The organism is Pseudonocardia sp. P-1 (genome assembly GCF_058111925.1).
Window position 1 is genome coordinate 1,817,345 of record NZ_CM176614.1, and the last position, 454,615, is coordinate 2,271,959.

A 454,615-nucleotide genomic window follows, 5' to 3' on the forward strand; every position below is an offset into this window, starting at 1 on the left:
CCTCCAGTCCGTCGGCGATCTCGGCGGCCGCGGCGACGAGCTCGACGACGACCTCCGGGCGAGCGCGGCCGTCCGCGGCGAACAGCTCCTCGACCGGGGCGCCGATCCCCAGCGCCGCAACGGTCAGCCCGCCCCCGCTGCGGACCGGCACCGCGAGCCCGCCGGCGCCCGGCTCCCAGCCGCCGGCGTCGGCCGCCCAGCCGCGCCGCCGCGTCGCCGTGATCTCCCGGGTCAGCGCCGCCGGGTCGGTCACGGTCGCCCGCGTGTAGGTCTCCAGCGGCTCGACCGCCCGCACCGACGCCGGCGCGAAGGCCAGCAGGCACCGCCCCCACGCCGTCGCGTGCAACGGCTGGGTGGTGTTGGTCCGCAGCCGCTGCGGTGTGTCGTCCGGCCGGAACACGTGGTGCACCAGGTCGACCCCGGCCCCGTCGGCGGACGGCACTCCCAGGTACACCGCGCAGCCGGTGCCCGCCGCCAGCGCGTCGGCCCAGTTCATCGCCCGGGCGCGCAGGTCGTGCCGGTCCCACGGGGTGCCCAGCCGCCCCAGCCCCTCGCCCAGCAGGTAGCGGCCCGACGACGACTCCTGCGCCACCAGCCCCTCCTCGCGCAGGGTGCGCAGCAGCCCGTGCGCGGTCGGGCGCGGCAGGTCCAGGGCCGCCGCCAGCTCGGCCAGCGCCAGCGGGCGCCCCGCACCGCCGAGCAGCCGCAGCAGCGCCGCCGCCCGCTCCACCGACTGGATCGCCCGTGCCACGCAGCGATCGTAGGCCGTCCGGACGCTCCGCGGACTGGATCATGGACCGATCGACCCGCAACGTTCGGCATCGTCGAACGATCCTCGTTGCCCACGACCGCGAGCACTCCTAGCGTCCCACGTCACACAGCGGGGCCGCCCGGTCCCGTGAGGGGGACTCACCAGGAGGGGGTTCGATGACGAGCTCCGAGAACACCGCGGCCGATCCCGCACCCGCGGAACGGACCACACGGGCGACCCCGTCGGCCGCCCCGAAGGCGCCGTCGCTGATCGGCGAGCTGAGCGCCGAGTTCGCCGGGACGATGATCCTGATCCTGTTCGGCGTCGGCGTCGTCGCGCAGGTCGTCACCACGCCCGACGGCTCCAACGGCCAGTACGACTCGATCGCCTGGGCCTGGGGCTTCGGCGTGATGCTGGGCGTCTACGTGGCGGGCCGGATCTCCGGCGCGCACCTGAACCCGGCCGTCACGCTGGCCTTCGCCGTCTACGAGGGCTTCCCGTGGCGGAAGGTCGCGCCGTTCGTGCTGGCCCAGACCCTCGGCGCGTTCGTCGCCGCGCTGATCGTCCGGTTCGTCTACGCCGACTTCATCCGCTCGGTCGACCCGAACCTGACCGACACCCAGGGCATCTTCTCGACCTCCCCGGGCGACCCGACGACGATCACGACGGCGTTCTTCGACCAGGTCGTCGGCACCGCGATCCTGGTGTTCGTGATCTTCGCTCTGGTCCACCCGCGCAACAAGGGCCCGCTGTCCAACATGGCCCCGTTCATGATCGGCATCCTGGTCGTGGGCATCGGCATGGCCTGGGGCGCGAACGCCGGCTACGCCATCAACCCTGCCCGCGACTTCGGCCCCCGCCTGGCATCGTGGATCACCGGGTACGAGACCGCGTGGGTCACCGGTGACGGCACGCCGTACTGGTGGCTGCCGATCGTCGCGCCGCTGGTCGGCGCCCTCGTCGGCGGCGGCCTGTTCAAGCTGCTGATCGACCGCTACATCCCCGCCGAGGACGCACCGCAGGAGGTCGGGCGGGCCTGACCCGGCCGAACGCCGTCCCCACCACACCCACGCCCCGATCACCGCAAGAAGGAGAGCTCAATGGCCGAGTTCGTCGGCGCCGTCGACCAGGGCACCACCTCCAGCCGCTTCATGATCTTCGACCACAGCGGCAACGAGGTGGGTCGCCACCAGCTGGAGCACGAGCAGATCCTGCCGCAGGCCGGCTGGGTCGAGCACGACCCGATCGAGATCGTCGAGCGCACCAACACCTGCCTGCAGCAGGCGCTCACCAAGACCGGACTGTCCGCGTCGGACCTGGTCGCGCTGGGCATCACCAACCAGCGGGAGACCACCGTCGTGTGGAACCGGCGCACCGGGCGCCCGTACTACAACGCGATCGTCTGGCAGGACACCCGCACCGACCGGATCGCGACCGCGCTCGACCGCGACGGCCGCGGCGACGTCATCCGTCGCAAGGCCGGCCTCCCGCCCGCCACGTACTTCTCCGGCGGCAAGATCCAGTGGATCCTGGAGAACGTCGACGGCGTCCGCGAGGCCGCGGAGAACGGCGACGCGGTCTTCGGCAACACCGACACCTGGGTCATCTGGAACCTCACCGGCGGCACCAACGGCGGGCTGCACGTCACCGACGTGACCAACGCCAGCCGCACCATGCTGATGGACCTCGAGACCCTCGACTGGGACGACGAGCTGCTCGGCTTCTTCGGCATCCCGCGGCAGATGCTGCCGGAGATCAAGCCGTCGTCGTCGGCGACCGCGTTCGGGACGACCCTCGGAGGGGGCCCGCTCGGTGGCGAGGTCCCCATCACTGGTGACCTGGGCGACCAGCAGGCCGCGACCGTCGGCCAGGTCTGCTTCGCCCCCGGCGAGGCCAAGAACACCTACGGCACCGGCAACTTCATGCTGCTGAACACCGGCACCGAGCTGGTCCGCTCGGAGTCCGGGCTGCTCACCACGATGTGCTACCAGTTCGAGGGCGAGCGTCCGGTCTACGCGCTGGAGGGCTCCATCGCGGTCACCGGCTCGGCCGTGCAGTGGCTGCGCGACCAGCTCGGCATCATCTCCGGCGCCTCGCAGTCGGAGTCGCTGGCCCGCCAGGTCGAGGACAACGGCGGCGTGTACTTCGTCCCGGCGTTCTCCGGCCTGTTCGCGCCGTACTGGCGTTCCGACGCCCGCGGCGCGATCGTCGGCCTGTCCCGGTTCAACACCAACGCGCACCTGGCGCGGGCCACGCTGGAGGCGATCTGCTACCAGTCCCGCGACGTCAGCGACGCCATGACCAAGGACTCCGGGGTGACCCTGGAGACGCTGAAGGTCGACGGCGGCGTCACCCAGAACGAGCTGTGCATGCAGATCCAGGCCGACGTGCTGGGTGTTCCGGTCTCGCGGCCCGTCGTCGCCGAGACCACCGCGCTCGGTGCGGCCTACGCGGCCGGGCTGGCCGTCGGGTTCTGGAAGAACACCGACGAGCTGCGGGAGAACTGGAACGAGGCCCGGCGCTGGGAGCCGACCTGGTCGCAGGAGCAGCGCGACGAGGGCTACGGCCGGTGGAAGAAGGCCGTCGAGCGGACCCTGGACTGGGTCGACGTCGAGTAGGACCACCCGCCCGGTGTCGCCCTCACTACACGTGGGGGCGACACCGGGCACACCCGCGATCGGACGGGTGTTCAGCGGGTAGTCCCCCGGCGGGACAGCACGAGCACGAACCACTCAGGAAGGTCTGATCATGAAATCGGTGGCGCTCTCCCCGGAGGCCCGTACCACGGCGCTGCAGGCGATGGGCGACCGCGAACTGGACGTGCTGGTCGTCGGCGGTGGCGTCGTCGGCGCCGGTGCCGCCCTCGACGCGGCCACCCGTGGTCTGACGACCGGCCTGGTCGAGGCCCGCGACTTCGCGTCCGGCACGTCGAGCCGTTCCTCCAAGCTCATCCACGGCGGCCTGCGCTACCTGGAGATGCTCGACTTCCGCCTGGTGGCCGAGGCACTCCAGGAGCGGGGGCTGCTGATCCAGACCCTCGCGCCGCACCTGGTCCGCCCGGTGCCGTTCGTCTACCCGCTCAAGCACCACGTGTGGGAGCGCTTCTACGCCGGTGCCGGCGTCGCGCTCTACGACTCGCTCGGGCTGCTGTCCGGCCGCGCCCGCGGCCTGCCACACCACCGGCACCTCACCCGTCGCGGCGCCCGCAAGGTCGTGCCGTCGCTGCGCAAGGACGCCCTGGTCGGGGCCCTGGAGTACTACGACGCCCAGGTCGACGACGCCCGCCACACCATGGAGATCGCCCGCACCGCGGCCGCCTACGGCGCGCACGTGGCGACCCGCGCCCGCGTCGTCGGACTGCTGAAGGACTCCGGCCGCGTGATCGGCGCGACCGTGCAGGACCTGGAGTCCGGGGACCGGTTCGACGTCCGCGCCAAGGAGGTCATCAACGCCACCGGGGTGTGGACCGACGACACCCAGGGCCTCGCCGGCGAACGCGGCCAGTTCAAGGTGCGCGCGTCCAAGGGCATCCACCTGGTCGTCCCGCGCGACCGGATCCGCGGCGACGCCGGGCTGATCCTGCGCACGGAGAAGTCGGTGCTGTTCGTCATCCCGTGGGGCCGGCACTGGATCATCGGCACCACCGACACCGACTGGGACCTGGACAAGGCGCACCCGGCGGCGAGCGCGGCCGACATCGAGTACCTGCTCGCGCACGTCAACGAGGTGCTGGAGCAGCCGCTGACCCACGAGGACGTCGAGGGCGTCTACGCCGGTCTGCGCCCGCTGCTGCACGGCGAGTCCGAGGCGACCTCGAAGCTGTCCCGCGAGCACGCCGTCGCCACCCCGGTGCCCGGGCTGGTCGTCGTGGCCGGGGGCAAGTACACGACCTACCGCGTGATGGCCAAGGACGCCGTCGACGCGGCAGTGCACTCGCTCGACGCGAAGGTGCCCGCCTCCTGCACCGAGAAGGTCCCGCTGCTCGGCGCCGAGGGCTTCACGGCGCTGCGCAACTCGACCCACCAGCTCGCCGCGCGCAGCGGGCTGCACCCGGTGCGGATCGAGCACCTGCTCGGCCGGTACGGCTCGCTGATCGACGAGGTCCTCGACCTCCTCATCGCCGACCCGACCCTGGCCGAGCCGCTCACCGGCGCCGAGGACTACCTGCGGGCCGAGGTCGTCTACGGCGCCTCGCACGAGGGGGCGCGGCACCTGGAGGACATCCTCGCCCGCCGCACCCGGATCTCGATCGAGACCTTCGACCGGGGCGTGGGTGCCGCCGAGGAGACCGCGACGCTGGTCGCCCCGGTGCTGGGCTGGAACGACGAGCAGATCGCCCGCGAGGTCGACCACTACGTCAAGCGGGTCGAGGCCGAGCGGGAGAGCCAGAAGATGCCCGACGACGCCACCGCCGACGCCGCCCGCCTCGGCGCGCCGGACGTGGTGCCGGTCAGCGGCTGAGCGCCGCCGCCATCCCGTGAGCGAACCCGAGCGGACCCCGGACGGGCGGTACATCGTCGTCCGGGGCCGCCGGTGGCGCGCCACCGACCCGACGATCCCCGACGACGTGCGGTCCGCGCTGCAGCAGCACCTCGGGAAGGCCCGCGCCGAGGTCGGGGCCGGCAGGCGGACCGGCGACGACGAGCGCGTCGCCGCCGCCCGGACACGGGTGTCCGCGGCCAAGCACGGCCTGGGCGAGCGCGGCACCCCCTGGTGGGAGCTGGACGACGACGCCCGCCGGGAGCGCTGGGAGACCGCGCTGCACGACCTCGGCGACCGCCCCGCCGGCAGTTCCTGATCGAGGACCGGATCCGTCCGCGGTCGGTCCTATCGTCGTTCCCGTCGGACCGGGACGGCCCCGGTCCGCGGACCCCGAGAGGCGGCCCCGGAGATGAACGCCACCGACGAGAAGCAGGCCCTGACCGGCGAGCGTGCCGAGCTGATCGCCACCCTGGAGCGGCACCGTGGCTTCCTGCTGCAGACCGCCGACGGGCTGACCGAGGAGCAGGCGCGCACCCGCAGCACGGTGAGTGCGCTGACGATCGCCTCGCTGCTCAAGCACGTCGCGGACACCGAGGAGCAGTGGTTCCGCTTCGCCGTCGAGGGTGCCGCCGCGTTCGGTGACGTCGAGGTCTACAACGACTCCGTCGACTGGGACGCCGTCGACGCCGAGGCCGGTGCGAACGGCGGTGACTGGCCCGCCTCCGGCGAGGAGTGGGTGGACACCCGGTTCGTCCTGGCCGACCACGAGACCCTGGAGTACCTGCGGGCCCGGGTCGAGCAGGTCGCCGCGCGCACCGAGGAGGTGCTGCGGACCGCGGACCTGGACTCCTCGCACGCCCTGCCGGTCGCGCCGTGGTTCGAGCCGAACACGTCCTGGTCGGTCCGCCGGGTCGCGATCCACATGCTCGCCGAGACCAGCCAGCACGCCGGGCACGCCGACGTCATCCGCGAGGCGATCGACGGCGCGCGCACGATGGGCTGAGCCGGGCGAACGGCGCCGCACGGATCCCGGGCGGGTTCGACGCGGTCGTGCCGACCCGCCCACCGCCGGTTCCGCGGCGACCGCCACGGGCCATACGGCCGCCGCCCGGGGCGGCCCCGGACGGCCGCGGGGCCGGGGTTACGTTGCGGCGGTGGCGGACCAGGTGAGCATCGCAGACATCGTGACGGCGGCGGAGCGGATCGCCGGGGGCGTGGTGCGCACCCCGACCGTCCCCTCCCCCGGACTGTCCGCGGCCCTCGGCGCGCCCGTGCTGCTCAAGCTGGAGCACCTGCAGCGGGCCGGGTCGTTCAAGCCGCGCGGGGTGCTGGCCAAGCTCGCGTCGCTGACCGACGCCGAGCGCGCCGCGGGCGTCGTCGCGGTGTCGGGTGGCAACCACGGGCTCGCCGTCGCCGAGGTCGCGGGCGCCGCGGGGGTGGACGCGGTCGTCGTCATGCCGCGCACCGCGCCGGCCCGGTCGGTCGCCGCGGCCCGCGCCGCCGGTGCCGACGTACGGCTCACCTCCGACGTCGCGGCCGCGTTCGCGCAGGCCGGGGAGCTGCAGCGGGCCGGGCGGACGCTGGTGCACCCGTTCGACGACCCGGTGATCGTCGCCGCGCAGGGCACCGTGGGGCTGGAGCTGGCCCGCGACGCCGTCGCTCTCGGCGAGCCGCCGACCGACGTGCTGGTCTCCGTCGGCGGCGGGGCGCTGATCTCCGGGGTCGCCACCGCGGTCCACGCGCTGCTGCCCGGCACCCGGGTGTGGGGTGTGGAGACCGTCGGCGCCGAGGCGATGTCCGCCGCACTGGCCGCGGGCGGCCCGACGCCCGTCACGATCTCGTCGGCGATCACCACGTTGTCCGCGCCGTCGGCGTCGCAGCTGACCTACGACCACGTCCGCGCGCTGGTGCACGAGGTCCTCGTCGTCGACGACGCCGAGGCCTGCCGCGGCACCCTCACCCTCGCCGAGCACGCCGGGATCTGGGCCGAGCCGGCCGCGGGCTGCCTGGTCCCGGCCGCCCGCCGGATCGTGCAGCGGCACCCGGACGCCCGGCTCGCCCTGGTGGTCTGCGGCGCCAACGCCGACGTCGCCGACGTGGTCCGCGCCGCGGCGCAGCCGTGATCACCGGTCGTGGGCGCGCAGCGTCCGCGAGGCGGACGTGATGCTCCCCCAGCGGTGATCACCGCGGGATGACCGTGTGCGGCCGGGGCGTTGACCCGGGTGTGGAGCGGACCGGGGTCGTGGTGATCGGCGCGGGCCAGGCGGGCCTGTCGGCGGCGGCCGGGCTGCGGCGCGGCGGGCTGGAGCCGGGCCCCGGGTTCGTCGTGCTCGACGGCGAGGACGGCCCCGGCGGCGCGTGGCGGCACCGCTGGCCGACGCTGCGGATGCGCACGGTGAACGGCATCCACGACGTCGCCGGGGTCCGCTCCGGGTTCGACGACCCCGGCGCCGACCCGGACCTCCCCGCACGCGACGCCGTCCCGGCCTACTTCGGGCGCATCGAACGCGAGCTGGACCTGCGGGTCGTGCGCCCGGTGCACGTCCACCGGGTGTCCGACACCGGCGGGTCGCCGGACGCCGACGCCGGCGGGCCGCCGGCCGTCGACACCGGCGGGCCGCTGACCGTCGACACCGACCGCGGCACCTGGGTCGCCGACCACCTGATCAACGCCACCGGCACCTGGACCCGCCCGTTCGTCCCCGCCTACCCGGGCCTCGCGACGTTCCGCGGCACGAGCCTGCACGCCCGTGGGTACCCGGGTCCCGCGGCCATGGCCGGCCGGCGGGTCGTCGTGGTCGGCGGCGGGATCACCGCGGTGCAGCTGCTGCTGGAGATCGCCCCGTACGCCGCCGCGACGACCTGGGTCACCCGCCGGGAGCCCGAGTGGCACAGCACGCCGTTCGGGCCCGAGCAGGGGCGCGCCGCCGTCGCCCGGGTCGAGGAGCGGGTCCGGGCCGGGCTGCCGCCGCGCAGCGTCGTCGGCGTGACCGGGCTGGGGCTCACGCCCGGGGTGCGGGCCGGGATCGCGAGCGGGGTGCTGGCGCGCAGGCCGATGTTCGCCCGGGTCGTGCCGGACGGGGTGGAGTGGTCCGACGGCACCCGCGAGCCCGCGGACGTGCTGCTGTGGGCGACCGGCTGGCGGCCCGCGCTGGGCCACCTCGCCCCGCTGCGGCTGCGCGGACCGGGCGGCGGGATCGTGATGGGCGGGCCGCGCGACACCGGCGTCGTCGCCGACCCGCGGGTGCACCTGGTCGGCTACGGCCCCTCGGCAAGCACGATCGGCGCCGACCGGGCCGGTCGCGCCGCGGCGCGCGCGGTCCTGGAGCGGCTACCGGTCGCTGCCGGCGCCTGAGTCGGCGGCCTCCCGGCCGAGCAGCCGGTACTCGCGGATCACCATCACGATGATCGCGAGGTCGAGCGCGGCGAGGAACGGCAGCACGACGGAGTGCGTGTGCCAGGCGTGGACCAGCTCGTACACGACGAACACCGCCAGGATCACCGCCGCGGGCGGGTAGGCGGGTCGCCAGCGGGTCAGCAGCGCCGCGACCAGGCCGAGCTTGAGCACGCCGTGCAGCCCGAGGTAGACGATGACGAAGGTGCGGTCCCCGCCGGCGAAGCGGTCGACGCCCTCGGTCAGGTGCCGGGCCAGGGTGCCGTCCGGCGGACCGATCAGGTCGCGGGCGAGGATCTGCGCGACGACCCGGTGCAGCCAGTCCCCCGACACCAGCACCAGCGCGACGGCGCCCAGCAGCTCCGCCGCCCCGTCGATGCCCTTCACGACCAGGGCGACGCGGAACAGCTGCTCGGTCCGGCGGGCCGAGGTCGTCGTCGCCGTCGGTCCGGCGGTCACCGGGTGATCCCGGTGTGGCCGAGGGGGTAGCGGCCGGGCTGCGGCCACATGCACAGCCCGTGCGGGCCGTCACCGACCGGGATCCGCCGGATCGGGTGGCCGTCGTCGGTGGAGAGCACGTACACCTCCCGGTCGTCGCGCCCGGACGGCCACAGGGTCCGGCCGTCGGCCGAGACGTTACCCATGTCGGGACCCGCCTTCCCGGGGATCCGCCGGAGCGCCTCCGTCACCGCGAGCAGGGCTGCGGCGGCCGCCGCGCGCAGCACCTCGCGCCGGGTCCTCCCGGCGGACGGCTCCACCCCTCGCCACCTCACGCCGCGGACTGTAGACCCCGTCCGACCTGGGAATTCCTTTACCCGAGGGAGGATCGGGACGGACCGGACGAGCCGGGCGAGACCGTGGCGCGAACACGCACCGGAGAGCTACAGTTATTAGCGATGCTCAACAAATCGGGACCGGCCGACCGGTACAAGTGGGTCGCACTGTCGAACACCACGATGGGCGTGCTGATCGTGACGATCAACATGTCGATCCTGCTGATCGCGCTGCCGGACATCTTCCGCGGCATCGGGATCGACCCGCTGGCGCCGGACAACATCGACTACCTGCTGTGGCTGATCATGGGGTACCTGGTCGTCACGGCGGTGCTGGTGGTCAGCTTCGGCCGGCTCGGCGACATGTACGGCCGCACCCGGATGTACAACCTGGGCTTCGCCGTCTTCACGGTGTTCTCGGTGCTGCTGGCCGCCACCTGGATGCAGGGCGACGCCGGCGCGGTCTGGCTGATCACGATTCGGGTGCTGCAGGGTGTCGGCGGGGCGCTGCTGCTCGCCAACTCCACCGCGATCCTGACCGACGCCTTCCCGGTGCACCAGCGTGGCCTCGCGCTCGGGATCAACTCCGTCGCGGCGATCGCCGGCTCGTTCCTCGGACTGGTCGTCGGCGGGGTGCTCGCCCCGGTGAACTGGCACCTGGTGTTCCTGGTGTCGGTCCCGGTCGGGGTGTTCGGCACGATCTGGGCCTACGCCCGGCTCCGCGACACCGGCGCCCGCCGCGCGGCGCGGATCGACTGGTGGGGCAACCTGACGTTCGCGGTCGGGCTCGTCGCCGTCCTGATGGGCATCACCTACGGCATCCAGCCCTACGGCGACGACGTCATGGGCTGGACCAGCCCCCTCGTCCTCGGCCTGATCCTCGGCGGGATCGCGGTGCTGGCGTTGTTCACCTGGATCGAGCGCCGGGTGCCCGAGCCGATGTTCCACGTCTCGCTGTTCTCGATCCGCGCGTTCACCGCGGGCAACATCGCGAGCCTGCTGGCCGCGCTCGGCCGCGGCGGGCTGCAGTTCATCCTGATCATCTGGCTGCAGGGCATCTGGCTGCCCGAGCACGGCTTCCCGTTCGAGACGACGCCGCTGTGGGCCGGCATCTACATGGTCCCGCTGACGATCGGGTTCCTCGTCGCCGGGCCGGTGTCGGGCATCCTGTCCGACCGCTACGGCGCCCGCGCCTTCGCCACCGTCGGGATGCTCGGTGCGGCCGCGACGTTCCTCGCGCTGCTGGCGCTGCCGGTGGACTTCGACTACCGGGCGTTCGCGCTGCTGCTGGCGCTCAACGGCCTGGCGATGGGCCTGTTCAGCTCCCCGAACCGGGCGGCGATCATGAACTCGCTGCCCGCGCACCAGCGTGGCGCCGGGGCCGGCATGACCTCGACGTTCCAGAACGCGGCGACGGTGCTGTCGATCGGGGTGTTCTTCTCGCTGCTCATCGCGGGCCTGTCGACGACGCTGCCCACGTCGCTGCACGACGGGCTCATGGCCCAGGGCGTGCCGGAGCTCGCGGCGGACCGGGTCGCGGCGCTGCCGCCGGTCGGGATCCTGTTCGCGGCGCTGCTGGGCTACAACCCGATCGCGACGTTGCTCGGCCCGCAGGTCCTCGGCGCGCTGGCGCCCGCACAGTCGGCGTACCTGACCGGACGGGAGTTCTTCCCGCAGCTGATCTCCGGCCCGTTCGCCGACGGGCTGACCTTCGCGCTCGGGTTCGCCGCCGTCGCCTGCCTGGTCGCCGCGGTGGCGAGCGCACTGCGCGGCGGGAAGTACCACCACGTCGACGGGCCCGTGGCGACCGACGGCGACGCGTCCGGCGCGGCGCGGCCGGCGGCGACCCGCGGCTGAGGGCCCACCCGGCACACCGCGACCCCGGCCCCATGGTGCCGGGGCCGGGGTGTCACGGCGCGGGGGGTCAGTCCGCGGCGACCTCGCTGCCGTCCTGGCTCCAGCGGGTGTGGAACTTGCCGTCGGCGTCGGTGCGCGCGTAGGTGTGCGCGCCGAAGTAGTCGCGCAGCCCCTGGATGAGGTTGGCCGGGCCGCGCTCGCGACGGTAGCCGTCGTAGTAGGACAGGCTGGAGGAGAACGCGGGGATCGCCACGCCCTGCTCGGTCGCGGTCACCACGACCCGGCGCCACGCGTCCTGTGCGTTCGCGACGGCCTCGGTGAAGTACGGGACCATCAGCAGGTTGTCCAGGTCCGGGTGGGACTCATAGGCCTCGGTGATCCGGTTGAGGAACTGGGCGCGGATGATGCAGCCACCGCGCCAGATCCGGGCCATCGCGCCGAGGTCGAGGTCCCAGTCGTTGGCCTGCGAGGCGGCGCGCATCTGCGCGAAGCCCTGGGCGTAGGCGACGACCTTGGACGCGTAGAGGGCCTGGCGGATGTCCTCGACGAGCTCGTCGCGGTTCTTCCCCGAGCCCGGGGTGGGGCCGCCCAGCGTGGTCGAGGCCTCCCGGCGCTCGTCGCGCAGGTTGGACAGCGTGCGGGCGAACACGGCCTCGGTGATGCCGGTCAGCGGGACGCCGAGGTCGAGCGCGTCGATGGCCGTCCAGCGGCCGGTGCCCTTCTGCTCGGCCTGGTCGACGATGACGTCGACGAGCGGCTTCCCGGTCTTCTCATCGGTCTTGGCCAGCACGATGCCGGTGATCTCGATGAGGAAGGACTCGAGGTCGCCCGAGTTCCACTCCTCGAAGATCGTCCCGATCTCCGGCGCGGACAGCCCGGCGACGTGCGTGAGCAGGTCGTAGGCCTCGGCGATGAGCTGGATGTCGGCGTACTCGATGCCGTTGTGCACCATCTTCACGTAGTGCCCGGCGCCGCCGGGGCCGACGTGGGTGCAGCACGGGATGCCGTCGACGTTCGCGGCGATCGCGGTGAGGATCTCCTCGACCTCGCCGTAGGCCTCCTGCGGTCCGCCGGGCATGATGCTCGGCCCGTTGAGTGCGCCCTCCTCGCCGCCGGACACGCCGATCCCCATGAACCGCAGGCCCCGCTCCTCGCAGTACGCGGCGCGACGGTCGGTGTCGGGGAAGTGCGAGTTGCCGGCGTCGATGATGATGTCGCCGGAGTCGAGCAGCGGGGCCAGCTCGTCGATGACGGCGTCGACCGGCTTGCCCGCCTTCACCATGACGACGATCTTGCGCGGGGTCTCCAGCGCGTCGACGAACTCCTGCAGCGACTCGGTGCCGGTGAAGGCACCCTCGTCGCCGTAGTCCTTCATGAACTCGGTCGTCTTCGAGGTGGTGCGGTTGTGCACCGCCACCGGGAAGCCACGGCGGGCCATGTTGCGGGCGAGGTTCGCCCCCATCACCGCCAGCCCGGTGACCCCGATCCGGCTCTTCTCCGCCATCAGTGCTTCCTCCGTGTCGTTCCGACGCCGCTGTACCCGCCCCATCCTGGCCCGCGGCCCCCGGCGGCGCAGCGAGGAGCGCGTGTCCCCTCGGTCACCCCGCGAGGAAGTCGGCGAGCAGGGCGCTCGCGGTCTCCGGCGCCTCCTCCGGGATCCAGTGCCCGCAGCCCTCGACGCGCTCGAAGCGGAAGTCGTCGACGTACGCCGAGGAGCCCCGCATCTGCCCCTCGGTGAGCGCGAGGTCGCCGTCGCTCCACACCCCCATCGTCGGCACCGTGATCCGCGGGGGCTGGGGGATCGTGGTGGGCACGAACGTCGCCGGGTCGATGTTGGCGCGGTACCAGTTCAACGACGCCGTCAGGGCGCCCGGCCGGGACAGGTCGGCGAGCTGGCGGGCGGCCATCGGGTGTCCCTCGGGCAGCGTCGCGTGCAGCCAGCCGCGCAGGAACTGCCAGTCGTCGGCCGGCATCACCTGCTCGGCGACGCCGGGGAACTGGAACCAGAGCATGTACCAGGACATCGCCTTCTGCCGGAACCCCGCGGTGGCGAACGCGGCGGGATGCCCGACGGAGAACGCGGCGTAGCGGGTCACCCGCGGCGAGGCGAGGGTGAGGGCCCAGCCGAGGGAGGCGCCCCAGTCGTGCCCGGCGAGGGCGAACCGGTCGATGCCGAGCGCGTCCGCGACGCCGAGGACGTCGGCGGCCAGGGCCCGCATCCGGTAGTGCTCGACCTCGGCGGGCCGGTCGGAGTCCCCGAAGCCGCGCAGGTCCGGGACGACGACCCGGTACCCGGCCCCGGCGAGCGCGGTGGCCTGGTGGGTCCACAGGCTCGCGCGGTCCGGCCAGCCGTGCAGCAGCAGGACGGGGTCGCCGTCGCCGCCGGTGTCGTGCACGGACAGGGCGATCTCGGGCAGGGTCGTGCCGGGGACGGTGATCCGCTGCGGGGCCGGGAGGGTCATGGGCCGACCGTATCCCCGGTTCCCGACCGCTGGGACGCCGCGCACGGCGGGACCGCCGTCGGGGTGACACTGGCCCGATGGTCCGCCTCTCCCCCGACACGGACCGGGACGGCCGGGCCGTGCCGGTGGGCGTGATCGGCCTGATCGGCGGCGTGGTCGGCGGGCTGATCGGCGGCGGCAGCGGAGTGCTGTTCGTGCCCGCGCTCGACCGGTTCACCGCGATGTCGCGGGCCCGGATCCACGGCTCGTCGACGATCGCGAACATCGGGGTCTGCGTCGCCGGTGCGGTCGCCTACGCGCTCGGCGGCGGTTCGCTGGACCTGCGGACCGGCGCCGGGCTGATCGTCGGTGGCACGGTCGGCGGGTGGATCGGGCCGAAGCTGCTGGCGCGCGCGTCGGAGACGCTGCTGCGGGTGCTGCTGGTGGCCGTACTGGTGCTGACGGCGGCGAAGCTGCTCGTCGACGCGCTGGGCGTGCCGCTGCTCGGCGGGGCGGTGGTGCCGGCGTCGCTGGTCGCCGATCCCTGGTTCCTGTACCCGACGGCGACGGTGGTCGGCCTGGTCATCGGCGCCTGGGCGGGTGCGATGGGACTCGGTGGCGGGCTGCTCGCGGTGCCGGCGATGGTGCTGCTGTTCGGCACGGACCTGCACGTCGCGGCCGGGACGTCGCTGCTGATGTTCATCCCGAACTCGATCGTCGGGACGGTCGTGCACCTGCGGCAGGGCACCGCGTCCGGGAGGTGGGGCACGGTGCTGGCGCTGACCGCCGCACCGGGCACGGTGGCGGGCGCGTTCCTCGGCCTGGCGCTCGACGCGGTCGTACTGGGGCTGGTGTTCGGCACGTTCGCGACGGCGATGGCGCTGCGCGAGACGGTCGGACTCGTCCGCCGACGAGGGAGATGAGTGCGCAGGGGGCCGGGATCGCGCTACCCTGTGGGGTGCGCGCAGAACACGAGGACGTAACCCTACAGTCTCAGCATAACACGGATGGCAAGGCCCCGGCGACCACCCACTCCTCCTACGAGGCGGAGCTGACCCGCGAGACCCGGCACCTCCGCGGGCTGCACGCCCTGCTCGACGACGAGCTCGCCGCGGCGGGCGCGCAGGCCCGGGGCGCCGCAGCCGAGCGCGCCGGGGAGCAGCTCAGCGCGCGCTGGGAACGCGACGTGTCGGTGCACCGCGCCTCGGAGCGGGTGCGCACCCTCACCGCGGCCCGCGCGGGACTGTGCTTCGGGCGTCTCGACCACGTCGACGGGGCCGCCACGACCCGGGTCGGCCGGATCGGGCTGACGGACCCGGCCGACGGCGAGAGCGCGCTGGTCGACTGGCGGGCCCCGGCCGCGCAGCCGTTCTACTGCGCCACCCCGGTCACCCCGCTCGGGGTGACCCGGCGCCGGCACTACACCGTCGCCGGCACCGCCCCGCACGAGCGGGTCGCCGGCTTCCACGACGACCTCCTCGACGGCGACGGGCCCGGCACCGGGACCGTGTCGGCGTCGGACCCCGCGCTCCTCGCCGCCCTCACCGCGCCGCGCGGGACCCGCATGCGCGACATCGTCACGACGATCCAGTCCGAGCAGGACGAGATCATCCGGCTGCCGCTGTCGGGCACCGTCGTGATCGAGGGCGGCCCCGGGACCGGCAAGACCGCCGTCGCGCTGCACCGGATCGCGTACCTGCTCTACACCCACCGTGACCGGCTCGCCCGCAGCGGCGTGCTCGTCGTCGGGCCGAGTGCGGGTTTCGTGCACTACGTCGGCGGTGTGCTGCCCGCGCTCGGCGAGTCCGCGGTCGTGTTCACCACCCCGGGACGCCTCGCGCACGGCGTCGTCGCCGACGCGACCGACCCGCCGGGGACGGCGCGGCTCAAGGGCGACCTCGCGATGGTCGACGTGCTGCGCCGCGCCGTCGACGACCGCCAGGAGCTGCCCGGGGCACCGGTCGCGATCGGGATGGACGACGTCACCGTCGAGATCGACACGACGCTGGCCGCCGAGGCGCGCCGGCGGGCCCGCGCCACCGGGCAGCCGCACAACACCGCCCGCGCCACGTTCCGCGACACCCTCGGGCGGCTGCTCGTCGACCAGGGGCTGGAGCGGCTCGAGGTCGGTCTGGAGGACCCGCCGGAGCTCGCGGAGCTGCTGGCGGGGCTGGACATCCCGGAGATCGAGCCCGCCGGGGCGGCCGAGGTGTCGGCCGAGATGCGGGCCGAGCTGCGCGACGCGCTGCGCACCGACCCCCGGTTCCACGCGGCCGTCGAGGAGCTGTGGCCGGTGCTGACCCCGCAGCGGGCCCTGGCCGAGCTGTACGCCGACCCGGACCGGCTGGCCGCCGCGGGCGCTCCGGAGTCGCTGCGGCGGGATCCGGGCACGCCGTGGACCGTGGCCGACGCGCCGCTGCTCGACGAGCTCGCCGAGCTCCTCGGCCCGGTCCCGGACGGGACACCCGCCGCGGCACCGGAGCCGGACAGCGCCTACGCCGCCGAGGTGCTGACCGTGCTGGAGTCCGCGGACCGGTCGCTCGCCGGGGAGGATCCGGACGAGCTGCGGCCCACCGACTTCGTGACCGCGGACATGCTCGCGCAGCGGCACGTCGCCGGGGTGCCGCTGACCGTGGCCGAGCGCGCGGCGTCGGACCGGGACTGGCGCTACGGGCACCTCGTCGTCGACGAGGCGCAGGAGCTGTCCGCGATGGACTGGCACGTGCTGCTGCGGCGCTGCCCTGCGCGGTCGATCACCGCGGTCGGCGACCTCGCCCAGCGCAGCGCCCCGGCCGGCGCCCGGGCCTGGGCCGACGTGCTCGCCCCGCACCTGGCCGGACGCTGGACGCACCGCACGCTGACGGTGAACTACCGGACGCCGTCGGAGATCATGGACGCCGCCGCGCGGGTGCTGGCGACCTACGCCCCGGACCGTCGCCCGCCGGAGTCGGTGCGCAGCACCGGTGAGCAGCCGTGGACCCGCACGGTCCCGGCCGGGGAGCTCCGCGCCGCGGTCCGCGCCGCCGTCGACGACGAGCGGGCCCGCACCGCCGACGGGACGGTCACCGTCATCGCCCCGCCCGGCACCGACCTGGGGTCACCCGGCGTGCCGGTGCACACCCCGGTGTCGTCGAAGGGCCTGGAGTTCGACGCCGTCGTGATCGTCGACCCGGAGCGGATCCGGGCGGCCGACCCGGCGGACCTCTACGTCGCGATGACCCGCGCGACGCAGCGGCTCGGGCTCCTGGATGTGACCGGCTAGAACGCCGGCCAGGGGATGGCCGGGCCGTAGCCGTCCGGGCCGGGGAAGCGCGGCTCGGCGAGCAGGTGGTCGATCCGGGAGCGCAGCGCCGCGACCTCGCGGCGGGTGACGTGCTCGCCGAGGACGTCGGCGAACTCGCCCGCCAGCCGGGCGCGCAGCTCCTTGAGGACGGCCGTGTGCTCCTCGCCGAGCTCGTCCCCGACCCAGCCCCACAGGACGGTGCGCAGCTTCGGCTCGGTGTGCAGGGTCAGGCCGTGGTCCACGCCGTAGACGTCGCCGTCCCCGGCGAGGATCACGTGCCCGCCCTTGCGGTCGGCGTTGTTGACGACGACGTCGAACAGCGCCATGTCCCGCAGCTGCGGGTGGTCGGCGTGGACCAGCACCACCGGGTCCCCCGCGCCGTCCCGGGCACGGAGCACCGGCAGCCAGCCGCCGGGGATCTCGTGCGGCTCGCACAGCTCGACCAGCGACTCGGTGGCGAGCTGGACGGTCTCCTCGGTGATGTCGCCGTCCAGCTCGTCGCCCGCGCCGTCGGCGGGCGGCTCGGACAGGGCGCTCTCGTCACCCGAGGAGACCCAGGCCTGCACCATGCCGGTCCCGAACGGGGCCTGGTCGCGCAGCACCGTGGGCGGGACGACGTCGAGCCCGGAGATCTGGGAGACGAGGAAGGCACCGACCTCGCGCCCGGCGAGGGTGCCGTCCGGGAAGTCCCACAGCGGGCGCTCCCCGCGCACCGGCTTGTACACGCAGCGCAGCTCGACACCGTCGAGGGAGACGGTGCCGAACAGGGTGGCGTTGGAGGCGTCGACCATCCGGCCGGTGATGTCCATGCGGCCGGTGCGCAGGACCTCGAACACCGCGGGGTCGCGCAGGTCGAGCGTCACTCCGTCCCGGCCACGGGGTTGCGGTCGTGGTAGCCGTTGAGGCGCACGCAGACGTGGCCCGCCGGGTCGAGCGGCTCGGCACACAACGGGCACGGGGCACGGCCGGCGTCGACGACCTTCTCGGCGCGCTCGGCGAAGGCCTTCGCCGCCGTCGGGGACAGGAACACGCGCAGCGCGTCCGGGCCCTCCTCGGTGTCGTCGAGGACGACCGACTCGTCGATCTCCTCCTCGGTGACCGCGAGCAGCTCGACGACGATCGAGCTCGAGTCGGCGTCCCAGCCCAGGCCCATCGTCCCGACCCGGAACTCCTCCTCCAGCGGGACCGCGAGCGGGTCGTTGTCCGAGGACCCCGTGGTCACGGTCGCGCCGAGCAGGTTGTCCTCGCCGAAGCGCTTGGACACCTCGCCCAGCAGCGCCGTGATGCGTTCGGCCAGCACCGAGACCTGCTGTTTCTCCAGCAGCACACTGATCGTGCGGCTGCTCTCGATCGCCTGCAGGTAGAAGGCGCGATCGCCGGGCTCGCCGACGGTCCCGGCCACGAAGCGGTCGGGTCGGCGGAAGACGTGGATGACGCGTGCCATGACCCTTCCCAGGGTAGGCGTATCCGGCTGCGGGGGCATCCCCGCGGTCACCTGTGGGTGCGTCCACCAGGGACGATGCGAGGTGGATCACCCCGTCTCACGCGTTCGTGGAACCCCCGACCACGGCGTCGGAGGCGTTCACCGGCTGCTCCTCGCCCTCGGCGGGCTTCGGCTTGGGGACCAGGCTCGCGACGTCGCCGGACTGCTCGTTCATCCGCGCGACGAACGGCCGCAGCTCGGTGTAGGTGACGACGCTCACCGAGCAGGTGTCGACGACGATCCGCTGGAAGTTGTCGAGGTGGCTGGCCAGCGCGTCGGCGAGGATCGCCTTGATCACGTCACCGTGGCTGCAGGCCAGGACGATCGCGTCCTCGCCGTGCTCGGCCCGGACCCGGGCGACGTGGCGACGCACCGCCGCGACCGAGCGGGCCTGCATCCCGGCCAGGGACTCGCCGTCCGGGAAGGTCGCCGCCGACGGGTGCGCCTGGACGACCTTCCACAGGTCCTCCTTGAGCAGGTCGGAGATCTTCTGCCCGGTCCACGCGCCGTAGTCGACCTCGGCCAGGTCGTCCTCGACGACCGGCTCCAGGCCGCGGGCCGCCGCGAGCGGCGCGACGGTCTGGCGGCACCGCTCCAGCGGGGAGGTCACGACCGAGGCGATCGGCAGGGCCGCGAGCCGGTCGACGACGGCCGCCGCCTGCTCCCGGCCGCGGTCGTCGAGCTCCACGCCCGGGGTGCGCCCGGCCAGCACGCCCGCGGTGTTCGCGGTGGACCGGCCGTGCCGCAGCAGGATCAAGGTCGTCACGCCGACCGAGGCTACGGGAGTGACGGCGGTCAGTACGCGCTGACCGCGCCGAGCGACAGGGCGGCGAGCAGGGCGACACCCAGCGCGATCCGATAGGCGACGAACACGTAGACGGTGTTGTTCTCCACGAAGCGGAGCAACCAGGCGATCACCGCGTAGCCGACGACGAACGCGACCAGCACGGCCACGAGCATCTGCGGCCCGGACGGGCCGTCGCCGGCGAACACGTCGGGCAGCGTGAACAGGCCGGCACCGAAGACCGACGGGATCGCCAGCAGGAACGAGTACCGCACGATCGCGGGCCGGGTCAGCCCCAGGAACAGGCCGGCGGTGATCGTGCCACCGGACCGCGAGACGCCCGGGATCAGCGCCATGGCCTGGGCGAAGCCGAGCAGGATGCCGTCCTTGACGGTGATCCGTTCGACCGGCTTGACCTGCTTGCCGAAGCGCTCGGCCAGGCCGAGCAGGACACCGAACACGATCAGCGTGGTCGCGACCAGCCAGAGGTTCCGGGCGACGCCCTCGATCTGGTCCTTGAACAGCACCCCGAGCACGGCGATCGGGACCGACCCGATGATGACCAGCCAGGCCAGCCGGTAGTCGTCGGTGGCGCGGACCTCCGCGTCGCGGAACCCGCGCACCCAGGTGAGGAACAGGTGCCAGATGTCCTTGGCGAAGTAGACGATCACCGCGGCCTCGGTGCCGAGCTGGGAGACGGCGGTGAACGCCGCCCCCGGGTCCCCGCCGAAACCGACCGCCGAGACGATCCGCAGGTGCGCCGAGGAGGACACCGGCAGGAACTCGGTGAGCCCCTGGACGATCCCGAGGACGACGACCTCGAGCCAGCTCACGAACGGCTCCCGTCGCGGCCGCGGTCCGGCGTGCTCCGGTCCGGGGTCGTCCGGTCCTGGCGGCTCGGCTCCTGGTTGATCACGGGCCGTCACCGTACTCGCCGAGACGGGGGTCACTCTGCGCGCCCTCACCGGTCCCGCGGGCCCGCGCGCCTAGGCTCGACGACCGTGCAACGCAGACCGGTGGGCGGCAGCGGCCTCGAGGTGTCGCGGGTCGGCCTGGGCACCATGACCTGGGGCGAGGACACCTCCCCGGCCGACGCCGCGGACCAGCTGCGCGCGTTCGTCGACGTCGGCGGGACCCTCGTCGAGACCGCCGAGGACTACGGCGGCGGCGCCGCCCAGCAGGTGCTCGGCGGGCTGCTGCGGGGCACCGTCCGTCGCGACGACGTCGTCCTCGCCGGGCGCGGCACGGCAGCCCCCGACGCGGGTGAACGGGCCTCGCGGACCGCGCTGCTGCGCTCACTGGACCGCACGCTGCGCCGGCTGGGCACCGAGCACCTGGACCTGTGGCAGTTCCCCGGCTGGGACCCCCGGGTGCCGCTGGACGAGACGCTGTCCGCGGTGCAGGTCGCCGTCTACTCCGGACGGGTGCGCTACGCCGGGCTGGTCGCCCCGGCCGGCTGGCAGCTGGCGACCGTCGCGGGTGGCGCCACCGCCGGGCCCGACCCGGCCGTCTGCCGTCCGGTGTCGGCGCAGGTGGAGTACTCGCTGCTCGCCCGGGAACCGGAGGCCGAGCTCCTGCCCGCCGCCCGGCACCACGGCCTCGGGCTGCTGGCCTGGGCCCCGCTGGGCCGGGGAGTGCTGACGGGCAAGTACACCGACGGCACCCCGGCGGACTCGCGGGGCGCGAGCGCGCTGCTGGCCTCGTACGTGGAGGCGCGCCGCACCGAGCACTCGGCGCGGATCGTCCAGTCGGTCCTCACCGCCGCCGACGGGCTCGGCACCTCGCCGCTGTCGGTGGCGCTGACCTGGGTGCGGGACCGCCCGGGGGTCGCCTCGGCCGTCGTCGGGGCGCGGGACGCGGCCCAGCTGCGGGCCTCGCTCGCAGCCGAGGACCTCGTGCTGCCCGCCGAGATCCGCACCGCGCTCGACGACGTGAGCGACCCCGTCTGAGCTCCCCCGCCGGCCCGGGTGCCCCTTACAGTGGGAATGCCCGACGCGACACCCGCCGTTCATCCGGTGGGCACCGACGAGCACGGCACGACCAGGAGGCACGCATGACCGAGGGCGCTGGGAACGGGTCGGAGGACTCCGCCGCCGGGAATCGGGTGGCCGGGACTCGGGACGGCGACGGCTGGACCGACGACCGGTACGAGTACCGCCCGGTGCGCATCGAGGGGGACGTCTCCCGGCTGACGGCGTCGGTGCGGCTGGCGATCCAGGCCGAGTTCTCCGGCTGGGAGCTGTCCCGGCTGCGCCTCTACCCCGGCGGCGTGCGCAAGATCGTGCTGCGACGACGGCTCGGCGCCCAGCAGGGCCTGCTGCCCGAGCCCACCTTCTGACGGTCCCCGCCCGTCAGCCGCCGTAGGGCACCGTGATGAGCTCCATGCGGTGCCCGGACGGGTCGTCGAAGTACACGCCCCGGCCGCCGTCGTGGGTGTTGATCTCGCCGGGACGGCTCCCGCCGGGGTCGGCCCAGTACTCCTGGCCGCGGGCGGTGATCCGGGCGAACGCGGCGTCGAACTCGTCGTCGGAGACCAGGAACGCGTAGTGCTGCGGGACGATCGTCGCCGGGTCGGCGTCCATGAAGTCCAGGTCGACGCCGTTCGCGACGCGCACGACCCGGAACGGCCCGAACGACGTCGGCTCGGGCAGCCCCAGGATCTCGGTCAGGTACGCCGCCCCGGCGCGCTTGTCACGGGAGTGCACGATGGTGTGGTTCAGCTCGGCCATGCCCCCAGGATGTGACCTGCACCGCCGTCGAGGTCAAGACCCGGCTCAGGCGTCCTGCCAGCCGACCTCCGGCGGCGTGCCCGCCCCGCGCGGGCTGGGCACCCCCCGGAAGCCGTACGGCGCGGGCTCGCGGCCGGGCTGCACGTACCAGCACTCCCCCGGCTCGCCCCGCTCCAGGATCTGCTCGACGGCCGCGGCGACGTCGTCGGCCCCCAGCAGCGGGAAGTCGCCGAACTGGGCGCGGACGTTGCCGATCAGCGGGGTGTCGGCGAACCCGGGGCACACGGCGGTGACCCGGATGCCCTCCCCCGCCAGCGCCGGGCCCGCGGCCCGGACGTAGCCGACGACGGCGTGCTTGGTCGCGGTGTAGAGCGCGTCGCCGGGCAGGCCGATCAGCCCGGCCAGCGACGCGGTCGCCACCACGTGACCGCCCCCGGCGCGGCGCAGCGCCGGCACGGCGGCGTTGAGCCCGAACACCACGTGGTCGAGGTTCACGCCGAGGATGCGCCGGTAGCCGTCCAGGTCGAGGTCGGTGACGCCGGACTGGCCCGCCGTGACGCCGGCGTTGAGCAGCACGATGTCGAGCCGCCCGAAACGCTCCTCGGCCGCGGCCACCGCGGCGGCCATCGCCGCGGGGTCGGTGACGTCGGCCGCGTGGGCCAGCCCACCGGCCCTCTCCGCGACGGCCGCGGCGCCGTCGGCGTCCCGGTCGACGACCACGACCTGCGCACCCGCCGCCACCAGCCGGTCGACCGCGGCCGCGCCGATGCCCGACGCGCCTCCGGTGACCAGGGCGACCTTGCCCGAGAGATCCATGCCGCCACCCTGCCACCCGGCGGCCGGTGCCGTCACGGAGCGGGGTGCCGGGCCGGCCGGGCCCGGCGTCCCCGTCACACCGTGCGCAGGAAGCGGTCGAGCACCCGGGTGCCGAACCTCAGCGCGTCCACCGGCACCCGCTCGTCGATGCCGTGGAACAGCGACGCGAAGTCCAGCTCCGGGGGCAGCCGCAGCGGCGCGAAGCCGTAGCACTTCATGCCCAGCGTCGAGAACGCCTTCGCGTCGGTCCCCCCGGACAACATGTACGGGACAATCTCGGCGGTCGGGTCCTCGGTGCGCAGCGCGGCCTGCATCGCGTCGGTCAGCGCGCCCTCGAACGGCGTCTCGACGGCCGGCAGATCGGTGACCCACTCGCGCTCGACGTCCGGGCCGAGCAGCTCATCGACCTCGCGCAGGAACGCCTCCTCGCGGCCCGGCAGCACCCGGCAGTCGACGACCGCCTCGGCCGTCGACGGGATGACGTTGGCCTTGTAGCCGGCGTCGAGCATCGTCGGGTTCGCGGTGTCCCGGACGGTCGCGCCGATGATCCGCGAGATCGGTCCGAGCTTGGCCAGGGCGCCCTCGAGGTCGTCCTCCGGGTACTCGACGCCGGTCAGCTCGGTCATCCGGTCCAGGAACGCCTGCACCGTGTCGGTGATCGTGAGCGGGAACGTGTGGTTCCCGAGCCGGGCGACGGCCTCGGCCAGGATGGTGACGGCGTTGTCGTCGTGCAGGAACGAGCCGTGGCCGGGCTTGCCCTTGGCCCGCAGCCGCATCCAGGCGATGCCCTTCTCCGCGGCCTCGATCAGGTACGCCCGCTGGTCCTCACCGAGGGTCAGCGAGAACCCGCCGACCTCGCCGACGGCCTCGGTGCACCCCTCGAAGAGATCGGGCCGGTGCTCGACCAGCCACTGCGCGCCCCACTTCCCGCCGGCCTCCTCGTCGGCGACGAAGGCCCACACGATGTCCCGCGGCGGGACGACGCCCTCACGCTTGAAGCGGCGGGCGACCGCCAGCATCATCGCGTCCATGTCCTTCATGTCGACGGCGCCGCGGCCCCAGACGTAGCCGTCCTGCACGGCCCCGGAGAACGGGTGCACCGACCACTCGCCCGCGTCCGCGGGGACGACGTCGAGGTGGCCGTGCATCAGCAGTGCACCGCGGGTGCGGTCGGCGCCCTCGAGCCGGGCGATCACGTTCATCCGCCCGGGCATGCCGGACTCGACGAGCTCGACGTCGTAGCCGACCTCGCGCAGCTTGTCCGCCACGTAGTCGGCCGCCTCGGCCTCACCGACGAGGGTCTCCGGGTCGGCGGTGTTCGTCGTGTCGATCCGGATCAGCTCCGAACACAGCTGCACGACCTCGTCCTCGGCACTGCTCGGGTCGTCGTTCGCTGAAGCGGTCATGGGCGTCGTTCTACCACCGGCGACGCGTGCCGACCCCGCCGCAACCCGGCCGTGGGCCTCGGCTATGCTTCTCCACGACGCGATCGAGAGATCGCGACGTCCGAGTGGCGGAATGGCAGACGCGCTAGCTTGAGGTGCTAGTCCCCGTATAGGGGGGTGGGGGTTCAAGTCCCCCCTCGGACACACATCCTCCGAAACCGGTCACGGTCCTCCGTGGCCGGTTTCGTGCGTTCCGGGCCCGTCGCCCACCCGTGAGGGTGGATCGGCGCGCCGTGGTCGTCGCGGGGCGGGCGGGACAGGCGACGGCGCGCCACCACCGGCGGCAGGTCCCGGGGGACGGGCACGGCCCCACAGCCGGGTCAGCGCGGATCACGGACCCGGGTGCCGACGGCCAGCACCGCCCCCACCGCCGCGGCCCCGGCGAGCACCGCGAACAACTGCGGGTAGCCCCCGAGCGGCCCGGCCAGCGCCGCGCCGGCCCACGGCGAGACCGCCACCGCCACCGTCGCGGGCGCCGACAGCAGCCCGCCGAGCCGCCCGTAGAACCGCGACGGCCACCGGTCCGACACCGCTGTGGCCTGCAGCAGCGTCGTGATCCCGCGGGCCGCGCCGGTCAGCACCGCCGCGCCGACCAGCAGCCACGCCGGGCCGGGCAGCAGTCCCAGCAGCGCGGTCGACGCGGCCAGCGCCGCCAGGACGAGCACCGCCCGTGCCGGTGGGGCCAGCCGTCCCACGGCACGGGTGTAGAGGGCCCGCCCGGCGACCTGCCCGACCCCGCCGAGCCCGAGCGCCCAGGCCGCCGTCTGTACGTCGAGTCCCCGCTCGATGAGCAGCGGCACCTGGTTCACCGCGACCGCGAACCCGCAGAACGTGCCGAGGAACACCGCGGCCACGGTCAGCAGGAACGGGCGGCTGCGCGCGATCGCGCCCGGGTCGGCGTGCTCGGGCGGGGCGGGTGCCTCCGGCCACGGGCCGCGCAGCCCGAGCAGGTGCGCGGGAACCGTCACGACCAGCAGGACGACGGCGAGCACCAGGTAGGTGCCGCGCCAGCCGAACCCGCCGAGCAGCGCCGCCGACAGCGGCGCGAACACCGTGCTGGCCAGGCCGCCGGCCAGGGTGAGCCCGGTCAGCGCGCGCACCCGGTCGCTCCCCCACCAGCGGGTCAGCGCCGCGAACGCGGGCGGGTACAGCGTCGCGGACTGCGCGAGCCCCGCGACCAGCCACGCGACGAGGAACCACGGCCAGGACGGCGCGACCGCGATCCCGACGACGGCGGGCACCCCCAGCAGCGATCCGGCCGTCATCACCCAGCGCGGGCCCCACCGGTCCAGCAGCCGTCCGACGACGATCCCGGCCAGCGCGGACACCCCGAGGCCCGCGGAGAACGCGCCGGTCACCGCGCTCACCGACCAGCCGGTGTCCGCCGAGATCGACGGCGCGAGCACCGGGAACGCGTAGTAGAGGACGCCCCAGCTGGTGATCTCGGTGAGGCACAGGACGAGCAGGACCCGGCGGCGGAACCCCGCGCCGGGCGCCGTGCGGACCTCGACCACCGTGCCACCTCGCAACGCCTCGTGCGGCGACCGTATCCCGAGGGTCGCTGGACCGCCCCGGGCCGCGTCGGCGACGATCGGACCGCAGGACCGACGCAGGACGACCCGGAAGGCGGCATCCCACGGTGCGACTCGACCCCACGACGGCGGCCGGCAGCGACTCCCCCATCGGTGCGGCCCTCGCGCTGGCCGGCGAGCGGGACCCGGCGCGGAACGCGACGCACCCGTTGCTGGACCTGTCGCAGGCCGCGCCGCCGTACCCGCCGGCACCCGAGGTCGTCGAGCGCGTCGTCGAGGTCGCACGGGACCCCGGCCTGTCCGGCTACGCGCCGGTGCCGGGCATCCCGCCGCTGCGGCGGGCGATCGCCGACGAGCTGGCCCGCGAGCACGGCGGGGACCTCACCCCCGACGACGTCGTGGTCACCGCGGGCTGCAACCAGGCGTTCGCCGTGGTCGCCGACGCGCTCGCCGGTCCGGGCGACGAGGTGATCTCGCCGCTGCCCTACTACTTCAACCACGACATGTGGCTGCGGATGCGCGGCGTCACGCCGGTGTACCTGGAGCCCGACGCCGACCTGGTCCCGCGCGCCGCCGACGCCGAGGCGCTCCTCACCCCGCGGACCCGGGCGATCGTGCTGGTCACCCCGGGGAACCCGAGCGGGGTGACGGTCCCGCCCGAGGAGATCACCGCGTTCGCCGAGCTGGCCCGGCGCCACGACATCGCGCTCGTCCTCGACGAGACCTACCGCTCGTTCCGCCCGGACACGACCGAGCCGTCGCACACGCTGTTCGCCGACCCGGCGTGGCGTTCGACCGTGGTCGGCCTGCACTCCTACTCCAAGGACCTGGCCATCCCGGCGTACCGGGTCGGATCGGTGATCGCGGGCCCCGAGCTGCGACGCCAGGTGCTCAAGCTGCTCGACTGCATCGCCATCTGCGCACCGCGGACCGGGCAGGAGGCCGCGGTGGCCGGGCTCACCCGCGCCGGGGCGTGGCGGGCCGACCGGGTCGCGGAGATCGCCCGGCGGCGGGAGTGGGTCGGTGCCGCACTCGCCGACCGGCCGGGTGGGTTCGAGGTCGCCGCCCTCGGCGGGTTCTTCGCCTGGGTGCGCCATCCGTTCCCGGACCGCCCGACCCTCGACGTCGTCCGGACGCTGCTGCTCGACCACGACACCCTGACCATCCCCGGCACCGCGTTCCTGCCCGACGACCGGCAGATGCTGCGGCTGTCGGTGGGGCGGGTGGACGAGGCGGCCGCGGCGCTGCTGGCCGAGCGGCTCACCGAGGCCGGGCGGCGGGCGGGGGTGGTCACCGGCTGACCCCGGCCGGGACGCGGCCGCACGGTTCACAGGTCGGCGTAGGCGGCCCCCTGCAGGGTGAAGAGCTCCCGGTAGGGGCCGTCGTTCGCCATGAGCTCGGCGTGCGTGCCCTGCTCGATGATGCGGCCGCGGTCGAGTACGACGATGCGGTCCACGCCGCGGATGTTCGCCAGGCGGTGCGTGACGAGGACGGTGATCCGGTCACGGCCACCGGCCAGCTCGCGCAACGCGCCGAACACGGCGTGCTCGGCGCGGGCGTCCAGGGCGGCCGTCGGTTCGTCGGCGACGACGACGGCCGCGTCGCGGTAGAGACCACGCGCGACCGCGATGCGCTGCCACTGCCCACCGGACAGATCCCGACCGCCCTGGAACGCCCGGGACAGCACCGTCGCGCCACCGTCCGGCAGGTCGTCGAGCACCGCGCGGGCCCCGGACCGCTCGACGGCGTCGGCCAGCGCGGTCCCACCGGCGTCGGGACGGTCGAGGCGGCCGAGGCGGATGTTGTCCTCCGCCGACACCGGCCAGTGCACCGGTTCCTGCAGCACGAGGGCCACCCGGTCGTGGAGTGCGCGCTGGTCGAGGCCGCCGGTGTCGAGGCCGTCCCACCGGACGCTGCCGGTCTGCGGCCGATAGAGCCCGACCGCGAGCTTGGCGAGCGTCGACTTCCCCGAGCCGTTCTCCCCCACCAACGCGACGACCTCGCCACGGCGGAGGGTGAGGTCGATCCCCGCCAGTGCCGGATCGGGCTGGCCGGGGTAGGTGAAGGTGACGCCGGAGAAGCGGATCTCGTCCGGATCGCCGGCGGGCGCAGCGGTCCCGCGGGACCGGCGGTCGCGCGCTTCGACGAGACACCGGTCGTAGAGCTCGGCGAACAGTCCGGCGTCGAACAGGTTGTTCACCCCCAGCACCACCCCCACCGCTGACGACGTCGCGGTCCGGAGCGCGATGACCCCCGTACCCGCCAGCGCCAGCGGGAGCCATCCGCCGTGGAGCAACAGGCCGAGAACCGCATACCCCGCTCCGGCCCCGACGCCCCCGAGGACGCGGCCGACCGCGGTGACGAGCGTGGCGCGGTGGCCGACCCGGACGGATTCCTCCGCGACCACCGCGGCGATGCGCGCGTGCTCGGCCAGGAGTGTGTCCTGCACGGTGAAGGCGCGGACCTCGGCCGCGTCGCCGCGGCTGGTCAGCAGGCCACCGCTGATGGCGAGACGTCGGTGGTTGGCCATCATCCGCAGGTGGGACAGGAAGGTGTTGCGGATCGTGCGCAGGGTCGCCCACGCCTGCGGCAGGGCGGCGAGGAGCACCACCGGGACCAGCAGGGGATGGACCACGCCCACCGTGGCAGCCGCGGCGAGCAGGCCGATGCAGTTCCCGAGCAGGTCGCCGACCATCCGGACGCCCTCCCTGATCCGGGCCGTCGCCTGATCGGCCCGCTGCACGAGCAGCGTGAAGTCGGCGTCGTCGAAGGCGATCAGCTCGATCTCGGCGACGTGCTCCAGCAGCTCGCGCTCGACCAGTCGCTCGACCCGGGGCGCGAGCGTCGTCGTGACGGCACGGACGGCGAGCTCGAGGGCTGCGCGCGCCGACAGTGCCGCCACGACGAGGGCGACGGCCGGCAGGGACGCCACCACCCGTTCCGGGGTCGGACCGTCCGCGAGCAGCCGGGTGAACACGTCGGCCGTGGCGAGCAGTCCGAACGCGGTCGCGACACCCGCCAGCAGATGCACGGTCCCGGCCAGCAGCGTCCATCCCGGCGCGGCCCGCCACGCCCACCGGGTCAGCGACATCGCGGTCCTCGGCACCGACCGGGCGACGGCGAGGACCCCGGCCTCGGCGGCCACCTGCATCGTCCGCGCCCACTCCGGGACCGCCAGGTCCTCGATCCCGATCAGCGGCCGCGCCGCCCGTTCCGCCATGGCCGGCAGTGTGCAGGCACCCCCTGACAGGAACGGCACGTCGCGGCGGCGGAAGAGACCGGGACATCCCGGTGTTCGCCGACCATGGACACCGGACTGCGCACCGGCACCGCGGCCGGCCGTTGGGTCATCACGGCCTGCGTGCTCGGCTCGGGCATGGCGATGCTCGACAACACCGTCGTCACGATCGCCCTGCCCCGCATCGCCGAGGACCTCGGCGCCGGATTCGCCGGTCTCCAGTGGACGGTCAACGGCTACACGCTGACCCTGGCCGGGCTGATCCTGCTCGGCGGCTCGCTGGGCGACCGGTTCGGCAGGCGGCGGATCTTCGTGACCGGGGCGGTCTGGTTCGCGCTGGCCTCGCTGCTGTGCGGGCTGGCGCCGAGCGTCGAGGTGCTCGCCGCGGCCCGGGCCCTGCAGGGGGTGGGCGGGGCGCTGCTGACCCCGGGCAGCCTGGCGCTGATCTCGGCGTCGTTCCACGGGGCGGACCGGGCGGCGGCGATCGGGGCCTGGTCCGGGCTCGGCGGGGTCGCGGGGGCGCTGGGCCCGTTCGTCGGCGGGACGCTCGTGGAGTGGTCGTGGCGGGCGGTGTTCCTGATCAACCTGCCGCTCGCGGCGGTCGTCGTCGCGGTGGCGGTGCGGCACGTGCCCGAGTCGCGTGACCCCGACGCCGCGCACCGGCTCGACGTCCCGGGCAGCGTGCTCGCGGTCGCCGGGCTGGCGTTGCTGACCTGGGCCGGGACGGCGGCCGGCGCCGGTGCATCGCCCGGGCTGCAGGTGTGGGGCGCGGGCCTCGCCGGAGTGGCGGCACTCGTGGCGTTCGCGCTGGTCGAACGGCGCAGCCGGTCCCCGCTGGTGCCACCGGAGCTGTTCACCGGCACCGGCGACGCCGGGGACGGGCGCCGGTTCACCGGCGCGAACGTCGTGACCGTCGCCGTCTATGCGGCGCTGGGGCTGCTGTTCGTGCTGCTCGCCGTGCAGCTGCAGATCGTGGCCGGGTTCTCCCCGTTGCTGGCGGGGACCGCGACCCTGCCGGTCACCGTGCTCATGCTGCTGCTGTCGGCCCGCGCCGGACGGCTCGCGACGCGCACGGGCCCGGCACCGCTGGTCACCGGCGGGCTGCTGCTGGCCGCGGCCGGGATGCTGCTGGCGTCGCGGATCGGGCCCGGCGCGACCTGGCTCACCGACGTGCTCCCGGCGACGGCGCTGGTCGGGCTGGGGCTGTCCGCGGCCGTCGCGCCGCTGACCACGGCGGTGCTCGACGCGGCAGCGGACCGGCACGCGGGCGTCGCGTCGGGGGTCAACAACGCGATCGCGCGGGCCGCGGGCCTGCTCGCGGTCGCGGCCGTACCCGCGATCGCGGGGATCCGCGGGGACGCCCCCGCCGACCCGGCGTCGTTCGGGCCGGGGTTCACGAGCGCCATGTGGATCGGATCATCACTCCTCGTGATCGGTGCGGTACTTGCCGCCGCACTGTTACGGGGAGGGGCCGAGACTCGCATCGCACAGGCAACCGCTTAACCGTTCACACACGTATAACTCTGTGACAAGCGTTACTGCAAATGAGTGAGGCGTGAGTGATCAGTGCCGGGGACTCCACACTCATGCCCGGCGTCGCGCACCGCCCCTCACGGACCGTCACGAAGCCGCTGCTCGACGCGCTCGCCCTGGCGATCGAGGAGTTCGCCCTCGCCCCGTCCCGGGACCGGCCGATGGCGGTCGTCGGGCTCGTCCAGCGGTCGGAGTACCTCCGGCCGGCACTCGGCGTCTGGGACCGGCTCGCCGCCGTCTGCGGGGACGGCGCCGTCGTCGCCACCGTCGGCGACGCCCCCGACGGGCTCCCCGACGGCCTCGGGCACGTCCGGCTCACCGACGGCGAGGACGCGGCCCGCGAGCGGAGCGTCACCGTCCTGACGCCGCGGTCCGGGGCGACCGTCGTCGCCCACGACCTGGAGGCCGTCGACGGGGCGGCGCGCTCACTGGAGCGGGGCAGGCTGTTCTCCGCCCGCTGGTCCTTCCGGCACGCCGACGCCCACTCCGAGCTGCTGCGGCTGCGTCACCAGCTCGGCGCGCGGCTCGGCTCGCGGCACACCGGCGGCCTCGACGAGGTGCTCTCCCGGGTCGTCCCCATCCCCGGCACGGCCACCGACCACCGTTACGACGCCGCCGCGGACACCCTCGCCCGTGAGCTGTCGCTGGAACGCCGCCGCGCCGACGCCGCGCAGACCCGGCTCGACGAGCTCGAACCCGGCGCCGAGCGCGACCCGCGCAGCGGGCTGCCGACCCGGGCGTTCCTGGACCGCTGGCTCGACGGGTCCGCGCCGGGCACCCTGCCGCTGGGCCTGGTGCTGCTGCGGGTGCAGGGGCTGGGGTCGATGACCCGGCGGCACGGGTTCCGTGCCGAGACCGCGGTGCTCCGCGGGATAGCCCGGCTGCTCACCGGGCAGGTCGGTTCCGCCGGGCGGCCGGTGCGCGTCGGGCGCGAGGAGTTCCTCCTCCTGCTGCCCGGCGCCGACGTCCGGTCCCTGGCCGCGGCCGCCCAGCGGCTCTGCGAGACCGTCGCCGGGCTGGCGGCGGTGTTCCCGTTCGTCCCGACGCCGTCGCACGCGGTGATCACCCGGACCCGGCACCGCCCACTTCCCCTCGAGGAGATGTGGGCGGCGCTCGACGACGCCGGGACCGGGGTCACGCTGCTGCGCGGCTGACCGCGCGGGCTCAGCCCCGGACGTCGGCCGCGATCAGCTCCGCGGTCCGGCAGGCCAGCGCGACCAGCGCCAGCGTCGGCCCGACCGCCCCGGCCGACGGGAACACCGCACTGGAGGCGATGTGCACGTTCGGCGTGCCGTGCACCCGGCACTCCGGGTCCACGACGCCGGTGCGCGGCGAGTCCGACATGCGCAGCAGCCCCATCTGGTGGGTGCCGTCGGTCATGTCCATGTCGTGCACGCGCTCCACGTCGGACAGGTCGACGTGGGCGAGCCCGGTCCGCTCCAGCTCCTTGCCGATCAGGGACAGCGACGTCACGATCGCCTCCCGGTCACCGGCGGAGACCCGGTAGTCGACCCGCAGCCGGTGCTGGCCCAGCGCGTCGCGCTCGCGGTCGAGCGTGACCCGGTTCGCCGGGTCGGGGGTCTGCTCGGCGTCGAACCGCAGCCGGCAGTGCGCGGAGTCCAGCGGCATGAACGACGGCACCCGCCGCTCCCCGGTGATCCGCGGACGGGCCCACCCGCGGGCGAAGCGTGCCACCCGCAGCGGGTCGGCGGCGACGTTGCGCACGTGGTGGCCGATGTCGGTGGTGTGGCTGTACTGGGCGTGCGTCCCGGCGGCCTTGAACCCGGTGCGGAGCTTGCCCAGGCCCCAGTAGGTCAGCGCGAACGTCGACAGCAGCGCGTCGCCGTGCTCGGCGTCCTTCGGGTCGGCGAACCACAGCGCTGCCTTCAGGTTGCCCAGCCGGTGGTCGGCCTGGACCTGCGGGGACAGCGAGAGCATCCGGCGGGCGTAGACGCCGTCGTCGGTGGGCAGGTAGCCCAGGCCCAGCGTGCGCCCGGCCGTGGTCAGCCGCAGCCGCCCGACCTCGCCCACCGGGTGGGTCATGTAGTGCCGCCCGACCTGGCCGTACTCGTCGCCGATCCCGGCTCCGGTCCCGGTGCCGCCGTAGCCGTCGGAGGCGAGCAGGATCCGGACCGACTCCAGGCCCCCCGCCGCGACGACGAAGTGCCGCGCCCGGATCCGGATGTCGCATCCCGGCCGCGGGACGACGACGGCCTCGGTCGCGGTGCCCGACACCGGGTCGCGCTCCAGACGGGCGACGGTGGCGTGCAGGAACAGCCGGATCCGCCCCGCCTTCGCCATGTTCTCCACGGTCGGTGCGAACGACGTCGGCGGGCTCCAGCGCCACAGGTCGTCCCAGCGCAGGGTGTCGCTGTGGATCCCGGCTGGGGCAGCCGGGAAGCCCGACTCCGGGGCCGAGTACTCGCAGGCGCCGGCGTCGAGGTGCCGCTGGGCGGCTGGGTACCAGGCGCGCAGCTCCTCGTGCCGGATCGGCCACGCGGCACCGGGCATCCACTCGCGGTCGGAGAAGTCGACGTCGTCGAGCGGGGCGCAGCGCCCGCCCCACACCAGGGAGGTGCCGCCGAGGCGTTTCTGCCGGACGGCGTCGACCGGGTCGTGCTTGCCCCGCCCGGTGATGCCCCGGTAGGTGTCGCGGGCGGTGCGGCTCAGACCCGGGCCGCCACCCTCCAGGACGACGACGCGCAGGCCGCGGTCGGCCAGCTCGGTCGCGGCCGCGGCCCCGGCCGGACCGCTGCCGATCACGCAGACCTCGGCCTCGAAGATGGAGCCGGGGAGCGCGCGCCGGGTGTCGATGAGCATGGAGGGCGGTTCCTTCCGAACGTGGTGCGGTACTGCCACCGATGGTGCCCCGGCTCGGCTGTGAGGACGCTGTGGCTGCTCCCAGCCTCCCGTCGCCGGGGGCGTGCCGACCCGCCCGGTACCGTCGTGTCCGGTTCACACGGTTCGCATCCGGAGGAGCACGGTATGGGACTCGCCGCCATGGCGACGACCGCACGGGGGATGGCCGCGACGGTCCGGGTCCTCGGGCGCGGGGAGCTGGGCCGCTTCACCGGCGGCGACCGCTCGGAGGTCGCACGGTTCGAGTCCGAGCTCGCCGGATTCCTCGGGACCCCGCACGCACTGGCCGTCAACAGCGGCACCAGCGCCCTGGTCGCGGCACTCGTCGGTGCCGGGGTCGGCCCCGGTGACGAGGTGCTCGTCCCCGCCTACACCTGGGTGTCGACGGCCGCCGCGGCACTCGCCGTCGGCGCCGTGCCGGTCCTGGTCGAGGTCGACGACTCGCTCACGATGGACCCGGCCGACCTCAAGGACCGGATCACCCCGCGCAGCCGGGCGGTGCTGCCGGTGCACATGCTCAACCACGTCGCCGACATGGACGCGATCATGGACGTCGCGGCCGCCCACGACCTCGTCGTGATCGAGGACGCCTGCCAGGCCATCGGCGTCACGTACCGGGGGCGCCCGGCCGGGTCGATCGGCCACGCCGGCGCCTTCAGCTTCAACCAGCACAAGAACATCCGCTCCGGCGAGGGCGGCGCCCTGGTCACCCGGGACCCGAAGCTGTTCGAGCGGGCGTCGATGTACCACGACGTGGGCAGCTACGAACGCGCCGGATTCGCCGGGGCCGACGCGGACCTGATCGTCGGGGTCAACCTGCGGATGCCCGAGCTGTCCGCGGCGGTGCTGCGTCCGCAGCTGGCCGGCCTGCGTGCGCAGATCGCGCGGCGCGGGCGGCACCGCGACATCATGCTGTCGGCGCTGTCGGACCGGATCGGGCGCGACCTGGAGCCGGTGCCGCACCACGACCCGGCGCACGCCGCCGGGCTGGCGCTGGCCTTCCCGTCCCCCGAGGCGGCGGCGGAGTTCGGCACCCGCCGCGGGGTGCACCGGCTCATCGACACCGGCCGGCACGTGTACACGAACTGGCGCTCGCTGCGGGCCCGCAACCCGCTGCACCCCGGGTTCGACCCGTACGCGGCGAACGGCACCGAGATCGACCACGGCCCCGGCGCCTGCCCGCGCACCCTGGAGATCCTGGCCCGGACCTGCGTGGTCGACCTCGCCCCCGAGCTGCCGACGCCGGCGTTCCGGCTGCTCGCCTCCCGCACCGCGGGCTGAGCCGCCCGGCGGCCCCGGCCCGGTCTCAGCGGGCCGGGGCCAGCACGGCCTGCACGTGGCCGTCGCGGGCGACGGTGCCGGTGACCGCGACCGGCACGTCGTGGGCGAACCCCGGCCCGCCGGTGACGAAGGTGTGGAACTCGCCGTTCTCCCCGCACGGGTCCACCCCCGGTGGCAGCGCGGCCAGGAACTCCGCGTCGAACGCGGCCCCGGCGAGCCGCGCGGGGACCCGGCCCGGGTCGACGGCGACGACGACCGCCCGCAGCCCGGCGTCGAGCATCCCGGCGGCCAGCGCACCGGTCGCCCCGCCCCACAGCGGGAACACCCCGGTGACCTCGGTGCCGTCGAGGACCTCCTCGCGGAAGGCACGGACGTCGGCCAGCGCCAGGTCGCCGTGCACCAGGCCCGTGACACCGGACGCGGCGGCCGGCGCGAGCGCGGCCCGCAGCCGGGCCCGGTACTCGCCGTCGGGGCACGACGGCGGCAGCTCCACCCGGTGCAGCGGCAGGCCCAGCGCGTCGGCCTGGGCGGCGACGAGCGCGGCCCCCACGCCGTGCACCGCGATCTCCGCGCCACCGGGCCCTGCCGTGACGGTGCTGAGCAGCCCGGTCACCCGCGCTCCGGCCCGCCGCGCGGCGGCCAGCGCCGTCGCCGCGTCCTTGCCTCCGGACCAGCTGACCCACATGTCGGACACCCTGCGACGGTAGCGTCCGGACAGCATCGATCCGGTCACACACCGTGCTCCCACGGAGCGGACGGTGACCGGGCCGGGCTTCTGCCCCGCACGGCCGACGGCTACCGTGACCGGCGTGCCCGAACGCCACGACGACGCCACCGTGACGGCGTGGGCGTTGGCCGCGGGTGCCGGTGACACCGCCGCGCTCGCGGAGTTCGTGCGGGCGACCCAGGTCGACGTCCACCGCTTCCTCGTCCACCTCGCCGGCCGCGACGACGCCGAGGACCTCGCCCAGGAGACGTTCCTGCGGGCCCTGCGGTCGCTGCCCTCGTTCGCGGGCCGCTCCACCGCCCGCACCTGGCTGCTGTCGGTCGCCCGCCGGGTCGCCGTCGACGCGGTGCGCACCGCGGTCCGCCGTCCCCGCGTGCGGGACCTGGGCGAGGACACCCAGGAGGTGCTGGAGCGCGCGGTGCCGCGCACCGGCGCGCAGGAGGCCGTCCTGCTGCGGACACTGGTCGACGCACTGCCCGACGACCGCCGTGAGGCGTTCGTCCTGACCCAGGTCCTGGACCTGGGCTACGCCGAGGCCGCACAGGTCTGCGGCTGCCCGGTCGGCACCATCCGGTCCCGGGTCGCCCGGGCCCGCGAGGACCTGCTGCGCGCGCTCGGCGAGGACGGGACCGGGACCGCCGGGGCGCCCGCGTCCGGCGTCCGTCGCGCCGCCCGCCCCTGAGACCGCGCCGCACCCGGCGCGCCCCGGGCCGCCGCCCCGACCACAGCGGCATCCGACCACGGACGCCCCGGTCGCTGCACCCGCCCGCCGCGGCACCCGGCCGCCGCGGCACCCGGCCGCCGCGGCATCCGTGCCTCTGCGCCACCCGGCCACCGCGGTCCGACGGTCACGACGGGAGTGACCGGCGTCGCACCCACCGGACCGGTACGGGCGGGAACCGGACGGGCCCCGCCGGCGACCACTTCCGGCGTGCGCCCCCGCACCTCCCCCGCCCCCGAGGAGTACCTGTGATCTCGTCGTTGCCGCTGGCCTGGGCCCTGACGGCGGTGTTCGCCGCCACCGGGTTCTACGCGCTGGCCCGCTGGGCCACCGCGGTCTCGGAGCGCCGCTCCGCCGCGCACCGCACCGCGGAGCTCGCGCACCTGCTGATGAGCGCGGCGATGGTCGTCATGACCTGGACCTGGTACGGCAGCGCGGGGCTGTGGACCCAGATCGTCCTGTTCGGAGTGCTGGGTGTGTTCTTCCTGGTCACCGCGTCACGCGGGGTGCCCTGCGGACCCTCGGGGCGGGTCGCGGGTGCGGCGCACGCACTGATGGCCGCGGCGATGGTCTGGATGCTGGCCGCGATGCCGCTGATCATGGCCTCACCGCCGGAGGCCGCGGGCGGCGGCGGTGCCCACGCCCACCACGGCGGCGACACCATGGACATGTCCGGGGCGGCCCATGCCGCAGGCCCGGCCGGATGGGCGGTCGCGGTGACCGTGGCGCTGTGCGCGGTGCTGCTGGCCGCCGCCGGGTACTGGGGTGCCCGCGCGCTGAGCCACGACCGCGACGCCGGGGACCCGCTGACCCCCGACGACGCGGCAACGGCCGCCGAGGCGACCGACCGGGCCGCCTGCGACTGCGCCGACCCCACGGCGGCCGCGCAGCCGGCGCCGGACGGGGCGGCCGGGGCGACCACCGCGCTCGCCGAGCGGGTCGGGACGCCCGCGCGACCCGCGGGGCGGCTGGGCGCGCGCTCGGACGCCGCCTGCCACGCCGCGATGAGCGTCGGCATGGTCGTCATGCTCGCGGCGATGGTGGCGGGCTGGTGAGCACCGGCCTCGACACCCGGCCCGGGGCGCCCGTCCCGCCGCCGGAGCGGCCCCCGCTGTTCCGGGGCCTGAAGGGGCTCGTCACCCGGATCCACTTCTACGCGGGCCTGTTCGTCGGCCCGTTCCTGCTGGTCGCGGCGCTCACGGGACTGCTCTACACGCTGTCGCCACCGATCGAGCGCTGGATGTACGCCGATGCGCTGACCGCCCCGGTCAGTGGCCCGGAGCTCCCGCTGTCCCGTCAGGTCGAGGCGGCCGTCGCGACCCAGCCCGGCCTGCCCGTCACCGAGATCCGGCCGTCGCGCGAGCCCGGCGCGACGACCCGGGTGTCCTTCGACGCCGACCTGCCCGAGAGCTACAGCCGCACCGTGTTCGTCGACCCGTACACCGCGCAGGTGCGGGCCACCCTCGACACCTACGCCGAGTGGCTCCCCGCCCGCGGTGTGATCGACAACCTGCACCGCTCACTGCTGCTGGGAGCCCCCGGGCAGGTCTACACCGAGCTCGCGGCGTCCTGGCTGGCCGTGCTCACCCTGTCCGGCCTCGTGGTGCAGGTGACCCGCCGGGTACGACGACGCCGGGAGCGGCTGCTGCCGCGGACCGGCGGGTCGTCGCGGTCGCGGCTGCGGTCCTGGCACGGCGCGGTGGGCGTCTGGGCCTCGGTCGGCTTCCTGTTCCTCGCCGCGACCGGCCTGACCTGGTCGCAGTTCGCCGGGGCCAACGTGGGCGCACTGCGCACCGCCCTGGACTGGACGACGCCGTCGGTCAGCAGCACGCTGCCCGCCGCCGGTGGCGACGCGGCCGCGCCCGTGACGGGCACCGCGACCGCACCGGTGGCCCCGCGGGCGGTCCCGGCCGTCGCCCAGCGGGTCCTGGACGCCGCGCGCGCCGACGGCCTCTCCGGACCGGTCGAGCTCACCCCGGGCGAGCCCGGGGAGGCCTGGACGGTCCAGCAGACCGTGCGCAGCTGGCCGTCGCAGCAGGACTCCGTCGCCGTGGACCCGGCGACCGGGACGATCACCGACCGGCTCGCCTTCGCGGACTGGCCGGTCGCGGCGAAGCTCGCCCGCTGGGGCATCGACGCGCACATGGGCCTGCTGTTCGGCACCGTCAACCTGGTCGCGCTCGCCGCACTCGCGTCAGCCGTGGTCGTGCTGGTCGTGTGGGGCTACCGGATGTGGTGGCTGCGCAGGCCGACCCGGCCGGACGGGTCGCGCGGACCCGCCGGGCCGCCGGGGTCCCGGGAGCGGCCCTCCCCCGCCGCGGTGGCGCTGGTCGGGCTGGCCGCGGTGGCGGCCGGGCTGGTGCTGCCGGTGCTGGGGGTCTCGCTGATCCTGTTCCTGCTCGTCGACGCCCTGGTCGCGGCCCGGCGGGACCGGACGGCGGCCGAGCCCGCGGGCTGACCCGTCCGGGGCGCCGGCGGGTGGGCACCGGCCCGAGCGGGTAGACCTGGACACCCGTTCCCCGTGAAGGAGTCACCCCGTGTTCCGGACCTCACCCGCCCCCTGGACGACGGCGGACATCCCGCCCCAGCAGGGCAGGACCGTGATCGTCACCGGCGCCACCAGCGGCCTCGGGCTGGAGACCACCCGGGCCCTGGTGCACGCCGGTGCGCGTGTCGTGCTGGCCGTACGGGACACCGTCCGCGGCGAGGAGATCGCCTCCGAGCTCGGTGGCGCGGTGTCGGTGCGCCGCCTCGACCTGGCCGACCTCACCTCGGTCCGCGAGTTCGCCGCCGGGTTCGAGGGCACCGCCGACGTCCTGGTCAACAACGCCGGGCTGATGGCGGTGCCGTTCTCCCGCACCGCGGACGGATTCGAGACCCAGCTCGGGGTCAACTTCCTCGGCCACTTCGCGCTGACCGGGCTGCTGGCCGACCGGATCACCGAACGCGTCGTGACACTGTCCAGCCTCGCCCACCGGATGGGCCGGATCGGCATCGATGACCTGAACTTCGAGCGCCGCCGCTACGAGCGCTGGACCGCCTACGGCCAGTCCAAGCTCGCCTGCCTGATGTTCGCCTACGAGCTGGAGCACCGGTTCGTGGCCGCCGGGTCGCGGCTGCGGTCGATGGCCGCCCACCCGGGCCTGTCCTCCACCAACCTCCAGGGGCGCACCGAGTCCTTCCAGGACACGATCATGTCGGTGTTCACCCCGCTGGTCGCCCAGCCGGCGCCGATGGGCGCGCTGCCGACACTGTTCGCGGCGACCGTGCCGGATCTGCCGGGCGGTGCCTACATCGGACCCGACGGGATCGGCGAGGCCCGCGGCAACCCGCGGCCGGTCGGGTCCACGGCGGCCTCGCACGACCGCCGGATGCAGCGGGCGCTCTGGGAGCGCGCCGAGGAGCTGACCCGGGTCACGTACCCGCTGTGAGCAGGCGGTGGGGCGGGGGCCCGGTCGCGCCGGGCCCCCGCACCACCGGGTGTCTCAGAGCTTCGAGACGCGGGTGAAGTTCTCCGGGACGATCAGGTCGTCGCGGGAGAGCTCGTGGATCGACTTCTTGCCCAGGCCCAGCAGCGCCTCGTCGATCCCCTTGTAGAGGATCGACAGGACGTTGGTGACCCCGCGCTCGCCCTGCGCGGCCATCCCCCACAGGTAGGCGCGGCCGATCAGGACCGCGCGGGCACCGAGCGCGAGCGCCTTGACGACGTCGGCGCCGCGTCGGATGCCGCCGTCCATCACGACCTCGACCTGGTCACCGACGGCGTCGACGATCGCGGGCAGCGCCCGGATCGCGGCCGGGGTGCCGTCGAGGTTGTTGCCGCCGTGGTTGGACACCGAGACCGCGGTGGCGCCCGCGTCGACGGCGCGACGGGCGTCGTCGGGGTGCATGATGCCCTTGATCATGAACGGGCCGCCCCACTTCTCGCGGAGCCAGGCGATGTCGTCCCAGGTCGGCAGCGGGGTGGTCCACCAGACGCCGTAGGCGCCGAAGAAGGTGGGGGCGTCGCCGCCGCCGGGGGGCGCCATGTTCGGGGCCTTGAGGTCCGGGATCCTCCCGGACTTCGCCCAGTCCAGCACGTAGCGCGGCTTGGTGATCATCTCGGGCGCGAACTGCAGCGCGGCCTTGACGTCGACCTTCTCGGGGATGGGCGGGCTGCCCCAGTCGCGGCGGGTGGCGAAGGTCCAGTCCAGGGTCACGATGAGGCCCTTGGCGCCCGCCCGCTTCGCACGCAGGGCGCGCTCGAGGATGTCCTCCTTCGACCCGGCCCAGTAGACCTGGAAGAAGACCTTGTCGTGGACCGCGCAGACGTCCTCGACCGAGCGGGACGCGAACGACGACAGGCCCATCGCCGTCGACACGGTCTGCTCGGGGTTCAGCGGGTTCTGGATGTTGGAGCTGTGCGCGGCGCGCGCGACCGCGACCTCGCCCTCGGGGTCGACGGCCTGCACACCGGTCGGGGAGATCATGACCGGGAAGTCGATGTCGACGCCCATCACCGAGGTCTTCTGCTCCCGCTGCGGCGGCAGCCCCGCGATGTGCGGGCGGAAACCGAGCTCGTCGAAGGCGGCGACGTTGTCCGCCAGCGTGATCCCCTGCTCCGCGCCGGCGACCAGCGCGTAGTAGACCGACTTCGGCAGGCGCTTGCGCGCCCGTCGCTGCGCCTCCGCGACCGTCTCGAACCAGTCCTTCGTGCTCGCCATGCCTGCCCCTTCGCAGTCGGAGGTGTGCGCCCGGCCACCGTCGGTCGCGGCCGGTCCGACACGCCGACCGCGTACGAGACGGTCCCACGTGGCGGGTCTCACGGCACGGTAGCGTTTCGGCACCGAGTGCCACAATGACACCCGCCCGCAGCCCGTCCGATCGGCGGGGGAACGACCCTCCGCCCGACCAGCCACGACGCCGTCCCAGGCCCCGAGGACGGACCGCGTCCACGACCGGCTGCCACGACTCGTGACGCTCCGCTGTCACGCCCACTCCGAAGGCCCACCCCGGATCGTGTGGGACGGGAGGCCGGACCGGCCGTCGGTGACGCTCCGCTGTCTCGATACGGTGTGCCCGCAGTCACCGGTCAGCGGGCGGTGTGCCCGCGGCAAGGAGGAGCCGTGTACAGCCACGCGCGGGGTGGGCACGCTTCGGGCGCGACGCCCGCCGGCCCGGTCGGCCACGTGCTGCAGCCCGGGTACGGCGCCGCGAGCAACCACCGGCCCATCGGGGTCCCGGGACAGCTCCGCGCCCCGGAGCCGCCGCAACCACCGCCTGCCGCCCCGGCGGGGACACGGCTCACCGTGCTCGCCGTCGACGACGAGGAACCGGCCCTGCTCGAGCTGGCGCACCTGCTCGGCGAGGACCAGCGGGTCGCGACCGTGCTGACCGCGCCGGACGCCACCGAGGCGCTGCGCATCCTGCACGGCTCGCAGGCCGACGCGAGCACCCCGACCGTCGACGTCGTGTTCCTCGACATCCGGATGCCCGGCCTCGACGGCCTGGAGCTCGCCCGGGTACTGAACGCGATGGCCGACCCGCCGCCGGTGGTGTTCGTGACCGCCCACGACGACCGCGCCGTCGACGCCTACGAGGTCGGCGCCGTCGACTACCTGCTCAAGCCGCTGCGCACCGAGCGCCTGTCCGGCTCGCTGGACCGCACCATGGCGCTGCGCGCCGCCCGCCGGGCCGCCCCCGGCCCACCCCCGGCGCCGCCGCGCCACGGCGTCGAGCAGGGCGGCAGGCCCGATCCCGCGGCCGCCCGCCGGGGTGCCCCCGCCGCGACCACCGACGACGAGGTGGTGCCGGTCGAGCTGGCCGGCACCACGAAACTCGTCCCCCGCTCCTCGATCCGGTTCGTCGAGGCCCAGGGCGACTACGCCCGGCTGCACACCAGCGAGGGCAGCCACCTGGTCCGGATACCGGTCTCGGTGCTGGAGGACCGCTGGGGCGAGGCCGGGTTCGTGCGGATCCACCGCGCCTACCTGGTGTCGCTGCCGCTCATCACCGAGCTGCGCATGTCCGGGTCGGGGTACGTGGTCCGCCTCGGCAACGGGCCGGGGGCGGTCGAGCTGCCCGTCAGCAGGCGGCACACCGCGGGCCTCAAGCGGATCCTGCGGGGACGTCCACCGCGTCCGCAGCGCGGGCCCGAGGACGGCCCGGACGGGCCCGTCGTCCCGCGCTGACCCGGGTCGGCCGACCGCGGCGGGCCACGGCCCGTCGCGTGGCCGACACGCCCGGTCACCTTCGGTTCTGCCGTGCGCGATCCTGTCGCCTAGCCTGGTGACCGGTGTCCATCTCGGGTGAGTCCTCGCACGTCCTGTCCGTCACCAACCGTCGTCGCCGCGCGCGTCCGCCTGCGCTGCTCGTGGCGCTGCTGACCGCGTGCGCACTGGTCGCGGGCTGCTCCGCGAGCGCCGCCGCCCCGGCTCTGGCCGCCCCACCGTCCCCCGCGCAACCGGCGCCCACCTCCGCCGCGCCCGCGGTGCCGGAGCTTCCCGGGGGTGGCACCGAGGTCTTCCCGGGCCGCCGGATGGCAGCGCTCTACGGCCACCCGGGCACCCCGTCGATGGGTGTCCTCGGCGAGCAGGACCTGCCGCGCTCGATCGCCCGCGCGAAGGACCTCGCCGCCGACTTCCAGCCGCTCGTGCGCGAGCCCGTCGTGCCGGCGTTCGAGATCATCACGACGGTCGCCGACCGCGCCCCCGGCCCGGACGGCGGCTACTCGGCGGAGATGAGCGTCGACGAGCTGCGACCGTGGGTCGAGCAGGCCGGGAAGGCCGGCGTCTACGTGGTGCTGGACCTGCAGCCCGGGACCACCGATTTCCTGACCCAGGCCAAGCGCTACGCCGAGCTGCTCGCGCAGCCGCACGTCGGGCTCGCGCTCGACCCCGAGTGGCGGCTGGAGCCGGGCCGGCGCCACGGCGTGCAGGTCGGCTCGGTGACCGCGGCCGAGATCAACCGGACCTCGGAGTGGCTGGCCGGGCTGGTGCGCGCGAAGAAGCTGCCGCAGAAGGTGTTCCTCATCCACCAGTTCCGGGTCTCGATGATCTCCGACCGGCAGACCGTGGTCACCTCCCACCGCGAGCTCGCAACCGTGCTGCACGCCGACGGCTACGGCACCCGCCAGGAGAAGACCGAGACCTGGAACGCACTGCACGCCGCACCCCGTCCGCCGGGTCTGTGGTGGGGCTGGAAGAACTTCATCGACGAGGACGAGCCGACCTTCACCCCGCGCGAGACCTACGCCGTCCGGCCCGAGTCGCCCGTCTTCGTGTCCTACCAGTGACGGGTATGTCCGCCCTGCCCGGCGCCACCCACCGGGGTGGGTGGCCGCTCACCGAGATCGTGATCACGGCAAGTACCCTCACCGGGACCCGAGCGCCGTCGTCGCCGCCGGGTGCGCAGGCACGTGCCGCGGCTCCTCCGCGCGGCACGGCCACCCCGCCCGTGCCGACCAGTGAAGGGGGTGCTCCGGGTGGACGAACGACCGCAGGAGGGCTCCCGCCCGACCGGTCCGGACCGGCCACGACGACCCGGCCCTCCCGAGCGCGCCCGCCGCGACGACCGCCCGCACCTGCGGGACGAGGCCCGTCGCGGTACCCCGCCCCGGGACCTCGGTGAGACCCCGCCGCCGAACGACCGTCGCGACACCCCGCCGCCCACCCGTGGCGGTGCCACACCACCGCCCGGCCCCGCCGGGCCCCCGGCCCCGCAGTCCGGCAGGCCCGGTGACCGCAGGCCCCCGCAGTCCGGCAGGCCTCCCCAGGAGCAGCCGTCGGGCCCCCGGCGACGACCCGGTCCGCCCGCCCCCGGTACGCCACGGCCGCCCGCCGGTGACCCGCGCCCCGGAACCGGCCCCGCGGCGCGTCCCGGTGGCAGGCCCCCGGCCCGCCGGACGGTGCCGGGCGGCCCGCCGAGGACGAGTCCTGGCTCCCCCGACGCGAGCGCGAGGCCCGGGCCGCGGCCCGGCGGGCTGCTGCCTGGTCGTCCCGCCCGACCCGGGAGGAGACCCCGGGCCGTGGTGGGCACAGCGACAGCAGGCCCACCGACATCCGTTCCATCCGCGCGACCCGTCGTGGCATCGGTGACACCGTGAAGGTCCCCGGCCGACCGGACACCGCCGCGGAGCACCGGCGGCACCGCGCCTCCGAGCCCGACGCCCCGCCGGAGGAGCGTGACCGCGCGGCCCGGCTCAGCGGCGAGCTGCCGATCGTCCCGCGCCGGCCCGGTGGCCCGGTCTCCGGTGACGCAGTGCCCGGCGCCGCCGGTGCGTCCGCGCACACGGGTTCGCGTCCGGACGCACCGTCGCGCCCCGGGGGCCCCGCGGTCCCGAGCGGTCCGGGTCGGTCGCGTCCGGGCCAGGCGGGCCCGGGGCCGCTGCCGCCGGGTGGCGCCCGGCGCCCCGGTGAGGCCCGTCCCGGTGCTCCCGACCCGCGGTCCGGCGGCCGGCCCGACAGTGGCCCGCAGGCCGTACCGGGCCGTTCCACCGCGACCGGGCAGCCCGGCGGCGCCACCGCGCCCCCCTCCGGTGCGCGGTCGTCCGGCACCGCCCGCCCGGACGGCGCCCCCGGTCGGTCCGACACCGGCAGACCGGACGGCCCGCAGGGACGCCCCGCCGACACACGCCCGGCAGGTCCGGGCGGATCCGCGCCGGAGGCCCCGCGCGACACCGCGCGTTCCGCTCCCCCGCGACCGCCGCACACCGGTCTCGCCGCCGGTGCCGCGGCAGGCACCGCCGCAGCAGGCTCGGCGGCGGGAGGCTCCGCAGCGACGGTCCGGGACGGCCGCGGCGACGCGCGCGAGGGGAACACCGCGCTGTCCCCGACCGCCGGCGGGTCGGCCGCACCCGACCCCGCGCGGCGCACCCTCGCCGCCGCGCTCGGACTCACCGTGGCGTCCACCGTGGTGCCCGGCAGCGGACACCTCGCGCTGCGCCGCCGTCGTACCGGTGGGCTGATCCTCGGCACAGTGGTCGCGATCGTCGTCGGGCTGGCGGCGGTGGTACTCCTGGCCCGGCGCTCGACGCTGCTCCAGAACCTGCTGTCGACGACCACGCTGACCGTCATCGCGGTGGCGCTGGTGGTCGCCGGGATCGCCTGGATCGCCCAGGTCGCGCGGACCTACGCACTGGCCCGGCCGCGCGGGATGCCGCTCGGCCGGAAGATCCTCGGCACCGGGACCGCGGCCCTGCTGTGCCTCACCGTCGCCGTGCCCTTCGGCTACGGCGTCGAGCTGATGAACTCCCAGCGCGGGCTGCTGAACTCGCTGTTCCAGGGCGGCGGGACCTCGGCGGCCGAGGCGCTGGGCAAGCCCCGGCTGAACGTGCTGCTGCTGGGCAGCGACGCCGGCGACGACCGGACCGGTACCCGTACCGACACCATGATGGTCGCCAGCATCGACACCCGTTCCGGCCGGACGACGCTGTTCAGCCTGCCCCGCAACATCCAGCGGGCCGAGTTCCCGCCGGGCAGCCCGGCCGCGGAGGAGTTCCCGGACGGCTTCCACGACCCGTCGCAGCCGTTGTCGGGCGACTACCTGCTCAACGCCGTCTACGCCTATGCCGAGCAGCACCCGGAGATCGCGCCGTCGGGACCGACGTCGTCGCCGGGCATCAACCTGCTCCAGTCCTCGATCGCGTACATGACCGGCCTGCCGCTGGACTACTACCTCGAGGTCAACATGGCCGGGTTCTCCTCGATGATCGACGCCGTCGGCGGGGTCACCGTGAACGTCGGGCCCGAGCCGATCCCGGTCGGTGGCGTCACCGCGTTCGGCAGGCACGTCACCCCGGACCGCTACATCAGCCCCGGGGTGCAGACCCTGGGCGGCGAGGACGCGCTGTGGTTCGCGCGCTCCCGCCGGGACGGCACCGACTACCAGCGGATGGGCCGCCAGCGCTGCCTGATCCAGGCGGTCATCTCGCAGACGACCGCGACCGAGCTGATCTCCCGGTTCCAGAGCATCGCCGCGGTGACCCGGGACAACGTCGCCACCGACATGCCCCAGCAGGTGCTGCCCGCGCTGGCCGTCCTGGCCGACGAGGGGTTCCGGCTGGAGAGCGTCGCGTTCGACCCGTCGCTGCCGGACCCGAACTCCTCGACGGGCTACTTCGTCACCGCCGACCCCGACGTCTCCTACATGCGCGAGGTCGTCCGCAACGCCATCGCCGACCCGGCCCCGGAGCCGGCGCCCGGGAGCGCCCCGGCGCCCGCAGCCCCGACGACGCAGCCGTCCCCGAGCACGGAGTCGTCGCGGTCGTCCTCGGCGAGCGCGTCGCCGACCCCCGACCCGGCCGCGGCGCTGCCGCAGTCGGTCGAGGAGTCCTGCGCGGCGACGGGCGCGGCCGACGTCCCCGCCGGGGGCGAGCCCGGCACGTCGCAGGACCCGTCCGCGACCGGTTCGACCGGGGTCTCCGGCTCCGATCAGGTCGACGGCCTCCGTCCCGACCAGAACTGAGCGCTCCGCACCCGGGCCCGCCGTACCGGGGGCCGTGCGGCGCCAGTTGTGGCGCAGACGGCTGCGGTCCGCTCTTCCGTTCGCCGCACCCGGGATGGTGAAGTAAGGGTCACCTGTTCAGTGGAAAGGCGGCCCTTACCGTGCGTCGAACGCTCCCCCTGTTCGCCGGTCTGCTCACCGTGGTGATGGTGCTGGCCGGATGCGGCTCACCGGCGCCCGCGCCGGCGACGGCTCGGTCCGGGGACGGCGCGTTCCCGGTGACGATCCCGACCGCGTTCGGCGACGTCACCGTCCCCGAGCAGCCCCGCCGGGTCGTCGCCCTCGGGTGGAGCGACGCCGAGACCGCACTGGCCCTGGGCGTCGAGCCGGTCGGGGCCGCGGACTGGCTGGCCGTCGGCGGCGACGGCCTCGGACCGTGGGTGCAGGCCCGCTACACCACCCCGCCGCAGATCCTCGGCACGCTCGAGGTCGACCTGGAGGCCGTCGCCGCGCTGGACCCGGACCTCGTCCTGGACACCCGGGCATCCGGCGCACGCGACCGCCACGACCGGCTGACCCAGCTCGGCGTCCCGGTGGTCGGCATCCCCGCCGGCGCGGAGAACTACAAGACGACCTGGCGCGACCAGCTCCGCACGGTTGGCGCCGCCCTGGGGAAGCCGCAGGAGGCGGCGCGCGCGCAGGCCGACCTGGAGCAGCGCTTCGCCGACGCCCGGGCACAGCACCCGCAGCTGCAGGGCGCCACCGTCGTGTCCGGGGCCCGCAACACCCTCGGCGAGTACGCCGCCTACACCGGTGACTCCGGGCGCCTGGCGTTCCTCCAGGAGCTGGGCATGGTCAACGCCCCGCAGATCGCGTCGCAGCGCACCGACGGCTTCTCCGTCCCGATCTCGCGGGAGCGGATGAATCTCCTCGACGCCGACGTCACCGTCATGCAGGCGATCTCGAAGGACACCTCGGCCATCGCGGGCGACCCGCTGTGGAAGGCCGTGCCGTCGGTCGCCGCCGGTCGCGGTGTGCTGCTGTCGGACCGCGACGTCTCCCAGGCGTTCTCCAGCGCCTCGGTCGACGGCTGGCGCTACGCCCTCGACCGCACCGTGGCCCCGCTCGCGGACGCGGCGGCGAAGGCGCGGTGACCGCCCCGGCGACCACCGCCCCCGTCCCGCCCCCGTCCCGCCCCGCCGGGCGCACCGGCGACGGTGCGGCGCCGGCGGTGGCCCGCCGCGGCCGGGCTGGCCGCCGCGCTGCTGGCCGTGGCCGCGCTCGGCCTGCTGGTCGGCGCCCGGCCGCTCGCGCCGGGGTTCGTGCTGGACGTGCTCACCGGCGCCGTCGACCGGTCCTCGCCGGACGCGCTCGTCGTCACCGAGGTGCGGCTGCCGCGCACGGTGCTGGCGGTCCTCGCCGGGGCCGCGCTCGGCGTGGCCGGGGTGCTCGCGCAGGGCATGACGCGCAACCCGATCGCCGAGCCCGGCATCCTCGGGCTCAACACCGGCGCCGCGCTCGCCGTCGTGCTCGGGATCGCGCTGCTCGGCGTCGACACCCTCACCGGCTACGTCTGGTTCGGCTTCGCCGGGGCGGCGGTGGCGGCCGTCGTCGTCGCGGGGGTGGCCGGGATCGGCCGGCGCGGCAGCGTCTCCCCCGCCACGCTGGCCCTGGCGGGCGCCGCGCTCGCCGCAGGCCTGCAGTCGATCACCACCCTGTTCCTGCTCACCGACCCCCAGGCCTTCGACGACTACCGGTTCTGGCAGGTCGGCTCGGTCGCCGGACGGGACCTGGGGATCGCGGCGCAGGCCGCGCCGTTCGTCGTCGCGGGGCTCGCGCTGGCCCTGACCTGCGGTCCGCGGCTCAACGCGCTGGCGCTGGGCGACGACGTCGCCCGGTCGTTCGGCCGCGCGGTCGGGACCGACCGCGCCGTGTGCGGGGTGGCCCTGGTCGTGCTGGCCGGGGCGGCGACCGCCGCCGCGGGACCGATCGCCTTCCTCGGGCTGGCCGTGCCGCACCTGGTGCGACGCCTCGCCGGGACCGACCACCGGGTGGTGCTGCCGCTGGCGGCGCTCGCCGGGCCCGTCCTGCTGCTGGCCGCGGACGTCCTCGGGCGGGTCGTCACCCCGCCCGGCGAGGTCCAGGCCGGGGTGGTGACGGCCGTGGTCGGCGCCCCGCTGTTCGTCGCGCTGGTCCGGCGGCGGAGATTCCTGCGATGAGCACCGGGACCGTCCCCGTCGGGGATCCCACCGCGGTGCTGCGCCGGATCCGGGCCCGATCCCGGCGCCGTCGTACGACGGCCGGGCTCGCCGTCACCGTCGCCGCGCTCGCCGCGTTCGTCGCCTCCCTCTCGGTGGGTGCGCAGGGCCTCGGTCCCGGCGACGTGCTGGCCGCGCTGACCGGGCTCGGCACGCCGCGCACCGAGCTGGTGGTGCTGCGGCTGCGGATGCCGCGGGCGCTGACCGCGTTGCTGGTCGGCGCGGCGCTCGGCCTGGCCGGGGCGCTGGTCCAGCGGGTGCTGCGCAACACCCTGGCCAGCCCGGACGTGATCGGTGTGGGTGCCGGTGCGGCCGTCGGTGCGGTCACCGCCTCGGTCGTGCTCGGCCTGTCCGCCACCGGGACCTCGGCCGGCGCGGTCCTCGGCGCCGTCGCGGCGGCGCTGCTCATCACCGTCCTGGCCCGCCGCGACGGCCTCGGCGGCACCCGCTTCGTGCTGGTCGGGGTCGGGATCGGGTCGGCGGCGATGGCCGTCGTGTCCTACCTGATGATCACCGCGTCGCTGACCACGGCACAGCAGACGCTGGTCTGGCTGACCGGCAGCGTCACCGAGACCGGCTGGTCCACCGCGGTCTCGCTGGCGCTCGCCTGCGCCGTGCTCGTCCCGGCCGGGCTGCTGCTGGCCCGCGCGTTGCCCCGCCTGGAGCTCGGCGACGACACCGCGACCGCGCTCGGGCTGCCCGTCGGCCGGGCCCGGGCCGCGCTGCTGGCGGTGGCCGTCCTGCTGGTCGCCGCCGCGGTCGCCGCGGCCGGGCCGGTCTCGTTCGTCGCGCTCGTCAGCGGGCCGCTCGCCGCGCGGCTCGCCGGCCCCGGGCGGGCGTCGCTGCCGCACGCCGCCGGGATCGGGGCCGCACTGGTACTGCTCGCCGACGTCGTCGCCCGCACCCTGATCGCCGAGGTCGCGATGCCCGCGGGCGTCGTCACCGGCGCGATCGGCGCCCCCTACCTGCTGTGGCTGCTCGCCCGCTCCCGGACCGGAGGAACCCCGTGACCACGCCCGCCACCGCCCCCGCCGGGCCCGCGTTGGACGCCGAGGACCTGGTCCTGCGCTACGACGAGCGCGTCGTCGTCGACGGCCTGACCGTGCACGTCCCGCCCGGCCGGATCACCGTGATCGTCGGTCCGAACGCCTGCGGCAAGTCCACGCTGCTGCGTGGGCTGGGCCGGATCGTCGCCCCGGCCGCCGGGACCGTGCGTCTCGACGGCACCGACGTCCGGACGCTGCCCGGCCGCGAGCTGGCCCGGCGGCTCGAGCTGCTCCCCCAGTCCCCGACCGCCCCGGACGGCATCACCGTCGCCGACCTGGTGGAACGCGGCCGGTCGCCGCACCAGGGCTGGTTCGGCGGCCGCGGCGACGCCGATGACGCCGCCGTCGCCGACGCGATGCGCGCGACCGGGGTGCTGGAGCTGGCCGACCGGCCGGTCGACGAGCTGTCCGGCGGTCAGCGGCAGCGCGTGTGGATCGCGATGGTGCTGGCCCAGGACACCGGGGCGCTGCTGCTCGACGAGCCGACCACGTTCCTGGACCTGCCGCACGCGGTCGAGGTGCTGGACCTGCTCGTCGACCGGAACCGGGTGCGGGGCAGCACGGTCGTCGTCGTCCTGCACGACCTGAACCTGGCCTGCCGCTACGCCGACCACCTGATCGCGATGGCCGACGGCGCGATCGTCGCGCAGGGCCCGCCCGCGACGACGATGACCGCAGACCTGGTGCGCCGGGTGTTCGGGATGGAGTCGCGGGTGGTGCCCGACCCGGTCGCGGGCACCCCGATGGTCGTCCCGGCCGGCCGGCACCACCCGCTCGCCGCACCGGGCACCGGCGCGGCCGACGGTTCCGGGATCCGGACCGAGGAGGAGCTGCGCGCCGTCGTCGCGGAGCCGCACCCGCTGGTCGCGCACAAGTCCACCGACCGGGTCGACGAGGTCGCCGCCCGGTTCGTCGCCGCGTCGCCGCTGGTCTTCCTGGGCACCACCGCCCCCGACGGCACCGTGACGGTGACCCCGCGCGGCGACGCGCCCGGCTCCGTGCGGGTCCTCGACGGCGGTCGCCGCCTCGCCGTCCCGGAACGACCGGGCAACCGCCGCGTCGACAGCATGCGCAACCTGCTCGCCCGCGACGGCGTCGGCCTGACGTTCTGCGTGCCGCGCTCGGCCCACGTGCTGCGCGTGCACGGCCGGGCCCGGGTCACCCGGGACCCCGGGGTGCTGGCGTTGTGGGGCCCGTCCGACGCCGACGCCCGGGGCCCGGCGGCCCACCGGCCACCGCCGCTGGCGCTGCTGGTCGACGTGCACGACGCCTACGTGCACTGCGGCCGGGCGCTGACCGCGGCCGGCCTGTGGGACCCCGACAGCTGGGGCGACGGCGACGACACCCCCGGCCTGAAGGAGCTCGCCGACGCGTCCCGCGCCGACCGGGCGGCCCGGGCCCGGGGCTGACCCGGGGCCGACCTGCGGCTCAGGCCGTCGCGAACGCCCCGAGCACGTGGTCCGGCCGGATCCCGTCGAAGTGGGAGCGCCAGATCCCGTGGTAGAGGACCTCCTCCTCGCTGCGCAGCGGCCAGGAGTCGGACGGGTGCTCGGGCACCCCGTCGGTCACCCCGGTGTCGGCCGCGGCGGCGGCCTTGCGGGCGGCCAGCTCGGCGAGCACGGTGCCGGCGCCGGAGCCGTCGCCGAACTGCTCCTTGCCGCGCCACAGCAGGTCCTCGGGCAGCCAGCCCTCGAACGCCTCGCGCAGGATCGCCTTCTCGGGGCGGCCGTCCGGGCACTGCTTCCACTCCGGCGGCAGCGCCAGCGCGGCCCGGACCAGGCCGGAGTCCAGGAACGGCTCGCGGGCCTCCAGGCCGAAGTACATGGTGGTGCGGTCGCAGCGCTGCAGGTTGAGGTGGTGCAGCTGCTCCAGCGAGCGGACCAGCTCGGCCTGCAGGGTGTCCGGGTCGGCGTACTCGGGGCCGTGGATGTAAGAGTACCCGGCGAACAGCTCGTCGGCGCCCTCCCCGGTGAGCACGACCTTGACCTTCTTCGCCGCCTCGCGGGCGAGGATCAGGTTGGGCACCGCGCTGCGGACCAGGGCCGGGTCGTAGTGCTCGATGACCTCGACGGCGTGGTCGAGGGCCTCGGCGATGTCCTCGGGGGTCACCAGGATCTCGTGGTGGTCCGACCCGATGTGCGCGGCGACCTTGCGGGCCGCGATCAGGTCACCGGACTCGGCGGTCCCGACGGCGAAGGTGGGCAGCTGCTCGCCACGGGCCCGGGCCTCCTGCGCGGCGACGGCCGCGACCAGCGCCGAGTCCAGGCCACCGGACAGGAACACGCCGACCCCGACGTCGGACATCATCCGGCGACGGACCGCGGACACCACGGCCTCGCGCACCCGGGACAGGTCCGCGTCGTCCCAGCCGGGGCGGATCGCGCGGCGTGCCGGGCGGACCTCGACCGGCACGGCGTCGGCGAACCGCACCAGCCCCGACGACGGGCTCCACAGGCAGCCGGGCGGGAACGAGCGCACGTGCGGGCGGTCCTCGGGGTCGAACGCGCGGAGCTCGCTGGCGAACAGCACCGTCTCCGACGGGTCCGGCGCGGTGTACGGGACGGCCCCGGCCGCACCGCCGCCGTCACGGAGCTCTGCCGGCGGCACCCAGTACAACGGCTTCACGCCGAACGGATCCCGGGCGACGAGCCCGGCGCCGTCGGTGCGCCCCATGGCGACGGCGAACATGCCGTTCAGGGAGGCGACCGCGGCCTGGCCGTCCCACATCACCGCGTGCAGCGCGGCCTCGGTGTCGGACTTGGTGCGCACCGTGCCGTCCGGGAACGCCTTGGCGATGCGCTCGTGGTTGTAGATCTCGCCGTTGCCGACGATCCACGCGGTGCGGGCGACGTCGGACATCGGCTGGTGCCCACCGCTGACGTCCATGATCGACAGGCGCTGATGGCCGAGCCAGGTGTTCCCCACGACCTGCACGCCGGTGTCGTCGGGGCCGCGGTGCGCCACCCGGGCGAGCATCCGCTCGTACTTCCCGGGGTCGGCGGGCTCACCGCCCGGCCACGCCGTGGGTCCACCGAACGCAGCCACGATCCCGCACATGGGCTCCATCGTCGCACGGTCGTGCGCACCCGCATCCCGGCTTCCGCTCCCCCACCGTGTGAGTTCGGACTCTGAAAGGCGTTTCCGGAGCGATCCGAATTGCCCCGGCGGCCGTGGGTTCGTACGGTCGGAGACCGGCCAGGACGGCCGCCGTCCACCGCCGACACCAGGACTCAGGGTCCGGAGGCGGGGACCGACACCGGCCATCGAGCAGGTGCGCGGTGATGCCGCGCCAGGACCGACCGACAAGGGGCGGACTCAGGTGAGCACGGCAGAGCACGACGAGCGGCAGGGCCGGCACAAGGTCGTGATCGTCGGCGGAGGGTTCGGCGGTGTGCAGGCCGCCAAGGCGCTCAAGGGCGCCGATGTCGACGTGACGATCGTCGACCGCACGAACCACCACCTCTTCCAGCCGCTGCTCTACCAGGTCGCGACGGGCATCCTGTCCCCCGGCCTGATCGCCCCGGCCCTGCGCCGGGTGCTGAAGAAGCAGAGCAACGTCCGCACCCTGCTCGCCGAGGTCGGCGACATCGACCTCGAGGCCAAGGTCGTCCACGCGGCCGCGCCGGACGGGCAGCGGATCGTGCTGCCCTACGACACCCTCGTCGTCGCCGCGGGCGCCACGCACGCCTACTTCGGGCACCCGGAGTGGGCCGAGCACGCGCCCGGCATGAAGTCGATCGAGGACGCCCGGCTGCTGCGCTCGCGCATCCTGGGTGCCTACGAGCTCGCCGAGGTCGCGACGACCGAGGAGGAGAAGCAGGCGTGGATGACCTTCGTGGTCGTCGGCGCCGGCCCCACCGGCGTCGAGCTCGCCGGTCAGCTCGCCGAGCTGGCGCAGTACGTGCTGCCGCGTGAGTACCGGTCGATCGACACCCGCTCCGCGCGGATCATCCTGCTCGACGCGGCGCCGGCGGTGCTCCCGCCGTTCGCGAAGAAGCTGCAGAACTACACGCGCAAGACGCTGGAGAAGAAGGGTATCGAGGTCCGCCTGAACACCATGGCGACCGGGATGGACGCCGACTCCATCACGGTGAAGGGCCCGAACGGCGAGGAGCGCATCACCGCCCGCACCAAGGTGTGGGCCGCGGGCGTCCAGGCGTCGCCGCTGGGCGAGCTGCTGGCGAAGGCCTCCGGCGGCGAGGTGGACCGCGCGGGCCGTCTCACCGTGGACCCGGACTGCAGCCTGCCGGACCGCCGCGACGTGTTCGCGATCGGCGACATGGTCTCCACCATCGACCGGCTGCCCGGCGTCGCGCAGGTCGCGATGCAGCAGGGCACCTACGTCGGCAAGCTGATCAAGGCACGGGCGAAGGGCGACGACACCACCCCGGCCCCGTTCAAGTACTTCGACAAGGGCTCGATGGCCACCATCGGCGCCCGCGAGGCCGTCGCCGACGTCCGCGGCATCAAGCTCACCGGCTGGCTCGGGTACTTCATCTGGTGCTACGTGCACGTGATGTTCCTGATCGGCTGGGGCAACCGCTTCGGCACGCTCTACAACTGGCTGCGGTCGCTGCGCTACGCCCGCTTCCGCGGGCACCGGCTGATCAGCGTCACCGCCTCCTACGACAAGGCGGTCGACCCGGAGAAGCCGCTGGGCGAGAAGACCGACGAGCGCGCCGAGCTGGACCCGCGGGTCTCGCCCGGCACGCCGCCCGCGCCCGAGGAGCGCCCGGCCGCCACGGCCTGAGCCGGCCACGCACCACGACCGACGCCCGGGGGCACGTGCCCCCGGGCGTCGTCGCGTGCGCGGGTGGGCCGGGGCGTGGCACCGTGATCCGGTGACCCCGGCGATGCAGGTCCTGATGCGCGACATCGCACGGCTCTGGGACACCGCGGCCGACGCGCTCTACGCGGCGGGCGACCCCGGCCCGGCGACGGCCGCGCTGGCCACCGACGTGAGCTGGACCGAGCTGCCGACCGGCGCCGGGGGCCACGGCCGGGACGCGGTCGCCGCGCACCTGGCCGCCCTCGCGGCGGCCCGGCCGTCCGGGCTGACCCGGACCCGGGTGTCGCGCACCGTCGACGTCCGCCGGGTGGTCGACGAGGTCCGCGTCGGCTTCACCCACGACCGGGAGCTGCCGTGGCTGGTGCCCGGGCTCGCCCCCACCGGACGCGCGGCGGAGGTGCTGGCGGTGCAGCTGGTGCGGGTGCGGCAGGGCCGGATCGACGAGGTCCGGACCCTCTGGGACGTCACGGGACTGCGCTCCGTGCTCGAACGGTGAGCCCATCGTCACCGCTTCCGCGCTTTCATGCCGCTGACCTGCGGCAACAGCCCCGACCCCGCGCCGTGCGACGGGCGGTCGCCCGGGTGCGGTGAGCCGCGCCACGGACGGCCCCGAACAGGGCCGACACGCCCTGAGGAGGGGGTTCCCGCAGGTCGTGGCGATGTCTCTGCCAGTCTGTACCGCGATCGGAGATGGCAGTCCACCCCGGTGAGCGGGGTGCGTGAACCGAGAGGAGTTGTCAGCGATGGCTCTGCCCACCCTGACCCCGGAGCAGCGCGCCGAGGCGCTCAAGAAGGCGGCTGCGGCCCGTACCGCCCGCAAGGAGCTCCGCGACAAGATCGCCAGCGGCGAGGAGACCATCCCCGCGGTGCTGGGTCGCGCGAAGACCGACCAGATCGTCGGGAAGACCAAGGTCGCGGACCTGCTCAAGAGCGTCCCGGGCTGGGGCCCGGCGAAGGTCTCCAAGGTGATGGAGGAGGCCGGCATCGACGTGTCGCGCCGTGCCGCCGGCCTCGGCGACCGTCAGCGCGCCGCGCTGATCGAGAAGGTCGGCTGACCTTCCCCCAGCTCCTCGCGACGGCCCGGTACGCACACTGTGCGGACCGGGCCGTCGCGCGTTCCGGGTAGGGCCCGGTCGGCGGAGGCGGGTCGTCACCGGTCTGGCAGCCTGCGCATGTGGAGATCGCCGGCACCGTACGCGAGGTCGAGACCGAGCCGGGCGTGACCCTCTGGGTGCAGGACCTGCCCGCACACCGGCCGACGCCGGCGGCGCCGGTGCTGCTGGTGAACGGGGCGGGCTCGGCCGGGTACGGCTGGCCGGACGCGCTGGTCGAGGTGCTGCGCGAGCGGCACCGGGTGGTCCGCTACGACCATCGCGACACCGGCCGTTCAACCCACGCGTTCGAGGACCGGCCCTACGCCGTCGCCGACCTGGCGACCGACGCACTCGCGGTGCTCGACGGCTGCGGGATCGACCGGGCGCACCTGGTCGGGATGTCGATGGGCGGGACGCTGGTCCAGCTGCTCGCGCTCGACGCGCCGCACCGCATGGTCAGCGCGACGCTGCTGTGCACCGCGGCGCTCGACACCGGCGACGCCGACCTGCCCGGCCCGACCCGGGACGTGCAGCGGATGTGGCAGGAGCTGGGCGACCCGCGTGACGAGGCCGGGGAGCTGGCCTGGCGGGTCGAGTACTGGCGACGCGTCTCCGGCGGGGTGCTGCCGTTCGACACCGCGGAGTTCGCCGCGCGGGAGCGGCGGATCATGGGCCACACCGGGCGGGTCGAGCCGTGCACCGCGCACGCCCAGGCCGATCCCGACGGTCTGGACCGCGGCGCCGAGCTGGGCTCGGTCACGGTGCCGACGCTCGTCGTCGAGGCGCCGGAGGACCCGGTGCACCCGCCGCCGCACGCCGACCACCTGGCGGCGCGGATCGGGGCGGCCGCGCAGCTGGTCACGGTGGACGGGATGGGGCACGCGCTGCCGGACCTGCTGTGCGAGCCGATCGCGGCGGTGCTGCTGGAGCACGCCGCCGAGGCCGAGGAGGCGGAGGCCGACCCGGCGGCACCGCAGGCGGAGACCGAGCCGGCGGCGCCGCACGCGGAGGCGCTGCGGGGGGCCGGTCAGCCGACCCAGCGGTAGCGGCGCTCCGGACGGCCGGTGCCGCCGTAGCGCAGCCGTACGGTGACCTGCCCGGTCGACACGAAGTGCTCCAGGTAGCGGCGTGCGCTGACCCGGGACAGCCGGGTGGCCTCGGCGCACTCGGTCGCCGACAGGTCCGCCTCCGCATCGGTCCCCGAGTGCTCGCGCAGGGTGCCCGCGACGAGCTCCGCGGTCGGGGTGGTCAGCCCCTTCGGCATCCGTTCCGGGCCGCCGGGGGTGCGGGCCGGGGCGGCGCCGGTGCCGCCGAAGAGCCGGTCGATGTCGGACTGGTCGCGGACCCGGTCCAGGTCGCGCCGGATCCGCGTCGCGCGGTGCACCTGGGCGGCGAGCGCGGCGGAGTCGAACGGCTTGACGAGGTAGTGCAGCGCGCCGCCGTGCAGGGCGGCGGCGACCGTGCCGGAGTCGTCGGCGGCGGTCACGACCAGCACGAACGGGTCGTCGGCGGCCCCGGTGCGCAGCCGCGTCAGCACCTCCAGGCCGGACATGTCGGGGAGGTAGACGTCGAGCAGCACCAGCTCCGGGCGGAGCCGGGCGGCGGCGTCGAGGGCGTCGGCGCCGTTGTGCGCGACGCCGACCACGGTGCAGCCCTCGATCCGCTCCACGTAGCCGGAGTGGACCTTCGCGACCATGAAGTCGTCGTCGACGACCAGGACCCTCACACCCGCACCCCCGTCGGCGCCACCGGCAGCACCGCCTCGAACACCGCACCGACCCGGCCCGCCGGCGCCGGCCGCACCGCGATGGTGCCACCCCGGCGCAGACACGCCTGCCGGGCCAGGGCCAGGCCGAGCCCGCGGCCGCCGATCTCGGCGGCCTTGGTCGAGTAGCCGGCCCGGAACACCTCCTCGGCCAGCTCGGAGGCGATCCCGGGGCCGGAGTCGCGGACCTCGACCCAGACCTCGTCGCCGTCGGTGTCGCCGCCGCCGGCGAGCCCGATCTCGATCCGTCGCGGGCCGTCCCGCCCGGCGGTCGCGTCGATCGCGTTGTCGATCAGGTTGCCGAGCACGGTCACGAGGTCGGCGGACAGGTCCGGGTCGTGGTCGGGGTCGGTCGGGTCGAGCCGGGACTCCGGGTCCAGGGCCAGCTCGACGCCGCGCTCGGCGGCCTGGCTGTTCTTCGCGACGAGCAGCGCGGCCGTCGCCGGGTCGCCGACGCTGGCGGTGACCTCGCGGCGCCACCCCTCCGAGGCGGCGACGATGCCGGCGACGAACCGGCGCACCTCGTCGTGCTCGCCGAGCTCGGTGAGCCCGGCGATGGTGTGCAGCCGGTTGGAGAACTCGTGGGCCTGGGCGCGCAGGGTGTCGGTGACGGTGTGCGAGGCGTCGAGCCGGTGCTGCAGGGTGGTGAGCTCGGTGCGGTCCCGCAGGGTGACCACGGCGCCCACGTCGCGGCCGTCGACGCGGACCGGGCGGCGGTTGAGCACCAGGGCCCGGGTGTCGCGCAGCACGAGCTGGTCCTCGCCGTCGGCGGCACCGGTGAGGACCTCGCGGAGCCGGTCGTCGAGGCCGAGGTCGGCGACGGCGTCGCCCTCGCGGGCACCGGGCAGCTCCAGCAGCTCGCGGGCGACCGGGTTGAGCAGGGTGATCCGGTCGGCGGTGTCCAGCCCGACCACGCCCTCCTTGATGCCGAGCAGCATCGCCTCGCGGCGCTGCACCAGCTCGACGATCTCGTCGGGCTCCAGGCCGAGGGTCTGGCGGCGGACCCGCCGGGCGAGCAGCAGCGACCCGAGGACGCCGACGCCCAGGGCCAGCCCCAGCAGCGCGCCGGTCTCCGCGCGGGCCCCGGCGAGGGACTCCCACAGCGACGGGGCGCGGATCCCGGCCGACACCAGCCCGGCGACGGCGCCGCGGTCGTCGATCACCGGCACCTGGGCGACGACGGCGCGCCCGTCGGGGTTGCCGACCCAGGCCCGGCCCTGCGGCGCGGTGCTGGCACCGGGGTCGAACCGCTGCCGGACCCGGGACGGGTCCGGTGAGGTGCGCACGACCAGACCGGCGTCGACGATCTCGATCTCGTCGGCCCCGGACAGGTTCTCCGCGCTGCGGGCGAACGACGGAAGCAGGTCGTAGCGGCGGGTCTGCAACGCCTCGCGCACGGTCGGTACGGACGCGACGTCCTCGGCGACCGACAGCATCCGGCGTCCCTGGGTCTCGCGGAACGACTCCGAGGACTGCACGGCGGCCAGCGCCGCGACCGCGCCGAGCAGCACGACCACGACCACCAGCTGCCAGACGAGGAACTGGCGGGCCAGCGGTCCACCCGTCCCCCCGGCGCGCCGTCGCATGCGCCCAGCGTAGGACGTGCGGCGACGGCGGCGGGCACGCGAGGCGGCGGGGCCACGACGCGTCGCGCGGCTCACCCTCGGTGGACCGGCCCGGCCGCGGACGCGCAGACTCACCGGCGGCGGCACGGCGACGGGCGGGTGGGCATGGCGGGGACGGTGACGCGGCCCGGCGGGGCGCCGATCGCCCGCGGCGCCCGCCGGGGTCCGGTCGTCTCGCTGGTCGTGGTGCTCGTGCTGGCCCTCGCCGCGGTCGTCGTCCCGATCGTGCTGACCGACGGGCCGCGGCCGCTGTCCGACCTGCGCATCCTGGTCCCCAACCCACCCGGCGGCGGCTACGACGTCACCGCCCGCAGCGCGGCCAAGGTGCTGTCCGACACCGGGATCGCCGGCCCGGTCGAGGTGTTCAACCTGTCCGGTGCCGGCGGGATCGCCGGGCTCGGCCGGGTCGAGGGCGAGGCGGGCAACGGCCGGCTCCTGATGAGCATGGGGCTCGGGATCGTCGGGGCGACCGCGTCCCGCGACACCCCGCTCTCGCTCGCCGGCACCACGCCGATCGCGCGGCTGACCGAGGAGTCGGAGATCGTCGTCGTGCCCGCGGACTCGCCCTACCGCGACGTCCGCGCGCTGCTCGACGCCTGGCGCGCCGCCCCCGGCGGGCTCACCGTCGGCGGCGGCTCGAGCGTCGGCGGGCCGGACCACCTCGCCACGATGCTGCTCGCCGAGGGCACCGGCATCGCGCCCGCCCGGGTCCGCTACGTGTCCTACGAGGGCGGGGGTCCGTTGCTCGCGGCGGTGCTGCGCGGCGAGGTGGGCTTCGCGGTGTCCGGGGTGGGCGAGTTCGCCGACCAGATCGGGTCCGGTGACCTGCGGGTGCTCGCGGTGACCGCGGGCGAGCGGGTACCCGGCCTCGACGTGCCGACGCTGCGCGAGTCGGGGGTGGACGTGGAGTTCAGCAACTGGCGCGGGCTGGTCGCGCCGCCCGGGCTGGCCGACGCCGACCGCGCCGCGCTGGCCGACGCCGTGTCCGCGATGCGCGACACCCCCGAGTGGCGGCAGGTGCTGGCTGCGAACGGGTGGCGCGACGCCTGGCTCCCGGGCGCGGACTTCGCCCGGTTCACCGCCGCCGAGAACGAGCGGGTGGAGCACGTCCTGGGCGAGCTGGGGCTGCGGTCACGCTGACCCGCGCGCCCGGGCCGCGGTGACCGTAACGACCACAACGACCGTTGTGGCCGTTACGGAGACATCGGAGGGGTGACTCCGCACACTGCAACGCGTTCGCTTCGCAACGGTGAGATCGGACGCAGATGCCTCAGACGGCTCCTCCACGAACGCAGGACCGGCCCCCGCCGGACGACCCCACGTCGCCCGGGCCGCGGCCCCGGGTCGGACCTCTCCTCGGCACGGTGGTGGCCGTGCTGGCCGCCCTGCTCCTCGTCCCGCCCGCGGTGGGCGCGATCGGCGGCGGCGGCGACGGCACCCAGCTCCGCGGGCTGCGGATGCTGGTCCCGAACGCCCCCGGCGGCGGCTACGACGTCACCGCCCGCAGCGCGGCCAAGGCCATGGAGGACGCCGGGCTGACCGGGTCGGTCGAGGTCTTCAACCTGCCCGGTGCGGGCGGCACGGTCGGGCTCGGCCGGACCGTCAACGAGGCCGGCGACGACCGGCTCGTGATGAGCATGGGCCTGGGCGTGGTCGGGAGCGTGTACTCCAACGACTCGCCGGCCACGCTCGAGCAGACCACACCGATCGCGCGGCTCACCGAGGAGACCGAGATCGTCGTCGTCCCCGGTGACTCGCCCTACCGGAACGTGGGCGACCTGCTGGCCGCCTGGCGGGCGGCCCCCGGGAAGACCCCGGTCGGCGGCGGCTCCTCCCCCGGCGGCCCGGACCACCTGGCCCCGATGCTGATGGCCGAGGGCGCCGGCGTGGACCCGCGCGCGGTCAACTACGTCTCCTACGACGGCGGCGGCGAGCTGCTCGCCGCCGTCCTCGGCGGCAAGGTCGCGTTCGGGGTGTCCGGGCTCGGCGAGTTCGCCGACCAGATCGCCTCGGGCGACCTGCGGGTGCTCGCGGTGACCGCGGGCGAGCGGATCCCCGGCCTCGACGCGCCGACGCTGCGCGAGTCCGGCGTCGACGTCGAGTTCACCAACTGGCGCGGTGTCGTCGCGCCGCCGGGGCTGGACCCCGAGGGCGTCGCCGAGCTGGAGCGCGCCTACGCCGAGCTGCACACGACGCCGGAGTGGCGCGAGGTGCTGGCCCGCAACGGCTGGCAGGACGCGTACCTGCCGGGGCCGGAGTTCGGCCGGTTCCTGGCCGACGAGGACGCCCGCGTCGAGCGGGTACTGACCGGGCTGGGGCTGACGTGACGACCATCGGGGACACCGGGACCGCTCGCTCCTGGTGGAAGGAGCACTCGGAGCTGGGTGTGTCGGTGCTGCTGGCCCTCACCGGCCTGCTGGTGCTGGGCGACACCCTCGCCGAGGGCGGCGGCGGCAGCGCGTCCGACCCGCTCGGACCGCGCACCGTCGCGTTCGTGCTCGGCGCGGCGCTGCTGGTGCTGGCGGCGCTGCTGACCGTCGACGTCCTGCGCGGCGGCCGCGGCGAGGCCGAGGGCGGCGAGGACGTCGACCTCGACACCGCCGTGGACCTGCGCACGGTCGGGATGCTGGCCGGGGTGATCGTCGCGACGGCGGCGCTCATCCCGCTCGCCGGCTGGCCGATCGCCGGGACCGTCCTGTTCGCCGGCGCCACCTACGCGCTCGGCTCGCGCGCGGTGCTCCGCGACCTCGGCATCGCCGCCGCGGTCTCGCTGCTGACCTGGGTGCTGTTCGACGCCGTGCTCGGCGTCGACCTCCCGGGCGGCCCGCTGATGGGGGTGTTCGGCTGATGGGCACGTTCGACCTGCTCATGAACGGGTTCGCGCACGCGCTGACCCCGCAGAACCTGCTGTTCGCCGCGTTCGGGGTGCTGCTCGGCACCGCGATCGGCGTGCTGCCGGGCATCGGCCCGGCGATGGCGGTGGCACTGCTGCTGCCGGTGACCTACGCGTTCGACCCGACCGGTGCGTTCATCATGTTCGCCGGCATCTACTTCGGGGCGATGTTCGGCGGGTCGACGACGTCGATCCTGCTGAACACCCCCGGCGAGTCCGCCTCGGTGATGGCGGCCATCGAGGGCAACCCGATGGCGAAGTCCGGGCGCGGCGCCCAGGCGCTCGCCACCGCCGCGATCGGGCACTTCATCGGCGGCATCGTCGGCGTGACCGGGCTGGTCCTGGTCGCCCCGCTGATCGCCTCGGTGGCCGTCGACATCGGCGCCCCGGACTACTTCGCGATCATGGTCCTGGCCTTCGTCGCGGTCAGCGGCGTGCTGGGCGCCTCGCGGGTCCGCGGGTTCGCCGCGCTCGCCCTGGGCCTCACGATCGGCCTGGTCGGGCTCGACCCGATCTCCGGGCAGCCGCGGCTCACCTTCGGGGTGCCGCAGCTGGCCGACGGCATCGACGTCATCATCGTCGCGGTCGGGCTGTTCGCGATCGGCGAGGCGCTGTGGGTGGCCGCCCACCTGCGACGACGCACGCAGGAGGTCATCCCGGTCGGGCGCCCGTGGCTGGGCCGCGAGGACCTGCGGCGGACCTGGAAGCCGTGGCTGCGCGGCCCGTTCATCGGCTTCGGCTTCGGTTCGATCCCGGCCGGCGGCGCCGAGATGTCGACCTTCATGGCGTACGTGACCGAGCGGAAGCTCTCGAAGCACCCGGAGCAGTTCGGGAAGGGCGCCATCGAGGGCGTCGCCGGGCCGGAGTCCGCGGCCAGCGCGTCGTCGGCGGGGACGCTGGCGACGATGCTGACCCTCGGCCTGCCGACGACGGCGATCGCCGCCGTCATGCTCGCCGCGTTCCAGCAGTTCGGCATCCAGCCCGGCCCGCTGCTGTTCCAGAAGGAGCCGGACCTGGTCTGGACGCTCATCGCGAGCCTGTTCATCGGGCTGGTCATGCTGCTGGTGCTGAACCTTCCGCTGGCCCCGGCCTGGGCGACGCTGCTGCGGATCCCGCGGCCGTACCTCTACGCGGGCATCGTGTTCTTCGCCTGTGTCGGCGCCTACGCGGTGTCCGGCCAGCCGGTCGACCTGCTGGTGCTGCTCGCGATCGGCGGCATCGGGTTCCTGATGCGCCGGTTCGGGCTGCCGGTGCTGCCGGCGATCATCGGCGTCATCCTCGGCCCGGACGCGGAGCTGCAGCTGCGCCGCGCCCTGCAGATCGCCGACGGCGACGTCACGACGCTGGTCTCCACCCCGCTCGCGATCGTCGTGTACTCGCTGATCGCGATCCTGCTGGTCGCCCCGGTCGTGCTCCGCGCGGTCCGCGCCCAGCGGGGTGACCGGGAGTCCGAGACGGTCTGACCCGGTCGGTGCCCCGACACGCCCCGCGGCCGCACCGGCCGCGGGGCGTCGTCGTCCGCGCGGTGATCCGTGCGCCGCGCGCGTCCGGACGCACGCGCGGCACGGATCACCGCGCGCGCAGCGGATCACCCCACGGCGGGTGGGGCAGGATCGGGTCATGGGGTTCGACGCCGCCCGCGCGCTCGCCGAGACGCTGCTGGCCCACCAGCGCCCGGAGCTGTGGGAGCGCGCCCAGCGGGCGGCGATCGCGGCCCGCGCCGCCGCCGAGGACAACGGGCACGACCGGGACCTGCTGATGACGGCCGCGGTGCTGCACCCCATCGGGCACTCGCCGGTCACCCGCCGGACCGGGGACCCGCAGCGCGACGCCGCCCGGTTCCTCGAGGTCCGCGGCTACGACGCGCGGGTCGTCGAGCTCGTCGCCGGGCGCGGCCCGCTCGCCGGTGCGCTGCTCGCCTGCACCGACGCGGCCACCGTCACCCCACCGGATCCGGACGATCCGCCCGCAGGAGCGGCGCCGACGGTGTCGTAGCGCAATCCTGGGCCGGTGGCGATCACCGAGGCCCCGCGGCGGGTCCGCAACCGGGTGGGCTCCTGGCTCCTGCAGGACGCGCACCGTCCCCACCGGCAGGGCCCGCACGCCCGGCCCGAACCGGAGCACCCGCGCCACGCCTGGTGGAAGGTCATGTGCCTGACCGGCGTCGGACCGACGGCAACCCGGTGCGCCACTTCGGCCGGTACCTGTTCACCGGCGTCGGCGAGGTCGCCCCGATCATCCGGGAGATCCTGCGGGAGGCCGGGCCCGACGTGGCCCGGCACCCCGTGGTGCACGTCGGCTAGAGCGGCTCGTAGTGGCCGGCGTGGGTCTCGCGGACGACATTCTTGCGGATCTTCCCGGTCGAGGTGCGCGGCAGCTCGTCGGCGACGATCACCGCCTTCGGGACCTTGTAGGGGTCGAGGTGCCCGCGCAGCGCGGCCAGCAGCGCCTCCGGGTCGACCGTCGCGCCGGGCCGGGGCACGACCACCGCGGTGATCGCCTCGCTCCACCGCTCGTGCGGCAGCCCGACCACGACCACCTCCGCGACGTCCGGTGCGGCCGCGTAGACGGCGCGCTCGACCTCCAGCGAGGCCACGTTCTCGCCTCCCGTCTTGATCACGTCCTTGACCCGGTCGGCGAACCACAGCACGCCGTCCTCGCCGAGCCGGCCGACGTCGCCGGAGTGGAACCAGCCGTGCCGGAACGCCTCGTCGGTCGCGGCGCGGTCGTCGAGGTAGCCGTTCATGGTGGACGGGCCGCGGTAGACGATCTCGCCCTCCTCCCCCGGGCCGAGCAGGGTCCCGCCGGAGTCCATGACCGCGACCCGGACCCCGGTGATCGGGGTGCCGACCGCACCGATGTGGGTCAGCTGGTGCTCGGGACGGAACAGGGTGGTGCACGGGCTCATCTCGGTCTGCCCGAACAGCAGCGCGAAGTCGCAGCCGAAGCCGTCCAGGCAGGCCCGGATCAGCGGCTCGGGCATCGGCGCCATCGCGTACACCGCGCGCCGCAGCGACGACAGGTCCCGCCCGGCGAACGACGGGTGCTCCAGCGCCGCCCGGTACATCATCGGCAGTCCGAACACCTGGGTGATCCGCTCGCGCTCGACGGTGTCGAGGAACGCGGCGGGCTCGAACCCCCGGGAGAGGTGGATCGTCGCCCCGACCAGCACCGCCGGGGTGCAGAACGCGTTGAGCTGCGCGGTGTGGAACATCGGCATCATCGCCAGAAAGCTGTCCGCCGCCGACCAGCCCGAGTCCAGCGCCGCGGAGAACGACTCCAGGGTGACCGCCAGGTGCGAGGTGACGACGCCCTTCGGGAACGACGTCGTCCCCGAGGTGTACAGGTAGGACAGCGGGTCCCGGTCCTCGACCAGCACCTCGACCGGCCCGGCGCCGTCACCTCCCCCGGCCTCGACGTCGGCCAGCGGGACCCCGGCCCCGGCCGGCCCGCCGGTGCCGGGCGCGACGAACACCTCGGTCAGCGCGGGCACCTGCTCCCAGGCCGGCGCGAGCGCCGCGACCAGCTGCGCCTCGACGACGATCCCGCGGGCCCGGGAGTGGCCCAGGACGTAGGCGACCTCGTCCGGGCGCCAGCCCAGGTTCACCGGCACGCAGACCAGGCCGAGGCGGGCGCAGGCGTAGTAGACGGCGAGGAACTCGGCGCTGTTGCCCGAGGCCAGCGCGAGCGCGTCGCCGCGGGTCCAGCCGCGCGCGGCGAGCCCGCGGGCCAGCCGGTCCACCCAGGCGTCCAGCTCGGCGTAGGTCCAGGACCGCTCCCCGTCGACGACGGCGGTCCGCCCCGGCCGGGCGGCGGCGCTGCGGCCGAGCGCGTCGGCGACGTTGACCCGCCCGATCAGGTTCCGGCCGAGCTCGCCGGCACCCATCAGTACGACCTCGGCAGCCCGAGCCCGTGCTGGGCGACGTGGTTGAGGATCATCTCGCGGTTGACCGGCGCGACCTGCATGAGCCGGGCCATCCCCCAGTACGGGATCAGCCCGTATTCGCCGGCCAGACCGTTGCCGCCGTGGGTCTGCATGGCCGCCTCGACGGCGTGCGTCGCCGCCTCCGCCGCCGCGTACTTGGCCATGTTGGACTCCTCGCCCGCGGGCATCCCGCGGTCGTGCAGCCACGCGGCCTTGCGGGTCATCAGCGCCGCGAGCTCGGTCTCGATCCGGGCCCGCGCCAGCGGGTGCGAGACGCCCTGGTGGGCACCGATCGGGGTGTCCCAGACCTGCCGGGTGCGGGCGTAGTCGGCCGCCTTGGCCAGCGCGAACCGGGCGATGCCGACGCCGAGCGCGGCGCCGGTGATCCGCTCGGGGTTGAGCCCGCGGAAGACCTGGCGGAACCCGTCGCCCTCGGCGCCGACCAGGTTGCCCGCCGGGACGCGGACGTCGTCGAAGTGCAGGACGTGCTGCTTGTCCGGGGCGATGAGGTCCACCGGCAGCGGGGTGCGGGTCAGCCCGGGCGAGTCGACCGGCACGACGAACAGGCTCAGGCGCGCCTTCCCGTCCGGCGCCCTCCCGGTCCGCGCGACGACCAGCACGGCCTCGGCGTCGTCGGTGCCGGAGATGTAGTGCTTGGTGCCGGTGAGCACCCAGTCGTCGCCGTCACGGTCGGCGCGGGTCGCCATCCGGTGGGTGTTGGACCCCGCCTCCGGCTCGGTGATCGCGAACACGACCTTGGTCGAGCCGTCGGCGAGCCCGGGCAGCCAGCGACGGCGCAGCTCCTCGGAGCCGAACTCCCCGATCACCTCGGCCGAGATCGCGGCGGACACCAGCACCAGCAGCAGCGGGGCGCCCTGCGCCGCGGCCTCCTCGCAGACGATGGACAGCTCCACGAGCCCGCCGCCACCGCCCCCGTGCTCCTCGGCGACGTTGACGCCCAGGAACCCGGCCTGCCCCATCGCCTTCCACAGCTCGTGGGTGTGCCGGCCCTCCCGGGCACACCGCAGGTAGTACTCGCTGCCGTAGGAGGCCGCGATGGCGCCGACGGCCGCCCGCAGATCGCGTTCCTCGTCGGTCTCGGTGAAGTCCACGCCGACTCCCTAGTGATCCGTTGTTCACTTGTGGCGGACCGTACCGCGCGGATGCGATGCTGGAAAGATGCCGACGCGAACCAGCTCCGGAACCGCGGGACCCCCGCGGCGGCGCGACCCGGAACGCGGGGAGCGGATCCTCGAGGCGGCGGCCCGGCTCGCGGCAGGGCGAGGCTTCCACACCGTCGGGATGGCCGAGATCGGCGCCGAGGCCGGCATCGTCGGGTCCGGGATCTACCGGCACTTCGCCTCCAAGGAGGCCGTCCTGCTCGCCCTGCTCGACCGCGGCATGGCCCGGCTGGAGGCCTCCGCGGCGGCGGCGCTGGCCGCGGGCACGCCCGAGCGCGAGACGCTGACCGTCCTGGTGGCCGACCACATCCGGCTGGTGACCGAGAACCGCACCGAGTTCGCCGTCTACTACGGCGAGGTCCACACCCTGCCCGCCGAGGCCCGCCGCGACCTGCGGCGCCGTCAGCGCCACCACGTCGAGGACTGGGTGCACGTGCTCGCCCCGCTGCGTCCGGACCTGTCCGACGGCGAGCTGCGCGTGCTGGTGCACGCCTGCGTCGGCGCAATCCAGTCGACGCTGTTCTTCCGCAGCGGCCTGGACCAGCACCGGCTCGTGGGGTTGCTCGGCGGGCTGGCGCACGGTCTGCTCGGCGTCGACCCGGTCCACCGGTGAGGACCCGTGGTGATCTCCCCGGCATCCGGTTGACAACGATTCGCACCGCGGGTTCGGTGGAAGCGTGACCGGCTTCCTGCTGACCCGACGCCGTCACGTCGACAACCTCGTCGTCGTGAGCCAGGCCTGTCGCTGATCGCGTCACCGCAGATCCGTTTCCTCCCTCTTTTCTCTTTCCGGCGCCGTCGTGTGCCTGTCTGCCGTGCCCGGCACACCCCCGAGGAGTCTCCCGTGTCCGATGCTCTCGCCACCACGCCCAACACCCGGATCCAGGAGCCGCTGAAGTTCGCGTACTGGGTCCCGAACGTCTCCGGCGGGCTGGTCACCAGCACCATCGAACAGCGCACCGACTGGGGCTTCGAGTACAACAGGAAGCTGGCGCAGACCGCCGAGAACAACGGCTTCGAGTACGCGCTGTCCCAGATCCGCTACATGGCCAGCTACGGCGCCGACCACCAGCACGAGGCCACCGCGTTCTCCCTCGCGCTGGGCCTGGCCACCGAGCGGCTCAAGGTGATCGCCGCCGTCCACCCCGGCCTGTGGGAGCCCTCGGTGCTGGCCAAGTGGGTCGCCACCGCCGACCACCTGACGAACGGCCGGCTCGCGGTCAACATCGTCTCCGGCTGGCTGAAGGCCGAGTTCACCGCGATGGGCCAGCCGTGGCTCGAGCACGACGAGCGCTACCGCCGCAGCAACGAGTTCATCCGGGTGCTGCGCGAGATCTGGACCTCCGACGGCGGCGCCGAGTTCGCCGGCGACTTCTACCGGATCCGCGACTTCGACCTCAAGCCCCGCCCGGTCGAGGTCCCCGGCCGTCCGCACCCGGAGATCTTCCAGGGCGGCAACTCCACCGCGGCCCGCTACAACGGCGGCACCGTGTCGGACTGGTACTTCTCCAACGGCAAGGACTACGACGGCTTCTCCGAGCAGGTCGAGGAGGTCCTCGGCCACGCGAAGACCGCCGAGCGGCTGCAGCCCGTCCGGTTCGGCCTCAACGGCTTCATGATCGCCCGGGACGACGAGAAGGAGGCCCGGGACACCCTGCGCGAGATCATCGAGAAGGCCAACCGGCCCGCCGTCGAGGGCTTCCGCGACGCCGTCCAGCAGGCCGGCAACTCCACCGGCGACAAGCGCGGCATGTGGGCGGACTCGTCGTTCGAGGACCTCGTCCAGTACAACGACGGCTTCAAGACCCAGCTGATCGGCACCCCGGAGCAGATCGCCGACCGCGCGATCGAGTACAAGCGGCGCGGCGCGAACCTGCTGCTGCTCGGCTTCCTGCACTTCCAGGAGGAGGTCGAGTACTTCGGCGCGAAGGTGCTGCCGATCATCCGCGAGAAGGAGGCCGAGCTGGCCGCCCGCGAGCCGCAGCTCACCACCGTCTGAGCGACACCGTCCGCACGGGCCCGGCGCCCGTCGTCGCCGGGCCCGTCCGCGTTCCCGGGGCCCGTCCTGACCGGACATCCCGCGCCGCGTCCCATTCCCGGGAACGTCTCGTTGACTTCCACCGTGATCTCCCCGAACACTGGGGCCGTGCTGTTCACCGAGCTCACCCGTCGACGCCACGTCGACCTCTCGCGTGTGACCTCGTCGCTCTGTCGCTGACCGGCATCCCCGCGGAGCAGGCTCCCTGACCTGCGCCGCGGCCGGCGACCCCGGTCGCCGGTGACCGCCCCGACAGTTCCCTCCCGTCCGGGCCCACCGTTCCTCCGCCGATCCGGTGCGCATTCCCGCGCGTATCCGCCGCATCGTGCGCCGCCGCGCCCGGACACCTTTCTCCGACGACGAGGAGACACACCGTGACCACGACCGAGAACCGTTCCGAGCCCACCACCGTCGAGTCGCTCGACTGGTCCACCACGCCCACCGACGCCCCGGGCTGGCTGGCCCGGGCCCGCGACGTCCGCCGTGTCCTGGAGCGTGACGCCGCGGCCCGCGACCGGGCGGGCGCCACCCCGCACGACGAGGTCGCCCTGCTCAAGGACTCCGGCCTGGTCACCATCCTGGGGCCGGTCGAGCACGGGGGCGGCGGACAGGAGTGGCCGCTGGCCTACCGGGTGATCCGCGAGGTCGCGGCGGGCGACGGCTCCATCGGCCAGCTGCTCGGCTACCACCTGCTCTGGTTCTGGGCCGCCCGGCTGGTCGGGACGCCCGAGCAGATCGCGGCGGTCGAGGCCGACGCCACCCGCAACCGCTGGTTCTTCGGGGGCGCGGTCAACCCGCGCGACGCCGAGCTGACCATCCGCGACGAGGGCGACGAGCTCGTCTACTCCGGCCGCAAGTCCTTCTCCACCGGCAGCAGGGTCTCCGACGTCACCGTGCTGGAGGGGGTGATCGAGGGGACCGACACCCACGTCTTCGCCATCGTGCCGAGCCACCAGGAGGGCATCGTCTTCGGCGACGACTGGGACAACATCGGCCAGCGCCTCACCGAGTCCGGCAGCGTCACGATCACCGACGTCCGGGTGCCGTGGGCGGCGGCCGCCGGGTTCACCGACAGGGTGTTCACGCCGCGGGTCTACAACACGCTCAACGTGCCGATCATCCAGCTCGTCTTCGTGGAGTTCTACCTCGGGATCGCCCGCGGGGCGCTCGAGACCGCGGCGCGCTTCACCCGCGAGCGGACCCGGCCGTGGCTCCACGGCGGCCACGAGCGTGCCGTCGACGAGCCCTACCAGCTCGACCTCTACGGCGACCTGCACGCGAAGCTGTGGGCGGTGGAGGCGCTGGCCGACGCCGTCGCGCAGGAGCAGCAGGCGATCCACCGTGACGCCGACGGCGTCACCGCCGAGCAGCGCGGCCGGCACGAGGTGCGGGTCGCCGCGGTGAAGGCGCGTGCCACCGACGTCGCGCTGGAGATCACCTCGGGGATCTTCGAGGGCCTCGGGGCCCGCGCGACGACCACGGAGCTGGGCTTCGACCGGTTCTGGCGCAACGTCCGCACGCACACCCTCCACGACCCGGTCGCCTACAAGCGGCGCGAGGTCGGGGCGTGGGTGCTGCGCGACGAGCTGCCCGAGCCGACCTGGTACTCCTGACCCGCCTGCGGACCCCGGTCCCCCCGGACGACACCGCCCGCCCCGGTCGCGCCGGGGCGGGCGGTGTCGTCGCCGCAGTGGCGTCGCGGCGGGCCGCTCAGCCGACGGTCGTGCGGTCGCCCTCACCCGCGGGGGTGCGGTCGGCGCGGACCCGCGGGAGGAACCGGCCGGTCCGGGCGCGGTACTCGTCGTACTCGGCGCCCAGTGCGCTGCCCAGGCCGGGCTCGTAGACCGCACGGGCCTGGATCTGCACCGCGACCAGGATCAGCACCCCGGCGAGCACGCCGAGCAGGGTCGGGGCCATGAACAGCATCCCGGCGCACCCGACGATCAGGCCCGTCAGGGCGGGGTTGCGGACGCGGCGGTAGATCCCGCCGGTGGCGAGCACCGGGCGTCGTGCGGCGTCCGGGTCACCGGCCGCGGCCGCTCCGGCCTCGGTGGCCGAGCGGCGCCACACCGTGCCGAGCTGCAGCATCGCGACCGCGACGACGGCGAAACCGAGCAGCAGCAGCCCCGCCCCGACGACGGCGACCGCCGGCCGGGCCAGCACCGAGATCGGCTGCAGCACGTCGAGGGCGACCAGCAGCGGCGCACCGAACCCGAGCACCGCGGCCAGCACGAACAGCGTGCGGGCCCACCAGGCCGGGCTGCCCGGGGTCCGGGCGACGTCGAGCCTGCGCTCCCCGCGGGCGCGGTGCGCACGACCGCGGAACCACAGCCCGGCGCCGACGGCGAGGGCCCCCAGCACCAGCGCGGCCCAGCCGAGCCCGTGGTGCCCGCCGACGTCGACCACGCGGCCCCAGGCGTCCTCGCCCCACACCTGCGGGACGGCCTCGTAGAGCAGCCAGGCGCCGAAGACGAAGAACATCACCGCGGCGCCGACCGAGATGGCCCGCTCCGGGAGCCGCTTGCCGAGCTGACGCCCGACGACGATGGCCAGCCCGTCCGCGGCGACCATGCCGACCGTGGACCCGGCCCAGATGCCGATCGACCCGGCGAGGGTGCCGTGCTGGGCGGCCAGGGTGATCGTCGCGAGCATCGTCTTGTCACCGAGCTCGGCGAGGAAGAACGCGACCGACGCGGCGACGACGGCGGACCCGCCGGCCCGCTTGGCCTTCGCCTCCTCGTCCTCGGAGAGGCTGTCGCCGCGCAGTGTCCAGGCACCGAACGCCAGGAACGCGACCGCGGCGACCAGCGCGATCCAGCCGGTCGGGATCGACGCGCCCAGGCCGTAGCCGACGGCGACCGACACGAGGTGGGTCACCGAGGTGGCGATCGTGATCCCGATCAGGACCGGGACCGCGTTGAAGCGCGTCGCGAACGTGAGGGCCATGAGCTGCGACTTGTCGCCCAGCTCGGCCACGAAGATCACGCCGAAGCTGATCGCGAACGCGATCAGGAATCCGTCCATGTCCATCCCTCGATCTCGACCGGACCGAGGTTGGGGTGCCCTCGACCCGGTGTATCCGGATCGAAGGTCTCGCTCGCCTGGTGGTGGTCAGGCCGCTGCACCCGGGTCGGCCGTCGGAGTACGAGGCGGACCAGTATGTCGAGCGCAGCGTTGGGAGCTACTCCCCTTCGCGTACGCCGGAGACGGTACCTCATCGATCCAGAGCGCCTCGACACCTGATGCGCATCCGGCGCTGTGATCGCCCTCTCAGCGTCGACCCCCTCCGATGGCTTAGCGTCGCGAACGAGTCGTGTCACCGGTGACCGAGGAGGACCCCCATGCCCGAGGCCGTCGTCTGTGCCGCCGTCCGCACACCGATCGGGAAGCGGAAGGGGTCCCTGGCCGAGGTCCACCCGGTCGACCTGTCCGCCGCCGTGCTGAGCGCCCTGGCCGAGCGGACCGGGATCGACCCCGCCGTCGTCGACGACGTCGTGTGGGGCTGTGTGAACCAGGTCGGCGACCAGGCCGCGCAGATCGGCCGCTACGCGCTGCTCGCCGCGGGATGGCCGGAGACGGTGCCCGGGGTGACGGTGAACCGCGCGTGCGGGTCGAGCCAGTCCTCGTTCGACTTCGCGGCCGGGATGGTGCTGGCCGGGCAGTACGACGTCGTCGTCGCCGGTGGGGTGGAGTCGATGACCCGGGTGCCGCTGGGCGCGGGCCGCGACCTGGGACGTCCCTACGGGCCGCTGGTGCGCGAGCGCTACCGCGCCGACCTGGAGTCCGGGGAGTTCCCGAACGGGGACTTCAACCAGGGCGTCGGCGCCGAGCGGATCGCCCGGGACTGGGGACTGTCGCGGACCCGGCTCGACGAGTACGCGGCACGCAGCCACGAGCTCGCCGCCGCCGCGATCGACGCCGGCGTGTTCGACGACCAGCTCGTCGACGTGCCCGGAGCGCCCGGGTTCACCGCCGACGAGGGCCTGCGCCGTGGCACCACCGCCGACACCCTGGCCGCGCTGAAGCCGTCGTTCTCCGCGGACGGGGTGATCCACGCCGGGAACAGCTCGCAGATCTCCGACGGCGCGTCGGCGGTGCTCGTGACCACGCCGGAGCGGGCCCGCGAGCTCAGCCTGACCCCGATCGTGCGCTACCACTCCGGGGCCGTGTCCGGCGCGGACCCGCTGCGGATGCTGACCGGGCCCGTCCCGGCGACGCAGAAGGTGCTGAAGCGCTCCGGGCTCTCGATCGGCGACATCGGCGCGTTCGAGGTGAACGAGGCGTTCGCGCCGGTCCCGCTGGCCTGGCAGGCCGAGCTGGGCGCCGACGACGCCGTGCTGAACCCGCTCGGCGGGGCGATCGCCGTCGGGCACCCGCTGGGGGCCTCGGGCACCGTGCTGCTCACCCGCCTGGTGCACCACATGCGCGACCGCGGGATCCGCTACGGGCTGCAGACCATGTGCGAGGGCGGCGGCACCGCCAACGCCACGATCGTGGAGCTGGTCGCCTGACCTGCTAGGTTCCGCCCGTGCTGTGGGCGGGGATCATCGCGCTGCTGGCCGGGGCCGCCTGCATCTGGGTCGCGGTCCGCACCCAGCGCCGGGTGCACGCGATGATGGCGGCCGAGACACTGTCGGTGCCCGAGCTGCTCGACCTCGCGGGCGTCGCGGCGGAGCTCGCCGGGCGGCCGGGCACGTTCCGGAAGGTCTGCGAGGTCGTCGGGCAGACCGCGCCCGCCCCGGTCGGGGTGCTGCGCTCGGACCTCGCGGGCGTCGACTGCGTGTGGCACATGCAGCGGGTCGAGCGCCGGTTCGAGCGCCGTGAGCGCGACGACGAGGGCCGCACCCGGACGCAGACCCACACCGAGACCGTGTCCGAACGGACGTCCCCGCACGGCTGGGCGCTGCTGCGCGACGGGCACACCATCGGCGTCGACCCGGGCGGGCGGCACCCGGACCCGGTGGAACGGGTGCTGGACCGGTTCGACCCGGCCGACGACCGGGGCCGGGGCGGGGACCGGACCGTCGGCTACCGCAACCAGGAGTGGGTGCTGCGCCCCGGCGTCGCGATGTACGTCCTCGGCGAGGTCGACGACCGCGACGGGCCACTGGTGATCCGGCCGCCGCAGGACGCCGGCGGGACCTTCGTGCTGTCCACCCGCACCGAGGCCGAGCTGACCGCCTCCGACCGGCGCGCGCAGCGGCTGTGGGCCCGCGGCGGGGCCGCCCTCGCGGTGCTGGGACTGGTGCTCACGGTGGTCGGCGCGATCTCCTGACCTGCCCGGACCGCCGGTGAGGACCCGCGTGCCGGGCACTCTCACCCGATGCCCGAGCGATTCCCAGCGCGGTCACAGGGTCGTCTCAGGGTCACGGCGCACAGTTGCCCCATGACCGAGAACGGGCCGGGAACGGGCGAGTCATCCGACGGACGGACCTCCACCGGAGGCGGCGCCACCGACCCCGTCCGGCCCGCACGGCGTCACGAGGGGGCGGTCCCCGCCCACCCGGCCGGCGACGACGGCACCCACGCACAGGAGGCGACCACCGTGACCGACACCGACCACCGGCAGCAGGGCTGCAGCCAGGGGGGCGACCCGGGCGGCGGCCACGGGACCCAGACGCCCCCGCCGTGGGCGACGACGAGCAACCCCACGATCCCGGCCTACGGCGCGGGGAGCCCGCCCACCTCGGTGTACCCGCCGTTCCCGCAGCAGGGTCCGGCACCGAGGCCGCCGCGCCGGTTCGGGGCGGGCCTGGCCGCCGTCGCGCTGACGGCCGCCCTCGTCGGCGGTGCGGCCGGTGTCGGCGGCGCCTACCTGGTGCTCGACGGTTCCTCCACCCCGGCCACGCTGACCAGCGCCGCCGCCCCCGGCACCCCGGCCACCCCCGCCGACGGCTCGATCGCCGGTGCCGCGGCCGCGATCACCCCGAGCACGGTGGACATCCAGGTCCGCACCGCGCAGAGCGTCGCCGAGGGCTCCGGGGTCATCCTGACCTCCGACGGCCAGATCCTCACCAACAACCACGTGGTCGCCAACGCCACCGACGGCGGCCGGATCACCGTGTCCACCGCCGACGGGAGGCAGTACACCGCGACCGTCGTCGGCACCTCCCCCAGCTACGACCTCGCCGTCATCAAGCTGCAGGGCGCCACGGACCTCAAGCCCGCCACCCTCGGGGAGTCCTCGAGCGTGCAGGTCGGCGAGCAGGTCGTCGCGAACGGCTCGCCGCAGGGCCTGTCCGGCACCGTCACCGCGGGCATCGTCTCGGCGCTGAACCGGACCGTCACCGCGGGCGGCGACGGCCAGGCCCCGGTCGTCTACAACGGCCTGCAGACCGACCCCCCCATCAACCAGGGCAACTCCGGCGGCCCGCTGGTCAACCTGGCCGGGCAGGTCGTCGGCATCAACTCCGCGATCGCCACCGCCGGGCAGAGCTCCGGCTCGATCGGGCTGGGCTTCGCGATCCCGGTCGACACCGCCAAGCGGGTCGCCCAGGAGCTGATGGACTCCGGCGTCGCGACCAAGCCGCAGCTCGGCGTGCAGGGCTCGGTGTCGGCCTCCGGCAGCGCCCCGAGCGGGACCGCGGGCGCCCAGATCACGACGGTGGAGCCGAACTCGCCGGCGGCCGCCGCGGGCATCACGGCGGGCGACGTCGTCACCAAGGTCAACGAGTACCCGGTGTCGAGCTTCGCGGACCTGATCGCCCGGGTCGGCAACTTCACCCCCGGCCAGCAGGTCACGCTGACCGTCGGCAGCGGGTCCGGTGCCCGCGAGGTGCCGGTGACGCTCGGCAGCGTGCGCGACACCGCCGCCGCGACCGCCCAGAACGGGGCGCGCACCGTGCCCGAGGGCGGCTCCACCGGCGAGCTGCCGTTCGGCATCAACCCCTTCGGGGGCGGCAACTGACCTGATCCCCCGGGGCGACGCCACGCCCCGGGCACCCGCTCCGGCCGGGCGCGACACCCCCCTCCCGTCGCGCCCGGCCGGTTCCGTGTGCACGGTGGACGGGCGTGCCGGGACGGCGGGGCTGCCGGTACTCAGCCGGTGGGGTGCCGGGCCCGTAGCCGCACCCGCCCGGCCAGCGCGGTGACCGCCGCGACGACGGCCACCAGCCCGACCGCGAGCAGCGCGGCCACCAGCGGGGAGTCGGTGAGGTTGCCGGTCAGCACGCCGAGCACGCCGTAGAGCAGCGTCCACAGCACCGCCCCCGCCGCGACCGCCGGCACCAGCTTCGCCCAGGTCATCCCGGAGACCGCAGCCGCGATCAGGGTCGGCACCCGGCCCGCCGGGGCGACCCGTCCGACCAGCACGACCAGCCAGCCGCGCTCGGCGAACGCGCCGCGCATCCGTTCGATCCGGACCGCGGTGCGCTCGCCGCCGAGCCGCCCGCCCGCGACCGCGGCACGGACCGGGTCCCCGGCCAGCCGGGCGACGGCGAAGGTGACCACGTCACCGAGCAGGGCCGCGGCGAAGGACAGCAGCAGCACGACCGGCAGCGACAGCGCGGAGCTGGTCATCGCCGTCGCGGCGGCGGCGCCGACGATCGCGCCGGTCGGCACGACCGGCAGCACCGACCCGAGCAGCACTCCCCCGGCGACGACGAGGTAGGCGATCCGCCCGGCGTCCGGGCTGAGCTCGGCGTCCAACCACTCCTGCGCGGACGCGGCCAGCAGGTGCGGCGCGCTCACGCCGTCGTTCCGACGGCGGCGCCGGGCGGGAGCACGAGGGTGCGGGTGGGCAGCCCGGCCGCGGCGACGGCGTCGGCGAAGTCGTGCGGCGGGCGTACGAGCAGCTCCCGCATCCGGGACCCGGTCCGCCCCGGGACCGAGCACAGCCCGGCGACGGCGAGGGTCCCCCAGTGCACCGGCAGCGCGACGGCCGGTGCGAGCCGACGGACGGCCTCGGCGGCACCGGCCGGGTCGAGGTGGCCGGGGCCGAGGTTCGGGCCCCACCCCCACACCGGCAGCGCGGCGAGGTCGATCGGGCCCTGGGCGGCGACGTCGTCGAGCCCGGGGAACAGGCCGGTGTCACCGGCGACGTAGACCCGCAGCCCGTCGCCCTCCAGCAGGTGTCCCATCGCGTCGGCCTGCGGGCCGTGGGTGAACCGGGGCCCCCACCGGTGCCCGGAGTGGTCGGCCGGTGTGCCGGTGACGCGCAGCCCGTCGAAGACACGGGTCTGCCCCACGGCGAGCTCGGACACCCGGGCGACGCCGCGGCGGCGGAGCCAGTCGCCGGCGCCCGCGGGCACCACGACCTCCACCGCGCGCGGCAGCCGGCGCAGCGAGGCGAGGTGCAGGTGGTCGGCGTGCAGGTGGGAGATCAGGACCAGGTCGGCTCCGGCGGGCCCCTCCGGGTCGACGGCCGGCGCGGTGCGGCGCAGCGGCCCGACCGAGGGCCCCAGCACCGGGTCGGTCAGGACGGTGCGCCCGCCGATCCGCAGCCGCAGGGTGCTGTGGCCGAGGAAGGTCGTCTCCGGCAGGTCCACACCGTCGAGTATCCCCTCAGGCGTTGCCGAGGACCCGATCGACCGCGATCTGCAGCACCACCCGCGCGGGGTTCTCCCGGGGCTGCTTGTACTCGGCGGCGTAGCGGCGCTCGGCGTCGGCGACGACGTCGGGCTCGTCCCGCACGACGGCGCGGCCCTCCAGCGTGGACCAGGTGCGCCCGTCGACGACGGTGACGCTGACCCGGGCCCCGTCCGGCCCGGCCGCGGCGACGTTGCGCGCCTTCTGCGACCCGCCGCCGCAGATCACCCGGGCGGTGCGCCCGGCCACGTCGACGGTCACCCCCACCGGTACCGCGTGCGGGGTCCCGTCGCGGCGCGGGGTCACCAGGATGCACGGGCGGCGCTGGGACCAGAGCTCGACGAACGCGTCGGAGACACCGTCGTCGAGGGACCGGCGGCGGCGCCGGGGCGGTTCGGGGGTGGTCGTCACGGTCGCCATCCTGGACGTCGTGCCGGGTCCCGCGCGCCCCGGCACGCCGAGGCGCCGGTCACTCCGGGCGACGCCACCCGCCCCGGTGATCCCCGTACGGGCGACTTCCCTGGCCCTGTCGACGGGGTGTCGCTTCACTCTCCGCCATCGGACAGGGCGTCCCGTTCGCCCCACCGGTCACCAGGATCACGTTCGTCACAGGGAGTGGATCATGACCGCACGTTCGCTCGTCCGTCGCACCGGCGCCGTCGCCGCGTCCCTCACCCTCGCCGCTCTCGCCGGGGTCCCGCTGGCCGGAGCGGCGTCGGCCGCGGAACCGGCCGTCACCACGGTGGCGGGCGCCGTCACGGCACCGGCCGCCGTCGCCACCGCGGGCCCGGTCGTGACGGCCCCGGCCCAGGAGGACACCGAGGAGCCGCCCGCCGAGGAGCCCGCGGACGACGCGACGCCGGCCGACGAGGACCCCGAGGCCACCGCCCCGGACGCGACCGGTCCCGAGGAGTCGGCGCCCGCGGAGACCGCCGCGGCCCCGGAGGCGACCACCCCCGCGGCCGGGGCCCCCGCCGCCGGGCGCGGCAGCGACCTGGACTGCGTCGATCTCTCCCGGGCACAGGCCCAGGCCGTGCTCGCCGCCGACCCGTCGGACCCGAACAACCTGGACCGCGACGACGACGGCCGGGCCTGCGAGGGCTCGGACCTCGTCGCGGCCGCCGGTACCGGGCAGGTCCGCGCGGTCCCGGGTGGTGGTGTCGAGGCCGGTGACGGCTCCGGCGGCGCCGGGGTCGACCCCACGGTGTTCCTGCTGTTCGGGACGGGCGCGGTCCTCGCCACCGGGGCGGGCGTCGTCGTGTGGAGCGGGCGTCGCACCGGCCGCGCCGCGCTCCCCCTGACCACCCGCCACTCGTGACCCCCGCCCCCGCTCCGGCGGCCCCGAGGGAACACAGCACGCGCGCCGCTCCGGAGAACGCGCTCCCGATCGGGAACGCGTCCTCCGACCCCGCGCGCGTCCGAGGTCCGCGGGGGCCGCTCGGGCCCCGTGCCGTGCGACGGGTGTGGTGGGGGGTGCTCGTCGTGCTGGCGCTGGCCGTCCCGCTCGGGGCGCCGCCGGTGGCGGTCGGCGGGGCGGTGCCGCCGCTGCCCACCACCACGCTCCGTCCGGCGGCGGCCCCGCTGCCGCCGTCGGAGCCGGTGCGGGTGCGGGCGCCCTCGATCGGGCTCGACAGCGGGCTCGTCCCGCTCGGCCTGACCGGCCGCGGAACCCTCGAGGTGCCGCCCGACGGCGCCGACACCGGCTGGTACACCGGCGCCCCCGCCCCGGGCGCCCGGGGACCGGCGGTGCTCGCGGCGCACGTCGACTGGGACCACGAGCCGGGCCCGTTCCACCGGCTGCACGCACTGGCCCCCGGTGACCTGGTGTCGGTCGACCGCGCCGACGGCACCACCGCGACCTTCGAGGTCCAGGCGGTGCGCCGCTACGCCAAGGACCGCTTCCCCACCGCGGCCGTCTACGGCGACCTGCCCGGCGCGGGCCTGCGGATGATCACCTGCGGTGGGACGTTCGACCGGGGTGTGCGCAGCTACACCGACAACGTCGTGGTGCTCGCCTCGCTGGTCGACCCGGGCCGCGGCCCGGTGTAGACGCCGGTCGGCCGGAACCGCAGACCGGGTTCGGCGTACTCCTCCAGGGCGTGCGCCACCCAGCCGACCGTCCGGGCGCAGGCGAACAGCAGCTCGCCGGCGTCGGGGCGCAGGTCGTGGGCGTGCATCAGCGCGGCGAGCGCGAGGTCGACGTTCGCGGCGGGGCCGTCGCCGCCGCGGTCCATCCCCGCGACGACGGCGTCGACGCAGGCCACGACGTCGTCCGCGGCCGGGTCGGCGCGCAGCCGGTCGAGCAGCACCGTGGCCCGCGGGTCGGTGCCCCGGTAGACCGAGTGGCCGAAGCCCGGGACCCGCTCGCCGGCCCGCAGCCGCTGGGCGAGCGCGCCGGGCGGGTCGTCCAGGGCGTCGGCGAGGAAGCGGTGCGCGAGCCCGCTGACCAGTCCGTGCCGGGGCCCGTCGAGGGCGCCGAGCCCGGCCGAGACGACGGCGTGCACGTCGGCCAGGGTGCTCGCGGCGACCCGGGCCGCGACCGTCGACGACGCCAGGCCGTGGTCGGCGAGCAGGACCAGCGCGGCGCGGACGTGTCCGGCCGTTGCCGGCGCGGGTGCCCGGTCCGGGTCACGGACCAGAGCCGGAAGCAGCCGCTCCGCCAGGCCGGCCCCCGAGACACCCGGCCCGCCCGCGGCTCCCGGGTCCCCGGCGAGCGCGGTCACGACCGTCCCCAGCAGCGACGACGCCGTCGCCACCACCGCTCCCGGCCGCGCGTCGGCGCGCAGCGGGTCGGCCGCGGCCACCGCGGCGACGGCGAGCCGGAACCGGTCGGTCGCCCGGGCCCCGGCGGGTGCGGCGGCGAGCACGGCACGCGCCGGGGCGAGCAGGTCCGGGTCGGCGTCGAACGGCACCCGGCCGGGGACCTCCCACAGCAGCGCCGCGACGTGCTCGAGGTCCTCCGACCCCGCGAGCGCGGGCACCGCCCGCCCGCGGAACCACGGCCCGCCGTCGGCGACGAGTGTGATCCGCGTCCTGATGCGCTCGACCGTCCCGGACGGCTCGCCCGACTCGCGGCCGCGCGCGGCGAGGGCCTCCACCTCGTCCTGGGCGAACCGGCTGCCCCGCCGCTGCGCGCCACGCACGCTGGTCAGCAGCCCGCGGCTGGCGTAGGCGTACACGGTCTCCCGCTTCACCCCGAGGCGTTCCGCGGTCTCGGCGACGGTCAGGTACTCCACGACGTGGACCGTATCAACATTGACTGGATCAATATTGACAATGGTTCCCGACGAGCGGACGGTCCGGTCATGACCAGCACCGACAGCATCGGCGCCGCCGCCGGGCAGGTCCCACCGGGCCTGCGCGGCGTCGCCGTCACCAGCACGCGCATCGGGGACGTCCGCGGCGACGAGGGCTTCTACCACTACAGCCGGTACTCCGCGGTCGACCTCGCGCGCACCCGCACCTTCGACGACGTGTGGTTCCTGTTCGTCCACGGCCGTCTCCCGGACGCGGGCGAGGCCGCGGAGTTCGCCGCCGCCACCGCGGAGCGCCGGGCGCTGCCCGACGCCGTCGCCGCGCAGCTGCCCGCGATCGCCGACGCCTGCGGGCCCGACCTGCTCGCCGGGCTGCGCACCGCGCTGTCGCTGCTCGGCCCGCAGCACGGGATGCGCCCGCTCTGGGACGACCCGGCGGCGGGCACCCGCGACGCCGCCACCGTCTGCGCCGCGACACCGACCGTCCTCGCCGCGCTGCACCGGCTGCGGCACGGCCTCGACCCGGTCGGGCCGCGCACCGACCTGTCCTCCGCCGCGAACTGGCTGTGGATGCTGGACGGGGCCGAGCCCGCGCCGGCGCACGTCCGCGCGCTCGACGCCTACCTCGTCGCGACGGTGGACCACGGCTTCAACGCCTCCACCTTCACCGCCCGGGTGGTCGCCTCCACCGGCGCCGACGTCGCGTCCTGCGTGGTCGCCGCGCTCGGGGCGTTCGCCGGGCCGCTGCACGGCGGCGCCCCCGACCGGGCGCTGGAGAGCCTCGACGCGATCGACCGCGACGCCGGCGGCTCGCCGGAGCGCTGGGTGGCCGACCGGCTCGCCGCGGGGATGCGGATCATGGGGTTCGGCCACGCCGTCTACCGCGGGCCGGACCCGCGCTCGGCGCTGCTGCGCGAGGTCGCCGCGGAGCTGGGCGGGCCGCTGCCCGCGCGGGCCGCCGACGTCGAACGGCGGGTGGCCGCCACCCTCGCGGAGCTGCGCCCGGACCACCCACTGTTCGCGAACGTCGAGTTCCACGCGGGCGTGGTGATGGAGGGCTGCGGGATCCCCCGCAGCATGTTCACACCGACGTTCGCGGTCAGCCGGGTCGTCGGCTGGTGCGCGCACGTGCTGGAGCAGGCCGCGCAGCGACGCCTGATCCGGCCCTCCGCGGTCTACGACGGCCCGCCGGCGCCCGAGCCGGTCCCCGCACGCGGGAGGTGACCCGGCTTGCCGGACGGGTGACCGGCGTGCTCATCTGATGGGTGACTCCCGCTTCAGCGGGGTCGTCCGCCGGCACGATCTGTCACCCACCACGGAGGTCGAGTGTTCCGGGCACGCCGTCCGCACCAGCAGCCCGAGAGCACCCACCCCGAGGGATCCGCACCGGTGCCGCCACGCCCCGGCGTCGCGATCGCCGTCCTGGCCTCCTGCGGGCTGCTCGTCTCGCTGGTCCAGACCATGGTCGTCCCGCTGCTCCCGCGGTTCCCGGAGCTGCTCGACGTCAGCGGGTCGACCGCGTCGTGGCTGATCACCGCCAACCTGGTCGCCGGCGCGGTGTCGGCGCCGGTGCTGGGGCGGCTCGGCGACATGTTCGGCAAGCGGCGGATGCTGCTCGTCGCGCTCGGCCTGGTCGGGGTGGGGTCGCTGCTCGGCGCGCTGGCGCCCGGGATCGGGCTGCTGCTCGTCGCCCGGGTGCTGCAGGGCGCCGCGTTCGGGGTGATCGCGCTCGGGATGAGCCTGATGCGCGACGTCCTGCCCGCCGACCGGGTCGGGTCCGGGGTCGGGCTGATGTCGTCCTCGCTCGGCTTCGGCGGGGCCATCGGGCTGCCGATCACCGGCGTCGTCGCCCAGTTCGCGAGCTGGCGCTGGCTGTTCGCCGGGGCCGCGGTGCTCGGTGTCGTGCAGATCCTGCTGGTCCGGTGGCTGGTGACCGAGTCGCGGCTGCGCACCGGCGGCCGGTTCGACGTGCCCGGGGCGCTCGGCGTCGGCGGGGCCCTGGTGTGCCTGCTGCTGGCGATCTCCAAGGGCAACGACTGGGGCTGGGCCTCCCCGACCGTGCTCGGCCTGTTCGCCGGCACCGTGGTGCTGGTGGCCGTGACCGTCCGGTACGAGCTGCGCGTCGCCGCACCGCTGGTGGACCTGCGGGTCTCGGCACGGCCCGCGGTGCTGCTCACCAACCTGGCCTCGGTCCTGGTGGGCTTCGCGATGTTCGCCGGGTTCGTGCTCGCCACCCAGATCCTCCAGGCGCCGGTCACGACCGGCTACGGGTTCGGGCTCTCGCTCGTCGTCGCCGGGCTGGTGCTGCTGCCGATGGGCGGGTCGATGGTGGTGTTCTCCTCGGCCTCGGCGCGGCTGTCGCGGCTGCGCGGCCCGCGCACCACGCTGGTGATCGGCACGCTCCTGCTGGGGGCGGGCAACCTCGCCTTCGCCGCGATGCCCTCGACGGTGCCGCTGCTGATGGCCGCCTCCACCGTGGCCGCGGTCGGCGCCGCGCTCGCCTACTCGGCGATCCCGCTGACGATCATGCGTGCGGTGCCGGAGTCGGAGACCGCCGCGGCGAACAGCCTCAACACCCTGGCCCGCCAGCTCGGCACGAGCTCGTGCACCGCGGTCGTCGCGGCCGTGACGGCGACGTACGTGCTCGGCGACGGCGGACCCCCCTCGGCGACGGCGTACACGATCTCCTTCGTCGCGGCGGGCGCCGCCGGGCTGCTCGCCACGGTGCTGGTGCTGCTCACGCCCGCACCGGCGGCGGAGACCGTCGCGGCCCCGGCCCCGGCCACCGCCCACGGCTGAACACCGGACCACCCGGGAACGGTGACCCGGAAACGGCGACCGCATTCCGCCGACGCATTCCCTCCCGGATGCCGCCCGCCGGTCCGGCCCGCCCGTCGCGACCCCGTGCGGGATCGTCCACATCGGAGGCTCGACACCGTCCTCCCCCGTTCGGACGATGGTGGACCCCACCAGGTGCGGGTGACGATCGCCGCCCGGACTGTGACGCCGACGACCACGCTCCCGCCTGCATGTGCACGCGTCGGGACCGACCGGCCACGCCCGGTGATCATTCCATTGTGGACGACCTCCGCCCGCCAACCTGCGGATCTGCGGAATTCTTTCGGGGAACCGACGAGTAGAACCGACCGGTAACATTCTCGCCGGTAACAGTCCGAGTTGACCGACCATCCGTGAGAGCGCACACTCGGCGGCCGGATCACATTCCGATCGTGACTGTTCATCGATAGCGTTGCAGGCACCGCAACCGATCCGATCGACCAGGCCGCACCGCGTCCCGCCTGGCGATTCCGCCGGTCGACGCCGCTGCTGGAGGTCGTCACATGAAACCGTTCGTGGTCAACAACCACGACCGACTGGTCTTTCCCGCCAATTTTCTCGGAGAACTCGACTTCTCCGTCATCGACGATATGGAGCAGTTCACCGCCATCGTCGGTCGCGATTTCGAGGCAAAGGCGCCCACCGGCACCGACATCCTCGAGCGGGTCACCAGCGGCGCCTACGAGAGCCGCTTCGCACTGCTGCGCGACATGAGCCAGAACCTGTTCTGGGTCAACCGGTACACGCTCACCATGTTCGAGAAGCGTCCGACCCGCTGGCGTGACCTCCCCCGCCACCGGAGCGACGTCTTCCTCCCGCTGCTCACCCCGTGGCGCGACGGTGACAAGAAGGTCCGGGCCGTCGCCGACGCCTTCGCCGCGCTCCCCAGCACCTGGGACGAGGCGACCGAGCGCCGCATCTTCGACCTCCTCTTCGACGTCTACGGCAACCGTCGCCACCACGCGACCGAGCTGCCGGCCGTCAAGCCGACCGTCGAGCAGTTCCTCACCACACCGGGGGCGCAGACCTTCGTCGTGCCGCAGCACGACCCGGACTACCCGGTCTTCTCCTTCACCGAGATCCTCGACGCCCACGCCGAGCGTCCCGAGCTCGAGGCCCTGACCCGCTGGGCCATGGTGCTGCACAACCAGTACCCCTGGGACCGTGCCGCCACCGAGCTGCGGACCGCCGACGAGATCGGCGACGACGAGTACGTCATCGCCTTCCACCCCCGCAACCGCGACGTCGAGCAGTTCCTGGACCGCGCCACCGGCACCCGTCCGGCGCGCCGGGGCCGGATCTCGACCCAGTCCGACCCGGTCGAGCCCGCCACCCCACTGCCGCCGATCCGGGTCCGTGAGGCGTTCGCGGTGCAGCCGAAGGTCGAGGCGCTCGCCGTCGTCCGGGGCGAACACGTCTGCTCCAACGACGACGTCGTCCGCAACTCCGCGTTCTCCTGGTCGCCGATGAGCGCCGACGAGATCTCCGCCAAGACCGGGATCGACCAGCGCCGCTACACCGAGCTGGACATCGAGGACCTGGCCTGGGCCGCCGCGGTACGCGCGCTGGAGCACTCCGGCCGTGACCGCTCCGAGATCGGCGCCGTACTCGTCGCCACCTGCACCAGCGAGCGGCTCATCCCGTCGCTGTCGACGTGGCTGTCCGGGCGGCTCGGGCTGCTCCAGACGCACTGCTCGGCCGACATCATCGCCGCCTGCGCCGGGCTGCCCTACGGCCTGTCCGAGGCCGTGCGCCAGCTGCAGGAGGTGAACCGGCCGGTCCTGCTGGTCTGCGTCGAGAAGTTCTCCGACAAGATCGGCAACGTCCGCACCTCGCGGATGATCTTCGGCGACGGCGCGGCCGCGATGGTGATCGCCCCGGCCGCCGAGGGCGAGCCCGGCGACATCGACCTGCTGCAGACCTACGCGTCGGGCCCGGACACCCAGGTGAACTCGATCATCTGGCCGAACCCCGAGTTCGACAACGACATCACCGTCTACGGCCCCGAGGTCAAGGCGCTCGTCGCCCGCTACCTGTCGCAGATGATCGGCGAGCTCACCGAGCAGGCCGGCCCCGACGGCGAGGGCTCGATGCTCGACGCCGTCGACCTGATCGTCCCGCACCAGGCCAACAAGACGATGATCCTGCAGCTGGCGGGCAAGGCGGGGCTCTCGGCCGACCAGCTGTACTTCAACATCGAGTCGATGGGGAACGTCTCCGCGGCGTCCATCCCGATCGCGCTGTTCGACTCCGTGGCCGACGGCGTCGTGTCCGGCCGGACCCGGGTCTTCGCGCCCGGCTTCGGGGCCGGAGCGGTGGGCGGCTACGCGGTGCTGGAGGTCGACCCGGCCGTGATGGCACCGGAGGTCCACCTGGACCCGACCGCCGCCGCACTGGCCGAGCCGGCCGTCGCACCGACCTCGGACGACGTCCGCATCGCCTTCGGCGAGTAGCCACGACCGGGTGACACGGGCCACAGTGGGCGGGAAGATCCCTGTCCGAGAGGTGAGCCCGCCCGCATTCCGGCACCGACCGGGCCACCGTCCGCACCGATCCGCCGACCGCACGACGACGATGTCGATGCGGCACACCGCCGCCGTCCCGTCGCAGCACCCGTAGGAGCAGTGAAGCCCAGCCATGTTCTCGCGCATCGCCATCGTCAACCGCGGCGAACCCGCCATGCGGCTGATCAACGCCGTCCGTGAGTGGAACGCCCAGAACGGGCCCGACCGCCGCCTGCGCACGATCGCGCTGCACACTGCCGTCGACCGGCGGGCGATGTACGTCCGTGAGGCCGACGAGGCCGTCCTGATCGGGCCGGACGACCCGGACCACATGGGCACCAGCCCCTACCTCGACCACGCCGAGCTGGAGCGCGCGCTGCGCGCCACCCGCGCCGACGCGGTCTGGCCGGGCTGGGGCTTCGTGTCGGAGAAGGCCGACTTCGCCGAGCTGTGCGAGCGGCTGGGGATCACCTTCGTCGGCCCGTCGGCCGAGGTGATGCGCCGGCTCGGGGACAAGATCGCCTCCAAGCAGCTGGCCGAGTCGGTCGGCGTCCCGATGGCGCCGTGGTCCGGCGGTCCGGTGGCCGACGTCGAGACGGCGCGCAAGGCCGCCGAGACCGTCGGCTACCCGCTGATGGTGAAGGCGACCGCGGGCGGCGGGGGACGCGGCATCCGCTACGTGCCGGGCCCCGAGCAGCTCGACGAGGCCTTCGAGCGGGCCGCGTCGGAGGCGTCGAGGACCGCCGGGGACGCGACCGTGTTCCTGGAGCGCGCGGTGTCGGGCGGACGGCACGTCGAGGTGCAGGTCGTCGCCGACGCCACCGGCGACGTCTGGACCCTCGGGGTACGCGACTGCTCGGTGCAGCGGCGCAACCAGAAGGTCATCGAGGAGTCGGCGTCCACCGCACTCGACGCGGAGCAGGAGGCGCTGCTGCGCAGCTCGGCCGCCGAGCTGGCCCGCGCCGCGGGCTACGTCAACGCCGGCACCGTCGAGTTCCTCTACCAGCCCGAGGAGAAGCTCCTCTCCTTCCTCGAGGTCAACACCCGGCTGCAGGTCGAGCACCCGGTCACCGAGGCGTGCACCGGCGTCGACATCGTGAAGCTGCAGCTGCACGTCGCCGCGGGCGGCACCCTCGCCGAGGTCGCACGCGGGGTCCCGGCGGCCCAGGGCTGGGCGATCGAGGCCCGGCTGACCGCCGAGGACCCGGAGCGCGAGTTCGCGCCCGCCCCGGGGCGCATCGAGCACCTGGCGCTGCCGTCCGGTCCGGGCATCCGGGTCGACACCGGCGTCGCCGCGGGTGACGTCATCCCGCCGCAGTTCGACTCCATGATCGCCAAGGTGATCGCGTGGGGCCGCGACCGCGACGAGGCCCGCGCGCGGCTGTCCCGTGCGCTGCGCCAGACCTCCGCGGTGATCGACGGCGGCTCCACGAACAAGGCGTTCCTGCTGGACCTGCTCGACCGCGACGAGTTCCGCTCGGGCGAGCTGCAGACCACCTGGCTCGACACGATGATGGCCGACGGCTACGCGCCGCCGCGCCGCCTCGACGTCGCGCTGCTCGCCACCGCCGTGCAGAGCCACGACGGCCACGTCGCCCGCCAGCAGGAGCGGCTGTTCCGCTCCGCCGAGGCCGGCCGGCCCGAGGTGGGCTACGAGACCTGGCACCAGACCGACGTCACCGTCGCCGGGCAGTCCTACAAGCTGACGGTCGCCCGCACCCGCGCCGGCCGCTACACCGTCGAGCTGGACGGCGTGTCGGTCGACGTCGACGTCGAGCGCAACGGCGCCTACGAGCGCCGGCTCACCGTCGGCGACCTGTCCTGGACCGTGCTGTCGGTCGCGCAGGAGGCGGACTACCTCGTCGAGGTCGACGGCGCCGTGCACCGCATCTCCGGCGGCGAGGCCGGCATCGTCCGCGCCCCCGCCCCGGCGATGGTCGTCGCGCTGCCGGTCACCGCGGGCCAGACCGTGTCCGAGGGCGACACCCTCGCCATCGTCGAGTCGATGAAGCTGGAGACCTCGCTGCGGGCGCCGTTCGACGGCACCGTCGCCGAGATCCTCGTCCCGGCCAACACCCAGGTCGACGGCGGCACCAAGCTCGTGCGGCTGGAGCCGTCGGCCGACGCGGACGCAGCAGGCCCCAGCGGGGAGCGCGCCGACCTGTCCGCGTTCGCCGCGGCCGGCGCCGACACCGACGCCGCCGCGACCGCGGCCGACGCGCTGTCCGCGCTGCGCTTCCAGGTGCTGGGCTTCGACGTCGACGAGCGCCAGGCCCGCCCGCAGCTGCGCCGCCTCACCGCCGCCCGCGACCAGCTGGCCGCCGACGACCCGGCCGTGCTGGCCGGGGAGACCGCCGTCCTGCAGATCTTCGCCGACCTGTGCCAGCTCTCGCGCAACCGGTCCGAGACCGACGACGAGACCGGCGAGACCGAGCGCAACCCGCAGGAGTACCTCTACGCCTACCTGCGCTCCCGCGACGCCGACGACGAGGGCCTGCCCGAGTCGTTCCAGGCCAAGCTGCGCCGGGCGCTGGCCCACTACGGCGTCACCGAGATCGACGGCGGGACCGGCCGTGCCGACGACCTGGGCCCGGCGCTGTACCGCATGTTCCTGGCCCACCGCCGCGCGCCGCAGCAGGTGCCGGTCGTGCTGGACCTGCTGAACTGGCGGCTGCGCCACCCGGAGTCGGTCGCGAACCTCTCCCCCGCGGCGCGCGAGGACTACCTGCGCACCCTCGACGAGGTCGTCGTCGCCACCCAGCTGCGGCACCCCGTCGTCGGGGACACCGCGCGGCTGGCCCGCTACCGGGCGTTCGACGCCCCGGTCGTCGCCGCCGAGCGGGACCGGGCGCTGGCCGAGGTCCGGGAGAGCCTGGACGTGCTCGCCTCGGACCCGGAGACCGCGGACCGGGCCCGCCGGATCGACACCCTCGTCGGGTCCTCGGAGCCGATCCTGGGCGTGTTCGGGGAGCGGCACGACGCCGTGCTGCTCGAGGTCATGACCCGGCGCTACTACCGGGTGCGGGTGCTGCGCGACCTGGAGCTCGTCGAGCACGCGGGCAAGCCGCTGCTGACCGCCCGCTACCAGCACCTGGGCCGGGACCGCACGGTCTTCGCCTCGGTGATCGACAACAACGACCCGGCCGCCGCGCAGGCCGTGTCCGACGAGCTGCGCCGCCGCGTCGGCGAGCTCGACGGGGACCGCACCGCGCTCGTCGACCTCTACGTCACCTCGACCAAGGCCGACGACGGCGGTGACCCCGACGCCCGCGCCGAGCGCGTCCGCGCCGCACTGGGGAAGGTGCCCGCGCACCTGCACCGGGTCGCCGTCGCCGTCCGCCCGAACCCGCGCGCCGCGGGGACGGCGAGCGAGGAGGCCGAGCCGCCGACCTGGTTCACCTTCCGGCCCGACGAGACCGGCGAGCTGGTCGAGGACCGCACGCTGCGGGGCATGCACCCGCTGGTCGCGGACCGGCTGCGGCTGTGGCGTTTCCGCAACTTCGAGCTGCACCGACTGCCCGCCGCCACCGACGTGCACCTGTTCCGGGCCACCGGCCGCGAGGTCACCGCCGACGACCGGCTGGTCGCGATGGCCGATGTCCGCGAGCTGACCGTGCTGCGCGACGAGGAGACCGGGAAGGTCCGCTCGCTGCCGCAGTTCGAGCGCGCGCTCGACGCCTGCATCAACTCGCTGCGTGCCGCACGCGCCGGGGACCGCACCCTCGCCCGGATGTCGTGGAACCGGATCGCGCTCTACGTGTGGCCGGAGGTCGACGTCCCGCTCGCCGAGCTGGACTCGGTGGTCCGCCGGCTCGCGCCGCGCACGGCCAACCTCGGTCTGGAGCAGGTCCTCGTCGAGTTCCGCACCGCCGACCCGCAGGTCACCGGCGGCCAGGGCGGTCCGCGCTCGATGCTGCTGCGCATGTCGCGCCCGCCCGGCGCGGGGCTCACGGTCAAGCTCGACCAGCCCCCGACCGAGCCGATGCGCGAGCTCGACGCCTACGACCAGAAGGTGCTCAAGGCCCGTCGCCGCGGCGCCGTCTACCCCTACGAGATCGTCCCGCTGCTCACCGCCCCGGTCGACGCCGGCCCGGGCACCTGGCAGGAGTACGACCTCGTCGACCCGGCCGACCCGGCGCTGCCGGTGCCGGTCGACCGCGCCCCCGGCGGCAACAGCGCCAACCTGGTGCTCGGCGTCGTCTCGGTGCCGACCCGGCGCTACCCGGACGGGATGAAGCGGGTCGTGCTGCTCGGCGACCCGACCCGGGCCCTCGGCGCGATCGCCGAGCCGGAGTGCCGCCGCGTGATGGCCGCGATCCACCTGGCCCGTGAGCTGGACGTGCCGATCGAGTGGTTCGCCGTCTCGGCCGGCGCGAAGATCGCGATGGACTCCGGCACCGAGAACATGGACTGGATCTCCCGGGTGCTGCGCGGGATCATCGAGTTCACCCAGGACGGCGGGGAGCTCAACGTCGTCGTCACCGGCATCAACGTCGGCGCCCAGCCCTACTGGAACGCCGAGGCGACGATGCTCATGCACACCAAGGGCATCCTGGTGATGACGCCGGACTCGGCCATGGTGCTGACCGGCAAGCACTCGCTGGACTTCTCCGGCGGTGTCTCGGCCGAGGACAACTTCGGCATCGGCGGCTACGACCGGATCATGGGCCCGAACGGGCAGGCGCAGTACTGGGCGCCGGACCTGGGCGGCGCCGTGGGCGTGCTGCTGGCGCACTACGCCCACACCTGGACCCAGCCGGGCGAGCGGTTCCCGCGACCCGCGCCGACCACCGACCCGGTCTCCCGCGACGTCACCACGGCGCCGCACTCCGGGCCGAACTGCGACTTCACCACGCTCGGCGAGATCTGGGCGCCGGAGACCAACCGGGAGCGGAAGAAGCCGTTCGACATCCGCTCGGTGCTGCGCGGCGTCGCCGACGCCGACCACCCGACGTCGGAGCGGTGGGCCGACATGCACGACGCCGACTCGGTCGTCGCGCTCGACGCCCACCTCGGCGGCCAGCCGATCGCGATGATCGGCATCGAGTCGCGGCCGCTGCCGCGGCGCGGGCCGCGCCCGGTCGACGGGCCGTCGCAGTTCACCGCCGGGACGCTGTTCCCGCGCTCGTCGCGCAAGTGCGCGCGGGCCATCAACGCCGCGTCCGGCAACCGGCCGCTGGTCGTGCTGGCGAACCTGTCCGGGTTCGACGGCTCGCCGGAGTCGCTGCGCGGCCTGCAGCTGGAGAACGGCGCCGAGATCGGCCGGGCCATCGTCAACTTCGACGGCCCGATCGTGTTCTGCGTGGTCTCCCGCTACCACGGCGGCGCGTTCGTGGTGTTCTCCGGAACGCTGAACGACAACATGGAGGTCGCCGCGATCACCGGCTCCTACGCCTCCGTGCTCGGCGGGGCGCCCGCCGCGGCCGTCGTGTTCGCCGGCGAGGTCAACGACCGCACCGCCAAGGACGAGCGGGTCACCGACCTGGAGACCCGGATCAAGCAGGCCGTCACCGACGGGGACGAGGCGACGGCGGCACGGCTGCGCGGCGACCTCGCCACCCTCCGCCCGGACGTCCGCTCCGAGAAGCTCGGCCAGGTCGCGGACGAGTTCGACACCAAGCACTCCATCGAGCGGGCGCAGTCCGTCGGCTCGGTGCACCGGATCGTCTCCCCCGACCAGCTCCGGCCGTACCTGGCCGACGCGGTCCAGCGGGGCATGAAGCGCACTCTCGACACCTTTGGAGGAAACGCATGACCGCGATCACCGATACCCACCCGGAGCAGCGCGTCGCCATCGTGACCGGGGGTGCGCGCGGGATCGGCGCCGCGATCACCACCGCGCTGGCCCGCACCGGGGTGCACGTCGCCGCGGGGTACTCGTCGAACTCCAAGGCCGCCGACGAGCTGAAGGGCAAGCTGGAGGCCGAGGGCGCGTCGATCTCGGTGCACCAGGGCAACGTCGGCTCGCCCGAGGACTGCCAGCGGGTCGTCACCGAGGTCCTGGAGCAGCGGGGCCGCGTCGACTACCTGATCAACAACGCCGGCATCACCGTCGACAAGACCGTCCGCAAGCTGACCGTCGACGACTGGCACGCCGTGCTGCGGATCAACCTGTCCGGCGCGTTCTACATGACCAAGGCCGTGCTGGAGCACATGACCGGCAACGAGTTCGGCCGGATCGTGAACATCTCCTCGGTGATCGGCCAGACCGGCGCGATGGGCCAGGCCAACTACGCCTCGTCGAAGGCCGGCCTGATCGGCTTCTCGAAGTCGCTGGCCCAGGAGGTCGCCCGCAAGGGCGTCACCGTCAACTGCGTCGCGCCGGGCTTCATCGAGACCGAGATGGTCGCCGCCGTGCCGGAGAAGGCGCTCGAGAAGATCGTCTCGAAGATCCCGGTCGGCCGCCTCGGCCAGGCCGACGAGATCGCCCGCGCCGTGCAGTTCCTCGTCGACGACCGCGCCGGCTACGTGACCGGCTCGGTCATCAGCGTGAACGGCGGGCTGGACATGGCGTCCTGACCGTCGTTCTCCCCTGCCGAGGGCCTCGCACAGTGTCGTGCGGGGCCCTCGTGCGTACTCAGGGGACCGTGGTCGCCCGGGTGTAGCGGTCGGCCAGTGCGCGCAGCCGCGCCACCAGTTCCGGTGGCTCGGTGACGTGGAAGTCCAGGTCGAGCAGCCCGATGTACACCGCGACGGTCTCGATGCTGTCCGCCCCGGTCACGAGGACGCAGTGCGTGTCGTCGACCCCCTCGACCGCGCCGACGGCCGGGTTGATCCGGGCGAGCACCGTCGCCGCCGGTGCGTCGACGGTGATGCGGACGTGCACCTGCCACCCGGTCGACGCGGCCTCCCGCAGGACCAGGGCCGGGTAGTCCCCGCCGGGCAGCGGGTCCGGGACGAACCGGCGGCCGGTCGCCGTACGCGGGCGGACCAGGTCGACCCGCCACGTCCGCCACCCGCCGTCGAGCCGTCCGACCAGGTACCAGCGGCCCTGCCAGGAGACCATCCGGTACGGCTCGACCGTGACCGGCCACTCCTGCCCGGGCAGGTCGAGCCGCACGCAGGTGTGGTCGCGGATCGCGGTGGCGAGCTCGGTGAGCACCGCCGGGTCGACCTCCGGATCCGGGTCGACGGTGTCGGTGTTGCGCGGCCCCGCGACGGTGCCGTCGTGGATGGCGGCGACGCGGCGGCGCAGCCGGTCCGGGAGCACCTGGTCGAGCTTGGCCAGGACGCGGTCGCCGCTGTCCCCCAGCCGCCCGCCGTGCGCGCTCACGGTGCGCAGCCCGATCGCCACGGCGACGGCCTCGGCGTCGTCGAGCTGCAGCGGGGGCAGCCGCGCGCCGGGCCCGAGCCGGTAGTGCCCGGCGCCGCCCCGGACGGCGTGCACCGGGTAGTCGAGTCCGCGGAGCCGGGCGACGTCGTTGCGGATGGTGCGGGTGCTGACGCCCAGCCGCTCCGCCAGTTCGGGTGCGGTCCACTCCGGACGGCTCTGCAGCAGCCCGAGCAGCGCGAGCATGCGGGCGGCGGTGTCGGCCACGAGAATCTCCGGATCCGGTCGCGAACAGGAAGGGAACGTGCCTGATCGACCGGCACCGTAGTACCCATGACGCCGTTCACCGTGCAGATCCCGCAGTCCGACCTCGACGACCTCGCCGACCGTCTGTCCCGCACCCGGCTGCCCCGTCCCGCGCCGGGCGACGACTGGACCTACGGCACCCCGAACGCGTGGCTGGCCGCGACCGTCGCGTACTGGCGCCACGGGTTCGACTGGCGGGCCCAGGAGGCCCGGATGAACGCCCACCCGCAGTACCTCACCGAGATCGACGGCCAGGTCCTGCACTACCTGCACGTCCCCTCGGCCGAGCCCGGCGCGACGCCGGTGCTGCTGCTGCACAGCTGGCCCGGCTCGTTCGCGGAGTTCCTCGACGTGATCGGCCCGCTGACCGACCCGGTCGCGCACGGCGGCCGCGCCGAGGACGCCTGCTCGGTGGTGGTGCCGTCGTTGCCCGGGTTCGGCTTCAGCACCCCGCTCGCCGAGGGAGGCTGGACCACCGCCCGGATCGCCGCGACGCTGGACACCCTGATGCGCCGGCTCGGCTACACCTCCTACGGGGCGCACGGCAGCGACGCCGGGGCACTCGTCGCACGGGAGCTGGGCCTGCTCGACCCGCCCGGGTTCCTCGGGCTGCACGTGCTGCAGCTGTTCTCGTTCCCGTCGGGCGACCCGGCCGAGTTCGAGCGGCTGGGACCGGACGACCACGCCGCACTGGAGTTCATGCAGTGGTTCTCCTCGGTCGGCGGCTACAACGGGATGAACGCCTCCCGCCCGCAGACGATCGGCGCGGCGCTGGCCGACTCACCGGTCGGGCAGCTGGCCTACTCCGAGCTGTTCGCGTCGTTCGGCAACGGCACCGCCCTGGTGACCCGTGACCAGCTGCTGACCCAGGTGTCGCTGTACTGGCTGACCAACACCGCGGCGACATCGGCCAGGATCTACTTCGAGGACGCACGCGCCGGCGCGGAGCCGCGGGTGAACCACGCCCGGACCGGGGTGGCCGTGTTCGCCTCGGACTTCCGGACCGTCCGGGTGTTCGCCGAGCGCGACAACACCCGGATCGAGCACTGGAGCACCTTCGACGAGGGCGGGCACTTCGCCGCCCTGGAACGGCCGGCCGACGTGGCGGCCGACATCCGGGCGTTCTTCGCCGGCTGACGGGCGAGCTCAGCCGCGGCTGCAGAGCCCCTTGGCCGCCAGCACCCGCGCGACGGCGGTGTCGTTGTCCTGCGCCGTGATCCGCCCCTCGGCCAGCGCCTTCTCCGCGGCGTCGAGCAGCGGGGCGACCGGGGTGACGTTGGAGAACAGCGCCATGTCCGCACCGGCGCTCAGGGCCCGGGTGGTGGCCTCGGCGAGCCCGAAGCGGTCGGTGATCGCCTTCATCGCACCGAGGTCGTCGGTCATGGCGAGGCCGTCGAACCGGTAGTCCTCGCGCAGCAGCCGGTAGGCGGCCGGGGCGATGCTGGTGGGCACGTCGGTGGTCAGGCCCGGGACGTCGAGGTGGCCGAGCATGACCCCGACCCGCCCGTCGAGCGGCTTCCCCGGTCCGACGAGGTCGGCGTAGGGCCGGAGGTCACCGGCACGCAGCTGGTCCAGCGGCGGCGTGCTCACCGAGCCCTTGTGCGAGTCACCGGAGCTGTGCCCGTGGCCGGGGAAGTGCTTGAGGACCCCGAACACCCCGCCGGCCTGCTGCCCCTCGGCCCAGGCGGCGGCGTAGCGGGTGACGGTGGCCGGGTCGTCGGAGAACGAGCGGTCCCCGATGACGGCGGTGCGCGGCTGGTCGGAGACGTCGACCGACGGCGCGAGGTTCCAGGTGACGCCACGGGCGCTCAGCTGCCCGGCGCGCTCGCGGGCGATCCCGGCGACCTCCTCGGGGCTGTCGGACGCGGCCATCTGCCGGGCGCTGGGGACGTCGCCGTCGAGCTCGTCGATGCGCTGGACCCGGCCGCCCTCCTCGTCGACGGCGACGGCGAGCGGCGTGCGGGACGCCTTCTGCAGTGCCGCGAGCCGGTCGTCCTGCAGCAGCGCGGTCGCGTTGCCGCCCAGGAACACCCCGCCGACCTGCGACTCCCGCACGATCGCGGTGGCGCCGGCCGGGTCGGCGGCGTCCACCCCGACCATCAGGCGCTGGGCGAGCCGGTCGCGCGGGGACAGCGCCGCCACCATCGGGACGCAGGTGTCCGGGTCCGGCTGTGCCGCCGGCGCCGCCTGCGGCTGTGCACCCGGCGGGGCGGCGTCGGTGCTGTTCGCAGTGAGCTGCGGCCCGGCGACGGCGACGAGCCCCGCCGTCAGCGCGCCCACGACGGCGGCGGTGAGCAGTCCGGTGCTGCGACGGCGTCGCTGCCGGATCACGGGGTGGGGTCGTCCAGGCACTCGCATCGCGACCATCGTGACAGGCCCGTCCCGGCCCGGCGCCCCCGCCGCGCCGCGGTCACCGGCTCCCCGGCCCGGCCCGCTGCGCCGGGTGCGGGGCTCAGCCGACCGCGGGGACCCGCTCGGACTCCGGCGGCGGGCCGGGCGGGGTGCCGTCGCCGAACGGGCGCCCGCCCAGCTCCTCACGGCCGTGCGCGGTCGTCCAGCCTGCGGTTTCGGGCCCCTTCGGGACGATCCCGGTCGGGTTCACCGACGCGTGCACGCCGTAGTAGTGCTGCTTGACCTGCTCGAAGTCGATGGTGTCGCCGAAGCCGGGGGTCTGGAACAGGTCCCGGGCGTAGGCCCACAGCACGGGGAGCTCGGTGAGCTTGTGCCGGTTGGCCTTGAAGTGGCCGTGGTAGGCGGCGTCGAAGCGGACCAGGGTCACCCACAGCCGGATGTCGGCCTGGGTGATCGAGTCACCGACCAGGTAGCGGCGCGTCGACAGGTGCTCGGACAGCTCGTCCATCCGCGACCACAGGGCGTCGTAGGCGCGGTCGTAGGCGCGCTGGGACGAGGCGAACCCGCACTTGTAGACGCCGTTGTTGACGTCGTGGAAGATCCCCTCCCCGATCTCGTCGATCGCCTCCGGGTCGGTCCACAGGTCCGGGGCGCCGTCGCGGTGGAGCCCCCGCCACTGGGTGGACAGGTCGCGCTCCAGCAGCGCGTACTCGTTGGTGACGACCTTGCCCGAGGCGACCTCGACCATGGCGGGGACGGTGACGCCCTCGTCGTAGCCGGGGACGGCCTTCTCGTAGGCCTCGCGCAGGTACTCGATGCCGAGCACGGGGTCGACGTTCCCCGGGTCGAGGTGGAAGCGCCAGCTGCGCTCGTCGTGCAGCGGGCCCGCGATGCCCATCGAGATCGCGTCCTCCAGCCCGAGCAGCCGCCGGGTGATGATCACCCGGTTCGCCCAGGGGCAGGCGCGCGCGCCGACGAGGCGGTAGCGGCCCGCCTCGACCGGCCACGGCGACGACCCGTCGGCCGTGATCCGCTCGGCCACCCCGAGCGCCTCCCGTACGAACTCACCGCTGTCCTGGTCGGTCCCCATGCCCGCCAACGCTAGCCCTGTGGTCGGATGGGCGCATGGGCGTCGACGGTGACCTCGCACGCGGTCTGTCCGAGCTGGTCGCGCCGGGTTCCCGGGTGGCGCTGGCCGACGGCTGCGGGCTCCCCTACGCGCTCGCCCGCCCGCTCTCGGCGGTCGCGGCCCGGGCCGGGGGTGTGCGGCTGGTGCTGGGCTGGGTGCCCGGCCCGGCCCCGGACCTCGAGCCGGACGCGTTCGCCGACATCCGCACCGTCGTCGGGGGGCCGGGAGCGCGGGCGCTGATCGAGTCCGGGCGCGCGCACCGGGTCCCGGCCCGGCTCTCGGCGACGCCCGCGCTGCTGGCCGGCCCGCTGCGCCCGGACCTGCTGCTGGCGACCGTCGTCCGCGACGACCGCGGTGACCTGCGGTTCGGTGCGGAGGCCTCCTGGATGCGCGGCCTGTACGACGCCGGGGTCCCGGTCGCGGCGGTCGTGTCCCGCTCCGCGCCGCACGCCGACGCCGGTCCCCCGCTTGCCGGGGTGGCGGTGCTCGGTGAGGTCGACGGACCGGACGGGGCCCCGCACACCGTCGCCACCCCCGCGCCGGGCGACGCCGACCGGGCGGTGGCCGCCGCGGTCGCGGGCCTCGTCCCGGCGGGGGCGCGGATCCAGTTCGGCCCCGGGCGGCTGGCCGCGGCACTCGTCGAGGCCCTGGACGTGCCGGTCGCGGTGGACTCCGGGCTGCTCGCCGACGCGGTCGTCGACCTGGACGAGCGCGGGCTGCTGCGCGGGACACCGTCGTCGACGGCGCTCTACGGCAGCCCCCGGCTCTACGACTGGGCCGACCGGCTGGGCCGGGCCGGCCGCGGCACGGTCCGGCCGGTCGAGCACACCCACGACGTGTCCCGGCTCAGCACTGACCCGGGGCCGCTGGTCGCGCTGAACACCGCGCTGGAGATCGACCGGGACGGCCAGGTCAACGTCGAGGGCGTCGCCGGCTCGGCGGCCGGGATGATCGGCGGGCACCCGGACTTCGCGGCGGCCGCGGTCCGCGGGCCGGGACTGTCGGTGATCGCGCTGCCCGCGGCGCACCGCGGGCGCCCGACGCTGGTGGAGCGGCTCGGCGGACCGGTGACGACGCCGTCGCACGACGTCGACGTGGTCGTCACCGAACGGGGTACGGCGGACCTGCGGGGGCTCGGCCGCGGGGAGCGGCGACGCGCGCTGAGCGCCCTGTGGGACGGCGCCGTTACGCCGGACGGATGAACTCCGATCCATGGTGTGACCGGAACCACAGATCACCCGGGGTGAACGGATCGCCGACGTCCCGGCCGCGGGCCGCCGCCGGCCGGACGGCCGTGCCACGCCGTCCACTCCGGACCCACGACGTGTGACGACCACATGACGTCACTGGTGGGCGCGCACGCCGTCGTTCGCCGTCCGGGACTGATCGTCGCCGCCCGGAAAGTCCCCGGATGACCGGCTGAGTTGCGCATAACACAACTCCGGCGGCTGTTCCAGGCTCACCCTGGGTGAGCGGACAGGGGCCGCGGGAGCACCTACGGTCAGGGCCGTCCCGCACCCGAGCGCCGAGGAGGCGCGCCCATGACGGCAGACCACCGCAGCGGGCTCCGGGGGCCCGCCAGCACCGTGCAGGAGTTCGGCGACGCGCCCACCGAGGTCCGCGAGTCCACCCACTACAAGCACGAGTACGTGCAGACGTTCGTCGACAAGTGGGACGAGCTGATCGACTGGCGGGCCCGCTACGCCAGCGAGGGGCGGTTCTTCGTGGACCAGCTCCGCACGCGCGGGGTCACCAGCGTGCTCGACGTGGCGACCGGTACCGGCTTCCACTCCGTCCGGCTGCTGGAGGAGGGCTTCGAGACCGTCGTGTCCGCCGACGGCAGCGCCGAGATGCTGGCGAAGGCCTTCGACAACGGGATGAAGTTCGGCGGGCACGTGCTGCGCGTCGTGCAGGCCGACTGGCGGTGGCTCAACCGGGACGTGCACGGCGAGTACGACGCGATCATCTGTCTCGGGAACTCGTTCACCCACCTGTTCTCCGAGCGGGACCGCCGCAAGGCGCTCGCCGAGTTCTACGCGATGCTCTCCCACGACGGCGTGCTGATCCTGGACCAGCGCAACTACGACGCGATCCTGGACAACGGCTTCACCTCGAAGCACCGGTACTACTACTGCGGCGACGACGTCGTCGCCGAGCCGGAGTACGTCGACGACGGCCTCGCCCGGTTCCGCTACCGGTTCCCCGACGGGTCCCAGTACCACCTGAACATGTTCCCGCTGCGCAAGGACTACACCCGCCGCCTCATGCACGAGGTCGGGTTCCAGCGGGTCGAGACCTACGGCGACTTCCAGTCGACCTACGCCGACGACGAGCCCGACTTCTTCGTGCACATCGCCGAGAAGGCCTACCTCGACCAGGAGGACGCCGAGTGACACGGACGACCCAGGACACCGCCGAGCACACCGCCCGGTCCTACTACGACTCCGACGACGCCGACACCTTCTACTCCCGGGTCTGGGGCGGCGAGGACATCCACGTCGGCATCTACAGCGCACCGGACGAGCTGATCTCGGTCGCCAGCGCCCGCACGGTGACCCGGATGGCCGAGGTCGCCGGGGTCGGCCCCGGCACCCGGGTACTCGACCTCGGGGCGGGGTACGGCGGCGCGGCCCGCCGGCTGGCGGCCGCACACGGGGCCACGGTGCACTGCCTCAACCTCTCCCCGGTGGAGAACGCCCGCAACGAGCGGATGACCCGGGAGCAGGGCCTGGACGGTCGGGTCGAGGTGACCACCGGCAGCTACGAGGACGTGCCGGTCGAGGAATCCTCGATCGACCTGGTGTGGTCACAGGACGCGTTCCTGCACTCCGGTTCCCGCGAGACCGTGCTGGACGAGATCGCCCGGGTCCTGCGCCCCGGCGGGCAGGTGGTGTTCACCGACCCGATGGCCGTCGACGGGCTCGACCAGTCCTCGATCCAGCCCATCCTCGACCGCATCGCACTGTCCACGATGGCCACGCCCGGCTTCTACACCGACGGGCTGGCGCAGCGTGGCTTCAGCGGCGTCCAATTCCTCGACCACGCCGAGCACCTGCCGACCCACTACCGCCGGGTACGCGAGGAGCTCGTGGCGCACGAGGAGGAGCTCTCGTCGTCGATCTCGGGTCCCTACCTGAGCGCCATGAAGGCGGGCCTGCAGCACTGGGTGGACGGCGGGCGGACCGGGAAGCTCACCTGGGGGATCGTGCACGCGGTCCGGACCTGAGGACGGTGTCCGGCCCGGGCCTCGCGCGGGGCCCGGGCCGGACGCGCTCAGCCGTCGTCGTCGGCGCCGTTGCCGCCGTCGTCGCCGTCCTGCCGGCCGTCCTGGTCGTCGTCGCCGTCGCGGTCGTCGTCGTCCGTGCCCTGCTGCTGTTGCTGCTGCTGGGGGGCCGGCTCGGGGGTCGCGGACCCGCCGCCGCAGGACGCGGCGGTGGTGAGGACGAGCGCGAGCGCCGCGAGGGTGCCGAGCAGCGCCCGGAGAGGGGTGGTTCGTCGCATACGCACGAGTCTTCCCGATCGCCCGGTCAGCCGCAGAGGAAGGCACGCACCGCCGCGGTGGTGGCGGCGGGCTGCTCGTCGACGAGGAAGTGCCCGGCCCCGGTGACCGCCTCCCCGGTGACCAGACCGGGATCGGCGGCCGCGCGGCGCCAGACCTCCAGTGGGCTCTCGCTGTTGGCGCCGACGACGCCGCGCTCGCCCCACAGCACCAGGGTGGGCGCGGCGATCCGCTCGCCCGCCACGTCGGAGGCGGCGTCGTGCTCCAGGTCGATCGAGGCGCCGGCTCGGTAGTCCTCCAGCATCGCGTGCCGGGCCGCCGGGTCGGCGAACGCGCGCTCGTAGGTGGCCAGTGCCTCGGGCGGGTGCGCGTCCAGTCCGGAGCCCCAGCCGCCGAGCAGCGAGTGCAGGTAGCCGATCGGGTCCCCGGCGATGAGTCGCTCGGGCAGGTCGGCGGGCTGGATGAACAGGAACCAGTGGTAGTACGCCGTCGCCAGCGCCCGGTCGGTGTGGGCGTAGACGTAGGCGGTGGGGAGGATGTCGAGCAGCGCGGCCCGCGCGACGCGCTCGGGGTGGTCCAGCAGCATCCGGTGGGTGACACGGGCGCCGCGGTCGTGGCCGACCACGGCGAAGCTGTCGAACCCGAGCCGCGCCATGACGTCGACCTGGTCGGCGGCCATCGCCCGGAACGAGTAGCCGGCGTGGTTCTCGCCGTCGGTGGGGCGGCCGGACTCGCCGTAGCCGCGCAGGTCGGTGGCGACGACGGTGTGGTCACGTGCCAGGTCCGCCGCGAGCGGCCCCCACATGGCGTGGGTCTGTGGGAAGCCGTGCAGCAGCAGGACGGGCGGACCCTCGCCGCCGCGCACCCCGTGGACGACGACCCGCTCCTCGGGCGGGCCGACGGTCAGGTCGAAGGCGTCGAAGTCGACTGTTCCGGGCACGGGTGCCGTCCTCCCTGGTCGGGTCGCGCGCCGGCGGCGGCCGGCCGCGCCACATCGAACACCCAGAACCGCAGCACCGCGAACCGCAGCAGCCCGCCGGCGAGGCTGGCGACCGCGACGACCGCGGCCTCCTCCCCCGGCGTGGTGGCCCCGGCCAGCTGGTGCAGTGCGAGCAGCACCGCGGAGGTGTAGGTCGCGTAGAACGCGACGGTGCCCGCGTCCTGCACCCACTCGCGCAGCCGGTGCGCGGGGGCGCCGTCGAAGGCGAAACGGCGGCTGGCCTCGGTGCTGATCGCGGTGGTGAGGACCAGCGCGACCAGGTTCGCCGGGACGGCCGGGAGCACCGGGCGGCACAGCAGGAACAGCGCGGCGTTCAGCGCCGTCGCCCCACCGCCGACGGCGGCGTAGCGGGCGAGCTGCACGGCCAGCGGGTACCGCCGCGACAACGCGACGACGGCACCGTTCACGCGCCCGGGGACCCGGGCCGCGGAGGTCGCCGGGTCCCCGAACGGCACGTGTGCCGCCGACTGTGCTGCGTCCACCGGTCCTCCCGCCCCCCGCTGGGTAGATCTTCGCAGGAGTACCCCCGACGGATCACCGGGAATCAACCGGACGCGTCACACCTTCACGGGGTGATGCCCCGGGCGGGTGCGCGCGCGGCCGGGCACCGTCACAGTGCGAGGAACACCGTCTCGCCCTCGCCGCGCAGGCGGATGTCGAACCGGTACCGGCCCGGGCCCTCCGCGACGGCGACGAGCGTGTGCCGGCGCGCCTCCGGGACCGCGGCGAGCAGCGGGTCGGTGGCGTGGGCGTCGGCGTGCTCGGGGAAGTAGATGCGGGTGACGACGCGGTCGAGGAGGCCGCGGGCGAACACCGAGACGTCGATGTGGGGTGCCTCGTCGGGCAGCGCACCCGGCAGCACGGTGCGGATCCGCCACCGGCCCTCGTCGTCGGTGGGGCAGCGGCCGAAGCCGCGGAAGCCCTCCACCGTGGACTTCGCCGCGCCGCGCGGGTCGTCGGGATGGTCGAAGCGGCCGTCCGGATCCGCCTGCCAGGTCTCGACCAGCGCGTCGGGCACGAGCGCGCCGGTGCCGTCGACCACGGTCCCGCCGACGAGGACGGCACCCGGGGTGCCGTCGGGCACGACGTCCGGGCCGTCCGGCCAGGGCAGCCCCAGCGACAGGTACGGGCCGACGGTCTGGGTGGGGGTCAGCGGCAGGCTCATGCGTGGGGCTCCTCGAACGGGGTGGCGCCGCGGCCGCGCAGCACGATGTCGAAGCGGAAGGCCAGCGCCCACTCGGGCCGGGTCGCGTCGAGGTCGAAGGTGGACACCAGCCTCCCCCGGGCCTCCTCCGGCGTCGCGTTGTAGATCGGGTCCTGGCCGAACAGCGGGTCGTCCGGGAAGTACATCTGGGTGACCAGCCGCTGGGTGAAGGCACGCCCGAACAGCGAGAAGTGGATGTGGGCGGGGCGCCAGGCGTTGTGGTGGTTGCCCCACGGGTAGGCGCCGGGCTTGATCGTGGTGAACGAGTAGTTGCCCTGCGCGTCGGTGAGGACCCGGCCGCCGCCGGTGAAGTTCGGGTCGAGCGGGGCGGGCCAGTTGTCCCAGCGGTGGGCGTAGCGCCCCGCGGCGTTGGCCTGCCAGACCTCGACGAGGGTGTCCGGCACGGGGCGGCCGTCGGAGTCGAGCACCCGCCCGGCGACGACGATCCGCTGGCCGAGCGCCTCGCCGCCGGCGCCGACGGTGAGGTCGTCGTCGCCCGGGCGGACCGGGCCGGTGAGCAGCGGGCCGGTGATCTCGGTGAGCCGCTGGGGCAGGATCACCGGCTGCTCGGACGGCGCCCGCAGCGCGGTGCTGCGGTAGTCCGGTGAGAGCAGCGGTGCGTGGGTCCCGGCCGGGACGGGGGCGTAGCCCTGCATCGGCGGTCCTTCCTCGTGGTGGGTGGGATCTAGACGGCGCCGTGCGGGAGGCCGACGTAGTTCTCGGCAAGGCTCGTCGCGGCGGCGCGGGAGGTCACGGTGTAGCGCAGCTGGGAGCGCTGCAGGCCGACGCCGAACGCGTCGCCGCCCTCGGTGGCGGGGTCGAAACGGTGGAGCATCGAGGTCATGAACCAGGAGAAGTGCTCGGCCCGCCAGACCCGGCGCAGGCAGGTGTCGGAGTAGGAGTCGAGGCCGCCGGTGTCGCCGTCGCGCAGCGCGCGGACGACCGCCTCGGCGAGCACCCGGACGTCGGCGATCGCGAGGTTCATGCCCTTCGCCCCGGTGGGCGGGACGATGTGCGCGGCGTCGCCGGCGAGGAACAGCCGTCCGCGGCGCATCGGGGAGGCGACCATGCTGCGCATCGGGGTGACCGAGGGCTTCTCGAGGAACTCGCCCTCGTTCATCGTGAAGCCCTCGCAGGCCAGGCGGGTGTGCAGGGCGTCCCAGATGCGGGCGTCGGACCAGTCGGCCGGCCTGGTGTCGTTCGGGACCTGGACGTAGAGCCGGGTCACCTCGGGGCTGCGCATCGAGTAGAGCGCGAAGCCGTTGTCGTGGTGGGCGTAGACGAGCTCGTCGGTGGTGGGAGCGGCCTTCGCGAGCACCCCGAGCCAGGAGAACGGGTAGACCCGCTCGGCGATGTCCGGTGCCACCAGCGGGCGGGAGACGCCGTGGAAGCCGTCGCAGCCGGCGATCACGTCGCAGCGCACGACGTGCTCGGCGCCGTCGGCGTCGGCGTAGGTGACCGACGGGGCGTCGGTGTCGACGTCGTGCAGGGCGACGCCGGAGACGCCGAACTCGACCGGCAGGCCCGCGTCGTCGACGCGGTCGGCGAGCAGGTCCTTCACGACCTCCTGCTGGCCGTAGACGGTGATCCCGGTGCCGACGAGGTCGGCGAAGTCGATCCGGTGGTCGGCGGCGGGGGCGCCGGGGGCCTCGGCGAAGCGCAGCGAGATGCCGGTGTGCGGCATGCCCTCGCGGTCCAGCCGTCCGGCGACGCCCATCCCGCGCAGCAGCTCGACCGTGGGTGCCTCCAGCACCCCGGCGCGGACCCGGGCCTCGACGTAGGCGCGGTCGCGGGCCTCCAGCACGACCGAGTCGACACCGGCCAGCGCCAGCAGCTTCGCCAGCACGAGCCCGGCGGGGCCCGCCCCGACGATGCCGACCTGGGTCCGGGACTCGCGTCGCTGCGTCATGGGAGTCACCTTCCCGTTCCCGGCACGGCCGTTCGACCGGGCTTCCGCTCTACGGAAGAATGCCCGGCCATGACGACGCGTCCGGTCCGCTCGGGGGTCACCGCGCGGGTGCTGGACGTGCTGGGCGCGTTCAGCGCGCAGGACCCGGTGCTCGGGCTGAGCGACATCTCCCGGCGCACCGGGCTCCCGCTGACGACGGTGCACAGGATCGCCGGTGAGCTCGCCGCGGGCGGGGCGCTGGACCGCGGCGACGACGGCCGCTACCGGATCGGGCTGCGGCTCTGGGAGATCGCGCACCTGGCCCCGGCCAGCCACGGGCTGCGGGAGGCGGCGATGCCGTTCCTGGAGGACCTGCACGAGGTCACCCGGCACAACGTGCAGCTCGCCGTGCTCGACCCGGACGACGCCGGCGAGGTCGTCTACGTCGAGCGACTGTCCAGCCGCGACGCCGTCTCGATCGTCACCCGGACCGGGTCGCGGCTGCCGTCGACGGCGACCGGGGTCGGGCTCGTGCTGCTCGCCCACGCCGACCCGGCCGCGGTCGAGGCCGTGCTGGCCCGCCCGATCCGCCGGTTCACCCCGTTCACGGTGTGCCGCGCCGACGGTGTCCGGGCGCTGCTCGCCCAGGCCCGCACCGGCGGGTTCGTCGTGTCCGACCGGCAGATCGAGGAGGTGTCGATGTCGGTGGCCGCCCCGGTGCGCGGCGGGGACGGTCCGGTGGTCGCCGGGCTGTCGATCGTCGTGCCGGCCGCGACGAACCCGCACACCCTGGTGCCCGCGGTGCGCGCGGCGGCCCGCGGGATCAGCCGGGCGCTCGCCGCATCGTGATCGTTCCGTGCCGTGGCCGGTACGCCCGTCGTGGCGTTCCGTGCCACCGTGACGACGTGCGTGACTTCCGGATCGAGATCCCCGACGCCGAGCTGGACGACCTGCGTGAGCGGCTCGCCCGCACCCGCTGGCCGGATCCGGCGACCGTCGAGGGCTGGTCCCAGGGCGTCCCGCTGGACTACGCCCGCGAGCTGTGCGAGTACTGGCGCACGCGCTACGACTGGCGCCGCGTCGAGGCCGAGATCAACGCGTGGCCGCAGTTCCGCACCGGTCTCGACGGCGGCGGCGACGACTCGGTCGAGATCCACGTGCTGCACGCCCGCTCGAAGCACCCGGACGCGATGCCGCTGCTGCTCACCCACGGCTGGCCGGGCTCGCTGGTCGAGTTCCTCGGCGTGCTGCCCGCGCTGACCGATCCCGAGGACCCCGCCGACGCCTTCCACGTCGTCGTGCCGACGCTGCCCGGGTTCGGGTTCTCCGGCAAGCCCACGACGACCGGGTGGGGGGTCGAGCGGATCGCCGTCGCGTGGGCGCAGCTGATGGACCGGCTCGGCTACGAGCGCTTCGCCGCGCAGGGTGGCGACTGGGGCTCGATGATCACCTCGGCGCTGGGGACCGCGGCCCCGGAGATGCTGTACGGCATCCACCTGACGATGGCGCTGGCGCCCAAGCCCGACGCCGCCGCCGGGCTCACCACGCAGGAGAAGGCCGACATCCGCTTCTCCAAGGAGTTCTCCCGCTACGGCTCCGGCTACTCCGCCGAGCAGTCCACCCGTCCGCAGACCATCGGCTACGGGCTCGCCGACTCCCCCGCCGCGCAGTGCACGTGGATCGTGGAGAAGTTCTGGGACTGGACCGACTGCGCGGGTCACCCGGAGAACGTGATCAGCCGGGACCGGCTGCTGGACAACGTCATGCAGTACTGGCTGGGCTCGGCCGGAGCGTCGTCGGCGCGGATCTACTGGGAGAGCTTCGCCCGCCGCCGCCTCGACGACGTCGAGGTCCCGACCGGTGTCGCCCAGTTCCCGCACGAGATGGTGAAGCTCCCCCGGTCCTGGCTGGAGCGCCGCTACACCGACCTGCGCTGGTTCTCGCGTCCCGACGTCGGCGGGCACTTCCCGTCGCTGGAGCAGCCCGAGTCCTTCGTCGACGAGGTGCGGGGGTTCTTCCGCACCCTGCGCTGAGGTCTCAGACCACCAGCACGGACGCGGTGAACGCGTGCAGGTGGTTGCCCGGCCCGACCGGTCCGATCTCCCCGGCGGCGAAGAAGCCGGCCACCCGGGGGCCGGGCGCGTCGCCGGACCCGCCCGCGTGCGGGTCGAGGCCGACGCGCACGGCGTGCACGTCGTGGTCGGCGTCGCCGAACATGCCGGCGCCGCGACCGTTGCAGGAGAACAGCAGCGCGCCCGCGGCCGGCGCGGCGCGGCGCACCGGGGCGAGCAGCTCGTGCAGGTCCTGGGCGGCGCCCGCGGCGTCGCGGACCTGGAAGCGCACGGTGGTACCGATCTCGACGACGTCGCCCGCGATGACGGCACCGTCGCCGACGTCGACGGCCAGCACCGCGCGGACCAGGAAGTCCCCACGGTCGTGGGACTCGGCGTACTCGTCGACCGCGACGCCCAGGTGCAGCCCGGTCAGCGCCTGCTGCTGCTCCTCGGGCGGCAGCGCGGTGACGATCTCGCGCAGCCGCTGGGCCGCGGGCCGCCCGGCGAGCTCGGCGATCCGGTTCTGCTCGGCGCGGGTGACGACCATCGGCGGCCCGATCGGGCGGCATCCCTGACTGACGACGACCCGCGCGTCGGACGTGCCGCCGAGCAGCACCCCGACCGCGCCGCCGTGGTGCACGGTGCCGCCGGCGAACAGCCGGTTGGCCCCGGGTCCGCCGGGGCCGCTCGCCAGGCCGCCGATCACCGGGAAGCCCGGGCTCGTCGACGCGAGCCGGTCCAGCACCCCGCTGACCGGGAACGCGAACGGGTCGGCGAGCAGGACGGCGACGCGGTCGTCCTCGGCGGGCGGGACCAGGCCGCGCACGCCGATCGCGTCGCGGCCGTCCGGTCCGGCGCCGGGGCGGCGCTCGGCGACCGGGAAGATCGTCCGGACCCGGGTGCCGGGCAGCGACGCCGCCCAGACGGCGACGGCGGGCTCGCCCTCGACGCCGCGGCCGTCGGCCATCACGCCGTGCGCGGTGGTCCCGATCGTCGCGCCGGGCGCGGCGAGCTCCATCACCCGCAGCCCCGCGGCCTCGACCTCCTCGACCGGCGCGGCCGCCCCCGCACCGGGGCAGACGAAGAACACCACGAGGTCGGGGACGACGCCGAGCGCGGCCAGCGCCTGCCCCGTCGCGACCTCCGCGGCGCCGACGAGATCCGGCCCGACGGCCAGCCCGTCCCCGACCTGCACACCCTCACCGGCACCCACGGCCCCGACGCTACGTCAGCCCACGGCTCCCGCACCGGTTCGGGCGTCCCGCGCGGGGCCGGGACCGGTGCGGGGCGCCGGGTCCCGTGCGGGGCTCAGTGGCGGGGTCCGGGCACCCGGCCGGGGCGGGGCCAGAGGCGGTGGCGGGCGACGGCGTGGACGGAGGCAGGGCCCAGGGTGGCCGAGTCCGTCGAGCCGAACGGGTTGTCGCCGCGGACGTGCCAGCCGTCGCCGTCGGGGTGAACGGCCCGCTTCACCGACAGCTGTCCGGGGCGGGACGCCCAGGTCACGAGGACGACGTCGCCGGACCGGACGGGCGCGCCGAACCGGACCAGCACGACGTCGCCGTCGGACAGGGCCGGGGACATCGACGGCCCCCGCACCGTCACCCTCCGCAGGCGCATCACGGACTCCCTCCAGAGTGGATCTCTCGCGGCGGTGGTCGTCCTGCCCGACCACCGCCGCGAGGGTAGGGTCGCCGGTGCCAGAACGATCACCCCACCAGGGAGGACACTCATGCGGCTGTCCCGCATTCTCCGTCCGCGACTGGAGGCCACCGCGCACTGCGACCTCCCCTGCGGCGTGTACGACCCGGCCCAGGCCCGGATCGAGGCCGAGTCGGTCAAGGCGATCCAGGAGAAGTACCAGGGCAACGAGGACGTGGACTTCCGGGCCCGCGCCATCGAGATCAAGGAGCAGCGCTCCGACCTGGTCAAGCACCACCTGTGGGTGCTCTGGACCGACTACTTCAAGCCGCCGCACTTCGAGAAGTACCCGGAGCTGCACGAGCTGTTCAACAAGGCCACCAAGGCCGCCGGCGCGTCGGGCACCAAGGGCTCGAACGACCCGGCCACCGGCCAGGAGCTGCTCGACTACATCGCCCAGATCGACAAGATCTTCTGGGAGACCAAGCAGGCTGCCTGATCCCAGGCTCCGGGACGGCGCTGACCAACGGGAACCTCTCCCCGTGGTCAGCGCCGTCGTCGTTTCCGGTTCATGGCATGTATATGCCTTGACCGGCATATACCTGTCATGGCATGTTCAGCGCGTGCGTGATTCCTTCGACGTCCTGGCGGACCCGACGAGACGAGCCATCCTGGACCGGCTGCGGACGCCGCAGGGCTGCGTCGTCGGAGAGCTCGTGACCGCGCTCGAGCTGAACCAGACCGCGGTGTCGAAGCACCTGCGCGTGCTGCGTCACATGGGCATGGTCGACGTCGTCGTCGAGTCCCAGCGCCGACGCTACGTCCTCCGGGCGGACGCACTGGCCGAGATCGAGACCTGGCTCGCGCCGCATCGCGCCTTCTGGCAGGAACGACTCGACGCCCTGGGCGCACATCTCGACTCCCTCGACAGCCCCCACGGAGAGGAACCATCGTGAGCATCCAGGTCACCGTCGATCCCGACGGCCCGGTCCTGCGCTTCGCGCGCCGCTACCCGCATCCGATCGAGAAGGTCTGGGCCGCGCTGACCGAACCCGCCCAGATGAGCCGCTGGTTCCCCTGCGAGGTGCAGGCGGAGATGCGCGTCGGGGGAACGATCACGCTGACCTTCGAGGGCGGCGAGCAGGACCACGCCGAGATCACCGAGCTCGAGCCACCGACGGCGTTCGGGTTCACCTGGGCCGACGAGAGGCTGCGCTGGACCCTCGAACCCGACGGCGACGGCTGCGTGCTGCGTCTCAGCAACACCGTGCTCGACCCCCGCTGGTCGGCGAACACCGCCGCCGGGTGGGACCGCTGCTTCGAGGCACTCGCCGCACACCTCGGCGGGAGCGACCTCGACACCACGCCGGGGCCCGACGAGGCCCTCATCGCGCACTACCGTTCGGTGCTCGGGTCAGGAGCCCCGGCACCTCGGTGAGTCCGGGCCCCGGCGCTACGTTGCCTCCGTGATCGTCTGGCTGAACGGCGGGTTCGGGGCGGGCAAGACGACCCTGGCCGCCGAGCTGCACCGCCGCCTCCCGGACGCGGTCGTGTACGACCCCGAGGACGTCGGCCTGATGCTCTGGAGGTGGCTCCCGCCGAACGAGGACTTCCAGGACCTGCCGAGCTGGCGGGAGCTGGTCGTCGCGACGGCCCTGTCCCTGCGCAGGCACCACGCGCGGACACTGATCGTGCCGATGTCGCTCCTGCGCGACGGCTACCGGGCGGAGATCCTCGACGGCCTGGCCGCTGCGGACGAAGAGGTCCTGCACGTCTTTTTGGACACCGCCCCGGAAGTGCTGCGGGATCGGCTCCGCGCCCGTACTCCGCCACCTGACGACCACCGACCGGACGGGTCGGCCCTCGACTGGGCCCTGAGCCGACTGGACCCGGCCGCCGCGGGCCGGCAGCCGGCGGGGACCCTCGTCCTGCGCTCGGACCGGCTCACCCCGACGGAGCTGGCCGACACCGTGCTGGCCGCCGCCGACCGTCCGTCGTGAGGGCCGGGAGGTCCGCGCACGGTCCGCCTCGGCCTTCACCCTTCCGACCGCCGCGTAGCCGCGGCACCATTCCCGGCGTGCGCACCCACGTCGCGCTGCTGCGCGGGATCAACGTCGGCGGCCACGGGAAGGTCCCGATGGCCGACCTGCGCCGGGCGCTCGGCGGGCGCGGCTGCGCCGACGTCGTCACCCACATCCAGTCCGGCAACGTCGCCCTGACCAGCCCCCTGGGTGACGACGAGGTCGCCGCCACGGTCGCCGCGACGCTGGTCGAGGAGTTCGGCGTCGAGCGCCCGGTGGTCGTGTTCGGCCGCGACGACTACCTCGCCGCGGTGGCCGCGAACCCGTACCCGGAGGTCACCGCCCCGAAGCAGCTGCACGCCCTGTTCCGGGCCGGCCCGGTGTCCGACGACGACCGCGAGCGGATCGTGGCCGCGCTGGCGGCCGAGCGGGCGAAGGGCGGACGGGGCGACGCCGTCGCCCGCGGGCGGGTGGTCTGGCTGCACCTGCCCGACGGACTGGGACGCAGCGAGCTCGCCACCCGGCTGGCCGCCCGGACGAGGGCCGGCGACCAGGGCGGGACGATGCGGAACCGGGCGACCGTGGTGAAGCTGGCCGAGCTCCTGGGCTGAGCCGGACACGCGACGGCACCGCGGCCGCGTCCGGTCGGACGTGACGCACGGCGCCGTCGACGGCGGACTCGAGCTGCCAGAACGATCCCCACCGCGTCGCCCGCATTTCTGCAAGTGACTTGCAGAAGAGTACATGTGGCGAATCGCTGCGTCCATGCGTGCGCGTCGCCCGTCGCGGGTAGGCAGCAGTTGCTACATAGTGGCAAATGACCGCGCGTGGCATCCCGCCGCGCATCCCCGACGAGGAGAGGCCCCATGGCCGAGTACACACTTCCGGACCTGCCCTACGACTACTCCGCTCTGGCCCCGCACATCGCGCCCGAGATCATGGAGCTGCACCACTCCAAGCACCACAACACCTACGTCCAGGGCCTCAACACCACCCTCGACAAGCTCGCCGAGGCCCGCGACAAGAACGACTTCGGCGCCATCGTCGGACTCGAGAAGACCCTCGCGTTCAACCTCGGCGGCCACGTCAACCACTCCGCCTTCTGGAACAACCTCTCCCCCGACGGCGGCGACAAGCCCACCGGCGACCTCGCCGCCGCCATCGACGCCGACTTCGGCTCCTTCGACGGCTTCCAGGCCCACTTCACCGCCGCCGCCACCACCATCCAGGGCTCCGGCTGGGCCGTCCTCGGCCACGACCGGCTCGGCGACCGCCTGCTCATCCACCAGCTCTACGACCAGCAGTCCCAGCTCCCCGCCGGCCAGACCCCCATCGTCCTGCTCGACATGTGGGAGCACGCCTTCTACCTGCAGTACAAGAACGTCAAGCCCGACTACGTCAAGGCCTGGTGGAACGTCGTCAACTGGGCCGACGCCGCCGAGCGGTTCGCCGCCGCGAAGGGCTGAGCATTCCCCCACCGCGACCACGCCCCGCCCGGGAACCCCGGGCGGGGCGTCGCGCCCTCAGCGGTGCGCGCCCGGCCCGGTGACGCCGGTGGCGCGCAGCAGCAGGTGCATCGCCAGGTCGACCGAACGCTCGCGGACGTCGGCGCGCCCGCCGGGCAGCTGCGGGTCGCGCGCGATGACCTGACCGTCGGCGGTGGTCACGCAGAAGCAGACGTAGCCGACGGGCTTGGCCTCGGTACCGCCGCCGGGTCCCGCGACGCCGGTGACACCGACGCCGACGTCCGCCCCGAACCTCGCCCGCGCACCGTCCGCCAGTGCCCGCGCGACCTCCGGCGACACGGCCCCGTGCGCCTCGATGAGCGCGGCGGGGACGTCGAGCAGCGCGGTCTTGGCCTCGTTCGAGTACGCGACCACGCCCCCGGCGACGTAGGCCGACGACCCGGCCCGGTCGACGAGCCGCCCGGCCAGCAGCCCGCCGGTGCAGGACTCGCCGGTCGCGACCGTCCAGCCCTTCGCGCCCAGCGCCGCGGCGAGCAGCTCGTCGGTGGTGCTGCCGTCGTCGCTGATGAGTGCGCGGCGGTGGCGGTCGACGATGCGCGCCGCCAGCTCGCGGGCCACGGGCTCGGCGCCGGGCAGCGGGTGCAGGTCGACCTCCAGCTCCGAGCGTCGCAGGCAGGTGGTCACCTCCACCCCGGACACGTCGAGCTCGGCCTCCAGGACGCGCAGCGTCTCGGCGATCTCGGACTCCGGCAGCCCGGCGAAGCGCAGGAGCGTGGCCTCCGCACGGGGCACCCGGGTCAGCAGCTCCGCCACGGGCGCCGACTCCAGCGCGGCGGGCCACATGCCCTGCAGCTCGCGCGGCGGCCCCGGCAGCACGACGACCAGCGGCCCACCCGGTCGCGTCACGGCCAGCCCCGGCGCGGTCCCGACCGGCTCGAGGACGCTCGCGCCGCGCGGCACCCTGGCCTGTTTGGCCGTCGCCGCGTCGAGCGCGGGCCCGGCCCAGCCGGCGCGGCTCGCCCAGCCGGCGACCCGGTCGTGGATCCGGCCCTGCAGCGCGGTGTCGACCTCCATCTCCGCGCCCGCGAACCCGGCGACGACCTCGGCGGTCAGGTCGTCGGCGGTCGGCCCGAGTCCGCCCGAGGTGACGACGAGGTCGTCGGAGGCGACGAACTCCAGCGCCGATCGCAGGTCCTCCGGGCGGTCCCCCACCAGCAGGACCCGCGAGACGGCGAAGCCGAGCTCGCCGAGGGAGCGGGCGACGAAGGGACCGTTGGCGTCGGCGACGCGGCCGGTCAGCAGCTCGCTCCCGGTGACCAGGACCGACGCGGTGGGACGGGACTCGCTCATGATCCGAACCTACCCGCGCCGGGAGGTCCGCACCCCGCCGCGCACGGGGTCACCATCGGTGCAGGTCCGGGGCGTCGGGACGCCGTCCGGTGTGGACCTGCCACCCGTTCGGGTGACGATGGTGCACGACACGCCCGGAACCGGACCACTCCGGCGTGTCGTCGCATCGCGAATGCCGCTCGTCGTGCCCCCGGACGGCCGCGGGCAACCGCCCCGCGCGGCCGCCGTCGTCACCCGTACGGCGCACGATCGGACGGCACGGCTCCGACCTGCGCCGACGCCGTCCGTCGCACCACATCCGGTGAACTCCGCGACCGCGCACACGCACGGTGTCCGTTTTCCGGCAACCGCGCACTCTCAGTGTGACCACAGCGGGCATACCCGACACTGTGTCCCATGTCAGGGATGTCTGCGCCGAACGACGCCGCGACCTGGGTCGGTGAACTGGACCGGCTCGGCCCGCTGCGTGATCTGCGGGTCGACCCGGCCTTCCGCGCCGCCCGTCTGCTCGTCACCGTCGGTGGCACTCCACAGGGCCAGGTGACCGTGCCCTTGCGTGGCGGTCGCGCCACGATCGCGGAGCTGCGGTCCGCACTGATCACCCTGGGGTCGCCCGAGCGGGTGGCCCCGGCTCCGGTCGCGAGCGACCCCGTGACGGTGGTGATCGCGACCCGCGACCGGCCCGAGTCGCTGGCCCGCTGCCTGCGCGCGGTCCTCGCCTCCGACCACCCGGCGCTGTCGGTCGTCGTCGTCGACAACGACCCGCCGGACGAGCTCACCCGCGACGCCGTCGCCGCCGCCGGGTCCCCGCGGGTCCGCTACGTGCGCGAGCCCCGCCGGGGCGCGTCGGTCGGGCGCAACCGGGGTCTGGCCGAGGCCCGCACCGAGATCGTCGCCTTCACCGACGACGACACCGAGGTCGACCCCGCCTGGGCCTCGCGCATCGCCGGCGCCTTCGCCGCGGACCCCGAACTCGCCTGCGTCTCCGGCCCGGTACTGGCCGCCCGCCTGGGCAGCCCCGAGGAGCGCGCAGCCGACGTCGCCCTGGCCTGGAACAAGGGCTTCACCCCGCGCCGGTTCACCCTCGCCGAGCCCCCCGCGGACTCCCCGATCTTCCCGTTCGCACCCGGCCTGTTCGGCATCGGCGCCAACCTCGCCGTGCGGGCTGGGGCCGCCCGCGCCGTCGGCGGCTTCGACGAGGCCATGGGCCCGGGCACCCCCACCCACGGCGGCGAGGACTGCGAGTTCCTGGTCCGCATGATCCTGGCCGGCAACGTCCTCGGCTACGCCCCGGGCGCCTACCTCTGGCACCACCACCGACCCGACCAGGCCGCGCTGCGCAAGCAGATGGAGGGCTACGCGATCGGGCTGGGCAGCTTCCTGGCGAAGGTGGCGCTGTCGCCGCAGGGCCGGTCGGTCGCACTGCGCCGGCTCCCGGCGGCGGTCGCCCGGCTGCGCCACATCTCCGACCGCGAGGCAGGCGCCGGCGTGGCGATGCCCGCCGACGCCGACCAGACGCGCAACCGGGGTCTGCTGAACGGCCCGCGGGCCTACCTCCGGTCGCGCCGCGCGGTGCGGCGGGCCGGCGGAGCGGTGCCGCCGCTGGTCGGGCCGGCGCGGGCCGGGACGACCGCCCCGCACAAGATCCTCGCGACCGGCGGCCACCCGGCCGTCACGCCCGCCCTGCCGCACGTCACCGGCGGGTACCCGGCCGCCGTACCGGCCCGGCCCCAGGGCGCCGGGCGCCACCCGACCGTCGCGCCGCCCCGGCCTCAGGGCACCGGGGCCACCCGGCCGCCGCCCCGGGCCGCAGGACACCGGCGGGTACCGGGCCGTCCCCGCCCGCACCGGTGGCCCGTACGGCGCCGGCCCCGCCCGGCGCGGCTGAGCCGCCCGCGGGTCCGCGGCGACGACCCGCCGCCACGACCGCGCTACGACGTGCTGACGTCCGGACCCGGCCCCAGCAGGGCCGGGTCCGACGACGCGGCGACGAGCCTGCCGTGCGGGTCGGCGACCAGCCGTCGCGTCGTGGTGTCGAGGACCCCGAGGGTGCACTCCACCTCGGCCGCGAGATCGTCCGTGCGGGCCCCGTCGGCCGCGGCCACCCGGACGATCCGGTGACTCATCGTGAACGGTTTGCGCGCCGAGAACGCGATCACCGAGTCGATCCGCAGCTCGTCCCCGGCGCGCAGCTCGGCCCGGAAGTGCACCGTCGTCGACAGCAGCACGATCGTCAGGCCGTGTGCGCCGAGCGCGTGCTGGGACAGCCCGGCGGCACGGAAGTGCTCCATCCGGGCGTGCTCGCCGTACTGATGGTAGACGGCATGGTTGACGTGCCCGTTCACGTCCATCTCGTAGCTGCGGACAGCGATCCGGACCCCGAACGGCGGAGACTGCTCGACGCTCATGCTCCACACCCTGCCAGCCGGGCCGGACCACCCCGGGCAGCGCGCCCGACCGTGTCCAGGGACGTTTGTGCCACCTGCGACCGCGGTCGTAGGGTGGGTGGCAGCGCTGACTAGGCTGGTGCGGAGGCAGCACGAGCGGTACGTCAAGCAACGGCGGCCGGTTGTCACTCACGGTGACGTCGATGGCGCGTCCGGGAACGGACCACGAGCACGTCGACGGCGCCGACGGCGACGACTCGCGAGGGAGCACGACACATGAGCAGTGAGACGCCCACCGGGGTGGGGGGAGACCAGGGCCCCGACGTCGGCGAGGTCGTCCGCTTCGAGGTGACCGAGCACGGTGACGGCGCCGTCGTCGTCGGAGTGCACGGCGAGATCGACACGATGACCGCGCCCGTGCTGAGCGAACGACTCGCCGAGCGGATCGGCTCCGCGAGCCTGCTGGTGGTGGACCTGACCCGGGTCACGTTCCTCGGGTCGGCCGGGCTGGCGGCGCTCGTCGAGGGCAAGGAGAAGGCGGAGAACGCCGGCAGCCGGCTGCGGCTGGTCTGTGGCTCGCACGCCGTCACCCGCGCGCTCGAGGCGACCAACCTGATGTCCCTGTTCGACGTGGCCGACGGCGTGCCGGAGGCGCTCCGCACGGCCTGACGACCCGGAGGCGTATGGGTGCCTGGTGGCCCCCGCGGTCTTCAACACCGACGTGGCCGAGCATCTCGGCCAGGCGGGTTCGATTCCCGTCCGCCTCCGCCGACCACCGCCCCCGACGACCGGGAGGACGAGCCCCACCGCGATGAGCATCCTGCACCTGGACGAGCTGTCCCCCACCTCGGGTGACGGCCCGTCCGGCGTGCCGGAGCTCGCGGCCGCGGTACGCGAGGGGCGGCTGAGCGCGGCCACCGTCGCCGAGCGGCTCCTCGCCACCTCCGACGAGGCGGTCCCCGTGGGCGCCGGGCTCGTGGTGGACCCCGCGCCGCTGCGCGCGGCCGCCGCGGCGCTCGACCGGCGCACCGACCGGTTCGCCCTGCCGCTGGCCGGGGTCCCGGTGGTCTTCGAGGACGGCATCTCCGTGGCCGGGCGCGGGGACGAGATCGTGCGCAGGCTGCGGGCCGCGGGAGCACTCGTCGCAGGGCGGGCACGGACCGCCGAGCACGAGGTGGGCCTCGACGCCACCCCGGGTGGCCGGGCCACCGCGACCGTGGTCGCCTCCGGCGTCGTCCCGCTCGGGATCGGTGTCGACGGCGACGGCACGCTGCGCTGCGCCGCCGCCGCCCACGGGATCGCCGCGCTCAAGCCGGGCCGCCGGGTGCTCCCGCTGCCCGACGCCGCCGAGCGACGCTGGTGCGGGCTGGCCGAGCCCGCCCTGCTCGCCGGGCGCGCGGAGGACCTCACCGCGGTGCTCGACGCGCTGTCGCGCGGCACCGGCGGGCCGCCCGCGCCGTCGTCGGTGCTGCGGCTCACCACCCCCGCCGGCGCCGGCCCCGGTCCGGCCGCGGCGCCCGTCTCCTCGCTGGCCGCGTCGCTGCGCACCGGCCGTACCCGGCTCGCCGGGCCGGACTCCGCGTCCGCGGTGCACGCGGCGATCCGGCTGCTGCAGGACGCCGGGCTGGGCCTCGTCGCGGCCGACCCGCCGTACCGGGCCGTGCTGGTCGTGCACTCGGCCCGCCGCCGTCAGGCCGGGCTCGCCCGCCGGGTCGAGGACCTCGGCCTCGACCCCGCCGAGCTGCCGCGCAGCGCCCGCAGCCTGGTCCGGCGCGGCCGCCGCGTCCGACGCCTGGGCGGGCTGCGTCCCGCGACGCCCGCGTCGTGGCGGCAGCGGATGGTCGCCTGGCTCGACGACGCCGGCGCCGAGGCCGGTCTGCTGCCCGCCCCGCCCGGGGCGTCCGGGCCGGGTCCACCGGGGTGGCCGCGTGGAACCTGGCCGGGCTGCCGTCGCTGGTCGCGCCGGTGTACCGGCCCGGGGAGCACGGCTGCGTGCAGCTCGTGGGCCGGCCCGGGTCGGAGCGGCGGCTGCTCGCGACCGCCGCCCTGCTCGCCGGGGAATGATCCCCGGCCCGGCTCAGTCCGCGGGCGGCGACCAGACCCCGGTCGCGACGAACCGGTCGAGGGTCCGGGTGTAGGGCGCCAGGTCCATCCCCTGAGCGGCGACCCAGGCGTCGTCGTAGTAGCTGTGGCGGTAGCGCTCCCCGCCGTCGCACAGCAGGGTCACGACACTGCCCGCGCGTCCGGCGCGCAGCATCTCGGCGACGACCTGGTAGACGCCCCAGAGGTTGGTGCCGGTCGACCCGCCCGCCCACCGGCCGGTGCGGTCGCGCAGGTGCCGGGCGGCGGCGACGCTGGCCGCGTCGGGCACCGGGACCATCCGGTCGATCACCGACGGGACGAAGCTCGGCTCCATCCGGGGCCGCCCGATCCCCTCGATGCGCGACGCCGCCCCGGTCGCGTACGACGGGTCCCCCGCCGTCCACCCGGGCAGGAACGCCGACCCCTCCGGGTCGACGACGGCCAGCCGGGTCGCGAGCCGCCGGTAGCGCAGGTAGCGGCCGATCGTGGCCGAGGTGCCCCCGGTCCCGGCCCCGACGACGATCCACTCCGGCACCGGGTGCGGCTCCTCGGCCAGCTGGGCCAGGATCGACTCGGCGATGTTGTTGTTGCCGCGCCAGTCGGTCGCGCGCTCGGCGTAGGTGAACTGGTCGAGGTAGTGCCCGCCGGTGTCCGCGGCGAGCCGCTCGGCCTCGGCGTAGACCTCGCCGCCGTGGTCGACGAAGTGGCAGCGTCCGCCCTCCCGCTCGATCAGCGCGATCTTCTCCGGGCTGGTCGAGCGCGGCATGACGGCCACGAACGGCACCCCGAGCAGCCGGGCGAAGTACGCCTCGGAGACCGCCGTCGACCCGGAGCTGGCCTCGACGACCGTGGTGCCCTCGGTGATCCAGCCCGACGCGAGCGCGTAGAGGAACAGCGACCGGGCGAGCCGGTGCTTGAGGCTGCCGGTGGGGTGCACCGACTCGTCCTTGAGGTAGACCTGCACGCCCCACTCGGCGGGCAGGTCCAGCACGTGCAGGTGCGTGTCGCCGGAACGGTTCGCGTCGGCCTGGACGCGGCGCATCGCCTCGTCGACCCAGGCGCGGGTACGGGCACAGGAACGGTCGACGGGCTGCACGCCCCGACCCTAGATCGGCCTCAGAGCCGGACCAGCCCGGTCCCCTCGGTCACGGTGCCGATCCGGGCCGCGTCGTGCCCGCGCCCGCGCAGCCACGCGACGGCGGCGTCGCCGAGGCCGGGGGCGGCGCCGAACAGCAGCCCGCCGGAGGTCTGGGCGTCGGACAGGACCAGCAGGTCCTCCTCGCCCGCGGAGCCCGCGACGACCCGGTCGTCGATCCAGACGCGGTTGCGCAGCGTGCCGCCGGGGACGACGCCGTCGGCGACCAGCTCCCGCACCCCGCCGAGCAGCGGCACCGCAGCGACGTCGACGTGGGCGTCCACCCCCGAGGCGACGGTCATCTTCGTGAGGTGCCCGAGCAGGCCGTAGCCGGTGACGTCGGTGCAGCCGGTGGCGCCCGCCTCGCGGGCGGCCGCCGCGGCGTCGGCGTTCGGGGTGGTCATGACGGCGACGGCGGCGTCGACGTCCGCGGGCACCCCGCGTTTCACCGCGGTGGTGGTCACGCCGATCCCGAGCGGCTTGGTCAGCACCAGCTCGTCGCCCGGTCGCAGCCCGGCGTTGGTCAGGACCCGGTCCGGGTGGACCTCCCCCACCACGGCGAGGCCGTACTTCGGCTCCGGGTCGTCGATCGTGTGCCCGCCGACGACGGCGAACCCGCACCGCCGCCCCACCCCGGCGCCGCCCTCCAGGACGGCGGCCAGCACGTCCGGCCCGAGCTGCTCGGACGGCCAGCAGACCAGGTTCAGCGCGAACAGCGGGGTGCCGCCCATGGCGTAGACGTCGGAGACGGCGTTGGTGGCGGCGATCGCGCCCCAGGTCCCCGGGTCGTCGACGATCGGGGTGAAGAAGTCGGTGGTCGCGACCAGCGCACGGTCCGCGGACAGCCGCCAGACCGCGGCGTCGTCGCCGGTGTCGGTGCCGACCAGCAGGTCCGGATGGGACGGGGGCGTGACCGCCGCCAGGACCTCCCCCAGCTGGGCCGGTCCGAGCTTGCAGCCGCAGCCCGCGCCGTGGCTGAACTCGGTGAGACGACGGACGACACCGGTGTCGGACATGCCCCCATCCTGTCAGCGTCGCTCCGTGATCGCCCGCGTCACACACCGTCGACCGCCGGACTGCCGCCGTCCGCCGAACGGGGGCTGTCGGGCTGCGCCGGGGAGACGGAGACTGACGCACCGTGAGCAACTGCACGGGGGGTACGACGAGGTGACCGACGGTGTCACGGATACCGGCGCCGAGGTGACGGCCGAGGACGTACGCGACGACGAGACGACCCGCTCCGGGGACGCGGTCCCCCCGGCCGGGCCCGTTCCCGACGCCGTGCTCCCTCCGACGACGGCCGCCGGACTGCCGCAGCGCGCCCCGCGCGGCGGCGACGGCGCCCGCAGCGTCGAGCACACCGTCGAGGACCTGGTGGGCCGCCTCGCCGCGGCCGAGCACGCCCGCGACGCCGCCGAGCGCCGGGCCGAGGCACTCGCCGCCGCCCTCGAGGACGCCCGGTCGCGGCCCGCGGAGACCTTCGGCATGCGCGCGGACAAGGTGCTACGGATGGCCGAGCACGAGGCCGCGATGCGGCGGCGCACCGCCGAGACCGAGGCCGCGCAGCTGGTGGACGCCGCCCGCGACGAGGCCGCCCGGATCGTCGGCGACGCCCGCGCGGAGGTCGACCGGCTGCGTGCGGCCGGGGTGGCCGCGCGGCGGGACAGCGAGCTCGTCGCGGACACCGCGGCGTCGATGCACGCCCACGTGTCCGCGCTGCGGTCGTCGGTGCGCGAGGAGATCGCCCGGCTGCACGGGATGCTGGGGTCCGAGCTCGGCAGGCTCGATGCGCCCACCCGGGCCGCGCACGGCGCCGACCAGGGCGAGCGTGTCCGGCGCCCGGTGGGCGGCCCGGCGCACGCCCTGCGGACCGGGGAGGCCCCCGGGCCCGGCGAGCTCACGGCCGACGACGCCGCCGCGGTCGTGGACCACGAGGAGGCCGTCGACCTGCCGGCTGTGGTGCTGCCCGAGCAGCGGGAGCCGGAGCCGCCGGCCGAGGCGGCCCCGGCGACCGGCACCGCCGCCACCGCCACCGCCGAGGGCAGCGGGCAGCGGACGTCCTGACCCCGGGCCCCGGAGCGCGACGGCCCGGAGCACGGGACAGCACGGTGTGACGAGGGTTACGGTGCGCCGGTGACTCCCGCCGAGCCCGACCCGCGCCGGCGCGTCCCCCGGACCGACGTCGTCCTGGCCGACCCGGCGCTGGCCGGGGCCGCCGCACGGCTGGGCCGGCCGCGGGTCAAGCGCGCCGTCGTCGCGGCGCAGCAGGACGCGCGGGCGGGCCGGATCGCCCCCGAGGAGGTCGCCGCCGTCGCCGGGGCGTCGCTGCCCGCCGCCGCGACCGGGATCCGGGCGGTCCTCAACGCGAGCGGCGTCCTGCTGCACACCAACCTGGGCCGGGCGCCGCTGTCGGCCGCCGCCGTCGACGCGCTGGGGTGGCCGCGGGCACCTGCGACGTCGAGCTGGACCTGGCCACCGGGCGCCGCGGGCCGCGCGGCACGGACGCGCTGGCCGCGCTGCGCGACGCCGTCCCGGGTGCGGGGGCGGCCTGGGTGGCGAACAACGGCGCCGCCGCCCTCGCGCTGGTCTGCGCCGCCCTCGCCGGGACCGGCCGCGAGGTCGTGGTCTCCCGGGGCCAGCTCGTCGAGATCGGCGACGGCTTCCGCATCCCCGAGCTGATCGAGTCCACCGGGGCCCGGCTCCGCCCGGTCGGCACCACCAACCGCACCCACCTGCGCGACTACGCCGGCGCGATCGGCCCGGACACCGCGTTCGTGCTGGTGGTGCACCCGTCGAACTTCGTGGTGACGGGGTTCGTCTCGGCCGTCGGGGTCCGGGAGCTGGCCGGGCTGGGGCCACCGGTCGTCGTCGACATCGGGTCCGGGCTGCTGACCCCGCACCCGCTGCTGCCCGACGAGCCCGACGCCGCGGGCACCCTCGCCGACGGCGCCGACCTCGTCACCGCCTCCGGGGACAAACTCCTCGGCGGACCGCAGGCCGGTCTGCTCCTCGGCGGCGGGGACCGCGGCGCCGCCCTGGTCGAGCAGGTGCGGCGCTTCCCGCTGGCCCGGGCGATGCGCGTCGACAAGCTGACCCTCGCGGCGCTGGAGGCGTCGGTGGCCGGTCCGCCGACGCCCGTCCGGGAGTTCCTCGACGCCGACCCGGCCACGCTGCGGGCGCGGGCCGAGACGCTCGCCGCGGCCCTGGCCGCCGACGGGATCGACGCGACCGCGACGGACACCGTCGCCGGGGTCGGCGGTGGCGGCGCACCCGGGGTGGAGCTGCCCAGCGCCGCGGTCGCGCTGCCCGAGCGGTACGCGGCCGCTCTGCGTGCCGGTGACCCGCCGGTGCTGGGCCGGGTCGCCGACGGGCGCTGCCTGCTCGACCTGCGGGCGCTGCCGCCGTCCGCGGACGCGGCGCTGGCCGGGGCCGTGCGCGCGGTGCCCGTGCCTCCGGAGGACTGAGTCGTGCACGTCCTCTGCACCGCGGGCCACGTCGACCACGGCAAGTCCACGCTGGTCCGGGCGCTGACCGGGATGGAGCCCGACCGGTACGCCGAGGAACGCCGCCGTGGGATGACCATCGACCTGGGCTTCGCGTGGACCGAGGTGCCGGGGGCGGGCACGGTCGCCTTCGTCGACGTCCCCGGGCACGAACGCTTCGTCGCCACGATGCTCGCCGGGGCCGGTCCGGTCCCGGCGGCGCTGTTCGTCGTCGCCGCGGACGAGGGCTGGATGCCGCAGTCCGGGGAGCACGCCGACGCGCTCGCGGCCGCGGGCGTCACCGACGGACTGCTCGTGGTCACCCGCTCCGACCTGCTCGATCCCGAGCTGGCCCTCGACGACGCCCGCGCCGCGCTCGCCGCCCGCGGGCTCGGCGGCTGGCCCTCGGTCGCCGTCTCCGCCCGCACCGGCACCGGTCTCGACGCGCTGCGCGGCGCGCTGGCCGCGCTCACCGCACGGCTGCCCGCACCCGACCCGGACGGGCCGGTGCGGCTGTGGGTGGACCGGGCGTTCACCGTGCGCGGGGCCGGGACCGTCGTCACCGGCACGCTGCGCAGCGGCACCGTGCGCCCCGGCGACACCCTGGAGCTCGACGGCGACACCGGGCGGACACCGGTGACCGTGCGCGGGGTGCAGGAGCTCGGCGAGCCGGTCGACGCCGCCGCCGCGGTCGCGCGGGTCGCGCTGAACCTGCGGGGCGTCCCCCGCGACCGGGTCGACCGCGGCGACGCGCTGCTCGGCCCGGGGCGTGGCCGGTGACCGGGGAGGCCGACGCCCGGCTGCACGGGGTCGGCGGGCCGGTGCCGCTGCCGTCGTCGCCGGTCGGGCTGACCCTGCACGTCGGCTCGGCGGCCGTGCCGGTGCGGGTCCGCCCGCTCGGTCCCGGCCCGGCGGGCGGCGACCCGGTCGTGCGGCTGACCCCGGCACGGCCGCTGCCGCTGCGGATCGGGGACCGGGCGGTGCTGCGTGACCCGGGTGCCGGGCGGATCGTGGCCGGGGTGACGGTGCTGGACCCGGCACCGCCGCCGCTGCGCAGACGCGGTGCGGCGCGCCGCCGGGCCGACGAGCTCGCGGGGGCCGGTGCCGTCCCCGACGCCGACGCCGAGCTCGCCCGGCGCGGCACCGTCCGGGCCGACGACCTGGTGCGCTGGGGCGTGCCCGCCGGCGAGGTGGCCGCGCTCGCGGCCCGGGTTCCCGGCGCGGCGGGCCGGTTGCTGCACCCGGCCACCGCCGCGTCGTCGGCCGCCGCACTGGCCGCCGCCGTCGCCGCGCACGACGCCGAGGACCCCCTCGACCCCGGGCTGCCGCTCGCCGCGGCCCGGCGCGCCGCGGGACTGCCGGACGTCGCGCTGGTGGAGGCCGTGCTGTCCGCCGTCGGCGGGGCCGGTCTCGTCCTGCGCGACGGGCGGGTGCGGGCCGCCGCGGACACCGGCCCGCCCGCGGCCCTGCGCGACGCCGCGGCCCGCGTGCGCGCCGACCTCGACGGGGCCCCGTTCGCCGCGCCGGGGGCGGCCCGGCTCGCGGAGCTGGGGCTCGGGCCGCGGGAGCTGGCGGTGCTCGACCGCGCCGGGGAGCTGCTGCGGGTGGCCCCGGAGGTCGTGCTCGGCCCCGACGCGCCGGAGCGGGCGGTCGCCGCCCTCGACGGGCTCGACGGCGCGTTCACCGTCTCCGCCGCGCGGGAGGTACTCGGGAGCAGCCGCCGCGTCGTCGTGCCGCTGCTGGAGCTGCTGGCCCGCAGGGGCCTCACGGTGCGGATGCCCGACGGGACACATCGCCTGCGCTGAGCGGGCTCCGAGTGGCGACGCCGTGCCGCGGTGCCTACCGTCGACCCAATGACCGACCCCCGTCCGCCCGCCGCCGGCACCACTGACGGCTCGGGCGGGACGTCACCCGATGTCACCGACACCTGCGACGGGCTGCGGCTGGAGACCTCCCGGCCCGCGGACGGGACGGTCGTCGTCGCCGTGACCGGTGAGCTGGACATGCTGACCGCGCCGGAGCTGCGGCACGCGGTGGCCGAGCAGATCTCCGCGGCCTCGCTGGTCGTGCTGGACCTCGACGGGGTCCGTTTCCTCGGCACCTCCGGGCTGGCGGCGCTGATCGAGCTGCGGGAGCAGGCCCACCGGGCCGGGGTCGAGCTGCGTCTGGCGTGCACCGAGCGGCGTGTCCTGCGCCCGATCGGCATCGCCGGGCTGCACCACCTGTTCGACATCCACGACGACGTGCAGGCCGCACTCGACTCCTGAGAAAGTGACCTGAGTCACACCTCCGTGTGCCCGGATCCGCCCCCTCGCGCGGCGGGGTGCGCGGCGCGGGAGTGCGTGGCGGTGTCGTGAACAGGGGCGATGCCCGGTCCGTCCGACCGCGCGGCCGGCCCGGGACGCCTCGCACGGCCCGTCGCTAGCACCGATCCCGGCATCGCGCAGGTTTGATCTCGGACCCCCTCGGGAACCGGGGTGAGGAGCCAACCCGGTCCTCCCGGGCCCCGAGCGACGAGGTGAGCACGTGAGCGACGTTTCCCGGCTTCCCGGCCCGATGGACGACGTGTGGCAGTGGCAGCGACTGGGTGCGTGCCGCGGCATGGACAGCGCCGTGTTCTTCCATCCCGACGGGGAGCGCAACCCCTCCCGGTCGCGTCGCACCGAGCGCGCGAAGCAGGTCTGCCGGGGATGTCCCGTGCTGCAGGAGTGCCGTCGCTTCGCGCTGGCCAGCCGTGAGCCGTTCGGCGTGTGGGGCGGGCTGGGCGAGTCCGAGCGCCGCGCCATCATCGAGCGTCGCGACGCCGAGCGCATCGTCGCCGAGCAGGGTCCCGGCCTCGCCGCCGTCGTCTGACGGACCACGGACGACGGATCACCGATCCGGCACGGCCCGCCCGGGTTCCGGGCGGGCCGTTCTGCTGCCCGGCCGTTCCGGCCGCCCGGCCGGCGTCACACCGCCGAGGGCAGGGCCTCCGGCTCCGTGACGTCCTCCGCGACGGGTCCGGCGGGCCGGTAGCGCAGCACCGGCAGGCCGTAGACCCGGGCGACGCGGCGCACCGCGCGGCGGACCACCTCGATCTCCGGGTCGTGCACCGGCCCGGCGGCGGCCGGGGCCACGCACCAGGTGTCGTCGTCGGGGTCGAACCCGACCAGCTCCGAGAGGGCCGCGACCAGGTCCGCCTCGTCGCCGTCCTGCACCGCCCAGCGCAGTCCGAGCCGGTGCACCCGCACCCGCTCGACCGGCAGCGCCTCGACCGGCACGTCCTCGGTGTCGTCCTCGGCCGCCAGCAGCTCCCGCGCCTCGGCCGGTGTCAGCGGGCGCCGGGTGGGGGCCGGGTCGTCCCGCACGACCAGCAGGTCGGTCTCCCCCGCCTCACCGGAGAGCGCCGCGAGCGGGCCCCCCGCACGGGCGGACTCGGCCGCGGTCAGTGCCACCGCGACCAGCCTCCGTGGTCGCGTCGTCCCCTGCCTCACGCTCGCCCCCGTCGATCCCACACGTCGTCGTCCGTCGAGTACAACGCCCGGATCCCCGATTCGGGCGTCGATTACCCACCCGGACGGACGAGTGGGGTCACCCGGTCCACGAGCGGGCGACGACCCCCTGTCCGGAACCCACGGACGGCGCCGACCGCAACACCGCCGTGACCTCGGCCCGCCCACCGGTAGCGCGGATGGGCCGGACGGTCGAACGGCGCCGCCCCGCCGCCGGGCGGGGCACCGCCGGTGGGCGGACGCCCCGGACGGTCGAACCCGGACGCCCGACGCGGCCGGAGCGGTCGACTCGTCCGGCCGGGAACGCCGACACGGCAGGCCGGCCGCCGATCGGGTCGGCCGGTGCGGCCGATCGGGTCGCTCCGCGCGGCCGGGTCCGGACGGGTGACGGTCCAGCCGACCGCACCGTCAGGCCGGGTGGTCCAGACGGATCGCGAGCAGGGCGATGTCGTCGTCGAGCCGGTCCGGCAGGCAGACCTCGAGCACCCGCTCCACCACCCGCTCCGGGTCGGCGTCGGACGGCAGCTCCTCCAGCGTGCGCTCGATGAGCTCGGTGCGGGCGTCGGCGTCCTCACCGATGATGTCGGTCAGGCCGTCGGTGTAGAACACGAGCAGCGACCCGGCGGCACACGGGACCGTGGCGCCGCCGCGGTGCGCCCCGGCGGCCCGCCCGAAGTCCGGCACCGCGCCGAGCATCGGCGAGTGGTGCGCGTCGAGCCGGTGCAGCCGGCCCTGCGGGTCGCGCAGCAGCGGCGCCGGGTGCCCGGCATTGGCGTAGGTCAGCTCGCGTCCGCCGTCGGGGGCCACCGGCCCGAACCGGGCGTACACCGCGGTCGCCATCGCGGCGATGTCCAGGCCCTGCACCAGCTGGTCGCAGCGGTCGAGCACCGGCCCGGGCGCGTCCCCGCCCCAGGCGTAGGAGCGCAGCACTCCGCGCAGCTGCCCCATCGCGGCCGCCGCCGACAGGTCGTGGCCGACGACGTCGCCCACCGCTGCGCCGACCGAGCCGTCCGGCATCGGCAGCACGTCGTACCAGTCCCCGCCCACCTGGTTGCCGTCCGCGCCCACCAGGTAGCGGGCCGCGACCCGCATCCCCGGGACCTGCGGCAGCGCCGGCAGCAGGCTGTGCTGCAGGGTCGCCGCCGCGGCCCGCTCCACCTCGTAGAGCCGGGCGTTGTCGACGGCCAGCCCGGCGCGACCCGCGAGGTCCGAGGCCAGGTGCAGGTCGCGCTGGGTCCATCGACGGCCGTAGGGGAACTGCGTCGACAGCGTCACCAGGCCGAGCACCCGGCCGCGGCCGAGCAGCGGGACGACCATCGCCGACCGCAGTCGCAGCCGCTCGTAGGCGTCGGCCGCCTCCGGGTCGTCGGGGTAGACCTCGCGTCCGTCGTCGGGCAGCTCCTGCACCAGGTACGGCTTGCCGGTCCGCACCGCGGTCTCGGCCTGCTGCTCGATCCGCACGGCCCCCAGTGGACCGGACCGCGACAGCAGCGCCTCGTCGTCGGCGTCACGGGCGGCGACGGCCATCCGTTCACGGGACGCCCCGTCGGGGGTGTCGAGCAGGTCCACCGTGCACAGGTCGGCCAGCTCCGGCACCACGATCCGGGAGAAGCGCCGGCAGGCGTCGGCCACGTCGAGCGCCGTCGTCATCTGGGTGGTCGCCTCGGCCAGCAGCCGCAGCTGGGCCCGCGCGGCCTCGGCGTCGGCGAGCGCCGCCCGCCGCTCCTGCTCGACGACGACCCGCTCGGTGACGTCGCTCTGCACGCCGACGAAGTTGACCAGCTCGCCGTCGCCGTCGTGCACCGGCGAGATGGACACCTGGTTCCAGAACGCGGTGCCGTCGCGCCGGTAGTTGAGCAGCACCTCGGTGATCGCCCGCCGTTCCCGCAGCGCCTCGCGCACCCGGCGGACAGCGGACCGGTCGGTGTTGGGGCCCTGCAGGAACCGGCAGTTGCGCCCGACCACCTCGTCGAGGGGGTACCCGGTCAGCCGTTCGAACGACGGGTTCACCCAGGCCAGCGGGTCGTCCTCACGCTGCGGGTCGGAGATGGTGAACGACATCTCGGTGGCGAGCACCGCACGGTCGCGCAGGAACCCCATCCGGTCGCGGTCCTCGCCCTGGCCGGCCTCGGAGTCCGACAGCGGCAGCAGCACGGCCAGCGCGCGGCCGGGCCCGGTGGCCGAGGACTGCGCGTAGGTGCCCTGCCCCTGGGCTCCGGGGTCGGCCAGCGCGAACCCGGTCACCCAGACCAGGGTGCTGCTGGCCGTGGCCCCCTCCCCCGGGACCGGGACGCCGTCGCGGTCGGGCATGAGCCCCGGCCCGTGCAGCGCGACCGGCTCGCCGGACACCGCCTCGCCGGAGGCGATCCGGGCCAGCGGGGACCCCTCGCCGGTGTACGGACGGCCGTCCAGGTCGGTCAGCCGCGCGGCCTCGCTCCACTCGCGCACCCCGACGGGCAGCCGCACCGGGCGGTCGCCGGCCAGCTCCAGCGCGGTCGTGTTGGCGTAGACGATCCGGCGCTCGGAGATGTCGATCATCAGGACGGCCACCTGCGCCCCGCCGCGCACGTGCGGCATGGCCGGGGTGCTCGGCTGCTCCCCGAAGGATTCCACCGAGGTCGCGACCGCCTGGTCGACGGCCCGGTCCACCGCGTCGCCGGGGGGACCGGCCGGGGCGTCGGGGCCGAGATCGGAGTACCGCGTCACCCGGGCGAGCCTAAGGGCAGGCGCCGTGCCGGGCCCGCCGAGCCCGGCCGGTATCGTCGGGCCCGGTCTCCTGTCGTGGGTGGACCGGACCCGGCGCGGGCCAGGACGGCCCCGCCGCGACCCCGGTGCGTCGTGCGGCGCGAGAAGACACCTGCCCGTCGAGAGCACGGCGGCGCTCCACCACGCTTCCGCGCCGCCCGGCGCCCGACACGGAGGTGATCACCCTGCCCGGATCCGCGCCGGCGCAACCGTCCCGGGGGGACGGGGACGCCGAGCTGGACGGCACCGACTCCGCCCACCTCGGCGTCGGCTTCTCCTCACCGCGCAGCGGCCTGACCGTGCTCACCGTGCGCGGCGAGGTCGACACCCTGACCGCACCGCGTCTCGAGACCGCCCTCGACGAGCTGCTGGACCTCGCCCCCGACGGCGACGGCCGCGACCTCGCCGTGGACCTGGAGGGCGTCACGTTCCTCGCCTCCAGCGGCCTCGGCGTGCTCATCCACACCGCCCGGCGGGCCGCCCGGGACGGACGGCGGCTGTTCGTCGTCGCCACCAACCGGGCCGTGCTCCGGCCGCTCGAGGTCACCGGCTCCGCCCAGCTGTTCACCGTCCTGCCCGACCAGGCGGGCATTCCCGGCGCCTGAGCGGGCACCCGGTCCTGCACACCCCCGCCGGAGGCGACATGATCCGGCCCGACACCCCCGTCGCACGAAAGGACTCGTCAGCGTGGCCCAGGAGGACGTGGCAGGCACGGCGCACGGCGCCGGCACCGACAACACCGTCGAGATCAGGGTCGCGGCGCGGCCCGCGCTGATCCCCACGGTCCGTGCGGTGGCCTCCGACCTCGCCGCACGCGCGGACTTCGACCTGGACGCGGTCTCCGACCTGCGGATGGCCGTCGACGAGGCGTGCGCGACGCTGGTCGCGATGGCCGCCCCCGGATCGCCGCTGCGGTGCACCTTCGCCGTCTCCGACGAGCGGATCGAGGTCACCGCCCGGGTCGAGACCGGCACCGGTGCGCAGCTGCCCACCGACTCCTTCGGCTGGCGGGTCCTGCAGACCCTGGCCGACCACGTCGCGGTCGAGTCCGGTGAGGAGGACGGCGGGCGCCCGGCCCTCACCATCCGCCTGCACAAGCTCGCGGGTCACGGGCTGTGACGTGACGTCGGACCCTCAGTACGCCCACCTCACCCCGCTGCTCGAGCAGTACGCGGGTCTCGACGACGGCGACCCCCGCCGGGAACGGCTGCGCGAGCAGCTCGTCACCGGCTACCTGCCCGTCGCCCAGCACATCGCCCGCCGGTTCAACCACCGCGGCGAGCCCCTCGACGACCTCGTGCAGGTCGCGACGGTCGGGCTGATCAACGCCATCGACCGGTTCGACCCGGAGAAGGGCGGTGAGTTCTTCTCCTTCGCCGTGCCCACGATCTCCGGTGAGGTACGCCGGCACTTCCGGGACCAGAGCTGGTCGATGCGGGTGCCTCGACGGCTCAAGGACATGCACGTGTCGATCAACGGCGCGGTGTCCGAGCTGTCCCAGACCCTCGGTCGCGCGCCCCGGCCCTCGGAGCTCGCCGAGTACCTCGACCTGCCCGTCGCCGAGGTCCTGGAGGGCCTGGAGGCCGCCGAGGCCTACCGCAGCTCCTCGCTCGACGAGATGCTGTCGTCGGAGGACGGCAGCGCCACCGTCGGCGAGCTGGTCGGCGACGCCGACGCCGAGCTCGACCGGGTCGACTACCGCGAGTCGCTGCGCCCGCTGCTCGCCGAGCTGGCGCCCCGCGAGCGGACCATCGTGATGCTGCGGTTCTTCGGCAACCGCACCCAGACCCAGATCGCCCAGGAGGTCGGCATCTCCCAGATGCACGTCTCCCGGCTGCTCGCGCAGACGCTGTCCCGGCTGCGCAACCGGCTCGACCCGGAGGACCGCACCTTCTGACGCCCGGGCCGCACGGCGGCGCCGTGCCCCGTCCGCGAGGATCGGGGCGGGACCGGCGCACCGTCCGGGCCCGGAGCGGGGAGGTAGGAGATGAGCGTGCCGGAACACGTGCTGGTGGTCGGCGCAGGACTGGCCGGACTGCGCACGGTGGAGAACCTGCGCCGGGACGGTTACGAGGGCCGGATCAGCCTGGTGGGGGCCGAGGAGCACCTCCCGTACGACCGACCGCCGTTGTCCAAGCAGTTCCTGGCCGGTGAGTGGGAGCGCACCAAGGTCGACCTGTGCACCGCCGAGGACCTCGACGAGCTCGGCGTACGCACCCACCTCGGCCGCTCCGCGGTCGCCCTGCGGCCCGCAGAGGACCCGGCCGACGGCTCCGAGGTCGAGCTCGACGACGGCACCGTGCTGCACGCCGACGCCGTCGTCCTCGCCGTGGGGGTCACCTCCCGGATGCTCGACGACCAGCCCGACTCCGCGCACCTGCTGCGCGCCGTCGACGAGTCCGAGCAGCTGCGCGACGCGCTGGCCTCGGCGTCGTCGCTGCTCGTGGTGGGTGCCGGGTTCATCGGGGCCGAGGTCGCGAGCACCGCCCGGGATCGGGGTGTCACGGTCACCGTGGTCGAGACCGGCACCGTGCCGATGGCACGGCTGCTGGGCGACCGGGCCGGTGCGGTCGTGGCCCGGCTGATGAGCGACGCCGGGGTCGACCTGCGCACCGGGGTGTCGGTGTCGGAGCTGACGGACTCGGGCGCCACGCTCTCCGACGGGTCGACGGTGACGGCCGACGAGATCGTCGTCGGCGTCGGCGGGATGCTCGACCTGGGCTGGCTGGAGGCCACCGGCGTCGACGTCGCCGACGGCATCCCCTGCGACCACCGCGGCCGGGTCGACGGGCTGCCCGGGGTGTGGGCGGCGGGCGACGCGGCCGCCTGGACCGACCCGGACACCGGCGAGCGCACCCGGCTGGAGCACTGGACCTCGGCGAGCGACCAGGCCGCCGCGGTCGCCGCGGACATCACCGGCACGACCCCGCCGCCCGCCGCGGTGCCGTTCTTCTGGTCCGACCAGTTCGGCATGAAGATCCAGCTCGTCGGGCGGCCGGACCGCGCGGACTCGCTGCTGCCGCTGCACGGCGAGGGTCTCGACGACGGCCCGGTGAAGGGCACCGTGCTCGGCTACCTGCGCGGCGACGACCTCGTCGCCGTCGCCGGGTTCGGCGCGGCCCGGCTCGTCGCCCGCTACCGCCGCCCGCTGGCCGAGGGTGCCGACCGCGCCGCGACGCTGGAGCTGCGCGACTCGCTGTCCTGACACACGAACGCCCGGCCGGTGCGGGCACCGGCCGGGCGTGGTGTGCAGGCGGTCTAGCGGAAGATCGAGCGGACGATCGCCAGCCCGACCAGCGCGCCGACCGCGATCAGCGAGTACTTGACCTTCGGGTCGGCGAGCCGCTCCGCGAGCTGCTCCTTGCCGCCCTCGATGAGGTTCTTCGGGTTCGCCCGGTCCGCCAGGGCGTCCAGACTCTCGGCCAGCGCGTCCCGGGTCTTCTCGATCTCGCGCTGGATGTTCTCGGGGTCGCGGGCCACCACGTCCACCTCCGGTTCGGCCGGTACGCGTCCGCGCCCGGGACTCCTGCTGCTCGCGCCCGACGCTGCCCCGACACCGACGTCGGGGCACCGCGAGCGGCGTGGCACACACCGTAGCCACCGCACGGGCCGGTCCGCGCGCCCGCCCACGGCGCGCCGCCGATTCGGGTGCCGTGGACGGTCGCCGGGCGGTACCCGCACGATCCTGCGAGGCTGGGCCGGTGAGTGTGGAACAGTTGTTCGACATCCGCCGGATCTGGGCCGAACCGGACGCGCTGGCGTCGCCGCGCGGACAGCAGGTCGCACTGTCGTTCCCCGACGCCGAGATCGTCGAGGTCGCCTCGCACTGGAACATCGAGGCGCTGCACGGCAACGCCGGCAACGTGGACCGCTGGGTCCGGGTCAAGACCGAGAATCTGGTCCTGGGCGAGAAGAAGTCGCTCTCGGCCCGCCCCAACGGCCGCTCCGCGGACTTCATCGCCCCCTCCACCGCGAACGGCTGCGCGCTGGCCTGCGCCTACTGCTACGTCCCCCGGCAGAAGGGCTACGCGAACCCGGTCACCGTGTTCACCAACATCGACCGGATCGTCCGCTACCTGCGCGGGCACGTGCGGCGTCAGGGGCCCAAGACCGAACCGAACCAGGTCCACCACACCGACTGGGTCTACGACATCGGGGAGAACTCCGACGTCGCGGTCGACGCGCTGCTCTCGGACAACGTGGCCGACCTGGTCGGCTGCTTCCGGGATCTGCCCGGCGCGCGGGCCAGCTTCGCGACGAAGTACGTCAACCGCGAGCTGCTGGGCCTCGACCCGCAGGGCGGCACCCGCATCCGGTTCTCGCTGATGCCCGAACGCGACAGCAGGCTGCTCGACGTGCGCACCACCCCGGTCGCCCGGCGGATCGCCGCGATCGACGACTTCGTGGCCGCGGGCTACGAGGTGCACCTCAACCTGTCCCCGGTGGTGCTGCGCGAGGGCTGGCAGGCCGACTGGGCCGAGCTCCTGACCCGGATCGGCGACGTCACCGGCCCCGCGTTCCGTGCGCAGGCCGCCGCCGAGGTGATCCTGCTGACCCACAACGAGGGATTGCACGAGGTGAACCTCGGCTGGCACCCGCGGGCGGAGGAGGTGCTGTGGCGACCCGCGATCCAGCAGGGCAAGCGCAGCGGCAACGGCATGTGGAACGTGCGCTACCGGGACACCGTGAAGGCCCGCGGGGTGCGTGAACTGCGCGGCCTCGTCGAGCGGCACGCACCGTGGCTGCGCATCCGCTACGCGTTCTGACCGTTCCGTGACCCCCTCCCCCGCCCAGCCCGGGCGCGCGCAGCGCCTGGCGCTGGCCGCGCTCCGCGACGGCGGGCACTGTGTATGGTGCCGCCGCGACTGCACCGGACCGGTCCGCGCCACGACCGACCACCTCGTCCCGAAGGTGAAGGGCGGACCGTCGTGGCTGGAGAACGAGGTCGTCGCCTGCGGTCGCTGCAACCGGGCTCGCGGTCACACGAGCCCCGCGGACTGGTTCGCCGAGTGCCGCAGGCGCGGCTGGGACCCGGACCTGCCCGCGGTGCTCGGCACGCTGCGCTCGCTCGCCGCGGCGATCGCCGAACGCGGCGGCCTGCGCCGTGCACGGCCCTACCTCGACGGCCAGCTGCGACGGCTGGAACGGCTCGCCGGGGAGCCCTGAGCCCACTCCGTCCACAACCGGGCGGTCCGTCCACGGACCGCGTGCTCGGCGCCGAGGGCGGGGACACGGGTGGCACGCTGATCGTCATGAGCACACGGCTGCAGGCGGGCGACACCGCCCCCGACTTCACCCTCGACGACGCCGACGGCACGGCCGTCTCCCTGGCGGACTACCGCGGCCGCAAGGTCGTCGTCTACTTCTACCCGGCGGCGAGCACCCCGGGCTGCACGAAGGAGGCCTGCGACTTCCGCGACAACCTCGCCGAGCTGAACGGCGCGGGCATCGACGTGCTGGGCATCTCCCCGGACAAGCCCGCCAAGCTCGCGACGTTCCGCGACAACGAGGAGCTGACCTTCCCGCTGCTGTCCGACCCGGACCGCGAGGTCCTCACCGCCTGGGGCGCCTTCGGCGAGAAGAAGCTCTACGGCAAGACGGTCACCGGGGTCATCCGCTCCACCTTCCTGGTCGGCGAGGACGGCACGATCGTCGACGCGCAGTACAACGTGAAGGCGACCGGGCACGTGGCAAAGCTGCGCCGGGACTGGAAGGTCTGATGCCCGTCCGGCCGGCGGGCGCGGGGTGAGCGGACGTGCCCCGCGCCCGCCGGTGGACCGACGAGGAGCTGCTCGCGGCGGTGGCGGCGTCGCGACGGTTGAGCGAGGTGTGTCACCGGCTGGGCATCCGGCCCGGGCGGTACGACCAGCTGCGAGCCCACATCGTCCGGACCGGCGCGGACGCGAGCCACATCCCGGGCGCGTTCGACCCCGGGCACCGCAACCACCGACGGCGCTACACCGACGGCGAGCTGCGGGCGGCCGTCGCGGCCGAGGTCAGCGTGCACGCCGTGCTCCGGCGGCTCGGGTACGAGCCCAGCGGCGGCATGTTCCGGGCGGTGGTCGCGCACATCCGGACGCTCGAGCTCGACACGACACACTTCACGGGGCGTTCCTGGGCCCGGGGCCGGACCTTCCCGGGGCGGCGGGCACGGCCGCTGGCGGACATCCTGGTCCGCGGGTCGAGCTACCGCAGCAGCGCGACCCTGCGCCGGCGGCTCGTCGCGGAGGGGCTGAAGGCCGCGCGGTGCGAGGGGTGTGGCCTGACCGAGTGGCAGGGACGACCCGTCCCGCTCCAACTCGACCACGTGAACGGCGACCACACCGACAACCGGCTCGAGAACCTTCGTATCCTGTGCGCGAACTGCCACGCCCTCACCGATACCTGGTGCGGCCGAAAGAACTAGCCGGCGTACTCCAACTGGCAGAGAGACACGGTTTAGGTCCGTGCAAGTGCGGGTTCGAATCCCGCCGCCGGCACGCATCGCGTCGCCCGCCTCACCCGGCGGGCGGCGCGGTCCCGGCCGGCTCCGTCCCCCCGGGCGCGACTCCGCCGGCCTCGTCCGGCAGTGGCCGCCGCGCGGCGAGCAGCACCCCGCCGAGACCGAGCACCGCGCAGATCCCGGAGACCAGCAGCAGGGTCGGTGGTACGTGCCCGGTCACGGCGTCGCCGAGCGCGACGACGGCGATGGTGCTCGGCGCCGACCCGATCACGGTGCCGACCAGGTAGGGCCAGAACCGCACCTGGGACAGCCCGGACAGATAGTTGAGCACCGCGAACGGCACCATCGGGATCAGCCGCAGCGACGTCACCGCGAGCACGCCGTGGTGGTCGAGCCTGCGGCGCACCCACACCGCGCGCGGGTGGCCGGCGTAGCGGGCGACGAGCCGCCCGCCGGTGGCCCGGACGAGCGCGAACGCCACGACCGCGGACAGCGCGGTCGCGAACAGGGTCAGCGCCGCACCGCCGAGGGCGCCGAACAGCACCCCGGCGGACACGGTGAACACCGTCCGGGGGAAGGGCGGGACGTTCAGCGCGACCTGGAGCAGCACGAACACGACCGGGCCCCAGATCCCGGCGGCCTCCACGGCCCGGCGCAGCTCACCGAACCGAGGGACGGCGGACAGCCCCAGGGACCGGGCCACGAGTACGACGAGTGCGGCCGCGAGCACCAGCCCGAGGCAGCCCAGCAGAAACCGCCACCACCGCACGGAGATCACGGTACCGAGACCCGTGCCGGTGCCGTCGGCCGCGGTCGTCGCACGTGACCGGACTCCCCCGCGTGCGCCACCGGCCGCGGCCGTCCGCGTGGCCGGGCACCTCCGGGCGCGCCGCTGGCCGCGGTCGGCGCGCGTGCCGCCGCGGTCGGTCGTGAGAGGCTGCCGACCATGAGCGACTCGGGTATCGACCCCGCCGAACTGGACGCCGACGGGCTGGCCGTGCGCCGCGAGGTCCTCGGCTCGGACTACGTCGACGCGGCGCTGGGCCGCGTCGACGAGACGACCGCGGACTTCCAGAAGCTGATCACCCGCTACGCGTGGAACGAGATCTGGACCCGCCCCGGGCTGGAGCGCCGGATGCGCTCGGCGGTGACGCTGACCGCGCTCGTCGCGCACGGACACTGGGAGGAGTTCGAGCTGCACGTGCGGGCGGCCCGGCGCAACGGCCTGACCCGCGACGAGATCGTCGAGATCATCCTGCAGACCGCGATCTACTGCGGGGTCCCGGCGGCGAACTCGGCGTTCCGGATCGCGCAGCGCGTCCTGGCCGAGCCCGCTCCCGAGTAGTCCCTCAGCCGTCGGCGAGCAGCGCCTGCAGGTGCGGGACGAGCGCGCGCAGCGCGGTCCCCCGGTGCGAGGCGGCGTCCTTCTCCTCGGCGCTGAGCTCGGCCGAGGAGCGGTCGTCGCCCTCCGGGGCGAAGATCGGGTCATAGCCGAAGCCGTTCTCACCCCGCGGGGCGCGCAGCAGGGTGCCGCGCCACGTCCCGTGCACCACGGTGCGCCCGGGCACGGAGGCCTCCGCGTCCGGGCCGTCGGTGTCGCCGGGGGCGGGGTCGGAGTCGGGGCCTGCGGTGGCCGCGTCGGGCGTCACCAGCGCGGCGGCGCACACGAACGCGGCGCCACGGCGCTCGTCGGGGACGTCGGTGGTCTGCCCGAGGAGCAGCTGCAGGTTGGCCTCGTCGTCGCCGTGCCGGCCGGACCAGCGGGCGGAGAAGATGCCCGGCATGCCGTTCAGGGCGTCGACGGTGATGCCGGAGTCGTCGGCGATCGCGGGCAGCCCGGTCGCGGCGGCGGCGTCGCGGGCCTTGGCGAGCGCGTTCGCGGCGAAGGTCGCGCCGGTCTCGGGGGCCTCCGGGAACTCGGGGACGTCGGCGAGCCCGACGATCTCCACCCCGGAGAGCCCGGCGGCCTCGGTGATCCGGCGCAGCTCGACGAGCTTCTTGGCGTTGCGGGTGGCGAGCAGGATCTTCACGCCTCGCCCTCCCCCGCGGTGTCCGGGACGTCGGCGGCGGCCTGCGCGGCGATCTTCGGGTGCGGCGCGGCGAGCACCTCGACCTGCAGGCGCGCCAGCTCGGCGATCCCGGCGAGCGCGGAGTCCAGCATGGCGTCGAGGGTCGAGCGGGAGAACGTGGCGCCCTCGCCGGTGCCCTGGACCTCGATGAGGGTGCCGGTCTCGGTGGCGACGACGTTCGTGTCGACCTCGGCCCGCGAGTCCTCGGAGTAGGGCAGGTCGAGCCGGACGCGGCCGTCGACGACGCCGACCGACACCGCGGCGACCTGGCAGGAGATCGGCTTGGGATCGGACAGCTTGCCCTGCTCGCCGAGCCAGGTGACGGCGTCGCACAGGGCCACGTAGGCACCGGTGATGGCCGCGGTGCGGGTGCCGCCGTCGGCCTGCAGGACGTCGCAGTCGATCGCGATCGTGTTCTCGCCGAGCGCGCGCAGGTCGATGCAGGCGCGCAGGGACCGGCCGATCAGCCGGGAGATCTCGTGGGTGCGGCCGCCGATCCTGCCCTTCACCGACTCCCGCGACGAGCGGGTGTCGGTCGCCGAGGGCAGCATCGCGTACTCGGCGGTGACCCAGCCGAGGCCGGATCCCTTCCGCCACCGCGGCACCCCGTCGGTGACGCTGGCGGCGCACAGCACCTTCGTGTCCCCGAACTCCACCAGCACCGATCCCGCGGGGTGCTTCTGGAAGCCCCGGGTGATGGTCACCGGCCGCATCTCGTCGTCGGTCCGGCCGTCGGCCCTGCCCTCTGTTCGTGTCACCCGGCCATCGTAGGAAGCCGGTTCAGACCTCGAACACCGCGTCGGGCCGGGCGAGCTCGACGGTCCCGCCGAAGGCCGCCTTGGCCTCGGCGCCGAGGGACTCGCGGTCGAACCAGGCCGGGACGTGGGTGACGACCAGGCGCCGGGCCCCGGCGGCCGCGGCGTGCTCGCCCGCCTCCTGCCCGGACAGGTGCACCCCGGGCGGCCCGGCCTCGGCGTGCGGCCAGCTGGCCTCGCAGAGCAGCAGGTCGGCGTCGCGGGCGGCCTCGACGAGCCCGGGGCAGGCTGCGGTGTCCCCGGAGTAGGTCAGGACCCGGCCGCGGTGCTCGAGGCGCAGCGCGTAGGCGGGGCAGACGTGCACGACCTCGTACGCGGTGACGGTGACGGCGTCGTCCCCGGTGCCGACGGTGAACGGCTCGCCGACCACGAGGTCGTGGAAGGAGAAGACGTCGGTGAGATCGGTGCGGGCGTAGTCGGCCTCGGTGACGGCGTCGGCGCGGGCGAAGCGGGTGTGCGCACCGGCCGGGGCGTGCACGGCCAGCTTGCGCGCGGTCGCATCGAACGGGGGCCGGGGGTGGTAGCGACGGTGCACCACCAGCGACGGGAAGTCCGAGCAGTGGTCGGGGTGCAGATGGCTGAACACCGCGGCGTCGAGGGAGAACGGGTCGGCGTGCCGTTGCAGGGCGCCGAGGGTGCCGTTGCCGAGGTCGAGCGTGAGGCGGGTCGTCCCGGCCTCGACGAGGTAGCCCGATGCCGGGGACTCGGGTCCGGGGCCGCTGCCGGAGCACCCGAGAACGATCAGCCGCATGCGCGACCCTAACCCGTTCGTGAGGTACGCCGCAGCCACCAGAGCCCGACGAACGGCAGCACCAGCGGGACGAAGCCGTAGCCGGCGCCGAAGTGCGACCAGACCGTCTCGCGGGGGAAGTCGGCGGGGACGAACGTGGTGAACGCGCCGACGGCGAGCACGCCGACGAGCTCGAACACCACGGCGGACCAGGCGAGGCGGCGGAAGCCGGGGCCGGTGCCCGCCAGACCGACGGTGGCCAGGATGTAGACGAAGCCGGCGAGCGCGGACAGCGAGTACGCGAGCGGCGCCTCACCGAAGCGTTCGGCGATCTGCACGCCGGCCCGCGCCGAGGCCGAGAGCGCGAAGATGCCGTAGACGGCGATGAGGATGCGCCCGGGGCCGGTGGCGGTGGCGCGGGGCTCAGGCACCGGGCACCCCCGGGATCCACAGGCCCTGCAGGCGCAGCACGGCGACGAGCGTCCCGATCGCGCCGACGGCGATCACGGCGCCGCCCCAGCGGCTCGGCTCGGCGGTGGCGAACTGCAGCGCGATCACCGGGACGCAGACCGCGACGGCGAGGTAGATGAGGAAGGTCGACTGCTCGGGCAGGGTGACCCCGCCGAGCAGGACCCGGTACGCCGCGATCGCCGCCTGCACGACGATGAGCGCCACACAGATCCCGACGGCGACGGTGTGCACCCGGCTCGGGGGCCGGTTCAGCGCCGTCGTGACCAGCCCGAACAGCGCGGTGGCCGAGAGCGCCACGGTGATCACCAGGACGAGCGTTCCGATCACGGCGGGAACGCTACCCCCCGTTCCCGGTGCGGCGCGGAGGACCCGCCCGTCGCGGCCGGTGGTCAGGCGGACGGGAGCGCGGCGCCCGCGCGGCCCACGACCGAGCCGATCTCGGGGCCCAGGAAGCGGCGGCCGAGCCGGGCGAAGGGTTCCGGGTCGCCGGTGGCGAGGAAGCGGTGCGGCGCGGGCGGGGTCGTGTCGTCGCGCAGCAGGTCGTGCGCGTGCAGGGTCCGGACCAGGGTGCGGGCGGTCTCGTCGGCCGAGGACACCAGCGTCACGTCCGGGCCGAGGACGATCTCCAGCACCCCGGACAGCAGCGGGTAGTGGGTGCAGCCGAGGACGACGGTGTCGACCCCGGCGCGCTGCAGCGGCTCCAGGTACCCCTGGGCGACGCCGAGGACCTGGCGTCCGCTGGTGGTGCCGCGCTCCACGAAGTCGACGAACCGGGGGCAGGCCACCGAGGTGATCTCGGTGTCGCGGGCGGCGTCGAAGGCGTCGGCGTAGGCGCCCGAGGCGATGGTCGCGGCGGTGCCGATGACACCGATCCGGCCGTTGCGGGTGGTGGCGACGGCGCGGCGCACGGCCGGGCGGACGACCTCGACCACCGGGACCGGGTAGCGCTCGCGGAAGTCGGCGAGACAGGCCGCCGAGGCGGAGTTGCAGGCGATGACCAGCGCCTTGACCCCCGAGTCGACGAGCTCGTCGCCGATCGCGAGCGCGAGGCGCCGGATGTCGGCCAGCGGGCGCGGCCCGTAGGGACTGTGCGCGGTGTCGCCGACGTAGACGATCTGCTCGGCGGGCAGCAGGTCGATGACCGAGCGGGCGACGGTGAGCCCCCCGACTCCGGAGTCGAAGATGCCGATCGGGGCGTCGATACCGGGCGCGTCGCTCACACCCTAGGAGGGTAGGCGGTCGGCCTTCGCGACCCAGCGGGCGGCGACGACGCCGCCGACCGCGCCGAACAGGTGCCCCTGCCAGGAGACCATCGGGTCCGACGGCAGCACACCCCAGAGGATCGAGCCGTAGAAGAGGAACAGCACGACGGCGAGCAGGATCTGCCGTCCGTTGCGGGCCAGGAAGCCGCGGGTGAGCAGGAACAGGAACCAGCCGAACACGATGCCGGAGGCGCCGAGCACCGGCAGCGGCGAGGTCAGCCACACCCCCAGCCCGCTGATCACCCAGATCGTCGCGGTGACCGCGACCCACTGCACCGGCCCGCCGGACATGGCGAGGAACCCGAAGATCAGGAACGGCAGACTGTTGGCGGCGAGGTGCGCCCAGTCGCCGTGCAGCAGCGGCGCGGTGAGGATCCCCGCGAGGCCGTCGGTGCTGCGCGGGTAGATCGCCGCGGCGGCGTCGACCATCCCGCCGGACGCCTGGTCGACCGCCTCGATCGCGTAGAGCGCGGCGGTGAACGCCAGCATGATCACCGCGGCGCGCACCGGCGCGGGCGGCAGCACGCGGGCGGGGCGGCCGTCCGGGAGTGCGGTCATGTCACCCACGGTACCGGCTCGGCCGCCCGCTATGCCCGTTGTGCCCGGCTCAGGCCCAGAGGTGCCCGTCGATGCCCTGCGCGGCGGTCCCCAGGTCACCGGAGTACGCGCCGGTGGACAGGTACTTCCAGCCGCCGTCACACACGATCATGACGACGTCGGCGCGCTGCCCGGCGTCGAGCGCCTTGTTCGCGACGCCGAGTGCGGCGTGCAGGATCGCGCCGGAGGAGATCCCGGCGAAGATGCCCTCCTGCTCGACGAGCTGGCGGGTGCGGCGCAGCGCGTCGTAGGAGCCGACCGAGAACCGTCCGGTCAGCACGGTCTCGTCGTAGAGCTCCGGGACGAAGCCCTCCGAGAGGTTCCGCAGGCCGTAGACGAGCTCGCCGTACCGCGGCTCCGCCGCGACGACCTGCACGTCGGGCTTGTGCTCGCGCAGGTAGCGCCCGGCGCCGACGAGGGTGCCGGTGGTGCCGAGCCCGGCGACGAAGTGGGTGATCGACGGCAGGTCCCGCAGGATCTCCGGGCCGGTACCGCGGTAGTGCGCGTCGGTGTTGGCCGGGTTGCCGTACTGGTAGAGCATCACCCAGTCCGGGTGCTCGGCCGCCAGCTGCTTGGCGACGGCGACGGCCTGGTTCGAGCCGCCCGCCGCCGGCGAGGAGATGATCTGTGCCCCGTACATCGCCAGCAGCTGGCGACGCTCCTCGGAGGTGTTCTCCGGCATCACGCAGATGATCTCGTAGCCCTTGAGCCTCGCGGCCATCGCGAGCGAGATCCCGGTGTTGCCCGAGGTGGGCTCCAGGATCGTGCAGCCGGGCGTGAGCAACCCCTGCTTCTCGGCGTCGGTGATCATCGCCAGCGCGGGCCGGTCCTTGATCGAGCCGGTGGGGTTGCGGTCCTCCAGCTTCGCCCACAGCCGCACGTCCTCCGACGGCGACAGGGACGGCAGCCCGACCAGCGGGGTGTCGCCGACGGCGTCCAGCAACGAGTCGTAACGCACGGGTTCTCCTCACACGACGGCACCGGGCGGGGACGCCGCCCGGTGCCGGGGTCCGGTGGGCTCAGCGACCGCCGGCCACGGCCGGGAGGATCGTGAACGTGGAGGACTCGGAGACCGGGGCCTCCAGGCCGCCGGCGAAACGGATGTCCTCGTCGTCGACGTAGATGTTGACGAAGCGGTGCAGCTTGCCGTCGGTGATCAGACGGTCCTTGATGCCGCTGTGCCGCGACTCCAGGTCGTCGATGACCGCCGAGACGGTGTCGCCCTTCGCCTCGACGGTCTTCTCACCGTCGGTGTGCGTGCGAAGGATGGTGGGGATGGAGACGGAGACGGCCATCTCTGTGATCACTCCTGGTGGGTCGCTCTGGCGTGGATTTCTCACGCGCGACAACGCGGCCGGAGTACGGCGACATTCCCGCGCGACCTCCGGCGCGGGTGCGCGAGAGGGTCGATCAGGCCCGGTCGGGCACGTCGTCGGAACCGGTGTGGGAGAACATGTAGGACTCCACGACCGCCAACTCGTCCTCCACGACCTCGCCGTCGGCGAGGTGGTAGGAGCGCACCTCGGGCTCGGCGTCGGCGGTGGCGAGGCCCACGATCAGCCAGTGCTGGTCGGGGGTCCACTCCATCTGGGCGACGTCCTTGGGCGACGGGTAGGCCTCGGGCAGGCCGGTGTGCGCCACCGGGCGCCGCGGCAGCCGCGTGTGGGAGTGGACGACGAGCATGCGGCGCTCACCGGCCGCGTCCAGCTCGCGCTCCAGGCGGATGTCCTCGGCCGGGGCGAAGGCGAAGTCGCTCGCCAACTCGTCGGCGTTGGTCATCGGCACGTAGCGCTCGGGGTGCTCGCCGGTCTCGGGACCGACGAGCTGCCCGCACGACTCGACCGGGAAGTCCCGGCGGGCATGCGCGACGATCGCATCGACGAGGTCGGACCGGAGGACGAGCACGACCCGAGGATACGCGGCCCCGGCCGCGGGACCGAACACCCGCCGGGCCGGAACCGGCCGTTCACGCACCCGACACCACGTTCTGTGATCCCGGCCACGACCTCCCGGGCGGGGGTGCGTCCATACTGCGCTGCGTGCCCCCCTCCGGTCGCCGTGTCGGATTCGTCCTCGCCGCCGTGCTCGTCGTCGTCCTCGCGGTCGCGGTCACCGTCGAGGCGGTGACGCTCTCGGGCCGCCCCGCCGCGGGCGCGCCCGGCTCCGGCACGGTGCGGCTCATCGCGCTCAACGACCTGCACGGCAACCTGGAGCCGCCCTCGGGGTCCTCGGGCCGGGTGACCGACGACGCCGGCGCGCAGGTCGAGGCCGGCGGCGCCGCGTTCGTCGCCGCGCACGTCGCGGCGCTGCGGGCGCAGGCCCCGGCGAGCGTGGTGCTGTCCACCGGCGACAACGTCGGCGCGTCTCCGCTGGCGTCGGCGCTGTTCCGCGACGAGCCGACCGTCGAGGTGCTGGAGCGGATCGGCGTCGCGGCGTCCGCCGCGGGGAACCACGAGTTCGACGAGGGCATCACCGAGCTGCGCCGGCTGCAGCGCGGCGGCTGCCACCCGGCCGACGGCTGCCGCTTCACCCCGTCCTACGACGGCGCGTCGTTCCCGGTCCTGTCGGCGAACGTGACCGAGGGCGGGAAGCCCGCGCTCGCCGCGTCGACGGTGGTGGAGGCGGGCGGCGCCCGGATCGGCGTCATCGGCGCCACTCTGTCCGAGCTGCCCGACCTGGTCTCCCCCGACGGCATCCGCGGCCTGGAGGTCGGCGACGAGGTCGCCGCGGTCGACGCGGCGTCGCGCGAGCTGACCGCGCAGGGGGTGCGGGCACAGGTGCTGCTGCTGCACCAGGGCGACGAGGCGACCGGCGACGGCGGCCCGGACGCCTGTGCGATCGAGCCCGGCGGGCCGGGGTCGCGGATCGCGGCCGCGGTGTCCGCCGACGTCGACGCGGTGTTCTCCGCGCACACCCACCAGCAGTACGCGTGCTCGGCGACCGACCCGGCCGGGAACCCGCGACCGTTCGTGCAGGGCCTGTCGTCCGGCAGGCTGCTGTCGGTGGTCGACCTCGCCCTGACCGGCGACGGCGACGTGGACCGCGCCGCGACCGGCACCGCCCGCAACGTGGTGGTCACCCGCGACGTCGCCCCCGACCCGGCGGCCGCCGACGTCGTCGACCGTGCGGTCGCGCAGTCGCGGCCGCTGGCCGAGCGCCCGGTCGGCACCCTCGCCGGCCCGCTGCTGCGCGCGGCCGCGCCGTCGGGACTGTCCCCGCTCGGCACGGTGATCGCCGACGCCCAGCTCGCCGCCTCGCGCGGCGACGGCGCACAGCTCGCGCTGACCAACCCGGGCGGGGTGCGCGCGGACCTGGTGCCCGGCGCGGGCGGGCGGGTCACCTACGGGCAGGCCTACACGGTGCAGCCCTTCGGCAACATCCTGCAGACCATGACGCTCACCGGCGCTCAGCTGCGCGCGGTGCTCGACCAGCAGTTCACCGTCGACGACGGTCCGACGGTGCTGCAGAGCTCGTCGAACCTGCGTTACACGGTGGTGGCCGGGAACCGGGTCGGTGACATCTCCATCGGCGGCGTCGGAGTCACCGACGACGGCCGCTACCGGGTCGCGACGAACAACTTCCTGTCCGCGGGCGGCGACGGCTTCGACACCTTCACCGCCGGGACCGAGCTGGTCGGCGGTCCGGTGGACCTCGACGCGTTCGTCGCGTACCTGGGCGCGAACCCGGGCCTGGCCGCGCCGTCGACCGACCGGATCGTGCGCCGCTGAGGGGCGGCCGGGCGGGTCAGAGCCCGCGGACGCGGACCCGGACCAGGGAGTCCTGCACGTAGGTCAGCCAGTGGTAGACGCCCAGGTGCTGGGCCCGCGGGTCGTCGTCGGGCAGCTGCTCGGGCATGTCCTCGTTCACGTCGAGGGCGGTGCCGAGCGCGAGCCGCACGTCGTTGAGGGCGGCCAGCCAGGCGTCGACCTGGGCCTCGGTGAGCTCGAGCCGTCCGCCGGCCTCGGGCAGCGTGTCCAGCACGGTCGCCGCGGCGGTGTCCTTGGCCTCGATCAGCGACGGCTCGTGCAGCGAGCGCATCCCGCCGGCGAGATCGGAGTCCTCGGTGGTGAAGTCCGGCAGCAACCGGGCCAGCACCCGGTCGGTCGGCCGCGACGTCGGGCCGGTGCGGATGCCGGTCAGCTCGGCCAGCTCGTCGGTGGGCGCGAGCTCGGCACGACCGGCGAGCATCTGGCGGATCTCGACGAACAGGCCCCGCAGGACGACGGCCTCCTCGCCGGAGAACCCGGACGTGTAGCGGACGCGGTCGCCCCGCCCGCTGCGCTTCCAGCCGTTCACGCTCAGGCCCGCTGCATGGTGGCCCACAGGCCGGCCGCGTGGAGCTGGGCGACGTGGCCCTCCACGGTGTCCTTGTCCCCCGCCGACACCGCGGCGCGTCCCTTGTGGTGCACGTCGAGCATCAGCGCGGTGGCCTTCGCCTCGGGGTAGTGGAACACCTTCTGCAGCACGTAGGTCACGTACGACATGAGGTTGACCGGGTCGTTCCAGACGATGGCCTGCCACGGCGTGTCGGGGCCGGCGGACTCGTCCAGGTCGGGCGTGACCTGCTCGGTGGGCGCCGGGGACGGCGCTGGGGACGGCGCGGACATGCGCCCCATGGTGGCACAGGAGCCGTAGGCTCCCGGCCATGACCGGCACGGCCCTGCTGACCGACCGCTACGAGCTGACGATGGTGGCGGCGGCCCTCGCCGACGGCACCGCGGAACGCCACTGCGTCTTCGAGCTGTTCGCGCGCCGCCTGCCCGACGGGCGCCGCTACGGCGTCGTCGCCGGGACGGGGCGGCTGCTGGAGGCGCTGGAGCGCTTCCGGTTCTCCGCCGCCGACCTGGAGTTCCTCGCCCCGGTCGTCGACGCGGCGACCCTGGAGCGCCTGGGCGACTACCGCTTCTCCGGCGACGTCGACGGCTACCCGGAGGGCGAGCTGTACTTCCCCGGCTCCCCCGTCCTCACCGTGACCGGCACCTTCGCCGACGCGGTGATCCTGGAGACCGTCGCCCTGTCGATCTACAACCACGACTGCGCGATCGCCTCGGCGGCGGCCCGGATGGTGACCGCGGCGGCCGGCAGGCCGCTCATCGAGATGGGCTCGCGGCGCACCCACGAGGAGGCCGCCGTGGCCTCGGCCCGGGCCGCGTACCTGGCGGGCTTCGCGACGACGTCGAACCTCGCCGCGGGTGCCCGGCACGGCATCCCGACCGCGGGCACCGCCGCGCACGCCTGGGTCCTGCTGCACGACGACGAGCCGGCGGCCTTCGCCAGCCAGGTCGCCGCGCTGGGCACCGGCACCACGCTGCTCGTCGACACCTACGACATCCGCCGCGGCATCGAGTACGCCGTCGCGGCCGCCGGGCCCGGGCTGGGGGCGGTCCGCATCGACTCGGGCGACCTCGGCGAGCTGGCCCGCCAGGCCCGCGAGCAGCTCGACGCGCTCGGCGCCACCGGCACCCGGATCGTACTCTCCGGCGACCTCGACGAGTACGCGATCGCCTCGCTGCGCGCCGAGCCGGTCGACTCCTACGGCGTGGGGACCTCGGTGGTCACCGGGTCGGGCTCGCCGACGGCCGGGATGGTCTACAAGCTCGTCGAGGTCGACGGGCGCCCGGTGGCCAAGCGGTCGAGCGCGAAGGAGTCCCGCGGCGGGCGCAAGGCGGCGCTGCGCCGGTTCAAGCCGACCGGGACCGCGGTCGAGGAGGTCGTGTACCCCTACGGCACCGACCCGGTCCTCGGCCCGCACGACCGGGTGCTGCCGGTGCCGCTGGTGCGGGACGGGAAGGTCGTCGCCGACGACGTCGTCACCGGGCTGGAGGCCGCCCGGGAGCGGCTGCGGACGGCGCTGGTCGCCGTACCGTGGGAGGGGCTGAAGCTGTCCCGCGGCGAGCCTGCGATCCCGACCACCTTCCTCACCGGGAGCTGAGCCATGGCACGAGCGTTGATCGTCGTCGACGTCCAGAACGACTTCTGCGAGGGCGGCGCCCTCGCGGTGGCCAGCGGGGCCGCCGTGGCCGCCGGGATCGGGCCGCTCGCGACCGGTGGCCGCGACGGGCGGGTCTACGACCACGTCGTCGCCACCCGGGACGTGCACGTGGACCCGGGGCCGCACTTCTCCGACACCCCGGACTTCGTCGACTCCTGGCCGCCGCACTGCCGCGCGGGGACGCCGGGCGCGTCGTTCCACCCGGCACTGGACGTGGCGCCGATCGAGTGCGTCTTCGACAAGGGCGCCTACACCAGCGCCTACTCCGGGTTCGAGGGCGCGAGCGCGAACGAGTCGGGCACCCCGCTGGGCGACTGGCTCACCGAGCACGGGGTGACCGAGGTCGACGTCGTCGGCCTGGCGACCGACCACTGCGTCCGGGCGACCGCGCTCGACGCGTCCCGGCTCGGGCTGGCGACGACGGTGCTGCTGCACCACTGCGCCGGGGTGGCACCGGAGACGACGGAGCGGGCGCTCGCCGCGCTGACCGAGGCCGGCGTGGAGCTCCGCACCGCCTGACCCCCGGCGGCCCCGGCGCCGGACCGGCCGGGCACGCGCTCGTGGCGCGCACCCGGCCGGGTGCCGGACTCAGTGCCGGTCGGCGGTGCCGACCGGGGCGGGCCGGTCGTCGTCGGGCCGGTCGACCGGGGCGAGGGGGTCGACGACGGCGACCGGGACGGGCTCGGCCCGGTCCCCCGCCCCGTCGGCGGTCGCGGCGGCGGTCGCGGCGGGGTGGGTGCCGTCCGGGGAGGCGGGCTCACCGGAGTCGTCCTTCGCGAAGGACCCGACCTTCACGTAGAAGTCGTCGCCGTGGTTGTCGGTCGCCCACTCGACGGCCTGCTCCATCACCTCGGCGCTCTTCTCGGCGCGCAGGATAACCTTGTCCCGGCGCACGTCGCGGTGCAGCGCCAGGCACAGCAGCACCATGATCACCACGAACGGCGCGGCGACCAGGATCGTCAGGTTCTGGATGCCCGACAGGGCGTCCTCACCCCCGGTGACCAGCATCAGCACCGCGACCGCGCCCATCGCGGCACCCCAGAAGACCACGACCCACCTGCTCGGCTCGATGGTGCCGCGCTGGGACAGCGTGCCCATCACGATCGACGCGGCGTCGGCGCCGGACACGAAGAAGATCGCCACCAGGACCATCACGAGCAGGCCGGTGGCCGTGGCCCACGGGTAGGCGCCGAGCATCTGGAAGAGCTGGACGTTGGAGTCGTCGGAGAACTGCGCACCCTGCTGGGCCTGCTCGACGGCGGCGCCGCCGAAGATGCAGAACCAGACCAGCGAGACCAGGCTCGGCGCGAGGATGACGCCGCCGACGAACTCACGGATGGTGCGCCCGCGCGAGATCCGCGCCAGGAACATGCCGACGAACGGCGTCCACGAGATCCACCACGCCCAGTAGAAGACGGTCCAGCTCGACAGCCACTCGAGCATCGGCTCGCCGCCGACGGCCTCGGTGCGCCCGACCATCTCGAAGAACTGCGCGAAGTAGGCGCCCAGCGCGGTCGGCACCAGGTCCAGGATGATCACCGTCGGGCCGACGACGAACACGAACAGCGCCAGCGCCCCGGCCAGCACCATGTTGGTGTTGGACAGCCACTGGATGCCCTTGGCGACGCCCGACACCGCGGACAGGATGAACGCCGCGGTCAGCACGACGATGATCGCGGCGAGCACGCCGGCCCCCGGCACACCGTCGACCCAGCCGACGGTCTGCATGCCGCCGCCGATCTGGAACGCGCCCAGACCCAGCGAGGCCGCGGAGCCGAACAGCGTCGCGAAGATCGCGAGGATGTCGATCGCCCTGCCGATCGCCCCGTCGGCGGCCTTCTGCCCGATCAGCGGGACGAACGCCTGGCTGATCAGCTGCCGCCGGCCCCGGCGGAAGGTGGAGTAGGCGATGGCGAGGCCGACGACGGCGTAGATCGCCCACGGGTGCAGCGTCCAGTGGAACAGCGACGTCGCCATCGCGACCTGCATCGCCTCGGTCGTCGCGGGCGCGGCGGACCCGGGCGGCGGGGAACGGAAGAAGGTCAGCGGCTCGGTGACCCCGAAGAACATCAGCCCGATGCCCATCCCGGCGGAGAACATCATCGCGATCCAGGAGACCGTGCGGAACTCGGGCTCCTCGTCGTCGGCGCCGAGCTTGATGCGCCCGAAGCGGCTGAAGGCCAGGAACAGCGCGAACGCGACGAAGGCGGTCGCGGCGAGGATGAAGCCCCAGCCGCCCCCGCGCATCAGGGCCTCGATCATCCCGGACGCGGTCGTACGCAGGTTCTCCGGCGCCGCGACCCCCCAGACGACGAACAGCAGCGCCAGCGCGGCGCCGATCCCGAAGACCGTCCAGTCCGTGCGGGGGCGCTCCGGGGGCGCTCCGGGGTCCTCGGTACACGACCGGGGATCGACTTGCGTCATGACGTCTCCACCTCTGTCCGGGTGCGGGGGAAGTGCGGTCCGTGCGCCGCTCCGTGGGTCGGGCGGTCCCGCGGCCGGGATCGCCGGCGCGAGGGGTGCGGGGGCGGGTCCCTCCCGGCCGCGCAGGCGGCGCCAGAGGGGCGGCGGCCGGCCGGGGCCGAGCCCGGCCTCACCTGCTCCCATCAGATACTCGATTAATATATCTGTGCACGTTATGGTGGCCCCGAAGCGGCGGTCAAGACCCCACCGGCCGCTCGGAGCCCGCCGACACCGGAGTCGCCACCGTGCCCCCAGCAGTTCCGTCGCCCCGCCCGGGACGACCGGCCCACACCCCGGGCCTGCACGAACACCACTGCCGCGACCCCTTGACACCGACCCGGGAGACGCGCTCCCATCGTGGTGCGCATTGAGCGACTCGTTGCTTGTTACGCAACAGTTTCCCGTGTTTCTCGTGAGTTTCCGCGGCCCCGATCGCCGCCGTCATCGCGTCGGAATCCCACTGCAGGAGGTGATCCGCTGTGCCGCAACGCTTCCACCGTGACCGCACGCCGGTCGCCTCCGGCGCCCGGCCGTCGCGTGGACCCCCGGTCCCGCGGCGCCGGCCTCCGTAGCACCCCGACGCCGTCGCACCGATCCCGAGCTCGGCCCGCCGGAGGCCCACCCGTCGACGGCTACCGGCCTCGCACCCCGCCCCGCAGCCGCACGCCCGACCGTCGCCCACGAGGAGTACCGCCATGACGACCGGTGAGTTGTCGACCCCCGCCACCGAGGGGCAGAGCCTCCCGGACAGCCTGCGAGAGACCCTCGCCGGCCACTACTACACCGACCCCGCGATCTTCCGGGCCGAGCAGGACAACATCTTCCACAAGACGTGGTTCTGCGCGGTGCTGGCCGCGGACCTGGACAAGCCCGGCGCGTTCGAGACCGTCCAGATCGGACGGGAGAGCGTGATCGTCACGCGGGCCAGGGACAACTCCGTGCGGGCCTACCTCAACGTCTGCCGGCACCGCGGCGCGCGGCTGTGCACGGAGGAGAAGGGCGAGGTCAAGCGCTCCTTCCAGTGTCCGTACCACGCCTGGACCTACGGCCTGGACGGCAAGCTCATCGCGGCGCCGAACCTCAGCTCGATGCCCGACGTCGACAAGGTCGAGTACGGCCTGCACACCGTGCACGTCCGCGAGTGGCTGGGCTACGTCTGGCTGAGCCTGGCCGAGGAGCCGCCCTCCTTCACCGAGACGGTGATCGGTGACGTCACCACCCGGCTCGGCTCGCCGGACGCGATCGTCGGCTACGACGTCGAGAACCTGAAGCTCGGCCGGCGCATCTCCTACGACGTCACGGCGAACTGGAAGCAGATCGTCGAGAACTTCATGGAGTGCTACCACTGCGCGACGATCCACCCCGAGCTCACCGAGGTGCTGCCCGAGTTCGCCGACGGCCTCGCCGCCCAGTACTTCGTCGGGCACGGCGCGGAGTTCGGCGAGGAGATCAAGGGGTTCACCGTCGACGGCTCGGAGGGGCTCACCCGCATCCCGGGCGTCGCGCAGGAGCAGGACCGCCGCTACTACGCCATCACCGTGCGACCGTCGGTGTTCATCAACCTGGTCCCCGACCACGTGGTGTTCCACCGCATGTTCCCGCTGACCGCCGAGCGGACCCTGGTCGTCTGCGACTGGCTCTACCTGCCCGAGGTCGTCGACTCCGGCGCCGACATCGACCGCTCGGTGGAGCTGTTCCACCGGGTCAACGTCCAGGACTTCGACGCCTGCGAGCGCTGTCAGCTCGCGATGGACTCGCGCTCCTACGAGAAGGGCGGCGTGCTCGTGCCCAGCGAGCACCACATCGGCGAGTTCCACGACTGGGTGCGCGACCGGGTGGGCTGATCCCCGCTCCGTCCCGCACCACCACGACCGCCCCGCCCGGCCCGCCGGCGCGGGGCGGTCGTGCGCCCCACTCCCCCTTCCCGCCCCCCGGCATCGGGCAGAAGTGCACGAACACCGTGGCACCCCACCACGACGCGTGGCACCCCACGCGTCGGGTGCCACGAGACGCGAGGTGTCGCCGGGCCGGGCAGCGGCAGGCGGGACACGACCGACAGAACGCGGAACGGCCCCGCCCCCGCGGTGCGGGGACGGGGCCGTGGAGGCCGGAGCGGCGTCACCGGAAGACAACCGTGCTGCCGCCGGTCAGCAGCACCCGTCGCTCGCAGTGCCAGCGGACCGCACGGGACAGGGCGAGCGCCTCGGCGTCGCGGCCGACCATCTGCAGGGCCTTCGGGTCGTAGGAGTGGTCGATCCGGATCACCTCCTGCTCGATGATCGGGCCCTCGTCCAGGTCCGGGGTGACGTAGTGGGCGGTGGCGCCGACCTGCTTGACGCCGCGCTCGTAGGCCTGGTGGTAGGGGCGGGCGCCCTTGAAACCGGGCAGGAACGAGTGGTGGATGTTGATCGCCCGGCCCTCGAGGGCCTTGCAGGTCTCGTCGGAGAGCACCTGCATGTAGCGGGCGAGCACCACCAGCTCGGCGTCGAACTCGTCGACGAGCGACAGCAGCCGCACCTCGGCCTCGGGCTTGGTCTCCGCGGTCACCGGGACGTGCACGAACGGCAGCCCCGCCGCCTCGGCCATCGGGCGCAGGTCGGAGTGGTTGGACACGACGGCGACGATGTCGGCGCCGAGGCTGCCGGCCCGCCAGCGGAAGATGAGGTCGTTGAGGCAGTGGCCGAGCTTGGAGACCATCACCAGGATCCGGGCGGGGACACCGTCGGTGAAGGTGAAGCTCATGCCGAACTCCGCCGCGACGGCCTCGAAGTCGCGACTGACGGCGTCGAGGTCCACGTCCTGCTCCGCGCCGACCTGGGTGCGCAGGTAGAGGCGGCCGCGCAGCGGGTCGTCGAACTGCTGGTACTCACCGATGTCGCAGCCGTGCTCGAACAGGAACGCGCTGACCGCCCGCACGATGCCGGTGCGGTTCGGGCAGTCCAGGGTCAGGATGAAGGAACGGGACACGGCGGCCTCTCCTCGGTCGGACGCGGTCCGCGGAGACCGCGGCACGCTGTAGATGGTGCATTGATATATCAGTCTCAGTCAAGAGGTGTGGGGCTGTCCGAGGACTGTTAATCACACATGTCGCGTTAACATGCGACGGTGACCGCACTTCCCGACGACGCCGATCCGGAGTACACGTCCCTCGCCGACAAGGCGTATACGGTGATCCGGGATCGGCTGATCATGCTCGACATCCCGCCGATGACGGCCATCGACGACGTCGCCCTCGCGAAGTCCCTCGAGGTCGGTCGCACCCCCGTCCGGGAGGCGCTCAAGCGGCTCGAGATCGACCGGCTGGTCGTCTCCTACCCGCGCCGCGGGACGTTCGCGACCGGCGTCGACATCACCGACCTCGCCTACATCTCCGAGATCCGTGTGCAGCTCGAGCCGCTCGCCGCGCGCCGTGCCGCCGAGTACTCCGGCCCCGCGACCCGGGCCGACCTCGCCGAGCTCGCCGACACGATCGACCGGATCGACGTGCGCACACTGGACCGCGACGAGCTGATGCGCTGGGACCTGCACGTGCACCGGACGATCTACTCCGCGGCGGCCAACCCGCACCTCGAGGACACCCTGATCCGCTACGACAACCTGGCGACCCGGATCTTCTGCCTGTTCCTGGACCGGATGACCGACTTCGACCAGCACGTCGGCGAGCACTCGGGGCTGCTGCGGGCCATCGCGGGCCAGCAGGCCGACGAGGCGGCCGAACGGGCCCGCGCGCACGTCATCGGGTTCGAGAAGGCGGTCCGCCAGGTCGTCTGAGCGGGGCTCGGACGTGGGTGCGCGCCGAGCGGACGGTGTGCGCCAGCAGCAGCGCCGTGGTCACCGGACCGACACCACCGGGCACCGGCGTGAGCGCCCCCGGCCTCCGCGCGACGTCGACCGCGTCGACGTCGCCGACCAGGCTGCCGTCGGGCGCGGTGTTGGTACCGACGTCGACCACGACCGCGCCGTCGGCGACGTGCTCGGCGCGGATCAGCCCGATCCGCCCGACCGCGACGACCAGCACGTCCGCGGTGCGGGTGTGCTCGGCGAGGTCCTTGGTGTGGCGGTGGCAGATCCCGACCGTCGCGTCGCGCTGCAGCAGCAGCTGGGCGGTCGGCTTGCCGACGACCAGCGAGCGCCCGACGACGACCGCGCTGCGCCCGGCCAGCTCGACGCCGTGGTGGTCGAGCAGCTCGAGCACCGCGGCCGCGGTGGCCGGCGGGTAGGCGGGCAGGCCCGCGGCGAGCCGGCCCGCGGACAGCGGGTTGGCGCCGTCGACGTCCTTCTCCGGGACGATCGACGCGGCCAGCTCCTCGACCCGCGCTCCGTCGGGCAGCGGGGTCTGCAGGATGATGCCGTGCACGGTGTCGTCGCTGCTCAGGCGGGCCAGGGTGGCGCCGATGAGCTCGGGCGCGGCGTCCGGGCCGAGGTCGACGACCTCGCACTCGACGCCGACCCGGCGGGCGGCGCCGGACAGCGAGCGGACGTACCAGCCGGCGCCCTCGTCGGCGGTGGCGACGACGACGGCCAGCCGCGGTGCGACGCCGAGCAGGGTGAGCGCGGCGGCCTCGGCGTGCACGCCCCGGCGCAGCTCGCGGGCGCGCGCGGTGCCGTCGAGCACGACGTGGTCGGGGCGGGGGGGCGGCGGGGTGGGGGCCTGCGGGGTCATCGGCGGATCTGCTCCCGTACGTCGTCGGTCACCGTGTCGGCCCGGCGCAGCAGGTCGTCGACGCCGGTCAGTGCCGCGGACAGCTCGCTGCGCGCCGGCGGGTCGGTGAGGCCCGCCAGGTTGATCTCGACGTTGAGCCGGGCGGTGCTGGCCGCGGCCCGTGCGGCGTCGGCCGCCGCTCCCACGTCGCTGATCACGTTGGGGTTGCCGATCGGCCGCAGCCGCTCGGCGAGGTCGACCACCTGCTCCGCCGCGCGGATGACCTGCGCCGGGATCCGTCCCGCCTCGACCAGTGCGGCGGCGATCGCCGCGGTGCGGACCCGCTTCGCCTCCTCGGTGTCGCGCGGGAGTGCGTAGGCCGCGCCGACCGCACCGAACGCGCGGGCGTCGTCCTCGGCGAGTCCGAGGCCGGTGATGCGCAGCGCGTCGGCCCGGTTGCGGATGTCGAGGACGGCGTCGGCGTGCTCGGCGTGGCGCTCGCCGTCGGTGTAGCGGGCGACCATGCCGAGCAGGGCGGCGGCCTGGGCGAGGTGCAGGCCGGCCGTCGCGCCGCCCCCGGGGGCGGGGACGCGGGCGGCCAGGTCCCAGAGGAACCGGTCGAGGGTGTCGGAACGCATGGGGGTCCTTCCGTGCGGCGGTGCGACGGGCGGGGTGGCACGTCGGGGCCCGGGGCCCGGCGGGTGGGCCGGGCCCCGGATCGTGCGGGTCAGCGCCGGATGCGGCTCATCTCCGGGTCGAACAGCGGCTCGGCCGCGACCGAGGCGCGGATCCGGCGGTCGAAGTACTGGATCTCGACCGCTCCCCCGACCGGCAGCCCGGCGGGCAGCCAGGCGTACGCGATCGGGGTGCCCAGGGTGTAGGCGTACGCCGCGGAGGTGACGTAGCCGGCGGGCTGTCCGTCGACGAGGACGGCCTCGTGACCGAGGACGACGCTGCGGCCGTCGTCGATCGTGAGGCAGGTCAGCCTGCGGGTGACGGCGTCCGGGTCGATCTTCTCGACGGCCTCGCGGCCCACGAAGTCGCCCTTGGTGTGCGGGCGGACGGCGAAGCCGAGCCCGGCCTCGTAGGGGTTGTGCTCGGTCGAGACGTCGGCACCCCAGGAGCGGTAGCCCTTCTCCAGCCGCAGGCTGTTGAACGCCGCACGCCCGGCCGCGACGACGCCGAGCGGGCGCCCGGCCTCGTACAGCACGTCCCACAGCTTCCGGCCGTACTCGGCGCTGGTGTAGATCTCCCAGCCGAGCTCGCCGACGTAGGACAGCCGCATCGCGGTCACCGGGATACCGGCGATGTGCGCGGACATCGCGCGGAAGTACTTCAGCCCCTCGTGGGAGAAGTCGTCGCCCGACAGCGGCTGCACCAGGTCGCGGGCCAGCGGGCCCCAGACGCCGATGCAGCAGGTCCCCCCGGTGATGTCGCGGACGACCACCGAGTGGTCGTCGGGCAGCGCGCGGCGCAGGTGGTCCAGGTCGAGGTGGGAGTTCGCACCGACCTGGAACAGCTGCTCGCCCAGCCGGGCGACGGTGAGGTCGCTGCGGACGCCGCCGGCCTCGTCGAGCATCAGCGTGTAGGTGACCGCGCCGACCGACTTGTCCATCTTGCCGGTGGTCAGGCCCTCCAGGAACGCGCAGGCACCCGGCCCGGACACCTCCAGGCGCTTCAGCGGGGTCATGTCGTACATCGCGACGGCGGTGCGCGTCTTCCACGCCTCGACCGCGACGACCGGCGAGTGGAACATCGCCGACCACGCGTCGCGGGACGGGGCACGCCACTGGGCCGGCATGTCCTTCGCCAGCGCGGCGTTGGCCTCGTACCAGTGCGGGCGCTCCCAGGCGTGCGACTCCAGGAAGAACGCCCCGAGCTCACGCTGGCGGTCCACGAACGGGCTGGTCCGCAGGTCGCGCGGGGACAGCTTGGGCTGCAGCGGGTGCAGCACGTCGTAGATCTCGACGAAGTTCTGCTGCGAGGTCTCGTCGACGTAGGCGTCGGTGGTCTCGATCTCGTCGAAGCGGTGCACGTCGCAGCCGTGCAGGTCGAGCTCGCTGCGGCCCTCGACGAGCAGTTGCGCGACCGAGCGGGCCACGCCCGAGGAGTGGGTGACCCACACGGCCTCGGCGATCCAGAAGCCGGCGACGTCGGCGGACTCGCCGATCAGCGGGCCGCCGTCGGGGGTGAAGGAGAAGACCCCGTTGAAGCCGTGCTCGATCTTCGAGCGCTGCAGGCCGGGCAGCAGCTGCGTGCTCTGCTCCCACTGCAGCGCGAAGTCCTCGGAGGTGAAGGGCAGCATCGAGGGCTGGGTGCGCTCGCCGACCTCTCCGTCGCCGACCTCGGGCAGCTCGGAGATCGACACCGGCATCGGGCGGTGGGCGTAGGAGCCGATGCCGATGCAGTCGTTGTGCTCGCGGTAGTAGAGGTCGGCGTCCTGGTGGCGCAGGATCGGCAGCCGCGCCTCGATCAGCTCGTCGTTGCGGCCGACGAGCTGCTCGACCTGAGTGGTGCGGGCGTACTGGTGGGCCAATGGCAGCAGCGGCACCCGCATCCCGACGAGCTTTCCGAGCTCGCGGCCCCAGAACCCGGCGCAGGACACGACGATGTCGGCGGGGACGGTCTCGCCGTCGGCGGTCTCGACGCCGGTGACCCGGCCGCCGGACTGCGCGATGCCGGTGACGCGCACCGAGCCGCGGAACACCGCGCCGCGGGACTCGGCGCGCCGGGCCAGCGCGACGACCGCGCGGGCCGCCTTCGCGAGACCGTCGGTCGGGGTGTGCAGACCGCCGAGGACCTGGTCCGCGTCGAGCAGCGGGTGCAGCCGCGCGCACTCGGCGGCGTCCACGACCGACGCCGGGACCCCGCGGGAGACCGCCCAGCCCTGCTTGCGGTGCAGGTCGGCGAGCCGCTCAGGGGTGGTCGCGACCTCCAGGCCGCCGACCTGGTTGAAGCACCAGCCGCCGTCGACGTCCAGGCTCTTCAGCTTCTCGACGGTGTAGGTCGCGAACGCGGTCATGGTCTTCGACCCGGTGGTCTGGAAGACCAGGCCGGGGGCGTGCGAGGTGGAACCGCCGGTCAGCGGCAGCGGCCCCTGGTCCAGGACGGTGACGTCGGTCCAGCCGCGGGTGGTGAGCTCGTCGGCCAGGTTCGCCCCGACGATCCCGGCTCCGATGATGACGACACGGGGGGTCATGGTGGTCTCCTTCTCGGTGGTCGTCGGGCGGGTCAGCCGGCGAGGGCCGGTGAGGCGGCGGCGGGGTCGTCGCGGAACTCCTGGGCCGCGTCGAGCAGCCAGTCGGCGAGGTGGCCGGCGAACGAGCTGCGGACGTGCACGTCGAGGACCGCTCCCCCGTCGGCGTCGGCGGCGGCGTCGCGGGCCAGCAGGATCACCCCGGCCCCGCCGAGCAGCGTCTGGGCGCTGCGTCCGGCCGGGAACGAACGCGGGTGCAGGTCCAGCGAGCAGCCGAAGGACAGCAGCTCGCGGGCCAGGCGCCCACCGATCCGCAGCACGACCCGCTGGGCGGAGGTGTCGACGGCGGCGCCGCCCACCTCCCCGGCGACGAGCGCGCGCAGCGCCGCCTCGCCCACCGCGGCGTCGCCGGAGTGGCTGGTGACCAGCCACTCGTCGGGGCCGAGCCAGATCGCCTCGCCGTCACCGGCGGCCACCCAGGTGTTCGCACCGGTCGGCAGCGCGGTCCCGAGCGCGGCGTCGACGCCGGCGCGGGCCGGGCCCGCCGGGTCGAGGCGCAGGGTCACCGACTGCGCGACGTCGAGCACCTGCACCGACAGCGCGCCCGCGGTGTCCCGGGACAGCGCGGCGAGCGCCGGGGCGTGCACGTCGAGCGGGTGGGTGGTGGACAGCGCGGGGATCGGCTCAGCCGTCACGGCGGGCTCCTTCCGGGTCGACGAGGACGGGTCCGGTGATCTCGACCGGGACCAGCGCCCCCTGGTGCGGAACGTGCACGACGTCGCCGATGCGGTCGCGGCCGCCCTTGAGCAGGGCCAGGGCGAACGGCCGCTCCAGCTCCGCGGACAGGTAGCTGGAGGTGACGTGGCCGAGCATCGGGACCGGCGGCGGGGGCAGGGTGCCGTCGGGCGAGAACTCGACGATCTGCGCCCCCTCGGGCAGCCGGGTGCCGCGGTCGGTGGGGAGCAGCCCGACCAGGTGCTTGCGCATCGGGTCGGTGTTGGAGGCGCGGGCGAAGGAGCGCTTGCCGACGAAGTCGGCCTTCTTCTTCGAGACCGCCCAGCTCATCCCCAGGTCGTGCGGGGAGACGGTGCCGTCGGTGTCCTGACCGACGATCGGGTAGCCCTTCTCGGCGCGGAGCACGTGCATCGTCTCGGTGCCGTAGGGGGTGATGCCGTACGGCTCACCGGCGGCGACCAGCCGCTCCCAGACGGCCAGGCCGTACCGGGCGTCGACGTTGACCTCGAAGGCCAGCTCCCCGGAGAAGGAGATCCGGGCCAGCCGGACCGGGACGCCGTCGAGCTCGGTGTCGCGCCAGGTCATGAACTCGAACGCCTCGGCGGAGGCGTCGACGTCGCGGAAGACCGCCGAGATCACCTCACGCGAGCGGGGCCCGACGACCGGGAACACGGCCCAGTGCTCGGTGACCGAGGTCAGGTTCACCTTCAGGTGCCCCACCTCGGTCTGGCGCCAGTCCTCGAGGTGGTCGAGCACCGAGGCCGCGCCGCCGGTGGTCGTGGTGAGCAGGAACCGGTCCTCGGCGATGCGCAGCACGGTGCCGTCGTCGGTGACCATGCCGTCGTTGCCGCACATGACGCCGTAGCGGACACGGCCGACCTTCAGGCTGCTCATCAGGTTCGTGTAGACGAGGTCGAGGAACGTGTCCGCGTCCGGGCCCTGGACGTCGATCTTGCCGAGCGTGGAGCCGTCCATGATCGCGACGTCGCGGCGGGCCGCGGCGCACTCGCGCAGCACCGCGGCATCCATGTCCTCACCGGCCCGCGGGAAGTGGCGGGGCCGCTTCCACTGGCCGACGTCCTCGAACACCGCGCCGTGCGCGACGTGCCACGGGTGCACCGCGGTGGTGCGGACCGGGTCGAACAGCTGCCCGCGTTCGCGGCCGGCGAGCGCGGCGAACGAGACCGGGGTGTAGGGCGGGCGGAACGTGGTGGTCCCGAGGTCGCCCGCCGGGCGGCCCAGCAGCTCGGCGGTGATCCCCGAGGCGATGGTGCCGGAGGTCTTGCCCTGGTCGTGGGCGGTGCCGATGGTGGTGTAGCGCTTCACGTGCTCCACCGAGCGGAGCCCGGCGCCGACGGCCCGCTCGATGTCGGCGACGGTCGCGTCCCGCTGGATGTCGACGAACTGGCGCGCGGAGTCCCCCGCGGTGCGCCACAGCACCAGGCCGGGCGTGCGCGCCGGCTCCGGGGCGGAGCTCGGGGCGTCGCCGCCCGCGCCTTCGGACAGGCAGCCCGCCAGGTCGAGTGTGCCGTTCGCGGCGCCGATGACCTCGGTACCCGCGATCGCGGCACCGGGGCGGAACGCGCCGAGGCCGGCGTCGTACACGAGCTGTTCGCGCACGTGGCTGAACAGGTGCGCGGTGGGCGTCCAGCCACCGGAGACCAGCAGTAGGTCGCACGCCAGCACCTCGGTGCCGTCGCCGGTCGCGACGTGCGCGGCGGACACCCGGCCCGCGGCGTCGCCGTCGGAGCCGACGACGGTGGCGTCCGCCTTCACGGTCACCCCGGCCTCGGTGCACGCACGGGCCCGCTCGGCGGGCAGCTCGGCGCGGGCGTCGACGAGGGTGACGCGTGCCCCGGCCCCGGCCAGGTCGGCGGCGGCGAGGTAGGCGGCGTCGTCGGTGGTGAACACGACGACCTCGCGACCGGCGAGCACGCCGTAGCGGTGCAGGTACTCCCGCGCCGCGGAGGCGAGCATGACGCCCGGCCGGTCGTTGTCGGCGAACACCACGGGGCGCTCGATCGCGCCGGCCGCGACGACGACCTTCCCGGCGCGGATGCGGTGCACCCGCTGGCGGGACCGGTGCTGCGGGGCGGCGGCGCCGAGGTGGTCGGTGCGCCGCTGCAGCGCGAGGACGAACCCGTCGTCGTAGTGGCCGAAGGCGGTGGTGCGCTGCAGGTGCAGCACCTCGGGGTTCTCCGCGAGCTCGGCGACGACGTCGGCGACCCAGCGGTGCGCGGCGCGCCCGTCGATCCGGTCGGTCGGGACGAGCGCGCCACCGGCCTCGGGACGGTCGTCGACGAGCACCACGCGGTCGCCGCGGCGGGCCGCGGTGCGTGCGGCGAGCAGCCCGGCCGGGCCGGCGCCGATCACCAGGGTGTCGCAGTGGGCGTGGCGACGGTCGTACCGCGCGGTGTCGGGGACCGTCGCGAGCCGGCCCTGCCCGTTCAGGCCGCGGGCGACCAGGCCGTCGTGGAGCTCGACGGTGGCGGCCTGCAGCATCGGCTCGGGGAACGGCTCCTCGATCTGCACCAGGCCGACCGGGTCCTCGGTCCAGGCCCCGCCGATCCCGCGCGGGCGGCCGAGCTTGACCGACCCGCCGAGCACGCGCACGCCGTGTGCGAGCAGCGCCGAGGCCAGGGTGTCGCCCGGGTGCCCGGAGTAGTGCTCGCCGTCGAAGACGAAGTTCAGGGTGCGGGTCCGGTCGATGCGACCGTAACCGTCGACGCGGGTCATGCTCGGGCCCCCGGGATCTGCGGCCGGGCCTCGCCCATCGGATAGACGGCGAGGAACCGGTAGGTGTGGGTGTCACGGACGGCGTTGAACCAGCGGCGGCAGCCGACGGAGTGGCTCCAGCGCTCGGCGAACGGACCCTTCGGGTTGTCCCGGAAGAACACGTAGCGCGCCCACTGCTCGTCGTCGAGCTCGGCCGGCGCGGCCGGGTACTCGACGTGGGCCTGGCCGCCGTAGTGGAACTCGACCTCCTCGCGGGGGCCGCACCAGGGGCAGTCGATGAGTTGCACGGTGGTGGCTCCTGAGGTCAGTGGGCGACGCCGGCGGCGCCGTGCTCGTCCACGAGCGCGCCGGTGACGAACCGGTCGAGGGAGAACGGGGCGATGTGCGGGTGCAGCTCGTCGGTGGCGATGGTGTGGGCCAGGCACCAGCCCAGCCCGGGCGTCACCTTGAAGCCGCCGGTCCCCCAGCCGGAGTTGACCAGCACGTTGGAGTACGGCGTGCGCCCGACGATCGGCGACGCGTCCGGGGTGACGTCGACGATGCCCGCCCAGCTGCGCAGCAGGTGCGCCCGCGCGAACACCGGGAACAGCTCGACCGCGGCGGCCATCTGCCGCTCGATGATGTGGAAGGCGCCGCGCTGGCCGTAGCCGTTGTAGGAGTCGACGCCGGCGCCCAGCACGAGCTCGCCCTTGTGCGCCTGGGAGACGTAGACGTGCACCGCGTTCGACATGACGATCGTCGGGTGCACCGGCTCCAGCAGCTCGGAGACGAGCGCCTGCAGCGGGTGCGACTGCAGCGGGGTGTCCACCCCGAGCCGGTCGAGCAGGGTCGAGGTGTGCCCGGCCGCGCAGAGCGCGACCTGCCCGCAGGCGATGTCGCCCCGGCTGGTGCGGATCCCGGTGACCCGCGCGGTGCCGTCGTCCACCGAGCCCTCGGTGAGGAAGTCCAGCACCTCGCAGTCCTGGATCAGGTCGACCCCGGCGGAGTCGGCGCGGCGGGCGAAGCCCCAGGCCACGTAGTCGTGCTTGGCGATGCCGGCACGGGGCTGGTAGGTCGCCCCCAGCACCGGGTAGCGGATGTCGTGCGAGACGTTGACGATCGGGCAGATCTTCGCGACGTCGTCGGGGCCGAGGTACTCGGCGTCGATCCCGTTGAGCCGGTTCGCCTCGACCCGGCGGACCGAGTCGCGCACGTCCTGCTCGGTGTGGGCGAGGTTCAGCACGCCGCGCTGGGAGAACAGGATCGGGTAGCCGAGGTCCTCCTCCAGCCCCTCCCAGAGCGTGAGCGCGTGCTCGTAGATGAAGGCCGACTCGTCCCACAGGTAGTTGGAGCGGATCAGCGTGGTGTTGCGGGCCATGTTGCCGCCGGCGAGCCACCCCTTCTCCAGCACCGCCACGTTGGTGATCCCGTGGTTCTTCACCAGGTAGTGCGCGGTGGCCAGACCGTGCCCGCCGCCGCCGACGATGACCACGTCGTAGGAGCGCTTCGGCTCGGGGTTGCGCCACAGGGCGTCGGGGTGCTCGGGCAGGTGCGCGCCGGGAGGCGTGTTCTGGGTGCTCATGCCGTCAGCTCCGGGTAGAGGGGGTGGCGGTCGGCGAGGACGGTGACGCGGGCGGCCAGCTCGTCGAGCTCGGCGTCGCCCGCGGCGGGGCGCAGGGCGCGGGCGATGATGTCGGCGACCTCGGTGAAGTCCTCGGCACCGAAGCCGCGGGCTGCCAGGGCGGGGGTCCCGATCCGGACCCCGGAGCTCACCATCGGCGGGCGCGGGTCGAACGGGACGGCGTTGCGGTTGACGGTGATGCCGACCCGGTGCAGCCGGTCCTCGGCCTGCTTGCCGTCGAGCTCGGAGTCGCGCAGGTCGACCAGGACCAGGTGGACGTCGGTGCCGCCGGAGACCACGCCGACGCCGGGCTCGGTCACCAGCCGCTCGGCGACGATCCGGGCGCCCTCCAGCGTGCGCTGCTGCCGCTCGGCGAACGCGGGCTCGCCGGCGAGCTTGAACGCGACGGCCTTGGCCGCGATCACGTGCTCGAGCGGGCCGCCCTGCTGGCCGGGGAAGACCTGCGAGTTGAGCTTCTTGGCGTGCTCGGCGCGGGCCAGGATGATGCCGCCGCGCGGGCCGCCGAGCGTCTTGTGGGTGGTGCTGGTGACGATGTCGGCGTACGGCACCGGCGACGGGTGCAGCCCGGTCGCGACGAGCCCCGCGAAGTGCGCCATGTCGACCATCAGGTAGGCGCCGACCGCGTCGGCGATCCGCCGGAACTCCGCGAAGTCGAGCTGCCGCGGGTAGGCCGACCAGCCGGCGATGATCAGCTTGGGCCGGCGCTCCCGGGCCAGGCGCTCCACCTCGGCCATGTCGACGCGGTGGTCCTCGGCGGAGACGTGGTAGGCGGCGACGTCGTAGAGGCGGCCCGAGAAGTTGAGCCGCATGCCGTGGGTGAGGTGCCCGCCGTGGGCCAGGTCGAGGCCCAGGATCGTGTCGCCCGGGTCGAGCAGCGCGGCCATGGCGGCCGCGTTGGCCTGGGCGCCGGAGTGCGGCTGGACGTTCGCGTAGTCGGCGCCGAACAGCGCTGTCACGCGGTCGATGGCGAGCTGCTCGATGACGTCGACGTGCTCGCAGCCGCCGTAGTAGCGGCGGCCGGGGTAGCCCTCGGCGTACTTGTTGGTGAGCACCGAGCCCTGTGCCTGCATGACGGCCAGCGGGGCGAAGTTCTCGCTGGCGATCATCTCCAGGGTGCCGCGCTGGCGACCCAGCTCGGCGGCGACGGCCGCGTGCACCTCCGCGTCGGTCTCGGCGAGCGTCCCGTCGAGGACCCCCGTCGCACCGTTCGACGGACCCCGATCCACGGCGAACGTCGTCATGGGCACCTCCAGATATCTTCTCCAGCAGACTGATATATCAACTGTCTGCGGTTAGCCTCGCACGGCACTCTCGGCAGGTCAAGAGGCTGATCGTGGTGCGCGCGAACGGGTCCGGACACGCCTGCGGCGCAGGTCCTCGTGAGGACCTGCGCCACAGGTGACGTGCCGGGTCAGGCGAGCCGTGTCGCCAGCTCCCGGCGCATCCGCCCGAAGGGCCGGGGACGGTCGACGCCGAGCACGCCGACGGCCTCCCCCGCGGCGTCGAGGAACACGGCGAGGAACCCGCCGTCGGCCTCGGGGTCCCCGTCGTCGATCCGGACCGAGCCGTCCGCGGCCCGGTGCCCGGCGAACTGGATGGTGTGCCCGTACTGGTCGGACCAGAAGTAGGGCACCGCGTGGTGGGCCGGCAGCGAGTGCTCGGTCCCGAGCAGCGCCGCGGCCGCGACCGCCGGTTGCTGCAGCGCGTTGGTCCAGTGCTCCAGGCGCAGCCGGGAGCCGGTGTAGTCGCGGTGGGTGCTGGCACAGTCCCCCACCGCCACGATCCCGGGCAGGCCGGTGCGGCCCGCGGCGTCGGTGACGACACCGTCGTCGAGCTCCAGGCCGGAGCCGTCGAGCCACTCGACGTTCGGGATCGCGCCGATCCCCACCACGACCACGTCGGCGGGCAGCTCGCGGCCGTCGGTGAGCTCGACCCCGGTGACCCGGGGCGAGCCGACGAGCCGGGCCACGCCGGTGCCGAGGTGCAGCGGCACCCCGGCGGCGGCGTGCAGGCGGCCGCAGGCGGTGCCCATCTCGGGCCCGAGGGCCCGCTGCAGCGGCACCGGGGCCGCCTCGACGATCGTGACGTCCAGACCGAGGCCGTGGGCGGTCGAGGCGACCTCGGCCCCGACGAACCCGGCGCCGATCACCACCAGCCGCCGGCCCGGGACGAGGTCGGCACGCAGGGCGCGGGCGTCGTCGAGGGTGCGCAGGGTGTGCACCCCGCCGGGCAGCTCGCCCGGCAGGCTCCGGGCGCGGGCGCCCGTGGCGAGGACGACGGCGTCGGCCGAGAGGGTCGAGCCGTCGTCGAGGGTGACGGTCCGGGTCGGACCGTCGAGGGCGAGTGCGGTGCGACCGAGGCGCCACTCGACGTCGAGGGCGGCGTCGTCGTCCTCGGTCAGGGCGATGGCGTCCTCGTCGGAGGTCCCGGCGAGGAACTCCTTGGACAGCGGAGGGCGGTCGTAGGGGGCGTGCTTCTCGTCGCCGACGACCGTGATCGTCCCGGTGAAGCCCTGCGCGCGCAGGGCGCGCGCCGTGGCGAGGCCGGCGAGCGAGGCGCCGACGACCGTGACGTCGCGCATCAGGTGCCGGCCTGTACGCCCGGGCGGACGCCGGTCGCGGCACCGGAGGCGGGGACCGACTCGACGACGTGGACCACACCGTCGGCGATCACCACCTGGTGCGTGCGGACGGGGGTCTTCGCCGGCGGGCCGCTCGGCATCCCGGTCCGCAGGTCGAAGCAGGCCGCGTGCAGCGGGCACTCCACCGCACAGTCCTCGAGCCATCCGTCGGACAGCGAGGCGTCCTGGTGGGTACACGTGTCGTCGATGGCGTACAGATCGCCGTCGACGTTGAAGACGGCGATGGGCACCGCCCCCTGGACACGAACGGACTCCCCGACGGGGATGTCGGACAGCTCGCCCACGAAGATCATGCTTCCTCCACTGTTGCCTATCGCGAAACCCGCCATGCCATGCGCAACCGTATGGTGAGGCCGCAGGTCGCAGCCGTCAACGAGCGATTTTTCGACCGGCCCGGAGCGGGCAACGACGTCACGACGTGGAAAAGTGAGCGGCTGTCCCCGGTGACCGAAAGGCCCGGGAAACCGGCACCGGCACACTCCGGGCCGCCCGTCGACGAAAGATATATCACTCGTGGACACGTGACACCATGGCCGCGAGAATGGTGGTGTGGCGATACTGCGACGCCACGTCGGCACGGCTGCCGCAGCGCGGCCGATCGATCCGAGGGGACCTTTCATGACCGACGGACCGCGCAGGCCCCGACGCCGCGGCCCGGTCGCGGTCGAGGAGGAGCGCACGGTCCGGCGGGCGGCCGCGGCGGCCTCGGTCGGCAACGTCGCCGAGTGGTACGACTTCGGCCTCTTCTCCTTCCTCTCCGCGGTGGTGCTGAACCGGGTCTTCTTCCCGGAGGCCGGCGAGTGGTCGCTGGTGCTGACCCTCGCCACGTTCGCGGCCGCCTTCGTCGTCCGGCCGCTCGGCGGGTTCGTGTTCGGGCCGCTCGGGGACCGCATCGGCCGCACCCGGGTGCTCGCCTTCACCGTCCTGCTGATGACCGTCGCGACGCTCGCGCTGGGCTTCGTGCCCTCCTACGAGACGGCCGGGATCGCCGCACCGCTGCTGGTCCTGCTGATCCGGATGCTGCAGGGCTTCTCCGCGGGCGGGGAGTACACCGGCGCACTGACCCTGGTCGCGGAGTACGCGCCCGACCGCCGTCGCGGGTTCTTCGGCAGCTGGCTGGAGTTCGGCACGATCACCGGCTACACCCTCGGTGCCGGTGTCTGCGGCGCGCTCGTCGCGGTGCTACCCGAGGAGGACCTGCTCGCCTGGGGCTGGCGGATCCCGTTCCTGCTCGCCCTCCCCCTGGGGATAGCCGGCATCTACCTGCGGATGCGCCTCGAGGACACCCCGGCGTTCCGGCAGCTGATGGAGCGCTCCCCCGCACTCGCGACGATGCCCTACCGGCGGGCGATGCAGATCCTCCTCCGCCGCTACCGGGCACCGGCCCTGGTGACCGCGGCGCTGGTGGTCGCCTGGAACCTCACCAACTACGTCCTGACCAACTACATGCCCACCTACCTGACCGGGACGCTCCCCCGGCACGGCCAGCACGGCGCCTCGGGGGCCGCCACCGGCGCCATGCTCGTCGCGGTCATGCTGGGCATGCTCTGCGTGATCACCGCGGTGGGCAGGCTCAGCGACCGGGTCGGCCGCAAGCCGGTCCTGATGGTCACGAGCCTGACCCTGGTGGGGGTCGGGCTGCCCGCGGTCTGGCTGATGCGCGACGGCATGATCGGCCAGTTCGTGGGCCTGCTGCTGATGGCCACGGTGCTGGTCGGCTTCGCCGCGGTGCTGCCGTCGACACTCCCCGCGCAGTTCCCGACGATGGTCCGCTACGGCGGCCTGGGCGTGGTGTTCAACCTGTCGGTGTCGCTGTTCGCGGGCACCGCGCCGACGCTGATCGAGACCGCCGTGACCGCCACCGGCAACCTCGACTGGCCGGGGTACGTCCTCGTCGCCGCCGGCCTCGTCGGCGTGGTCGGCGTGGTGTTCCTGCCCGAGACCGCGGGCCGCCCGCTGGCCGGGGCCGCCCCGCTGACCTCCAGCGCGGACCTGCCCGCGCCGCCGATGTCGCCCGAGGGCGTGCCGCTCGAGCAGCCCTACGACCACACGCACTGACCCGCCGCGGATCGACCGCCGTACCCCTCTTGGCATGGTTGATATATCAGTCTAACATCGTCGACATGACCAGAGCCCGGCGTGGATCGGAGCGGCCGTGAGCATCTCCGTGTTCGACATGTTCACGGTCGGGATCGGACCCTCGAGCTCGCACACCGTGGGCCCGATGCGGGCCGCGGCCCGGTTCGTCGCGCGGCTCGCCGCGTCGGGCGAGCTGCCCCGCACCGCGTCCGTGCGGGTCGAGCTGTTCGGCTCCCTCGGCGCGACGGGGCACGGCCACGGCAGCGTGAAGGCCGTCGTGCTCGGGCTCGCCGGGCACGAGCCGCACCTCGTCGACCCGGTCGCGGCCGACCCGATGGTCGCCGACGTCCGCGCGGAGGGGCGGATCCGCCTCGGCGGGATCCACGAGATCACCTTCGCCCCCGACGACGACGTGGTCCTGCACCGCAACCGCCGGCTCGACTTCCACTCCAACGGCATGCTGCTGCAGGCCTTCGACGCCGACGGCGCCGTCCTGGACAAGCGCGAGTACTACTCGGTGGGCGGCGGCTTCGTGCTCGACTCCGACGAGGCGGGCCGCCCCGTCCTGGTGGAGGACGCGACCCCGGTCGCCCACCCCTTCACCACCGGCGACGAGCTGCTCGGGCTCACCCGCGCCCACGGGCTGTCGATCTCCGACATCATGCTGGCCAACGAGCTGTCCCGGCGCACCGAGGACGTGGTGCGCAGCGAGCTGCTGCACATCTGGTCGGTGATGCGGGAGTGCGTCGAGCGCGGTGCCCGCACCGGCGGCACGCTGCCCGGCGGACTGAAGGTCCGGCGCCGGGCGATGGCGCTGCGTGAGCGGCTGGAGGCCGCGACCGGCGAGCCGGACGCGCTGCACGCGATGGAGTGGGTGACGCTCTACGCCCTCGCCGTCAACGAGGAGAACGCGGCGGGTGGACGCGTCGTCACCGCCCCCACCAACGGCGCCGCCGGGATCGTCCCGGCCGTGCTGCACTACGCCGAGCGCTTCCTGCCCGGCTTCGACGACGACTCCGTCGTCCGGTTCCTGCTCACCGCGGGCGCGGTCGGGCTGCTGTTCAAGGAGAACGCCTCGATCTCCGGCGCCGAGGTCGGCTGCCAGGGCGAGGTCGGGTCGGCCTGCGCGATGGCGGCCGCCGGGCTCGCCGAGATCATGGGCGCCACCCCGGAGCAGGTCGAGAACGCCGCCGAGATCGGCATCGAGCACAATCTCGGGCTGACCTGCGACCCGGTCGGCGGGCTCGTGCAGATCCCGTGCATCGAGCGCAACGCGGTCGCCTCGATCAAGGCCATCACCGCGGCGCGGATGTCGGCGCACGGCGACGGGGTGCACCACGTCTCGCTGGACAAGGCCATCACGACGATGCGGGAGACGGGCGCGGACATGAAGGACAAGTACAAGGAGACCGCCCGCGGTGGTCTCGCGCTGAACATCGTCGAGTGCTGAGCCGTGTTCTCCGGACAGGACGAGCTGGAGCGGTTCCTGCTGTCGCGCCCGGCCACCGGGCGCCGCAACGGCGCCGCGCCCGACGCGCCCCGTGAGCGCACCCGCGAGGTGCTGGCCGGGCTGGGTGACCCGCAGGAGGCCGTGCGGACCGTGCACGTCGCGGGGACGGCGGGCAAGGGGTCGGTGTGCGCGTTCGTCGCGTCGCTGCTGACCCGGCACGGGTTCCGGGTCGGCGTGCAGGCCTCGCCGCACGTCTACGGCATCCGCGAGCGGTTCCGCATCGGTGACCTCCCGGTCCGCGCGGACGTGCTCGACGACCGGCTCGCCGCCGTCGCGCGTTCGGTGGCCGCGGTCGAGGCGCGCCGGGGCGAGCGCTGCTCGTTCTTCGAGGTCGTGACCGCACTCGGGTTCGCCGCCGTCGCCGGACGGGCCGACTACGCCGTCGTCGAGACCGGTATCGGGGGCAGGCTGGACCCGACGAACGTCGTCGCCCGACCGGACAAGCTGGCCGTGCTGACCGCGATCGGCCTGGACCACGTCGACATGCTCGGCAGCACGCTCGGCGAGATCGCGACGCAGAAGGCCGGGATCCTGCCGGTCGGCGGCCGCGCGGTGCTGGCCCGTGGCGGCCCCGAGAGCGACGCCGCGGTGGCCCGGGAGGCGGTGCGCCGCGACACCCTGGTCGACGTCGTGGACGTCGCCGCCGCGGCCGCGCTGGCCCGGACCGGTCCGGCGGGCACCACGGTGGACCTGGCCGGGTGGTCGGACGTGCCGCTGGGACTGCACGGCAGGCACCAGGCCGGGAACGCGGTGCTGGCGCTGCATGCGGTGTCGGTGCTCGCCCGGCGCGACGGCTGGCGGCTCGACCCGCTCGCCGTCCGTCAGGGGCTGGCCCTGACCTCGCTGCCGGGGCGGTTCGAGCGGCGGACCGTCGCGGGCACCCCGGTGGTCCTCGACGGCGCGCACGACGCACTGAAGCTGTCCGCGCTGGCCACCACGGTGGCCGAGACCCACCCGGGACGCCCGGTGACCTGGGTGCTGGCGCTGGCCCGGGACAAGGACCTGGGCGAGGCCGTCCGGGCGGTCGCCGGGGCCGGGGCGCGGGTCGTCGCGACCGGGCTGCCGGGCGGGGAGCACGCGTCGCGGCACTGGAGCCCGTCCGAGATCGCCGCGGTCGCGGGGCGGCCGGGGTGCCGGCCGTCGCCGTCGCGGACCCGGTCGACGCCGTCGACCACGCCCTGACGACCGGCGGGGGCGACCCCGTCGTGGTGACCGGGTCGTTCCGGCTGCCCGGCGCGGTCGCGTCGCGGCTGGACCGCCCGGCCGTTCCCGAGGGACAGCCCGCATGACGATCACCGAGGACGTGTTCGTGGACTTCGACAGCCCGCGGTCGCTGGCCGACCGGGCCTACGTGGCCATCCGGGACCAGCTGATCATGCTGGAGATCCCGCCGCTGGCCCCGATCGACGACGAGGCGCTGTCGACCCGGCTCGGCCTGGGCCGCACCCCGGTGCGCGAGGCGCTCAAGCGGCTGGAGACCGAGCGCCTGGTCGTGTCCTACCCGCGGCGGGGGACGTTCGCGACCGCCGTCGACATCTCCGACCTGCGCGACGTGTGCGAGGTCCGGACCGTGCTGGAACCGACCGCCGCACGGCGGGCCGCCGTCGTCGCCCCGCGGTGGCGGCGTGACGAGCTGCGTGAGCTGGCCGTGCGGGTGGGGTCGCTGGAGGCGCCGCGGATGGGCCGGATCGAGCTCATGCGGTGGGACGTGACGGTGCACCGGTCGGTGTACCGGACCGCCGGGAACCCGTACCTGGAGGACACGCTCACCCGCTACTACCACCTGGCCACACGGATCCACTGCCTGTTCCTGGACCGCATGGACCAGGTCGGCCACCACGTGCACGAGCACGCGGCGCTGCTGACCGCGATCGCCGACGGCGACGCCGACCGCGCCGAGGCCGTCAGCCGCGACCACGTCGTCGGCTTCGAGACCGCCGTCCGCGCGGTCCTCTGAATCGGGCCCTCCGCCGCCGAGATGCAGCTCAGCGGGGTGTGGAGATCCACAACTCCCGCTGAGCCGCATCTCGGTGCACGTGCGGGGTCAGTCCCGGAAGCGGAACGGGGCGAGCTTCTCCGCGAGGAGGACCGGGTCGCCGTCCTCACCCGGGGCGTGGTGGAAGCCCTCGGCCTCGGCCAGGCCGATGAGCTCGCGGTCGTGGAACAGGCCGCAGACGTAGCGGACGGTGTCCTCGCCGATCTCGGTGACCGCGACGCGCATCTGGTAGATGCCCGGGTAGTGCACCTCGGAGAGGTACTGGACAGACAGCGTCGACGGGGAGAGCCCGTCGAGCGGGCCGCCCGCGGGGTAGCCCAGCACGTCGGAGTGCAGCTCGGCGAGGCCGTCGAGGTACCAGGAGGCCAGCGCGACGTTGTTCACGTGCCGGTTGGTGTCCAGGTCGGTGAAGCGGGTGCGGACGTCCCAGCGGAACGGGTAGTTCTCGCGGACGGCGCGGGCGTCGCCGCGCTCGGGACGGACCGGGGCGGGGGCCTCGATGCGCAGGGTGGTCAGCGCGCCGCGGACCTCGTCGGTCAGCGGGGTCGGGGCGTCGCCGTCGGTGTGCACCGAGGTCGACTCGCCGGTGGCGACGCACTCGTCGCCGGCGAAGACCGCGTACCGGTAGGAGAACGACGTGGTGCCGATGTGGCTGACGCCGACGCCGATCCGGTAGGAGCCGGCGACCCGCAGCGGGGCCAGCACGTCGACCCGGATGGCGGCGAGCAGCAGCCGCACGCGGGACTGCAGGCGGGCGACCAGGTCGGCGCCGAAGGTGTCGCGCTCGACGGCGACGCGGGCGTCCTCGAACCAGCGCACGAGGGCGTCGCGGCCGATCCGGCGGCTCGGGTCGAGGTCGGCGTAGCGGGCCTCGTGCTCGATCAGCACCGGGAACATCCCCGGCTCGGGCACGGTCCGCGTCGTGATGGTTGCTGTCACCCCCCCATCGTGACGCTGTGTCGCCGCTCACCGGCAACCGGCCGTCCGATATCACACCCGGTGAGCGGCCCGGGTACGCCGGGTGCGCGGTCCCGGGTGCCGGGCGGCACGGTCACGGCCGGACCTGTCGGGGGCGCTCGGTAACCTGCCGGACGTGCCTCCCCCCTCGACGGCCCCCGTGCGGACCCAGGACCTGCCCGGTGTGCACGAGCTGCTCGAGGTGGCCGTCACCTCGGTCGGCGGCTCACGCCGCGAGGGCCAGGACCGGATGGCCGACGCGGTGCGCCGCTCGCTGTCGTCCGGCGAGCACCTGGCCGTGCAGGCGGGCACCGGCACCGGGAAGTCGCTGGCCTACCTCGTGCCCGCGATCCGGCACGCGATCGCACGCGACACCACGGTCGTCGTCTCGACGGCGACGATCGCGCTCCAGCGCCAGCTCGTGGACCGGGACCTGCCGCGCGTCGCGAAGAGCCTGAGGAAGGTGCTGGGCCGCGAGCCCACCTTCGCCATCCTCAAGGGGCGGCGGAACTACCTGTGCATGAACAAGCTCCACGGCGACATGGACGACGATCCGGGCGACGAGCAACTGTTCGACGCGTTCGCCATCTCGGCGCTCGGGCGGCAGGTGAAGCGGCTGCACGAGTGGTCGTCGGACACCGAGACCGGGGACCGCGACGAGCTGGTCCCCGGCGTCCCGGACTCCGCGTGGCGGCAGGTGTCGGTGACGGCGCGGGAGTGCCTCGGCGCGAGCCGGTGCCCGGTCGGCGAGGACTGCTTCGCCGAGAAGGCGAAGGCCGAGGCGGGGCGGGCCGACATCGTCGTCACCAACCACGCCCTGCTCGCGATCGACGCGATGGGTGAGGCGCAGGTGCTCCCCGAGCACGACGTGGTGATCGTCGACGAGGCGCACGAGCTCGTCGACCGGGTCACCGGCGCGGCCACCGCCGAGCTGACCGCGGGCACCGTCGCGACCGCGGCCCGGCGCTGCGGCAAGCTCGTCGACCAGGACACCGCGGACCGGCTCGCGGAGGCCGGTGAGGGTCTCGCCGCGGTGCTGGAGGACATGCCCCCCGGGCGCTGGGAGTCGCTGACCACCGCCGCCGCGGGCGCACTGAACGCGATCCTCTCGGCCGGGGCGGGCTGCCGGCAGTCGATGGGCGCGAACAAGCGCAGCGACGACGCCGACCCCGAGGGCGCCGCCGCGCGCAAGCTCGCCCAGGCCGTGCTCGACGAGGTCGTCGACACCGCCGCGCGGCTGCTGGAGACGTTCTCCGAGACCGACGCGGCCACGCGCCGCGACGTCGTCTGGCTGGGTGAGCAGGGGCCCGACGGCTCCCGCCACAAGGTGCTGCGGGTCGCGCCGCTGTCGGTGGGCGGGCTGCTGCGCGAGCGGCTGTTCAACACCCGCACCACCGTGCTGACCTCGGCGACCCTGGCCCTGGGCGGATCGTTCGACGCGCTGGCCCGGCAATGGGGCCTGCCCGCGTCGCAGCCCAGGGAGGCCGGGGCCACCCCGCCGTCGCGCGTCGAGGAGGGGCACGGCCCGGTCCAGGACCCGGAGGCGCCGCGCTGGCAGGGCCTCGACGTCGGGTCCCCGTTCGCGCACGCCAAGTCCGGGATCCTCTACCTCGCCCGGCGGCTACCCAGCCCCGGCCGCGACGGCCTCGCGCCGGAGACCCTCGACGAGATCGAGGGACTCGTCCGCGCCGCCGGGGGCCGCACGCTGGGTCTGTTCTCCTCGACCCGCGCGGCGAAGCAGGCCACCGAGGCACTGCGCGGCAAGCTCGACACGCCCCTGCTGTGCCAGGGCGACGACTCCACGATGCTGCTGGTCAAGCGGTTCGCCGAGGACCCGGAGACCTCGCTGTTCGGCACGCTGTCGCTGTGGCAGGGCGTCGACGTGCCCGGCCCGTCGCTGTCCTGCGTGATCATCGACCGGATCCCGTTCCCGCGCCCGGACGACCCGCTGATCGCGGCCCGGCAGAAGGCCACCGACGCGCGCGGCGGGAACGGCTTCCTGTCGGTGTCGGCGACGCACGCGGCGCTCCTGCTCGCCCAGGGCGCCGGACGGCTGCTGCGCGCCACCGACGACCGCGGCGTCGTCGCGATCCTGGACCCGCGCATCGCGACCGCGCGCTACGGCGGCTTCCTGCGGGCGAGCCTGCCCCCGTTCTGGGAGACCACCGACCGGGAGAAGGTGCACGGCGCACTGCGCCGGCTGCGCGAGTCCTCGTGACCGGCTCCACACGGCGGACGGGCCCCGACCCGATATAGGTTGTGTGCAACCAATCGAGTCCGGAGGCGCACCCGTGGCGAACTACACGACCGAGGCCACCTCGACCGGCGGCGGCCGCGACGGCCACGTCCGCAGCGACGACGGCTTCATCGACCAGGACCTGACGATGCCGCCGGAGCTGGGCGGCCCCGGGGGCGCCACCAACCCCGAGCAGCTGTTCGCCGCGGCCTACGCGGCCTGCTTCCACGGCGCGCTGAGGCTGGCCGCCCGCACGGCGAAGATCACCGTCCCCGACGACACGCAGGTCACCGCCACCATCCAGCTGGCGCCCGACGATGTGAGCTTCCACGTGGCCGCCGACATCACCGCGCACCTGCCGGGCCTGGACCAGGCGGCCGCGGACGAGCTCGTCGAGGCCGCCCACCAGGTGTGCCCGTACTCCAAGGCCACCCGCGGCAACGTCGAGGTCACCCTCACCGCGACCGTCTGACCGCGGGGCCCGGGTGCTCACGGTGCCGGGGGGATCTCCGGCGCCGGGATCTCGAAGGCGTTCAGCAGCGCCGACACCGACAGGTACATGCCGGTGAGGTGCACGGTGTCGAGCACCCCGTCGCGGCCGAGCGCGGCCTCGGCCGCGGCGTAGGTGTCGTCGGAGACCCGGTGGGTGCGGACCAGCTCGTCGACGAACCGGTGCACGACGAGCTCGTCGCCGGTCAGCACGTCGGCGGCGGTTCCGTCGTGCAGCGCCCGCACCGCGTCCTCGGCCAGCCCCACCGACCGGGCGACGGCGGTGTGCGCGTACAGCTCGTACGCCGCGCCCCAGGCCGCGCCGACGGTGAGGATCACGACCTCGCGCACGGTCGCCGACAGCGACGAGTCCCGCTGGTCGGTGCCGACCCAGCGGTTGAACGCCTTCCCGGGGCCGGGCCGCAGCACGAAGGCGTTGAACGGGCCGATGAGGCCGCCGTCGTCGTCGGTGGCGGCGAAGCCGGACTCCTCGGCCCACCGGACCGAGCCGGAGTGGAGCCGCTCGGCGGCGGCGCGCTGCTCGTCGTCGAGGACGAGGGTCTCGTTGCGGGGCAGCCGGCCGCCCCAGTCGCGGGCACCGGCGGAGGGGTGTGTGGTCACACCTGGTGGATCACCGCCCGGCGGTCCCGGCAAACGCGGCCCGGGCCACCGCGAGGCAGGTCATGGTCCCCGGATCGACCTCGGTGAAGCCCGCGTCGCGCACCCCGACCACGCCGTCGGTGCCGTCGTCGGCGGCCGGGCACAGCCGGGCCCAGGCGGCCCGGTCCGCGGTGCGCACCGCGCACACCGGTGCCGTACCGACCGGCCAGCCGAGGGCCGCACCGAGCAGCATCGTGGCGTGCCCGACCTGCGCGGCGGCCTTGCCGACCGTCATCTCCGCATACGGGGACAGCAGTACCAGCGGGGCTCCGGGATCGGGCGGGCCCGGCTCGTCGACGGGCAGCTCGGTGCCCCCGATCTGCAGCCGCGACACCGCCTTCGGGGCCTCGTCGACCGGTCCGGGCACCAGCGCGCGGGCCTCGGCGTCGCCGACCCGCACCGTCACGCCGGGCAGCTCCTGGACCGCACGCCAGTGCGCGCCGCGCGCCCGGCGGGCGATCTTGCGGATGCGCCCGTCCACCCAGGGGGCGACGGCGTCGGACCACTCGCCGCCGGGCTGGGCCCGCGGGTCGGTGCAGACGGCGACCGCGGCCGTCGCGGCGGCCTCCAGCAGCGCGGTGCGACCGGGGAGCGGTTCGCGCTCGATCCGCAGCACGACCGGCATCGCCCGGACGACGCCGTCGGCCTCCGGCGCGATGTCGCGCTCCCGCGCCCCGGACCCGTAGCGGCCCGCGAGCAGGTGCAGGATCGGCGCGGGACCGGTCACGCCAGCGGGACCCGGCGGAGCACACCCTCGGCGGCGTCGGCGGCCTCGACCTCGGTGCGGGTGATGCCCAGGACGAACAGCACGACGTCAAGGTAGGGCACCGACACCGAGGTGTCGGCGATCTCGCGCAGCGCCTGCTTGGCGTTGAACGCCACCCCGAGCCCGGCGGTGGAGAGCATGTCGATGTCGTTCGCGCCGTCGCCGACCGCGACGGTCTGGTCGAGCGGGATGTCGTGGGACTCTGCGAACCGGCGCAGCGCGACAGCCTTCCCGGCCCGGTCGACGACCTCGCCGACGACCCGCCCGGTCAGCGTCCCCCCGGAGATCTCCAGCTCGTTCGCGGCCACGAAGTCCAGCTTGAGCTCGCGGGCGAGACCGGCGATGACCTGGGTGAACCCACCCGAGACGACGCCGCAGCGGTAGCCGAGCCTGCGCAGCGTGCGGATCGTGGTGCGGGCGCCGGGGGTCAGCTCGATCCCGGCGGCCACCTCGTCGACGACGGAGGCGGGCAGCCCCTCCAGCGCGGCGACGCGGCGGGTCAGCGACTCGGTGAAGTCGAGCCGGCCCGCCATGGCCTCCTCGGTGACCCGCCGGACCTCGGCCTCGACGTCGGCCCCGGCGCGGGCGGCCAGCATCTCGATGACCTCGCCCTGGATCAGGGTGGAGTCGACGTCGAACACGATGAGCCGCTTGCTGCGCCGCGCCAGCCCGGCCCGTGTCACCGCGACGTCGACGCCCGCCTGCCGGGCCACCCGGACCAGCCGCCTGCGCAGCGTGCCGGGCGGGTAGTCGTCGGCGTCGCCCTCGGGGACCGGGGAGACGAGCAGCTCCAGCCCCGTCACCGGGTAGTCGGCGACCCGGCGGATGGAGTCGATGTTGGCGCCGACCGCGGCGAGTTCCGCGGCGATCGCGCCGAACGCGCGGGCCGTGATCGGCCTGCCCAGGACCGTGACGACGTGCGTCGACGGCGTCCGGGCGGCCTGACGGCCGTCACGCTGGATCTCGATGTGCACGGTCATGGCGATGGAGTCCATCGCCGCGCCCACCGTCTCCTGCAGGTCCTCCGGATCCCCTGCCGGCACGACGAGCGCGCCCAGGGTGAGCCGGCCGTTCACCACGACCTGTTCCAGGTCGAGCAGCTCGACGCCGGCCGTGGTGAGCGCGGTGAACAGCACGGAGCTGACACCGGGCCGGTCCGGCCCGGTCACCGTGACGAGCACGGTGGGCCGGGCCGGACCAGGAGGGACGGGGTGAGCCGCCGACACCTCAGGTCGACTTGGGGTCGTCGTCCGGCATGGATTCCTTGCCGACCTGCTGCGCGAGGACCTCGGTCGGGTGCGCCCGGTTGCCGACGTGCGCCTCGGCGCGCGCCTTCTCGACCAGGTGCGGGTAGTGCAGGTCGAACGCCGGGCGCTCGGAGCGGATCCGGGGCAGCTCGGTGAAGTTGTGCCGCGGCGGCGGGGACGAGGTGGCCCACTCCAGCGAGTTGCCGAAGCCCCACGGGTCGTCGACGGTGCAGACCCGGCCGAACCGGTAGCTCTTGAACACGTTGTAGAAGAACGGCAGCGTCGAGGCACCGAGGATGAACGCGCCGATCGAGGAGATCGTGTTCAGCGTGGTGAAGCCGTCCGAGGGCAGGTAGTCCGCGTAGCGACGCGGGTAGCCCTCGTTGCCCAGCCAGTGCTGCACCAGGAAGGTCAGGTGGAACCCGAGGAAGGTCAGCCAGAAGTGGATCTTGCCGAGCTTCTCGTCGAGGAAGCGGCCGGTCATCTTCGGGAACCAGAAGTAGATCCCGCCGAAGGTCGCGAACACGATCGTGCCGTAGAGCACGTAGTGGAAGTGCGCGACGACGAAGTAGGTGTCCGACACGTGGAAGTCCACCGGCGGCATCGCGAGCAGGATGCCGGTCAGGCCGCCGAAGAGGAACGTGACGAGGAAGCCGACCGAGAACAGCATCGGCGTCTCGTAGGTGATCTTGCCCTTCCACAGGGTGCCGATCCAGTTGACGAACTTGACGCCCGTCGGGATGGCGATGAGGAACGTGGTGAAGGCGAAGAACGAGAGCATGATCGCGCCGGTGGCGTACATGTGGTGCGCCCACACCGCGACCGACAGCGCCGCGATGGCGATGGTCGCGAAGACCAGGCCCTTGTAGCCGAAGATCGGCTTGCGGGCGAACACCGGGAAGATCTCGGACACGATGCCGAAGAACGGCAGCGCCACGATGTAGACCTCGGGGTGGCCGAAGAACCAGAACAGGTGCTGCCAGAGCACCACGCCACCGTTGGCGGGGTTGAAGATCTGGGCGCCGAGGTGGCGGTCCGCGGCCAGCGCGAGCAGCGCGGCGGTCAGGATCGGGAACGCGATCAGGATCAGCAGCGCGGTGATGAAGATGTTCCAGGTGAAGATCGGCATCCGGAACATCGTCATGCCGGGCGCGCGCATGCAGACGATGGTCGTCACGAAGTTGACGCCACCCAGGATCGTGCCCAGGCCGGAGACGACCAGCCCCATGATCCAGAGGTCACCGCCCGGCCCCGGCGAACGCACCGCGTCCGACAGCGGGGTGTAGGCGAACCAGCCGAAGTCGGCGGCACCACCGGGGGTCAGGAAGCCGGAGACGACGATGAGGCCGCCGAACAGGTACAGCCAGTACGAGAACGAGTTGAGCCGCGGGAACGCGACGTCGGGGGCACCGATCTGCAGCGGCACGATGTAGTTCGCGAAACCGAAGACGATCGGCGTCGCGAACAGCAGCAGCATGATCGTGCCGTGCATGGTGAACAGCTGATTGTACTGCTCGGTCGACAGGAACTGGAGCTCCGGCCGCGCGAGCTCGGCGCGGATCAGCAGCGCCATGACCCCGCCGACGGCGAAGAAGCCGAACGACGTCGTCAGATAGAGGATCGCGATGTCCTTCGGGTCCGTCGTCCTCAACATCTTGAGGAACGTGGATCCCTTGCCCTCACGCCGCGCCGGATACGGGCGCGTCGAGATCGGCTTGGGCTCGACGGCTGTCACCTGGGCCTCCATGCACTTGCCTGACCTGAGCACGTCCTCGCGGACGGGCAGACTCTACTTCCCGACCGGCGAGCGGCGCCCGTCCGGTTCGGGAGATCCACTCCGTGGGTCCCGGCCCGTCGCACGGCGCGCGCCGATTGTGCTCTACGGAGAGTAGAACCGACAGCCCCCGACCGCGCACTCAGGGCGCCCTTCACCCGGATCAACAGGTCGCCGGCGGTGTGCGACGGTGGAGATGTGGTGGTTCCGACACCCCCGCCGGGGACCCGTCGCCGGGAGCCCGGCTGGGACGTACTGCGCAGCACCTTCGTGCTGCTGGTCGTGCTCTACCACGCCACGCACCTCGGCCCGGTGCTCCACCCGGAGCTGGCGCCGCGCAGCGTCTCCTTCGACCACCAGGTCGGGGCGAGCCTGCTGCTGGTCGTCTCGGCCTACTTCGCCTGCGCGACGCTCGGCCGCCACTCCCCCGGGCGCTACTGGTGGGGGCGGGTCGCGCGGCTGCTGCCGGCGTTCGTCGTCGCGGTGCCGCTGGCCTGGGTGGCCCTGCGCTTCGTGTCCCCGCTGGACTGGGCGTCGCCGCCGGCACGGGAGATGGTCGTCAACTGGCTGATGCTGGGGAACTGGGACACCGAGCGCTACCCGTGGCTCGACCCGGCGTTCTGGACGTTGCCGCTGCAGCTGATGGCGTTCACCGCCGCCGCGGTGCTGAGCGTGACGCGCTGGGGGTACGGGCCGCGGCTGCGGGTGCTGCTGTGGGCGATGGTGGTCGTCCCGCTGCTGCTGTGGCCGCTGCGGGCGCGGCCGGGCGACGTCGCCGACCCGCCGTGGTGGTACCGGACCGTCGTCGACGGGCTGGGGTTCCACCGGTTGCACCTGTTCGTGGCCGGGATCGCGGTGTGGCTGTGGTCGACCCGGCGGATGCGCACCCCGCACGCGATCGCCCTGCTCGCGGTGTGCGGCCTGGCCCAGTTCGTGCACGGCCTCGAGCCGGGGCCCGACGGCGTCGTGCGGATCGACCTCGACCACCTCGACGCGGTCGCCGCCGCGCTGGTCTGCGCCGGGATCGCGCTCGTCGCCGTGGTGGCCCGGCTGCCCCGGCCGGGCTCGCGGATGCCCGCCCCGCTGGCGACGGCGGCGCGCAGGCTCGCCGGCATCTCCTACGGCGTCTACCTGGTGCACCAGACCGTCGGCTACGTGCTGATGCGCCGGCTGCAGGACCTCGGCGCCGGGCCGCTGCTGCAGTCCGCGGCGATGCTGGCGACGGCGGTGCTGCTCGGCTGGGTGCTGACCCGGCTGGTGGAACGCCCGGCCCACGCCGCGCTGATGCGGGCGTGGGACCGGCGCGCGGGCGTCACCTGAGCGGCTCGAAGACCTCGGTCCAGATCTCGGGCGCGGTGGCCGGGTTGGGCTGCGCGTCGACGATGTAGAACTCGGTGCCCAGCCCCATCGCGAACACCGGGTCCGGCATCGTCAGCATGAAGTGGTCGGGGCCCATCTGGCTGGCGTGCGCGCGCATCGAGGCCCGCTTGGTCTCGGCGTACTCGACGGCCTCGACCCGGTGGGTGATCTCGGACTCGGGCTTGCCGAACGACCCGTCGTCGGGGATCTCGGGCATCTGCCAGTCGTCGCCGCGCTCCTTCCGGAGACCGCGCATGCCGCGGAGCAGCCAGTCGCGGTTGGTGGTGTTCTGCGCGACGACCGGCACCCCGGCGAGCTCCCCGGCGCGGGCACCGACCCGGTGCACCTGGATGTGGTCGGGGTGGCCGTAGCCGCCGTTGTCGTCGTAGGTGGTGAGGACGTCGGCCTCCTCCTCCTCGAGGATCAGCGCGAGCCGCTTGGCCGCGTGCTCCACCGGGGCCTGCCAGAAGCAGTAGGGGGCGTCGTTGCTGGGCTCGCCCATCATCCCGGAGTCGACGTAGCCGAGGAACTCCACGCGGGCGACGCCGAGGGCGCGGGCCGAGGCGTGGCACTCCGCGGAGCGGCGGACCGGCAGCTGCTCCCCCTCGGCCAGGACGCCGGGTACCGGCTCCCCCAGCTCGCCACGGGTGGCGAAGACGAGGACGACGCGGTGGCCGAGCGCGGCGGCCTTGGCGAGTGTGCCCGCGGTGCCGATCGACTCGTCGTCGGGATGGGCATGGAAGCTGACGAGGGTCCCCACGGACGGTGAGCCTAGGAGCCGGTCCCGGCCGCCCCGCACCGGGCCGTCGTCGATCTACACACCGTTGACGCGCCGTCCGATGTGTGTAGCATCACAGGTCCCCGAACCGGCACAGGAGCCGTCCACCATGGCCGATGTCGTCAGCGTCGACAACGTCGATCCCGCCCACACCGCCGTGCCCGTCCCCCGCAGCGCGCAGCAGGCGCCGGAGGCGTTCAACGCCGCCGCGCACCTCACCGCCGCCCGGGTCGGGGCCGGGGACGGCGGCCGTACCGCCGTCCGGTTCCCCGGCGGCTCGCTCACCTACGCCGCCCTGACCGACCGGGTCCGGCTCGTGGCCGGCGCCCTGCGCCGGGCCGGCGTGCGGCCCGAGCAGCGCGTGCTGCTCGTGATGCCCGACGACGTCGAGCTGTTCACCGCGATCCTCGCGACCCTGTGGGCGGGCGCGGTCGCCGTGCCGTGCTCGACGATGCTGACCGGACGCGAGCTCGCCGTGCTCGTCCGGGACTCGCGGGCGACCACCGTGATCGGCGGCGAGGCGTTCGCCGCGCACCTCACCGAGGCCGTCGCGGGGGCGCCCGACCTGGAGCGCGTCGTGCTCACCGGGGCCGACCCGCTGGTCGCCGGGGTCACCTCCCTGACCTGGGACGCCCTGCTCGACGGCGCCGAGCCGCTGCCCGAGCCGCACCCGACCTGGGCGGAGTCCCAGGCGCTCTGGCTCTACACCTCGGGCACGACCGGCAAGCCCAAGGGCGCCATGCACCGCCACGACGACATCCGGTTCGTCGCCGACACCTACGGCCGCCAGGTCCTCGGAATCCACCGCGACGACGTCTGCCTGTCGGTCGCGAAGCTGTTCTTCGCCTACGGCATCGGCAACTCGATGTTCTTCCCGCTCTCGGTCGGCGCCTGCACCGTCCTGGAACCGTCCCGGCCGGACCCCGAGCACTACTCCCGCCTCGCCGAGCAGCACGGCGCGACGCTGTTCTTCGCCGTCCCCAGCTTCTGGGGCCCGATGATCGCCGCCGAGCTGCCGCGCGAGCGGTTCGCCACCGTGCGCCGCGGCGCGTCGGCGGGCGAGGCGCTGCCCGCGCGGATGTTCCACGGCGTCCTCGACCGCTACGGCTTCGAGGTCCTGGACGGGATCGGCTCCACCGAGGCACTGCACATCTTCATCTCCAACCGGCCGGGCGAGGTCGTGCCGGGGAGCTCCGGCTTCCCGGTCCCCGGCTACGAGGTGGAGCTGCGACGGCCGGACGGCAGCGTCATCGACGGCCCCGGCGAGCAGGGCATGCTCTACGTCGCGGGCGACTCCGTGTGCACCGGCTACTGGTGCCGCACCGAGGTCAACCGCGCGGTGTTCCAGGGCCGCTGGATGCGCACCGGCGACCAGTACGTCCGCGGCGAGGACGGGTCGTGGACCTGTCTGGGCCGGGCCGACGACGTCCTCAAGGTCGGGGGCATCTGGGTCTCCCCCGGCGAGGTCGAGGCCCGCCTGCTGGAGCACCCGGGTCTCGCGGAGGCGGTCGTCGTCGGGATCCCGGACGACGACGGGCTGGACAAGCCGGTCGCGTTCGTCGTGCCCCGCGACCCGGCGGCGGCGCCGTCGGAGGCCGAGCTGGTCGCGTTCTGCCGTGAGGGGCTGGCCTCGTTCAAGCGGCCGCGCGCCGTGGTCACCGTCGACGAGCTGCCCAAGACCCCCACCGGGAAGATCCAGCGCTACCGGCTGCGCGCGCACGCCGCCGCGCTGCCGGGGACCACGGGGCACCCCGGCGACCCGGAGACGGTGGTCTGAGACCCGTCCGGAGTGTCTCGATGTAGGACGTTCGCTCGACCCGGGCCGCTCCGCCGGGGTTCACTCGGCGGACACACCGACGGCGAGGAGGCCGGCGTGGACACGTGGGACTGGATCCCGGAGACCCCCGCGACCTGGGACGACCGGAAGGGCCGGGTGCTCGACGGTCTCGACCCCGCGCTGTTCGGCCTCGGCCGTCCCGGCGACGGCGACCCGCTCGGCGACGAGTGGTGGCGCGTCGAGGACACCGACGGCACGACCGTCGCCTACGGCCGGCTCGACGGCAGCTGGGGTGACGCCGAGATCCTGGTCCTCGTCGCCCCCGCGGCCCGGCACTCCGGCGTCGGCTCGTTCGTGCTGGAGCGGCTGGAGGCCGAGGCGGGCCGGCGGCGGCTGAACTACCTGTACAACGTCGTGCCGCACGGCCACCCCGACCCCGAGCCGGTCACCGCCTGGCTCACCGCGCGCGGCTTCGCCCGCAACGACGTCGGCGAGCTGCGCAAGCAGGTCCCGGCCGCGCTGGTGCAGAACCAGGGCTGAGCCGGCCCGGGCCACACCCCGATACTCCACACTCTTCCGTCGCCACGTCATCTGGTTGTAGTCTTTGATGGCCGCAACGACGCGTGGAGGAGCGGAGTCCATGAGCAGTGCAGACCCGTCCGTCGACCCGGACGACGGAGACGTCCCTCGGGTGGACTTCGACCGCGACCCGTCGGGCTACCGGCACTGGCAGCTCGCGCTCGACCCGGACGACCCCACGGTCGCGTTCGTGAAGCTCGACGTCGACGAGGCGGGCGGCCTCGTCCCCGGCTACGAGCTGAAGATGAACTCCTACGACCTCGGCGTCGACATCGAGCTCTACGACATCACCCAGCGGCTGCGGTTCACCCATCCCCGGGTCAGGGCCGTCGTGCTGACCAGCGCCAAGGACCGCAACTTCTGCGCGGGCGCGAACATCCGGATGCTCGCCGGGTCCTCGCACCCGTGGAAGGTGAACTTCTGCAAGTTCACCAACGAGACCCGCAACGGCATCGAGGACGCGACCGCGTACTCCGGCCAGACCTGGATCGCCGCCGTCAACGGCACGGCCGCCGGCGGCGGCTACGAGATGGCGCTGGCCTGCGAGCGGATCCTGCTGATCGACGACAACTCCTCCACCGTCGCGCTGCCCGAGGTCCCGCTGCTCGGTGTGCTGCCCGGCACCGGCGGCCTCACCCGCGTCACCGACAAGCGCCGCGTCCGCAAGGACCGCGCCGACGTGTTCGCCACGAGGTCCGAGGGCTTCGGCGGGAAGCAGGCCGTCGAGTGGAAGCTCGTCGACGAGGTGATCCCCAAGCGCCGCTGGGACGAGACCGTGGCCGAGCGGGCCGTCGAGGCCGCGGCGGCGTCGACGCGGCTGCCCGCGGACGACGGGATCGAGCTGCCCCCGCTGGAGCGCACCGAGACCGCCGACGGCATCACCTACCCGCACGTGCGCGCGGAGTTCGACCGTGACCGGGGCCTGGTGGAGATCACCGTCGACGGGCCAGGGGGCGGTGTCCCGGAGAGCATCGAGCGCGTGCACGCCCTCGGCGCGGACTTCTGGCCGCTGGCCATGACCCGCCAGCTCGACGACCTGATCCTGCGGCTGCGCAGCAACGAACCCGAGCTGGGCACCTGGGTGATCCGCACCCGGGGCGACGTCGAGGACGCGCTGGCCTTCGAGCGCGTCATCGAGCAGCACTCGGGCGACGACTGGCTGGTCAACGAGATCCGGCACTACTTCAAGCGCACGCTCAAGCGCCTGGACGTCACCAGCCGCAGCCTGATCGCGCTGGTCGAGCCGGGCTCCTGCTTCGCCGGTGCGCTGCTGGAGCTGGCCCTGGCCTGCGACCGCCAGTACATGCTCGACGGCACGATCGAGGGCGACGAGCAGGGCGACGAGGCCCAGATCATGCTCACGGCGTCGAACTTCGGCACCTTCCCGATGCCCAACGGGCCGTCCCGGCTCGCGAGCCGCTTCCACGGCGACGACGACCACGTCGCCACGCTCCGCAAGGAGGTGGGGCGCCGCCTCACCGCGGGCGAGGCGCTGGAGCTGGGTCTGGTCACCGACGCCCCGGACGACATCGACTGGGACGACGAGGTCCGCATCATGCTCGAGGAGCGGGCCTCGCTCTCGCCGGACGCGCTGACCGGGATGGAGGCCAACCACCGGTTCGTCGGGCCGGAGACGATGGAGAGCCGCATCTTCGGCCGGCTCACCGCCTGGCAGAACTGGATCTTCGTGCGCCCGAACGCCTCCGGGCCGGAGGGCGCACTGCGCAAGTACGGGACGGGCCGCAGGGCCGACTTCGACCGCAAGCGGGTGTGAGCCATGAGCATCGACTACTCGGAGAAGATCCCCAACAACGTCGACCTCGCCGGGGACCGCAAGCTGCAGCGTGCCCTGGAGTCCTGGCAGCCCAACTTCCTCACCTGGTGGAAGACGATGGGCCCGGCCGTCCCGACCCAGGACGTCTACCTGCGCACCGCCGTCGACGTCGGCAAGGAGGGCTGGGCGCAGTTCGGGCACGTCGCGATGGAGGAGTACCGCTGGGGGGGGTTCCTGGCCGAGCGCTCCGACCACCGCCGGATCGCCTTCGGCGAGAACCGCGGCGAGCCGGTCTGGCAGCAGGTCCCCGGCGAGTACCGCGCCGACCTGCAGCGCCTGATCGTCATCCAGGGCGACACCGAGCCCGCCTCGGTGGAGCAGCAGCGCCGCCTCGGCGAGACCGCCCCCAGCCTCTACGACCTGCGCAACCTCTTCCAGGTCAACGTCGAGGAGGGCCGCCACCTCTGGGCGATGGTGTACCTGCTGCACGCCTACTTCGGCCGCAACGGCCGCGAGGAGGCCGAGGCGCTGCTGCAGCGCAACTCCGGCGACCTGGACAGCCCCCGCATCCTCGGCGCGTTCAACGAGGAGACCCCGGACTGGCTGTCGTTCTTCATGTTCACCTACTTCACCGACCGGGACGGCAAGTACCAGCTCGGCACGCTGAAGGAGTCCGCCTTCGACCCGCTCTCGCGCACCTGCGAGTTCATGTTGAAGGAGGAGGCCCACCACATGTTCGTGGGCACCACCGGCATCGACCGGGTGATCCAGCGGACCTGCGAGCTGATGCGCTCCCACGACACCGCCGACATCGCCCCGCACGGCGGCATCCCGCTGGACGTGATCCAGAAGTACATCAACTTCCACTACTCGGTCAGCCTCGACCTGTTCGGCTCCGAGCAGTCGACGAACGCGGCGAACTACTTCACCGCCGGACTCAAGGGCCGCTGGCAGGAGGAGCGGCGTCGCGACGACCACGTGCTGACCGAGGACGGCTACGGCATGGAGCAGGTCCGCGACGGCGGCGTCGTCACCGACGAGGTCCCGGCCCTGCTGGCGCTGAACCTGGACCTGCGCAACGAGTACGTGAAGGACTGCCAGTCCGGGCTGAAGCGCTGGAACCGCATCCTGGAGAAGAACGGGTTCGACGACCGCGTGTACCTTCCGCACGTCGGGTTCAACCGGCAGGTCGGGCTGTTCTCCTCCCACGAGCTCACCCCGAAGGGCGACCTGATCTCCGCCGACGTGTGGGCGTCCCGCCAGGACGACTGGCTGCCGTCGGAGGCGGACCGGACGTTCGTGCAGAACCTGATGCGCCCGGTCTACGAGCCCGGGAAGATCGCGGGCTGGATCGCGCCGCCGTCGAACGGGATCAACGGCAAGCCCTTCGAGTACGAGTACGTCCACCTCGCCTGATCGTCCACACCGGACCGTTCACCGAGAGTGGTCACCGTTCGCCGACCGGGTGACCGTTCGCCGCCCGTCGCGCTCGCGTGACCCCGGGATCGGGCCCGTTGACTGACCCCGTGGTCACAGGACGGGGTGCGGCGGGCACACAACGCGACGACGACGCCGGCGACACCGCCGACCGGGTCGGCGGGGCGGGTGTAGCCGCCCGGTTCGGCCGCGTCGCCGCCGACGACGCGTCGCCCCCGGTGTTCGGCACAGCCCCGTGGGGCTACCGGCGGGCCGAGGTCGACGCCTGGGCGAGCTGGGTCGCCCGGCTCGTGGAGCAGGGTCGCCGGGAGACGGTCCGGGCGGACAGCGCGGAGGCCACCCTGCAGGCGACCCTGCAGCGCCTCGACGAGCTGGAACGACGGCGCGACCCGGCTGCCGCGCTGCCCCGTCGTCGTCCCGGTGCGGCGGGCACGCCCGTGCCACCCGGCAGCGAGGAGGTGCAGCGCCTGCGGGTGGTCGAGACGACCCTCGGTGAGGTCATGGCGCTGCTGCAGCGTCTGGCGCCCTGACCGGCCCGCCCCGCCCGGGCTCCCGGACGCGTCGTCAGCCGAAGTTCTCGACGTGCACGCGCCGCTCCGGCACCCCGGCGTCGAGCACGGTGCGCCGGACCATCGCGGTCCACCGGCCGGGCCCGCACACGTACACCTCGCGCACCGCGATGTCCGGGATCCGGGCCCGCAGCGCGGCGAGGTCGTCGGCCCGGCCCGCGTCGGCGCCCCACCACGACCCCGTCCCCCGGCGACGCCCCGGCGAGGCCACCACGTGCAGGTTCCGCTCCCGGGCGAGGCGGGTGAACTCCCGCGCGAACAGCGGCTCGCGGGTGAAGCGGTGCACCACCACGACGTCGGCGGACTCGTTGAGGAACTTCTCCGCCAGCGCCCGCAACGGGGTCATCCCGACGCCCGCGCCGATCAGCGCGACCCGCGGGCTGGTCCGGGTGCGCGGGGTGAGCCTGCCGTAGGGGCCCTCGATGTAGACCCGGGTGCCCTGCCGCAGGTTCGGGACGGCGGCGCTGCCGTCGCCGAGCTGCTTGACGGTGATCCGCAGCGAGCGGGCCGTCGGCGGTGCCGACAGCGAGTACGGGTTGCCCGCGGGCCAGCCACGCCCGGACCGGAACCGCCAGACGAAGAACTGCCCGGCCGAGGCGCCGAGCTCGCGCAGCCGGTCGCCGGTCATGTGCACCGACACGCTGCCGTCGCCCTCGGGCAGCACCGCGGCGACGGTGATCCGGTGGCGGCGCGACCGGAGCACCGGGACCGCGACCCGCCAGACCACGACGGCGAGCACCGCGGCGGACCACAGCCCCCACCAGAACACCGTCCGCGACGGCGAGGTGGTGAACTCCCGCCCCGCCCACAGCTGGTGCGGCAGCGCGAGGAACACCCCGGCGTAGCCCCACAGGTGCAGCAGGTGCCACCACTCGTAGCGCAGCCGGGTGCGGATCCACCGCGCGCTGGTCACGACGACGAGCACCACCAGGACGGTGCCGAGCGAGGCCGCGACCATCCCGGGCCGGGTCCACGTCAGCTGCCAGAACCCGGCGGGGACGCGGCCCGCACCGGCGGGGCCGTGCGCCCAGCTCGCGCAGCCGACGTGCGCCAGCATCCCGGCGAACGAGGCGATCCCGGTACCGCGGTGCAGTGCGATGAGATGCCGCTGGCCGAACGCGTGCTCCAGCAGTGGGATCCGGGCGGCGAGCAGCACCTGCCCGAGCAGCAGCAGCGACGCCAGCAGCCCGCAGAGCCGTCCGGTCTCGGCGACGGCCCCGGTGCCGCCCCCCAGCAGCCCGGTCGCGCCCCCGCCGTCGACCCACCAGGCGAGCACGAGCAGGACCGCGAGCGCGGCGAGGACGCCCGTGGCACGGCGGACCCGGCGGTCGGCGCGGGCGACGTCGCGCGCGGGGACCGGTGGGTCCGGCTTGAAGCGGCCACCGGGCACGCGCACGGTGGGGGCGAAGAGGGACGACACAGTGCCGTCATCCTCCCCGACGCCGGGCGTCGCCGTCGCCGGACCCGGTCCGGCGCACCGGGCCGACCGCCGGCCGCCACGGCCGGGTGGCCGCCCGGGCCGTCCGGGGCCGGTCCGTGGGGCGGGGAGAAGGATCGTCGTCGATGTCCGACTCGTTCCTCACCCTGCTCGTGACCGTCCTCGCGGTCGTGCTGCCCGTCGTGCTCGCGGTCGTCGTCACCGTGTTCACCGTGCGGCGGATCCGGCGCGACCCCCGACGGCTGGGCAACGCCTACTGGCTGCTCGCCGCGGCGGTGAGCCTCGGGTGGGTGCTCGCGCTCGCCGGGTCGGGCGGCAACCCCGTGTTCGGTGCGCTCGTGCTCGCCGTGGTGCTGTCGCCGCTGATCACGGTGGTGTTCGCGGTGTTCTGCGTCCTCAACGGCGCGGTGATGCTGCGCCGGGAGCGTTTCTCACTCGGCAACTCGCTGTCGCTGCTCACCGGCCTGGCGATCATCGGGCTGCTCGTCGCGGTCTGGCCGGTGCTGGCGCTGCACTCGCTCGTGCTGCGCGCGCTGTGGCTGGCCTGCCTGCTCGCGGCGGCGTTCCTGGCGTTCCAGTTCGCCGCGTTCCTCGGCTACGCGCGGCTCTACCGGTGGCTGGTGCGCGACCGGCCCGCGGACTGGGTGGTCGTGCTCGGCTCCGGGCTGCGCGGCAGCGAGGTGCCGCCGCTGCTGGCGTCGCGGATCGCGACCGGGATGGACGAGCTGACCCGGCGTGGGGCCGGACGGCTGGTGCTGTCCGGCGGGAAGGGCGACGACGAGCGGCTCGCCGAGGGCGAGGCGATGGCGCGCTGGGCCGCGGCGCACGGCGCCGACCCGGCGGTGCTGACCGCGGAGACCGACTCGCGGACCACCGAGGAGAACCTGCGGTTCAGCTCGGCGCTGGTCGGCGACGGCCCCGGGGTCATCGTGACCAGCAACTACCACGCGTTCCGGGCCGCGCTGCTGGCCCGGCGGCTCGGCGTCGACGCCCAGGCCGTGGGGGCGCCGACCGCCGGCTACTACTGGCCCAGCGCGGTGCTGCGCGAGTTCGTCGCGGTGCTGCGCGAGTACCGGACGGCGAACGCGGTGCTGCTGGCCCTGGTCGCCGTCCCGGTGCCGCTGGTGATCCTGCTCGTCGCGGGCTGAGCCCGCCTCACCCGCCCGCGGCCGCCGGGGACGGCGGCGGCAGCGGCGGGCACTGCCGGTCCGACCGGTCCCCGCCGGTGCGCTTCGGCAGCGCGCCGGTGAGCAGGTAGTCGGCGACCGTGTCGTCGGTGCAGGCGATCCCCGACAGCGACGACGAGTGGGTGTGCCCGCCGACGCCCTCGACCAGCGACGAGCCGGGGAAGGTCCGCCGGGCCTGGAGTGCGCCCTCGTAGGGGGTGGCGCCGTCGTAGGTCTCGGAGATCAGCAGCGGGCCGGTCCGCAGCGTCCCGGCGACCTTCGGTGCGGGCCCGGGCTTCACCGGCCAGTCCCGGCACGGCGCGTTGTACCAGGCGTTGCCCCAGGTCTCGAACGGCGCCTTCCGGTCGGTGGCGGTGTTGTCGCGCTTCCAGGTGGCCCAGTCGTGCGGGAACGGGGCGTCGGTGCACTGGGTGGCGAGGTAGACGGCGTAGTTGTTGTCGTCGGTGGGCGAGCCCGCCTGGTCGTAGGCGGCCTTGAGCTTCGCCGCGTCCTTCTTCGTGCCGGCGACGAACGCGTCGGCGACGGAGGTGTACTCCCCCACGTTGTAGCCGGCGCGCAGGAAGATGTCGGTCCACTCCGAGGACCCGATCCTCCCGCCGAGCGGGGCCTTCCGGAACTCCGCGGCGAGGTCGTAGAAGCGCTTCTCGACGGCGTCGCCGGTGGTACCGAGGTGGTAGGTGGCCTCGTTCTTGGCGACCCAGTCGAAGAAGGTCTCGATGTTGCGCTGGAACGCGACGTCCTGGTTCAGGTTGGCCCGGTACCACCAGTCACGGGGGTCGGCGACGCCGTCGAGGACCATCCGGCGGACCTTGTCCGGGAACATCGTGGCGTAGACCTGGCCGAGCATCGTGCCGTAGGAGAAGCCGTAGTAGTTGATCTGCTTCGCGCCGAGCGCCTGGCGGATCAGGTCCATGTCACGGACGGTGTCCTCGGTGCGCAGGTGCGCGAGCAGCTCGCCGCCGGCCTTCCCGCAGGCCCGGGCGTAGGCCTCGGCCTTCGGCAGCCACGCCTTCTCGGCGCCGTTCTCCGGCCGGTAGTCCGGGCGCGCGTAGCCGCCGTAGTCGGGGTCGCAGCTGAGCGCGGGCCGGCTGGTGCCGACGCCGCGCGGGTCGAAGCCGATCCAGTCGTAGGCGGCACCGGCGTTCTTCGGGACGGCGGAGCCGAGCCGGGACAGGCCCAGCCCGGGGCCGCCCGGACCGCCGGGGTTCACGAGCACGACGCCCTGGTACTGCGCCTGCGGGACGGTGTGCCGGACGCGCGAGACCGCGATCTCGATCTTCTTTCCGGCGGGCTTCGCGTGGTCCAGCGGGACCTTCAGGAAGCCGCACTCGGCCCTGGCCTGCTGCAGCGACGGGCTGCTGCACGCACCCCAGACGATGCCCGACCCCGGCGGCGGCGCGGGCGGTGCGGGTGCCGCGGGCGCGGCCACGGCGGGTCCGGCGGTCCCGAGCGTCACCCCCACGGCGACGAGCAGCGTGATGATCGTCCTGCGCACCGGCTCCACCTCTCCGGGCGCACGCGCCCGCCCCCCGACCGAGAGGCCGACCGTGCCACCGGCGACGCTGCGTCCACAATCGCCGCGCCCGACGGTGGCCCGAACGGATCAACGTGAAACGGACGTCTCAGCCGCGACCGCCACAACCCCGACGAGCGCGCAGGTCGCGCACCGTGCGGACGGGGCGAGCCCCTCGACGACGTCGGCGGCGGCCGCGGCCCCGCCGGCCGCGCGGGCGGTCGCCTTCTCCTCGGCGCAGCGGCGCGCGACCTCCTCCGACGAGGACACCCGCAGCACCGCCTCGCGCAGCGTCTCCGGGGTGACAGCGTCGGCGGGCAGGTGCTCGCCGACCCCGAGCGCGGCGATCCGGTCGGCGTTGCCGAACTGGTCCACCGCCTGCGGGACCGCGACCATCGGGACGCCGTGCCACAGCCCCTCGGTGCAGCCGCCCATCCCGGCGTGGGTGACGAACGCCGACGCGTGCGCCAGCACCGCGAGCTGCGGCACCCATTCCCGGACGGTGACGTCGTCGGGGACCTCGCCGAGGTCGGCCGGGGCGACGTGCGGGCCGGTGGCGAGCACGGTCTGCCAGCCGGTGCCGGTCATGGCGTCGATGCAGGCCCGCCAGAACCGCGGCCGGTCGGTGTAGGCCGAGCCGAGCGACACCAGCAGCAGCGGGGCCGTCGGCTTGGGCCACAGCCCCTGGTGCGAGCGGTCGCCGATGACCGGGCCGACGAAGGTGTAGCGGTCGCGGTCGACCCGGTCGAGCTCGGGCTGCATCGCCTCGGGGATCAGCGCCACCGAACGGTCGGGGCGGCCGAGGAACTCCCGGCTCCCGACACCGGCGCCGACCTCGTCGAGCCAGGCGTCCAGCTCGGCGCGCCAGGCGAGCCCCTCGGGGGTCTCCAGGAACGCGAAGGCCTCGGCCATGTCGGTCTCGAAGCCGTCCCAGGCCACCATGTGCGGGGACAGCTCCACCCGCGGGATGCCCCGGACCCGGGAGAACGCGTGCCCGGCCCAGCCGCTGCCGTCGTAGCAGACGACGTCGGGGTGCTCGTACTGCAGCGCGTCGGCGATCTGGTCGTAGGCGGAGCGGGCCTCGGCGGAGAACAGCCGCATGGCCTCGATCCCGCCGTCGGGCCACTGCTCGCCCTTCGCCGGGTCGGGCAGGTCGGTGCGGATCCGCAGCGGCGTCGCCCCGGTCGCGGCGACGGCCTCGGCGAACCGCTCCGGGACCGGGTAGGTGACGCGGTGGCCGCGGGCGACCAGCTCGGCCATCACCGGCAGGTTCGGGTGGACGTGGCCGTGCGCGGCGGTGGTCGACATGAGGACGTGCACGACCCGAGTGTGCCTTGACCGGCCGGTCGCGCGCCGACGAGGATCACCGGAATGGCCCGGCTGCGCTGCGACGTCGTCGCCGACTCCCTCGGACTGGCCACCTCGGTCACGGTGCTGCTGCCCCAGCCGTCGCGGACCCGCATCGGCGCCGGGGTGCGCGACCTCGACGCCCCGCCACCGGTGCTCTACCTGCTGCACGGCCTGTCCGACGACGACACCGCCTGGACCCGCTACACCGCCGTCGAGCGGTACGCCGACGAGCTGGGGCTCGCCGTCGTCATGCCGCAGGTGCACCGCAGCTTCTACACCGACCAGGCCTACGGCGGCCGCTACCGCACGTGGGTGACCGAGGAGCTCCCGGCGCTGGTGGCGCGGTTCTTCCGGGTGTCGGCCGACCCGGCGGAGACGTTCGTGGCGGGACTGTCGATGGGCGGCTACGGCGCGCTGTCCTGGGCGCTGGCCGAGCCCGGCCGGTTCGCCGCCGCGGCGTCGCTGTCCGGGGCGCTCGACCTCGCCGCGCTGGCCGCGGGCCCGCCCCGCGAGGAGGACCCCCGGATCTGGGAGCGGATCCTCGACGGCGCCCCGGTGGCCGGCACCGAGGCGGACCTGTCCACCCTGCTCGCCCGGCTCGACCCGGCCGCGGCGCCCGCGCTGTACGTGTGCGCCGGCACCGAGGACCCGCTGCACCCGCAGTCGGTGCGCTTCGCCGAGCTGGCCCGGGCCGCCGGGGTGTCCGTGAGCACCGCGTTCGGCCCCGGCGAGCACGAGTGGGGCTACTGGGACGCCCGGATCCGCGACGTCCTGGACTGGCTGCCGCTGCCCCGCTGACCCGTCCCGGACCGGGCGCTGCGCTCCCGTGGTCGGCGGCACGGTTCCGCGACGCTCGACGACCGGCACCCGCGTCGAGGAGCACGTTCGCGCCCTCCGCGGGGCGGGAACGTGCTCCTCGGTGTCAGCTGGGTGCGCGCACCAGGCGCACGGGCTCGCCCGTCGCGGGGTGCAGGAGCAGGGCGTCGCCCTCGGTCTCGACGTGGACGGCGTCGGAGACCCAGCGCGCGACGGGCACGTTCTCGCAGCCGATCATCGTGCTCAGGCCCGCCGTCGCCCGCAGCGCACCGCCGTCGCCGAGGGTCCACTCGCCGCTCTGGCCGTTGCAGCCGTCCGATCCGGTCCAGGTGCCGTCCGGGGCGAACTCGGCGAACGCCCGGCCCTGCGCGGTGCCGTCGGCGGGCAGCCAGCGGACACCGGTGAGGTCGGCGGCCATGGCCGCGTGCGGGCCGCTGGTGCCCGCACCGGCGGCCGTGGTGCCGCCGGTGCCGCATCCGGCCAGCAGGAGCGCGGTGAGGGCGGTGAGGGCAACCGTCCGGATCGTCACGCCCCAGGTGTACCGGATCGGAACTCCCGGCCGCTCCCGTGGCGCGGCACCACGCGCCGTCGTCGACCGCCGGGCCCCGGGCGGCGGCACGGGACCGGATCAGCTCCCGGGCTCGTCGTCGCGGTGCGCGGCACCGATCTCGAAGGCGGGCAGGCAGACGGCCACGTACTCCGCGCCGTCGGGGCCGGGTGAGCTGTAGCGCACCCACTCCCCCGGCGCGGTGTGCACGGCCTGCCCGGCGGCGACGTCGAGCTCCCCGCCGTCGAACTCGACCCGCAGTGCGCCGCGCAGGACCAGGGTGTACTCGTCGAACTCCGGGGTCTGGCCGGGCTCGGCCCAGCCCGACGGGCTGCGCATGTGGGCGACCGAGACCCGGCCGTCGCCGGAGTTCACCCGCCCGACGTACTCGTCGATGGTCTTCGGCGGGGTCCCGGCGGCGGTGACCCGGCTGGCGTTCTCGATCAGCTTCGGCACGGCACCATCCTGCCGCGTCAGCGCTCGGCGGGCGGCCGGGGTGCGGGCAGCGCCGGTGCGGGGCGTCCGTCCACCGGTTCGGCGGGGAACGGTCCGCCGTGCGCGGACAGGTCGATGCACACCGTCCGGGCGTGCGGCAGGACGAGCACCGTCTGGTCGGCACCGGGCCGCATCGGGTGCCGGTAGTGCGCGGCGACCCAGCTTCGGTTGCGCCAGTGCCCCTCGACCCGGACCACGCCGACCACCTCCCGTGGTGTCCCCGCGGGACGACCACGACGGTACCCCGCGCGGCCCGTCCACCGGGAATACCCTGGGGGGGTATATGCGCTGCAGCGGGCGTCCACGACGCCGGGAGGTAGACGATGCACGACGAGCCACGGGCGGCCTCCGCCCCGCAGGAGCACGGGACGCACCCCGGCGGCGGCCCCGGGGCCCACGGCGGCCACGCCGGACACGGCGGCCACACCGGACACGGGCACGCGGGGCACGCGGCGGTGTTCCGGGACCGGTTCGTCGTCGCGCTGGTGCTCGCCGTCCCCGTCGTCGGGTTCAGCGCGATGACCGGGATGCTGCTCGGGTACTCGCCCCCGGCGTGGTCGGCGTGGATCCCCCCGGTGCTCGGCACCGTGATCCTCTTCTGGCCGGGCCGGCCGTTCCTGTCCGGCGCCGTCGCCGAGATCCGGGCGCGCCGGCCCGGGATGATGCTGCTCATCGGCATGGCCGTGGGCGTCGCGTGGGTGGCGAGCATGCTGAGCTCGCTCGGCGTCGGCGGGCTGGACTTCTGGTGGGAGCTGGCGCTGCTGGTCGTGATCATGCTGCTCGGGCACTGGCTCGAGATGCGTGCGCTCGGGCAGGCGTCCGGGGCCCTCGACGCGCTGGCCGCGCTGCTGCCCGACACCGCCGAGCGGGTCGGCGCCGACGGCACGGTCGGCACGGTCGCACCGGCCGACCTGACCGTCGGCGACGTCGTGCTGGTCCGGTCGGGCGCCCGGGTGCCCGCCGACGGCACGGTCGTCGACGGTGCCGCCGAGGTGGACGAGTCGATGATCACCGGCGAGTCCCGGCCGGTCCCGCGCGGCACCGGCGACCGGGTGGTGGCGGGCACCGTCGCCACCGACTCGGCGCTGCGGGTCCGGGTCGACGCCGTCGGCGAGGACACGGCGCTGTCGGGCATCCGCCGCCTGGTGGAGAACGCGCAGGGCTCACGCTCCCGGGCCCAGGCACTCGCCGACCGCGCGGCGGCGCTGCTGTTCTGGTTCGCCGCGGGTGCCGGGGTGGCGACCTTCGCCGCATGGACGCTGCTCGGCGACACCGCGCAGGCGGTCACCCGCACCGTCACCGTGCTCGTGATCGCCTGCCCGCACGCGCTCGGGCTGGCGATCCCGCTGGTCATCGCGATCTCCACGGCCCGCGCGGCACGCTCCGGGGTGCTGGTCACGGACCGGCTCGCGCTGGAGCGCACCCGCACCGTCGACACCGTGCTGTTCGACAAGACCGGCACGCTCACCACCGGCAGCCCGCGGGTCGTCGGGACCGCGGGCGCTGCGGACACCCTGACCCTGGCCGCCGCCGTCGAGGCCGACAGCGAGCACCCGCTGGCCCGCGCCGTCGTCGCCGCGGCGGACGGGCGGGCCGTCCCGGCCGCACACGGGTTCCGCTCGCACACCGGACGCGGGGTGTCCGCCACCGTCGACGGGCGGCCGGTCGCCGTCGGGGGTCCGGCGCTGCTGCGCGGGCGTGGTCTCGACGTGCCCGCCGAGCTGACCGGCGACGTGCACCGGTGGAGCGACGACGGCGCCACCGTGCTGTACGTGGTGGCCGGTGCGGACCCCGGCGAGGTGGTGGGCGCGCTCGCCCTCGCCGACGCGGTCCGCCCGGAGTCCCGGGCCGCGGTGGACGCCCTGCACGCCCGCGGCGTACGGGTCGTGATGCTCACCGGTGACGCGCGCCCAGTGGCCGAGGCGGTCGCCCGCGACCTGGGCGTCGACGAGGTCGTCGCCGAGGTGCTGCCCGAGGGCAAGGACGAGGCGGTGGCCCGGCTCCAGGACCGCGGCGCGGTCGTCGCGATGGTCGGCGACGGCGTGAACGACGCCCCGGCGCTGGCCCGGGCCGACGTCGGGATCGCGATCGGGGCCGGCACCGACGTCGCGGTCGCCTCGGCCGGGGTGGTCCTGGCCTCGTCCGACCCGCGCGGGGTCCTGTCGGTGATCGCGCTGTCCCGCGCCGGGTACCGGAAGATGCTGCAGAACCTGTGGTGGGCGGCCGGCTACAACCTGGTCTCGGTGCCGCTCGCGGCCGGGGTGCTCGCCCCGGTCGGGTTCGTGCTCCCGCCCGCGGTCGGCGCCCTGCTGATGAGCCTGTCCACGGTCGTCGTCGCGCTCAACGCGCAGCTGCTGCGCCGGGTGGAGCTGCGCCCGGACCGGCTGGTCAGCTGACCCGGGGTGGCGCCGTCGTCGCCCGGACCACCAGCCGGGTCGGGACCTCGACGTCGCCGGGGTGCTCGCCGTCCAGCGCGGCGAGCAGTGCCCGGGCGGCGAGCTCGCCCTGGCGGCGGACCGGCTGGGCGACCGTGGTGAGCTCGGCGACGGCAGCCGAGTCGTGGTCGTCGAACCCGACCACCGACACCTGGCCCGGCACCGCCACGCCGGCACGGCGCAGGGTGCGCAGCACGCCGACGGCGAGCTCGTCGGACATCGCGAACACCGCGGTCGGCATCACCGGGAGGGAGAGCAGCTCGGCGGCCGCGGCGTCGCCGTCGGCCACCCCGGCCCCGGTGGCGACGACCGGGCCGCGGGGCCGCCCGGCCTCGGCGTGCGCGTCGGCCCAGCCGTCGCGCCGGTCGGTGGTCGTGGCGCGGCCGTTGGCCTCGTCGGGGTCGAACGACACCAGCGCGACGCCGCGGTGCCCGAGTCCGAGCAGGTGCCGGACGGCGGTGCGGGCTCCGGCGCGGTCGTCGATGCCGATCCGCGGTCGTCCCGGCATGTCCCCGCCGAGCACGACGACCGGGATCTCCAGCGCGTCCAGCGCCGCGGCCTCGGTGGTGTCGATCGCCGAGGCGACGACGATCAGCCCGTCGGCGCGCCCGCGCACCGGCAGCGTCGCGAAGAAGTGCGCCCGCGCGTCCGGGTCACCGAGGTTGTGGAGCTGGGTGACGTGCCCGGCCGCGGACAGCACGCCCTCCACCCCGGCGACTGCCTCGGCGAAGAACCAGCGGGTCGGGAAGCGGGCGAGCACGGCGACCGTCAGCGGCCGGACGGGGACGGAGTAGCCGAGGGAGGCCGCCGCCCGGCGGACGCGTTCGCGGGTGTCGTGCGAGACGGGGGTGCCCTCGCGCAGGGCGCGCGACACCGTCGCCGGGGAGACCCCGGCGAGCTCGGCGACCCGCCGGACACCCGCCCGGCGTACGACCTCGTGCACCGGCCCGTCCGTCACGGGGGTCATCGTGCCCGCGCCTCGACAGCGGTTGCAACCGGATGAAACACTCTGCAACACCGCCCCGCCCGACGATCCGTACCCGGGAGCATCATGTCCGTGCACGAGCAGGACTGGTGGCGCAACGCCGTCGTCTACCAGGTCTACATCCGCAGCTTCGCCGACGGGAACGGCGACGGGACCGGTGACCTCGCCGGTCTGCGCAGCAGGCTCGACCATCTCGCCCGCCTGGGCGTCGACGCGATCTGGATCAACCCCTGGTACCCGTCGCCGCTGGCCGACGGCGGCTACGACGTGGCCGACTACCGCGCGATCAACCCGATGTTCGGCGACACCGCGCAGGCCGAGGCCCTGATCGCCGAGGCCCACGCGCGCGGCATCCGGGTGCTGCTCGACATCGTCCCGAACCACCACTCCGACGAGCACGTGTGGTTCCGGGCCGCGCTGGCCGCGGGCCCCGGCTCGCCCGAGCGCGAGCGCTACCTCTTCCGCGACGGCCACGGCGAGAACGGTGAGCTCCCGCCGAACAACTGGGAGTCGATGTTCGGCGGGCCCGCGTGGGAGCGGGTCGTGTCCCCCGACGGGACGCCGGAGCAGTGGTACCTGCACCTGTTCGACATCCGGCAGCCGGACGTGAACTGGGAGCACCCGGAGGTCCGCGCCGACTTCGAGGAGACCCTGCGCTTCTGGTTCGACCGGGGCGTGGACGGGTTCCGGGTCGACGTCGCGAACTCGATGGTGAAGGAGCCCGGGCTGCCCGACGTCGTGGAGGGCGTCAACGACGCCCAGGACGGCGGCCACCCCTACCTCGACCGCGACGGCGTCCACGACATCTTCCGGTCGTGGCGCCGGATCGGCGACACCTACGACCCGCCGCGGGTGTTCGTCGCCGAGGCCTGGGTGCCGGACCCGCAGCGCCTGGCCCGCTACCTGCGCCCGGACGAGCTGCAGACCGCGTTCAGCTTCAACTTCCTCACCGCCGCCTGGCTGGCCGAGGACCTGCGCGCCAACATCGACGACGCGATCGCCGAGAACACCCGGGTCGGCGCACCGGCGACCTGGGTGCTGTCCAATCACGACGTCTGCCGGCACCCGAGCCGACTGGCCCGCAAGCCCGAGGCCGGGCGCGGCTGGAACCTCGACGACGTGATCGCCCTGCCCGCCGACCCCGAGCTCGGCCTGCGCCGGGCCCGCGCGGCGACGCTGCTGATGCTCGCGCTGCCCGGTACCGCGTACCTGTACCAGGGCGAGGAGCTCGGGCTGCCCGAGGTCGAGGACATCCCGACCGACCGGCTCGACGACCCGACCTGGGAGCTGTCCGGGCACACGCTGCGCGGCCGCGACGGCTGCCGCGTCCCGCTGCCCTGGGCCGCGGGCGAGCCCGGCTTCGGGTTCGGCCCGTCCGGGACGCCGTGGCTGCCGCAGCCGGAGGTGTTCGCCCGGCACGCGGCCGACGTGCAGGAGGCCGACCCGGACTCGGTGCTGCACCTCTACCGGGACGCCCTGGCGATCCGCCGCGCGCACCCCGCACTCGGCGGCGGCGCGCTGACCTGGCAGGAGTCGCCGGAGGGCACGCTGGCACTGGCCCGCACCTCGGACTCCGGCGACGGCGGCTTCACCTGCCTGGTGAACGTCTCCTCGGCGCCGGTGTCGCTGCCCGAGGACGCCGAGGTGATGCTGTCCAGCGGCCCGCTCACCGCCCGCGGCGAGGTCCCCGCCGACACCGCGGTGTGGCTGCGCCACTGACCGGCGCGCCCGTCCCGGACGCCCCCAGGGGAACTCTCGTGGCTTTGAGCGCTACGAGGGTTCCCCTCGGGGCAGCCCCCCGGGGTCAGGCCACGATCGGCAGCCCGGCGAACCAGACCTCGCGCAGCGTGCGCTCGGTCCAGCGCCAGACCCGCCGTGCGGCGACCGGGTCGAGTGCGTGCGTGGCGACCCCGCCCGCCACGCCCGGCCCGGCCGGTCCCGCCTCCGCGAGCCCGGCGAAGTAGCGCCCGCTGATCCCCCCGACCAGCGGCGACGCCGCTGCCAGCACGACCGTGGCGGCCCCCTGCTCGGGGTCGGCCCCCGCCGGGCCGGGGTCGGCGGCGTTCACCGCGATCCCGTCGCCCGACCAGCGACGCGCGGCCTCGACCGCGTGCAGCAGCGCCGCGCTGCGGGACCGGGCGTGGGCGAGGTGGGCGTCGTAGCGCTCGTCGGAGAAGTGCGGGTCCTCCGGGTCGAACGCCGCGTCCCGGTGGGCCGCGGAGGTCACGGTGACCACCCGCGCCCCGTCGACCGCGGTGAGCGCCCAGTGCAGCCCCGAGGTGAGCGACGCCGGCCCGAGGTGGTTGACGGCCAGGTGCAGCTCCCAGTCGTCGACGGTGCGGGTCAGCGGGGCACCGGTGACGGCCGCGGCGTGCACGAGCATGTGCAGCGGGCCGTCCCACAGGCGCACGAAGCGGGCGATGGAGCGCTGGTCGGACAGGTCGAGCTCGCCGACGGCGACGCGCTCGTTGCCGGTGTCGGCGACGATGCCGTCGCGGGCGACGGCACCGGCCTCGGCGTCGCGCACGGCGAGGGTGACCTCGGCCCCGGCGGCGGCCAGTGCACGGGCGGCGGCGAGGCCGACCCCGGTGGTCGCACCGGTGACGACGGCGCGCCGGCCGGTGAGGTCGACGCCGGCGAGCACGTCGGAGGCGGTGGTCCCGGCCGGTGCGGCCGGCAGGACGGCACGGGAGGTGCCGGTGGTGGACAGCGGACGGGATCGGTCGGTCGTGGAGCGGAACAGCATGGCGTGATCCCTTCTGAGCACCGGGTACGCGGTCGGTGACGTCGTCGTTGCGTCGCCGTGTCCCCGGGGACAAGTAAGCGGAGGATCCTCCGTATGACTCGGGACTCTATCCGGAGCATCCTCCGGATCGCAAGACGTATCGTGGGATCGTCAGTCCCACCCGAGGAGGCACCGCCATGGGCACCAGCACACGTTCCGGCCTGCGTGCGGACGCCGCGCGCAACCGTGAGCTGCTGCTGGCCGCGGCCGTGCGCGCGTTCACCGCGGAGAGCCGTGGCGGCCCCGCCACGACCCTCGACGGCATCGCGAAGGACGCCGGAGTCGGCATCGGCACGCTCTACCGGCACTTCCCGAACCGGGACTCCCTGGTCGAGGCCGTGTACCGCAACGAGCTCGACCGGCTCTGCGCCGCCGCCGAACAGCTGCGCACCGAGCTGCCCGCGGACCGGGCACTGCGGGCCTGGATGGACCGCTTCGTCGACTACGTGATCACCAAGAAGCACCTCGCGGACTCGCTGCACGCGCTCGTGGCCTGCGGGCACAACCCGTTCGCGCAGAGCCGCGAGCGGATGGTCGAGGCGGTCCGCCTGCTCCAGAAGGCGGGCATCGCCGACGGCACCCTGCGGGCCGACGTCGACGCCGCGGACGTGCTCGTCGGCACCAGCGGGATCTGCATGGCCGTCGCCGACCCGCAGGGCCGCGAGCAGGCCGGACGCCTGCTGGACCTGCTCGTCGACGGCCTGCGCCCGCGCTGAGCCCCGGCCCGGCCACCCCGGGTGATCGTCCGGACACGTAGGATCTGCCGCGGACGAGGGCTCCGGCCCGGACGAGCACGGAGGCATGATGGGTGAGCTGTTGCGCGGCGGAACAGGCGTCGCACCCGCTCCCCCGGCCGACCTCGTCGCCGCCCCCGGCTACGGGGCGCGCCGGATGTACCAGGCCTACCTCGCCGCCTGGAGCCGTCACGTCGACCCGGTGCTGACCGGCCCGCAGTTCGCGGTGCTCTCGGCGATCCGTGCCTACCCGGAGTCCGACCAGAGCTCGTTGGCCGGCGCCGTCGCCCTGGACACCTCGACGATGGCCGACGTCTGCCGCCGGATGGAGCGCCGCGGGCTGATCGAGCGCACCGAGTCCCCCCGCGACGCCCGGCGCAAGATCCTCTCCCTCACCGACGACGGCGCGGCCGCCCTCGTCGAGGTCACCCGCCGGACCCGGCGCCTGGACGCGGAGCTACTGGCCGCGGTGCCCGAGGACCGGCGCTCGGAGATCGCCGGTCTGCTCAACACCCTCGGCGCCCACTGGGAGGCGGTCGCGGAGCGGACGTCGTTGCCCGGCAACGACTGAGCCCGGCCGCCCGGGTTACGTCCCGGTTTCCCTTCCGGGTCGTTCGCACGAAAACCTTGCGTATCCGGATAGTACGTGCTCGGATTACTTCTCGTGCGGGCCACGTCACAGGCCCGACGGACGCGAGGAGGTAGTCGTGGCACCCAGCCAGTCCCTGGAGATCACCATCACGGGCGGCGGTCTCGGCGGGCTGACCGCCGCACTGGCCCTGCGCCGTCAGGGCTTCCGGGCCACCGTGCTGGAGGCCGCGCCGCAGCTCGGCGAGGTCGGTGCCGGCATCCAGACCGCCCCCAACGCCAGCCGGATCCTGTTCGGCCTGGGGCTGCGCCGGTCGCTGGAGCGGATCCACACCGCCCCGCAGGACCAGGTGCGGCGCCGCTGGGCCGACGGCTCGATCATCGCCCAGCTCCCGCTCGGGCAGCAGGTCGTCGACACCTACGGCGCCCCGTACTGGCACTACCACCGCGCCGACCTGCACCGGATCCTGCTCGAGGCCTGCCTCGACCCGGACGGCCCCGGCCCCGCGGTCACCGTGCACACCGACGCGAAGGTCGTCGAGCTCGACCGCACCGACCCGGACCGCCCGGTCGCCGTCACCGCGCGCGGGCTGCGCGTCGCGGGCGACGTGCTGGTCGGCGCGGACGGCATCCGGTCCGGTGTCCGCGACCTCGCCGGGTTCGACGACACCCTCGTCTTCTCCGGCGAGATGGCCTACCGCGCCCTGATCCCCGGCGAGCTGATCGCCGCGGACCCGGCGACCCGGTTCCTGCTCGACCGCTACCACTCCACGATCTGGTACGGCCCCGGCAAGCACCTGGTGCACTACATGATCCGCCGCGGCGAGTACCTCAACGTCGTCGCGATCGTGCCCTGCACCGAGCAGGTCGAGCGCGACTGGAGCGCCCCGGCGACCGCCGAGGACCTCGTCGCCGACTTCGCCGACTGGGACGACCGCGTCCCGGCGATGCTGTCCAAGGCCAAGGACGACGTCTCGGTGTGGGCGCTCCACCGCCGCCGCCGCGATCCGGTCTGGATCGACGGCCGGGTCGCCCTGCTCGGCGACGCCTGCCACGCCATGCTCCCCTACCAGGCCCAGGGCGCCTCCCAGGCGATGGAGGACGCCGCCGTGCTGGCCGAGGAGCTCGGCGCGGTCGGCCGCGGCGGGATCGACACCGCGCTCGCCCGCTACGTGCAGCGCCGCGCCAAGCACGCGGGCGTCGTGCAGGACGCCTCGCTGCAGAACATGGACTTCTACCACCTGCCCGACGGCCCCGAGCAGCGCGAACGCGACGAGAAGCTGCGCCGCTTCCAGGGCGAGTCCGACGTGTCCTACGACTGGCTGTGGCGGGGCTCCCCGCTGAACGACCCGGACGACGAGTCCGTCACCTACCCCTTCGCCCGATAGAGGAGCACCGACATGCGTACCGGAGACCAGGTCGTCCAGGACCTGCCCTGGCGCTGGGGCGTCCAGGGGAAGATCTTCCTCATCGGCGGCCTCGGCTACATGTTCGACGCCTGGGACGTCGCCCTCAACGGCTTCCTCACCCCGCTGCTCGGCGTCGAGTTCGACCTCTCGACCGGCCAGCGCGGCCTCGTCGCGACGGCCAACCTCATCGGCATGGCCGTCGGCGCCGTCGCGTTCGGCACGATCGCCGACCGGATGGGCCGCAAGCGGGTCTTCAGCATCACCCTGCTGATCTTCGCCCTGTTCTCGGTGCTCGGCGCCTTCTCCCCCAGCTGGGAGGTCTTCCTGGCGCTGCGCTTCCTGGCCGGCATCGGGCTCGGCGGCTGCATCCCGGTCGACTACGCGATCGTCAGCGAGTTCTCACCCCGGCGCTACCGGGGCAAGGTGCTCGCCGCGATGGACGGCTGGTGGCCGATCGGCACCACCCTCGCCGGGCTCTCGGCGACACTGCTCGTGCCGGTCGAGGGCAACTGGCGCTGGATGCTCGCGCTGATGGTGCTGCCCGCGCTGCTGCTGTTCTGGATCCGCCGCGGCGTCCCGGAGTCGCCGATCTACCTGGCCCGCACCGGCCGCGAGGCCGAGGCCCGCGACGTCATCGACGACATGGTCCGCCGCACCGGCGCCCCGGTGGAGCAGTACGCGATCACCGCCGCCGCACCGGAACCGACCACCTCGCGCCGCCGCGGTCTCGGCGCGCTGGGCGAGCAGCTGAAGATGGTGTGGGCGTTCAACCCGCGCATCACCGGCGTCGCCTGGTCGCTGTTCATCACCGTCATGGTCGTCTACTACGCCGCGCTGTCCTGGATGCCGTCGATCCTGCGCGCCCAGGGCATGGGCGAGGTCGCCGCGTTCGCCTCCACCACCGTCATGAACGCGGTCGGCATCCTCGGTGTCCTCACCTCGGTGCTGCTGGTCGAGGTCGTCGGCCGCAAGTGGGTCATCGGCGTCGCCGGTCCGTGCGCCGCGCTGTCGCTGGTCGTGTTCTCGCTGGTCATGGGCTCGCCGACGGCGGCGGTCGCGATGATCGCGGTGTTCGGGTTCTTCGCCCTGGTCGTCATCCCGGTGATGTACGCCTACGTCTCCGAGCTCTACCCGACCGAGCTGCGGGCCTCGGGCTTCGGCTGGGCGTCGTCGTCGAGCCGGGCGGTCACCGGGTTCGTCCCGCTGATCTTCGGCAGCCTGCTGTGGCCGGTCCTCGGCCTGCCGCTGACCTTCACCCTGATGGCGCTGCTCGTGTTCGCCGCCGTGACCTTCATGGCCCTCGGCGCCCCCGAGACCCGGGGCCGCGAGCTGGACCGCATCACCGGCGACGAGGAGACGCTCGACGCGCCGGCCGTGGAGCGGGTGGAGAAGGCGTGAAGCCCGCCGCGTTCACCTACCACCGGGCGTCGTCGGTGCGCGGGGCGGTCGACCTGCTGACCGAGCTGGCCGACGACGAGCCCAAGCTGCTCGCCGGCGGGCAGAGCCTGGTCGCGATGATGAACTACCGGATGGCCCGGCCCGGGCACCTGATCAACCTCACCCACGTGCCGGGCCTGGCCGGCATCCACCACGCCGACGGGGCGCTCCGGATCGGCGCGCTCACCACCCACCGGGCCGTCGAGCGGGCCGACCTCGGGCCGGACTTCGCGGTGCTGTCGGCCGCGATGCGCTGGGTCGGGCACCTGCCCATCCGCACCCGCGGCACCGTCGGGGGCTCGATCGCGCACGGCGACGCCACCGCCGAGTGGTGCCTGCTGGCCGTGCTGCTCGACGCCGTCGTCGTCGCCGAGGGGCCGGGCGGGCGCCGGGAGGTCCGGGCGCGGGAGTTCTTCCTCGGCCCGTTCACCACCGCCCTGGACCCCGACGAGGTGATCGTGGAGATCGTCTTCCCCCGTCCCGCGCCGCGCGCGGCGCTCACCGAGTACGCCGACCGTCGCGGCGACTTCGCCGTCGTCGCGGCGGGGGTGGACCTGGGCACCGGGGAGGTCGTGCTCGGCGGGGTCGGCGCCGTCCCGGTGCTGGTGCCCGACGCCGGCACGCCGGACGAGGTCGCCGACGGTCTGGAGCTGCGCGACGAGGCCGGGATCCCCGCGGAGTACCGCCGCGGGCTGGTCCGCACCCTCGTCGCCCGGGCCCGGGAGGAGGCCGCCCGTGGCTGAGCCCGGATTCCGCCGCGACGGCAGCTGGGTCGGCGCGTCCGTCCCGCGCCGGGAGGACCCGCGGCTGCTCACCGGCCGCGGCCGCTTCGTCGACGACATCACCCTGCCCCGGATGCTGCACGCGGCGTTCGTGCGCAGCACCGAGGCGCACGCCCGGGTGGTCGACGTCGACCTGTCCGAGGTCCGGCGGGTGCCCGGCGTCGTCGCCGCGTTCGACGCCGCCGATCTCGCCCTGGGCGACATCACCGCGCTCCTCGACCGGCCGCTCGAGGAGTTCGTCCCCACCTCGATGCCCGTGCTGGCCGGCGACAAGGTCCGCTACGTCGGCGAGCCCCTGGCCGTCGTGATCGCCACCGACCCCTACGCCGCCGAGGACGGGGTGGAGGCCGCCGTCGTCGAGCTCGACCCGCTCGACCCGGTGGTGACCGAGACCGCCGCGCTGGCCGCGGCCGGTCCCCCGGTGCACGACGAGGCCCCCGGCAACGTGCTCGTCGACGTGTCGCTGTTCGCCACCGAGGGCATCGACGGCATCTTCGACGAGGCGCACACGGTGGTCACCGTGGAGGCCCGCACCGGACGGCAGAACGCGCTGCCGCTGGAGACCCGCGGCGTCGTCGCCGACTGGGACGACCGCGACGAGCAGCTGGTGGTGCGCACCTGCACCCAGGTCCCGCACCAGGTCCGCACGGTCCTGGCCCGCTGCGCCGGGCTCGACGAGAAGCAGGTCCGGGTCGTCGTGCCGGACATGGGCGGCGGGTTCGGGCAGAAGTGCGTCGTCGGCCGGGAGGAGATCGCCGCCGCGGCCGCCGCGCGGCGCCTCCGCCGTCCGGTGAAGTGGATCGAGGACCGGCGCGAGGCGCTGACCGCGAGCTTCCTGGCCCGCGAGCAGCACTACACCGCCCGCGCCGCGTTCACCGCCGACGGGGAGATCCTCGCCCTGGAGTCCGACGTCGTCTGCGACATGGGCGCCTACTCCTGCTACCCGTTCACGGCCGGGATCGAGCCGCTGATGGCCTCGGCGGAGATGCCCGGCGTCTACCGGGTCCCCGCCTACCGGGTGCGCGGGCGCGCGGTCACCACGAACAAGGCGCCCACCGCGCCGTACCGCGGGGTGTCCCGGCCGCAGTACGTGATGGTGATGGAGCGGCTGATGGAGCGCGCCGCCCGCGAGCTCGGGCTCGACGCGCTGGACGTCCGCCGGCGCAACCTGATCACCGAGTTCCCCTACCGCGGGGTCAACGCCATCACCTACGACCCGGGCTCCTACCGGGAGTCCCTCGACCTGTGCGAGCAGGTGCTGCGCGACGAGGGCTGGCCCGGGCGCACCCTGCCCGACGGCCGGGTGCTGGGCATCGGCTACTCCTGCTTCTCCGAGCGCACCGGCTACGGCTCCGGCGCGTTCGCGGCGCGGAAGATGCAGGTCGTCCCCGGGTTCGACCTGTCCCAGATCACGATGGACCTCGACGGCACGGTCACCGTCACCACCGGCACGCTGTCGCACGGCCAGAGCCACGAGACGACCTTCGCCCAGATCGTCGCCGACCGGCTCGGCCTGCCCTACGACAAGGTCAAGATCGTCCAGGGCGACACCGACCGGATCACCTACGGCTGGGGCTCGTTCGCGTCCCGCTCGGTGACGATCGGCGGGTCCGCGGCGGCCGCGGCGGCGGTGAAGCTGGGCGACCAGCTGCGTGCGCTGGCCGCCCACCTGGCCGACGCCGACGTGGACTCGGCCGAGCTCGACGGCCGCGGCGGGGTGCGCGCCGGGGACCGCACGTTCTCCTACGCCGAGCTGGCCGACGTCGCCTACCTGCGCGCGCACCTGCTGCCCAAGGAGGTCGGGCCGGGCCTGACCGCGACGGCGAGCTTCGACGTCGGCGGCGACGGCACGTTCTCCAACGCCACCCACGGCTGCGTCGTCGCGCTCGACCCGGGCACCGGCGGCGTGGAGATCCTGCGCTACGTCTGCGTCGAGGACTGCGGCGTCGCCATCCACCCGCGCGTCGTCGAGGGGCAGGCCCGCGGCGGCATCGCCCAGGGCATCGCCGGGGCGCTGTTCGAGCAGGTCGTCTACGACGAGCTCGGCCAGCCGCTCGCGCCGAGCTTCATGGAGTACAAGGTCCCGACCGCCGCCGAGATCCCGGACGTGCGGATCGAGCACCTCGAGACGCCGTGCGCGTTCACCGCCGACGGCGCGAAGGGTGCGGGAGAGGGCGGGACCATCGGCGCGCCCGCGGCCGTGCTCAACGCCGTCAACGACGCGCTGCGCCCCACCGGCGTCGAGCTGGACTCCACTCCACTGTCGCGCGCGGACCTGTTCGCCGCGCTGAACCGGGAGGCACCGTGACCGACATCCAGCTGGTCGAGCTGACCGTCAACGGGGAGCGTCACGAGCTGGCGATCCCACCGCGCCGCACGCTGGCCGACGTGCTCCGCCACGACCTGGGGCTGACCGGCACCCACGTCGGCTGCGAGCACGGCATCTGCGGGGCGTGCACCGTGCTCGTCGACGACGCGCCCGCCCGCGCCTGCCTGCTGTTCGCCGTGCAGGTGGAGAACGCCGCGATCCGCACGGTCGAGTCGCTGTCCGGGCCCGACGGCGGGCTGTCGGACCTGCAGCAGTGCTTCGGCGAGCACCACGGGCTGCAGTGCGGGTTCTGCACACCCGGGTTCCTGATGCTGGCCGAGGGCTACCTCGCCGAGGAGCCCGACGCGAGCCGCGAGGAGATCCGCGAGGTCGTGGCGTCGAACCTGTGCCGGTGCACCGGCTACCAGACCATCGTCGACGCCGTGGAGGACTGCGCGGGCCGCCGCCGCGCCGCGCTGCAGTCCGCACTGGACTCCGCCCCGCAGCACGCGACACAGTCCGCACCGCAGTCCGCACCGCAGTCCGCACTGGACGGAGCATCCGCATGAGCCCGCACCCCACCGGTCTGCACGGGGCCGGTACCGACGCGACCTACGCGACCGCCGGGTTCGGCGCCGCCGCCCGGCGCGGGACCCGGCCCGCGGTCGTCGTCGTGGACCTGACGGTCGGGTTCACCGACCCCGCGCTGCCCACCGGCAGCGAGCTGTCCGAGGTCGTCGCGGCGACCTCGACGCTGGTCGAGGCGGCCCGCACGCTCGGCGCGCCGGTGGTGTGGACGACGATCGCCTACACCCCCGCCGAGCTCGACACCCTGCCCTGGCTGGTGAAGGCACCCGGGATGCGCTCGCTGGTCGAGGGCTCGGCCGCCGTCGGCTTCGACCCCCGGCTCGACGTCCGCGGCACCGACCACACGCTCACCAAGAAGGGCGCGTCGGCGTTCTTCGACACCGGGCTCGCGACCCTGCTGCGGTCGTCCGGTGTGGACACCGTGCTCGTGTGCGGGGCCACCACCTCGGGCTGCATCCGCGCGAGCGCCGTCGACGCCGTCCAGTCCGGGTTCGGTGTGCTGGTGCCGCGGGACTGCGTCGGCGACCGCGCGGCCGGGCCGCACGAGGCGAACCTGTTCGACATCCACGCGAAGTACGGCGACGTGCTCGGTCTCGACGACGCGCTCGCCTACCTGAAGGGACTCCTGTGACCGTCACGTCCACCCTGGTCCGGCAGGTCCGCCAGGACGCGCTCGCCGACCTCGCCGACGTCCCCGCCGTGTCCCGCTGGGTCAGCCGCCGCGACCTGGCGCTGCACGCCCTCGACTACGGCGGCGACGGCGCCCCCGTCCTGGTCCTGCCCGGCATCACCAGCCCGGCGGTGTCGATGGACTTCGTCGCCCGCGAGCTCGTCGACCTGTGCCGCCCGGTGGTGCTCGACGTCCGCGGCCGCGGGCTGTCCGGCAGCGGCACCTCGTGGACCCTCGACGACTACGCCGGCGACGTCCTGGCGGTGCTCGACGCGCTGGAGCTCGGCCCCGACACCATCCTGTTCGGGCACTCGATGGGCGCCCGGATCGCCGCCGTCGCCGCGACGCGCCGGCCCGTCGGCGGCGCCGTGCTCGTCGATCCGCCGCTGTCCGGCCCCGGCCGCGCGCCGTACCCGACGACGCTGGAGGCGTTCCTGGGCCAGCTGCACGAGGCGCAGCGCGGCACCGACGCCGACGGGGTCGCCCGGTCCTGGCCGCGCTGGCCACGCCGCGAGCAGGAGCTGCGCGCGCGCTGGCTGTCCTCCTGCGACGAGGCCGCGATCGCCGCGACGCACGCCGGGTTCGAGTCCGAGGACTTCTTCGACGCGTGGCCGCACGTCCCGGCGCCGGTGACCCTGCTGTACGGCGCGGACTCCCCCGTCGTGCCCGCGTCCGGGGTCGCCGAGATCGCCGCCGCCCGGCCCGACGCCCGGCTCGTCGCCGTCCCGGACGCCGGGCACATGGTGCTCTGGGACAACCCGGCCGAGGCGCTGGGGCTGCTGCGCGGGGCGCTGGGCGGCCCGGACCGGGGCTGACCCGCTCCGGGGCCGGCCGGACCCGTCCGACGCCCCGGGCCGGAGCGGCGGGGCGGATCGGACGGGCCTACCGTCGCGGTGTGCAACCGTGTCCGCGCCCGACCGCCTCCCTGCTGCGGGCGGCCACCGTGCTGGTGGCCGCCCTGCTCCTCGCCGGCTGCTCCGCCGACCGCCCCGCCGCCTCGTCGGCGCAGGACACCGAGCGCTGGCCGGGACAGACCGCCTCGGAGCGGGTCGGCGCCCCGGGGCTGGAGGCGCTGCGGACCAAGTTCCGCTTCTACGCCCAGGACCCCTGCTGGTCGAGCGACCCGGCGACGGTCTTCCCGCGCTGCGGCCGGTTCACCACCGAGATCCGCAACGCCCTGCCCCAGGTCCGCCAGGACGCACCGGCCGCGGCCGCGCAGGCCGACCTCGTCGGGAAGGCGCTCGACGACTTCGCCGCGAAGGGCTGCCAGGCCGACCCGGGCACCCTCGCCGAGGGCGACGCCGCCGTCTGCGGCCCGGCCTTCCGCGCGGTCCAGGAGACCGCCCAGGGCATGGCGACGGCCGCCGGCGCCGGGACCTGAGGACCCTGCCCCCGTCCATGATCACCGGTTGTGGAGCCAGGAGTGTGCTCGACGACCTCCGCGCTCCACAACCGGTGATCATGAACGGGGTGGAACCGCGCCGACCGGCGGCCCGCACCGCGCCGACGGATGCGCCTGCCGACGGAGCTCGCTGCCGACGGAGCGTGCCCGACGGAGCGCAGCCGGCCCGTCGGAGCGCAGTTCGCCCGTCGGAGCGCGCCGTCACCCCGCGGCGGCCCCGGCGAGGAACGCGTCGAGCTCCGCCCGGGTCGGCGCGGTGGCCGGCCCGTACCGGGTGACCGCGAGCGCCGCGGCCGCGCCGGCCCGCGCGACCGCCTCGGACCATGCCGTGCCGCGCAGCAGCTCCGCGGCCAGGACCCCGCAGTGGGCGTCCCCGGCCCCGTTGGTGTCGACGGCGTCGACCACCGGCGCCGGGACGGCCTCCACCGCCCCGTCGCGGACGACCACGCAGCCGGCGGCACCGTCGCGGACGACCACGGCCGCGTCGTCGCGCAACCGCCGGGCCAGGGTCCCGGCGGCACGCGCCGCGGTCGGCTCCCCGGTGAGCAGCCGCGCCTCCCGCGCGTTGGTGCTCAGCACCCCGGTGGCGGCGAGCATCCGCTCCCACAGCGCGTCCGGCACGTCCGTGACCAGGGGCCCCGGATCGAGCAGGACCGTCGCCGACGACTCCTCGGCCGCGGCGACCAGCGACGCGGCCTTGTCCGGGACGAGCAGGCTGTAGCCGGAGACGTAGAGCACGTCGTCGGCGGTGGTCGACGGGAGCCCGGCGGGCGGCGCGGTCTCGACCCCGCTGCCGGTGACGAAGGTCCGTTCCCCGGACCGGTCGACCAGGGTCACGCAGACGCCGGTGTCGCCGCCGGGATCGGGCGGCGCGGTCGCCGTGACGCCCTCCGCGGCCAGCGCGGCCCGCACGAGGTCACCGTGCGGACCGGTGCCGTGCCCGCCGGCGTAGAGGACCTCGGCCCCGGCCCGGGCGGCCGCGGCGACGACGTTGAACCCGCCGCCGGGCAGCATCGTCGTGCCGGTGGCGAGCACGTCCCCGCCGGGCGGGGGCAGCGCGGGCACCCGCATGACCAGGTCGACCAGGACCTGTCCGGAGTGGACGAGCCTGCCGGTCACCGCTGCTCCCGGGCCCCGCCCAGCGCGGCGTACACCCCGGCGGCGACGACGAAGGTGATCACCCAGGCCAGCCCGTTCTCGCCGAACCAGGTGCCGGCCAGCGGCCCGGTGAACCACGGCTGCGCCGACGGCCCGACGGTGGCGAACAGGTAGCCGACGACGATCGCCAGCGCCCAGGCCGCCGTCGCCCGCGGCTCGATCCCGCCGCGGTACCAGTAGCCGCTGCCGCGCGAGGTGTCCATCAGGGCCACCGGGTCGTAGTGGCGGCGACGCAGCATGTCGACGGCGAACACCCCGACCCAGGCGGTGATCGGGACGGCGAGGGCGCTGATGAAGGCGATGAACGGCGGGTAGAACCCGTCGGCGATCAGCATGAAGTAGATCGCGCCGGCGAAGGTCACCAGCACGTCGACGACGACGGCGTACACCCGCGGCAGCCGCACGCCCAGGGTCAGGGTGGTCAGCCCGGCCGAGTAGACCGACAGGTGGTTGGACAGCAGCAGCCCGCCGAACGCGGCGACCAGGTACGGGATCGCCATCCACGCGGGGAGCAGGTCGCGGATCGCGGCGACCGGGTCGTCCGCGGTGGCCAGGGTCGGGTCCCCGGCGGCGAGCAGGCTGCCCAGCGAGATCAGCAGGACCAGCGGGATGCCCGCGCCGGCCGCGGCCGAGGCGACCAGCGACCCGGCGCGCACCGACGGGGACTGGTAGCGGGACATGTCGGCCGAGGCGTTGGCCCAGCCGATGCCGGTCCCGGCGGCGATCACCCCGACCGCGGCGACGACCGCACCCGACGGCGCGGGGGCGGCCGCGGCGACCGCGGCCCAGTCGACGGTGGCGACCAGGAACCCGCCGACGACGATGTTCAGCGCACCGAACACCCAGGTCGCCCAGCGCTGCACCGCGACGAGCACGGCGTGCCCCAGCCCGGCGACGAGCACCGTGCACAGCACGAACACCGCGATGCAGGCGATCGTGATCACCGGGTGGTCCTTCGCCGACGGGCTGGTGCCCGCGACGATCGTGACCAGCGACAGCAACGCGAACGCGGCCGTGGTGGTGTTCACCGTCTCCCAGCCCAGCCGCGACAGCAGCGACACCAGGGTCGGTCCGATGTTGCCGCGGGCGCCGAACACCGCGCGCGACAGGGTCAGGCCGGGCGCCCCGCCGCGCCGACCGGCGATCGACACCGCGCCGACGATCGCGAACGACCCGACGCTGCCGAGCACCGCGGCGAGCACGGCCTGGGTGATGTTCAGCCCGGACGCGACCAGGGTCGCGCCGAGCGGGAGGCCGAGGATGGAGATGTTCGCGGCGAACCAGACCCAGAAGAGCTGGCCGGGCCGGCCGTGGCGCTCGGCGACGGGGACCGGTTCGATGCCCCGGGTCTCGAGGGCGCCGCCCTCGGCGGTGGTACCGGTGTCGGTGGTGCTGGTGGCCATGGCGGCCTCCGTTCAGGAGGTGGACCGGAGGTGGAGCAGTCCCTCGACCACGTCGTCGAGGGGGTCGAGCAGGGGTGCGTTGACCCGGCGGACGGTGCCCACGAGGTCGGCGGGCAGTGCGGCGGCGCCGTGCACCGCCCCGAGGACCGCGCCGCAGATGGCGGCGACGGTGTCGGTGTCACCACCCAGCGAGGCGGCGGTGACCAGCGCGGCCCGCGGGTCGTCGCCGAGGGCGGCGGCGAGCCCGAGGGCGGCGACGACGGACTCGGTCGCGGTGACCGAGGTGCCGACGACGCCGACAAGGGTGTCGGCGAGCGCGGCCCGGCCGAGCCCGGGCAGGACCCGGAACGCGACGTCGAGGCGGGCGGCGACGTCGGCACCGGCCGCCCAGCCGCCGCGTCGCGCACCGGCCCGGGCGGCGTCGAGCGCGGCGTCCAGCGCGGCAGGGAGCCCCGCGCCGGACACCCCGGCCGACACCGCGGCGGCCACCGCGGCGGCGGCCGCGATCCCGGGTGCGGTGTGGTGGGTGACGACCGCCGACTCGACGACGGCGTCGAGGAGCCGCGGGCCGGCGTACGCGATGCCGGCGGGCGCGACACGCATCGCGGCGCCGTTGGTGACGCCGTCGCGGCCGGCGATCTCGGGGGGCTCGCCGTCCGCGAGCCGGGTCAGGGCCCGGCGGGTGGAGGGGCCGAGCAGGTCCAGCGACCCGCGCCGGATCATGTCCTGCTCCCACTTCTCCAGGGAGGAGGCGAACACCCGGGGCGGGACCCGGCCGTCGTGGTCGAGCAGGATCCGGGCGAGCAGCAGCGCCTGCTCGGTGTCGTCGGTGACGGTGCCGGCGGGGAGCTTCGGGGCGATCGGCTGGTCGTCGGCGCCGTCGAGGAGCCGGTCGACGACGCCGTAGCGCTCGGCGATCGCCGACCGGGACAGCGACTGGGTGGGCATGCCGAGCGCGTCGCCGACGGCCAGGCCGAGCAGCGCGCCGAGCGCGCGGTCGCGGGCCGGGTTCACCGCCCGCCGCCGAACTCGAGGTGGAACCGGAAGCGCTGCGGGTCCAGGAGGCTGACCACGTGCTCGACGAGCCCGCCGGTCGCGTCCCGGGTGACCCGCACGGCCTGCAGGAACGGCTCGCCGGGGGCGCGTTCGAGGGTGGCGGCGTCCGCGGCGCCGAGCGGGGCCACCGAGATCCACTGCTCCCCCCCGACGCCGGTCAGCCCGGTGGCGGCGAGGGTGGCGGTGATCGAGCCGTCGACCAGCCCGGTCGCGGGCAGCTGCGCCAGCGCGCCGGTCGCGGGCAGCGACGCCGTCTCCAGCGACACCGGAACGGTCCCGGCCCGGCGCAGCCGGCGCACGGTGACCAGCGGCCCCTCGTACCCGGTGGGGCCGGGGTCGCCGCCGGGCGAGATGCCGAGCAGCTCGGTGCTCACGGCCGCGCCGGACGCGGCGAGCGCCTGCGCCCAGCCGAGCCGCTGGTCCAGCGGGGACCCGTCGAAAGTCACGAACGACCCGACGCCGGTCTCGGTGGTGATCAGGTCGCGACGGGCCAGCTCGGCCAGTGCGCTGCGGACGGTGCCGCGGGAGACGGCGTAGGTGCGGGCGAGCTGGTTCTCCCCCGGGAGCTGCTCGCCGTGCGGCAACCGGCCGGAGCGGATCCGCCCGGCGAGGTCCTCGACGAGGCGCGCCCTCTTGGAGCGCCCACCCTGTTCAGACATGTACAAACATGTACAGCACAGGGTCGGCCGCGTCCACCCCCCGTCCCGGACGCCCGGCGCCCCGTGATCCAGCTGCGCGGAGCCGGGCGCATCCTCCGGGGACCCCGCACTCCTCGGAGGAGGACCACGTGGACACCCGGCCCGCGGACACGACGACGACCCGCGTGCCGGCGCGGCACGCGGGTCCCGGTCGTACTGCCTCAGCCGGCGAGCAGCGCCCCCGCCCCGGGCACCCGTGGCTCCAGCCCGAGCCCGGTGAGGATGCGGTGCGTGGTCGCGGTGGCGGCGGACAGGACCGGGATGCCGGCCTCGTCCTGCACCGCCTCGATCGACGGCAGCGACGGCATCTGCACGCACGCGCTGAGCACCAGCGCGTCGGCGCCGGTCAGGTCCAGCCTGCGCCAGTGCTCGCGCAGGTCGGCCGGATCGAGCCGGGCGACGGCGAGGTTGTCGGGCACCTGCAGCGACAGCGAGTCGACGACCTCGACCCCCGCGTCCTCGATGTAGTCCACGACCGCCTTCGTCAGCGGCTCCATGTACGGGGTGATGATCGCGACCCGCGTCGCACCGAGCGCGGCGATCCCCGACAGCAGCGCTCCGGCGCTGGAGACGACGGGGGCGTCGGAGCCCTCCGCCCGCAGCGCGGCGGTGATGTCGTCCTCGGCGGTGCAGTGGTAGCCGGGGCCCTGCGCCATGATCGCAACCAGGCAGGCCGTCGCGACGACGTCCGGCCGGGCGTCGGCCAGCTCGGCCGCGGCCCGCTGGGCCTGGGCGTTCATCGCGCGCAGCTGCTCGGGGGTCACGTGCTGCATCCGGGCCCGCGCCGCGTGGAAGACGAACCGGTCCTCGGGCAGCACGTCCTCCCGGGCGCGCAGCATCCGCGGGAGCTCGGTCTCCATCGTGAGATTCGACGACGGGACGATCATCCCGATGTGGTGGTCGCGCGTCATCGGCGCGCCACCGGCTTCATCTCCGGCACGGTCAGCTCACCGGCGTCGACGATCAGCTCGTCGTCGAGGAACAGGGAGTTGCCGCGCATCGGGATGTCGAAGTGACAGGCGGTGTCGTTCGGGCCGCCGAGCTCGTTGTTCGGGCCGATGGAGAACATGACGTTGCCGTAGAAGCTGCGCAGCTCCATGCCCATGCCGCCGCCGAACTGCGTCAGGCCGTGCCAGTGGGCGCGCTCGTCGAGGCCCCAGCCGACGTGGCTCATGCCGTAGCCGCGCGGGTCGTCGAAGGACTCGATGTAGGAGCGGAGCAGGTCCGCGTCGAGACCGGAGGAGCCGGCGCCGCCGCGGATGTCGCGGATGAAGCCCTGCTCGATGGTGATCTCCACCGGGGTCTGCACGTAGGTGTTGAACGGCAGCAGCACGTCCCCGGGGGCGAGGACGATCTTCCCGTCGACACCGTCGTCGGAACCGCCGGTGAACACGAACGCCGCGGGCCAGTGGTCCCAGCGACCGGGGGTGTCGGTGTAGCCGTACTCGCTCAGCGTCGGGTACATGCCGAGCTGGTAGGTCACGTCGGTGCCGTGCGGGCTGGTGATCCGCATGGTCGAGGCCTTGGCCAGCAGCTCCGCGCCGGTCTCGACGCGCTCGCGCAGCTCGGTGGTCGGCATCAGCCGGGCCAGCAGCTCGGGCGGCTCGACCGCGGTGAGGATGCGGGTGCCCGCGTCCTGGATGGCGAACTGCTCGGCGCTGAACAGCAGGAACGTGCAGTCCACGACCATGTCCGCGGCCTTGAGGGCGTCCACGGCCAGGGGGATGTTCCCCAGGCCGGAGTCGCCGACCGCCCAGGCGCCGCCCGCGCTCGCCGGCGACGGCAGCCGCATGTGGTAGCCGGTCGCGCCCAGCTTCTGGATCGCCCAGAGGAACGCGTCGGCGTACTCGGTCCGTTCCGCGCCCCGGGTGAGCACGACGACCGTCTCCCCCTCGTGCACGCCCGACAGCGTCAGCTGCTGCAGGCAGATGTCGTTGAACAGGTTCTGGTCCATCGCGCACCTCCGTGTCTCGTCCTATTAATCCGAGCACGTACTATCCGGATACGCAAGACCTTCGGACGAGCGGAAACGGCACCGTCACACGGGGCGGATCAGCCGGGGGCGCCGTCGCAGACGGACTTCAGCGACCGCCCGAGGGCGTTGCGGTGGACCTCGTCGAGCCCCTGCGCCTGCTCGACCGCGGCCTGGGCCAGGGTCGACGGGCACTCCTCGTTCGCCCGGGCCGGTCCGGCCAGCTTCAGGGCGGCCACGAGCTCGTCGCCGATCCGGTCGAGCTGCGGCCGCACCCGGGCCAGCTCGGGCCGCTGCGCCGGACGCGTGTCGGGCCGGTCGGTCCACTGCCGGATCAGGTCGTTCTGCACCTGGGTGCTCGCCGCGATCTGGTCGGCGACGATCCGGGCCGTCCAGTCGGGGTCGACGCCGTCGCGGGTCGCGTCCGCCCGCGCCTGCGCGACGACGGCCGCCTCCCGCGCCGGGTCGGTGACGGCCGCCCCGGTCCCGAACTTCGCCGCGGCGACCTGGTCGGAGACCTGGGCGCGCTGCGCGGACAGCTGCACGACCCGGACGAGCCCGTCGGCCGGGGACGCGCCGGGCGGCCCCTCGGTCAGCGGGAGGGGCTGGTCGCCGCACCCGGCCAGCAGTCCCAGGACCAGGAGCGACCCGGCCAGTGCGGTACCGCGTGTGCCGATCACAGCGGCGAGCCTACGACCGCAGCGGTCGCGCCCCACCGCCGCCTGCGGCGATGCTGGCGGGCGTGGACACCGCGGTCATCCTGGAAGTGGCGCTGAACGGCACGACGACGCGGGAGCGCAACCCGCGCGTGCCCCGCACCCCGGCGGAGGTGGCCGACCAGGCCGTCGACGTGCTCGACGCGGGCGCGGCGATCGTGCACCACCACAACGACGAGCCGATGTTCACCGTCGACGGGGTGCACGCCGTCGAGCCGTACCTGGCGGCCTGGGACCCGGTCCTGGCCGCGCACCCCGACGCACTGCTCTACCCGACGATGGCGGCCGGGGCCCGCGACATCCCGGTGACCCGGCGGTGGGCGCACGTCGAGGAGCTGGGCCGGCGCGGACACATGACACTGGTCGACCCCGGCTCGGTCAACGTCGGCCTGCTCGACGACGGCACCTGCCCGGACGCGGCGGCGCCGGAGCCGTACCAGAACTCCTTCGCCGACACCGAGTACATGTTCGCCCGCACCGCCGAGCTGGGCGCCGCCCCGAGCATCTCGATCTTCGAGCCGGGGTTCCTGCGCACCACGCTGACCCTGCACCGGCACGGGAGGGTCCCGCGGGGGGCGATCGTGAAGCTGTACTTCGCCGACCGGCTGCAGTTCGGGCTGCCGCCGACGCCCGCCGCGCTGGAGGCCTACCTGGAACTGCTGGAGCCCTCGGGCCTGCCGTGGTCGGTGGCCGTGCTGGGCGGTGACGTCGTCGCCTCCGGGCTGGCCGAGCTGGCGGTGCGCCGCGGCGGGCACCTGCGGGTCGGCCTGGAGGACTTCGACGACGGCCGGGGCACGGCGCCGTCGAACCGGGAGCTGCTCGACGGCGCCCTGCGCGTGCTGGACCGGGTGGGCGCGACACCGGCCTCCCCCGCGGCCGCCCGCGACATTCTCGGAATCCGGCCCCGCGGGTGATCCTTTCGCCGTGACACACCACGGGGGCGCGTTTCCGGTCGACCCGGACACGCACCCCCGCGGAGAATTCGACGACGCCGGCCGTCACCCGGTCCGCGGATGTCCGCGGCCGGGTCCGGCCGGCCCGGTCAGAACCAGGCTTTCCGCCCGCCCACCGGCCGTCCGATCGCTCCCAGGATCAACAGGACCACACCGACGATGACCAGCAGACCACCGAGGTAGTAGAGAATGGAGATGCTGGTGAAATACCCCACCAGCAGCAGGATCAGACCGAGAATGATCATTTCGTGTCCCTCCCAGGAATGTGAGGAGAAAGTACTCACGTCCGGGGGACTCCGCAGTGCGGGAATCGATTCCGATGTTCGAGTCGTGACCTGCCGTGCGCCGGACGGTGCGCGGGGACCGTCACACGCCGGAACGGTTCGGTCCGCCACCGGAGGGGAACACGGCCCTCGCACCCGAGCGCGAGGAGGACCACATGGGCCGCACCGTGGCCGACCAGATGATCGAGCTGCTGCACCAGGCCGGCGTCGAACGGATCTACGGCCTGGTCGGTGACAGCCTCAACCCGATCGCGGACGCGATCCGCCGCGACGGCCGCATCCGGTGGGTGCACGTGCACAACGAGGAGGCCGCCGCGCTCGCGGCCGCCGCGGAGGCCCAGCTCACCGGGCGGCTCGCGGTCTGTGCCGGCAGCTGCGGCCCCGGCAACACGCACCTGATCCAGGGCCTGATGGACGCCCACCGCACCGGTGCGCCGGTGCTGGCGATCGCCTCGCACATCCCCTCGGTCCAGATCGGCACCGGCTACTTCCAGGAGACCCACCCGGAGCGGCTGTTCACCGAGTGCTCGGCGTACTGCGAGCTGATCTCGCGGCCCGAGCAGATGCCCCGGATGCAGCGGATCGCGATGCAGACCGCGCTCGCCGAGTCCGACGTGGCGGTGCTGGTCCTGCCCGGCGACGTCAGCGCGCTCGACGCCCCGAACGACACCGGCACCTCGCACCTGTCCCCGCCCACCGGCGTCGTGGCGCCGTCCGAGGACCAGGTGGCCGAGCTGGCCCGGCTCGTCGACGCCGCGGACACCGTGACGCTGTTCGTCGGCGCCGGGATCGAGCACGCCCGCGAGCAGGTGCTCGCCCTCGCCGAGAAGGTGAAGGCGCCGATCGGCCACTCGCTGCGCGGCAAGGAGTGGATCCAGTACGACAACGCCCACGACGTCGGCATGTCCGGGCTGCTCGGCTACGGCGCCTGCTACGAGGCGACGCACGAGGCCGACCTGCTCGTCCTGATCGGCACCGACTTCCCCTACGACTCGTTCCTGCCGCAGGCGCGGACCGTGCAGATCGACACCGACCCCGCGCGCCTGGGGCGTCGCACGCTGCTGGAGCTGGGTGTGCACGGCGACGCCGCGTCCACCCTGGACGCGCTGCTGCCGCGGATCGCGGAGAAGACCGACCGCTCCTTCCTGGACCGGATGCTGCGCAGGCACGCCGAGGCGCTGGAGAAGGTGGTCGGCGCCTACACCCGCAAGGTCTCCGACCTGCGCCCGATCCACCCCGAGCACGTCGCGGCGGTCCTCGACGAGGAGATGGCCGACGACGCCGTCGCCACCGTCGACACCGGCATGTGCAACGTGTGGGCGGCCCGCTACCTGTCCCCCAACGGCCGGCGCCGGATCATCGGCTCCTACCGGCACGGGACGATGGCGAACGCCCTGCCGCACGCGATCGGCGCCCAGTTCGCGTACCCGGACCGGCAGGTGGTGTCGCTGTCCGGCGACGGCGGGCTGACGATGCTGCTCGGCGAGCTGCTGACCGCGGCCGAGCACGACCTGCCGCTCACCGTCGTCGCGTTCAACAACGGGTCGCTGGGCATGATCCGGCTGGAGATGATGGTGGCGGGCTACCCGTCGTTCCAGACCGACCACGGCCCGGCCGACCTGGCCGGGATCGCCCGCGCCGCCGGGCTGTACGCCGAGGCCGTCGACGACCCGTCCGACGTGCGCGCCGCGCTGCGCCGGGCGCTGGACCACCGCGGTCCGGCGCTGGTCGACGTGCGCACCGACCCGAACGCGCTGTCCATCCCGCCGCACATCACCGCCGCGCAGGTCCGCGGGTTCGCACTCGCCGCGACCCGCACGGTGCTCGACGGCGGCGTCGGGAAGATGGTCGAGCTGGCGCGCAGCAACCTGCGGTCGATCCCCCGGCCCTGAGCGGGGCGGGTCAGCCGGCGCGTGCGGCGAGCCCGGGGGCCGAGACCGCGTGGTCGAGCGCGATCGCGGCGGCACCCCGGAGCACGCCGTCCTCGCCGTGCGCGTCGTCGTGCACCGGCGGCGCGACGGCGCGGCGGAAGGCCATCAGCCCGGCGTCGTAGGCGACGGCGAACGCCTCGGGCGCCGCGGCCCGCAGCGCGGGCCCGAGCCCGGCCAGCACGACGACCTCCGGGTCGTGCGCGTTGACCAGCCCGGCGACGCCGCGGGCCAGTGCCGCCGACGCGCCCGTGACCGCGGCCGACGGTCCGGGCTCACCCGCCGCGGCACGGTCGAGCACCGCGCGGGCGTAGCTGTAGGGGGTGTCCGGCTCCGGCTCGCCCAGCATCCGGGCGAGCGCCCGGCCGTCGACCCCGGTGGTCCAGCAGCCGCGGGCACCGCAGGCGCACCGGGCGGCCGGATCGCCGAAGGGCAGGTGCCCCAGTTCCCCCGCCGCGCCGCGGGCGCCGGTCTGGGCCCGCCCCCGAGCAGCAGCGCACCGCCGATGCCCACCTCGACGGTGAGGAACAGCGCGGTGCCCGCGCCGGCCGCGGCCCCGTCCCGGACCTCGGCGACCCCGGCCAGGTTCGCGTCGTTGCCGACCAGTACGGGCAGGCCCAGCCCGGCGCCGATCCGGCGCACGTCGAGCGGGCTCCAGCCCTGCCCGCCGCCCGTCTCGGCCAGGTACTCGTCGACGACGGTCGCCGCGACCCCGATCCCGACCGCCACGACCGGTCCGGGCGCGTCCGCGACCAGCTCACCGACCACCCCGGCCAGCTCCGCGGCGACGGCGTCGGGGTCGCGACGGCGGTGCCGCCCCGAGCGCACCGCGACCGGGGCCCCGTCGAGCCCGGCGAACCCGGCCCGCCAGCCCTCGAACCGCACGTCGACGGCGACGACGCCCGGCCCGTCCGGGTTGGGCGTCAGGGTCGTGGTCGGTCGCCCGCGCCCGCCGCAGGGGGCACGCTCCTCGGTGACCCAGCCGAGGTCGCGCAGCCGGGCCGCGATCTCGGTGGCCGAGCCGCTGGCCAGGCGCAGCCGCCGGGCGAGCTCGACGCGGGTGAGGCCGGGTTCGCGGCGGACCTCGTCCAGGACCTCGGCGGTGGCGCGCCAGCGGTCGGTCTCGGCGCGCCCGGGCGCCTCCGTGCCGGAACGTGAACCGGCCGACATCGACGTCATCCGGTTTGACACCTCCGGCCTCCCGAGATTTATCCTCGTGTCACGATGAAAAAGGCTCTCACCCCGTCCCAGTCTTCCACCACCGGGCCCGCGCTCGCCGCGATGGCCCTCGGCGGTCTGGCCATCGGCACCACCGAGTTCGCCTCGATGGGTCTGCTGCCTGCCTTCGCCGCCGACCTCGGTGCCACCGTGCCGCAGGCCGGCACGGCCATCAGCGCCTACGCGCTCGGCGTCGTCGTCGGCGCGCCGGTGCTCGCCGTGCTCGGCGCGCGGTGGCCCCGCAAGCACCTCGTCCTGGCCCTGGCGGGCGCGCTGGCGGTGACCAACGTGCTGTCGGCGTTCGCCCCGACGTTCGGCACCTTCGTCGCCACCCGGTTCCTGGCCGGGCTGCCGCACGGCGCCTACTTCGGCACGGCCTCGGTGCTCGCCGCCTCCCTGGTCCCCCGCGAGCGGCGGCCACGGGCGATCGCGACGGTGATGAGCGGGCTGATGATCGCCAACATCGTCGGCGTCCCGGGCGCGACCTGGCTCGGGCAGAACGCGGGCTGGTCCGCGGCCTACCTGACCGTCGGCGCCGTCGCGGCGCTCACGATGCTGGCCGTCTGGCGACTGGTCCCCGACGTCCGCGACGAGCGCCGCGGCTCGGTGCTGGGTGAGCTGTCGGCGCTGCGCCGCGGCCAGGTCTGGATCACGATGGCGGTCATCGCGACCGGGTTCGGCGGCTCGTTCGCCGTGTACAGCTACATCACCCCGGTGCTCACCGAGGTGTCCGGGCTCGCCACCGCGGCCGTGCCGCTCGCACTGGCCGTGTTCGGGCTCGGGATGACGCTGGGCAACCAGGTCGGCGGCCGGCTCGCCGAGGCTGCGCCGGTCCGCACGATCGCCTCGGGGCTCGCCGCCGCCGCGGTGTCGATGGCCCTGTTCGCACTCACCGCGTCCTCGCCGGTGTTCGCGCTGGTCACGCTGTTCGCACTGGCGTTCACCACCACCGCGACCACCCCGGCGCTGGCGACCCGGCTGATGGACGCCGGTCGCGAGGGTCCGACCCTGGGCGCGGCACTGCACCACGCCGCGTTCAACGTGTCCAACGCCCTCGGGGCCGCGCTGGGCGCCCTGGTCCTGGCCGCCGGATGGGGCTGGACCGCGCCCGCCGCGGTCGCCACCGTGCTGCCGCTGCTGGGGCTGGCCGCGTTGGGTGTGGCGGTCCGGATGGAGCGCTCCGAGCGGCGTGAGGAGCTCGCCCTGGCCGCCTGAGGACCGCCTGGTAGGTCACACAAGCGAGAGGTGTCGATCAGATCACCTCCGGGAAGCCTGCCCTCGAGTTGATCGTTGCGTAAGACAACGATCCCGTCGAGAGGAGCCCGGACATGTCCGCCGATCCGGACAGCGCCACCGCGCCGCGCAACGGTGCCGCCACGCAGAGCGGGGCCGCGCTGCACAGCGACGTCGAGGAGCTCCTCGACGCCCTCGCCGCCGACCGCGGCCGCGAGGCCCTGGTGCACCGCGACCGCAGGATCACCGCGGGCGAGCTCGTGGACTCCGTGCACCGGCTCGCCCACGCCCTCGACGGCCGGGCCGAGCCGGGCCGGGTCGTGGCGCTGCTGGCCGGCAACACGCCCGAGGCGGTCGTCGCGCGGCTCGCGGTGACGCTGCTCGGGGCGGGCATCGCCCAGCCGCACGAGGGCCTGTCCGCCGCCGCGCAGGCCCGCATCGTCGACGACGTCGAGGCGCCGCTCGTCCTCGCCGACGCCGACGCCGCGGCGGCCGCCGAGCCCGTCCTCGCGCTGGTCCCCGGCGTCGACGTGCTCTGGCTCGGCCCGCACGGCACCGACACCGACGTGACGGCCGAGGCCGCGACGGCGTCCACCGAGCCGGTCCGGGGCCGCGCCCGGCCGGACGCCATCGAGCAGATCCGGCACACCGGCGGCACCACCGGCCACCCGAAGGGCATCACCTACACCTTCGACCACCACCGTCGCGGTGCCGCGATGCGCCGCGGGACAGGCGGGTTCGGCAGCGGCGACGCCGGCGCGCGCCTGCTCGTCGCCACGCCGGTCGCCCACGTCGGCGGGTCGCTCGCCGACCGCACCCTCACCGACGGCGGCACCGTCGTCCTGCAGGACGGCTTCGAGCCCGGCGCCTACCTCGCCGCCGTCGAGCGGGAGCGCATCACCCACGGCTTCCTGCTGCCGCCGCTGATCTACCGCCTGCTCGACCACCCCGACCTGGACCGGACCGACCTGTCGTCGCTGCGGTCGCTGGTCTACGGCGGTGCCCCCGCCAACCCGCGGCGCATCGCCGAGGCGCTGCGCCGGATCGGCCCGGTGTTCACCCAGTTCTACGGCCAGACCGAGGCCGGCGGGATCAGCGTGCTCACCGCCGAGGAGCACCGCAACCCCGACCTGCTCGGCACCGTCGGGCGGCCGATCCCCACCACCACGATCGCGATCACCGACGCCGACGGCCGCCCCGTCGCCCCGGGCGGGCGCGGCGAGCTGTGGGTGCACACCGGCATGGAGATGGACGGCTACTGGAAGCAGCCGGAGCTGACCGCCGCCACCGTCGTCGACGGGTGGGTGCGGACCGGCGACGTCGCCCGCCAGGACGCCGACGGCTACCTGCACCTGCTCGACCGGGTCAAGGACATGATCGTCGTCGTGGGCGGGCACGTGTACACCTCCGAGCTGGAGGACCTGCTCATGGAGCACCCGGCCGTCCGGCACGCCGCGGTCTTCGGGGTGCCCGACGACGACGGCACCGAGACCGTGCACGCCGCCGTCGTCACCGACTCCCCGGCGCCGAGCCCGGACGAGCTGACCGGCCTGGTCGCCGACCGCGCCGGCGCGATGTACGTGCCGGACACCGTGGAGTTCGTCGGGCGGATCCCGCTGACCGGGATCGGCAAGACCGACAAGAAGCGGCTGCGCGCCGAGCTCGTCGGTCAGCCGCGCTGACGGACCGCCTCGTAGAGCACCACGGCCGCGGCGATCGAGGCGTTGAGCGAGTTGACCCGCCCGCGCATCGGGATGACCACCGTGGCGTCGGCCCGGTCGAGCCACGCGTCGGTCACCCCGGTGGCCTCGGTCCCGATGACCAGCGCGGTCGGCCCGGTCAGGTCGGTGCCGGCGAGCCCGGTCGTCCCGGCCGGGGTGGTGACGAGGGTGGCGATGCCGCGCCGGTCGAGCCAGTCGAGGACCTCGGTGGTGGACGCGGACGCGACCGGCACCGCGAACACCGTCCCCTTCGACGCCCGCACCACGTTGGGGTTGGCGAAGTCGGTGCCGCCGCTCTCCGGGGTCGCGATCACCACCGCGTCCACCCCGCACGCCTCGGCGGTGCGCAGCATCGCCCCGACGTTGCCGGGCTTCTCGACACCCTCGGCGACGAGCACGAGCGGGTCCGGGCCGAGGTCCAGCTCGTCGAGCGGGCGGCCGGGGGCCGGGGCCACGGCGAGCCAGCCGTCCGGGGACTCGCGGTAGGCGATCCGGGCGAACACCTCGCGGGTCACCGAGAACACCCGCGCCGACGGCATCCGGGCCAGCAGCGCCTCCGACCGCACGAGGTCCGGCGCCCAGTACACCTCGGTCGGCTCGACGCCGGCGTCGAGCGCGAGCGCCAGCTCGTCGTGCCCCTCGATCACGGTGACGGCCGCCGCGTCGCGGTGGCGGCGGGTGCGCAGCCGGACCAGGTTCTTGACACGCGGGTTGGCGGTACTGGTCAGGTCGGGCACCCGACGAGCCTAGGACGGCGGGGCGTCCGAGGACCGGCCGGGACCGGGTGCCCCGTCCGGGTCTCCGGAGCGGACCGCGAGCCACCCGGCGGTGACCGCGGCCACGGCGGCGAGCACCGCCAGCGGGGCGGCGAGCGCCGTCGTCGCGACGAATGCGGTGGCCAGCCACGGCGCGGCGAACCCGGAGTAGGCGGCGGTGTAGAACAGCCCGTTCACCGCGCCCCGCCCGGACGCCGGCGCCAGCCGGCCGACGCGGGTGAGCCCGGCGTTGAGGCAGAGCCCGCCGCCCGCACCGAACAGCACCCCGGCCACCGCGACACCCGCGACCGCGGCCGGCCCGGGCGGCGCGAGCAGCGCGGTGACCGTCGCGGCGGCGGCCCCGAGGGCGCCCAGCCCGGCCCCGGCGGGCCCGGTGCGGCGGCCGAGGCGGTGCGCGAAGGGCTGCACCAGCGTCCCGGTGCCCAGGGTCAGCGCGGCGAGCAGCCCGGTGAACGCGACCGCGCCGGAGATCCCGGGCAGCAGCAGCGGCAGCACGGTCACCGCGACCGACGGGAACGCGTACACGCACACCGCGGTCGGCACGACCACCCGCACGAACACCCGCCGCGCGGCCGGGGTCAGGCCCGGCCGGGGCAGCAGGCCGCGGGACGGCGGCCCGGCCGGGCGGGTTCCCGTCCCGACGGTGGCGAGCACCGCGGCGACCGCCACCACCACCAGGGCCACGTGCACGAGGTAGGGCAGGGCGAGCGGCAGCGGCCCGGAGGTCGCGAGCAGCCCGGAGGTCAGCGGCCCGAGGCAGAAGCCGGCGGTCTGGGCGACCGACGCCGCCCGCGCGGCCCGCGGCGCGCCGTCCGGCCCGGCGAGGTCCTGCAGCCAGGCGCTGCCCACCGAGAACACCGCACCCGACGCCAGCCCCTGCAGGAACCGGGCCGCGAACAGCAGCCACAGCGCCGACGCCCCGCCGAGGAACAGCAGCGACGCCCCGGCGACCCCGGCGGCGACCGGCAGCAGCACCCGCACCCGCCCGAACCGGTCCGACGCCGGTCCGCCCAGCAGCAGCGACGGCGCCAGCCCGAGCGCGTACACCCCGAAGATCGCGGCGAGCGTGCTCGCCGACAGATCGAGCTCGGCCCGGTAGACCAGCAGCAGCGGGGTCGGGACGTTCGTGCCGAAGGCCGTCGCGAACAACAGCCCGCAGGCCGCGAGCCACGTCCGGTCCCCCCGGCCTCCCTGCCGCACCGTCGCATCCTGCCAGCCGGGGGTTACCTACCGGTAGCCTCCGCAGCGAGGACCGGCGACGAGGACGGAGTGACACGACATGGGTGAACCGACGGGGATCGCGCTCGAGGTGGCGGACGGGGTCGCGCGGCTGCGCCTGGACCGCCCGGAGGCGGCGAACGCGCTGCACGAGCCGATGTGGTTCGGGCTGCGCGACGCGGTGCGCGAGCTGGACGCCGACCCCGCCGTGCGGGTCGTGGTGATCAGCGGCAACGGGCGGCACTTCTGCTCGGGCATCGACGTGTCGATGCTGGGCGGGCTGCGCGAGACCGCGTCGGACGACTCGGTGGGGCACGGCGCCGACGCGCTGCGCCGCACCATCCTCGACCTGCAGGACTGCCTCACCGCGATCGAGCGCTGCCGGAAGCCGGTCGTCGCCGCGATCCAGGGCGTCTGCCTCGGGGCAGGCCTGGACCTGGCCGTCGCCTGCGACCTGCGCTACGCGACCGCCGACGCGTCCTTCGTGCTGAAGGAGGTCGACATGGGTCTGGCCGCCGACGTCGGCGTGCTGCAGCGGCTGCCGCGGATCGTCGGCGAGGGTGTGGCCCGCGAGATGGCCTACACCTGCCGGCCGGTGTCGGGCACCGAGGCGAAGGAGCTGCGCCTGGTCAACGGCGTGTACGCCGACGCCGACGCGCTGGAGGCGGGCGTCGCCGAGCTGGCCGCGTCGCTGGCCGCGAAGTCGCCGCTGGCCCTGCGCGGCACCAAGCACGCGATCACCTACGCCCGCGACCACTCGGTCGCCGACGGGCTCGACCAGATCGCCACCTGGAACGGCGGCCAGCTGGTCTCGGCCGACCTGACCGAGGCCGTCAGCGCGTTCATGGAGAAGCGCCAGGGCGTCTACCGGAACTGACCGCCCTACCGTCGCCCGACGACCTCCCCGACGACCGCGTACATCCCTGCGGGTGGCTGCCCGTCCTCGGCCCGCCAGTCGCTGACGTCGACCAGGCCCGGTTCCAGCAGCTCCAGCCGGTGCCCGGGCCGGTCGACGAACAGCCGGCGCAGCAGGGCGCGGTCGCGGGAGCGCGCCGGCTGCGCGGTGTCCCGGGTGAACCGCTCGATGGTGCGCATCCGCTCGGCGGTGTGCGGGTCGTCGACGTCGGTGCTGCCGTGCGACACGACGAGCATGCTGCCGGGCCCGAACGCCGTCACGTAGCGGTCGAACAGGGCCCCGAGCAGGTCGTCGTCGCGGACGAAGTGCAGCACCGACACCGCGAGCACGGCGACCGGCTCGGTCGGGTCGAGCAGGCCCGCGACACCCGGCGCGGCGAGCACGGCCCCGGCGTCGGTGAGGTCGGCGGCGGTGATCGAGGCACCGTCCACACCGGTCAGGATCTGGCGGCTCATCGCGACCGACACCGGCTCGACGTCGACGTAGGCCACGCGCGCCGCGGGGTCGGCCCGGTGGGCGATCTCGTGCACCGGCTCGGCGGTCGGGATGCCGGACCCGAGGTCGAGGAACTGGCGCACCCCGCGGTCCAGGCAGGCCCGCACGGCCCGGCCGAGGAAGGCCCGGTTGGCGAGCGCGACCTCCCGGGTGTCGGGCAGGGCGGCGAGCACCCGCTCGGCGAACTCCCGGTCGGTCGCGAAGTTGTGGGCGCCGCCGAGCATGTAGTCGTAGACGCGGGCCGGGTTGGGGAGCGTCAGGTCGATCTCGTCCACCGGGTCGGGCACGGGCTCCGGGGCGGTCATGGGCGTCACCCTCTCGCCGGTGTCTCCCGGGTCGCAAGTCCCGACAGGACATCGTGCAGCTCCGCCGCGGTGCCGGGGGCGACGCCGGGGTGGCCCGCCAGCGCGAGCAGCCGCGCGACCGCGGGCGCCCAGGCCGGACCGAGCCGGGCGTCGGAGAGCAGCGCGGCGTCGCCGAGGACCTCCGCGGCCGGGCCGCGCCGGACGCGCCCGCGCGCGACGACGGCGACGTCGTCGGCCCAGCGGTGGGCGAGGTCGACGTCGTGTGTGGACAGCACGACCGCGGTCCCGGCGCGCTGCAGGTCCGCCAGCACGACGACGAGCTCCTCCACCCCGGCCGGGTCCAGGCCCGCGGTCGGCTCGTCGAGCACCAGCACCCGGGGCCGGACGGCGAGTGCCCCGGCGATCGCGACCCGCTTGCGCTGCCCGAACGACAGCCGGTGCGTCGGCCGGTCGGCGAGGTCGGCGATGCCGACGGCGGACAGCGCGTCGTGCACCCGGGCGTCGACCTCGGTCTCGTCGAGACCGAGGTTGAGCGGGCCGAACGACACGTCCTGCGCGACGTCGGCGGAGAACAGCTGGTCGTCGGGGTCCTGCAGGACGAGCTGGGCGGACTCGCGCAGCCGCACCAGCCCGCGGCGGGTGCGGCGGACCGGCTCGCCGTCGAGCAGGACCTGCCCGGCCGACGGGGCGAGCAGCCCGAGCAGCAGCCGGAACAGGGTGGTCTTGCCGCCGCCGTTGGGGCCGAGCACCGCGAGCCTGCGCCCCGGGTCGACGACGAGGTCCGCCCCGTCGAGCACGACCGGCCCGTCCGGGTAGGCGAAGACCAGCCCGCGGGCCTCCAGGACCGCGGTCACGGGACGACCGCCAGGGCCAGTACGGGCACGGCGACGAGCAGCACCGTGCTCGCCGCGACGAAGGCGGGCGAGACGGTGCGGGCGGGTACCCGGACGCGCAGCGAGCCGTCGTAGCCGCGGGAGGCGAGGCCGGCCTCGAGGCGGCGGGCACGGTCGAAGGCGCGGACGAACACGGCCCCGCCCTGCCCGGCCAGCGACCGGAAGGTGGTCCGCCGCGTCCGGAATCCCATCCGGAGGGACTGGGCCTCCCGGACCGCGGTCAGCGAGTCCAGCAACAGGAACAGCATCCGGTAGACGAGCAGGGTGATCTCCAGGACGGCCGGCGGCACCCACCGCAGCCGGGGCAGGGTGTCGGCGAGCGGCGTCGTCGCGGCGAAGAGGATCAGGCAGGACACCGCCGCCAGCGAGCGTCCGACGAGCGCGGCCGCCCGGGCCGGTCCGCCCGGCGCGAGCGCGAGCCACGGGTCCCCGCCCACGGTCACCAGCAGGGGCAGCGCCCCCACGATCACGAACCCGAGGGGCAGCGCGAGCAGCCGCAACGCGGTCCGCCACGGCACCCGGGCCCCGCCCAGCAGCAGCGCCAGCGCCGCGGTACCGGTCAGCACGGCCCCCGGCCACGGTGGGAGCGCGACGGCGAGCAGCAGCAGCCCCAGGGCGAGGAACGCCTTCTCCCCGGGGTGCCGGGATCGCCAGCGGTTGGCGTGGGCGGTCTCGTCGATCAGCAGCATCAGCTCTGCCGGGCGGCCTTCTCCCGGCTGCGGGTGCGGGCGACGCCGATGCAGTAGCCGAGCACGCCCGCGCCGGCCGCGGCCTGCATCGCGAAGATGCCGGACTCGATCTCGCCCGACGGCGGCTCCCACACCGGGCTGAACCACGGCTGGTAGCCGGTGGCCTCGATGGCCTCGCCCGCCTGGCCGTCGGACCCGGCGTACTCGCCGGGCACGAACAGCACCGGCACCGCGAACAACGCGACGACGGCGACGACCAGCAGGATGTTCACGACGGTCGAGCGGCTCACGCCGACGCCTCCTTCTCCGGGCCCTGCGCGGTCGCGGCCGGGGCGGGGCCGCCGGTGTCGGTGCCCGCGGCCGGGCGCAGCACGCCGAGGCGGCGCAGCTCGTCCGGGGTGATGCGCACGAGCAGCCGCACGACGAGCACGGTCAGCAGCCCCTCGGCCACGGCCAGCGGGATCTGCGTGATCGAGAAGATCGAGGCGAAGGTGACGAACGCTCCGCCGAACCCGGAGGTGGGGTCGGGGAACGCGAGCGCGAGCTGCGCGCTGGTGATCGTGTAGGTACCGAGGTCACCGAGGAAGGCCGCGGCGAACACCGCGGGCCCCAGCGAGCCCCCGATCCTGCGGACCACGACGTAGGCGCCGTAGGCGATCCACGGCCCGGCGATCGCCATCGAGAAGGCGTTGGCGCCGAGCGTGGTGAGCCCGCCGTGGGCGAGCAGGACGGCCTGGAAGAACAGCACCACCGTCCCGAGCAGGGCCATCACCGGTGGTCGGAACAGCACCGCGCCCAGCCCGGTTCCGGTCGGGTGCGACGACGACCCGGTCACCGACGGGATCTTGAGCGCCGAGAGGACGAAGGTGAACGCGCCCGCCGCGGCGAGCAGCAGCTTGGTGTCCGGGTCCTCCCGCACGCGGCGCACCACGGCGCGGGCGCCGTGCACGACGAACGGCGCGGCGACGACGGTCCAGGCCGCCGCGTGCAGCGGCGGCAGATACCCCTCGGCGATGTGCACGGGCGAACGCTACGGCCACGTCGTTCGATCGTGCAAGCCTGAACATCCGGTCAGGTGTGCAGGCTCTGACACACGGCGACGCCCGGACCCGGCCGGGTCCGGGCGTCGCCGGTGGCTGCGGTGTGCCGTCAGAGGCGCAGGCCGTTGGTGTGGTGCACCTCGGCGGGGCGCTCGGCGGTGGCCTTGTGCTCGGCCGCGGCGGCCAGCCGGGCCGCCTCCTGCTCGGCCTCGCGACGTCGGTTCTCCCGCTCGGCGGGCGTGGTCTCGGGCGTACCGACCCCGCTGCCCGGCCGGCCGGCGACGACCTGCTCCTTCGCCAGCCTGCGGGCCTTCTTCTCCGCCTTCGCGGCGGCGTCGCGCTTGGCGACCTTCTCCAGCCGCGCGGCCTTGGCCTTCCGGGCGGCCTTCTTCTCCGCGGCCGCGGCCTTCTCCTGCTCGGCCCGCTCGGCCTTCGCCTGCTTGCGGGCCTTCTTCTCGGCCTTCTCGGCGGCGCGGACGGCCTTCTCGGCGTCCTTCTCCTCCTTGCGGCGGGCCTTCTTCGTGTCGGCCTTCGCGGCCTCGACGGCCTTCCGGCCGCTCTTCCTGTCCTTCTTGCCCTTCTTCGCGTCGGCCTTCTTCCCTGCCTTCGCGGCCTTCGCCGACGGGCCCGACGTCCCGGCCTCCCGGGCCGAGCCGGCGGCACCGGCCGCGGTCAGCGCGGCCTGCTGCGCTGTCGCGGCGGCCCGCTCCGCCCTGGCGGCCGCCACCTCGGCGCGCTCGGCGGCCGCGGCCGCCGAGCGCTCCGCCTGCTTGCCGTCACGCTCGGTGGCGAACGTCTTCTCCTGCACGGCCATGCCCGGTTCCTCTCCTGTCGTCGCGACCGGCGGCACGGCGCGGGACCGGTCGGTGGGAGCACCGACCGGCCGTGGAGGCGCGGGTGACGGGTCGCGGGACGACGGTCTCGCTGATGTCGACGACGGTCTCGCTGATGTCTCGGTATGCGCGACACCGTGGCCCGGTGGACGGACGACGGCGTGCGCGGAACACGACAGGGTGCCCCGGGAGGCCGGTGGGGAAACGCGCAGGTGACGGCGAGGTGATCCGGACCGGTCCGGTTGCCCCGGTCGGACCACCACGGCCACCCGGTCGTCGTAGCGGACGGGCGTCAGCCGGCCTCGGGGACCCCGTCGTGGTGGGTCTGCTCGTCGGCGAGGTGCTCGCGCAGGGTCACCAGGGTCCGGGCGAGCAGCCGCGACACGTGCATCTGCGAGAGCCCGACCTGGGCGGCGATCTGGGTCTGGGTCTGGTTGCCGAAGAACCGCAGCATGAGGATGGTCCGCTCCCGCTCGGGGAGCTTGCGCAGCGCGGGGCGCAGCGACTCGCGGGCCTCGACCGCGTCCATCCCGGCGTCGATGCCCCCGACGATCTCGCCGAGCGGGTTGTCGGTGTCGCCGACGAGCTGGTCGAGCGAGTCCGACCGGTAGGAGTCCTGGGCCTGCAGCCCCTCGATGACCTCCTCGCGGCTGATGCCGAGGTGCTCGGCGAGCTCGGAGACCCGGGGCGCGCGGCCGTGTCGCGAGGCCAGCTCCTCCTGGGCGCGGGTCATGCGGCTCTGGATGTCCTTGAGCCGCCGCGGCACGCGCATCGACCAGGTGCGGTCGCGGAAGTACCGGCGGATCTCCCCGGTGATCGTGGGGACGGCGTAGGCCAGGAACGGGGTCCCCTGGCCCGGGTCGAACCGGTCCAGCGCGTTGATCAGCCCGATCGTGCCGACCTGCTCCAGGTCCTCGACGGGCTCGCCGCGGTGCCGGTAGCGCCCGGCGATGTGCCGGACCACCGGGTGGAAGCCCCTCGCCAGCTCCGAGCGCAGCCGCTCCCGCTCCGGGTCGTCGGGTCCGGCGGCGGCGAAGGCGTGCAGGGGCGCTACGAGGTGGGCGTACTCGTCGGGACGGGCGTCCGCGGTCTCGTGGGCGTTCCCGGCGGCCTCGTCCACGGGGTGCCCGGGACCGGTGTGCACGGTCCCGACGTGCCCGCTCGTGCCGTCCACCGGGTCCCCCACCGTGTCGTCGGCCCGCGACGCCTCGGCTCCCTCGGCGTCCGTGCTCGGCTCAGCCATGCCGTCTCCGCGGCCGGCGATGATCGACTGTCATCACCGACCGACGGTAGGCCCGGTGGCGCGGGCCCGCATGTCGAACGTCGCCTGACCTGGTCGACTGTCGATCGACGGTCACTCCGATGAGTTGCACGGCGACCTGGTGGGTACTGCTCTCCCATGTCCCCGACTCTGCGTGTCGAGCTGCCCGTCGAACCCGGGTCGGCAGGTCGCTCCCGCCGGGAGACCCGGAGGTGGCTCGCGTCGCTGTGCGGGACCGACGAACAGTGCCCGACAGTGCAGGATCTCGTCCTCGCGGTCAACGAGGCCGTCTCCAACTGCATCGAGCACGCCTACGGGGCCACCGGCCCGGGCGGGGACGCGACGGTCCTGCTGCGCGGTGACGCCGAGGGGTACCGGGTGCGGATGGAGGTCAGCGACCGCGGGCGCTGGCGCGACCCGCCCACCGACCCCGGCCACCGCGGACGGGGCATCGGGATGATCGAGGCGGTCGCGGAGGACGTCCGGGTGGTGCCGGGTCCCGACGGGACGACCGTCTCGTTCCAGGGGCGGATCGGCCGCTGTCCGGGGCTCTGCGTCCCGGCGTCCTGACCCGTCCCCGCGCCCGGGGACCCCTGCAACGACAGGGTCGCCGCACCCCACGCTCGAGGGCGGGTGACGGCGACCGGTTCTCATCGGGCCCGATCCGGCTGCGGACCGGGCGTGGTGGTGCGGTGGTCAGTCCCGCATGGAGGCGGACGGGTCGTCGGACCGGTGTCCGCGGTGTCCCGCGCGGGCGACCGGGGTGTAGCGCCCGTCGTGGCGGGCCTGCTCGCTCTCGGGGTGGGGCCAGGTCGTGTTCGCGTGCTGCGTGCTGCTCTCACTCATGGACACAGAGTGCCCACCGGACGTTCCGGGCAAGCGGAGCGCAGGAGTCGGCTCGGTAACACCTGCGCCCCGCCCGGGTGAAGTCGCCCGCCGGTCAGCCCGTCTTCGTGAGGCTCTTGATCGAGGACAGGATGTCCTGCACGCGCTCCTTGGCGTCGCCGAACAGCATCTGGGTGTTGTCGCGGAAGAACAGCGGGTTCTGCACTCCCGCGTAGCCGGTGGCCATCGACCGCTTGAACACGATCACGTCCTTGGCGTCCCACACCCGCAGCACCGGCATCCCGGCGATCGGTGAGCCCGGGTCCTCCGACGCGGCCGGGTTGACCGTGTCGTTGGCGCCGATCACGAGCACGACGTCGGTCTCGGCGAGGTCGTCGTTGATCTCGTCCATCTCCAGGACGATGTCGTAGGGCACCTGGGCCTCGGCGAGGAGCACGTTCATGTGCCCGGGGAGCCGCCCCGCGACCGGGTGGACGCCGAAGCGCACGTTCACGCCGGCGTCGCGCAGTGAGCGGGTCAGCTCCGCCACCGGGTACTGGGCCTGGGCGACCGCCATCCCGTAGCCGGGGGTGATCACGACGCTCTCGGCGTTCGCGAGCAGCTCGGCGACGCCGTCGGCGTCGACCTCGCGGTGCTCACCCTCCACCGCGGCGGCCGCCGAGGAGGTGGCGCCGAAGCCACCGGCGATGACCGAGACGAACGACCGGTTCATCGCCTTGCACATGATGTAGGACAGGTAGGCACCGGAGGACCCGACGAGCGCGCCGGTGATGATCAGCAGGTCGTTGCCGAGGAGGAAGCCCGCCGCCGCGGCGGCCCAGCCGGAGTACGAGTTCAGCATCGACACCACGACCGGCATGTCACCGCCGCCGATCGAGGCGACCAGGTGCAGGCCGAGCAGCAGCGCCAGCACCGTGAGCACGGCCAGGATCCACATCTGCGGCGAGAGGACGAAGACGACCGTCAGCACCGCGAACGCCACGAGCGCGCCGAGGTTGAGGACGTTCTTGCCGGGCAGCATCAGCGGCGCCGACTTGATCTTCGCCGACAGCTTCAGGTAGGCGACCACCGAGCCGGTGAAGGTCACCGCGCCGATGAAGACGCCGACGGCGACCTCGGCGTGGTGGATGCCCAGCAGCGAGCCCTCGAGCTGCAGGTGACCGGACTCGACCTCCAGGAAGCCGTTCCAGCCGACCAGCACCGCGGCGAGGCCGACGAAGCTGTGCATGAGCGCGATGAGCTCGGGCATCCCCGTCATCTCGACGACGCGGGCCCGCCAGAGCCCGATCGCCCCGCCGACGACGACGGCGACCAGCAGCAGGGCGACGCCCAGCCCGGACGCCTGGCCGAGCGCGACGACGGCCGTGGCGACCAGCGCGATCGTCATGCCGGCGATGCCGAACAGCACACCGGAGCGCGATGTCTCGTGCCTCGACAGCCCCGCGAGGCTGATCACGAACAGGATCGCGGCGATCAGGTACGCCGCAGTGGTCCACGTCTGCACGGCTCAGCTCCTCGTGAACATCTGCAGCATGCGGCGGGTCACCGCGAAGCCACCGACGATGTTGATGGCGGCGAGCAGCACCGCGACCGCGGCGAGCCCGATGACCAGGGCGTCGCCGCCCGTGCCGATCTGCAGGATCGCGCCGACGACGATGATCCCGGAGATCGCGTTCGTGACCGACATCAGCGGCGTGTGCAGCGCGTGGTGCACGTTGCCGATGACGTAGAAGCCGATGACGATCGCCAGCACGAACACCGTGAGGTGTCCGGCGAGCTCGGCCGGGGCCAGAGCCGTGACCGCGAACAGCGCCAGCGCGCCGACGATCCCGGCGGCGAGACCCGCGTACGGGGAACGCGGCTTCTCCGGCTCCTTCTCCTTCGGCTCCTCGGCCGGCTGGGCCGCGGGCGCCGCGCTCACCGTGACCTCGGGCGGCGGCCAGAGCGTCTCCCCCGCGTGCGCGGTGGTGATGCCGCGGACCACGGTGTCGTCGAGGTCGAGCGCGAGCCGCCCGTCCTTCTCCGGGGTCATGAGCTTGAGCAGGTTGAGCACGTTCGTGCCGTAGAGCTGCGACGCCTGCGCGGGCAGCCGGGCGGCCAGGTCGGTGTAGCCGACGATCGTGACACCGTGGTCGGTGACGACCGACTCCCCCGCCACCGAGCCCTCGACGTTGCCGCCCTGCGAGGCCGCCATGTCGACGACCACGCTGCCCGGGCGCATGGACGCCACGTCCGCGGCGGTGATCAGCTTGGGCGCGGGGCGCCCCGGGATCAGCGCGGTGGTGATGATGATGTCGCAGTCCGCGGCCTGCTCGGAGTAGATCTCGGCCGCGCGCTTGTCGTAGTCCGCCGAGGTGGCCTTGGCGTAGCCGTCGGTGGAGGCCTCCTGCTCCACCTCGACCGCCAGGTACTCGCCGCCGAGCGACCGCACCTGGTCGGCGACCTCGGAGCGCGGGTCGGTGGCCCGCACGACCGCGCCGAGGCTGTTGGCCGCGGCGATGGCGGCGAGCCCGGCGACGCCCGCCCCGGCCACGAGCACCTTCGCCGGCGGGACCTTGCCCGCCGCGGTGACCTGACCGGTGAAGAACCGGCCGAACACGTGGGCCGCCTCGATCACCGCCCGGTAGCCCGCGATGTTGGCCATCGACGACAGCACGTCCATCGACTGGGCCCGCGAGATCCGCGGCACCGCGTCCATCGACAGTGCGGTGACGCCCTGGGCGGTGAGCGCCTCGGTCCGCTCGGCCTCGAAGCGCGGCGCGAGCATGGCGATCAGCACGGCCCCCTCGCGCAGCTTGCCGATCTCGTCGGGCTGCGGGGCGTTGATCCGCACCACGATGTCGGTGTCCCAGACGGGACCGTCGACGACATCGGCACCGGCCTCGGCGTACGCCTCGTCGGTGAACCCGGCACGGGCACCCGCCCCGGACTCGACCGTGACGGCGTAACCGAGGCCGACGACCTTCGCGATCGTCTCGGGGCTCATCGCCACGCGGGTCTCGGGCTCCGCCTCCGCGGCCACACCGATCCGCATCGCCGGTCCCGACGGGTCAGGGCTGTCGCTCATGCACTCTCCTCGATCTCGCGCGCGCTCCGTCGCTCACGCTGGTCGCGGGCCTTTCGGAAGGTAATGCCGGAACCGGGCGTGCGCAGTCACGACTGCGTCACAGGCCGGGATTCCACCCCTTCGACCGGGCAGGCAGTGCCGGCGGGAGCGTAGCGCGACGATCGGGTGTGCGGACCCGTCGTCGGGAGGGGTGGTGGGCCCGGTGACCCGCCGGCTCTGACGCCGACATCGGTCTTCGACTCCGCCGCGGGGCTTCTCGGCTCTCTCGTCGCCGCCCGGGCGATGCCGCAGGAGAAGGTCGGCCGGGCCACCGAGTTCGTCTCCGCGATGCAGCTGATCGGCGGAGCCGCACCGCTCGACCTCGGCGTCGGCATCGTGCGCCGGCCACCGGGAGCAGGCCGGAAGTCGGTCCGCCTGGTGTCGGCGGCCTTCTGCTGATCAGGCCGCTGTCGGCTGGCCGGGCTGGTCCTCGGGCTCGTCGTCACGCGGGCGGCCGGGGTCGCGGCCGGTGACGGGCCGTTCGCCCTCGGGGTGCTGCTGCTCGTGCTCGGGTCCGCCGGGTGGGGCTCGCCCGCGCGACGCGACGTCGGATGCTGCCGTTCGTCCTGAGCCACGTCGTGGTGCAGGCCGCGGTCGTGCCCACCGTCCGGGACCACCGGGCACGGCAGAGCGGCATGCGAGGGCGCCGAAGCCCCTCGAGGCAGTACGGCCCTTCGGACCGACAAAAAAGCCAGGACCGGAGTCCTGGCTTTTCGTATCGGGTGGAGCTGAGGGGATTCGAACCCCTGACCCCTTGACTGCCAGTCAAGTGCGCTACCAGCTGCGCCACAGCCCCTTGCGACATGAAGAACACTACACGGGCCGGTTTCCGGCCCGGAAAGGGGGGTGCCCCTTCCGGAGCCGATACCTGCCGTCGGCCCCGTGCAGCCCCCTGACGTCGGACGACGGCGACGACGTGCTCGCCGCGCTCGGCGGCGCCCTTGCGGCCGTCGACCGGCTCGACCGGGACCGGGTGGGCGTCCTCGGCGGGTCCTGCGGCGGCCACCTCACCTCGTGGCCGGCCGCCACCACTCCGCCCGGTTCGCCGCCGCGTGCAGCGAGCGGGCGGTGGGCAACCTGGAGTCGCTGGACTGGAGCTCCGACGCCGCCGGGTGGTTCGGCCACGAGCTGGGCCGCTCGCTGCTGGACGCGCCGGAGGGGTACCGGCGGATGTCCCCGCTGCACCACGTCCGCGGCATCGACGTGCCGATGCCGATCCTGCACTCCGAGGACGATCTGCGGTGCCCGGTCGAGCAGGCCGACGCGCTGTTCGCCGCGGTGCGGTTGCTCGGGCGGCCGGTGGAGCACTGGCGGTTCCCGGAGGAGAGCCACGGGATGTCGCGCGACGGGTCGCCGCGCCACCGCGTCCAGCGGGCGCAGATCATCCTCGACTTCGTCGGCCGGCACCTGGGCGGGCGCAGGCCGGAGGAGGTCCCCGCCGGCTGAGCTGCGACGCTCAGCCGGCCCGGCTGCGCCCGTCCTCGTCGTCGCCCAGGTCCTCGATGTCGACACCCTGGTCGTCGGTCTCCGGGCCGACGGACCGCGGCGCGCCGTCGACGGCCCGGACCGGCTCGCCGACGGGCTCGCGCAGCCGTCGCAGGGCGGGGTCGTCGACCCAGAACTCGTCGAACCCGTGCTCGGCGAACCGGTCGGCGACGCGGTGGATCGCGATGTCGTGGCGCACGTAGAGGTGCGCGAGCAGCACCGCGGCCGGGTCGTCGGTGTAGAGGCCCCAGGTGCGGTCGGCGGTGAGCCCCCCGATCACGGCCTGGTCGCGGTCCGCGACGACGATGAGCATCCGCCGGCCGAGGTTGTCCTCGACCGCCGACGGGGCCGAGTAGCGGTGCTCGGTGTGCCAGCCGACCGGGTCGTCGTCGGCGCCGAAGACGACCGTGGCCACGTCGACGCCGTGCTCCTCGGCCCGGCGGATCGTGGGCTTGAGCGCCTCGACGTCCTCCGGCCAGCCGAGCACGTACAGCTCCGAGCGGGCCGCGGCGGCGACGTCCTCGGCCCGTTCGAGCAGCATCCGGCGCTCGGTCAGCGAGTGCACCAGCCGCACCTGCGGTGGCGCGGTCAGCCGCGGGATCTCGTTCTGCAGGATGCCCAGCGTGCGGTCGAAGTCGCGGCGCATCCGCTCCAGCAGCGTCGCGGGCGGCAGCGGGACGTAGCCGGTGCCGTCGGCGGCCCGCACCTCGAACGCCGCGCCGCGGCCGACGAGCTTGCCCAGCGTCTCGTAGACGGTGCTGCGCGGCACCCCCGACCGCTTCGCCACCTCGTAGCCGTTGACCGCCTCGCCCGCGCTGACCAGCGCCACGTAGGCCTTGGCCTCGTAGCCCGACAAGCCCAGTCGCTGCAGCTCTTCCGTCACCCGCCGTACGGCCATTGCGAGATCATCTCACTCATTTCGGCACCGTCCCGCGACGTGGTGCCGCGGCCCCGTCGCGCACGACGGTCTCCCTATGATCGGTTGCGGACGACGGATTGATACGTCCGGATCCGCACCATCATCACAATCGAGGACCCGGAGCGCGCGCCACACCGGCCCGCATCGCCGCGTCCGCCTCGCGCAGGATCTCGCGCATCGCCGCTCCGGCACCCGCCGGGTCACCGGACCGGACGGCGTCGGCGACGTCGCGGTGCAGCCGGATCGCGTCGGGCTCCGGACGGCTGGGCATCAGGTGGTGCCGGGTGCGCCCGGCCAGCACCTCGGCGACGACGTCGCCCAGCGCGGCCACCATCTCGTTGCCCGAGGCCGCGAGCAGCGTGCGGTGGAACACGACGTCGGCCTCCAGGTAGGCCAGCAGATCCCCGGACCGACCGTGCACGGTCATGTCCATCACCGCGCCGACGAGCGCACCGCACTGCTCGGGAGTGGCCCGGTCGGCGGCCAGCTCCGCGGCCAGCGGCTCCACCCCGCAGCGCAGCTCGGACAGCGACCGCAGCTGCTCGTCGCGGCCGGGACCGTCCAGCCGCCAGCGGATCACCCGCGGGTCGTGCACGTTCCACTGCTCCCGCGGGGCGACCGTCGTGCCGACCCGGCGCCTGCTGCGCACCAGGCCCATCGACTCCAGCACGCGCACGGCCTCCCGGACGACGGTGCGCGACACGCCGTAGCGCGCGACCAGCTCCTCGGCCCGCAGGACCTCACCCGCCCCGATGGTCCCCGCGGCGATCGCGGTACCGAGCCGGTCCAGGACGTCCCCGTGCAGACCCTCCGTTGCGCCACCCACGACCCGAATCGTGCCACTCCACAGGCTCGACGACGCGATACGGCATACCCGAACCGATTCGGTATTGAAAAAGTACTACTAATAACTCACTCTGGTCCCCACAACGGTCCGGGTACTTCCGGTCCGCGTGCCGATGCCGCCACACCCGTGAGGAGCCGATGCAGTGACGCAACAGCCGGCGACACAGCAGCCACCACCCCACCCGCTCGTCGTCGTGATGGGGGTGTCCGGCTCCGGGAAGTCCACCGTCGGCGCCGCCCTCGCCGACGCCCTCGGTGTCCCCTTCACCGACTCCGACGGCCTGCACCCGGCCGCGAACGTCGCGAAGATGACCCAGGGGATCCCGCTCACCGACGCCGACCGCGAGCCCTGGCTCGACGCCGTCGGCGCCCGGCTGGCCGAGCACACCGGCACCGGGCTCGTCGTCGCCTGCTCGGCGCTGCGCCGCGCCTACCGCGACCGGCTGCGCTCGCACGCGCCGTCGACGGTGTTCGTGCACCTGTCCGGCGACGCCGCCGTGCTCGCCGAGCGCATGGGCGGGCGCTCCGGGCACTTCATGCCGACCGCGCTGCTCGACTCCCAGCTGGCCACCCTGGAGCCGCTGGCCGCCGACGAGGCCGGGACGACGCTGGACATCCGCCGGCCGGTCGACGAGATCGTCGCGGGCGCCGTCGCCGTCACCGGGCCGGAGGTGGCCCCGCGATGACGCTGCACCCCGCACTCGTCCTGGCCGCGGAGCAGGCCCAGCCGGTCGCCTCCGCCGGTCGCCTGGTGACCGCCGCGCTGGTGGGCATCGTCGCGCTGGTCCTGCTGATCACGCAGTTCTCGCTGCACCCGTTCCTCGCGCTGACCATCGGCTCGCTGCTCGTCGCGGGCGTGGCGGGTATGTCGATGGGCGACGCCGTGGAGGCCTTCTCCGACGGCTTCGGCTCCACCGCCGCGAGCGTCGGCACGCTGATCGCGCTGGGCGCGATGTTCGGCAAGCTGCTCGCCGACTCCGGCGGTGCCGACCGGCTGGTCGACACGATCGTCTCCCGCTCCGGCCCGCGGACGCTGCCGTGGTCGATGGCCGCCGTCGGCGCACTGATCGGCCTGCCGATGTTCTTCGAGATCGGCCTGGTCATCCTGATGCCGGTCATCTTCCTGGTCGCGCGCCGCGCCCAGGTCTCGCTGATCGCCGTCGGCATCCCGGCGCTGGCCGGGCTCTCCGCCATGCACGGCCTGGTCCCGCCGCACCCCGGCCCGCTCGCCGCGATCGGCATCCTCGACGCCGACCTGGGCATCACCCTGGTCCTCGGCGTGCTCGTGTCGATCCCGGTCGTCGTCCTGGCCGGGCCGCTGTTCGCCAAGGTCGCGGCCCGCTGGGTCGACGTGTCCCCGCCGGCGCTCTTCGAGTCCCGGGTCGCGGCCGGGAGCAGCACCGCGTCCGGCGGATCGGCCGCCGCCACCACCGGCACCGACCCGGACAGCGGGTCCGGCAGCGACGCCGCCGTCGATCGCGACGCCCCGGACGGCGGGCCCACCCGGCGCCCCGGGTTCGCCGCCACCCTGCTCACCGTGCTGCTGCCGGTCGTGCTGATGATGGGCAAGGCCGTCGGCGACATCGCCGCACCCGAGGGCAACCCGGTGCGCGCCGCGCTGGACTTCGTCGGCACCCCGCTGGTCGCGCTGCTGCTCTCGGTGCTGGTCGCGATGGTCACCCTCGGCACCGGATCCGGCATGAACCGCGCCGGGATCATGGGCTCGCTGGAGAGGTCGCTGCCCGCCATCGCCGGGATCGTGCTGATCGTCGCCGCGGGCGGCGGGTTCAAGCAGACCCTGGTCGACACCGGGATCGGTGCGATGATCGCCGGCTGGGCCACCGGCGCCGGCATCTCCGCGCTGCTCCTGGGCTGGCTGGTCGCGGTGGCGATCCGGCTCGCGACCGGGTCGGCGACCGTCGCGACGGTGACGGCCGCGGGCATCCTCGTCCCGCTGCTGCCGACGCTCGACCCGACCCAGACCTCGCTGCTGGTACTGGCGATCGGCGCGGGCTCGCTGTTCTTCTCCCACGTCAACGACGCCGGGTTCTGGCTGGTCAAGGAGTACTTCGGGCTCACCGTCGGCCAGAACATCAAGACCTGGTCGATCATGGAGACCGTCATCTCGGTCTCCGGCCTGGTCCTGGTACTGGTGATCGACCTGGTGATCTGACCCCGCTCAGACGACGACGCCGGCCCGGGTCGCCGGGTCGGCGCCGGCCGTCCGGCCCGGCCCGTCGACGTCGCGGGCGGTGCGGGCCAGGCGCCGTACCGCCTCGGCCGCCACCGGCCCGGGGTGGGTGAAGGGCACCCGCAAGCGGTCGGTGAACGCGTGCCCGGCCCCGAACCGCGGGCCGGGCGCCAGCACCAGGCCGTGCCGCGGGGCGGCCGCGGTCAGCGCCGTCGAGACGTGCGCACCGAGGTCGCACCACAGCGCCAGCCCGCCGTCGGGGACGGTGAAGCGCCAGTCCTGCAGGGCCGCGGCGAGCTCGGCGACCAGCAGGTCGCGCCGGGTGCGCAGCACCCCGACCCGTTCGGCCCGCAGCACGTCGAGCCGCTCCAGCACCTCGACGGCGACGAGCTGCTCCAGCACCGGCAGCGCCAGCTGGGCGCGGGCCAGCCGTCGTCGCATCCGGGCGGCGCGCTCGCGGCCGGCCCGGATCCAGCCGATCCGCAGCCCGCCCCAGGCGATCTTGCTCAGCCCGCCGACGGTGACGACGTCGTCGGGACCGGCGGCGTGCGCGGCGCAGGGCAGCGGCCCCGTGGCGCCCTCGCGCAGGTCCAGCTCGGCGAAGGTCTCGTCGACCAGGGCGACCGTGCCCTGGCGGGCGAGGCGCTGCACGAGCCGGGCGCGGGCGTCGTCGTCGAGGAGGCGGCCGGTGGGGTTCTGGAAGTCCGCCATCAGGTACGCGACCCGCGCCGCGGTCTGCCGGGCGGCCCGCGGCAGCACGGTCTGCGGGGTCGCGTCGGCGCCGTCCGCCGCCACCGGGACGGCGACCGCCCCCGCGTCGGCGACGACGTCGAGCGCCGACGGGTAGGTGGGGTGCTCGACGAGCACCCGGTCGCCGGGCCCGGCCAGCTCGGCGACGACGATCCCGATCGCCTGCAGCGCCCCGCCGGTCACGACGACCTGCTCCGGCCCGGTCGGGAGCCCCCGGGCGGTGAACCGGTCGGCGATCGCGGCCCGCAGCGCGGGCAGGCCGTCCGGGCCGTAGCCGTGTCCGGCCAGGTCCGCGGCACCCCGTTCGACGGCGCGGGCGACCAGGTCGGGCAGCACCGCGGGCGCGGCGGGCGCGGCGTGGGCGAGGTCGATCGTGCCGCGGTCCACCGGCCCGGGCGCCCAGACCCCGTCGACGCCCCCGGTGCGGTCCGGGAGCCGCACCCAGGTGCCCGCCCCGTGCCGGGCGTCGGCCCAGCCGTCGTCGCGCAGGTCGCGGTAGGCGCGGGCGACGGTGACCCGGCTGACGCCCAGCGCCTCGGCCAGCGCCCGCTCGGCCGGCAGCCGGGTACCCGACGGCAGCCTGCCGTCACCGGTCAGCACCCGCACGGCGTCGGCCAGCACCCGGTACGCCGGGCCGCGCCCGCCGTGGACGTCACCGCACAGCGCGGCGAGGCGCTCCGCCCCGATCCCCTGTGTCATTCCCGATCCACTTCCGCTCGAGTGGCACGGTGACGACAGGCCACCGAGAGGGGCAGCATGCCATCTCGTGACGATCGACAGCTCCCGCTGGTCGCTGCGGATGCCGCGGCGCACCCGGCGGCTCACCCAGCTCGTGGCCGGCCTGGTCGCCTACGCGGTCTCGATGGCGCTGATGATGCGCGCGGCCCTCGGCTCGATGCCGTGGGACGTGTTCCACCAGGGCGTCGCCGGCCGTACGGCCCTGTCGGTGGGCGCGGTGACCGTGGTCGTCGCGGTCGGGGTGCTCCTGCTGTGGATCCCGCTGCGGGAACGACCGGGGCTGGGGACGGTGGCGAACGTCGTCGTCATCGGGGCCACGGTGGACACCGCGCTCGCGGTGCTGCCCGCCCCGGAGGCGCTGTGGCTGCGGATGGCGTACGCCGTCGCCGGGATCGTGCTGAACGCGGCGGCGACGGCGGCCTACATCGGGGTCGGGCTGGGGCCGGGCCCGCGGGACGGGCTGATGACCGGGCTCGCGGCCCGCACCGGCCTGTCGGTGCGGCTGGTGCGGACCGCGATCGAGGTGACGGTCGTGCTCGTCGGGTGGGCGCTCGGCGGTGTCTTCGGCCCGGTGACGGTGGTCTACGCACTCGCCGTCGGGCCGCTGGTGCAGTGGTTCCTGCCGCGCTTCACCGTGGGTGCGGTCAGCCCGTCACCCTCGACAGCCAGTCCCCGTTGCTCAGATCCATCTTGACCCCGTTCACCATCACCGTCGGGGTCCCGAAGCGGCCGCCGGGCGCCACCGCCGGGTCGGCGACGGCCGCCTCGGTCGCGTCGGCGATCGCCTGGGTGTTCGCCTGGCGGGTGACGCAGCCCGCGAAGTCCCCCGTGGCCCCCAGCTCGGTGCCGAGCGCGGTCAGCTCCTGCACCGTCTTGCCGGCACTGCCCTCGGCGGGCTGGTCGGCGTACAGGCGGGAGTGGTAGGCGGGGAAGATCCCGGCGTCGGCGGCGCACAGCGCGGCGTTGCCGGCGCGGGTCGAGTAACCGGGCGGGGTCGAGCGCTCGTCGAGGATCACGATGTGGTGGTAGTTGATCTTCGCCTTGCCCTCGTTCACCGCGGTGGTGAGCTGGTTCCCGACGCTGCTCTCCAGCTGTCTGCAGGCGGGGCAGAGGTAGTCCTCGTAGAGGTCGACGGTCACCGGGGCCGCCTGGTTCCCGGCCTTCACGACGACGCCGTCGCGGGTCACCGGGTAGGTCGCGACGGTCGCCTTCTGGTAGTTCTGGTACAGCACGTAGACGCCCGTGGCCAGGGCGATGACCAGCACGAGCGCGCCGATCCCGAGGTTGCGACCGAGCCCGCTCGAGGTGCGTGCGGTGCTGATCCCCGCCGCCTGCAGCCGGGCCTGCGCGGCCTGCCGGCGCTCGCGCTCGCTCTGTCCCATCAGTGCTCCTCCGTCGCGTCCGCCGGCGCCCGCCGGTCGTGGTCGTGTGCCGCGGCCCGGTCCCCGCGCCCGTCGAGGGAGAACAGCGTCCGCGGGCGCACCGTCAGGTACACCGCGGCCGCGACGAAGGCGAGGTCGCGCAGCAGGGCCGGGCCGTAGCCGGTGTCGTCGGGGTCGACCGGCCCGCCACCGCCGAAGCAGCCGCAGTCGATCGCCAGCCCGCGCGCCCACGCCTGCACCAGACCGGCGACGAACGCGAGCAGCAGCACGGTGCCCACCACCGCGGCGAGCCGGGTGGCGAGGCCCGCGAGCAGCAGCAGGCCGAGTGCGATCTCCAGCGGCGGCAGCAGGGTCGCGACCGGCACGACGAGCGCGTCCGGCAGCACCCGGTAGGCGGCGACGGCGACGGCCGTGGTGAACGGCTCGGACAGCTTCACCGCCCCCGACACCAGCCAGACCACGGCCAGCCCCAGCCGCAGCACGGTGCCCAGCACGTCGAGCGGGCGGACTGCGGTCACGACCGGGGAGCCTAGCGAGCCCGCCGGTTCAGAACTCCTCGCGGGCGGACTCCTGCTCCAGCAGCGCGTCGAGATCGGTCAGCCGCTTCATCGTGGCGACGGCGCGGGCGGTGCGGTTGTTGCCCGCCATCATCTCCTCGTGGCGGTGCACGAACTGCCAGTAGCCCGCAGTGAAGGGGCAGGCCTTCTCACCCACCCGCACCTTCGGGTCGAACGCGCAGCCCGAGCACAGGTCGGTCATCCGGTCGATGTAGGCGCCGCCGGAGGCGTAGGGCTTGGTGGCCATCCGGCCGCCGTCGGCGTGCTGGCTCATCCCGATCACGTTGGCGGGCATCACCCAGGCGAACCCGTCGACGAACGCCGTCGCGAACCAGTCGTTGAGCTCCGCCGGCCGGTATCCACGCTGCATGGCGTGGTTGCCGAGGATCATCAGGCGCGGGATGTGGTGGGTCCAGCCGCGGTCGCGGACCCCGCCCAGGGCGTGCGACAGGCAGTTCGCGGTGACGGCGTCGGCGTCCAGGTCGGTCCACCAGTCCGGCAGCGGGGTGCGGGCCCGCAGGTGGTTGCGACGCGTGTAGCCGCGCCCGAAGCGCCAGTACAGCTGCCAGACGTACTCCCGCCAGCCGAGGATCTGCCGGACGAACCCCTCGACGCTGGACAGCCGCGCGTCCCCGTCGTGGTAGGCCTGCTCGGCGGCGTGCACCGCCTCCAGCGGGTGCAGCGCGCCCAGGTTCATCGGCACCGACAGCAACGAGTGCGCCATGGCCCAGTCCTGCTCCAGCACCGCGTCCTCGTACGGGCCGAAGGTGTCGAGGCGGTGCCGGACGAAGTGCCGCAGCGCCCGGGTGGCCTCCTCGTGGGTGACGGCGAAGCGGCGCGGCCCGTCGTTGCCGACCGTGGGGTACCCGGCCGCGTCGAGGTCGGCGCGGACCTGCTCGTCGATCCCGTCCTCGCGGGGTTTCCAGGGCGCCTTCACCTCCAGGCGCTCGGCGCCCTTCGGCGGGGACTCGCGGTTGTCGTGGTCGTAGTTCCACTTCCCGCCGACGGGCTTCTCGCCGTCCATGAGCACGGAGAACCGCTCGCGCTGGGCGCGGTAGAACTCCTCCATCCGGAAGGTCTCGCGGTCGCCGGCCCAGTCGTCGAACTCGTCCTTGCCCAGCGCGAAGGTCGGGGTGGGCCGGACCTCGGTGACCAGCCCCTCCTTCACGAAGCGGCGCACCATGTCCGAGGCCGGGAACGACGTCGGCTGGTGCACCACCACCGGGCGGCCGACCTGCTCCAGCGCCTCGCGGTAGGTGTCGGTGCGCAGGTAGGTGGCCCGGTCGCCGAGCTGCTCGGCGAGGTGGCGCATCCCGGACAGCACCAGGTGCAGCTTCTGGCGGTGGTGGCGACGCCGGCCCAGCGCGCGGGTGGACTCGACGATCACGATCTCGCGGCCGGCGAACTCCTCGGTGTCCCACACGTGCGGGCCGAGCTGGTCGGCGAACAGCCAGAGCGGAGCCGTGTCATCGGACGACATCGGCCCAGTGTCGGGGTGGTCGCGCGGCGCCGCGCGGCGAGCGGCGGCGGCCTACTGTTGCATCCGTGAACGATCCGGAGCTGGAGGCGGAACTCGCCGACCACCACCACGACCACTCCCACCGTGACATCTCCGGCGGCTGGCTGCGCGCGGCCACCTTCGGCGCGATGGACGGCCTGGTCACCACGATCGCACTGGTCGCGGGTGTCGGGGGCGGCGGGGCGGGCCGGGACGTCATCGTGCTCAGCGGGCTCGCGGGTGTCGTCGCGGGCGCGTTCTCGATGGCGCTCGGCGAGTTCGCCTCGGTCGGCACCCAGAACGACGCGCTCGACGCCGAGGCCGCCGTCGAGCGCCGTGAGCTGGCCCAGCACCCCCGCGCCGAGCAGCACGAGCTGGCCGCCCGGTTCCGGGAGATGGGCCTGTCCGACCAGACCGCCGACGCCGTGTCCCGGGAGGTGCACCGCGACCCCGAGCTGGCGCTGCGGATGCACATCAGCCAGGAGCTGGGCGTGAGCCTGGACGACAAGCCGTCGCCGTGGGTGGCGGCGGTGTCGTCGTTCGCCGCGTTCGCGGTCGGCGGCCTGATCCCGCTGATCACGTTCCTGCTCGGCTACGGCTCGCTCGCGCTCGGCCTCGCCGTCGGCGGCGTCGGCCTGCTCGTCGCGGGGGCGCTGACCTCGCGGTTCACCTCCCGGTCGTGGTGGTCGGCGGCGCTGCGCCAGCTGGCGTTCGGCGCCATCGCCGCCGGCGCCACGTACCTGGTCGGCTTGCTGATCGGCGTCAGCGCCGCCTGAGGGTCAGTCCTCCACACTGATCACCCGGGCCGGGCACACGTGCTCGGCCTCCTTCACCGCGTCCCGGTCGCCCTCGGCGGGCGAGTCGGTCAGCAGCGCGACGATCCCGTCGTCGTCCTGGTCGAAGACGTCGGGCGCGGTCACGACACACTGACCGGCCCCGATGCACAGTTCCTTGTCCACGATCACGCGCATGGCCATCAGAATGCCACCGGCAGCGCGTGCACGCCGTAGACCGCCATGTCGTCGCGGAACGCGATCTCCGAGTCCGGCACGGTGACCCGCAGTCCCGGGAAGCGCCGCAGCAGCGCCGGGTAGGCGATCTGCAGCTCCAGCCGGGCCAGTGGCTGCCCCAGGCACTGGTGCACCCCGAACCCGAACGCGACGTGCCGGTTCGTCCCGCGGGTCACGTCGACCTCGTCGGGGTGCGACCACTGGCGGGGGTCGCGGTTGGCGGCCTCGGCGGCGAGCACGACGCCCTCCCCCGCGCGGATCGTGACCCCGCCGATCTCCAAATCCTCGGTCGCGACCCGGCGGCGGCCGACGTGGGTCACGGTCAGGACCCGCAGCAGCTCCTCGACCGCGGCGCGGACCTGCGCGGCGTCGCCGTCGCGGACGACGGCGAGCTGGTCGGGGTGGTGCAGCAGGGTCAGCGTGCCGAGCGCGATCATGTTCGCCGTCGTCTCGTGCCCGGCGACGAGCAGCAGCAGCGCCGAGGCACTCGCCTCGTCGACGGTGAGGTCCCCGGCCGCGACCCGGGCGGCCATCCCGCCGAGCACGTCGTCGCGCGGCTCGTCCAGCCGCTCCCGGACGAGGCCGGCGAGGTAGTCCTGCAGCGCGTCCGACGCCGCGGCCGACGCCTCCGCGCCCGAGGTCAGGTCGACCATGATCCGGCTCTGCGCCTCGAAGAACGCGTGGTCGGCGTAGGGGACCCCGAGCAGGTGGCAGTCACCAGCGACGGCAGCGGCAGCGCGAACGCCTGCACCAGGTCGGTCGGGTTCTCCCCCGCCTCCATGGCGTCCAGCAGCTCGGTGACGGTCTGCTCGACCAGCGGCCGGAGACGCTCGATGCGGCGCACGGTGAACTCACCGATGAGCATCCGCCGGTGCCGGGCGTGCTCGGGGCCGTCCATCATGATGAAGCTGCGCCGGCGCCCCCGGGAGCGCACGCGGCGCGACCGCGACGCGGCCGGGTAGCCGTCGCGGTCGGCGTCGGCGGACAGCCGCTCGTCGGCGAGCGCGGCGCGGACGTCGTCGTAGCGGGTGACGAGCCACGGCGTGCTGCCGTCCCAGATCCTGACCCGGGCGATCCCCGGCCCGGCGGGGCACTCGTCGTCCCGGATGCGGGCGAGCTCGGCGGGCGGGTCGAAGGGGCACCCGCGCGTCATCGGGTAGGTGGGCACGGGATCGGTCACGGCGGTCATCGGCATCACTCCCACCAAGGATGTTAGCAATGCACAGTTTCATTGCGCAACGATCTTCGCCGGCCACAGGAACGGCCCCGTCCCGGGGTCGGGACGGGGCCGCTGGGCGGTGGAGGTGCCGGGAATCGAACCCGGGTCCTCCGTCGGTTCACGAGGGCTTCTCCGTGCGCAGTCCGCTCTGTCTCTACTTGGATCCACCGGTCACGCGAACAAGCCGGTGTGACGATCCCAGCCGCTGTTGGATGTCCCCTGCGGTTCCGCGGCCGGACCGCAGGGTGAGTCCCCTGAATGATGTCGGGAACCGGAGCGGAGACGCCTCCGGCCCGACAGCCCCTACCTGGTGATCAGGCAGCGAGCGCGTAAGCGCTCTGGGCAGTGCGACTGTTGTCGGCACTTATTTTTTTGCGACGCATGGTTAACGAGATCATCGTCGCCTTCCTCGGCACGCTTCACCTCGATCAACGATCGGAGTCGAAACCGTTCACCCCCTGGTCGGATCCCGGAGGACCCGCAGTCCACCTGCACTCCGCACGGACGTACCCGGGCGGACGCACAGCATAACGCCCCACGCCCGCCCGATCATCCCGGTTCCCGGTGGCGTGTTATCCCGCCGCGACGTCGTAGGTGTGCCCCGCGGCCCGCAGCCGGTCGACCAGCACGTCACCCAGCGCGGTGGCCGGGGTGAGGCAGCCCGCACGGTCGGGCAGCGCGGACCCGCCCAGGGCCAGTGCGAGGCCCGCCTCGCCGAACATGACCGCGGTGGCCCCGTAGCCGGGGTCGCCGGGGCCGGAGACCCGCACCCGGTAGCGACGTCCGGACTCGGTCTCGGCACGCACGTCCATCCGGAACCAGCCGCGCTCGCGGGTCCGCTCCGACGGCCCGGTCCCGGGCGCGGGCAGCACCCGGTCGAGCAGCGGGCGGATCGGCGGCACCATGAACGCACCGACCAGCGCGCCGAGCCCGCCGGTGACCACACCCGCGGTGACCGCCCCGGACACCCCGCGACCACAGCCCTGGAGCTCGCCGTAGCGCAGTCCGCGGCCGTAGGCGTGGTCGAGCAGCGCGTTGGAACGGCGCACGATCCGGGTGTTGTAGGACGCCATCACGAACGGCGCGGTCCAGGTGCCGTCCGGGAGCCGGGCGGGCGGTCCCGCGTCACCCGGCTGCGACGGCGTCGGCTCGGCCGACGGGTCGGGGCTCAGCGAGTGCGGGCGGGCGGCCAGGCGCCGGGCGTCGCGGTCGGTGCGGACGGTGTCGAGCTGCCCGCGCAACGAGTCCACCGTGCCGCCGGAGACCCCGCCGCGCATCGTCGCGACCGTGCGGACCTCGGTGAGCCCACCCGCGCCGTCGGCCTGTGCGGCCCGGTGCGCGAGGAACACCCCCAGGTCGGAGGGGACGGAGTCGTAGCCGCAGGAGTGCACGATCCGCGCGCCGCTCGCGCGCGCGGTGCCGTGGAAGCGGTCGATCGCCTCGCGGACGAACAGCACCTCGCCGGTGAGGTCGGCGTAGTGGGTGCCGGCCCTCGCGCACGACCCGACCAGCCCCAGACCGTACTTCGCATACGGGCCGACCGTGCTCAGCACGACGCGTGCGCCCGCGGCGAGCCGGTCGGTCGCGGCCGGGTCGGCGGCGTCGGCGACGATCAGCGGCCAGTCCCGCGCCGACGCCGGCAGTGCCGCCCGGGTCGCGGCGAGCTTCGCCTCGGAGCGGCCGGCCAGCGCGATGCGCACCCCGGGCGGGGCGTGCTCGGCGAGGTGACGGGCGATGAGGCCGCCGACGAAGCCGGTCGCGCCGTAGAGGGCGATGTCGACCGGGGCGGCCGCGCCGTCCCCGTCGTTCTGCGGGCTGACCATGTCTAGGAGCTCCTCGGGGTCTCGGCCGCGGGGCCGGGGGCGGCGTGTCGGACGGGGTCGACGCCCAGCAGCGCGGCCGGGGCGTCGTACAGGACCGAGCGCAGGAAGGCCGCGCCGAGGCGGGGCTCGGCCGCGGCCCAGCCGGCGATCGCGGCGAGCTGCTCGGCGTAGGCGTAGGGGATGTTGGGGAAGTCGGTGCCGAGCACGATCCGCCCCGGGTGCTCGGCCAGGCGTGCCGGCCAGTCCGGCGGCAGCGGCGCGATCCGCTGGGAGAACGCGGTGCCGACCATCGTCGTGTCCAGCACCAGGTTCGGGAACCGGTCCAGCAGCTCCAGCGCGCCCCGGAAGTCCGGCATGCCCGCGTGCGCCAGCACGATCCGCAGATCGGGGTGCGCCGCCAGCACCTCGGCGAAGATCCCGAGCCCCGTGTGCTCGCCGGGGATCGGGCCGTCGCCGCAGTGGACGACGGCGGGCACGCCCGCGTCGGCCAGCAGGCCCCAGGCGTCGCGCAGCAGGGGGTCGCGCGGGTCGAACCCGCCGACCTGGACATGCACCTTGACCATCCGCGCCCCGTCGGAGACGGCACGGCCGAGGTAGTCGACCACGGACGGTTCCGGGTAGAGCGTCGCGGTGCGCACCGCGCGCGGGTGGGCGTCGGCGAACCCGCCGGCCCAGCCGGTGAGCCACTCCCCCATGCCCGGCTTGTGCGGGTAGGTCAGGGGCGCGAACGCGAGCACTCCGAGGCGTTCGAGGATCGCGTAGCGCTCCTCCTCGGGTAGCCGGTACTGCACCGGCCACGGGGTGCCGTAGTGGGTCTCGGCGTCGTCGAAGTAGGCCCAGACCTTGTCGAGCATCCGCTGGGGCAGGAAGTGCACGTGCACGTCGACCAGGCCGGGCAGGTCCAGCTCGGCGGTCCAGCGGGGCACGTCGGCGTCGTCGACCGGTGGCTGGGGGAGATCCACGGCCCCACCCTAGGCGGGCCGTGGCTCAGCCGCGCAGGTCCCGGGCCCGCCCCTTGGCCGCACGGCCGACGGCGCGCGCGATCTCCTTCTGCGCGTCCTTCTTGGCCAGGTCGCGGCGCTTGTCGTAGTCCTTCTTGCCCTTGGCGAGCGCGAGCTCGCACTTGACCTTGCCGTCGTTGAAGTACAGCGACAGCGGCACCAGGGTGAGCCCGCCCTCGCGGGTCTTGCCCATCAGTCGGTCGATCTCCCCGCGGTGCAGCAGCAGCTTGCGGGTGCGGCGCGGCTCGTGGTTGGTCCAGCTGCCGCGCACGTACTCCGGGATGTGCAGGTTGCGCAGGAAGATCTCGCCGTCGTCGATGGTGGCGAAGGCGTCGACCAGCGACGCCCGCCCCAGACGCAGGCTCTTCACCTCGGTCCCCTTGAGCGCGACCCCGGCCTCGAACTCCTCCAGGATCGCGTAGTCGTGCCGGGCCCGACGGTTCTGCGCGATCACCTTCCGGCCCTGTTCCTTCACACGACCAGCCTACCCGCGTACCGCCACCGGTATCCGACCGCAGCATCGCCGGAGCACCGCTCTTGCGTGTCGACGGCGCCGCGTGCAGACTCCGGGACGAGAGCAGTGCTCTCGTATCGGATCGACGATCACAGGAGACGGACATGACGACGACGGTCCTGGTGACCGGGGCGACCGGCGGGATCGGCGGGCACCTGCTGACCGCGCTGGCCGGTCGTGACGTGACGGTGCGGGCGCTGGTCCGCGACCCCGACCGCCTCGGCGACGCCGCCGGCGTCGAGGTCGTGCGGGGCGACCTGCGCGACCCGGACGCCGTCGCCGCGGCACTGGACGGGGTCGACGCGGCGTTCCTCAACTCACCCTCGGCCCCCGACGCCGCGACCACCCAGATCGCGGTGGCCGACGCCGCCGCGACCGCCGGGGTGTCCCGGCTGGTGCTGCTGTCGCAGTTCGCGGCACGGGAGGACTCCCCGGTGCGGTTCCTGCGCCGGCACGCCGCGGTGGAGCAGCACGTCCACGACCTGGGGATCGGCCACGTGGTGCTGCGGCCGAACCTGTTCCTGCAGGGCCTGCTGGCCTTCGCCCCCCTGGTCGCCGCGACCGGCCGGTTCGGCGCCCCGATCGGCGACGCCGCGGTGAGCGCGGTCGACGTGCGCGACATCGCCGACGCCGCCACGGCCGTGCTCACCGGCGCCGGAGGGGACGGTGCGGTGCACGACCTCACCGGGCCGCGCGCGGTCACCCACGCCGGGATCGCCGCGGCCCTGACCCGGGCCACCGGACACCCGGTGACGTTCGACGACCTCACGCCCGAGGCGTTCGCCGCCGCCCTGGACGGGGTGCTGCCGCCCTGGCAGGCCGCGGGACTGGTCGAGGACTACGCCCACTACGGGCGGGGCGAGGCCGCCCGGGTGGACGACGCCGTGGCCGTCCTCACCGGCCACCCGGCCCGCACCCTGGAGGAGTTCGCCCGCGACCACGCCGCGGCGTTCGCCCCCGCGGGGTGAGCGCTCAGACCTTCACGTAGGCGCGCAGGGTCACGTAGCCGGTGATCCCGGCGACGAGCGCCCCGGTGGGCACGAGCAGCGCCGAGACCACCAGCACGTCGGTGATCCGGACCGGCGGGATCACGCCGGCCTGCCCCATCGCGGCGAACAGGTCGTCGACGACGGCGTACTTGGCCGCGACCAGGCCGATCCCGGCGAGCGCCCCGCCGACGGCCCCGGCGATGGCGGCCTCGACCAGGAACGGCAGCTGGGTGGTCCAGCGCGTCGCACCGACCAGGCGCATCACGCCGACCTCCGTGCGCCGCATGAACGCCGAGACCTGCACCGTGTTGGAGATCAGCAGGATCGCCGCGAGCGCCTGCACGACGGCGAGCGCGAACGCCACGTTGCGCACCCCGTTCAGGAAGTCGAACAGGGTCCCGACGACGTCGCGCTGGTCGATCACCCCGCGCACCCCCGGCCGGCCCTCCACGGCGGCCCGGGCGGCCGCGGCACCCGCCTGCTGGTCGGTCAGGGTGACCCGCAGCGTGGCGGGCAGCGACTGCGGCCGGGCGACGTCGGCGACCGACTGCCCGGCGAACAGCTCGCGGAAGCGGGTCCAGGCCTGCTGCTGGGACTCGAACGAGACCGAGCCGACGCCCGGGGCGGCCTCCAGCGCGCTCCGCACCGACGCGCACGTCGGCCCGCTGCAGTCCGGGTCGGTCTCCGAGACGTCCGGGGTGAGCGCGACCTGGATCTCGAGCCGGTTCGTGTAGAGCGCCGAGATGTCGTCGATGGTGCGCAGCACGAGCAGGCCCGCACCGACCGACATGAGGGTGACCGCGGTGGTCAGGACCATCGCGACGGTCATCGTGACGTTGCGGCGCAGGCCGGAGGAGACCTCGCGGGTGAGCAGGGCGGGGCGCATCTACCGGCCCGCCCCGTACACCGCGCGGGCCTCGTCGCGCAGCACGCCGCCGTCGGCCAGCTCGATCACCCGGCGGCGCATCGCATCCACGATGGACGAGTCGTGGGTGGCCATCAGCACCGTGGTGCCCGCCCGGTTGATGCGCTCCAGGACCTGCATGATCTCCCGCCCGGTCTCGGGGTCGAGGTTGCCGGTGGGCTCGTCGGCCAGCAGCAGCGGGGGCCGGTTGACCGACGCCCTGGCGATCGCGACGCGCTGCTGCTCGCCGCCGGACAGCTCGTGCGGCAGCCGCTCGGCCTTGCCCTGCAGCCCCACCATCTCCAGCAGCTCCGGGACGGCGATCCGGATCTCCGAGGGCCTGCGCCCCAGCACCTCGAGCGCGAACGCGACGTTGCCGGCGACGGTGCGCTTGGGCAGCAGCCGGAAGTCCTGGAACACGCACCCGATCCGCTGGCGCAGCTTCGGCACCTTGCGCCGGGGCAGCCCGGCGACGTCGAGGCCGTCGATGAGGATGGATCCCGAGCTGGGGACGTCCTCGCGCAGCAGCAGCCGCAGCAGCGTCGACTTGCCCGACCCCGACGGTCCGATCAGGAACACGAACTCACCCGCACCGACCGTCGCGGAGACCCGGTCCAGCGCCGGACGCCCGGACGCCGGGTAGCGCTTGGTGACGTCCCGCAGCTCGATCACGGAGCGGGACGGTACCGCCGCCCGGAGTACACGGGCCGTGACGACACGCCCGTCAGGCCGGTCCGGCGGCGACCGGGTCCCGCGACGGGTCGAGCGCACCGGCGAGCCGGTCCAGGACGGGGACCGCCGCACGCAGCGCGACCGCGTCGGCACCGTCCAGGTCGCCGAGCGCGCGCCGGATCTGCCGCGTCCAGGCGGCGTCGAGGAGCTCGCGGTGCCGGACCGCCCGGGCCGTGGGGTACAGCAGCGCACGACGGCCGTCGGCCGGGTCGGCACGGCGCTCGACGAGGTCGCGCCCGACCAGTGACCGGACGGTCGTACTGACGTTGCTGGGCTGCAGCCCGAGACTGCGGGCCACCGCCGACACCGGGTGCCCGGGCCGGGCCGAGACCCACCGGAGCACCTCGTGCTCGGATCCGGTGATCGCGTCCAGGCCGACCGCGCGTTCGCCCGACGCCCGCAGCACCCGCGACAGGTCGTGGACGGCGACCACCAGCGCCGCCCAGTCCTCGCGCTCCTTGATCTCCGTCACAGACGCAATACTACTCGACCGTTCATATATATTTTCATAGCTGATTGCCGTGGGAGAGAGGACCGTCATGACCGTGGGTACCGAGCAGGCCGCACCGAGGACCGCGCGCGGCCGCACCGTGCCGGACGGCGTGTGGATCGGTGTTCTCGCGCTGCTGACGGCCGTGGCGCCGCTGGCCACCGACATGTACCTGCCCGTGCTGCCGACCGTGGCGACCGAGCTGGGGGCGTCGGCGTCGGCGGCGCAGCTGACCCTGACCGCGTTCCTGGTGGGGCTGGCGTTCGGGCAGCTGGTGATCGGCCCGCTCTCGGACAGCTGGGGGCGGCGACGCCTGGTCCTCGCCGGCACGGTCCTGCTGTTCGTCGCGTCCCTGGCGAGCGCGGTCGCGCCGTCGGTCGCGGTGCTCGTCGTCGCCCGGTTCCTGCAGGGCTTCGGCGGTGCGGCCGGTCTGGTGCTGAGCCGCGCGATGATCTCCGACCGCACCACCGGCGCGCGGACCGCGCAGCTGTTCTCGCTGATGATGGCGATCAACGGGATCGCCCCGGTGGTCGCGCCGGTGATCGGCAGCTCGCTCGGCGGGGTCGTCGGCTGGCGGGGCATCTTCGTCGTGCTCGCCGGGCTGGCGCTGCTCATGCTGGTGTCGTCGCTGCTCGCGGTGCACGAGACGCTGCCGGCCCCGGCCCGTACCTCCGGCGGTGTGCGACGGACCTTCTCCGACACCGGTGCGCTGCTGCGCCGCCGTCGTTACGTCGGCTACGTGCTCGCGTTCGCCACGTCGTTCTCGATGATGTTCGCCTACATCTCCGGGTCGCCGTTCGTGCTGCAGCAGACCCTCGGCCTCTCCACGACCCAGTACGCCCTCGCCTTCGGGACGAACGCGGCCGGGCTGGTGCTGGGCAACATCGTCAGCAGCCGGCTCGCCACTCGGGTCGCCCCGCGCCGCCAGCTCGTCGTCGCCGTCGGAGGGCTGGTCGTGCTGTGCGCGGCGCTGCTCGTCGTGGTGCTGCTCGGCGCCGCCCGCTGGCCCGTCCTCGTGCTGCTGTTCGCGACCCTGGCCACGCTCGGGTTCGTGATGGGCAACAGCGCGGCGCTGGCGACCGGCGAGGTCCGCGACCGCGCCGGGACGGGCTCGGCCCTGCTGGGGGCCACCCAGTTCGGCCTCGGCGCCCTGGTCTCGCCGCTGGTCGGGTCGAGCGCGACGGCGATGGCCGTGACCATGCTGACCGCGGCCACGCTCTCCGCCGTGTCGCTCGCCGCCCTGACCCGCGGCACGACCGCGCCGCGCTGAGCCCGCCCCGCCGCCCCGCCCCGGACACTCGTCGGCCCGGCCGCCGTGACGCCGAGATGCGGCTCAGCGGGAATTGTCGATCTCCACGGCCCGCTGAGCTGCATCTCGGTGGACCGCGCCGACCCGGGTCGAGGCGCGCGGGCCACTGGACACGGGGCCGTCGTCAGGGGGCGGTGATCTCCACCGGCAGCCCGGGGTCGCTGAAGGAGACGGTCACCGCACCCGGGACCGCGGCGCCGGCGTTCTGCGTCCCGGCGGCCGGGGCCTGCGGCTCCAGGCGCAGCCGGAGCAGCCGTCCGCGGTCGGCGGGGGCGGCGTCGGGGGCACCGAGCCAGGCGGTGAACCGCGGGGTCGGCGAGACCAGCCCGGCGAGCTCGTCGAGCCGGGTCGCGACCGCCGGGTCCGGGGCGCCGGCCCGTGCGGCGGCGAGGTCCACCGACCCGGTGTACGTCGTCGCGGCGACGCCGTCGAAGTCGGTGGCCCCCGGCGCGGCGACGACGTCGCGCAGTCCGGGCGCGGCGTGCAGCATCCCGCCGACGGCACCGACCGGGAGGAGCCCCGTGGACAGCGGCTGCCAGCGGTCGCTGCCGCCGAACCGGACCCAGGCACGGTCGTCGAGCACCCTGACCCGGGCACCACGGGTGCCGAGGGCGACGGTGAGGTCCGCGGCGAACGGGGTGAAGCGGGCGGGGCCGGAGGCGCGCACCGGGCCGGTGACCGAGTCGAGCTCGACGTCGACCCGCGCCGACCCGGCGTCGGCGAGCGCGGTGCCCGCGGCGGCCACGGTGTCCTGCGCCGACGGCGCGGCGGAGGCAGGCGGAGCCCCGTCGGCGGCCGGCTCCGGGGATCCCGTCGTGCATCCGGCCAGGGCGAGGACGAGGAGGGCGCCGCAGACGGCGGACGCCCGGCGACCCCGGCTCACGAGGCCGATTCGGTCTGCTTGCGCCAGCGGATGCCGGCCTCGATGAACTCGTCGATCTGGCCGTCGAGCACCTGCGAGGGGTTGCCCTCCTCGTGCTCGGTGCGCAGGTCCTTCACCAGCTGGTACGGGTGCAGCACGTAGTTGCGCATCTGGTTGCCCCAGGAGGACCCGGCCTCCTTGAACGAGTCGCGCAGCTCGCGCTCCTCCTGCCGGCGGCGCTCCAGCAGCTTCGCCTGCAGCACGGCCATCGCCGACGCCTTGTTCTGCAGCTGGGAGCGCTCGTTCTGGCAGGCGACGACGATCCCGGACGGGATGTGGGTCAGCCGGACCGCCGAGTCGGTCGTGTTGACGCCCTGGCCGCCGGGCCCGGACGCGCGGAACACGTCGACCCGCAGGTCCTTCTCGTCGATCTCGATGTGGTCGGAGGTCTCGACGACCGGGGCCACCTCGACACCGGCGAACGACGTCTGGCGCCGCCCCTGGTTGTCGAACGGCGAGATCCGCACCAGGCGGTGGGTGCCGGCCTCGACCGACAGCGTCCCGAACGCGTACGGCGCGTGGACGGCGAAGGTGGCCGACTTGATGCCGGCCTCCTCGGCGTAGGACGTCTCGTAGACGTCGGTGCCGTAGCCGTGGCGCTCGGCCCAGCGCAGGTACATGCGCAGCAGCATCTCGGCGAAGTCGGCGGCGTCGATGCCCCCGGCCTCGGACCGGATGGTCACCAGGGCCTCGCGCTCGTCGTACTCGCCCGAGAGCAGGGTGCGGACCTCCAGCGAGGAGATCTCGCTGCGGAGCTTCGCGCGCTCGGCGTCGGCGTCCGCGACGGCGGACTCGTCGCCCTCGTCCTCGGCGAGCTCGTAGAGCACCGGCACGTCGTCGAGGCGGCGGCGCAGGTCGTCGAGCCGGCGCAGGTCGCCCTGGGCGTAGGCCAGCCGGCTGGTGATCTGCTGGGCGGCGTCGACGTCGTCCCAGAGGTCCGGCCGGCCCGCCTGCTCGGACAGTTCCTCGATCTCCTGGCGCAGCCGGGGCACGTCGGCGACGGCCTCGATGCTGGACAGCGTGGTGTCGAGGTCCTTCAGGTCGGCCTGGACGTCGGAGTTCACAACGGTCGAGGGTACGCGGGGGTGGGACCCGGTTCAGTCCTGGGGGATCGCGTCGATCAGCTTGATCATCGCCCGGGTGTGGGCGACGGCGAAGTCCGCGACCGGACGGCCGTAGGGGTCGTCGGTCGCACGGGCGGCGGCGCGGGCCACCGCGAGCCGCTCGGCGTAGGCCTCGCGGGCGGCCGCGACGAGCTCGGTGCGCTGCTTGACCGTCAGCGTCCCCGCGTGCAGCAGCCGCAGCACCAGCGGGCTGCGGACGGCGTCGGCGTCGCCACCGGTGGCGAGCCAGTGCTTGAACGACCGCTTGCCGGCGGCGGTGATCACGTACTGCTGGCTGGCCCGCGGGCCCTGCTTGCCCAGGCGCAGCAACGCCTCCTCGGTCAGCGCGGGCAGCTCGCGGTAGACCTGGCTGCGGGTGACCGAGAAGAACAGCCCGAACCGCTCACCGGCCGCCGCCACCAGCTGCCCACCGGTCATCGGCCCGCCGTGGAGCAGACCGAGGAGGGCGGCGGCGGTGGCGTTGACCGGTGTGACGGGTGCCATCGTCCGACGGTCCCACGTCCGCGCCGGGCGCGCGAGTCCACAGCGCACATCCGCCCTGAGCAGACGGGGTGCACTGTGGCCTCACGCGGCCCACGGAGGGGTCAGGCCCCGATGGTCAGGGAGGCGATCCGCTCGCGGGAGACGGCGACGTCGCCGTACTGGCCGGCGAGCCGCTTGGCGCGCTTGTAGAAGAAGTGCGCCTCGTGCTCCCAGGTGTAACCGATGCCGCCGTGGAACTGGATCATCGCCGCGGTCGCCTGGAGCGCCACGTCGCTGCTCTTGGCCTTGGCGACGGCGACGGCGAGCTCGGCACCGTCGAGCCCGGCGTCCACCGCGTGCGCGGCGTAGAGCGCCGCGTGCTCGGCCATCGTGACCCCGACGTGCAGGTCGGCCAGCGCGTGCTTGAGTGCCTGGAACGACCCGACGGGCACACCGAACTGGGTGCGCTCGCGGTCGTAGGCGACGGTGCGGGTCAACGCCTCGCGGGCGATGCCGACCAGGTCCGCGGCGGCCAGCACGGTCGCCCGGTCGGTCAGCTGCTTCTGCAGCTCGACGGTGGTGCCGGGCAGCGCCTCGGCGGTCCCGCCGTCCAGCGACGCGAGCCGGGTGGTGCCGTCGTAGCTGCCGACCGGCGACGCCGTGGCGCCGGTGATCAGCGCCAGCCCGGGCAGCCCGTCCTCGGCCGGGGCGACGACGACGTCGGCGAGCGCGCCGTACTCCACCACCGGCAGACCGGTCGCGGCGCTGCCCCGGGTGGTGAACGCACCGACCGCCTCGCCCGCCGCGAGTTTCGGCAGCCAGGCCGCCTTCTGCTCGTCGGAGCCGGCGAGCCGGATCGCGTCGGCGGCCAGCACGGTGCCGCGCCACGGGCCGGGGGCGACACCCGCCCCGAGCGCCCGGGCGATCACCTGGGCCTCGACCAGGCCGAGACCGAGGCCGTCGTGCTCCTCGTCGACGGTGACCGCGGTCCACCCCTGCTCGCCCGCGGCGCGCCACAACGACGCCGGGTTGCCGTCGTCGGACGGGTTCTCGACGACCGCCCGCACGGCGGCGAGGTCGAAGCGCTCGGCCAGGTAGTCGCGCACCGCGGCGCCGAACTCCTGCTGATCCTGGGTGAGTGCGAAGAACATGTGTCCGTTCCCCTTACCGCGGCAGGCCGAGCACGCGCTCGGCGGTGACGTTGCGCTGCACCTGTGACGAGCCGCCCCAGATGGTGACCGAGCGCGACCACATGGCCTGGGCGTGCAGCGGGCGCAGGTCGGTGCCGTCGGGCAGCGCGTCGAGCGTGGCGTCCTCGCCGAGGATCCGGTCGTAGACCTCCCACAGGTCCTGGAACGCCTCGGACCACTGCAGCTTGGTCATCGACGCCTCGAAGCCGAGATCGCGGCCCTGCTCGACCTGGGTGAGCACGTGCATCGAGTGCAGCCTCAGGCACTCCAGCTCGACCAGGACGCGGGCCAGGTCGTCGCGGATCACCGGGTCGGTGTCGCGGCCGAGCCTCCGGGCGACGGCGGCGATCTCGTCGTACTGACGACGGAACTCGGTGTACTGGGAGATGCCGGACGCGCCGCGCTCGAACGAGAGCAGCAGCATCGCGGTGCGCCAGCCGTCACCGATCTCGCCGAGACAGTCCGCGGCCGGGACGCGGGCGTCGTCGAAGAAGACCTCGCCGAACTCGCTGGCCCCGCTCATCTGGCGCAACGGGCGCGCGGTGACGCCGGGCTGGTCCATGTCGATGAGCAGCATCGAGATGCCGCGGTGCTTCTCCGACCCGGCCTCGGTGCGGACCAGGGTGAAGATCTTGTCGCCGTGCACGGCGTTGGTGGTCCAGACCTTCTGGCCGTTGACGACGAAGTCGTCACCGTCGCGGACGCCCTTGGTGGACAGCGCCGCGAGGTCGGAGCCGGCACCGGGCTCGGAGAAGCCCTGGCACCACACGACCTCGTTGCGCAGCAGCGGGCCGATGATCTCCTTCTTCTGCGCGTCGGTGCCGATCGCCATGACCGTCGGCGCGAGGAAGGTCAGCCCGAGCGGGTTGACCGTGCGCGGCGCCTGGGCGCGGACGGTCTCCTCGTCGTAGATGGCCTTCATGCCCGGCGTGCCGCCGCGGCCGCCGTACTCGACGGGCCACTGGATGCCGGCGAACCCGGCGTCGGCCTTGTCCCGCTCCCAGTCGCGCCGCAGCCGGAAGCTCTCGGAGTCCTCCAGGGACTCCCAGAACCCGGGGCGGGTCCACTCCTGCGGGATGTGGGCGCCGAGCCAGGAGCGCAGTTCGGCGCGGAACTCCTCCTCGGCCGGGGTGAAGGTCAGGTCCATGGATGAGCACCCGTTCGTCGTGTGAGGTCGGCACTGTCCCGACCCGGAGCCTTCCATACCCGCCGGTAACCTGCCTCCCGCGGCGTGTCCGTGGCCCGGGCGGTATGCAGGGAGTAGCATTTCGGTATGCGCAGCGAGCGGGTGACGGTCACGCTGCCGGCGGAGCTGGTGGCCGAGGCGAGGGACGCGGTGTCCCGGGGATCGGCGGCGAGCCTGTCCGCCTACGTGGCGGAGGCCGTGCAGGCACGGCAGGACCGGGACCGTTCCCTGGCCACCCTGGCCGACCTCTACGGCGGCCCCCCGCCGGCCGACGAGCTGGATGCCGCGCGCCGTTCGCTGCGCCCGGTCCCGCCCGTGGCCGTCGGCTGAGCCCGCGATGATCGGCGGACGCGTACTCGACTCCTCGGCTCTGGCGGCCTTCGCGACCGGTCGCCCCGTCTACATGCGTGCGCTGGTCTGGGCCGCGGTGGAGGAGAACATCGTGCTCGCGGTGCCCAGCGCCGCCCTCGGCCGCGCCTGGTCGATGGTCGACGCCGAGCACCACGCCGCACTGCAGGTCCTGCTGGGTCTGCCGAACACCGTGATCCACGAGCTGTCGCCCGAGAGCGCCCAGGAGGCCGGGCTGCTGCTGGCCTCCCAGGGACTCGACGACATCGTGACCGGCCAGGTCGTCACCGCCGCCCGGCGGCGGGGCTGGCCCGCGGTCACCGGGGACCCGGGGTCGCTGCGCAAGCTCGACCCGATGGTGCCGATCGAGGAGCTGCCCTGAGCGTGCTCAGGCGCTCCCGTCGCGCAGCCGGGTCCGGAGGCGCGTCAGCTCGTCCTCGGTGAGACCGTTCTCGCGCAGCCAGCCGACCGGGCCGCCGTGGCGCTCGTCGAGCAGCCGCAGGAACTCGGCCATGACCTCGGCCCGTGGGCGGTGCCGGTCCAGCTCGTCGGCACCGGGCATCGGCTCACCCGAGACGGTCGTCCACTTCCGGAACAGGGCGTCGATCCGGGTCGCGGACAGCGCGTAGTCGGCGGTGATCTCCTCCCGCGGCACCCCGACCGCGGCGCACACCAGCGCGACGAGCACGCCGGTCCGGTCCTTGCCGGCGGCGCAGTGCACGACGGTCGTGCCGGACTCCAGCCCGGCGATCCGGCGGACCCCGTCCACGACGTACTCGCCGCGGCCGTCGAGGTAGGCCAGGTAGTGGCCGAGCATCGGGTCGAGCGCGGCGTGGGCGTCCTCGGTCTCGGGCAGGGCGATCCCGGTCTCGGGGATGAAGCTGAGCCGGTGCACCGGCACCCCGGCCGCGGCGAGCGCACCGAGGCCGTAGGTCGTGCGTTCGTGGTCGGTGCGCAGGTCCAGCACCTGCGCGACGCCCAGCTCGTCGGTGAGGTACGCGACGGCGGCCGGCCCCAGCCCCTCCAGGGACTCGGTGCGCAGCAGGACGCCGGTGCGGACGCGACCCCCGCCGTCGAGCGGGAGGCCGCCGACGTCACGGGCGTTGGCGAGGCCGTCGACGGTCAACCAGCGGTCCGGTACGAGATCGGTCACGACCCCAGGTTAGGCAGCCCGGGGCGCCACGGCAGCGGTCACCGGGCAGGGTTCACCGGCCGTGCACCGGCGGGCGGCGCAGCGCGGCGGGCAGCACCCGGGCACCGTCGCCGTACGCGGCGGCGGCGTCGTCGGGGTTGACCAGCCGGCAGGTCGTCATCGACAGGCAGCCGCAGCCGATGCAGCCGTCGAGGCCGTCGCGCAGGGCGGTCAGCGCGTCGATCTGCTCGTCGAGCCTGCCGCGCCAGGACCGCGACAGCCGGGCCCAGTCCGACCGGGTCGGCGTGCGGTCCGCGGGCAGCGCGTCGAGGGCGGAGCGGACCTCCTCCAGCCCGATCCCGATGGACCGGGCCGCCCGGACGAAGGCGAGCCTGCGCAGCACGCTGCGCCGGTAGCGGCGCTGGTTGCCCGAGGTCCGCGTCGCGGAGATCAGCCCTTCGCGCTCGTAGTAGCGCAACGCCGAGTGCGGGAACCCGCTGCGCTCGACGATCTCCCCGATGGTCAACAGGTCGCCCGTGTCCATGCCCGTCCCCCGTCCCACTACCCCGCCGCGGCCGTCCCACACGCCGTTCCGCGCATCGGGACGGCCCGTACAAACCTCGAGCCGACTCCAGTATTGCGCCGTTCATCGCAAGCCCGCCACCTGCGGGGACCGCCGTCCGTCGGCCGAGGGGCACCGTCCACCGGGTTGCTCCCCGCACTCTCTCAAGATCACGGAACCGGTGAACGGTGCCTGTCGCGCGGCGACCGACGACCCCGGGGCTGGACCCCCGCGACGGGGCCCTCTACGGTCATCCCCAGTCATCACGGCCCGATCACGAGCGGGCTGGAGCCGGACTCCCCGACCGGCTCACCCGGGACCCCCGACCCGGCCGTTCGTGCGCGGTGCCGTCCGTGATCTGAAAGGCGTTTCCTTGCCCGGACACCGCTCCCCCGGTGGCCACCACGGGTTCCCCCGACCCGTGGCGACCACACCCGCAGCGACGGCCGCTGCACCGTCCCTCCGTTCCTCGCGGCACGGCGGCCCCGCGCACGCCGCGCGTCGTGCCGGCACCCGCACGGCCGCCACCGGCGCCGCGTTCGGCGTGCTCGCCTCCGGTGCGTTCGCCGCGATCGTCCCGACCACTCTGGACGGGACCTCGACGCAGGCCGACGCCGAGGAGGGCGGCACCACCGCCGCCACGACGCTGGCCGCGTACTCCGCGAACATCCCCTCGGCCACGAAGGCCACGGACGGCTCGACCTCCGGCTTCTTCAGCCCGGTCTCCTTCGCCCAGCCGTCCGCCGCGTCGGGCGCGCTGCAGGCCGCCGCCCCCGCCCAGGACGCCGACCTCGCGTCCATGGGCAAGGCGCACGAGATCGCGACGAAGATCGCCGCCGAGCACGCCAAGGCCGCCGCGGCCGAGAAGGCGCGCCAGGCCGAGAAGGCGCGGATCGACGCGATCGTCGCCCAGGGCGGACTGGACGGCTGGATCGCCGAGGCCCTGGACCACATGGGGCTGTCCCAGTCCTACGCGAGCGGGCTCAAGCGCATCATCCTCAAGGAGTCCAACGGGAACCCGCACGCCATCAACAACTGGGACTCCAACGCCGCGGCCGGCAACCCGTCCGAGGGCCTCATGCAGGTCATCCCCTCGACGTTCGCGGCCTACGTGCACCCGGACTTCGCGGACCGGGCGATCACCGACCCGATCGCGAACATCACCGCGGGCGTGCGCTACATGATCGACCGCTACGGCATCGACACGCTCGACGCGGGTGGCCGGGTCGGCAGCCACGGCGGATACATCGGATACTGAGCGAGACCCTGACCCCACGACGGCGGTCACCGGGGGAACCCGGTGACCGCCGTCGTCGTTGTAGGGGTCGAATCGTAAACTTCCCTTTACCCGATCGTGCCCGCAACGAGGAGCTGCCACTCGTGTCGTCCCCCGGTGGAGCCCCCGCCAGCCGCACCACGACGACGGCCGGGGGCGTCGCGCGCTCCCGGTTCCGTCCGGAGCTGCAGGGTCTGCGCGCCCTGGCGGTGGTGCTGGTGGTCGTCTACCACGTCTGGGTCGGCCGGGTCTCCGGCGGCGTCGACGTGTTCTTCCTGATCACCGGCTTCCTCATCACCGGTGGTCTCCACCGGGCGGCGGCGCGGGGCGGGGTCGACGTACTCGCCACGTGGCGACGCCAGTTCTCCCGGCTGCTACCGGCGGTGACGGTCGTCCTCGTCGCGGGCGTGGTGGCCGGGTTCTGGCTGCTGCCGGAGAACCGGTGGATGCCGACCGTCCGGGAGACGGTCGCGTCGCTGCTGTTCCTGCAGAACTGGGAGCTGGCACACAACTCGGTCGACTACGCGGCCCGCGACAACGCGGCGAGCATCGTCCAGCACTTCTGGTCGCTGTCCATCCAGGGTCAGTTCTACCTGCTCGCGCCGCTGGTCGTGGCCGGTGTCGCGATCGCGACCCGGCGGGACGGTGCCGACCTGCACCGGCGGCTCACCGGCACGCTGCTCGCCGTCGGCGGGGCCTCGTTCGCGTACTCGGTGTACCTGACGCTGGTGAACCAGCCGCTCGCCTACTTCCACTCCGCGACGCGGATCTGGGAGTTCGCGCTCGGCGGGCTGCTCGCGCTGTGGATCTCCCGGATCGAGGACCGGCCGGAGCTGACCCCCGGCACCCGCGCGGTGCTCGGCTGGGGCGGCGTGGCCGCGCTGGTCTCCTGCGGGATCCTGCTCCAGGTCGACCGCGCGTTCCCCGGCTGGGCGGCGCTCTGGCCGACGCTGGCCGCGGCGATGGTGCTGGTCGCCGGGCGGTCCGGGCACCGGTTCGGCGTCGACCGACTGCTGTCGGGACGGGTGCTGCGCACGATCGGCGACATCTCGTTCCCGCTGTACCTGTGGCACTGGCCGATCCTGACGCTCACCCTGGTGCGCACCGGGCAGGACCGGCTGGACCTCGAGCAGGGCGCCGCCGTGATCGCGGTGTCGTTCGTGCTGGCCTGGCTGACCCACCGGTTCGTGGAGCAGCGGATCGCCGCGCTCGACGTGCGCCACGCGCTGCGGACCGGCGGGGTGCTCGCGCTGACCGTGCTCGTCGCGGCGGGCTCCTGGTACGGGCTGGCCGCCGCGCGGACGTCGACGCCGGTGCTGGCGGGCTCGCCGTCGCACCCGGGCGCGGCGGCGCTGTCCCCGCAGTTCGACCTCGCCTCGCTCGACCCGGCCGACGCCGAGCTGACCCCGTCGCTGGTGCAGGCGCCCGACGACTGGAGCTACCACGGCACCAGCTGGGACTGCGGGCCCTCCGAGCACGGCGCGGAGCTCGAGGTCTGCACCGTGCCCGCGCCGGCCCCGGAGACCTCGGAGCGGACGGTCGCCGTGGTCGGCGACTCGCACGCCCAGCAGTACGCCGCCTCGCTCGCGGTGATCGCCGAGCAGCGCAACTGGTCGATGGTGGGCATGTTCCGCGGGGCCTGCCCGATGTCGGTGCGCTCGGAGACCGTCGCCGACGACCAGGGGTGCACCGACTGGAACGCCGCGGTGCACGACCAGCTGGTCGCGATGCACCCCGACGCGGTCCTGACCCTGGCCAGCCGCGACGTGCGGCCCGGACTGCACGAGCAGACCCCCGAGGGGTTCGTGCAGGCCTGGCAGCGGCTCGACGCGGCCGGGATCCCGGTCGTCGCGGTCCGCGACAACCCCCGGTTCGACTTCAACGTGGTCGACTGCGTCGCCAGGCAGGGCCGGGGGGCGCCGGACTGCGAGGTCGACCGGCACACGCTGTACCAGCCGTACCCGCCGTGGTCGGCGGTCCCGGGCGTCCCGCCGAACGTGGTGTTCGCCGACGTGGCCGACGGCATCTGCGACCCGGCGGTCTGCCGCAGCGAGGTGGGCAACGTGCTCGTCTACATGGACGACAACCACCTGACCGCGACCTACGCCGAGACCCTCGCCCCGACGCTCGCGACGGCGTTCGACCACCTCGGCTGGTGAGCCTCAGGCCGGGCGGACGCTCCGCCCGGCCACGGAGACGACGTCGCCGCGCCGGATCCGGGCGCCCCGGCGGTGCTCCGGTGCCCCGTTGACCGTGACCTCGCCCGCCTCCAGGATCTCGCGGGCGTGCACGCCGTCCTCGGCGAGGCCGGCGAGCTTCAGGAACTGACCGATCCGGATCGGCTCCTCACGGATGGGCACGTCCTGCGGGGGCTGTGGCGTCCTCATGTCCCCAGTGTGGCCGCCGTAGCATCACCCGGCGTGGGTGACCACTACTTCAGCGCCACGCCGTCCGTCGCGAGCCACCGCGGGTCGGTCCGCCTGCACACGTCCGGCGTGGACCTGTCGCTGGTGACCGACACCGGGGTCTTCTCGCACAGCCGCCTCGACCGCGGGACGAAGGTGCTGCTCGACACCGCGCCGATGCCGCCGGTCCGCGGCCCGCTGCTCGACGTCGGCTGCGGCTACGGCCCGATCGCGCTCACCCTGGCCAGCCGGCGCCGCCGGCTACCGGTGTGGGCGGTGGACCTCAACGAGCGCGCGCTGGGCCTCACCCGGGAGAACGCCGACGCGGCCGGGCTGGGCAACGTGACCGCCTGCCGGCCCGAGGAGGTCCCCGACGACGTCACCTTCGCCGGGATCTACTCCAACCCGCCGATCCGCTCCGGCAAGGCCGCGCTGCACGAGCTGCTGCTGCGCTGGCTCTCGCGGCTCCTCCCGGACGGGCGGGCGTACCTGGTGGTGGCCAAGAACCTGGGCTCGGACTCGCTGCAACGGTGGCTGAACGACGAGCAGGGCTTCCCGACGACCCGCCTGGCCTCCGAGCGCGGCTACCGGGTGCTGGAGGTCGCACCGGCGCCCTGAGCGGGCGGGAGCAGCCCGTCGACGAGTGCGTCGACGACGGTGTCGGTCGGGGTGTCCGGGTCGATGGACAGGGTCAGCCGGTCCAGGAGCAGGCCGTCGACCGCGTAGTGGAACAGCGCGATCTCCGCGGGCCCGCCAGGCAGTCCCGCGGCCCGGTTGTAGGCGACGTCGGCGGCGAACCCGGTGCGCAGCCACTCCCCCATGACCTCGGCGACCTCCGGGCGCCGGGCAGCCTCCAGGCGGAGCTCGAACAGCGCCAGCGTCACGTCCCGCTCGGCACCGAGCCGGCGCACGATGTCGCGGATGTGGTCGGCGAACATCGCGGGCCCCGCCTCCCCCGCACGCAGCCCGGCGACGGTGTCCGGGTCCGGCGCCAGGCGTTGCCCGATCCGGTCGGCCAGCGCACGGACGAGCTCGGCGCGGGTCCGGAAGTAGTTCGACGCCGTGCCGGTCGGGACGCCGGCCTCCCGGTCCAGCGCGCGGTGGGTCAGTCCCCGGGCACCCTCGCGGGCCAGGACGGCCAGCCCCGCGTCGGCCAGCCGCTGCCTGCGGTCGTCGTTGCGTGCCATGCGGGCACCCTAGACGAACCACGACGCCTGTTGTACTTTCGACGACCACGACATCCGTCGTGGTTTTCTCGACCCGGAGGTCCGCGCATGCGCGAGCTCGTCTACTACGTCGCGGTCTCGCTTGACGGCCGCATCGCGGCCCCCGACGACACCTTCGACGCCTTCCCGCAGACCGGCGACCACATCGACATGATCCTGCGGGAGTGGACCGACACGGTCCCGGCCGTCGGGCTGGACATGCTCGGGCTGACCGCGGACAACAGCCGGTTCGACACCGTGCTGATGGGCTGGAACACCTACGCCGCGGGCCTGGCGGCCACCGCCGACCCGTACCCGCACCTGGAGCAGTACGTCCTGTCGCGCAGCCGTCCCGCCGACGCGGTGCCCGCCGGGATCACCCTGACCGGGCGCGACCCGGTGGACCTCGTCCGCGAGCTGAAGCTCCGCACCGGCGCCGGCATCTGGCTCTGCGGTGGCGGGCGGCTCGCGGCCGCGCTGGCGGGCGAGATCGACCGGCTGGTGCTCAAGGTGAACCCGGTCGTGCTCGGGGCTGGCAAGCCCCTGTTCGACGACGGCGGCGGGTACTGGCCGCGGTCGTGGGACCTGGTGCGGTCGACGCCGTACCGCTCCGGGGTCGTCGTCGCCGAGTACGCGCGGGTCCCCTGACAGGACGAAGGCCCCCGGGGTGCTCCCCGGGGGCCTTCGTGCGTGGTAGCGGGGGCAGGATTCGAACCTGCGACCTCTGGGTTATGAGCCCAGCGAGCTACCGAGCTGCTCCACCCCGCGCCGTCCGGGACCGCGTGCGATCCCGTCTGTGTTGTGTCACCACCGTACACCGGTCGTTCACCGGACCTCCGAGGGGGGTCGCTCCCGGCCACCGGGCCGGATCCCCACGACGAACGAAGGCCCCCAGGGGATCCTGGGGGCCTTCGTGCGTGGTAGCGGGGGCAGGATTCGAACCTGCGACCTCTGGGTTATGAGCCCAGCGAGCTACCGAGCTGCTCCACCCCGCGCCGGACGGAACCGCGTGCATTCCGTCTGTGTTGCAGGGGCAACCTTACACACCGGGCCGGACCCCACCCGCAGGGGGGTCCGGCCCGACGATGATCAGCCACCGGCGCCCTGGAAGGCCGCGACCGCACGGTCCAGCGCGGCCAGCGCCTCGCCCTGCCTGGCGAAGTCACCGGACTGCTGGGCCGCCTTGAGCTCGTTCAGCGCCGCACGGATCTGCTGCGCCGCGGTCGCCTGCGCCGCGTTGGGCGCCGCCGGGGTCTGGGCGCCCTGTCCGTTCGGCGTGGCCGGCGTCGTGGGCGTCGTCGGCTGGGCGGGCTGCCCGGTCGTCGGGGCGGCACCGCCCGCGGCGGCACCGGCTCCGGCGCCGAACACCTCGTCGAGGGCCCGGGACAGGCTCGCGTCGTAGCCGAGCCGGTCGCCGTAGAACACCAGGACGCGGGCCAGCTGCGGGTAGGTCGAGTTGTCCTGACCGCCCGCCCGCTCGATGTACACGGGCTCGACGTAGAGCAGGCCACCGGCCACCGGCAGCGTCAGCAGGTTGCCGTAGTCGATCGTGGTCTGGTTCTGCCGCAGCAGGTTCAGCTCGGAGGAGACCTCGGGCGAGCCGAGGAACCGGGCCTGGACCTGCTGCGGGCCGAGCGTCTGGGTCTCGTTCGGCAGCTGCAGCACGGTCAGCTTCCCGTAGGTGTCCGGGTCCGAGCTGGCCGAGACGTACGAGGCGAGGAACTGCCGCCGCAGGCTCACCAGCGCGCTGGTGAGCTGGAACGACGCGCCCTCCTGCCCCGGAAGACCCGCGTAGATGTAGTACGGCGGCTGCGCGTCCTGGCTGCCGCCGTTGCCGCCCTGCACGGTCGGGTCGGACGGGACGTCCCAGAACGACACGGTGGAGAAGAACTCGTTCGGGTCGTCGACGTGGTAGCGGGTCAGCAGCTCACGCTGGACCTTGAACTGGTCCTCCGGGTAGCGCAGGTGGGCCTGCAGGTCCGGGGTGATCGCCGAGCGCGGCTCGACCGTGCCCGGGAACGCCTTCTCCCAGGTCTGCAGCACCGGGTCGGACTCGTCGAAGGCGAAGAGCTTCACGGTGCCGTCGTAGGCGTCGACCGTGGCCTTCACCGAGTTGCGCAGGTAGCTGATCGTGTCGTTCGGCAGCTGCTGGCCATTGGGCCCGAGCCGGGAGTCCGACGTGGCGTCGCCCAGCTGCACGCGCTCGGCGTAGGGGAAGTTCTGCAGCGTGGTGTAGCCGTCGACGATCCACTGCACCCGCCCGTCGATGACGGCCGGGTACGGGTCGTTGTCCAGCGTCAGCCACGGGGCCACCGCCTGCACGCGGTCCCGCGGGTTCCGGACGTACATGATCTTCGAGTCGGCGTTGATCGAGTTGTTGAACAGGATGTTCCGCTCGCCGTAGGCCAGCGCGAACACCGAACGGTTGAACAGCCCGCCGATCGGGACGCCGCCGGCACCGGTGTAGGTGTACTGCGCCTCGTCGGAGTCGTACTCCCGCGGCGCGGTACCCGGCTCGGCACCGACGATCGAGTACTGGTTGTCGAGCAGCTCGCCGTAGTAGATGCGGGGCTGCTGGACGGGCACGAAGCCCTGCTGCTGGGTGTCGGAGACCTGGAAGTTCGGCAGGCCGCCGGAACCGCCCGCGTCCTCCAGGGCCTCGTTCACCTGGTTCGCCGGAGCGGCCACGATCCCGTTGCCGTGGGTGTAGACCAGGTGCCGGTTGATCCAGTCCTGCTGGTTGTTCACCAGGCCGTTGGCGTTCATCTCGCGCGCCGCGACGACGTAGTCACGGGTCTCGCCGTCGACGGTGTAGCGGTCGATGTCGAGGTTGGGCGAGAACCCGTAGAAGTTCCGTCGCTGCTGGAGCTGGGTGAACGTGCGGTTGAGCTTGCCCGGGTCGAGCAGCCGGATGTTGGGGATGGTGTCGGTGTCGGCCCGGACCTGGGCCGGTGTCGCCTCCGACGTGCCCGCGTAGGGCGTGATGTCGACCTTGTCCGGCCCGATGCCGAAGGCGTCCCGGGTCGCGGCGATGTTGCGTTCGATCGACGGGGCCTCGTTGACGTTCGCGTTGGGCGCGACGACGAACTGCTGCAGCACCAGCGGGAACGCCGTGCCGACCAGGATCGAGGAGACGACCAGCATGACCACGGCGACGGCCGGGATCTGCAGGTTCTGGCGGAAGGCGGCGACGAAGAACGCGAGCGCGCAGATCACCGCGATGACCAGCAGGATCAGCTTGGCCGGCAGGACCGCGTTGAGGTCGGTGTAGGTGGCTCCGTAGAACGTCTGCGCGTTGCGGTTGGACCACAGCAGGTCGTAGCGGTCGAACCAGTAGGCGACGGCCTTGAGCAGCACGAACACCCCGGCGAGCACGGCGAGCTGGGCGCGCGCGGCGGTGGAGACGAAGCCGGAGCGGCCGGACAGCCGGATGCCCCCGAAGATGTAGTGGGTCACCAGCGCGAGCACGAAGCAGATCGCGACGGCGACGAACAGCCAGTTCAGGCTCATCCGCAGGAACGGCAGGGTGAAGGCGTAGAACCCGATGTCGTTGCCGAACTCGGGATCGGCGCGGCCGAACGGGGTGCCGTGCAGGAACATCTGCACGGTCTGCCACTGCGTCGGCGCCGCGAGCCCGGCGATCAGACCGATCACGACCGGCACGCCGACGGCGAACAGGCGCAGGCGCTGGATGATCGTGGTGCGGTAGCGCGCGACCGGGTCCTCGGGGCCGGACACCGGCACGAAGACCGGGCGGTACCGGTAGGCCAGCCACAGCGTCAGCGCGACCAGGCCGCCCACCACCAGGGCCACGACCCCGAAGAGCACGATCTGGGTGAACAGCCGGGTGAGCTGGACGCTCCGGAAACCGACCTCGCCGAACCACAGGTAGTCGACGTAGAAGTTCAACAGCCGCGAGCCACCGAGCAGAAGCACTACGAGGACGCCCGCGGCGACCAGCAGGATCCGGGTTCGGCGGGTCAGCGACGGCGCTCCCACAGGGGGCCGCATGGACGACACGGGCACACTCCACAGTTCGGGTACGACTCGTGGAGAGCGCGGCCGGCTGGGGCGACGGCACGGTTCTCCGAGGGCAACTGTACGGAGGTTCGGTGAAGTCGCGGTCGGGTCCCGGTGTGTCGGGACGAAAACGACACATCGGGCGGCGGTCCCCCGGCTCTCCGACCGCATCGTCGCAGGACGGGCCGGGGTCGGGCGCGCCGTCGTCGTCGCACGATCGTAGGGTTCCGTCCGTGGGCGTTCGATCTTCGACGTGGGTGACCGCGGTCCTCGTGCTGCTGGCCCTCACCGCGGTCGGGACCGTGGTCCCCGCGCCGGTCGTCGCCCTCGGGCCGGGACCGACCTTCGACACCCTCGGTGAGGTCGAGGGCACGCCCGTCGTGTCCGCGGAGGGCCTGCCGACCTACCCGACGACCGGGCACCTGAACATGACCACCGTCGGCGTCACCGACGGGATCTCGACGCTGCGGGCGCTCGGCATGTGGGCCTCGGGCACCTACCGGCTCGCGCCGCGCTGGTCGCTGTACCCGCCCGGCGAGTCCACCGAACAGGTCACCCAGGCCAACCAGCAGGAGTTCGACGGCTCGATCGCGAACGCCGAGGCCGCGGCGCTGAACCACCTGCACCTGCCGACCCGGGTCACGGTCGGCGCGCTGACCGACGGCTCGCCGTCGGCGGGGGTGCTGGAACCCGGCGACGAGATCCGCGCCGTCGGCGCCACCCCGGTGACCTCGGTCCAGGGCCTGCTCGACGCCATGGGGGCCGCGCGCCCCGGTCAGCCGGTCACCCTCACCGTCCGCCGGGGGGACGCCGCGCCGCGCCAGGTCACCGTCACCCCGGCCGCCCACCCGGACGACCCGGCGCGGGCCTTCCTGGGCATCACCCCGGCCACCTCGCCCGCCGAGGGGCAGAAGCTGACCATCACGCTGGGCGACGTCGGCGGCCCCTCGGCCGGTCTGATGTTCAGCCTGGCGCTGGTCGACAAGCTGACCCCGGGTCCGCTGACCGGCGGCCGGTTCGTCGCCGGCACCGGCACCATCGACGCCGAGGGCCGGGTCGGGCCGATCAGCGGCATCCGCTTCAAGATGCTGAAGGCCCGCGAGGTCGGTGCGCAGACGTTCCTGGTGCCCGCTGCGAACTGCACCGAGGCCGCCGAGGACGCGCCCGACGGGCTCCAGCTCGTGCGCGTCGGGACCCTCGACGAGGCGGTCGGCGCGCTGACCACCCTCGACACCGGCGGTACGCCCGCCGGCTGCTCGTAGTTCCCCGGTCCGCTCCCGGCGAACACCGCCCCACCAGGCCCGATCCACCGGCTGTCGGGGCGGCGACCACCCCCCGGGCCCGCGTACGGTGGACGCCATGAGCGACGTCCCCTTCGGCTTCGGCCCCGCCGACCGTGACCGCGACCGCGAGCCCGGCGACCAGCCCGACTCGGGTTCCGGCGACGCCTCCGGCACGGACGGGGGCACGTCGGGCAAGGACGGGAAGGGCGAGCCCGAGGGCCCGAAGGACCCGTTCGGCTTCGGGTCGCACCCCCGGTCCGACGACCCGTCCGGCGCCTCCGGCGGCGCGGGCCAGAACCCGTTCGCGGCGTTCGGCATGGGCGGGATCCCCGGTATGCCGGGTATGCCCGGCGGGGGCCAGTTCGACATGAGCCAGCTCGGGCAGATGCTGTCCCAGCTCGGCCAGATGCTCTCCAGCAGCGGCTCCTCCGACGGCGGCCCCGTCGACTACGAGCTCGCCGCCCGGATCGCCACCCAGCAGCTCGCGCAGTCGACGTCGTCGCTCACCGACGCCCAGCGCACCGGGGTCGCCGAGGCCGTGAAGCTCGCGGAGCTGTGGCTCGACCCGGCGACGTCGTTCCCCTCCTCCGGCGGCGAGGTGAAGGCCTGGACGCCGTCGGACTGGGTGCGGGCCGGCATGCCGACCTGGAAGCGGCTCTGCGACCCGGTGGCGACGCGGCTGTCCTCGGCCTGGGTCGAGGGTCTGCCCGAGGAGGTCCGCGGCGCGGCGGGCCCGATGCTGGGGATGCTCGGCAAGATGGGCGGGATGGCGTTCGGCAGCCAGCTCGGCCAGGGCCTGGCGCAGCTCGGCAAGGAGGTGCTGACCTCCACCGAGCTCGGCATCCCGGTCGGCCCGGAGCGCACCTCCGCACTGCTGCCCGAGGCCGTCGCCCGGTTCACCGAGGGCCTGGACCGCCCGGCCGGTGAGGTCACGCTGTTCCTCGCCGCGCGCGAGGCCGCCCACCAGCGGCTGTTCACCCACGTGCACTGGCTGCGCGAGCGGCTGCTCGGCGCCGTCGAGGAGTACGCCCGCGGCATCACCGTGGACACCTCGCGGATCGAGGAGCTCGCCCGCGGGATCGACCCGTCGAACCCGGAGTCGATCCAGGAGGCCATGCAGTCCGGCATGTTCGAGCCGGAGGACACACCGCAGCAGAAGGCGGCGCTGGCCCGGCTGGAGACCCTGCTCGCCCTGATCGAGGGCTGGGTGGACACCGTCGTCGCCGAGGCGCTGACCGAGCGGCTGCCCGGGGCCGAGGCGATGCGCGAGACGATGCGCCGCCGCCGCGCCTCGGGCGGGCCCGCGGAGCAGGCGTTCGCGACGATCGTCGGGCTGGAGCTGCGGCCGCGGAAGCTGCGGGCCGCGGCGGACCTGTGGAAGCTGCTGGGCGCCGAGCGCGGCGTCGAGGGCCGCGACGCGGTCTGGGCGCACCCGGACCTGATCCCGTCGGCCGAGGACCTGGACGACCCGGCCGCCTTCGTGCGCGGCGGCGCGACCGGCGGGGCCGTCCCGGACGACCCGATCGCCGAGCTGGAGCGCCAGATGGCCGCCGACGCGGAGAAGAGGAAGGCCGAGTCGTCCGGGACCCCGGAGGAGCCCGGGACCTCGGAGAAGCCCTCCGCGGAGGACACCGACGGCGAGGACGGGACGGACCGGAAGGACTCCTGAGCCCGGCTCAGGTCCCGGTCGCGCGGACCGGCTCCCTCCCGGGGCCGGTCCCGCCGAACCCGCCGACCTCACCGTCGGCGTCGGCGACCCCGTCGGGCTCGTCGGCGGTGGCCGGGTCGCCGTCGACACCGGTGATGCCGAGCTCCGCGGCCGCGTTGAGGCCCTCCAGGTAGCCGATGGCCCGCTCGGTGCGCGGATAGCGGCGCACCCAGGACCAGAAGACGTCGTCGTGCGCGGCGGACAGCAGGTGGGCCAGCTCGTGCACCAGCACGTAGTCGACGACCCAGCCCGGCGCGTCCCGCAGACGCTCGCTGATCCGGATCGTGGCGTCGTCGGGGGTGCAGGACGCCCAGCGGGTGCGCATCGTCGGCACCCACCGGATCGACGACGGCCGCGCGCGCCCCTCCAGCCAGCGCTTCGACAGCTCCAGGCCGCGGCGCATCAGGGCCTCGTCGTTGTTGCGGCCCGGTGAGCGGCGGCGGGCCTCGCTCGCCTCGACGCGTCGCACCATCTCCGCGACCCAGTCGCGTTCCTGTTCGGCGGACATCCAGCCCGGGATGAACACGACGAGCCGTTCCCCCTCCCGCCGGGCACTGACCATGCGCTTCCGGCGGGCGCTGCGTCGGACCTCTACCGGGGGACTCGCCATGGCTCCAGGGTAGGCCGCCCCGGTTCGCGGATGCGAACGGCGCGGACGCGTTCCGGCCCCGTCGTCGCACGGAGCGGGCACCGTGGCGCCGGTGACCGGACTGCCCGCACGGCTCGCGCTCGCCGCCCACCTCGCCGTCCTCCCGGCCGGGCCACGAGCCCGCCGGATCGGGTCCGGCCCACCCCGGGCCCGGCTGCTGGAGGAGCTGTCCCCCGCCGCCGTCGACGCACTGGACCGGCTCGCCGACGGCCCGTGCCCGACCGGTGCGCTCACCCGGGGCGACGACGAGGTCGCGGTGCTGCTCGCCGTCCTGTGGCGGGCGGGGCTGCTCGCCGACCCGGACGTCGTGGACCGGGTCCGGCGGCGCCGGGCGAGCACGCTGGTCGAGGTCCGCGGCAACGGCGCGCTCGCCGTGGCGGTCGTCGCCGGGCTGGCCCGGGCGGGGATCGGACAGCTGTACCCGCAGGTCGGCGGGGTGACGGGCGCCGACGACGTACTGGCCGGGCTGCCGGTGGGGCCGGGCCGGGGCCGCGGGAGGAGCTGCGCACGTTCTTGCGCGACGCCGGTGTCGACGCCGATCCGCCCCGGCGGGTGCCCGCGGACCTGGTGGTGCTCGCCGACGACGGGCCGATGCCGCCGGAGGCTCCGTCGGAGCAGCTGTTCGTGGCCCTGCGCGACGGCCGCGGCGTGGTGGGGCCGCTCGTCCTGCCGGGTCGGGGGCTGTGTCCCGGTTGTGCGGGGGCGCCCGGTGCGGCCGGCGGACCGTCGTCGGCGGCACCGCACGTGCTGGTCGCGACGGCGGCGGTGGCGGTCGGCCAGGTGCTCGCCGCCGTCGACGGGCCGGTGCGTGGCGGCCGGCCGCCCGCGTCGTGGGGAGCGGTGCTGGAGGTCGACGCGGACGCAGCGACGGTCGTCACCCGTCCGGGGTTCCGACGACCCGGTTGTTCCTGCGGCACAGCGGCTGCGGCGGTACCGGACAGCGCACCGGGGCCCACCGCGCCGTGCGGGAATCCCCCGGCCGGGTGGACAATCACCGTGTGAGCGACATTCCCCGAAGAACCGCCTCGCGCACCGCCAAGCTCGCCGGCCTCCCGCTCGGCGTCGCCGGACGTGCCGCAGCAGGGTTCGGGCGCCGTCTCACGGGTGGTGACCGCGACGAGATCGCGGCCCAGCTCGCGACCAAGAGCGCCGAGCAGCTGTTCGAGGTGCTCGGCGAGCTCAAGGGCGGCGCGATGAAGTTCGGGCAGGCGCTCAGCGTGTTCGAGGCGGCCGTGCCCGACGAGTACGCCGAGCCCTACCGCGAGGCGCTCACCAAGCTGCAGTCCGCGGCGCCGCCGATGCCTATGGCCGACGTCGACTACATGCTCACCCAACAGTTCGGGCGGTCCTGGCGGTCCCGGTTCGCCGACTTCGACGAGACGCCCGCCGCCTCGGCCAGCATCGGCCAGGTGCACCGCGCGGTCTGGAAGCGCGACGGCCGCGAGGTCGCGGTCAAGGTGCAGTACCCCGGCGCCGAGGAGGCGCTGCGCTCGGACCTGCGTCAGCTCGGGCGGATGAGCCGCATCCTGCAGCCGCTGGTCCCCGGTATGGAGATCAAGCCGCTGGTCGCGGAGCTCAAGGACCGCATGGAGGAGGAGCTCGACTACCGCGACGAGGCCGTGTACCAGCGCGAGTTCGCCGCGTTCTACGAGGACGACCCGGACGTGAAGATCCCCCGCGTGGTCGGTTCGGCCCCCAAGGCCGTCATCACGGAGTGGGTACAGGGCCGCCCGCTGGCCTCGATCATCCGCGACGGCACCCGCGAGGAGCGCGACCACGCGGGCAACCAGCTGGCCCGCTTCCACTACTCGGCGCCGGACCGCGCGCACCTGCTGCACGCCGACCCGCACCCCGGTAACTTCGGGATCCTCGACGACGGCCGTCTGCTCGTCCTCGACTTCGGTGCGGTCGCCCGGATGCCCGACGGCATGCCCCCCGAGCTGGTCACGATGACCAAGTACGCGCTCGAGGGGCGCAGCGGCGACCTGATGGCCCTGATGCGCTCGGCCGGGTTCGTCCGCGACGGCGCCCGGATCGAGTCCGAGCAGATCCTCGGCTACCTCGCACCCTTCACCGAGCCGCTGGGGTCCGAGGAGTTCCACTTCAGCCGCCGATGGATCCAGAAGCAGGCCGAGCGGGTCGGTGATCTCCGTAGCCCGGAGGCGGCGATCGGCCGGTCGCTGAACCTGCCCCCGCGGTTCCTGCTGGTGCACCGGGTGACGATGGGGACCGTCGGCATCCTGTGCCAGCTCGACTCCCACGTGCGGCTGCGGGAGATCGTCGCCGAGTGGCAGCCGGAGATGTTCGAGCCGGACGCCCCGACCGGCTGACCTCCCTGCGCTACTCCGGTCCTGCGGGACGGGGGTGCCCTGTCGTCGCTGTGCTCTGCTCACCGGCACGCAGCAGCGCAGGTCCACGCGACTGGCGGGGCCTTCGGGGGCGTCGTGGGGAGGTGCCGCCCGACGACTCGGCGCAGGCTCGCGCCGGCGAGCCTGCCCAGCACCGCGGGCCCGTCGACGAGCACGATCCGCGCCGCCGACGGCTCCGTGCCGGCGTCGAGGAACAGCCGGCACCCGGCGACGAGCCGTCCCCACAGGTCGGGCACCGCCTCCGCCGCGTCGACCACCCCGGTCCGCCACACGGTCCGCCAACCGCGCCAGGACCGCGGCGAACAGCGCCGCTCGTCGTCGCACCGGTGGTGGAGCGTGCCCCTCGTCACCCCGGCCCGTCGACGACGGCCGGCAGCCCGACCGCGCCGCACCCGTTGCGGGAGAACAGGCGCGCCGCCTCGTCCAGCACCGCCTGCCGGATCCGCTCGCGCTGCTCGGACCAAAGTTCCCGTGCCCTCTCCCCGATTTGACGTTCTGATGGTACGTCGATAGATTTCACGTACCGAAGGTATGCGTATAGGAGGGTGCCGTGCTCCACAGCTGCTACCCGGTCCTCGCGACGGCCGACGTCCCGGCCGCCCGCGCGTTCTGGACCGGCCTGATGGGATTCGAGATCGTCTTCGACACCGACTGGTACGTCAGCCTCCGTCGCGGACGCTTCGAGCTCGCCGTCCTCGACCGGGACCATCCGACGATCCCGGCGGCGTACCGCGGCCGGTCCGCCGCCGGGACGCTGGTGAATTTCGAGGTCGACGACGTCGACGCCGAGTGGGACCGTCTCGTCGTCCGCGGTGGGTTGGAGGCGCTGCTCCCGGTACGCGACGAGGACTTCGGGCAGCGGCACTTCGTCGTCGCCGGGCCGGACGGGGTACTGGTCGACGTGATCACCGAGATCGCCCCGTCGGCGGAGTTCGCCGACGCGTTCACGGGGTCGCCGGCGCCCTGACCTGGGGTGCTGCGTATCGGTGAGCAGAGCAAAGCGACGAGCAGGCACCCTCTCCCACCGGCGGACCGGCAGGTCCCGGACACGACGGTGCCCCGCCCGGACGTCGGGTCCGGACGGGGCACCGATCGCATCGGTCGGCGGCGGGATCAGCCGGCGCGCAGCCGCGCCCGCTCGGCGCGGGAGGCGGCCCAGGCCGCGATCCGGGACCAGCCGCGGCCCGCGGTGAGCCGGCGTGCGAGCCGGTGCTCGGCCGCCGCCCGTTGTGCCTCCTGCTGATGGGATCTCGCCAGCGCTTCCTGGATGAGCGTCATCACGTTCTCCTGGTTCACGAGGTGGGACGAACGGTCGGTGCGGGGAATCGGTCGCACGGCCGGTGCCGGCTTCAGGTCGTTCATGTCTCGGTCTCCTCGGGTCTGGTGGGTCGGCGGGCGCCGCGGTGCGCGTCGCGCCCGTACGGCTGTGGTCAGCGGCTCGCGGCCAGGGCCAGGGCCCGGTCGCGCTCCAGGTCGGCCTTGCGGGGACGCCCCCTCGGGCGCTTGCGTGGGATCACCCGACCGTGGTCGAAGATCTCGCCTCCCCACACACCCCACGGCTCGGCGCGCTCCAGCGCACCGTCCAGGCAGGCCTGCCGGAGCGGGCAGCCGCCGCAGCGGGACTTCGCCTCCTCCAGCTCGGCCGGGGCCTCGGCGAACCACAGGTCGGCGTCGCCGTTGCGGCAGGGCAGGGCTGAGCCCACGCTCGGCACGGACCGCAGCCGCACCTCGTCGGGTCCGGCGCCGCCGCCGGACTGCTCGGTGATCATTCCGCCGTCACACGGAACGGATCGCACGTACACGATCGACCTCCTCGATCGAACTTCTCTGTAACTGGTCAGACCGGTCTGGTCGGGATCTGTCATCTCTCGGGACGGAATCGGGGACAAAAAAACGGGGCCGCGGAACCCGTGTGCGTGGGTTCCGCGGCCCCGATGGGACTCGCTGGGTGCTGAGGGTCAGGTACCCCCTCGGCGCCCGGGAACGAACGCAGCTGTGCACTTGTCATCGAAGATCGGGCCGGTGACCGCGACCGGCATGCCGCCCAGCGGGTACACCTCACCCGTGGCGCGGAGCGTCGACGGCGCGAGCAGCGCCACCCCCTGGGGGCGACGACGGACGCCGGACTCCCCGGTGACCGCGATGCCCGCGTGAGCGACGTCGTGCGCGACGACGGTCTGCTCCGGGACGCACACCGGGGCCGGGACGGACAGGGTGGTGCCGATCAGGTCGGTCGTGTCGATCGTGCCCATCTCGTCACCTCCTCCGGTTCCGTCCGCGGTCTCCCGCGCGACGCGTCTGTGTCGGGAGCATGGCGCTCCACCTGGTGCCGACGACAGTAGAAGTGCTGCGCACGGCACGGCAACCGATTATTCGAAGTCTCGCCGGAAGTTCACGCCGATCCCTACCGAAGAGGGGGTCGTGAACCCTCCGCCGCGTGCTCGGCGAGCACCCGCAGCACGTCGTCGCCGTAGCGGTCCAGCTTGGCCGCGCCGATCCCCGGGATGCCCACCAGCGCCGACGGTCCGGCGGGCCGCTGCTCCGCGATCGCGGTGAGCGTCGCGTCGGTGAGCACGACGAAGCCGGGCACGTCCTGCGCCTTCGCCGCCGCCGACCGCCACTGCTTGAGGCGGTCCAGCAACTCCAGGTCCACATCGGACGGGCAGTCGTCGCAGCGCAGGAGCTTGGTGGCGGTGGTCCCGAACAGCGGGGTCCCGCAGACGCGGCACTTGGGCCGGGCACCCCCGGGCCGGCGCTCGCCGGCCACCCGGGACGCCGGGTGCGAGTCCGGGATCAGTCCGTACAGGAACCGCGAGCGGCGTCGCTTCGGCCCGCGCCCGGAGGCCCGGGTCAGCGACCACGACATCGACAGCACCCGCCGGGCGCGGGTGACGCCGACGTAGAACAGCCGGCGTTCCTCCTCGACGGCGGCCTCGTCGTCCCCGGCGTGACCGATGGGGAGGGTGCCGTCGGCGAGCCCGACGAGGAACACCGCATCCCACTCCAGGCCCTTCGCTGCGTGCAACGACGCCAGCGTGACGCCGTTGACGACGGGCGCCTGCGCGTGGTCGGCGCGGGTCTCCAGCTCCCCGCACAACCGGCGCAGGTCGGCCTGCGGCTCGACCGCGGCCAGCTCCTCGGCGACGCCGACCAGCGCCAGCAGCGACTCCCACTGCGCGCGCAGCGTCGCGCCCTTCGGCGGCTCGTCGGTCAGCCCGGCGCGGGCGGTGAGCACCGCGCGGGTGACGTCGACGAGATCGGTGCCCGGCCGCTGGTCCGGCGCCGCGGTCCGCAGCGCGAGCATCGCCCGGCGGATCTCGGGCCGGTTGAAGAACCGCTCCCCGCCGCGGATCTGGTAGGGCACGCCGGCGTCGGACAGGGCCTGCTCGAACGCCTCGGACTGGGCGTTGATCCGGAACAGCACCGCGATCTCCGACGGCTCGGTGCCGTCGTTGATCAGGGTCAGGATCCGGCCCGCGACGGCGGCGGCCTCCCCGGCCTCGTCGTCGTGCTCGGAGAAGTCCGGGTCGGGGCCGGGCGGGAGCTGCCCGATGAGCTGCAGCCGGGACCCGGCGGGCCGGTTGCGGGCGGCGCCGATCAGCTGGTTCGCGCAGCCGACGATCTGCGGGGTGGAGCGGTAGTCGCGCTGCAGGCGCACGACCGCGGCGTCGGGGAAACGGCGCGGGAACTCCAGCAGGTACCGGGGAGAGGCGCCGGCGAAGGTGTAGATCGTCTGGTTGGCGTCGCCGACGACGGTGAGGTCGTCGCGGTCGCCGAGCCAGGCGTCGAGCAGGCGCTGCTGCAACGGGGTGACGTCCTGGTACTCGTCGACGACGAAGCACCGGTAACGGGACCGGAACTCCTCGGCGACGCCGCCGTGCTCCTCCAGCGCGATCGCGGTGTGCAGGAGCAGGTCGTCGAAGTCGAGCTGCTCGCTCGCGTTCTTCAGCTCCTCGTACGCGGCGTAGACGGCGGCCACCTGCTCGGCCGGGCCGGGGGTGTCGCGGCGACGGCGGGCGACCTCGGCCGCGTAGTCCGACGGGGCGACCAGGGTCGACTTCGCCCACTCGATCTCGGAGGCGAGGTCGCGCAGCGCGTCGGAGTCGGTGCCGGCCCGGGCGCGGGCAGCCGCCTGGCCGACGAGCCGCAGCTTGCCGTCGAGCAGCGGCCACGGGCTGCCGCCGACCATCTGTGGCCAGAAGTAGCGCAGCTGACGCAGCGCCGCGGCGTGGAAGGTGCGGGCCTGCACCCCGGAGGCGTCGAGGGCGCGCAGCCGGGTGCGCAGCTCCCCCGCGGCGCGGGCGGTGAAGGTGACGGCGAGGACCTGGGTGGCGGCGACGTGGCCCGAGGTCACCAGGTGGGCGATCCGCCGGGTGATCGTGCGGGTCTTACCGGTGCCCGCCCCCGCGAGGACGCAGACCGGGCCGCGCGGCGCGTGCACCGCGGCCCGCTGCTCGGGGTCCAGACCGTCCGCGCCGATCGGGGCCGCCGGGTCCGGCACGGCGCGGGTCGCACGGGCGGGGCGGGTGGTGGATCGGGACGGCACCCACCCATCCTGACACCCACCCCCGACGGTCACGGGTCGCCCGTCCCGCCCGTCCGGGTGCCGGGCAGGTCACAGCGGGGCGGGAAGAATCCCGCGAGCGAGCCCGTTGCACCCGGTATGGCGGACCTGACGATGTACACGACCAGCTGGTGCGGCTTCTGCCGTCGTCTCAAGCTGCAGCTCGACCAGGCCGGCATCGGCTACCGCGAGATCGACATCGAGCGTGAGCCGGACGCCGTGGCGTTCGTCGAGAAGGCCAACGGCGGCAACCGCACGGTGCCGACCGTCGTCTTCCCGGACGAGTCGGTCGCGACGAACCCCAGCTTCTCCGAGGTGAAGACCCGGCTCGGGGTCTGACACCTCCCCTGATCTCCCACCACGGAGCGCGGCGGCCCGCCACCGGTACCTCACCGGGGGCGGGCCGCCGCTTCGTCTGCGGGGTCAGCCCCCGGCGGCGGCCCAGGACTCCAGCATGGTGCGTGCGATCGAGACCTTCCCCGGCAGCATGACCACCGGTCCGTCGGTGGGGTCGGGCTCGTCCCGGGTGCCCCAGTCGCCGCGGGCCAGTGCCGCCCGCAGCGTGTCCCGGGTGATCCACAGGGCGTCGGCGATCTCGCCGTCCTGCGGCGTCAGCGGGACCTCCGGGTCCCCGATCGCGTGGAAGCCGACCATCAGCGACCGCGGGAACGGCCACGCCTGGCTGCCGAGGTACCGCACGTCGGACACGGCGATGCCGACCTCCTCGGAGATCTCGCGGTGCACGCACGCCTCCAGCGACTCGCCGGACTCGACGAACCCGGCGAGCACCGAGTAGCGCCCGGCCGGCCACACCGGCTGGCGGGCGAGCAGGACGCGGTCCGCACCGTCGTGCACCAGGCAGATGATCGCCGGGTCGGTGCGCGGGTACTCCTCGTGGCCGTTGTCGCAGACCCGGGCCCAGCCCGCGTTGTGCGGGCGGGTGCGGGTGCCGTCGATCGCGCAGAACCGGGCCCGGTCGTGCCAGTTCAGCGTGGCGACCGCGCCGGTGAGCAGCCCGGACCCGAGCGGGTCGAGGAACGCGCCCGCGGCGCGCAGGTCCGCCCACTCCCCCTCGCCGGTGAAGATGTCGCTGTCGGCGGTGCGTTCGGTCCCGACGCGCACCGCCCAGTACGGGACGCCCTCGCGCTCGCCGAGCAGCACGGCCTCGGCCGGCGGCTCCGCGGCGACGTCGGTGCCCGCGCGGGTCCGGACTTGCCCGCCACGGCCCGCCGCGTCGTCCCAGGCGGCGGCGTCGACCTCGCGGAACTCGCGGCCCGGTTCGACTTCCCAGTCCACCGGGGTGCGTCCGGACTCGTCGACGACGACCACGCGCGCCGTCGCCCACGTGTCGCGCACGTAGGCCGGGTCCAGGCGCCGGTTCTCGTCGCGGGAGAGCGCGTTGCGCGACAGCACCGGCTCCTCGGTCAGGGAGAAGTCCCCGGGGCTCATCGCCCGCCTCCGCGGACCACGCCGCCGAGCGCGGCGAGCGGTGGCCCGACCACGTCGGCGTCCCCGACGACCACCCCGGTGAACCGGGTCGGCGCGAACAGCGCGGTGGCGGCCGCGGCGACCTCGTCGACGGTGACCGCCTCCAGCCGGCGCGGCCGGTCCCGGAGCCAGTCGACGTCGAGCCCGGCGGCGTGCAGCGCGGACAGGGTGCCGGCCAGCGCGGACTGACTGTCCAGCGAGATCAGCAGCGAGCCGATCGCGTAGCGACGGGCCGAGGTGACCTCCTGCTCTGTCGGCGGGACCGTCACCATGCGGCCGAGCTCGTAGCGGGTCTCGAGCAGGGCGGCGGCCGTGACGTCGGAGGCGACGTCGGCGTCGAGACCGAGCACCGCGCCACCGGGCACGAACTCCTGCCCGGAGTGCGCGCCGTAGGTGTAGCCCTTGTCCTCGCGGATGTTCTCCATCCAGCGCGAGGAGAAGTAACCGCCGAACACGAGGTTCGCGAGCTGGAACGCGGTGTAGCGCTCGTCGGTGCGATCCAGGCCGGGCGCGGTGAGACGCAGCTGGGACTGCACGGAGCCGGGCCGGTGGACCAGCTCCAGGTCGCCCGCCTGCGGCACCGGCGGGGCGGACAGCCACCGGGCGGGGTGGTCTCCGGTCCACCCCCCGAGCCGGCGGGCGACCTCGGCGATCGCGGCCTCGGGGTCGATGTCCCCGACGAGGACCAGGCTCGCCCCGTCCGGGACGACGACGTCGGCGTGCAGCTCCCGCACGCGCTCGGGGGTGACCGCGGCGACGGCCTCGGCGGTCGGCATCTCCGAGACGATGGGGTGGTCGCCGAAGCGGCGGCGCATCAGCGCCTCGCGGGCGACGGTGCGCGGCTGCGCGCGGGCGACGGCGATCCGCTCGGCCAGCCGGGACCGCTCGCGGGCGACCTCGACGTCGGAGTGGGTGGCGGCGGTGAGGACGTCGGCGAGGACGTCGAGGACCGTCGGCAGACCGGTGGCCAGCGCGGAGCCGCCCGCCTGCAGGTACTCCGGGTCGACGGCGACGCCGAGTTCCCCGCCGACCGAGGCGAGCGCGTCGTCGATGCCGATCCGGTCGCGGCCCGCGGTGCCGGTCAGGATGGTCTCGGCGAGCACCTCGGTGCCCGCGGTGTGGGCGGCGTCGGCGACCGGCTCCGGCGAGGCGGCCGGGATACGCAGGACGGTCTCGACGAGCGGGACCCCGGGGCGGCGCGCGGCCAGGACGGTCAGCCCGTTCGGCAGGGTCTCGGTGAGCACGTCCGGAAGCGGCACCTCCTTGGTGCGGCCGAGCGCGGGCAACGGGCGGGGGCCGCGCTCGGTGCGGCCGATCTCCTCCGCGCTGCGGTGTGTACGGGCGGCGCTCACGCGGAGCCCCCTTCGGTGTGGTTCACGGTGCCGGGACGGGTCGGGGCGCTCACGCGTCGCCGTCCCCGGACGGTTCGGCGGCCGGCTCGACCAGCAGGACGGCCCGCCCGGCCGAACGCAGCCGGGCGGCCGCGGCGGCGACGTCGGCACCGGTCAGGGCGGCCAGCCTGCCGGGGAGCTCCACGGCGAGCTCGGCGCGGCCGTAGAGCAGTTCACGGGCGCCGAGCCCGAGCATCCGGTACATGACGCGGTCGTCCTCGCGGTGCAGGGCGGCGACCCAGCGGGCGGTCTGGCGCTCCAGCTCCTCGGTGCCGGGGCCCTCCTCGGCGAGGCGGTCCAGCTCCTCGTCGACCGCGGCGGTGACCCGGTCCGCGGACACCTCGGCCGGGTGCACCGCGGTGATCGTGAAGGTGTCGGGGTCGCGGGCGTCGAACGGGCCGCCCATCAGGCCGTTGGACGCCGAGACGTCGGTGACCAGGCCCGCTCCGTCGGCGCCGCCGTGGACCAGGCGGCGCTGCAGCCGCGAGGCCTCGCCGTCGGCCAGGACGGTGGCGAGCATGGCGTGGGCCAGGTAGGCGTCGGGCTCGGCGGCCGGGTCGGGGACGCGGTAGCCGAGCGCCAGGGCGGGCAGCGGGGCGTGGGCGTCGGCCACGGTCTGCCGCCGCTCCGCGCCGGGAGCGGGTTCGGCGAACGACGGCCGCTGCGGGACGGGCCGGGCGGGGATGTCCCCGAAGTGCCGCTCGACCAGGGCGAGGGTGCCGTCGACGCCGTGCTCGGACAGGTCACCGTGCACGGTGACCAGCGCGTTGCCCGGCGCGTAGAAGGTGTCGAAGAACGCGGCCGCGTCGTCCAGGCTCGCCTGCTCCAGCTCGGAGAAGTCGCCGTAGCCGTTGTGGGCGTTCGGGAAGGTGTCGTAGAGGACCGGCGGCAGCAGGATCCACGGGAACCCGCCGTAGGGGCGGTTGTGGACGTTGAGCCGGATCTCCTCCTTCACGACGTCCACCTGGTTGCGCAGGTTCTCGACGGTGAGCTTCGGGGCGCGCAGCCGGTCGGACTCCAGGAACAGCGCCCGCTCCAGCGCCGCACCGGGCAGCACCTGGAAGTAGTCGGTGTAGTCCTGGTGGGTCGAGCCGTTGAAGATCCCGCCCGCGGACTGGACCTGCCGGAAGTGCTCCAGCTTCTCCAGGCTCTCGCTGCCCTGGAACATCAGGTGCTCGAACAGGTGCGCGAAGCCGGTGCGGCCCTCCGGCTCGGAACGGAAGCCCACGTCGACGTGCACCGAGACCCCGACCACCGGGGTGGCCGGGTCCGGGACGACGAGCACGCGCAGCCCGTTGGCCAGCGTGGCCCGGTGCAGCTCGAGAGCGGATTTGTCGGCGATCACGGACACGGGAGCGAGGCTATCCCCCACCCCCGACAACCTGCCCGGTCAGGCGTGCTCGGGCGGCCGGATCACGAACTGGCGCAGCCCGAGGTCGCGGTAGGTGACCGGGCCGCGGGGGCCGGGGGTGTGATCGACGTTGATGCCGGTCTCGGGCAGCCCCAGCAGCTTGTAGCCGTCGAGCAGCCGCGACGGCGCGTTCCAGAACACCCCGGTGCCGGTGTAGCGGTCGATGAAACGGTGGGCGACCTGCTCGTCGGCGGCGCAGATCGTCGCGGCCAGGCCGGAGGTCTCCCGGGCGGCGGTGTCGGCGGCGTCGTCGGGGCCGTCGACGACGGCGACCGTCACGTGCGCCTCGGCGCCGGAGTCCAGCGCCCACTCGTGACCGAGCGGGTGGTCGTGCGGGGGCAGCGACAGCGCGATGCCGCGGGCGTCGAGGGCGGCCTTCGCGACCGGCAGCAGGGTGTCGTAGACGGGCCGGTCGACGAGCAGCAGGTTCAGCCGGTTGCAGACGCCGAGCCGGTCGGTCGAGTCGGTGACCAGGCGGGTGACGTCGGCCTCGGTGGCGCTGGCGTCGAGGTAGAGGACGCCGCCGCCGTCGGCGTGGGCGAGCACCCGGGTGCCCGCGGTCGCGCCGAGCACGGACAGCTTGCGGGTGACGTCCCCGGACCCGCGGACGACGACCAGCGGCACCAGGTCGGGCAGCCCGACGAGGGCCTCGGCGCCGGCGTGGCCGGGCAGCGGGACGAGCTGCACGGCGGCCTCGGGGAGCCCGGCGTCGGCCAGTGCGGGGCGCAGCACCTGCTCGACGAGCGCGGCGGCACTGCCGAGCGCGGCGGACCCGGTGCGCAGGACGGCGGCGCTGCGGGCCTTGAGGACCTGCGAGGCGACGTCGACGGTCACGTTCGGCCGGGCCTCGAACACCGCGCCGATGACGCCGACCGGGATGCGCCGCTCGAACACCCGCTCGCCGGTCTCCAGCGTGCGGACCGGCCACTCGGTGGGCGGCTCGGGGGTCGCGGCGAGCACCTCGAGCTGGGTGGCGATGCCGGCGAGCCGCTCGGGGTCCAACCGCAGCCGGTCGAGCAGGCCCGCCGCCATGCCGTTCCGCTCGGCGGCGGCGACGTCGGCGGCGTTGACCTCGAGCAGCTCGTGCGCCCGGTCCCGGATCAGCGAGGCGGCGGCGCGCAGGGCGTCGTCGATCCGGCCCTCTCCCGCCGCGCGGACGGCCGGGGCGGCGGCCCGGGCGCGCTGCGCGGCCTCACGGACGGCGGCGGACTCCGGCGCCTCGGTCGTCTCCTGCGGGGTGGTCACGGTGCTGCTCACGCAGGTCAGGGTAGGCGGTCGCCGTCGCGGGCCCGACCGGGTATCCGGTGAGGACGGCTCAGGGCGCAGCGGTCGGCACGGCGTAGACGACGATGTTCGACTCGTAGCTCCCCGCCGCCGGGTCGAACACCCCGCCGCAGGTGACGAGGACGAGCTGCGGGTCGCCGTCGCGGCGGAACACCTCGCGGGGCAGGTCGTGCTTGCCGTACTCGCGACGCGCGACGACCCGGTAGGCCGCGGTGCGGCCGTCGGCGCCACGGACGACGACCGGCTCGCCCGCGACGAGCTGCGGCAGCACCGACAGGAACCCGATGCCCTGGGTGCGCGAGTCGACGTGACCGGCGATCACGGCGCTCCCGGACGCGCCGCCCGGGAGGACACCGGGGGCCCACCAGCCGACCGTGCGCACCTGGTCGGGGACGACCATCCCGCCGTTCGGGGCGGTGCCGACCGCGTCGACGGGGGCGGACAGGCCGCGGGCGGGGAGCTCCAGGACGGCGGGGACGACCGGCTGCGACACGGTGCCGGGCTCGGGTGCGGGGAGCGGGTAGACGGCGGAGACGGTCCACGGTTCCCGTGGCGCGATGGGCGCCGGGCCGGTGGAACGGGGCGGGGGGCCGGTGCGGTCGCCGGGACCGGGGAGCGGGCCCACCGGAAGCGCGTCGGGCGCCGGCGGCGCGGCTGCCGCGAGCGGGGCGAGCACGGGTGGAGCGGCAGGCGCCACCGGGAGCGCGGCAGGTGCGGGCGGCGCGGCAGGTGCGGGCGGCGCAGCAGGTGCGGGCGGCGCGGCGGGCGCGGGCAGGACGGCGGTCGCCGCAGCAGCCGCATCGGAGGGCCCCGGCTCCCCCGGCAGCGCCGCGGCGTCGGGCGCCCCGACCGGCGGAGCCGGGTCCGGCGGCGCCAGGACCGGCAGCGCCCGGGCCACCGGCACCGCACGCGTCGCGGCGGAGGCGGTTCCCGCGGGCACGGCGCCGAGGTCGCTCGCCTCGACGCGGGCGTCGTCACCGAGTGCGAGACCGGCGCCGGCGCCCAGCAGGGCGACGCCGAGGAGCAGCAGCGCGGCCGCTCCCCGTACGCCCCCGGCCGGGCGCCGGCGCCGCGGTGTCACGCGCGGGCGCGACGCAGCCGGACGGCACCGGCGAGGAGCAGCAGCAACCCGGCACCGCCGAGCGCCACGGGCAGCGCGGCGTCGGACGCCGACGCGGCCTGGCCACCGGTGCCGGCGTCGACGGCGGGCGCGCCGGAGCCGCCCCGGCCCGCGGCGTCACCGGAACCGGAGGCCGAGCCGTTGCCGGTGCCGTTGCCGGCGCCCGCACCGGGCGCGGTCCCGTCGCCGGACCCGGCGGCGTTCCCGTCGGTGCCGTTCCCGGGGTTGTCCGTGCCGGAGCCCGGGGTCGTGGCCCCGGCCTCGGCCGCGGCCTGGTCCAGCTTGGTCTTCAGCTCACCGAGGTTCGTGAGCTGCGCGCGGGCCTGGTCGAGCTGCTCCGGCGGCAGGCCGGGCACGTTCAGCAGCTGCTGGGCCTGGTCGCTGAGCTGTCCGACCTGCTCCTGCGCGGCCTGCAGCCAGCCCTGGTCGAACTGCTCACCGGTGCGGGCCTTGAGGTCGTCGACCTGGGACTGGATCTCCGGGGAGACCTGGTCGGGCAGCGAGACGCCGATCGACGACGCCAGCCCCCGCAGCTTGTCGTTGATCTGCTGGCCCTCGCCCTGCACCTGCGGCGCGAGCTCCTTGACCTTGTCCCCGACGCCCTGCTCCAGGCCGACGCCGCCGAGCGCGGCGAGGCCGAGGGCCTTCTGGTGGGCGTCGCCGAAGGCCTGGCGCGGGTCGCCGACGCCCGGGACCTGCGGGAGGTTCTCGGGCAGGTTCGGCACCTGCGGCGTCTCGCCACCGCAGGCGGTCAGCCCCACGAGTGCGGCCGCGGCGACGGCGGCACCGACGGTGCGGCTGATCCGGCGCGGGTGGTTCGTGGTCGTCGTCATGCGAGTCATCCCCCGGAGGTAGCGGTGTACTCCTGATGGGCTATCGGCTTACTCCGGACGTTGCAACTCGAACCACACGACAGGTCCCATGCGGGCGGCGAGTGGTTATCGCCGACGGCTGAGCGGTGCCGGGGCCGACGGCGGCGGGACGACCGGGCCGACGTCGCCGTCGGGTGCCTCGTCGAGGTCCAGGACGACCGGGGCGTGGTCGCTGGGGAGCTTCCCCTTGCGCGCCTTGCGGTCCACCCACACCGCCGCGCGACGGTCGGCCGGGCCCGACCCGGCCAGCACCAGGTCGATCCGCATCCCCTGGTCCTGGTGGAACCGGCCGGCCCGGTAGTCCCAGTAGCTGAACACGCGTTCGTCGGGCCAGCGCTCGCGCAGGACGTCCCGCAGCCCGGTCCCGAGCAGCGCGGCGAGCGCGGCCCGCTCGTCGGGGGTGACGTGGGTGGCGCCGTCGAACAGGGAACGGTCCCAGACGTCGTCGTCGGTGGGGGCGATGTTCACGTCCCCGGCCACCACGGTCGACGCGGGGTCGCCCGTCGCGACCAGCTCGCGCAGCGCACCGAGCCAGCGCAGCTTGTAGGCGTAGTGCGGGTCCTCCGGGCTGCGGCCGTTGGGCACGTACACCGAGGTGACCCGCAGCCCGCCGCAGGTGGCGGTGACGGCACGCGCGTCCGGGACCTCCAGCCCGCCCTCGGTGAAGACGGGCTCGTCGGGCAGGCCGCGCACGACGTCGTCCAGACCCACCCGCGACAGCAGGGCGACCCCGTTCCACCGGCCCTGGCCGTGGTGCGCGCTCGCGTAGCCGCGCTCGGCCAGGGCCTCGTCGAACGCCGCGGCGAAGTCGTCGTCGGAGAGCTTGGTCTCCTGGAGGCAGACGACGTCGGGTTCCCGCTCGTCGAGCCACGGCAGCAGCCGCGGCAGCCGGGACTTCGCGGAGTTCACGTTCCAGGTGGCCAGACGCACGCCCCGACCCTACGAGAGGAAGCGCGTCACCGACCGGCGGATGCCCGCGACGTCCAGGCCGTGCGCGGCGTCGTGGTCCTCCGGGCTGCCGTAGCGACGCAGCTCGGCGGCGCCGACCCCGAGCCCGAGGACCCGGTGCCGCAGGTCGGCGAGCGCGTCGGAGACGTGCCGCACCGAGGTCCCGGCGAGGTAGGGCTCCACGAGCACGACGTCCGGCTCGGACAGCGTGGCGCGCAGGCCGGCCGCGTCGAACGGGCGGACGGTCCCGGCGTACAGGACGGTCACGTCCAGGTCGGCGACGGCGGCGAGCGTCCGGTCCGCCAGGGGCCCCACCGCGACGGCCGTCCCCCGGCTCCCCCGCCGCAGCACCGTCATCGACGGGCCCGCCCCGTACGGCCGCGCGTTGGACGCGCCCGAGAGCCGGACGTAGACCCGGTCGTCGCCGGGCAGGGCGGCCCACAGCTGCGCCTGCGCCTCGTCGGCGTGCCCGGGCACGTGGACGGTCCAGCCGTCGAGGGTGTCGAGCAGCGGCACGTCGCGCGGGCCGAAGTGGGTCTCCCCCGCGCCCGCCATGTCGTAGGACCCGCCGGCCGACACCAGCAGCGCCCCGACGCCCTGGTGTCCGAGGTCGAGCTTGAGCTGCTCGTAGGGCCGTTCGACGAGGAACGGCGCGAAGGTGTGCACGACCGGGCGCATCCCGGTCAGCGCGAGCCCACCGGCGGCGGAGACGAGCAGCTGCTCGCGGATGCCGACGTTGATCACACGGTCGGCGAGGTCGGGCGGGACGTCGACGTAGCCGGCGCCGATGTCGGCCAGCAGCGCGACGGCCCGCGGGTCGGACGCGATCAGCTCCGGCAGCAGCGCATGGAAGCGTTCCCGCAGGTCGGGCGGGGTCACGGGATCGGAGGGAGTGGGCTGCTGCGTATCGGTGAGCAGAGCAAAGCCGGTCATCGGGGGCTCCCCGTCGGTTCGACGTGCGCGACGACGGCGAGCGGCTGGTCGGTGTGGTCGGTGCGGAACGCGCGCTCCAGGGCGTCGTGGTCGCGGCCGTCGGCGTCGACGGCGACCCAGCCCTCCGCGGTGAAGCGGCCGGCGATCCCGCCGGGCCAGCCGTGCGAGGCCGAGCTGTTGTCGACGACGACGGCGCTCAGCCCGGACAGCCCGGCACGGCCCGCGTACTGGATCGCCTCGAAGTTGGAGCCCTCGTCGAGCTCGGCGTCGCCGACGAGGACGACGGTGCGCGCGTCGCGGCCCTGCAGCAGCAGCCCCGACGCGGTGCCGACGGCCAGTCCGAGCCCGTGGCCGAGCGAGCCGGAGGAGATCTCCACCCCGGGCACGAGCGTGCGGTCGGGGTGCTGCCCGAGGGGCGAGTCGTACCCGGCGAACCGGTCGAGCAGGTGGTCGTCGAGGAACCCGCGGGCGACGAGGACGGCGTAGAGCGCCATCGGGCCGTGTCCCTTGGAGACCAGGAAGCGGTCGCGGTCGGGGTCGTCGGGACGCCGCGGGTCGACGCGCAGGATGCGGTCGTAGAGGACCCACAGGACGTCGAGGGTGGAGGTCGCGGCGGGTTCGTGCTTCTCGTCGCCGGTCATCCGGGTCATCAGCCCGGCGAGGTCGGCGTAGCCGGTCGGTGATCGCATGCGACCACCCTGTGACCTGCAGCCGACTTCAGGTCAAGGGGCCGAGCTACTCCTCTCGTCCGGCGGGGTCGCCTTGCGGACGTAGAGCAGCTGGTCACCCCGCTCCAGCGCGTCGACGGCGGCCGAGTCGACCCGGTGGAGCTGCTCGCCGCGCACCACGCCGAGCACGATGTCGGGCAGGTGCCGCGGGGAGCCGCCGACCTCGGTCGGCTCGACCTGGCGCTGGGAGATCGCGAAGCCGGCGTCGGGGGTGAGCAGGTCCTCCACCACCTCGACGACGGCGGGCGAGCGGGTCGCGACGCCCAGCAGCCGCCCGGCCGTCTCGTCGGACACGATCACCGAGCTGGCGCCGGACTGGCGGAGCAGGTGCACGTTCTCCGCCTCGCGCACCGCGGCGACGATCGAGATCGACTTGGACAGCTCGCGGGCGGTCAGGGTGACCAGCACCGCGGTGTCGTCGCGGTCCAGGGCGACGACCAGCGTCGTCGCCAGCTGCACCCCGGCGATGCGCAGCACCGCGGAGCGGGTCGCGTTGCCGGACACGGTGACCAGGCCCAGCCCGGAGGCCACGTCCAGCCGCGCCCGGTCGGTGTCGACGACGACGATCTTCCCGGGGTCCACGTCGTCACCCAGCAGCGTCTCCACCGCCGCGCGCCCCTTGGTGCCGTAGCCGACGACGACGATGTGCTCGCGCACGCGCGACCTCCAGCGCTGGATCCGGAACGACTGCCGCGAGCGCTCGGTGAGCAGCTCGACGGTCGTACCGACGAGGACGATCAGGAACAGCACCCGCAACGGGGTAATCACCGCGATGTTGATGGAGCGGGCCATCGGGCTGACCGGCACGATGTCGCCGTAGCCGGTCGTCGACAGCGACACCGTCGCGTAGTAGAGGGCGTCGAGCAGCGAGATCTCGCCCGTACCGTTGTTGTCGAGGTAGCCGTCGCGCCCGAAGAAGACGATCAACGTCGTCGCGCCGAGCGCGAACACCGCGATCGCCAGGCGGGTCACCAGCGAGCGCACCGGGCCCGACCGCGGGTCCGGCATCCGCAGCGCACCCTCGACCTGGGGATCGAGTTCGCTGAGCCGGGTGGAGCCGATCACGTGCGAAGGCTAGCGCCCAGGTCGCGCCGCACCGACCGCGCGGGCCCTATCCTCACTCAGGTGTCGGCCGAGGGGGACCACGAACGTGTGACGCCTGCTGCGCGCACGTCGCTGCGGCCGCGGCTGAGCGCGCGCCGGTTCCGCGGCGCCGCCGCACCCGGGCCGGACCCGACCGAGGTCCTCGAGACGGGCGTCGCCGTGGCCGCGGGCCTGCGCGAGCCCGCCGGGTCCGCCGCCGCAACCGAGGCGCTGCGCCGGCTCGCCGGGCTCTGCGGCGCCGAGGCGGCGGGCCTGGTCCGGCCCGGGCTGCCCGACTCGTGGTGGGGCCCCGGCCGCGCCGACGGCGTCGCGCTCGCCGGGCGGGCCCGCGGGCGACGGCTCACCGAGGCCGGCCGCACCGCGCTGCCCGTCGGCGACGGGCCGGTGCTCGTCCTGGCCGGTGGGGTCGGGTCGGCCGCCGCCCGCCGGACCGCCGCCTTCGTCGCCGACGCCCTCGAACGCGCCCGCCTGACCGACGGGGAGGCCGAGGCCGAGGCCGCCCGGCTGCGCGCGCTGCGGGCCCAGATCTCGCCGCACTTCGTCTACAACGCGCTCACCACGATCGCCTCGTTCGTCCGCTCGGACCCGGCGCGCGCCCGCGACCTGCTGGAGACCTTCGCCGAGTTCATCCGGCACTCGCTCGCCGCACGTGGCGACTACGTGCCGCTGGCGGGGGAGTTCCGCTCGGTCGAGGCCTACCTGACCCTCGCCCGCGCCGTGCTCGGCGAGCGGCTGCGGGTGCAGGTGCGGGTGGCGCCGGAGGTGCTGCCGGTGCCGGTCCCGGTGCTGGCGCTGCAGCCGCTGGTCGAGAACGCGGTGCAGCACGGCGTCGAGCGCTCCCCCGACGGCGGGCTGGTGCAGGTCAGCGGCGAGGCCGAGGGGGACGTCTGCGTGATCACCGTCGACGACGACGGGCCGGGCATGAGCCCCGAGCACGCCCGCGCCGTGCTGGCCGGCACCGCCGAGGGCGCCGGGCTGGCGCTGGTGAACGTCGACCGCAGGCTGCGTGCGGTCTACGGCCCCGATCACGGCCTGGTCATCGAGACCGCGCCCGGCGCGGGCACCCGGATCGTGCTGCGGATCCCGCGGTTCCAGCCCGGGGTGGTGATCTGAGGTGACACCCGCCGCCGAGCCGCTGCGCGTGCTGGCCGTCGACGACGTCGCCCCCGCCCTCGACGAGATCTGCGCGTTGCTGGCCGACGCGCCCGACGTCGGCGAGGTCGCCCGGGCCGGCGGCGCGGTCGAGGCGCTGCGCGCGATCCCCACCGGCCGGTTCGACGCCGTCCTCCTCGACATCACCATGCCCGGGATGGACGGCCTGGAGCTCGGCGGTGTGCTGGCCGCGATGGCCACGCCGCCGGAGATCGTCTTCGTGACGGCGTTCGAGGAGCACGCCGTCGCCGCGTACGGCCTCGGCGCCGTCGACTACCTGCTCAAACCGGTCGGCGCGGACCGTCTCGCCGACGCGCTCGGCCGGGTGCACCGGGCCCGGGCGGGCCGCTCGGCCGCCGGGCCGGGCGTCCCGGGGGCGGCCGCACCGGAACCGGCCGGGCCCGCGCTCCCCCGCGTCGACGAGCTCGCCGTGCTGCCGGTGGAGGCCGCCGGGCGCACCCGCTACGTCCGCCGCGAGGACGTCCGCTTCGTCGAGGCCCACGGCGACTACGTGCGGCTGCACCTGCCCGGGGGCTCGCACCTGGTGCGGATCCCGCTGTCCCGGCTGGAGGAGCACTGGGACCCGCACCGCTTCGTCCGCGTGCACCGCAGCTTCCTGCTGCACCTGCCCGCGGTCCGCGAGCTGCGCAGCGACGCCGGCGGCGGCCTGCTCGCCCACACCGACGCCGGTGACGTGCCGGTCAGTCGTCGCCACGCCCGGGACCTGCGCGACCAGCTGCTCGCCGCGGCCACCGCCGGGGCGCTCGACGGCCACCGCGCCCCCGACGGCGACGGCCCGGGAAGCGACCGGGGGCGGCCGTGACCGCCCGCCCGCGCCGGGTCGCGGTCAGCGCACCGCCCGAGCGGGGTACCGCCGTACCGCGCCCGCAGCCGGCCGCGGCGCTCGACCCGGAGCTGGCCGAGCGGGCCCGCGGGCTGCGCCGGGCCCAGCTACGGCGCGCCGTGGTCACCCTGGCCTGCGCCGCGGTGCTGCTGTTCGGGCTGCCGGTGCTGCTGCGGCTCGCGCCGGACCTGGCCCGGTGGCGGGTCGGGGGGCTCCCGCTGGGCTGGATCGCGGTCGCCTGGCTGCCGTACCCGCTGCTCGGCGTGCTGGCGTGGTGGCACCTGCGCCGGGCCGAACGCGCGGAACGCCCGTGACGGCCGCCGCGGTCGTCGCCCTGCTGCTGGTCACGGTGCTGATCGGGGCACGTGGCGTCGCGGCGATGCGCACCACCTCGGACTTCCTCGTCGCGTCCCGGCGGACCTCGCCGATGCTCAACGCGGCCGCGGTCTCCGGGGAGTACCTGTCGGCGGCGTCGTTCCTCGGCGTCGCCGGACTGGTGATCAAGGAGGGCACCGGGGCGCTCTGGTACCCGGTCGGGTTCGCCGCGGGCTACCTGCTGATGCTCGCGCTGGTCGCCGCGCCGATGCGCCGCTCCGGGGCGCTGACCGTGCCCGGGTTCGCCGAGGCCCGCCTCGGGTCGCGGTCGCTGCGCCGGTTCTGCGCGGTGGTCGTCGTGGTGATCGCGGTGCTCTACCTGGTGCCGCAGATCGTCGCGGCCGGGCAGCTGCTCACGCTGGTGTCGGGCGTCGACTACTGGGTCGGGGTCGTGGTGTCCGGGCTCGCCGTCGGCCTGACCCTGGCGCTGGGCGGGATGCGCGCTGCCACCTACGTGCAGGCGTTCCAGTTCGCGCTCAAGCTCCTGCTGTTCGCCGGGCCCGCGATCTGGCTGCTGCTGCTCGCCGGGCCGCAGCTGCGCGCCGACATGGCCGCACCGCCGGAGTTCACCCGGTTCACCGCCGAGACCCCGGTCGACTTCCGGCTCGACACCGAGCTCGTGCTGACCGAGCCGACCGTCGTGGTCGTCGACGGGGTGCCGGTCCCTCTCGCCCCCGGCCCGCACCACGCCGCCGCCGACACCGTCTGGGTCTTCCCCGACGGTGCCGCCGTGCCCCAGCTCGGCGGCGACCGGGCGTCCCTGCCGGTGCCCGGCGGTGCCGAGTGGGCGCTGCCGCTGCTCGGCACCGCCGACACCTCGCCGCTGCTGACGACCTGGTCGGTGCTGGTCGCGACGGCGCTGGGGACGATGGGGCTGCCGCACATCATCGTGCGGTTCCACACCAGTCCGGACGGGCGCGGTGCCCGGCGCACCGCGGCGATCACCGTCGCGATGCTCGGCGCGTTCTACCTGTTCCCGATCGTCTACGGGCTGCTCGGGACCGTGCTCACCCCCGAGCTGTACCTCTCGCAGGGCACCGACACCGCGATCGTCACGCTGCCCGGCCGGGTCACCGGCGGCGGCACCGCGGCGGCACTGACCGCGATGCTCACCGCGGGGGCGTTCGCCGCGTTCCTGGCCACCTCGCTCGGGCTGCTGCTCGCGCTGTCCGGGGCGCTCGCCCACGACCTCATGCCCTCGGGTCTGCGGCGGCTGCGGCTGACCGCGCTGGCCGCGTCGGCGGCCGTCGTACCGGCGGCGCTGCTGATGGTGCGCGTCGACGTCAGCGCGGCGGTGACCTCGGCGTTCACCGTCGCGGCGTCGACGTTCTGCCCGCTGCTGGTGCTCGGCCTGTGGTGGAAGGGGCTGACCGCGCGCGGCGCGTACGCAGGGATGGTCACCGGGCTGCTCGCGACGGTCGGGTCGATGGCGCTGGGCGCCGCGCTCGGGCTCGGCGGGACGGCCGGCATGCTGCTCGCCCAGCCCGCGCTGTGGTCGGTGCCCTGCGCATTCCTCGTCATGATCGCCGTGTCACTGGGCGATCACGTTCCGTCGGACGCGGAAGTTACGATGCTGCGGCTCCATCTGGCCGATCGGGAGTGAGCGCTTTAGCGTAGCGGCGACATCGGAGTCAAGACCGCTCGTCGTTCGGTGCCGCGCTCGATCGTCCGTTCGTCGGCCGCTCGCATCTTGGGCCGCCCGGAGCGTGCGTGTGGGGTTCCGCACACGGCCCGAAGGCCCTTTCCTGGGTCCGGTCCCGTGGCCGTGCGTGGCTTGTGCAAGGAGGCATACGTGAGTACGACCGAGTCCGACGAGCAGCCCGGCGGTCCGACGCCGGGCACTCCCGACTGGGCCGCCGTGCAGGCGAGCCCCGACTTCCAGGAGCTGCGCAAGCGGCTGCGCGGGTTCGTGTTCCCGGTGACCGCCGGGTTCCTGGCCTGGTACCTGCTGTACGTGCTGCTCGCGACGTTCGCGACGGACTTCATGGCCACCCCGGTGCTCGGCAACATCAACCTGGGGCTGATCCTCGGGCTGCTGCAGTTCGTGTCGACCTTCGCGATCACCGTGGTCTACATCCGCTACGCCGACCGCGTGCTCGACCCGCTGTCGTCGAAGCTCCGCGGCGAGATCGAGGGGACCCGATGAGCCCGACAGTCCTGGCGGCGACGGCGGACAGCAACCCCGCGCTCAACATCTCGATCTTCCTGGCGTTCGTCATCGTGACGCTGGGGATCGTGTTCTACGTCAACAGCCGGCACGCCAAGAAGACCGCGGCCGACTTCTACACCGCCGGCGGCGGCTTCTCCGGCACCCAGAACGGGTTCGCGATCGCCGGTGACTACCTCTCGGCGGCGTCGTTCCTGGGGATCGCCGGTGCCATCGCGATCAACGGCTACGACGGCTTCCTCTACTCGATCGGGTTCCTGGTCGCGTGGCTGGTCGCGCTGCTGCTGGTCGCGGAGCTGCTGCGCAACACCGGCCGCTTCACCATGGGCGACGTCCTGGCGTTCCGGATGAAGCAGCGCCCGATCCGCGCCGCGGCGGCCACCTCGACGCTCGCGGTGTCGTTCTTCTACCTGCTCGCGCAGATGGCCGGTGCCGGTGCGCTGGTCTCGCTGCTGCTCGGCATCTCGGGCGGCTTCGCCCAGGGCGTCGTGATCGCGGTCGTCGGCGTCGTGATGATCACCTACGTCCTGATCGGCGGCATGCGCGGGACGACCTGGGTCCAGATGATCAAGGCGGTGCTGCTCATCGCGGGCGCGCTGGTCATGACGATCTGGGCGCTCGCCCTGTTCGGCTTCAACTTCTCGTCGATCATGCAGGCCGCCGCGGACGGCTCGCCGAAGGGCGAGGGCCTGCTCGCCCCCGGCCAGCAGTGCGGCGCGTCGCTGACCTCGCAGATCGACTTCATCTCCCTCGGGATCGCGCTCGTCCTCGGCACCGCGGGCCTGCCGCACGTGCTGATGCGCTTCTACACGGTGCCGACGGCGAAGGAGGCCCGGAAGTCGGTCGAGGTCGCGATCTGGCTGATCGGCCTGTTCTACCTGTTCACCCTGGTCATCGGCTTCGCCGCCGGTGCGATCGTCGGGCCGGAGGCCATCCAGGCCGCGCCGGGCAAGGTGAACTCCGCCGCGCCGCTGCTCGCCGCCGCCCTCGGCGGACCGGTCCTGCTCGGCATCATCGCCGCGATCGCGTTCGCGACGATCCTGGCGGTCGTCGCCGGGCTCACGATCACCGCGTCGGCGTCGTTCGCGCACGACGTCTACATCAACGTGATCAAGCGGGGCGAGGTGGCGGACACCGAGGCCACCCAGGTCCGGGTCGCCCGGCGGACCGCGATCGTGATCGGCGTGGTCGCGATCGTCGGCGGCATCCTCGCGAAGGACCAGAACGTCGCGTTCCTCGTGGCGCTGGCCTTCGCGGTGGCGGCGTCGGCGAACCTGCCGACGATCCTGTACTCGCTGTTCTGGAAGCGGTTCAACACCACCGGCGGCCTGTTCTCGATCTACGGCGGTCTGATCAGCACCCTGGTGCTGATCGTCTTCTCGCCGGTGGTCTCCGGGAAGGAGACCTCGATCTTCCCGACCGTGGACTTCGCCTGGTTCCCGCTGGCCAACCCGGGCCTGGTGTCGATCCCGCTGTCGTTCCTGCTCGGCGTGATCGGTACCTACATCGGGCAGAAGCGCCACGACGGCAGCAAGTACGCCGAGATGGAGGTCCGGTCCCTGACCGGTGCCGGCATCGCCAAGGCCGAGGCGCACTGACCGCAGGCCACCCCAACGCGGAGAGCCCGCGTCCCCGTCACCGGGGGCGCGGGCTCTCCGCGTCCTGCGGCTACACCTCGGCGGCGGAGACGGTCGGCACCCCGGCGACGAGGTCGTGCAGCGCGCGGGCGTCGAGCAGGTCCGCCGGGCGCAGGGTGACGCCGTCGCGGACGTAGTGGAACGCCGCCCGCACCCGGTCCGGCTCGACGTCCTGCAGGGCCGCCCATGCCAGCCGGTAGGCGGCGAGCTGCACCCCGACCGCCTGCCTGCGGTCCTCGGCGGGCAGGCGACCGGTCTTCCAGTCCACGACCGTCCAGCCGCCGTCGGGGTCGGCGAACACCGCGTCCATCCGGCCGCGCACGGCGACCCCGGCCAGCACCGTCTCGAACGACACCTCGACGTCGACGGGCCGCCGGTCCGCCCACTCCGACGCCTCGAACGCGGCCTGCAGCTCGGCGAGCTCGGTCGCGTCGGCCTCCGAGGAGACCGACTCGTCGGCGGCGCCGGGCAGCTCGTCGATGTCCAGCAGGCGTTCCGCGCCGAAGCGCTGCTCCAGCCAGGCGTGGAACGCGGTGCCGCGGCGGGCGTGCTGGTCGGGCGGCATCGGCACCGGACGGCGCAGCCGCACGGCGAGCGCGTCCGGGTCGTCGGCGAGCTCGACGAGCCGGCTCACCGACAGCCGACCGGGCAGCGACACCGTGGGCCGCCGCGCGGCGGCGGCCCGCTCCGCGAGCAGGACGTCGACGTCGGCGGCCCAGCCCTCGGGGTCACCCTCGGCGTCGACCACGCCGGCCCCGGGCTCCGCGTCGGGAGCCGCGGGCAGCTCCAGTGCGAGCTGGTCGGCGGGCGCGGCGCGGCGCGGCCGCTTCGGGCGCCGGGCCCGCAGCGCGGTACGGACCAGGTCGGCCCCGGAGCGCACGTCGTCGGGGCGGTCGCCGAACGGGTCCGGCGGCCACTGCGCGGTCCGTTCGACGCCCAGCGCCGGGTTGCCGGTGTCCAGCTCGGGCGGCGGTGCCCACTGCTCCAGCACACCGACCTCGGAGCCGCCGGGGCCCTCCAGGATCTCGGCGAGCTCGGTCAGGAACACCGACGGTTCCTTCGGCTTCTCCCCCGTCGCGGGCCAGCGGTGCCCGGACACCAGCAGCACCCGTTCGGACCGGGTGAGCGCGACGTAGAACAGCCGGCGTTCCTCGGCGAGGCGGCGCTCGTCGAGGGCGTCGTCGTGGTCGTCGAGCGCGGTCTCGACCTGTTTGCGGTCGGCGCCGGGCGGAGGCAGGTGCAGGCCGGGCAGGTCGTCGGCGTCGCCGCGCAGCGGGACCGGCAGCGCGGCCGGGTCCTTCAGCCAGGAGCCGGACATCTTGCGGCCGGGGAAGACCTGCGCGACCAGGTGCGGGACGGCGACGACCTCCCACTCCAGCCCCTTCGCCGCGTGCACGGTGAGGATCTGCACCCGGTCCGGCGCGACCTCGACCTCGCCGGGGGTCAGCCCCTCCTCGGCCTGCTCGGCGGTCTCCAGGTAGTCGAGCAGACCCGGTAGCGACGGCACGTCCGCACCGGCGGCGAAGTCCGCGACGACGTCGGCGAACGCGTCGAGGTGCGCCCGGCCGGTGGGGCCGGGGCGGGCCATCGTCTCGACGTCGAGGAGCAGGGTCCGCTCGACGTCGGCCACCAGGTCGGTCAGCGGGGCCGCGGTGCGGGCGCGCAGCTGGGCGAGCTCACGGCCGATCCGCCGGATCCGGTCGAACCCGGCCGGGGAGTAGCGCTCCGGGCCACCCGGGTCGTCGAGGGCGTCGACGAGACCGGCCTGCTCGGCCTGCTCGCCGGGCAGTGCGCCGAGGGCGAGGTCGGCGGCCGACAGCGGCCCGGGGCGGGCCGGGCGGTGCGGGACGAGCTCGCGGGCGCGCTGCCACAGCGCGGCCAGGTCGGCGATCCCGAGCCGCCACCGCGGCCCGGTCAGCAGCCGGACGGCGGCCGGCCCGGCGAGCGGGTCGGACACCACCCGCAGCGCGGAGACGAGGTCGCGGACCTCGGGGGTGGACAGCAGCCCACCGAGCCCGACGACCTCCACCGGGACCCGCCGGTCGCGCAGCGCGGCGGCGAGCGCGTCCATGTCGGAGCGGCGCCGGACCAGCACGGCCGCGGTGGGCGGGGTGCCCTCGTCGTGGCCGGCGTGCCAGCGCTCGGCGATGCCGTCGGCGGTCCAGGCCACCTCGGCCGCGACGTCGGGCAGCAGGGCGGCCCGGACGTCGCCGGGGCCGGCGCCGTCGAGCGGGCGCAGCTCCCCCACCCGCACGGTGCCGGGCGCGGTCCGCAACGGCTCGGAGACCCGGTTGGCCAGGACGAGCACCTCGGACGGGTTCCGGAAGCTGGTGAGCAGCCCGTGCACGGGCGCGGGGTCGCCGCCCGCAGCGGGGAAGTCGGTGCGGAAGCGCGCCAGGTTCCCGGCGCTCGCGCCCCGCCAGCCGTAGATCGACTGGCAGGGGTCGCCGACCGCGGTGACCGAGCGGTGGTCCGGGCCGTCGTCCGGCTCCGGGGCGAGCCCGGGCGGCACGCCGAACAGGGCGCGGAGCAGCACCCGCTGGGCGTGCCCGGTGTCCTGGTACTCGTCGAGCAGCACGGCCCGGTACTGGGAACGCTCGATCCGCCCGACCTCCGGGTCGGCCTCGGCGATCCGGGCCGCGAGGGCCATCTGGTCGGCGAAGTCCATGGCCTGCTCGGCCTGCTTGCGCCGGGCGAACTCCTCGACCAGCGGCAGCAGCTCGCAGCGCATCCGCTGCCCGGCGATCCGGGCCTTGTACCCGGCCGAGGGCTCGGCGCGCTGCCGCTTGCCGGGCGGGGCGTGCTCCAGCACCGGCAGCATCCGCTCGGCGAGGCGCCGCACCTGGTCCGGTTCGACGAGGTGCTCCCCCAGCTCCCCGGCCAGGGAGAGCAGGTAGCCGGTGACGGTCGCGGGGACCCGGTCGATCTCCAGGTCCGCGGCCCAGGTGGACACGACCCGGTGGGCCAGCTGCCAGGCCGCCGTCGGGCCGAGCAGCCGGGCGGCGGGCTCGGCGGGCAGCCGCAGCGCGTGCTCGCCGACCAGGCGACCGGCGTAGGCGTGGTAGGTCGCGACGGTGGGCTCGCCCGCCAGCAGCGCGGCGCGCCGGGCACCCGACGGGTCCAGGTCGTCGAGCAGCCGGGCCCCGGCGAGGCGGCGCAGCCGGGACCGGACGCGGGTGCCGAGCTGCTGGGCGGCCTTGCGGGTGAAGGTGAGTCCGAGGACCTGCTCGGGCAGCACCCGGCCGGTCGCGACCAGCCAGACGACGCGGGCCGCCATCGTCTCGGTCTTGCCGGCCCCCGCCCCGGCGACGACGAGCGCCGGCCCGGCGGGCGCGGCGATGACGGCGGCCTGCTCCTCGGTCGGCGGGTGCAGACCGAGCGCGTGCGCCAGCTCGGCGGGGGTGGGGTCCACACGGACCGTTCTACCCGGCGTCACCGACAGATCCGCCACCCGGCGCCGTCCCGGCCCGGGACCGGCGGCGGATCAGCGGCCGGCGTCGTCGACCGGTGCGAAGACGCGGGCCCAGTCGACCTGCAGGCGTACCTCGTCGGGGGTGGTCGCGTCCGGGCCGGGGATCCACCCCGACGCCGGGCCCTGGTCGAGCTGGACGGCCAGGTGCATCGGGGTGGTGGGGATCGCGCGGCGGTCGGTGACCTCCCACTTCTTCACCCCGTCGACGTACCAGGTGATCCGGTCCGGCAGCCACTCCAGGGCGAAGGTGTGCCACTGGGTGAAGTCGCCGGGGGTGTCGGTGGACAGGATGTGGTTCTGCGCGCCGTAGTGGACGAAGGCGGTGGCCGCGTGCCGGTCGCCGAACGGGATCTCCATCATGTCGAGCTCCCCGTCGTCGGGGAACCGCTCGGAGTCCGGCCAGAGCAGGATCGCGGGGCTGTAGCCGTTGCCGACGTCGGTGCGGGCGCGGAACTCCCAGCGGCCGTAGAGCCGGCCGTCGTGCATCGCGACACCGCCGGAGACGCCCCCGCCCGCGGCCCGGGGGCGCGCGGTCACGGTGAGCAGGCCGTCGCCGACGCCGACCGCGGACGGGCGGCGCAGGCCGTTGCCGAACCCGCCGGGCGAGTTGTAGACGCTCCAGGTGGAGCGGTCGACGCGGGAGCCGTCGAACTCGTCGCCACCGACCTGGCGCCACTGCTGGGGCGGGGGCGGGGGCGGCGGGGGCGGCAGCTGGTTGTCCAGTGCGGAGGTCGCCGGGTCGGCGGCGACGGCCGTGCCGTCCGGCGGGACGAGCACGGTCCAGGTCAGCCCGGCGGCGGCGACGAGCACCAGCGCCATCGCTCCGGTGCCGTGCGCGATCCGGCGGCGCAGGCCGGTGACGGCGCGGTCCGGGCGCTCACGACGTCCGGTCCGCCCGGCACGGTCCGCCCGTCCGGCACCGTCCGGGATCTCGGCCCGGACGACCGTGGCACGGGCTCCGCGGTCGGTGGGGCGGATACGGGAGGTCGTGGCGACCGGCTCCGGCGTCGTGGAGACACGCGCCACGGGGGTCCTCGCCACGGGGGGCCGGACCACGGGTGCCTGCGCTGCCGCCGGAGGCCGGGGCGCTCGGCGCGGGCCGGGGACGGGGTCCGGGGCGGGGCGCGACGGCGCGGGCACCTCGCGTACGGGGCGGCGGGACTCCGGGACAGGGTCGGCGGGGGCGCGGTCCGCGGCGGGGAGGGCGACGGTCGACGCCACGATGTCCTCGGGGCGCGCGACGGGTCCGCGGGCGGTGGACCGGGCGGGCTCGGAGCCAGCTGCCGACGACGTCCGGCGGGCCGGCGGCACCGGCCCGCGGCGACCGGCCGTCGGCCACGCCGCGTCCACCGGGCCCGCAGGCGCGGCCGCCGGGCGGCAGGCTGCGGCGCGGGCGGGACCGCGGGTGCCGTCGTCCGGGGCGTGGACGACGCGGCCCGTCGCCCGGTCGGCCACGGTGCGGCGGCACGACGTCCGTCGACGGGCGGCTCGGGCGAGCGGTGCCGGCCGGAGTCCGAGGTGTCCGGCCGGTCCTCGGAACGGTGGGAGCCGGGACGGCGGGCGTCGGCCCCGGCGGGGACGGCGTGGCGCGACGTGTCCGGGCGCTCCCCGGCCCGCGACGCACCGCTCCCCGATCTCTCCACGCAAGCAGGACGCGCGGGCCCCCGTCCGGTTGCCCCGTCGGGAGGTCGCGCGCGTCACCCCGCCTGCGACCGGGGATCAGGCGGGCGGGGTACCGACGGTCGCGGGGGCACCGTAGGACCGCAGGACCTCCGGCACCGTGACCGTCCCGTTCACGTCCTGGAAGTTCTCCATGATCGCGAGCATGGCGCGGGCGGTGGCGCCGGTCCCGTTGAGCGTGTGCACGTTCTCGGTCGGCGCTCCGGCCTCGCGACGGAACCGGACGTTCAGGCGTCGTGCCTGGTAGTCGGTCGTGTTGGAGCACGAGGTGATCTCGCGGTAGCGCTCCTGGACCGGGAACCAGGCCTCGATGTCGTACTTCTTCGCGGCCGGGTTGCCGAGGTCGCCGACGGAGATGTTCTGCACCCGGTAGGGCAGCCCCAGCTCCTGCACGATCGACTCCTCGTGGGCGAGCAGCTCCTCGTGCACGTCCTGGGAGTTCTCCGGCAGGCAGTAGACGAACATCTCGACCTTGTCGAACTGGTGCACCCGGAACATGCCCTTGGTGTCCTTGCCGGCCGCACCGGCCTCGCGACGGAAGTTCGTGGAGAACGCGACGTAGCGCGCGGGCAGCGTGTCGAGCTCGACGATCTCGTCCATGTGGATCCCGGCGAGCGCGACCTCGGAGGTGCCGGTCAGGTAGAGGCCGTCCTTCTCCAGCTCGTAGAGGTTCGACGCCTCGGTGGGCAGGAAACCGGTGCCGTACATCGCCCGCTCGTTCGCCAGGACCGGGCCGAGCACCGGGACGAAGCCCTCGCCGGCGAGCTTGTCCATGACGTAGCGGAACAGGGCCATCTCGAGCCGCGCGACGTCGCCGAAGCGGTACGCGAACCGCGACCCGGACAGCCGCGCGCCGCGGGCCATGTCGACCCGGCCCGTCGACGACGCCAGGTCCAGGTGGTCGCGCGGGGTGAAGTCGAAGACCGGCGGCTCGCCCCAGGTGCGGACGGTGACCGCGTCCTCCTCGGCCATGCCGTCGGCGGCGGTCGGGTCGGGCAGGTTCGGGATGCGGGCGAGGAGCTCGGACCGCTCGACGTCGGCGGCGGCGAGGGCGTCCTCGGCGGCGCGCAGCTCCTCCTTCTCCTGCTTGAACTGCTCGACCTGCTCGGGGGTGGGCTTGCCCTTGGGCCGCTGCTTGGCCGCGGCGCGCAGGCTGCCGACGCGGTCGGTGGCCTCCCGCCAGCGGGCGTCGACCTCCAGCAGGGCGTCGAAGTCCGCGGACGCGCCGCGACGGGACAGCGCCGTGCGGAAGGTGTCCGGGTCCTGTCGGGCCGCCTTGAGGTCGATCACTGCTGTTCCAGCCTCTCGGGTAGTGGAGGGGTCATCGTAGGACCGGGAATGATCGGAGCCGCGCAGTGGTAGTCTCCACCATGAGTGTTTCCCTCGGCCGGTACGGCGTCTGGCGGCACGAGACCGGGTTGTCCCCCGATCTCGCCGCCGGGATCGAGAAGCTCGGGTTCACCGCGGTGTGGATCGGCGGCTCCCCTCCCGGGGACCTCGCCCTGGCGGAGTCGCTGCTGGACGCGACGACGTCGCTCGCGGTCGCCACCGGCATCGTGAACATCTGGGCCACCCCCGCCGACGAGGTCGCGGAGTCCTTCCACCGCATCGAGAAGAAGCACCCGGGCCGCTTCCTGCTCGGGATCGGCGTCGGGCACCCGGAGGCCACCAGCGACTACACCCGCCCGTACGCGGCGCTCGTCGCCTACGTGGACCGGCTCGACGAGCTCGGTGTCCCGGTGCAGGGACGCGCACTCGCGGCACTCGGGCCGAAGATGCTGGACCTGGCCCGCGACCGGTCCGCCGGGACGCACCCGTACCTGACCACGCCCGAGCACACCCGCTCCACGCGCGAACGCTACGGCGCCGGGGCGCTGATCGCGCCGGAGCACAAGGTCGTGCTCGACGACGACCCGGAGGCCGCGCGGGCCCTGGGCCGTCCGGTCGTCGAGAAGCCCTACCTGGGGCTGGTCAACTACCGGAGCAACCTCAAGCGGCTCGGCTGGGCCGAGTCCGACCTCGACGACGGCGGCAGCGACGCCCTGATCGACGCGCTCGTCGCGCACGGCACGCCGGAGCAGGTCGCGGCCCGCCTGAACGAGCACCTCGACGCCGGCGCCGACCACGTCTGCGCCCAGGTGATCACCCCCGGGATGGCCGATCCGGAGGGCGACCTGCGCCGGCTGGCGAGCGCGCTCGGCCTCGGCACCGCCGGATAACCTGGGCCGGGTGCGCCCGACCCCCGACCACCCGTCCCTGCTGGGACCGCTGCGACGGCCGGCGCCACTGATCGTGGCGGCGGCCGTCGCCGTCTTCGCCGTGCTGGCGTGGGTGTACCGCGGCGACGCCGCCGCCGGGCGGATCGACCGGCGCGCCGGCAGCGCGGTGGACGCGCTGGGCCACCGCCCGGGCTCCCTGCTCGCCGATGCGGTGACCTTCGGGTCCCCGCCGACGGTCGTGCTGTGCGCGCTGCTGGTCGCCGGCCTGGCCCTGGTCCTGCGACGGCGGCGGCTGGCCGTGTTGGCCGTCGTCGGCCCCGGCCTCACCGGTGTCGCGACGACGGTGCTCAAGCCGCTGATCGGGCGCACCATCGGCGCCCCCGGAGTGGACGGCTTCGCCTTCCCGTCCGGCCACACCGGTGGCGCGGTGTCGATCGGGCTGGTGGTCGCCCTGCTGCTGGTGGGGCTGCTGCCGGTGGCCCGCACCGGGCCCGCCGTCGCCACCCTGGCCGCGACGGCGCTGCTGGCCGGCGGCACCGTCGGCGCGGGCATGGTGCGGATCGGGGCGCACTACGCCACCGACACCGTCGGCGGGTTCTGCGCCGCGGTCGCACTCGGGCTGAGCTCGGCGCTGGTCATCGACCGGGTCGCCGACCGCCGGATCCCGCCCGTCCGCACGACCTGACCGGGGTCCGGCACCGCAGGTGTGGAGCCCGGGCCGGCGGCACGACCCGACCGCGGGCCGGCACGGCCGGGTGTGAGGCCCGTCCGAGTACGGGACCGGACCCGCTCACCCGTCCACCACCGTCCGGCCGGTCTCGACCGCGGGGCAGCTGGTGCGGACCGGGCACCGGTCGCAGTCCGGCCCGGCGCGGGCGACGAACACCGCACCCGCCGAGTCCTCGGCGCAGGTCATCAGCACGTCGCGCCAGTGCCCCATCTCCTCCGGGCGCAGCGCCGCCTGCTGCGGCTCCTTCGCCTCCCCGTTGGCCTTGCGGTCGGCCAGGAACAGCAGCCGCGCCCCGCCCGGCTCCACCCCGCCCCCGACGAGCTGGTCGAACGCGCCGAGCGAGGCTGCGAGCTGGTAGACGGCGAGCTGGTGGTGCTCGGCGGTGGCCCGGGCCGAGGTGGCCGTCTTCCCGGTCTTGACGTCGACGACGACCGGGCGCCCCTGGTCGTCGCGTTCGAGCCGGTCGACCCGGCCGCGGAGCCGGACCCGCCGGGCCGCCCGCGCGGCCCCGCCGCCGCGTCCGCCCGCGCCGTCGCCGTCGGTGTCGACCGGGAGGAGCGCGGCCCCCGCCGGGTCGTCGTCGCCCGCACCGATGCCGCCGGGGGCCAGGCCCGGGTCGTCGCCCTCGCTGTCGTCCTCGCCGTCCAGGTCCAGCTGCACCGGCTGCTCGACGGCCACCAGCTCCAGTCCCTCGGTACGGCTGCGGCGGACCCAGTCGTCGAAGGCGGCGAGCATCTCGCGCACCCGGACCAGCTCGCGGCGCCCGAACCACGGCGCCCCGGAGTCCAGCCGCCGCCACGCCGAGCGCAGCGCCTCCTCCAGCTCGACCGGGTCGGCCCCGGCGGCGCGGGCCTGCACCAGCGCGTGCACCAGGGACCCGGTGACCGCCGACAGCGCGCCGGTCTCGTCGCCGCCGTGCCGGGACAGCACCCAGCGCAGCGGGCAGCCGGCGATCGTCTCGACGTCGGAGGGCGAGATCGGGACGAGCTCGCCCTCGGCGCGCAGCGGGGCGCCGTCGGACAGGTCGGCGACGCCGTACCAGTCGTCGGGGTGGGCCCCGGGGACGCCGTCGGCGGCGAGCCGGGCCAGCTGGGTCGCCGCCCGGTGACGGCGTGCGGCGCGTCCCGGGTCGCCGTGGTCGGGTTCGGTGACGGCGCGCCGCAGCTCCCCGACCAGCTCGGCCATCACCAGGGAGCGCTCGGGCCGGTGCACCGGGCGGGCCTCGGCGGCGTCGGCGGGGCGGGGGTCGAGCTCGTCGAGGAACCGGGAGGGCTGCTCGTCCTCCCCCTGCACGGCGCTGACCAGCAGCGTCGTCCGGGCACGGGTGCAGGCGACGTAGAACAGCCGCCGCTCCTCGGCGAGCAGTGGCGCCGTGCGGGAGACCGCGTCGTCGGGGGCGGCGACCCCGCCGACGAGGTCGACGAGCCGTTCGTGGCCGAGCAGGCTGCCGCGCAGCCGTACGTCGGGCCACAGCCCCTCCTGCACCCCGGGCACCGCGACGACCGTCCACTCCCGGCCGCGGGCGCCGTGTGCGGTGAGCAGCTCCACCGCGCCGCCCCGGGGCGCCTGCGGGGCCAGGGTCTCCCCCGGCAGCTGCTGGTCGAGCAGGTACTCCAGGAACCCGCCGACGTCGGCGCCGGGCAGCCGGTCGGTGTAGCGGGCGGCGGCGTCGAACAGGGCCAGGACCGCGTCGAGGTCCCGGTCGGCGGCCGCTCCGCCGGGGCCGCCGCGGGCACTGGCCTCGCTCCAGCGCTTCGCCAGGCCGGTGCGCCGCCACACCTTCCACAACGTCTCCTCGACCTGCTCGCCCGCGCCGATCGAGCGGGCGGCGGTGTCGAGGAGGCGGCCCACGTCGCGCATCGGGGCGGCCTCGGCGGGCGAGAGCATCGGCAGCGGGTCGGGCCGGCCCGCGACGGCGTCGCGCAGCATCCCGACCAGCAACGGGTCGCTGCTCGCCGCGGCCGGGTCGACCTCACCCGCCTCGACGCGCTCGTCGTCGGCGAAGGTCCGCACGTCGTGCCCCGCGGCGGCGTGCATCCGCAGCAGGCCGCGGCGCAGCCGCCGCATCCGCATCGGGTCGCCGCCGCCCAGCGGTGAGGTGAGCAGGGAGGTCGCGAGGTCGGCGTCGACCGCGGACGGCCGCCATGCCGCGCGCAGCACCAGGAGCAGCGGCACGACGGCGGGCTGGCGCGGCAGCGGCACCTCGTCCGGTGGTGCGGCCAGCGGGACCCCGGCCGCGGCCAGCGCCCGGCGCAGCGCGGGCAGGGTGCGCCGCGCGGACCGGGACAGCACCGCCATGTCCGACCAGGGCACCCCGTCGACGAGGTGTGCGCGCCGCAGCCGGTCGGCGATCCACCCGGCCTCCGCGGACGGCGACCCGAACACCCGGACCTGTAGCGCCTCGCCCACCCCGGACCCGTCCGGGGCCTCGGGGGCCGGGGCGTCGTGCTCCGGGCCGCGCCGGGTCCGGGTCACCCCGGAGCCGGGCAGCTTCTCCGCCACCCGCAGGCCCGCCGCCCGCACCCCGGGCCGCTGGCGGTGGTCGACGGTGAGGACCTCGGTGGGCGCGTCGAGCACGTTCAGGCCCTGCGGGTCCGCACCACGGAAGGTCAGGACCGCCTGGTCGGGGTCGCCCGCGAGCAGCGTGGACCCCGCGTGCTCGGCCAGCGCCGCGACCAGCTCCATCTGCTGCGGGTCGAGGTCCTGCGCGTCGTCGACCAGGAGGTGACGGACCCGGCGCCGCTCCTGCTCCCGCAGGTCCGGGTCCGCGGCCAGGGTGTCCAGCGCGGCGGCGACGAGCTCGGCGGAGTCCAGCGCCGGGGCCGTCGCCTGTGGTGCGCCCCGCCCCGCCGCCCCGCGGAGCAGCGTGACCTCCTCGTAGGTGCGGAAGAACCGGGCCGCGGCGACCCACTCCTCGCGCCCGTGCTCGCGTCCCAGCTCGGCCAGCTCGCGTGGCCCCAGCCCGCGCTCGGCCGCCCGCAGGAGCAGCTCACGCAGCTCCGCGGCGAACCCGGGCAGCCCGAGGGCCGGGTCGAGCCGCTCCGGCCAGCCCGAGCCGGGGACGGTGCCGCCCCAGCCGTCGATCTCCCCGGCGAGCAGCTCGCGGACCACCACGTCCTGCTCGGCCGAGGCCAGCAGCCGCGGCGGCGGGTCCTCGTAGCGCGCGGCGTGCAGCCGCAGCACCCCGAACGCGTAGGAGTGCACCGTCCGCACCAGCAGCTCGCGGGTGGTGCGCACCCCGAAGTCCCCGGCGAGCTCACCCCCGCCCGCGGTCAGCAGCGACGTGAGGCGGCCACGCAGCTCCTCCGCGGCCCGGCGGCTGCCCACCAGCAGCAGCACCGCCCCCGGCGGCTCCCCGGCCCGGATGCGGCGGACCACCGCGTCGAGCAGCAGGCTCGTCTTGCCCGTGCCCGGGCCGCCCAGCACCCGCAGCGCGCCGCGCTCGTGCGCGAGCACCCGCGCGGCGGCGCCGGTCCACTCCCGAACGGGAGCGGGCCGGGGGTCCGCACGCACCAGGCGCGGCGACGCCTGCTCGGGGGCTGTTCGGCTCATGGGGCGATGAGACCACGGGGCACCGACAGCGTCAGACTGCAGGCGTGGACTCCGAGACCCTGGAACGGGTGCGCGAGGTCGTCCGGTCGATCCCGCCCGGGCAGACCCTCAGCTACGGCGAGGTGGCCGAGCTGGCCGGGATCCGCTCGGCGCGCCTGGTCGGCCGGATCCTCGCCGAGGACGGCCACGACCTGCCGTGGCACCGGGTGCTGCGCTCCGACGGGCGCTCGGCCCCGCACATCGCCGCCGAGCAGGCGGCCCGGCTGCGGGCCGAGGGGATCCTGATGGTCGACGGCCGGCTGCCCCGTGAGCACCGCCGACGCTGAGCCGGCCCTCGACCGCCCCGGCGCGCCCTCCTCCCGGCCATGATCGCCTCCGCCTCCCGGGTGACGGTCTCGACCCGCAGCGCTACCACCTCGTCGCTCAGCGCGTGGGTCAGCGGCTGGGCGTCGGGGATCGAGCGGGCCCGGCGCCGTCCGGCTCTCCGACGACCCTGCCGCGACGACCACCGCTCTCGCGGCCGTGCTCGACGGCGGCCCCGCCGCCCGATCGAGGCGCACGTTCTCGCCCTCGCCGGGGCGGAAACGTGCGTCTCGATGCGCCGGGCGACGCTCGACGGGACTGCGAGGGTGCTGCGTATCGGTGAGCAGAGCAAAGGGGCGGCCGATCAGGGCGCCGCGCGGCCCTGCACCCAGGTCGCGTCACGGTCCTGGTCGTGCCCGACGTGCGCGACGAGCCCGTGCCCGCCGAACACCTGTGCCAGCACCGGAGCCTGGGCCGTGCCCGTCTCGATCAGCAGCGCCCCGCCCGGCGCGAGCCACTCCCCCGCCCCCGCGGCCACCCGGCGGGCCGGGTCGAGGCCGTCGCGGCCGCCGTCGAGCGCGGTGCGGGGCTCGTGGTCGCGGGCCTCCGGGGGCATCGAGCCGATCGCGCCGCTGGGCACGTAGGGGGTGTTCGCGACGAGCACGTCGACGCGTCCCCGCAGTCCGGTCGGCAGCGCGGCGAACAGGTCACCGGTGTGCACCGTCCCCACCCCGGCCAGGTTCTGCGCGGCACAGGCGGTCGCGACCGGATCCGCGTCGGCGGCGTGGAGGTCGACGGCGGCCCGGCGCGCGACGGCGACCCCGAGCGCCCCGCAGCCGCAGCACAGGTCGACCACGAGCGGGCGCCCGGGATGCGCGGAGCCCGGCAACGCGGCGACGGCCGCGTGCACCAGCGCCTCGCTGCGACGGCGCGGCACGAACACCCCCGGGGTGACCCGCACGGTCAGCCCGTCGAAGTCCACCCGGCCGAGGACGTGCTCGAGCGGCTCCCCGGCGATGCGGCGCCGGACCAGCACCTCCAGCTCCGGCCCGGCGGCCGCGGCGGCGAGCAGCGCGGCCTCGTCCTCGGCGAACACGCAGCCCGCCGCCCGCAGCCGGGGGACCAGGTCCGGGTCGGGCCGGGGCACGGTCAGGCCGCGAGCACCGCGGCGGCCCCGGCGGCGTAGCGCTTGAGGACGGCGGTCACCACGTCGTCGTGCACGCCCAGCGGGTCGGCGACGACGTCGGCCCCCGATCCGAGCAGCCGCGTCTGGAAGACACCGGGGGCCAGGAGCCAGGACGCGACCGCGACCCGCCGCTCCCCGGCGTCGTGCAGCCGGGCGACCAGCTCGGTCACCGACGGGCTGCCGGTGGCGGCGAACCCGACCGGGACCGGACGGCCGACCCGGCGGGCGAGCATTCCGGCGCTCGCGTGCACCTGCGCGACGGCGGACGGGTCCGACGAGCCGGCCGCGGCGAGGACGACGGCGTCGCCGTCGCGGTAGCCGGCCGTGCGCAGCCGGTCCAGGGCCGCGGCGGCGAGCAGCGGGTCGGGCCCCATGGAGCGGGTGACCGGGAACCGGGCCGGGTCGGCGCCGACCTCGGCGAGCTGGGCGGGCAGGTCGGTGCGCACGTGGTAGCCGGCGGCGAGGAACGCGGGGACGACGACGGCGCCGTCGTGGCCGCGGTCCCGCAGCCCGATCACGGCGTCGACGACCGTGGGACCGCGGACGTCGACGTAGCAGATCTCGACCTGCGGGCCATGTGCGGCGACGGCCGCGGCGAGCGACCGGATCACCGCGTCGGCGGCGTCGGAGCGCGACCCGTGCGCGACGAGGAGCAGCGGGAGCCCGGTCACCGGGTCACCTCCGGGTCCTCGGCGCAGTGCGCGCCGTGCTCGGGTTCGAGTGCGAGCCGGTAGCCGCGGCGCACCACGGTCTGCACCAGGCCGGGGACGCCGAGCGCCGCGCGGAGCCGGCCGATCGCGTTCTCGACGGCGTGCTCGTCGCCCGCCCCACCAGGCTGCGCGGCGAGCAGCTCGGCGCGGGACACGACCCGGCCGGGGCGCTTGGCGAGCAGCCGCAGCAGTGCCATGGGCGTCGGCGGGAGCGGGCACAGCGTGCCGTCGACGAGCACCGCGTGTCCGCGCACCTCCAGGTGGTGGCCGCCGACCGGGAGCCTGCGGGCGCGGGCCGGGGCGACGGACTCGCAGGTCCGCACCATCGCGCCGAGCCGGGAGCGCTGCGGCTGCACCGTCGGCACGTCGAGTGCCTCCAGCGGTGCCGCGGTGACCGGGCCGACGCACAGCGCCAGCACGGGGCCGCGCAGCGCGGTGAGCAGGCCCTCGCGCAGACCGCGCTCCCCGGCGCGGGCGAGGATCCCGGCCGCGGCGGGGGCGCTGGTGAACGACAGGACGTCGATCCCGCCGGCCAGGGTGGTGTCGATCAGCCGGTCCAGCGGGCCGAGGTCCAGCGGCGGTGCCCAGCGGTAGACCGGCACCGTGACGACCTCGGCGCCCGCCATCTCCAGGGCGTCGACGACGTCGGGCAGCGGCTCGCCGTGCAGCTGCACCGCGATCCGGCTGCCCTCGACGCCGCGGTCGAGCAGGTGCTCCAGCACCTCGGCGGTGGACTCCGACTCCGGGGACCAGGCGTCGACCAGGCCCGACGCGCGGATCGCGCCACGCGCCTTGGGGCCGCGGGCGAGCATCTCCGAGCGGCCGAGCGCGGCGAGCAGGTCCTCGCCCAGCCCCCAGCCGTCGGCGGCCTCGATCCAGCCGCGGTAGCCGATCCCGGTGGTCGCGACGGTGATGTCCGGTGGTGCCGCGACGAGCTCGCGGGTGCGGTTCTCGAGGTCGGCGTCGTCGGCGAGGGCCACGATGCGCAGCGCGGGCCCGTGCTGGACGGTCGCGCCGCGGCGCTCCAGCATCGTGGCGAGCTCCTCGGCGCGCCGGGCTGCGGTGACGCCGACGGTGAACCCGGCCAGCGGTGGCACCGGGGCCGCGTCGGGCGCGGCGGCGGTGTCTCGTGCGGCGGATCGGGTCACCGGTTCTCCGTTCCTCCGAAACCCCGGCCGGCCGGCGCGGAGGACGCGCGGAGGTCGCCGGGAGCGTCGCGGGTGGTGGTGGGCACGACGGTGCGGGAAGGCCCGTTCACCGTAGCCCGACCTGCAGCGCGTCGCCCATGACCCGCACCGCGAACGCGGGCAGGCTCACAGCGTCGCCGTCGGCACCGTCGAGGCAGCGGCCGTCACGCAGGGCGAAGACCTGCTTGTGGAGCGGCGAGGCAATGGTCGGTTCGCCGCCGCGGTCGCCGACGATGCCGCGCGAGACGACCGCGGCCCCGGTGAACGGGTCGATGTTGTCCAGGGCGTACACCGAGCCGTCGGCGAGACGGAACAACGCGACCTGGGTGTCGCCGAGGAGTGCGGCGACACCCCGGCCGGGCTGCAGCCGGTCCACCGGGCAGACGGTGAGCCAGCCGGTGGGCTCGGTCCCGGCCGGGGCGGGCGCGGTGGTCGTGGTGGTCGCGTCGAGCCGGGTGGTCATCGGGAGGACACCTCCGGGAGGCCGATCAGGACGGGCTCGTCGGGACGGCCGGGGGCCGGGACGTTCTGTCCCCGCTCCTCGACGAACCGGACGGTGGGGTCGGGGGTGTCGGGCGCGTTGACGAAGGAGACGAACCGCTCCAGCTTCTGCGGGTCGGCCAGGACGCCGGCCCACTCGTCGGCGTAGGAGTCGACGTGACGGGCCATCGCGGCGTCGAGCTCGCCGCAGATGCCGAGCGAGTCGTCGACGATCACGGCGCGCAGGTGGTCCAGCCCGCCCTCCATCGCCTCGATCCACGGCGCGGTGCGCTGCAGCCGCTCGGCGGTGCGGACGTAGAACATCAGGAACCGGTCGATCGTCCGGACCAGCGTCGCGGTGTCCACGTCGGACACGAGCAGCTCGGCGTGGCGCGGGGTGAAGCCGCCGTTGCCGCCGACGTAGAGGTTCCAGCCGTGCTCGGTGGCGATCACGCCGAAGTCCTTGGACCGGGCCTCGGCGCACTCGCGCGCGCAACCGGAGACGCCGGACTTGAGCTTGTGCGGGCTGCGCAGCCCGCGGTAGCGCAGCTCCAGCTCGACGGCGAGGCCGACCGAGTCCTGCACGCCGTAGCGGCACCAGGTCGTGCCGACGCACGACTTCACGGTGCGCAGCGACTTGCCGTAGGCGTGCCCGGACTCGAACCCGGCGTCGACCAGGCGGCGCCAGATCGCCGGCAGGTCCTCGACGCGGGCGCCGAACATGTCGATCCGCTGTCCACCGGTGATCTTGGTGTAGAGCCCGTAGTCGCGGGCGACCTCGCCGATGACGATCAGGCCCTCGGGGGTCACCTCGCCACCGGCGATCCGCGGCACCACCGAGTAGGTGCCGTTGCGCTGCATGTTCGCGAGGAAGTGGTCGTTGGTGTCCTGCAGGGTCGCGCGCTCGCCGTCGAGGACGTGCTCGTTGTAGAGCGTCGCGAGGATCGACCCGACGACCGGCTTGCAGATGTCGCAGCCCGACCCGCGGCCGTACCGGGAGATCAGCGCGGAGAACGAGGTGATGCCCGCCCCGGCGACGATCTCGAAGAGCTCGGCGCGGGAGTGGTCGAAGTGCTCGCACAGGGCCTTCGAGACCTCGACGCCCTGCTGGGCCAGGATCCGGGCGAGCGCCGGGACGCACGAGCCGCAGGTGGTACCGGCGCGGGTGCACGCCTTCAGCTCCGGCACTGTGTGCGCACCGTCGGCGATCGCCGCGCACAGCGTGCCCTTGGTGACGGCGTTGCACGAGCAGATCTGGGCCGAGTCCGGCAGTGCGGACGCGTCGGGCTCGGCGCCGCCCTTGGAGATGAGGGTGACCGGGTCGTCGGGCAGCCGGGACCCGACCAGCGGGCGCAGCGCGCCGTAGCGCGAGGCGTCGCCGACCAGGACACCGCCGAGCAGGGTGGACGCGTCGTCGGACACGACCAGCTTGGAGTAGGTCCCCTCGACCGGGTCGTTGACGACGATCTCCAGCGCGCCCTCGGTGACCGCGTGCGCGTCGCCGAAGCTGGCGACGTCGACGCCGAGCAGCTTGAGCTGGGTGGACATGTCCAGCTCCTCGGGCGTCATCCGGGCCTCGCCGCCGAGCAGCCGGTCCGCGACGACCTCGGCCATCGCGTAGCCGGGGGCGACCAGGCCGTAGGTGCGGCCCTCCAGCGCGGCGCACTCGCCGATCGCCCAGACGGCGTCGTCACGGGTCCGGCAGCGGTCGTCGACCCAGACGCCGCCGCGCTCGCCGACCGGCAGGCCGCAGTCGCGGGCGAGCTGGTCGGAGGCCCGGATGCCGGCGGAGAACACGACCAGGTCGGCGTCGAGCTCGACGCCGTCGGACAGCGTCCCGACCAGCCGGCCGCGGTCGGTGGACACCGCGGCCAGCGACACCCCGGTCCGCACGGCGATGCCCTGCGCGGTGACCAGCCGCTCGAGCAGCGCGCCGCCGCCCGCGTCGACCTGCACCGGCATCAGCCGCGGCGCGATCTCCACGACCTGCGGGGACAGCCCGAGCAGCCGCATCGCGCGCGCCGCCTCCAGGCCCAGCAGCCCGCCGCCGACGACGATCGCCGACGGCCGTCCCCTGCGGCCCGGGTCGTCGGCGGCGGCCGCGGCGGCCGCCTTGATCGCGTCGAGGTCGTCGAGGGTGCGGTAGACGAAGCACCCGGGCAGGTCCTTGCCGGGGACCGGCGGGACGAACGGGTAGGAGCCGGTGGCGAGCACCAGCGCGTCGTAGGTCAGGGTGCGGCCGGACGCGGTGGTGACGCGGCGGGCGTCGCGGTCGACCGTCGCGACGGCGTCACCGAGGTGGTAGGTCACCAGCGGGTCGCCGCGCAGCTCGTCGTCGTCGAGGCGCAGCTCCTCCTCGGAGCGTCCGTCCACGTAGGAGGACAGGGCGACCCGGTCGTAGGCGCGGCGGGTCTCCTCGCCGAGGACGGTGATCTCCCAGTCCCCGGCGGTGTCCCGGTCCCGCATCGCGGCGACGAGGCGGTGGCCCACCATGCCGTTCCCGACGACGACCAGACGACTCATGCTCTGCTCCTTCATGCCGCGCTCTCCTGCGGCGGGTCGATGTCGGCCAGCCAGTCCCGGATCCCGCAGACGACGTCGCGGCAGCTCCCGCAGCCGGTGGCGGCCCGGGTGCGCCGCGACAGCGCGTCGACGTCGTGGGCGCCCGCGCGCCACGCGGTGACCAGCGCGTTCTTGGTGACGCTGTTGCAGCGGCAGACCACGGCACTTCCCGGCATCCGGACCGGGTCGGTGGCGGGCGACGTCTCGCCGGGCAGGGCCCGGCCGAGCAGCAGCGCGAGCCGGTCGGAGGGAGCGGGGGCGCCGGAGTCGTAGAGCCCGGTGATCATGGCGGCGGCGTCTGGCAGTCCCATGAGGACGGCCCCGACGACGCGGTCGTCGCGCAGCGCGAGCACGCCGTAGCGGCCGCGGCGGGGGTCGGAGACACGCAGCTCCTCGTCGCCCGCGGTGGGGTCGCCGAGGGCGGCGAGGTCGATGCCGCGCGCCTTGAGCCGGGTGACCGGGCGGGTGCCGCGGTAGCGCGCGGCCGGGTCGGTGCCGGTCAGCAGGTCGGCGAGGACGGCGGCCTGCTCCCAGCCGGACTGCACGAGCCCGCCCGGGGCGCCGGCGTGCTGCGCGCAGTCGCCGAGGGCGTGCACCCGGCCGTCGGCGGTGGCGAGACGGTCGTCGACGAGGATCCCCCGGTCGACCGCGAGCCCGGCGTCGGCGGCCAGCCCGCTGTTCGCGCGCACCCCGGCGGCGACGACGACGTGGTCCGCGGCGATCCGGGAACCGTCGTCGCAGTCCAGGCCGGCCTCGGGGTCCCAGGCCTTGGCGCCGACACCGCAGCGGACGTCGACCCCGAGCCCGCGCAGCGCGGTCGCGAGCACCTCACCGGCGCCCGCGTCGAGCTGGCGCTCCATCAGGTGGGTGCGCGGGTGCACGAGGGTGACGGCGACACCGCGTCCGGCGAGCCCGCTGGCGGCCTCGACCCCGAGCAGCCCGCCCCCGACGACGGCGATCCGCGCGCCCGGCGCGGCCGCGTCGAGGATGCGCCCGCAGTCCTCGAGGTCGCGGAACAGGCTCACGCCGCGGGCCGGGACCTCCGGGGCCCCGGGGTCGGCGAGACCGTCGACCGGCGGCAGCCAGGCGCGGCAGCCGGTGGCGAGGACCAGCTCGTCGTAGGGGTGGACGGTGCCGTCGTCGGCGTGGACGACGCGCGCGGTCCGGTCGAGCGCCGTCGCCGCGACGCCGGTGTGCAGGGCGATGCCGTCGACGACGGGCAGCGCGACCATGGCGGGCCGCAGCCCGCCGGCGAGCACGGTGGACAGCAGCACCCGGTTGTACGCGGGGCGGGACTCCGCGCCGAGGACGGTGAGCGTCACCCGCTCGCCGTCCGGGTCGCGCCGGCGGACCTCCTCCACGAAACGGGCGCCGACCATGCCGTGCCCGATCACCACCACGCGCCTGCTCATGACACCGACGGTAGGAACGGGGGGTTACGGGCAGAACGCGGGCCATTGCACGGGCGTTACGAGGTCCTCATTCTCGGCGGGCGCCCTCCGTGAGCCGGGACCTCGCAGCGGTTCCTCCCCCTCGCAGCCTCTGCAGGGTCTGCGAGGTGGGGTGGGACCGTGCGAGGTGCGCCTGCGCAACGGCCGCGGAGCCCACCGTCCGCGCGGTGATCCGCAGAGCGCGCGGTGATCCGCAGAGCGCGCGGTGATCCGCAGAGCGCGCGGTGATCCGCAGAGCGCGCGGTGATCCGCTGCTCGCGCGTGTCCCGACGCGCGCGAGCAGCGGATCAGCGCGCGGACCGACCCGCGCCGGTGGGGCTCAGCTCGGCGGCGGTGCCGGATCCGTCGGACGGGTCCCGGTCCGTCGAGGCGGGTTCCAGCCGCACCGCGGCCACCTTGAACTCCGGCATCCGGCTCACCGGATCCAGGGCAGGGTTGGTGACGTTGTTCGCCGCCCCCGCCCCACCGAAGTGGAAGGGCAGGAACACCGTGTCCGGGCGCAGCGTGGTGACGCAGCGGACGCGCGCCGTCGTCGTCCCGCGGCGGGACACGACGTCGGCCAGGTCGCCGTCGCCGAGACCGTGCCGGGCGGCGGTGTCCGGGTGCACCTCCACGAAGACCTCCGGCGACACCTCCGCCAGCTCGGCGACCCGGCGGGTCTGCGCACCGGACTGGTAGTGCACCAGCACCCGGCCGGTCGTCACGGTCAGGGGAAAGCCGGCGTCCGTGCCCTCGTCCGGCTCGACGTGGTCGACCGGCAGCATCCGGGCGCGTCCGTCGGGGTGGCCGAAGCGCTCGGTGAACAGCCGCGGGGTCCCGGGGTGGTCGTCGGCGGGGACCGGCCAGTGCAGGGCCTCGCCCGCGTCGAGCCGGTCGTAGGACACGCCCGCGTAGTCGGCGATCCCACCGGCCGAGGCGCGCCCCAGCTCGTCGAACACGGTCCGCGGATCGGCGGGGAACTCCCCCGGCGCGTCGAGGGCCGCGGCCAGTCCCGCGATCACCTCGAGGTCGGTGCGCACCCCGGGCGGCGGGGCGAGCGCGCGACGGCGGCGCAGGACCCGTCCCTCCAGGTTGGTCATGGTCCCCTCCTCCTCGGCCCACTGGGCGACGGGGAGCAGGACGTCGGCGCGCAGCGCGGTCTCGCCGGGCAGCACGTCGGCAACGACGAGCAGATCCAGTGCGTCGAGCCGCTCGGCGACGGCGCGGGCGTCGGGCGCGGAGACGAGCACGTTCGAGCCGAACACCAGCAGCGCCTTCGGCCCGCCGGGGCGGCCGAGGGAGTCGAGGAGCTCGACGGCGCTGCGGCCGGGCCCGGGGATCGAGGGCTCGGGCACCCCCCACACCCGTGCGACGTGCGCGCGGGCGGCCGGATCGGTGATGTGCCGGTAGCCGGGGAGCTGGTCGGACTTCTGTCCGTGCTCGCGCCCGCCCTGGCCGTTGCCCTGCCCGGTGATCGTCCCGAACCCGGATCCGGGGCGGCCGGGCAGGCCGAGCGCCAGCGACAGGTTGATCCACGCGGCGACGGTGTCGACGCCGTGCGCGTGCTGCTCGGCGCCGCGCGCGGTGAGCACGTAGCGCCGCGTGGACTCCGCGAGCCAGCGCACGACGGTGCGCATGTCGGTGGCGGCGACGCCGCAGACCCGCTCCGCGCGCTCGGGCCACCACTGCGAGGCGATCGCCCAGACGTCGTCGAAACCGGTCGTCCGGTCGTCCACGTAGGACAGGTCGAGGTGCCCGTCGACGACGGCGGCGTGCAGCATCCCCAGCGCCAGGACCAGGTCGGTGCCCGGGCGCGGCGCCAGGTGCAGCCCGCCGGAGGCGAGCGCGCGCTCCGCGGTCGGGGTGCGCCGCGGGTCGACGACGACCAGGCGCGCGCCGGTCAGGTGCGACATCAGGGGCGGCATGGTCTCGGCGACGTTCGCGCCGGCGAGGACGACCAGCTCGGCGTCGTCGAGGTCGGTGACGGGGAACGGCAGCCCGCGGTCGACGCCGAAGGCCCGGTTGCCCGCGGCGGCCGCCGAGGACATGCAGAACCGTCCGTTGTAGTCGATCTGGCTGGTGCCCAGCGCGACCCGGGCGAACTTCCCGAGCAGGTAGGCCTTCTCGTTGGTCAGCCCGCCCGCGCCGAACACCGCGACCGAGTCGGGCCCGTGCTCGGCACGCAGCGCGGCGAGCCGCGCGGCGACGCCGGTGAGCGCGTCGTCCCAGCCGGTCTCGGCGAAACCGGCCGTCCGCGAGGTCCTGACCAGCGGCGACGTCAGGCGTTGCGGATGGGTGAGCAGAGCGCCGGAGGTCCAGCCCTTCTGGCACATGCCCCCGGCGTTGGTCGGGAAGTCACGGGCGTCGACCTCGCCGGACGGGCCGACCCACTGCCCGCACTGCAGGGCGCAGTACGGGCAGTGGGTGGCGGTCCGGTCGTCCGGACCCACGGCTCAGACCCGGGCCATCGCGGCGGCCTCGGTGCTCCCGACCAGGGCGGCGCGCGGGCGCAGGTACACCGCCCAGGTGACGCCGATGCAGAGGACGTAGAACGCCAGGAAGCTCCAGAACGCGGGCGTGCCGGACTGCACTGTCATGAACGACTGGCGGAAGGCGAGGTTGATGAACAGCCCGCCCAGCGCCCCGACCGCGCCGGCGATGCCGATGACCGCGCCGGAGAGCCGTCGCGCGGTGTCGAACGAGGTCCCGCGGTCCGCGCCCCCGGCGATCGCGACGCGCGCCCGCCCGGTGAAGATCGCCGGGATCATCTTGTAGGTCGACCCGTTGCCGACGCCGGACAGCGTGAACAGGGCGATGAAGCCGATCGTGAACAGCGTCAGCGACTCGATCCCCGAGGCGAAGATGATCACCAGCGTGGCGACGGCCATACCGACGAAGTTCCACAGCGTGACGACCGCACCGCCGAACCGGTCGGCGATCTTGCCGCCGTAGGGGCGGATCAGCGACCCGATGAGCGGGCCGATGAAGGTGACCGCGGCGGCCTGCAGCGGCGTCCGGTCGAACTGGTTCTGCAGGACCAGGCCGAAGGCGAACGAGTAGCCGATGAACGACCCGAACGTCCCGATGTAGAGGAACGACATGATCCAGGTCTGGCGGTCCCGGCAGGCCTCGGTGAAGGCGCCGGTGTCGTTGGACATCGCGGCGATGTTGTCCATCCGCTTCCACGCCAGGAACGCCGAGATCACGATGAACGGCAGGTAGACCGCCAGCAGCACCCGCGGGGAGCCTGCGCCGAGGGTGGCGATCACGAGCAGGCCGAGCAGCTGCGCGACCGGCACGCCGAGGTTGCCGCCGCCGGCGTTGAGCCCCAGCGCCCAGCCCTTCTCCTTCTCCGGGAAGAACGCGTTGATGTTCGCCATCGACGACGCGAAGTTGCCGCCGCCGACTCCGGCGACCGCGGCGACGACCAGCAGCGTCGTGTACGACACGCCCGGCTCCAGCACGACCATCGCCAGGATCGTGGGCACGATCAGCAACGACGCCGCGAAGATCGTCCAGTTGCGGCCGCCGAAGCGGGCGACGGCGAAGGTGTAGGGCAGCCGCAGGATCGACCCGACCAGCGTGGGTACGGCGACCAGGAAGAACTTCTGCGCCGCGGTGAACCCGTACTCGGGCCCCATGAACAGCACCAGGACCGACCAGATGGTCCAGATCGAGAAGCCGATGTGCTCGGAGAAGATCGACTGCCACAGGTTGCGACGGGCGATCGCCGAGCCGGTGCGCTGCCAGAACCCCTCGTCCTCGGGGTCCCAGTGGTCGATCCAGCGGCCGCCGATGCGGCGCCCCGGGGCAGAGGTGGTGGTCACGGATCGGTCTCCTGATCGCCGGCGGTCACGTCGTCGACGACGCTAGGGACCCCCAGTTTCCGACGGGTGGCCCCGTGTGACACCCCCGCAACGCTTGTCTCACACGGGTGTCGCGACGGCTGTGAGCCGCCCCGGCGCATCGGGACGCCGAGCGGGGCGTCGCAGAACGCGCCGCCCACCCGGTGGTGCACCGGGTCGGCCGGGGACGCAACGGCGTCCCCGTGTTCCCCGCGGCGCCGGTGAGCAGCGGCGTGCCGGGAGCGGCCCCGTCAGAGCCGGCGGCTGACCAGGCTCGCGACCCGCTCGATCCCGGTGAGCGACTCGGTCGTCGCGTCCGGGTGCTGGGCGTGCAGGGCCAGCCGGTAGAGCACCGCCCGCAGCAGCGACTGCGGCCACTCGGGCAGCTCCGACCAGCGCTCGATCAGCTCCTCGTCGGCACCGCCCCAGGCGACCGCGTCGACGACGACGACCGCCGCCGCCCACTCCGCGGGCCGCCAGAACGGCACGAGGTCGAGCACCGCGGGCCGCCCCGTCGGGTCGAACAGCATGGCGCCGAACAGCTCGCCGTGCACGACCTGCGGGGTGAGCCGGATCGTGCGGCGGTGCGCGGCGAGCTCGGCGAACAGCCGGCCGCCGGTCTCGGGGTGCAGGTCCAGGCGGCGCTCGCCGAACGCAGCGGCCGCGGACCGGGACAGCAGGTCGTCGCGGTCGTCGAGCAGGCGCGGGCGCAGCACGGTCGCGGTGGCGGCGTGCAGCCGCAGCGACGCGGCGACGACCTCGTCGTGCCGCGGCTCGGGGACGCCGGGCACGTGCCGGGACGCGGCCCAGCCGCCCACGACCCACCGGCCGTCCGAGCTGCGGACGGGGCGGGCGAGGCGGACGCCGTCGACCTCGAGGTTCTCCAGGACCGTCGCCGACCAGGCGGCGACGACGTGGTCGGACACCGGCCGCAGCAGCACGTCGCCGCACTGCCAGGCCCGCTGGCCCGCCCACACGACGGGACGGGGGGACGTCTCGCGCACGCCGAAGGCGGTGCGGACGTGCTCGGGCAGGACGCTCGCGGCCGGCGCGGTGGCGAGCGTGCGGGCAGCGGTCACAGCGTGGACGGTACCCGCGTCACCGGCCCGCGTTCGTCGCGCCACGCCCGAACCGCGCGACGCGCCACGACCGATCGGGTGAACGGTGGACCGATCGGGGCCGGTGGGGCGGGGCGGGCGGGGCCGTCGGCCGGGTGAGGCGGTCGATCCCGTGACACGGCCGGCACGGTGACACGGCCCGGTGACACGGCCGGCCCGGGTGACCGGCCGTGGGAGCCGGCCACCGCGGGCGACACCGTCAGTACCAGGAGCTGCCGCCGCCCGAGTCCGACCCCGAGTCCGACCCGGACGACCGTGAGCCGGAGTCCGAGGACGAGGAGCGGGAGTCGTCCGAGCCGCTGCTCCGCGACGACCCCGAGTCCGACGACCCCGAGTCCGACGACCCCGAGTCCGAGGAGGACGAGGAGCCCGAGCCGGACGACCGGGACGACGACGAGCCCGAGTCCGACGACCGGGCGGACGAACCGGAGTCCGAGGACCGGGACGACCGCGACCCCGAGGATCCGGAGTCGGAGTCCGATCCGGAGGAGCGGGAGCCGGAGGACCGCGAGTCCGATCCCGAGCCGTCGGAGGAGCCGGACGAGCCGCCGGACCGGGCCCCGGAGGACCCGCTGCGCTCGGCCATCTGCTCCGCCGCCTGCCGGTCGGCCTCCGCCAGCACCGGCGCCGCCGCCTCCCGCCCCATGGCGGACTCGACGTAGGACCCGGCCACGGCGCTGACGATGCCGCCGGAGCCGCGGCTCCCGCCGGACCCCTGCGCTCCCGAGCCGGAGCGCTCCGTGCCGGGCTCTCCGCCGGGGCGGTCGACGCGGGCGGGCTCGCAGGGGACGCGGCCGCGCGCGGCGCGGGCTCCTCCCGCGGCGCGGGGTCCTTCCGCGGCGCGGGGGCGGACCGGGCGGGGGCCTCGTCGGACGGACCGGAGGAGCCGGCGTCCGAGCCGCCGGAACCCGAGCCGGACTTCTTCCCGGTCAGCCCGCCCGCGACGTCGTCGACACCCCGGCCCAGCGATTCGGCGGTGTCCCCGACGCCCTGCGCGGCCTCGCCGACGCCGTTTCCGACCTTCTTGACCGGCCCCTCGGACGACGCCGATACGACCTCGGCCCGATCGGCCTTCGTCGCGGCGCCCGAACCCGCACCCGAACCCGCGCCCGAACCCGCGCCGGAGCCCGCGCCGTCGCCGGGGCCCGGCTCGCCGCCGGTCAGGCCGGCGACGCCGTCGGCGGCACCGGACACGGCACCACCGAGCTTCTCCCCGGACCCGCGTCCCGGCCGGGTGTGCTGCCCGGCCCGCGGGCCGAGGCGCCCTCCGGCCCCTCGGCCCGCGGCCGGGTCTCGTCCAGCGGGCCCCGCGGGTCGGGCGGGCCACCGGTGCCGACGTCGTCGCGCTCGCGGTCCCCGGCGGTCTCCCGGCCCCCGGCCAGGACCTCGGGGTTGCGGCGCACCCCGGACGGCTCCGGGTTGGCGGGATCCTCGCCGCGGGCGAGGGCCAGCACGTCGTCGGAGACCTTCTCGGTCTCGTCGCCGTCGCCGGGCAGCGGGGCGGTGCGGGCCCGGTCGATGCCGTCATCGATGGCGGCCAGCCGCTCCGCGCAGGCGTCGCGGTTGCGGGCGCGCAGGTCGCGCTGCTCCTCCAGCGACGCGGCCGCGGCCATCTGGTCGGGAGTCCGGCGGGTGGCCGGCGGCAGGTCGGCGACGATCCGGTCCATCTCGGCGAGCTGCTGCTCGGCGGCGGCCAGCGCGTCCACGGCGTCCTGCCGGGACGTGTAGACCTGCAGCTGCGACTGCAGGGCGGCGCGCTGCTGGAGCAGGGTGTCGCGCTGCTGCTGCAGCTTCGCGACCGCGGCCGGGGTGCGGTCCGACTCGTGCGCGGACGCCTGCCAGGTCCGTTCGCTCGCGTTGAGCGTCCCGAGCTTGTCGTCGAGCGCCGCCAGCGCGATGCGGGCCTGCCCGGCCCACTGGTCGGCGGTGCGGTCCTGCGGCGCCGGGGCCCCGGTCACCGCCGGCGAGGTCGTCAGCGCGTACCCGCCGAGGAGCACGGCCGTCGCCCCGATCAGGGCCAGCGTGCGCCGGTGCCGCAGCGGGCTGCGCGGGGCACGCAGCGGTCCGGGTCGGTCCGGGCCCGCCGACGCGGCCTGCCGCGCCACCACGGGACGACGGGTCGCCGTCCCCCGCCGGGCGGGCTCCACACGCTCGTCGGCCTCGACGGCCTCGGGCTCACGCAGCCACGGCAGCGTGTCGGCGAGCCGCTGGTCCCCCGCCGCCTGTGCCGCGGCCCGGCGGACCTGGCGGGCCGCCAGCCGGTGGGCGGCGGAACAGTAGCGCCGCTGTGGACGGTCGCCGGACACGTCCCCCGTGGGCTCCAACGGTGCGTCGCACCCCTGCAGGGCGCATGTGCGCAGCGAGTCCTCCACCGAGCGTCCTCCCGACCTAGTGATCGCGTGCATCCCCATGTCGCGGCGATCGGTCGACATGTTTCGCCCAACGGGCGAAATGCAGGGCTGAACGGACGATGTTCACTCGGACGGTCGCGTGCGATCGATAAGCGGTCACGCTATGCCACACCAGGAACGGCGACGGCCGCCGTCCCGGGTGTACCGGTGACGGCGGCCGTCGGTGTAGGGCGGAGCGGGTCGGCCCCGGTCAGTAGGTGGGCTGCGACGGGTCGATCTGCTTGACCCAGGACAGCACCCCGCCGCCGACGTGGACGGCGTCGCGGAACCCGGCCTTGTGCAGCGCGGCGAGGGCCTCGGCGGACCGGCCGCCGGACTTGCAGTGCAGCACGACCGGCTTGTCCTGGGCGATCTCCGACAGCGCGGCACCGGACAGGATCCGGTCCTTCGGGATCAGGACCGAGCCCGGGATCTTCACGATCTCGTACTCGTGCGGCTCGCGGACGTCGATGAGCTGGAACTCCTTGCCCGCGTCGATCATCTGCTTGAGCTCGCCGACGGTGATCGTGCTGCCGGCGGCCGCGTCCTGTGCCTCCTGCGTCACGGTGCCGCAGAACGCCTCGTAGTCGATCAGCTCGGTGATCTTCGGCGTCTCCGGGTCCTTGCGGATCTTCACCTGCCGCCAGGTGGTCTCCAGCGCGTCGTAGATCACCAGGCGGCCGAGCAGCGGTTCACCGATCCCGGTGAGCAGCTTGATCGCCTCGTTGGCCATGATCGAACCGATCGACGCGCAGAGCACGCCGAGCACGCCGCCCTCGGCGCAGGAGGGGACCATCCCGGGCGGCGGCGGCTCGGGGTAGAGGTCGCGGTAGTTGAGGCCCTGCCCGTTCGGGGCGTCCTCCCAGAAGACCGACGCCTGGCCCTCGAAACGGAAGATCGAGCCCCAGACGTAGGGCTTGCCGAGCAGCACCGCCGCGTCGTTCACCAGGTAGCGGGTGGCGAAGTTGTCGGTGCCGTCCAGGATCAGGTCGTAGTCCCGGAAGACGTCCAGCACGTTCTCGCTGGTGAGGCGCTCGCTGTGCAGGCGGACGTCGACGAAGGGGTTGACCTCGCGGATCGAGTCGCGGGCCGACTCGGCCTTCGGGCGGCCCACGTCGGACTGGCCGTGGATGACCTGACGCTGCAGGTTCGACTCGTCGACGACGTCGAACTCGACGATGCCCAGGGTGCCGACGCCCGCGGCGGCCAGGTACAGCAGGGCGGGCGAGCCGAGGCCGCCCGCGCCGACGACCAGCACCTTCGCATTCTTCAGGCGCTTCTGCCCGTCCATCCCGACGTCGGGGATGATGAGGTGGCGGCTGTACCGCTCCACCTCGTCCTTGGTGAGCTCGGCTGCCGGCTCCACCAGTGGCGGTAGCGCCATCTTGTCCACTCCTCGCGGGTTGCGTGCGGGTCTCAGGGCGTCTCAACGCGCCACGTGCGCGTCATCTTCCCGCACCCGCTCCGACCGGCACCGTGTCCCACAGCGCGGCGACGGCGTCGGCCACCGCCGCGGGCCGCTCGATCTGCGCGACGTGCCCGGCCCGGGGCAGCACCAGCAGCCGCGCCCCGGGCAGTGTGGCCGCGGTCCGCGCGGCCAGCCGCGGGGACACGATGCGGTCCTGCTCGCCCCACACCACCAGCGACGGCACCCGAACCCGGGCCATCCGGCGCCAGATCTCGCGCCCGGCCCACAGCCCGAGCAGACCGCGGGTGGCGCCGTCGGTGGCCGCGCCGGCCCAGGGCAGCGTCGCGCGGTGCTCGTGCTCGGAGATGAGCTCCTCGAGCCGGCGGGCGGAGCCGCGCTGCGGGTCGGCGAAGCAGACCTTCACGATCCGCTCGGCGCGGGTCCGCAGCGGCTCCTCGGCCAGCGCCCGCCGCGCGCCGCGCCCGAGCAGCGGCACCATGGCCAGCGCCATCCGCGGGTCCGACAGACGTCGCGGGTCGGGGCGCCGGTCCGGCACCGCGGGCGAGACCAGGGTGAGGCTGCGGACGAGCTCGGGACGGCGGGCCGCCACCGTCGTCGCGATCACGCCGCCGAGGGAGTTGCCGACCAGGTGCACCGGGCGGTCACGCCCGGCCAGCCAGCACAGCAGCGCGTCCGCCATGCCGTCCGGGCCGAAGTCGGCGACGGCGGTCGGCTCGGACAGCCCGAACCCGGGCAGGTCGACGGACAGGCCGGCCGCCCGTGGTGCGAGGAGCCCGGCGAGGTCGGTCCAGTTCGTGGCCGACCCGGCGAGCCCGTGGACGTAGACGGCGTCGGTGTCGCCGGAGCCGGGGGTCTCACGCACGTGCAGGGTGACCCCGCCGGAGGTGACCGCGCGGCCCGGCCACGGCGGGCGCTCCGCCGCGGCCCGTTCCGCGGCCGCCGGTCCCGCGGTGCCCGGGGACGTCGCGGCACCCGGCGCCGTCACCGGGGCGGGCACGGTGACGGGCGGGTGAACGGACATCGACGGGGCGGCGACCATCCGACCAGCATGACGTGTCGTGCGCGTCACCCGCCGCGCCGGGTGATCCCCGTCTCGCTGTGATCACCGTCCGCATCCGGCGCTCCACGGAGCGCAACGAGATCGCCCGCCGGACGTTGTACCCCGTGGACGACGCGACGGAGGAGGTGGGCATGGGGCGGATCGCGGGATCGGCCGCGGCCCGGCTTGCCGGTTTCGGCGCCGCGTCGGTGCTGGTGTTCACCGCGGCCTGGACGGCGGGCGGTGCGGTGGGCACCCTCTCGGCGACCCCGGCCGCCGACACGCGGGCCGGCGGCGACCCCGGCGACGAGCGCGGCGACGACGGCGTCCTCGCGGCCGGCCTGGCCACCGGCGACGCGACGACCGGCGCGGGCGGCGTGCTCACCACCGCGGCCGGCTACACCCTGACCCCGGTCGGGACCGTCCACCCCTGGAGCGAGCCCACCGAGGTCGCGTTCACCGTGACCGGTTCCGACGGCGCCCCGGTGACCCGGTTCGACGCCCCGTCCGACGGCTCCGGGGTCATGGACGTCGCCGTGCTGCGACGCGACGTCGCCGGCTACATGCGGCTGCGCGCCACCCAGGGCCCCGACGGCGTGTGGCGGGCGCCGGTCCGGTTCCCCGGCCAGGGCGTGTGGCGGCTGTACGCCGGGTTCACCCCGACCGGCGGCCCGCACCTGGACCTCGGGGCCGACCTGCACGTCCCCGGTACCTACGGTGCCTTCACCTTCCCGTCCGAGAACCGGGCGGGGCTCTGCGGGGGCAGTGACCAGCAGGTCCGTCTCGACGGCGCCCTGGTCCCCGGCGGGGAGTCCCGGCTGTTCGCGACGGTGGGGCGCGACGGCACCCCGGTCACCGACCTCGAGCCCGTCGACGGCGGCGCGTTCGGCCGGATGACCGCGGTCCGCCAGGGCGACCTGGCCCGGTTCCCGGTCCGTCCCGAGATCACCGGCGCGGCCGCGACCGACCGGTCCGGCCCCGGGGTGGCGTTCGCGGTGTCGGTCCCCGCCCCGGGCAGCTACCGGCTGTTCCTCGACTACCGCTCCGGCGGTGTGCTGCGGTCGTGCGAGTTCACGCTCCCGACCGCCCGGGGAGCTGACGGCGGTTGCCTCCGGTCCTGCGGGCCGTCGCCCCGCCGGTGGCGGCCCTGCTCGCCCTGCTGCTGCCGCTCGCCGGCCCGGCACTCGCCGGCGCGGCGTGGGCCCCGCCCTGCGCGGCGGCCGCCCTGCTGGTCGCCCTCGCCGTCGTCGCGACGACGGGGCGCCCCGGTCTGCGCGTCGCCGGGCGTGGGCTGCGGGAGGGCACGGTGACCGCCGAGACCGGCGTCGCGGCGGCCGTGCTCGCCGCGCTGGGGTGGCCGGCCGCGGTGCTGGCCGTCGCGGCGGTCTCGCCCGCGGGTCCGGGCGCGGTGCCGGCCGACCCGCTCGCCGGGCCCGTCCTGCTGCCCGGCGCCGCCGCGGTGCTGACCGTCGTCGCGGCCGCGGTGCAGCGCACCGGGCGCCCGGCCGACGGGGATACCGACGAGGTCCGCGCGGGCCTGCGCACCGTCGCGGACCGGTGGAGCGCCCTGCTCACCCCGCCCGCGGCGCTGGCCGCGGTCGCGGTGACCGCGTTCGCGGCGGGCACCGGCACCCCGTGGCCCGTCGCGGTCCCGGCCGGGATCGCGGTGCTGGTCGGGGCCTGCCCGGTGCCGCTGCTGGCCGCGTTGCCGGCGGCGCTGCGGGCCGCGGACCGGGCGGGCGGGGACACGGTGCGGCTGCCGTCGCCACTGCCCGGGCGTCGCGAGCCGGTGGGCTGGACCGGGCCCGCGGGCGGCCCGGGACTCGTGGGCCGGGTGGACACCGTCGCGCTGGCCGGGCCGGACGTGCTGACCGGCACCGGCCCCGGGACGGTCACCGTGCACGCGGGACGGGGCGAGGACCCCGCGCTGGTGCTGCGGCTGGCCGCGTCGGTCGCGGCGGGCGCGCGGCCCGGGTCGGACCTGCGCGTCGCGGCGCGGGCGCTGGCCGACGCCGTCGACGGCCCGGTGCCCGACGTCGCCGAGGCCGACGAGCAGCCCGGCCTCGGGGTGTCCGGCCTGGTGGCCGAGCTGCGGGAGCCCGGCCCGGGCGACGGCGGCGCCACGGCGACCGTCGTCGCGCACGCGGTCCTGCTCGGCGGCCCGGACTGGCTGGCCGAGCACGGGATCCGGGTGCCCCCGCCGCTGTCGGCGGAGCGGGAGCGGGCGGTAGCCGAGGGCCGCGCCGTCCTCGTCGTCGCCTGGGACGGGTGCGCCCGCGCCGTGCTCGCGCTGCCCCGGGCGCCGCACCCCGCGGCCCGACCGGGGGTGGCGGAACTGACCGCGGCCGGGGTCGCGCCGGTCCTGCTCACCCCCGACGACGACGGCGCCGCCCGTGCCCTCGCCGCGGCGTCCGGTCTCGACCCGGCCGACCCCGACGCCGTCCGCCCGGGGCTGGACGCGGCGGCGCGGGCCGCGGCCGTCGCCGGGCTGCGGGTACGCGGCCGCACGGTCGCGGTGGCGGCCGACCCGGCCACCGACGAGGCCGCCCTGGCCGCCGCCGACCTGGCCGTGGAGCTGGTGCCCTGGCCCACCGACGACGGGGCCGGCCCCGGGTCCGAGGACGGTCCGGGCGCGCGGCCGGACCCGGTCGTGGTGCCCGCACCCGGATCGGAGAGGATCTGCGCCCGTGGCGGCCCCGCCGAGGTGGCCGCCGCCCTGCTGATCGCCCGCCGCGCGCGGGCCCAGGTCCGCGCGTACGTCCGTGCGGCCGTGGTGCTCGCCGTCGCCGGCGTGGTCCTCGCCGTGCTCGGGACGCCCGCGGTCGTGGTGGCCGCCGTGCCGGTCCTCGGTGCGCTCGGGATCGCCGCCCGGGGCCCGCGCCGCCGATCGTGAGAGGTTGTCACCCTTCTGCGGAGAAGCCCGTTCACGGATCGTTCGTCAACGCGGTTACCTGCTAGTAGGGTATTCCCACGACGGGTGAGAGGTAGGGGGCCCATGACCGGAACCGCCACGCCACGGGGCGCACGACTGTCCCGCGGTGCGCGGCGCGCCCAGCTGCTGCTGGCCGCCCGCGACGTGTTCGCCGACCAGGGCTACCACGCCGCCGCGATGGACGACATCGCCGAGCGGGCAGGCGTCTCCAAGCCCGTGCTGTACCAGCACTTCCCCGGGAAGCTGGAGCTGTACCAGGCGCTGCTCACGACCTACGCCGAGGAGCTCGTCGAGCGGGTCTCCAACGCCATCGAGCGGACCGAGCACAACAAGGAGCGCGTGCAGGCCGCCGTCGCGGCGTACTTCGACTTCGTCGCCGGCGAGGGCAAGGCCTACCGCCTGGTGTTCGAGTCCGACCTGCGGGGCGACCCGGAGGCCGCGGCGCTGGTGGAGAGCGCGCTGGACCGCTGCATCGACGCGGTCGCCGGCGCGGTCACCACCGACGCCGGGCTGGACCAGGACCGTGCGCGGCTGCTCGCCGTCGGTCTCGTCGGGCTGAGCCAGGTCGGCGCCCAGTTCTGGCTGGACTCCGACCAGCGGGTCCCGCGCGACGAGGCCGTGGCGCTGATGGCCTCGCTGGCCTGGCGGGGCATCGCCGGGTTCCCGAAGCAGGGCCTCGACCAGATCTGACGGCCCGGCCCCGGCGGCGGGGCGGGCGGCTCAGGCCGCCTGCTCCGCGCCGGCCCGGCGCACCAGCGCGGCGATCCGGCCGGTGACCCCGCCGACCCGCTCCACCGGGAGCATGTGCCCGGCGCCGGGGAACACGGTCAGCTCGGCGCGCGGCAGGCTGCGGTGGATCCGCCGGGCGAACCGCGGCGGTGTGAGCCGGTCCCGGGTCCCCACGAGGATCTCCACCGGCAGCGACGAGAACGCCGCCAGCGCCTCGTCGCGCTCGTGGGTGGTGAGGGTCGGGGTGAACCCGGAGATCGTCGTCGGGCGGCAGTCGGCGATCGCCTCGCAGGTCGCGCGGACGGCGAGCCGGTCCGGCCGGGTGCCGAGCAGCAACGGCTGCAGCGCGGCCCGCAGCAACGTGGGGTGGGTCGACAGCGCCCGGCGCCCGGTCCACAGCGGGCTGACGGTCACCTTGTCCTTGCCGGCCAGGAACATCTTCGCGGGCCGCCCGGTCATCCCGAGCGTCGCCGCCGCCCCGAGGCCGCCGCTGGCGGTCGCGACGAGCGCGACGCCGGTGACCCGGGACGCGACGAGGTCGGGGTGGCGCTGGGCCAGCGCCATCGCCGTCATCCCGCCCATCGAGTGCCCGGCGATCACCAGCGGCCCGGTCGGGGCGAGTCGGGTGATCACCTCGGCCATGTCGTCGGCGAGGACGTCGAGGGTCTTGAGCTCGTCGGGGGTGTCGTCGGAGCGGCCGTGCGCGCGGTGGTCGTAGCGGATCACCCGCGGCGCGGGGCCGCCGCCGGGCGCACCGACGGCGAGGGCGTCGGCGACCGGGGCCCAGCAGCGCTCGTCGAGGGTCCAGCCGTGCGCCAGCAGCACCGTGACCGGCGCCGACTCCGGGCCCGAGACCCGGGCGAACAGGCCGGTCCCGTCGCGGGTGACGATCCGTGTGCTCATCGCGGGATGCCTCCTCAGATCAGGTGGGCGCGCTTCCACAGGGTCTCCGTCGGGCCGCCGACGATCCCCTGCTCGCGCAGGAACGGCACGAGCTTGCGCGAGGACCAGCGCAGCATCTCGTGGTGGTGCGGGTTGGCCAGCGCCGCCTTCCGCCCGACCGCCGGGTCGATCCCGACGCTGCGGTAGACCTCGGGGTGGACGAGGTTGCGGGCGACGACGAACGCGATCCGCGCGGTGAGGTAGCGGGCCCAGGCGCGCTCGGCGCGGTTGGTCCTCGGCATGATCCGCTGCAGCTCCTCCCGGGCGTAGCGGACGTGCCGCGCCTCCTCGGTGACGTGGATCTTGTTGATCATGCGGGACAGCGGCTGGACGCGCTCGTCGCGCATGCCCTCCCGCTGGAGCTGGTCGAGGATCTCCTCGACGTAGAGGGTGCCGGCGAACATCGCCGGGCCGGTGCCGATGGTCTTCATCAGCCGGCCCTGCTCGTGGGTGAGCCGGCGCGGGGCGTAGTCCGGCACGCCGTAGCGCTCGGTGGCCTTGGCGAACATCATCGAGTGCCGGCACTCGTCGGCGATCTCGACCAGCGCGTACTGGATGTGCGCGCGACGCGGGTCGCGGTCGTAGGCGTAGCGCAGCAGCATCTGCATCAGGATCATCTCGAACCACAGCCCGATCCGGGCGACGCTGCAGAACTCGTGCACCGACAGCGTGATCCGCTGCTCCTCGGTGAGGCCGTCCCACAGCGGCGTGCCGTAGAGCGACACGCGCTCGGGGACGATGCCGTACCTGCCCTCGACCAGCGGGGCGTCCCAGTCGATGTCGATCGACGGGTCGTAGGAGGTCGTGACCGAGCTCTTGAGCAGCCGTCGGGCGGTGTCCTCGCGGTCGGCGAGGTTGGTCTTGCTGCCGGTGCGGGCGGGAGCGCTCATCGGTCGCGCCTTCCTGCTGGGAGGGGCCTGCGGTGGCGGGTTCCACACCCGGAACCCTTGCTGTTACCGCCGGTAACGGTTACCACTGGTAACGTGCCCCAGGACGCGAGGGATGTCAAGCCGGACGCGCGCAGCCGCCGACGGGAGGAACGGCGGACCGAGATGGTCTCCGCCGCCGTCGAGGCGATCCGCGAGCACGGCCCGGGGGTCTCGGTCGCCCAGATCGCGGCCGCGGCCGGCATCACCAAGCCGGTGCTCTACCGGCACTTCGCCGATCGCGCCGACCTGCAGCGGGCCGTCAGCGAGCACGCCGCGGACATGCTGATGCAGCGGATCTACCCGGTGCTGGCGATCGATGCCGAGCCGATCGAGCACGTCGCCGCCGTCATCGACGCCTACCTCGGGATGATCGAGGACGAGCCCCAGCTGTACCGGTTCGTCGTCGCGAACCCGGCCGAGCCGGTGCCGGGCGCCGAGATCGCGCAGGACGTCCGCGGCCAGATCGGCGCCCTGCTGACCACCCTGTTCGGGGAGCGGCTGCGCGCCGAGGGCCGCGACTCCGGCGGCGCCGAGGCGTGGGCGCACGGGATCATCGGGATGGTCCAGACCGCGGGCGAGTGGTGGCTGGAGCGCCGGACGATGAGCCGTGACGCGCTCACCAACTACCTGTCCGCGCTGATCTGGGGCGGGATCGCCGGCGTCGCCGGGATCGACTCCCCCACCGCGAACGCCGACATCCTGCGGCTGGTCCCCGAGCCGCAGGTGCACGACGCCTCGGGGCGCGACCGGTGAGCGGCGACCACGATCACGACGAGGGCTACCGCGGCCCCGCCACCCTGGTGCTCGACGGGGAGACCGTCGACGTCGAGGTGCTGCTCGACGCCCGGCACGAGCCCTTCGACGGCAGGCTCCACTGGTCCGGCCGGGTCGCCGCGCACCCCCGGCTCACCGCGCTGCTCGGCAGCCGCGGCGGCACCGCCGAGGTCCGGACGCCCGGGCACGCGGCCGTCGGCACGCTGTCCGAGCCGGACGTGTGGGACCGGTTCCGGATCACCGGCACCGGCAGGCCGCCGTTCGCGCTGGACGGGCCGCCCCCGCCGGAGACCGACTGACCCGCGCCCACCGGGCCCGGACACACGTCGGGCCCGGTCCCGCGGACGGGTACCGGGCCCGGACGACTCCGTGTGCGTTCAGCCGCTGAGGCCGAACCCGACCCGGCGCTCCTCGGTCGGGCCGATCTCCACGTACGAGATGCGCGCGACCGGGACGACGTAGCGACGGCCCTCGTCGTCGGTGAGGTCCAGCAGCCCGTCGTCGGACTTCATCGCCCCGCTCACGAGCTGGGCCACCTCGTCCGGCGTGCGGTCGCTGGACACCACGAGCTCCCGCGGGGTCTCCGCGATGCCGATCTTGACCTTCACCGGTGGTCCTCCCGATCCGTCACTTCTGATCACCTTGCCCTCGCCAGGCTAGTCCAGATCGGGCCGGAGCATCGGCGAGCCGGGAGCGGACGGCCGGGCCGGGGCTCAGGAGAGTCCGAGCCTGCCCATCCGGCGGCCGTGGGCGGTCTGCACCGTCCGGATGAGCCCGGCCACGCCGCCCTTCTCCCCCGAGCCGAGCACGATGAACTCGGCGAGCTCGTCGCGCTCGGCGACGACCCGCTGGGCGTGGGTGACGGCCTCGCCGAGCAGCCGCCTGCCCCACAGGGCCAGCCGGTCGCGCTGCGCCGGGTTGGCGGCGCAGGCGGCCTGCACCTCGCGCTCGGCGAAGGCGGAGTGCCCGGTGTCGGCGAGCACCCGCTGCACCAGGTCGCCGGTGCCGGGGTCCACCCAGCCCGCGACCTCCCGGTAGAAGTCGGCGCCGAGACCGTCGCCGAGGTAGGCCTTGACCAGCGACTCCAGCCAGCTCCGCGGGGCGGTCGAGGCGTGGTAGCTGTCGATCAGCGCGACGAACGGCGCCATCGCGTCGGCGACGGCGATCCCGCTGCGGCCCAGGTGGTCCTCGATGAGGCGGAAGTGGCCGATCTCGGCGGCCGCCATCGTCGACAGCTGCGCGCGGCCGGCCAGCGTCGGCGCGGCCCGGGCGTCCTCGGCGAGCCGGTCGAACGCCGACAGCTCGCCGTAGGCCAGCACGCCGAGCAGCTCCACGGTCGCGGCCGTCGGCGCGTCGCCTCCAGTGGTCATGACCACCACCCTAACCGGGCCGTACGGGCCCGCCGGGCGGCCCGCGACGGCCACCCGGGCCACGGGGCGAGAGAACTCACCACACCCGGCGACGCCCGCGCCGTCGTGTTCGCGCGCCGCGGCGGGTACCATGCGGGCAGCGCGTCACCGGATTTCGGGCTCATGGAACTCCATGCGGACGCGCCCACCGCGCGGGGACCGGGTAACGGGACGAGCGGCCGACACGGCCGAGCACGTCTCACCGGGACCCGCACCCGAACTGGTGCGCGCAGCGCCTCGGCGGCTCTCCCGCCCGGACCGTCCCCGACGGCCCGGGGCCGGTCGACGAGCCACGCCACGGCTCCTGTGCGCGGAGAGAGGCGATCACACTGTCCCGAGTCGACAGCACCGACACCCCCGAGGCCGACCCGGGCTTCCTGCCCACCGGCATCACCCCCAGCGAGACCCCGCTCGGCGTGACCAACCCCGGCGGCGAGAAGCTCCCCCCGACCTTCGCCGAGCTCGGCGTCCGGCCCGAGATCGTCTCCGCGCTCGCGGAGAACGACATCGTGCGCACGTTCGCGATCCAGGAGCTCACCCTCCCGCTGGCGCTCGCCGGCGAGGACGTCATCGGTCAGGCCCGCACCGGCACCGGCAAGACGCTGGGCTTCGGCGTCCCGCTGCTGCAGCGGATCACCCCGCCCGGTGAGCGTGCCGCGGCCACCGCCGAGGGCGAGGCCGCCGACCGCACCAAGGACGTCCCGCAGGCGCTCGTCGTCGTCCCGACCCGCGAGCTGTGCGTGCAGGTCGCCCGGGACATCGCCGCCGCGGGCAAGAACCTGGGCGTGCGCGTCGTCGCCATCTACGGCGGCCGTGCCTACGAGCCGCAGCTGGAGGCCCTGCGCAAGGGCGTCGACGTCATCGTCGGCACCCCGGGCCGGCTGCTCGACCTCGCCGAGCAGCGCCACCTGGTCCTCGGCCGGGTCAAGGCGCTCGTCCTCGACGAGGCCGACGAGATGCTGGACCTGGGCTTCCTGCCCGACGTCGAGCGGATCCTGCGCATGCTCCCCGAGGAGCGGCACACGATGCTGTTCTCGGCCACCATGCCGGGCCCGATCGTGCAGCTCTCGCGCGCCTTCCTGACCCGCCCGACGCACATCCGCGCGGAGGAGGCCGACCAGGGCTCCATCCACGAGCGGACCAAGCAGCTCGTCTACCGCGCGCACGCGATGGACAAGGTCGAGCTGGTCACCCGGGCCCTGCAGGCCAAGGACCGCGGCCTGACGATGATCTTCACCCGGACCAAGCGGACCGCCCAGCGGGTCGCCGACGACCTCGCCGAGCGCGGCTTCGCCGCCGCCGCGGTGCACGGTGACCTCGGCCAGGGCGCCCGTGAGCAGGCGCTGCGCGCGTTCCGCGCGGAGAAGGTCGACGTGCTGGTCGCGACCGACGTCGCGGCCCGCGGCATCGACGTCACCGGCGTCACGCACGTCATCAACTACCAGTGCCCCGAGGACGCCAAGACCTACGTGCACCGGATCGGCCGCACCGGCCGCGCCGGGCGCGAGGGCGTCGCGGTCACGCTGGTGGACTGGGACGAGACCCCGCGCTGGAAGATGATCTCCGACGACCTGTCGCTGGGCATCGACGAGCCGGTCGAGACCTACTCGACCTCGGACCACCTGTTCACCGACCTCGACATCCCGACGACGGCGTCCGGGCGGCTCCCGCTGTCCGCGCGTACCCGCGCCGGGCTCGACGCCGAGTACATCGACTCCGAGGGCGACCACCAGGGTGCCCGCAAGCCGCGCGGCAGCCGTCGTGACGGCGCCGGGCGCGACGGCGGCGGCCGCGAGGGCAGCCGCGACGGCGACGGCGACGAGGGCGGTCGCCGCCCGCGGCGCAACCGGTCCCGTTCCCGGACCCGCGGCGGGGTCGCGGTCGAGGCGGGTGCCTCGGCCCCCGCCGAGGGTGCCGCCTCCGCGGGTTCCGCCGAGGGCGCCCCGCAGAACGGGCCGGACGCCGGCGCGTCGGCCGAGGGCGGGGCGGCCAAGCCGCGCCGCCGTCGTCGCCGCGGCGGCTCGCGGCGCGGACCCGGCGGCGGCGAGTCCGCCGACGGGGCCGACGCGGCCGCCAGCTGACCCCACGCGTGCTGCGCGGCCGACCCCTGCGGGACCGGCTCCCGCTCCCGGGCGTCCCCGCCGAACGACGACACCGCGGCGACCGACTGGTCGCCGCGGTGCTCGTGCTGCTGCTGGCCGGGGTCGCGGTGCTCTACGCCGTGCAGAGCCCGGCCGCGCACACCGAGTCGGTGACGGCGGCGACCGCGCCCACCCCACCGCCGCCGGTCGGCCCGGTCCCGGCCGGGTTCGCCGAGCTGTGGCGGGCGGCCAGCCCGGACACCCCGGTACCGCTGGCGGTCGGGGACGGCGTCGTCGTCGCCGCGGGGTCGCGGGTCTCCGGGCACGACGCCCGCACGGGCGCCGAGCGCTGGAGCTACTCCCGTGACCTGCCGCTGTGCACCACCGGGTTCGCCGACGGCCGCGTGCTCGCGCTCTACCGCAACGACGAGTACTGCTCGGAGCTGTCCACGCTCCAGCCCGGCTCCGGGGCCCGTGGACCGGCCCGGACCCTCGACGCCCGGCCCGGCACCCGGCTGATCGGCCAGGACCCGGTGCTCGCGACCGGCCAGGACTACGTCGAGACCTTCCGCTCCGACCTGGTCCGCACCGCCGAGTACGGCACGGTGCGCGCGCTGGAGGAGCCCGGCTCGCAGCCGCGGTCGGGGTGCACGTTCCGTTCGTTCGCCACCGCCGAGGACCGCGCCGCGATCCTGGAGCGCTGCCCCGGCGAGCCGTCCGAGCGGCTGACGGTGCTGCGCCCCAGTGGGACCGAGGGTGACCGGCCCGCGTTCGACTCGTCGTCGGTCACCGGTACCGACGGTGCCCAGGTGGTCGCCGCGTCGTCCGAGCGCGTCGCCGTCCTGCTGCCGGGCGCACCCCGCCTGGCCCTCTACGACCGGTCCGGGCGCAGCATCGGCGAGTTCCCGGTCGACGCGGGCGCGACGGTCGCCGCCCCCTCCGACGGCGTCGCCCGCACCACGGCCGACGACCGGCGCCGCTACTGGTGGACCGGCGGCGCGACGGTCGCGCTGGACACCCGCAGCCTCCAGCCGCGCTGGAGCCTGCCCGGCACGCTGGGCCCCGGGACCCGCTACGGCGACCGGCTGCTCGTGCCCGTCCCCGGCGGGATCGCCGACGTCGACCCGGCCACCGGTGTCGTCGCCCGGACCCTGCCGGTGGACCGCGGCCCGGTCACCGCGCCGGTCCTGCTCGCCGCCCAGGGCGCCCTGCTGGTCGAGCTGCGCGGCGACGAGCTCGTCGTGCTGGGGCCCGCCGGCTGAGCCGGCGTCGCTCCGCGCGGCTACAGGAACCAGCCGAACCCGAGCACCAGCGACGCCGTCACGACCACCCCGAGCGCGGCGAGCAGACCGGTGCGGTCCCGCCGCCGGTCCGCGACGACCTGGCCGACGACGGCGACGACCGCCGCCCCGACGTGCGCGACGATCGCGCCGGAGCCGGGGCCGGGGACCCCGCTGTTCCCGGCCGCCCACTCCACGACGACCAGCCCGAGCGCGAGCACGACCAGCCCGCCGGCGAGCACCCCGGCCAGGCCGCGCAGCAGCCGGGCGCCGGCGCCTTCGACGTCGGGTCCGGGGGTGCGGCGCCGTGCCCGCCGCTCGCCCTCCTCGGCGCGGCGGCGGTCGGCCCGACGGCCGGGCGCGCGGGCGGCGGGGTGCTCGTCGGCGCGCGGCGGCTCGTCCGCGCCGGAGGACAGCCCCCGGCGGGACCCGGCGTCGCCGCGGCGCTGCGCGCGGCGGGACTCGGGCAGGGCCTCGGTGGGGCGCGGACCGGCCGGGGGCCCGGCGCCGCCACGCCGGCCGGGCGGGCCGGACGGCGGGACCGGCGGGCGGGGGCCGTAGCCGTCGGGGCCGGGGTGCGGGCGTCCGTACGACGGCCCGGCGCGGTACGGGGCGGGCGGGCCCGGCGGGAGCGGGGGGCGGCCGCGGGGCGGCGGACCGGGGAACTGCGGGTCGGCGGTCACGGTGCGAGCAGGTCCCACGGTCGCGGCTCCGGGACGGCGGCGCGGCCCGGAGCGCAGTTCCGCCGGACCGCGCAGGTCCCGCAGTGCGCGCCGGTGCGGGCCGGGAAGAGCGTGTCGGCGTCGCCGCCGTCGGCCAGCGCGGTCGTCGCCCCGGCGGCGGCGTCGGCGGACTCCGCGGCCGCGGCGACGTGCCGGTCGAGGGAGGCCTGGTCGTGGGTGTGCGCGGCGACGGTCCCGGTCGGCACGTGGTGCAGCTCGACCGTGCGGCAGGGGCGGCGGAACACCGAGGCGGTGGCGACGGCGTAGAGCGCGAGCTGCCGGGAGTCCGCGGCGTCGGCCGCGGTCGGCACCCGGCGCCCGGTCTTGAAGTCGACGACGACGGCCTCGCCGTCGCGCGCGTCGATCCGGTCGACCCGGCCCTCGACCAGCAGCGGCCCGGCGGGGGCCCGCACCCACCGTTCGACGGCGAGCGGCTCGTCCCGCCCGGCCGGGCCGTCGACGGCGGCGGCCAGCCAGTCCCGGGCGCGCTCGCGGTACCGGGCGGCCTGGGCGTCGTCGGCGAACCCCTCGCCGGTCCAGTGCCGGTCCACCAGGGACGCGGCCTGCTCCGGGGTGCGCCGCTCGGCGGGCAGGGCCGCCAGCGATCGCAGCGCCAGGTGCACGACCGCACCGATCGTGGTGTGGGCGAACCCGCCGCCGCGCGGCGGGGCCGGGCGGTCGACGTGCAGCATCCGGTAGCGGCGCGGGCAGGCGTCCCAGGTGTCGAGCCGGGCCGGTGTGACCCGGTGCAGCGCGGTCGCACCGAAGCCGGGGTCGAGCAGGTCCAGGCCGAGCTGACCGTCCGGGGTCCCGGTGGCGGGAGCGGTGGTCCGGGCCATGGGCGCCACGGTACTCCGGGACGGTCACCGACCGTCGATCACTCCCGGCGACGCACCGTCACGCGGTGCCGCCGGATCCGCCGTGCAGCACGGGGACGCCGGTGGCCCGTTCGGTCAGTGCCGCGTAGACCTCCGGGTCGGTCGTCTCCTCGGCGAGCGGGGTCGTCTTGTTCGTGCCGTGGTAGTCGCTGGAGCCGGTCGTGAGCAGGCCGTGCTCGGCGGTGATCCCGCGCAGCAGCTCGCGGTCGGCCGGGGCGTGGTTCGGGTGGTCGACCTCGATCCCGCCCAGCCCCCGGCCGACGAGGTCGACGAGCACCGACGGCTCCACGACCACACCGCGCCTGCGGGCGAGTGGGTGCGCGAACACCGCGACCCCGCCCGCCGCGACGATCATCTCGACGGCCGTCTCGACCCGGGTGTCGGCCCGTGGCACGTAGTAGGGGCTGTCGTTGTGCAGCAGCTCGGCGAAGGCCTCGTCGACCGACCCGACGACGCCGGCCGCGACGAGCGCCCGGGCCAGGTGCGGCCGGCCCGCGCTGCCGCCCTCGGGCAGGTGCGCGAACACGGTGTCGACGTCGACCGGGTACCCGTCGGCGGCCATCCGCCCGATCATCGTCTCCAGTCGCTGCACGCGCTCGGACCGCAGCCGCTCCTGCTCCGCGACGATCGCGGAGTGCTCCGGGTCGAACAGGTAGCCGAGCAGGTGCACCGAGCAGCGCGGCTCGCCCGTGCGGCCGGTCGGGCTCAGGCAGGAGAACTCGGCGCCGCGCACCAGTGCGAGACCGGCCGGCAGCGCGGCCCCCGCCTCGGCCCATCCGGCGGTGGTGTCGTGGTCGGTGATCGCGACGACGTCGAGCCCCGCGGCGCCGGCCGCCCGGACCAGCCCGGCCGGGGAGTCGGTGCCGTCGGACGCGGTGGAGTGGGCGTGCAGGTCGATGACGGACACGCGCCCGACCCTAGCCCCGCGCACCGCCGACGCACCCCGGGACGGGGCGCCTACTCCCCCGTCGGGTGGGACGACCCGGTCCAGTCGGCCAGCGCGGTCCGGACGTGCGCGACGGCCTGCTCCGACGACATCGGGGGCACCCCGCGCAGCCGTTGCAGGGCCAGCCCGTCGACCAGCGCGACGAGCCGGGCGGCGGTGCCGTCGGGGTCCGCGCAGCGCAGCGAGCCGTCGGCGACCCCGGCGAGGACCAGGTCCCGCAGGACGGCGTGCCAGCCGGTGTAGCGCTCGTGCTGGGACCGTTCGTCGTCCCACACGCCGTCCTGCCAGCACTCGAACCACAGCCGCCGGTGCGGCCGGGTCTCCTCGTCGAGCGAGGCGGCGAGCAGCAGGTCCAGGCCGTCGCGCGGGGCTCACCGGCTGCGGCGGCGCCCCCGCGACGGCCCGCGGCCACACCCCGGACGCCGGGTGCGCACACGACGACGCGGGGCCGCGCACGGTGCGCGGCCCCGCGTCGGGACGGGCTGTGCCGGGGCGCCGGGACGGCGCTCCGGGGAGGTGGCGGCGGGTCAGCGCCGCCAGCGCGGTTTGGCGAGCATGCCGGTCGCGCGGGTCTTGCCCTTCTCCCCGAAGACCAGCTCGGAGAGCGCCTCGTAGATCTCCTCGGGGCGCGGCATGTAGTCGATGCGGTTCAGCGCCTGGATCTGGCCCGCGGACTCGACGACCATCGTCCCGTAGCCGAGCATGCGCCCGGACAGCGAACGCTGGAACGTCAGGTCGGTGACCTTGCCCAGGGGCATCATGCCGACGTTGTGCACGATGATCCCCTGGGCGATCATCACCCGCTTGTCGGTGATCACGATCCGCTCGATCCACCAGAGGATCGACAGCGCCGTGTAGCGCAGGACCGCGACGACGACCAGGTAGAACGCCAGGTTGTCGACCACGACGTCCAGCACCGGGTCGACCCCGGGCCGGTCGAGCAGCTGCTCGACACCGATCACCACGACGATGAACAGCGCCGTCTGCCAGATGTGTTTGACCATCACCGCCCAGTGCTGGCGCACACGGATGACGCGTCGCTCCGTGGGGAGCAGGTACTCGTCGATCTCCCGGGGCGCGAGCACGGGCTCAGATCAGGTTGGTGACGAAGGTCGAGACGGACTGCGCCGCGTCGTAGAGGATGTTGCCCACGTTCGAGACCGAACCGGCCGCACCATTGGGATTGGTGATCACCAGGAAGATCCCCAGCGCCACCGCTACCAGGATCAGGATCTTCTTCACGTTCCCTGCCCACCCGTTTCTCGGTGTGTCGGACACACAGACATGTCATTGGTACCGGAGGGCCGACTGGCCCCGGTACCGGCACCCGAGCAGCGTACCGTCGTTCCGGATGACCGACAGTAGCCGACACGTCGCCTGCGTGGGTGGAATCGTGTTCGACCCGGACGGACGATTGCTGCTCGTCCGCAGGGCGAACGAGCCTGGTCGGGGGCTCTGGTCGGTCCCCGGCGGCCGGGTCGAGGCGGGCGAGAGCGAGCACGAGGCCGTGGTCCGCGAGCTCGCCGAGGAGACCGGCCTGACGGTCGTCCCCGGGCGCCTGGCCGGGGTGGTCCTCCGCGGCCCGTACCGGATCGCCGACTACGTCTGCACCCTGGCGACCGGCGACGGCATCCCGCGGGCCGGCGACGACGCCACCGACGCCCGGTTCGTCGACCGGGCGGGCTACGCGGCGCTGGCCGTCGTCGAGGGCCTCACCGAGACCCTCGGCGGCTGGGACTGCCTGCCCCGGACCTGACCGCCACGGCGGGTGCCCGTCCGGCCCCGCGGTATGCGTGTGGGTGACACACGACGGCCCCCGCTCCGGGACGGAGTCGGGGGCCGGTGCCGGCGTGCTGTGGCGCGGGTCAGGCCTGCGGCGTGGGGCGGCCGGGCTGCTCCCCGCCGCGGCTGTCGCCGTAGGACCGCTTGGGCACCATGACCTTGCGGCGGAAGGTGCACACGACGGTGCCGTCCTGCTTGTAGCCGCGGGTCTCGACGTACACGACGCCGCGGTCGTCCTTCGACTTCGACGGGGTCTTGTCGAGGACCTCGGTCTCGCCGTAGATCGTGTCGCCGTGGAAGGTCGGCTTCGTGTGCTTGAGCGACTCGACCTCGAGGTTCGCGATCGCCTTGCCCGACACGTCCGGCACGGACATGCCCAGCAGCAGCGAGTAGATGTAGTTGCCGACCACGACGTTCTTGCCGAAGTCGGTCGTCTCCTCCGCGTAGTGCGCATCCATGTGCAGCGGGTGGTGGTTCATGGTGAGGAGGCAGAACAGGTGGTCGTCGTACTCGGTGACCGTCTTGCCGGGCCAGTGCTTGTAGACCGCACCGACCTCGAACTCCTCGTAGTAGCGCCCGAACTGCACCGTTCACGCTCCCATCACGCTGTCGATTCGTTGCGGGAGTAATCTATCCGGTGGCCCGCGCGAGGAAGGGCGGTCCGGCTCACACGTGCACGGTCGGGGATGTCACATCTCGGTGACGTCCGCCCGCGCACGGACGAGACACAGGACGTCCACCGGAACGGCAGGGAGGTGAGTGCGGTGTCCGCGTCCCAGACACCGGCGAGCAGTAGGTGCCGCCTCCCGCTGCACACGGCCCCGGAGTACGTCACGGGCTGATCCCGGCGGGAGGCGAGTTCCGGCCCGGCGGCCGCCCAGCGCGGTCGCACCGTTCCCCGGTGCCGCTCGCCCCCGAGCCGCACCGGCACGCCCGGAGGTGGTCCTCGTGATGCCCTCGCTCTCCCAGCTCCGCCCCACCATCCGCCCGTCCCGCCGCGCCGAGCGCGCCGCGGCGCGGGCCGCCGCGAGCCCGCCCGTCCGGCTGCGCGTCCCGCTGTCCGCCTACGTCGTCGACTGCGCCGTCTACGTCGACGGCCGCCGTCTCCCCGGCCGCTGGACCCACGACGAGGCGATCGCCGAGGTCCGCGAGCGCGGCGAGGGCTTCGTCTGGATCGGGCTGCACGAGCCGGACTCCGAGCAGATCGCCGGCGTCGCCGAGACCTACGGGCTGCACGAGCTCGCCGTCGAGGACGCGGTGCACGCGCACAACCGCCCCAAGCTCGAGCGCTACGACGACACGCTGTTCATGGTGCTCAAGACCGTCCGCTACGTCGGGCACGCCGACCCGACGACGTCGAACGAGATCGTCGAGACCGGTGAGGTCATGGCCTTCCTCGGGCGCGACTTCGTCGTGACCGTTCGGCACGGCCGCCACACCGGTCTGCGGGAGGTCAGGCGACGGCTCGAGGACGACCCGGAGCAGCTGTCCCTCGGCCCGGCCGCGGTGCTGCACGCCATCGCCGACCACGTCGTCGACTCCTACATCGAGGTCTGCGGGCAGATCGAGGACGACATCGACGCGGTCGAGGCCGAGGTGTTCTCGCCGCGCTCGACGATGAACCCCGAGCAGATCTACGTCATGAAGCGCGAGATCCTCGACCTGCGTCGTGCGGTGATGCCGCTGGTCGGGCCGATGCGCAAGCTCGCCGAGGGCTACAGCGCGCTGGTCCCGCACGACGTACGGTCCTACTTCCGTGACGTCGACGACCACCTCGGCGGCGTCGCCGAGCAGGTGGCCGGTTTCAACGAGCTGCTGACCACCCTGGTCGACGCGGTCCTCGCGAAGATCAGCATGCGGCAGAACAACGACATGCGGAAGATCACCGCCTACGCGGGCCTCATCTCGGTGCCGACGATGATCGCCGGCGTCTACGGCATGAACTTCGACTCGATGCCCGAGCTGCACTGGGACTTCGGCTACCCGATGGTCCTGATCGTCATCGCGACGCTGTGCGGGCTGCTGTACCGCAACTTCCGCCGCAACGGCTGGCTGTAGGCGCGGGACGCCCGCCGGTCAGACCCGGCGGGTGCCCGTCGGCGGGGTCGGCGGCTCGTCGTCCCCGGCGGGCGGGGGCGCGTCCCCGGGGCGCGGCCGCGGGGGCCGGGGCGCCGGAGCCCGACCGGGCGGCGCGGACGGGGCCGGGCGCCGGGCGCCGGGGGCCCGCGGCGGCGGGGCCGGCAGGTCCGGGCCCGGCAGCGCCGCGGTCGGGTCCGGCGGCGCCGGGGTCGGCTCCGGCGGCGCCGGGGTCGGATGCGGTGCCACCGGGCTCGGGTTCCGCGGCACCGGGACCGGGTTCCGCGGGGCCGGGGGCTCGGGACGGGGGTCCGGCAGCCCGTACCGCAGCGCCCGGGCGACGGCGTGTCCGCGCGGGCGGGTGTCCGGGTCGTCGTCCTCGGTGGGGGCGGGGTCGTCCGCCGCACCGGACGGGGCCGGGTCCGCGGCGCCGTCGGCGTCACCCTCCCCCACCTCGACCCCGTCGTCCTCGAGCACCTGCTCCGGGAGTGTCTCGGCGTAGCCGGGGTCCTCGGGGCCGCCCTCGTCGACGGGTCCGGTCGGGTCCTCGGGAGCCGGGGCGGGCTCGTCCCGGAGGGGCCGCCACCCCGCGGCGGCGATGGCCGAGCGGCGGGCGCGGCGTTCCTGGCGCTCCCCCACGACGTCGGGCTCGTCGGGGCGCCGTCCCAGGAACGTGTGCACGAGGTGCTGCTGGACCCCGCCGACGGTCTGGACGCGGACGTCGTCGAACCCGGCCCGTTCCATCCGGTGCACCATCTGCTCGGGCCCACCGGCCGTCGCGATCCGCCTGGCCCGGTAGCGGGCGAGGTCCGCGGCCCCCCAGCGCAGCGAGGCCATCGGGAGCATCCAGGTCCAGTTCGCCGTCGTCCAGCGCATCCGGCTTCGGCCGCCGACGGCGTAGTCGTGCACCGCCAGCGGGGCGCCGGGCGCGAGCAGGCTCAGCAGCCGGCGCAGGCCGTGCTCGGCGTCGGGCAGGTTGGACACCAGGAAGGACGCGAGGATCCCGTCGAACGGGCCCTCGATGCCGGCCTCGGCGAGGGTCTCCAGCCGGGAGTGCACGAACGTCACCCGGGGCGACCAGTTCTTCTTCCGGGCGACGGCGAGCATCTCCGCGGACGCGTCCACCGCGACCACCTCGGCACCTCCGACGCTGGTCAGCAGCGCCTCGGTGGACACCCCGGTGCCGCAGCCGACGTCGAGCAGACGCAGACCGTGGCCGTCGCCCAGGCCCATCCGCGACGCCGACACCCGCAGGTGGGTGCGGTAGCCGGGCAGGGTCGCGACGAAGGCGTCGAAGCCCGCGGCACCCCGCCCGTAGGCACGGTGCACCGTGGCCGGGCGGATCTGGTCGCTCTCCTGCCACGCCTCGCCGCTCACGGGGCCTGATCCTGCCCGCAGCAGCCCGTGTCCGGAACCCGACGCGCCCTCCCCGGTGGGGTGTGACACCCACCCGGGAGGGCGCGCTGGGCCGAACGTGGAGCTCCGGCCACCCGTGCGGCGCAGCGGATCCGGCCGGAGACGGGGTGCCGCCTCAGCAGCAGCGGCCCTGCGGGTTGCTCTCCTGGTACGCGGTGCGGGCCCGCCAGTACTCCCGCTCGGTCATCGGCGGGTGGTCGTGCCCGCTGCGACGGTGGTGGTCGAGGTAGCGGTCGTACAGGTCCGCCCCGATCACCCCGCGCCACCAGCCGTGCAGCGCCCGCAGCCGGGCCAGCGTCGCGGTCGCCACGGTCGGTCCCGCCACGGTCAGTGCCCCGACCGGGCCGGGGTGCCGACCGTCTCGGTCCACTCCTTCTCCAGCTCCTTCTCCGCCGGGGTCGCGATCAGGCCGGCCGGGGCGTAGAGCCGCGAGGGAACCGGCTCCTCCTCGTGGTCCGGGCGGCCGCCCGTCGAGATCGACGTCCAGGCGGCCAGGACCGCGGCGACGATCACGACGAGCGCGAGCGTCACGAACAGGATCGACAGCGTGCCCTGGACGAAGGTGTTGCGGACGACGGCCGCCATCGCCTGCGGGGTGCCCGCGGTGCCGAAGCTCGTCTCCCCGGACGCGATGGCCTCGCGGAAGGCGACGTGCTGCGCCCAGTACCCGATCTTCGGGTTCGAGGAGAAGATCTTGTACATCGACGCCGTGACCGTCACGACGGCGGCGAACGCCAGCGGCACGACGATGATCCACAGGTAGCGCACGTGCCCGCGCCGGGCCGCGATCGCCAGGCACACCGCGAGCGCGATCGCCGCGAGCAGCTGGTTCGCGATGCCGAACAGCGGGAAGAGCGTGTTGATCCCGCCCAGCGGGTCGGTCACGCCCATCAGCAGGATCGCGCCCCAGGCACCGACCATCAGCCCGGTGCAGATCCAGGCGGCCGGCCGCCACGAGGTGTCCTTGAACCTCGGGGCCACGGTGCCGATCGCGTCCTGCAGCATGAAGCGCGCCACCCGGGTGCCGGCGTCGACGGCGGTGAGGATGAACAGCGCCTCGAACATGATCGCGAAGTGGTACCAGAAGCTCATCATCCCGGGCCCGCCGATGAACTGCTGCATGATGTTCGCCAGGCCGACCGCCAGCGTCGGCGCACCGCCGGTGCGGGAGACGATCGACTCCTCGCCGACCAGTGCCGCGGTCGTCGCGAGCTGGTCGGGGGTGACGTTCACGTTCATCAGGCCGAGCGAGTTCACGAACGCGGCCGCGCCCTCGACGGTGCCCTCGGTCAGCGACGCGGGCACGTTCATCGCGAAGTAGAGCCCGCGGTCGATCGACAGCGCCGCGACCAGCGCCATGATCGCCACGAAGGACTCCATGAGCATGCCGCCGTAGCCGATGAAGCGGGTCTGGCGCTCCTTCTCGACCAGCTTGGGCGTGGTGCCCGAGGAGATCAGGGCGTGGAAGCCGGACAGCGCGCCGCAGGCGATCGTCACGAACAGGAACGGGAACAGCGACCCGGCGACGACGGGGCCGTCGTCGCGGCCGGCGAACTCGCTGAACGCGGGTGCCGCGATCTCGGGGCGGACGACGATGATCGCCACCGCGAGCAGCACGATCGTGCCGATCTTCATGAACGTCGACAGGTAGTCGCGCGGGGCGAGCAGCAGCCAGACCGGGAGCACCGCGGCCACGAAGCCGTAGACGATCACGCCCCAGGCGATGGTGGTCCGGTCCAGGGTGAACAGCGCCTGGCCCCAGCCGGTCTCGGAGACCCAGCCGCCGGCGACGATCGCGCCGATCAGCAGCACGAAGCCGATCCAGGAGACCTCGGAGACCTTCCCGGGCCGCAGGTACCGCAGGTAGACGCCCATGAACAGGGCGATCGGGATGGTCAGCGCCACCGAGAAGACGCCCCACGGGCTCTCGCCGAGCGCGTTCACCACGACCAGCGTGAGCACCGCGATCAGGATGATCATGATGGCGAGGGTCGCGATGATCGCCGCGATCCCGCCGACCCGGCCGAGCTCCTCGCGGGCCATCTGGCCCAGCGAGCGCCCGCCGCGGCGCATCGAGAAGAACAGCACCAGGTAGTCCTGGACCGCGCCGGCGACGATGACGCCGACGATGATCCAGATCGTGCCGGGCAGGTACCCCATCTGCGCGGCCAGGACCGGTCCGACCAGCGGACCGGCACCGGCGATCGCGGCGAAGTGGTGGCCGTAGAGGACCCGCCGGTCGGTCGGCAGGAAGTCCTGGCCGTTCTCCTTGTACTCGGCCGGGGTGGCGCGCCGGTCGTCCGGACGCAGCAGCTTGTTCTCGATGTAGCGGGAGTAGAACCGGTACGCGATCGCGTAGGTGCTCACCGCGGCGAACACGAACCAGATCGCGTTGACCGTCTCCCCGCGCACCAGCGCGAGCATCACCCACGCCAGACCGCCCAGCAGGGCGATCCCCGCCCACACCGCGATCTTCCACGGTGTCCACGCCCGCTGTTCGGCGAGGAGCACCTCCTCGTCCACCGCCGCCGGCGGGAGCTCACGCCCCGCCGGTCCGCCCGACACCTGTGTCATCGCGCCCCTCCGATATGTCCGACGCGCGAACTATAGGAGGCGGTGTGCCCTGTGGGAACCGATGTCCGCTTGCCGACGCACGACGGCCGCCGCCACCCGGTCGGGTGACGACGGCCGCGGGGTCGTGCGGGCGGGGCGGGAGCCGGTCAGAAGCCTCCGCCGGGGCCGCCCATCGCCAGCTTGGCCAGCATCTCGCGGGCCCGCTCGGCGTTGCGCGGCTCGCACAGGACGTCGTAGCGGCCCGCCACCATCTGGCTGGCGGACTGGAAGTCCCGGCGGCCCTTGCTCGCGCTGTAGCTGACCGCGGCGAAGGCCATGAAGAACACCGCCCCGGACACCAGGCCGACGACGATGGGCAGGAAGTTGCCGTCCGGGGAGAACACGAACAGCAGGACACCGACGAACAGACCCAGCCAGGCGCCCTGCGCCGCGCCGGAGGCCAGCACGCGACCCCAGGTCAGGCGGGCGATGACCCGCTCGACGAGCATCAGGTCGACGCCGACGATCGTCACGTCGGCGACCGGGAAGTCGGAGTCGGCGAGGTGGTCGACGGCCCGCTGCGCCTCCTCGTAGGTGGCGTAGGACCCCACCGGCCACCCGGTCGGCGGAGTGGGCAGCTGCGGCAGGCCCGGAGCCGGACGAGTCTGGCCGCCGAAGGGGTTGGTCATGGCGTGCTCCTCGTGGAAGATGTCCTGTCTCGTCGTCGGTGCAACGTTCGACCCGACCGCGACGTGCCCCGAACACTAGTCGCGGAGCCGCAGGTCACACCCCACCGACCGGACGACACGGCCCCGCACCCCGGGACGGGGTACGGGGCCGTGGACGCGGGTGCGGTCAGCGCAGCTTGTAGTCGCGCAGCAGACCCCGGGAGATGATCGTCTTCTGGATCTCCGAGGTGCCCTCGCCGATGAGCAGGAACGGCGCCTCGCGCATGAGGCGCTCGATCTCGTACTCCTTGGAGTAGCCGTAGCCGCCGTGGATGCGGAACGCCTCCTCGGTGACCTCCTTGCAGTACTCCGAGGCGAGCATCTTGGCCATGCCGGCCTCGACGTCGTTGCGCTCGCCGCGGTCCTTCAGGCGCGCGGCGTTGACCATCATCAGGTGCGCGGCCTCGACCTTGGTCGCCATCTCGGCGATCTTGAACGCGATCGCCTGGTGCTGGACGATCGGCTTGCCGAAGGTCGAGCGCTGCTGGGCGTACTCGACACCCAGCTCGAACGCCCGGATCGCGATGCCGCAGGCACGGGCGGCGACGTTCACGCGGCCGACCTCGACGCCGTCCATCATGTGCGCGAAGCCCTTGCCACGCTCCCCGCCGAGGATCTGCTCGCCGGAGATCCGGTGGTCCTTGAACACCAGCTCGGTGGTGTCGACCCCCTTGTAGCCCATCTTGTCGATCTTGCCCGGGACGATCAGGCCGGGGGCGACCTCGCCGTAGCCGGTGGGCTTCTCCACCAGGAACGTGGTGAGGTTCTGGTGCGGACGCTCGGCGCCCTCGTCGGTCTTCACCAGCACGGCGGTCAGGTTCGACGTGCCACCGTTGGTCAGCCACATCTTGGCGCCGTCGATGACGTAGTCGTCGCCGTCCTGCTTCGCGCGGGTCTTGATCGCCGCGACGTCCGAGCCGAGGTCGGGCTCGGACATCGAGAACGAGCCACGGGTCTCGCCCGTGGCCATCCTCGGCAGGTACTTCTCCTTCTGCGCCTGCGTGCCGTGCTGGCGGAGCATGTACGCCACGATGAAGTGGGTGTTGATGACGCCGGAGACGCTCATCCAGCCGCGGGCGATCTCCTCGACCACCAGGGCGTAGGTGAGCAGCGACTCGCCGAGGCCGCCGTACTCCTCCGGGATCATGAGGCCGAACAGCCCCATCTCCTTCATCCCGTCGACGATGTCCTGCGGGTAGGTGTCCGCGTGCTCCAGCGCCGTCGCGTGCGGGATGATCTCCTTGTCCACGAACGAGCGGACGGTGGACAGGATCTCGGTCTGGATGTCGGTCAGACCGGCGGTCTGGGCGAGCCGGGCCATGCTGGTTACTCCTCGGTGAGCGTCGTCGGTGGCGGGCGGTCGGGGCTCAGGCCTCCGGCGGGGTCCACTTGTCGGTGCGGGTCATGCCCGCCGCGCGGCCCTTGCCCGAGATCACCAGCGCCATCTTGCGGCTGGCCTCGTCGATCATCTCGTCGCCGATCATCGCCGCGCCGCGCTTGCCGCCGGCCTCGGAGGTGAAGTACTCGTAGGCGTCGAGGATGTTCTCGGCGTGGTCGTAGTCGCTCTGCGCCGGGGAGAAGGTCTCGTTGGCGGCGTCGATCTGGCCGGGGTGCAGCACCCACTTGCCGTCGAAGCCCAGTGCCGCGGACCGGCCGGCGACCCGGCGGAACCCGTCGACGTCCTTGATCTGCAGGTACGGGCCGTCGATGGCCTGCTTGTCGTGCGCGCGGGCCGCCATCAGGATCGACATGAGGATGTGGTGGTAGGCGTCGCCCACGTCGTAGCCGGGGGGCTGCTCGCCGACGACCAGCGACTTCATGTTGATCGAGGCCATGAAGTCGGCCGGGCCGAAGATGATCGTCTCGACCCGCGGCGACGCGGTGGCGATGGCGTTGACGTTGGTCAGGCCCAGCGCGTTCTCGATCTGCGCCTCGATGCCGATCTTCCCGACCTCGAGACCGTTGGTCTTCTCGATCTGGGTCAGCAGCAGGTCGAGCGCGACGACCTGCTCGGGGGTCTGCACCTTCGGCAGCATGATCGCGTCGAGGTTGGCGCCGGCGCCCTCGACGACCTGGACGACGTCGCGGTAGGTCCACTCGGTGGTCCAGTCGTTGACCCGGACGACGCGGATCTTCTCGCCCCAGCCGCCCTCGTTGAGGGCCTCGACGATCGTCGTCCGCGCACCGGGCTTGGCCAGCGGGGCGCAGGCGTCCTCCAGGTCCAGGAAGACCTGGTCGGAGTTCAGCGTGCGAGCCTTGTCGATGAACTTCTGGCTCGATCCGGGCACGGCCAGGCAGGACCGGCGGGCGCGGAGGGTGGTGCTCACAGGCGGGCTCCTCGTCGAGATCGTCCTCGCCCGCGTCGCGGCGACGACGTCGTCACGACACGGGCGCTCGGGCTGAGGACTGATGCTGGCACGACGACGGCCGCGGCGCCCCGTCCAGGTGATTGGTTTCTCACCCGCCGGTGGTCAGGCGGGGTTACCCGTCGGTCACCCCTGTTCGGGAGGTGGGGTCAGGGAACCCCTGGCCACCGCGACGACGGTCCCGCCGACCCAGCTGCCGACGGCCCGGCCGCCCTCGGTGCGGACGCCGGCGTACAACGTGGACGGACGGCCCATCTCCACCCCCTGGGTCACGACGAAGGAGTGCTCGCCGTCGTCGGTGACCAGACCGCGGTCGGCGAGGAAGATCCCGAGCGCGACGGCGGCCGAGCCCGTCGCCGGGTCCTCGGGAACCCCGATCCCGATGCCGAACATGCGGGCGTGGACCCGCTCGGCGGTGGCGTCGACGGCGGCGACGAGCAGCCCGGTCGCGCCGCTGTCGGCGACCGCGGCGGCCAGCGCCGCGGGGTCGGGCACCGCGCGGGCGACCGCGCCGGCGACGACGAGCAGGATCGCGAAGTCGGTCCCGGCACCGGCCACACCCGGCACGGCGGCGCCGTCGACGTCGTCGGGGCCGAGGCCGAGCGCGGCGGCGAGGCGGACGGCGTTCAGCTCGGCGCCGACCGACGGCGCGCCGCCCCACACCCGGGCGCCGGTGCCGTCGACCCGCACGGGCAGCAGACCGGCCCCGCACTCCTGCACGCGGTCGCCCTCGCCGATGGCGCCGTCGCGGGCCAGCACCCAGGCGGTGCCGACGCTGGGGTGCCCGGCGAAGGGCAGCTCGGCGAGCGGGGTGAAGATCCGCACCCGGTAGTCGGCGCCACCCTCGCCGTCGCCGGTCGGAGCCAGCGGGAACGTCGTCTCCGACAGGTTGAACTCCCGCGCGATCGCCTGCATCCGGGCCGTGGACAGCGCCTCGGCGCCGTGCACGACGGCCAGCGGGTTACCGGCGTACGGACGGTCGGTGAACACGTCGACGATGTCGTAGCGGAGGGGTTCGGGGCCCTGGCCGGGATCGTGCTGCGGCTCGTTCACGGCGGGGGAGCCTAGTCACACGGCCGGGGCGGTCGCGGTACCGCCGGGGGTTCTAGTCTCGGCCCCATGGCCTCGGTACGGGTGTTCGTCGCGCGGATGGCCGGCCTGGCCGTCTACGGCCCGGACGGTGAGCGGATCGGCAAGGTCCGCGACGTCGTGGTGTCGCTGCGCGTGGACAGTCATCCACCGCGGGTGCTGGGCCTGGTCGTGGACCTGTCCGCGCGCCGCAGCATCTTCGTGCCGATGCTGCGGGTCGCCGACATCGCGCCGACCGCGGTGACGCTGGCCAGCGGCTCGGTGAACCTGCGCTCGTTCGACCAGCGCCCGAACGAGACCCTCGTGCTCGGCCAGCTGCTGAACTCCCCCGCGACGGTGCGCGAGGCCGGGATCGAGGGCTCGGTCGTCGACGTCGCGGTCGAGCCGAGCCGGACCCGGGACTGGGTGATCACCAAGGTGGCGCTGCGGTTCCGGCGGACCCGGCTGGCGCGCAGGCCGCGGGTCGAGGTGTACGGCTGGGAGGCCGTGTCCGGGCTCGACGTCGCCGCCGCGCAGGGCGCGGACCGGCTGCTCGCGGTGTTCGACTCGATGCGCCCGGCCGACGTCGCCGCGGCGCTGTCGCGGCTGCCCGACGACCGGCAGCGCCACGTCGTCGACGCCCTGGACGACGAGCGGCTCGCCGACGTGTTCGAGGAGCTGTCCGAGTCCGACCAGCGCGAGCTGCTCGGCTACCTCGACGACGACCGTGCCGCCGACGTCCTGGAGGCGATGAGCCCGGACGACGCGGCGGACCTGCTCGGCGAGCTCGACGACGACGAGGCGGGCCGGCTGCTGGAGCTCATGGAGCCCGACGAGTCCGAGCCCGTGCGCCGCCTGCTGCGCTACGAGTGGGACACCGCGGGCGGCCTGATGACCCCGGAGCCGATCACGCTGGGGCCGGACGTGACCGTCGCCGAGGCGCTCGCCCGGGTGCGCAACCCGGAGGTGCCCCCGGCGCTGGCGTCGATGGTGTTCGTCGTCCGCCCGCCGACCGCGACCCCGACCGGGCGCTACCTGGGCTGTGTGCACGCCCAGCAGCTGCTGCGGGCGGCGCCGTTCGAGCTGGTCGCGGGCATGGTCGACGCCGACCTGCCGCAGCTGGGGCCCGAGGCCGGGCTCGGCGAGGTGACCCGCTACTTCGCCAGCTACAACCTGGTGGCGGGCCCGGTCGTCGACGCCGAGGACCACCTGCTGGGCGCGGTCACCGTCGACGACGTGCTGGACCACCTGCTGCCGCAGGGCTGGCGCGACCGCGACCTCGCCCCGGGCGAGGTGCACGGCGGCGCGGCGCGGGCCGCGAACGGCGCCGGCGACCGTACGTACGACGGGGAGGTGCACGGTGCCTGAGCCCGGGATCGGACGGCGGCTGGACCAGCCGCGCGTCGGGCGTCGGCGGTTCGAGGTGGACCCGGACGGCTTCGCCCGCTTCTCCGAGCGGATCGCCCGGTTCCTCGGGACGGGCCGCTTCCTCGCGATCCAGACGGTGATCGTCGTCGTGTGGATCGCGCTGAACCTGGTCGCCTGGTCGATCCAGTGGGACCCCTACCCGTTCATCCTGCTCAACCTGGCGTTCTCCACCCAGGCCGCGTACGCCGCACCGCTGATCCTGCTGGCCCAGAACCGGCAGGACGACCGGGACCGGATCGCGCTGGACGAGGACCGGCGGCGCGCCGAACGGACGAAGGCCGACACCGAGTTCCTCGCCCGGGAGCTGGCGGCGCTGCGCCTGGCCGTCGGGGAGACCGCGAGCCGGGACTACCTGCGCGGCGAGCTGGAGAAACTGGGCGACCGGCTCGACGACGCCGTGGCCCGCAGCCGCGGCGAGGAGCTCCCGGTCGAGCCGGGTGCCCGGAAGAAGATGCGCAAGAAGGAACGCTGAGCGCTCAGGAGCGCTCGGGGACCAGGCGGCCCATGATGCGCTCGAGCGCCGCGAGGTCGTCGGCGTCGAGCCGCTCGACGAAGTGCGCGCGGACCCCGCGCAGATGGGTGACCGCGGCGGTGCGCAGGCGGTCGTAGCCGGTGTCGGTGAGCCGGGCGGTGACCCCGCGGCCGTCGTCGGCGACCTTGGCCCGGGCGACGAGCCCGACCCGTTCCAGCCGGTCGACGAGCCGGGTGACCCCGGAGCGGGAGAGCAGCACGGCGTCGGCCAGCTCGGTCATCCGCAGCCGGTGGCCGGGCGCCTCGGACAGCTGGACCAGCACGTCGTAGGCGGCCAGGGACAGCTGCTGCTCGCCCTCCAGCTCGGTCTCGAGCTGTCTGGTGACGCCCGCGTGCGCGCGTAGGAAGCTGCGCCACGACGCGAGCTCGGCCGGGGTCGGGACCACGCGGCGGCGCGCCGGGTGCTCGCGCGTCGGGGTGCCACTCGTGTCGTCCATCGCAGGAATGCTAGAGACACCCGCACCACCTCGTCAGCGCGGACGTGCCGGGCGACACCACCGGTGACCCGGAGACCGCGGAAGCACCCACGTAGCATGGGGTGACGCGAGAGGAAAGAGGTCCTAGGAGCCCATGTCCGTCACCGGCAGCACCAGCACCGTCGTCGAGGCCGTGCGCGCAGCCCTCGGCACCGTCGAGGACCCGGAGATCCACAAGCCGATCACCGAGCTGGGGATGGTCAAGAGCGTCGACGTCTCCGCCGACGGCCTCGCCCACGTCGGGGTCTACCTGACCGTCGCGGGCTGCCCGATGCGCGAGACGATCACCTCCCGCGTCACCGAGGCGGTCTCGAAGGTCCCCGGCGTCGAGCGGGTCGAGGTCGAGCTCGACGTGATGAGCGACGAGCAGCGCACCGAGCTGCGCCGTTCGCTGCGCGGCGACGCCGACGAGCCCGTCATCCCCTTCGCCCAGCCCGGCTCGCTGACCCGCGTGTTCTGCGTGGCGTCCGGCAAGGGCGGCGTCGGCAAGTCCTCGGTCACCGTCAACCTGGCCGCGGCCATGGCCCGGCGCGGGATGAAGGTCGGCGTGGTCGACGCCGACATCTACGGCCACTCGGTCCCGCGCATGATCGGTGCCGCGGACCGGCCCACCAAGATCGAGAACATGATCATGCCGCCGCAGTCGCACGGCGTGAAGGTCATCTCGATCGGCATGTTCACCGACGGCAACACCCCGGTCGTCTGGCGTGGCCCGATGCTGCACCGCGCGCTGCAGCAGTTCCTCGCCGACGTGTTCTGGGGCGACCTGGACGTGCTGCTGCTCGACCTGCCCCCGGGTACCGGCGACGTCGCCATCTCCACCGCCCAGCTCGTGCCGAACGCCGAGCTGCTGGTCGTGACCACTCCGCAGCAGGCCGCCGCCGAGGTCGCCGAGCGGGCCGGGTCGATCTCCACCCAGACCCGCCAGCGCCTGGCCGGGGTCGTGGAGAACATGTCCTGGATGGAGATGCCCGACGGCTCGCGCAACGAGATCTTCGGCTCCGGTGGCGGGCAGATCGTCGCGGACTCGCTGAGCCGCACGGTCGGCACCACGGTGCCGCTGCTGGGCCAGATCCCGCTCGACGTCGCGCTGCGCGAGGGCGGCGACGCCGGGACCCCGATCGTGCTCGGCAAGCCGGAGTCGGCCGCGGCGCAGGCCCTCGACGCCATCGCGGAGAAGCTGACCGTGAAGGCCCGCGGTCTGGCCGGGATGAGCCTGAACATCTCCCCCGTCGGGCGCTGACCCGCACCTCCGACGACGAGGCCCCGCACACCGGCAGGTGTGCGGGGCCTCGTCCGTTCCCCCGGGGGCGGATCTCAGGACAGCGCGTCGTTCAGTGCCTTGGTCCAGAGCGCCAGGGCCTCGTCGACCTGCTCGGCGGTCACGACGAGCGCCGGGATCATCCGGACGACGTTGCCGTACACACCGCAGGTCAGCAGGAGCAGGCCCTGCGCGGCGGCCGCGGCGTGCACCTTCGCCGCGGTCGCGCCGTCGGGCTTGCCGTCGGCGTCGACGAACTCGATGCCGACCATCAGGCCCCGGCCGCGGACGTCGCCGATGGCGGCGATGCCCTGCGCGGCGTCCCGGACGCCGGCGAGGAGCTTCTCGCCCTGCACGCGGGCGTTCTCGACCAGGCCCTCGCCCTGCACGACCTCGAGCGTGGCGAGCGCGGCGGCACAGGCGACGGCGTTGCCGCCGTAGGTACCGCCCTGCGAGCCGGGCCACGCCTTCTCCATGAGGGCCTTCGGCGCGGCGATGGCCGAGAGCGGGAAGCCGGACGCGAGCCCCTTGGCGGTGACGATGATGTCCGGGGTGAGGCCCTCGGCGTGCTGGTGGCCCCAGAACTTCCCGGTGCGGCCGTAGCCGGTCTGGACCTCGTCGGCGATCAGCAGGATGCCGTGCCGGTCGGCGCGCTCGCGCAGCCCGTGCAGGAACGCGGGCGGGGTCGGGACGTAGCCGCCCTCGCCGAGCACCGGCTCGACGATGAACGCGGCGACGTCGGACGCCGGCGCGGTGCTCGCCAGCTGCCGGTCGAGCTCGGACAGGGCGAACGCGACGGCCTGCTCCTCGGACCAGCCGTAGCGGTAGGCGTAGGGGAAGGGCGCGAACGCGACCCCGCCCATCATCGGGGCGATCCCGGCCCGGATCTTCGCCCCGGAGGTGGTGAGCGCCGCGGCACCCATGGTGCGCCCGTGGAAGCCGCCGTCGAACGCGACGATCAGCTGCCGGCCGGTGGCCTGGCGGGCCAGCCGCACCGACGCCTCGACGGCCTCGGAGCCGGAGTTGGTGAAGAACACCGAGTCGATGCCCTCGGGCAGCACGTCGCCCATCCGCTCGACCAGCGTCAGCAGCGGCTGGTGCATCACGGTCGTGTACTGGCCGTGGATCAGCGTGGCCACCTGCTCCTGGGCGGCCGCGACGACCGACGGGTGGCAGTGCCCGGTGGAGGTGACGCCGATGCCGGCGGTGAAGTCGAGGTGGCGGCGCCCATCGGTGTCGTACAGGTAGACGCCCTCACCGCGGGCGGCCTGGACCGGGGTGGCCTGCTTGAGCAGCGGGGACAGCTGTGCCATGGGTTCGCAGCTCCTGATGCGTCGAGGGTGGTGCGTCTCAGGTTGTCGAGTTGTCGACAATCCTAGGGAAACACGGGCGGGTGGGTCCGGGCAAGGGTCGGTCGGGCCCGCCTTTGCTCTGCTCACCGATACGCAGCACGCACCCGGAACGCCCCGGCGCTGCGACCCCGGGCGGGCCCGCGCTGCCGGGCGGACAGCCCTCGGCGGCGTCGAGATGCAGCTCAACGGGAGTTGTCGATCTCCACGGCCCGCTGGGATGCATCTCGGCGCACGCTCGACCCGGGTGGCCGGCCCGTCGTGCGGCCGCCCGGCGCCGGCGCGTGGCCGGTGCTGCGTATCGGTGAGCAGAGCAAAGGGACGGGCGAAGGACCCCCACGTCCCGGACGTGGCGACGAGGAAGCCCTAGTCAGGCCAGTAGTGCGGCGATCACCAGCAGTACCGGGACGGCGACGACGGTCGAGGCCAGCGCCACGTCGCGGGCCAGCGGGACGGCGCGGTCGTAGCGCACGGCGTAGCCGAACACGTTCTGCGCGGTGGGCAGGGCGGCCAGCACCACCGCGGCGAGCAGCGCCGGGCCCGTCAGGCCGAGCACACCCGCGGCGAAGGCCCACGCGATCAGCGGGTGCAGCACGTTCTTGATCAGGACGGCGGTCCACACCGAGCCCGCGGTCTCCCCCGTACCGGGGCGGCGGGCGCCGTGCAGGGAGATCCCGAACGCGAGCAGCATGGCGGGCACCGCGAGGTCGGCGAGCAACTCGACCGGGGCGATCACCGGCTCGGGCAGCACGACGCCCGTCGCGGAGACGGTCAGCCCGGCGGCGGTGGCGATCGCGATCGGGTTGCGCAGCGGGGCGAGGGCGATCCGGACCCACCCGGGGCGTTCGCCGCGGCCGTCGCCGGGCAGGACGTCCATCAGGGTGGTGAACAGCGGGGTCAGGATCGCGAGCTGGAACAGCAGCACCGGGGCGACGGCGGCGGAGTCGCCGAGCACGTAGGCCGCGATCGGGATGCCGAGGTTGCCCGCGTTGACGTAGCCGGACGCCATCGACCCGACGACGACCTCGCCTGCCGGGCGGCGGCGCAGCAGCGCGACCGGCACGAACAGCAGGCAGGCCAGGGTGCTGGTGAGCGCGGTGACGACCAGCCCCGAGGACAAGACGGCGCCGACGTCCGAACGGCTGAGCGTGGTGAACAGCAGCGCGGGCGTCGCGACGAAGAAGGCGGTGCGGGCGAGGACCTTCGAACCCTGGTCACCGAGCAGGCCTCCGCGGCCGAGGACGTACCCGACGACCACGACGACGCCGATGACCAGGAAACCTTCGAGGACACCCACCACGTGCCGACATGTTACGTATGCGAACTAGTCCCCGCGGTGTCCGGCGGTTCGGCTCACAGGCGCTCAGGCCGCTCCGGGCATCGCGGCGAGGATGCGGGTGACGGCGTCGTCCATGTGGGCGGCCAACCGGTCGAGCAGCAGCTCGGTGCGGCCGTCGCGCAGGGCGTCGCGCAGCCGTTCGTGCTCGGCGAGCAGCGCCCGGGCGGGCGGGGCCGTCTGCTGGAACGCGGCGAGGCACATCCGGGTCTCGACGAGCAGGCCCTCGGTCATCCGGCGCAGCCGCGGGCTCCCCGACGCGGCGACGAGCGCGGCGTGGAAGTCGTGGTCGGCGTCGGCGAGGGCCACGGCGTCGCCCGCCTCGGCCGCGGCGGCCATCACGCCGAGCGGGATCTCCAGCGCGACGACGGCCGCCGCCAGGTCACCCTCCAACACCTTGAGCGCCGCGGCCCGCTCGACGGCAGTGCGGGCCAGGTAGACGTCACGGACGTCGTCGGGACCGAGCTCGCGCACGAACAGGCCGCGGTGGCGTTCGCTGCGCAGCAGACCCTCGGCGACGAGGCGCTGCATCGCCTCGCGCAGCGGGCCGCGGCTCACCCCCAGCCGGTTCGCGAGATCCACCTCGCCGAGCTGGGTGCCCGGCGCGAACGTGCCGCGCATGATCGCCGCACGGATCCGGTCGGCGACGATCTCCGCGGTGGAGCGCCGGCTCACCGGCTCGAGCTCCGAGACGTCCAGCCCCACGACTCACCCTCTCCGGAACAGTGTCCCCAGGCCGGGACGGTCGACGTCGGCCCCGGCGAGACGCAGTCCCTGCCAGATGCTCACCTGGTTCGCGGTCAGCACCGGCCTGCCCACGCGTGCGTCCAGCGCGTCGAGCACGTCCACGGTGTGCAGCGCGGTGTCGGGCAGCAGCACCGCGTCGGCGCCGGGCGCGTCCGAGGCCACCGCGGCGGCGAACTCCAGCACGGTCTCGGGCGGCAACGTCCCGACCTCGGCGGCGGTGATGATGTCGCGGGCGGACAGCGTGTGCACGGAGATGTCGTGGTGGGTCAGGAAGTGCACGAAGGCACCGGCGACGTCCGGCGGATAGGTCGCCCCGACCGCCACCGAACGGATCCCGAGCCGCCGGCAGGCGTCGACGAAGGCGAACGACGTGCTCGACGTCGGCACCCCCGACACCCGTTCCAGCGCCGCGACCTGCCGGGCGGCACCCTCGGGGCCGAAGATGAACGACCCCGAGGTGCAGGCCCAGACGACCGCGTCCAGCGGGCCCGCCTCCGCGGCGACCCGGCGCGCGCCGTCGGCGAGGACCTCGTCGCCGCCGATGGTCAGCAGCGCGTCCTCGCGGTGGGCGTCCTCGGGCATCGCGGTGTGGACGAGGGCGAGCCGGCTGCCGTCGGTCAGCAGCTTCTCGGCGCGCGGGTAGTCGTCCTCGGCGGAGAAGCCCGGGTAGAGGAATCCGACCGTGCTCATGTTGTCGACAATCCTACAGAGACCGCCTCACCGCAAGGGTCACGACGCCCGCGAGTAGACGAGCCGCTCCCCCACGCTGCCCGCGCGCCACACGTCGTGACAGGCGGTCGCCATCTCCTCGAGCCCGTCGACGATGGTGGCGAACACGTTGCCCGGCACCCAGCCGACATCGCCGTTGAGCAGCAGGTTGTTGCGCCCGTAGAAGATCGCGAGGTCGATCCCGCCCTCGGCGGCGTCGATGCCCTGGTCGTCCTTGAACGCGCTGTCGAGCATCCCGCCGTGGAAGTCGAAGTAGCAGACGTCGCCCGGGATGGGCGTGACCGTCGGGTTCTCCTGCCCGATCCGCGGACCGAACCGCGGGACGATCGTGTAGACCTCGTTGCGGGCGTACTTGGCGTGCTGCGCGTCGCCGCCCCGCGGGCCGTCGGCCAGCGCCTCCCAGACCGCCGCGGCGGTGCGCGGCGCCTCGGCCTCCAGCAGCCTCGCGGTGCACGTGACGCCAATCTTCGCGAGCTCGATCCTGATCAGCTTCGTCATCCGATCCCCCTGTCCGATACGCGGATTGTTGACAATCGTAGGTGCGCTTCCTAGCGTGTCAACGCCGCCCGACCTCCCTACCGACAGGATCTCCCGTTGCCGGTTTCCGCTGGTCAGGACCCCATCACCGTCGCCGTGCTGCACGGCGGGGAGACCCCGCCCGGCCTCGAGCGACACGCCGGTGACGCACGTCTCCGCTTCGCCGCCGACGCACGCGAGCTCGCCGACGCACTGCCGGGCAGTGACGTCCTGCTCACCTGGGACTTCACCTCCGACGCCGTCAAGGACGTCTGGGAGGCCACCGACACCTCCGCGCTGCGCTGGGTGCACACCGCCAGCGCCGGCGTCGACCGGGTCGCCTTCCCCGCGCTGCTCGCCTCGGGCGCGACGCTCACCAACTCGCGCGGGGTCTTCGACCGCCCGATCGCCGAGTTCGTGCTCGGCGCGGTGATCGCGTTCGCCAAGGACACCGCCCGCTCGCTCGCGCTGCAGCGGGAGCGGACCTGGCGCCACCGCGAGACCGAGACCGTCGCCGGGAAGGTCGCGACGGTCGTCGGGAGCGGGCCGATCGGACGCGCCGTCGCCGACCTGCTGGGCGCGGTCGGGATGCGGGTGCGACTGGTCGGCCGGCGCGCCGCGGACGGCGTACACGCCTTCGACGAGCTGCCCGGCCTGCTGCCCGACACCGACCACCTGGTGCTCGCCGCCCCGCTGACCGATGCCACCCGCGGGATGCTGCACGCCGGGACGATCGCCCTGCTGCCCGAGCGGGCGCGGGTCGTCAACGTCGGCCGGGGCGCGCTCGTCGTGCAGGACGACCTGACCGACGCGCTCGCGACCGGGCGGCTCGCCGGCGCCGCCCTGGACGTGTTCGAGGTCGAGCCGCTGCCCGCGACCTCGCCCCTGTGGACGATGGAGCACGTGCTCCTCTCCCCGCACATGTCCGGTGACGTCGTCGGCTGGAAGGACATGCTCGTCGAGCTGTTCGCCGACAACCTCGCGCGCTTCCGGGACGGCCGGGAGCTGCGCAACGTGGTGGACCCCGAACGTGGGTACGTGAGCTCATCCGCAGGAAAGGTGTGACTGCCGTGACGACCGCAGACCTCAGCGCCACCGAGCTGCTGGCGGGCTACCGCAGCGGCGAGATCTCGCCGGTGCAGGCCACCCGCGACGCGCTGGACCGGATCGAGGCCCACGACGGCGCGGTGAACGCGTTCTGCCTGGTCGACGCGGACTCGGCGCTGTCGCAGGCGAAGGACTCCGAGGCGCGCTGGCAGGCCGGGGAGCCGGTCGGGCCGCTCGACGGCGTCCCCACCTCGATCAAGGACATGCTCCTGACCATCGGCTGGCCCACCCGCCGCGGCTCGACGACGACGTCGCCGGACGGGCCGTTCGAGGTCGACGGCCCGCCGGTGGCCAGGGTCCGCGCCGCGGGTGCGGTGCTGATCGGGAAGAACACCACGCCCGAGCTGGCGTGGAAGGGCGTGACCGACTCACCGCTGACCGGCGTCACCACCAACCCGTGGGACCCGACGAGGACGGCCGGCGGCTCGTCCGGGGGCTCGGCGTCGGCCGTCGGGCTGGGGATGGGCCCGCTGTCGCTGGGCACCGACGCCGGCGGCTCGGTCCGCATCCCGGCCGCGTTCACCGGCACCGTCGCGCACAAGCCGACCTACGGCCGGATCGCCCACTACCCCGGTTCGGCGTTCGGGACGCTCGCCCACGTCGGCCCGATGACCCGCACCGTCGACGACGCCGCGCTGCTGCACGACGTCGTCGCCCAGCCCGACACCCGCGACCCGTGGGTGTTCGACGTGCCCCGCGAGTCCGCCGTCGAGCGGCTCGCCGGGGGCGCGCAGGGCCTGCGGATCGCGTTCTCCCCCACCCTCGGGTTCGTCGACGTCGACCCGGAGGTGGCGGCGCTGGTCGCCAAGGCGGTCGCGGTGTTCGCCCGTGAGCTCGGCGCGACCGTCGAGAACGCCGACCCCGGTTTCGCCGACCCGATCGAGCCGTTCCACACGCTCTGGTTCGCCGCGGCCGCGAAGTCCCTGGAGCCGATCGGCGCCGAGGCCAGGAAGGCCATGGACCCGGCGCTGGTGGAGATCGCCGAGCAGGGCGCCGGGGTCTCGGCGCTGGACTACCTGGGCGCGATGGCCGTGCGCAACGAGCTGGGGACGCTGATGGGCGCCTTCCACTCCGAGTACGACCTGCTGCTCACCCCGACGCTGCCGATCACCGCGTTCGAGGGCGGCCGGGAGGTCCCCGAGGGCTGGCACGACCCACGCTGGACGTCGTGGACACCGTTCACCTACCCGTTCAACATGACCCAGCAGCCCGCGACGTCGGTGCCGTGCGGCTTCACCTCCGCCGGGCTGCCGGTGGGGCTGCAGGTCGTCGGGCCGCGGCACGCCGACGCCACGGTGCTTGCCGCCGCGCACGCCTATCAGCAGGCGACGACGCACCACCTGCGCAGGCCCCCGCTGCTGGGCTGACCCCGTCCCGTACGACGCCGGCGCCGCACCCCGGGATCGGGTGCGGCGCCGGGGGCCGTCGGAGCGGGTGGGCTCAGGTGGCGTCCCAGTCGACCGGGGGCTTCTCGCCCGAGGCGAGCGGGGGCTGCGGCTCCCGGACGGGCGGCGGGGTGCTCGCCGCGGCCGCGCCCCCGGCCGCCGCCGCGCCACCGGCCGCCGCGGCGGTCCCGGCGCCGGGGGCGAAGCCGTTCGGCTTGACCGGGCCGGCGAACCCGTCGTCGGAGAACAGGCTGCGGGTGATCGCGGTGCGCGGGTTGAGCGAGCGCAGGCTGCGCAGGTCGTTGAGCGGCTGCTGGATCTGGTCGAACTCCGGGCCCAGCTCCTTCTTCAGGTGGTTCTGGGCGCCGCTCGCGAACTCCTTGACCTGGCGGACCGCGCGACCGACCCAGGCCGCGGCCTCGGGCAGCCGTTCCGGGCCCAGGATGAAGAGCCCCGCCACGACCAGGACGAGGATCTCCGGCATGCCGATGTTCTCGAACACAGCGCCAGCGTACGGGTACTAGCGCTGCCCGAGCGTGACGGTCACGGTGAGCGGTCGTCCCTGGCGGACGAGACCGACCGGGACCTGCTCGCCGGGGGCGTGTTCGCGGACGGCGACGACGAGCTCGTCGGCACTGGCGATGGGGCGCCCGGCGACGTCGACGACGACGTCGCCGTCGGCGATCCCGGCCGCGGCCGCCGGTCCCCCGGCGACGACGTTCTGCACCTGGGCGCCGTCCGTGGCGCCGTCGGTGACCGAGCGGGCGTTGACACCGAGGTCGGCGTGCGCCACGCGGCCGGTGCGGATGAGCTCCTCGGCGATGGCGCGGGCGTCGTCGATCGGGATGGCGAAGCCCAGGCCGATCGAGCCGCCCTGCGCCCCGGACTCGGCGCCGCCCGCGCTACGGATCGCGGTGTTGATGCCGACGACGGCGCCGGTCGCGTCCACCAGCGGGCCGCCGGAGTTGCCGGGGTTGATCGCGGCGTCGGTCTGCACGGCGTCGATCACCGCGTCGCCCGCACTGCCCTCGGGGTCGAGCCGCACCGGGCGGTCGACGGCCGACACGATCCCCGTCGTCACCGTGCCCGCCAGGCCGAACGGCGACCCGATCGCGATCACCGCGTCGCCGACGGCGAGCTCGCCGGAGCGGCCGATCGCGGCGACCGTCGGGTTCGCGACGGGCACCTTGACCACCGCGAGGTCGGTCATCGGGTCCGCGCCGACCACGGTGGCCGGGACGCGGGAGCCGTCGGAGAACAGGGCCTCGATGGTGCCCTGGCCCGGTCCGGTCGCCGGCGCGACGACGTGGTCGTTGGTGAGCACGTAGCCCGCGGGGTCGATCACGACGCCGGAGCCGTTGCCCGCCTGGTTGCCGACGGTCACCTCCAGCGAGACGACCGCGGGCAGCACCCGCGAGGCGACCTCCGACACCGAGCCGGGCGGCCGTTCCCGGGCGGGCTCGGTCGCGCTCAGCACGGCTCCGGGGCTGGTCAGTGCGCTCGCCGCGGTGGCCGTCCAGTGCCCGATCAGGCCGCCCGCCGCACCGACGACGAGGGCGAGCACGCCGAGCAGCGCCAGCGCGCGCGGCTGAACCCGCCTGCCGAACAGGACCTCGCGGACGCTCAGCCGGGGGCCGTCGGGCCGGGGACCCCCACCGGGGCCGTCGCCGTCGCCGGGCGGAGGGGCGGCGACGACCGGCGTGCCCGGGTCGCGCCACGGGTCGCCGGTCGAGCCGCCGGGCCAGAACGGGTCCTGCTCGGCGCTCTGCTCACCCCCGCGCAGCGCGTCGCCCGACGCACCGGGCGGACGCTGCAGACCACCGGCGGGGTCGCCGCCGGGTGTGCGGTCCGGGCGGCCGAACGCGCGGGCGACCGCGGCGGTCGGTGGGGGCACCGTCGGCAGCGACCCGTTCGACCCGAGGTGCGACGACGGCGGCGCGAACGAGCTGCCGACACCGTCCGGGCGGCCGAAGGCGGCCTGCTCGCCGGGGTCGGTCGCGGGACGGTCCAGCGGGCGGGGTCGCAGCCGCGGCGGGGCGGAGCCGTGGGCCTCCGGGTCGGCTGCGCCGTCCGGGCGGATGCCGCGGTCGTCGCTCACCGGGTCACCCCGGAGCCCGGGGAGACTGCTCCCGACGATCGATCAGCCGGCACGGCGTCCACCCAGTACACCCGCACAGCCTGCCCGGCGGGCGGTGAAGTCGGTGTATCGGTGACGCGTCAGGGCGTCGGGGAGATGTCGGCGTCACCGGTCGGCGTGGCCGAGGTCGTCGGCGACAGCGGCGCACCGGTCGAGCCCACCGTGGTGGCGGCCGGGACGGCCGTCCGCCGCGACGAGGCGGGCACCGGGGTGGCCGCGAACCGGGCGACGGCCGCGGCACCCGGGCCGGGGACGACCGGCCCGGCCGGGGTGGCGGTAGTGGCGGCGGGCAGACCGAACGCGAGCGCGCCGAGCGCCAGCCCGGACACGGCGGCACCGGTGCCCAGACGCACCCGTCGCGACCGGCTGGCGCGACGGCCGTGGTCGCCCTCGACCGGCGCCGGGCGCAGCACCGACACGAGCTGGCCGTCCGGGGTGAGCGACAGGCCCGCCGGCGGCGGGGGCAGCTCGGTGTCCTGCGGGATCGCGCGCAGCGTCGACATCAGCGACGGCGGCAGCGTGGGGGCGTCGGCACCGCGCAGCGCGGTGCGGGCCCGCCGCTGCTCGGCGACCTCCACCGCGCAGTCGGCGCAGCGCTCGAGGTGACGGGTGGCGCGGTCGTGCGGACCGGCGGCCAGCTCGTCGTCCACGAAGGCGACGACCGCCTCGAGCGTCAGGTGGGTCGTCCCCCAGTCCGGGGGGACGACCTGGAAACGCCGTCGCTCGGTCACGGGACCAACTCTGCCACCGGACCGCGGTCGGATGCCACCGCCTGCTCCTCCGCCGCGGCCGCGCGGTGCCGCTCCAGCGACGCCCGCAGCGCGGTCCGCCCCCGGTGGATGCGGCTGCGGACGGTGCCGAGCTTCACCCCGAGGGTGGCGCCGATCTCCTCGTAGGACAGGCCCTCGACGTCGCACAGGACGACGGCGACGCGGAAGTCCGGGGGCAGCTCGTCCAGCGCGGCCTGCAGGTGCGGGTCGAGGTGGTTGATCGCGAACACGGTCTCGGGCTCGGGGCCGCCGCCCGGGAGCCGGTCGGTGTCCTCGGGCAGGCCCTCCATCCGCAGCCGGGCGCGGCGGCGGACCATGTCGAGGAACAGGTTCGTGGTGATGCGGTGCAACCAGCCCTCGAAGGTGCCCGGCTTGTAGGACGCCAGGGACCGGAACACCCGGATGAAGGTCTCCTGGGTGAGATCCTCGGCGTCGTGCTGGTTGCCGGACAGGCGGTAGGCGAGTCGGTAGACGCGGTCGGCGTGCTCCCGGACGACCTCGTCCCAGGTGGGCGGGGTCCAGTCGGCACCCTCACCGGGGCGGGTACCGGCGGCGGCGTCCCGGAACGGGGCGTCGTCGGTTGCGCGAGGGGCGGACATCGGGGCGGGGCACCTCCGTGGAGTCGCGACCGTGTCGTGGTGTCGATCGGCCGCGAGGCTTCGTTCGTTGCACCACAGACTGCCCGCCACCCATGAGGAGGATGTGAAACCCGTCTGAGAGAAGTCTGTGAAACCGACGACGGATCATGCGGCGATAATCTTGCGCCATGAGCACACCCGCGGGGGCGGCCGCGTACGCCGAGGGCTACCTCGCCGAGGACGACGCGTGCGGCGAGGCCCGCGCACTGGGCACGGCGGCGGGCGCGCACCCCATCTCCGCGGCGGGCGGGGCGGCGCTGTCGGTGCTGGCCGCGACGGTCTCCGCGCGGGCCGTCGTCGAGATCGGGACCGGAGCCGGGGTGAGCGGGCTGTACCTGCTGCGCGGCATGGCCGGGGACGGGACGCTGACCACCATCGACGTCGACCCGGAGCTGCAGCGCTCGGCCCGGCGCACCTTCCTCGCCGCCGGGTACGGGCCAGGGCGCGCACGGCTGATCAACGGGATGGCGCTGGAGGTGCTGCCGCGGCTGACCGACGGCGGCTACGACCTCGTCGTCGCCGACGCCGTCCCCGCCGAGTACCCCGGCTACCTGGCCGAGGCGATCCGGCTGCTGCGGCCGGGCGGGGTGCTGGTGCTGGAGGGTGTGCTCGACGGCGGCCGGGTCGCCGAGCCGGGTGCCGCGCACGGTCCGGGTACGGCCGCACTGCGCGAGACCGCCGCGCTGGTCCGCGACGACGAGCGCCTGCTGTCGGCGCTGCTGCCGGTCGCGGACGGGATGCTCTGCGCCGTCCGCAGGTGAGCGGAGCGAACGCGGCACCGGCACCGGCAGGTGAGCGCTACTGTGCCGTGACGCCCTTGCCCAGGACGACGACGCCGCCGTTGGAGACGGTGTAGCGACTGCGGTCGAGGTTCAGGTCGACGCCGATCAGCGCGCCGTCGGGGACGACGACGTTCTTGTCGAGGATCGCCCGGCGCACGACCGCGCCCCGGCCGATCCGGGCGCCCGGCAGCACGACCGAGTCCGAGACCTCCGCACCGCCCGACACCGACACGTTCGGGCTGATGACCGACCGGCGCACGATCGCCCCGGAGATGATCGTGCCCGCGCCGACGATCGAGTCCTGCGCGATGCCGCCCTCGACGAACTTCGCCGGCGGCAGCGCGGGCACCGCGGTGCGGATGGGCCAGCGTTGGTTGTAGAGGTTGAAGATCGGGTGCACCGAGACGAGGTCGGTGTGCGCGTCGTAGTAGGCGTCGATGGTCCCGACGTCGCGCCAGTAGCCGGCGTCGCGCTCGGTGGCGCCGGGGACGACGTTGTCGGCGAAGTCGTAGACGTGCGCGTCACCCTTGGCGACGAGCGCCGGGATGATGTCCCCGCCCATGTCGTGGTCGGAGTCGGCGTTCGCCGCGTCGGCCTTCAGCGCGTCGAGCAGCGCCTCGGTGGTGAACACGTAGTTGCCCATCGAGGCGAAGGTCACCTCGGGGTCGTCCGGCACATGCGGCGGGTCGGACGGCTTCTCGAGGAACTCGGTGATGCGGCCGGTCTCGTCGGAGGCGATGCAGCCGAACGCCTTGGCCTCGGCCCGCGGCACCCGGATCCCCGCGACGGTGACGCCCGCGCCGGACTCGGCGTGCTGGGCGATCATCTGCGCCGGGTCCATCCGGTAGACGTGGTCGGCGCCGAACACGGCGATGTACTCGGGCTGGTCGTCGTAGACCAGGTTGAGGCTCTGGAAGATCGCGTCCGCCGAGCCGGTGTACCAGCGCCTGCCGAGACGCTGCTGGGCCGGGACGGTGGTGATGTACTGGTCGAGCACCGACGACAGCCGCCACGTCGTCGAGATGTGCCGGTCCAGCGAGTGCGACTTGTACTGGGTCAGCACGCACAGCCGGTCCATCCCGCAGTTCACGAGGTTGGACAGCACGAAGTCGATGAGCCGGTAGTTGCCACCGAACGGGACGGCGGGCTTGGCACGGTCCGCGGTGAGCGGCCAGAGCCGCTTCCCCTCGCCACCGGCCAGCACGATGCCGAGAACCCTTCCGGGAAGACGTCCGGACGCGGTCGGTCGCATGGCGTGAACACTAGTGGGCGCCCGGTGGCGGGGCCATACGTCCGGGCCCGCCGGGCAGGGTCGGACCGGATCGGACGCAGCGATCGCCCGGCGGACTCCTCGCGCCGCGTCCGCCCGCCCCGGTAGCGTCCCGGCCCGTGCGCGTCGGCCTTCTCACCCGTGAATACCCGCCCGCCGTCTACGGCGGCGCCGGAGTCCACGTGGGACATCTCGTCCCCGCCCTGCGGGAGCTCGTCGACGTCGACGTGCACTGCTTCGCCGAACCGGGCAGCGACGCCCCGGCCGACGCGCGCGCGCACTCCGCGCCGCCGCTGCCGGACGGGGCGAACGCGGCGCTGACCACGCTCGGGGTGGACCTGTCGATGGCCGCCGAGCTGGAGCGCTGCGACGTGCTGCACTCCCACACCTGGTACGCCAACATGGCGGGCCACATCGGCGGCCTGCTGCACGGGCGCCCGCACGTGGTCACGGCCCACTCGCTGGAGCCGCTGCGGCCATGGAAGGCCGAGCAGCTCGGCGGCGGGTACCGGCTGTCGTCGTGGGTGGAGCGGACCGCCTACGAGGCGGCGGACGCCGTCATCGCGGTCTCCCACGGCATGCGCCGCGACGTGCTGAACGCCTACCCCGCGATCGACCCGGACCTGGTGCACGTGGTGCACAACGGCATCGACACGCAGTTCTACGCGCCCGACCCGGCCCGCGACGCGCTGCTGGCGCATGGCGTCGACCCGGACCGGCCGCTCGTGGTGTTCGTCGGCCGGATCACCCGGCAGAAGGGCCTCGGGCACCTGGTCGCGGCGGCGCACCGGTTCGACCCGTCGGCGCAGGTCGTGCTGTGCGCGGGCGCCCCGGACACGAAGGAGATCGCGGCCGAGACCGAGCGGGCGGTGGCGGAGCTGTCCGCCTCGCGCGACGGCGTCGTGTGGATCCAGCGGATGCTCGCCACCGGCGAGGTCCGCCAGCTGCTGTCGGCGGCGACGGTGTTCGTGTGCCCCTCGGTCTACGAGCCGCTGGGCATCGTGAACCTGGAGGCGATGGCCTGCGGTACGGCCGTGGTCGCCTCCGACGTCGGCGGGATCCCGGAGGTCGTCGACGACGGCGTGACCGGCCTCCTCGCGCACTACGACCCGGCCGACACCGCCGCGTTCGAGGCGGCACTGGCCGAGGCGGTCAACGCGCTGGTCGCGGACCCGCGACGGGCCGCGACGATGGGTGAGCGGGGCCGGGAGCGTGCGGTCGCCGAGTTCGCCTGGGCCGAGATGGCCCGGCGGACGCTGGAGGTCTACGAGTCGGTGGCCTGAGGCCCGTCACCGGGCCCCGGGTACGACGACGGCGGGACCGGTTCCCCGGTCCCGCCGCGTCGTGTCCGTTCCGTCGGCCGTCAGCCGACGGTCGACTTCAGCGCCTCACTGAGGTCGGTGGCCTCGTCCGGGGTCATCTCGACGACGAGACGCCCGCCACCCTCGAGCGGGACGCGCATCACGATGCCCCGGCCCTCCTTGGTGACTTCCATGGGCCCGTCGCCGGTGCGGGGCTTCATCGCGGCCATTCGTCCGTCCTCCGTCAACATCCACAACTGTCGTTCCCCGGTGCGCGCTCGGGGCACGCGCCGACCGTGGGACCACATTGTCCCCCATCACCGGCGCCGAGGTGCAACCGAGGCGATCACGGCTCGGCAGCGATACCCGCGGCGTTCACGCAGCGCAACGGCCCGGCGACGCTACGGCGACCCCGGTCCGGTCCCCCGCGGGCCCTTCGGGGCGGCCCCGGCACGCCAGCAGTACGCGACGTGGTCGTCGACCAGACCGGTCGCCTGCATGAGTGCGTAGCAGGTGGTGGGACCGACGAACCGGAAGCCGCGCTTCTTGAGCGCCTTCGACAGCGCCGTCGACGCGGGTGTGGAGCCGGGGACGTCGGACAGCCGTGCCGGGCGCGGGTGGTCGGCCGGGTCGGGTGCGTAGGAGGCGAGGAACGCGCCGAGGTCGTCGCCGGCGTCGAGGAGGTCGAGCACGGCGCGGGCGTTGGAGATCGTGGCCTCGATCTTCATCCGGTTGCGGACGATCCGGGCGTCGCCGAGGAGGCGGGCCACGTCGTCGTCGCCGAAGCGGGCGACCGTGTCCGGGTCGAAGCCGGCGAAGACCTCGCGGAACGCCGGGCGCTTGCGCAGTACGACGATCCAGGACAGCCCGGACTGGAACGCTTCCAGGCTCATGCGCTCGAACCAGGCCGCGGTGCCGTGGACGGGGCGGCCCCACTCGTCGTCGTGGTAGGCGACGTAGTCCGGTGCTGAGAGCGCCCAGTCGCAGCGGGGGCGGTCGTCGTGGGCCGAGGGGCCGGGCGATGTCACCGGCCGGCCCGGTAGCGGTCCTCGGTCCGCTCGGCCATCCCGCGCAGCGAGTGCGCGACCCCGGCCCGGAACGCGGGGCGCACCAGCGGCCAGCCGAACCGGCCGAGCGCGCCGAGCGGCAGGTCGAGCAGCTCGGTCCACAGGAACCGCGACCGCGCCGGGCCCAGCTCCACGACGACGAACACGCCGTCGCCGCGGATCACGGTGCCGGTGTGGGTGACGACGATCCGCCGCTCCCCCGGCGCACCGGCGGGTGGTTCGGTCCACTCGGTGACCCGCATCGTGTCGGCGACGCCGAGCGGCCCGACCCCGGTGACCGCGCGCAGCTCGGTGCCGACCGAGCGGCCGTCGCCCGCGGTGATCTCGACGGTCGTGCCGAGCATCCAGTCCGACTGGCCCTCGAGGTCGGAGACGACCTCCCACAGGACGTCGGCGGGCACGTTGACGTCGACCGGGACCGTCAGCTCCACCCGGCCGCCACCGGCCGGCCGCACGCCCGGGGTGCGGTCGCCGACCCCGCCGTCGCGGCCGTCCCCGCTCCTGCCTGCGGTACCGCCATCACCACTGCCGTCGTTGCTCGTCACCCGGGTCCTCCTCGGCGCGCATCCGCGCGATCGTCGCCTCCAACCGGGCCACCCGGTCGGCCAGCTCGTGCCGGTCGGTCCGGACCCGGTCCAGCTCGCCGGCCAGCCGGTCGAGTGCCCAGTCCACCTCAGCCATCCGGTATCCGCGCAGCACCTGCTGGAAACGCAGGTCACGGACGTCGGTTCCGGAGACCTCGCGGGCGGGCAGCCGGGTGGGTGTCGCGTCCGGGGCGAGCGGGGCGAGCTCCTCCCCGCGGCCGAAGACCGCGGCCGCCAACACGAACACCAGCGCGGCGACGCCGGCCAGGACGATCACGTACGCGAGGGCGGTCCCCATGCCGCCATCTCATCACGCCGGTCCGACGACGGGTCTCACCCCACGCGGGCGGCGGGTGCGACCACCGGCTCGGCGGACCCCCCGTCGCGCACCCGGCCTGGTGGGGGCCGGTCCACCTGGCGCAACGGACGGGTCTCGGTGCGCCATCCCGTCTCCGTACCGTGGCCGGTGCGCACGTGGCCGGGGAGGGCGTCGTCGGGGAGGAACGCGGTGAGTCCCGCGCCGGAGTCCTCGACCCCGCAGCGGGCCAGGGCCGTGGCGAGGACCTCGCGGGAGGTGCGGCCGAGCTCGTGCAGCGGGCGGTTGCGGTGCCGGCGCACGCCGAGGTCGGCCTGCGCGATGGCCGCGGTCCCGCCGACGACGGTGTCGGCGTCGGTGTCGAGCAGCAGGCCGATGTCGACGCCGTAGCCGGTCGCGAACGGGAGCCGGTCGAGCAGCTCGCGGGTGGCGGCGTACTCGCCCCCGATGGGCTGGCGGACGTGCCGCAGCCCGGGGCGGAGCGCGGCGAGCAGGGGGCGGGCGAGCAGCTCGGTGACACGGCCGCCCTCGTGCCCGCTCGCCTCGTCGGGGCCGCAGGCACCGCCGGGGCCGGTGAGCGGGCGCCGGTGGTAGCCCTTGACCAGCGCGGTCCCGGGCCGGGTGAGCAGCGGCGCGAGGAGCCGTTCGACGAGCTCGGGGTGCGGGTCGACGAGGTCGGCGTCGACGAAGCAGACCAGGTCGGCCGGGCGCGGCCCGTTCCCCAGGGCGACGACGGCGCGCCACATCGCCTCGCCCTTGCCCGGCAGCACCCGGACGCCGGGCACCGCACGCTCGCGGCCGAGCACCCGTGCCCCGGCCGCCGCAGCGCACTCCGCGGTGCGGTCGCTGCTCCCGGAGTCGAGGACGACGAGGTCGTCGACCAGCGGGGACGGGCCCTCGCACAGCCGGGTCAGCCCGGCGACGAGCGCACCGACCGTCGCCTCCTCGTCCAGGGCGGGCAGGACGACGGCGATGCGACGGCCGTCCTTGCGGGCGGCGAGCCGGGCGGAGAGGGTCACGGGCTCAGGTGAGCGGACGGGCGCACTCGTCGAGCGCCGCGCCGGCCAGCCCGGCGGGGTCGGCCGGAGCGGAGTCGCCGCCGCGGACCTGCCGCAGCCGCTCGATCGGGGCCCGTGAGGCGAACCCGCGGTCGGCGAGGCCGGCGACCCAGTCGACGAGGCCGTCCCAGTGGCCGTCGGGGTCGAGCAGCACGACCGGCTTGCCGTGGAGGCCGAGCGACCCGGCCGTCCAGACCTCGAAGAGCTCCTCACAGGTCCCGATGCCGCCGGGCAGCGCGAGGAACGCGTCGGCACGATCCTCCATCTGCTGCTTGCGCTCGCGCATGCTCTCGACGACGAGCAGCTCGTCGCTGTCGTGGTCGGCCCACTCGCGCTCGACCATGGACCGCGGGATGACCCCGACGGTGCGGCCGCCCGCCTCCCGGGCGCCGGCCGCGACCGCACCCATCATCGACTTGCGGCCCCCGCCGGACACGAGCGTCCAGCCGCGGGCGGCGACGGCCCGGCCGACCTCCCGGGCGAGGTCGAGGTAGTGCGGGGCGACGCCGTCGGAGCTGGCGCAGTAGACGCAGACGGCGAACCCGGGCTCCGGACCGGCCATCAGTGCGTCTCCTCCCAGGCGTGGTAGGCCTCGTTGACCACGTCGACGGCGTCGTCGATGTCGTCGGTGACGTGCAGCAGGTCGAGGTCCTTCTCGCTGATCTTGCCGTCGGCGAGGACGGTCTTGGCGATCCAGTCGTAGAGGCCGCCCCAGTAGTCGCTGCCGAGCAGGACGACCGGGAACTTCGTGACCTTCTTGGTCTGCACGAGGACGAGCGCCTCGAACAGCTCGTCGAGCGTGCCGAACCCGCCGGGCAGGCAGACGAACGCCTGCGAGTACTTCACGAACATCGTCTTGCGGGCGAAGAAGTAGCGGAAGTTGATCCCGAGGTCGACCCACGGGTTCAGGCCCTGCTCGAACGGCAGCTCGATGCCGAGCCCGACCGAGAGCCCGCCCGCCTCGGAGGCACCGCGGTTCGCGGCCTCCATCGCGCCCGGGCCGCCCCCGGTGATGACGGCGAACCCGGCTCCGGCGAGCCGCGCCCCGAGCTCGCGGCCCAGCTCGTACTCCGGGGAGCCGGCCTGCGTGCGGGCCGAGCCGAACACGGTCGCCGCGCGCGGGAGTTCGGCGAGCATCCCGAACCCCTCGACGAACTCGGCCTGGATCCGGAGCACCCGCCACGGGTCGGTGTGCACCCAGTCGGCCGGGCCCCGGGAGTCGAGCAGCCGCTGGTCGGTGGTGGTCGGCTCGATGCTGCGTTCGCCGCGCAGCACCACCGGGCCACGCTGCTTCTCGGGCTGCTTCTCGTGCAGCGTCCGGGGATCGGCGTTCTCGTCGGCCATGGCGATCACGGTATTCGGGCGGCGACGCCCCGCCCCCGCCGGTGGGGTCGTCGGCGCTGTCGTCGGCGCGGGCCCGGCCGGCCGGCTCCGGTCAGGCGGGGTGGCCCGCGAGGTAGCGGCGCAGCACCTCGGTGCAGGCGGTGATCGCGTCCTCGGCGACGTGCTCCTCGCGGGTGTGGGCGAGGTTCGGGTCGCCGGGCCCGTAGTTGACCGCCGGGATGCCCAGCGCGGCGAAGCGGGAGACGTCGGTCCAGCCGTACTTCGCCCGCGGCACGGCCCCGGTCGCGGCGACGAACTCCGCGGCCGTCGGCGCGGACAGGCCCGGCAGCGCACCCGGCGAGAGGTCGGTGACGACGAGCGGGAACCCGTCGAACACCTCTCGGACGTGCTCGACGGCCTGCTCGGCGGACCGGTCCGGGGCGAACCGGAAGTTCACGGTGACGACGCACTCGTCCGGGACGACGTTGCCCGCGACCCCGCCGCCGATCCGCACGGCCTGCAGACCCTCGCGGTACTCGCAGCCGTCGATGTCCACCCACCGCGGCCGGTACGCCGCCAGCCGCGAGAGGATCTCCCCGGCCCGGTGGATCGCGTTGTCCCCCAGCCACGACCGCGCCGAGTGCGAGCGTCGTCCCGCGGTCCGCAGCTCGACGCGGAGGGTGCCCTGGCAGCCGGCCTCGAGGGTGCCGTCGGTGGGCTCGCCGAGGATCGCGAGGTCGGCGTCGAGCCAGTCCCGGTGCTCGCGCTCGATGCGGCCGAGCCCGTTGCGCTCCGCCTCGATCTCCTCGCAGTCGTAGAACACCAGGGTGAGGTCGTGCCTCGGCTCGGCCAGCGTGGCCGCGAGATGCGCGAAGACGGCATCGCCGGACTTCATGTCCGAGGTGCCGCAGCCGTGCACGATCCCGTCGTCGCGGCGCGACGGCACGTTGTCCGCGATCGGCACGGTGTCGATGTGCCCGGCCAGCAGCACGCGGTGCGGACGCCCCAGATCGGTGCGCGCGAGCACCGCGTCACCGGACCGCAGCACCTCCAGGTGCGGTGCCTGGGTCCGCAGTGCGGCCTCGAGCGCGTCGGCGAGGCGCCGCTCGTCCCCGGACACACTGGCGATGTCGACCATCGCGGCGGTCAGGGTCACCGGGTCGGACGTGAGGTCCAGCGCGGGCAGCGTCGTCGTCACCGGCCCGACGCTACCGACCCGCCCGGGCGCCCCTCCTCCGCGACCCGGCCGCGCGGGCACTCCGGACCGACCGCCGCGGCGCCGGATCGACGCCCCCGGCCCGTGCCGCGTCGCCGGGGGGGGCTCCCTGGTCGTGGCTTTGCTCTGCTCACCAATACGCAGCACGGGCCCACGGGCGCCTCTCGCGCCCCTCCCGTCGCCCCCGGATCGGGGCAGGGTCGGGGCGTGAACGGTCTCCGTTCGCCTTCTGGGGGCGCCCCCGGACCTGCCCGCTGCGTATCGGTGAGCAGAGCAAAGCGACGCACGGACGGCCACCTCCGGGCGACCGATCCGGCCGCGGGCCCGCCGTGTCGATCATCGCCGGCACCGGCGACGGCCGGGTTGTCCACAAGTGCGCGAGTTGTCCACAGGTTCGCAGGTCACCGGTGCGTTCCGGGCTCGCGGACGCAGGCTCGGTGCATGGACATCATCGAGGGCGACCGGTTGCCCGCGGAGCCGCCGCCGGCACCGGTCGACGTCGTCGTCCCGGATCTGTCCGGCCTGGTCCGGCGGGTGCGGCGGAGCGCGGACCTGTCGCAGCGGGAGCTCGCGGAGCGGACGGGGCTGGCGCCGTCGACGATCGCCCGGATCGAGAGCCGGTCGCTCGCGCCGGCGCTGGACACGCTGGCCGCGATCCTGTCGGTCGCGGGGCTGCGGCTGGTCGTCGTCGACGCGGAGAACCGGCGGGTGCCACCGATGGAGGACCCGCCGGGTGACCTGCGGGACGGGGCGGGGCGCAGGTTCCCGTCACATCTGGACGTGATCCTCGACCCGCTGCCCGGCGAGTGGTGGGGCGACCGGTACGGCTGCGCACGACCGCCGGAGACGTTCCACCGGGATCGGCCGCTGCGCGACGCGATGCGGCGGCGCAGCGTGTGGGAGGTGCGGGTCGCGCAGTTCCGCACCGTGCCGCCACCGCCGACCATCGAGCACTGGATGATGATGCAGGCCCGGTGCCGGGCGTGCGGGCGGCTGCCCGACCCGCCACCGCCGCCGTTCGCGCCGACCGCGGTGCTCCGCTACCTGCAGGCCGCGGCCCTCCTGCTCTCGGCACGGGCAGCCGATCATGAGGACGTGTCCCGGCGCACCCACCGCGGCGTGCCGTGGGCGACGGCGGGCCGGTAGGTTCGGGGCCCGTGAGCACCGAGTACCGCCGCGAAGGCGCTTCCGGAACCGGCCTGGCCACGGTCACGACCGACGGCACCGTCCTCGACGTCTGGTACCCGGCGCCGGTGCTGGCCGGGGGCTCGTCCGACGACGCCGTCGACCTGGCGCACCTCGTCGGGACCGACGAGCTGCGTGGAGTCCGCACCGAGATCGTGCGCACCGAGATCGCCTCGCTGGCCGACGCGCCCGCCGATGCCGCCGACGTCTACCTGCGGCTGCACCTGCTCAGCCACCGCCTCGTCCAGCCACACCAGGTGAACCTCGAGGGCCAGTTCGGGCTGCTCACCAACGTCGTCTGGACCAACCACGGCCCGTGCCCGGTGCCCGGGTTCGAGCTCACCCGGGCGACGCTGCGCGGCCGCGGCCCGGTGATCGTCACCCATGTCGACAAGTTCCCGCGGATGGTCGACTACGTGATCCCCGCCGGCGTCCGCATCGGTGACGCCGACCGCGTCCGGCTCGGCGCACACCTCGCCGAGGGCACGACCGTCATGCACGAGGGCTTCGTCAACTTCAACGCCGGCACTCTCGGCGCGTCGATGGTCGAGGGCCGGATCTCCGCCGGTGTCGTCGTCGGGGACGGCTCGGACGTCGGCGGCGGTGCCTCGATCATGGGGACGCTGTCCGGTGGCGGCAAGGAGGTCATCTCGATCGGCCGCCGCTGTCTGCTCGGCGCGAACGCGGGCCTGGGCATCTCCCTCGGCGACGACTGCGTGGTCGAGGCCGGTCTCTACCTCACGGCGGGCACCAAGGTCACGCTGCCCGACGGCAGCACCACCGCGGCGCGCGAGCTGTCCGGTCAGAACGGGCTGCTGCTGCGCCGCAACTCGGTGTCCGGCGCGGTCGAGGCGCTGGCCCGTACCGGCGACGGCATCGCCCTCAACGCAGCGCTGCACGCCAACTGACGGCCCGGCAGCGGTTCGCGGCGGAACGACCCACAGAAGCAGGACGGCAGGGACATGGTGGGTATGGACGGGGCTGCACAGCCTCCGGGGAACCTCTACGGCGCCGCGGACCTCGGTGAGCCGCTGACCGCGGGACCGCAGGACCCGCCGGTGGCGCACGTCCGCGCGCTGCTGGACAAGCGGCTGCGCGCGATGCTGCGGCACGAGCCCGGTGTGCGCGACGGATCCGAGATCGAGGACCTGCACCAGATGCGGGTCTCCGTGCGGCGGATGCGGGCGGCGCTCAAGGCTGCCCGCCCCCTGCTCGAGCACACCTGGGCGGACCTGCTGCGCGCCGAGCTCGGCCGGCTCGGCCGGGCGCTCGGCCCGGTGCGCGACCTCGACGTGATGATCGCCCGCCTCCGCGGTGAGGTGGCCACGCTGCCGTCGGCCGAACTGGCCGCCGGTGAGCGACTGATCGCGGTGCTGGAGGCCGAGCGGGTCGGTGCGCGGGCCGAGATGCTCGACGAGCTCGACTCCGACCGGCACGCGGCACTGCGTCGCTCGCTGGTCGAGGCCGTCTCCGCTCCGCTGCCGGAGCCGCCGGAGGAGGTCGCGCGCCCCGAGCTGATCGAGCTGGTCCGGGCGGAGACCCGCAAGCTCGTCAAGGCGGTGCGCCGGGCCGGGCCGAACCCGCCGGACATGACCCTGCACGACCTGCGGATCCGCACCAAGCGGCTGCGCTACACCGGTGAGCTCGTCGCACCGGCGATGCGCGACGCGGACGGGTCCCGCACCGACGACGCCCGTCAGGTCCGCCGGATGTTGAAGGCCGCCGCCGGACTGCAGGAGGTCCTGGGGGACCACCAGGACGCCTGCGTCGCCGAGCACCGCATCCGCGCCCTGCTCGACGAGCTGGGCCCCGGCCCCGACGCCCACGAGGTCTTCGTCGGCGGCCGGTTGGTCGAGCGGGAGCGGGCCCGTGCCGAGGCGCTGCGCGAGCAGTGGTGGGCCGCGTGGGAACGTCTGGCCGAGCAGGCCGAGGCGCTCTGAGACGGCGCCCGCTCAGCGCGGACGGTCCCCGATCCTGACCACCGCGCCGCCCTGCAGCGCGGCGCCGATCAGAAGCAACGCGATCGCGGCCGGGAACCCGGCGGAGTCGATGACCAGGCCCATCACCAGCGGTCCCACCCCGGCGGAGAGGTAGCCGATACCGAGGCCGAAGCCGCTGACGGCGGCGCTGCGGGCAGGGGTCGGCGTCCGCCAGGCGATCACGGTCAGTCCCAGCGGGAACCCGGCGCCGACCCCGATCCCGATCAGGATCGCCCACAGCCACGGCAGTGGCGTCCCTTGCGCGGGGGCGAGCAGCACCCCCAGCGTCCCGGCGGCCGAGCTGAGTACGGACAGCGCCGCCCAGAACCGCCACCGGCGTCGTCGCTCGGCCGCGGCCGGGAACAGCAGCGCCGACGGGATCTGAGCAATGCTCCACACGGCGAGGAGGAGCCCGGCCCCCTGGGGCGACCAGCCCTGCGACTCGTAGAACGGCGACAGCCAGGTCAGCCAGCCGTAGAAGATCGTCGACGTCCCGGCCAGGTAGCAGGCGACACGGCGGGCGAACGGGTCGTGCCGGACCCGGACCTCCTCGGCGAGCGAGGGGCCGTCGCCGGTCGCCTCCGGGGCGCCCACGGGCTCCCGCCGGGCGAGACCGATCCGGCTCGCGACCGGGATCCACACCGCGACGGCGAGCACCGCGGGCACCGCCCACACCGCGAGCGACCACGACCAGCCGCCGAGCGCGACGGCCAGCGGCACGGCGACCGCGGACGCGACCGTCGCACCGATCATCATCGAGACGACATAGGCACCGGTCACCGCACCCGCACGCTCGGCCAGATGCTCCTTGACGACCCCGGTGAGCAGCACCCCGGACACCCCGATGCCGAGCCCGACCAGCACCGAGCCACCGACCAGCGCGGGCAGCGCCATCACCGACCGCAGCAGACTGCCCACCGCGATCGTCGCCACGGCGACGCCGAGCAGCCGCTCACGGCCGACCCGGACGGCGACGGCGGCGGCGCCGAACGAGCCCACCGACATCATCAACACCGCGCCGGCCTGCACCAGACCGGCCGCGCCCGCCCCGATCCCGAGGTCGGCCCGCGCGGTCTCCAGCAGCGGCGGGTACCCGGCGAGCCCGGCCCGCAGGTTGACCGCGAGCGCCAGCACCCCGAGCAGGACCAGGGCGGGCCGGACGACCGGCCGGGACCGGGCCACGGGGGCGCCAGGCCCGGCGCCTCCGGGTAGGTTCCGACCACCGGGACGCGGTGCCTGCATTCGACGGCTCCTTCGCCTGCCGGCTCGCTGCACCGGCCTCGTCGCTACCGGGGCGATCCTCTCCCGGGATCCTTGCCTATCGCAACGACGGCGACGGTCAGGCCGCGCCGAGCCGCTCGACCGCGGCGTCGATCCGCTCGTCCGGCGCGGTCAGCCCGACCCGGACGTGCTGGGCACCGGCGGGTCCGTAGAACTCACCGGGTGCGACGAGGATCCCCAGGCCGGCGAGCCGGTCCACGGTCTCGCGGCACGGCTCGTCCGCGCTCGCCCACAGGTAGAGCCCGGCCTGCGAGTGCTCGACCGTCAGCCCGGCCTTCTCCAGCCCGGCCCGCAGGCGGGTGCGACGGGCGTCGTAGCGGGCGGCCTGCTCGGCGACGTGCGCGTCGTCGGAGACGGCCGCCTCCAGCGCGGCCTGCACCGGACGCGGCACGATCATGCCCGCGTGCTTGCGCACCTCGAGCAGCCCCGACACCAGCGCCGGGTCCCCCGCGACGAACCCGGCGCGGTACCCGGCGAGGTTCGACACCTTCGACAGCGAGTGGACGGCCAGCAGCCCGGTGGTGTCGCCGTCGCAGACGTCGGGGTGCAGCACCGACCGCGGGGCCGGGTCGGCGTCGCCGGGCAGTCCGAGGTAGCACTCGTCGGAGGCGACGACCGCGCCCCGCTCCCGTGCCCAGGTCACGACCTTGCGCAGGTGCTCGACCGGCAGGACCCGGCCGGTGGGGTTCGACGGCGAGTTCAGCCACACCAGCCGGACCCGGGCCGGACCCGCGGCGGTGAGGCCGTCGGAACGGACGTGCCCGGCCCCCGCCAGCCGCGCCCCGACCTCGTAGGTCGGGTACGCGAGCTCCGGGATGACGACGGTGTCGCCCGCGCCGAGGCCCAGCAGCGTCGGCAGCCACGCGACCAGCTCCTTGGAGCCGATCGTGGGCACCACCGCGGCCGGGTCGACCCCGGACACGCCGAAGCGCCGCTGCAGCGAGGCGACGACCGCCTCGCGCAGCGACGCCGGGCCGTGGGTCGTCGGGTAGCCGGGCTCGGCGGCGGCCGGCCCGGCCACCGCGTCGCGCAGCACCCCGGGGACCGGGTCCACCGGGGTGCCGACCGACAGGTCGACGATGCCGTCCGGGTGCGCCGCCGCGCGCTCACGCGCACCGGTCAGCGAGTCCCAGGGAAAGTCGGGGAGGTCGAGCCTGCTCACTCGTCGTGTTCCTGCGGGGGCAGGCTCTTCGCCGGCTCCACGTCACGGTCGACCTTGCCGAGCTTCGAGGCGCCGCCGGGCGAGCCCAGCTCGTCGAAGAAGTCCACATTGGCCTTGGTGTAGGCGGCCCACTGGTCGGGGACGTCGTCCTCGTAGTAGATGGCCTCGACGGGGCAGACCGGCTCGCAGGCCCCGCAGTCGACGCACTCGTCGGGGTGGATGTAGAGCATCCGTCCACCCTCGTAGATGCAGTCCACCGGGCATTCCTCGATACACGCCTTGTCGAGCAGGTCGACGCAGGGTTCGGCGATCACGTAGGTCACTTCGGTGGTCCTCCACTCGGAGCAGCGGGCACCCGGAGATCATGTGGTGGCGGGGTGCCCGGTCAAACTGGGACGCCCGCAGGTTAACCCGCGCCCCCCGGCGGGGCAGGAGTGAGGTGGTCGGCTTCATGCTCGACGAGCTGGCAGGACGGCGGGTGGCCCTGCGCCACCGCATCGCGCCGGAGGGCGCACCGGGCCCCGGACTGACCGACGCGGTCGGTGAGCTGGAGCCCGACGGGCCCGACGCCGTCGTCGTACACACCCGGTCGGGCCCGGTCCGGGTGCGGCGCGACGCCGTCGTCGCCGTCCGCGAGGTGCCGCCCGCCCCGGCCCGGCGGGCGTCCCGGGCGGCGGTGGACCGGCTGGAACGCGTACGGGCGGCGGCCTGGCCGGCGCCGGTCGCCGAAGAGCTGGGCGGCTGGCTGCTGCGCGCGGCCGGCGGCTGGACGCGGCGGGCGAACTCCGCGCTCGCGCTCGGCGACCCGGGGATGCCGGTCGAACGAGCCCTGGAACGCGTGCGGGAGTTCGCCGGGCGGCACGACATCGCCCCGACGGTGCAGGCCCCGGTGGACGCGCCCTGGTCGAACCGGGTGGCCGAGGCGGGCTGGGTGCGGGCCGAGGACCCCGGGACCTGCACCGTGCTCGTCACCCGCGCCGCGTCCGACGGCCCGGCGCCGCAGTGGCCCGCGACGCCCGGACCGGACTGGTGGGCCGCGCAGGGCGAGCCGGAGCCCGGGCCCGGCGCGCCCGCGTGGGCGGTGCTGACCGGGGCGCTGCGTCCCGGTGAGCAGAGCGGAGGGACGGGCACGGACCGCGTCGAGGTCGGGTTCGGCACGCTCGCCGACGCCGGCGGGACGCCGGTCGCGTCGGTGCGCGCCGCCGTCGTCGACTCCCACGTCTACGTGTCGCGGCTGTGGGTCGTCCCGGCCGCGCGGCGCGGCGGTCTCGCGGCCCGGCTCACCGGGCAGGCGCTGTCCTGGGGCGCGGCGCACGGGGCGCGGCACGGGATGCTCGACGTCGCCGACGACAACACCGCCGCGCTCGCCCTCTACCGCGCCACCGGCTGGACCGACCACCACCGCTACCACTACCTGGTCCCCCCGGATCCGGCCTGACCGGAGGGTCAGGGGCTCAGGCGAACCCGCGGCGGAGCAGCCAGGCGCGGGCCTGCTTGGCGGCGCGCTTGAGCCCCGACCACTCCCCCAGGTATTTCCCGACGACGCCGACGACCGGCAGCAGCCCGAGCCACTGGTGGTAGAAGCGGCCGTGCGGACGCTTGCCGAGCTCGTCCTCGACGCCCCACAGGGCCCGCCCGAGACGCCACACGGCGCTGCCGACGCGCTTGAGCGTGGCCCGCTTGCCGTCGCCGGCGAGATCACCGGTGAGCTCCTCGGCGCGGGCGTCGGCATCGGCGTCCTCGGCCGCGGTGAGCTCCCGGGCGGCGAGGTCGAGCTCGCGCTGGAACAGCACCGACGCCAGCAGCTCGACGAGCCGGTCCTCCGAGCGGACGCCGTGCTCGCCCGCGATCGCGACGAGCAGCAGTCCCTCGCCCGCCGCGCCGACGGCGTCGGACACCGGCAGGGTGCGGGCCAGTGCCCCGCCCAGACCCGGGATCGCGGCGATCAGCGTGGTGAACCGGCCGACCCGGTAGACCCACCAGTCGGTGCGGGCGGGGACGTCCATCGCCGCCCAGGCCGAGGTGCCGGGGACCTTCACCGACGCCAGCGCGTCGAGGATCTTGTCGGCGAGCGAGCGTTCCTCGTCGGTCGCGTCCTCCGGACGGTCCGAGCCGGGCGTCACCCGGGCCCGCAGGCCGAACGGGTCGGACTCGCGCAGCCCCTCGAGCACCGGCCGGGTGGCCCGCACGAACGGGCGCAGGACCCGCACCAGGTCGTCGTCGGAGATCGTCATCGGGTCACCCTCCGGTCGTTGCGGCCGGCCGCCAGCCGGTCGAGCGCCCTGCGGAACGACACGACGCCGGTCACGGCGCCGGCGACGAGCAGCAGCAGCGACTCCCAGTTCACCGGGAGCAGGAGGTCCCCGCCCGGGCCGAAGAAGCCGAGCACGAGCACCGCCGCGAACCACACGACCAGCGGGGCGGCCGCGCCCGCCGGGGTCGGGAGGATCTCGGTGGCCGTGGTGTGGATCAGCCACGGCAGCGAGACGACCACGATCACCGTGCCCAGCGGCACCGGGACCGGCCCGATGTAGAGCATCTGGAACATCAGCTCGAAGGCCACCAGCAGCAGCGAGATCACCAGCAGCACCAGCGTGAGCGGGAGCCTCGTCACGTCGCTCACCCGTCGACCCCCTCGAACAGATCCGTCTCCGTCGTGCCGGGCGGCGCGCCGGCGAGTACGTACTCCTCGACCCCCAGCAGCGGCTGGACGATCCCGTTGCTCATCGCGAACGCGACCCAGCCGTCGCCGCCGCGGACGTCGATCTGGGTGGCGTGCGCCCGCATCGCCGCGACCCGCTCGTCGTCGTGGGCGTCGACGTCGACCCGGGTGGTGACGGCGGCGGCGTCGTGGCCGGGGTGCTCGTCGGGCTCCGGCCAGCGCAGCCCGGTGCGGTCCGGGTCCCCGCCGAGCGCGGAGAGCAGCTCGGTGAGCCCGTCGTCGAGCAGCGCGCTCGACCGCACCGCGAAGTACAGCTTGGCGACGACGTCCGGGCGCGCCCCCGCCGCGGCGACGACCAGCTCGTGCGCCCGGACGTGGTCGGGATGGCCGTAGCTGCCGTCGGAGGCGTAGGAGACCAGCACCTGCGGGCGGACCTCGTCGATGATCTCCAGCAGCTGGGCGAGCTGGGTGCCGAACGGCTCCGGGGCGGCGAACGCCCGCGGGTGCAGCTCCGGCGGGAGCGCGGCGCGGGTGCCGTGCCCGGCCAGCACCATGCCGGAGTCGCGCCAGCGCCCGGGGCCGCCGAGCCAGCGGTGCCGGGGCCCGCCGAGGGCGGTCAGCGCGGCGTCGAGCTCGCGGATGCGGTAGCCGCCGAGCTGGTCACCGCGGTCCGGGGCGAGCTCGGCCAGCTCCGGACCGATCACCTCGCCCTCCTCACCGAGGGTGCAGGTCACCACGGTGACCTCGCAGTCGGGGTCGGCGGTGTAGCGGGCGATGGTCCCGCCGGTGGTCAGGGTCTCGTCGTCCGGGTGGGCGTGGACGAGCAGGAGGCGACGAGCAGGCACGCCGGGAGCCTACGGGGCGATGATCGACCCCGCCGCGGCGTGGGGGACGACGGGCAGCGGGAACTCCGCCGCCTCCCCCGTCGCCGGGGGGAACGTGATCGTCGCGCCGGTCAGCGGGACGGTCGGGACCGCGGTCCCGGCCAGCCCCGCGGGTTCGACGCCGTCGCGGACCAGCAGGTCGCCCAGGGCCGCGATCATCGCGCCGTTGTCGGTGCACAGCCGGGGCACGGGCACCCGCAGGGTGATCCCGGCGCCCGCGCAGGCGCGCTCCATCTCGGTGCGCAGCACCCGGTTCGCCGCGACCCCGCCGACCATGAGCAGGGTGTCCGCGCCGCGCTCGGCACACGCCCGCAGGGCCTTGCGGACCAGCACGTCGACGACGGCCATCTGGAACGACGCGGCGACGTCCGGGACCGGGACGGCGCGGCCCGCGTCCTGGGCGGCCTCGACGTGCCGGGCCACGGCGGTCTTGAGCCCGGAGAAGGAGAAGCCGAACGCGGCGTCGCGCGGACCGGTCATCGGGCGCGGGAACGCGATCGCGGCCGGGTCGCCGTCGAGTGCGGCCCTCGAGACCGACGGGCCGCCCGGGTAGGGCAGGCCCAGCAGCCGGGCGACCTTGTCGAAGGCCTCCCCCGCCGCGTCGTCGACGGTGTCGCCGAGGTGCTCGACGGGGTCGCGGGCCAGGTCGCCCAGCGCCAGCAGCGAGGTGTGCCCGCCGGAGACGATCAGGCAGACGCAGCGGTCGGGCAGCGGGCCGTGCTCCAGGACGTCGACGGCGGCGTGCCCGGCCAGGTGGTGCACCCCGTAGAGCGGCACCTCCAGCGCCGCCGCGTACGCCTTGGCCGCCGCGACGCCGACGTGCAGCGCGGGCGAGAGCCCCGGCCCCGCGGTGACGGCGACGGCGTCGACGTCGGACAGCGACACCCCGGCCGCCTCGACCGCCGCGCGCACCATCGGCGTCACCGCGCTCACGTGGGCGCGGGCCGCGACCTCCGGGACCACACCGCCGAAACGGGCGTGCTCGTCCGCCGACGACGCCAGCCCCTCGCCCAGCAGCACCCCGTCCCGGACGAGACCGGCACCGGTCTCGTCGCACGACGTCTCGATCCCCAGAACCAGCGACACGCCACCCAGTTTCGCACCGGGTGGCGTGTCGTGGCCGTGGGGTCCTGCTCGGACGGGTCGTGCTCGGTCAGGTCCGCAGGAGCGCGCGCTCCTCGGCGAAGTGACAGGCCACCCGGTGCCCCGGGCCGGACGCGATCTCCAGGACCGGCTTCTCGTCGATGCAGCGCGCCTTGTCGGCGTCGGGCAGCTCCAGGTGCTTCCAGCACCGGGTGCGGAACCGGCAGCCCGACGGCGGGTCGGCCGGGTTGGGCACGTCCCCGGTCAGCACGATCCGCTCCCGCACCCGCTCGACCTGCGGGTCCGGGACGGGCACCGCCGAGATCAGCGCCTGGGTGTAGGGGTGCTGCGGCCGGTCGAACAGGTCGTCGCGGTCGGCGACCTCGACGACGTTGCCCAGGTACATCACCGCGACGCGGTCGGAGATGTGGCGCACCACCGACAGGTCGTGGGCGATGAACAGGTAGGTCAGCCCGAAGTCGCGCTGCAGCTGCTCGAGCAGGTTGAGCACCTGGGCCTGGATGGACACGTCCAGGGCCGAGACGGGCTCGTCGAGCACCACGAACTTCGGGTTGAGCGCGATCGCCCTGGCGATGCCGACGCGCTGGCGCTGCCCGCCGGAGAACTCGTGCGGGTAGCGCTCGGCGTACTCGGCCGAGAGCCCCACGGTCTCGAGCAGCTCCGGGATCGTGGAGTCGGTGAGCTCGCCGCCGAGCAGCTCGTACTTCTCCGACAGGATCGACCGGACCGTCATGCGCGGGTTCAGCGACGCGTACGGGTCCTGGAAGACGATCTGCATGTCCTCCCGGGCCGAGCGCAGCTCGGACTGCCCGAGCGCGGTCACGTCGCGGCCGTTGATGTGCACGCTGCCGGCGGTGGGCTCGTGCAGCCGCAGGATCGCCCGGGCCGCGGTCGACTTGCCGCAGCCGGACTCGCCGACCAGCGACAGCGTCTGCCCCTCGGGGATCTCCAGGTCGATGCCGTCGACGGCCTGCACCACACCGACGGTGCGCTGGAACAGCACGCCGGAGCGGATCGGGAACGACTTGGTCAGCCCCGCGGTGCGCAGCATCGGCTCGTCGGTCACCGTCTCCGCGACGTGTGCCTCGGACCCCGGCACGACCGGCTCGCGCGGCGTGGCGGCGGCCTCGCCGACCTCGTCGGAGTGCAGGCAGGCGTGCAGGTGACCGGGCCGGTCGGTGAGCTGGACCAGCTCGGGGGTCTTCTCCGCGCAGGACGACGTGGCGAACCGGCAGCGCGGGTGGAACGCGCAGCCCGACGGGACGTGGGCGAGGTTCGGCGGCTGCCCGGGGATCGGCTCCAGCTTCTCCGGCCGGGCCTGGTCCATCCGCGCCAGCGACGACAGCAGCCCGTAGGTGTAGGCGTGCCGCGGCTCGGCGAAGATCTCGTCGTTGGTCCCGGTCTCGACGACCCTGCCCGCGTACATGACCATGATCCGGTCGGCGTGCGCCGCGACCAGGCCCAGGTCGTGGGTGATCAGGACGATCGCCGTCTCGCGCTGCTCCTGGAGCTTCTCGAGCAGGTTCATGATCTGGGCCTGCACGGTGACGTCGAGCGCGGTGGTCGGCTCGTCGGCCAGCAGGACCTTCGGGTCGTTCGCGAGCGCCATCGCGATCATCGCGCGCTGGCGCATCCCGCCGGAGAACTCGTGCGGGTACTGCGACGCCCGCGCGGCCGGGTTCGGGATGCCGACCTCCCCGAGCAGGTCGACGGCGCGGCGGCGGGCGGTGACCTTGCCGGCCTGCCGGTCGTGCGCCCGGATCATCTCGGCGATCTGGTCGCCCACCTTGTAGACCGGGTTCAGCGCGGTCAGCGGGTCCTGGAAGATCATCGCGATGTCCTTGCCGCGCAGCTTGCGCTGCTCGGACTCCGACATCGTCAGCAGCGAGCGGCCCTCCAGCAGCACCTCGCCGCTGGGGAACGTCGCCGGCGGGGTCGGGACGAGGCCCATCAGGCTCATCGCCGACACCGACTTGCCGGAGCCGGACTCGCCGACGATCGCCAGGGTCTCGCCCCGGTCGACGTGCCAGCTGACGCCGTCGACGGCCTTGACCACACCGGCGTCGGTGGAGAAGTGCACCCGCAGGTCGCGGACCTCGAGCATGTGCTCGCTTCGGTTCTCGGTCACGGGTCAGTTCCTCCCGCGCAGCTTGGGGTCGAGGGCGTCGCGCAGGCCGTCGGCCACGAACGCGAAGCCCAGCGTGGTGATCGCGATGGCGGCGGACGGGAAGATCCACAGGAAGCTCTTGCCCGGCACCGACAGGTACTGGGAGGCCTGCGAGATCAACCTGCCCCACTCGGGGACGTCCGGCGGGACGCCGACGCCGAGGTAGGACAGGGTCGCCATCGCGACGACGACCACGCCGATCGAGGTGAACGAGTACACGAGCACCGGCGCCACGGCGTTGGGCAGGATGTGCCGGGTCAGGATCCGCCGGGTGCCCGCCCCGATCGAGCGGGCCGCCTCGACGTACTCGGCCTCCCGCAGGGCCAGCACCTGGCCGCGCATCAGCCGGGCGGCCGTCATCCAGCCCAGTGCGACGAGCGCGATGACGACCGGCAGCGTCCCGCCGCCGACCGCGCGGACGATCACCAGTGCGCCCACCAGCGGCGGGAACGCGAGGAAGATGTCGATGATCCGGGCGATGACCGCGTCCCAGGCGCCGCCCTTGAACCCGGCGAGCGCACCGAGCGTGAGCCCGAGGACGAGGGAGAAGAAGACCACGGACAGACCGACGATCATCGCCAGCCGGACGCCGTAGATGATCCCGGAGTACAGGTCGCGGCCGAGGACGTCGGTGCCGAAGAAGTGCGCCGACGACGGCGGCTGCAGGGTGTTGAGAAGGTTCTGCTCGAACGGGTCGTAGGGCGTCGAGAACGGCGAGATGATCGCCATGACGATCTCGAACGCGACGATGACCAGCCCGGCCATCGCGAGCTTGTTGCGGCGGTAGCGCCGCCAGATCTCGGCGAACTGGCCGTTGGACCGCGCGCGACGGGGACCGTCGGGCGCCGGTGTGGCGGCCTCGGCGGGGTCGCCGCCCGGCAGTCCGAGCGCGGCGGCCGGATCGGTGGCCGGCGCGCCGGGGGTGGGTGGTGGGTTCATGCGAGGGATCGCCTCACTCAGTCAGCTCAGGCGGATGCGCGGGTCGAGGTAGGCGTAGAGGATGTCGACGAGCATGGAGAGCAGCACGTAGGCCACCACGCTGTAGACGACCACCGCCATGATGACCGGCGCGTTGTTGTTCGTGATCGCGCGGGCCAGCAGGAATCCGGCGCCGTTGTACTGGAACACCGTCTCGGTGACGATCGCGCCGCCGATGTAGGTGCCCAGGGTGAGCCCGACGAACGTGACGACGGGCAGCAGCGACGTCCGCATGGCGTGCCTGCCGATGACCGTCCGCTCGGACAGCCCCTTGGCGCGTGCGGTGCGGATGTAGTCGGCCTGCAGGACCTCCAGCATCGACCCCCGCATCAGCCGGGCGACGAACGCCGACTCGATGATCGCGAGGGTGAACGCGGGCAGGATCACGTCCCAGTACCAGGGCACCTCCTCGAGGAAGCTGCGCGGTACCGGCGGGAACGGCCCGACCCCGGAGACGTTCGCGACCAGGAAGATCGCGACGACGAACACCGGGACACCGATGCCGATGGTGGAGACGACGGTGACGAACACGTCCCAGAACGAGTAGCGGCGCACCGCGGCGATCACGCCGGCCGTCACCCCGAACAGGACGAGGAACAGCAGCGCCACGACGGCGAGCAGGATCGTGTTCGGGACGGTCTCGGCGAGCAGCTGGGAGACCGGGCGCCGCTGGTCGAAGTCGAGACCGAAGTCGCCGGTGACCATGTTGCCGAGGTAGTTCACGAACTGGACCGGCAGCGGCTGGTCGAGACCGAACTTGGCGCGGTTGATCGCGGCGACCTCGGGCGGGACGACCTTCTCCCCGGTGGAGGCGAAGGGGTCGCCGAGCGAGAACGTCGCGATGAAGATCAGGAACGCGGTGACGACGACGACCAGGATCCCCTGGAGCAGCCGCCGAAGGATGAATCTGCCCATGGAAGCACGGACTTTCGTGTGGTGGGAACGCCGCACGACGGCCCGCGTCCCGGGGTCACCGGGACGCGGGCCGCGTCAGCGGGACGTCACTTGAGGGTGATCGTGTCGAACGTCGGGTCCTCGGAGAAGTCCATGTTCACGTTGCCGAACTTCTCGGTGTTGACCAGGCGGGACTGCTGGCGGAACCAGAGCGGGATCAGCGCGAGGTCGTCGCCGATGGCGATCTTCTCGGCCCGCTTGTAGAGGTCGTTGCGGGCCGCCTCGTCCTGGGTCTGCGCGGCCTGCGCGAGCAGCTTGTCGAACTCCGGGTTGGAGTAGCGGCCCCGGTTGTCGCCCTGGGCCGGCTCGCTCGGCGAGGCGGCACCGATCGACTGGGTGGCCAGCAGCGGGAACAGGTAGTTGCCCGGGGTCGGGTAGTCCGCGCTCCACGCCGCACGCCAGAGGCCGGAGGCCTCGGGCTGCTGCTCGTTGTCGAGCAGGTCACGGAACGGCACACCGGTGTAGGTGACCTTCAGCCCGAGGTTCTGCTCGAGCTGCTGCTTGACCGCCGCGGTCCACTCCTCGTGACCGGCACCGGTGTTGTACTGCAGCTTCACCTCGGTGCCGGGGGTGAGACCGGCCTGCTGCGCGAGCCGCTTCGCCTCGTCCGGGTTGTAGGTGCACGCGGTGCAGACACCCGGGGTGTAGGCGTCCGGGAAGTTCGGCGGGATGAGCGCGTCGGCCGGCGAGGTCGAGTTCTGCAGCACGCCCTGCACGATCGCGTTGCGGTCGATCGCCATCGAGACGGCCTTGCGGGCGTCCGCGCTGTTCAGCGGCGCGGTGGTGACCGAGACCAGCAGGTAGTTGTTGCCGTTGGTCTTCTTGTTCAGCCACTTGCCCTGGGGCTCGTAGGTCGACTTGGCCTGGTTCAGGACCGGGGTGGGCATGCGCGCCCAGTCGAACTGGCCGTTCTGGAAGCCGTTGTACTCGGCGGTGACGCCGCCGCCCTCACCGGACGGGACGATGGTGATCTCGACGGAGTCGAGGTTCGCCTTGGTCCCCGCGGTGTAGGCGTCGTTGCGGACCAGCCGGATGCCGCGGTCGTGCTGCCAGGGGCCGTCCATCTTGAACGGGCCGTTGCCGACCGGCAGGTCGTTGTAGGTCTTGTTGTCCGCCGCGCCCGCGGTCGAGGGGACCGGGCTCAGCGCCGGGTGGTAGGTCCGCAGCTCGAACTCGCAGTCGGGCTTGGACAGCGTGACCTTGAGCTGGTTCGGGTTCGTCGCGTCCACGCCGGCCAGCGCGTTGGCGGTCCCGGCCTGGATCTGGTCGTAGCCCTGGACCTCGTCCAGGTGGTACGAGACCTCCGACGCCGAGGCCTTGGCCGCGGTGCGCTCCCAGCCCCGCTTGAACGAGGTGGAGTTCAGCACCTCGCCGTTGGAGAACTTCTGGTCCGGCTTGAGGTCGAACACCCACTGCGTGCAGTTCTGGTTGGGCGTCCACTTCGACGCGACGCCGTCGTAGACGTCGCCGTTGGGCTTGACCCGGATCAGGCCCGTGAACAGGGCACGGTTCACCAGGGTCCCCTCGGACTCCTGGGTGTTGTACGGGTCGATCGCGGTCGGTTCGGTGATCGCCAGCCGGAACGTGCCGCCCGGCTTGCCGGGCACCTCCGGCTGGTCAGGGGTCTCCTCGAACCCGGCGGCGGTGTTGCCGCTGCCCCCCGTGTTGCTCTGCTGGCTGCAGCCCGTGAGGACGAGCCCCACGACCGCGGTCAGGGCGATGGCCGAGGCGGCCGCCCTTCTTCCCCTCATCTGCCGTGCCTCTCGAGATGTCGTGGGTGCACGCCGTTGTCGCACCCGTCCGGGACGCGACGGACCGCCGGATGTGTGCCGGGGCCCGTCGGGAGGCACGCTAGGAATCGCGGCCCTCCAGCAGCGAGGTCCGACGCCGATCGTGGCGAAACGGTGACCGGTGAACGGCGTAACGGGCTCGCAGCCGAACCGGACAGTAACAACGGGACTGTTGCGTCGCACAGCCCTCGATGCATGCCGAAACACAGTTGGTACTTACGTACCACTCGCCGTCACCGTGCAGCAGCGGAGTGCGTCCGAACGGACGCGTCCGACGGTGTCAGTTCGGGTCGTCGTCGCCGGTCGGGCGCTCGCCCGAGCCCTCCGGCTCGGCCCAGGTCCGGGCGCCCGACATCGGGCCGGTCGCGATCGGGCCGGGCGTGACCCGGGTGGCCGCGTCGGTCTGCGGGTTGCTGACGACCAGACCCTGCGCCTGGTACAGCGGCAGCGCGGGCAGCTGGCGCCACAGCACCCGCTCGGCCTCGGCGACGACGGCCGGGTCCGGGCTCTCGGCGACCAGCAGCTCGTCGAGCAGCGGCTGCAGGGCGGGGAAGCAGGCCACGCCCGGCAGCTCGCCGGGCACCGCGTCCGCGGGGCAGCCGTAGTCGGAGTCCAGTCGCGGCCCGATCGCACCGTAGGCGGCACGGGGTGCGACGAGCACGTCGACGGCGACCGGGGTCCCGGAGTCGGGGGAGCCGGACGTCGTCGGGGCGGCGGTCGTCGTGGTCGGGGCCGCCGGGGGCGTGGTGACCGGTGCGGCGCTGCCGCCGGGGACCGGGCCCGCGCCCGGGGCGGGGGTGGTGGTCGGGGTCGGCGTCGTCGGGGCGACGCTCGGGTCGGTCAGCAGGTCCGGTGCCGACGGGGCGACGATCGTGGCGCCGATGCCGCCGGCCTTGAGCTGCTCGGCCACGACGCGGGCGACGTTCACGTCCTCGGTCCGCTCGGCCCCGGCGCCGATGACCACGCCGAGCGGGCGCCCGCCGAGGGTCCACCGGCCGTCCTGACCACGGACGTAGCCCGCCTCGGTGAACGCGGCCGCGGCCGCAGCCGCATCGGGTCGGCCGGGGGCGCCGGCGGGAGCGGTCGGCGCGTAGCCGGGGTCCGAGGGGGCGGCGCCGAAGGCGTTCACGGCCACGGCGTCGGGGTTGACGCGCTCGCGGATCGCGTCGCGGTCCAGCAACGCCGCGATGCCCTCGCGGACCCGGGGGTCGGCCAGCGGACCGTCGGTGGTGCGGAACTCCAGCTGTTCGACGGCCGGGCGCGGCCCGCGCTGCACCGTCGGCGGCCGGGGGCCCCGGGCCAGTACGTCGAGGGCCTGGGTGATCTCCGGCCGGGCGTCGGGCAGGGCGAGGTCGACTCCCTGGCTCTCCAGCGCCGTCGGCAGGGTGTTCGCCGGGATGCGACGCAGGATGATCTCGTCGACGACCGCGGCGGTCGCCCAGTACGGGTCGTTGCGGGCGAGCAGGACCTCGCCGCGGAGGCGGTCGACCTGCATCAGCCGGAACGGGCCGCCCGAGGCCGGCACCCCGCCCGCGAACGGGGCGGTCCAGCCGCCCGGCGCGTCCTTGAGCAGGTGCGCGGGCAGCAGGTTGCCGAACAGCTCCCGCCAGTGCGGGTAGGGCTCGCGGAACACGACGTCGACGGCCTTGCCCGCGGCACGCGAGCGCACGTCGGTGATCTCGCGGTAGCCCGCGGCGCCGATCGTGTTGGGCCGGCTGCGCATCTGCTGCCAGAGGTAGACGAAGTCCTCGGCGGCGATCGGGGCGCCGGTGGACCACCCGGCGTCGCGGTTGAGCTCGTAGCTGACGGTGAACGGGCTCTGCGAGGTGACCGTCGCGGACGTGGCGACGGTCGTGTCGAGCTGCGGCACGCCGCGGTCGTCGGGCCGGAACACCGACGGCAGCGTCATCGACGCGATCGCCGTGGTGACCGCCGACTGGTCCGACCGCAGGTGCGGGTTGAACCCGGGCCCGAGGTCGTCGACGCCGACCACCACCCGGGTGGGGGCGGTGACCGGCTCGGTCGGGCGGTTCGTCTCCGGCGGGGGTGCCGGCTGCGGGTCCGCCGCGCAGCCCGTCAGCGCCAGCAGGGCGACCAGCAGGAGCGCCGGGAGCGCCCGGAAGCGTCGACGTGCTCTCACGTCCGCAGTATCCCCACCGGGGCGGGCACGCCCGCCGGACGGGGTACGGCGGGCGCCACCGCTCTGCTCACCGATACGCAGCAGGGCCGGGTGTCGGTGAGGCTTTGCCCTGCTCACCGATACGCGACACTGCAGCGCACGGGCCGTACGGGTCACTTCGTGGCGTTGGCCGCGGCCTTCGCGCGGGACCGGGCACGGGCCCGCAGGTTCGGGTCCAGCTCGATCTTGCGGATCCGGACGTTCTCCGGGGTGATCTCGACGCACTCGTCGGTCGCACAGAACTCCAGCGACTGCTCGAGGCTCAGGATCGTCGGCGGGATCAGCTTGACCAGCACGTCGGAGGTCGACGAGCGGATGTTGGTCAGCTTCTTCTCGCGGGTGATGTTGACCTCGAGATCCTCGTTGCGGGTGTACTCCCCGACGACCATCCCGCCGTAGACCAGCGTGGTCGGCCCGACGAACAGCGTGCCGCGGTCGGCGAGCTGGTCGATCGCGTACGGGGTGACCGGCCCGGAACGGTCCGAGATCAGCGAGCCCTTGTTCCGGGTGCGGATCTCGCCGACCCAGGGGCCGTAGCCGTCGAAGACGTGGCTGGCGATGCCCGCGCCGCGGGTGATCGTCAGGAACTCGGTGCGGAAGCCGATCAGGCCGCGGGACGGGACGCGGAACTCCATCCGGACCCGGCCGTCGCCGTGCACCATGTCGCCCATCTCGCCCTTGCGGGCGGCGAGCAGCTGGGTGACGGCGCCGAGGCTGTCCTCGGGCACGTCCACCGACAGCTGCTCGAACGGCTCGTGCAGCGTGCCGTCGACGGTCTTGGTGACCACCTGCGGACGGCCGACGGTCAGCTCGAAGCCCTCGCGGCGCATGGTCTCGACCAGGATCGCCAGCGCGAGCTCGCCGCGGCCCTGGACCTCCCAGGCGTCGGGGCGCTCGGTCGGCAGCACGCGGATGGACACGTTGCCGACCAGCTCGGCGTCGAGCCGGCCCTTCACCAGGCGGGCGGTCAGCTTCTTGCCCGGGTGCGGGTCGCGGCCGGCCAGCGGCGAGGTGTTGGTGCCGATCGTCATCGAGATGGCGGGCTCGTCGACGTGGATGCGCGGCAGCGCGACCGGGGACTCCGGGTCGGCGAGGGTGTCGCCGATGGTGACCTCGGCGATGCCCGCGACGGCGACCAGGTCACCGGCGCGCGCCTCGTCGGCGGGGACGCGGGTCAGCGCCTCGGTGCGCAGCAGCTCGGTGATCTTCACCCGCGGCGTGGTCCCGTCCTCGCGGCACCAGGCGACCTGCTGGCCGCGGCGCAGCACGCCGGCGCGGACGCGGCACAGCGCGATGCGGCCCAGGAAGCTGGACGCGTCGAGGTTCGTGACGTGCGCCTGCAGCGGGGCGTCGACGTCGTCGGCGGGCGGCGGGACGACGTCGAGCAGGGTCTCGATGAGCGGCTCGAGGTTGTCGGAGTCCGGGAGCTCGCCGTCGGCCGGACGGATCCGCGAGGCCTTGCCGGCGCGGCCGGACGCGTAGACGACCGGGAGGTCGAGCAGGTGGGCGGTGACCGACTCGTCGAGCTCCAGCTCGTCGGCCAGCTCCAGCAGCAGCTCGAGGGACTCGTCGACGACCTCGGCGATCCGGGCGTCGCCGCGGTCGGTCTTGTTGACCACGAGCATGACGGGCAGACCGGCGGTCAGGGTCTTGCGGAGCACGAAGCGGGTCTGCGGCAGCGGGCCCTCGGAGGCGTCGACCAGCAGCACCACGCCGTCGACCATGGACAGGCCGCGCTCGACCTCGCCGCCGAAGTCGGCGTGGCCGGGGGTGTCGACGACGTTGATCGTCGTGCCGTGCCAGTTCACCGCCGTGTGCTTGGCGAGGATCGTGATGCCCTTCTCGCGCTCCAGGTCGTTGGAGTCCATGACCCGGTCGACGAGCTCGGCGCGCTCGGCGAAGGCACCGGACTGGCGGAGCATCGCGTCGACGAGCGTGGTCTTGCCGTGGTCGACGTGCGCGACGATCGCGACGTTGCGCAGCTCGGGTCGACCGGCCCGATCGGGCACGGCGTCGCTCTCGATCGAGGAACGGGCATCGAGGGCCGAGGCGGAACGAGGGATGGTCACACTCCAACGGTATCCGCTGCAAGTCCTTCACCCCGCGCCGGGAGCAGGTTAGCCTGACCTCATCATGGGCAAGGTCAAGAAGAAGTGCTGCCGGTCGAAGCCGAAGCGGTGCAAGAGCTGTCCGGTCGTCGCGCTGCGGCTGCGCAAGGCGGGTGCGGACGACCTGAGCGGCAAGGCACTCACCCGCGCGATCAAGGTCGCGCGCATCTACTGAACGGACGTATGACCCGCTGAGCTGCGACGACGTCGCACTGCGGGGTGCGTGCGCACCGCCTGTCCGGCAGGACGGCGGCAGGCCGGTCGACGTCGTCCGGCAGGTCCGGGTCGTCGTGCGCCCGGACCCCGGACCGGCCTTCATGATCACCCCGTACGCTGCGACGACGCGTCCGCTGCGCGGTGCCGGCATGGCCGGAATCACAGTCGTCCGAGTGGTCCGGTGACACCGTGTGTGGTGGCGTTCGCCGGTCGTTCACCCCGCGGCCCGCCCCGCGGTACCGCCGGGCCCCGCCGGGTGCCCGGTCACCGCCTCGCGGAGGCGGTCCAGGAGCTCGTCGGGGCACCGGAGCTCCGCCGGTTCGACGACGAGCGTCCGCCACCCGTGCCGGCGCAGCACCGCCCGCCGCCACGCGGGGCCGCAGCCGTCGGCGCCGGTCCCGGGGTCGACCGGGTCGTGCACCTCGACCGCCAGCCGGGCCGCGGGGAACGCGAGGTCGAGCAGCACCCCGGCCACGGTGACGTCGGTGCGCCAGGCCCGCACCCCCCTCCGGGCGAGCAGCGCCCGCAGCCCGTGCCGGGCCCGGACGGCGCCCCGGCGCGACGCCTCCGCCAGCATCCGGCCGACCGGACCCGACCCGTGCGCACCGAGGTTGCGGGCGTGCGCCTCGACCAGCTCGGCCGCACCGACGGAGCCCGTGGTGAGCACGTGGTCGAGCAGCGCGTCCCCGGGGACCGACGGATCGGCCGCGGCCTCCAGCACCGCGGCCGCGGGACGGGCGACGACCGCCCCGTCGTGGGTGACGACGTCGCGCGGGTCCAGGTCCCGGCGCCGGACGAGGACCCCCGCCCGCGACCGCGGAGCCCGCCGGCGCGGCACGGTGACCGTGACGACCGCGGGTGCCGACGGGATCAGTCCCCACCACCAGGCCGCGGCGGCCCCGGTCAGCACGGCGTCCTCCCCCGCCCAGAGTGCGGCGGCGCGGACCCGGGACCGTTCGCTCGGCGGGTGGGCGGTGTGCCGGTACACGCGGGGGTGCACGGGGATCCAGCGCCGGGCGGCGAGCCTGCGGTCGACCTGGTCGGTCGACAGGCCGTGGGCCAGCGCCTGCGCCCGGGTGACCAGGCCGTCCTGTGCGGCGACGAGCCGGGCGAGCGGGTCGGTGCCGCGCGACGTGCGGCGGCGGGCCGCCCCGTGCGCGGCGGCCGGGAGGACGGACGGGACGGGGGCGGTGGTGTTCCGGTTCATGCGGCTTGGACGACGCCCGGCCCGGATCGGTTCCACCGATCCGGCGGTGATCGTCGTTCCGGCACCGGGGACCGCGCGTCAGGTCCGCAGCAGGTCCACCAGCTCGGCGACGACGGCCCGGTCGGCGTCGAGCCAGCCCAGGGCCGCCACCTCGTGCGGCCCCACCCAGCGCAGCGCCCGGTGCTCGCGGGCCTCCGGCTCCGGGGAGCCGGCCGCCGCCCGGGCGGTGTGGATCCGCAGCACGCGTCGCCCGATCGGCAGGTCGGTGCCCAGCCGCTCCCCGACCACCACCCGGGCGCCCAGCTCCTCGGCGCACTCCCGGACCAGCGCCTGCTGCTCGCTCTCGCCGTCCTCGACGCCACCGCCGGGCAGCTCCCAGCGTCCGGCCAGCTCGGCCGGGTAGGAACGCTGGGCGACGAGCAGCCTGCCGTCGCGGACGATCGCCGCTCCCACGACCACCCCGGCCCGGCCCAGCTCCGCGACCCGCTCGGCGAGCACGTCACGGCGGGCCCGGAGCAGCCGCGCCCCGTAGTGGCGCAGCACCGGGTCGGAGAGGCGGCCGAGCACACCGAGGGGCGGCTCCCAGGTGAGCTCGTCGTGGACGTGGCTGCCGCCGCCGTCCGCGGGCGTGACCCGGGTCGAGTGCCGCAGCACCGCCGCGGGCCCCGCCGCCAGCTCCGACCACAACCCGTCGGCCCCGGCGCGGGTGATCCGGGTCCGGCAGGCGGGGAACCCGCCGGGCAGCGCGACCCGGATCTCGTCCCCGGCCACGAGCAGCGCCGACGGCGCGGCGAACCGGGCTCCCACCCGCGCGACCGCGCGGGCCGAGGGGGCGGACTCACGCAGCACCCCCGCGACGAGTCGGGGCGGTCCGTCCACATGATGGTCCAGGCTCAGCACCGGCACACCGCTGATCCTCGCAGCCGGACCCGCACCCGGCCGGGCCGACCGATCTCGCCGAAACGGCCCGCTCGCGGCGCCGCACGGTCACGCTGGGTCCCGTGTACCGGACGTCCGCCCCCGCCGACTCCCCCGAGCCGACCGCCGCACCCCGCCCACCGGCCGTGCGCGCGATCGGCCTGTCCCGCGGTTTCGGCGCGGTGCGCGCGGTCGACGGGGTGGACCTCGACGTGCCGATGGGCGCGGTCCTCGGGCTGCTCGGCCCCAACGGCGCGGGCAAGACGACGCTCATGCGGATGCTGCTCGGGCTGCTCGCCCCCACCGACGGCGAGGTCGAGCTGCTCGGACGGCGGCTGCCGTACCGCGCGTCGGAGGTGCTGCCGCACGTCGGAGCCCTGGTCGACGCGCCCGCGCTGCACCCGCACCGCACCGGCCGGCAGAACCTCCTGCGGGCCGCGGCCGCCGAACCGCTGCTGGACTCGGCACGGATCCCGGCCGCCGTCGACGCCGTGCTGCGCCGGGTCGGGCTCGCCGAGGCGGCCGACCGCCGCGCCGGTGAGTACTCCTCGGGGATGCGGCGGCGCCTCGGTCTGGCTGTGCCGCTGCTGACCCGGCGACGTCTGGTCGTGCTCGACGAGCCGACCGACGGGCTGGACCCGGCGGGGACCCGCGAGGTGCGCCGGCTGATCGCGGAGATGAACGCCGCGGGCGCGACGGTGATCGTCAGCTCGCACCTGCTCGGGGAGATCGAGGCGACCTGCAGCCACGTCGCGGTGCTCCGAGCCGGGCGCCTGCTGTGCGCCGGCCCGCTCGACGAGCTCGTCGACTCCGGCCCGTCGGCGCTGGTGGTGACGACGCCGGACGGCGAGCGCGCCGTCGCGGCCCTGCTGGCCCGGGGCATCGACGCCGAGCCGGGAGCCCGGGACCGGGTGCTCGTGCCGGCCGGGCCCGCCGCGCCGGACGTCGTCGCGACGCTGGTGCACGCGGGTGTCGCCGTGCACGGGGTGACCCGGCCCGCCGCCCGGCTGGAGGAGTTCTTCGCCCGGCTCACCGAGGAGCCGTCCCCGGCGGGTGCCGGGTACGGAGCGGGACGGTGAGCGCGGGCGTGCGTCCCGAGCACACCCGGGGCACCGCGGCTCCCCGGCCCGACGACGACTGGGCCGCCGCCCCCCTCCCCCGGACCGGACCGTCCCCCTCGGAGGCACCGGCACCGGCACCGGCACGGGTGCGGTCCGCGGGCTCGCGCTCCGGCCCCACGGCCGGCCGGGCGGCACGCCGCCCCACCTCGGCGCCCTTCGGCCGGCTGCTCCGCTCGGAGCTGGAGCTGGCCCTGCTGCGTCCGCGCACCGCGGTCGTCCTCGCGGCGGCCGCGCTGGTGCCGCTGCTGGCGACGATCGCGCTCGCCACCGACGCCGGCCGCCTGTCCTTCGCACTCGGGACCCTGACGGTCGCCCTGTCCGAACCCGCGGCGTTCGCGCTCGGGATGCCCGTCGTGCTCGTGGCGGCCGACGCGTTCGCCGCGGAGCGGGCCCGCGGGACCCTCGACGCGTTGCGGCTGTCCCCCGTCGGCCCGGGACGGCTGCTCGGGCTCAAGGCCGCCGCGGTCGCGGTGACCTCGCTGCTCGCCGCGGCGACGACGGTCGTCTCCGCCCTGGTCTGCGGCGGCCTCGCCCTGGGTTCCGGCCCGTTCGGGGCGGGCGCCACCGTGGCCCGGGCCCTGGTGCTCACCGGCTGGGCCGCGGTGCAGCTGTGCGGGCTGGGGATGCTGCTGCTGGCGATGTCGGCGCTGGTCCGGCGCCCCGCCGGGGTGGTCGCGACCGGTCTGGCCGCGCTGACCGTCGCGCCCCTGGCGACCGTGCTGTGGGAGCCGATCGCGCCGGTCCTGCCGTCCGGGCACTGGCACGAGGTCCTGGCCGGGATCCTCGCGGTGCCCGCCGACCCGTCGGCCCTGTGGGCGACCACGGCGCGGGCGGCCGGCTTCGCCGTCGCCGGGGCGGGTGCCGTGGTCTTCGCCCTGACCCGCCGCGACGGCTGAACGCTCCCGGCCGGCCGCCGCTCCACCGGGAGCGGGCTGCTCCACCGGGAGGATTCGGACACCCTCCACCGCGACGGGGTGCGCCGTCTGCGCCACGATGGGGCGATGCCCACCCCGACGCTGACCGACGCCGAGATCGCCGACGCCCTGCAGAAGCTGCCCGGTTGGGACCGCGACGGCGACTCCATCGTCCGCACCGCCACCCTGCCCGACTTCGAGGCCGCGATCGCGGTGGTGGACCGGGTCGCCGAGGACGCCGAGGCCGCCGACCACCACCCGGACATCGACATCCGCTACGCCACGCTGACGTTCCGGCTGTCCACGCACTCCGAGGGCGGGCTGACCGCGAAGGACGTCGACCTCGCCGCGCAGATCTCCGACCGCCTCAGCACCGCGGGCGGCTGAGCCGCCCCGGGCGGCCGCCGCACCGCCGAACGGCCGGACGCGGCTCAGAACCGCCGGTTGGCCAGCACCGGGATCTGCTCGCGCACGGCCGTGGCCGCCGCCGGGTCCACGTCGACCACGAGCAGCCCGGGCTCGGCGCCGAGTGCGTCGACGACCTCGCCGCGCGGGCCGGCGACCAGGCTGTACCCGATCCCGGTCGGCGCCTTGCCGTGCTCGCGGCCGACCGTCGTCGGGTCGGCCTGGTCGCACGCGACGACGAACGAACCGGTGTCCAGCGCACGGGCCCGCACCAGCAGCTCCCACTGCTCGCGCTTGCCCGGTCCCGTGCCCCAGGACGCGGGGACCAGCAGCACGGTGGCGCCGTCGTCGGCGAGGCGCTGGTACAGGCCGGGGAAGCGCACGTCGTAGCAGGTGGACAGGCCGACCGTGACCGGCTCGTCACCGCCCACCCCGACCACGACCGGCTCGGTGCCGGGCTCGACGGTGTCGGACTCGGCGAAGCCGAACGCGTCGAACATGTGGATCTTGTCGTAGTGGGTGTCGACGCCGCCGCCGGTGGCGAGCAACGTGTTGCGGACCCGGCCGTCCCCGGACGGGGTGAACATCCCCGCGACGACGGTGGTCCCGGCCGCCGCGGCGACCTCGCGGACCCGCGTCGCCCACGGTCCGTCCAGCGGCTGCGCGACCGGGCCGAGCGCGACCCCGAAGCAGCACATGGTGGCCTCGGGGAACAGCACGAGCTGCGCGCCGGCGTCGGCGGCCGCGCGGGTGCGGCGCTCCACCTCGGCGAGGTTCTCCTCGGGATCCGGGGTGGACACGATCTGGGCGAGGGCGATCCGCATGTGCCGGTGGTACCACGCCTGCCGTCGGCGTGGGGTACGGTCGCCACGTGCTGAACGCGTACTACTGGTTTCGCCGGCCGGCCCGGGATGGGCTGGCAGGTGCCGTAGCGCGCTGACCTCCATCCCCTCGAGCCGGCATTCCAGACCGGCTCGGTCGAGGTGATCCGGGGCGGTCCGCCGGGTAAGGACCACCGTCTCCGATGAGTGCGAGCACCACCCCCCTGCAGGTCGCCCCGACCGACGACCGCCGCATCGAGCGGATCAGCCCGCTGATCTCGCCCGCATTGCTGCGGCACGACCTGCCCTGCGACCCCCGGGTCGCCGAGACCGTCACCCGCGGCCGCGCCGCGGTCACCGACGTCCTCGACGGCGACGACGACCGGCTGCTCGTCGTCGTCGGGCCGTGCTCGGTGCACGACCCGGACGCCGCCCTGGACTACGCCCACCGCCTCGCCGCCCGGGCCGAAGAGCTGTCCGGCGAGCTGTGCGTGGTCATGCGCACCTACTTCGAGAAGCCGCGCACGACCGTCGGCTGGAAGGGCCTGATCAACGACCCGGGCCTGAACGGCACCTTCGACGTGAACCGCGGGCTGCGCACCGCGCGCACGCTGCTGCTCGACATCTCCGCGCTCGGGCTGCCGGTCGGCTGCGAGTTCCTCGACCCGATCACCCCGCAGTACATCGCCGACGTGGTCACCTGGGGCTCGATCGGCGCCCGCACCGCGGAGAGCCAGGTGCACCGCCAGCTGGTCAGCGGCCTGTCGATGCCGGTCGGGATCAAGAACGCCACCGACGGCGACATCCGCGCCGCGATCGACGGGATGCGCGCGGCCGCGGCGTCGCACGTGTTCATGGGGGTGAACGCCGACGGGCTCGCCGGCCTGGTCACCACCACCGGCAACCCGGACACCCACGTCATCCTGCGCGGCGGGGCCACCCCCAACCACTCGGCCGCCGACGTCGCCGCGACCGCCGACGGGCTGCGTGCGGCGGGTCTGCCGGAGCGGGTCGTCGTCGACGCCAGCCACGGCAACAGCGGCAAGGACCACGTGCGGCAGGCCGGCGTCGTCGCGGAGCTGGCCGAGCGGATCGCGGGCGGCGAGCGGGCCGTCACCGGGCTGATGATGGAGAGCTTCCTGGAGGCGGGACGCCAGGAGCTGGGGCCGGACATGGTCCGCGGCCGCTCGGTGACCGACGCCTGCATGTCCTGGGGCACCACCGACGAGCTGCTGGGCACGCTCGCCGACGCCGTGCGCCGCGGCCGCCGCTGAGCCCCGGCCGCTCACCCCGGGCCGTCCAGCCGGTCGAGGACCCGCCGGCGCAGCAGCTCGTACTGCGCGCGGCAGCGCCGCGGCGGGCCCTCCGGGCGCACGACCACCCGAGGCGGGTGGACCGTCTCCCCCGGGCCGAACTGGTCCCGGGTGAGGTCCACCTCGGCGCCGCCGGGCAGCCGGTTCCACCAGTGGTAGCCCTGCAGCCGGCCGTCGGCCTGCCACACCTCGGCCAGCAGCAGGTCACCGCCGAACAGGTCGTGCAGGACCAGCGCCGTCGCCCCGCACTGGCCCCGCGACGGACGGTCCGGGGTCCAGCCGGTGACGTCCGCGACATCGCAGGTGTCGCGGCCCCAGGAGGCGCGCAGCGCGGCGGCCACCCGGGCCGGGACGGGTGGCGAGGCCGGGGGCGACGGCAGGGCGCTGGTCATGGCTTCGACGCTACGAACGACCTCCGACAGTTCCGCGTCGCCGCAGGTCAGCCGACCGGCGGAGCGAGGTGCCTGGCCATCAGGACGTCGTCGACGGCGACCCCGTCGACGACGAACTCGGCGCGCAGCACCCCCTCCTCGACGAAGCCGCAGCGGCGGTACAGCTCCCGGGCGGCGGGGCCGGGCTGACCTCCGCGGTCCAGGTCAGGGCGTCGATCCGGGTCAGCCCGGGGTCGTCGGAGGGCACCGCGGGCCGGACGGTCAGCACCGCGGGGCCGGACGGCCGACGGGCCGGTCCATCCGGGTCTCGCTGATGCCGTCGGGCCGCTCGACGACACCCCGGTCGACGAACCCGAGCCGCCGGTAGAACGCCGCGGCGCGGTCGTTGCCGATCACCACGTGCAGTGCCAGCGTCCGGGCGCCCCATCCGGCGGCGCGGTCGAGGACCGCGTCGACGAGCGCGGTCGCGGCGTCGCCCCCGCGCGCGTGCGGGGCGACCCACAGGGCGATGAGGTCGGCGACGCCGTCGCCGTCCGGCGGGACGGCCACGACCTGCCCGGCGGGGCGGCCGCCGACCTCGACCACCAGGTACCGGCCGGGCGCGGCCAGCCGGTCGCGCCACTCCCGCTCCCCCGCGCCGAGCCAGTCGGTGAGCCGGCTGTGGAACGCGTCGGGGGCCTCGGCCAGGGCGGCGAGGCGCAGGTCGCGCCAGGTCTCCCAGTCGTCGGGTCCCAGCTCCCGGACGGTGATCACGCATGGCCTCCCGGACGGACGGAGGCGCCGAACCTAGCAGCGCCCCGGAGCGGTCCCGCCGCGTGTCCGGCGATCGACAATCCTGATGAGGTTGGTCCGGACGGCGCAACATCGGCCCGCTGTCCGGCGAGAGGACCGGCATGACCGCGCCGCGCCGCCGCACCCGTCCCACCGGACCCCGCCTGCTGCTGGCCGGCGCCGTCCTCGCGCTCGCCCTGTTCGGGACCGGGGTCGCCGGGCCCGCCTCCGCGGGCACCGGCTGTTCCGCGGCCTGGACCGCGGCCGGATGTCCCTGATCCCGCCCGACAGGCAACCGGACGCCCGATTCGGTACGAACTCCAGTCATGCTGCCCGAACCGCGCCACCGCGCCCGGACACTCCAGTCCGCCTGGTCCACCGGCCCACGCCGCATGATCACGATGCTGACCGTGCTGGCGCTGGTCGCCCTCGGAATCGTCGGGGGGCTCACGATCGGCCGGATGTCCGACGGCCCGGCCCTGGCCGGCGAACCGGGGACGGCCGCGCTCGGCCCGCTCACCGGCCCGCCGACGTTGTACGGGCGGGTGCAGCGCGTCGTGGACCCGGCGACGGTCGTGGTGGACGTCGGGGGCCGTCCGGTGACGGTGTCGGTGATCGGCGTGGACACCGCCTCGACGCCGCCGTGCGCGCGGGCCGACGCGCAGCGGTTCGCCCAGGGCTTCCTCGACGGTCAGGAGGTCACGCTGGTACCGGACCCGACGCTGCCCGCCCCGGCGGCGGACGCCCCGACCTGGCCCGCGTACCTCGTGGTCGGGACGCAGCAGTCCTACACCGACGCGGCGCTCGTCGCGGGCTGGGTGGGCCCGGGGCAGGGCCGCTACCGGCCGGGCTTCGAGGCCGGGCAGCGCATCGCGCAGGACCGGCGGGCCGGCATGTGGGGGCCGCCGTGCAACCGGACGTCCTGACCGGGCGGCGACGCGGTGGGCCGCCGCACCCGGGCGTCACCCGTTCGGCAGAATGGTGAGCGTGGATCCCCGGGCGGTGCGCACGCGACGACGTCTCCAGGACGCGCTGCTCGCGCTGGCCAGGGAGCGCACCCTCGAGTCGATCACGATCGCCGACGTCGCGGAGCACGCGTCGGTGAACCGCAGCAGCTTCTACCAGCACTACACCGACAAGGAGATGCTGCTGGCCGACGCGCTCGCCAACCGGGCGGCGGACGCCGGGGCGGACCTGTCGGATCTGTCGATGGACGACATCGGGCCCGAGCCGCCCGCGGCGCTGCTGCGCTGGTTCATCCATCTGGCCGAGCACGCCCCGCTGTACCGGCAGGCGCTCGGCGGTGCCGCGGCGCCGGACGCCGCGGCCGGGATGCGCCGGCGGATGCAGTCGGTCGTCGCCGACACGACGGTGCGGCTGGGTGTCTCCGAGGACGCGTTCGGCATGCCGCTGGACGTGTTCGCCGCCGGCCTGACCTGGACACTGCTCGGGGTCGCGGCCAGCTGGCTGGAACGCGACCCGCTGCCCCCACCCGACGTCGCGGCCGGGTGGGCGTGGCGGATGCTGGTCCGCCGGGACTTCTGAGCTCCGCTCGGAGGGACCGGTCGGCCGTACCGCCCGGGCCGGGTCAAGCGGCCCGGGCGGTACGCGCCTCGCGGGTGTCCCGCGGAGCTCAGCCCTGGACGATGCCGGAGTTGCCCTGGTCGACCGTGGTGGTGGACTGCGACACCGGGCCGCTGGACAGCAGGCCGCCGATGTTGATCGACGGGTTGACGGTGGCCGCGACGTCGATCAGGCCGCCGCGCTGCGAGGCGTGCCCGCCACCGCCGTGCGTGCCGCCGGACTGCAGGATCCCGCTGTTGGAGTCGTCGACGGTGGTGGTCGACTGCTGCACCGGGCCGGAGTTCAGGATGCCGCCGATGTTGGCCGACGGGCTGACGTCCAGGCCCAGCCCGACCAGGTCGTCGACCTGCACGGCGTCGCCCGCGCCGCAGCCGCTCTGCACGATGCCGGAGTTGGACCGGTCGAGCTTCGTGGTGTGCTGGGAGACCGCACCCTGGTTCAGGATGCCGCCGACGTTCAGCTGCGGGTCGACGGCCGCGTCGAGGCCGAGCAGGCCACCCTTCTGCGAGGCGGACGACGGTGCGCAGTCGCGGCCCTTGTCGTGGTGCTTGCCGCCGTCGCCGTAGTCACCGGCGAAGGCCATTCCGGCCGAGCCCAGGACCAGCGGGACGGACAGGACGCCGGCGGTGGCGATCCGCCGGGCGTTACGACGGGCGGGGGTCGTCTCGGGGGCGTTCATGGCACTCCTTCTGTGGCGATGTGATCCGGCCGTCGAACTGACACTCCGTCACTGGCCGGTGCCGCAGAACGTACGGACGCCGATCACCGAAGCGAGAGCACCCCCTCGTTCGGGCGGCGTTATGCCTGTTTCCGTTCACCCGAACCGACCTTTCGCCGCTGACCAACTACACACAGTGCTATCCGTCAGGTGTCGTTTAGCTACTCTCCGTAGAAGATCGACAGCTCGCCGATCGTTACAGAAAGGCATTGAGAAGTGGGATGGATCACATCAGCGCAACGACGGGACGGAACGGGCGTCTCTAGCTCCCGGAGTCACCGCCGGACCCGCCCGGTAGCCCGCCGACACCCGCGACCACCTGCGGGAATGGGCCGTACGGCGCCACCGGACTCGACCGTTCGTCGCGCGGGGCACGGCCGTCGGGTGTGTATCGATCGCCGAACGGCGGCACGGGACGGGGCTGGACAGCCTTTCGCACCAGACTGTCGCACGTCGGCGCGGTCCCTCACGATGGTCAACGACGTGGTCCGTCCGGAGTAACGCTGTCGGTGCAGATCACTCCTCCGCCGGGTCATCCCGCCGCCGTGCGGGCCGCGACGGCGCCCGCCGGCCGGAAACCCGGTGACGCACCGGACGGGTGACCGCGATCCTGGGCGGGTGCACATCGGACTGAGGCGCCTCGACGAGTCCCTGCTGGCGGCGTTGTGCGACACGGCGGCGGCCGGGGCGGACCCGCTCGAGGTGATGCCCCCGGTGCCCGGCCCACCCGGCTGGACCACGCCGCGGCGCGCGGCGTTCGTCGCGTTCCACCGGGAGCGGTCGGTCGCGGCGCAGGTGCCGGTGGAGCGGACCTGGGCCGTCGTCGTCGACGGGGAGGTGGCCGGGGCGGCGCGGCTGGAACCGGTCGAGGGCGGCGAGGAGGCCGGGATCTGGCTGGCCCGGCCGTGGCGGGGCCGCGGGGTCGGCGGGGCGGTGCTCCGGATGCTCGTGGCACGCGCCGACGGCCCGGTCGTCGCGGCGACGACCCCGGCGAACGCCGCGGCGGTCGCGGTGCTGCGCGGACTGGGCGCGGACGTGACCGTCGACGACGACGCCGTGCACGGCCGGCTGGGCTGAGCCGGCCGTGCATCCTGGCGACATGGGCGTCCTCGCCGCGGGCCGGCGGCACTCGGCCGGGCTGCGGGCGGACGGGACCGTCGTCGCGGTCGGGGACGGCCGCGCCGGGGAGTGCGCCGTCGACGGCTGGACCGGCGTCGTCGCCGTCGCGGTGGGGAACGTCCACACCGCCCGCAACACCGGCCGCACGCACACCGTCGGGCTGCGCGCCGACGGCACGGTCCTGGCCACCGGCCGCGACGACGACGGCGAGTGCGCCGTCGCCGGCTGGCACGGGGTCGTCGCGGTCGCCGCGGGGTGGCGCCGCACGCTGGGGCTGCGCGCCGACGGCACCGTGCTCGCCGCGGGCCGCGCCGCCGAGGGCGCGTGCGCGGTCGGCGGATGGCGCGGGGTCCGGGGCCTGAGCTGCGGCGACTGGCACTCCGTCGGGCTGTGTGAGGACGGCACCGCGGTCGCCACCGGCAACGACCGGTACGGCCAGTGCGCGGTCGGCGGATGGCACGACCTGGTCGCGGTGTCGGCCGGGTACCTGCACACCGTGGGGCTGCGGACCGACGGCACGGTCGTGACCACCGGGCGGGGTGGCGGCGACGTCGCGGGGTGGCACGACGTCATCGCCGTGTCCGCGGGCAGCGGACACACGGTGGGGCTGCGCGCGGACGGGACGGCCGTCGCCGCCGGGGACGACGACCTCGGACAGTGCGCCGTCGGGACCTGGCGGGACGTGGTCGCGGTCGCCGCCGGGTCGGCGCACACGATCGGCCTGCGGGCCGACGGGACCGTCGTCGCCGCGGGCGAGGGCTCCGACGGCCGCTGCGACGTCGACGGCTGGACCCTCGCCGTCACCGCGCCGGGCGGATCCTCGGGTGCGCGATCGTCCCGTCGGGGCGGGTGAGGCCGCACGTGAGCCGGACCGTGGCGCCCGGGTGGCCGATCAGTTCCGGACGCCCGCCCGGTCGTACCGGTCATGTCCTCCGCACACACCGCACGCCGCATGTTCGGGCTGACCGAGCCGATCTGCCTGGCCACCTACCTCGCCGACGAGCCGAACGAGGAGCTGGCCGCGCTCGGCCACCGCACCTACTGGGACGGCTACTTCGCGAGCCGGGCCGCGCCGCTCGGCCGGGTCCCGGCCGAGGTCGTGCACGCGGCGTTCTACAGCTTCGCCGACGGCGAGGCCGCCCGGCACATCCCGAGCGCCTGGGCGACGGTCCCGCCGGAGGAGTCCTTCGCCGCGTGGCGACGGGGCAGCGTCGCGGCACTGCGCCGGATCCTCGGCGCCGAGCTGTCCGGGTCGCCCGGCGTGAACCGGGCCGCCGACCTGCTCACCACCGCCGCGACGAGCGCCCCCACCGAGGGCCGGGTGATGTACGCGGGGATGCGCACCCTGGAGGTCCCCGGCGACCCGCTGACCCGGCTGTGGCAGTCCGCGACGACGCTGCGCGAGCACCGCGGCGACGGGCACGTCACCGCCCTGCTCGCCGAGCGGGTCGGCGGCACCGAGGCCCACCTGCTGTCGGCGCTGGACATGGGCATCCATCCGCCGGAGACGTTCGGGCGCGTGCACCACCTGCCGGCGGCCCGGCTGGCCGATGTCATGTCCGGGCTGCGGCGACGCGGCCTGGTCGACGACGACGGACGGCTCACCGACGCGGGCCGCGACGTCAAGGCGCGCGTGGAGGCGCTGACCGACGAGCTCGCCGCGCCGCCGTACGCGGCACTGTCCGACGCGGAGCTCGACGAGCTGGTCGCGGAGCTGGAGCCGCTGTCCGCGGTGATGTCGGCGGCCTGGGCGCAGTGACCGCCGGTCAGGGCAGCAGCGCCGCCACCGCCGCCCGCGCCTGCCGTGCCGGCTCCGGGCTCCCGCCGATCGCCGCGGTCACCATCGCCCCCTCCGCGAGCAGGCAGACCGGCTCGACGGGATCCACCCCGGCCGCCGACGCCCACTCCCCGAGCTGCCGGTGGAACAGCTCCTTGTGGCTGCGCACCTCGCGCAGCACCGGCTCCGAGGTGCTGCCGAGCTCGCCGTAGGCGTTGATCCACGCGCAGCCGCGGAACCCGGGCCGGGCGAACCACTCCCCCAGCCAGTCGAAGACGGCGAGCAGCCGCCGCCGCGGGTCCCCCACCCGGGTCACGTACGCCGCCAGGTCGCCCCGCCAGCGCTCGTCGCGCCGACGGAGCACCGCGACGACGAGGTCCTCCTTGGTCGCGAAGTCCCGGTAGATCCGCGTGAGCGGGAGCCCCGACGCCGACCTGACCCGGTCCATCCCGACGGCTCGGATGCCGCGCTCGTAGAACAGCAGCTCCGCTGCGTCCAGCAGGCCGTCCCGGTCGAGACGGGCCTGTTCCTCGGTGATGGCCGCGGGCACCGATGACCTCCTTGACATCGAGAACGATCGTTCCCTACGTTACCGGAGCAGATCGAGAACGCTCGTTCTCGACTGACCGAGGAGACAGTCGTGGCCGATGGCCGTCCGCCCTACCCGCCGTTCACCGCGGAGACCGCACGCCAGAAGGTGCAGGCCGCCGAGGACGCCTGGAACACCCGGGACCCCGAGCGCGTCGCGGGCGCGTACACACCGGACTCGGTGTGGCGCAACCGCGACACCTTCGCCACCGGCCGGCAGGAGATCGTCGAGCTGCTGACGGCGAAGTGGCAGCGCGAGCAGGACTACGCGCTGCGCAAGAGCCTCTGGGCGTTCGACGACAACCGCATCGCCGTCCGGTTCCAGTACGAGTCCCGCGACGCCGACGGCCGATGGTGGCGCAGCTACGGCAACGAGCTGTGGGAGTTCGACGAGCTGGGACTCATGCGGCGGCGCGAGGCCAGCATCAACGACGTCCCGATCACCGAGGCGGAGCGGCGGATCCACGGTCCGCGCCCCGAGTCCGAGCGGGGTGTCGACATCCCGCTGCGGTGAGCCGGGTCAGACCGAGTCCGCCCCGGTGGTGTTCCGCATCCGCGTGAGCAGCTCCTGCTGCTCACGCCCGGGCTGGTCCGGTGCGGCGGGCCGGATGCGGCCGTCGACGTCGTGCAGCGGGATGTCCGAGCGCCCGATCACCGAGATGCGGGCCATCGACCAGCGCGAGAACACCCGGGCCTGGGCCGTCGTCGACTCGACGACCGACACATCGGTGTGCCGGTCGTCCTCCCGGATCTTCTCGAACAGCCCGGTGACGACCGTCTCGTCGCCCTCCAGGGTCTGGACGAACCAGTTGTCGGAGATCAGCAGCGCACCGGTGACACCGGCCTTCTTGTTCTTCGACCGGGCCACGTCGAAGATCTCGGCGAGGACCTCGTCGCGGGGCTCGCGCGGCACGGTGCTGTGACTGCGGTAGATCAACCGGTGGACCTGCTCGGCCATGTGGCTTCCCCCGTGTCGGTCGGGCCGCGTCACCGGGTCGGGCGCGGAACCGTCACGAGCCCGGATCCCGGGTGATCGTCACGGATGATCCGACTGTAGTGGCGTGGGACACACTGCGGCGTCGCGATATGAGACAACCTGTCGGAAGAGCGACCGTCAGCGGGTCCCGTCGAACCGGACGTCCACCCGGACCTGCCGTCCGTCCCGCACCGCCACACCGTGGCCCGGCCGTTCCGCACCGTCGACCCGGACCCGCAGCGGCGCGCCCTCGCCGGTGAAGTTGCGCCACCAGTTCTTGCGGTCCGGCAGCTCGACGCGGATGACGCCACCGTCGCCCTCGGGCCGGAAGGCCACGGGGAGCCGGAACTCGGTGCCGGAGCGGCGGCCGGCGTAGCTGATCTCCGTCATCGCACCGAGGCGGCCGGAGCGCGCGAGCGGCGTGACGACGGTGTTGACGACCCGGGCCATGCGCTGGAGGAGGTTCACGCTCCGCCAGGGTAGCCGCGGACGACCGGCGCCGTCCGTGCCGCGACGGTCAGCAGTCGCCCCGGGGCGCCAGGCCCCGCTCGCACAGGTACTGCATCTGGGTCTCGCCGCTGGTCGGCGCCCGGCCCGCGGACGTGCCCGGGTCGAGGTACCCCTGGTAGGCCGAGCACGACGGGTCGAACCGGCCGGCCGCCATCGCCCGTGCCGCGCAGTCGTCGCCGGACGTCGCCGCCCGGCCCTCCTCCGCCGCCCGCGCCTCGGCGGCCGCGGCCCGGTCCATGGCCCGGCGGGCCGCGACGATCGCGCCGTCCGCCGCCGCACCCGGCACGGACGAGCCCGTCCCGGCCCGGGGCAGCACACCGGTGGCGGGTGCGAACGACGCGGACACCGAGGCGGCCGCGGGCTCCGGGGTGGTGGCCCGCTCGGCGCCGGACGCGGCGGCGCACGCGCTGGTGGCGAACACGGCGGCGACGACGGCCGCCACGGCGAAGCGGCCCATGCCCATCGTCGTCCCCCCCAGCCGGTCACGCCGGCCCCGCCCCCCGGGGCCGGCCCACAGTGTCGTGGGTGGCGCGACGACGGTCAGCGTGTACGCCGGATCGTCACCCCTTCTGATGAGGGACGACGGGCGGGGCCGCCGCGGGTCAGACGTTGAAGCGGAACTCGACCACGTCGCCGTCGTGCATGACGTAGTCCTTCCCCTCCATCCGCACCTTGCCCGCGGCCTTCGCGGCGTTCATCGACCCCGCGGCGACCAGGTCGTCGAAGGAGACGATCTCGGCCTTGATGAAGCCCCGCTCGAAGTCGGTGTGGATGACCCCGGCCGCCTGCGGCGCGGTGGCGCCCTGCGGGATGGTCCAGGCGCGCGACTCCTTGGGCCCGGCGGTCAGGTAGGTCTGCAGCCCGAGGGTGGAGAACCCGGCCCGGGCGAGCTGGGCCAGGCCCGGCTCGTCCTGCCCGATGGACTCCAGCAGCTCGGCGGCGGAGGAGTCGTCGAGCTCCAGCAGCTCGGCCTCGACCTTGGCGTCGAGGAAGACCGCCTGGGCGGGGGCGACGAGCTCGGTGAGCTCCGTGCGCCGGGCGTCGTCGGTGAGGACGGCCTCGTCGGCGTTGAAGACGTAGAGGAACGGCTTCGTGGTGAGCAGGGTCAGCTCGCGCAGCAGCTCGGTGTCGGCGTCGGCCTGGAACAGCGTCCGGCCCTCGTTGAGGATCGCGACGGCGGCGTGCGCGACGTCCAGGACCGGCTTGCGGTCCTTCTGGGTGCGGGCTTCCTTCTCCAGGCGCGGGATCGCCTTCTCCAGCGTCTGCAGGTCGGCCAGGACCAGCTCGGTCGCGATCGTCTCGATGTCGCTCGCGGCGTCGATGCGGCCGTCGACGTGCACCACGTCCGGGTCGTCGAAGACGCGCACGACCTGGCAGATCGCGTCGGACTCACGGATGTTCGCGAGGAACTTGTTGCCCAGGCCTGCGCCCTCGGACGCGCCCTTGACGATGCCGGCGATGTCGACGAAGGACACCGACGCCGGGATGATCTTCTCCGACGAGAAGATCTCGGCCAGCGTCCCCAGGCGCGCGTCGGGGAGCGGGACGACGCCGACGTTGGGCTCGATCGTCGCGAACGGGTAGTTCGCGGCCAGCACGTCGTTGCGGGTCAGCGCGTTGAACAGGGTCGACTTGCCGACGTTGGGCAGGCCGACGATGCCGAGGGTGAGGGACACGGACGACCAGGGTAGTCGGCCCTGCTCAGCCCGGTTCGAGCCGGTAGCCCGCGCCGCGCACGGTCGCGATCCAGCCGGCGCCGAGCTTGCGGCGCAGGTAGCGGACGTAGACGTCCACGACGTTGGACGACGCCCCCGACTCGGCGGGCCCCCACACCAGCCGGAGCAGCTGGTCGCGGGACAGCACCTGGCCCGGGTGACGCAGGAACGTCTCGGCCAGCGCGCACTCGCGCGTCGACAGCTCGACGGTGCGGCCGTGCACGCTCACGTGCCGGGTACGGGGGTCGAGCTCGAGCCCGTGGAAGGTCAGCACGTCCGGGTCCGGGACGGGACGGGCGCGCTCCAGCCGCAGCCGGATCCGGGCCACCAGCTCCTCGAACCGGAACGGCTTGGCCATGTAGTCGTCGGCGCCGCCGGTCAGCCCGGCGACGGTGTCGTGCACGCTGTCGCGCGCGGTCAGGATGATCACCGGGACGGCGCTGCCCGCCGCCCGCAGCCGGCGCAGGACCTCGAAGCCGTCCATCCCCGGCAACCCGATGTCGAGCACCAGCAGGTCGAACCCACCGGTCACGGCGTGGTCGTGCACACCGGCCCCGTCGGCGACGACCGTGACCTCGAACCCGGCCCCGACCAGGCCCTTCTTCACGAACGACGCGATGCGCGGCTCGTCCTCGGCCACCAGGATCCGGCTGCTCACGTCTCGCTCCTCGGCAGGTCCAGCGTGAAGGTCGCCCCGTGCCCGGGTGTGCTCTCGAGCAGCACGCGGCCGCCGTGTGTCGTCGCGATGGCCTCGACGATGGACAGCCCGAGCCCGGCGCCGTCGGAGCGGGGCGCGTCGTCGCCGCGCGCGAAGCGCCGGAACACCCGGTGCCGGTCCTCCGGTGCGACGCCCGGTCCGGAGTCGGCCACCCAGATCCGCACCCGCCCGTCGACCGCCTCCGAGCCGAGCGCGATCCGGTCGCCGTCACCGGTGAACCGGGTCGCGTTGTCGGCCAGCGCGACGACGGCCTGGGTGATCCGCTGCGGGTCCAGCCGGCACCGCACCGCGGCCACCGACTCCAGCCGCCAGTCCCGGTCGGCGAGGCCGGTCAGCTTCTCGAACAGCTCCCGGGTCAGCACGCCGACGTCGACGGTCTCGGTCCGCAGCAGCGACGGCTGCTCGGCCCGGGTCAGCGCGAGCATCTCCGACACCAGCCGGTTCATGCGCTCCAGCTCGTCGTCGACCAGGGCGACGGTCTCGGCGACGTCGTCGGGGTCGCGCGGGTCGAGCACCCCGAGGTGCCCCCGGACGATGGTGATCGGGGTGCGCAGCTCGTGCCCGGCGTCGTCGACGAACCGCCGCTGGGACACCATCCCGCTCTGCACCCGGTCGAGCATCGCGTTCAGCGTGGTGGCCAGCTCGGCGATCTCGTCGCGGGCCCGGGCCCGCTGCGGCACCCTGCGCGACAGGTCCCGCCCGGTGATGGTGCGGGCCGTCGCGGCGACGTCGCGCAGCGGCCGCAGGATGCGCCCGGCCACCAGCCACGCCCCGACCGCCGACAGCAGCGCCGTCCCGAACCCGACCAGCCCCATCAGCCGCGCGGCCTCGTGGGCGAAGCCGTGCTCGCGCTCGGTGAAGTAGCCGATCACGATGACGCCGCGCTGTGGGTCGCCGGCGATCCCGACCGGCAGTGCCGACCAGCGCACCTCGCCCGCCGAGCTGAGGTAGGAGCCGCGGGTGGGACGGCGGACGTCCGCGACCAGCGCGGCGAACGCCGGGTCCTCGCGCAGCAGCACCCGCGGGCTGGTCCGCCGGGACTCCCAGCGGAAGCGCCCGTCGAGGTAGCCGAGGAACTTCTCGTTCGGCCGCGCGACGTTGGCGGCGATCACCGACCGCAGGATCTCGTCGACCGAGGAGTACGGCTGGCCGGTCGTCGGGTTGACGCCGGTCTCGGTGACGCGGGCGAACTCGGCGATCTCGGAGTTCAGCGCGTCGTCGATCCGGCGGTCGGTCTCGTCGATCAGCAGCATCCAGGTCAGCAGCGTGACGACGCCCAGCGACGCCAGCACGAGCAGCAGGACCCACCCGACGATGCGGGTGCGGGCCGCGGTCGCCCGCCCGGCGCGACGGGGCCCGGGGCCGGTCTCGACGGCCTCGGTCGCGATGATCGCCTCCAGTTCGTCCGTGCCGACGACCATGATCCCGTACCCACCCCGGGGCCAGGACACGACACCCACCGCGGAAGATCACCGTCGGTCGCCGACATTGCTCCTTCGGGCGTAAGGCATACTCCGTCGCACGACGCACAGGTGACGTAGAGCCATCGTCGACCCGCTCCCATCACCCGGACGGCCGCGCACCACCTCCGTCCGGGCCGAGCTTCGACGACCGAGACCGAGGGGGACGTCGTGCGCCTGCCCGGAATGCACGCCCTGCTGACCGCGGGGGTCGCGGTCCTGACCACCGCCGGGACCGTGTCCGCGGTGTCGCTGACCGCGGCCGGCCGGGAGGAGCCCGCACTGCCCCCGGCACCGCCGGTCGCACCCGCCCCGCCGGCACCCGCTCCCCCGCCGCTCGTCCCGGCCCCGGCACCGTCGGGCGCGAGCGCACCCGTCGTGCGCGACGACACCGGCGGCGTCACCCGGGAGCGGGAGACGGCGGCCCCCGAACGGGTGGAGCCCGCCGTCGTCGCGACCCCGGCCCCGGCCGACCCGCCGCGCGCCACCCCGGAGCGGACCCGTGAGCGCCCGTCGGGGGTCCCCGACCGGGACGCCTCGCGCGAGGAGGAGGTCCGCTTCGCCTGCGAGCAGGGATGGGTGTCGGGCGCGCTCTGCCCGTAGACCGGACCCCGGACACCGGTGACCGATTCCCGCCAGTGACGACGGCCGCCCAGTGGCATCGTCGGTGCCGTGCTGCTCGACCACGACTCCTGTTACCGCGCCGTCGCCGCCAAGGACGCGCGGTTCGACGGCCAGTTCGTCACGGCCGTGCGCACCACCGGCATCTACTGCCGCCCGTCCTGCCCGGTGCCGCCTCCGCGCTCGCGCAACGTCGAGTTCCTGCGGACCGCGGCCGCCGCGCAGACCGCGGGCTACCGCGCCTGCCGGCGGTGCCTGCCCGACGCCGTCCCCGGCTCGCCGGAGTGGAACCTGCGCGCGGACGCCGCCGGGCGGGCCATGCGCCTGATCGCCGACGGCGTCGTCGAGCGCGACGGGGTCCCCGGGCTCGCGTCGCGGCTGGGCTACTCGCCCCGTCAGCTCGGCCGGATCCTCACCTCCGAGGTGGGCGCCGGGCCGCTGGCCCTGGCCCGCGCGCAGCGCGCGCACACCGCCCGCATCCTGGTCGAGACCACCCCGCTCGGGCTGGCCGACGTCGCGTTCGCCGCCGGGTTCGGCAGCGTCCGCCAGTTCAACGACACTGTCCGCACCGTCTACGGCGTCCCGCCCTCGCAGCTGCGCGCCGAGGCCGCCCGCCGGTCGCGGACCCGTGAGCCCGGCCCGCCGGGGGCGCTGGTCCTGCGCCTGCCCTACCGGTCCCCGTTCGACCCGCACGGCCTGCTCGACCACCTCGCGGCCCGCGCCGTCGACGGCGTCGAGGCCGTCACCGGCGGCACGTACCGGCGCACGCTGCGGCTGCCGCACGGACCGGCCGTCGTCGCGCTGGACCTGACCGCGCGGGCCGGGGCCGTGGTGGCGACGCTGCGGGCGTCCGACCCGCGGGACGTCGGGCCCGCGGTGTCCCGGCTGCGCCGGCTGCTCGACCTCGACGCCGACCCGCTCGCCGTCGACGCCGTGCTGGGCGCCGACGACGCTCTCGCCCGCTGGTCGCCGCGACGCCCGGGATCCGGCTGGCGGGCACCGTCGACCCGGCCGAGACGGCGGTGCGCACGGTGCTGGGCCAGCAGGTGTCGGTCGCCGCGGCCCGTACCGCCGCGGCTCGTCTCGCGGCGGTGCACGGGACGCCGCTGCCCGCCGAGCTGCGCGACGACGACGGGCCGCACCTGCTGTTCCCCGAGCCGGGGACCCTCGTCGACGCCGAGATCGCGGGGCCGGCGCGGCGGGCGTCGTCGCTGCGGGGGCTGTGCGCCGCGCTCGCCGACGGCACCCTCGCCCTCGACCCCGGGCGCGACCCGGACGGGCTGCGCGCCGAGCTGTGCGCGCTGCCCGGGATCGGTCCGTGGAGCGCCGGCTACCTGGCCATGCGCGTCCTGGGCGATCCCGACGAGCTGCTCGCCTCCGACCTCGCGGTGCGCCGCGGGGCCGAGGCGCTCGGACTGCCCGGCGACGAGGCGGCGCTCACCGCGCGCGCCCACGCCTGGGCCCCCTGGCGGTCCTACGCCGCCACCCATCTCTGGCGGGCCGCGACGTCCGCCGCCACCACCACTCCTCGGAGGAGCGCATGAGCACGGCAACCTGGTCCACACGGGACACCCCGGCCGGGCCGTTCACCGCCGTCGTCGACGACGACGGACACGTCCTCGCCTCCGGCTGGACCACCTCGGTCGACGAGCTGCTCGCCCTGGTGCACCGCTCGCTGGCCCCGGCGACCGTGGTCGAGGGCGACCTCGGTGCGGTCGGCGAGGCGGTCGACCGCTACCACGGCGGCGACCTGTCGGTGATCGACGACGTGCCCGTCCGCCAGCGGTCCGGCCCCTACCGGGAGCTGGCGTGGGACGTGCTGCGGACCGTCCCCGCGGGGGCACCGGTCACCTACACCGGCTACGCCGAGAAGACCGGCCGCCCCGCGGCGGTGCGGGCCGCGGCGGGCGCCTGCGCGTTCAACGCGGCGGCGCTGTTCGTCCCGTGCCACCGGGTGCTGCGCACCGACGGGAGCCTGGGCGGGTTCCGCTACGGCCTGGCCGTGAAGCGGTGGCTGCTGGAGCACGAGGCGGTCTGAGACCGCCGCGGCGGCCGCGGATCGCGCACCGCGGCCGCCGCGTGGCCGGTGGTCCGGGGCGGCGCCCCGGGTCAGCGCTCGGTGACCGGGCCGACCTGGATGCCGGCGTCGACGCCGATCGGCCCCCGGGCCAGGAAGCCGCCCGGGACGTCACCGCCGGGACCGTGCAGCGAGAACTGCAGCTCGTTCGCCCGGGCGGGCCCGGCGGAGTCGCGGACCTGCACGTCGAACCGCACGGGCTCGCCCGGCCCGAACTCGACGGCGCGGGTCTGGTCGCCGTAGGGCACCGCGACCTCGGAGGCGCGCGGCGAGCCGTTCAGGCTGAACACCAGGTCCGACGGCGATCCGGACAGCAGGCACGGCGACGTGCCGGGGGCCGCGCTGAGCACGACCGTGTAGTGACGGTGTCCGGCGCTGCCCGGGGCCGGGTGGACGGTCGCCTGCTGGTTCGCCGGGCGGCAGGCACTGGGCGCCGGGTCCCCCGCCGGCGTCGCGGGTGCGGCCGAGGCGACCCCGGCCGGGACGAGCACGGCCGCGGCGGCGACCGCCAGGGCGGCGGTGGTCGTGGCGGCCGTACGGCCGATGGTGCGGGCGAGTCGGGTGGTCTTCACAGGTACCTCTCTCACTCTCGCGGTGCGCCCGGGCCCCCCGGCCCGGACCGTCGGCCCCCCGAAGGTCCGACACCGGGGAAGACGTGTGCATCGCGAACCGGTTCGCCCGGCGTGGCATCCGCCTCGCCGGGGCAACCCGGCCGGCCGCCGGCCGTCCCCCGTGCGTGCCCGTGCGGGACACCCGGCTCCGGACACGCCGCTGAGCTGCGGCGGCGCGGAACTGTCGGGGGTGCGGTGCACGCTGCGGGGGTGGACGTCCTCAGCCTGCTCCTCGGATCGCTGCTCGGTGCGGCGGTCGCCGCCGCCGTGGTCTGGTCGGTGGCCGCCGCCCGGTTCCGGGCCGAGGCGGCCGAGGCGGCCCGGGCCGCCGCGAACACCGCCGCCACCACCCGGGCCGACGCGGCGGGCCTGCGCGCCGAGCGCGCCGCGCTGCTCGAACGGGTCGAGGAGCTGCACGAGTCCCTCGACGACGCGACGGTCCGCGCCCGGCGGGCCGAGTCCGACGCCGCGGGAGCCACCGCCGCGCTGCGCGCCGAGCGGGAGGCCCGGGCCGGGGCCGAGGCCGCGAGGGTGCGCCGCGAGGCCGAGCTGAAGGACTCCTTCGCCGCGCTGTCGCAGGACGCGCTGGCCCGCAACAACGAGGCTTTCGTGGCGCTGGCGGAGAGCAGGCTCAAGGAGGCGACCGCCGCGCTCGCGGCGAAGGCCGACGGCGACCAGGCCGCCCGCGCGAAGGCCGTCGAGCAGCTGCTCGACCCGGTCTCGGCGGCGCTGGGCCGGGTCGAGGGGCAGCTGCGGACGGTGGAGAAGGAGCGCGAGTCCGCCTACGCCGGGCTCCGCGAGCAGGTCAGGGCGATGGCGGCGAGCTCGGACAAGCTCGGCACCGAGACGAAGGCACTGGTCAACGCGCTGCGGGCGCCGCAGGTGCGGGGCCGGTGGGGCGAGATGCAGCTGCAGCGGGTCGCGGAGATGGCCGGGATGCTCGAGCACTGCGACTTCTCCACCCAGGTGTCCGCCGCCGGGGAGGACGGCGGGGTCCGCCCGGACATGCTGGTCCGGCTCGCGGGCGGCAAGCAGGTCGTCGTCGACGCGAAGGTGCCGTTCGCGGCCTACCTGCAGGCGGTCGAGGCCTCGGACCCGGACGTGCGCACCGAACGGCTCGCGGCGCACGCCCGGCAGCTGCGCACGCACGTGGACCAGCTCTCGGCCAAGGCCTACTGGGAGTCGTTCGAGCCGACACCGGAGTTCGTGGTGCTGTTCGTGCCGGGCGACCCGTTCCTGGAGGCGGCGCTGCGCTCGGACCCGGGGCTGCTGGAGTACGCCTTCGGCCGCAACGTCGTGCTCTCGACGCCGACCACCCTCGTCGCGCTGCTGCGCACCGTCGCCTACGGCTGGAAGCAGGAGGCCCTGGCGCGCAACGCCGCCCAGGTGCACCGGCTCGGGCGCGAGCTGCACGGGCGCCTCGCGACGATGGGCACGCACGTCGCGAAGCTCGGCCGCAGCCTGGACGCGGTGGTGGACAGCTACAACCGGACCGTCTCCTCGCTGGAGGCGCGGGTCCTGGTGAGCGCCCGCAAGTTCACCGAGCTGCAGGTGTCCGACACCGAGCTGGGGACGCCCGCGACGGTCGACCGGACCCCGCGCGGCGTCTCCGCGCCCGAGCTGGTCGCCTCCGCCGGGGACTCGCTGGTGTCCCTCGAGGACCTCGGGCGGCCCGACCACCACCGGCCGGACGGCACCCGATCCGGCGGTGGCCGACCCGACGGCGCACATCCGGGCACGTTCGGCGACGGCGACACGGCACGCGACGAGGCGACCGGGACACCGTGGCGGGAGGGGTTAGGCTGACCGGGTGACCACGGCCCGATCGAGCTCGGCCCGCCGGCCCGGCCGGGGCCCAGCCCCCGCGCGCGGTGGCTGGCCGGTGCGTGAGCGGTCCCTGCTCCCCCCGGTCCTCGGTGTCCCGCCGCTCGCGGCCACCGGTCTGGCCGTCGGCACCACCGCCCTCGGCGTCCTGGTGGACCTGCTGCGGATCGGCACGGTCGGCCGGGTGTTCGAGGTCTGCTACCTGCTCGGCTGCGTGCTCGCGGTGTCCTGGGTCCGCCGGCGCGGGCTGTTCCTGCCGGCCGTGCAGCCGCCGCTGCTGCTCGCCGTCGTCGTACCGCTGGTCGCGGTGCTGATCGGCGCCCCGTCCGGCGGCGGCACGGCGCAGAGCCTGCTCATGGCGGGCGCCCCGCTGATCAACGCGTTCCCGGCGATGGCGGTGACCACGCTGGTCGTCCTGCTCGTCGCCGGTCTGCGCGTGCTGCGCCAGCGCCTCGGCCCGGACGACTCCGTCGGCCGGCTGCGGCAGCGCCTGGGCCGCGACCCGGGCGGGTACGACCCCGACGGCCCCGGTGGGCGGTCCCGGGCTCCGCGCGGCGCGGGCGGCGCGACCACGGGGACCGCGTCCCGGTCCCGCACGACGGGCACCGCCCGCGCCGGGTCGGCCACCGGGTCGGCACCGACCGGTTCCGCGCGCCGCGACACGGCCCGCACCGGGTCCACCGGCCGTACCGGGTCCACCGGCACCGGGGTCTCGCGCACCGGATCCGTCGCACGGTCGGTCGGGGCCGCGCGGCCCGGCTCCTCGCGCGCCGGGTCCTCACGCACCGACCCGTCCCGCTCCGAGCCCTCCCGCGGATCGACACGCGGCGCGACCGGCCGGACACGCCGCGACACCCGCTGACCGCCACCCGGCGCAGCCACGGTCGTCCGGACGCATCCGCCCAGGTGGACGGCCGGAACGTACCCCGCAGACCGCCCGGGTGACGACGGATCGGACAATGGGAGCAACCCACTGCCCTCCCGAGCGTCTTCCCATCCGGGGGCACGGCGTGACCCCGCCGCTCCCCGACGCACGCCGGATCCACTGGAGAGCCATGTCGACCACCCGCAGCCCCCGCAGGACGCGACCCGCGATCGTCGTCGCGCTGGTCGCCGCGGCCGTCGCGCTGATCGGCGTCGGCACCGCGATCGCCGGGACCCCGGCCGCGCAGGCCTTCCGTGACCAGCCGCTCGTCGCGGGCACCCCGTGCACCGTCACGGCCCGCGCCTGCGTCGACCTCGACACCCAGCGCTCCTGGCTGTTCACCGACGGGAAGATCACCCACGGGCCCGTCCCGGTCGCCATCGGCGGCCCGGGCAAGGAGACCCCGGTCGGCCACTCCCTGCGGGTCTACCGCAAGGAGCAGCTGCACAAGAGCGGCGAGTACACGATGACCAACGGCGAGCCCGCCCCGATGCCGTGGGCGGTGTTCTTCCAGGACGGCGGCATCGCCTTCCACGAGGGCCGCACCGACACCCCGTCGGCGGGCTGCGTCCGGCTCACCCCGGAGAACGCGAAGCTCTGGTTCGACACCCTGCAGATCGGCGACCAGGTGCAGGTCGTGTCGGCGAAGCAGGTCCAGGCGGACCGCGCCGCGGGCTGATCCCCGCCCCGTACACACGTGAGGCCCCGGACCGGTTCGGTCCGGGGCCTCCGTCGTGTGTGCCGCGGGTCAGTTCACCGGGGTCAGGCCCAGCGACCGGCCGCGCGGCGGGCGCAGCTCGCGGGGCAGCGAGAAGGTCAGCGTCTCCTCGGCGGTGTCGACCTCCTCGACCGAGCCGAAGCCGCGCTCGGCGAGGTACTCGACGACACCCTGCACCAGGATCTCCGGGACCGACGCACCGCTGGTGATCCCGACCGTCGTGACGCCGTCGAGCCAGGACTCGTCGATCTCGCGGGCGTAGTCGATCAGGTACGAGGCACCGGCCCCGGCGCCCAGCGCGACCTCGACCAGGCGCACCGAGTTCGACGAGTTCCGCGACCCGACGACCAGCACCAGGTCGCAGCGCGGCGCCATCGTCTTCACCGCGACCTGGCGGTTCTGCGTGGCGTAGCAGATGTCGTCCGACGGCGGGTTCTGCAGCTTCGGGAACCGCTCGCGCAGCGCACGGACGGTGTCCATCGTCTCGTCGACGCTCAGCGTGGTCTGCGACAGCCACACGACCCGCTCCGGGTCGCGGACGGTCACGGAGTCGACGTCGGCGGCGGATTCGACGAGCTGGATGTGCTCGGGCGCCTCACCGGAGGTCCCCTCGACCTCCTCGTGCCCGGCGTGCCCGACGAGCAGGATGTCGTAGTCCTCGCGGGCGAACCGCTTCGCCTCCTGGTGGACCTTGGTCACCAGCGGGCAGGTCGCGTCGATGGTCTGCAGGTTCCGGCCCGCGGCCTCGTCGCGGACCGCGGGCGAGACGCCGTGCGCGGAGAACACCACGTGCGCGCCCTCCGGAACCTCCGACGCCTCGTCGACGAAGATCGCACCGCGCTCGCGCAGCGTCTCCACCACGTGCTTGTTGTGCACGATCTCCTTGCGGACGTACACGGGGGCGCCGTACTGGTCGAGCGCCTGCTCCACCGCCTCGACGGCACGGTCGACGCCCGCGCAGTAGCCGCGGGGCTTGGCGAGCAGGACCTGCTTGGCAGAACCGGACATGGCCCCCAGGGTACGGACCGGCCCGGGAGCGGGCAGCCGTACGTGACCGGCCCGACCGGCTCCCGGCGCGCCCGGCGCGACAGGCGGCCGCGGATCAGGGGACAATGGCGTGCATGTCTCCGCTGCCGTTCCCCGTGCGGATCGCCGCCGGCCTCGTCGTGACCGCCGTCGAGCAGGCCCGAGAGCTGCCGCGGCACGCCGTCGAGCTGCCGGTGACCGCGGTCAGCCAGGCGCTGCAGGTGTCCATGCGGCTCCAGCAGCGGATCACCGAGCTGGCCATCAAGGGCGACCGCGCGCTGGGCACCCTGCGTCCCGCCGACGACATCCCCAGCTGGGCGACCTTCGACGACGACCTGGCCGACGGCGCCGACCTCTCGCTGCCCGACCCGGAGCCGATCGCCCCGCCGCTGCCGCCCGCCGCTCCCCCGGCCGGGCGCAACGGCACCGTGTCGTCGCTGCGGCCCGCCCGCACCGGCATCCCGATCGACCGGTCGCCCGCGTCGCCGCGTCCGGCGTCGGCGTCGAACCGGGCCGAGGCGAGTGCGACCGCGCCCGCCGTGCTGCCCGAGTACCCGACGATGACCGTGCCCCAGCTGCGCGGCAAGCTCCGCACGCTGAGCCTCGACGACCTCGCGGACCTCCTCGCCTGGGAGACCGCGCACGAGAACCGGCCGCCGTACGTCACGATGCTGACGAACCGGATCGCGACGGTGTCCGAGAACCGTTGAGCGCCACGACCTCCGAGGAGGACCCGTGGCCGGTCCGCACGGTCGCCCGCAAGATCGCCGAGTGGGTCGACCGGCTCGGCGCGGTGTGGGTCGAGGGCCAGCTCGCGCAGGTCAACGCCCGCTCCGGGACCGCGTTCCTGACCCTGCGTGACCCGGCCGCGGACATCTCCCTGCAGCTGACGGCGCCGTCGTCGCTGGTGCGCGACGCCGGCGGCGCCGTGACCGAGGGCAGCCGGGTGATCGTGCACGGCAAGCCGTCGTTCTACCTGGGGCGCGGCACGCTGTCGCTGCGCGTCGACCGGATCCGCGCGGTCGGGCTCGGCGAGCTGCTGGCCCGGATCGAGCGGCTGCGCAGGCTGCTCGCCGCCGAGGGGTTGTTCGACCCGGCCCTCAAGCGGCGCCCGCCGCTGCTCCCGCACACCATCGGCCTGGTCACCGGGCGCGACTCGGCGGCCGAGCACGACGTCGTCCGCAACGCGACCTCGCGCTGGCCCGCGGTGCGGTTCCGGATCGAGAACGTCGCGGTGCAGGGCGGGCTCGCCGTCGAGCAGGTCGTCGGCGCGCTGCGGGCCCTCGACCGGGACCCGGACGTCGAGGTCATCGTGCTCGCCCGCGGTGGCGGCAGCGTCGAGGACCTGCTGCCCTTCTCCGACGAGACGCTGTGCCGCGCCGTCGCCGCCTGCCGGACCCCGGTCGTGTCGGCCATCGGGCACGAGCCGGACACCCCGCTGGTCGACCACGTCGCCGACGTGCGCTGTTCCACCCCCACCGAGGCCGGACGCAGCCTGGTGCCCGACCTCGCCGAGGAGACCGCGCGGATCTCCGGGCTGCGCGACCGGGCCCGCCGCGCGCTGCACGGCTGGGTCGACCGGGAGCAGCACCGCCTCGACGACCTGCGACGACGGCCGGTGCTGGCCGACCCGCTGCGCATGGTCACCTCCCGGGAGGGCGAGATCGCCGACGCCCGCGCCGCCGCCCACCGCGCGGTGCTGCGCCGGCTGGACCGGTCGTCGTCGGAGCTGGAGCACCTGGGTGCCCGGCTCGCCGCGCTCGGCCCGACCGCGACCCTGGCCCGCGGCTACGCGATCGTGCAGCTCGCCGACCGCACCGACGACGACGTGCCCCCGCTGCTGCGGTCGGTCGCCGACGCGCCCGCCGGCACCGGCCTGCGGATCCGGGTCGCCGACGGCGCCGTCGCCGCCACCGTGACCACCACCACCGACCCGGAGACCTGATGAGCGACCGACCGGCAGTGGAGACCCTGGGCTACGAGAAGGCCCGCGACGAGCTCGTGGAGGTCGTGCGCGCGCTGGAGGTCGGCGGCCTCGGCCTGGACGAGTCCGTCGCACTGTGGGAGCGCGGCGAGGCCCTGGCCAAGCGCTGCGACGCCCAGCTCGCCGGCGCCCGCACCCGCATCGAGGAGAAGCTGGCCGAGGCGGAACGCGACCCCGACTCCTGACGCCGTCCCGCCGGCACACGGTCGGGATGCCGGCGCCGGCAGGCCACCCGCGGCGACGACCACGGCCCCGTCCGTCGAGCCGGGCGACGATCCGGGACCCGGCACGCCGGGCCACGTCGTGTGCCCGGCGGCCACGCGCCCGCACCCACCCCTGGACATCGTCCCCGGTCCTGCCTACCGTTCCAACGGAACGATACCGTTTCGTTCCATTGGACACCGGAGGTGGCGATGAAGTTCCTCTTCGACGACGAGTCCTTCTCCTTCGAGGCGCTGCGCGCGGCCGGCTACGCGGCCTACGCCGGCGCCGACCTCGGCGAGGTCCTGGTGACCTGCCGGGACATCCCGGAGGGCGACCATGACGCCTGGTCGACGCGATGGGCCGCGACCGCGGCGCAGGTCGAGCTCATCGGTCGCGACGCGCAGGCGGCCGGTCACCCGGTGAGCGCCCGGGAGGCCCTGCTGCGTGCGTCGAACTACTACCGGACCGCTGACTTCTACCGGCGCGAGAACCCCGCGCAGGACACGGAGTCCGCCCGGCTCGCCACCTCGTCGCAGCAGACGTTCGCCGACGCGGTCACCCTCTTCGACACCCCGGTCCGGGCCGTCGAGATCCCCTACGAGGACGTGTCGCTGCCGGGCTACCTGTTCCTGGTCGACGACTCCGGGGTCCGCCGGTCCACCGTGCTCTTCCACGGCGGCTACGACTCCACCCTCGAGGAGGACTACTTCGCGCTCGCGGCCGGCGCACTGCGGCGCGGCTACGACGTCCTGGCCTTCGACGGCCCGGGTCAGGGCCGCAGCCTCCGGGACCGGGGCCTGCACTTCCGCCCGGACTGGGAGGCCGTCGTCACTCCGGCCGTCGACCTCGCCCTCGCCCAGCCCGAGGTCGACCCGGAGCGCCTCACCCTGATCGGCATGAGCCTGGGCGGGTACCTGGCCGCCAGGGCCGCCGCCTTCGAGCCACGGCCGGCCGCCGCGGTGCTGTACGACGGCGTCCACGACTTCCGGCCGGTCGTCGCCGCAATCGGTGACCGCGCTGCAGCGACCCCCGGCGGGCTGGACGCCCTGATGGCCCGGGACACGGGTGCGCGCTGGGCCGTGCTCAACGGGCTGTGGACCTTCGGCGTACGCGACTTCGACGAGCTCCTCGACGCGGCCAGGCCCTACACGATGAACGGGGTCACCGGGCTCATCACGTGCCCGACGCTGGTGCTGGAGGCGGAGAACGACCAGTTCTTCCGGGGACAGCCGCAACGCGTGCACGACGAGCTCACCTCGGTCAAGGAGCTGATCGCGTTCCGCGAGGACGAGGGAGGCGGGGAGCACTGCCACGAGGGGGCGCTCTTGCTGTTCCACCAGCGCACGTTCGACTGGCTCGACACCGTTCTCGGCCGCTGAGGCAGGTCGCGACCGTCCGGAGCCGGGTTCGCCCCGCGCGTCCCGCCGGTGCCGCGTCAGCGTCACCGAGACGGATCAGGATCCTGCGGGCGCGACCGGAGGTGCCGCCACGAGGGCGTCGGCGAGGGTGCGGAACTGCGCGTCCGACGCGGAGCCCGTCACCAGGACGCGGACCTCTGGCCGTCCGGGCAGCGTCGCGATCCGGAAGGGCTCGCCGCCCTCGGCGCCGTAGACCTCCCAGGTCAGGCCGCCCGCCTGCACGGTGCCGCGCATCGTCGGCGGGCCGTCGCCGCGTCCCGCGGAACCGGACTCGGTGGCGAGGACACCCTCGACCGAGCCGTCGGTCTGGACCAGGCTCAGGAAGTCCGCGTCGGGGGTGACGAAGCCGATGCGCACGGCGGTGCCGCCGCCCTCCACCGGGCCGCGGTCGGTGGAGTTGACCCGGAACGGGACGTCCGGCAGCCGCAGCGGGAAGGCCGAGCCACGGGCGTACTCGGCGATCCGGGCCGGGGCGTCGACGGTGGGGGCCGACGCGGCGTCCTCGGCCGGGGCGCCGGGCGAGAACGAGCAGGACCCGCCGACCGAGAAGATCAGCAGGGCGACCGGGACGAGGATCAGGCAGGCCCAGATCAGGTCGCGCACCGACGTGTCGCCACGGCCGGGCTTGTGCATCGCCTGCGGACCCGCCTCGGGGATCCGGCGGGTCACCGGCGGCGGCTGCGGCCTCCCGGACCGGGCCGCACCCTCGGGCGCGGCGGCCGGGTCCGCAGCCGGAACCGGGTCCGGGCCGGTGCCACCGGCCGTGGCCCGTTCGGCGGCCCCGGCGGTACCGGAGGTGTCGGCCGGGTCCGGGACAGCCGGGGGCCCGGCGGGCTCCGAGGAGTCCGGCGACGGCGTTCCCGGGTCAGGTCGTGCGCTCACGTGTCCATCGTCCCAGGCATGGCGTCGGTCGCTCATCGCTGCTCCCCCGACGTCGGGCGTGCGAGGATCGCCGGGCGCCTCCCCGTACGCCCGTGGGAACCCGGACGAGGGGACGTCGCCGACGAGCACGCCGCCCGTGAATGGAGACGTATCCGTGAGCCAGCCCGCCAGTCCCGCCACCCCCCGCCGTCGTGAGGCGCCCGACCGCAACCTGGCGATGGAGCTGGTCCGGGTCACCGAGGCCGCCGCGATGGCCGCGGGCCGCTGGGTCGGCAAGGGCGACAAGAACGGCGGGGACGGTGCCGCCGTCGACGCCATGCGCCAGCTCATCTCCTCGGTGTCGATGCGCGGCGTCGTCGTCATCGGCGAGGGCGAGAAGGACGAGGCCCCGATGCTGTTCAACGGCGAGGAGGTCGGGAACGGCGAGGGCCCGTTCTGCGACGTCGCCGTCGACCCCATCGACGGCACCACGCTGATGGCCAAGGGCATGCCCAACGCCCTCGCGGTGCTCGCCGTCGCCGAGCGGGACGCCATGTTCGACCCGTCCGCCGTCTTCTACATGGAGAAGATCGCGGTCGGGCCGGAGGCCGCGGACGCCATCGACATCACCGCACCGGTCGCGGAGAACATCCGCCGGGTCGCGCGAGCCAAGGAGATCGACGTCGCCGACGTCACCGTCTGCGTGCTCGACCGCCCCCGCCACGAGCAGATCGTCACCGAGATCCGCGCGGCCGGTGCCCGCATCGCCTTCATCTCCGACGGCGACGTCGCCGGTGCCATCGCCGCCGCGCGTCCCAGCTCGGGCGTGGACATGCTCTACGGCGTCGGCGGCACCCCGGAGGGGATCATCACCGCGGCCGCGCTGAAGTGCATGGGCGGCGAGATCCAGGGCCGGCTGTGGCCCAAGGACGCTGCCGAGCGCGAGAAGGCCCTCGCCGCGGGCCACGACCTCGACAAGGTCCTGACCACCGCCGAGCTCGTGCGCGGCGAGAACGTCTTCTTCTGCGCCACCGGCATCACCGACGGCCCCCTGCTGCGCGGCGTCCACTACCGGGGTGGCGGGGCGACCACCCAGTCGATCGTGATGCGGTCCAAGTCCGGCACCGTCCGGCTGATCGACGGCTACCACCGTCTCACCAAGCTGCGCGAGTTCTCCTCCGTCGACTTCGACGGCGTCGAGGGCGAGGCCCCGCCGCTGCCGTGAGGTTAGGCTCACTTAACACTGCGGGACGGGTCGCGGAGGAGTAGACCTCAGCCCATGAGCGAGGACTTCCGCATCGAGCACGACACCATGGGCGAGGTCCGGGTCCCCGCCGACGCGCTGTGGCGGGCCCAGACCCAGCGCGCGGTGGAGAACTTCCCGATCTCCGGCCGCGGCCTGGAGCGCGCCCAGATCCGCGCACTCGGCCTGGTCAAGGCGGCCGCGGCCCGGGTGAACGGTGAGCTGGGCGTACTGGACGACGACCGGGCCCGCGCGATCGCCGCGGCCGCCGACGAGGTGGCCGCGGGCGGGCACGACGACCACTTCCCGGTCGACGTCTTCCAGACGGGCTCGGGCACGTCGTCGAACATGAACGCCAACGAGGTGATCGCCTCGCTGGCCGCCCGGGCCGGCACCGACGTGCACCCGAACGACCACGTCAACGCCTCGCAGTCGTCGAACGACGTCTTCCCGACGACCATCCACCTCGCCGCCACCGAGGCGCTGGCGACCGAGGTGGTCCCGGCGCTGCAGCACCTCGAGGCCGCGCTGCGCCGGCGTGCGGCGGACTGGTCGGAGGTCGTGAAGGCCGGCCGCACCCACCTCATGGACGCCGTCCCGATCACCCTCGGCCAGGAGGCCGGCGGCTGGGCCAGCCAGGCCGGCTACGGCGCCGACCGCGTCCGCGACGCGCTCCCCCGCCTCGCCGTCCTGCCGATCGGCGGGACCGCGGTCGGCACCGGACTGAACGCCCCGGACGGGTTCGGCGCCGCCGTGGTCGCGAAGCTGCGCGAGGCGACCGGCCTGGAGCAGCTCACCGAGGCCACCGACCACATCGAGGCCCAGGGCTCCCGCGACGGCCTGGTCGAGGCCTCCGGCGCGCTGCGCACCGTCGCCGTGTCGCTCTACAAGATCGCCAACGATCTGCGCTGGCTGTCGTCCGGGCCGCGCACCGGGCTGGCCGAGATCCACCTGCCGGACCTGCAGCCGGGCAGCTCGATCATGCCGGGCAAGGTCAACCCGGTGATCTGCGAGGCCACGATGATGGTCTGCGCGCAGGTCATGGGCAATGACGCGACGGTGGGGTTCTCCGGCAGCCAGGGCAACCTGGAGCTGAACGTGATGATGCCGGTGATGGCGCGCAACGTCCTGGAGTCCGCCCGGCTGATCGCGAACGCCGCCCGGCTGCTCGCCGACAAGGTCGTCGACGGCATGGAGGCCGACCTCGAGCGCACCCGCGAGTACGCCGAGTCGTCCCCGTCGATCGTCACCCCGCTGAACTCGAGGATCGGCTACGAGGAGGCGGCGGCCGTCGCGAAGCAGGCACTGAAGGAGCGGAGGACGATCCGCGAGGTCGTGATCGAGCGCGGGCACGTGGCGAACGGGACGCTCACCGAGGACGAGCTGGACCGTGCCCTGGACGTGCTGGCGATGACCCGCGGCGAGAAGCGCTCCTGATCCCGGCTGCGCCCGGTCACCGGCCGGGCGCACCGGGTCAGTCCATCCGCTGTTCACCTCCGCGTCCCCGTTCGGTCCACATCGACGTGACACCGTGTGTGCGTCAGTCGATCACCGTCACCCGAACGGATCCCTCCGATGCCCGACCAGCGCTTCGCGTACGTCCCTGTGCACGATCTGCGCTCCGGTCGCTGCACCGGGGTCGAGGTCGTGCCGCGACTGCACCACGACGCGGTGGCCGTCGCGGCCCGCGACCGCGGCTGGGACGCCCGCCGGATCGCCGAGCTCGACGCGGGCACCGCGGTCTCCGCGGTCGCGTCCGCCCGGTCCTGGGGTGCCGCCGTCCCGGTGCAGGTCGACGTCGCCGCGGACACCGTCCTCCACGCCCGCGGCCGGCTGCGCGCCATGCTCGGCGGCACCTCCGACCCGGTCGCTCCCCTGCTGGAGGTCGGCCCGCCGATCGCCGCGGCCGCACCGGCGGAGCACCTCGTCCTGGCACTGGCCGAGCTGCGGCGCTGGGGGTTCCGGATCGGTCTCGACGGGGCCGGGCGCGCGTTCGGTCCGGAGCTCGTGGCCGCCGTTCGGCCGGATGTGGTGAAGCTCGAGCCGGACCTCTGCGACGGAATGCTCGACACGGGGACCGGTGCCGCCGTCCGTGCCGTGGTCGAGGTGTCCCGCGCGGTCGGGGCGCCGGTCGCCGCGACCGGGGTCCGCGACGCGGCCCGGCTGACGGGGCTGTTCGCGATCGGGATCGCGTTCGCCCAGGGCCCGTTGCTGGGTGGGACGCGCGCCGCGCCCGAGGCCGACCCGGCGACCCGCGCGGAGCTGCTCGGCCTGCTGAGCGCGATGCCACAGCCCGCCGCCGGCCGGGCCGCCGCCGTCCGTCCCGTCCCGGGGCGTCCTGGGCCCGGCCACCCGGCGCCGGAGCGCGTCGGGACGCCGGAGCCGGCCGCCACCCCGGTGCCCGTCCCGGCCGGTCCCCCGGTGCGCGGGCTCGCCGTGCCGGCCGTGACCCTGCCCGACGACGCCGTCGGCGACACCGCACGCGAGGCGTTGCGCGCCCGTCCCGACTCGGGCGGGATCGTCCTGGTCGACCGGGCGCACCGGCCGGTCGGCTACCTCGACCGCAGCCGCGTCCTGCTCCAGCTGGCCGGCCGGTTCGGGTACGCGCTGTGGGCCGAGAAGCCGGCGGCCGAGCTGGCGGACCCGCCGCGGACCGTCGACGAGCGGACCCCGCTGCACCGCGCGATGGAGATCGGTCTGTCCGGCGACCCGGCCCGCGGCTACGACGACCTGGTCGTCGTCGCCCCGGACGGCACCTGCCGCGGGGTCGTCCCGGTCGCCGAGCTGTGGCGCCGCGCGATCCTGCCGCCCGCCGCGTCCGGCCCGCGCCCCGTCCCGGTACCGCAGGCGGCGCGGACCGCCTGATCCGACGACGCGCGAAGTGTCGGGGGTCGCTGCTTCACTGACCCGGTGCTGTTCACCGACGTCGTCACCACCTCGGCCGCGGTCGGGGCGACCCGCGCGCGCAAGGAGAAGACCGCCGCGCTCGCCGGGCTGCTGCGCACCGCCGCGCCGGCCGAGGTCGTGCCGGTCGTCGCCTGGCTGTCCGGGGTGCCCCGGCAGGGCCGGATCGGGACCGGCTGGCGGACGTTGTCGGGCGTCGACGTGCCGGCCGCGGCGGAGCCGTCGCTGACGGTGGGGCAGGTCGACGCACTGCTCGACGAGCTGGCCGGCACCGCGGGGACCGGCTCGGCGGCCCGGCGCCGCGAGCTGCTCACCGAGCTGTACGGCGCCGCGACCACCGAGGAGCAGCGCTTCCTGCACCGTCTGCTCACCGGCGAGCTGCGCCAGGGCGCCCTGGAGGGGCTGATGGTGGACGCCGTCGCCGCCGCCTCCGAGGTGGCCGCGGCCGCGGTGCGCCGCGCGTTCATGCTGTCCGGCCGGCTGCCGGAGACCGCGGCCACCGCGCTGACCGGCGGGCAGGACGCGCTCGCCGCGGTCGGGCTGGAGGTGGGCAGGCCGGTCCGGCCGATGCTCGCCTCCCCCGGCGACTCGCTCGACGCCGCGCTGGCCGGGCTCGGCACCGACGTCACCGTCGAGCACAAGCTCGACGGCGCCCGCATCCAGGTGCACCGCCGCGGCGACCGGGTGCGGGTGTGGACACGCACGCTGCGCGAGATCACCGCTCGCGTGCCCGAGCTGGTGGAGCTGGTGCGGGGGATGCCGTGCGACACCGCGGTGCTCGACGGCGAGACCCTCGCCCTCGACGACGACGGCCGCCCCCGCCCGTTCCAGGACACGATGAGCCGGTTCGGCACCGAGGAGCGGGTACCGGACGTCCTGCTGTCGCCGTTCTTCTTCGACCTGCTCCACCTCGACGGCCGTGACCTGGTCGACGAGCCCGCCGAGATCCGGCTCGACGCGCTCGCCGGGCTGCTCGCCGCGGACACCCACGCCGCGCTGCGGATGCCGGGGGTGCGGCGGCCGTCGCCGGAGCAGGCGGCCGCGGTCCTGTCCGAGGCGCTGTCGGCGGGGCACGAGGGCGTCGTCGTGAAGGACCTGGCCGCGCCGTACGCGGCCGGGCGGCGCGGCAGGGCATGGCAGAAGGTGAAGCCGGTGCACACACTGGACCTGGTGGTGCTGGGCGCCGAGTGGGGCTACGGGCGGCGGACCGGGTCGCTGTCGAACATCCACCTCGGCGCCCGCGACCCGGACGGCGGGGAGCCGGTGATGGTCGGCAAGACGTTCAAGGGGATGACCGACGAGCTGCTGGCCTGGCAGACCGCGACCTTCCCGGAGTACGAGACGGCGCGCGAGCCGGGCGTGGTGCACCTGCGGCCCGAGCTCGTCGTCGAGATCGCGCTCGACGGCGCGCAGCGCAGCACCCGCTACCCGGGCGGGGTCGCGCTGCGCTTCGCCCGGGTGCTGCGCTACCGCCCGGACAAGACCCCGGCCGAGGCCGACTCGCTCGACGCGGTGCGGGCGCTGCTGTCGGGCTGAGCGGCCGCGGCGCCGTCGCGGGCCGCGGGCACCGACCCGGCCGGGTCGGCACGCAGCACGCTGACCGCGAGGACGCGGCCGTCGTCACCGGTCAGGGTCCGTTCGGCGCCCAGCAGCGGCGTGCCGGCGGCGACACCGAGCAGCGCCGCGGAGTCCGGGTCGGCCGGCACCGGCCCGGAGCGGGTGCCCGCCGACGCCGGGCGCAGCCCGGCCTCGCACAGCTGCCGGTCGAAGGGGCCGGTCCCGGGCACCGCGAGCAGCCGCGCCGCGGCCGTGGTCGTCACGTAGTGGGTCTCCAGCACCGCGCCGCCACCGGCCGTGGCCGAGACACACTCGGTGCGCAGGCACGGTGCCCCGACCGGCACGCCGAGCCAGTCGGCGAGCACGTCGGGCGCGGCGATCCCGGTGCGTTCCAGCCAGCGCGGGAGCCGGGTACCCGTACCGGTGACCGCGGCCCGTCCGGGGTAGTGCGGCCGGGCGACGATCCGGTGCGCGGTCGGCCCGGGTCGCAGCAGCCCCTCCTCGCGGAGCAGCCCCAGCGCTGCCCGGACGGCGGCGCGCGGCACGCCGTGGCGCACCATCAGCTCGTCCTCACCGGGCAGCAGGTCCCCGGGGCGCCCGCGCCCGGCCACGGCGATGCGCAGCAGGTCCCGGAGCCGGCGTACGTCGGCAGCACGCACACGGGGGTTCGGCGACGGCACCGGCATGTACCCGACGGTAGGCATCCGTGGTTGCCCGACGGTTGTCGACACGTGACGGGCACGTGACGAGGCGGCCGGGGGCGTACAGTCCCGATACCGTGCGCTTCCTCGACGACCGCCGGCCCGAGCACGACCTCACCTACGACGACGTCTTCCTCGTCCCGCGCCGTTCCACGGTGACGTCCCGGTTCGACGTGGACCTCACCGCCCCGGACCGCTCCGGGGCCACGGTGCCGGTCGTCGCGGCGAACATGACCGCCGTCGCCGGCCGCCGGATGGCCGAGACCCTCGCCCGCCGTGGCGCGCTGACGGTGCTGCCGCAGGACGTGGCGACCGACGCCGTCGCCGGGATCGTGTCCTGGATCAAGTCCCGGCACCCGGTGTGGGACACCCCGCTGGTGCTGCGTACCTCCGACGCGGTGGCCGACGCGCTGAACCTGCTGCCCAAGCGGGCCCACGACGCCGTCGTGGTCGTCGACGACGGCGGCCGCCCGGTCGGGACCGTGTCCGAGGCGCACTGCGCGGGGGTGGACCGCTTCACCCGGCTCGCCGAAGTCCTCGATCCGGACCCGCTGGCGCTGCCGCTGGGCACCGAGCCGCGCGAGGTGTTCGAGCAGCTCGACGCCGGCCGGAAGGCGGTGGCGCTCGGCCTCGACGGCGACGGCCGCCTCGCGGGCCTGCTCACCCCGCTCGGCGCGATCCGGGCCGGGATCTACTCCCCCGCCCTCGACGGCGCGGGCCGGCTGCGCACCGCGGCCGCGATCGGTATCAACGGCGACGTCGCGGTGAAGGCGAAGGCCCTGCTCGACGCCGGTGTGGACGTGCTCGTCGTCGACACCGCGCACGGCCACCAGGAGAAGATGCTCGACGCGCTCGGCGCGGTCCGCCGTGTGGTCGACCAGGCCGGAGCCGCGGTCCCGGTCGCCGCCGGCAACGTGGTCACCGCCGAGGGCGTCGCCGATCTGGTCGACGCGGGCGCCGACATCGTCAAGGTCGGCGTCGGCCCCGGCGCCATGTGCACGACCCGGATGATGACCGGCGTCGGGCGCCCGCAGTTCTCCGCGGTCGCCGAGTGCGCCGCCGCGGCCCGCGAGCGCGGCGCCGTCGTCTGGGCCGACGGCGGGGTGCGCCACCCGCGCGACGTGGCCCTCGCCCTCGCCGCGGGCGCGGCCTCGGTGATGATCGGCTCCTGGCTGGCGGGCACCTACGAGTCCCCCGGCGACCTGCTGCGCGACGAGCACGGCCGCGCGTACAAGGAGTCGTTCGGGATGGCGTCCAAGCGCGCGGTCGGCGCCCGTACCCGCGGGGACAACGCGTTCGACCGGGCCCGCAAGTCGCTGTTCGAGGAGGGCATCTCGTCCTCGCGCCAGCGGCTGGACCCGGACCGGCCGGGCGTGGAGGACGTGCTCGACGAGATCTGCTCGGGCGTCCGCTCCGCGTGCACCTACGCCGGCGCGCGCTCGGTCGACGAGCTGCACGAGCGGTCCGTCGTCGGGGTGCAGACCACCGCGGGGTTCACCGAGGGCACCCCGCACGGCCTCTGACCCACCGCTTGACCCGGGGCGTGATCCGGCGCACGGTCGGGTCATGGCCGCCCCCACGCAGGACACCACCACCAGCAGCTCCGGTACCGCCGCTCTCGGCGGCGGTGGTACCGGCGGTCTGCCCACGCCACCGACGTTCGCCACCTCGGCCGAGGAGCGGCTGCACCGCAAGCAGCAGCTCGCCGGCGCGTTCCGGATCTTCGGCCGGTTCGGCTTCGGGGAGGGCGTCGCCGGGCACATCACGGTGCGCGACCCGGAGGACCCGGAGATGTTCTGGGTCAACCCGTTCGGCATGAGCTTCCGGCACATCCGGGTCTCGGACCTGATCATGGTCGACCACCACGGCACGGTCCGGCACGGGAACCGCCCGGTGAACCAGGCCGGGTTCGTCATCCACTCGGCCGTGCACGCCGAGCACCCGCACGTCGTCGCGGCCGCCCACGCCCACTCGGTGTACGGCAAGGCGTGGTCGTCGCTGGGCCGCCCGCTGGACCCCATCACCCAGGACGCCTGCGCCCTCTACGAGAACCACGGCGTCGTCCACGAGGGGGCGGGCGCGGTCGTGCTCGACCCGGAGGCGGGCCGGGCGCTGGCCCGCGGACTGACCGGCCGGAAGATGGTGTTCCACCAGAACCACGGGATCTTCTCCGTCGGCGAGACCGTCGCCGAGGCCGCCTGGTGGTTCATCTCGACCGAGCGCAACTGCCAGGCGCAGCTGCTCGCCGAGGCCGCGGGGACGCCGACGCTCGTCGACCACGCCAACGCGCGGTTCACCGCCGAGCAGACCGGTACCCCCTACGCCGGCTGGTTCTCCTACCAGCCGCTGTGGGACGAGGTCGTCCGTACCGACCCGGACCTGTTCGACTGAGCACACGGCCCCCGTCCGCGGCTGCGGACGGGGGCCGGGCCCGGCACCTCAGGAGTTCGGTCCCTCCAGCATCTCCGTGACCAGCGCGGCGATCGGCGAGCGCTCGCTGCGGGTCAGCGTGACGTGCGCGAACAGCGGGTGGCCCTTGAGCTTCTCGATGACGGCGTTGACACCGTCGTGCCGCCCGACGCGCAGGTTGTCCCGCTGCGCGACGTCGTGGGTGAGCACGACGCGCGACGCCGTCCCGAGCCGGGACAGCACGGTGAGGAGCACGTTGCGCTCCAGCGACTGCGCCTCGTCGACGATCACGAAGGTGTCGTGCAGCGACCGGCCGCGGATGTGGGTCAGCGGCAGGACCTCCAGCAGCCCGCGGGCGATGACCTCGTCGATGACGTCCTGGCTGACCATCGCGCCCAGGGTGTCGAAGACGGCCTGCGCCCAAGGCTGCATCTTCTCGACCTCGCTGCCGGGCAGGTAGCCGAGGTCCTGCCCGCCGACGGCGTAGAGCGGCCGGAAGACGACGATCTTGCGGTGCTGGCGTCGTTCCAGCACCGCCTCCAGGCCGGCGCACAGCGCGAGCGCCGACTTGCCCGTCCCGGCGCGGCCGCCGAGGGAGACGATCCCGACCTCGTTGTCCAGCAGGAGGTCCAGTGCGATCCGCTGCTCGGCGGAACGGCCGTGCAGCCCGAACGCCTCCCGGTCCCCGCGCACCAACTTGACCCGCTTGTCCGCGGTGACCCGCCCGAGCGCGTTCGACGCCCCCACGAGCCGCAACCCCGTGTTGCAGGGCAGGTCGCGGGCCTCGTCGTGGTCGATGACGCCGTCGCGGAACAACGCGTCGACGTCCTCGGGGGTCACCTCCAGGTCGGTCATGCCGGTCCAGCCCGAGAACAGCACGTCCTGGCCGTGGTACTCGTCGGCGTCCAGACCGACCGCGGCGGCCTTGACCCGCAACGGCATGTCCTTGGTGACCAGCGTGACGTCCGCCGGCGCTGCCGGGTCCGCCTTGAGGTTCAGCGCACAGGCCAGGATCCGCGAGTCGTTCGAGTCGGTGCGGAACCCGGCCGGCAGGACCGTGGGGTCGGAGTGGTTCAGCTCGACGTGCAACGTGCCGCCGGACTCGCCGATCGGCACGGGGGCGTCGAGACGGCCGTGCTTGACGCGCAGCTCGTCGAGCTGGCGCAGCGCGGTCCGGGCGAACCAGCCCAGCTCGGGGTGGTGACGCTTGGCCTCCAGCTCACTGATGACGACGAGCGGCAGGACGACCTGGTGCTCGTCGAAGCGCTGCAGCGACCAGGGGTCGGACAGCAGCACGGACGTGTCGAGCACATAGCAGCGGGTGGTACCTGCCGGTGCGTCCCCGACGGACCCCTGGGGTGCGGAGGTCGGGTCGGTGAGGGCGGGACGACGATCGGTCACGGGTGCTCCCTCGCAGGCGCGGCACCGCGCCTGCTCTGCGTCGGGCCGGCCGGCCCCGGTGCGGGCCGCGACGACGCGGAGGGACCATGGCGGTCCTCCGGCCGGCACGCCCGCAAGGGCCGGGTGCCGGCCCTCTCGGGTGCGTGTGACACCACTCCAGGGCCTCCCGAACGGGCCGCATCGGGTACAGCCCGTCGTCATGGACGCTACTAGTGGTCACCCTCGTGCGGTCAATAGCAACTCTCCGTCCGATCGCTACGTTGACCCCTGATGGAACAGTCGTAACGTGCCGTTCATCGTGTGATCGGTACCGTCCGACGTCGGATCGGGTAACGGCACCTCGTTCGGTGGCGGGCCGTTCGGCTCAGCCGAGGTGCGGCGGACGGAGTACCCCGACCGCGGCGGCGGTCGGTCCACCGCGTTCCGGACCGTGCGCGGCGCCACCGTCGGTGACCAGATCCGACGGCAGGACCGGGGTGTCGAGCAGCGTCGCCAGCGCGGCGGCGGGGCCCTCCGGGGCGCTGGCGAGCCGGGCGCGCACGAGCGGGCCGCCCTCGGCGTAGGTGACCGGGTAGGTGCGCCACTGGGGATGGTCGAGGAAGTCGAGCATGCGCCGCGCCCGGTCGTCGTCGACCAGCAGCCAGCGTGCGAGGTGGGCGAGCACCGCGTCGGGGCCGGCGCCGTCGACGTGCCGCATGAGGGCGGCGTCGAGCCGGACCCGGCCCAGCAGGTCCAGCTCCCGTTCGATCCGCTCGGCCGCCGGGCCGTCGAGGCGCACGCCCGCGCCCGCGAGGACGCGTTCGGCGACCGCGCCCCAGCCGGGGCCGGGCACCACGGCGACGGCGGCCTCCGCCGCCCCCTCCGCGACCAGCCCCTGCGGGCTGTGGACTAGCCGCAGCGCCAGCTCCGGGTACCGCGCCGACGCGACCTCTGCCCGGCAGTACTGCAGGTGGTGACCGGGATAGACCTCGTGGGCGAGCAGCGGCAGCAGCGAGCCGGCCCGCACCCGACCGGTCGTCGCGACCGAGATCCGGCTGCGCAGGCCGCCGCGGTAGCGGGTGAACGCCGTCCAGGGCCGGGCGCCGACGAGGTCGACGTCGGCGTGCTCGCCGTCCGGGAGCCCCAGCGTGTCGTGGGTGCGGCGGCGCAGCTCGGCGACGACGGCGGTGACCGCAGCGGCCAGCCGTTCCGCCGGGACGACGTCGGCGGCCCGGTGGTCCCGCATCCGGGCGGCCAGCGGACCGCGCCCGGGCAGCACCGCCGCCAGCCTGCGGTGCGCCTCGTGCAGCTCGTCCGGCTCGCTGCGGCGCGGGAGCACTCCGAACAGGTCGCGGACCTGCTCGACGTAGCCGACGTCCTCACCGGCGAGTAGCCGGGCCCGGCAGCGCAGCGCGACCAGGAGCGCGTCCAGGTACCGGCGACGACCGTCCGGGAGTCCCGCCGCCGCGACCTGCGCACGCAGCCGCCCGGCCGTGACGACCAGCGCCGCCGGGTCCCCGACCGGCTCCGCGGCCACCCGCCGGGCGATCGACGGGTACGGCGGCGGCCCGTCCAGCACACCCGGCCGCAGCCGGTCCACCCGCGACGCGAGCTCCGCCGTCGCGTGCAGCAGGTCCATCCCCGGAGCGTAGGCGGGCCCGGAGCGGAACGACGGCGAGGGCCGCCGGTGACGCATCCGTTCGGACGTACCCGGCCACGCAGAGTGCACGGTTCGGGTCGGCGACGGCTCGGTCGCACGGGACCGGAACAACCTATTTGGGGAGTATCGGAACCGTCAGTGAAAGTGTACCTCGATAGGGTCACGAGATTTGTTTCGCAGGAATAACAGCGGTAGCTTTTCTCGCAGTCGGTACGGGCTCCCCCTCGTCAGCGTGCCGGCACGCGTGAGACCGGCTTCGGGCGGACTCGAGACTCAACAGGAGAAAACTGTGCTGAAGAAGGCTGGAATCGTGGTTGCGGCCTCCGCCGCGTCCCTGCTCGCCCTGTCCCCGCTCGCCTTCGCCGGCGACAAGGACGGCGACCACGGCCACAAGGGCGGCCACCACCACGGTGCCGAGAACGTCATCGACAAGGACGCCAAGGGCCTCATCGCCGGCCTGAACGGCAACAACGTCAACGTGCCGATCCAGGCCTGCAACAACAACGTCCCGGTCAACGTGCTGGGCGTGCAGGTCCCGGTCGAGGACGCCTCCGCCCTCAACGGCGTCACCGGCGCCCTGGGCATCCTGGGCAAGGCCCAGGCCAAGTCGGGCGACTCGACGACCGACCAGTCGGACAACTGCGGCCAGGAGGCCGGCGCCGGCGACTCGATCGGCTGATCTCCTCGCAGATCTGAGAATGCCCCGGAGCTTCTGCTCCGGGGCATTCTTGCGTTCCGGTCCGTGCCCACTCCCGGGTGACCGGGATTCCGCCGGGTCATCGTTTTCCAGGGACCGACGGTCGTGCTCACCCCGTCGTGTCGACACCTCCGGGCGCCACTCCGATTCCTCGGCTTCCTGACCACGCTCCGTACACGAAGCCTGCCTCCCCTCGCACCCGGCGGCGACACCCGCGGCCCGGCGACCCTCCTGCCGCCCGACCTCCTTCGCACCGGCGGCCGTGAGGCCGCCCGACTTCCCGGCGCCCCCGGCACGCGACTGCCGCTCAGCCGCCCGGCGGCCCTCGGTCGCGGCAGATCCGGTCGCCCGACGTCCCAGCAGCCTCGCGCCCGGTCACCCCCGGCGCCCCGGCCGCCTCGGTCGCGGCCGCCCCGGCCGCCCGACAGTCCTCGCGTCGACCGCCCCCGCCTCGACCGCCGCCGTCCCGGCCCGTGCGCGCCACGTCCGGCGCTCACGACCTCGCGCGAGATGCCGGACGCCCGACGCCGCCATGATCACCGGTTGTGGAGCGGAACGTCCGCGTGGCGGACGCCTGACTCCACAACCGGTGATCATGCGGCCGGGCCGGGAGCCGAACCGGGTCGCCCGCACCGGTTCGACTCATGCGGCACCCCCCGGGTTCGCCCGCCGACCTGAGCCCTCCTCCGGCACGGCCCACCTCCGAGACCCACCCGGCTCGACCGTCGCGGCCGGCGCCGAACTCGTGAAGGCGATGCCCACCCGCGCGGCGGGCCGCACAGCCGGATCCCGGTGCCGTCGGCACTGTCCGTACGCCTCCCCCGGACGGCTCCCACCGCACTGCCCCGTCCGCCGCAGTGCCGACACGCCCGCACGCCACGCCGACCGCGCTGCGAGTGCGGCGACGAATCCCCAGGTACACGAATGATTCGTCGACTCCGTCGAAGAATTACGCAGGGTCAGATTGTCGAGCGCGAAAGCGTCCGTTAGATTGACACGCAGTCGATGCGGGCTCCCCGGTTCGAGCGTCGACAGGTACTGAGAGTCGCGCACCTTGGTCGGGCGCGCTCTCCGACTAACAGGAGACGGACTGTGCTGAAGAAGGCTGGAATCGTTGCCGCGGCCGGCGCCGCGTCGCTCGTCGCGCTGAGCCCGCTCGCGTTCGCGGGTGAGCACGGTGGCGACACCCACATCAAGGACAGCGGTAACACCAAGTCCCACGAGAGCTACTTCAGCGGCAACAAGGCCAAGGCCTCGACCGTCGAGGACTCCGAGGGCGTCGCGCAGAAGAACAGCGCCGGCCTGGTGAACCTGTCCAACAACAACATCAACGTCTCGCCGCAGGCCTGCGGGACCGCCCTCAACGGCAACAGCCTGGTCCAGGGTGCCCTGGGCGGTCTGTTCAGCGAGGCGTACAACAAGTCGGGCGTCAAGTCGGACAACAGCGTCGACTGCACCAACGCCGCCGACAACGGCGACAAGGTCGACATCGACGGTGGCAAGCACCACGGCGGTGGCAAGTAAGATCTCGCATCACCGACGCGCGGAAGGCCCCGGGAGTCCGCTCCCGGGGCCTTTCCCGTTTCCGGGGATCGTGATCCCCGTTTCCGGGACAACTATAACGAGCGAGTCGTCCGGAGGTTACGGTCGATCTGAATTCATCCGCCGAAACGTCGGTGCCGTGCGCCGAAGTCGCGCAGTGCCCGCAGGAAATCGACGCGGCGGAACTCGGGCCAGTAGGCCTCGCAGAACCAGAACTCCGAATGGGCCGACTGCCACAGCAGGAACCCCGACAGTCGTTGCTCACCGCTGGTCCGGATGACGAGGTCCGGGTCGGGCTGTCCGGAGGTGTAGAGGTGCTCCGCGATGTGGTCGACGTCGAGCGACTCCGCGAGCTCCTCGATCGTCCGTCCCGCCTCCGCCTGGGTCAGCAGCATCTTGCGGACGGCGTCGGCGATCTCCTGGCGGCCGCCGTAGCCGACGGCGACGTTCAGCTGGATGCCCCCGCGGTCGCTGGTACGGGCGACCGCCGCGGTCAGCCGGTCGGCCAGGCTGCTCGGCAGCAACTCCATCGCGCCGACGACTCGCAGCCGCCACGGGGTGTCCGGGCCGGAGAGGTCGTCGACGACCCCGGCGATGATCTCCAGGAGGTCCTTGAGCTCCTCCGGGGAGCGGGTGTCCAGGTTGTCGGTGGACAGCAGGAACACCGTGACGACCTCGACGCCGGCCTCGGAGCACCAGCCGAGCATCTCGGCGATCTTCGCGGCGCCGGCACGGTGCCCCTCCGCGGGGTCGGCCAGACCCGCCTCCCGCGCCCAGCGGCGGTTGCCGTCGAGGATGAGCGCCACGTGCCTGGGCTGCTCGGCCCCCGCGATCTGACGCAGGATCCTGCGCTCGTACACCGTGTAGAGCAGGTCTCGGAGGGCCACGTACAGGGAGCCTAGTCCCGGGTGTGGCGTTCGTCCGCCGGACGGGACCCCCGCCGTCGCGACCCGTAACGTCGGGGTGCGTGAGCATCGCCCCGTCCGCACCGCTCAAGCCCCGTCTGCGGGGCTGGCTGCACCTGTGGAGCCTCGTCGGTTCCGTCTTCGCGTGCGCCGCGCTCATCAGTGTCGCGGGGGCGCTCGTCGGGGCCTCCGCGGCCGCGGCCACGGCCGTCTACACGCTGACCACGTTCGGCCTGTTCGGGATCAGCGCGCTGTACCACCGGCACACCTGGGTCGACCCGGCCCGGCGACGGCTGATGAAGCGCCTCGACCACTCGATGATCTTCCTGTTCATCGCGGGCACCTACACGCCGGTCTCGGTGCTGGCGCTCCCCGCGGTGACCGCCACCTGGGTGCTCGCCGTCGTCTGGGGCGGGGCGCTCGCCGGGGTCGCGCTCAAGCTCGCCTGGCCGACCGCGCCGGCCTGGGTCGGGGTGCCGATCTACGTCGCGCTCGGCTGGGTCGCGGTGTTCGTGCTGCCCGGGCTGCTGGCCGGCGGTGGCGTGGCCGCGCTCGTGCTGCTGCTCGCGGGCGGGGCCCTCTACACCGTCGGCGCGGTCATGTACGCGCTACGGCGGCCCGACCCGTGGCCCGCGACGTTCGGCTACCACGAGTTCTTCCACGCCGCGACGGTGCTGGCCTGGGCCTGCCACCACGTCGCGATCTGGCTGGTCCTGCTGCGCTGACCCGGCGCCTGCGCGGGTCGGCGGCTCAGGAGCGGGCCGGTCCCGGCTCGCCGCGGTCGGTCGCGGTCCCGGATGCGGTGCCGGCCGGGTCGGATCCGCCCGTCGCGGTGTCCTCTCCGTCGAAGGACTCCGGGAGCCGGGTGATCCGCTTGCTCATGTTGCGGATGAGGAAGACCGTCGCGAGGAGCAGGAGCAGCACGATCGCCAGGCCGGCGGGGGCCGCGTTGCCGAACTCGGGCAGCTGCCCGGGGGGCGGGGGCCGGTCCTGCATCGGGACGAGCAGCCCCGTCACGACCTGATTCACCACAGCCGTCACGTTCTCGACCTGCACCGCCACGCGCCTCCGTACTCCGGTTCCCGGATCACCGGCACCACCCCGCAGCTGCGGGACGGGCCGGTGACCAGGCTACCCGCGGAGCCCGCGCGCCCTCATCCGGCGCGACGGCGCTCCCCGCCGACCTCGACGGGGATGCCGGCGAACAGGTCGTCCTCCGGGACCTCGGTGTCGACCAGGGACTGGACCAGCTCGTAGTCCTCGGTGGGCCACACCCGGGCCTGCACCTCGAGCGGGGTGAAGAAGAACCTGCTGTCCGGGTCGATCTGGGTGGCGTGTGCGCGCAGCGCGTCGTCGCGCCGGCCGAACCAGTCCGAGCACGGGACCTTGGTGGTCACCCGGGTGCCGGGGTCGGGCCGGTCGCTCTTCCAGTTCTCCAGCCACTCCGCGTACGGCGACTCCTGGCCGGACTCGACGATCGCGTTGTGGAAGGCCTCCAGCCGGGCCTTCGAGAAGCCGTGGCCGTAGTAGAGCTTCATCGGCTGCCACGGAGCCCCCGCCTCCGGGAAGCGTGCCGGGTCGCCCGCGGCCTCCCAGGCCGCCATCGAGATGACGTGGGTGCGGATGTGGTCCGGGTGCGGGTAACCGCCGTTCTCGTCGTAGGTGACGATCACGTGCGGGCGGAACTCGCGGATGACCTTCACCAGGGCCGCGGTCTGCTCCTCGACGTCACCCAGGGCGAAGCAGCCCTCGGGCAGCGGGGGCTTCGGGTCGCCCTCGGGCAGGCCGGAGTCGACGAAGCCCAGCCAGACGTGCTGCACGCCGAGGATCTCGGCGGCGCGCGCCATCTCGGCGTTGCGGACCGCGGTCATGTTCTCCAGGACGTCCGGCCGGTCCATCGCGGGGTTCAGGATGCTGCCCCGCTCACCGCCGGTGCAGGTCACGACCATGACCTCGTGACCCTCGTCGGCGTACCGGGCGGTGGTCGCCGCGCCCTTCGACGACTCGTCGTCGGGGTGGGCGTGCACCGTCATCAACCGGGGACGCTCGCCGGGCGCCGGCGGCTGGACCGGGCGCGGGGCGGACGGGGTGTACTGCGTAGCCATCGGGGCGGGTTCCTCCACGGTCACCGGACTCGGGTCCCGCGCCGGTGGTCTGCCGGCGGCGGGCGGCGAGGTCGTGCTCAGGGACGATCCTGGCAGAGGGGACCGACAGGAACCGCGCCGAGCACGGGCTCCGGCATCGGCAACGCCGTCACCCGCACCATCTGTTCCCGCCGGGGCACCCGTCTGCGACGGACGGTTGACGCCGACGCGACCGGGGCGGCTGTGCGGCCGCCGACAACCCCGTTACCTGCGAATATTCCTCGGCAGGGAACTATCCGGTACACGCGCCCGTTCACCGAAAGGCTGCGATGAGCGGCACGCTCCGTGGTAAGGTGAGCCCCACACGACCCGCAGGCGGGTCGTGTTTTTCCTTACTCGGGGCGTGCCGCTCGGAGCCGCCACCCCCGTGTGCCCGCCGGGCGCCAGGCGTCCCGGCGGCGACACGTCCTGTTTTCCTGGAGGAGTTGATGACGGTGACGGACACCCAGGCCACCTGGCTGACCCAGGACGCCTACGACCGGCTGAAGGCCGAGCTGGACGGGTTGATCGAGAACCGGCCCGTCATCGCCGCGGAGATCAACGCCCGCCGCGAGGAGGGCGACCTGAAGGAGAACGGCGGCTACCACGCGGCGCGCGAGGAGCAGGGCCAGCAGGAGGCCCGGATCCGTCAGCTGCAGGAGCTGCTGCGCACCGCCCAGGTCGGCACCGCGCCGTCCAGCTCCGACGAGGCCTCCCCCGGCACCGTCCTCGAGATCCGCTACGAGGACGACGACGAGACCGAGAAGGTCCTGCTCGGCTCCCGCGAGGAGGGCAGCCACGGCGACCTGCAGGTCATCTCCCCGAACTCCCCGCTCGGCGCGGCGCTGCTCGGCGCGAAGCCGGGTGACACCCGCGAGTACCAGCTGCCCGACGGCGGAACCATGAAGGTGACGCTGGTGTCGGTGGAGGCCTTCACCGGCTGACCCACGACCACCCGCGGAACGGGCCCGGCCGGTCGGCCGGGCCCGTTCGCGTGTCGGGGCCGGTCGAGCGTGTCGGAGCCGGTCGGAGCGGACCGGGGCGGGTCAGGGCGTGGCGACGGCGTGCCCGGCCTCGCGCAGGTCGGCGACGATGGCGTCGCGGTGCTCGGGCCCCCGCGTCTCCACGCTGAGCTCGACGTCGACCTCCCCCACCGCGAGCGCGCCGCTGATCCGCGAGTGCGCGACGTCGGTGACGTTGGCCCCGAGCCGACCGACCCGGGCCAGGAGCTCGGCGAGCGCGCCGGGGCGGTCGGGCATCCTCAGGTGCAGCGTGAGGTAGCGGGACGAGGCGACCAGCCCGTGCCGGATGACCTGCAGCAGCACGAGCGGGTCGACGTTGCCGCCGGACAGCACGCACACGACCGGCCCCGGCCAGCGGTCGGGCTGCTCCATCAGCGCGGCGACGGACGCGGCGCCGGCCGGCTCGACGAGCATCTTCGCCCGCTCCAGGCAGTGCAGCAGCGCCGCGGACAACGCGTCCTCCGACACCGTGACCATCTCGTCGATCAGGCTGCTGACCTGGGCGAACGTCACGTCGCCCGGGCGTCCGACGGCGATCCCGTCGGCCATCGTGCGCATCCCGCCGACCGGCATCGGCTCGCCGGCCGCCAGCGACGACGGCCAGGCCGCGGCACCCGCGGCCTGCACCCCGACGATCCGGACGTCCGGGCGGGCGGCGCGCAGGACCGCGGCGGTCCCGCCGAGCAGCCCACCGCCGCCCGCGGAGATCAGCACGGTGCCGGCGTCGGGGACCTGGTCGAGGATCTCGCAGCCGACGGTGCCCTGGCCGGCGATGATGTCGGGGTGGTCGAAGGGGTGCACGAACACCGCACCCGACCGTTCGGCGGCCGCGGTGGCGGCTGTGACGGCCTCGTCGACGGTGCGGCCGGTGAGCACGACCTCGGCGCCGTAGCCGCGGGTCGCGTCGACCTTGGGCAGGGCCGCCCGCTCGGGCATGTACACGGTGGCGCGCACGCCCAGCAGCCGTGCGGCGAGCGCGACGCCCTGGGCGTGGTTGCCCGCCGACGCCGCGACGACGCCGCCTGCACGTTCGTCGTCGGAGAGGCGTGCGATGCGGGTGTAGGCACCGCGGATCTTGAACGAGCCCGTGCGCTGCAGGTTCTCGCACTTCAGAACGACCCGGGAGCCGGTCAGGTCGGACAGGGCGCGGGCACCGGCGACGGGCGTGGTGCGCACGACGCCGGAGAGCAGTTCGCGGGCGGAGAGCACGTCGTCGGCGGTGACCGGGGGGATGACGGGGGCGGCCATCCCGGCAGTCTCGCACCGCCCCGGGTAACCTCGCCGGTGTCTCACCGGGCGTGACGTCTCCTGCGCGCCCGGTGTCGGGAGGGACTCGCGAATGACGCGTCTGCGCACGACGGCACCGCTGCTGCTGGCCGCCGGTCTGGCCGCGCTCGCGGTGGCGACCGTGCACGACGCGGGCTGCGCCGACCCGGGCCGCTACGAGGCCCGCGGCGACGGCACGTGGTCGCTGGTCGGCGGCTGCGTGGACCCGGGTGACCTGGTCATCCCGCCGCCGCCGGTGGTCCAGCCCCCCGCGCCGTCGCCGGAGCAGTCGCGCAGCTGAGCCCGCCCGGCGGCGCTACCGGACCGCGTCGAGCGCGGCCCGCAGGTCGTCGAGCAGGTCGTCGGCGTCCTCGATGCCGACCGACAGCCGGACCAGCGAGTCCGGCACCTCGAGCATCGACCCCGCGGTCGAGGCGTGGGTCATCTCGCCCGGGTGCTCGATCAGCGACTCGACTCCGCCGAGGGACTCGGCGAGGGTGAACAGCCGGGTGCCCGCACAGATCCGCAGCGCCGCGTCGCGCCCGCCCGCGGCGAGGAACGACACCATCCCGCCGAACCGGCGCATCTGCTTGGCCGCGACCTCGTGGCCGGGGTGCCCGGGCAGGCCCGGGTAGAGCACCGAGGCCACCGCGGGGTGCGCGGAGAGCATCTCGGCGACGCGCTCGGCGTTGTCGCAGTGGCGCTCCATGCGCACCGCGAGGGTCTTCGCGCCGCGCAGGGTCAGCCACGCGTCGAACGGGCCGGGCACCGAACCGGTGGAGTTCTGGACGAAGGCGATCTGCTCGGACAGGGCGTCGTCGTCGGTGACCAGTGCACCGCCGACGACGTCGGAGTGGCCGCCGACGTACTTGGTCGTGGAGTGCACGACGACGTCGGCGCCCAGCGCCAGCGGCGTCTGCAGGTAGGGCGAGGCGAAGGTGTTGTCGACGACGAGCCGCGCGCCCGCGGAGTGCGCCACCCCGGCCAGCGCCGCGATGTCGGCGATGCCGAGCAGCGGGTTGGTCGGGGTCTCGCACCACACGACCCTGGTCGTGGGCCGCAGCGCCGCGCGCAGGGCGTCGTGGTCGGCGAGGTCGACCGGGGTGTGCTCGACACCGAATCCGGACAGCACCTTGTCCACCAGCCGGAACGTGCCGCCGTAGGCGTCGTGCGGGATGACCAGGTGGTCACCGGGCTTGAGCAGGATCCGCAGCAGCGTGTCCGTCGCCCCCATCCCGGAGCCGAACGCGTGCGCGTGCCGGCCGCCCTCCAGGGCGGCGAGCTGGTCCTGCAGCACGGTCCGGGTCGGGTTGGCGCTGCGGGAGTACTCGTACCCCCCGCGGGTCCCGCCGACGCCGTCCTGGGCGTAGGTCGAGCTGGTGTGGATCGACGTCGTGACCGCGCCGGTCGTCGGGTCCGGGACCTGGCCGGCGTGGATCGCGCGTGTGGAGAAGCCCTGCATGGACGCCGAGGCTACTCCCGGCGTCCATGCGGGCCGGGTCAGGCGTTGCCGCCGAGGAAGGCGATCACGTCGGACCGGGTGACGACGCCCGCGGGCTTGCCGTCCTCCAGCACCAGCGCGGCGTCGGCCTTGGCGAAGGCCTTCATCGCGTCCTGCACCGACTCGCCGGCGCCGAGGGTCGGCAGCGGCTCGGACATGTGGTCCTCGAGCCGGTCCGAGAGCTTGGCCCGGCCGGTGAACAGCGCGTCGAGCAGGTCGCGCTCGCTGACCGACCCGGCGACCTCGGCCGCCATGACCGGCGGCTCCGCCTTGACGACCGGCATCTGGGAGACACCGAACTCGCGCAGGTAGAGCGCGGCGTCGGCGACGGTCTCGTTGGGGTGGGCGTGCACCAGCGCGGGCAGCGCGCCGTCCTTGCGCCGCAGCACGTCGCCGATGGTCGCGCCCTGCGACGGCGGGAGGAAGCCGTAGCTGGCCATCCAGCGGTCGTTGAAGACCTTGCCGAGGTAGCCGCGGCCACCGTCGGGCAGCAGCACGACGACCACCGCGTCCGCGGGCAGCGTCGCGGCCACCCGCAGGGCGGCGACGGTCGCCATCCCACAGGAACCGCCGACGAGCAGCGCCTCCTCGCGGGCGAGGCGGCGGGTCATCTCGAAGGAGTCGGCGTCGGAGACGGCGACGATCTCGTCGCAGATGTCGCGGTCGTAGGTGGTCGGCCAGAAGTCCTCGCCGACGCCCTCGACCAGGTAGGGACGCCCGGTGCCGCCGGAGTAGACCGAGCCCTCCGGGTCGGCGCCGATGATCCGCACGGCGCCGTCCGACTGCTCCTTGAGGTACCGCCCGATGCCCGAGATGGTGCCGCCGGTGCCGATCCCCGCCACGAAGTGGGTGATCCGGCCCTCGGTCTGCTGCCAGATCTCCGGGCCGGTCGAGTGGTAGTGCGACTCGGGGTTGGCCGGGTTCGCGTACTGGTTGGGCTTCCAGGCGCCCTCGATCTCGCGGACCAGCCGGTCGGAGGTCTGGTAGTAGGAGTCGGGGTGCTCGGGGTCGACCGCCGTCGGGCACACCACGACCTCGGCGCCGTAGGCCTTGAGGACGTTGCGCTTGTCCTCGCCGACCTTGTCCGGGCACACGAACACGCACTGGTAGCCCTTGCGCTGGGCGACCATCGCCAGCCCGACCCCGGTGTTGCCCGAGGTCGGCTCGACGATCGTGCCGCCCGGGCGCAGCTCACCGGAGGCCTCGGCGGCCTCGACCATCCGCAGGGCGATGCGGTCCTTCACCGATCCACCGGGGTTCAGGTACTCGACCTTGGCCAGGACCGGCGGGGCGATGCCCTGGGCCGTCGCTCCCAGCCGGACGAGGGGAGTATTCCCGACCAGGTCGACGACGTGCTCGACGTAGCGCATGCACGCATCCTCGCACCGCTCACTCGCGCGAGACCTCGTGCATCCCGCCACCGGGGGTCCACCAGCGGACCACGAGACGGTTCCGCTCGTCGTTGAGCCCGGTCCAGACGACCTCGGTGAGATCGACGCGGAACGCGTCCCCGGTGACCGGCCCGGACAGCGGGCCCTGCAGCACGGCCCGGCCCGACACCTTCAGGTCGCCGTCCCCGAGGTCCCCTCCGGACTGGTCGGCCGGTGCGGCGTGCAGCGCGAACCGCGGGTCCCGCCGCAGGTCGGAGCCCTTCCGGGCGCCCGGCATCGACCCGAAGGAGAGCTCGGTGTCACCGCCGGCGTCGTCCAGCACCACCTCGATCCCGGAGACGCGCGGTGCCCCGTCGGCGCGCAGCGTCGCGATCACGAGCGCGATCCCCCGCCGCAGGATCCGCTCGGACAGGTCGGCGAACGCGGGCTCGGCCCGCCGGAAGTCTCCCCACGACGTCATGGGCCAGAGCATGCCGCGGACCCCTGACGGTTTCGTCACGCCGTCTCCCGA

The 454,615-nt window shown here is 74.7% G+C and carries 429 protein-coding genes, 6 tRNA genes, 1 other RNA gene and 8 pseudogenes (1 of these 444 only partly in view); 202 read left to right on the forward strand and 242 right to left on the reverse strand.

Annotated elements, in window-relative coordinates:
• Positions 1-751 carry the 5' portion of an IclR family transcriptional regulator gene (locus AC0GKK_RS08705; protein WP_178374095.1) on the reverse strand. 11 nt of this gene lie to the left of the window's left edge, so the window shows 751 of its 762 coding nt (coding positions 1-751); its start codon is at positions 749-751; its stop codon lies off the left edge, out of view.
• Between the two features lie 302 nt (positions 752-1,053).
• Here AC0GKK_RS08705 and AC0GKK_RS08710 point away from each other — a divergent pair, with 302 nt between their 5' ends.
• The 7 genes from AC0GKK_RS08710 (at position 1,054) to AC0GKK_RS08740 (ending at position 8,588) form a co-directional block, all read left to right on the forward strand.
• The gene (locus AC0GKK_RS08710; protein WP_489883998.1) at positions 1,054-1,791 is read left to right on the forward strand and encodes an MIP/aquaporin family protein; all 738 of its coding nucleotides are present in this window, start codon (positions 1,054-1,056) and stop codon (positions 1,789-1,791) included.
• Positions 1,792-1,851: 60 nt separating this feature from the next.
• Positions 1,852-3,369 carry a glycerol kinase GlpK gene (gene glpK, locus AC0GKK_RS08715; RefSeq protein ID WP_489883558.1) on the forward strand — a complete coding sequence of 506 codons (1,518 nt, stop codon included), beginning with the start codon at positions 1,852-1,854 and terminating at the stop codon, positions 3,367-3,369.
• A 130-nt stretch (positions 3,370-3,499) separates the two neighbouring features.
• Positions 3,500-5,212: a glycerol-3-phosphate dehydrogenase/oxidase gene (locus tag AC0GKK_RS08720; protein ID WP_489883559.1), complete on the forward strand. Its 1,713-nt coding sequence runs from the start codon at positions 3,500-3,502 to the stop codon at positions 5,210-5,212.
• 16 nt (positions 5,213-5,228) lie between these two features.
• Positions 5,229-5,549 carry a hypothetical protein gene (locus AC0GKK_RS08725; protein WP_489883560.1) on the forward strand — a complete coding sequence of 107 codons (321 nt, stop codon included), beginning with the start codon at positions 5,229-5,231 and terminating at the stop codon, positions 5,547-5,549.
• Positions 5,550-5,642: 93 nt separating this feature from the next.
• The gene (locus AC0GKK_RS08730; RefSeq protein ID WP_489883561.1) at positions 5,643-6,236 is read left to right on the forward strand and encodes a DinB family protein; all 594 of its coding nucleotides are present in this window, start codon (positions 5,643-5,645) and stop codon (positions 6,234-6,236) included.
• 163 nt (positions 6,237-6,399) lie between these two features.
• The gene (locus AC0GKK_RS08735) at positions 6,400-7,356 is read left to right on the forward strand and encodes a pyridoxal-phosphate dependent enzyme (protein ID WP_208821325.1); all 957 of its coding nucleotides are present in this window, start codon (positions 6,400-6,402) and stop codon (positions 7,354-7,356) included.
• Positions 7,357-7,424: 68 nt separating this feature from the next.
• On the forward strand, positions 7,425-8,588 hold the full coding sequence (locus AC0GKK_RS08740; RefSeq protein ID WP_208821323.1) for a flavin-containing monooxygenase: 1,164 nt from the start codon (positions 7,425-7,427) through the stop codon (positions 8,586-8,588).
• On the opposite strand, the gene AC0GKK_RS08745 is transcribed toward AC0GKK_RS08740, so the two are convergent.
• Both AC0GKK_RS08745 and AC0GKK_RS08750 read right to left on the reverse strand, forming a co-directional pair.
• Entirely contained in the window at positions 8,565-9,086 is a 522-nt protein-coding gene (locus AC0GKK_RS08745) for a DUF2127 domain-containing protein (protein ID WP_208821321.1), read from the reverse strand. The two genes, AC0GKK_RS08740 and AC0GKK_RS08745, sit on opposite strands and share 24 nt — an antisense overlap.
• The gene (locus AC0GKK_RS08750) at positions 9,083-9,385 is read right to left on the reverse strand and encodes a YncE family protein (RefSeq protein ID WP_489883562.1); all 303 of its coding nucleotides are present in this window, start codon (positions 9,383-9,385) and stop codon (positions 9,083-9,085) included. The genes AC0GKK_RS08745 and AC0GKK_RS08750 overlap by 4 nt, the downstream gene beginning before the upstream one ends.
• Before the next feature lie 138 nt (positions 9,386-9,523).
• Between AC0GKK_RS08750 and AC0GKK_RS08755 the strand changes: the two genes are divergently transcribed.
• Positions 9,524-11,257, forward strand: a complete 1,734-nt coding sequence (locus AC0GKK_RS08755) for an MFS transporter (protein WP_489883563.1) — start codon at positions 9,524-9,526, stop codon at positions 11,255-11,257.
• A 67-nt stretch (positions 11,258-11,324) separates the two neighbouring features.
• On the opposite strand, the gene gndA is transcribed toward AC0GKK_RS08755, so the two are convergent.
• Together gndA and AC0GKK_RS08765 are read right to left on the reverse strand one after the other, a co-directional pair.
• Entirely contained in the window at positions 11,325-12,761 is a 1,437-nt protein-coding gene (gene gndA, locus AC0GKK_RS08760) for an NADP-dependent phosphogluconate dehydrogenase (protein WP_489883564.1), read from the reverse strand.
• Positions 12,762-12,855: 94 nt separating this feature from the next.
• A complete protein-coding gene (locus tag AC0GKK_RS08765; protein ID WP_476654054.1) occupies positions 12,856-13,719 on the reverse strand; it encodes an alpha/beta fold hydrolase in 864 nt (287 codons plus the stop codon).
• A 77-nt stretch (positions 13,720-13,796) separates the two neighbouring features.
• Here AC0GKK_RS08765 and AC0GKK_RS08770 point away from each other — a divergent pair, with 77 nt between their 5' ends.
• Entirely contained in the window at positions 13,797-14,621 is an 825-nt protein-coding gene (locus AC0GKK_RS08770) for a TSUP family transporter (RefSeq protein WP_489883565.1), read from the forward strand.
• A gap of 35 nt (positions 14,622-14,656) precedes the next feature.
• Complete coding sequence (locus AC0GKK_RS08775) at positions 14,657-16,960, forward strand: UvrD-helicase domain-containing protein (RefSeq protein WP_489883566.1); 2,304 nt, start codon at positions 14,657-14,659, stop codon at positions 16,958-16,960.
• Here the strand turns inward: AC0GKK_RS08775 and AC0GKK_RS08780 are convergent.
• From AC0GKK_RS08780 to AC0GKK_RS08795, 4 genes are all read right to left on the reverse strand, one after another.
• A complete protein-coding gene (locus AC0GKK_RS08780; protein WP_208821382.1) occupies positions 16,957-17,790 on the reverse strand; it encodes an SCO1664 family protein in 834 nt (277 codons plus the stop codon). The two genes, AC0GKK_RS08775 and AC0GKK_RS08780, sit on opposite strands and share 4 nt — an antisense overlap.
• Before the next feature lie 50 nt (positions 17,791-17,840).
• Positions 17,841-18,425 carry a DUF3090 domain-containing protein gene (locus AC0GKK_RS08785; protein ID WP_208821306.1) on the reverse strand — a complete coding sequence of 195 codons (585 nt, stop codon included), beginning with the start codon at positions 18,423-18,425 and terminating at the stop codon, positions 17,841-17,843.
• A gap of 97 nt (positions 18,426-18,522) precedes the next feature.
• Positions 18,523-19,230, reverse strand: a complete 708-nt coding sequence (locus AC0GKK_RS08790) for a histidine phosphatase family protein (RefSeq protein WP_405418834.1) — start codon at positions 19,228-19,230, stop codon at positions 18,523-18,525.
• Between the two features lie 29 nt (positions 19,231-19,259).
• Entirely contained in the window at positions 19,260-20,081 is an 822-nt protein-coding gene (locus tag AC0GKK_RS08795) for an undecaprenyl-diphosphate phosphatase (protein WP_476654050.1), read from the reverse strand.
• A gap of 168 nt (positions 20,082-20,249) precedes the next feature.
• On the opposite strand from AC0GKK_RS08795, the gene AC0GKK_RS08800 reads away from it, so the two are divergent.
• On the forward strand, positions 20,250-21,197 hold the full coding sequence (locus AC0GKK_RS08800) for an aldo/keto reductase (RefSeq protein WP_208821301.1): 948 nt from the start codon (positions 20,250-20,252) through the stop codon (positions 21,195-21,197).
• A 104-nt stretch (positions 21,198-21,301) separates the two neighbouring features.
• Positions 21,302-21,586 (forward strand): DUF5703 family protein, encoded by a 285-nt coding sequence (locus AC0GKK_RS08805; RefSeq protein WP_062400830.1) that lies wholly within the window; start codon positions 21,302-21,304, stop codon positions 21,584-21,586.
• Positions 21,587-21,599: 13 nt separating this feature from the next.
• On the opposite strand, the gene AC0GKK_RS08810 is transcribed toward AC0GKK_RS08805, so the two are convergent.
• From AC0GKK_RS08810 to AC0GKK_RS08820, 3 genes are all read right to left on the reverse strand, one after another.
• Complete coding sequence (locus tag AC0GKK_RS08810) at positions 21,600-21,977, reverse strand: VOC family protein (RefSeq protein WP_062400829.1); 378 nt, start codon at positions 21,975-21,977, stop codon at positions 21,600-21,602.
• A gap of 45 nt (positions 21,978-22,022) precedes the next feature.
• Positions 22,023-22,793 (reverse strand): SDR family oxidoreductase, encoded by a 771-nt coding sequence (locus tag AC0GKK_RS08815; RefSeq protein WP_405418839.1) that lies wholly within the window; start codon positions 22,791-22,793, stop codon positions 22,023-22,025.
• A gap of 74 nt (positions 22,794-22,867) precedes the next feature.
• On the reverse strand, positions 22,868-24,199 hold the full coding sequence (locus tag AC0GKK_RS08820; protein WP_489883567.1) for a M20/M25/M40 family metallo-hydrolase: 1,332 nt from the start codon (positions 24,197-24,199) through the stop codon (positions 22,868-22,870).
• A 98-nt stretch (positions 24,200-24,297) separates the two neighbouring features.
• Between AC0GKK_RS08820 and AC0GKK_RS08825 the strand changes: the two genes are divergently transcribed.
• Positions 24,298-24,382, forward strand: a tRNA-Leu gene (locus tag AC0GKK_RS08825).
• Positions 24,383-24,558: 176 nt separating this feature from the next.
• On the opposite strand, the gene AC0GKK_RS08830 is transcribed toward AC0GKK_RS08825, so the two are convergent.
• Positions 24,559-25,752 (reverse strand): MFS transporter, encoded by a 1,194-nt coding sequence (locus AC0GKK_RS08830; protein ID WP_489883568.1) that lies wholly within the window; start codon positions 25,750-25,752, stop codon positions 24,559-24,561.
• Positions 25,753-25,877: 125 nt separating this feature from the next.
• Here AC0GKK_RS08830 and AC0GKK_RS08835 point away from each other — a divergent pair, with 125 nt between their 5' ends.
• The gene (locus AC0GKK_RS08835; protein WP_489883569.1) at positions 25,878-27,071 is read left to right on the forward strand and encodes an aminotransferase; all 1,194 of its coding nucleotides are present in this window, start codon (positions 25,878-25,880) and stop codon (positions 27,069-27,071) included.
• Between the two features lie 26 nt (positions 27,072-27,097).
• Here the strand turns inward: AC0GKK_RS08835 and AC0GKK_RS08840 are convergent, their stop codons facing one another.
• A complete protein-coding gene (locus AC0GKK_RS08840; protein ID WP_489883570.1) occupies positions 27,098-28,990 on the reverse strand; it encodes an ABC transporter ATP-binding protein in 1,893 nt (630 codons plus the stop codon).
• 84 nt (positions 28,991-29,074) lie between these two features.
• Between AC0GKK_RS08840 and AC0GKK_RS08845 the strand changes: the two genes are divergently transcribed.
• Together AC0GKK_RS08845 and AC0GKK_RS08850 are read left to right on the forward strand one after the other, a co-directional pair.
• Positions 29,075-30,511 carry an MFS transporter gene (locus tag AC0GKK_RS08845; RefSeq protein ID WP_489883571.1) on the forward strand — a complete coding sequence of 479 codons (1,437 nt, stop codon included), beginning with the start codon at positions 29,075-29,077 and terminating at the stop codon, positions 30,509-30,511.
• Positions 30,512-30,567: 56 nt separating this feature from the next.
• Positions 30,568-31,695 (forward strand): GGDEF domain-containing protein, encoded by a 1,128-nt coding sequence (locus AC0GKK_RS08850; RefSeq protein WP_489883572.1) that lies wholly within the window; start codon positions 30,568-30,570, stop codon positions 31,693-31,695.
• A 10-nt stretch (positions 31,696-31,705) separates the two neighbouring features.
• Here the strand turns inward: AC0GKK_RS08850 and AC0GKK_RS08855 are convergent, their stop codons facing one another.
• The gene (locus AC0GKK_RS08855) at positions 31,706-33,361 is read right to left on the reverse strand and encodes an FAD-dependent oxidoreductase (protein ID WP_489883573.1); all 1,656 of its coding nucleotides are present in this window, start codon (positions 33,359-33,361) and stop codon (positions 31,706-31,708) included.
• Between the two features lie 165 nt (positions 33,362-33,526).
• On the opposite strand from AC0GKK_RS08855, the gene AC0GKK_RS08860 reads away from it, so the two are divergent.
• Positions 33,527-34,681, forward strand: a complete 1,155-nt coding sequence (locus AC0GKK_RS08860; RefSeq protein ID WP_251786806.1) for a DegT/DnrJ/EryC1/StrS family aminotransferase — start codon at positions 33,527-33,529, stop codon at positions 34,679-34,681.
• A 25-nt stretch (positions 34,682-34,706) separates the two neighbouring features.
• Here AC0GKK_RS08860 and AC0GKK_RS08865 read toward each other — a convergent pair whose 3' ends face one another.
• A complete protein-coding gene (locus AC0GKK_RS08865) occupies positions 34,707-35,366 on the reverse strand; it encodes a Dph6-related ATP pyrophosphatase (RefSeq protein ID WP_489883999.1) in 660 nt (219 codons plus the stop codon).
• Positions 35,367-35,490: 124 nt separating this feature from the next.
• On the opposite strand from AC0GKK_RS08865, the gene AC0GKK_RS08870 reads away from it, so the two are divergent.
• The 4 genes from AC0GKK_RS08870 (at position 35,491) to AC0GKK_RS08885 (ending at position 39,560) form a co-directional block, all read left to right on the forward strand.
• Positions 35,491-36,090, forward strand: a complete 600-nt coding sequence (locus AC0GKK_RS08870; RefSeq protein WP_062404298.1) for a sigma-70 family RNA polymerase sigma factor — start codon at positions 35,491-35,493, stop codon at positions 36,088-36,090.
• A 287-nt stretch (positions 36,091-36,377) separates the two neighbouring features.
• On the forward strand, positions 36,378-37,184 hold the full coding sequence (locus AC0GKK_RS08875) for a DUF5134 domain-containing protein (RefSeq protein ID WP_489883574.1): 807 nt from the start codon (positions 36,378-36,380) through the stop codon (positions 37,182-37,184).
• On the forward strand, positions 37,181-38,587 hold the full coding sequence (locus AC0GKK_RS08880; protein ID WP_489883575.1) for a PepSY-associated TM helix domain-containing protein: 1,407 nt from the start codon (positions 37,181-37,183) through the stop codon (positions 38,585-38,587). The genes AC0GKK_RS08875 and AC0GKK_RS08880 overlap by 4 nt, the downstream gene beginning before the upstream one ends.
• 79 nt (positions 38,588-38,666) lie before the next feature.
• The gene (locus AC0GKK_RS08885) at positions 38,667-39,560 is read left to right on the forward strand and encodes an oxidoreductase (RefSeq protein WP_489883576.1); all 894 of its coding nucleotides are present in this window, start codon (positions 38,667-38,669) and stop codon (positions 39,558-39,560) included.
• A gap of 54 nt (positions 39,561-39,614) precedes the next feature.
• Here AC0GKK_RS08885 and mftD read toward each other — a convergent pair whose 3' ends face one another.
• On the reverse strand, positions 39,615-40,832 hold the full coding sequence (gene mftD, locus AC0GKK_RS08890) for a pre-mycofactocin synthase MftD (protein WP_062400817.1): 1,218 nt from the start codon (positions 40,830-40,832) through the stop codon (positions 39,615-39,617).
• A gap of 585 nt (positions 40,833-41,417) precedes the next feature.
• Between mftD and AC0GKK_RS08895 the strand changes: the two genes are divergently transcribed.
• The 7 genes from AC0GKK_RS08895 to AC0GKK_RS08925 all read left to right on the forward strand — a co-directional run bounded on the left by AC0GKK_RS08895 (position 41,418) and on the right by AC0GKK_RS08925 (position 51,264).
• Positions 41,418-42,299 (forward strand): LytR/AlgR family response regulator transcription factor, encoded by an 882-nt coding sequence (locus tag AC0GKK_RS08895; protein WP_476654822.1) that lies wholly within the window; start codon positions 41,418-41,420, stop codon positions 42,297-42,299.
• A gap of 104 nt (positions 42,300-42,403) precedes the next feature.
• A complete protein-coding gene (locus AC0GKK_RS08900) occupies positions 42,404-43,402 on the forward strand; it encodes a hypothetical protein (protein ID WP_489883577.1) in 999 nt (332 codons plus the stop codon).
• A gap of 1,604 nt (positions 43,403-45,006) precedes the next feature.
• On the forward strand, positions 45,007-46,572 hold the full coding sequence (locus AC0GKK_RS08905) for an LCP family protein (protein WP_489883578.1): 1,566 nt from the start codon (positions 45,007-45,009) through the stop codon (positions 46,570-46,572).
• A 140-nt stretch (positions 46,573-46,712) separates the two neighbouring features.
• A complete protein-coding gene (locus tag AC0GKK_RS08910) occupies positions 46,713-47,705 on the forward strand; it encodes an ABC transporter substrate-binding protein (RefSeq protein ID WP_489883579.1) in 993 nt (330 codons plus the stop codon).
• Between the two features lie 63 nt (positions 47,706-47,768).
• Positions 47,769-48,770, forward strand: coding sequence for a FecCD family ABC transporter permease (locus AC0GKK_RS08915; RefSeq protein WP_489883580.1), 1,002 nt, complete (start codon positions 47,769-47,771; stop codon positions 48,768-48,770).
• A complete protein-coding gene (locus tag AC0GKK_RS08920) occupies positions 48,767-49,819 on the forward strand; it encodes a FecCD family ABC transporter permease (RefSeq protein WP_489883581.1) in 1,053 nt (350 codons plus the stop codon). Before AC0GKK_RS08915 ends, AC0GKK_RS08920 begins: the two co-directional genes overlap by 4 nt.
• On the forward strand, positions 49,816-51,264 hold the full coding sequence (locus AC0GKK_RS08925; RefSeq protein ID WP_489883582.1) for an ATP-binding cassette domain-containing protein: 1,449 nt from the start codon (positions 49,816-49,818) through the stop codon (positions 51,262-51,264). Before AC0GKK_RS08920 ends, AC0GKK_RS08925 begins: the two co-directional genes overlap by 4 nt.
• A 19-nt stretch (positions 51,265-51,283) precedes the next feature.
• Here the strand turns inward: AC0GKK_RS08925 and AC0GKK_RS08930 are convergent, their stop codons facing one another.
• Entirely contained in the window at positions 51,284-52,921 is a 1,638-nt protein-coding gene (locus AC0GKK_RS08930; protein WP_405418868.1) for an asparagine synthase-related protein, read from the reverse strand.
• A gap of 253 nt (positions 52,922-53,174) precedes the next feature.
• Here AC0GKK_RS08930 and AC0GKK_RS08935 point away from each other — a divergent pair, with 253 nt between their 5' ends.
• From AC0GKK_RS08935 to AC0GKK_RS08950, 4 genes are all read left to right on the forward strand, one after another.
• On the forward strand, positions 53,175-54,605 hold the full coding sequence (locus tag AC0GKK_RS08935; RefSeq protein WP_251785386.1) for an NAD(P)/FAD-dependent oxidoreductase: 1,431 nt from the start codon (positions 53,175-53,177) through the stop codon (positions 54,603-54,605).
• A gap of 91 nt (positions 54,606-54,696) precedes the next feature.
• Positions 54,697-55,140 carry a nuclear transport factor 2 family protein gene (locus AC0GKK_RS08940; RefSeq protein ID WP_251785388.1) on the forward strand — a complete coding sequence of 148 codons (444 nt, stop codon included), beginning with the start codon at positions 54,697-54,699 and terminating at the stop codon, positions 55,138-55,140.
• A gap of 247 nt (positions 55,141-55,387) precedes the next feature.
• Positions 55,388-55,699, forward strand: a complete 312-nt coding sequence (gene mihF / locus AC0GKK_RS08945; RefSeq protein ID WP_020621796.1) for an integration host factor, actinobacterial type — start codon at positions 55,388-55,390, stop codon at positions 55,697-55,699.
• A 119-nt stretch (positions 55,700-55,818) separates the two neighbouring features.
• Entirely contained in the window at positions 55,819-56,784 is a 966-nt protein-coding gene (locus AC0GKK_RS08950) for an alpha/beta fold hydrolase (protein ID WP_489883583.1), read from the forward strand.
• Here AC0GKK_RS08950 and AC0GKK_RS08955 read toward each other — a convergent pair.
• Both AC0GKK_RS08955 and AC0GKK_RS08960 read right to left on the reverse strand, forming a co-directional pair.
• Entirely contained in the window at positions 56,766-57,464 is a 699-nt protein-coding gene (locus AC0GKK_RS08955) for a response regulator (RefSeq protein ID WP_489883584.1), read from the reverse strand. The two genes, AC0GKK_RS08950 and AC0GKK_RS08955, sit on opposite strands and share 19 nt — an antisense overlap.
• Positions 57,461-59,089 carry a sensor histidine kinase gene (locus tag AC0GKK_RS08960; RefSeq protein WP_405418872.1) on the reverse strand — a complete coding sequence of 543 codons (1,629 nt, stop codon included), beginning with the start codon at positions 59,087-59,089 and terminating at the stop codon, positions 57,461-57,463. Before AC0GKK_RS08960 ends, AC0GKK_RS08955 begins: the two co-directional genes overlap by 4 nt.
• 216 nt (positions 59,090-59,305) lie before the next feature.
• On the opposite strand from AC0GKK_RS08960, the gene AC0GKK_RS08965 reads away from it, so the two are divergent.
• From AC0GKK_RS08965 to AC0GKK_RS08990, 6 genes are all read left to right on the forward strand, one after another.
• On the forward strand, positions 59,306-60,268 hold the full coding sequence (locus tag AC0GKK_RS08965; protein WP_489884000.1) for a Bug family tripartite tricarboxylate transporter substrate binding protein: 963 nt from the start codon (positions 59,306-59,308) through the stop codon (positions 60,266-60,268).
• A gap of 224 nt (positions 60,269-60,492) precedes the next feature.
• Positions 60,493-61,455, forward strand: coding sequence for a Bug family tripartite tricarboxylate transporter substrate binding protein (locus AC0GKK_RS08970; RefSeq protein WP_251785395.1), 963 nt, complete (start codon positions 60,493-60,495; stop codon positions 61,453-61,455).
• Positions 61,452-61,976 (forward strand): tripartite tricarboxylate transporter TctB family protein, encoded by a 525-nt coding sequence (locus AC0GKK_RS08975; RefSeq protein ID WP_251785397.1) that lies wholly within the window; start codon positions 61,452-61,454, stop codon positions 61,974-61,976. Before AC0GKK_RS08970 ends, AC0GKK_RS08975 begins: the two co-directional genes overlap by 4 nt.
• Entirely contained in the window at positions 61,976-63,484 is a 1,509-nt protein-coding gene (locus tag AC0GKK_RS08980) for a tripartite tricarboxylate transporter permease (protein WP_489883585.1), read from the forward strand. The genes AC0GKK_RS08975 and AC0GKK_RS08980 overlap by 1 nt, the downstream gene beginning before the upstream one ends.
• Positions 63,485-63,641: 157 nt before the next feature.
• Positions 63,642-64,016 (forward strand): HD domain-containing protein, encoded by a 375-nt coding sequence (locus tag AC0GKK_RS08985; RefSeq protein ID WP_405418878.1) that lies wholly within the window; start codon positions 63,642-63,644, stop codon positions 64,014-64,016.
• A 155-nt stretch (positions 64,017-64,171) separates the two neighbouring features.
• Positions 64,172-64,324, forward strand: coding sequence for a hypothetical protein (locus tag AC0GKK_RS08990; RefSeq protein ID WP_489883586.1), 153 nt, complete (start codon positions 64,172-64,174; stop codon positions 64,322-64,324).
• Here the strand turns inward: AC0GKK_RS08990 and AC0GKK_RS08995 are convergent.
• Positions 64,321-65,907, reverse strand: coding sequence for an AMP-binding protein (locus tag AC0GKK_RS08995; protein WP_489883587.1), 1,587 nt, complete (start codon positions 65,905-65,907; stop codon positions 64,321-64,323). The genes AC0GKK_RS08990 and AC0GKK_RS08995 overlap by 4 nt on opposite strands.
• A complete protein-coding gene (locus AC0GKK_RS09000) occupies positions 65,907-67,058 on the reverse strand; it encodes an acyl-CoA dehydrogenase family protein (protein WP_062400804.1) in 1,152 nt (383 codons plus the stop codon). The genes AC0GKK_RS08995 and AC0GKK_RS09000 overlap by 1 nt, the downstream gene beginning before the upstream one ends.
• Before the next feature lie 67 nt (positions 67,059-67,125).
• Between AC0GKK_RS09000 and AC0GKK_RS09005 the strand changes: the two genes are divergently transcribed.
• From AC0GKK_RS09005 to AC0GKK_RS09020, 4 genes are all read left to right on the forward strand, one after another.
• The gene (locus AC0GKK_RS09005; protein WP_062400803.1) at positions 67,126-67,740 is read left to right on the forward strand and encodes a TetR/AcrR family transcriptional regulator; all 615 of its coding nucleotides are present in this window, start codon (positions 67,126-67,128) and stop codon (positions 67,738-67,740) included.
• Between the two features lie 267 nt (positions 67,741-68,007).
• Positions 68,008-69,126, forward strand: a complete 1,119-nt coding sequence (gene sfnG, locus AC0GKK_RS09010) for a dimethylsulfone monooxygenase SfnG (RefSeq protein ID WP_405421565.1) — start codon at positions 68,008-68,010, stop codon at positions 69,124-69,126.
• Positions 69,127-69,273: 147 nt separating this feature from the next.
• A complete protein-coding gene (locus tag AC0GKK_RS09015) occupies positions 69,274-69,345 on the forward strand; it encodes a putative leader peptide (protein WP_350590274.1) in 72 nt (23 codons plus the stop codon).
• 194 nt (positions 69,346-69,539) lie between these two features.
• Positions 69,540-70,778 carry an acyl-CoA dehydrogenase family protein gene (locus tag AC0GKK_RS09020; RefSeq protein ID WP_489883588.1) on the forward strand — a complete coding sequence of 413 codons (1,239 nt, stop codon included), beginning with the start codon at positions 69,540-69,542 and terminating at the stop codon, positions 70,776-70,778.
• Positions 70,779-70,875: 97 nt separating this feature from the next.
• On the opposite strand, the gene AC0GKK_RS09025 is transcribed toward AC0GKK_RS09020, so the two are convergent.
• Positions 70,876-72,189: a TMEM165/GDT1 family protein gene (locus AC0GKK_RS09025; protein WP_489883589.1), complete on the reverse strand. Its 1,314-nt coding sequence runs from the start codon at positions 72,187-72,189 to the stop codon at positions 70,876-70,878.
• A gap of 317 nt (positions 72,190-72,506) precedes the next feature.
• Here AC0GKK_RS09025 and AC0GKK_RS09030 point away from each other — a divergent pair, with 317 nt between their 5' ends.
• The 3 genes from AC0GKK_RS09030 to AC0GKK_RS09040 all read left to right on the forward strand — a co-directional run bounded on the left by AC0GKK_RS09030 (position 72,507) and on the right by AC0GKK_RS09040 (position 76,072).
• Positions 72,507-73,676, forward strand: a complete 1,170-nt coding sequence (locus AC0GKK_RS09030; RefSeq protein ID WP_489883590.1) for a thiolase family protein — start codon at positions 72,507-72,509, stop codon at positions 73,674-73,676.
• A gap of 17 nt (positions 73,677-73,693) precedes the next feature.
• Positions 73,694-74,440, forward strand: coding sequence for an E3 ubiquitin ligase family protein (locus tag AC0GKK_RS09035; protein ID WP_251785424.1), 747 nt, complete (start codon positions 73,694-73,696; stop codon positions 74,438-74,440).
• 270 nt (positions 74,441-74,710) lie between these two features.
• On the forward strand, positions 74,711-76,072 hold the full coding sequence (locus AC0GKK_RS09040; RefSeq protein WP_489883591.1) for a S1C family serine protease: 1,362 nt from the start codon (positions 74,711-74,713) through the stop codon (positions 76,070-76,072).
• Positions 76,073-76,203: 131 nt separating this feature from the next.
• Here AC0GKK_RS09040 and AC0GKK_RS09045 read toward each other — a convergent pair whose 3' ends face one another.
• Genes AC0GKK_RS09045 through AC0GKK_RS09055 form a run of 3 tightly spaced genes read right to left on the reverse strand, consistent with a single transcriptional unit; the run spans position 76,204 to position 78,102 of the window.
• Positions 76,204-76,854: a DedA family protein gene (locus AC0GKK_RS09045; RefSeq protein WP_489883592.1), complete on the reverse strand. Its 651-nt coding sequence runs from the start codon at positions 76,852-76,854 to the stop codon at positions 76,204-76,206.
• On the reverse strand, positions 76,851-77,651 hold the full coding sequence (locus AC0GKK_RS09050) for an MBL fold metallo-hydrolase (RefSeq protein ID WP_337826468.1): 801 nt from the start codon (positions 77,649-77,651) through the stop codon (positions 76,851-76,853). The genes AC0GKK_RS09045 and AC0GKK_RS09050 overlap by 4 nt, the downstream gene beginning before the upstream one ends.
• 16 nt (positions 77,652-77,667) lie before the next feature.
• Complete coding sequence (locus AC0GKK_RS09055) at positions 77,668-78,102, reverse strand: pyridoxamine 5'-phosphate oxidase family protein (RefSeq protein ID WP_304580113.1); 435 nt, start codon at positions 78,100-78,102, stop codon at positions 77,668-77,670.
• Positions 78,103-78,313: 211 nt separating this feature from the next.
• Here AC0GKK_RS09055 and AC0GKK_RS09060 point away from each other — a divergent pair, with 211 nt between their 5' ends.
• Positions 78,314-79,009 (forward strand): hypothetical protein, encoded by a 696-nt coding sequence (locus AC0GKK_RS09060; RefSeq protein ID WP_350591750.1) that lies wholly within the window; start codon positions 78,314-78,316, stop codon positions 79,007-79,009.
• Between the two features lie 155 nt (positions 79,010-79,164).
• Positions 79,165-79,740 (forward strand): class F sortase, encoded by a 576-nt coding sequence (locus AC0GKK_RS09065; protein ID WP_337826470.1) that lies wholly within the window; start codon positions 79,165-79,167, stop codon positions 79,738-79,740.
• Here the strand turns inward: AC0GKK_RS09065 and AC0GKK_RS09070 are convergent.
• Positions 79,680-80,927 (reverse strand): citrate synthase, encoded by a 1,248-nt coding sequence (locus AC0GKK_RS09070; RefSeq protein ID WP_337826471.1) that lies wholly within the window; start codon positions 80,925-80,927, stop codon positions 79,680-79,682. The two genes, AC0GKK_RS09065 and AC0GKK_RS09070, sit on opposite strands and share 61 nt — an antisense overlap.
• Before the next feature lie 69 nt (positions 80,928-80,996).
• Here AC0GKK_RS09070 and AC0GKK_RS09075 point away from each other — a divergent pair, with 69 nt between their 5' ends.
• The 5 genes from AC0GKK_RS09075 (at position 80,997) to AC0GKK_RS09095 (ending at position 92,806) form a co-directional block, all read left to right on the forward strand.
• Positions 80,997-82,169 carry a citrate/2-methylcitrate synthase gene (locus tag AC0GKK_RS09075; protein WP_337826472.1) on the forward strand — a complete coding sequence of 391 codons (1,173 nt, stop codon included), beginning with the start codon at positions 80,997-80,999 and terminating at the stop codon, positions 82,167-82,169.
• 102 nt (positions 82,170-82,271) lie between these two features.
• Positions 82,272-83,744, forward strand: coding sequence for an MFS transporter (locus AC0GKK_RS09080; protein ID WP_337826473.1), 1,473 nt, complete (start codon positions 82,272-82,274; stop codon positions 83,742-83,744).
• Between the two features lie 542 nt (positions 83,745-84,286).
• Positions 84,287-86,236, forward strand: coding sequence for a 3-oxoacyl-ACP synthase III family protein (locus AC0GKK_RS09085; RefSeq protein WP_161151215.1), 1,950 nt, complete (start codon positions 84,287-84,289; stop codon positions 86,234-86,236).
• Between the two features lie 184 nt (positions 86,237-86,420).
• Positions 86,421-92,042 (forward strand): ATP-binding protein, encoded by a 5,622-nt coding sequence (locus AC0GKK_RS09090; protein WP_489883593.1) that lies wholly within the window; start codon positions 86,421-86,423, stop codon positions 92,040-92,042.
• Positions 92,039-92,806, forward strand: coding sequence for a beta-ketoacyl-ACP reductase (locus tag AC0GKK_RS09095; protein ID WP_062400793.1), 768 nt, complete (start codon positions 92,039-92,041; stop codon positions 92,804-92,806). The genes AC0GKK_RS09090 and AC0GKK_RS09095 overlap by 4 nt, the downstream gene beginning before the upstream one ends.
• A 58-nt stretch (positions 92,807-92,864) precedes the next feature.
• On the opposite strand, the gene AC0GKK_RS09100 is transcribed toward AC0GKK_RS09095, so the two are convergent.
• Positions 92,865-93,824 (reverse strand): helix-turn-helix transcriptional regulator, encoded by a 960-nt coding sequence (locus AC0GKK_RS09100; RefSeq protein ID WP_489883594.1) that lies wholly within the window; start codon positions 93,822-93,824, stop codon positions 92,865-92,867.
• A 66-nt stretch (positions 93,825-93,890) separates the two neighbouring features.
• Here AC0GKK_RS09100 and AC0GKK_RS09105 point away from each other — a divergent pair, with 66 nt between their 5' ends.
• Positions 93,891-95,000, forward strand: a complete 1,110-nt coding sequence (locus tag AC0GKK_RS09105; protein WP_489883595.1) for an epoxide hydrolase family protein — start codon at positions 93,891-93,893, stop codon at positions 94,998-95,000.
• A gap of 9 nt (positions 95,001-95,009) precedes the next feature.
• Here the strand turns inward: AC0GKK_RS09105 and AC0GKK_RS09110 are convergent, their stop codons facing one another.
• Both AC0GKK_RS09110 and AC0GKK_RS09115 read right to left on the reverse strand, forming a co-directional pair.
• Positions 95,010-96,191 (reverse strand): glycoside hydrolase family 3 N-terminal domain-containing protein, encoded by a 1,182-nt coding sequence (locus AC0GKK_RS09110; RefSeq protein ID WP_489884001.1) that lies wholly within the window; start codon positions 96,189-96,191, stop codon positions 95,010-95,012.
• Positions 96,192-96,315: 124 nt separating this feature from the next.
• Positions 96,316-97,305, reverse strand: a complete 990-nt coding sequence (locus AC0GKK_RS09115) for a glutathione S-transferase family protein (protein WP_489883596.1) — start codon at positions 97,303-97,305, stop codon at positions 96,316-96,318.
• Between the two features lie 35 nt (positions 97,306-97,340).
• Between AC0GKK_RS09115 and AC0GKK_RS09120 the strand changes: the two genes are divergently transcribed.
• Both AC0GKK_RS09120 and AC0GKK_RS09125 read left to right on the forward strand, forming a co-directional pair.
• Positions 97,341-98,546: an acetyl-CoA hydrolase/transferase C-terminal domain-containing protein gene (locus AC0GKK_RS09120; RefSeq protein WP_489883597.1), complete on the forward strand. Its 1,206-nt coding sequence runs from the start codon at positions 97,341-97,343 to the stop codon at positions 98,544-98,546.
• 339 nt (positions 98,547-98,885) lie between these two features.
• Positions 98,886-100,570: pseudogene (locus tag AC0GKK_RS09125) on the forward strand (glycine/sarcosine N-methyltransferase).
• Positions 100,571-100,617: 47 nt separating this feature from the next.
• On the opposite strand, the gene AC0GKK_RS09130 reads toward AC0GKK_RS09125, so the two are convergent.
• From AC0GKK_RS09130 to AC0GKK_RS09155, 6 genes are all read right to left on the reverse strand, one after another.
• Positions 100,618-100,845: a hypothetical protein gene (locus AC0GKK_RS09130; RefSeq protein WP_073575498.1), complete on the reverse strand. Its 228-nt coding sequence runs from the start codon at positions 100,843-100,845 to the stop codon at positions 100,618-100,620.
• 26 nt (positions 100,846-100,871) lie between these two features.
• Entirely contained in the window at positions 100,872-101,783 is a 912-nt protein-coding gene (locus AC0GKK_RS09135) for an alpha/beta fold hydrolase (RefSeq protein ID WP_139282799.1), read from the reverse strand.
• A complete protein-coding gene (locus tag AC0GKK_RS09140) occupies positions 101,747-102,325 on the reverse strand; it encodes a GtrA family protein (RefSeq protein ID WP_157818489.1) in 579 nt (192 codons plus the stop codon). Before AC0GKK_RS09140 ends, AC0GKK_RS09135 begins: the two co-directional genes overlap by 37 nt.
• 128 nt (positions 102,326-102,453) lie before the next feature.
• Complete coding sequence (gene pcaG, locus AC0GKK_RS09145; protein ID WP_073575500.1) at positions 102,454-103,008, reverse strand: protocatechuate 3,4-dioxygenase subunit alpha; 555 nt, start codon at positions 103,006-103,008, stop codon at positions 102,454-102,456.
• A complete protein-coding gene (pcaH, locus tag AC0GKK_RS09150) occupies positions 103,005-103,703 on the reverse strand; it encodes a protocatechuate 3,4-dioxygenase subunit beta (RefSeq protein ID WP_062400788.1) in 699 nt (232 codons plus the stop codon). The genes pcaG and pcaH overlap by 4 nt, the downstream gene beginning before the upstream one ends.
• A 29-nt stretch (positions 103,704-103,732) precedes the next feature.
• Complete coding sequence (locus tag AC0GKK_RS09155; protein WP_337826481.1) at positions 103,733-104,956, reverse strand: 4-hydroxybenzoate 3-monooxygenase; 1,224 nt, start codon at positions 104,954-104,956, stop codon at positions 103,733-103,735.
• A 69-nt stretch (positions 104,957-105,025) separates the two neighbouring features.
• On the opposite strand from AC0GKK_RS09155, the gene AC0GKK_RS09160 reads away from it, so the two are divergent.
• Entirely contained in the window at positions 105,026-105,784 is a 759-nt protein-coding gene (locus AC0GKK_RS09160; RefSeq protein ID WP_073575502.1) for an IclR family transcriptional regulator, read from the forward strand.
• A 56-nt stretch (positions 105,785-105,840) separates the two neighbouring features.
• Positions 105,841-106,968, forward strand: a complete 1,128-nt coding sequence (locus tag AC0GKK_RS09165; RefSeq protein ID WP_350590183.1) for an epoxide hydrolase family protein — start codon at positions 105,841-105,843, stop codon at positions 106,966-106,968.
• 4 nt (positions 106,969-106,972) lie between these two features.
• Here the strand turns inward: AC0GKK_RS09165 and AC0GKK_RS09170 are convergent, their stop codons facing one another.
• Positions 106,973-108,202 carry an FIST signal transduction protein gene (locus AC0GKK_RS09170; RefSeq protein WP_489883598.1) on the reverse strand — a complete coding sequence of 410 codons (1,230 nt, stop codon included), beginning with the start codon at positions 108,200-108,202 and terminating at the stop codon, positions 106,973-106,975.
• Positions 108,203-108,297: 95 nt separating this feature from the next.
• Entirely contained in the window at positions 108,298-108,606 is a 309-nt protein-coding gene (locus AC0GKK_RS09175) for a S24/S26 family peptidase (protein ID WP_062404275.1), read from the reverse strand.
• A 112-nt stretch (positions 108,607-108,718) separates the two neighbouring features.
• Between AC0GKK_RS09175 and sodN the strand changes: the two genes are divergently transcribed.
• From sodN to AC0GKK_RS09205, 6 genes are all read left to right on the forward strand, one after another.
• On the forward strand, positions 108,719-109,126 hold the full coding sequence (gene sodN, locus AC0GKK_RS09180; protein ID WP_062400785.1) for a superoxide dismutase, Ni: 408 nt from the start codon (positions 108,719-108,721) through the stop codon (positions 109,124-109,126).
• Positions 109,127-109,250: 124 nt separating this feature from the next.
• Positions 109,251-109,583, forward strand: a complete 333-nt coding sequence (locus AC0GKK_RS09185; RefSeq protein WP_178374146.1) for an ArsR/SmtB family transcription factor — start codon at positions 109,251-109,253, stop codon at positions 109,581-109,583.
• Complete coding sequence (locus tag AC0GKK_RS09190; protein WP_357546087.1) at positions 109,580-110,065, forward strand: SRPBCC family protein; 486 nt, start codon at positions 109,580-109,582, stop codon at positions 110,063-110,065. Before AC0GKK_RS09185 ends, AC0GKK_RS09190 begins: the two co-directional genes overlap by 4 nt.
• Positions 110,066-110,093: 28 nt before the next feature.
• Positions 110,094-110,627 (forward strand): P-loop nucleotide/nucleoside kinase family protein, encoded by a 534-nt coding sequence (locus AC0GKK_RS09195; protein ID WP_489883599.1) that lies wholly within the window; start codon positions 110,094-110,096, stop codon positions 110,625-110,627.
• Positions 110,628-110,704: 77 nt separating this feature from the next.
• The gene (locus AC0GKK_RS09200) at positions 110,705-111,259 is read left to right on the forward strand and encodes a DUF1697 domain-containing protein (protein ID WP_489883600.1); all 555 of its coding nucleotides are present in this window, start codon (positions 110,705-110,707) and stop codon (positions 111,257-111,259) included.
• A 255-nt stretch (positions 111,260-111,514) separates the two neighbouring features.
• Positions 111,515-112,114 (forward strand): superoxide dismutase, encoded by a 600-nt coding sequence (locus tag AC0GKK_RS09205; protein ID WP_405418909.1) that lies wholly within the window; start codon positions 111,515-111,517, stop codon positions 112,112-112,114.
• Positions 112,115-112,171: 57 nt separating this feature from the next.
• Here AC0GKK_RS09205 and AC0GKK_RS09210 read toward each other — a convergent pair whose 3' ends face one another.
• Positions 112,172-113,464, reverse strand: coding sequence for a competence/damage-inducible protein A (locus AC0GKK_RS09210; RefSeq protein ID WP_489883601.1), 1,293 nt, complete (start codon positions 113,462-113,464; stop codon positions 112,172-112,174).
• A gap of 405 nt (positions 113,465-113,869) precedes the next feature.
• Between AC0GKK_RS09210 and AC0GKK_RS09215 the strand changes: the two are divergent.
• Positions 113,870-114,826, forward strand: a pseudogene (locus AC0GKK_RS09215) (glycosyltransferase family 2 protein); the annotation flags it as partial.
• 569 nt (positions 114,827-115,395) lie between these two features.
• Here the strand turns inward: AC0GKK_RS09215 and AC0GKK_RS09220 are convergent.
• Positions 115,396-115,872, reverse strand: a complete 477-nt coding sequence (locus AC0GKK_RS09220) for an acyl-CoA thioesterase (protein WP_489883602.1) — start codon at positions 115,870-115,872, stop codon at positions 115,396-115,398.
• 255 nt (positions 115,873-116,127) lie between these two features.
• On the opposite strand from AC0GKK_RS09220, the gene AC0GKK_RS09225 reads away from it, so the two are divergent.
• The 3 genes from AC0GKK_RS09225 to AC0GKK_RS09235 all read left to right on the forward strand — a co-directional run bounded on the left by AC0GKK_RS09225 (position 116,128) and on the right by AC0GKK_RS09235 (position 117,915).
• Positions 116,128-116,520 carry an STAS domain-containing protein gene (locus AC0GKK_RS09225; protein ID WP_043280132.1) on the forward strand — a complete coding sequence of 131 codons (393 nt, stop codon included), beginning with the start codon at positions 116,128-116,130 and terminating at the stop codon, positions 116,518-116,520.
• A 6-nt stretch (positions 116,521-116,526) separates the two neighbouring features.
• A tRNA-Sec gene (locus tag AC0GKK_RS09230) sits at positions 116,527-116,619 on the forward strand.
• A 1,152-nt stretch (positions 116,620-117,771) separates the two neighbouring features.
• Positions 117,772-117,915: a hypothetical protein gene (locus AC0GKK_RS09235; RefSeq protein ID WP_489883603.1), complete on the forward strand. Its 144-nt coding sequence runs from the start codon at positions 117,772-117,774 to the stop codon at positions 117,913-117,915.
• Positions 117,916-117,928: 13 nt separating this feature from the next.
• Here the strand turns inward: AC0GKK_RS09235 and cds1 are convergent, their stop codons facing one another.
• Positions 117,929-118,975, reverse strand: coding sequence for an L-cysteine desulfhydrase Cds1 (gene cds1 / locus AC0GKK_RS09240; protein WP_489884002.1), 1,047 nt, complete (start codon positions 118,973-118,975; stop codon positions 117,929-117,931).
• 74 nt (positions 118,976-119,049) lie between these two features.
• Positions 119,050-120,084: a selenide, water dikinase SelD gene (selD, locus tag AC0GKK_RS09245; RefSeq protein ID WP_489883604.1), complete on the reverse strand. Its 1,035-nt coding sequence runs from the start codon at positions 120,082-120,084 to the stop codon at positions 119,050-119,052.
• A gap of 184 nt (positions 120,085-120,268) precedes the next feature.
• Between selD and AC0GKK_RS09250 the strand changes: the two genes are divergently transcribed.
• From AC0GKK_RS09250 to AC0GKK_RS09270, 5 genes and pseudogenes are all read left to right on the forward strand, one after another.
• Positions 120,269-121,132, forward strand: a complete 864-nt coding sequence (locus AC0GKK_RS09250; RefSeq protein ID WP_489883605.1) for a hypothetical protein — start codon at positions 120,269-120,271, stop codon at positions 121,130-121,132.
• A 69-nt stretch (positions 121,133-121,201) separates the two neighbouring features.
• Positions 121,202-122,532 (forward strand): annotated as a pseudogene (gene selA / locus AC0GKK_RS09255) (L-seryl-tRNA(Sec) selenium transferase).
• 3 nt (positions 122,533-122,535) lie between these two features.
• Positions 122,536-124,355: pseudogene (locus tag AC0GKK_RS09260) on the forward strand (SelB domain-containing protein).
• A gap of 48 nt (positions 124,356-124,403) precedes the next feature.
• Positions 124,404-124,817 (forward strand): STAS domain-containing protein, encoded by a 414-nt coding sequence (locus AC0GKK_RS09265; RefSeq protein WP_062400770.1) that lies wholly within the window; start codon positions 124,404-124,406, stop codon positions 124,815-124,817.
• A gap of 259 nt (positions 124,818-125,076) precedes the next feature.
• Positions 125,077-125,403 (forward strand): WhiB family transcriptional regulator, encoded by a 327-nt coding sequence (locus tag AC0GKK_RS09270; RefSeq protein WP_060710891.1) that lies wholly within the window; start codon positions 125,077-125,079, stop codon positions 125,401-125,403.
• 95 nt (positions 125,404-125,498) lie between these two features.
• Here the strand turns inward: AC0GKK_RS09270 and AC0GKK_RS09275 are convergent, their stop codons facing one another.
• Entirely contained in the window at positions 125,499-125,984 is a 486-nt protein-coding gene (locus AC0GKK_RS09275) for a hypothetical protein (RefSeq protein WP_405418923.1), read from the reverse strand.
• Positions 125,985-126,449: 465 nt separating this feature from the next.
• The gene (locus AC0GKK_RS09280; RefSeq protein WP_208825016.1) at positions 126,450-128,747 is read right to left on the reverse strand and encodes a SpoIIE family protein phosphatase; all 2,298 of its coding nucleotides are present in this window, start codon (positions 128,745-128,747) and stop codon (positions 126,450-126,452) included.
• A gap of 215 nt (positions 128,748-128,962) precedes the next feature.
• Between AC0GKK_RS09280 and AC0GKK_RS09285 the strand changes: the two genes are divergently transcribed.
• From AC0GKK_RS09285 to AC0GKK_RS09300, 4 genes are all read left to right on the forward strand, one after another.
• Entirely contained in the window at positions 128,963-129,391 is a 429-nt protein-coding gene (locus AC0GKK_RS09285) for an STAS domain-containing protein (RefSeq protein WP_251785500.1), read from the forward strand.
• 82 nt (positions 129,392-129,473) lie between these two features.
• A complete protein-coding gene (locus tag AC0GKK_RS09290) occupies positions 129,474-129,905 on the forward strand; it encodes an ATP-binding protein (protein WP_062400766.1) in 432 nt (143 codons plus the stop codon).
• A 1-nt stretch (position 129,906) separates the two neighbouring features.
• Positions 129,907-130,683 carry a SigB/SigF/SigG family RNA polymerase sigma factor gene (locus AC0GKK_RS09295; protein ID WP_208825020.1) on the forward strand — a complete coding sequence of 259 codons (777 nt, stop codon included), beginning with the start codon at positions 129,907-129,909 and terminating at the stop codon, positions 130,681-130,683.
• 90 nt (positions 130,684-130,773) lie between these two features.
• Positions 130,774-131,991 carry an NAD(P)/FAD-dependent oxidoreductase gene (locus AC0GKK_RS09300; RefSeq protein ID WP_405418927.1) on the forward strand — a complete coding sequence of 406 codons (1,218 nt, stop codon included), beginning with the start codon at positions 130,774-130,776 and terminating at the stop codon, positions 131,989-131,991.
• Positions 131,992-132,044: 53 nt separating this feature from the next.
• Here the strand turns inward: AC0GKK_RS09300 and AC0GKK_RS09305 are convergent, their stop codons facing one another.
• Positions 132,045-132,266: a DUF3618 domain-containing protein gene (locus AC0GKK_RS09305; RefSeq protein WP_062404273.1), complete on the reverse strand. Its 222-nt coding sequence runs from the start codon at positions 132,264-132,266 to the stop codon at positions 132,045-132,047.
• Between the two features lie 221 nt (positions 132,267-132,487).
• Here AC0GKK_RS09305 and AC0GKK_RS09310 point away from each other — a divergent pair, with 221 nt between their 5' ends.
• From AC0GKK_RS09310 to AC0GKK_RS09330, 5 genes are all read left to right on the forward strand, one after another.
• Positions 132,488-133,552: a spore photoproduct lyase family protein gene (locus AC0GKK_RS09310; RefSeq protein WP_224403352.1), complete on the forward strand. Its 1,065-nt coding sequence runs from the start codon at positions 132,488-132,490 to the stop codon at positions 133,550-133,552.
• A 7-nt stretch (positions 133,553-133,559) separates the two neighbouring features.
• Positions 133,560-133,952: an HNH endonuclease gene (locus AC0GKK_RS09315; protein WP_161151331.1), complete on the forward strand. Its 393-nt coding sequence runs from the start codon at positions 133,560-133,562 to the stop codon at positions 133,950-133,952.
• Between the two features lie 86 nt (positions 133,953-134,038).
• On the forward strand, positions 134,039-134,506 hold the full coding sequence (gene bcp / locus AC0GKK_RS09320; RefSeq protein WP_073576290.1) for a thioredoxin-dependent thiol peroxidase: 468 nt from the start codon (positions 134,039-134,041) through the stop codon (positions 134,504-134,506).
• 35 nt (positions 134,507-134,541) lie between these two features.
• Positions 134,542-135,192 carry a hypothetical protein gene (locus AC0GKK_RS09325; protein WP_405418931.1) on the forward strand — a complete coding sequence of 217 codons (651 nt, stop codon included), beginning with the start codon at positions 134,542-134,544 and terminating at the stop codon, positions 135,190-135,192.
• Positions 135,192-135,265: transfer RNA gene (locus AC0GKK_RS09330), tRNA-Leu, on the forward strand. Before AC0GKK_RS09325 ends, AC0GKK_RS09330 begins: the two co-directional genes overlap by 1 nt.
• Before the next feature lie 18 nt (positions 135,266-135,283).
• Here AC0GKK_RS09330 and AC0GKK_RS09335 read toward each other — a convergent pair.
• Positions 135,284-135,997 carry a TVP38/TMEM64 family protein gene (locus AC0GKK_RS09335; RefSeq protein ID WP_476653999.1) on the reverse strand — a complete coding sequence of 238 codons (714 nt, stop codon included), beginning with the start codon at positions 135,995-135,997 and terminating at the stop codon, positions 135,284-135,286.
• Between the two features lie 177 nt (positions 135,998-136,174).
• On the opposite strand from AC0GKK_RS09335, the gene AC0GKK_RS09340 reads away from it, so the two are divergent.
• Positions 136,175-136,573 (forward strand): carboxymuconolactone decarboxylase family protein, encoded by a 399-nt coding sequence (locus AC0GKK_RS09340; protein ID WP_208825034.1) that lies wholly within the window; start codon positions 136,175-136,177, stop codon positions 136,571-136,573.
• Between the two features lie 4 nt (positions 136,574-136,577).
• Here the strand turns inward: AC0GKK_RS09340 and AC0GKK_RS09345 are convergent, their stop codons facing one another.
• The 10 genes from AC0GKK_RS09345 to AC0GKK_RS09390 all read right to left on the reverse strand — a co-directional run bounded on the left by AC0GKK_RS09345 (position 136,578) and on the right by AC0GKK_RS09390 (position 143,077).
• Positions 136,578-137,258, reverse strand: coding sequence for a non-canonical purine NTP pyrophosphatase (locus tag AC0GKK_RS09345; protein WP_489883606.1), 681 nt, complete (start codon positions 137,256-137,258; stop codon positions 136,578-136,580).
• On the reverse strand, positions 137,255-138,010 hold the full coding sequence (gene rph, locus AC0GKK_RS09350; protein ID WP_208825061.1) for a ribonuclease PH: 756 nt from the start codon (positions 138,008-138,010) through the stop codon (positions 137,255-137,257). Before rph ends, AC0GKK_RS09345 begins: the two co-directional genes overlap by 4 nt.
• A gap of 67 nt (positions 138,011-138,077) precedes the next feature.
• Positions 138,078-138,863: an MBL fold metallo-hydrolase gene (locus tag AC0GKK_RS09355; protein ID WP_346103913.1), complete on the reverse strand. Its 786-nt coding sequence runs from the start codon at positions 138,861-138,863 to the stop codon at positions 138,078-138,080.
• Positions 138,864-138,871: 8 nt separating this feature from the next.
• Positions 138,872-139,273: a hypothetical protein gene (locus AC0GKK_RS09360; RefSeq protein WP_073576166.1), complete on the reverse strand. Its 402-nt coding sequence runs from the start codon at positions 139,271-139,273 to the stop codon at positions 138,872-138,874.
• Positions 139,266-139,640: a hypothetical protein gene (locus AC0GKK_RS09365; protein WP_073576167.1), complete on the reverse strand. Its 375-nt coding sequence runs from the start codon at positions 139,638-139,640 to the stop codon at positions 139,266-139,268. The genes AC0GKK_RS09360 and AC0GKK_RS09365 overlap by 8 nt, the downstream gene beginning before the upstream one ends.
• Before the next feature lie 62 nt (positions 139,641-139,702).
• Positions 139,703-140,533 carry a glutamate racemase gene (gene murI, locus AC0GKK_RS09370; protein WP_062400757.1) on the reverse strand — a complete coding sequence of 277 codons (831 nt, stop codon included), beginning with the start codon at positions 140,531-140,533 and terminating at the stop codon, positions 139,703-139,705.
• Between the two features lie 3 nt (positions 140,534-140,536).
• Positions 140,537-141,133: a rhomboid family intramembrane serine protease gene (locus AC0GKK_RS09375; RefSeq protein WP_489883607.1), complete on the reverse strand. Its 597-nt coding sequence runs from the start codon at positions 141,131-141,133 to the stop codon at positions 140,537-140,539.
• Between the two features lie 49 nt (positions 141,134-141,182).
• The gene (locus AC0GKK_RS09380) at positions 141,183-142,130 is read right to left on the reverse strand and encodes a PLP-dependent cysteine synthase family protein (RefSeq protein WP_073576169.1); all 948 of its coding nucleotides are present in this window, start codon (positions 142,128-142,130) and stop codon (positions 141,183-141,185) included.
• Positions 142,131-142,191: 61 nt separating this feature from the next.
• Positions 142,192-142,467: a MoaD/ThiS family protein gene (locus AC0GKK_RS09385; protein WP_073576170.1), complete on the reverse strand. Its 276-nt coding sequence runs from the start codon at positions 142,465-142,467 to the stop codon at positions 142,192-142,194.
• Positions 142,468-142,582: 115 nt separating this feature from the next.
• The gene (locus AC0GKK_RS09390) at positions 142,583-143,077 is read right to left on the reverse strand and encodes a M67 family metallopeptidase (protein ID WP_476653995.1); all 495 of its coding nucleotides are present in this window, start codon (positions 143,075-143,077) and stop codon (positions 142,583-142,585) included.
• A 134-nt stretch (positions 143,078-143,211) separates the two neighbouring features.
• Between AC0GKK_RS09390 and AC0GKK_RS09395 the strand changes: the two genes are divergently transcribed.
• Positions 143,212-144,900 (forward strand): bifunctional metallophosphatase/5'-nucleotidase, encoded by a 1,689-nt coding sequence (locus AC0GKK_RS09395; protein ID WP_489883608.1) that lies wholly within the window; start codon positions 143,212-143,214, stop codon positions 144,898-144,900.
• Positions 144,901-144,916: 16 nt separating this feature from the next.
• Here the strand turns inward: AC0GKK_RS09395 and AC0GKK_RS09400 are convergent, their stop codons facing one another.
• Both AC0GKK_RS09400 and clpS read right to left on the reverse strand, forming a co-directional pair.
• Positions 144,917-145,468, reverse strand: a complete 552-nt coding sequence (locus AC0GKK_RS09400; protein ID WP_062400754.1) for a DUF2017 domain-containing protein — start codon at positions 145,466-145,468, stop codon at positions 144,917-144,919.
• Positions 145,469-145,470: 2 nt separating this feature from the next.
• Complete coding sequence (gene clpS / locus AC0GKK_RS09405; protein WP_060710877.1) at positions 145,471-145,779, reverse strand: ATP-dependent Clp protease adapter ClpS; 309 nt, start codon at positions 145,777-145,779, stop codon at positions 145,471-145,473.
• A 38-nt stretch (positions 145,780-145,817) separates the two neighbouring features.
• Between clpS and AC0GKK_RS09410 the strand changes: the two genes are divergently transcribed.
• Both AC0GKK_RS09410 and AC0GKK_RS09415 read left to right on the forward strand, forming a co-directional pair.
• A complete protein-coding gene (locus AC0GKK_RS09410) occupies positions 145,818-147,104 on the forward strand; it encodes a nicotinate phosphoribosyltransferase (protein ID WP_251785510.1) in 1,287 nt (428 codons plus the stop codon).
• 3 nt (positions 147,105-147,107) lie between these two features.
• Positions 147,108-147,683 (forward strand): isochorismatase family protein, encoded by a 576-nt coding sequence (locus tag AC0GKK_RS09415; protein ID WP_489883609.1) that lies wholly within the window; start codon positions 147,108-147,110, stop codon positions 147,681-147,683.
• A gap of 69 nt (positions 147,684-147,752) precedes the next feature.
• Here the strand turns inward: AC0GKK_RS09415 and AC0GKK_RS09420 are convergent, their stop codons facing one another.
• Positions 147,753-149,588: a BCCT family transporter gene (locus AC0GKK_RS09420; RefSeq protein ID WP_476653992.1), complete on the reverse strand. Its 1,836-nt coding sequence runs from the start codon at positions 149,586-149,588 to the stop codon at positions 147,753-147,755.
• Between the two features lie 734 nt (positions 149,589-150,322).
• Here AC0GKK_RS09420 and AC0GKK_RS09425 point away from each other — a divergent pair.
• A complete protein-coding gene (locus AC0GKK_RS09425) occupies positions 150,323-151,471 on the forward strand; it encodes an aromatic ring-hydroxylating oxygenase subunit alpha (RefSeq protein WP_405418949.1) in 1,149 nt (382 codons plus the stop codon).
• Positions 151,472-151,745: 274 nt separating this feature from the next.
• Here the strand turns inward: AC0GKK_RS09425 and purU are convergent, their stop codons facing one another.
• Complete coding sequence (gene purU / locus AC0GKK_RS09430) at positions 151,746-152,594, reverse strand: formyltetrahydrofolate deformylase (protein WP_405418950.1); 849 nt, start codon at positions 152,592-152,594, stop codon at positions 151,746-151,748.
• A gap of 138 nt (positions 152,595-152,732) precedes the next feature.
• Between purU and AC0GKK_RS09435 the strand changes: the two genes are divergently transcribed.
• Positions 152,733-153,398 (forward strand): GntR family transcriptional regulator, encoded by a 666-nt coding sequence (locus tag AC0GKK_RS09435; protein WP_489883610.1) that lies wholly within the window; start codon positions 152,733-152,735, stop codon positions 153,396-153,398.
• On the opposite strand, the gene AC0GKK_RS09440 is transcribed toward AC0GKK_RS09435, so the two are convergent.
• From AC0GKK_RS09440 to AC0GKK_RS09485, 10 genes are all read right to left on the reverse strand, one after another.
• Entirely contained in the window at positions 153,361-154,290 is a 930-nt protein-coding gene (locus AC0GKK_RS09440) for a bifunctional 5,10-methylenetetrahydrofolate dehydrogenase/5,10-methenyltetrahydrofolate cyclohydrolase (RefSeq protein WP_476653991.1), read from the reverse strand. The two genes, AC0GKK_RS09435 and AC0GKK_RS09440, sit on opposite strands and share 38 nt — an antisense overlap.
• Positions 154,287-154,907, reverse strand: coding sequence for a cyclodeaminase/cyclohydrolase family protein (locus tag AC0GKK_RS09445; RefSeq protein ID WP_489883611.1), 621 nt, complete (start codon positions 154,905-154,907; stop codon positions 154,287-154,289). The genes AC0GKK_RS09440 and AC0GKK_RS09445 overlap by 4 nt, the downstream gene beginning before the upstream one ends.
• An 89-nt stretch (positions 154,908-154,996) precedes the next feature.
• On the reverse strand, positions 154,997-157,468 hold the full coding sequence (locus AC0GKK_RS09450; RefSeq protein ID WP_489883612.1) for a GcvT family protein: 2,472 nt from the start codon (positions 157,466-157,468) through the stop codon (positions 154,997-154,999).
• A gap of 32 nt (positions 157,469-157,500) precedes the next feature.
• Positions 157,501-158,160, reverse strand: coding sequence for a sarcosine oxidase subunit gamma (locus tag AC0GKK_RS09455; RefSeq protein WP_489883613.1), 660 nt, complete (start codon positions 158,158-158,160; stop codon positions 157,501-157,503).
• On the reverse strand, positions 158,150-160,936 hold the full coding sequence (locus AC0GKK_RS09460) for a 2Fe-2S iron-sulfur cluster-binding protein (protein ID WP_489883614.1): 2,787 nt from the start codon (positions 160,934-160,936) through the stop codon (positions 158,150-158,152). The genes AC0GKK_RS09455 and AC0GKK_RS09460 overlap by 11 nt, the downstream gene beginning before the upstream one ends.
• The gene (locus AC0GKK_RS09465; protein WP_489883615.1) at positions 160,933-161,223 is read right to left on the reverse strand and encodes a sarcosine oxidase subunit delta; all 291 of its coding nucleotides are present in this window, start codon (positions 161,221-161,223) and stop codon (positions 160,933-160,935) included. The genes AC0GKK_RS09460 and AC0GKK_RS09465 overlap by 4 nt, the downstream gene beginning before the upstream one ends.
• A gap of 17 nt (positions 161,224-161,240) precedes the next feature.
• Positions 161,241-162,497 (reverse strand): sarcosine oxidase subunit beta family protein, encoded by a 1,257-nt coding sequence (locus AC0GKK_RS09470; RefSeq protein ID WP_489883616.1) that lies wholly within the window; start codon positions 162,495-162,497, stop codon positions 161,241-161,243.
• On the reverse strand, positions 162,494-163,798 hold the full coding sequence (gene glyA / locus AC0GKK_RS09475; RefSeq protein WP_489883617.1) for a serine hydroxymethyltransferase: 1,305 nt from the start codon (positions 163,796-163,798) through the stop codon (positions 162,494-162,496). Before glyA ends, AC0GKK_RS09470 begins: the two co-directional genes overlap by 4 nt.
• A gap of 170 nt (positions 163,799-163,968) precedes the next feature.
• Positions 163,969-165,138, reverse strand: coding sequence for an NAD(P)/FAD-dependent oxidoreductase (locus tag AC0GKK_RS09480; protein ID WP_489883618.1), 1,170 nt, complete (start codon positions 165,136-165,138; stop codon positions 163,969-163,971).
• Positions 165,138-165,491, reverse strand: a complete 354-nt coding sequence (locus AC0GKK_RS09485; protein ID WP_476653990.1) for a bifunctional 3-phenylpropionate/cinnamic acid dioxygenase ferredoxin subunit — start codon at positions 165,489-165,491, stop codon at positions 165,138-165,140. Before AC0GKK_RS09485 ends, AC0GKK_RS09480 begins: the two co-directional genes overlap by 1 nt.
• A gap of 325 nt (positions 165,492-165,816) precedes the next feature.
• Here AC0GKK_RS09485 and AC0GKK_RS09490 point away from each other — a divergent pair, with 325 nt between their 5' ends.
• From AC0GKK_RS09490 to AC0GKK_RS09505, 4 genes are all read left to right on the forward strand, one after another.
• Positions 165,817-167,256, forward strand: coding sequence for an MFS transporter (locus AC0GKK_RS09490; RefSeq protein WP_489883619.1), 1,440 nt, complete (start codon positions 165,817-165,819; stop codon positions 167,254-167,256).
• A 97-nt stretch (positions 167,257-167,353) separates the two neighbouring features.
• Complete coding sequence (locus AC0GKK_RS09495) at positions 167,354-168,727, forward strand: L-serine ammonia-lyase (RefSeq protein WP_489883620.1); 1,374 nt, start codon at positions 167,354-167,356, stop codon at positions 168,725-168,727.
• Positions 168,728-168,730: 3 nt separating this feature from the next.
• Complete coding sequence (locus AC0GKK_RS09500) at positions 168,731-169,969, forward strand: bifunctional folylpolyglutamate synthase/dihydrofolate synthase (protein ID WP_489883621.1); 1,239 nt, start codon at positions 168,731-168,733, stop codon at positions 169,967-169,969.
• A gap of 103 nt (positions 169,970-170,072) precedes the next feature.
• Positions 170,073-170,744, forward strand: a complete 672-nt coding sequence (locus AC0GKK_RS09505; RefSeq protein ID WP_489883622.1) for a GntR family transcriptional regulator — start codon at positions 170,073-170,075, stop codon at positions 170,742-170,744.
• A gap of 87 nt (positions 170,745-170,831) precedes the next feature.
• Here AC0GKK_RS09505 and AC0GKK_RS09510 read toward each other — a convergent pair whose 3' ends face one another.
• Positions 170,832-171,722 (reverse strand): thioesterase family protein, encoded by an 891-nt coding sequence (locus AC0GKK_RS09510; RefSeq protein ID WP_489883623.1) that lies wholly within the window; start codon positions 171,720-171,722, stop codon positions 170,832-170,834.
• Positions 171,723-171,867: 145 nt separating this feature from the next.
• Here AC0GKK_RS09510 and AC0GKK_RS09515 point away from each other — a divergent pair, with 145 nt between their 5' ends.
• Positions 171,868-173,958 carry an ATP-dependent DNA helicase gene (locus AC0GKK_RS09515; protein WP_489884003.1) on the forward strand — a complete coding sequence of 697 codons (2,091 nt, stop codon included), beginning with the start codon at positions 171,868-171,870 and terminating at the stop codon, positions 173,956-173,958.
• 73 nt (positions 173,959-174,031) lie between these two features.
• Positions 174,032-174,448: an organic hydroperoxide resistance protein gene (locus AC0GKK_RS09520; RefSeq protein WP_253066816.1), complete on the forward strand. Its 417-nt coding sequence runs from the start codon at positions 174,032-174,034 to the stop codon at positions 174,446-174,448.
• 17 nt (positions 174,449-174,465) lie between these two features.
• Here the strand turns inward: AC0GKK_RS09520 and AC0GKK_RS09525 are convergent, their stop codons facing one another.
• The 4 genes from AC0GKK_RS09525 to ctaD are packed head-to-tail and all read right to left on the reverse strand — an operon-like array spanning position 174,466 to position 178,873.
• Positions 174,466-175,086: a carboxymuconolactone decarboxylase family protein gene (locus tag AC0GKK_RS09525; RefSeq protein ID WP_346105961.1), complete on the reverse strand. Its 621-nt coding sequence runs from the start codon at positions 175,084-175,086 to the stop codon at positions 174,466-174,468.
• A 10-nt stretch (positions 175,087-175,096) separates the two neighbouring features.
• Complete coding sequence (locus AC0GKK_RS09530) at positions 175,097-175,852, reverse strand: peptidyl-tRNA hydrolase (RefSeq protein WP_489883624.1); 756 nt, start codon at positions 175,850-175,852, stop codon at positions 175,097-175,099.
• Positions 175,849-177,072: a phosphoserine phosphatase SerB gene (gene serB / locus AC0GKK_RS09535; RefSeq protein ID WP_476653985.1), complete on the reverse strand. Its 1,224-nt coding sequence runs from the start codon at positions 177,070-177,072 to the stop codon at positions 175,849-175,851. The genes AC0GKK_RS09530 and serB overlap by 4 nt, the downstream gene beginning before the upstream one ends.
• Positions 177,073-177,118: 46 nt before the next feature.
• Positions 177,119-178,873 carry an aa3-type cytochrome oxidase subunit I gene (ctaD, locus tag AC0GKK_RS09540; protein ID WP_073576297.1) on the reverse strand — a complete coding sequence of 585 codons (1,755 nt, stop codon included), beginning with the start codon at positions 178,871-178,873 and terminating at the stop codon, positions 177,119-177,121.
• A gap of 237 nt (positions 178,874-179,110) precedes the next feature.
• On the opposite strand from ctaD, the gene AC0GKK_RS09545 reads away from it, so the two are divergent.
• Positions 179,111-180,232 (forward strand): acyltransferase family protein, encoded by a 1,122-nt coding sequence (locus AC0GKK_RS09545; RefSeq protein ID WP_489883625.1) that lies wholly within the window; start codon positions 179,111-179,113, stop codon positions 180,230-180,232.
• Here AC0GKK_RS09545 and AC0GKK_RS09550 read toward each other — a convergent pair.
• Positions 180,225-181,031, reverse strand: coding sequence for a PIG-L family deacetylase (locus AC0GKK_RS09550; RefSeq protein ID WP_208825722.1), 807 nt, complete (start codon positions 181,029-181,031; stop codon positions 180,225-180,227). The two genes, AC0GKK_RS09545 and AC0GKK_RS09550, sit on opposite strands and share 8 nt — an antisense overlap.
• 127 nt (positions 181,032-181,158) lie before the next feature.
• Between AC0GKK_RS09550 and AC0GKK_RS09555 the strand changes: the two genes are divergently transcribed.
• The 5 genes from AC0GKK_RS09555 (at position 181,159) to AC0GKK_RS09575 (ending at position 187,146) form a co-directional block, all read left to right on the forward strand.
• Positions 181,159-182,826, forward strand: a complete 1,668-nt coding sequence (locus AC0GKK_RS09555) for a benzoate-CoA ligase family protein (protein WP_489883626.1) — start codon at positions 181,159-181,161, stop codon at positions 182,824-182,826.
• A 96-nt stretch (positions 182,827-182,922) separates the two neighbouring features.
• Positions 182,923-183,366 (forward strand): GNAT family N-acetyltransferase, encoded by a 444-nt coding sequence (locus tag AC0GKK_RS09560; protein WP_208825701.1) that lies wholly within the window; start codon positions 182,923-182,925, stop codon positions 183,364-183,366.
• Between the two features lie 100 nt (positions 183,367-183,466).
• Complete coding sequence (boxC, locus tag AC0GKK_RS09565) at positions 183,467-185,179, forward strand: 2,3-epoxybenzoyl-CoA dihydrolase (protein ID WP_489883627.1); 1,713 nt, start codon at positions 183,467-183,469, stop codon at positions 185,177-185,179.
• A 3-nt stretch (positions 185,180-185,182) separates the two neighbouring features.
• The gene (boxB, locus tag AC0GKK_RS09570; RefSeq protein WP_489883628.1) at positions 185,183-186,595 is read left to right on the forward strand and encodes a benzoyl-CoA 2,3-epoxidase subunit BoxB; all 1,413 of its coding nucleotides are present in this window, start codon (positions 185,183-185,185) and stop codon (positions 186,593-186,595) included.
• A gap of 110 nt (positions 186,596-186,705) precedes the next feature.
• On the forward strand, positions 186,706-187,146 hold the full coding sequence (locus AC0GKK_RS09575; protein WP_489883629.1) for a hypothetical protein: 441 nt from the start codon (positions 186,706-186,708) through the stop codon (positions 187,144-187,146).
• 34 nt (positions 187,147-187,180) lie between these two features.
• Here AC0GKK_RS09575 and AC0GKK_RS09580 read toward each other — a convergent pair whose 3' ends face one another.
• On the reverse strand, positions 187,181-188,605 hold the full coding sequence (locus tag AC0GKK_RS09580; RefSeq protein WP_405418977.1) for a ferredoxin reductase family protein: 1,425 nt from the start codon (positions 188,603-188,605) through the stop codon (positions 187,181-187,183).
• A 143-nt stretch (positions 188,606-188,748) separates the two neighbouring features.
• On the opposite strand from AC0GKK_RS09580, the gene AC0GKK_RS09585 reads away from it, so the two are divergent.
• Positions 188,749-189,771, forward strand: a complete 1,023-nt coding sequence (locus AC0GKK_RS09585) for a YdcF family protein (protein WP_489883630.1) — start codon at positions 188,749-188,751, stop codon at positions 189,769-189,771.
• Between the two features lie 7 nt (positions 189,772-189,778).
• Here AC0GKK_RS09585 and AC0GKK_RS09590 read toward each other — a convergent pair whose 3' ends face one another.
• The gene (locus AC0GKK_RS09590) at positions 189,779-191,305 is read right to left on the reverse strand and encodes an alpha/beta hydrolase (RefSeq protein ID WP_489883631.1); all 1,527 of its coding nucleotides are present in this window, start codon (positions 191,303-191,305) and stop codon (positions 189,779-189,781) included.
• A gap of 108 nt (positions 191,306-191,413) precedes the next feature.
• Positions 191,414-192,643 (reverse strand): macrolide family glycosyltransferase, encoded by a 1,230-nt coding sequence (locus AC0GKK_RS09595; RefSeq protein ID WP_489883632.1) that lies wholly within the window; start codon positions 192,641-192,643, stop codon positions 191,414-191,416.
• 51 nt (positions 192,644-192,694) lie between these two features.
• On the opposite strand from AC0GKK_RS09595, the gene AC0GKK_RS09600 reads away from it, so the two are divergent.
• Entirely contained in the window at positions 192,695-193,471 is a 777-nt protein-coding gene (locus AC0GKK_RS09600) for an alpha/beta hydrolase (RefSeq protein WP_073576200.1), read from the forward strand.
• Between the two features lie 124 nt (positions 193,472-193,595).
• On the opposite strand, the gene AC0GKK_RS09605 is transcribed toward AC0GKK_RS09600, so the two are convergent.
• The 3 genes from AC0GKK_RS09605 to AC0GKK_RS09615 form a co-directional block, all read right to left on the reverse strand.
• The gene (locus AC0GKK_RS09605; protein WP_489883633.1) at positions 193,596-194,018 is read right to left on the reverse strand and encodes an META domain-containing protein; all 423 of its coding nucleotides are present in this window, start codon (positions 194,016-194,018) and stop codon (positions 193,596-193,598) included.
• Between the two features lie 99 nt (positions 194,019-194,117).
• Positions 194,118-194,492, reverse strand: coding sequence for a cupin domain-containing protein (locus AC0GKK_RS09610; protein WP_062400727.1), 375 nt, complete (start codon positions 194,490-194,492; stop codon positions 194,118-194,120).
• Positions 194,493-194,509: 17 nt separating this feature from the next.
• The gene (locus tag AC0GKK_RS09615) at positions 194,510-194,728 is read right to left on the reverse strand and encodes a hypothetical protein (RefSeq protein ID WP_145983253.1); all 219 of its coding nucleotides are present in this window, start codon (positions 194,726-194,728) and stop codon (positions 194,510-194,512) included.
• A 126-nt stretch (positions 194,729-194,854) separates the two neighbouring features.
• Between AC0GKK_RS09615 and AC0GKK_RS09620 the strand changes: the two genes are divergently transcribed.
• On the forward strand, positions 194,855-196,927 hold the full coding sequence (locus AC0GKK_RS09620) for a copper-translocating P-type ATPase (protein WP_489883634.1): 2,073 nt from the start codon (positions 194,855-194,857) through the stop codon (positions 196,925-196,927).
• Here the strand turns inward: AC0GKK_RS09620 and AC0GKK_RS09625 are convergent.
• Positions 196,920-197,933: a LacI family DNA-binding transcriptional regulator gene (locus AC0GKK_RS09625; RefSeq protein ID WP_489883635.1), complete on the reverse strand. Its 1,014-nt coding sequence runs from the start codon at positions 197,931-197,933 to the stop codon at positions 196,920-196,922. The two genes, AC0GKK_RS09620 and AC0GKK_RS09625, sit on opposite strands and share 8 nt — an antisense overlap.
• A gap of 84 nt (positions 197,934-198,017) precedes the next feature.
• Here AC0GKK_RS09625 and AC0GKK_RS09630 point away from each other — a divergent pair, with 84 nt between their 5' ends.
• On the forward strand, positions 198,018-199,670 hold the full coding sequence (locus tag AC0GKK_RS09630) for a glycoside hydrolase family 13 protein (RefSeq protein ID WP_489883636.1): 1,653 nt from the start codon (positions 198,018-198,020) through the stop codon (positions 199,668-199,670).
• 85 nt (positions 199,671-199,755) lie between these two features.
• On the opposite strand, the gene AC0GKK_RS09635 is transcribed toward AC0GKK_RS09630, so the two are convergent.
• On the reverse strand, positions 199,756-200,697 hold the full coding sequence (locus AC0GKK_RS09635; RefSeq protein ID WP_178374202.1) for an SDR family NAD(P)-dependent oxidoreductase: 942 nt from the start codon (positions 200,695-200,697) through the stop codon (positions 199,756-199,758).
• Between the two features lie 176 nt (positions 200,698-200,873).
• On the opposite strand from AC0GKK_RS09635, the gene AC0GKK_RS09640 reads away from it, so the two are divergent.
• The 10 genes from AC0GKK_RS09640 (at position 200,874) to AC0GKK_RS09685 (ending at position 210,633) form a co-directional block, all read left to right on the forward strand.
• Positions 200,874-201,452, forward strand: a complete 579-nt coding sequence (locus AC0GKK_RS09640; protein WP_073576207.1) for a TetR/AcrR family transcriptional regulator — start codon at positions 200,874-200,876, stop codon at positions 201,450-201,452.
• Between the two features lie 88 nt (positions 201,453-201,540).
• On the forward strand, positions 201,541-202,041 hold the full coding sequence (locus AC0GKK_RS09645) for a MarR family winged helix-turn-helix transcriptional regulator (protein ID WP_244326204.1): 501 nt from the start codon (positions 201,541-201,543) through the stop codon (positions 202,039-202,041).
• 136 nt (positions 202,042-202,177) lie between these two features.
• Positions 202,178-203,446, forward strand: a complete 1,269-nt coding sequence (locus AC0GKK_RS09650) for an FAD-dependent monooxygenase (RefSeq protein WP_489883637.1) — start codon at positions 202,178-202,180, stop codon at positions 203,444-203,446.
• A gap of 12 nt (positions 203,447-203,458) precedes the next feature.
• The gene (locus tag AC0GKK_RS09655) at positions 203,459-204,865 is read left to right on the forward strand and encodes an MFS transporter (protein WP_489883638.1); all 1,407 of its coding nucleotides are present in this window, start codon (positions 203,459-203,461) and stop codon (positions 204,863-204,865) included.
• A complete protein-coding gene (locus tag AC0GKK_RS09660) occupies positions 204,862-205,647 on the forward strand; it encodes an FAD binding domain-containing protein (protein ID WP_489883639.1) in 786 nt (261 codons plus the stop codon). The genes AC0GKK_RS09655 and AC0GKK_RS09660 overlap by 4 nt, the downstream gene beginning before the upstream one ends.
• A complete protein-coding gene (locus AC0GKK_RS09665) occupies positions 205,640-207,994 on the forward strand; it encodes a xanthine dehydrogenase family protein molybdopterin-binding subunit (RefSeq protein ID WP_251785550.1) in 2,355 nt (784 codons plus the stop codon). Before AC0GKK_RS09660 ends, AC0GKK_RS09665 begins: the two co-directional genes overlap by 8 nt.
• The gene (locus AC0GKK_RS09670) at positions 207,991-208,563 is read left to right on the forward strand and encodes a (2Fe-2S)-binding protein (RefSeq protein WP_482636690.1); all 573 of its coding nucleotides are present in this window, start codon (positions 207,991-207,993) and stop codon (positions 208,561-208,563) included. Before AC0GKK_RS09665 ends, AC0GKK_RS09670 begins: the two co-directional genes overlap by 4 nt.
• Positions 208,560-209,213 carry an isochorismatase family protein gene (locus AC0GKK_RS09675; protein ID WP_489883640.1) on the forward strand — a complete coding sequence of 218 codons (654 nt, stop codon included), beginning with the start codon at positions 208,560-208,562 and terminating at the stop codon, positions 209,211-209,213. The genes AC0GKK_RS09670 and AC0GKK_RS09675 overlap by 4 nt, the downstream gene beginning before the upstream one ends.
• Entirely contained in the window at positions 209,210-210,067 is an 858-nt protein-coding gene (locus AC0GKK_RS09680) for an alpha/beta fold hydrolase (RefSeq protein WP_489883641.1), read from the forward strand. The genes AC0GKK_RS09675 and AC0GKK_RS09680 overlap by 4 nt, the downstream gene beginning before the upstream one ends.
• A gap of 80 nt (positions 210,068-210,147) precedes the next feature.
• On the forward strand, positions 210,148-210,633 hold the full coding sequence (locus AC0GKK_RS09685; RefSeq protein WP_476653972.1) for a hypothetical protein: 486 nt from the start codon (positions 210,148-210,150) through the stop codon (positions 210,631-210,633).
• Positions 210,634-210,855: 222 nt separating this feature from the next.
• Here AC0GKK_RS09685 and AC0GKK_RS09690 read toward each other — a convergent pair whose 3' ends face one another.
• The 7 genes from AC0GKK_RS09690 to aroQ form a co-directional block, all read right to left on the reverse strand.
• A complete protein-coding gene (locus tag AC0GKK_RS09690; protein WP_489883642.1) occupies positions 210,856-211,773 on the reverse strand; it encodes a PfkB family carbohydrate kinase in 918 nt (305 codons plus the stop codon).
• Positions 211,770-213,215 carry a purine-cytosine permease family protein gene (locus tag AC0GKK_RS09695; RefSeq protein ID WP_062400696.1) on the reverse strand — a complete coding sequence of 482 codons (1,446 nt, stop codon included), beginning with the start codon at positions 213,213-213,215 and terminating at the stop codon, positions 211,770-211,772. Before AC0GKK_RS09695 ends, AC0GKK_RS09690 begins: the two co-directional genes overlap by 4 nt.
• 12 nt (positions 213,216-213,227) lie before the next feature.
• Entirely contained in the window at positions 213,228-214,229 is a 1,002-nt protein-coding gene (locus AC0GKK_RS09700) for an ADP-ribosylglycohydrolase family protein (protein ID WP_489883643.1), read from the reverse strand.
• Complete coding sequence (locus tag AC0GKK_RS09705; protein ID WP_482636687.1) at positions 214,226-214,930, reverse strand: GntR family transcriptional regulator; 705 nt, start codon at positions 214,928-214,930, stop codon at positions 214,226-214,228. The genes AC0GKK_RS09700 and AC0GKK_RS09705 overlap by 4 nt, the downstream gene beginning before the upstream one ends.
• Before the next feature lie 200 nt (positions 214,931-215,130).
• Positions 215,131-215,880: a maleate cis-trans isomerase family protein gene (locus AC0GKK_RS09710; protein ID WP_208819858.1), complete on the reverse strand. Its 750-nt coding sequence runs from the start codon at positions 215,878-215,880 to the stop codon at positions 215,131-215,133.
• Positions 215,877-216,923: a 2,5-dihydroxypyridine 5,6-dioxygenase NicX family protein gene (locus AC0GKK_RS09715; protein ID WP_062400690.1), complete on the reverse strand. Its 1,047-nt coding sequence runs from the start codon at positions 216,921-216,923 to the stop codon at positions 215,877-215,879. The genes AC0GKK_RS09710 and AC0GKK_RS09715 overlap by 4 nt, the downstream gene beginning before the upstream one ends.
• Before the next feature lie 98 nt (positions 216,924-217,021).
• Positions 217,022-217,621 carry a gamma subclass chorismate mutase AroQ gene (gene aroQ / locus AC0GKK_RS09720; RefSeq protein WP_489883644.1) on the reverse strand — a complete coding sequence of 200 codons (600 nt, stop codon included), beginning with the start codon at positions 217,619-217,621 and terminating at the stop codon, positions 217,022-217,024.
• 62 nt (positions 217,622-217,683) lie between these two features.
• Here aroQ and AC0GKK_RS09725 point away from each other — a divergent pair, with 62 nt between their 5' ends.
• Positions 217,684-218,571 carry a beta-keto acid cleavage family enzyme gene (locus tag AC0GKK_RS09725; RefSeq protein ID WP_489883645.1) on the forward strand — a complete coding sequence of 296 codons (888 nt, stop codon included), beginning with the start codon at positions 217,684-217,686 and terminating at the stop codon, positions 218,569-218,571.
• Positions 218,572-218,699: 128 nt separating this feature from the next.
• Here AC0GKK_RS09725 and AC0GKK_RS09730 read toward each other — a convergent pair whose 3' ends face one another.
• Positions 218,700-218,855, reverse strand: coding sequence for a hypothetical protein (locus AC0GKK_RS09730; protein ID WP_178374212.1), 156 nt, complete (start codon positions 218,853-218,855; stop codon positions 218,700-218,702).
• Positions 218,856-219,049: 194 nt separating this feature from the next.
• On the opposite strand from AC0GKK_RS09730, the gene AC0GKK_RS09735 reads away from it, so the two are divergent.
• The gene (locus AC0GKK_RS09735; RefSeq protein WP_346106885.1) at positions 219,050-220,786 is read left to right on the forward strand and encodes a pyruvate dehydrogenase; all 1,737 of its coding nucleotides are present in this window, start codon (positions 219,050-219,052) and stop codon (positions 220,784-220,786) included.
• Positions 220,787-220,796: 10 nt separating this feature from the next.
• On the opposite strand, the pseudogene AC0GKK_RS09740 reads toward AC0GKK_RS09735, so the two are convergent.
• Positions 220,797-222,001, reverse strand: a pseudogene (locus tag AC0GKK_RS09740) (ROK family transcriptional regulator).
• Between the two features lie 45 nt (positions 222,002-222,046).
• Here AC0GKK_RS09740 and AC0GKK_RS09745 point away from each other — a divergent pair.
• Both AC0GKK_RS09745 and AC0GKK_RS09750 read left to right on the forward strand, forming a co-directional pair.
• Positions 222,047-223,255 carry an MFS transporter gene (locus AC0GKK_RS09745; protein ID WP_482636685.1) on the forward strand — a complete coding sequence of 403 codons (1,209 nt, stop codon included), beginning with the start codon at positions 222,047-222,049 and terminating at the stop codon, positions 223,253-223,255.
• Between the two features lie 113 nt (positions 223,256-223,368).
• Entirely contained in the window at positions 223,369-224,955 is a 1,587-nt protein-coding gene (locus tag AC0GKK_RS09750; protein WP_489883646.1) for an AMP-binding protein, read from the forward strand.
• On the opposite strand, the gene AC0GKK_RS09755 is transcribed toward AC0GKK_RS09750, so the two are convergent.
• Both AC0GKK_RS09755 and AC0GKK_RS09760 read right to left on the reverse strand, forming a co-directional pair.
• Positions 224,943-225,731: a TrmH family RNA methyltransferase gene (locus tag AC0GKK_RS09755; RefSeq protein WP_489883647.1), complete on the reverse strand. Its 789-nt coding sequence runs from the start codon at positions 225,729-225,731 to the stop codon at positions 224,943-224,945. The genes AC0GKK_RS09750 and AC0GKK_RS09755 overlap by 13 nt on opposite strands.
• Positions 225,732-225,740: 9 nt before the next feature.
• A complete protein-coding gene (locus AC0GKK_RS09760; protein ID WP_489883648.1) occupies positions 225,741-226,970 on the reverse strand; it encodes an MFS transporter in 1,230 nt (409 codons plus the stop codon).
• Positions 226,971-227,049: 79 nt separating this feature from the next.
• Here AC0GKK_RS09760 and AC0GKK_RS09765 point away from each other — a divergent pair, with 79 nt between their 5' ends.
• The gene (locus AC0GKK_RS09765) at positions 227,050-227,865 is read left to right on the forward strand and encodes a crotonase/enoyl-CoA hydratase family protein (RefSeq protein ID WP_489883649.1); all 816 of its coding nucleotides are present in this window, start codon (positions 227,050-227,052) and stop codon (positions 227,863-227,865) included.
• Between the two features lie 5 nt (positions 227,866-227,870).
• Here AC0GKK_RS09765 and AC0GKK_RS09770 read toward each other — a convergent pair whose 3' ends face one another.
• From AC0GKK_RS09770 to AC0GKK_RS09800, 7 genes are all read right to left on the reverse strand, one after another.
• Positions 227,871-228,704 carry an SAM-dependent methyltransferase gene (locus AC0GKK_RS09770; protein WP_405419013.1) on the reverse strand — a complete coding sequence of 278 codons (834 nt, stop codon included), beginning with the start codon at positions 228,702-228,704 and terminating at the stop codon, positions 227,871-227,873.
• A 5-nt stretch (positions 228,705-228,709) separates the two neighbouring features.
• Positions 228,710-229,558 (reverse strand): energy-coupling factor ABC transporter ATP-binding protein, encoded by an 849-nt coding sequence (locus AC0GKK_RS09775; RefSeq protein ID WP_346106869.1) that lies wholly within the window; start codon positions 229,556-229,558, stop codon positions 228,710-228,712.
• Positions 229,555-230,286, reverse strand: coding sequence for a cobalt ECF transporter T component CbiQ (gene cbiQ / locus AC0GKK_RS09780; RefSeq protein ID WP_251785570.1), 732 nt, complete (start codon positions 230,284-230,286; stop codon positions 229,555-229,557). The genes AC0GKK_RS09775 and cbiQ overlap by 4 nt, the downstream gene beginning before the upstream one ends.
• Positions 230,286-230,576 (reverse strand): energy-coupling factor ABC transporter substrate-binding protein, encoded by a 291-nt coding sequence (locus tag AC0GKK_RS09785; RefSeq protein ID WP_062400669.1) that lies wholly within the window; start codon positions 230,574-230,576, stop codon positions 230,286-230,288. The genes cbiQ and AC0GKK_RS09785 overlap by 1 nt, the downstream gene beginning before the upstream one ends.
• On the reverse strand, positions 230,573-231,307 hold the full coding sequence (locus AC0GKK_RS09790; protein WP_178374221.1) for an energy-coupling factor ABC transporter permease: 735 nt from the start codon (positions 231,305-231,307) through the stop codon (positions 230,573-230,575). The genes AC0GKK_RS09785 and AC0GKK_RS09790 overlap by 4 nt, the downstream gene beginning before the upstream one ends.
• Before the next feature lie 128 nt (positions 231,308-231,435).
• The gene (locus AC0GKK_RS09795) at positions 231,436-232,140 is read right to left on the reverse strand and encodes a hypothetical protein (protein WP_489883650.1); all 705 of its coding nucleotides are present in this window, start codon (positions 232,138-232,140) and stop codon (positions 231,436-231,438) included.
• A 311-nt stretch (positions 232,141-232,451) separates the two neighbouring features.
• The gene (locus AC0GKK_RS09800; RefSeq protein ID WP_489883651.1) at positions 232,452-233,402 is read right to left on the reverse strand and encodes an RNA polymerase sigma factor SigF; all 951 of its coding nucleotides are present in this window, start codon (positions 233,400-233,402) and stop codon (positions 232,452-232,454) included.
• A 156-nt stretch (positions 233,403-233,558) separates the two neighbouring features.
• Here AC0GKK_RS09800 and AC0GKK_RS09805 point away from each other — a divergent pair, with 156 nt between their 5' ends.
• Positions 233,559-233,990 carry an ATP-binding protein gene (locus AC0GKK_RS09805; protein WP_482636678.1) on the forward strand — a complete coding sequence of 144 codons (432 nt, stop codon included), beginning with the start codon at positions 233,559-233,561 and terminating at the stop codon, positions 233,988-233,990.
• A 126-nt stretch (positions 233,991-234,116) separates the two neighbouring features.
• On the opposite strand, the gene AC0GKK_RS09810 is transcribed toward AC0GKK_RS09805, so the two are convergent.
• From AC0GKK_RS09810 to AC0GKK_RS09820, 3 genes are all read right to left on the reverse strand, one after another.
• The gene (locus AC0GKK_RS09810) at positions 234,117-234,266 is read right to left on the reverse strand and encodes a hypothetical protein (protein ID WP_161151901.1); all 150 of its coding nucleotides are present in this window, start codon (positions 234,264-234,266) and stop codon (positions 234,117-234,119) included.
• A 94-nt stretch (positions 234,267-234,360) separates the two neighbouring features.
• Positions 234,361-235,770, reverse strand: a complete 1,410-nt coding sequence (pntB, locus tag AC0GKK_RS09815) for a Re/Si-specific NAD(P)(+) transhydrogenase subunit beta (protein ID WP_208819884.1) — start codon at positions 235,768-235,770, stop codon at positions 234,361-234,363.
• Between the two features lie 3 nt (positions 235,771-235,773).
• Positions 235,774-237,333 carry a Re/Si-specific NAD(P)(+) transhydrogenase subunit alpha gene (locus AC0GKK_RS09820; RefSeq protein WP_455752475.1) on the reverse strand — a complete coding sequence of 520 codons (1,560 nt, stop codon included), beginning with the start codon at positions 237,331-237,333 and terminating at the stop codon, positions 235,774-235,776.
• A gap of 282 nt (positions 237,334-237,615) precedes the next feature.
• Here AC0GKK_RS09820 and AC0GKK_RS09825 point away from each other — a divergent pair, with 282 nt between their 5' ends.
• Positions 237,616-237,771 carry a hypothetical protein gene (locus AC0GKK_RS09825; RefSeq protein WP_489883652.1) on the forward strand — a complete coding sequence of 52 codons (156 nt, stop codon included), beginning with the start codon at positions 237,616-237,618 and terminating at the stop codon, positions 237,769-237,771.
• 324 nt (positions 237,772-238,095) lie between these two features.
• Here AC0GKK_RS09825 and AC0GKK_RS09830 read toward each other — a convergent pair.
• Positions 238,096-238,168, reverse strand: a tRNA-Ala gene (locus AC0GKK_RS09830).
• A gap of 218 nt (positions 238,169-238,386) precedes the next feature.
• Between AC0GKK_RS09830 and AC0GKK_RS09835 the strand changes: the two genes are divergently transcribed.
• Positions 238,387-238,818 (forward strand): alpha/beta hydrolase family protein, encoded by a 432-nt coding sequence (locus AC0GKK_RS09835; RefSeq protein ID WP_405419023.1) that lies wholly within the window; start codon positions 238,387-238,389, stop codon positions 238,816-238,818.
• A 10-nt stretch (positions 238,819-238,828) separates the two neighbouring features.
• Here AC0GKK_RS09835 and AC0GKK_RS09840 read toward each other — a convergent pair whose 3' ends face one another.
• Both AC0GKK_RS09840 and AC0GKK_RS09845 read right to left on the reverse strand, forming a co-directional pair.
• On the reverse strand, positions 238,829-239,740 hold the full coding sequence (locus AC0GKK_RS09840) for a TrmB family transcriptional regulator (RefSeq protein ID WP_251785582.1): 912 nt from the start codon (positions 239,738-239,740) through the stop codon (positions 238,829-238,831).
• 139 nt (positions 239,741-239,879) lie between these two features.
• Complete coding sequence (locus AC0GKK_RS09845; protein WP_251785583.1) at positions 239,880-240,602, reverse strand: FadR/GntR family transcriptional regulator; 723 nt, start codon at positions 240,600-240,602, stop codon at positions 239,880-239,882.
• 217 nt (positions 240,603-240,819) lie between these two features.
• Here AC0GKK_RS09845 and AC0GKK_RS09850 point away from each other — a divergent pair, with 217 nt between their 5' ends.
• Positions 240,820-241,308 carry a gluconokinase gene (locus tag AC0GKK_RS09850; RefSeq protein ID WP_224403973.1) on the forward strand — a complete coding sequence of 163 codons (489 nt, stop codon included), beginning with the start codon at positions 240,820-240,822 and terminating at the stop codon, positions 241,306-241,308.
• Positions 241,305-242,795 (forward strand): GntT/GntP/DsdX family permease, encoded by a 1,491-nt coding sequence (locus AC0GKK_RS09855; RefSeq protein ID WP_346106854.1) that lies wholly within the window; start codon positions 241,305-241,307, stop codon positions 242,793-242,795. The genes AC0GKK_RS09850 and AC0GKK_RS09855 overlap by 4 nt, the downstream gene beginning before the upstream one ends.
• A gap of 6 nt (positions 242,796-242,801) precedes the next feature.
• Here AC0GKK_RS09855 and yczR read toward each other — a convergent pair whose 3' ends face one another.
• Positions 242,802-244,262, reverse strand: a complete 1,461-nt coding sequence (gene yczR, locus AC0GKK_RS09860) for a MocR-like transcription factor YczR (RefSeq protein WP_489883653.1) — start codon at positions 244,260-244,262, stop codon at positions 242,802-242,804.
• A gap of 100 nt (positions 244,263-244,362) precedes the next feature.
• Here yczR and yczE point away from each other — a divergent pair, with 100 nt between their 5' ends.
• A complete protein-coding gene (yczE, locus tag AC0GKK_RS09865; RefSeq protein WP_073578397.1) occupies positions 244,363-244,995 on the forward strand; it encodes a membrane protein YczE in 633 nt (210 codons plus the stop codon).
• On the opposite strand, the gene AC0GKK_RS09870 is transcribed toward yczE, so the two are convergent.
• From AC0GKK_RS09870 to AC0GKK_RS09880, 3 genes are read right to left on the reverse strand one after another with little or no spacing between them, the layout of a single operon-like run.
• A complete protein-coding gene (locus AC0GKK_RS09870) occupies positions 244,946-245,683 on the reverse strand; it encodes a DsbA family protein (protein ID WP_476653954.1) in 738 nt (245 codons plus the stop codon). The genes yczE and AC0GKK_RS09870 overlap by 50 nt on opposite strands.
• Positions 245,683-246,201 carry a MauE/DoxX family redox-associated membrane protein gene (locus AC0GKK_RS09875; protein WP_476653953.1) on the reverse strand — a complete coding sequence of 173 codons (519 nt, stop codon included), beginning with the start codon at positions 246,199-246,201 and terminating at the stop codon, positions 245,683-245,685. Before AC0GKK_RS09875 ends, AC0GKK_RS09870 begins: the two co-directional genes overlap by 1 nt.
• A gap of 28 nt (positions 246,202-246,229) precedes the next feature.
• Positions 246,230-247,720, reverse strand: coding sequence for a cryptochrome/photolyase family protein (locus AC0GKK_RS09880; protein ID WP_308818231.1), 1,491 nt, complete (start codon positions 247,718-247,720; stop codon positions 246,230-246,232).
• A 65-nt stretch (positions 247,721-247,785) separates the two neighbouring features.
• Here AC0GKK_RS09880 and AC0GKK_RS09885 point away from each other — a divergent pair, with 65 nt between their 5' ends.
• On the forward strand, positions 247,786-248,514 hold the full coding sequence (locus AC0GKK_RS09885) for a VIT1/CCC1 transporter family protein (RefSeq protein WP_489883654.1): 729 nt from the start codon (positions 247,786-247,788) through the stop codon (positions 248,512-248,514).
• 3 nt (positions 248,515-248,517) lie between these two features.
• On the opposite strand, the gene AC0GKK_RS09890 is transcribed toward AC0GKK_RS09885, so the two are convergent.
• From AC0GKK_RS09890 to smpB, 6 genes and pseudogenes are all read right to left on the reverse strand, one after another.
• Complete coding sequence (locus AC0GKK_RS09890; RefSeq protein ID WP_208819900.1) at positions 248,518-248,709, reverse strand: ferredoxin; 192 nt, start codon at positions 248,707-248,709, stop codon at positions 248,518-248,520.
• Between the two features lie 5 nt (positions 248,710-248,714).
• Positions 248,715-249,937 (reverse strand): annotated as a pseudogene (locus tag AC0GKK_RS09895) (cytochrome P450).
• A 107-nt stretch (positions 249,938-250,044) separates the two neighbouring features.
• Positions 250,045-250,426, reverse strand: a transfer-messenger RNA (tmRNA) gene (gene ssrA / locus AC0GKK_RS09900).
• Positions 250,427-250,539: 113 nt separating this feature from the next.
• Positions 250,540-251,790, reverse strand: coding sequence for a saccharopine dehydrogenase family protein (locus AC0GKK_RS09905; protein ID WP_489883655.1), 1,251 nt, complete (start codon positions 251,788-251,790; stop codon positions 250,540-250,542).
• Between the two features lie 2 nt (positions 251,791-251,792).
• The gene (locus AC0GKK_RS09910) at positions 251,793-252,752 is read right to left on the reverse strand and encodes an amidohydrolase family protein (protein ID WP_489883656.1); all 960 of its coding nucleotides are present in this window, start codon (positions 252,750-252,752) and stop codon (positions 251,793-251,795) included.
• A gap of 25 nt (positions 252,753-252,777) precedes the next feature.
• On the reverse strand, positions 252,778-253,266 hold the full coding sequence (smpB, locus tag AC0GKK_RS09915) for an SsrA-binding protein SmpB (protein WP_073578366.1): 489 nt from the start codon (positions 253,264-253,266) through the stop codon (positions 252,778-252,780).
• Between the two features lie 143 nt (positions 253,267-253,409).
• On the opposite strand from smpB, the gene AC0GKK_RS09920 reads away from it, so the two are divergent.
• Positions 253,410-254,273, forward strand: coding sequence for an NmrA family NAD(P)-binding protein (locus AC0GKK_RS09920; RefSeq protein ID WP_489883657.1), 864 nt, complete (start codon positions 253,410-253,412; stop codon positions 254,271-254,273).
• Between the two features lie 4 nt (positions 254,274-254,277).
• On the opposite strand, the gene ftsX is transcribed toward AC0GKK_RS09920, so the two are convergent.
• Genes ftsX through AC0GKK_RS09935 form a run of 3 tightly spaced genes read right to left on the reverse strand, consistent with a single transcriptional unit; the run spans position 254,278 to position 256,471 of the window.
• Positions 254,278-255,180: a permease-like cell division protein FtsX gene (ftsX, locus tag AC0GKK_RS09925; protein WP_405419035.1), complete on the reverse strand. Its 903-nt coding sequence runs from the start codon at positions 255,178-255,180 to the stop codon at positions 254,278-254,280.
• The gene (ftsE, locus tag AC0GKK_RS09930; protein WP_405419036.1) at positions 255,181-255,870 is read right to left on the reverse strand and encodes a cell division ATP-binding protein FtsE; all 690 of its coding nucleotides are present in this window, start codon (positions 255,868-255,870) and stop codon (positions 255,181-255,183) included.
• 52 nt (positions 255,871-255,922) lie between these two features.
• Entirely contained in the window at positions 255,923-256,471 is a 549-nt protein-coding gene (locus tag AC0GKK_RS09935) for a MarR family winged helix-turn-helix transcriptional regulator (RefSeq protein WP_489883658.1), read from the reverse strand.
• Between AC0GKK_RS09935 and AC0GKK_RS09940 the strand changes: the two genes are divergently transcribed.
• Positions 256,470-257,690, forward strand: a complete 1,221-nt coding sequence (locus tag AC0GKK_RS09940) for a multidrug effflux MFS transporter (protein WP_476653947.1) — start codon at positions 256,470-256,472, stop codon at positions 257,688-257,690. The genes AC0GKK_RS09935 and AC0GKK_RS09940 overlap by 2 nt on opposite strands.
• Positions 257,691-257,853: 163 nt before the next feature.
• On the opposite strand, the gene AC0GKK_RS09945 is transcribed toward AC0GKK_RS09940, so the two are convergent.
• The 5 genes from AC0GKK_RS09945 to AC0GKK_RS09965 all read right to left on the reverse strand — a co-directional run bounded on the left by AC0GKK_RS09945 (position 257,854) and on the right by AC0GKK_RS09965 (position 262,574).
• Positions 257,854-258,612, reverse strand: a complete 759-nt coding sequence (locus tag AC0GKK_RS09945) for a hypothetical protein (RefSeq protein ID WP_489883659.1) — start codon at positions 258,610-258,612, stop codon at positions 257,854-257,856.
• A complete protein-coding gene (gene prfB / locus AC0GKK_RS09950; RefSeq protein ID WP_073578362.1) occupies positions 258,609-259,715 on the reverse strand; it encodes a peptide chain release factor 2 in 1,107 nt (368 codons plus the stop codon). Before prfB ends, AC0GKK_RS09945 begins: the two co-directional genes overlap by 4 nt.
• A gap of 33 nt (positions 259,716-259,748) precedes the next feature.
• A complete protein-coding gene (locus AC0GKK_RS09955) occupies positions 259,749-260,258 on the reverse strand; it encodes a helix-turn-helix transcriptional regulator (RefSeq protein ID WP_020621783.1) in 510 nt (169 codons plus the stop codon).
• 101 nt (positions 260,259-260,359) lie between these two features.
• Entirely contained in the window at positions 260,360-261,388 is a 1,029-nt protein-coding gene (locus tag AC0GKK_RS09960) for an acyl-CoA dehydrogenase family protein (RefSeq protein WP_489883660.1), read from the reverse strand.
• Positions 261,389-261,401: 13 nt separating this feature from the next.
• On the reverse strand, positions 261,402-262,574 hold the full coding sequence (locus tag AC0GKK_RS09965) for an acyl-CoA dehydrogenase family protein (protein WP_346106837.1): 1,173 nt from the start codon (positions 262,572-262,574) through the stop codon (positions 261,402-261,404).
• A 126-nt stretch (positions 262,575-262,700) separates the two neighbouring features.
• Here AC0GKK_RS09965 and AC0GKK_RS09970 point away from each other — a divergent pair, with 126 nt between their 5' ends.
• Together AC0GKK_RS09970 and AC0GKK_RS09975 are read left to right on the forward strand one after the other, a co-directional pair.
• Positions 262,701-262,943: a ribbon-helix-helix domain-containing protein gene (locus AC0GKK_RS09970; protein WP_020621780.1), complete on the forward strand. Its 243-nt coding sequence runs from the start codon at positions 262,701-262,703 to the stop codon at positions 262,941-262,943.
• 7 nt (positions 262,944-262,950) lie between these two features.
• Positions 262,951-263,343 (forward strand): hypothetical protein, encoded by a 393-nt coding sequence (locus tag AC0GKK_RS09975; RefSeq protein ID WP_062400607.1) that lies wholly within the window; start codon positions 262,951-262,953, stop codon positions 263,341-263,343.
• Positions 263,344-263,349: 6 nt separating this feature from the next.
• On the opposite strand, the gene AC0GKK_RS09980 is transcribed toward AC0GKK_RS09975, so the two are convergent.
• The gene (locus tag AC0GKK_RS09980; protein WP_489883661.1) at positions 263,350-264,114 is read right to left on the reverse strand and encodes a tyrosine-protein phosphatase; all 765 of its coding nucleotides are present in this window, start codon (positions 264,112-264,114) and stop codon (positions 263,350-263,352) included.
• Positions 264,115-264,166: 52 nt separating this feature from the next.
• Positions 264,167-264,637 carry a redox-sensitive transcriptional activator SoxR gene (gene soxR, locus AC0GKK_RS09985; protein WP_062400605.1) on the reverse strand — a complete coding sequence of 157 codons (471 nt, stop codon included), beginning with the start codon at positions 264,635-264,637 and terminating at the stop codon, positions 264,167-264,169.
• Positions 264,638-265,076: 439 nt separating this feature from the next.
• Here soxR and AC0GKK_RS09990 point away from each other — a divergent pair, with 439 nt between their 5' ends.
• Together AC0GKK_RS09990 and AC0GKK_RS09995 are read left to right on the forward strand one after the other, a co-directional pair.
• Complete coding sequence (locus tag AC0GKK_RS09990) at positions 265,077-265,913, forward strand: transglycosylase SLT domain-containing protein (protein WP_224403434.1); 837 nt, start codon at positions 265,077-265,079, stop codon at positions 265,911-265,913.
• A 122-nt stretch (positions 265,914-266,035) separates the two neighbouring features.
• Positions 266,036-268,090 (forward strand): acyltransferase family protein, encoded by a 2,055-nt coding sequence (locus AC0GKK_RS09995; RefSeq protein ID WP_208819926.1) that lies wholly within the window; start codon positions 266,036-266,038, stop codon positions 268,088-268,090.
• A gap of 3 nt (positions 268,091-268,093) precedes the next feature.
• Here AC0GKK_RS09995 and AC0GKK_RS10000 read toward each other — a convergent pair whose 3' ends face one another.
• Positions 268,094-268,318, reverse strand: a complete 225-nt coding sequence (locus AC0GKK_RS10000; protein WP_208819928.1) for an RNA-binding S4 domain-containing protein — start codon at positions 268,316-268,318, stop codon at positions 268,094-268,096.
• 33 nt (positions 268,319-268,351) lie between these two features.
• Here AC0GKK_RS10000 and AC0GKK_RS10005 point away from each other — a divergent pair, with 33 nt between their 5' ends.
• Entirely contained in the window at positions 268,352-268,954 is a 603-nt protein-coding gene (locus tag AC0GKK_RS10005) for a class I SAM-dependent methyltransferase (protein WP_476653944.1), read from the forward strand.
• On the opposite strand, the gene AC0GKK_RS10010 is transcribed toward AC0GKK_RS10005, so the two are convergent.
• Complete coding sequence (locus AC0GKK_RS10010) at positions 268,921-269,523, reverse strand: TetR/AcrR family transcriptional regulator (protein WP_337830401.1); 603 nt, start codon at positions 269,521-269,523, stop codon at positions 268,921-268,923. The two genes, AC0GKK_RS10005 and AC0GKK_RS10010, sit on opposite strands and share 34 nt — an antisense overlap.
• Before the next feature lie 87 nt (positions 269,524-269,610).
• Here AC0GKK_RS10010 and AC0GKK_RS10015 point away from each other — a divergent pair, with 87 nt between their 5' ends.
• On the forward strand, positions 269,611-270,189 hold the full coding sequence (locus AC0GKK_RS10015; protein ID WP_405419045.1) for a dihydrofolate reductase family protein: 579 nt from the start codon (positions 269,611-269,613) through the stop codon (positions 270,187-270,189).
• Between the two features lie 43 nt (positions 270,190-270,232).
• On the opposite strand, the gene AC0GKK_RS10020 is transcribed toward AC0GKK_RS10015, so the two are convergent.
• From AC0GKK_RS10020 to AC0GKK_RS10030, 3 genes are all read right to left on the reverse strand, one after another.
• Positions 270,233-270,309 (reverse strand) — tRNA-Met (locus AC0GKK_RS10020).
• A gap of 150 nt (positions 270,310-270,459) precedes the next feature.
• A tRNA-Met gene (locus AC0GKK_RS10025) sits at positions 270,460-270,536 on the reverse strand.
• A gap of 94 nt (positions 270,537-270,630) precedes the next feature.
• Positions 270,631-273,552 (reverse strand): UPF0182 family protein, encoded by a 2,922-nt coding sequence (locus AC0GKK_RS10030; protein WP_489883662.1) that lies wholly within the window; start codon positions 273,550-273,552, stop codon positions 270,631-270,633.
• Between the two features lie 266 nt (positions 273,553-273,818).
• Between AC0GKK_RS10030 and AC0GKK_RS10035 the strand changes: the two genes are divergently transcribed.
• Together AC0GKK_RS10035 and AC0GKK_RS10040 are read left to right on the forward strand one after the other, a co-directional pair.
• On the forward strand, positions 273,819-274,823 hold the full coding sequence (locus AC0GKK_RS10035; RefSeq protein ID WP_251785611.1) for a YlbL family protein: 1,005 nt from the start codon (positions 273,819-273,821) through the stop codon (positions 274,821-274,823).
• A gap of 97 nt (positions 274,824-274,920) precedes the next feature.
• The gene (locus AC0GKK_RS10040; RefSeq protein WP_251785612.1) at positions 274,921-276,513 is read left to right on the forward strand and encodes a zinc-dependent metalloprotease; all 1,593 of its coding nucleotides are present in this window, start codon (positions 274,921-274,923) and stop codon (positions 276,511-276,513) included.
• A 7-nt stretch (positions 276,514-276,520) separates the two neighbouring features.
• Here the strand turns inward: AC0GKK_RS10040 and AC0GKK_RS10045 are convergent, their stop codons facing one another.
• Positions 276,521-277,162 carry a M48 family metallopeptidase gene (locus AC0GKK_RS10045; RefSeq protein ID WP_405419050.1) on the reverse strand — a complete coding sequence of 214 codons (642 nt, stop codon included), beginning with the start codon at positions 277,160-277,162 and terminating at the stop codon, positions 276,521-276,523.
• A gap of 552 nt (positions 277,163-277,714) precedes the next feature.
• Here AC0GKK_RS10045 and AC0GKK_RS10050 point away from each other — a divergent pair.
• Together AC0GKK_RS10050 and AC0GKK_RS10055 are read left to right on the forward strand one after the other, a co-directional pair.
• Positions 277,715-278,203, forward strand: a complete 489-nt coding sequence (locus tag AC0GKK_RS10050) for a hypothetical protein (protein ID WP_489883663.1) — start codon at positions 277,715-277,717, stop codon at positions 278,201-278,203.
• Entirely contained in the window at positions 278,200-279,531 is a 1,332-nt protein-coding gene (locus AC0GKK_RS10055) for an ABC1 kinase family protein (RefSeq protein ID WP_489883664.1), read from the forward strand. Before AC0GKK_RS10050 ends, AC0GKK_RS10055 begins: the two co-directional genes overlap by 4 nt.
• 59 nt (positions 279,532-279,590) lie before the next feature.
• On the opposite strand, the gene AC0GKK_RS10060 is transcribed toward AC0GKK_RS10055, so the two are convergent.
• Positions 279,591-279,842: a hypothetical protein gene (locus AC0GKK_RS10060; RefSeq protein WP_489883665.1), complete on the reverse strand. Its 252-nt coding sequence runs from the start codon at positions 279,840-279,842 to the stop codon at positions 279,591-279,593.
• A 74-nt stretch (positions 279,843-279,916) separates the two neighbouring features.
• A complete protein-coding gene (locus AC0GKK_RS10065) occupies positions 279,917-280,090 on the reverse strand; it encodes a hypothetical protein (RefSeq protein ID WP_405419054.1) in 174 nt (57 codons plus the stop codon).
• Between the two features lie 30 nt (positions 280,091-280,120).
• Here AC0GKK_RS10065 and AC0GKK_RS10070 point away from each other — a divergent pair, with 30 nt between their 5' ends.
• Positions 280,121-280,537: a VOC family protein gene (locus tag AC0GKK_RS10070; protein WP_405419055.1), complete on the forward strand. Its 417-nt coding sequence runs from the start codon at positions 280,121-280,123 to the stop codon at positions 280,535-280,537.
• A 146-nt stretch (positions 280,538-280,683) separates the two neighbouring features.
• Here AC0GKK_RS10070 and AC0GKK_RS10075 read toward each other — a convergent pair whose 3' ends face one another.
• The 4 genes from AC0GKK_RS10075 to AC0GKK_RS10090 all read right to left on the reverse strand — a co-directional run bounded on the left by AC0GKK_RS10075 (position 280,684) and on the right by AC0GKK_RS10090 (position 284,071).
• On the reverse strand, positions 280,684-280,932 hold the full coding sequence (locus AC0GKK_RS10075) for a putative WhiB-interacting protein (RefSeq protein ID WP_073578347.1): 249 nt from the start codon (positions 280,930-280,932) through the stop codon (positions 280,684-280,686).
• A 68-nt stretch (positions 280,933-281,000) separates the two neighbouring features.
• Entirely contained in the window at positions 281,001-281,339 is a 339-nt protein-coding gene (locus tag AC0GKK_RS10080) for a WhiB family transcriptional regulator (RefSeq protein WP_083474559.1), read from the reverse strand.
• Positions 281,340-281,528: 189 nt separating this feature from the next.
• A complete protein-coding gene (locus AC0GKK_RS10085; protein ID WP_405419058.1) occupies positions 281,529-281,822 on the reverse strand; it encodes a hypothetical protein in 294 nt (97 codons plus the stop codon).
• Between the two features lie 152 nt (positions 281,823-281,974).
• Positions 281,975-284,071: an ATP-dependent DNA helicase UvrD2 gene (locus AC0GKK_RS10090; protein WP_308292804.1), complete on the reverse strand. Its 2,097-nt coding sequence runs from the start codon at positions 284,069-284,071 to the stop codon at positions 281,975-281,977.
• Positions 284,072-284,248: 177 nt separating this feature from the next.
• On the opposite strand from AC0GKK_RS10090, the gene AC0GKK_RS10095 reads away from it, so the two are divergent.
• Entirely contained in the window at positions 284,249-284,473 is a 225-nt protein-coding gene (locus AC0GKK_RS10095) for a glutaredoxin domain-containing protein (RefSeq protein ID WP_280118320.1), read from the forward strand.
• A gap of 84 nt (positions 284,474-284,557) precedes the next feature.
• Here AC0GKK_RS10095 and nudC read toward each other — a convergent pair whose 3' ends face one another.
• The 10 genes from nudC to AC0GKK_RS10145 all read right to left on the reverse strand — a co-directional run bounded on the left by nudC (position 284,558) and on the right by AC0GKK_RS10145 (position 295,317).
• Positions 284,558-285,583, reverse strand: coding sequence for an NAD(+) diphosphatase (nudC, locus tag AC0GKK_RS10100; RefSeq protein ID WP_489883666.1), 1,026 nt, complete (start codon positions 285,581-285,583; stop codon positions 284,558-284,560).
• Positions 285,580-286,974 (reverse strand): M16 family metallopeptidase, encoded by a 1,395-nt coding sequence (locus tag AC0GKK_RS10105; RefSeq protein WP_489883667.1) that lies wholly within the window; start codon positions 286,972-286,974, stop codon positions 285,580-285,582. The genes nudC and AC0GKK_RS10105 overlap by 4 nt, the downstream gene beginning before the upstream one ends.
• A gap of 49 nt (positions 286,975-287,023) precedes the next feature.
• Entirely contained in the window at positions 287,024-288,364 is a 1,341-nt protein-coding gene (locus AC0GKK_RS10110; protein WP_489883668.1) for a M16 family metallopeptidase, read from the reverse strand.
• A gap of 39 nt (positions 288,365-288,403) precedes the next feature.
• On the reverse strand, positions 288,404-289,681 hold the full coding sequence (locus AC0GKK_RS10115) for an aldehyde dehydrogenase family protein (protein ID WP_489883669.1): 1,278 nt from the start codon (positions 289,679-289,681) through the stop codon (positions 288,404-288,406).
• Positions 289,682-289,739: 58 nt separating this feature from the next.
• Positions 289,740-290,789 carry a class F sortase gene (locus AC0GKK_RS10120; protein WP_489883670.1) on the reverse strand — a complete coding sequence of 350 codons (1,050 nt, stop codon included), beginning with the start codon at positions 290,787-290,789 and terminating at the stop codon, positions 289,740-289,742.
• On the reverse strand, positions 290,786-291,661 hold the full coding sequence (locus AC0GKK_RS10125; protein WP_489883671.1) for a DUF4142 domain-containing protein: 876 nt from the start codon (positions 291,659-291,661) through the stop codon (positions 290,786-290,788). The genes AC0GKK_RS10120 and AC0GKK_RS10125 overlap by 4 nt, the downstream gene beginning before the upstream one ends.
• A 105-nt stretch (positions 291,662-291,766) precedes the next feature.
• A complete protein-coding gene (locus AC0GKK_RS10130) occupies positions 291,767-292,630 on the reverse strand; it encodes an exodeoxyribonuclease III (RefSeq protein ID WP_179760970.1) in 864 nt (287 codons plus the stop codon).
• Positions 292,631-292,639: 9 nt separating this feature from the next.
• A complete protein-coding gene (locus AC0GKK_RS10135; RefSeq protein WP_489883672.1) occupies positions 292,640-293,581 on the reverse strand; it encodes a transketolase family protein in 942 nt (313 codons plus the stop codon).
• Positions 293,578-294,270 (reverse strand): transketolase, encoded by a 693-nt coding sequence (locus tag AC0GKK_RS10140; RefSeq protein ID WP_489883673.1) that lies wholly within the window; start codon positions 294,268-294,270, stop codon positions 293,578-293,580. The genes AC0GKK_RS10135 and AC0GKK_RS10140 overlap by 4 nt, the downstream gene beginning before the upstream one ends.
• Positions 294,271-294,303: 33 nt before the next feature.
• Positions 294,304-295,317 carry a potassium channel family protein gene (locus tag AC0GKK_RS10145; protein WP_489884004.1) on the reverse strand — a complete coding sequence of 338 codons (1,014 nt, stop codon included), beginning with the start codon at positions 295,315-295,317 and terminating at the stop codon, positions 294,304-294,306.
• Between the two features lie 117 nt (positions 295,318-295,434).
• On the opposite strand from AC0GKK_RS10145, the gene AC0GKK_RS10150 reads away from it, so the two are divergent.
• The 6 genes from AC0GKK_RS10150 (at position 295,435) to AC0GKK_RS10175 (ending at position 301,549) form a co-directional block, all read left to right on the forward strand.
• Positions 295,435-296,526, forward strand: coding sequence for a sensor histidine kinase (locus tag AC0GKK_RS10150; protein ID WP_405419070.1), 1,092 nt, complete (start codon positions 295,435-295,437; stop codon positions 296,524-296,526).
• 1 nt (position 296,527) lies between these two features.
• Positions 296,528-297,388: a LytR/AlgR family response regulator transcription factor gene (locus AC0GKK_RS10155; RefSeq protein ID WP_489883674.1), complete on the forward strand. Its 861-nt coding sequence runs from the start codon at positions 296,528-296,530 to the stop codon at positions 297,386-297,388.
• Positions 297,385-297,723: a hypothetical protein gene (locus AC0GKK_RS10160; protein WP_405419073.1), complete on the forward strand. Its 339-nt coding sequence runs from the start codon at positions 297,385-297,387 to the stop codon at positions 297,721-297,723. The genes AC0GKK_RS10155 and AC0GKK_RS10160 overlap by 4 nt, the downstream gene beginning before the upstream one ends.
• Positions 297,720-299,387: a sodium/solute symporter gene (locus AC0GKK_RS10165; protein ID WP_489883675.1), complete on the forward strand. Its 1,668-nt coding sequence runs from the start codon at positions 297,720-297,722 to the stop codon at positions 299,385-299,387. The genes AC0GKK_RS10160 and AC0GKK_RS10165 overlap by 4 nt, the downstream gene beginning before the upstream one ends.
• 189 nt (positions 299,388-299,576) lie before the next feature.
• A complete protein-coding gene (locus tag AC0GKK_RS10170) occupies positions 299,577-299,930 on the forward strand; it encodes a DUF485 domain-containing protein (RefSeq protein ID WP_251785635.1) in 354 nt (117 codons plus the stop codon).
• On the forward strand, positions 299,927-301,549 hold the full coding sequence (locus tag AC0GKK_RS10175) for a solute symporter family protein (protein WP_489883676.1): 1,623 nt from the start codon (positions 299,927-299,929) through the stop codon (positions 301,547-301,549). The genes AC0GKK_RS10170 and AC0GKK_RS10175 overlap by 4 nt, the downstream gene beginning before the upstream one ends.
• A gap of 70 nt (positions 301,550-301,619) precedes the next feature.
• On the opposite strand, the gene AC0GKK_RS10180 is transcribed toward AC0GKK_RS10175, so the two are convergent.
• From AC0GKK_RS10180 to serS, 3 genes are all read right to left on the reverse strand, one after another.
• Positions 301,620-305,000: an ATP-dependent helicase gene (locus tag AC0GKK_RS10180; protein WP_489883677.1), complete on the reverse strand. Its 3,381-nt coding sequence runs from the start codon at positions 304,998-305,000 to the stop codon at positions 301,620-301,622.
• A 72-nt stretch (positions 305,001-305,072) separates the two neighbouring features.
• Positions 305,073-306,086: a glycoside hydrolase family 16 protein gene (locus AC0GKK_RS10185; RefSeq protein ID WP_482636658.1), complete on the reverse strand. Its 1,014-nt coding sequence runs from the start codon at positions 306,084-306,086 to the stop codon at positions 305,073-305,075.
• Positions 306,087-306,779: 693 nt separating this feature from the next.
• The gene (gene serS / locus AC0GKK_RS10190; protein WP_062400542.1) at positions 306,780-308,030 is read right to left on the reverse strand and encodes a serine--tRNA ligase; all 1,251 of its coding nucleotides are present in this window, start codon (positions 308,028-308,030) and stop codon (positions 306,780-306,782) included.
• A gap of 80 nt (positions 308,031-308,110) precedes the next feature.
• Here serS and AC0GKK_RS10195 point away from each other — a divergent pair, with 80 nt between their 5' ends.
• Both AC0GKK_RS10195 and AC0GKK_RS10200 read left to right on the forward strand, forming a co-directional pair.
• Positions 308,111-308,959, forward strand: coding sequence for an LLM class F420-dependent oxidoreductase (locus tag AC0GKK_RS10195; RefSeq protein ID WP_489883678.1), 849 nt, complete (start codon positions 308,111-308,113; stop codon positions 308,957-308,959).
• A 10-nt stretch (positions 308,960-308,969) separates the two neighbouring features.
• Entirely contained in the window at positions 308,970-309,644 is a 675-nt protein-coding gene (locus AC0GKK_RS10200; protein ID WP_489883679.1) for a phosphatase PAP2 family protein, read from the forward strand.
• Between the two features lie 105 nt (positions 309,645-309,749).
• Here the strand turns inward: AC0GKK_RS10200 and AC0GKK_RS10205 are convergent, their stop codons facing one another.
• Positions 309,750-313,241, reverse strand: coding sequence for an ATP-dependent helicase (locus AC0GKK_RS10205; protein WP_489883680.1), 3,492 nt, complete (start codon positions 313,239-313,241; stop codon positions 309,750-309,752).
• Positions 313,242-313,285: 44 nt separating this feature from the next.
• Between AC0GKK_RS10205 and AC0GKK_RS10210 the strand changes: the two genes are divergently transcribed.
• Positions 313,286-313,567: an MGMT family protein gene (locus AC0GKK_RS10210; RefSeq protein WP_073578330.1), complete on the forward strand. Its 282-nt coding sequence runs from the start codon at positions 313,286-313,288 to the stop codon at positions 313,565-313,567.
• 341 nt (positions 313,568-313,908) lie between these two features.
• On the opposite strand, the gene AC0GKK_RS10215 is transcribed toward AC0GKK_RS10210, so the two are convergent.
• From AC0GKK_RS10215 to AC0GKK_RS10255, 9 genes are all read right to left on the reverse strand, one after another.
• Positions 313,909-314,691: a putative protein N(5)-glutamine methyltransferase gene (locus tag AC0GKK_RS10215; RefSeq protein ID WP_489883681.1), complete on the reverse strand. Its 783-nt coding sequence runs from the start codon at positions 314,689-314,691 to the stop codon at positions 313,909-313,911.
• A gap of 2 nt (positions 314,692-314,693) precedes the next feature.
• Entirely contained in the window at positions 314,694-315,401 is a 708-nt protein-coding gene (locus AC0GKK_RS10220) for a sirohydrochlorin chelatase (protein ID WP_476653922.1), read from the reverse strand.
• Complete coding sequence (locus AC0GKK_RS10225; protein WP_482636653.1) at positions 315,398-316,588, reverse strand: uroporphyrinogen-III synthase; 1,191 nt, start codon at positions 316,586-316,588, stop codon at positions 315,398-315,400. The genes AC0GKK_RS10220 and AC0GKK_RS10225 overlap by 4 nt, the downstream gene beginning before the upstream one ends.
• A gap of 106 nt (positions 316,589-316,694) precedes the next feature.
• Entirely contained in the window at positions 316,695-317,090 is a 396-nt protein-coding gene (gene nirD / locus AC0GKK_RS10230; RefSeq protein ID WP_405419088.1) for a nitrite reductase small subunit NirD, read from the reverse strand.
• Positions 317,087-319,630: a nitrite reductase large subunit NirB gene (gene nirB, locus AC0GKK_RS10235; protein WP_476653919.1), complete on the reverse strand. Its 2,544-nt coding sequence runs from the start codon at positions 319,628-319,630 to the stop codon at positions 317,087-317,089. The genes nirD and nirB overlap by 4 nt, the downstream gene beginning before the upstream one ends.
• A gap of 11 nt (positions 319,631-319,641) precedes the next feature.
• A complete protein-coding gene (locus tag AC0GKK_RS10240; protein WP_489883682.1) occupies positions 319,642-321,081 on the reverse strand; it encodes an FAD-dependent oxidoreductase in 1,440 nt (479 codons plus the stop codon).
• 326 nt (positions 321,082-321,407) lie between these two features.
• Complete coding sequence (locus tag AC0GKK_RS10245) at positions 321,408-323,549, reverse strand: molybdopterin oxidoreductase family protein (protein ID WP_489883683.1); 2,142 nt, start codon at positions 323,547-323,549, stop codon at positions 321,408-321,410.
• A gap of 3 nt (positions 323,550-323,552) precedes the next feature.
• A complete protein-coding gene (locus AC0GKK_RS10250) occupies positions 323,553-324,926 on the reverse strand; it encodes a nitrate/nitrite transporter (protein ID WP_489883684.1) in 1,374 nt (457 codons plus the stop codon).
• 269 nt (positions 324,927-325,195) lie between these two features.
• Entirely contained in the window at positions 325,196-326,023 is an 828-nt protein-coding gene (locus AC0GKK_RS10255; protein WP_083474553.1) for a TIGR02569 family protein, read from the reverse strand.
• A 209-nt stretch (positions 326,024-326,232) separates the two neighbouring features.
• Here AC0GKK_RS10255 and AC0GKK_RS10260 point away from each other — a divergent pair, with 209 nt between their 5' ends.
• Positions 326,233-326,724 (forward strand): hypothetical protein, encoded by a 492-nt coding sequence (locus tag AC0GKK_RS10260; RefSeq protein ID WP_489883685.1) that lies wholly within the window; start codon positions 326,233-326,235, stop codon positions 326,722-326,724.
• A 498-nt stretch (positions 326,725-327,222) separates the two neighbouring features.
• Here AC0GKK_RS10260 and AC0GKK_RS10265 read toward each other — a convergent pair whose 3' ends face one another.
• From AC0GKK_RS10265 to AC0GKK_RS10275, 3 genes are all read right to left on the reverse strand, one after another.
• Positions 327,223-328,434, reverse strand: coding sequence for a hypothetical protein (locus tag AC0GKK_RS10265; protein WP_489883686.1), 1,212 nt, complete (start codon positions 328,432-328,434; stop codon positions 327,223-327,225).
• 229 nt (positions 328,435-328,663) lie between these two features.
• A complete protein-coding gene (gene moeZ, locus AC0GKK_RS10270) occupies positions 328,664-329,836 on the reverse strand; it encodes an adenylyltransferase/sulfurtransferase MoeZ (protein WP_489883687.1) in 1,173 nt (390 codons plus the stop codon).
• A 61-nt stretch (positions 329,837-329,897) separates the two neighbouring features.
• The gene (locus AC0GKK_RS10275; protein ID WP_489883688.1) at positions 329,898-330,920 is read right to left on the reverse strand and encodes an alpha/beta fold hydrolase; all 1,023 of its coding nucleotides are present in this window, start codon (positions 330,918-330,920) and stop codon (positions 329,898-329,900) included.
• Between the two features lie 125 nt (positions 330,921-331,045).
• Between AC0GKK_RS10275 and AC0GKK_RS10280 the strand changes: the two genes are divergently transcribed.
• From AC0GKK_RS10280 to AC0GKK_RS10290, 3 genes are all read left to right on the forward strand, one after another.
• Entirely contained in the window at positions 331,046-332,230 is a 1,185-nt protein-coding gene (locus AC0GKK_RS10280) for a DUF8832 domain-containing protein (RefSeq protein ID WP_489883689.1), read from the forward strand.
• A gap of 770 nt (positions 332,231-333,000) precedes the next feature.
• Entirely contained in the window at positions 333,001-333,813 is an 813-nt protein-coding gene (locus tag AC0GKK_RS10285) for an HAD family hydrolase (protein ID WP_489884005.1), read from the forward strand.
• Positions 333,814-333,915: 102 nt separating this feature from the next.
• On the forward strand, positions 333,916-334,542 hold the full coding sequence (locus tag AC0GKK_RS10290; RefSeq protein WP_062400521.1) for a TetR/AcrR family transcriptional regulator: 627 nt from the start codon (positions 333,916-333,918) through the stop codon (positions 334,540-334,542).
• A gap of 30 nt (positions 334,543-334,572) precedes the next feature.
• On the opposite strand, the gene AC0GKK_RS10295 is transcribed toward AC0GKK_RS10290, so the two are convergent.
• Both AC0GKK_RS10295 and AC0GKK_RS10300 read right to left on the reverse strand, forming a co-directional pair.
• On the reverse strand, positions 334,573-335,484 hold the full coding sequence (locus AC0GKK_RS10295; protein ID WP_405419099.1) for an alpha/beta fold hydrolase: 912 nt from the start codon (positions 335,482-335,484) through the stop codon (positions 334,573-334,575).
• A 14-nt stretch (positions 335,485-335,498) separates the two neighbouring features.
• Positions 335,499-336,413, reverse strand: coding sequence for an AurF N-oxygenase family protein (locus tag AC0GKK_RS10300; RefSeq protein ID WP_179760983.1), 915 nt, complete (start codon positions 336,411-336,413; stop codon positions 335,499-335,501).
• Between the two features lie 93 nt (positions 336,414-336,506).
• Between AC0GKK_RS10300 and AC0GKK_RS10305 the strand changes: the two genes are divergently transcribed.
• A complete protein-coding gene (locus AC0GKK_RS10305; protein ID WP_405419100.1) occupies positions 336,507-337,205 on the forward strand; it encodes a TetR family transcriptional regulator in 699 nt (232 codons plus the stop codon).
• Positions 337,202-337,525, forward strand: coding sequence for a DUF4873 domain-containing protein (locus tag AC0GKK_RS10310; RefSeq protein WP_062400515.1), 324 nt, complete (start codon positions 337,202-337,204; stop codon positions 337,523-337,525). The genes AC0GKK_RS10305 and AC0GKK_RS10310 overlap by 4 nt, the downstream gene beginning before the upstream one ends.
• Positions 337,526-337,603: 78 nt before the next feature.
• Here the strand turns inward: AC0GKK_RS10310 and AC0GKK_RS10315 are convergent, their stop codons facing one another.
• A complete protein-coding gene (locus AC0GKK_RS10315) occupies positions 337,604-337,834 on the reverse strand; it encodes a DUF3107 domain-containing protein (RefSeq protein WP_073578315.1) in 231 nt (76 codons plus the stop codon).
• A 105-nt stretch (positions 337,835-337,939) separates the two neighbouring features.
• Complete coding sequence (locus AC0GKK_RS10320; protein ID WP_020625914.1) at positions 337,940-338,596, reverse strand: ferritin-like fold-containing protein; 657 nt, start codon at positions 338,594-338,596, stop codon at positions 337,940-337,942.
• A 455-nt stretch (positions 338,597-339,051) separates the two neighbouring features.
• Between AC0GKK_RS10320 and AC0GKK_RS10325 the strand changes: the two genes are divergently transcribed.
• Both AC0GKK_RS10325 and AC0GKK_RS10330 read left to right on the forward strand, forming a co-directional pair.
• The gene (locus AC0GKK_RS10325) at positions 339,052-340,716 is read left to right on the forward strand and encodes a DEAD/DEAH box helicase (protein ID WP_374228739.1); all 1,665 of its coding nucleotides are present in this window, start codon (positions 339,052-339,054) and stop codon (positions 340,714-340,716) included.
• An 8-nt stretch (positions 340,717-340,724) separates the two neighbouring features.
• Positions 340,725-341,978 (forward strand): Rv3212 family protein, encoded by a 1,254-nt coding sequence (locus tag AC0GKK_RS10330; RefSeq protein ID WP_489883690.1) that lies wholly within the window; start codon positions 340,725-340,727, stop codon positions 341,976-341,978.
• 20 nt (positions 341,979-341,998) lie between these two features.
• On the opposite strand, the gene AC0GKK_RS10335 is transcribed toward AC0GKK_RS10330, so the two are convergent.
• From AC0GKK_RS10335 to AC0GKK_RS10360, 6 genes are all read right to left on the reverse strand, one after another.
• A complete protein-coding gene (locus tag AC0GKK_RS10335; protein WP_476653909.1) occupies positions 341,999-342,679 on the reverse strand; it encodes a hypothetical protein in 681 nt (226 codons plus the stop codon).
• Positions 342,676-343,557, reverse strand: a complete 882-nt coding sequence (locus tag AC0GKK_RS10340; protein WP_208819254.1) for a RecB family exonuclease — start codon at positions 343,555-343,557, stop codon at positions 342,676-342,678. The genes AC0GKK_RS10335 and AC0GKK_RS10340 overlap by 4 nt, the downstream gene beginning before the upstream one ends.
• A gap of 58 nt (positions 343,558-343,615) precedes the next feature.
• The gene (locus AC0GKK_RS10345) at positions 343,616-344,503 is read right to left on the reverse strand and encodes a PHP domain-containing protein (protein ID WP_405419106.1); all 888 of its coding nucleotides are present in this window, start codon (positions 344,501-344,503) and stop codon (positions 343,616-343,618) included.
• A gap of 50 nt (positions 344,504-344,553) precedes the next feature.
• Positions 344,554-344,898: a TetR family transcriptional regulator C-terminal domain-containing protein gene (locus AC0GKK_RS10350; RefSeq protein WP_405421592.1), complete on the reverse strand. Its 345-nt coding sequence runs from the start codon at positions 344,896-344,898 to the stop codon at positions 344,554-344,556.
• 171 nt (positions 344,899-345,069) lie between these two features.
• Positions 345,070-345,627: a PH domain-containing protein gene (locus tag AC0GKK_RS10355; RefSeq protein ID WP_062400505.1), complete on the reverse strand. Its 558-nt coding sequence runs from the start codon at positions 345,625-345,627 to the stop codon at positions 345,070-345,072.
• Between the two features lie 4 nt (positions 345,628-345,631).
• The gene (locus AC0GKK_RS10360) at positions 345,632-345,784 is read right to left on the reverse strand and encodes a hypothetical protein (RefSeq protein WP_167379107.1); all 153 of its coding nucleotides are present in this window, start codon (positions 345,782-345,784) and stop codon (positions 345,632-345,634) included.
• A 109-nt stretch (positions 345,785-345,893) separates the two neighbouring features.
• Here AC0GKK_RS10360 and AC0GKK_RS10365 point away from each other — a divergent pair, with 109 nt between their 5' ends.
• Positions 345,894-346,298 (forward strand): NUDIX hydrolase, encoded by a 405-nt coding sequence (locus AC0GKK_RS10365; protein ID WP_405419108.1) that lies wholly within the window; start codon positions 345,894-345,896, stop codon positions 346,296-346,298.
• A 109-nt stretch (positions 346,299-346,407) separates the two neighbouring features.
• Here AC0GKK_RS10365 and AC0GKK_RS10370 read toward each other — a convergent pair whose 3' ends face one another.
• Positions 346,408-346,911, reverse strand: coding sequence for a MaoC family dehydratase (locus tag AC0GKK_RS10370; protein WP_405419109.1), 504 nt, complete (start codon positions 346,909-346,911; stop codon positions 346,408-346,410).
• Positions 346,912-347,275: 364 nt separating this feature from the next.
• On the opposite strand from AC0GKK_RS10370, the gene corA reads away from it, so the two are divergent.
• Positions 347,276-348,382, forward strand: a complete 1,107-nt coding sequence (gene corA, locus AC0GKK_RS10375; RefSeq protein WP_062404203.1) for a magnesium/cobalt transporter CorA — start codon at positions 347,276-347,278, stop codon at positions 348,380-348,382.
• A gap of 18 nt (positions 348,383-348,400) precedes the next feature.
• On the opposite strand, the gene AC0GKK_RS10380 is transcribed toward corA, so the two are convergent.
• From AC0GKK_RS10380 to AC0GKK_RS10410, 7 genes are all read right to left on the reverse strand, one after another.
• Positions 348,401-349,777: a class I SAM-dependent methyltransferase gene (locus AC0GKK_RS10380; RefSeq protein WP_489883691.1), complete on the reverse strand. Its 1,377-nt coding sequence runs from the start codon at positions 349,775-349,777 to the stop codon at positions 348,401-348,403.
• A 154-nt stretch (positions 349,778-349,931) separates the two neighbouring features.
• The gene (locus AC0GKK_RS10385; RefSeq protein ID WP_489883692.1) at positions 349,932-350,126 is read right to left on the reverse strand and encodes a YbdD/YjiX family protein; all 195 of its coding nucleotides are present in this window, start codon (positions 350,124-350,126) and stop codon (positions 349,932-349,934) included.
• A 17-nt stretch (positions 350,127-350,143) separates the two neighbouring features.
• Positions 350,144-352,390: a carbon starvation CstA family protein gene (locus AC0GKK_RS10390; RefSeq protein ID WP_489883693.1), complete on the reverse strand. Its 2,247-nt coding sequence runs from the start codon at positions 352,388-352,390 to the stop codon at positions 350,144-350,146.
• Between the two features lie 146 nt (positions 352,391-352,536).
• The gene (locus tag AC0GKK_RS10395; protein ID WP_062400497.1) at positions 352,537-353,058 is read right to left on the reverse strand and encodes a YflT domain-containing protein; all 522 of its coding nucleotides are present in this window, start codon (positions 353,056-353,058) and stop codon (positions 352,537-352,539) included.
• Between the two features lie 166 nt (positions 353,059-353,224).
• Entirely contained in the window at positions 353,225-354,418 is a 1,194-nt protein-coding gene (locus AC0GKK_RS10400; protein WP_062400495.1) for an acyl-CoA dehydrogenase family protein, read from the reverse strand.
• Between the two features lie 46 nt (positions 354,419-354,464).
• On the reverse strand, positions 354,465-355,424 hold the full coding sequence (locus AC0GKK_RS10405; protein ID WP_489883694.1) for an HpcH/HpaI aldolase/citrate lyase family protein: 960 nt from the start codon (positions 355,422-355,424) through the stop codon (positions 354,465-354,467).
• 165 nt (positions 355,425-355,589) lie between these two features.
• Complete coding sequence (locus tag AC0GKK_RS10410; protein WP_224403475.1) at positions 355,590-356,516, reverse strand: PhzF family phenazine biosynthesis protein; 927 nt, start codon at positions 356,514-356,516, stop codon at positions 355,590-355,592.
• A gap of 66 nt (positions 356,517-356,582) precedes the next feature.
• Here AC0GKK_RS10410 and AC0GKK_RS10415 point away from each other — a divergent pair, with 66 nt between their 5' ends.
• The gene (locus tag AC0GKK_RS10415; protein WP_489883695.1) at positions 356,583-357,899 is read left to right on the forward strand and encodes a magnesium transporter MgtE N-terminal domain-containing protein; all 1,317 of its coding nucleotides are present in this window, start codon (positions 356,583-356,585) and stop codon (positions 357,897-357,899) included.
• The gene (locus tag AC0GKK_RS10420; protein ID WP_224403477.1) at positions 357,892-358,431 is read left to right on the forward strand and encodes a DUF1003 domain-containing protein; all 540 of its coding nucleotides are present in this window, start codon (positions 357,892-357,894) and stop codon (positions 358,429-358,431) included. Before AC0GKK_RS10415 ends, AC0GKK_RS10420 begins: the two co-directional genes overlap by 8 nt.
• A gap of 4 nt (positions 358,432-358,435) precedes the next feature.
• Here the strand turns inward: AC0GKK_RS10420 and AC0GKK_RS10425 are convergent, their stop codons facing one another.
• Complete coding sequence (locus tag AC0GKK_RS10425; RefSeq protein WP_251785689.1) at positions 358,436-358,927, reverse strand: MarR family winged helix-turn-helix transcriptional regulator; 492 nt, start codon at positions 358,925-358,927, stop codon at positions 358,436-358,438.
• A gap of 133 nt (positions 358,928-359,060) precedes the next feature.
• Between AC0GKK_RS10425 and AC0GKK_RS10430 the strand changes: the two genes are divergently transcribed.
• Positions 359,061-360,209 carry an Mrp/NBP35 family ATP-binding protein gene (locus AC0GKK_RS10430; protein ID WP_062400483.1) on the forward strand — a complete coding sequence of 383 codons (1,149 nt, stop codon included), beginning with the start codon at positions 359,061-359,063 and terminating at the stop codon, positions 360,207-360,209.
• Between the two features lie 74 nt (positions 360,210-360,283).
• On the opposite strand, the gene AC0GKK_RS10435 is transcribed toward AC0GKK_RS10430, so the two are convergent.
• The 5 genes from AC0GKK_RS10435 to AC0GKK_RS10455 all read right to left on the reverse strand — a co-directional run bounded on the left by AC0GKK_RS10435 (position 360,284) and on the right by AC0GKK_RS10455 (position 364,886).
• On the reverse strand, positions 360,284-361,540 hold the full coding sequence (locus AC0GKK_RS10435) for an aspartate aminotransferase family protein (RefSeq protein WP_489883696.1): 1,257 nt from the start codon (positions 361,538-361,540) through the stop codon (positions 360,284-360,286).
• A 406-nt stretch (positions 361,541-361,946) separates the two neighbouring features.
• Entirely contained in the window at positions 361,947-362,876 is a 930-nt protein-coding gene (locus AC0GKK_RS10440; RefSeq protein ID WP_489883697.1) for an AEC family transporter, read from the reverse strand.
• A gap of 63 nt (positions 362,877-362,939) precedes the next feature.
• Positions 362,940-363,611, reverse strand: coding sequence for a GntR family transcriptional regulator (locus tag AC0GKK_RS10445; protein ID WP_482638678.1), 672 nt, complete (start codon positions 363,609-363,611; stop codon positions 362,940-362,942).
• A 9-nt stretch (positions 363,612-363,620) separates the two neighbouring features.
• Positions 363,621-364,349: a maleate cis-trans isomerase family protein gene (locus AC0GKK_RS10450; protein ID WP_251785694.1), complete on the reverse strand. Its 729-nt coding sequence runs from the start codon at positions 364,347-364,349 to the stop codon at positions 363,621-363,623.
• Between the two features lie 39 nt (positions 364,350-364,388).
• Positions 364,389-364,886 (reverse strand): DUF3830 family protein, encoded by a 498-nt coding sequence (locus tag AC0GKK_RS10455; RefSeq protein ID WP_489883698.1) that lies wholly within the window; start codon positions 364,884-364,886, stop codon positions 364,389-364,391.
• A 96-nt stretch (positions 364,887-364,982) separates the two neighbouring features.
• Between AC0GKK_RS10455 and AC0GKK_RS10460 the strand changes: the two genes are divergently transcribed.
• Both AC0GKK_RS10460 and AC0GKK_RS10465 read left to right on the forward strand, forming a co-directional pair.
• A complete protein-coding gene (locus tag AC0GKK_RS10460; RefSeq protein WP_489883699.1) occupies positions 364,983-365,969 on the forward strand; it encodes a D-2-hydroxyacid dehydrogenase in 987 nt (328 codons plus the stop codon).
• A 5-nt stretch (positions 365,970-365,974) separates the two neighbouring features.
• On the forward strand, positions 365,975-367,378 hold the full coding sequence (locus tag AC0GKK_RS10465) for an amidase (protein WP_489883700.1): 1,404 nt from the start codon (positions 365,975-365,977) through the stop codon (positions 367,376-367,378).
• Between the two features lie 73 nt (positions 367,379-367,451).
• Here the strand turns inward: AC0GKK_RS10465 and tatB are convergent, their stop codons facing one another.
• The 4 genes from tatB to sigE all read right to left on the reverse strand — a co-directional run bounded on the left by tatB (position 367,452) and on the right by sigE (position 370,902).
• On the reverse strand, positions 367,452-367,898 hold the full coding sequence (gene tatB, locus AC0GKK_RS10470; protein ID WP_251785702.1) for a Sec-independent protein translocase protein TatB: 447 nt from the start codon (positions 367,896-367,898) through the stop codon (positions 367,452-367,454).
• Between the two features lie 18 nt (positions 367,899-367,916).
• Complete coding sequence (locus tag AC0GKK_RS10475; RefSeq protein WP_489883701.1) at positions 367,917-369,494, reverse strand: S1C family serine protease; 1,578 nt, start codon at positions 369,492-369,494, stop codon at positions 367,917-367,919.
• Between the two features lie 119 nt (positions 369,495-369,613).
• The gene (locus AC0GKK_RS10480; RefSeq protein ID WP_489883702.1) at positions 369,614-370,264 is read right to left on the reverse strand and encodes an anti-sigma factor family protein; all 651 of its coding nucleotides are present in this window, start codon (positions 370,262-370,264) and stop codon (positions 369,614-369,616) included.
• The gene (gene sigE / locus AC0GKK_RS10485) at positions 370,261-370,902 is read right to left on the reverse strand and encodes an RNA polymerase sigma factor SigE (protein ID WP_062400471.1); all 642 of its coding nucleotides are present in this window, start codon (positions 370,900-370,902) and stop codon (positions 370,261-370,263) included. The genes AC0GKK_RS10480 and sigE overlap by 4 nt, the downstream gene beginning before the upstream one ends.
• A gap of 167 nt (positions 370,903-371,069) precedes the next feature.
• Here sigE and AC0GKK_RS10490 point away from each other — a divergent pair, with 167 nt between their 5' ends.
• Positions 371,070-371,702: an O-methyltransferase gene (locus AC0GKK_RS10490; protein WP_062400469.1), complete on the forward strand. Its 633-nt coding sequence runs from the start codon at positions 371,070-371,072 to the stop codon at positions 371,700-371,702.
• A gap of 37 nt (positions 371,703-371,739) precedes the next feature.
• Here AC0GKK_RS10490 and glgC read toward each other — a convergent pair whose 3' ends face one another.
• Positions 371,740-372,975, reverse strand: coding sequence for a glucose-1-phosphate adenylyltransferase (gene glgC, locus AC0GKK_RS10495; RefSeq protein ID WP_208819300.1), 1,236 nt, complete (start codon positions 372,973-372,975; stop codon positions 371,740-371,742).
• Between the two features lie 137 nt (positions 372,976-373,112).
• On the opposite strand from glgC, the gene glgA reads away from it, so the two are divergent.
• Complete coding sequence (glgA, locus tag AC0GKK_RS10500) at positions 373,113-374,276, forward strand: glycogen synthase (protein ID WP_489883703.1); 1,164 nt, start codon at positions 373,113-373,115, stop codon at positions 374,274-374,276.
• 80 nt (positions 374,277-374,356) lie between these two features.
• On the opposite strand, the gene AC0GKK_RS10505 is transcribed toward glgA, so the two are convergent.
• From AC0GKK_RS10505 to dapE, 8 genes are all read right to left on the reverse strand, one after another.
• Positions 374,357-374,524, reverse strand: a complete 168-nt coding sequence (locus tag AC0GKK_RS10505; RefSeq protein ID WP_010241564.1) for a DUF3117 domain-containing protein — start codon at positions 374,522-374,524, stop codon at positions 374,357-374,359.
• Between the two features lie 171 nt (positions 374,525-374,695).
• Positions 374,696-375,322 carry a DNA-3-methyladenine glycosylase I gene (locus AC0GKK_RS10510; protein ID WP_489883704.1) on the reverse strand — a complete coding sequence of 209 codons (627 nt, stop codon included), beginning with the start codon at positions 375,320-375,322 and terminating at the stop codon, positions 374,696-374,698.
• Positions 375,319-375,906 (reverse strand): SRPBCC family protein, encoded by a 588-nt coding sequence (locus tag AC0GKK_RS10515; protein ID WP_482636630.1) that lies wholly within the window; start codon positions 375,904-375,906, stop codon positions 375,319-375,321. Before AC0GKK_RS10515 ends, AC0GKK_RS10510 begins: the two co-directional genes overlap by 4 nt.
• Positions 375,881-376,243: a DivIVA domain-containing protein gene (locus AC0GKK_RS10520; protein WP_178374339.1), complete on the reverse strand. Its 363-nt coding sequence runs from the start codon at positions 376,241-376,243 to the stop codon at positions 375,881-375,883. The genes AC0GKK_RS10515 and AC0GKK_RS10520 overlap by 26 nt, the downstream gene beginning before the upstream one ends.
• A gap of 35 nt (positions 376,244-376,278) precedes the next feature.
• Positions 376,279-377,280, reverse strand: a complete 1,002-nt coding sequence (locus AC0GKK_RS10525) for a glucosyl-3-phosphoglycerate synthase (protein ID WP_489883705.1) — start codon at positions 377,278-377,280, stop codon at positions 376,279-376,281.
• Between the two features lie 4 nt (positions 377,281-377,284).
• Complete coding sequence (locus AC0GKK_RS10530; RefSeq protein WP_073577739.1) at positions 377,285-377,881, reverse strand: LOG family protein; 597 nt, start codon at positions 377,879-377,881, stop codon at positions 377,285-377,287.
• Entirely contained in the window at positions 377,881-378,663 is a 783-nt protein-coding gene (locus tag AC0GKK_RS10535) for an LOG family protein (protein WP_224403482.1), read from the reverse strand. Before AC0GKK_RS10535 ends, AC0GKK_RS10530 begins: the two co-directional genes overlap by 1 nt.
• A gap of 91 nt (positions 378,664-378,754) precedes the next feature.
• On the reverse strand, positions 378,755-379,828 hold the full coding sequence (gene dapE / locus AC0GKK_RS10540) for a succinyl-diaminopimelate desuccinylase (protein ID WP_489884006.1): 1,074 nt from the start codon (positions 379,826-379,828) through the stop codon (positions 378,755-378,757).
• Between the two features lie 471 nt (positions 379,829-380,299).
• On the opposite strand from dapE, the gene AC0GKK_RS10545 reads away from it, so the two are divergent.
• The 3 genes from AC0GKK_RS10545 to AC0GKK_RS10555 all read left to right on the forward strand — a co-directional run bounded on the left by AC0GKK_RS10545 (position 380,300) and on the right by AC0GKK_RS10555 (position 382,983).
• Entirely contained in the window at positions 380,300-381,004 is a 705-nt protein-coding gene (locus AC0GKK_RS10545; protein WP_405419148.1) for a helix-turn-helix domain-containing protein, read from the forward strand.
• Between the two features lie 11 nt (positions 381,005-381,015).
• Positions 381,016-381,951 (forward strand): 2,3,4,5-tetrahydropyridine-2,6-dicarboxylate N-succinyltransferase, encoded by a 936-nt coding sequence (dapD, locus tag AC0GKK_RS10550; protein ID WP_405419151.1) that lies wholly within the window; start codon positions 381,016-381,018, stop codon positions 381,949-381,951.
• Positions 381,952-382,014: 63 nt separating this feature from the next.
• Positions 382,015-382,983, forward strand: coding sequence for a CHAD domain-containing protein (locus AC0GKK_RS10555; RefSeq protein WP_489883706.1), 969 nt, complete (start codon positions 382,015-382,017; stop codon positions 382,981-382,983).
• A gap of 12 nt (positions 382,984-382,995) precedes the next feature.
• Here the strand turns inward: AC0GKK_RS10555 and AC0GKK_RS10560 are convergent, their stop codons facing one another.
• The 3 genes from AC0GKK_RS10560 to fdxA form a co-directional block, all read right to left on the reverse strand.
• Positions 382,996-384,204 (reverse strand): MFS transporter, encoded by a 1,209-nt coding sequence (locus tag AC0GKK_RS10560; protein WP_253068296.1) that lies wholly within the window; start codon positions 384,202-384,204, stop codon positions 382,996-382,998.
• 157 nt (positions 384,205-384,361) lie between these two features.
• The gene (dapC, locus tag AC0GKK_RS10565) at positions 384,362-385,465 is read right to left on the reverse strand and encodes a succinyldiaminopimelate transaminase (RefSeq protein WP_405419156.1); all 1,104 of its coding nucleotides are present in this window, start codon (positions 385,463-385,465) and stop codon (positions 384,362-384,364) included.
• On the reverse strand, positions 385,462-385,788 hold the full coding sequence (gene fdxA, locus AC0GKK_RS10570; RefSeq protein ID WP_020626080.1) for a ferredoxin: 327 nt from the start codon (positions 385,786-385,788) through the stop codon (positions 385,462-385,464). Before fdxA ends, dapC begins: the two co-directional genes overlap by 4 nt.
• Before the next feature lie 128 nt (positions 385,789-385,916).
• Between fdxA and AC0GKK_RS10575 the strand changes: the two genes are divergently transcribed.
• A complete protein-coding gene (locus tag AC0GKK_RS10575) occupies positions 385,917-386,903 on the forward strand; it encodes a GNAT family N-acetyltransferase (RefSeq protein WP_489883707.1) in 987 nt (328 codons plus the stop codon).
• A gap of 16 nt (positions 386,904-386,919) precedes the next feature.
• Here the strand turns inward: AC0GKK_RS10575 and AC0GKK_RS10580 are convergent, their stop codons facing one another.
• The 10 genes from AC0GKK_RS10580 to typA all read right to left on the reverse strand — a co-directional run bounded on the left by AC0GKK_RS10580 (position 386,920) and on the right by typA (position 400,207).
• Positions 386,920-387,699: a hypothetical protein gene (locus AC0GKK_RS10580; protein WP_062400446.1), complete on the reverse strand. Its 780-nt coding sequence runs from the start codon at positions 387,697-387,699 to the stop codon at positions 386,920-386,922.
• Complete coding sequence (locus AC0GKK_RS10585) at positions 387,696-388,088, reverse strand: hypothetical protein (protein WP_489883708.1); 393 nt, start codon at positions 388,086-388,088, stop codon at positions 387,696-387,698. The genes AC0GKK_RS10580 and AC0GKK_RS10585 overlap by 4 nt, the downstream gene beginning before the upstream one ends.
• Positions 388,085-388,972 (reverse strand): N-acetyl-1-D-myo-inositol-2-amino-2-deoxy-alpha-D-glucopyranoside deacetylase, encoded by an 888-nt coding sequence (gene mshB, locus AC0GKK_RS10590; protein WP_489883709.1) that lies wholly within the window; start codon positions 388,970-388,972, stop codon positions 388,085-388,087. Before mshB ends, AC0GKK_RS10585 begins: the two co-directional genes overlap by 4 nt.
• 9 nt (positions 388,973-388,981) lie before the next feature.
• Positions 388,982-390,097, reverse strand: coding sequence for a tRNA (adenosine(37)-N6)-threonylcarbamoyltransferase complex transferase subunit TsaD (gene tsaD, locus AC0GKK_RS10595; protein ID WP_476653898.1), 1,116 nt, complete (start codon positions 390,095-390,097; stop codon positions 388,982-388,984).
• A gap of 67 nt (positions 390,098-390,164) precedes the next feature.
• On the reverse strand, positions 390,165-392,243 hold the full coding sequence (locus tag AC0GKK_RS10600) for an ABC transporter ATP-binding protein (protein WP_489883710.1): 2,079 nt from the start codon (positions 392,241-392,243) through the stop codon (positions 390,165-390,167).
• A 3-nt stretch (positions 392,244-392,246) separates the two neighbouring features.
• A complete protein-coding gene (locus AC0GKK_RS10605; RefSeq protein WP_489883711.1) occupies positions 392,247-393,221 on the reverse strand; it encodes an ABC transporter permease in 975 nt (324 codons plus the stop codon).
• Between the two features lie 21 nt (positions 393,222-393,242).
• Positions 393,243-394,175, reverse strand: a complete 933-nt coding sequence (locus AC0GKK_RS10610; RefSeq protein WP_062400435.1) for an ABC transporter permease — start codon at positions 394,173-394,175, stop codon at positions 393,243-393,245.
• Positions 394,176-394,261: 86 nt separating this feature from the next.
• On the reverse strand, positions 394,262-395,965 hold the full coding sequence (locus AC0GKK_RS10615; RefSeq protein ID WP_489883712.1) for a peptide ABC transporter substrate-binding protein: 1,704 nt from the start codon (positions 395,963-395,965) through the stop codon (positions 394,262-394,264).
• Positions 395,966-396,284: 319 nt separating this feature from the next.
• Entirely contained in the window at positions 396,285-398,144 is a 1,860-nt protein-coding gene (locus tag AC0GKK_RS10620; RefSeq protein ID WP_489883713.1) for an ABC transporter family substrate-binding protein, read from the reverse strand.
• A 152-nt stretch (positions 398,145-398,296) separates the two neighbouring features.
• Positions 398,297-400,207: a translational GTPase TypA gene (gene typA / locus AC0GKK_RS10625; protein WP_489884007.1), complete on the reverse strand. Its 1,911-nt coding sequence runs from the start codon at positions 400,205-400,207 to the stop codon at positions 398,297-398,299.
• A 109-nt stretch (positions 400,208-400,316) separates the two neighbouring features.
• Here typA and AC0GKK_RS10630 point away from each other — a divergent pair, with 109 nt between their 5' ends.
• On the forward strand, positions 400,317-400,466 hold the full coding sequence (locus AC0GKK_RS10630) for a hypothetical protein (protein WP_168172180.1): 150 nt from the start codon (positions 400,317-400,319) through the stop codon (positions 400,464-400,466).
• 255 nt (positions 400,467-400,721) lie between these two features.
• Here AC0GKK_RS10630 and AC0GKK_RS10635 read toward each other — a convergent pair whose 3' ends face one another.
• Together AC0GKK_RS10635 and AC0GKK_RS10640 are read right to left on the reverse strand one after the other, a co-directional pair.
• Positions 400,722-401,714, reverse strand: coding sequence for a hypothetical protein (locus tag AC0GKK_RS10635; protein ID WP_405419181.1), 993 nt, complete (start codon positions 401,712-401,714; stop codon positions 400,722-400,724).
• 78 nt (positions 401,715-401,792) lie between these two features.
• Positions 401,793-402,620, reverse strand: coding sequence for an NUDIX domain-containing protein (locus tag AC0GKK_RS10640; protein ID WP_405419184.1), 828 nt, complete (start codon positions 402,618-402,620; stop codon positions 401,793-401,795).
• Positions 402,621-402,715: 95 nt separating this feature from the next.
• On the opposite strand from AC0GKK_RS10640, the gene AC0GKK_RS10645 reads away from it, so the two are divergent.
• The 3 genes and pseudogenes from AC0GKK_RS10645 to AC0GKK_RS10655 all read left to right on the forward strand — a co-directional run bounded on the left by AC0GKK_RS10645 (position 402,716) and on the right by AC0GKK_RS10655 (position 405,054).
• On the forward strand, positions 402,716-403,711 hold the full coding sequence (locus tag AC0GKK_RS10645) for an ABC transporter ATP-binding protein (protein ID WP_489883714.1): 996 nt from the start codon (positions 402,716-402,718) through the stop codon (positions 403,709-403,711).
• Positions 403,712-403,989: 278 nt separating this feature from the next.
• Positions 403,990-404,277 (forward strand): annotated as a pseudogene (locus AC0GKK_RS10650) (hypothetical protein); the annotation flags it as partial.
• Positions 404,278-404,754: 477 nt separating this feature from the next.
• Positions 404,755-405,054, forward strand: a complete 300-nt coding sequence (locus AC0GKK_RS10655; protein WP_062400425.1) for a 4a-hydroxytetrahydrobiopterin dehydratase — start codon at positions 404,755-404,757, stop codon at positions 405,052-405,054.
• A 44-nt stretch (positions 405,055-405,098) separates the two neighbouring features.
• Here the strand turns inward: AC0GKK_RS10655 and AC0GKK_RS10660 are convergent, their stop codons facing one another.
• Positions 405,099-405,896: a carbon-nitrogen hydrolase family protein gene (locus AC0GKK_RS10660; protein ID WP_251785737.1), complete on the reverse strand. Its 798-nt coding sequence runs from the start codon at positions 405,894-405,896 to the stop codon at positions 405,099-405,101.
• 200 nt (positions 405,897-406,096) lie between these two features.
• On the opposite strand from AC0GKK_RS10660, the gene AC0GKK_RS10665 reads away from it, so the two are divergent.
• Positions 406,097-407,167, forward strand: a complete 1,071-nt coding sequence (locus tag AC0GKK_RS10665; protein ID WP_489883715.1) for a 3-deoxy-7-phosphoheptulonate synthase — start codon at positions 406,097-406,099, stop codon at positions 407,165-407,167.
• An 11-nt stretch (positions 407,168-407,178) separates the two neighbouring features.
• On the opposite strand, the gene AC0GKK_RS10670 is transcribed toward AC0GKK_RS10665, so the two are convergent.
• Together AC0GKK_RS10670 and AC0GKK_RS10675 are read right to left on the reverse strand one after the other, a co-directional pair.
• Positions 407,179-407,598, reverse strand: a complete 420-nt coding sequence (locus AC0GKK_RS10670; RefSeq protein ID WP_083474545.1) for a YunG family protein — start codon at positions 407,596-407,598, stop codon at positions 407,179-407,181.
• A gap of 261 nt (positions 407,599-407,859) precedes the next feature.
• Positions 407,860-408,351: a GNAT family N-acetyltransferase gene (locus AC0GKK_RS10675; RefSeq protein WP_346108103.1), complete on the reverse strand. Its 492-nt coding sequence runs from the start codon at positions 408,349-408,351 to the stop codon at positions 407,860-407,862.
• 140 nt (positions 408,352-408,491) lie between these two features.
• Between AC0GKK_RS10675 and AC0GKK_RS10680 the strand changes: the two genes are divergently transcribed.
• The 3 genes from AC0GKK_RS10680 to AC0GKK_RS10690 all read left to right on the forward strand — a co-directional run bounded on the left by AC0GKK_RS10680 (position 408,492) and on the right by AC0GKK_RS10690 (position 409,914).
• Positions 408,492-408,647 (forward strand): hypothetical protein, encoded by a 156-nt coding sequence (locus tag AC0GKK_RS10680; protein WP_168172178.1) that lies wholly within the window; start codon positions 408,492-408,494, stop codon positions 408,645-408,647.
• Positions 408,648-408,695: 48 nt separating this feature from the next.
• Positions 408,696-409,295 carry a thermonuclease family protein gene (locus AC0GKK_RS10685; RefSeq protein ID WP_405419194.1) on the forward strand — a complete coding sequence of 200 codons (600 nt, stop codon included), beginning with the start codon at positions 408,696-408,698 and terminating at the stop codon, positions 409,293-409,295.
• A gap of 61 nt (positions 409,296-409,356) precedes the next feature.
• Positions 409,357-409,914: a TetR/AcrR family transcriptional regulator gene (locus tag AC0GKK_RS10690; protein WP_208819352.1), complete on the forward strand. Its 558-nt coding sequence runs from the start codon at positions 409,357-409,359 to the stop codon at positions 409,912-409,914.
• Between the two features lie 88 nt (positions 409,915-410,002).
• Here AC0GKK_RS10690 and AC0GKK_RS10695 read toward each other — a convergent pair whose 3' ends face one another.
• Complete coding sequence (locus tag AC0GKK_RS10695) at positions 410,003-410,632, reverse strand: hypothetical protein (protein ID WP_062400412.1); 630 nt, start codon at positions 410,630-410,632, stop codon at positions 410,003-410,005.
• Positions 410,633-411,289: 657 nt separating this feature from the next.
• Here AC0GKK_RS10695 and AC0GKK_RS10700 point away from each other — a divergent pair.
• From AC0GKK_RS10700 to AC0GKK_RS10710, 3 genes are all read left to right on the forward strand, one after another.
• Complete coding sequence (locus AC0GKK_RS10700) at positions 411,290-411,748, forward strand: GNAT family N-acetyltransferase (RefSeq protein ID WP_489883716.1); 459 nt, start codon at positions 411,290-411,292, stop codon at positions 411,746-411,748.
• A gap of 22 nt (positions 411,749-411,770) precedes the next feature.
• A complete protein-coding gene (locus AC0GKK_RS10705) occupies positions 411,771-412,643 on the forward strand; it encodes an RCC1 domain-containing protein (RefSeq protein WP_405419203.1) in 873 nt (290 codons plus the stop codon).
• A 72-nt stretch (positions 412,644-412,715) separates the two neighbouring features.
• Positions 412,716-413,549 carry an SCO6745 family protein gene (locus AC0GKK_RS10710; protein WP_489883717.1) on the forward strand — a complete coding sequence of 278 codons (834 nt, stop codon included), beginning with the start codon at positions 412,716-412,718 and terminating at the stop codon, positions 413,547-413,549.
• Positions 413,550-413,556: 7 nt separating this feature from the next.
• Here the strand turns inward: AC0GKK_RS10710 and AC0GKK_RS10715 are convergent, their stop codons facing one another.
• The gene (locus AC0GKK_RS10715; protein ID WP_062400408.1) at positions 413,557-414,117 is read right to left on the reverse strand and encodes a TetR/AcrR family transcriptional regulator; all 561 of its coding nucleotides are present in this window, start codon (positions 414,115-414,117) and stop codon (positions 413,557-413,559) included.
• Between the two features lie 90 nt (positions 414,118-414,207).
• Here AC0GKK_RS10715 and AC0GKK_RS10720 point away from each other — a divergent pair, with 90 nt between their 5' ends.
• Entirely contained in the window at positions 414,208-414,669 is a 462-nt protein-coding gene (locus AC0GKK_RS10720; RefSeq protein ID WP_062400406.1) for a nuclear transport factor 2 family protein, read from the forward strand.
• A 6-nt stretch (positions 414,670-414,675) separates the two neighbouring features.
• Here the strand turns inward: AC0GKK_RS10720 and AC0GKK_RS10725 are convergent, their stop codons facing one another.
• The 6 genes from AC0GKK_RS10725 to AC0GKK_RS10750 all read right to left on the reverse strand — a co-directional run bounded on the left by AC0GKK_RS10725 (position 414,676) and on the right by AC0GKK_RS10750 (position 419,495).
• Complete coding sequence (locus AC0GKK_RS10725) at positions 414,676-415,113, reverse strand: BLUF domain-containing protein (protein WP_489883718.1); 438 nt, start codon at positions 415,111-415,113, stop codon at positions 414,676-414,678.
• A gap of 156 nt (positions 415,114-415,269) precedes the next feature.
• The gene (locus AC0GKK_RS10730) at positions 415,270-415,599 is read right to left on the reverse strand and encodes a hypothetical protein (RefSeq protein ID WP_489883719.1); all 330 of its coding nucleotides are present in this window, start codon (positions 415,597-415,599) and stop codon (positions 415,270-415,272) included.
• Positions 415,600-415,648: 49 nt separating this feature from the next.
• Positions 415,649-416,098: a hypothetical protein gene (locus AC0GKK_RS10735; RefSeq protein WP_476653888.1), complete on the reverse strand. Its 450-nt coding sequence runs from the start codon at positions 416,096-416,098 to the stop codon at positions 415,649-415,651.
• A 145-nt stretch (positions 416,099-416,243) separates the two neighbouring features.
• A complete protein-coding gene (ychF, locus tag AC0GKK_RS10740) occupies positions 416,244-417,317 on the reverse strand; it encodes a redox-regulated ATPase YchF (RefSeq protein ID WP_405419250.1) in 1,074 nt (357 codons plus the stop codon).
• Between the two features lie 25 nt (positions 417,318-417,342).
• A complete protein-coding gene (locus AC0GKK_RS10745; RefSeq protein ID WP_345640794.1) occupies positions 417,343-418,014 on the reverse strand; it encodes a response regulator transcription factor in 672 nt (223 codons plus the stop codon).
• On the reverse strand, positions 418,011-419,495 hold the full coding sequence (locus tag AC0GKK_RS10750) for a sensor histidine kinase (protein WP_489883720.1): 1,485 nt from the start codon (positions 419,493-419,495) through the stop codon (positions 418,011-418,013). The genes AC0GKK_RS10745 and AC0GKK_RS10750 overlap by 4 nt, the downstream gene beginning before the upstream one ends.
• A gap of 210 nt (positions 419,496-419,705) precedes the next feature.
• On the opposite strand from AC0GKK_RS10750, the gene AC0GKK_RS10755 reads away from it, so the two are divergent.
• From AC0GKK_RS10755 to AC0GKK_RS10765, 3 genes and pseudogenes are all read left to right on the forward strand, one after another.
• Positions 419,706-420,137 carry a hypothetical protein gene (locus AC0GKK_RS10755; RefSeq protein ID WP_489883721.1) on the forward strand — a complete coding sequence of 144 codons (432 nt, stop codon included), beginning with the start codon at positions 419,706-419,708 and terminating at the stop codon, positions 420,135-420,137.
• A 69-nt stretch (positions 420,138-420,206) separates the two neighbouring features.
• Positions 420,207-421,699, forward strand: a pseudogene (locus AC0GKK_RS10760) (DNA-3-methyladenine glycosylase 2 family protein).
• On the forward strand, positions 421,696-422,193 hold the full coding sequence (locus AC0GKK_RS10765; protein ID WP_489883722.1) for a methylated-DNA--[protein]-cysteine S-methyltransferase: 498 nt from the start codon (positions 421,696-421,698) through the stop codon (positions 422,191-422,193). The pseudogene AC0GKK_RS10760 and the gene AC0GKK_RS10765 overlap by 4 nt, the downstream one beginning before the upstream one ends.
• Before the next feature lie 71 nt (positions 422,194-422,264).
• Here AC0GKK_RS10765 and AC0GKK_RS10770 read toward each other — a convergent pair whose 3' ends face one another.
• Complete coding sequence (locus AC0GKK_RS10770) at positions 422,265-422,804, reverse strand: hypothetical protein (RefSeq protein WP_489883723.1); 540 nt, start codon at positions 422,802-422,804, stop codon at positions 422,265-422,267.
• A 249-nt stretch (positions 422,805-423,053) separates the two neighbouring features.
• Between AC0GKK_RS10770 and AC0GKK_RS10775 the strand changes: the two genes are divergently transcribed.
• The 3 genes from AC0GKK_RS10775 (at position 423,054) to AC0GKK_RS10785 (ending at position 426,271) form a co-directional block, all read left to right on the forward strand.
• Complete coding sequence (locus AC0GKK_RS10775; RefSeq protein WP_489883724.1) at positions 423,054-424,649, forward strand: DNA recombination protein RmuC; 1,596 nt, start codon at positions 423,054-423,056, stop codon at positions 424,647-424,649.
• A 76-nt stretch (positions 424,650-424,725) separates the two neighbouring features.
• Positions 424,726-425,529 carry a DUF6542 domain-containing protein gene (locus tag AC0GKK_RS10780; RefSeq protein WP_489883725.1) on the forward strand — a complete coding sequence of 268 codons (804 nt, stop codon included), beginning with the start codon at positions 424,726-424,728 and terminating at the stop codon, positions 425,527-425,529.
• A gap of 193 nt (positions 425,530-425,722) precedes the next feature.
• Positions 425,723-426,271, forward strand: coding sequence for a L,D-transpeptidase (locus tag AC0GKK_RS10785; RefSeq protein WP_062400384.1), 549 nt, complete (start codon positions 425,723-425,725; stop codon positions 426,269-426,271).
• Positions 426,272-426,340: 69 nt separating this feature from the next.
• Here AC0GKK_RS10785 and AC0GKK_RS10790 read toward each other — a convergent pair whose 3' ends face one another.
• Positions 426,341-427,318, reverse strand: coding sequence for a 4-hydroxy-3-methylbut-2-enyl diphosphate reductase (locus AC0GKK_RS10790; protein ID WP_208818834.1), 978 nt, complete (start codon positions 427,316-427,318; stop codon positions 426,341-426,343).
• Between the two features lie 113 nt (positions 427,319-427,431).
• Here AC0GKK_RS10790 and AC0GKK_RS10795 point away from each other — a divergent pair, with 113 nt between their 5' ends.
• The 4 genes from AC0GKK_RS10795 (at position 427,432) to AC0GKK_RS10810 (ending at position 430,903) form a co-directional block, all read left to right on the forward strand.
• A complete protein-coding gene (locus tag AC0GKK_RS10795; protein WP_062400380.1) occupies positions 427,432-428,046 on the forward strand; it encodes a lipid droplet-associated protein in 615 nt (204 codons plus the stop codon).
• On the forward strand, positions 428,043-429,281 hold the full coding sequence (xseA, locus tag AC0GKK_RS10800; RefSeq protein WP_489883726.1) for an exodeoxyribonuclease VII large subunit: 1,239 nt from the start codon (positions 428,043-428,045) through the stop codon (positions 429,279-429,281). Before AC0GKK_RS10795 ends, xseA begins: the two co-directional genes overlap by 4 nt.
• Positions 429,281-429,505, forward strand: a complete 225-nt coding sequence (locus AC0GKK_RS10805; RefSeq protein ID WP_178374371.1) for an exodeoxyribonuclease VII small subunit — start codon at positions 429,281-429,283, stop codon at positions 429,503-429,505. Before xseA ends, AC0GKK_RS10805 begins: the two co-directional genes overlap by 1 nt.
• 228 nt (positions 429,506-429,733) lie before the next feature.
• Positions 429,734-430,903, forward strand: a complete 1,170-nt coding sequence (locus AC0GKK_RS10810) for an alpha/beta hydrolase family protein (RefSeq protein WP_489883727.1) — start codon at positions 429,734-429,736, stop codon at positions 430,901-430,903.
• Positions 430,904-430,978: 75 nt separating this feature from the next.
• Here AC0GKK_RS10810 and AC0GKK_RS10815 read toward each other — a convergent pair whose 3' ends face one another.
• A complete protein-coding gene (locus AC0GKK_RS10815) occupies positions 430,979-431,824 on the reverse strand; it encodes a DUF4245 domain-containing protein (protein WP_489883728.1) in 846 nt (281 codons plus the stop codon).
• Positions 431,825-432,041: 217 nt separating this feature from the next.
• Between AC0GKK_RS10815 and glpX the strand changes: the two genes are divergently transcribed.
• The 4 genes from glpX to AC0GKK_RS10835 all read left to right on the forward strand — a co-directional run bounded on the left by glpX (position 432,042) and on the right by AC0GKK_RS10835 (position 437,486).
• Entirely contained in the window at positions 432,042-433,028 is a 987-nt protein-coding gene (gene glpX, locus AC0GKK_RS10820; protein WP_489884008.1) for a class II fructose-bisphosphatase, read from the forward strand.
• A 54-nt stretch (positions 433,029-433,082) separates the two neighbouring features.
• Entirely contained in the window at positions 433,083-434,483 is a 1,401-nt protein-coding gene (locus AC0GKK_RS10825; RefSeq protein WP_405419278.1) for a class II fumarate hydratase, read from the forward strand.
• A gap of 138 nt (positions 434,484-434,621) precedes the next feature.
• Positions 434,622-435,911 (forward strand): EAL domain-containing protein, encoded by a 1,290-nt coding sequence (locus tag AC0GKK_RS10830; protein WP_489883729.1) that lies wholly within the window; start codon positions 434,622-434,624, stop codon positions 435,909-435,911.
• Between the two features lie 45 nt (positions 435,912-435,956).
• Positions 435,957-437,486: an ATP-dependent DNA ligase gene (locus AC0GKK_RS10835; protein ID WP_489883730.1), complete on the forward strand. Its 1,530-nt coding sequence runs from the start codon at positions 435,957-435,959 to the stop codon at positions 437,484-437,486.
• Here the strand turns inward: AC0GKK_RS10835 and AC0GKK_RS10840 are convergent.
• Complete coding sequence (locus AC0GKK_RS10840) at positions 437,417-438,193, reverse strand: UTRA domain-containing protein (protein ID WP_346108045.1); 777 nt, start codon at positions 438,191-438,193, stop codon at positions 437,417-437,419. The two genes, AC0GKK_RS10835 and AC0GKK_RS10840, sit on opposite strands and share 70 nt — an antisense overlap.
• Positions 438,194-438,285: 92 nt before the next feature.
• On the opposite strand from AC0GKK_RS10840, the gene AC0GKK_RS10845 reads away from it, so the two are divergent.
• Both AC0GKK_RS10845 and AC0GKK_RS10850 read left to right on the forward strand, forming a co-directional pair.
• Positions 438,286-439,731, forward strand: coding sequence for a GuaB1 family IMP dehydrogenase-related protein (locus AC0GKK_RS10845; protein ID WP_208818826.1), 1,446 nt, complete (start codon positions 438,286-438,288; stop codon positions 439,729-439,731).
• Between the two features lie 43 nt (positions 439,732-439,774).
• Complete coding sequence (locus AC0GKK_RS10850) at positions 439,775-440,599, forward strand: class II aldolase/adducin family protein (protein ID WP_208818825.1); 825 nt, start codon at positions 439,775-439,777, stop codon at positions 440,597-440,599.
• A 48-nt stretch (positions 440,600-440,647) separates the two neighbouring features.
• On the opposite strand, the gene phoH2 is transcribed toward AC0GKK_RS10850, so the two are convergent.
• The gene (gene phoH2 / locus AC0GKK_RS10855; protein ID WP_062400360.1) at positions 440,648-441,928 is read right to left on the reverse strand and encodes an RNA 5'-3' helicase PhoH2; all 1,281 of its coding nucleotides are present in this window, start codon (positions 441,926-441,928) and stop codon (positions 440,648-440,650) included.
• A 454-nt stretch (positions 441,929-442,382) separates the two neighbouring features.
• Positions 442,383-443,636, reverse strand: a complete 1,254-nt coding sequence (locus AC0GKK_RS10860; RefSeq protein WP_476653863.1) for a DUF885 domain-containing protein — start codon at positions 443,634-443,636, stop codon at positions 442,383-442,385.
• 310 nt (positions 443,637-443,946) lie between these two features.
• On the opposite strand from AC0GKK_RS10860, the gene AC0GKK_RS10865 reads away from it, so the two are divergent.
• Both AC0GKK_RS10865 and AC0GKK_RS10870 read left to right on the forward strand, forming a co-directional pair.
• On the forward strand, positions 443,947-444,336 hold the full coding sequence (locus tag AC0GKK_RS10865) for a hypothetical protein (protein WP_208818823.1): 390 nt from the start codon (positions 443,947-443,949) through the stop codon (positions 444,334-444,336).
• 1,110 nt (positions 444,337-445,446) lie between these two features.
• Positions 445,447-445,878 carry a hypothetical protein gene (locus AC0GKK_RS10870; RefSeq protein WP_062400354.1) on the forward strand — a complete coding sequence of 144 codons (432 nt, stop codon included), beginning with the start codon at positions 445,447-445,449 and terminating at the stop codon, positions 445,876-445,878.
• A 134-nt stretch (positions 445,879-446,012) separates the two neighbouring features.
• Here AC0GKK_RS10870 and AC0GKK_RS10875 read toward each other — a convergent pair whose 3' ends face one another.
• The gene (locus tag AC0GKK_RS10875) at positions 446,013-446,783 is read right to left on the reverse strand and encodes an isoprenyl transferase (protein ID WP_208818822.1); all 771 of its coding nucleotides are present in this window, start codon (positions 446,781-446,783) and stop codon (positions 446,013-446,015) included.
• Between the two features lie 80 nt (positions 446,784-446,863).
• On the opposite strand from AC0GKK_RS10875, the gene trhA reads away from it, so the two are divergent.
• Positions 446,864-447,526: a PAQR family membrane homeostasis protein TrhA gene (gene trhA / locus AC0GKK_RS10880; RefSeq protein WP_405419293.1), complete on the forward strand. Its 663-nt coding sequence runs from the start codon at positions 446,864-446,866 to the stop codon at positions 447,524-447,526.
• A gap of 25 nt (positions 447,527-447,551) precedes the next feature.
• Here trhA and AC0GKK_RS10885 read toward each other — a convergent pair whose 3' ends face one another.
• The gene (locus AC0GKK_RS10885) at positions 447,552-447,863 is read right to left on the reverse strand and encodes a hypothetical protein (RefSeq protein ID WP_476653861.1); all 312 of its coding nucleotides are present in this window, start codon (positions 447,861-447,863) and stop codon (positions 447,552-447,554) included.
• A 92-nt stretch (positions 447,864-447,955) separates the two neighbouring features.
• Positions 447,956-448,906: a mycothiol conjugate amidase Mca gene (gene mca / locus AC0GKK_RS10890; RefSeq protein WP_405419297.1), complete on the reverse strand. Its 951-nt coding sequence runs from the start codon at positions 448,904-448,906 to the stop codon at positions 447,956-447,958.
• Positions 448,907-449,379: 473 nt separating this feature from the next.
• Here mca and greA point away from each other — a divergent pair, with 473 nt between their 5' ends.
• Complete coding sequence (greA, locus tag AC0GKK_RS10895) at positions 449,380-449,868, forward strand: transcription elongation factor GreA (RefSeq protein WP_174525543.1); 489 nt, start codon at positions 449,380-449,382, stop codon at positions 449,866-449,868.
• A gap of 102 nt (positions 449,869-449,970) precedes the next feature.
• On the opposite strand, the gene ilvA is transcribed toward greA, so the two are convergent.
• Complete coding sequence (gene ilvA, locus AC0GKK_RS10900) at positions 449,971-451,194, reverse strand: threonine ammonia-lyase (protein WP_346108033.1); 1,224 nt, start codon at positions 451,192-451,194, stop codon at positions 449,971-449,973.
• A 91-nt stretch (positions 451,195-451,285) separates the two neighbouring features.
• Between ilvA and AC0GKK_RS10905 the strand changes: the two genes are divergently transcribed.
• Positions 451,286-451,513 (forward strand): hypothetical protein, encoded by a 228-nt coding sequence (locus AC0GKK_RS10905; protein ID WP_073577681.1) that lies wholly within the window; start codon positions 451,286-451,288, stop codon positions 451,511-451,513.
• Positions 451,514-451,528: 15 nt separating this feature from the next.
• Here AC0GKK_RS10905 and AC0GKK_RS10910 read toward each other — a convergent pair whose 3' ends face one another.
• Genes AC0GKK_RS10910 through AC0GKK_RS10920 form a run of 3 tightly spaced genes read right to left on the reverse strand, consistent with a single transcriptional unit; the run spans position 451,529 to position 454,564 of the window.
• On the reverse strand, positions 451,529-452,674 hold the full coding sequence (locus AC0GKK_RS10910; protein WP_251785810.1) for a cystathionine gamma-synthase: 1,146 nt from the start codon (positions 452,672-452,674) through the stop codon (positions 451,529-451,531).
• Between the two features lie 38 nt (positions 452,675-452,712).
• The gene (locus tag AC0GKK_RS10915) at positions 452,713-454,083 is read right to left on the reverse strand and encodes a cystathionine beta-synthase (RefSeq protein WP_489883731.1); all 1,371 of its coding nucleotides are present in this window, start codon (positions 454,081-454,083) and stop codon (positions 452,713-452,715) included.
• A gap of 19 nt (positions 454,084-454,102) precedes the next feature.
• Positions 454,103-454,564, reverse strand: coding sequence for a pyridoxamine 5'-phosphate oxidase family protein (locus AC0GKK_RS10920; protein ID WP_489883732.1), 462 nt, complete (start codon positions 454,562-454,564; stop codon positions 454,103-454,105).
• Between the last annotated feature and the right edge of the window lie 51 nt (positions 454,565-454,615).

Excerpts from the sequence above, each read along its gene's own strand:
- AC0GKK_RS08710 (WP_489883998.1), top strand. The coding sequence starts at position 1,054 with ATGATCCTGATCCTGTTCGGCGTCGGCGTCGTCGCGCAGGTCGTCACC.
- glpK (WP_489883558.1), top strand. The coding sequence starts at position 1,852 with ATGGCCGAGTTCGTCGGCGCCGTCGACCAGGGCACCACCTCCAGCCGC.
- AC0GKK_RS08720 (WP_489883559.1), top strand. The coding sequence starts at position 3,500 with ATGAAATCGGTGGCGCTCTCCCCGGAGGCCCGTACCACGGCGCTGCAG.
- AC0GKK_RS08730 (WP_489883561.1), top strand. The coding sequence starts at position 5,643 with ATGAACGCCACCGACGAGAAGCAGGCCCTGACCGGCGAGCGTGCCGAG.
- AC0GKK_RS08740 (WP_208821323.1), top strand. The coding sequence starts at position 7,425 with ATGACCGTGTGCGGCCGGGGCGTTGACCCGGGTGTGGAGCGGACCGGG.
- AC0GKK_RS08755 (WP_489883563.1), top strand. The coding sequence starts at position 9,524 with ATGCTCAACAAATCGGGACCGGCCGACCGGTACAAGTGGGTCGCACTG.
- gndA (WP_489883564.1), bottom strand. The coding sequence starts at position 12,761 with ATGGCGGAGAAGAGCCGGATCGGGGTCACCGGGCTGGCGGTGATGGGG.
- AC0GKK_RS08765 (WP_476654054.1), bottom strand. The coding sequence starts at position 13,719 with ATGACCCTCCCGGCCCCGCAGCGGATCACCGTCCCCGGCACGACCCTG.
- AC0GKK_RS08770 (WP_489883565.1), top strand. The coding sequence starts at position 13,797 with ATGGTCCGCCTCTCCCCCGACACGGACCGGGACGGCCGGGCCGTGCCG.
- AC0GKK_RS08780 (WP_208821382.1), bottom strand. The coding sequence starts at position 17,790 with ATGGACATCACCGGCCGGATGGTCGACGCCTCCAACGCCACCCTGTTC.
- AC0GKK_RS08785 (WP_208821306.1), bottom strand. The coding sequence starts at position 18,425 with ATGGCACGCGTCATCCACGTCTTCCGCCGACCCGACCGCTTCGTGGCC.
- AC0GKK_RS08805 (WP_062400830.1), top strand. The coding sequence starts at position 21,302 with ATGACCGAGGGCGCTGGGAACGGGTCGGAGGACTCCGCCGCCGGGAAT.
- AC0GKK_RS08810 (WP_062400829.1), bottom strand. The coding sequence starts at position 21,977 with ATGGCCGAGCTGAACCACACCATCGTGCACTCCCGTGACAAGCGCGCC.
- AC0GKK_RS08815 (WP_405418839.1), bottom strand. The coding sequence starts at position 22,793 with ATGGATCTCTCGGGCAAGGTCGCCCTGGTCACCGGAGGCGCGTCGGGC.
- AC0GKK_RS08820 (WP_489883567.1), bottom strand. The coding sequence starts at position 24,199 with ATGACCGCTTCAGCGAACGACGACCCGAGCAGTGCCGAGGACGAGGTC.
- AC0GKK_RS08840 (WP_489883570.1), bottom strand. The coding sequence starts at position 28,990 with ATGGCGGAACGGGCGGCGCGGCCGCTGATCGGGATCGAGGACCTGGCG.
- AC0GKK_RS08845 (WP_489883571.1), top strand. The coding sequence starts at position 29,075 with ATGGACACCGGACTGCGCACCGGCACCGCGGCCGGCCGTTGGGTCATC.
- AC0GKK_RS08855 (WP_489883573.1), bottom strand. The coding sequence starts at position 33,361 with ATGCTCATCGACACCCGGCGCGCGCTCCCCGGCTCCATCTTCGAGGCC.
- AC0GKK_RS08860 (WP_251786806.1), top strand. The coding sequence starts at position 33,527 with ATGGGACTCGCCGCCATGGCGACGACCGCACGGGGGATGGCCGCGACG.
- AC0GKK_RS08865 (WP_489883999.1), bottom strand. The coding sequence starts at position 35,366 with ATGTGGGTCAGCTGGTCCGGAGGCAAGGACGCGGCGACGGCGCTGGCC.
- mftD (WP_062400817.1), bottom strand. The coding sequence starts at position 40,832 with ATGGCGAGCACGAAGGACTGGTTCGAGACGGTCGCGGAGGCGCAGCGA.
- AC0GKK_RS08920 (WP_489883581.1), top strand. The coding sequence starts at position 48,767 with ATGAGCACCGGGACCGTCCCCGTCGGGGATCCCACCGCGGTGCTGCGC.
- AC0GKK_RS08930 (WP_405418868.1), bottom strand. The coding sequence starts at position 52,921 with ATGGAGCCCATGTGCGGGATCGTGGCTGCGTTCGGTGGACCCACGGCG.
- mihF (WP_020621796.1), top strand. The coding sequence starts at position 55,388 with ATGGCTCTGCCCACCCTGACCCCGGAGCAGCGCGCCGAGGCGCTCAAG.
- AC0GKK_RS08960 (WP_405418872.1), bottom strand. The coding sequence starts at position 59,089 with ATGCGACGGCGCGCCGGGGGGACGGGTGGACCGCTGGCCCGCCAGTTC.
- AC0GKK_RS08980 (WP_489883585.1), top strand. The coding sequence starts at position 61,976 with ATGGGCACGTTCGACCTGCTCATGAACGGGTTCGCGCACGCGCTGACC.
- AC0GKK_RS08985 (WP_405418878.1), top strand. The coding sequence starts at position 63,642 with ATGGGGTTCGACGCCGCCCGCGCGCTCGCCGAGACGCTGCTGGCCCAC.
- AC0GKK_RS08995 (WP_489883587.1), bottom strand. The coding sequence starts at position 65,907 with ATGGGTGCCGGCGAGCTCGGCCGGAACCTGATCGGGCGGGTCAACGTC.
- AC0GKK_RS09005 (WP_062400803.1), top strand. The coding sequence starts at position 67,126 with ATGCCGACGCGAACCAGCTCCGGAACCGCGGGACCCCCGCGGCGGCGC.
- AC0GKK_RS09025 (WP_489883589.1), bottom strand. The coding sequence starts at position 72,189 with ATGGACGGATTCCTGATCGCGTTCGCGATCAGCTTCGGCGTGATCTTC.
- AC0GKK_RS09030 (WP_489883590.1), top strand. The coding sequence starts at position 72,507 with ATGCCCGAGGCCGTCGTCTGTGCCGCCGTCCGCACACCGATCGGGAAG.
- AC0GKK_RS09060 (WP_350591750.1), top strand. The coding sequence starts at position 78,314 with ATGACCGCACGTTCGCTCGTCCGTCGCACCGGCGCCGTCGCCGCGTCC.
- AC0GKK_RS09075 (WP_337826472.1), top strand. The coding sequence starts at position 80,997 with ATGACCAGCACCGACAGCATCGGCGCCGCCGCCGGGCAGGTCCCACCG.
- AC0GKK_RS09085 (WP_161151215.1), top strand. The coding sequence starts at position 84,287 with ATGAAACCGTTCGTGGTCAACAACCACGACCGACTGGTCTTTCCCGCC.
- AC0GKK_RS09090 (WP_489883593.1), top strand. The coding sequence starts at position 86,421 with ATGTTCTCGCGCATCGCCATCGTCAACCGCGGCGAACCCGCCATGCGG.
- AC0GKK_RS09095 (WP_062400793.1), top strand. The coding sequence starts at position 92,039 with ATGACCGCGATCACCGATACCCACCCGGAGCAGCGCGTCGCCATCGTG.
- AC0GKK_RS09105 (WP_489883595.1), top strand. The coding sequence starts at position 93,891 with ATGACGCCGTTCACCGTGCAGATCCCGCAGTCCGACCTCGACGACCTC.
- AC0GKK_RS09115 (WP_489883596.1), bottom strand. The coding sequence starts at position 97,305 with ATGGGGACCGACCAGGACAGCGGTGAGTTCGTACGGGAGGCGCTCGGG.
- AC0GKK_RS09120 (WP_489883597.1), top strand. The coding sequence starts at position 97,341 with ATGGGCGTCGACGGTGACCTCGCACGCGGTCTGTCCGAGCTGGTCGCG.
- AC0GKK_RS09130 (WP_073575498.1), bottom strand. The coding sequence starts at position 100,845 with ATGCGACGAACCACCCCTCTCCGGGCGCTGCTCGGCACCCTCGCGGCG.
- pcaG (WP_073575500.1), bottom strand. The coding sequence starts at position 103,008 with ATGAGCCTGCCGCTGACCCCCACCCAGACCGTCGGCCCGTACCTGTCG.
- pcaH (WP_062400788.1), bottom strand. The coding sequence starts at position 103,703 with ATGCAGGGCTACGCCCCCGTCCCGGCCGGGACCCACGCACCGCTGCTC.
- AC0GKK_RS09155 (WP_337826481.1), bottom strand. The coding sequence starts at position 104,956 with ATGACGCAGCGACGCGAGTCCCGGACCCAGGTCGGCATCGTCGGGGCG.
- AC0GKK_RS09160 (WP_073575502.1), top strand. The coding sequence starts at position 105,026 with ATGACGACGCGTCCGGTCCGCTCGGGGGTCACCGCGCGGGTGCTGGAC.
- AC0GKK_RS09175 (WP_062404275.1), bottom strand. The coding sequence starts at position 108,606 with ATGCGCCTGCGGAGGGTGACGGTGCGGGGGCCGTCGATGTCCCCGGCC.
- sodN (WP_062400785.1), top strand. The coding sequence starts at position 108,719 with ATGCGGCTGTCCCGCATTCTCCGTCCGCGACTGGAGGCCACCGCGCAC.
- AC0GKK_RS09205 (WP_405418909.1), top strand. The coding sequence starts at position 111,515 with ATGGCCGAGTACACACTTCCGGACCTGCCCTACGACTACTCCGCTCTG.
- AC0GKK_RS09210 (WP_489883601.1), bottom strand. The coding sequence starts at position 113,464 with ATGAGCGAGTCCCGTCCCACCGCGTCGGTCCTGGTCACCGGGAGCGAG.
- AC0GKK_RS09220 (WP_489883602.1), bottom strand. The coding sequence starts at position 115,872 with ATGAGCGTCGAGCAGTCTCCGCCGTTCGGGGTCCGGATCGCTGTCCGC.
- AC0GKK_RS09225 (WP_043280132.1), top strand. The coding sequence starts at position 116,128 with ATGAGCAGTGAGACGCCCACCGGGGTGGGGGGAGACCAGGGCCCCGAC.
- cds1 (WP_489884002.1), bottom strand. The coding sequence starts at position 118,975 with ATGCGCCGCGTCCAGGCCGACGCGAACCGTTCCGGCGACACGCACCTG.
- selD (WP_489883604.1), bottom strand. The coding sequence starts at position 120,084 with ATGTCCGACACCGGTGTCGTCCGTCGTCTCACCGAGTTCAGCCACGGC.
- AC0GKK_RS09265 (WP_062400770.1), top strand. The coding sequence starts at position 124,404 with ATGACCGACCCCCGTCCGCCCGCCGCCGGCACCACTGACGGCTCGGGC.
- AC0GKK_RS09300 (WP_405418927.1), top strand. The coding sequence starts at position 130,774 with ATGAGCGTGCCGGAACACGTGCTGGTGGTCGGCGCAGGACTGGCCGGA.
- bcp (WP_073576290.1), top strand. The coding sequence starts at position 134,039 with ATGAGCACACGGCTGCAGGCGGGCGACACCGCCCCCGACTTCACCCTC.
- AC0GKK_RS09340 (WP_208825034.1), top strand. The coding sequence starts at position 136,175 with ATGAGCGACTCGGGTATCGACCCCGCCGAACTGGACGCCGACGGGCTG.
- rph (WP_208825061.1), bottom strand. The coding sequence starts at position 138,010 with ATGCGGCCGGTGACCATCACCCGGGGCTTCCAGAAGCACCCCGCGGGA.
- AC0GKK_RS09355 (WP_346103913.1), bottom strand. The coding sequence starts at position 138,863 with ATGCGGCTGATCGTTCTCGGGTGCTCCGGCAGCGGCCCCGGACCCGAG.
- AC0GKK_RS09375 (WP_489883607.1), bottom strand. The coding sequence starts at position 141,133 with ATGACCGCACTCCCGGACGGCCGCCCCGCCCGCGTGCTGCCGCCCGCG.
- AC0GKK_RS09385 (WP_073576170.1), bottom strand. The coding sequence starts at position 142,467 with ATGGCCGTCTCCGTCTCCATCCCCACCATCCTTCGCACGCACACCGAC.
- clpS (WP_060710877.1), bottom strand. The coding sequence starts at position 145,779 with ATGTCCGCGCCGTCCCCAGCGCCGTCCCCGGCGCCCACCGAGCAGGTC.
- AC0GKK_RS09410 (WP_251785510.1), top strand. The coding sequence starts at position 145,818 with ATGACCGGCACGGCCCTGCTGACCGACCGCTACGAGCTGACGATGGTG.
- AC0GKK_RS09415 (WP_489883609.1), top strand. The coding sequence starts at position 147,108 with ATGGCACGAGCGTTGATCGTCGTCGACGTCCAGAACGACTTCTGCGAG.
- AC0GKK_RS09420 (WP_476653992.1), bottom strand. The coding sequence starts at position 149,588 with ATGACGCAAGTCGATCCCCGGTCGTGTACCGAGGACCCCGGAGCGCCC.
- AC0GKK_RS09425 (WP_405418949.1), top strand. The coding sequence starts at position 150,323 with ATGACGACCGGTGAGTTGTCGACCCCCGCCACCGAGGGGCAGAGCCTC.
- AC0GKK_RS09440 (WP_476653991.1), bottom strand. The coding sequence starts at position 154,290 with ATGACCCCGCAGGCCCCCACCCCGCCGCCCCCCCGCCCCGACCACGTC.
- AC0GKK_RS09445 (WP_489883611.1), bottom strand. The coding sequence starts at position 154,907 with ATGCGTTCCGACACCCTCGACCGGTTCCTCTGGGACCTGGCCGCCCGC.
- AC0GKK_RS09450 (WP_489883612.1), bottom strand. The coding sequence starts at position 157,468 with ATGACCCCCCGTGTCGTCATCATCGGAGCCGGGATCGTCGGGGCGAAC.
- AC0GKK_RS09460 (WP_489883614.1), bottom strand. The coding sequence starts at position 160,936 with ATGACCCGCGTCGACGGTTACGGTCGCATCGACCGGACCCGCACCCTG.
- AC0GKK_RS09470 (WP_489883616.1), bottom strand. The coding sequence starts at position 162,497 with ATGAGCACCCAGAACACGCCTCCCGGCGCGCACCTGCCCGAGCACCCC.
- glyA (WP_489883617.1), bottom strand. The coding sequence starts at position 163,798 with ATGACGACGTTCGCCGTGGATCGGGGTCCGTCGAACGGTGCGACGGGG.
- AC0GKK_RS09480 (WP_489883618.1), bottom strand. The coding sequence starts at position 165,138 with ATGCGCGACGTCACGGTCGTCGGCGCCTCGCTCGCCGGCCTCGCCACG.
- AC0GKK_RS09485 (WP_476653990.1), bottom strand. The coding sequence starts at position 165,491 with ATGATCTTCGTGGGCGAGCTGTCCGACATCCCCGTCGGGGAGTCCGTT.
- AC0GKK_RS09490 (WP_489883619.1), top strand. The coding sequence starts at position 165,817 with ATGACCGACGGACCGCGCAGGCCCCGACGCCGCGGCCCGGTCGCGGTC.
- AC0GKK_RS09505 (WP_489883622.1), top strand. The coding sequence starts at position 170,073 with ATGACGATCACCGAGGACGTGTTCGTGGACTTCGACAGCCCGCGGTCG.
- AC0GKK_RS09555 (WP_489883626.1), top strand. The coding sequence starts at position 181,159 with ATGGCCGATGTCGTCAGCGTCGACAACGTCGATCCCGCCCACACCGCC.
- boxC (WP_489883627.1), top strand. The coding sequence starts at position 183,467 with ATGAGCAGTGCAGACCCGTCCGTCGACCCGGACGACGGAGACGTCCCT.
- boxB (WP_489883628.1), top strand. The coding sequence starts at position 185,183 with ATGAGCATCGACTACTCGGAGAAGATCCCCAACAACGTCGACCTCGCC.
- AC0GKK_RS09585 (WP_489883630.1), top strand. The coding sequence starts at position 188,749 with ATGTCCGACTCGTTCCTCACCCTGCTCGTGACCGTCCTCGCGGTCGTG.
- AC0GKK_RS09600 (WP_073576200.1), top strand. The coding sequence starts at position 192,695 with ATGGCCCGGCTGCGCTGCGACGTCGTCGCCGACTCCCTCGGACTGGCC.
- AC0GKK_RS09620 (WP_489883634.1), top strand. The coding sequence starts at position 194,855 with ATGCACGACGAGCCACGGGCGGCCTCCGCCCCGCAGGAGCACGGGACG.
- AC0GKK_RS09625 (WP_489883635.1), bottom strand. The coding sequence starts at position 197,933 with ATGACCCCCGTGACGGACGGGCCGGTGCACGAGGTCGTACGCCGGGCG.
- AC0GKK_RS09630 (WP_489883636.1), top strand. The coding sequence starts at position 198,018 with ATGTCCGTGCACGAGCAGGACTGGTGGCGCAACGCCGTCGTCTACCAG.
- AC0GKK_RS09635 (WP_178374202.1), bottom strand. The coding sequence starts at position 200,697 with ATGCTGTTCCGCTCCACGACCGACCGATCCCGTCCGCTGTCCACCACC.
- AC0GKK_RS09640 (WP_073576207.1), top strand. The coding sequence starts at position 200,874 with ATGGGCACCAGCACACGTTCCGGCCTGCGTGCGGACGCCGCGCGCAAC.
- AC0GKK_RS09645 (WP_244326204.1), top strand. The coding sequence starts at position 201,541 with ATGGGTGAGCTGTTGCGCGGCGGAACAGGCGTCGCACCCGCTCCCCCG.
- AC0GKK_RS09655 (WP_489883638.1), top strand. The coding sequence starts at position 203,459 with ATGCGTACCGGAGACCAGGTCGTCCAGGACCTGCCCTGGCGCTGGGGC.
- AC0GKK_RS09675 (WP_489883640.1), top strand. The coding sequence starts at position 208,560 with ATGAGCCCGCACCCCACCGGTCTGCACGGGGCCGGTACCGACGCGACC.
- AC0GKK_RS09695 (WP_062400696.1), bottom strand. The coding sequence starts at position 213,215 with ATGGCCACCAGCACCACCGACACCGGTACCACCGCCGAGGGCGGCGCC.
- AC0GKK_RS09705 (WP_482636687.1), bottom strand. The coding sequence starts at position 214,930 with ATGTCTGAACAGGGTGGGCGCTCCAAGAGGGCGCGCCTCGTCGAGGAC.
- AC0GKK_RS09710 (WP_208819858.1), bottom strand. The coding sequence starts at position 215,880 with ATGACGCGCGACCACCACATCGGGATGATCGTCCCGTCGTCGAATCTC.
- AC0GKK_RS09715 (WP_062400690.1), bottom strand. The coding sequence starts at position 216,923 with ATGGACCAGAACCTGTTCAACGACATCTGCCTGCAGCAGCTGACGCTG.
- AC0GKK_RS09730 (WP_178374212.1), bottom strand. The coding sequence starts at position 218,855 with ATGATCATTCTCGGTCTGATCCTGCTGCTGGTGGGGTATTTCACCAGC.
- AC0GKK_RS09735 (WP_346106885.1), top strand. The coding sequence starts at position 219,050 with ATGGGCCGCACCGTGGCCGACCAGATGATCGAGCTGCTGCACCAGGCC.
- AC0GKK_RS09745 (WP_482636685.1), top strand. The coding sequence starts at position 222,047 with ATGAAAAAGGCTCTCACCCCGTCCCAGTCTTCCACCACCGGGCCCGCG.
- AC0GKK_RS09750 (WP_489883646.1), top strand. The coding sequence starts at position 223,369 with ATGTCCGCCGATCCGGACAGCGCCACCGCGCCGCGCAACGGTGCCGCC.
- AC0GKK_RS09765 (WP_489883649.1), top strand. The coding sequence starts at position 227,050 with ATGGGTGAACCGACGGGGATCGCGCTCGAGGTGGCGGACGGGGTCGCG.
- AC0GKK_RS09770 (WP_405419013.1), bottom strand. The coding sequence starts at position 228,704 with ATGACCGCCCCGGAGCCCGTGCCCGACCCGGTGGACGAGATCGACCTG.
- cbiQ (WP_251785570.1), bottom strand. The coding sequence starts at position 230,286 with ATGCTGCTGATCGACGAGACCGCCCACGCCAACCGCTGGCGATCCCGG.
- AC0GKK_RS09795 (WP_489883650.1), bottom strand. The coding sequence starts at position 232,140 with ATGGCCGTGCAGGAGAAGACGTTCGCCACCGAGCGTGACGGCAAGCAG.
- AC0GKK_RS09800 (WP_489883651.1), bottom strand. The coding sequence starts at position 233,402 with ATGGCTGAGCCGAGCACGGACGCCGAGGGAGCCGAGGCGTCGCGGGCC.
- AC0GKK_RS09805 (WP_482636678.1), top strand. The coding sequence starts at position 233,559 with ATGTCCCCGACTCTGCGTGTCGAGCTGCCCGTCGAACCCGGGTCGGCA.
- AC0GKK_RS09810 (WP_161151901.1), bottom strand. The coding sequence starts at position 234,266 with ATGAGTGAGAGCAGCACGCAGCACGCGAACACGACCTGGCCCCACCCC.
- AC0GKK_RS09820 (WP_455752475.1), bottom strand. The coding sequence starts at position 237,333 with ATGAGCGACAGCCCTGACCCGTCGGGACCGGCGATGCGGATCGGTGTG.
- AC0GKK_RS09825 (WP_489883652.1), top strand. The coding sequence starts at position 237,616 with ATGCCGCAGGAGAAGGTCGGCCGGGCCACCGAGTTCGTCTCCGCGATG.
- AC0GKK_RS09850 (WP_224403973.1), top strand. The coding sequence starts at position 240,820 with ATGGGGGTGTCCGGCTCCGGGAAGTCCACCGTCGGCGCCGCCCTCGCC.
- AC0GKK_RS09855 (WP_346106854.1), top strand. The coding sequence starts at position 241,305 with ATGACGCTGCACCCCGCACTCGTCCTGGCCGCGGAGCAGGCCCAGCCG.
- yczR (WP_489883653.1), bottom strand. The coding sequence starts at position 244,262 with ATGACACAGGGGATCGGGGCGGAGCGCCTCGCCGCGCTGTGCGGTGAC.
- yczE (WP_073578397.1), top strand. The coding sequence starts at position 244,363 with ATGCCGCGGCGCACCCGGCGGCTCACCCAGCTCGTGGCCGGCCTGGTC.
- AC0GKK_RS09870 (WP_476653954.1), bottom strand. The coding sequence starts at position 245,683 with ATGGGACAGAGCGAGCGCGAGCGCCGGCAGGCCGCGCAGGCCCGGCTG.
- AC0GKK_RS09880 (WP_308818231.1), bottom strand. The coding sequence starts at position 247,720 with ATGTCGTCCGATGACACGGCTCCGCTCTGGCTGTTCGCCGACCAGCTC.
- AC0GKK_RS09890 (WP_208819900.1), bottom strand. The coding sequence starts at position 248,709 with ATGCGCGTGATCGTGGACAAGGAACTGTGCATCGGGGCCGGTCAGTGT.
- AC0GKK_RS09905 (WP_489883655.1), bottom strand. The coding sequence starts at position 251,790 with ATGGTCAGCCCGCAGAACGACGGGGACGGCGCGGCCGCCCCGGTCGAC.
- AC0GKK_RS09920 (WP_489883657.1), top strand. The coding sequence starts at position 253,410 with ATGACGACGACGGTCCTGGTGACCGGGGCGACCGGCGGGATCGGCGGG.
- ftsX (WP_405419035.1), bottom strand. The coding sequence starts at position 255,180 with ATGCGCCCCGCCCTGCTCACCCGCGAGGTCTCCTCCGGCCTGCGCCGC.
- AC0GKK_RS09940 (WP_476653947.1), top strand. The coding sequence starts at position 256,470 with ATGACCGTGGGTACCGAGCAGGCCGCACCGAGGACCGCGCGCGGCCGC.
- AC0GKK_RS09935 (WP_489883658.1), bottom strand. The coding sequence starts at position 256,471 with ATGACGGTCCTCTCTCCCACGGCAATCAGCTATGAAAATATATATGAA.
- AC0GKK_RS09955 (WP_020621783.1), bottom strand. The coding sequence starts at position 260,258 with ATGGCACCCGTCACACCGGTCAACGCCACCGCCGCCGCCCTCCTCGGT.
- AC0GKK_RS09960 (WP_489883660.1), bottom strand. The coding sequence starts at position 261,388 with ATGTTCTTCGCACTCACCCAGGATCAGCAGGAGTTCGGCGCCGCGGTG.
- AC0GKK_RS09965 (WP_346106837.1), bottom strand. The coding sequence starts at position 262,574 with ATGGACCTGACCTTCACCCCGGCCGAGGAGGAGTTCCGCGCCGAACTG.
- AC0GKK_RS09970 (WP_020621780.1), top strand. The coding sequence starts at position 262,701 with ATGCGCAGCGAGCGGGTGACGGTCACGCTGCCGGCGGAGCTGGTGGCC.
- AC0GKK_RS09975 (WP_062400607.1), top strand. The coding sequence starts at position 262,951 with ATGATCGGCGGACGCGTACTCGACTCCTCGGCTCTGGCGGCCTTCGCG.
- soxR (WP_062400605.1), bottom strand. The coding sequence starts at position 264,637 with ATGGACACGGGCGACCTGTTGACCATCGGGGAGATCGTCGAGCGCAGC.
- AC0GKK_RS10000 (WP_208819928.1), bottom strand. The coding sequence starts at position 268,318 with ATGAGGACGCCACAGCCCCCGCAGGACGTGCCCATCCGTGAGGAGCCG.
- AC0GKK_RS10010 (WP_337830401.1), bottom strand. The coding sequence starts at position 269,523 with ATGGCACGCAACGACGACCGCAGGCAGCGGCTGGCCGACGCGGGGCTG.
- AC0GKK_RS10015 (WP_405419045.1), top strand. The coding sequence starts at position 269,611 with ATGCGCGAGCTCGTCTACTACGTCGCGGTCTCGCTTGACGGCCGCATC.
- AC0GKK_RS10030 (WP_489883662.1), bottom strand. The coding sequence starts at position 273,552 with ATGCGGCCCCCTGTGGGAGCGCCGTCGCTGACCCGCCGAACCCGGATC.
- AC0GKK_RS10040 (WP_251785612.1), top strand. The coding sequence starts at position 274,921 with ATGAGCGACGTCCCCTTCGGCTTCGGCCCCGCCGACCGTGACCGCGAC.
- AC0GKK_RS10045 (WP_405419050.1), bottom strand. The coding sequence starts at position 277,162 with ATGGCGAGTCCCCCGGTAGAGGTCCGACGCAGCGCCCGCCGGAAGCGC.
- AC0GKK_RS10075 (WP_073578347.1), bottom strand. The coding sequence starts at position 280,932 with ATGAACGACCTGAAGCCGGCACCGGCCGTGCGACCGATTCCCCGCACC.
- AC0GKK_RS10080 (WP_083474559.1), bottom strand. The coding sequence starts at position 281,339 with ATGATCACCGAGCAGTCCGGCGGCGGCGCCGGACCCGACGAGGTGCGG.
- AC0GKK_RS10085 (WP_405419058.1), bottom strand. The coding sequence starts at position 281,822 with ATGGGCACGATCGACACGACCGACCTGATCGGCACCACCCTGTCCGTC.
- AC0GKK_RS10095 (WP_280118320.1), top strand. The coding sequence starts at position 284,249 with ATGTACACGACCAGCTGGTGCGGCTTCTGCCGTCGTCTCAAGCTGCAG.
- nudC (WP_489883666.1), bottom strand. The coding sequence starts at position 285,583 with ATGAGCCCCGGGGACTTCTCCCTGACCGAGGAGCCGGTGCTGTCGCGC.
- AC0GKK_RS10125 (WP_489883671.1), bottom strand. The coding sequence starts at position 291,661 with ATGACGACGACCACGAACCACCCGCGCCGGATCAGCCGCACCGTCGGT.
- AC0GKK_RS10135 (WP_489883672.1), bottom strand. The coding sequence starts at position 293,581 with ATGACCGGCTTTGCTCTGCTCACCGATACGCAGCAGCCCACTCCCTCC.
- AC0GKK_RS10140 (WP_489883673.1), bottom strand. The coding sequence starts at position 294,270 with ATGCGATCACCGACCGGCTACGCCGACCTCGCCGGGCTGATGACCCGG.
- AC0GKK_RS10145 (WP_489884004.1), bottom strand. The coding sequence starts at position 295,317 with ATGCCGGACCCGCGGTCGGGCCCGGTGCGCTCGCTGGTGACCCGCCTG.
- AC0GKK_RS10175 (WP_489883676.1), top strand. The coding sequence starts at position 299,927 with ATGAGCCCGACAGTCCTGGCGGCGACGGCGGACAGCAACCCCGCGCTC.
- AC0GKK_RS10195 (WP_489883678.1), top strand. The coding sequence starts at position 308,111 with ATGAGTGTTTCCCTCGGCCGGTACGGCGTCTGGCGGCACGAGACCGGG.
- AC0GKK_RS10205 (WP_489883680.1), bottom strand. The coding sequence starts at position 313,241 with ATGAGCCGAACAGCCCCCGAGCAGGCGTCGCCGCGCCTGGTGCGTGCG.
- nirD (WP_405419088.1), bottom strand. The coding sequence starts at position 317,090 with ATGACCACCCGGCTCGACGCGACCACCACGACCACCGCGCCCGCCCCG.
- nirB (WP_476653919.1), bottom strand. The coding sequence starts at position 319,630 with ATGAGTCGTCTGGTCGTCGTCGGGAACGGCATGGTGGGCCACCGCCTC.
- AC0GKK_RS10240 (WP_489883682.1), bottom strand. The coding sequence starts at position 321,081 with ATGAGCAGGCGCGTGGTGGTGATCGGGCACGGCATGGTCGGCGCCCGT.
- moeZ (WP_489883687.1), bottom strand. The coding sequence starts at position 329,836 with ATGGCGCTACCGCCACTGGTGGAGCCGGCAGCCGAGCTCACCAAGGAC.
- AC0GKK_RS10275 (WP_489883688.1), bottom strand. The coding sequence starts at position 330,920 with ATGGTCGCCGCCCCGTCGATGTCCGTTCACCCGCCCGTCACCGTGCCC.
- AC0GKK_RS10290 (WP_062400521.1), top strand. The coding sequence starts at position 333,916 with ATGACCGGAACCGCCACGCCACGGGGCGCACGACTGTCCCGCGGTGCG.
- AC0GKK_RS10295 (WP_405419099.1), bottom strand. The coding sequence starts at position 335,484 with ATGAGCACACGGATCGTCACCCGCGACGGGACCGGCCTGTTCGCCCGG.
- AC0GKK_RS10300 (WP_179760983.1), bottom strand. The coding sequence starts at position 336,413 with ATGAGCGCTCCCGCCCGCACCGGCAGCAAGACCAACCTCGCCGACCGC.
- AC0GKK_RS10320 (WP_020625914.1), bottom strand. The coding sequence starts at position 338,596 with ATGACCACTGGAGGCGACGCGCCGACGGCCGCGACCGTGGAGCTGCTC.
- AC0GKK_RS10340 (WP_208819254.1), bottom strand. The coding sequence starts at position 343,557 with ATGGCCCGGACCACCGCTCCCGCCACCGGGACCCCGGACGGTCAGCTC.
- AC0GKK_RS10365 (WP_405419108.1), top strand. The coding sequence starts at position 345,894 with ATGACCGACAGTAGCCGACACGTCGCCTGCGTGGGTGGAATCGTGTTC.
- corA (WP_062404203.1), top strand. The coding sequence starts at position 347,276 with ATGCCCTCGCTCTCCCAGCTCCGCCCCACCATCCGCCCGTCCCGCCGC.
- AC0GKK_RS10390 (WP_489883693.1), bottom strand. The coding sequence starts at position 352,390 with ATGACACAGGTGTCGGGCGGACCGGCGGGGCGTGAGCTCCCGCCGGCG.
- AC0GKK_RS10395 (WP_062400497.1), bottom strand. The coding sequence starts at position 353,058 with ATGACCAACCCCTTCGGCGGCCAGACTCGTCCGGCTCCGGGCCTGCCG.
- AC0GKK_RS10400 (WP_062400495.1), bottom strand. The coding sequence starts at position 354,418 with ATGGCCCGGCTCGCCCAGACCGCCGGTCTGACCGACATCCAGACCGAG.
- AC0GKK_RS10415 (WP_489883695.1), top strand. The coding sequence starts at position 356,583 with ATGGCCTCGGTACGGGTGTTCGTCGCGCGGATGGCCGGCCTGGCCGTC.
- AC0GKK_RS10425 (WP_251785689.1), bottom strand. The coding sequence starts at position 358,927 with ATGGACGACACGAGTGGCACCCCGACGCGCGAGCACCCGGCGCGCCGC.
- AC0GKK_RS10430 (WP_062400483.1), top strand. The coding sequence starts at position 359,061 with ATGTCCGTCACCGGCAGCACCAGCACCGTCGTCGAGGCCGTGCGCGCA.
- AC0GKK_RS10435 (WP_489883696.1), bottom strand. The coding sequence starts at position 361,540 with ATGGCACAGCTGTCCCCGCTGCTCAAGCAGGCCACCCCGGTCCAGGCC.
- AC0GKK_RS10450 (WP_251785694.1), bottom strand. The coding sequence starts at position 364,349 with ATGAGCACGGTCGGATTCCTCTACCCGGGCTTCTCCGCCGAGGACGAC.
- AC0GKK_RS10455 (WP_489883698.1), bottom strand. The coding sequence starts at position 364,886 with ATGACGAAGCTGATCAGGATCGAGCTCGCGAAGATTGGCGTCACGTGC.
- sigE (WP_062400471.1), bottom strand. The coding sequence starts at position 370,902 with ATGTCCGCCCCTCGCGCAACCGACGACGCCCCGTTCCGGGACGCCGCC.
- AC0GKK_RS10490 (WP_062400469.1), top strand. The coding sequence starts at position 371,070 with ATGAGCACACCCGCGGGGGCGGCCGCGTACGCCGAGGGCTACCTCGCC.
- glgC (WP_208819300.1), bottom strand. The coding sequence starts at position 372,975 with ATGCGACCGACCGCGTCCGGACGTCTTCCCGGAAGGGTTCTCGGCATC.
- AC0GKK_RS10505 (WP_010241564.1), bottom strand. The coding sequence starts at position 374,524 with ATGGCCGCGATGAAGCCCCGCACCGGCGACGGGCCCATGGAAGTCACC.
- AC0GKK_RS10520 (WP_178374339.1), bottom strand. The coding sequence starts at position 376,243 with ATGGGGACCGCCCTCGCGTACGTGATCGTCCTGGCCGGCGTCGCCGCG.
- AC0GKK_RS10530 (WP_073577739.1), bottom strand. The coding sequence starts at position 377,881 with ATGGCCGGTCCGGAGCCCGGGTTCGCCGTCTGCGTCTACTGCGCCAGC.
- AC0GKK_RS10535 (WP_224403482.1), bottom strand. The coding sequence starts at position 378,663 with ATGGCCGACGAGAACGCCGATCCCCGGACGCTGCACGAGAAGCAGCCC.
- AC0GKK_RS10545 (WP_405419148.1), top strand. The coding sequence starts at position 380,300 with ATGGACATCATCGAGGGCGACCGGTTGCCCGCGGAGCCGCCGCCGGCA.
- AC0GKK_RS10555 (WP_489883706.1), top strand. The coding sequence starts at position 382,015 with ATGGACGGGGCTGCACAGCCTCCGGGGAACCTCTACGGCGCCGCGGAC.
- AC0GKK_RS10575 (WP_489883707.1), top strand. The coding sequence starts at position 385,917 with ATGCTCGACGAGCTGGCAGGACGGCGGGTGGCCCTGCGCCACCGCATC.
- AC0GKK_RS10580 (WP_062400446.1), bottom strand. The coding sequence starts at position 387,699 with ATGACGATCTCCGACGACGACCTGGTGCGGGTCCTGCGCCCGTTCGTG.
- AC0GKK_RS10605 (WP_489883711.1), bottom strand. The coding sequence starts at position 393,221 with ATGAACCCACCACCCACCCCCGGCGCGCCGGCCACCGATCCGGCCGCC.
- AC0GKK_RS10610 (WP_062400435.1), bottom strand. The coding sequence starts at position 394,175 with ATGGGCAGATTCATCCTTCGGCGGCTGCTCCAGGGGATCCTGGTCGTC.
- AC0GKK_RS10615 (WP_489883712.1), bottom strand. The coding sequence starts at position 395,965 with ATGAGGGGAAGAAGGGCGGCCGCCTCGGCCATCGCCCTGACCGCGGTC.
- AC0GKK_RS10630 (WP_168172180.1), top strand. The coding sequence starts at position 400,317 with ATGGGCAAGGTCAAGAAGAAGTGCTGCCGGTCGAAGCCGAAGCGGTGC.
- AC0GKK_RS10635 (WP_405419181.1), bottom strand. The coding sequence starts at position 401,714 with ATGAACCGGAACACCACCGCCCCCGTCCCGTCCGTCCTCCCGGCCGCC.
- AC0GKK_RS10655 (WP_062400425.1), top strand. The coding sequence starts at position 404,755 with ATGCCCACCCCGACGCTGACCGACGCCGAGATCGCCGACGCCCTGCAG.
- AC0GKK_RS10660 (WP_251785737.1), bottom strand. The coding sequence starts at position 405,896 with ATGCGGATCGCCCTCGCCCAGATCGTGTCCACCCCGGATCCCGAGGAG.
- AC0GKK_RS10665 (WP_489883715.1), top strand. The coding sequence starts at position 406,097 with ATGAGTGCGAGCACCACCCCCCTGCAGGTCGCCCCGACCGACGACCGC.
- AC0GKK_RS10670 (WP_083474545.1), bottom strand. The coding sequence starts at position 407,598 with ATGACCAGCGCCCTGCCGTCGCCCCCGGCCTCGCCACCCGTCCCGGCC.
- AC0GKK_RS10680 (WP_168172178.1), top strand. The coding sequence starts at position 408,492 with ATGACCGCGCCGCGCCGCCGCACCCGTCCCACCGGACCCCGCCTGCTG.
- AC0GKK_RS10685 (WP_405419194.1), top strand. The coding sequence starts at position 408,696 with ATGCTGCCCGAACCGCGCCACCGCGCCCGGACACTCCAGTCCGCCTGG.
- AC0GKK_RS10695 (WP_062400412.1), bottom strand. The coding sequence starts at position 410,632 with ATGAACGCCCCCGAGACGACCCCCGCCCGTCGTAACGCCCGGCGGATC.
- AC0GKK_RS10705 (WP_405419203.1), top strand. The coding sequence starts at position 411,771 with ATGGGCGTCCTCGCCGCGGGCCGGCGGCACTCGGCCGGGCTGCGGGCG.
- AC0GKK_RS10710 (WP_489883717.1), top strand. The coding sequence starts at position 412,716 with ATGTCCTCCGCACACACCGCACGCCGCATGTTCGGGCTGACCGAGCCG.
- AC0GKK_RS10725 (WP_489883718.1), bottom strand. The coding sequence starts at position 415,113 with ATGGCCGAGCAGGTCCACCGGTTGATCTACCGCAGTCACAGCACCGTG.
- AC0GKK_RS10735 (WP_476653888.1), bottom strand. The coding sequence starts at position 416,098 with ATGGGCCGCTTCGCCGTGGCGGCCGTCGTCGCCGCCGTGTTCGCCACC.
- AC0GKK_RS10750 (WP_489883720.1), bottom strand. The coding sequence starts at position 419,495 with ATGGTCGTCGGCACGGACGAACTGGAGGCGATCATCGCGACCGAGGCC.
- AC0GKK_RS10765 (WP_489883722.1), top strand. The coding sequence starts at position 421,696 with ATGAGCACGGCAACCTGGTCCACACGGGACACCCCGGCCGGGCCGTTC.
- AC0GKK_RS10785 (WP_062400384.1), top strand. The coding sequence starts at position 425,723 with ATGTCGACCACCCGCAGCCCCCGCAGGACGCGACCCGCGATCGTCGTC.
- AC0GKK_RS10790 (WP_208818834.1), bottom strand. The coding sequence starts at position 427,318 with ATGTCCGGTTCTGCCAAGCAGGTCCTGCTCGCCAAGCCCCGCGGCTAC.
- AC0GKK_RS10795 (WP_062400380.1), top strand. The coding sequence starts at position 427,432 with ATGTCTCCGCTGCCGTTCCCCGTGCGGATCGCCGCCGGCCTCGTCGTG.
- AC0GKK_RS10805 (WP_178374371.1), top strand. The coding sequence starts at position 429,281 with ATGAGCGACCGACCGGCAGTGGAGACCCTGGGCTACGAGAAGGCCCGC.
- AC0GKK_RS10810 (WP_489883727.1), top strand. The coding sequence starts at position 429,734 with ATGAAGTTCCTCTTCGACGACGAGTCCTTCTCCTTCGAGGCGCTGCGC.
- glpX (WP_489884008.1), top strand. The coding sequence starts at position 432,042 with ATGGAGCTGGTCCGGGTCACCGAGGCCGCCGCGATGGCCGCGGGCCGC.
- AC0GKK_RS10825 (WP_405419278.1), top strand. The coding sequence starts at position 433,083 with ATGAGCGAGGACTTCCGCATCGAGCACGACACCATGGGCGAGGTCCGG.
- AC0GKK_RS10830 (WP_489883729.1), top strand. The coding sequence starts at position 434,622 with ATGCCCGACCAGCGCTTCGCGTACGTCCCTGTGCACGATCTGCGCTCC.
- AC0GKK_RS10840 (WP_346108045.1), bottom strand. The coding sequence starts at position 438,193 with ATGCCGGTGCCGTCGCCGAACCCCCGTGTGCGTGCTGCCGACGTACGC.
- AC0GKK_RS10850 (WP_208818825.1), top strand. The coding sequence starts at position 439,775 with ATGGCCGCCCCCACGCAGGACACCACCACCAGCAGCTCCGGTACCGCC.
- AC0GKK_RS10860 (WP_476653863.1), bottom strand. The coding sequence starts at position 443,636 with ATGGACCTGCTGCACGCGACGGCGGAGCTCGCGTCGCGGGTGGACCGG.
- mca (WP_405419297.1), bottom strand. The coding sequence starts at position 448,906 with ATGGCTACGCAGTACACCCCGTCCGCCCCGCGCCCGGTCCAGCCGCCG.
- ilvA (WP_346108033.1), bottom strand. The coding sequence starts at position 451,194 with ATGGCCGCCCCCGTCATCCCCCCGGTCACCGCCGACGACGTGCTCTCC.
- AC0GKK_RS10905 (WP_073577681.1), top strand. The coding sequence starts at position 451,286 with ATGACGCGTCTGCGCACGACGGCACCGCTGCTGCTGGCCGCCGGTCTG.
- AC0GKK_RS10910 (WP_251785810.1), bottom strand. The coding sequence starts at position 452,674 with ATGCAGGGCTTCTCCACACGCGCGATCCACGCCGGCCAGGTCCCGGAC.
- AC0GKK_RS10915 (WP_489883731.1), bottom strand. The coding sequence starts at position 454,083 with ATGCGCTACGTCGAGCACGTCGTCGACCTGGTCGGGAATACTCCCCTC.
- AC0GKK_RS10920 (WP_489883732.1), bottom strand. The coding sequence starts at position 454,564 with ATGACGTCGTGGGGAGACTTCCGGCGGGCCGAGCCCGCGTTCGCCGAC.